405 protein-coding genes, 1 tRNA gene, 48 pseudogenes and 1 riboswitch (2 of these 455 cut by a window edge) are annotated in these 456,022 nt (G+C 64.6%); of the genes and pseudogenes, 225 read left to right on the forward strand and 229 right to left on the reverse strand.

Annotated elements, in window-relative coordinates; genetic code table 11:
• The 6 genes and pseudogenes from sucB to sdhC form a co-directional block, all read right to left on the reverse strand.
• Positions 1-195: the start of a dihydrolipoyllysine-residue succinyltransferase gene (gene sucB, locus Atro_RS04005; protein WP_497926532.1), read on the reverse strand. 1,017 nt of this gene lie to the left of the window's left edge; the window shows 195 of its 1,212 coding nt (coding positions 1-195); its start codon is at positions 193-195; the stop codon falls past the left edge of the window.
• Between the two features lie 42 nt (positions 196-237).
• Positions 238-3,069, reverse strand: coding sequence for a 2-oxoglutarate dehydrogenase E1 component (locus Atro_RS04010; RefSeq protein WP_497926533.1), 2,832 nt, complete (start codon positions 3,067-3,069; stop codon positions 238-240).
• 242 nt (positions 3,070-3,311) lie between these two features.
• Complete coding sequence (locus tag Atro_RS04015; protein ID WP_497926534.1) at positions 3,312-4,031, reverse strand: succinate dehydrogenase iron-sulfur subunit; 720 nt, start codon at positions 4,029-4,031, stop codon at positions 3,312-3,314.
• Positions 4,032-4,042: 11 nt separating this feature from the next.
• Entirely contained in the window at positions 4,043-5,815 is a 1,773-nt protein-coding gene (sdhA, locus tag Atro_RS04020; RefSeq protein ID WP_497926535.1) for a succinate dehydrogenase flavoprotein subunit, read from the reverse strand.
• A gap of 3 nt (positions 5,816-5,818) precedes the next feature.
• The gene (gene sdhD / locus Atro_RS04025; protein WP_497926536.1) at positions 5,819-6,187 is read right to left on the reverse strand and encodes a succinate dehydrogenase, hydrophobic membrane anchor protein; all 369 of its coding nucleotides are present in this window, start codon (positions 6,185-6,187) and stop codon (positions 5,819-5,821) included.
• Positions 6,181-6,563, reverse strand: a pseudogene (gene sdhC, locus Atro_RS04030) (succinate dehydrogenase, cytochrome b556 subunit). The gene sdhD and the pseudogene sdhC overlap by 7 nt, the downstream one beginning before the upstream one ends.
• Before the next feature lie 362 nt (positions 6,564-6,925).
• Here sdhC and gltA point away from each other — a divergent pair.
• Complete coding sequence (gene gltA / locus Atro_RS04035) at positions 6,926-8,206, forward strand: citrate synthase (protein ID WP_497926537.1); 1,281 nt, start codon at positions 6,926-6,928, stop codon at positions 8,204-8,206.
• 101 nt (positions 8,207-8,307) lie between these two features.
• On the opposite strand, the gene Atro_RS04040 is transcribed toward gltA, so the two are convergent.
• Positions 8,308-8,559, reverse strand: coding sequence for a YkgJ family cysteine cluster protein (locus Atro_RS04040; protein ID WP_497926538.1), 252 nt, complete (start codon positions 8,557-8,559; stop codon positions 8,308-8,310).
• A gap of 134 nt (positions 8,560-8,693) precedes the next feature.
• Between Atro_RS04040 and Atro_RS04045 the strand changes: the two genes are divergently transcribed.
• The 4 genes from Atro_RS04045 to Atro_RS04060 all read left to right on the forward strand — a co-directional run bounded on the left by Atro_RS04045 (position 8,694) and on the right by Atro_RS04060 (position 10,467).
• Positions 8,694-9,035 (forward strand): DMT family protein, encoded by a 342-nt coding sequence (locus Atro_RS04045; RefSeq protein ID WP_497926539.1) that lies wholly within the window; start codon positions 8,694-8,696, stop codon positions 9,033-9,035.
• A 134-nt stretch (positions 9,036-9,169) separates the two neighbouring features.
• Entirely contained in the window at positions 9,170-9,727 is a 558-nt protein-coding gene (locus Atro_RS04050) for a 3'-5' exonuclease (protein ID WP_497926540.1), read from the forward strand.
• Positions 9,728-9,789: 62 nt separating this feature from the next.
• Entirely contained in the window at positions 9,790-10,071 is a 282-nt protein-coding gene (ppnP, locus tag Atro_RS04055; RefSeq protein WP_497926541.1) for a pyrimidine/purine nucleoside phosphorylase, read from the forward strand.
• Positions 10,072-10,266: 195 nt separating this feature from the next.
• The gene (locus Atro_RS04060) at positions 10,267-10,467 is read left to right on the forward strand and encodes a PA1571 family protein (RefSeq protein ID WP_497926542.1); all 201 of its coding nucleotides are present in this window, start codon (positions 10,267-10,269) and stop codon (positions 10,465-10,467) included.
• Between the two features lie 3 nt (positions 10,468-10,470).
• Here Atro_RS04060 and pdxB read toward each other — a convergent pair whose 3' ends face one another.
• Complete coding sequence (pdxB, locus tag Atro_RS04065; protein WP_497926543.1) at positions 10,471-11,613, reverse strand: 4-phosphoerythronate dehydrogenase PdxB; 1,143 nt, start codon at positions 11,611-11,613, stop codon at positions 10,471-10,473.
• A 149-nt stretch (positions 11,614-11,762) separates the two neighbouring features.
• On the opposite strand from pdxB, the gene Atro_RS04070 reads away from it, so the two are divergent.
• The 44 genes and pseudogenes from Atro_RS04070 (at position 11,763) to Atro_RS04285 (ending at position 60,217) form a co-directional block, all read left to right on the forward strand.
• Entirely contained in the window at positions 11,763-13,142 is a 1,380-nt protein-coding gene (locus Atro_RS04070) for an MATE family efflux transporter (RefSeq protein WP_497926544.1), read from the forward strand.
• Between the two features lie 819 nt (positions 13,143-13,961).
• Positions 13,962-14,408 (forward strand): low molecular weight protein-tyrosine-phosphatase, encoded by a 447-nt coding sequence (locus tag Atro_RS04075; RefSeq protein WP_497927603.1) that lies wholly within the window; start codon positions 13,962-13,964, stop codon positions 14,406-14,408.
• Positions 14,409-14,440: 32 nt separating this feature from the next.
• Positions 14,441-14,734, forward strand: coding sequence for a Wzz/FepE/Etk N-terminal domain-containing protein (locus Atro_RS04080; protein ID WP_497926545.1), 294 nt, complete (start codon positions 14,441-14,443; stop codon positions 14,732-14,734).
• The gene (locus tag Atro_RS04085; RefSeq protein ID WP_497926546.1) at positions 14,716-15,171 is read left to right on the forward strand and encodes a hypothetical protein; all 456 of its coding nucleotides are present in this window, start codon (positions 14,716-14,718) and stop codon (positions 15,169-15,171) included. Before Atro_RS04080 ends, Atro_RS04085 begins: the two co-directional genes overlap by 19 nt.
• 11 nt (positions 15,172-15,182) lie before the next feature.
• Complete coding sequence (locus Atro_RS04090; RefSeq protein WP_497926547.1) at positions 15,183-16,649, forward strand: polysaccharide biosynthesis tyrosine autokinase; 1,467 nt, start codon at positions 15,183-15,185, stop codon at positions 16,647-16,649.
• A gap of 71 nt (positions 16,650-16,720) precedes the next feature.
• On the forward strand, positions 16,721-17,998 hold the full coding sequence (gene tviB, locus Atro_RS04095) for a Vi polysaccharide biosynthesis UDP-N-acetylglucosamine C-6 dehydrogenase TviB (protein WP_497926548.1): 1,278 nt from the start codon (positions 16,721-16,723) through the stop codon (positions 17,996-17,998).
• Positions 17,995-19,097: pseudogene (locus Atro_RS04100) on the forward strand (NAD-dependent epimerase/dehydratase family protein). Before tviB ends, Atro_RS04100 begins: the two are co-directional and overlap by 4 nt.
• A 59-nt stretch (positions 19,098-19,156) precedes the next feature.
• Positions 19,157-21,001, forward strand: a complete 1,845-nt coding sequence (locus tag Atro_RS04105; RefSeq protein WP_497926549.1) for an ABC transporter ATP-binding protein — start codon at positions 19,157-19,159, stop codon at positions 20,999-21,001.
• Between the two features lie 29 nt (positions 21,002-21,030).
• Complete coding sequence (locus Atro_RS04110; RefSeq protein WP_497926550.1) at positions 21,031-21,930, forward strand: ATP-grasp fold amidoligase family protein; 900 nt, start codon at positions 21,031-21,033, stop codon at positions 21,928-21,930.
• Positions 21,931-22,290: 360 nt separating this feature from the next.
• Positions 22,291-23,271, forward strand: a complete 981-nt coding sequence (locus Atro_RS04115; protein WP_497926551.1) for a glycosyltransferase — start codon at positions 22,291-22,293, stop codon at positions 23,269-23,271.
• 92 nt (positions 23,272-23,363) lie between these two features.
• On the forward strand, positions 23,364-24,686 hold the full coding sequence (locus Atro_RS04120) for a UDP-glucose dehydrogenase family protein (RefSeq protein WP_497926552.1): 1,323 nt from the start codon (positions 23,364-23,366) through the stop codon (positions 24,684-24,686).
• A 33-nt stretch (positions 24,687-24,719) separates the two neighbouring features.
• Positions 24,720-25,631 (forward strand): glycosyltransferase family 2 protein, encoded by a 912-nt coding sequence (locus Atro_RS04125; RefSeq protein ID WP_497926553.1) that lies wholly within the window; start codon positions 24,720-24,722, stop codon positions 25,629-25,631.
• A 148-nt stretch (positions 25,632-25,779) separates the two neighbouring features.
• On the forward strand, positions 25,780-26,610 hold the full coding sequence (locus tag Atro_RS04130; protein ID WP_497926554.1) for a glycosyltransferase domain-containing protein: 831 nt from the start codon (positions 25,780-25,782) through the stop codon (positions 26,608-26,610).
• 37 nt (positions 26,611-26,647) lie between these two features.
• Positions 26,648-27,613 carry a glycosyltransferase family 2 protein gene (locus Atro_RS04135; protein ID WP_497926555.1) on the forward strand — a complete coding sequence of 322 codons (966 nt, stop codon included), beginning with the start codon at positions 26,648-26,650 and terminating at the stop codon, positions 27,611-27,613.
• The gene (locus Atro_RS04140; protein ID WP_497926556.1) at positions 27,610-28,752 is read left to right on the forward strand and encodes a glycosyltransferase; all 1,143 of its coding nucleotides are present in this window, start codon (positions 27,610-27,612) and stop codon (positions 28,750-28,752) included. Before Atro_RS04135 ends, Atro_RS04140 begins: the two co-directional genes overlap by 4 nt.
• The gene (locus Atro_RS04145) at positions 28,721-29,305 is read left to right on the forward strand and encodes a glycosyltransferase (protein WP_497926557.1); all 585 of its coding nucleotides are present in this window, start codon (positions 28,721-28,723) and stop codon (positions 29,303-29,305) included. Before Atro_RS04140 ends, Atro_RS04145 begins: the two co-directional genes overlap by 32 nt.
• Positions 29,302-29,850, forward strand: a complete 549-nt coding sequence (locus Atro_RS04150) for a glycosyltransferase (protein WP_497926558.1) — start codon at positions 29,302-29,304, stop codon at positions 29,848-29,850. The genes Atro_RS04145 and Atro_RS04150 overlap by 4 nt, the downstream gene beginning before the upstream one ends.
• A complete protein-coding gene (locus Atro_RS04155) occupies positions 29,847-31,115 on the forward strand; it encodes a glycosyltransferase family 4 protein (RefSeq protein WP_497926559.1) in 1,269 nt (422 codons plus the stop codon). Before Atro_RS04150 ends, Atro_RS04155 begins: the two co-directional genes overlap by 4 nt.
• A complete protein-coding gene (locus tag Atro_RS04160) occupies positions 31,112-32,218 on the forward strand; it encodes a glycosyltransferase family 4 protein (RefSeq protein ID WP_497926560.1) in 1,107 nt (368 codons plus the stop codon). Before Atro_RS04155 ends, Atro_RS04160 begins: the two co-directional genes overlap by 4 nt.
• 5 nt (positions 32,219-32,223) lie before the next feature.
• On the forward strand, positions 32,224-33,441 hold the full coding sequence (locus tag Atro_RS04165) for a hypothetical protein (RefSeq protein WP_497926561.1): 1,218 nt from the start codon (positions 32,224-32,226) through the stop codon (positions 33,439-33,441).
• The gene (locus Atro_RS04170) at positions 33,438-34,562 is read left to right on the forward strand and encodes a glycosyltransferase family 4 protein (RefSeq protein ID WP_497926562.1); all 1,125 of its coding nucleotides are present in this window, start codon (positions 33,438-33,440) and stop codon (positions 34,560-34,562) included. Before Atro_RS04165 ends, Atro_RS04170 begins: the two co-directional genes overlap by 4 nt.
• Positions 34,562-35,158 carry a sugar transferase gene (locus tag Atro_RS04175; protein WP_497926563.1) on the forward strand — a complete coding sequence of 199 codons (597 nt, stop codon included), beginning with the start codon at positions 34,562-34,564 and terminating at the stop codon, positions 35,156-35,158. Before Atro_RS04170 ends, Atro_RS04175 begins: the two co-directional genes overlap by 1 nt.
• A complete protein-coding gene (locus Atro_RS04180) occupies positions 35,155-35,772 on the forward strand; it encodes an acetyltransferase (protein ID WP_497926564.1) in 618 nt (205 codons plus the stop codon). The genes Atro_RS04175 and Atro_RS04180 overlap by 4 nt, the downstream gene beginning before the upstream one ends.
• A 194-nt stretch (positions 35,773-35,966) precedes the next feature.
• Positions 35,967-37,142 (forward strand): DegT/DnrJ/EryC1/StrS family aminotransferase, encoded by a 1,176-nt coding sequence (locus Atro_RS04185; protein ID WP_497926565.1) that lies wholly within the window; start codon positions 35,967-35,969, stop codon positions 37,140-37,142.
• A gap of 148 nt (positions 37,143-37,290) precedes the next feature.
• A complete protein-coding gene (locus tag Atro_RS04190) occupies positions 37,291-39,372 on the forward strand; it encodes a polysaccharide biosynthesis protein (RefSeq protein ID WP_497926566.1) in 2,082 nt (693 codons plus the stop codon).
• Between the two features lie 228 nt (positions 39,373-39,600).
• Positions 39,601-40,512, forward strand: coding sequence for a beta-1,6-N-acetylglucosaminyltransferase (locus Atro_RS04195; RefSeq protein WP_497926567.1), 912 nt, complete (start codon positions 39,601-39,603; stop codon positions 40,510-40,512).
• Positions 40,513-40,786: 274 nt separating this feature from the next.
• The gene (locus Atro_RS04200) at positions 40,787-41,815 is read left to right on the forward strand and encodes a glycosyltransferase family 2 protein (RefSeq protein WP_497927604.1); all 1,029 of its coding nucleotides are present in this window, start codon (positions 40,787-40,789) and stop codon (positions 41,813-41,815) included.
• A 246-nt stretch (positions 41,816-42,061) separates the two neighbouring features.
• Positions 42,062-42,236 (forward strand): annotated as a pseudogene (locus Atro_RS04205) (IS30 family transposase); the annotation flags it as partial.
• Between the two features lie 86 nt (positions 42,237-42,322).
• Entirely contained in the window at positions 42,323-43,252 is a 930-nt protein-coding gene (locus Atro_RS04210; protein WP_497926568.1) for a glycosyltransferase family protein, read from the forward strand.
• A 53-nt stretch (positions 43,253-43,305) separates the two neighbouring features.
• Entirely contained in the window at positions 43,306-44,445 is a 1,140-nt protein-coding gene (locus Atro_RS04215; protein WP_497926569.1) for a glycosyltransferase family 2 protein, read from the forward strand.
• Between the two features lie 197 nt (positions 44,446-44,642).
• The gene (locus Atro_RS04220; RefSeq protein WP_497926570.1) at positions 44,643-44,897 is read left to right on the forward strand and encodes a hypothetical protein; all 255 of its coding nucleotides are present in this window, start codon (positions 44,643-44,645) and stop codon (positions 44,895-44,897) included.
• A 129-nt stretch (positions 44,898-45,026) separates the two neighbouring features.
• A pseudogene (locus tag Atro_RS04225) lies at positions 45,027-46,176 on the forward strand (polysaccharide biosynthesis/export family protein).
• An 867-nt stretch (positions 46,177-47,043) separates the two neighbouring features.
• Complete coding sequence (locus tag Atro_RS04230; RefSeq protein WP_497926571.1) at positions 47,044-48,252, forward strand: outer membrane beta-barrel protein; 1,209 nt, start codon at positions 47,044-47,046, stop codon at positions 48,250-48,252.
• Positions 48,253-48,320: 68 nt separating this feature from the next.
• The gene (locus Atro_RS04235) at positions 48,321-48,860 is read left to right on the forward strand and encodes a polysaccharide biosynthesis/export family protein (RefSeq protein ID WP_497926572.1); all 540 of its coding nucleotides are present in this window, start codon (positions 48,321-48,323) and stop codon (positions 48,858-48,860) included.
• Between the two features lie 95 nt (positions 48,861-48,955).
• Positions 48,956-51,196, forward strand: a complete 2,241-nt coding sequence (locus Atro_RS04240) for a GumC family protein (RefSeq protein ID WP_497926573.1) — start codon at positions 48,956-48,958, stop codon at positions 51,194-51,196.
• Between the two features lie 75 nt (positions 51,197-51,271).
• Positions 51,272-51,709 (forward strand): CpsB/CapC family capsule biosynthesis tyrosine phosphatase, encoded by a 438-nt coding sequence (locus Atro_RS04245; RefSeq protein WP_497926574.1) that lies wholly within the window; start codon positions 51,272-51,274, stop codon positions 51,707-51,709.
• Positions 51,709-51,996 (forward strand): CpsB/CapC family capsule biosynthesis tyrosine phosphatase, encoded by a 288-nt coding sequence (locus Atro_RS04250; protein ID WP_497926575.1) that lies wholly within the window; start codon positions 51,709-51,711, stop codon positions 51,994-51,996. Before Atro_RS04245 ends, Atro_RS04250 begins: the two co-directional genes overlap by 1 nt.
• 311 nt (positions 51,997-52,307) lie before the next feature.
• Complete coding sequence (locus Atro_RS04255; RefSeq protein WP_497927605.1) at positions 52,308-53,696, forward strand: undecaprenyl-phosphate glucose phosphotransferase; 1,389 nt, start codon at positions 52,308-52,310, stop codon at positions 53,694-53,696.
• A gap of 88 nt (positions 53,697-53,784) precedes the next feature.
• Positions 53,785-55,254 (forward strand): O-antigen ligase family protein, encoded by a 1,470-nt coding sequence (locus Atro_RS04260; RefSeq protein WP_497926576.1) that lies wholly within the window; start codon positions 53,785-53,787, stop codon positions 55,252-55,254.
• Complete coding sequence (locus Atro_RS04265) at positions 55,251-56,513, forward strand: oligosaccharide flippase family protein (RefSeq protein WP_497926577.1); 1,263 nt, start codon at positions 55,251-55,253, stop codon at positions 56,511-56,513. The genes Atro_RS04260 and Atro_RS04265 overlap by 4 nt, the downstream gene beginning before the upstream one ends.
• Before the next feature lie 14 nt (positions 56,514-56,527).
• Positions 56,528-57,445, forward strand: a complete 918-nt coding sequence (locus Atro_RS04270; protein WP_497926578.1) for a glycosyltransferase family 2 protein — start codon at positions 56,528-56,530, stop codon at positions 57,443-57,445.
• A gap of 309 nt (positions 57,446-57,754) precedes the next feature.
• Complete coding sequence (locus tag Atro_RS04275; protein WP_497926579.1) at positions 57,755-58,708, forward strand: glycosyltransferase family 4 protein; 954 nt, start codon at positions 57,755-57,757, stop codon at positions 58,706-58,708.
• A 241-nt stretch (positions 58,709-58,949) separates the two neighbouring features.
• Positions 58,950-59,351: a hypothetical protein gene (locus Atro_RS04280; RefSeq protein ID WP_497926580.1), complete on the forward strand. Its 402-nt coding sequence runs from the start codon at positions 58,950-58,952 to the stop codon at positions 59,349-59,351.
• On the forward strand, positions 59,345-60,217 hold the full coding sequence (locus tag Atro_RS04285) for a polysaccharide pyruvyl transferase family protein (protein WP_497926581.1): 873 nt from the start codon (positions 59,345-59,347) through the stop codon (positions 60,215-60,217). The genes Atro_RS04280 and Atro_RS04285 overlap by 7 nt, the downstream gene beginning before the upstream one ends.
• Here the strand turns inward: Atro_RS04285 and Atro_RS04290 are convergent.
• Positions 60,204-60,656: a hypothetical protein gene (locus tag Atro_RS04290; protein WP_497926582.1), complete on the reverse strand. Its 453-nt coding sequence runs from the start codon at positions 60,654-60,656 to the stop codon at positions 60,204-60,206. The genes Atro_RS04285 and Atro_RS04290 overlap by 14 nt on opposite strands.
• A gap of 203 nt (positions 60,657-60,859) precedes the next feature.
• Between Atro_RS04290 and Atro_RS04295 the strand changes: the two genes are divergently transcribed.
• The 8 genes and pseudogenes from Atro_RS04295 (at position 60,860) to galU (ending at position 70,223) form a co-directional block, all read left to right on the forward strand.
• Positions 60,860-61,651, forward strand: coding sequence for a glycosyltransferase (locus Atro_RS04295; RefSeq protein WP_497926583.1), 792 nt, complete (start codon positions 60,860-60,862; stop codon positions 61,649-61,651).
• A 207-nt stretch (positions 61,652-61,858) separates the two neighbouring features.
• Positions 61,859-63,266, forward strand: a pseudogene (locus Atro_RS04300) (mannose-1-phosphate guanylyltransferase/mannose-6-phosphate isomerase).
• A gap of 83 nt (positions 63,267-63,349) precedes the next feature.
• Positions 63,350-64,369 (forward strand): NAD-dependent epimerase/dehydratase family protein, encoded by a 1,020-nt coding sequence (locus Atro_RS04305; protein WP_497926584.1) that lies wholly within the window; start codon positions 63,350-63,352, stop codon positions 64,367-64,369.
• 102 nt (positions 64,370-64,471) lie between these two features.
• Entirely contained in the window at positions 64,472-65,584 is a 1,113-nt protein-coding gene (locus Atro_RS04310) for an acyltransferase family protein (protein ID WP_497926585.1), read from the forward strand.
• Positions 65,585-65,683: 99 nt separating this feature from the next.
• The gene (locus Atro_RS04315; protein ID WP_497926586.1) at positions 65,684-66,730 is read left to right on the forward strand and encodes a glycosyltransferase family 4 protein; all 1,047 of its coding nucleotides are present in this window, start codon (positions 65,684-65,686) and stop codon (positions 66,728-66,730) included.
• A 315-nt stretch (positions 66,731-67,045) separates the two neighbouring features.
• A complete protein-coding gene (locus tag Atro_RS04320) occupies positions 67,046-68,101 on the forward strand; it encodes an acyltransferase family protein (RefSeq protein ID WP_497926587.1) in 1,056 nt (351 codons plus the stop codon).
• 157 nt (positions 68,102-68,258) lie between these two features.
• Entirely contained in the window at positions 68,259-69,281 is a 1,023-nt protein-coding gene (galE, locus tag Atro_RS04325) for a UDP-glucose 4-epimerase GalE (protein ID WP_497926588.1), read from the forward strand.
• A gap of 108 nt (positions 69,282-69,389) precedes the next feature.
• Positions 69,390-70,223 (forward strand): UTP--glucose-1-phosphate uridylyltransferase GalU, encoded by an 834-nt coding sequence (galU, locus tag Atro_RS04330; RefSeq protein WP_497926589.1) that lies wholly within the window; start codon positions 69,390-69,392, stop codon positions 70,221-70,223.
• Positions 70,224-70,283: 60 nt separating this feature from the next.
• On the opposite strand, the gene Atro_RS04335 is transcribed toward galU, so the two are convergent.
• On the reverse strand, positions 70,284-72,065 hold the full coding sequence (locus Atro_RS04335; protein ID WP_497926590.1) for an endo-1,4-beta-xylanase: 1,782 nt from the start codon (positions 72,063-72,065) through the stop codon (positions 70,284-70,286).
• A 204-nt stretch (positions 72,066-72,269) separates the two neighbouring features.
• Positions 72,270-73,972 (reverse strand): annotated as a pseudogene (locus tag Atro_RS04340) (long-chain fatty acid--CoA ligase).
• Positions 73,973-74,274: 302 nt separating this feature from the next.
• On the opposite strand from Atro_RS04340, the gene Atro_RS04345 reads away from it, so the two are divergent.
• The 3 genes from Atro_RS04345 to Atro_RS04355 all read left to right on the forward strand — a co-directional run bounded on the left by Atro_RS04345 (position 74,275) and on the right by Atro_RS04355 (position 77,400).
• A complete protein-coding gene (locus Atro_RS04345; RefSeq protein WP_497926591.1) occupies positions 74,275-74,745 on the forward strand; it encodes a MaoC family dehydratase in 471 nt (156 codons plus the stop codon).
• 146 nt (positions 74,746-74,891) lie between these two features.
• The gene (gene codA, locus Atro_RS04350; protein ID WP_497926592.1) at positions 74,892-76,130 is read left to right on the forward strand and encodes a cytosine deaminase; all 1,239 of its coding nucleotides are present in this window, start codon (positions 74,892-74,894) and stop codon (positions 76,128-76,130) included.
• Between the two features lie 361 nt (positions 76,131-76,491).
• Positions 76,492-77,400, forward strand: a complete 909-nt coding sequence (locus tag Atro_RS04355; RefSeq protein WP_497926593.1) for a helix-turn-helix domain-containing protein — start codon at positions 76,492-76,494, stop codon at positions 77,398-77,400.
• A 50-nt stretch (positions 77,401-77,450) separates the two neighbouring features.
• On the opposite strand, the gene Atro_RS04360 is transcribed toward Atro_RS04355, so the two are convergent.
• Positions 77,451-78,239, reverse strand: a complete 789-nt coding sequence (locus Atro_RS04360) for a hydroxypyruvate isomerase family protein (protein ID WP_497926594.1) — start codon at positions 78,237-78,239, stop codon at positions 77,451-77,453.
• A gap of 168 nt (positions 78,240-78,407) precedes the next feature.
• On the opposite strand from Atro_RS04360, the gene Atro_RS04365 reads away from it, so the two are divergent.
• The 5 genes and pseudogenes from Atro_RS04365 (at position 78,408) to phnE (ending at position 82,170) form a co-directional block, all read left to right on the forward strand.
• Entirely contained in the window at positions 78,408-78,791 is a 384-nt protein-coding gene (locus tag Atro_RS04365) for a diacylglycerol kinase (RefSeq protein ID WP_497926595.1), read from the forward strand.
• Between the two features lie 143 nt (positions 78,792-78,934).
• Positions 78,935-79,785 (forward strand): annotated as a pseudogene (locus Atro_RS04370) (putative selenate ABC transporter substrate-binding protein).
• On the forward strand, positions 79,782-80,582 hold the full coding sequence (locus tag Atro_RS04375; protein WP_497926596.1) for a phosphonate ABC transporter ATP-binding protein: 801 nt from the start codon (positions 79,782-79,784) through the stop codon (positions 80,580-80,582). Before Atro_RS04370 ends, Atro_RS04375 begins: the two are co-directional and overlap by 4 nt.
• Positions 80,576-81,406: a PhnE/PtxC family ABC transporter permease gene (locus Atro_RS04380; protein WP_497926597.1), complete on the forward strand. Its 831-nt coding sequence runs from the start codon at positions 80,576-80,578 to the stop codon at positions 81,404-81,406. Before Atro_RS04375 ends, Atro_RS04380 begins: the two co-directional genes overlap by 7 nt.
• Positions 81,403-82,170, forward strand: coding sequence for a phosphonate ABC transporter, permease protein PhnE (phnE, locus tag Atro_RS04385; RefSeq protein ID WP_497926598.1), 768 nt, complete (start codon positions 81,403-81,405; stop codon positions 82,168-82,170). The genes Atro_RS04380 and phnE overlap by 4 nt, the downstream gene beginning before the upstream one ends.
• A gap of 102 nt (positions 82,171-82,272) precedes the next feature.
• On the opposite strand, the gene Atro_RS04390 is transcribed toward phnE, so the two are convergent.
• The gene (locus tag Atro_RS04390) at positions 82,273-82,590 is read right to left on the reverse strand and encodes a DUF2288 domain-containing protein (RefSeq protein ID WP_497926599.1); all 318 of its coding nucleotides are present in this window, start codon (positions 82,588-82,590) and stop codon (positions 82,273-82,275) included.
• Positions 82,591-82,762: 172 nt separating this feature from the next.
• Here Atro_RS04390 and Atro_RS04395 point away from each other — a divergent pair, with 172 nt between their 5' ends.
• From Atro_RS04395 to Atro_RS04415, 5 genes and pseudogenes are all read left to right on the forward strand, one after another.
• Positions 82,763-83,884: a branched-chain amino acid ABC transporter substrate-binding protein gene (locus tag Atro_RS04395; protein ID WP_497926600.1), complete on the forward strand. Its 1,122-nt coding sequence runs from the start codon at positions 82,763-82,765 to the stop codon at positions 83,882-83,884.
• Positions 83,885-84,021: 137 nt separating this feature from the next.
• A pseudogene (livH, locus tag Atro_RS04400) lies at positions 84,022-84,944 on the forward strand (high-affinity branched-chain amino acid ABC transporter permease LivH).
• A complete protein-coding gene (locus Atro_RS04405) occupies positions 84,941-86,197 on the forward strand; it encodes a high-affinity branched-chain amino acid ABC transporter permease LivM (RefSeq protein ID WP_497926601.1) in 1,257 nt (418 codons plus the stop codon). The pseudogene livH and the gene Atro_RS04405 overlap by 4 nt, the downstream one beginning before the upstream one ends.
• The gene (gene livG / locus Atro_RS04410) at positions 86,194-86,961 is read left to right on the forward strand and encodes a high-affinity branched-chain amino acid ABC transporter ATP-binding protein LivG (protein WP_497926602.1); all 768 of its coding nucleotides are present in this window, start codon (positions 86,194-86,196) and stop codon (positions 86,959-86,961) included. The genes Atro_RS04405 and livG overlap by 4 nt, the downstream gene beginning before the upstream one ends.
• A complete protein-coding gene (locus tag Atro_RS04415) occupies positions 86,961-87,662 on the forward strand; it encodes an ABC transporter ATP-binding protein (RefSeq protein WP_497926603.1) in 702 nt (233 codons plus the stop codon). Before livG ends, Atro_RS04415 begins: the two co-directional genes overlap by 1 nt.
• On the opposite strand, the gene Atro_RS04420 is transcribed toward Atro_RS04415, so the two are convergent.
• The gene (locus Atro_RS04420; protein ID WP_497926604.1) at positions 87,647-88,033 is read right to left on the reverse strand and encodes a DUF5064 family protein; all 387 of its coding nucleotides are present in this window, start codon (positions 88,031-88,033) and stop codon (positions 87,647-87,649) included. The two genes, Atro_RS04415 and Atro_RS04420, sit on opposite strands and share 16 nt — an antisense overlap.
• A 161-nt stretch (positions 88,034-88,194) precedes the next feature.
• On the opposite strand from Atro_RS04420, the gene Atro_RS04425 reads away from it, so the two are divergent.
• From Atro_RS04425 to Atro_RS04435, 3 genes are all read left to right on the forward strand, one after another.
• A complete protein-coding gene (locus Atro_RS04425) occupies positions 88,195-88,869 on the forward strand; it encodes a COG3650 family protein (RefSeq protein ID WP_497926605.1) in 675 nt (224 codons plus the stop codon).
• Between the two features lie 123 nt (positions 88,870-88,992).
• Positions 88,993-89,457 carry an outer membrane lipoprotein gene (locus Atro_RS04430; protein ID WP_497926606.1) on the forward strand — a complete coding sequence of 155 codons (465 nt, stop codon included), beginning with the start codon at positions 88,993-88,995 and terminating at the stop codon, positions 89,455-89,457.
• Positions 89,458-89,482: 25 nt separating this feature from the next.
• Positions 89,483-89,719: a hypothetical protein gene (locus tag Atro_RS04435; RefSeq protein ID WP_497926607.1), complete on the forward strand. Its 237-nt coding sequence runs from the start codon at positions 89,483-89,485 to the stop codon at positions 89,717-89,719.
• Between the two features lie 3 nt (positions 89,720-89,722).
• On the opposite strand, the gene Atro_RS04440 is transcribed toward Atro_RS04435, so the two are convergent.
• From Atro_RS04440 to Atro_RS04465, 6 genes and pseudogenes are all read right to left on the reverse strand, one after another.
• Positions 89,723-90,739, reverse strand: coding sequence for an ABC transporter substrate-binding protein (locus Atro_RS04440; RefSeq protein WP_497926608.1), 1,017 nt, complete (start codon positions 90,737-90,739; stop codon positions 89,723-89,725).
• Positions 90,740-90,798: 59 nt separating this feature from the next.
• A pseudogene (locus tag Atro_RS04445) lies at positions 90,799-91,556 on the reverse strand (SDR family NAD(P)-dependent oxidoreductase).
• A gap of 49 nt (positions 91,557-91,605) precedes the next feature.
• Entirely contained in the window at positions 91,606-92,475 is an 870-nt protein-coding gene (locus Atro_RS04450) for an ABC transporter permease (RefSeq protein WP_497926609.1), read from the reverse strand.
• A gap of 234 nt (positions 92,476-92,709) precedes the next feature.
• Positions 92,710-93,540, reverse strand: a complete 831-nt coding sequence (locus Atro_RS04455; protein WP_497926610.1) for an ABC transporter ATP-binding protein — start codon at positions 93,538-93,540, stop codon at positions 92,710-92,712.
• Between the two features lie 4 nt (positions 93,541-93,544).
• Positions 93,545-94,575, reverse strand: a pseudogene (locus tag Atro_RS04460) (ABC transporter substrate-binding protein).
• Between the two features lie 111 nt (positions 94,576-94,686).
• Positions 94,687-95,492: pseudogene (locus tag Atro_RS04465) on the reverse strand (TauD/TfdA dioxygenase family protein).
• On the opposite strand from Atro_RS04465, the gene Atro_RS04470 reads away from it, so the two are divergent.
• Entirely contained in the window at positions 95,436-95,570 is a 135-nt protein-coding gene (locus Atro_RS04470) for a hypothetical protein (protein ID WP_497927747.1), read from the forward strand. The pseudogene Atro_RS04465 and the gene Atro_RS04470 sit on opposite strands and share 57 nt — an antisense overlap.
• A gap of 279 nt (positions 95,571-95,849) precedes the next feature.
• On the opposite strand, the gene Atro_RS04475 is transcribed toward Atro_RS04470, so the two are convergent.
• The 3 genes from Atro_RS04475 to Atro_RS04485 all read right to left on the reverse strand — a co-directional run bounded on the left by Atro_RS04475 (position 95,850) and on the right by Atro_RS04485 (position 98,574).
• Entirely contained in the window at positions 95,850-96,272 is a 423-nt protein-coding gene (locus Atro_RS04475) for a hypothetical protein (protein WP_497926611.1), read from the reverse strand.
• 113 nt (positions 96,273-96,385) lie between these two features.
• Entirely contained in the window at positions 96,386-97,969 is a 1,584-nt protein-coding gene (locus Atro_RS04480) for a rhodanese-related sulfurtransferase (protein WP_497926612.1), read from the reverse strand.
• Positions 97,966-98,574 carry a cysteine dioxygenase family protein gene (locus Atro_RS04485; RefSeq protein ID WP_497926613.1) on the reverse strand — a complete coding sequence of 203 codons (609 nt, stop codon included), beginning with the start codon at positions 98,572-98,574 and terminating at the stop codon, positions 97,966-97,968. The genes Atro_RS04480 and Atro_RS04485 overlap by 4 nt, the downstream gene beginning before the upstream one ends.
• A 98-nt stretch (positions 98,575-98,672) precedes the next feature.
• On the opposite strand from Atro_RS04485, the gene Atro_RS04490 reads away from it, so the two are divergent.
• The 3 genes from Atro_RS04490 to Atro_RS04500 all read left to right on the forward strand — a co-directional run bounded on the left by Atro_RS04490 (position 98,673) and on the right by Atro_RS04500 (position 101,994).
• A complete protein-coding gene (locus tag Atro_RS04490; RefSeq protein WP_497926614.1) occupies positions 98,673-99,584 on the forward strand; it encodes a LysR family transcriptional regulator in 912 nt (303 codons plus the stop codon).
• A gap of 452 nt (positions 99,585-100,036) precedes the next feature.
• On the forward strand, positions 100,037-100,345 hold the full coding sequence (locus tag Atro_RS04495; RefSeq protein ID WP_497926615.1) for a hypothetical protein: 309 nt from the start codon (positions 100,037-100,039) through the stop codon (positions 100,343-100,345).
• Complete coding sequence (locus tag Atro_RS04500) at positions 100,345-101,994, forward strand: N-6 DNA methylase (protein WP_497926616.1); 1,650 nt, start codon at positions 100,345-100,347, stop codon at positions 101,992-101,994. The genes Atro_RS04495 and Atro_RS04500 overlap by 1 nt, the downstream gene beginning before the upstream one ends.
• A gap of 18 nt (positions 101,995-102,012) precedes the next feature.
• Here Atro_RS04500 and Atro_RS04505 read toward each other — a convergent pair whose 3' ends face one another.
• Together Atro_RS04505 and Atro_RS04510 are read right to left on the reverse strand one after the other, a co-directional pair.
• A complete protein-coding gene (locus tag Atro_RS04505; protein ID WP_497926617.1) occupies positions 102,013-103,200 on the reverse strand; it encodes a phospholipase D family protein in 1,188 nt (395 codons plus the stop codon).
• A 130-nt stretch (positions 103,201-103,330) separates the two neighbouring features.
• Positions 103,331-103,462, reverse strand: a complete 132-nt coding sequence (locus Atro_RS04510; RefSeq protein ID WP_497926618.1) for a hypothetical protein — start codon at positions 103,460-103,462, stop codon at positions 103,331-103,333.
• 387 nt (positions 103,463-103,849) lie between these two features.
• Between Atro_RS04510 and Atro_RS04515 the strand changes: the two genes are divergently transcribed.
• The 4 genes from Atro_RS04515 to Atro_RS04530 are packed head-to-tail and all read left to right on the forward strand — an operon-like array spanning position 103,850 to position 107,916.
• Positions 103,850-105,040, forward strand: a complete 1,191-nt coding sequence (locus Atro_RS04515) for an acyl-CoA dehydrogenase family protein (RefSeq protein WP_497926619.1) — start codon at positions 103,850-103,852, stop codon at positions 105,038-105,040.
• Between the two features lie 50 nt (positions 105,041-105,090).
• Positions 105,091-106,155 (forward strand): ABC transporter substrate-binding protein, encoded by a 1,065-nt coding sequence (locus Atro_RS04520; protein WP_497926620.1) that lies wholly within the window; start codon positions 105,091-105,093, stop codon positions 106,153-106,155.
• Entirely contained in the window at positions 106,136-107,131 is a 996-nt protein-coding gene (locus Atro_RS04525; protein ID WP_497926621.1) for an ABC transporter permease, read from the forward strand. The genes Atro_RS04520 and Atro_RS04525 overlap by 20 nt, the downstream gene beginning before the upstream one ends.
• Positions 107,125-107,916 (forward strand): ABC transporter ATP-binding protein, encoded by a 792-nt coding sequence (locus Atro_RS04530; RefSeq protein WP_497926622.1) that lies wholly within the window; start codon positions 107,125-107,127, stop codon positions 107,914-107,916. Before Atro_RS04525 ends, Atro_RS04530 begins: the two co-directional genes overlap by 7 nt.
• Before the next feature lie 127 nt (positions 107,917-108,043).
• On the opposite strand, the pseudogene Atro_RS04535 reads toward Atro_RS04530, so the two are convergent.
• Positions 108,044-108,224: pseudogene (locus tag Atro_RS04535) on the reverse strand (hypothetical protein); the annotation flags it as partial.
• A 64-nt stretch (positions 108,225-108,288) separates the two neighbouring features.
• Between Atro_RS04535 and Atro_RS04540 the strand changes: the two are divergent.
• The 5 genes and pseudogenes from Atro_RS04540 to Atro_RS04560 form a co-directional block, all read left to right on the forward strand.
• Positions 108,289-108,579 (forward strand): nucleotidyltransferase family protein, encoded by a 291-nt coding sequence (locus Atro_RS04540; protein WP_131341362.1) that lies wholly within the window; start codon positions 108,289-108,291, stop codon positions 108,577-108,579.
• Positions 108,576-108,962 (forward strand): HepT-like ribonuclease domain-containing protein, encoded by a 387-nt coding sequence (locus Atro_RS04545; RefSeq protein ID WP_497926623.1) that lies wholly within the window; start codon positions 108,576-108,578, stop codon positions 108,960-108,962. Before Atro_RS04540 ends, Atro_RS04545 begins: the two co-directional genes overlap by 4 nt.
• A gap of 52 nt (positions 108,963-109,014) precedes the next feature.
• A complete protein-coding gene (locus tag Atro_RS04550; protein WP_497926624.1) occupies positions 109,015-109,392 on the forward strand; it encodes a YkvA family protein in 378 nt (125 codons plus the stop codon).
• A 52-nt stretch (positions 109,393-109,444) separates the two neighbouring features.
• Complete coding sequence (locus tag Atro_RS04555) at positions 109,445-110,002, forward strand: recombinase family protein (protein ID WP_497926625.1); 558 nt, start codon at positions 109,445-109,447, stop codon at positions 110,000-110,002.
• A gap of 34 nt (positions 110,003-110,036) precedes the next feature.
• A pseudogene (locus tag Atro_RS04560) lies at positions 110,037-110,204 on the forward strand (tartrate dehydrogenase); the annotation flags it as partial.
• A 116-nt stretch (positions 110,205-110,320) separates the two neighbouring features.
• Here the strand turns inward: Atro_RS04560 and Atro_RS04565 are convergent.
• The 4 genes from Atro_RS04565 to Atro_RS04580 form a co-directional block, all read right to left on the reverse strand.
• Positions 110,321-111,640: an OprD family porin gene (locus tag Atro_RS04565; RefSeq protein WP_497926626.1), complete on the reverse strand. Its 1,320-nt coding sequence runs from the start codon at positions 111,638-111,640 to the stop codon at positions 110,321-110,323.
• Positions 111,641-111,789: 149 nt separating this feature from the next.
• Positions 111,790-112,398, reverse strand: a complete 609-nt coding sequence (gene ttdB / locus Atro_RS04570; protein WP_497926627.1) for a L(+)-tartrate dehydratase subunit beta — start codon at positions 112,396-112,398, stop codon at positions 111,790-111,792.
• The gene (ttdA, locus tag Atro_RS04575) at positions 112,395-113,294 is read right to left on the reverse strand and encodes a L(+)-tartrate dehydratase subunit alpha (RefSeq protein WP_497926628.1); all 900 of its coding nucleotides are present in this window, start codon (positions 113,292-113,294) and stop codon (positions 112,395-112,397) included. Before ttdA ends, ttdB begins: the two co-directional genes overlap by 4 nt.
• A gap of 80 nt (positions 113,295-113,374) precedes the next feature.
• On the reverse strand, positions 113,375-114,700 hold the full coding sequence (locus Atro_RS04580; RefSeq protein ID WP_497926629.1) for a dicarboxylate/amino acid:cation symporter: 1,326 nt from the start codon (positions 114,698-114,700) through the stop codon (positions 113,375-113,377).
• A 196-nt stretch (positions 114,701-114,896) separates the two neighbouring features.
• Here Atro_RS04580 and Atro_RS04585 point away from each other — a divergent pair, with 196 nt between their 5' ends.
• Positions 114,897-115,823: a LysR family transcriptional regulator gene (locus tag Atro_RS04585; RefSeq protein WP_497926630.1), complete on the forward strand. Its 927-nt coding sequence runs from the start codon at positions 114,897-114,899 to the stop codon at positions 115,821-115,823.
• A gap of 18 nt (positions 115,824-115,841) precedes the next feature.
• Here Atro_RS04585 and Atro_RS04590 read toward each other — a convergent pair whose 3' ends face one another.
• Entirely contained in the window at positions 115,842-116,045 is a 204-nt protein-coding gene (locus Atro_RS04590; protein ID WP_497926631.1) for a hypothetical protein, read from the reverse strand.
• Positions 116,046-116,132: 87 nt separating this feature from the next.
• On the opposite strand from Atro_RS04590, the pseudogene Atro_RS04595 reads away from it, so the two are divergent.
• The 10 genes and pseudogenes from Atro_RS04595 (at position 116,133) to Atro_RS04640 (ending at position 126,425) form a co-directional block, all read left to right on the forward strand.
• Positions 116,133-117,268: pseudogene (locus Atro_RS04595) on the forward strand (glycerate kinase).
• A 165-nt stretch (positions 117,269-117,433) separates the two neighbouring features.
• A complete protein-coding gene (locus tag Atro_RS04600) occupies positions 117,434-117,688 on the forward strand; it encodes a hypothetical protein (protein ID WP_497926632.1) in 255 nt (84 codons plus the stop codon).
• 288 nt (positions 117,689-117,976) lie between these two features.
• Positions 117,977-119,068 carry an LLM class flavin-dependent oxidoreductase gene (locus tag Atro_RS04605; RefSeq protein WP_497926633.1) on the forward strand — a complete coding sequence of 364 codons (1,092 nt, stop codon included), beginning with the start codon at positions 117,977-117,979 and terminating at the stop codon, positions 119,066-119,068.
• 154 nt (positions 119,069-119,222) lie between these two features.
• A complete protein-coding gene (locus Atro_RS04610) occupies positions 119,223-120,548 on the forward strand; it encodes an LLM class flavin-dependent oxidoreductase (RefSeq protein ID WP_497926634.1) in 1,326 nt (441 codons plus the stop codon).
• Complete coding sequence (locus Atro_RS04615) at positions 120,549-121,727, forward strand: acyl-CoA dehydrogenase family protein (RefSeq protein WP_497926635.1); 1,179 nt, start codon at positions 120,549-120,551, stop codon at positions 121,725-121,727.
• A gap of 10 nt (positions 121,728-121,737) precedes the next feature.
• On the forward strand, positions 121,738-122,709 hold the full coding sequence (locus Atro_RS04620) for an ABC transporter substrate-binding protein (RefSeq protein WP_497926636.1): 972 nt from the start codon (positions 121,738-121,740) through the stop codon (positions 122,707-122,709).
• A gap of 14 nt (positions 122,710-122,723) precedes the next feature.
• On the forward strand, positions 122,724-123,497 hold the full coding sequence (locus Atro_RS04625; protein ID WP_497926637.1) for a class II aldolase/adducin family protein: 774 nt from the start codon (positions 122,724-122,726) through the stop codon (positions 123,495-123,497).
• A 16-nt stretch (positions 123,498-123,513) separates the two neighbouring features.
• A complete protein-coding gene (locus Atro_RS04630; RefSeq protein WP_497926638.1) occupies positions 123,514-124,491 on the forward strand; it encodes an ABC transporter substrate-binding protein in 978 nt (325 codons plus the stop codon).
• Positions 124,488-125,471: an ABC transporter substrate-binding protein gene (locus tag Atro_RS04635; protein WP_497926639.1), complete on the forward strand. Its 984-nt coding sequence runs from the start codon at positions 124,488-124,490 to the stop codon at positions 125,469-125,471. Before Atro_RS04630 ends, Atro_RS04635 begins: the two co-directional genes overlap by 4 nt.
• A gap of 9 nt (positions 125,472-125,480) precedes the next feature.
• Positions 125,481-126,425, forward strand: coding sequence for an ABC transporter substrate-binding protein (locus tag Atro_RS04640; protein ID WP_497926640.1), 945 nt, complete (start codon positions 125,481-125,483; stop codon positions 126,423-126,425).
• A 147-nt stretch (positions 126,426-126,572) separates the two neighbouring features.
• On the opposite strand, the gene Atro_RS04645 is transcribed toward Atro_RS04640, so the two are convergent.
• A complete protein-coding gene (locus Atro_RS04645) occupies positions 126,573-127,667 on the reverse strand; it encodes an NADH:flavin oxidoreductase/NADH oxidase (RefSeq protein WP_497926641.1) in 1,095 nt (364 codons plus the stop codon).
• An 89-nt stretch (positions 127,668-127,756) separates the two neighbouring features.
• Between Atro_RS04645 and Atro_RS04650 the strand changes: the two genes are divergently transcribed.
• Entirely contained in the window at positions 127,757-128,059 is a 303-nt protein-coding gene (locus Atro_RS04650; RefSeq protein ID WP_090732523.1) for an ArsR/SmtB family transcription factor, read from the forward strand.
• A 58-nt stretch (positions 128,060-128,117) separates the two neighbouring features.
• On the opposite strand, the gene Atro_RS04655 is transcribed toward Atro_RS04650, so the two are convergent.
• The 4 genes from Atro_RS04655 to Atro_RS04670 all read right to left on the reverse strand — a co-directional run bounded on the left by Atro_RS04655 (position 128,118) and on the right by Atro_RS04670 (position 131,862).
• A complete protein-coding gene (locus Atro_RS04655) occupies positions 128,118-129,329 on the reverse strand; it encodes an MFS transporter (protein ID WP_497927606.1) in 1,212 nt (403 codons plus the stop codon).
• Between the two features lie 205 nt (positions 129,330-129,534).
• On the reverse strand, positions 129,535-130,428 hold the full coding sequence (locus Atro_RS04660) for a LysR family transcriptional regulator (protein ID WP_497926642.1): 894 nt from the start codon (positions 130,426-130,428) through the stop codon (positions 129,535-129,537).
• An 85-nt stretch (positions 130,429-130,513) separates the two neighbouring features.
• Positions 130,514-131,134 carry an isochorismate family cysteine hydrolase YcaC gene (gene ycaC / locus Atro_RS04665; RefSeq protein ID WP_497926643.1) on the reverse strand — a complete coding sequence of 207 codons (621 nt, stop codon included), beginning with the start codon at positions 131,132-131,134 and terminating at the stop codon, positions 130,514-130,516.
• A gap of 332 nt (positions 131,135-131,466) precedes the next feature.
• Complete coding sequence (locus Atro_RS04670) at positions 131,467-131,862, reverse strand: hypothetical protein (RefSeq protein ID WP_497926644.1); 396 nt, start codon at positions 131,860-131,862, stop codon at positions 131,467-131,469.
• Positions 131,863-132,350: 488 nt separating this feature from the next.
• Here Atro_RS04670 and Atro_RS04675 point away from each other — a divergent pair, with 488 nt between their 5' ends.
• The 7 genes and pseudogenes from Atro_RS04675 to Atro_RS04705 all read left to right on the forward strand — a co-directional run bounded on the left by Atro_RS04675 (position 132,351) and on the right by Atro_RS04705 (position 139,927).
• On the forward strand, positions 132,351-133,625 hold the full coding sequence (locus Atro_RS04675; protein WP_497926645.1) for an SfnB family sulfur acquisition oxidoreductase: 1,275 nt from the start codon (positions 132,351-132,353) through the stop codon (positions 133,623-133,625).
• Positions 133,626-133,632: 7 nt separating this feature from the next.
• Positions 133,633-134,832 (forward strand): annotated as a pseudogene (locus Atro_RS04680) (SfnB family sulfur acquisition oxidoreductase); the annotation flags it as partial.
• A 7-nt stretch (positions 134,833-134,839) separates the two neighbouring features.
• The gene (locus Atro_RS04685; RefSeq protein ID WP_497926646.1) at positions 134,840-136,231 is read left to right on the forward strand and encodes an LLM class flavin-dependent oxidoreductase; all 1,392 of its coding nucleotides are present in this window, start codon (positions 134,840-134,842) and stop codon (positions 136,229-136,231) included.
• 33 nt (positions 136,232-136,264) lie between these two features.
• Entirely contained in the window at positions 136,265-137,083 is an 819-nt protein-coding gene (locus Atro_RS04690; protein ID WP_497926647.1) for a MetQ/NlpA family ABC transporter substrate-binding protein, read from the forward strand.
• A gap of 2 nt (positions 137,084-137,085) precedes the next feature.
• Positions 137,086-138,231 carry a methionine ABC transporter ATP-binding protein gene (locus Atro_RS04695; RefSeq protein ID WP_497927607.1) on the forward strand — a complete coding sequence of 382 codons (1,146 nt, stop codon included), beginning with the start codon at positions 137,086-137,088 and terminating at the stop codon, positions 138,229-138,231.
• Positions 138,215-138,865: a methionine ABC transporter permease gene (locus Atro_RS04700; protein ID WP_497926648.1), complete on the forward strand. Its 651-nt coding sequence runs from the start codon at positions 138,215-138,217 to the stop codon at positions 138,863-138,865. The genes Atro_RS04695 and Atro_RS04700 overlap by 17 nt, the downstream gene beginning before the upstream one ends.
• A 114-nt stretch (positions 138,866-138,979) precedes the next feature.
• Complete coding sequence (locus Atro_RS04705; protein WP_497926649.1) at positions 138,980-139,927, forward strand: aliphatic sulfonate ABC transporter substrate-binding protein; 948 nt, start codon at positions 138,980-138,982, stop codon at positions 139,925-139,927.
• A 127-nt stretch (positions 139,928-140,054) separates the two neighbouring features.
• On the opposite strand, the gene Atro_RS04710 is transcribed toward Atro_RS04705, so the two are convergent.
• A complete protein-coding gene (locus Atro_RS04710) occupies positions 140,055-141,392 on the reverse strand; it encodes an OprD family porin (protein ID WP_497926650.1) in 1,338 nt (445 codons plus the stop codon).
• A gap of 517 nt (positions 141,393-141,909) precedes the next feature.
• Between Atro_RS04710 and Atro_RS04715 the strand changes: the two genes are divergently transcribed.
• Positions 141,910-142,884 carry an aliphatic sulfonate ABC transporter substrate-binding protein gene (locus Atro_RS04715; RefSeq protein WP_497926651.1) on the forward strand — a complete coding sequence of 325 codons (975 nt, stop codon included), beginning with the start codon at positions 141,910-141,912 and terminating at the stop codon, positions 142,882-142,884.
• Positions 142,885-142,926: 42 nt separating this feature from the next.
• Here the strand turns inward: Atro_RS04715 and Atro_RS04720 are convergent, their stop codons facing one another.
• Together Atro_RS04720 and Atro_RS04725 are read right to left on the reverse strand one after the other, a co-directional pair.
• A complete protein-coding gene (locus Atro_RS04720; protein WP_497926652.1) occupies positions 142,927-143,844 on the reverse strand; it encodes a sigma 54-interacting transcriptional regulator in 918 nt (305 codons plus the stop codon).
• A 115-nt stretch (positions 143,845-143,959) separates the two neighbouring features.
• Entirely contained in the window at positions 143,960-144,541 is a 582-nt protein-coding gene (locus Atro_RS04725) for an RBBP9/YdeN family alpha/beta hydrolase (protein WP_497926653.1), read from the reverse strand.
• A 243-nt stretch (positions 144,542-144,784) separates the two neighbouring features.
• Between Atro_RS04725 and oscA the strand changes: the two genes are divergently transcribed.
• From oscA to Atro_RS04750, 5 genes are all read left to right on the forward strand, one after another.
• Positions 144,785-144,970 (forward strand): sulfur starvation response protein OscA, encoded by a 186-nt coding sequence (oscA, locus tag Atro_RS04730; protein WP_497926654.1) that lies wholly within the window; start codon positions 144,785-144,787, stop codon positions 144,968-144,970.
• A 187-nt stretch (positions 144,971-145,157) separates the two neighbouring features.
• Positions 145,158-146,156: a sulfate ABC transporter substrate-binding protein gene (locus Atro_RS04735; protein ID WP_497926655.1), complete on the forward strand. Its 999-nt coding sequence runs from the start codon at positions 145,158-145,160 to the stop codon at positions 146,154-146,156.
• 86 nt (positions 146,157-146,242) lie between these two features.
• Positions 146,243-147,061, forward strand: a complete 819-nt coding sequence (cysT, locus tag Atro_RS04740; protein WP_497926656.1) for a sulfate ABC transporter permease subunit CysT — start codon at positions 146,243-146,245, stop codon at positions 147,059-147,061.
• A 10-nt stretch (positions 147,062-147,071) separates the two neighbouring features.
• Positions 147,072-147,944, forward strand: a complete 873-nt coding sequence (gene cysW, locus Atro_RS04745) for a sulfate ABC transporter permease subunit CysW (protein ID WP_497926657.1) — start codon at positions 147,072-147,074, stop codon at positions 147,942-147,944.
• A gap of 3 nt (positions 147,945-147,947) precedes the next feature.
• A complete protein-coding gene (locus Atro_RS04750) occupies positions 147,948-148,919 on the forward strand; it encodes a sulfate/molybdate ABC transporter ATP-binding protein (protein ID WP_497926658.1) in 972 nt (323 codons plus the stop codon).
• Between the two features lie 128 nt (positions 148,920-149,047).
• Here the strand turns inward: Atro_RS04750 and Atro_RS04755 are convergent, their stop codons facing one another.
• The 4 genes from Atro_RS04755 to Atro_RS04770 form a co-directional block, all read right to left on the reverse strand.
• Positions 149,048-149,968, reverse strand: a complete 921-nt coding sequence (locus Atro_RS04755; protein ID WP_497926659.1) for a bestrophin family protein — start codon at positions 149,966-149,968, stop codon at positions 149,048-149,050.
• A gap of 766 nt (positions 149,969-150,734) precedes the next feature.
• Complete coding sequence (locus Atro_RS04760) at positions 150,735-151,619, reverse strand: PhnD/SsuA/transferrin family substrate-binding protein (RefSeq protein ID WP_497926660.1); 885 nt, start codon at positions 151,617-151,619, stop codon at positions 150,735-150,737.
• A 551-nt stretch (positions 151,620-152,170) separates the two neighbouring features.
• Positions 152,171-152,557: a hypothetical protein gene (locus tag Atro_RS04765; protein WP_497926661.1), complete on the reverse strand. Its 387-nt coding sequence runs from the start codon at positions 152,555-152,557 to the stop codon at positions 152,171-152,173.
• Between the two features lie 479 nt (positions 152,558-153,036).
• Positions 153,037-153,651, reverse strand: coding sequence for an alpha/beta fold hydrolase (locus tag Atro_RS04770; RefSeq protein ID WP_497926662.1), 615 nt, complete (start codon positions 153,649-153,651; stop codon positions 153,037-153,039).
• A gap of 1,031 nt (positions 153,652-154,682) precedes the next feature.
• Here Atro_RS04770 and Atro_RS04775 point away from each other — a divergent pair.
• Positions 154,683-155,954 carry a cation:proton antiporter gene (locus Atro_RS04775; protein WP_497926663.1) on the forward strand — a complete coding sequence of 424 codons (1,272 nt, stop codon included), beginning with the start codon at positions 154,683-154,685 and terminating at the stop codon, positions 155,952-155,954.
• A gap of 35 nt (positions 155,955-155,989) precedes the next feature.
• Here the strand turns inward: Atro_RS04775 and Atro_RS04780 are convergent, their stop codons facing one another.
• The 3 genes and pseudogenes from Atro_RS04780 to Atro_RS04790 all read right to left on the reverse strand — a co-directional run.
• On the reverse strand, positions 155,990-156,769 hold the full coding sequence (locus Atro_RS04780; protein WP_497926664.1) for a polysaccharide lyase family 7 protein: 780 nt from the start codon (positions 156,767-156,769) through the stop codon (positions 155,990-155,992).
• Between the two features lie 306 nt (positions 156,770-157,075).
• Positions 157,076-157,300 carry a hypothetical protein gene (locus Atro_RS04785; RefSeq protein ID WP_497927608.1) on the reverse strand — a complete coding sequence of 75 codons (225 nt, stop codon included), beginning with the start codon at positions 157,298-157,300 and terminating at the stop codon, positions 157,076-157,078.
• A 361-nt stretch (positions 157,301-157,661) separates the two neighbouring features.
• Positions 157,662-157,754 (reverse strand): annotated as a pseudogene (locus Atro_RS04790) (IS5/IS1182 family transposase); the annotation flags it as partial.
• Between the two features lie 113 nt (positions 157,755-157,867).
• Here Atro_RS04790 and Atro_RS04795 point away from each other — a divergent pair.
• Positions 157,868-158,686 (forward strand): annotated as a pseudogene (locus tag Atro_RS04795) (transposase); the annotation flags it as partial.
• Between the two features lie 19 nt (positions 158,687-158,705).
• On the opposite strand, the gene tnpC reads toward Atro_RS04795, so the two are convergent.
• From tnpC to tnpA, 3 genes are all read right to left on the reverse strand, one after another.
• A complete protein-coding gene (tnpC, locus tag Atro_RS04800) occupies positions 158,706-160,217 on the reverse strand; it encodes an IS66 family transposase (protein WP_497927609.1) in 1,512 nt (503 codons plus the stop codon).
• 81 nt (positions 160,218-160,298) lie between these two features.
• Positions 160,299-160,634 (reverse strand): IS66 family insertion sequence element accessory protein TnpB, encoded by a 336-nt coding sequence (gene tnpB, locus Atro_RS04805; RefSeq protein WP_497923359.1) that lies wholly within the window; start codon positions 160,632-160,634, stop codon positions 160,299-160,301.
• The gene (tnpA, locus tag Atro_RS04810) at positions 160,631-160,957 is read right to left on the reverse strand and encodes an IS66-like element accessory protein TnpA (RefSeq protein WP_497923361.1); all 327 of its coding nucleotides are present in this window, start codon (positions 160,955-160,957) and stop codon (positions 160,631-160,633) included. Before tnpA ends, tnpB begins: the two co-directional genes overlap by 4 nt.
• A 109-nt stretch (positions 160,958-161,066) precedes the next feature.
• On the opposite strand from tnpA, the pseudogene Atro_RS04815 reads away from it, so the two are divergent.
• Positions 161,067-161,555: pseudogene (locus Atro_RS04815) on the forward strand (IS4 family transposase); the annotation flags it as partial.
• A gap of 96 nt (positions 161,556-161,651) precedes the next feature.
• Here Atro_RS04815 and Atro_RS04820 read toward each other — a convergent pair.
• The 3 genes and pseudogenes from Atro_RS04820 to Atro_RS04830 form a co-directional block, all read right to left on the reverse strand.
• Positions 161,652-161,897: a transposase gene (locus Atro_RS04820; protein ID WP_497927610.1), complete on the reverse strand. Its 246-nt coding sequence runs from the start codon at positions 161,895-161,897 to the stop codon at positions 161,652-161,654.
• Between the two features lie 249 nt (positions 161,898-162,146).
• On the reverse strand, positions 162,147-162,605 hold the full coding sequence (locus Atro_RS04825; protein WP_497926665.1) for a hypothetical protein: 459 nt from the start codon (positions 162,603-162,605) through the stop codon (positions 162,147-162,149).
• A gap of 345 nt (positions 162,606-162,950) precedes the next feature.
• Positions 162,951-163,160 (reverse strand): annotated as a pseudogene (locus tag Atro_RS04830) (site-specific integrase); the annotation flags it as partial.
• 126 nt (positions 163,161-163,286) lie between these two features.
• Here Atro_RS04830 and Atro_RS04835 point away from each other — a divergent pair.
• Positions 163,287-164,102: an IS5 family transposase gene (locus tag Atro_RS04835; RefSeq protein WP_497926666.1), complete on the forward strand. Its 816-nt coding sequence runs from the start codon at positions 163,287-163,289 to the stop codon at positions 164,100-164,102.
• Positions 164,103-164,149: 47 nt separating this feature from the next.
• Here Atro_RS04835 and Atro_RS04840 read toward each other — a convergent pair whose 3' ends face one another.
• The 3 genes from Atro_RS04840 to Atro_RS04850 form a co-directional block, all read right to left on the reverse strand.
• Entirely contained in the window at positions 164,150-164,908 is a 759-nt protein-coding gene (locus Atro_RS04840; RefSeq protein ID WP_497926440.1) for an IS5 family transposase, read from the reverse strand.
• Positions 164,909-164,963: 55 nt separating this feature from the next.
• Positions 164,964-166,064, reverse strand: coding sequence for an IS630 family transposase (locus Atro_RS04845; RefSeq protein ID WP_497926667.1), 1,101 nt, complete (start codon positions 166,062-166,064; stop codon positions 164,964-164,966).
• A gap of 106 nt (positions 166,065-166,170) precedes the next feature.
• Positions 166,171-166,983 (reverse strand): IS5 family transposase, encoded by an 813-nt coding sequence (locus Atro_RS04850; protein ID WP_497927611.1) that lies wholly within the window; start codon positions 166,981-166,983, stop codon positions 166,171-166,173.
• A 506-nt stretch (positions 166,984-167,489) separates the two neighbouring features.
• On the opposite strand from Atro_RS04850, the gene Atro_RS04855 reads away from it, so the two are divergent.
• Positions 167,490-167,885, forward strand: a complete 396-nt coding sequence (locus Atro_RS04855) for a hypothetical protein (RefSeq protein WP_497926668.1) — start codon at positions 167,490-167,492, stop codon at positions 167,883-167,885.
• Positions 167,886-168,068: 183 nt separating this feature from the next.
• Here the strand turns inward: Atro_RS04855 and Atro_RS04860 are convergent, their stop codons facing one another.
• The 6 genes from Atro_RS04860 to Atro_RS04885 all read right to left on the reverse strand — a co-directional run bounded on the left by Atro_RS04860 (position 168,069) and on the right by Atro_RS04885 (position 171,678).
• Positions 168,069-168,446 (reverse strand): type II toxin-antitoxin system VapC family toxin, encoded by a 378-nt coding sequence (locus Atro_RS04860; protein WP_131342058.1) that lies wholly within the window; start codon positions 168,444-168,446, stop codon positions 168,069-168,071.
• The gene (locus Atro_RS04865) at positions 168,443-168,688 is read right to left on the reverse strand and encodes a type II toxin-antitoxin system Phd/YefM family antitoxin (RefSeq protein ID WP_090735231.1); all 246 of its coding nucleotides are present in this window, start codon (positions 168,686-168,688) and stop codon (positions 168,443-168,445) included. The genes Atro_RS04860 and Atro_RS04865 overlap by 4 nt, the downstream gene beginning before the upstream one ends.
• A gap of 221 nt (positions 168,689-168,909) precedes the next feature.
• Positions 168,910-169,350 carry a hypothetical protein gene (locus tag Atro_RS04870; RefSeq protein WP_497926669.1) on the reverse strand — a complete coding sequence of 147 codons (441 nt, stop codon included), beginning with the start codon at positions 169,348-169,350 and terminating at the stop codon, positions 168,910-168,912.
• Positions 169,351-169,466: 116 nt separating this feature from the next.
• Positions 169,467-170,567, reverse strand: a complete 1,101-nt coding sequence (locus tag Atro_RS04875) for an IS630 family transposase (protein WP_497926445.1) — start codon at positions 170,565-170,567, stop codon at positions 169,467-169,469.
• Positions 170,568-170,793: 226 nt separating this feature from the next.
• Complete coding sequence (locus Atro_RS04880) at positions 170,794-171,054, reverse strand: hypothetical protein (RefSeq protein ID WP_497926670.1); 261 nt, start codon at positions 171,052-171,054, stop codon at positions 170,794-170,796.
• A 252-nt stretch (positions 171,055-171,306) separates the two neighbouring features.
• Positions 171,307-171,678 carry a mCpol domain-containing protein gene (locus tag Atro_RS04885; RefSeq protein ID WP_497926671.1) on the reverse strand — a complete coding sequence of 124 codons (372 nt, stop codon included), beginning with the start codon at positions 171,676-171,678 and terminating at the stop codon, positions 171,307-171,309.
• 487 nt (positions 171,679-172,165) lie between these two features.
• On the opposite strand from Atro_RS04885, the gene Atro_RS04890 reads away from it, so the two are divergent.
• From Atro_RS04890 to Atro_RS04905, 4 genes and pseudogenes are all read left to right on the forward strand, one after another.
• Positions 172,166-172,843, forward strand: coding sequence for a phage antirepressor N-terminal domain-containing protein (locus tag Atro_RS04890; protein ID WP_497926672.1), 678 nt, complete (start codon positions 172,166-172,168; stop codon positions 172,841-172,843).
• Positions 172,807-173,232, forward strand: a complete 426-nt coding sequence (locus tag Atro_RS04895) for a hypothetical protein (protein WP_497926673.1) — start codon at positions 172,807-172,809, stop codon at positions 173,230-173,232. Before Atro_RS04890 ends, Atro_RS04895 begins: the two co-directional genes overlap by 37 nt.
• Positions 173,233-173,345: 113 nt before the next feature.
• A complete protein-coding gene (locus tag Atro_RS04900; protein WP_497926674.1) occupies positions 173,346-173,600 on the forward strand; it encodes a type II toxin-antitoxin system HicA family toxin in 255 nt (84 codons plus the stop codon).
• Positions 173,597-173,928 (forward strand): annotated as a pseudogene (locus tag Atro_RS04905) (type II toxin-antitoxin system HicB family antitoxin). Before Atro_RS04900 ends, Atro_RS04905 begins: the two are co-directional and overlap by 4 nt.
• A 1,527-nt stretch (positions 173,929-175,455) precedes the next feature.
• Here the strand turns inward: Atro_RS04905 and Atro_RS04910 are convergent.
• The 9 genes from Atro_RS04910 to Atro_RS04950 all read right to left on the reverse strand — a co-directional run bounded on the left by Atro_RS04910 (position 175,456) and on the right by Atro_RS04950 (position 186,026).
• Positions 175,456-175,914, reverse strand: coding sequence for a holin family protein (locus tag Atro_RS04910; RefSeq protein WP_497926675.1), 459 nt, complete (start codon positions 175,912-175,914; stop codon positions 175,456-175,458).
• Positions 175,911-176,417, reverse strand: coding sequence for a glycoside hydrolase family 24 protein (locus Atro_RS04915; RefSeq protein WP_497926676.1), 507 nt, complete (start codon positions 176,415-176,417; stop codon positions 175,911-175,913). Before Atro_RS04915 ends, Atro_RS04910 begins: the two co-directional genes overlap by 4 nt.
• A gap of 63 nt (positions 176,418-176,480) precedes the next feature.
• Positions 176,481-176,717 carry a hypothetical protein gene (locus tag Atro_RS04920; RefSeq protein ID WP_497926677.1) on the reverse strand — a complete coding sequence of 79 codons (237 nt, stop codon included), beginning with the start codon at positions 176,715-176,717 and terminating at the stop codon, positions 176,481-176,483.
• Positions 176,717-178,462 (reverse strand): hypothetical protein, encoded by a 1,746-nt coding sequence (locus Atro_RS04925; protein ID WP_497926678.1) that lies wholly within the window; start codon positions 178,460-178,462, stop codon positions 176,717-176,719. The genes Atro_RS04920 and Atro_RS04925 overlap by 1 nt, the downstream gene beginning before the upstream one ends.
• A complete protein-coding gene (locus Atro_RS04930) occupies positions 178,462-178,851 on the reverse strand; it encodes a hypothetical protein (RefSeq protein WP_497926679.1) in 390 nt (129 codons plus the stop codon). Before Atro_RS04930 ends, Atro_RS04925 begins: the two co-directional genes overlap by 1 nt.
• Positions 178,852-179,517: 666 nt before the next feature.
• Entirely contained in the window at positions 179,518-180,204 is a 687-nt protein-coding gene (locus Atro_RS04935; RefSeq protein ID WP_497926680.1) for a hypothetical protein, read from the reverse strand.
• Entirely contained in the window at positions 180,204-183,743 is a 3,540-nt protein-coding gene (locus Atro_RS04940) for a hypothetical protein (protein WP_497926681.1), read from the reverse strand. The genes Atro_RS04935 and Atro_RS04940 overlap by 1 nt, the downstream gene beginning before the upstream one ends.
• 51 nt (positions 183,744-183,794) lie before the next feature.
• Positions 183,795-184,625 carry a KilA-N domain-containing protein gene (locus Atro_RS04945; protein ID WP_497926682.1) on the reverse strand — a complete coding sequence of 277 codons (831 nt, stop codon included), beginning with the start codon at positions 184,623-184,625 and terminating at the stop codon, positions 183,795-183,797.
• A 141-nt stretch (positions 184,626-184,766) separates the two neighbouring features.
• Entirely contained in the window at positions 184,767-186,026 is a 1,260-nt protein-coding gene (locus Atro_RS04950; RefSeq protein ID WP_497926683.1) for a BRO family protein, read from the reverse strand.
• A gap of 438 nt (positions 186,027-186,464) precedes the next feature.
• Between Atro_RS04950 and Atro_RS04955 the strand changes: the two genes are divergently transcribed.
• From Atro_RS04955 to Atro_RS04990, 8 genes are all read left to right on the forward strand, one after another.
• Entirely contained in the window at positions 186,465-187,307 is an 843-nt protein-coding gene (locus Atro_RS04955) for a PIN domain-containing protein (RefSeq protein WP_497926684.1), read from the forward strand.
• A gap of 102 nt (positions 187,308-187,409) precedes the next feature.
• Positions 187,410-188,153 carry a hypothetical protein gene (locus Atro_RS04960; protein ID WP_497926685.1) on the forward strand — a complete coding sequence of 248 codons (744 nt, stop codon included), beginning with the start codon at positions 187,410-187,412 and terminating at the stop codon, positions 188,151-188,153.
• Between the two features lie 116 nt (positions 188,154-188,269).
• A complete protein-coding gene (locus tag Atro_RS04965; protein WP_497926686.1) occupies positions 188,270-189,058 on the forward strand; it encodes a nuclease-related domain-containing protein in 789 nt (262 codons plus the stop codon).
• Between the two features lie 131 nt (positions 189,059-189,189).
• Positions 189,190-189,471, forward strand: coding sequence for a type II toxin-antitoxin system RelE/ParE family toxin (locus tag Atro_RS04970; protein ID WP_090620123.1), 282 nt, complete (start codon positions 189,190-189,192; stop codon positions 189,469-189,471).
• Positions 189,472-189,481: 10 nt separating this feature from the next.
• Complete coding sequence (locus tag Atro_RS04975; protein ID WP_090620111.1) at positions 189,482-189,790, forward strand: HigA family addiction module antitoxin; 309 nt, start codon at positions 189,482-189,484, stop codon at positions 189,788-189,790.
• 44 nt (positions 189,791-189,834) lie between these two features.
• Positions 189,835-189,981, forward strand: coding sequence for a hypothetical protein (locus Atro_RS04980; RefSeq protein ID WP_497926687.1), 147 nt, complete (start codon positions 189,835-189,837; stop codon positions 189,979-189,981).
• Positions 189,982-190,252: 271 nt separating this feature from the next.
• Positions 190,253-190,447: a type II toxin-antitoxin system HicA family toxin gene (locus tag Atro_RS04985; protein ID WP_497926688.1), complete on the forward strand. Its 195-nt coding sequence runs from the start codon at positions 190,253-190,255 to the stop codon at positions 190,445-190,447.
• Positions 190,444-190,776, forward strand: a complete 333-nt coding sequence (locus tag Atro_RS04990; RefSeq protein WP_131339381.1) for a type II toxin-antitoxin system HicB family antitoxin — start codon at positions 190,444-190,446, stop codon at positions 190,774-190,776. The genes Atro_RS04985 and Atro_RS04990 overlap by 4 nt, the downstream gene beginning before the upstream one ends.
• 42 nt (positions 190,777-190,818) lie before the next feature.
• Here Atro_RS04990 and Atro_RS04995 read toward each other — a convergent pair whose 3' ends face one another.
• The 4 genes from Atro_RS04995 to Atro_RS05010 all read right to left on the reverse strand — a co-directional run bounded on the left by Atro_RS04995 (position 190,819) and on the right by Atro_RS05010 (position 195,494).
• Positions 190,819-191,211 (reverse strand): hypothetical protein, encoded by a 393-nt coding sequence (locus Atro_RS04995; RefSeq protein WP_497926689.1) that lies wholly within the window; start codon positions 191,209-191,211, stop codon positions 190,819-190,821.
• Positions 191,212-194,586: a tape measure protein gene (locus Atro_RS05000; protein ID WP_497926690.1), complete on the reverse strand. Its 3,375-nt coding sequence runs from the start codon at positions 194,584-194,586 to the stop codon at positions 191,212-191,214.
• Positions 194,587-194,736: 150 nt separating this feature from the next.
• Positions 194,737-195,036, reverse strand: a complete 300-nt coding sequence (locus Atro_RS05005) for a hypothetical protein (protein WP_497926691.1) — start codon at positions 195,034-195,036, stop codon at positions 194,737-194,739.
• 239 nt (positions 195,037-195,275) lie between these two features.
• On the reverse strand, positions 195,276-195,494 hold the full coding sequence (locus Atro_RS05010; protein WP_497926692.1) for a hypothetical protein: 219 nt from the start codon (positions 195,492-195,494) through the stop codon (positions 195,276-195,278).
• Here Atro_RS05010 and Atro_RS05015 point away from each other — a divergent pair.
• Both Atro_RS05015 and Atro_RS05020 read left to right on the forward strand, forming a co-directional pair.
• Complete coding sequence (locus Atro_RS05015) at positions 195,481-195,720, forward strand: hypothetical protein (protein ID WP_497926693.1); 240 nt, start codon at positions 195,481-195,483, stop codon at positions 195,718-195,720. The two genes, Atro_RS05010 and Atro_RS05015, sit on opposite strands and share 14 nt — an antisense overlap.
• Before the next feature lie 31 nt (positions 195,721-195,751).
• Positions 195,752-196,018 carry a pyocin activator PrtN family protein gene (locus Atro_RS05020; protein ID WP_131297841.1) on the forward strand — a complete coding sequence of 89 codons (267 nt, stop codon included), beginning with the start codon at positions 195,752-195,754 and terminating at the stop codon, positions 196,016-196,018.
• Here the strand turns inward: Atro_RS05020 and Atro_RS05025 are convergent.
• Positions 195,998-197,152, reverse strand: coding sequence for a tyrosine-type recombinase/integrase (locus Atro_RS05025; protein WP_497926694.1), 1,155 nt, complete (start codon positions 197,150-197,152; stop codon positions 195,998-196,000). The two genes, Atro_RS05020 and Atro_RS05025, sit on opposite strands and share 21 nt — an antisense overlap.
• 103 nt (positions 197,153-197,255) lie before the next feature.
• Here Atro_RS05025 and dusA point away from each other — a divergent pair, with 103 nt between their 5' ends.
• On the forward strand, positions 197,256-198,281 hold the full coding sequence (gene dusA, locus Atro_RS05030) for a tRNA dihydrouridine(20/20a) synthase DusA (RefSeq protein ID WP_497926695.1): 1,026 nt from the start codon (positions 197,256-197,258) through the stop codon (positions 198,279-198,281).
• Positions 198,282-198,424: 143 nt separating this feature from the next.
• Positions 198,425-199,350, forward strand: a pseudogene (tal, locus tag Atro_RS05035) (transaldolase).
• A 62-nt stretch (positions 199,351-199,412) separates the two neighbouring features.
• Here the strand turns inward: tal and rssC are convergent.
• The 3 genes and pseudogenes from rssC to Atro_RS05050 form a co-directional block, all read right to left on the reverse strand.
• Positions 199,413-199,895, reverse strand: coding sequence for an anti-sigma factor antagonist RssC (rssC, locus tag Atro_RS05040; RefSeq protein ID WP_497926696.1), 483 nt, complete (start codon positions 199,893-199,895; stop codon positions 199,413-199,415).
• Positions 199,892-201,075, reverse strand: a pseudogene (gene rssB / locus Atro_RS05045) (two-component system response regulator RssB). The gene rssC and the pseudogene rssB overlap by 4 nt, the downstream one beginning before the upstream one ends.
• A gap of 275 nt (positions 201,076-201,350) precedes the next feature.
• A pseudogene (locus tag Atro_RS05050) lies at positions 201,351-202,054 on the reverse strand (MlaA family lipoprotein).
• A 459-nt stretch (positions 202,055-202,513) separates the two neighbouring features.
• Here Atro_RS05050 and Atro_RS05055 point away from each other — a divergent pair.
• Both Atro_RS05055 and Atro_RS05060 read left to right on the forward strand, forming a co-directional pair.
• Entirely contained in the window at positions 202,514-202,777 is a 264-nt protein-coding gene (locus Atro_RS05055) for a DUF4404 family protein (protein ID WP_497927612.1), read from the forward strand.
• Positions 202,778-202,942: 165 nt separating this feature from the next.
• The gene (locus Atro_RS05060) at positions 202,943-204,334 is read left to right on the forward strand and encodes an adenylate/guanylate cyclase domain-containing protein (RefSeq protein WP_497926697.1); all 1,392 of its coding nucleotides are present in this window, start codon (positions 202,943-202,945) and stop codon (positions 204,332-204,334) included.
• 252 nt (positions 204,335-204,586) lie between these two features.
• Here the strand turns inward: Atro_RS05060 and Atro_RS05065 are convergent, their stop codons facing one another.
• From Atro_RS05065 to recQ, 5 genes are all read right to left on the reverse strand, one after another.
• Positions 204,587-205,642, reverse strand: coding sequence for a glycosyltransferase family 4 protein (locus Atro_RS05065; protein WP_497926698.1), 1,056 nt, complete (start codon positions 205,640-205,642; stop codon positions 204,587-204,589).
• Positions 205,639-206,463 (reverse strand): UDP-2,3-diacylglucosamine diphosphatase, encoded by an 825-nt coding sequence (locus Atro_RS05070; protein WP_497926699.1) that lies wholly within the window; start codon positions 206,461-206,463, stop codon positions 205,639-205,641. Before Atro_RS05070 ends, Atro_RS05065 begins: the two co-directional genes overlap by 4 nt.
• A gap of 106 nt (positions 206,464-206,569) precedes the next feature.
• A complete protein-coding gene (locus Atro_RS05075) occupies positions 206,570-206,854 on the reverse strand; it encodes an Rdx family protein (RefSeq protein WP_497926700.1) in 285 nt (94 codons plus the stop codon).
• A 103-nt stretch (positions 206,855-206,957) separates the two neighbouring features.
• Complete coding sequence (locus tag Atro_RS05080) at positions 206,958-207,404, reverse strand: MarR family transcriptional regulator (RefSeq protein ID WP_497926701.1); 447 nt, start codon at positions 207,402-207,404, stop codon at positions 206,958-206,960.
• A 126-nt stretch (positions 207,405-207,530) separates the two neighbouring features.
• Complete coding sequence (gene recQ, locus Atro_RS05085) at positions 207,531-209,657, reverse strand: DNA helicase RecQ (protein WP_497926702.1); 2,127 nt, start codon at positions 209,655-209,657, stop codon at positions 207,531-207,533.
• A gap of 240 nt (positions 209,658-209,897) precedes the next feature.
• On the opposite strand from recQ, the pseudogene Atro_RS05090 reads away from it, so the two are divergent.
• Positions 209,898-210,484, forward strand: a pseudogene (locus Atro_RS05090) (UPF0149 family protein).
• A 12-nt stretch (positions 210,485-210,496) separates the two neighbouring features.
• A complete protein-coding gene (locus Atro_RS05095; protein WP_497926703.1) occupies positions 210,497-210,901 on the forward strand; it encodes a YbaN family protein in 405 nt (134 codons plus the stop codon).
• A gap of 1 nt (position 210,902) precedes the next feature.
• On the opposite strand, the gene Atro_RS05100 is transcribed toward Atro_RS05095, so the two are convergent.
• From Atro_RS05100 to cysK, 3 genes are all read right to left on the reverse strand, one after another.
• Entirely contained in the window at positions 210,903-211,508 is a 606-nt protein-coding gene (locus Atro_RS05100) for a tRNA-uridine aminocarboxypropyltransferase (protein ID WP_497926704.1), read from the reverse strand.
• An 88-nt stretch (positions 211,509-211,596) separates the two neighbouring features.
• Positions 211,597-211,734 (reverse strand): PA1414 family protein, encoded by a 138-nt coding sequence (locus tag Atro_RS05105; protein ID WP_165493812.1) that lies wholly within the window; start codon positions 211,732-211,734, stop codon positions 211,597-211,599.
• 176 nt (positions 211,735-211,910) lie between these two features.
• The gene (gene cysK, locus Atro_RS05110; RefSeq protein ID WP_497926705.1) at positions 211,911-212,888 is read right to left on the reverse strand and encodes a cysteine synthase A; all 978 of its coding nucleotides are present in this window, start codon (positions 212,886-212,888) and stop codon (positions 211,911-211,913) included.
• Between the two features lie 168 nt (positions 212,889-213,056).
• Between cysK and Atro_RS05115 the strand changes: the two genes are divergently transcribed.
• Complete coding sequence (locus Atro_RS05115) at positions 213,057-213,902, forward strand: AAA family ATPase (RefSeq protein ID WP_497926706.1); 846 nt, start codon at positions 213,057-213,059, stop codon at positions 213,900-213,902.
• Positions 213,903-213,989: 87 nt separating this feature from the next.
• Positions 213,990-215,168: a vWA domain-containing protein gene (locus tag Atro_RS05120; RefSeq protein WP_497926707.1), complete on the forward strand. Its 1,179-nt coding sequence runs from the start codon at positions 213,990-213,992 to the stop codon at positions 215,166-215,168.
• Positions 215,169-215,199: 31 nt separating this feature from the next.
• On the opposite strand, the gene Atro_RS05125 is transcribed toward Atro_RS05120, so the two are convergent.
• Together Atro_RS05125 and Atro_RS05130 are read right to left on the reverse strand one after the other, a co-directional pair.
• Positions 215,200-215,982 (reverse strand): class II glutamine amidotransferase, encoded by a 783-nt coding sequence (locus tag Atro_RS05125; protein ID WP_497926708.1) that lies wholly within the window; start codon positions 215,980-215,982, stop codon positions 215,200-215,202.
• A gap of 24 nt (positions 215,983-216,006) precedes the next feature.
• Entirely contained in the window at positions 216,007-216,456 is a 450-nt protein-coding gene (locus Atro_RS05130; RefSeq protein WP_497926709.1) for a hypothetical protein, read from the reverse strand.
• A gap of 107 nt (positions 216,457-216,563) precedes the next feature.
• Between Atro_RS05130 and Atro_RS05135 the strand changes: the two genes are divergently transcribed.
• The gene (locus tag Atro_RS05135; protein WP_497926710.1) at positions 216,564-218,597 is read left to right on the forward strand and encodes a S9 family peptidase; all 2,034 of its coding nucleotides are present in this window, start codon (positions 216,564-216,566) and stop codon (positions 218,595-218,597) included.
• Here the strand turns inward: Atro_RS05135 and Atro_RS05140 are convergent, their stop codons facing one another.
• From Atro_RS05140 to kdgD, 7 genes are all read right to left on the reverse strand, one after another.
• Positions 218,598-219,467, reverse strand: coding sequence for a YihY/virulence factor BrkB family protein (locus Atro_RS05140; RefSeq protein WP_497926711.1), 870 nt, complete (start codon positions 219,465-219,467; stop codon positions 218,598-218,600).
• Between the two features lie 109 nt (positions 219,468-219,576).
• Positions 219,577-220,026: a bacteriohemerythrin gene (locus tag Atro_RS05145; RefSeq protein WP_497926712.1), complete on the reverse strand. Its 450-nt coding sequence runs from the start codon at positions 220,024-220,026 to the stop codon at positions 219,577-219,579.
• Between the two features lie 408 nt (positions 220,027-220,434).
• On the reverse strand, positions 220,435-221,673 hold the full coding sequence (locus Atro_RS05150; RefSeq protein ID WP_497926713.1) for a hypothetical protein: 1,239 nt from the start codon (positions 221,671-221,673) through the stop codon (positions 220,435-220,437).
• A 106-nt stretch (positions 221,674-221,779) separates the two neighbouring features.
• A complete protein-coding gene (locus Atro_RS05155; protein WP_497926714.1) occupies positions 221,780-222,229 on the reverse strand; it encodes a YcgN family cysteine cluster protein in 450 nt (149 codons plus the stop codon).
• A 138-nt stretch (positions 222,230-222,367) separates the two neighbouring features.
• On the reverse strand, positions 222,368-223,720 hold the full coding sequence (gene gudD, locus Atro_RS05160) for a glucarate dehydratase (protein ID WP_497926715.1): 1,353 nt from the start codon (positions 223,718-223,720) through the stop codon (positions 222,368-222,370).
• 81 nt (positions 223,721-223,801) lie between these two features.
• Positions 223,802-225,067, reverse strand: a complete 1,266-nt coding sequence (locus Atro_RS05165) for an MFS transporter (RefSeq protein WP_497927613.1) — start codon at positions 225,065-225,067, stop codon at positions 223,802-223,804.
• A 181-nt stretch (positions 225,068-225,248) separates the two neighbouring features.
• Complete coding sequence (gene kdgD / locus Atro_RS05170; RefSeq protein WP_497926716.1) at positions 225,249-226,160, reverse strand: 5-dehydro-4-deoxyglucarate dehydratase; 912 nt, start codon at positions 226,158-226,160, stop codon at positions 225,249-225,251.
• 373 nt (positions 226,161-226,533) lie between these two features.
• On the opposite strand from kdgD, the gene Atro_RS05175 reads away from it, so the two are divergent.
• Positions 226,534-227,265 (forward strand): FadR/GntR family transcriptional regulator, encoded by a 732-nt coding sequence (locus tag Atro_RS05175; protein ID WP_497926717.1) that lies wholly within the window; start codon positions 226,534-226,536, stop codon positions 227,263-227,265.
• A gap of 22 nt (positions 227,266-227,287) precedes the next feature.
• Here the strand turns inward: Atro_RS05175 and Atro_RS05180 are convergent.
• Positions 227,288-227,580, reverse strand: a pseudogene (locus Atro_RS05180) (YcgL domain-containing protein).
• Positions 227,577-228,704 carry a ribonuclease D gene (gene rnd / locus Atro_RS05185; RefSeq protein ID WP_497926718.1) on the reverse strand — a complete coding sequence of 376 codons (1,128 nt, stop codon included), beginning with the start codon at positions 228,702-228,704 and terminating at the stop codon, positions 227,577-227,579. Before rnd ends, Atro_RS05180 begins: the two are co-directional and overlap by 4 nt.
• 249 nt (positions 228,705-228,953) lie before the next feature.
• Here rnd and Atro_RS05190 point away from each other — a divergent pair.
• From Atro_RS05190 to Atro_RS05215, 6 genes and pseudogenes are all read left to right on the forward strand, one after another.
• Positions 228,954-229,807 (forward strand): annotated as a pseudogene (locus tag Atro_RS05190) (sulfurtransferase).
• Between the two features lie 229 nt (positions 229,808-230,036).
• A complete protein-coding gene (locus Atro_RS05195; protein ID WP_497926719.1) occupies positions 230,037-230,573 on the forward strand; it encodes a hypothetical protein in 537 nt (178 codons plus the stop codon).
• 73 nt (positions 230,574-230,646) lie between these two features.
• Positions 230,647-230,796: a hypothetical protein gene (locus Atro_RS05200; protein WP_497926720.1), complete on the forward strand. Its 150-nt coding sequence runs from the start codon at positions 230,647-230,649 to the stop codon at positions 230,794-230,796.
• A 166-nt stretch (positions 230,797-230,962) separates the two neighbouring features.
• Complete coding sequence (locus Atro_RS05205; RefSeq protein ID WP_497926721.1) at positions 230,963-231,442, forward strand: hypothetical protein; 480 nt, start codon at positions 230,963-230,965, stop codon at positions 231,440-231,442.
• Positions 231,443-231,767: 325 nt separating this feature from the next.
• Positions 231,768-233,033 carry an OmpP1/FadL family transporter gene (locus tag Atro_RS05210; protein ID WP_497927614.1) on the forward strand — a complete coding sequence of 422 codons (1,266 nt, stop codon included), beginning with the start codon at positions 231,768-231,770 and terminating at the stop codon, positions 233,031-233,033.
• A gap of 96 nt (positions 233,034-233,129) precedes the next feature.
• Positions 233,130-233,462 carry a four-helix bundle copper-binding protein gene (locus tag Atro_RS05215; RefSeq protein ID WP_497926722.1) on the forward strand — a complete coding sequence of 111 codons (333 nt, stop codon included), beginning with the start codon at positions 233,130-233,132 and terminating at the stop codon, positions 233,460-233,462.
• Positions 233,463-233,464: 2 nt separating this feature from the next.
• Here Atro_RS05215 and Atro_RS05220 read toward each other — a convergent pair whose 3' ends face one another.
• The 13 genes and pseudogenes from Atro_RS05220 to Atro_RS05280 all read right to left on the reverse strand — a co-directional run bounded on the left by Atro_RS05220 (position 233,465) and on the right by Atro_RS05280 (position 246,191).
• Entirely contained in the window at positions 233,465-234,190 is a 726-nt protein-coding gene (locus Atro_RS05220; protein ID WP_497926723.1) for an adenosylcobinamide-GDP ribazoletransferase, read from the reverse strand.
• A 2-nt stretch (positions 234,191-234,192) separates the two neighbouring features.
• Complete coding sequence (gene cobC, locus Atro_RS05225) at positions 234,193-234,762, reverse strand: alpha-ribazole phosphatase family protein (RefSeq protein ID WP_497926724.1); 570 nt, start codon at positions 234,760-234,762, stop codon at positions 234,193-234,195.
• A complete protein-coding gene (cobT, locus tag Atro_RS05230) occupies positions 234,759-235,817 on the reverse strand; it encodes a nicotinate-nucleotide--dimethylbenzimidazole phosphoribosyltransferase (protein ID WP_497926725.1) in 1,059 nt (352 codons plus the stop codon). The genes cobC and cobT overlap by 4 nt, the downstream gene beginning before the upstream one ends.
• Positions 235,814-236,335, reverse strand: coding sequence for a bifunctional adenosylcobinamide kinase/adenosylcobinamide-phosphate guanylyltransferase (gene cobU, locus Atro_RS05235; protein WP_497926726.1), 522 nt, complete (start codon positions 236,333-236,335; stop codon positions 235,814-235,816). The genes cobT and cobU overlap by 4 nt, the downstream gene beginning before the upstream one ends.
• Before the next feature lie 87 nt (positions 236,336-236,422).
• A complete protein-coding gene (locus Atro_RS05240) occupies positions 236,423-237,880 on the reverse strand; it encodes a cobyric acid synthase (RefSeq protein WP_497926727.1) in 1,458 nt (485 codons plus the stop codon).
• Positions 237,877-238,874, reverse strand: a pseudogene (gene cobD, locus Atro_RS05245) (threonine-phosphate decarboxylase CobD). The gene Atro_RS05240 and the pseudogene cobD overlap by 4 nt, the downstream one beginning before the upstream one ends.
• Positions 238,867-239,775 carry an adenosylcobinamide-phosphate synthase CbiB gene (gene cbiB, locus Atro_RS05250; RefSeq protein WP_497926728.1) on the reverse strand — a complete coding sequence of 303 codons (909 nt, stop codon included), beginning with the start codon at positions 239,773-239,775 and terminating at the stop codon, positions 238,867-238,869. The pseudogene cobD and the gene cbiB overlap by 8 nt, the downstream one beginning before the upstream one ends.
• Complete coding sequence (gene bluB / locus Atro_RS05255) at positions 239,772-240,422, reverse strand: 5,6-dimethylbenzimidazole synthase (RefSeq protein WP_497926729.1); 651 nt, start codon at positions 240,420-240,422, stop codon at positions 239,772-239,774. Before bluB ends, cbiB begins: the two co-directional genes overlap by 4 nt.
• A 27-nt stretch (positions 240,423-240,449) precedes the next feature.
• Entirely contained in the window at positions 240,450-241,742 is a 1,293-nt protein-coding gene (locus Atro_RS05260; protein ID WP_497926730.1) for a cobyrinic acid a,c-diamide synthase CobB, read from the reverse strand.
• Positions 241,743-241,956: 214 nt separating this feature from the next.
• Complete coding sequence (gene cobO, locus Atro_RS05265) at positions 241,957-242,568, reverse strand: cob(I)yrinic acid a,c-diamide adenosyltransferase (protein WP_497926731.1); 612 nt, start codon at positions 242,566-242,568, stop codon at positions 241,957-241,959.
• Entirely contained in the window at positions 242,565-243,149 is a 585-nt protein-coding gene (locus Atro_RS05270; RefSeq protein ID WP_497926732.1) for a hypothetical protein, read from the reverse strand. The genes cobO and Atro_RS05270 overlap by 4 nt, the downstream gene beginning before the upstream one ends.
• A 47-nt stretch (positions 243,150-243,196) precedes the next feature.
• Positions 243,197-245,050 (reverse strand): TonB-dependent vitamin B12 receptor, encoded by a 1,854-nt coding sequence (btuB, locus tag Atro_RS05275; protein ID WP_497926733.1) that lies wholly within the window; start codon positions 245,048-245,050, stop codon positions 243,197-243,199.
• 97 nt (positions 245,051-245,147) lie between these two features.
• Positions 245,148-245,377, reverse strand: a riboswitch (cobalamin riboswitch).
• 79 nt (positions 245,378-245,456) lie between these two features.
• A complete protein-coding gene (locus Atro_RS05280; RefSeq protein ID WP_497926734.1) occupies positions 245,457-246,191 on the reverse strand; it encodes an SIR2 family NAD-dependent protein deacylase in 735 nt (244 codons plus the stop codon).
• Between the two features lie 104 nt (positions 246,192-246,295).
• Here Atro_RS05280 and Atro_RS05285 point away from each other — a divergent pair, with 104 nt between their 5' ends.
• The gene (locus Atro_RS05285) at positions 246,296-247,003 is read left to right on the forward strand and encodes a glutamine amidotransferase (protein ID WP_497926735.1); all 708 of its coding nucleotides are present in this window, start codon (positions 246,296-246,298) and stop codon (positions 247,001-247,003) included.
• A gap of 11 nt (positions 247,004-247,014) precedes the next feature.
• Here the strand turns inward: Atro_RS05285 and Atro_RS05290 are convergent.
• From Atro_RS05290 to ttcA, 6 genes and pseudogenes are all read right to left on the reverse strand, one after another.
• Positions 247,015-247,529, reverse strand: a pseudogene (locus Atro_RS05290) (C40 family peptidase).
• A 142-nt stretch (positions 247,530-247,671) separates the two neighbouring features.
• Positions 247,672-248,244, reverse strand: coding sequence for a C40 family peptidase (locus Atro_RS05295; RefSeq protein ID WP_497926736.1), 573 nt, complete (start codon positions 248,242-248,244; stop codon positions 247,672-247,674).
• Positions 248,245-248,591: 347 nt separating this feature from the next.
• The gene (locus Atro_RS05300) at positions 248,592-249,359 is read right to left on the reverse strand and encodes an NAD-dependent deacylase (protein WP_497926737.1); all 768 of its coding nucleotides are present in this window, start codon (positions 249,357-249,359) and stop codon (positions 248,592-248,594) included.
• Between the two features lie 123 nt (positions 249,360-249,482).
• Entirely contained in the window at positions 249,483-250,154 is a 672-nt protein-coding gene (locus Atro_RS05305; RefSeq protein ID WP_497926738.1) for a DNA-3-methyladenine glycosylase I, read from the reverse strand.
• 91 nt (positions 250,155-250,245) lie between these two features.
• The gene (locus tag Atro_RS05310; RefSeq protein WP_497926739.1) at positions 250,246-251,325 is read right to left on the reverse strand and encodes a 3-deoxy-7-phosphoheptulonate synthase; all 1,080 of its coding nucleotides are present in this window, start codon (positions 251,323-251,325) and stop codon (positions 250,246-250,248) included.
• Positions 251,326-251,792: 467 nt separating this feature from the next.
• A complete protein-coding gene (ttcA, locus tag Atro_RS05315) occupies positions 251,793-252,617 on the reverse strand; it encodes a tRNA 2-thiocytidine(32) synthetase TtcA (protein WP_497926740.1) in 825 nt (274 codons plus the stop codon).
• A gap of 285 nt (positions 252,618-252,902) precedes the next feature.
• Between ttcA and Atro_RS05320 the strand changes: the two genes are divergently transcribed.
• Together Atro_RS05320 and Atro_RS05325 are read left to right on the forward strand one after the other, a co-directional pair.
• Positions 252,903-253,502: a Yip1 family protein gene (locus Atro_RS05320; RefSeq protein WP_497926741.1), complete on the forward strand. Its 600-nt coding sequence runs from the start codon at positions 252,903-252,905 to the stop codon at positions 253,500-253,502.
• Positions 253,503-253,669: 167 nt separating this feature from the next.
• Positions 253,670-254,164, forward strand: a complete 495-nt coding sequence (locus Atro_RS05325) for a SprT family zinc-dependent metalloprotease (RefSeq protein WP_497926742.1) — start codon at positions 253,670-253,672, stop codon at positions 254,162-254,164.
• On the opposite strand, the gene Atro_RS05330 is transcribed toward Atro_RS05325, so the two are convergent.
• Positions 254,139-255,467 carry a dicarboxylate/amino acid:cation symporter gene (locus tag Atro_RS05330; protein WP_497926743.1) on the reverse strand — a complete coding sequence of 443 codons (1,329 nt, stop codon included), beginning with the start codon at positions 255,465-255,467 and terminating at the stop codon, positions 254,139-254,141. The genes Atro_RS05325 and Atro_RS05330 overlap by 26 nt on opposite strands.
• A 318-nt stretch (positions 255,468-255,785) precedes the next feature.
• Between Atro_RS05330 and Atro_RS05335 the strand changes: the two genes are divergently transcribed.
• The 7 genes and pseudogenes from Atro_RS05335 (at position 255,786) to Atro_RS05365 (ending at position 264,751) form a co-directional block, all read left to right on the forward strand.
• Positions 255,786-256,571 carry a dienelactone hydrolase family protein gene (locus tag Atro_RS05335; protein ID WP_497927615.1) on the forward strand — a complete coding sequence of 262 codons (786 nt, stop codon included), beginning with the start codon at positions 255,786-255,788 and terminating at the stop codon, positions 256,569-256,571.
• 110 nt (positions 256,572-256,681) lie between these two features.
• Positions 256,682-257,374 carry a 4'-phosphopantetheinyl transferase family protein gene (locus Atro_RS05340; RefSeq protein WP_497927616.1) on the forward strand — a complete coding sequence of 231 codons (693 nt, stop codon included), beginning with the start codon at positions 256,682-256,684 and terminating at the stop codon, positions 257,372-257,374.
• A gap of 690 nt (positions 257,375-258,064) precedes the next feature.
• Positions 258,065-260,946, forward strand: a pseudogene (locus Atro_RS05345) (ribonucleoside-diphosphate reductase subunit alpha).
• Positions 260,947-261,239: 293 nt separating this feature from the next.
• A pseudogene (locus tag Atro_RS05350) lies at positions 261,240-262,489 on the forward strand (ribonucleotide-diphosphate reductase subunit beta).
• Positions 262,490-262,543: 54 nt separating this feature from the next.
• Positions 262,544-263,011 (forward strand): annotated as a pseudogene (locus tag Atro_RS05355) (exonuclease domain-containing protein); the annotation flags it as partial.
• Between the two features lie 57 nt (positions 263,012-263,068).
• Positions 263,069-263,692: an FRG domain-containing protein gene (locus Atro_RS05360; protein ID WP_497927617.1), complete on the forward strand. Its 624-nt coding sequence runs from the start codon at positions 263,069-263,071 to the stop codon at positions 263,690-263,692.
• Between the two features lie 525 nt (positions 263,693-264,217).
• Entirely contained in the window at positions 264,218-264,751 is a 534-nt protein-coding gene (locus tag Atro_RS05365) for an REP-associated tyrosine transposase (protein ID WP_497926744.1), read from the forward strand.
• 59 nt (positions 264,752-264,810) lie between these two features.
• Here the strand turns inward: Atro_RS05365 and Atro_RS05370 are convergent, their stop codons facing one another.
• From Atro_RS05370 to Atro_RS05390, 5 genes are all read right to left on the reverse strand, one after another.
• Positions 264,811-265,059 carry an FmdB family zinc ribbon protein gene (locus tag Atro_RS05370; RefSeq protein ID WP_497926745.1) on the reverse strand — a complete coding sequence of 83 codons (249 nt, stop codon included), beginning with the start codon at positions 265,057-265,059 and terminating at the stop codon, positions 264,811-264,813.
• Between the two features lie 215 nt (positions 265,060-265,274).
• Entirely contained in the window at positions 265,275-265,403 is a 129-nt protein-coding gene (locus tag Atro_RS05375; RefSeq protein WP_497926746.1) for a hypothetical protein, read from the reverse strand.
• A gap of 268 nt (positions 265,404-265,671) precedes the next feature.
• Positions 265,672-265,887: a hypothetical protein gene (locus Atro_RS05380; RefSeq protein ID WP_497926747.1), complete on the reverse strand. Its 216-nt coding sequence runs from the start codon at positions 265,885-265,887 to the stop codon at positions 265,672-265,674.
• Positions 265,888-266,054: 167 nt separating this feature from the next.
• Positions 266,055-266,396, reverse strand: coding sequence for a hypothetical protein (locus Atro_RS05385; protein WP_497926748.1), 342 nt, complete (start codon positions 266,394-266,396; stop codon positions 266,055-266,057).
• Between the two features lie 159 nt (positions 266,397-266,555).
• Entirely contained in the window at positions 266,556-267,392 is an 837-nt protein-coding gene (locus tag Atro_RS05390) for a CAP domain-containing protein (protein ID WP_497927618.1), read from the reverse strand.
• 365 nt (positions 267,393-267,757) lie between these two features.
• Between Atro_RS05390 and Atro_RS05395 the strand changes: the two genes are divergently transcribed.
• Positions 267,758-268,501 (forward strand): hypothetical protein, encoded by a 744-nt coding sequence (locus Atro_RS05395; protein ID WP_497926749.1) that lies wholly within the window; start codon positions 267,758-267,760, stop codon positions 268,499-268,501.
• 150 nt (positions 268,502-268,651) lie between these two features.
• Here Atro_RS05395 and Atro_RS05400 read toward each other — a convergent pair whose 3' ends face one another.
• A complete protein-coding gene (locus Atro_RS05400; protein WP_497926750.1) occupies positions 268,652-269,062 on the reverse strand; it encodes an HPF/RaiA family ribosome-associated protein in 411 nt (136 codons plus the stop codon).
• Between the two features lie 338 nt (positions 269,063-269,400).
• Entirely contained in the window at positions 269,401-269,565 is a 165-nt protein-coding gene (locus Atro_RS05405; protein WP_460431483.1) for a hypothetical protein, read from the reverse strand.
• 182 nt (positions 269,566-269,747) lie between these two features.
• Here Atro_RS05405 and Atro_RS05410 point away from each other — a divergent pair, with 182 nt between their 5' ends.
• A complete protein-coding gene (locus Atro_RS05410) occupies positions 269,748-271,748 on the forward strand; it encodes a peptidase U32 family protein (protein ID WP_497927619.1) in 2,001 nt (666 codons plus the stop codon).
• Between the two features lie 64 nt (positions 271,749-271,812).
• Here Atro_RS05410 and Atro_RS05415 read toward each other — a convergent pair whose 3' ends face one another.
• Positions 271,813-272,388, reverse strand: coding sequence for a histidine phosphatase family protein (locus Atro_RS05415; protein WP_497926751.1), 576 nt, complete (start codon positions 272,386-272,388; stop codon positions 271,813-271,815).
• Between the two features lie 518 nt (positions 272,389-272,906).
• Here Atro_RS05415 and Atro_RS05420 point away from each other — a divergent pair.
• The 3 genes from Atro_RS05420 to Atro_RS05430 all read left to right on the forward strand — a co-directional run bounded on the left by Atro_RS05420 (position 272,907) and on the right by Atro_RS05430 (position 274,026).
• The gene (locus tag Atro_RS05420; protein ID WP_497926752.1) at positions 272,907-273,236 is read left to right on the forward strand and encodes a hypothetical protein; all 330 of its coding nucleotides are present in this window, start codon (positions 272,907-272,909) and stop codon (positions 273,234-273,236) included.
• A gap of 252 nt (positions 273,237-273,488) precedes the next feature.
• Entirely contained in the window at positions 273,489-273,620 is a 132-nt protein-coding gene (locus Atro_RS05425; RefSeq protein WP_497926753.1) for a hypothetical protein, read from the forward strand.
• Positions 273,621-273,744: 124 nt separating this feature from the next.
• Complete coding sequence (locus Atro_RS05430) at positions 273,745-274,026, forward strand: peptidylprolyl isomerase (protein ID WP_497926754.1); 282 nt, start codon at positions 273,745-273,747, stop codon at positions 274,024-274,026.
• A gap of 69 nt (positions 274,027-274,095) precedes the next feature.
• On the opposite strand, the gene Atro_RS05435 is transcribed toward Atro_RS05430, so the two are convergent.
• From Atro_RS05435 to Atro_RS05455, 5 genes are all read right to left on the reverse strand, one after another.
• Entirely contained in the window at positions 274,096-275,295 is a 1,200-nt protein-coding gene (locus Atro_RS05435; protein WP_497926755.1) for an acyltransferase family protein, read from the reverse strand.
• Positions 275,296-275,531: 236 nt separating this feature from the next.
• Positions 275,532-275,813 carry a cell division protein ZapA gene (locus Atro_RS05440; RefSeq protein WP_497926756.1) on the reverse strand — a complete coding sequence of 94 codons (282 nt, stop codon included), beginning with the start codon at positions 275,811-275,813 and terminating at the stop codon, positions 275,532-275,534.
• Entirely contained in the window at positions 275,810-276,037 is a 228-nt protein-coding gene (locus Atro_RS05445; RefSeq protein ID WP_497926757.1) for a hypothetical protein, read from the reverse strand. Before Atro_RS05445 ends, Atro_RS05440 begins: the two co-directional genes overlap by 4 nt.
• A 134-nt stretch (positions 276,038-276,171) precedes the next feature.
• Positions 276,172-276,957 (reverse strand): TSUP family transporter, encoded by a 786-nt coding sequence (locus tag Atro_RS05450; RefSeq protein WP_497926758.1) that lies wholly within the window; start codon positions 276,955-276,957, stop codon positions 276,172-276,174.
• Between the two features lie 109 nt (positions 276,958-277,066).
• Complete coding sequence (locus tag Atro_RS05455; protein WP_497926759.1) at positions 277,067-278,110, reverse strand: DUF1176 domain-containing protein; 1,044 nt, start codon at positions 278,108-278,110, stop codon at positions 277,067-277,069.
• A gap of 240 nt (positions 278,111-278,350) precedes the next feature.
• Here Atro_RS05455 and Atro_RS05460 point away from each other — a divergent pair, with 240 nt between their 5' ends.
• A complete protein-coding gene (locus Atro_RS05460) occupies positions 278,351-278,737 on the forward strand; it encodes a DUF3597 domain-containing protein (RefSeq protein WP_497926760.1) in 387 nt (128 codons plus the stop codon).
• A 128-nt stretch (positions 278,738-278,865) separates the two neighbouring features.
• The gene (locus Atro_RS05465; RefSeq protein WP_497926761.1) at positions 278,866-279,564 is read left to right on the forward strand and encodes a YebC/PmpR family DNA-binding transcriptional regulator; all 699 of its coding nucleotides are present in this window, start codon (positions 278,866-278,868) and stop codon (positions 279,562-279,564) included.
• Positions 279,565-279,667: 103 nt separating this feature from the next.
• Here the strand turns inward: Atro_RS05465 and Atro_RS05470 are convergent, their stop codons facing one another.
• Positions 279,668-279,913, reverse strand: coding sequence for a hypothetical protein (locus Atro_RS05470; protein WP_497926762.1), 246 nt, complete (start codon positions 279,911-279,913; stop codon positions 279,668-279,670).
• Between the two features lie 182 nt (positions 279,914-280,095).
• On the opposite strand from Atro_RS05470, the gene Atro_RS05475 reads away from it, so the two are divergent.
• On the forward strand, positions 280,096-280,371 hold the full coding sequence (locus Atro_RS05475; RefSeq protein WP_497926763.1) for a DUF3144 domain-containing protein: 276 nt from the start codon (positions 280,096-280,098) through the stop codon (positions 280,369-280,371).
• Positions 280,372-280,435: 64 nt separating this feature from the next.
• Here Atro_RS05475 and Atro_RS05480 read toward each other — a convergent pair whose 3' ends face one another.
• Positions 280,436-280,921: a MaoC family dehydratase gene (locus Atro_RS05480; RefSeq protein ID WP_497926764.1), complete on the reverse strand. Its 486-nt coding sequence runs from the start codon at positions 280,919-280,921 to the stop codon at positions 280,436-280,438.
• Between the two features lie 187 nt (positions 280,922-281,108).
• Complete coding sequence (locus Atro_RS05485; protein WP_497926765.1) at positions 281,109-281,372, reverse strand: hypothetical protein; 264 nt, start codon at positions 281,370-281,372, stop codon at positions 281,109-281,111.
• A 310-nt stretch (positions 281,373-281,682) separates the two neighbouring features.
• Between Atro_RS05485 and Atro_RS05490 the strand changes: the two genes are divergently transcribed.
• Both Atro_RS05490 and Atro_RS05495 read left to right on the forward strand, forming a co-directional pair.
• Positions 281,683-282,039, forward strand: a complete 357-nt coding sequence (locus Atro_RS05490; protein WP_497926766.1) for a cation transporter — start codon at positions 281,683-281,685, stop codon at positions 282,037-282,039.
• Positions 282,040-282,203: 164 nt separating this feature from the next.
• Positions 282,204-282,548: a zinc ribbon domain-containing protein YjdM gene (locus Atro_RS05495; protein WP_497926767.1), complete on the forward strand. Its 345-nt coding sequence runs from the start codon at positions 282,204-282,206 to the stop codon at positions 282,546-282,548.
• Between the two features lie 78 nt (positions 282,549-282,626).
• Here the strand turns inward: Atro_RS05495 and Atro_RS05500 are convergent, their stop codons facing one another.
• On the reverse strand, positions 282,627-283,325 hold the full coding sequence (locus tag Atro_RS05500; RefSeq protein WP_497926768.1) for a DUF2076 domain-containing protein: 699 nt from the start codon (positions 283,323-283,325) through the stop codon (positions 282,627-282,629).
• A 571-nt stretch (positions 283,326-283,896) separates the two neighbouring features.
• Between Atro_RS05500 and Atro_RS05505 the strand changes: the two genes are divergently transcribed.
• From Atro_RS05505 to Atro_RS05520, 4 genes are all read left to right on the forward strand, one after another.
• The gene (locus Atro_RS05505) at positions 283,897-285,600 is read left to right on the forward strand and encodes an ATP-binding protein (protein WP_497926769.1); all 1,704 of its coding nucleotides are present in this window, start codon (positions 283,897-283,899) and stop codon (positions 285,598-285,600) included.
• Positions 285,601-285,722: 122 nt separating this feature from the next.
• Positions 285,723-286,283: a non-canonical purine NTP pyrophosphatase gene (locus tag Atro_RS05510; protein ID WP_497926770.1), complete on the forward strand. Its 561-nt coding sequence runs from the start codon at positions 285,723-285,725 to the stop codon at positions 286,281-286,283.
• Positions 286,271-287,065 (forward strand): SIR2 family protein, encoded by a 795-nt coding sequence (locus tag Atro_RS05515; protein WP_497926771.1) that lies wholly within the window; start codon positions 286,271-286,273, stop codon positions 287,063-287,065. The genes Atro_RS05510 and Atro_RS05515 overlap by 13 nt, the downstream gene beginning before the upstream one ends.
• Positions 287,066-287,142: 77 nt before the next feature.
• Positions 287,143-287,538 (forward strand): group II truncated hemoglobin, encoded by a 396-nt coding sequence (locus Atro_RS05520; protein ID WP_131342758.1) that lies wholly within the window; start codon positions 287,143-287,145, stop codon positions 287,536-287,538.
• 160 nt (positions 287,539-287,698) lie between these two features.
• Here Atro_RS05520 and Atro_RS05525 read toward each other — a convergent pair whose 3' ends face one another.
• The 7 genes and pseudogenes from Atro_RS05525 to Atro_RS05555 all read right to left on the reverse strand — a co-directional run bounded on the left by Atro_RS05525 (position 287,699) and on the right by Atro_RS05555 (position 300,398).
• Positions 287,699-288,082: a DUF1850 domain-containing protein gene (locus Atro_RS05525; protein WP_497926772.1), complete on the reverse strand. Its 384-nt coding sequence runs from the start codon at positions 288,080-288,082 to the stop codon at positions 287,699-287,701.
• A pseudogene (locus Atro_RS05530) lies at positions 288,079-290,102 on the reverse strand (TRAP transporter permease). The gene Atro_RS05525 and the pseudogene Atro_RS05530 overlap by 4 nt, the downstream one beginning before the upstream one ends.
• A 156-nt stretch (positions 290,103-290,258) precedes the next feature.
• Complete coding sequence (locus Atro_RS05535) at positions 290,259-291,215, reverse strand: TAXI family TRAP transporter solute-binding subunit (RefSeq protein ID WP_497926773.1); 957 nt, start codon at positions 291,213-291,215, stop codon at positions 290,259-290,261.
• 357 nt (positions 291,216-291,572) lie between these two features.
• Positions 291,573-292,937, reverse strand: a complete 1,365-nt coding sequence (locus Atro_RS05540; RefSeq protein ID WP_497926774.1) for an MFS family transporter — start codon at positions 292,935-292,937, stop codon at positions 291,573-291,575.
• 254 nt (positions 292,938-293,191) lie between these two features.
• On the reverse strand, positions 293,192-294,532 hold the full coding sequence (locus tag Atro_RS05545; RefSeq protein ID WP_497926775.1) for a sigma-54-dependent transcriptional regulator: 1,341 nt from the start codon (positions 294,530-294,532) through the stop codon (positions 293,192-293,194).
• A gap of 16 nt (positions 294,533-294,548) precedes the next feature.
• Positions 294,549-296,318: a sensor histidine kinase gene (locus Atro_RS05550; RefSeq protein WP_497926776.1), complete on the reverse strand. Its 1,770-nt coding sequence runs from the start codon at positions 296,316-296,318 to the stop codon at positions 294,549-294,551.
• Positions 296,319-296,321: 3 nt separating this feature from the next.
• Positions 296,322-300,398, reverse strand: coding sequence for a DEAD/DEAH box helicase (locus tag Atro_RS05555; RefSeq protein WP_497926777.1), 4,077 nt, complete (start codon positions 300,396-300,398; stop codon positions 296,322-296,324).
• A 210-nt stretch (positions 300,399-300,608) separates the two neighbouring features.
• Here Atro_RS05555 and Atro_RS05560 point away from each other — a divergent pair, with 210 nt between their 5' ends.
• The gene (locus Atro_RS05560) at positions 300,609-300,956 is read left to right on the forward strand and encodes a YajD family HNH nuclease (protein WP_497926778.1); all 348 of its coding nucleotides are present in this window, start codon (positions 300,609-300,611) and stop codon (positions 300,954-300,956) included.
• A gap of 220 nt (positions 300,957-301,176) precedes the next feature.
• Positions 301,177-301,731, forward strand: a complete 555-nt coding sequence (locus Atro_RS05565; protein ID WP_497926779.1) for a magnesium transporter — start codon at positions 301,177-301,179, stop codon at positions 301,729-301,731.
• Between the two features lie 72 nt (positions 301,732-301,803).
• Here the strand turns inward: Atro_RS05565 and Atro_RS05570 are convergent, their stop codons facing one another.
• Together Atro_RS05570 and Atro_RS05575 are read right to left on the reverse strand one after the other, a co-directional pair.
• Complete coding sequence (locus tag Atro_RS05570; RefSeq protein WP_497926780.1) at positions 301,804-302,232, reverse strand: universal stress protein; 429 nt, start codon at positions 302,230-302,232, stop codon at positions 301,804-301,806.
• A 68-nt stretch (positions 302,233-302,300) separates the two neighbouring features.
• The gene (locus tag Atro_RS05575; RefSeq protein WP_497926781.1) at positions 302,301-302,537 is read right to left on the reverse strand and encodes a DUF2789 domain-containing protein; all 237 of its coding nucleotides are present in this window, start codon (positions 302,535-302,537) and stop codon (positions 302,301-302,303) included.
• Positions 302,538-302,852: 315 nt separating this feature from the next.
• Here Atro_RS05575 and Atro_RS05580 point away from each other — a divergent pair, with 315 nt between their 5' ends.
• Together Atro_RS05580 and Atro_RS05585 are read left to right on the forward strand one after the other, a co-directional pair.
• The gene (locus Atro_RS05580) at positions 302,853-303,062 is read left to right on the forward strand and encodes a cold-shock protein (RefSeq protein WP_497926782.1); all 210 of its coding nucleotides are present in this window, start codon (positions 302,853-302,855) and stop codon (positions 303,060-303,062) included.
• An 89-nt stretch (positions 303,063-303,151) separates the two neighbouring features.
• Entirely contained in the window at positions 303,152-303,337 is a 186-nt protein-coding gene (locus Atro_RS05585; protein ID WP_497926783.1) for a PFL_1563 family small protein, read from the forward strand.
• 14 nt (positions 303,338-303,351) lie between these two features.
• Here the strand turns inward: Atro_RS05585 and gpgF are convergent, their stop codons facing one another.
• From gpgF to Atro_RS05615, 6 genes and pseudogenes are all read right to left on the reverse strand, one after another.
• A complete protein-coding gene (gene gpgF, locus Atro_RS05590; protein ID WP_497926784.1) occupies positions 303,352-304,344 on the reverse strand; it encodes a glucosaminyl phosphatidylglycerol flippase in 993 nt (330 codons plus the stop codon).
• Entirely contained in the window at positions 304,341-305,108 is a 768-nt protein-coding gene (gene gpgD, locus Atro_RS05595) for an N-acetylglucosaminyl phosphatidylglycerol deacetylase (RefSeq protein ID WP_497926785.1), read from the reverse strand. Before gpgD ends, gpgF begins: the two co-directional genes overlap by 4 nt.
• Positions 305,101-306,215, reverse strand: a pseudogene (gpgS, locus tag Atro_RS05600) (N-acetylglucosaminyl phosphatidylglycerol synthase). The gene gpgD and the pseudogene gpgS overlap by 8 nt, the downstream one beginning before the upstream one ends.
• 391 nt (positions 306,216-306,606) lie before the next feature.
• Positions 306,607-308,205 (reverse strand): SulP family inorganic anion transporter, encoded by a 1,599-nt coding sequence (locus Atro_RS05605; RefSeq protein ID WP_497926786.1) that lies wholly within the window; start codon positions 308,203-308,205, stop codon positions 306,607-306,609.
• Between the two features lie 222 nt (positions 308,206-308,427).
• Positions 308,428-310,296, reverse strand: coding sequence for a proton-conducting transporter transmembrane domain-containing protein (locus Atro_RS05610; RefSeq protein ID WP_497926787.1), 1,869 nt, complete (start codon positions 310,294-310,296; stop codon positions 308,428-308,430).
• 9 nt (positions 310,297-310,305) lie between these two features.
• Positions 310,306-312,816 (reverse strand): YbcC family protein, encoded by a 2,511-nt coding sequence (locus Atro_RS05615; protein WP_497926788.1) that lies wholly within the window; start codon positions 312,814-312,816, stop codon positions 310,306-310,308.
• Between the two features lie 106 nt (positions 312,817-312,922).
• On the opposite strand from Atro_RS05615, the pseudogene Atro_RS05620 reads away from it, so the two are divergent.
• Positions 312,923-313,009 (forward strand): annotated as a pseudogene (locus tag Atro_RS05620) (hypothetical protein); the annotation flags it as partial.
• A 516-nt stretch (positions 313,010-313,525) separates the two neighbouring features.
• The gene (rloA3, locus tag Atro_RS05625) at positions 313,526-314,053 is read left to right on the forward strand and encodes a retropepsin-like aspartic peptidase RloA3 (RefSeq protein WP_497926789.1); all 528 of its coding nucleotides are present in this window, start codon (positions 313,526-313,528) and stop codon (positions 314,051-314,053) included.
• Here rloA3 and Atro_RS05630 read toward each other — a convergent pair.
• The gene (locus Atro_RS05630; protein ID WP_497927620.1) at positions 314,050-314,382 is read right to left on the reverse strand and encodes a YkvA family protein; all 333 of its coding nucleotides are present in this window, start codon (positions 314,380-314,382) and stop codon (positions 314,050-314,052) included. The genes rloA3 and Atro_RS05630 overlap by 4 nt on opposite strands.
• Before the next feature lie 297 nt (positions 314,383-314,679).
• Here Atro_RS05630 and Atro_RS05635 point away from each other — a divergent pair, with 297 nt between their 5' ends.
• From Atro_RS05635 to Atro_RS05645, 3 genes are read left to right on the forward strand one after another with little or no spacing between them, the layout of a single operon-like run.
• Entirely contained in the window at positions 314,680-315,420 is a 741-nt protein-coding gene (locus Atro_RS05635; protein WP_497926790.1) for a glycosyltransferase, read from the forward strand.
• 3 nt (positions 315,421-315,423) lie between these two features.
• Positions 315,424-315,696: a lipid-A-disaccharide synthase N-terminal domain-containing protein gene (locus tag Atro_RS05640; RefSeq protein ID WP_497926791.1), complete on the forward strand. Its 273-nt coding sequence runs from the start codon at positions 315,424-315,426 to the stop codon at positions 315,694-315,696.
• Positions 315,697-317,253 carry an ArnT family glycosyltransferase gene (locus Atro_RS05645; RefSeq protein ID WP_497926792.1) on the forward strand — a complete coding sequence of 519 codons (1,557 nt, stop codon included), beginning with the start codon at positions 315,697-315,699 and terminating at the stop codon, positions 317,251-317,253. It begins immediately after the preceding gene.
• A gap of 20 nt (positions 317,254-317,273) precedes the next feature.
• On the opposite strand, the gene Atro_RS05650 is transcribed toward Atro_RS05645, so the two are convergent.
• The 3 genes from Atro_RS05650 to Atro_RS05660 form a co-directional block, all read right to left on the reverse strand.
• A complete protein-coding gene (locus tag Atro_RS05650; protein ID WP_497926793.1) occupies positions 317,274-317,504 on the reverse strand; it encodes a hypothetical protein in 231 nt (76 codons plus the stop codon).
• A gap of 116 nt (positions 317,505-317,620) precedes the next feature.
• A complete protein-coding gene (locus Atro_RS05655) occupies positions 317,621-318,394 on the reverse strand; it encodes a phosphatase PAP2 family protein (protein WP_497926794.1) in 774 nt (257 codons plus the stop codon).
• Positions 318,381-320,339 (reverse strand): LTA synthase family protein, encoded by a 1,959-nt coding sequence (locus Atro_RS05660; RefSeq protein ID WP_497926795.1) that lies wholly within the window; start codon positions 320,337-320,339, stop codon positions 318,381-318,383. The genes Atro_RS05655 and Atro_RS05660 overlap by 14 nt, the downstream gene beginning before the upstream one ends.
• Before the next feature lie 188 nt (positions 320,340-320,527).
• Here Atro_RS05660 and Atro_RS05665 point away from each other — a divergent pair, with 188 nt between their 5' ends.
• From Atro_RS05665 to Atro_RS05695, 7 genes and pseudogenes are all read left to right on the forward strand, one after another.
• Positions 320,528-321,211: a response regulator transcription factor gene (locus tag Atro_RS05665; protein WP_497926796.1), complete on the forward strand. Its 684-nt coding sequence runs from the start codon at positions 320,528-320,530 to the stop codon at positions 321,209-321,211.
• Positions 321,201-322,463 carry a sensor histidine kinase gene (locus Atro_RS05670; protein WP_497926797.1) on the forward strand — a complete coding sequence of 421 codons (1,263 nt, stop codon included), beginning with the start codon at positions 321,201-321,203 and terminating at the stop codon, positions 322,461-322,463. The genes Atro_RS05665 and Atro_RS05670 overlap by 11 nt, the downstream gene beginning before the upstream one ends.
• Before the next feature lie 135 nt (positions 322,464-322,598).
• Entirely contained in the window at positions 322,599-323,297 is a 699-nt protein-coding gene (locus tag Atro_RS05675) for a class I SAM-dependent methyltransferase (RefSeq protein ID WP_497926798.1), read from the forward strand.
• Positions 323,294-324,003: pseudogene (locus Atro_RS05680) on the forward strand (lipopolysaccharide kinase InaA family protein). The gene Atro_RS05675 and the pseudogene Atro_RS05680 overlap by 4 nt, the downstream one beginning before the upstream one ends.
• Before the next feature lie 853 nt (positions 324,004-324,856).
• The gene (locus tag Atro_RS05685) at positions 324,857-325,141 is read left to right on the forward strand and encodes a DUF2790 domain-containing protein (protein WP_497926799.1); all 285 of its coding nucleotides are present in this window, start codon (positions 324,857-324,859) and stop codon (positions 325,139-325,141) included.
• 379 nt (positions 325,142-325,520) lie between these two features.
• Positions 325,521-327,596 (forward strand): ELM1/GtrOC1 family putative glycosyltransferase, encoded by a 2,076-nt coding sequence (locus tag Atro_RS05690; protein WP_497926800.1) that lies wholly within the window; start codon positions 325,521-325,523, stop codon positions 327,594-327,596.
• An 80-nt stretch (positions 327,597-327,676) separates the two neighbouring features.
• Positions 327,677-327,802: a hypothetical protein gene (locus tag Atro_RS05695; RefSeq protein WP_497926801.1), complete on the forward strand. Its 126-nt coding sequence runs from the start codon at positions 327,677-327,679 to the stop codon at positions 327,800-327,802.
• Positions 327,803-327,921: 119 nt separating this feature from the next.
• On the opposite strand, the gene Atro_RS05700 is transcribed toward Atro_RS05695, so the two are convergent.
• Positions 327,922-328,119: a hypothetical protein gene (locus Atro_RS05700; RefSeq protein ID WP_497926802.1), complete on the reverse strand. Its 198-nt coding sequence runs from the start codon at positions 328,117-328,119 to the stop codon at positions 327,922-327,924.
• Here Atro_RS05700 and Atro_RS05705 point away from each other — a divergent pair.
• From Atro_RS05705 to Atro_RS05720, 4 genes are all read left to right on the forward strand, one after another.
• Positions 328,118-328,702, forward strand: a complete 585-nt coding sequence (locus Atro_RS05705; RefSeq protein WP_497926803.1) for a hypothetical protein — start codon at positions 328,118-328,120, stop codon at positions 328,700-328,702. The two genes, Atro_RS05700 and Atro_RS05705, sit on opposite strands and share 2 nt — an antisense overlap.
• 538 nt (positions 328,703-329,240) lie before the next feature.
• Entirely contained in the window at positions 329,241-329,654 is a 414-nt protein-coding gene (locus Atro_RS05710; RefSeq protein WP_497926804.1) for a con-10 family general stress protein, read from the forward strand.
• 120 nt (positions 329,655-329,774) lie between these two features.
• Positions 329,775-329,993 carry a DUF2795 domain-containing protein gene (locus Atro_RS05715; protein ID WP_497926805.1) on the forward strand — a complete coding sequence of 73 codons (219 nt, stop codon included), beginning with the start codon at positions 329,775-329,777 and terminating at the stop codon, positions 329,991-329,993.
• Between the two features lie 30 nt (positions 329,994-330,023).
• Positions 330,024-330,275: a DUF2934 domain-containing protein gene (locus Atro_RS05720; RefSeq protein ID WP_497926806.1), complete on the forward strand. Its 252-nt coding sequence runs from the start codon at positions 330,024-330,026 to the stop codon at positions 330,273-330,275.
• A gap of 186 nt (positions 330,276-330,461) precedes the next feature.
• On the opposite strand, the gene Atro_RS05725 is transcribed toward Atro_RS05720, so the two are convergent.
• Positions 330,462-331,502, reverse strand: a complete 1,041-nt coding sequence (locus Atro_RS05725) for a glycosyltransferase family 2 protein (protein WP_497926807.1) — start codon at positions 331,500-331,502, stop codon at positions 330,462-330,464.
• Between the two features lie 245 nt (positions 331,503-331,747).
• Here Atro_RS05725 and Atro_RS05730 point away from each other — a divergent pair.
• Positions 331,748-332,249: pseudogene (locus tag Atro_RS05730) on the forward strand (heme-degrading domain-containing protein).
• 16 nt (positions 332,250-332,265) lie between these two features.
• On the opposite strand, the gene Atro_RS05735 reads toward Atro_RS05730, so the two are convergent.
• The 6 genes and pseudogenes from Atro_RS05735 to zwf form a co-directional block, all read right to left on the reverse strand.
• Positions 332,266-333,480 carry an aldose 1-epimerase family protein gene (locus Atro_RS05735; protein ID WP_497926808.1) on the reverse strand — a complete coding sequence of 405 codons (1,215 nt, stop codon included), beginning with the start codon at positions 333,478-333,480 and terminating at the stop codon, positions 332,266-332,268.
• 125 nt (positions 333,481-333,605) lie between these two features.
• Positions 333,606-334,576, reverse strand: a pseudogene (locus Atro_RS05740) (carbohydrate kinase family protein).
• A gap of 54 nt (positions 334,577-334,630) precedes the next feature.
• A complete protein-coding gene (locus tag Atro_RS05745; RefSeq protein ID WP_497926809.1) occupies positions 334,631-335,920 on the reverse strand; it encodes a sugar MFS transporter in 1,290 nt (429 codons plus the stop codon).
• An 89-nt stretch (positions 335,921-336,009) separates the two neighbouring features.
• On the reverse strand, positions 336,010-337,677 hold the full coding sequence (pgi, locus tag Atro_RS05750; RefSeq protein ID WP_497926810.1) for a glucose-6-phosphate isomerase: 1,668 nt from the start codon (positions 337,675-337,677) through the stop codon (positions 336,010-336,012).
• 103 nt (positions 337,678-337,780) lie between these two features.
• The gene (gene pgl, locus Atro_RS05755; RefSeq protein ID WP_497926811.1) at positions 337,781-338,494 is read right to left on the reverse strand and encodes a 6-phosphogluconolactonase; all 714 of its coding nucleotides are present in this window, start codon (positions 338,492-338,494) and stop codon (positions 337,781-337,783) included.
• Positions 338,481-339,944: a glucose-6-phosphate dehydrogenase gene (gene zwf, locus Atro_RS05760; protein ID WP_497926812.1), complete on the reverse strand. Its 1,464-nt coding sequence runs from the start codon at positions 339,942-339,944 to the stop codon at positions 338,481-338,483. The genes pgl and zwf overlap by 14 nt, the downstream gene beginning before the upstream one ends.
• A gap of 158 nt (positions 339,945-340,102) precedes the next feature.
• Here zwf and Atro_RS05765 point away from each other — a divergent pair, with 158 nt between their 5' ends.
• Positions 340,103-340,924 carry a shikimate 5-dehydrogenase gene (locus Atro_RS05765; protein ID WP_497926813.1) on the forward strand — a complete coding sequence of 274 codons (822 nt, stop codon included), beginning with the start codon at positions 340,103-340,105 and terminating at the stop codon, positions 340,922-340,924.
• 342 nt (positions 340,925-341,266) lie between these two features.
• Here Atro_RS05765 and Atro_RS05770 read toward each other — a convergent pair whose 3' ends face one another.
• From Atro_RS05770 to Atro_RS05795, 6 genes and pseudogenes are all read right to left on the reverse strand, one after another.
• The gene (locus Atro_RS05770; protein ID WP_497927621.1) at positions 341,267-342,334 is read right to left on the reverse strand and encodes an AbrB family transcriptional regulator; all 1,068 of its coding nucleotides are present in this window, start codon (positions 342,332-342,334) and stop codon (positions 341,267-341,269) included.
• 167 nt (positions 342,335-342,501) lie between these two features.
• On the reverse strand, positions 342,502-343,845 hold the full coding sequence (locus Atro_RS05775) for an OprD family porin (RefSeq protein WP_497926814.1): 1,344 nt from the start codon (positions 343,843-343,845) through the stop codon (positions 342,502-342,504).
• A 100-nt stretch (positions 343,846-343,945) separates the two neighbouring features.
• On the reverse strand, positions 343,946-344,692 hold the full coding sequence (locus Atro_RS05780; protein ID WP_497926815.1) for a TerC family protein: 747 nt from the start codon (positions 344,690-344,692) through the stop codon (positions 343,946-343,948).
• Between the two features lie 54 nt (positions 344,693-344,746).
• Positions 344,747-346,051, reverse strand: a complete 1,305-nt coding sequence (locus Atro_RS05785) for a CitMHS family transporter (RefSeq protein WP_497926816.1) — start codon at positions 346,049-346,051, stop codon at positions 344,747-344,749.
• 148 nt (positions 346,052-346,199) lie between these two features.
• Positions 346,200-347,509: pseudogene (gene dctA, locus Atro_RS05790) on the reverse strand (C4-dicarboxylate transporter DctA).
• Positions 347,510-347,579: 70 nt separating this feature from the next.
• On the reverse strand, positions 347,580-348,662 hold the full coding sequence (locus tag Atro_RS05795) for a 4-oxalomesaconate tautomerase (protein WP_497926817.1): 1,083 nt from the start codon (positions 348,660-348,662) through the stop codon (positions 347,580-347,582).
• Positions 348,663-348,830: 168 nt separating this feature from the next.
• Between Atro_RS05795 and Atro_RS05800 the strand changes: the two genes are divergently transcribed.
• The gene (locus Atro_RS05800; RefSeq protein WP_089166837.1) at positions 348,831-349,721 is read left to right on the forward strand and encodes a LysR family transcriptional regulator; all 891 of its coding nucleotides are present in this window, start codon (positions 348,831-348,833) and stop codon (positions 349,719-349,721) included.
• Between the two features lie 31 nt (positions 349,722-349,752).
• On the opposite strand, the gene tcuB is transcribed toward Atro_RS05800, so the two are convergent.
• The 3 genes from tcuB to Atro_RS05815 all read right to left on the reverse strand — a co-directional run bounded on the left by tcuB (position 349,753) and on the right by Atro_RS05815 (position 353,433).
• The gene (gene tcuB / locus Atro_RS05805) at positions 349,753-350,937 is read right to left on the reverse strand and encodes a tricarballylate utilization 4Fe-4S protein TcuB (RefSeq protein WP_497926818.1); all 1,185 of its coding nucleotides are present in this window, start codon (positions 350,935-350,937) and stop codon (positions 349,753-349,755) included.
• Positions 350,924-352,378 (reverse strand): FAD-dependent tricarballylate dehydrogenase TcuA, encoded by a 1,455-nt coding sequence (gene tcuA / locus Atro_RS05810; protein WP_497926819.1) that lies wholly within the window; start codon positions 352,376-352,378, stop codon positions 350,924-350,926. Before tcuA ends, tcuB begins: the two co-directional genes overlap by 14 nt.
• A 131-nt stretch (positions 352,379-352,509) precedes the next feature.
• On the reverse strand, positions 352,510-353,433 hold the full coding sequence (locus Atro_RS05815; RefSeq protein ID WP_131343286.1) for a LysR family transcriptional regulator: 924 nt from the start codon (positions 353,431-353,433) through the stop codon (positions 352,510-352,512).
• A gap of 532 nt (positions 353,434-353,965) precedes the next feature.
• Here Atro_RS05815 and acnB point away from each other — a divergent pair.
• Both acnB and Atro_RS05825 read left to right on the forward strand, forming a co-directional pair.
• Positions 353,966-356,575, forward strand: coding sequence for a bifunctional aconitate hydratase 2/2-methylisocitrate dehydratase (gene acnB, locus Atro_RS05820; RefSeq protein ID WP_497926820.1), 2,610 nt, complete (start codon positions 353,966-353,968; stop codon positions 356,573-356,575).
• A 337-nt stretch (positions 356,576-356,912) separates the two neighbouring features.
• Positions 356,913-357,578, forward strand: coding sequence for a hypothetical protein (locus Atro_RS05825; protein WP_497926821.1), 666 nt, complete (start codon positions 356,913-356,915; stop codon positions 357,576-357,578).
• Positions 357,579-358,187: 609 nt separating this feature from the next.
• Here Atro_RS05825 and Atro_RS05830 read toward each other — a convergent pair.
• Complete coding sequence (locus Atro_RS05830; protein ID WP_497926822.1) at positions 358,188-358,946, reverse strand: enoyl-CoA hydratase/isomerase family protein; 759 nt, start codon at positions 358,944-358,946, stop codon at positions 358,188-358,190.
• Positions 358,947-359,106: 160 nt separating this feature from the next.
• Between Atro_RS05830 and Atro_RS05835 the strand changes: the two genes are divergently transcribed.
• The 9 genes and pseudogenes from Atro_RS05835 to Atro_RS05875 all read left to right on the forward strand — a co-directional run bounded on the left by Atro_RS05835 (position 359,107) and on the right by Atro_RS05875 (position 367,783).
• Positions 359,107-360,513, forward strand: coding sequence for a sigma-54 interaction domain-containing protein (locus tag Atro_RS05835; RefSeq protein WP_497926823.1), 1,407 nt, complete (start codon positions 359,107-359,109; stop codon positions 360,511-360,513).
• Between the two features lie 277 nt (positions 360,514-360,790).
• Positions 360,791-362,181, forward strand: a pseudogene (locus Atro_RS05840) (GntP family permease).
• Between the two features lie 19 nt (positions 362,182-362,200).
• Positions 362,201-362,973 (forward strand): annotated as a pseudogene (locus tag Atro_RS05845) (3-hydroxybutyrate dehydrogenase).
• An 82-nt stretch (positions 362,974-363,055) separates the two neighbouring features.
• On the forward strand, positions 363,056-363,754 hold the full coding sequence (locus tag Atro_RS05850) for a CoA transferase subunit A (RefSeq protein WP_497926824.1): 699 nt from the start codon (positions 363,056-363,058) through the stop codon (positions 363,752-363,754).
• A gap of 2 nt (positions 363,755-363,756) precedes the next feature.
• The gene (locus Atro_RS05855; RefSeq protein ID WP_497926825.1) at positions 363,757-364,386 is read left to right on the forward strand and encodes a CoA transferase subunit B; all 630 of its coding nucleotides are present in this window, start codon (positions 363,757-363,759) and stop codon (positions 364,384-364,386) included.
• Between the two features lie 178 nt (positions 364,387-364,564).
• Positions 364,565-365,429 (forward strand): annotated as a pseudogene (locus Atro_RS05860) (MBL fold metallo-hydrolase).
• Positions 365,430-365,591: 162 nt separating this feature from the next.
• On the forward strand, positions 365,592-366,407 hold the full coding sequence (locus tag Atro_RS05865; RefSeq protein ID WP_497926666.1) for an IS5 family transposase: 816 nt from the start codon (positions 365,592-365,594) through the stop codon (positions 366,405-366,407).
• A 68-nt stretch (positions 366,408-366,475) separates the two neighbouring features.
• Positions 366,476-366,937, forward strand: coding sequence for a DUF2243 domain-containing protein (locus Atro_RS05870; RefSeq protein ID WP_497926826.1), 462 nt, complete (start codon positions 366,476-366,478; stop codon positions 366,935-366,937).
• Between the two features lie 6 nt (positions 366,938-366,943).
• Entirely contained in the window at positions 366,944-367,783 is an 840-nt protein-coding gene (locus tag Atro_RS05875; protein WP_497926827.1) for a cytochrome c oxidase assembly protein, read from the forward strand.
• 21 nt (positions 367,784-367,804) lie between these two features.
• Here the strand turns inward: Atro_RS05875 and Atro_RS05880 are convergent, their stop codons facing one another.
• Both Atro_RS05880 and Atro_RS05885 read right to left on the reverse strand, forming a co-directional pair.
• Complete coding sequence (locus Atro_RS05880; RefSeq protein WP_497926828.1) at positions 367,805-368,041, reverse strand: hypothetical protein; 237 nt, start codon at positions 368,039-368,041, stop codon at positions 367,805-367,807.
• A 37-nt stretch (positions 368,042-368,078) separates the two neighbouring features.
• Positions 368,079-368,501: a hypothetical protein gene (locus Atro_RS05885; protein ID WP_497927622.1), complete on the reverse strand. Its 423-nt coding sequence runs from the start codon at positions 368,499-368,501 to the stop codon at positions 368,079-368,081.
• Positions 368,502-368,728: 227 nt separating this feature from the next.
• Between Atro_RS05885 and Atro_RS05890 the strand changes: the two genes are divergently transcribed.
• Positions 368,729-369,991: a NupC/NupG family nucleoside CNT transporter gene (locus Atro_RS05890; protein WP_497926829.1), complete on the forward strand. Its 1,263-nt coding sequence runs from the start codon at positions 368,729-368,731 to the stop codon at positions 369,989-369,991.
• Positions 369,992-370,113: 122 nt separating this feature from the next.
• Here the strand turns inward: Atro_RS05890 and Atro_RS05895 are convergent, their stop codons facing one another.
• The 8 genes and pseudogenes from Atro_RS05895 to hsdR form a co-directional block, all read right to left on the reverse strand.
• Positions 370,114-370,590, reverse strand: a complete 477-nt coding sequence (locus Atro_RS05895; RefSeq protein ID WP_497926830.1) for a restriction endonuclease — start codon at positions 370,588-370,590, stop codon at positions 370,114-370,116.
• A complete protein-coding gene (locus Atro_RS05900; RefSeq protein ID WP_497926831.1) occupies positions 370,590-371,024 on the reverse strand; it encodes a winged helix-turn-helix domain-containing protein in 435 nt (144 codons plus the stop codon). Before Atro_RS05900 ends, Atro_RS05895 begins: the two co-directional genes overlap by 1 nt.
• Positions 371,025-371,303: 279 nt before the next feature.
• The gene (locus tag Atro_RS05905) at positions 371,304-371,429 is read right to left on the reverse strand and encodes a hypothetical protein (protein ID WP_497926832.1); all 126 of its coding nucleotides are present in this window, start codon (positions 371,427-371,429) and stop codon (positions 371,304-371,306) included.
• 76 nt (positions 371,430-371,505) lie between these two features.
• Complete coding sequence (locus Atro_RS05910) at positions 371,506-371,631, reverse strand: hypothetical protein (protein WP_497926833.1); 126 nt, start codon at positions 371,629-371,631, stop codon at positions 371,506-371,508.
• Between the two features lie 265 nt (positions 371,632-371,896).
• Entirely contained in the window at positions 371,897-373,240 is a 1,344-nt protein-coding gene (locus Atro_RS05915) for a restriction endonuclease subunit S (protein ID WP_497926834.1), read from the reverse strand.
• Entirely contained in the window at positions 373,233-374,783 is a 1,551-nt protein-coding gene (locus tag Atro_RS05920) for a class I SAM-dependent DNA methyltransferase (protein ID WP_497926835.1), read from the reverse strand. Before Atro_RS05920 ends, Atro_RS05915 begins: the two co-directional genes overlap by 8 nt.
• A 212-nt stretch (positions 374,784-374,995) precedes the next feature.
• A pseudogene (locus tag Atro_RS05925) lies at positions 374,996-375,462 on the reverse strand (REP-associated tyrosine transposase).
• A 271-nt stretch (positions 375,463-375,733) separates the two neighbouring features.
• Positions 375,734-379,198 carry a type I restriction-modification system endonuclease gene (hsdR, locus tag Atro_RS05930; RefSeq protein WP_497926836.1) on the reverse strand — a complete coding sequence of 1,155 codons (3,465 nt, stop codon included), beginning with the start codon at positions 379,196-379,198 and terminating at the stop codon, positions 375,734-375,736.
• 283 nt (positions 379,199-379,481) lie between these two features.
• On the opposite strand from hsdR, the gene Atro_RS05935 reads away from it, so the two are divergent.
• Both Atro_RS05935 and Atro_RS05940 read left to right on the forward strand, forming a co-directional pair.
• A complete protein-coding gene (locus Atro_RS05935) occupies positions 379,482-380,564 on the forward strand; it encodes a glycosyltransferase family 4 protein (protein ID WP_497926837.1) in 1,083 nt (360 codons plus the stop codon).
• Positions 380,561-382,723: an amylo-alpha-1,6-glucosidase gene (locus tag Atro_RS05940; protein ID WP_497926838.1), complete on the forward strand. Its 2,163-nt coding sequence runs from the start codon at positions 380,561-380,563 to the stop codon at positions 382,721-382,723. The genes Atro_RS05935 and Atro_RS05940 overlap by 4 nt, the downstream gene beginning before the upstream one ends.
• 1,585 nt (positions 382,724-384,308) lie before the next feature.
• Here the strand turns inward: Atro_RS05940 and Atro_RS05945 are convergent.
• From Atro_RS05945 to Atro_RS05955, 3 genes are all read right to left on the reverse strand, one after another.
• Positions 384,309-384,384, reverse strand: a tRNA-Thr gene (locus tag Atro_RS05945).
• 106 nt (positions 384,385-384,490) lie between these two features.
• Positions 384,491-385,327 carry a CvfB family protein gene (locus Atro_RS05950; RefSeq protein WP_497926839.1) on the reverse strand — a complete coding sequence of 279 codons (837 nt, stop codon included), beginning with the start codon at positions 385,325-385,327 and terminating at the stop codon, positions 384,491-384,493.
• A 31-nt stretch (positions 385,328-385,358) separates the two neighbouring features.
• Positions 385,359-386,495 (reverse strand): PQQ-dependent sugar dehydrogenase, encoded by a 1,137-nt coding sequence (locus Atro_RS05955; protein ID WP_497926840.1) that lies wholly within the window; start codon positions 386,493-386,495, stop codon positions 385,359-385,361.
• A 109-nt stretch (positions 386,496-386,604) separates the two neighbouring features.
• Here Atro_RS05955 and Atro_RS05960 point away from each other — a divergent pair, with 109 nt between their 5' ends.
• Complete coding sequence (locus Atro_RS05960) at positions 386,605-387,315, forward strand: rRNA pseudouridine synthase (RefSeq protein WP_497926841.1); 711 nt, start codon at positions 386,605-386,607, stop codon at positions 387,313-387,315.
• Positions 387,316-387,334: 19 nt separating this feature from the next.
• On the opposite strand, the gene Atro_RS05965 is transcribed toward Atro_RS05960, so the two are convergent.
• Positions 387,335-388,099, reverse strand: a complete 765-nt coding sequence (locus Atro_RS05965) for an SDR family NAD(P)-dependent oxidoreductase (protein WP_497926842.1) — start codon at positions 388,097-388,099, stop codon at positions 387,335-387,337.
• A gap of 156 nt (positions 388,100-388,255) precedes the next feature.
• Between Atro_RS05965 and Atro_RS05970 the strand changes: the two genes are divergently transcribed.
• Together Atro_RS05970 and Atro_RS05975 are read left to right on the forward strand one after the other, a co-directional pair.
• Complete coding sequence (locus Atro_RS05970) at positions 388,256-389,005, forward strand: Mut7-C RNAse domain-containing protein (protein ID WP_497926843.1); 750 nt, start codon at positions 388,256-388,258, stop codon at positions 389,003-389,005.
• Between the two features lie 86 nt (positions 389,006-389,091).
• The gene (locus Atro_RS05975; RefSeq protein ID WP_497926844.1) at positions 389,092-390,114 is read left to right on the forward strand and encodes a patatin-like phospholipase family protein; all 1,023 of its coding nucleotides are present in this window, start codon (positions 389,092-389,094) and stop codon (positions 390,112-390,114) included.
• Here Atro_RS05975 and Atro_RS05980 read toward each other — a convergent pair.
• The 3 genes from Atro_RS05980 to Atro_RS05990 all read right to left on the reverse strand — a co-directional run bounded on the left by Atro_RS05980 (position 390,031) and on the right by Atro_RS05990 (position 391,905).
• A complete protein-coding gene (locus tag Atro_RS05980) occupies positions 390,031-390,951 on the reverse strand; it encodes a substrate-binding periplasmic protein (protein WP_497926845.1) in 921 nt (306 codons plus the stop codon). The two genes, Atro_RS05975 and Atro_RS05980, sit on opposite strands and share 84 nt — an antisense overlap.
• A 528-nt stretch (positions 390,952-391,479) precedes the next feature.
• Positions 391,480-391,617 (reverse strand): hypothetical protein, encoded by a 138-nt coding sequence (locus Atro_RS05985; protein WP_497926846.1) that lies wholly within the window; start codon positions 391,615-391,617, stop codon positions 391,480-391,482.
• A gap of 135 nt (positions 391,618-391,752) precedes the next feature.
• The gene (locus Atro_RS05990; RefSeq protein ID WP_497926847.1) at positions 391,753-391,905 is read right to left on the reverse strand and encodes a hypothetical protein; all 153 of its coding nucleotides are present in this window, start codon (positions 391,903-391,905) and stop codon (positions 391,753-391,755) included.
• A 306-nt stretch (positions 391,906-392,211) separates the two neighbouring features.
• On the opposite strand from Atro_RS05990, the pseudogene Atro_RS05995 reads away from it, so the two are divergent.
• From Atro_RS05995 to Atro_RS06020, 6 genes and pseudogenes are all read left to right on the forward strand, one after another.
• Positions 392,212-393,221: pseudogene (locus tag Atro_RS05995) on the forward strand (zinc-dependent alcohol dehydrogenase family protein).
• Between the two features lie 40 nt (positions 393,222-393,261).
• Complete coding sequence (locus Atro_RS06000; protein WP_497926848.1) at positions 393,262-394,260, forward strand: dihydroorotate dehydrogenase-like protein; 999 nt, start codon at positions 393,262-393,264, stop codon at positions 394,258-394,260.
• A gap of 137 nt (positions 394,261-394,397) precedes the next feature.
• A complete protein-coding gene (locus Atro_RS06005) occupies positions 394,398-395,474 on the forward strand; it encodes an HlyD family secretion protein (protein ID WP_497926849.1) in 1,077 nt (358 codons plus the stop codon).
• Positions 395,471-398,188: a ribosome-associated ATPase/putative transporter RbbA gene (gene rbbA, locus Atro_RS06010; RefSeq protein WP_497926850.1), complete on the forward strand. Its 2,718-nt coding sequence runs from the start codon at positions 395,471-395,473 to the stop codon at positions 398,186-398,188. The genes Atro_RS06005 and rbbA overlap by 4 nt, the downstream gene beginning before the upstream one ends.
• A gap of 1 nt (position 398,189) precedes the next feature.
• On the forward strand, positions 398,190-399,305 hold the full coding sequence (locus Atro_RS06015; RefSeq protein WP_497926851.1) for an ABC transporter permease: 1,116 nt from the start codon (positions 398,190-398,192) through the stop codon (positions 399,303-399,305).
• A 116-nt stretch (positions 399,306-399,421) separates the two neighbouring features.
• Positions 399,422-399,643 carry a YgdI/YgdR family lipoprotein gene (locus tag Atro_RS06020; RefSeq protein WP_497926852.1) on the forward strand — a complete coding sequence of 74 codons (222 nt, stop codon included), beginning with the start codon at positions 399,422-399,424 and terminating at the stop codon, positions 399,641-399,643.
• Positions 399,644-399,649: 6 nt separating this feature from the next.
• On the opposite strand, the gene Atro_RS06025 is transcribed toward Atro_RS06020, so the two are convergent.
• Positions 399,650-399,814, reverse strand: a complete 165-nt coding sequence (locus Atro_RS06025) for a hypothetical protein (protein ID WP_497926853.1) — start codon at positions 399,812-399,814, stop codon at positions 399,650-399,652.
• 331 nt (positions 399,815-400,145) lie between these two features.
• On the opposite strand from Atro_RS06025, the gene Atro_RS06030 reads away from it, so the two are divergent.
• Positions 400,146-400,562 (forward strand): SRPBCC family protein, encoded by a 417-nt coding sequence (locus Atro_RS06030; RefSeq protein ID WP_497926854.1) that lies wholly within the window; start codon positions 400,146-400,148, stop codon positions 400,560-400,562.
• Positions 400,563-400,570: 8 nt separating this feature from the next.
• Here the strand turns inward: Atro_RS06030 and Atro_RS06035 are convergent, their stop codons facing one another.
• The 9 genes from Atro_RS06035 to bktB form a co-directional block, all read right to left on the reverse strand.
• Positions 400,571-401,473: a LysR family transcriptional regulator gene (locus Atro_RS06035; protein WP_497926855.1), complete on the reverse strand. Its 903-nt coding sequence runs from the start codon at positions 401,471-401,473 to the stop codon at positions 400,571-400,573.
• Positions 401,474-401,568: 95 nt separating this feature from the next.
• Positions 401,569-403,065, reverse strand: coding sequence for a succinyl-CoA:acetate CoA-transferase ScpC (gene scpC, locus Atro_RS06040; RefSeq protein WP_497926856.1), 1,497 nt, complete (start codon positions 403,063-403,065; stop codon positions 401,569-401,571).
• Between the two features lie 346 nt (positions 403,066-403,411).
• Positions 403,412-404,908 carry a succinyl-CoA:acetate CoA-transferase ScpC gene (gene scpC / locus Atro_RS06045; protein WP_497926857.1) on the reverse strand — a complete coding sequence of 499 codons (1,497 nt, stop codon included), beginning with the start codon at positions 404,906-404,908 and terminating at the stop codon, positions 403,412-403,414.
• Positions 404,909-405,020: 112 nt separating this feature from the next.
• Positions 405,021-406,670, reverse strand: coding sequence for an electron transfer flavoprotein-ubiquinone oxidoreductase (locus tag Atro_RS06050; RefSeq protein ID WP_497926858.1), 1,650 nt, complete (start codon positions 406,668-406,670; stop codon positions 405,021-405,023).
• 150 nt (positions 406,671-406,820) lie between these two features.
• On the reverse strand, positions 406,821-407,750 hold the full coding sequence (locus Atro_RS06055) for an electron transfer flavoprotein subunit alpha/FixB family protein (RefSeq protein ID WP_497926859.1): 930 nt from the start codon (positions 407,748-407,750) through the stop codon (positions 406,821-406,823).
• Positions 407,750-408,499, reverse strand: a complete 750-nt coding sequence (locus Atro_RS06060) for an electron transfer flavoprotein subunit beta/FixA family protein (RefSeq protein WP_497926860.1) — start codon at positions 408,497-408,499, stop codon at positions 407,750-407,752. The genes Atro_RS06055 and Atro_RS06060 overlap by 1 nt, the downstream gene beginning before the upstream one ends.
• Before the next feature lie 95 nt (positions 408,500-408,594).
• Positions 408,595-410,370, reverse strand: a complete 1,776-nt coding sequence (locus Atro_RS06065) for an acyl-CoA dehydrogenase family protein (RefSeq protein WP_497926861.1) — start codon at positions 410,368-410,370, stop codon at positions 408,595-408,597.
• Between the two features lie 49 nt (positions 410,371-410,419).
• Entirely contained in the window at positions 410,420-412,561 is a 2,142-nt protein-coding gene (gene fadB / locus Atro_RS06070) for a fatty acid oxidation complex subunit alpha FadB (protein ID WP_497926862.1), read from the reverse strand.
• Between the two features lie 128 nt (positions 412,562-412,689).
• A complete protein-coding gene (gene bktB, locus Atro_RS06075) occupies positions 412,690-413,883 on the reverse strand; it encodes a beta-ketothiolase BktB (protein ID WP_497926863.1) in 1,194 nt (397 codons plus the stop codon).
• 203 nt (positions 413,884-414,086) lie between these two features.
• Between bktB and Atro_RS06080 the strand changes: the two genes are divergently transcribed.
• Together Atro_RS06080 and Atro_RS06085 are read left to right on the forward strand one after the other, a co-directional pair.
• On the forward strand, positions 414,087-415,103 hold the full coding sequence (locus tag Atro_RS06080; RefSeq protein ID WP_497926864.1) for an AraC family transcriptional regulator: 1,017 nt from the start codon (positions 414,087-414,089) through the stop codon (positions 415,101-415,103).
• A 160-nt stretch (positions 415,104-415,263) separates the two neighbouring features.
• Complete coding sequence (locus Atro_RS06085) at positions 415,264-416,493, forward strand: MFS transporter (RefSeq protein ID WP_497926865.1); 1,230 nt, start codon at positions 415,264-415,266, stop codon at positions 416,491-416,493.
• 44 nt (positions 416,494-416,537) lie between these two features.
• Here the strand turns inward: Atro_RS06085 and Atro_RS06090 are convergent, their stop codons facing one another.
• Positions 416,538-417,266 (reverse strand): SIMPL domain-containing protein, encoded by a 729-nt coding sequence (locus Atro_RS06090; protein WP_497926866.1) that lies wholly within the window; start codon positions 417,264-417,266, stop codon positions 416,538-416,540.
• Positions 417,267-417,411: 145 nt separating this feature from the next.
• Between Atro_RS06090 and Atro_RS06095 the strand changes: the two genes are divergently transcribed.
• Positions 417,412-417,786 (forward strand): hypothetical protein, encoded by a 375-nt coding sequence (locus Atro_RS06095; RefSeq protein WP_497926867.1) that lies wholly within the window; start codon positions 417,412-417,414, stop codon positions 417,784-417,786.
• A gap of 61 nt (positions 417,787-417,847) precedes the next feature.
• On the opposite strand, the gene Atro_RS06100 is transcribed toward Atro_RS06095, so the two are convergent.
• The 5 genes and pseudogenes from Atro_RS06100 to hrpA all read right to left on the reverse strand — a co-directional run bounded on the left by Atro_RS06100 (position 417,848) and on the right by hrpA (position 426,356).
• A complete protein-coding gene (locus Atro_RS06100) occupies positions 417,848-420,247 on the reverse strand; it encodes a M48 family metalloprotease (RefSeq protein ID WP_497926868.1) in 2,400 nt (799 codons plus the stop codon).
• A 37-nt stretch (positions 420,248-420,284) separates the two neighbouring features.
• The gene (locus Atro_RS06105; RefSeq protein WP_497926869.1) at positions 420,285-420,479 is read right to left on the reverse strand and encodes a hypothetical protein; all 195 of its coding nucleotides are present in this window, start codon (positions 420,477-420,479) and stop codon (positions 420,285-420,287) included.
• Positions 420,476-421,681, reverse strand: a complete 1,206-nt coding sequence (locus Atro_RS06110; protein ID WP_497926870.1) for an MFS transporter — start codon at positions 421,679-421,681, stop codon at positions 420,476-420,478. The genes Atro_RS06105 and Atro_RS06110 overlap by 4 nt, the downstream gene beginning before the upstream one ends.
• A 44-nt stretch (positions 421,682-421,725) precedes the next feature.
• A complete protein-coding gene (locus Atro_RS06115) occupies positions 421,726-422,139 on the reverse strand; it encodes a MarR family winged helix-turn-helix transcriptional regulator (RefSeq protein WP_497926871.1) in 414 nt (137 codons plus the stop codon).
• A gap of 150 nt (positions 422,140-422,289) precedes the next feature.
• Positions 422,290-426,356, reverse strand: a pseudogene (hrpA, locus tag Atro_RS06120) (ATP-dependent RNA helicase HrpA).
• A 231-nt stretch (positions 426,357-426,587) separates the two neighbouring features.
• Here hrpA and Atro_RS06125 point away from each other — a divergent pair.
• Positions 426,588-427,688 carry an IS630 family transposase gene (locus tag Atro_RS06125; RefSeq protein ID WP_497926667.1) on the forward strand — a complete coding sequence of 367 codons (1,101 nt, stop codon included), beginning with the start codon at positions 426,588-426,590 and terminating at the stop codon, positions 427,686-427,688.
• Between the two features lie 27 nt (positions 427,689-427,715).
• Here Atro_RS06125 and Atro_RS06130 read toward each other — a convergent pair whose 3' ends face one another.
• From Atro_RS06130 to Atro_RS06140, 3 genes and pseudogenes are all read right to left on the reverse strand, one after another.
• Positions 427,716-428,402: an IS5 family transposase gene (locus tag Atro_RS06130; protein WP_497927623.1), complete on the reverse strand. Its 687-nt coding sequence runs from the start codon at positions 428,400-428,402 to the stop codon at positions 427,716-427,718.
• 138 nt (positions 428,403-428,540) lie between these two features.
• Positions 428,541-429,547 (reverse strand): annotated as a pseudogene (locus tag Atro_RS06135) (IS5 family transposase).
• Positions 429,548-429,883: 336 nt separating this feature from the next.
• A pseudogene (locus tag Atro_RS06140) lies at positions 429,884-431,061 on the reverse strand (IS701 family transposase).
• A 49-nt stretch (positions 431,062-431,110) separates the two neighbouring features.
• Between Atro_RS06140 and Atro_RS06145 the strand changes: the two are divergent.
• From Atro_RS06145 to Atro_RS06155, 3 genes are all read left to right on the forward strand, one after another.
• Positions 431,111-432,139, forward strand: coding sequence for an IS5 family transposase (locus tag Atro_RS06145; RefSeq protein WP_497926872.1), 1,029 nt, complete (start codon positions 431,111-431,113; stop codon positions 432,137-432,139).
• Between the two features lie 256 nt (positions 432,140-432,395).
• A complete protein-coding gene (locus Atro_RS06150) occupies positions 432,396-433,589 on the forward strand; it encodes an IS4 family transposase (RefSeq protein WP_497926873.1) in 1,194 nt (397 codons plus the stop codon).
• 2 nt (positions 433,590-433,591) lie between these two features.
• The gene (locus Atro_RS06155) at positions 433,592-434,296 is read left to right on the forward strand and encodes an IS5 family transposase (protein WP_497926874.1); all 705 of its coding nucleotides are present in this window, start codon (positions 433,592-433,594) and stop codon (positions 434,294-434,296) included.
• A gap of 20 nt (positions 434,297-434,316) precedes the next feature.
• Here Atro_RS06155 and Atro_RS06160 read toward each other — a convergent pair whose 3' ends face one another.
• From Atro_RS06160 to Atro_RS06170, 3 genes are read right to left on the reverse strand one after another with little or no spacing between them, the layout of a single operon-like run.
• Positions 434,317-436,152 carry a hypothetical protein gene (locus tag Atro_RS06160; RefSeq protein WP_497926875.1) on the reverse strand — a complete coding sequence of 612 codons (1,836 nt, stop codon included), beginning with the start codon at positions 436,150-436,152 and terminating at the stop codon, positions 434,317-434,319.
• Complete coding sequence (locus tag Atro_RS06165) at positions 436,095-437,006, reverse strand: hypothetical protein (RefSeq protein WP_497926876.1); 912 nt, start codon at positions 437,004-437,006, stop codon at positions 436,095-436,097. Before Atro_RS06165 ends, Atro_RS06160 begins: the two co-directional genes overlap by 58 nt.
• Positions 437,007-437,035: 29 nt before the next feature.
• Positions 437,036-437,521 (reverse strand): hypothetical protein, encoded by a 486-nt coding sequence (locus Atro_RS06170; protein ID WP_497926877.1) that lies wholly within the window; start codon positions 437,519-437,521, stop codon positions 437,036-437,038.
• 231 nt (positions 437,522-437,752) lie between these two features.
• Between Atro_RS06170 and Atro_RS06175 the strand changes: the two genes are divergently transcribed.
• The gene (locus tag Atro_RS06175; RefSeq protein WP_497926878.1) at positions 437,753-438,781 is read left to right on the forward strand and encodes an IS5 family transposase; all 1,029 of its coding nucleotides are present in this window, start codon (positions 437,753-437,755) and stop codon (positions 438,779-438,781) included.
• Between the two features lie 472 nt (positions 438,782-439,253).
• Here the strand turns inward: Atro_RS06175 and Atro_RS06180 are convergent, their stop codons facing one another.
• The 19 genes and pseudogenes from Atro_RS06180 to Atro_RS06270 form a co-directional block, all read right to left on the reverse strand.
• A complete protein-coding gene (locus tag Atro_RS06180) occupies positions 439,254-439,778 on the reverse strand; it encodes an exopolysaccharide biosynthesis polyprenyl glycosylphosphotransferase (protein WP_497926879.1) in 525 nt (174 codons plus the stop codon).
• A gap of 14 nt (positions 439,779-439,792) precedes the next feature.
• Entirely contained in the window at positions 439,793-440,689 is an 897-nt protein-coding gene (locus Atro_RS06185; protein WP_497926880.1) for a hypothetical protein, read from the reverse strand.
• A 45-nt stretch (positions 440,690-440,734) separates the two neighbouring features.
• Positions 440,735-441,613, reverse strand: a complete 879-nt coding sequence (gene rfbD / locus Atro_RS06190; protein ID WP_497926881.1) for a dTDP-4-dehydrorhamnose reductase — start codon at positions 441,611-441,613, stop codon at positions 440,735-440,737.
• A gap of 10 nt (positions 441,614-441,623) precedes the next feature.
• Positions 441,624-442,162 (reverse strand): annotated as a pseudogene (gene rfbC, locus Atro_RS06195) (dTDP-4-dehydrorhamnose 3,5-epimerase).
• A complete protein-coding gene (gene rfbA / locus Atro_RS06200; protein ID WP_497926882.1) occupies positions 442,159-443,037 on the reverse strand; it encodes a glucose-1-phosphate thymidylyltransferase RfbA in 879 nt (292 codons plus the stop codon). Before rfbA ends, rfbC begins: the two are co-directional and overlap by 4 nt.
• Positions 443,038-443,095: 58 nt before the next feature.
• Complete coding sequence (locus Atro_RS06205; protein ID WP_497926883.1) at positions 443,096-443,485, reverse strand: hypothetical protein; 390 nt, start codon at positions 443,483-443,485, stop codon at positions 443,096-443,098.
• Complete coding sequence (locus tag Atro_RS06210; RefSeq protein WP_497926884.1) at positions 443,482-444,870, reverse strand: hypothetical protein; 1,389 nt, start codon at positions 444,868-444,870, stop codon at positions 443,482-443,484. The genes Atro_RS06205 and Atro_RS06210 overlap by 4 nt, the downstream gene beginning before the upstream one ends.
• Positions 444,861-445,694, reverse strand: a complete 834-nt coding sequence (locus Atro_RS06215) for a glycosyltransferase family 2 protein (RefSeq protein WP_497926885.1) — start codon at positions 445,692-445,694, stop codon at positions 444,861-444,863. Before Atro_RS06215 ends, Atro_RS06210 begins: the two co-directional genes overlap by 10 nt.
• 15 nt (positions 445,695-445,709) lie before the next feature.
• Complete coding sequence (locus Atro_RS06220; RefSeq protein WP_497926886.1) at positions 445,710-446,066, reverse strand: EamA family transporter; 357 nt, start codon at positions 446,064-446,066, stop codon at positions 445,710-445,712.
• Positions 446,063-446,899 carry a sugar phosphate isomerase/epimerase family protein gene (locus tag Atro_RS06225; RefSeq protein WP_497926887.1) on the reverse strand — a complete coding sequence of 279 codons (837 nt, stop codon included), beginning with the start codon at positions 446,897-446,899 and terminating at the stop codon, positions 446,063-446,065. Before Atro_RS06225 ends, Atro_RS06220 begins: the two co-directional genes overlap by 4 nt.
• A complete protein-coding gene (locus tag Atro_RS06230; protein ID WP_497926888.1) occupies positions 446,896-447,690 on the reverse strand; it encodes an NAD-dependent epimerase/dehydratase family protein in 795 nt (264 codons plus the stop codon). The genes Atro_RS06225 and Atro_RS06230 overlap by 4 nt, the downstream gene beginning before the upstream one ends.
• Before the next feature lie 33 nt (positions 447,691-447,723).
• On the reverse strand, positions 447,724-448,854 hold the full coding sequence (locus Atro_RS06235; RefSeq protein WP_497926889.1) for an NAD(P)/FAD-dependent oxidoreductase: 1,131 nt from the start codon (positions 448,852-448,854) through the stop codon (positions 447,724-447,726).
• The gene (locus Atro_RS06240) at positions 448,854-449,879 is read right to left on the reverse strand and encodes a glycosyltransferase (protein WP_497926890.1); all 1,026 of its coding nucleotides are present in this window, start codon (positions 449,877-449,879) and stop codon (positions 448,854-448,856) included. Before Atro_RS06240 ends, Atro_RS06235 begins: the two co-directional genes overlap by 1 nt.
• Before the next feature lie 200 nt (positions 449,880-450,079).
• Positions 450,080-451,002 (reverse strand): annotated as a pseudogene (gene rfbB / locus Atro_RS06245) (dTDP-glucose 4,6-dehydratase); the annotation flags it as partial.
• A 13-nt stretch (positions 451,003-451,015) separates the two neighbouring features.
• A complete protein-coding gene (locus tag Atro_RS06250; RefSeq protein WP_497926891.1) occupies positions 451,016-452,122 on the reverse strand; it encodes a DUF1972 domain-containing protein in 1,107 nt (368 codons plus the stop codon).
• 7 nt (positions 452,123-452,129) lie between these two features.
• Entirely contained in the window at positions 452,130-453,068 is a 939-nt protein-coding gene (locus Atro_RS06255; protein WP_497926892.1) for a glycosyltransferase family protein, read from the reverse strand.
• 598 nt (positions 453,069-453,666) lie between these two features.
• Positions 453,667-454,635: an oligosaccharide repeat unit polymerase gene (locus tag Atro_RS06260; protein WP_497926893.1), complete on the reverse strand. Its 969-nt coding sequence runs from the start codon at positions 454,633-454,635 to the stop codon at positions 453,667-453,669.
• Complete coding sequence (locus tag Atro_RS06265) at positions 454,557-454,904, reverse strand: hypothetical protein (RefSeq protein ID WP_497926894.1); 348 nt, start codon at positions 454,902-454,904, stop codon at positions 454,557-454,559. Before Atro_RS06265 ends, Atro_RS06260 begins: the two co-directional genes overlap by 79 nt.
• Positions 454,901-456,022, reverse strand: the 3' portion of a protein-coding gene (locus tag Atro_RS06270) for a flippase (RefSeq protein ID WP_497926895.1). The gene runs 147 nt beyond the window's last position; 1,122 of the gene's 1,269 nt are visible here — the last part of the coding sequence; its start codon lies off the right edge, out of view; the stop codon is at positions 454,901-454,903. The genes Atro_RS06265 and Atro_RS06270 overlap by 4 nt, the downstream gene beginning before the upstream one ends.

The following is a 456,022-nucleotide window of genomic DNA, read 5'->3' on the forward strand; positions in this document are numbered from 1 at the left end:
GTCGCCTTCGTTCTTGACGATCTCGGCAATCACGCCATCCGCTTCAGCCAGCACTTCCATCACGACCTTATCGGTCTCGATGTCGACGATCAGCTCGTCGCGCTTGACGGCTTCGCCGGGCTTCTTGTGCCAGGTAGCGACAGTGCCGTCCGCGATCGATTCTGGGAAAGTCGGGGCTTTGATATCGATAGCCATTATCTAAAGTTCCTATTGATTCGTTGCTTCTGCGAGAAAGCGTTAAACAGTGAAAGCATCCTGCAGCAGTTTTTCCTGCTGCTCGGCATGCATCGATGCATAACCGCAAGCCGGAGCTGCCGAGGCTTCGCGACCGGCGTACTGAAGGAACAGATCCTTCTTGTGCGCGCTGGCGACACGACGCATATGATGCTGGCTGCAGTACCAAGCGCCCTGGTTCATCGGCTCTTCCTGGCACCAGACCACGTGCTTGAGGTTGGTGTAGGGCGCCATGACCTCGGCCAGCTCCTCTTCCGGGAACGGATAGAGCTGCTCGATACGGACGACGGCGATATCCTCGCGGCCTTCAGCACGGCGCTTGTCCAGCAGGTCGTAGTAGACCTTGCCGCTGCACAGGACCAGACGCTCGACCTTCTTCGGATCGAGGCTGTCGACCTCCGGCAGGACCGGATGGAAGGAGCCATGGGCCAGTTCTTCCAGAGTCGAGATCGCCGCCTTGTGACGCAGCAGCGACTTCGGCGTCAGGGCCACCAGCGGCTTGCGCAGCGGGCGGATCACCTGGCGGCGCAGCATGTGGTAGACCTGCGCCGGGGTGGTCGGCACGCAGACTTGGATGTTCTGCTCGGCACAGAGTTGCAGATAACGCTCCAGGCGGGCGGAGGAGTGCTCCGGACCCTGGCCCTCATAGCCGTGCGGCAGCAGCATGGTCAGGCCGCACAGACGGCCCCACTTGGTCTCGCCGCTGCTGATGAACTGGTCGATCACCACCTGAGCGCCGTTGGCGAAGTCGCCGAACTGGGCTTCCCAGATCACCAGCGCGTTCGGCGTGGTGGTGGCGTAGCCGTATTCGAAGGCCAGAACCGCTTCCTCGGAGAGGAAAGAGTCATACAGGTCGAAGTTCGGCTGACCGTCGAACAGATGCTGCAGCGGGATGTAGCGGCTGGCGTCCTTCTGGCTGTGCAGCGCGGCATGGCGGTGCGAGAAGGTACCACGGCCGACGTCCTGGCCGGTGATGCGTACCGGATGGCCTTCCTTCAGCAGGGTGGCGTAGGCCAGGGTCTCGGCGCAGCCCCAGTTGATCGGCATGGCGCCGACGCCCATGCGGTCGCGATCCTCGAGGATCTTGCCGACCTGGCGCTGGACCACGAAGCCTTCCGGGATCTGCAGCAGCTTGGCGTTCAGCTCCTGCAGGGTCTTCAGGTCGTAGCTGGTGTCGTGACGGGCGGTCCAGGCATGGCCCAGATACGGGGTCCAGTCGACGAACAACTCGGTGTTCGGCTCCTTTACCAGGCTCTTGAGCACGTGCTGGCCGTTGTCCAACGCGGTACGGTATTCGTCGGCCTTGGCCTGGACCTCTTCCTGGTTCAGGCTACCTTCCTTGACCAAGGCGTCTGCGTACAATTCGCGGGTGGTGCGCTGCTTGGCGATCTGCTGGTACATCAGCGGCTGGGTGCCGCTCGGCTCGTCAGCCTCGTTGTGACCGCGACGACGGTAGCAAACCAGGTCGATGACCACATCGCGCTTGAATTGCATGCGGTAGTCGACGGCCAGCTGGGTCACGAACAGCACGGCTTCCGGATCGTCGCCATTGACGTGCAGAACCGGCGCCTGAATCATCTTAGCCGGATCGGTGCAGTACTCCGTAGAGCGGGTATCAGCCGGGTTGCTGGTGGTGAAGCCAACCTGGTTGTTGACTACGATGTGGATGGTACCACCCGTCTTGTAGCCGCGGATCTGCGACATCTGGAAGGTTTCCATCACCACGCCCTGACCAGCGAAGGCCGAGTCGCCGTGAATGGAGATCGGCACCACCTTTTCGCCGGTAGCGTCACCACGACGATCCTGACGGGCACGTACGGAACCCTCGACCACCGGAGAAACAATTTCCAGGTGCGACGGGTTGAACGCCATGGCCAGGTGAACTTCGCCCCCCGGAGTCATTACGTTGGAGGAGAACCCCTGGTGGTACTTCACGTCGCCGGAGCCCAGCTCGACCAGTTTCTTGCCTTCGAACTCGTCGAACAGGTCGCGCGGGTTCTTGCCCAGCGCGTTGACCAGCAGATTCAGACGGCCGCGGTGGGCCATACCGATGACGACTTCCTTAGTGCCGTAGGAGCCAGAGCGCTGGATGATCTCATCGACCACCGGAACCAGACTCTCGCCACCTTCCAGCCCGAAGCGCTTGGTGCCCGGATACTTGGTACCCAGATACTTCTCCAAGCCTTCCGCAGCGGTCAGGCGCTCGAGCAGGTGGCTCTTCACTTCGCGGGAGAACACGGGACGACCGCGTACGCTCTCCAGACGCTGAGCGAACCAGTTACGCTGTTCAGAATCGACGATATGAGTGAACTCGGCACCGATAGTGCGGCAATATGTCTCCTGCAACGCTTGCAGAATTTCGCGTAGGGTCGCCTCTTCCTTACCGATATAGAGTTCGCCGGTGCGGAAAGTGGTATCCAGATCGGCGTTGGTCAGCCCGTAATGGGTGATTGACAGATCGGAGGGCGCAGTGCGTTGCCACAAACCGAGCGGGTCCAGCTGCGAAGCCTGATGACCGCGCATGCGGTAGGCCTGGATGAGACGCAGGACTGCAACCTGCTTCTTCTCGTGTTCGGTGCTTACGCTGGAAGTTGCAACCGGTTGCGCGCGGCGCTGGTTTTTCGCCAGCAAAACGAATTGGTCACGAACCGGAGCGTGTGGAACGTCGGTAGAGGTACCGGCGCTGGTGGGTAGTTTCTCGAAGTAGGTGCGCCACTCTTCGGGCACAGCGTTGGGATCGTGCAGGTAAAGCTCATAGAGCTCTTCCACATAAGCAGCATTTCCACCCGAAAGGTGGGCACTGTTCCACATGCGCTGCATAACGCTATCTTGCATGCTTGGTCACCCTCTTGAGGGGATACCACCGGCGCGAGCCGCACATGGTCGTTCCAAAGTCATGGAGCAGCGACTTTGGTAAAGCCACTACGGATCCCACAGATAGTCCGGACGTCTTTGCCCGGATGCCCCTGCTAGTCAAATTCTTCATAGGAGCGCGGCTTCATGAGCTGCGGATCCAGCTTTGCCTGCGACGCCAGGAACTCCTGACGCCGCAGGTACACGGTATTGCCAAGAACCGATCAGGTACCGCTACGCAGCAGCATGTCGCGCACGTGACCGATGGCCTTGGTCGGATTCAGGCCTTTCGGACAGACATACACGCAGTTCATGATGCCGCGGCAACGGAATACGCTGAACGGGTCGTCCATGGCAGCCAGACGCTCTTGGGTCTTGGTGTCACGGCTGTCGGCCAGGAAACGATAGGCCTGCAGCAATGCAGCGGGACCGAGGAACTTGTCCGGGTTCCACCAGAAGGACGGACAGGAGGTCGAGCAGCAAGCACACAGGATGCACTCGTAGAGACCGTCCAGCTTCTCGCGCTCTTCCGGGCTCTGCAGACGCTCGATGGCCGGGGCGGGAGTATTGTTTTGCAGGTAGGGCTGCACCTTCTCGTACTGCTTGTAGAAGATGCTCATGTCCACGACCAAGTCGCGGATAACCGGCAGACCGGGCAACGGACGAATAACCAGCTTGCCGTCAGTCACCACGCTGGACAGCGGGGTGATGCAGGCCAGGCCATTCTTGCCATTCAGGTTCATGCCATCGGAACCGCAAACACCCTCACGGCAGGAGCGACGGTAGGAGAAGCTGCCGTCACGCTCCTTGATCAGGGCCAGGACATCGAGAACCATGAGGTCCTTGCCGTCGATGTCAATGTTCAGATTCTGCATGTAGGGAGCAGAATCCTGCTCCGGGTTGTAGCGATAAACGCTAACTTGCAATGTCTTGGGCAGCGACATATCGATAACCCTTAATAGGTACGCACTTTGGGTTCAAACGCCGGGACAGTCTTCGGCGCGAAGTTGACGGCACGCTTGGCCACGCGCTTGTCACCCGGGAAGTACAGGGTGTGGCACAGCCATTCCTTATCGTCACGCTCCTCGAAGTCCTCACGGGCATGGGCACCACGGGATTCCTTACGGGCCTCTGCAGCGATCGCGGTGGCTTCGGCCACTTCGAGCAGGTTCTGCAGCTCGAGCGCCTCGATGCGGGCGGTGTTGAACGCCTGGCTCTTGTCGTTGATCTTGACCTGAGCGATACGATCACGCAGCTCGGCCAGTTGGGCGATGCCCTTCTGCATGTATTCGCCGGTACGGAACACGCCGAAGTAGTTCTGCATGCAGTTCTGCAGCTCTTTGCGCAGAGGAGCGACCTCTTCACCACTGCTGCGCTCATTTACGCCAGACAGACGCTTGAGGGACTCATCGATGTCAGACTCGGAAGCACCGCGGTATTCGATGCCTTCCTTGAGCGCCTTCTCCAAGTGCAGACCGGCGGCACGACCGAACACAACCAGGTCAAGCAGCGAGTTGCCGCCCAGACGGTTGGCACCGTGTACGGATACGCATGCCACTTCGCCGACCGCGAACAGACCTTCGATGATCTTGTCGTTGCCATTGGCGTCCTGGGTAATGGCCTGACCATGGATGTTGGTGGCTACGCCGCCCATCATGTAGTGGCAGGTCGGTACAACCGGAACCGGAGCAGTCACCGGATCGACATGAGCGAAAGTCTTGGACAGTTCGCAAATGCCAGGCAGACGGCTGTGCAGAACTTCCTCGCCAAGGTGGTCGAGCTTCAGCAACACATGGTCGCCATCCGGACCACAGCCATTGCCAGCGATGATTTCCTTGACCATGGAGCGCGCAACCACATCGCGGCCCGCCAGGTCTTTGGCGTTCGGAGCATAACGCTCCATGAAACGCTCGCCGTGCTTGTTGATCAGGTAGCCACCCTCGCCGCGGCAACCTTCGGTCACCAGAACACCGGCACCGGCGATACCGGTCGGGTGGAACTGCCACATCTCGATGTCCTGCACCGGCACGCCGGCACGCAGAGCCATGCCTACGCCGTCACCGGTATTGATCAGCGCATTGGTGGTCGAGGCGTAGATGCGACCGGCACCGCCGGTAGCCAGAACTACAGCCTTGCAGCGAATATAGACAGTCTCACCAGTTTCAATGCAAATGGCGATGATGCCGACCACAGCGCCGTCCTGGTTCTTCACCAGATCGACCGCGTACCACTCGTTGAGGAAAGTGGTGTTGTTCTTCAGGTTGCCCTGATAGAGGGTATGCAGCAGCGCATGGCCGGTACGGTCAGCAGCCGCGCAAGTACGGGCAGCCTGACCACCGTTGCCATAGTCCTTGGACTGGCCACCGAACGGGCGCTGATAGATGCGGCCGGTTTCGGTACGGGAGAACGGCAGGCCCATATGCTCGAGCTCGAATACGGCCTCGGGGCCGACCGAGCACATATATTCGATGGCGTCCTGGTCACCGATGTAATCGGAGCCCTTGACGGTGTCGTACATGTGCCAGCGCCAATCATCGTTCGGGTCGGCCGAGGCGATGGCACAGGTAATACCACCCTGTGCAGAGACAGTATGCGAACGGGTCGGAAATACCTTGGTGACCACTGCAGTCTTATGACCGCCCTGAGCCAGTTGCAGGGCAGCACGCATGCCAGCACCACCACCGCCGACGATAATTGCGTCGAAGGAAAGCGTACGAATGTTAGCCATGAATCAGATACCCCAAAGAATCTGCACACCCCAGACGAAAAACGCGAACATAGCGATGCCACACGCGGCCTGGAAAAGGAAACGCACAACGGTCGCCAGCTTGCCCAGCGCCATCGGAGTCAGGTAATCGGTCGAGATGGTCCACATGCCGACCCAGGCATGCACGCTCAGCGCGACGAGAGCCAGCAGACTGAAGACGCGCATGCCGGTGGAGGAGTACAGGCCATGCCACTCGGCGTAGGTCAGATCCGAACTGAAGAACAGGTAACCCAGCAGGAAAAGAGTGTATGCCGCGAGAATGACCGCGGAAACACGCTGAGCCATCCAGTCATAAAGACCCGAGCGCGAGAAATTCGTGACATTAGTTACCATATCCAAACCCCGACAGCAGAATCAGCGCTGCCGAAACGCCGATAACGATTTTCGAGCCCTTGGTGCCGCCTTCCAGCGTTTCACCGATGCCCATATCCATGATCAGATGGCGCACGCCGGCCACCAGGTGGTACAGCAATGCAGACACCAGGCCCCATGCCACCAGTTTGACCAGCGGACTGGCCAGATACTCTTTCACCTGCTCGAAGCCTTCCTCCGACGACAGAGACTTGTCGAGCCAAGACAGCAGCACGACAATTCCCAAAAAGAGGATGACACCAGAGATACGGTGAAGAATGGACGTGTAAGCAGTGACAGGAAGTTTGATTGTCCTAAGGTCTAGGTTTACAGGTCGTTGGCTTTTCACGGCTTTCATTCACTGTGAGAGCCCTGGCGAGCAGGGCGAAGTTGTTGGGATGTGCACTGGTCAGGTACCCACCACCCAGAGAGCGGCAACCTCCAGAATACGCGGCCTCAAAGCCCCTGGCGGTCGGTTGCCGAGTATAGACAGTTAGGGTACTAATGACAACGCAAGCGCCCTCAACAAAGTAGTGATTGCATGATCGCTACTAATCACGTAAATAGTTTCTTTTTTTGCGTGCAATCTGTTCTGAAACGAGAGCTCCACTACTACTTTGGTGCAAATTGCTTTTAGAACCGACCACCCTATAGTGAGGCGGGCCCTGCGTGTGGGCCAGCTGATGATACCTAGCAGAAAGCTCAAAAAGGAGGCCATCCATGGCTGACAACAAAGCGCAGTTGCACATCGGGGATCAAACCGTTGAACTGCCCGTCTTGACCGGCACTGTCGGTCCCGATGTGATTGATGTACGGGGACTGACCTCAACGGGCCGTTTCACCTTCGATCCTGGCTTTATGTCTACCGCCTCCTGTGAGTCGAAGATTACTTATATCGACGGCGACAAAGGCATCTTGTTGCATCGCGGTTATCCGATCGAGCAACTTGCAGATAAATCCGATTATTTGGAAACTTGTTATTTGTTGTTGAACGGCGAACTGCCGAATGCCGATCAAAAGGCAAAGTTCGTCAGCAATATCAAGAACCACACTATGGTTCATGAGCAACTGAAGAACTTCTTCAACGGTTTCCGCCGCGATGCTCACCCGATGGCAGTTATGTGCGGCGTTGTCGGCGCCCTCTCCGCCTTCTATCACGACTCGCTGGACATCAACGATCCGCAGCACCGCGAAATCTCCGCAATTCGCCTGGTAGCCAAGATGCCGACTCTGGCAGCCATGGTCTACAAGTATTCCCTCGGCCAGCCGATGATGTATCCGCGTAACGATCTGGACTACGCGGAGAACTTCCTGCACATGATGTTCAACACCCCGTGTGAAGTGAAGCCGATCAGCCCGGTAGTCGCCAAGGCCATGGATCGCATCTTCATCTTGCATGCGGACCATGAGCAGAACGCCTCGACCTCCACCGTACGTCTGGCCGGCTCTTCTGGTGCGAACCCGTTCGCCTGTATCGCTGCCGGCATTGCCGCTCTCTGGGGGCCGGCGCATGGTGGTGCCAACGAAGCCGTGCTGACCATGCTCGACGAGATCGGCGATGTTTCCAACATCGAAAAGTTCGTGGCCAAGGCCAAGGACAAGAACGATCCGTTCAAGCTGATGGGCTTCGGCCACCGCGTTTACAAGAACTTCGACCCGCGTGCCAAGGTCATGAAGCAGACCTGCGACGAAGTGCTTTCCGAGCTGGGCATCAACGATCCCCAACTGGAACTGGCAATGCGCCTGGAAGAAATCGCCCGCAGCGATTCCTACTTCGTCGAGCGGAACCTGTATCCGAACGTCGACTTCTACTCCGGCATCATCCTCAAGGCTATCGGCATTCCGACCAGCATGTTTACCGTGATCTTCGCCTTGGCACGTACCGTGGGCTGGATCTCCCACTGGAAAGAAATGCTCTCCGGCCCGTACAAGATCGGCCGTCCGCGCCAGCTGTACACCGGTTACGAGAAGCGCGATTTCGTTCCGGTCGAGAAGCGCTAAGCGCTTTTCCCCCGACGGAAAAAGGCTGCGTTTTTACGCAGCCTTTTTTATTGCCGGAGACTTATTGAGCAAGCATCGCATCAGCCTCACACCGGTCTGCTTCAGCGCGTCTCTTTTTCCAGCCAGGCGATCAGTTGTAGCGCCTCTTCCCGGCTACCGCCGCAAACAGCTGCATCCGCCTCGAAGGCAGCACACACCGCGGGCCGCTCGGGCTTGTCAAACAAGACACACAGATTGTCCACGGAAAGGTGGGAGCAACGCTCGCCCGCCGGCTTGCCAAGCGGCATGCCCGGGAGCGGCGAACTAATAGAGGGTGCGATGCAGCAGGCACCACAGCCCGCGCGACATTTCATGATCGAACCTCTCAATGCGCACAACATCCTGGAAAAGGCGATTATCCTACCTTCGGACCTGATGAATCGCTAACCCATCCCAGCGAATACCTTCTTCCGTTTGCCCGCCTACCCCTTTCCCGGAACTACGTTTAATGCCCATCTGGCTACAAACTGCGCTGCTGCTCAGTCTTTCGAACATCTTCATGACTTTTGCCTGGTACGGCCATCTGCGCACCCTGAACAGCAAGCCCTGGGTCATTGCTGCCCTCATCAGTTGGGGAATCGCCCTGTTCGAATACCTGATCATGGTTCCGGCCAACCGCATCGGCTATACCGAGCTCTCCGTAGGCCAGCTGAAGATCATGCAGGAAGTGATCACCCTGATGATCTTCGTCCCCTTCAGCGTGTTGTTCATGCATCAGCCCCTCAAACTCGATTACCTCTGGGCCGGATTCTGCCTGCTCGGCGCAGTGTACTTTATCTTCCGCGGTTGACCGGCCTGACGACCAATGGCGCATATGATCCGCTCCACCGGCTATTGCCCGGTACAGGCTCAGGGAGGGTTTACACTGAAATACTACGGTCGCCGGCACGGCAGGCCACCTCGCACGGAGCCCAGGAGTTACCCATGGAAAAGTGGTTGGTGATCGATCTGGAAGCCACGACGGACGAAGGGGGCTGGCCGGTGGCAGATATGGAAATCGTCGAAATCGGTGCCACCCTGGTGGATAAGGATGGCCATGAGCAGGATTATTTCAGACGCTTCGTGCGTCCGCTGCGCCGCCCTTGCCTGACCGCTTTCTGTCGCGGACTCACGCACATCGCCCAGTCCGATATCGACGCCGCGGCTCCGCTACCCCTGGTCTGGGAGCAGTTCGAGCATTGGCTGGCCCCCCATCGCCCGCGCCTGGCGGGCTGGACCAGTTGGGGCGATTACGACCGTCGGCAACTGGAGCTGGAATGGCACCGTTATAGCCTGGCCAGCAGCCTGGCAACGACGCCGCATGTCAATCTGAAACAGCGCTTCGCCGATACTCGCCATCTGAAGCGCACGGTCGGCTTGAGGACCGCCCTGCAGCTCGCCGGCATGAGTTTTCAGGGCCAGCAGCACCGAGCCCTGGAAGACGCCCGCAATACCGCCCGCCTGCTGCCGCTGACCACTCTGCCCACCGCTCAAAGCGGGTGACGCAGCAAAACGCCTTATGCATACTTGCGGGCCTTTTTTCAGCCTTTCCTGAGGATTCAAGCATGTTCAAGGTCAACGAGTACTTCGACGGCACCGTCAAATCCATCGCCTTCGGCATGACCCAAGGCCCGGCCACCATTGGCGTGATGGCAGCCGGCGAATACGAGTTCGGCACCAGCCAGCTGGAAATCATGCACGTGATCGCCGGCGCCCTGACCGTCAAGCTGCCGGGCAGCGAAGCCTGGGAAACCTTCCAGGCCGGCAGCCAGTTCACCGTTCCGGCCAACAGCAAATTCCAGCTCAAGGTCGCCACCGATACGGCCTATCTCTGCGAATACCGGTGACCCATATATCCCTGGAGCACCTGCACCGGTGCTCCAGGGAGCGAGCGGAATTCCGGCAGCAACTCGCTTTTCTCCCGGCCACTCGATAGCCCCCCTTCTGCATCGGCCATGACACACAGCAGATGGCTCCCTCATGCCACGCCCACGGGCTAAACTGCAAAATGCAGCTCATCAGCGGAGAGGAGACCGATCATCATGAGCCCGCACAAGCACAGCCCCCGGCATCATTCCTCCTTGGTACGCTCCCGCCAGCCCAGCGGCGGCGCCATCATCGATACGCAAGGTCGGGAAATCCCGATCACCGAAGGCATGATCCAGAAAGCTTGCCGCCTTCTCGACAAGACCTGGGTCGCGGCCCCACGCCAGCCTCCCGCCGCCCGCAAGACGGATGACTGAAACCTAGACCGGCAAGGTTCCCAGCGCCCGCACCAATTGCCGCAACAGCGGCGCCTCGCCGTTCAGGCGCACGCGCAAGCCATCGATTTCCCGGCGCAGCGGATAATGCTTGCGCAAGGCATCGAAGGCGCTGCGCCGGGCCTGCTCGTCGCCGCCCAGGCTGCGGCGGAACTCGGCATCGTCGCGGCGTGGGTCGTACACGGCCCGGCACAGCATCGCCAGCACCCAAGCCGGGTCGGCTCCGCCATCCAGCGCCAGCTCGCAAAGCCAGGGCCGTGGCAGCAATTCGTCCAACTGCACACTCGGCAACATGCCCAGATGCTCGCAGAAAGCCCGATAGACTTGCGCCGTACCGCGCAGCTTGCCGTCCAGGCTGTAGCCGGCGATATGCGGCGTGGCGATATGACAGAGTCCAGCCAGAGCGACATCCACCTGCGGCTCGTCTTCCCAGACATCCAGCACTGCCTGCAGATCGGCACGGGCCGCAAGCACCTCGCGCAGCGCCCGGTTGTCCACCACCGCGCCGCGGCTGGCGTTGATCAGCCAGCTCCCTGGCCGTAGCTGCGCCAACTGTTCGCGGCCGAGCAGGTGCCAGGTCAAATGCGCTCCTGTGCGCGTCAACGGCGTGTGCAGACTCAGCACATCGCACTCGCGCAGCAAGGTCGGCAGATCGACGAATTCGCCCTCCTCGACCGCCTGGCGCAGCGGGTCGCACACCAGCACGCGCCAGCCCAACCCGCGCAGCACCTCGACCAGCCGCCCGCCCACCTGGCCGGCACCGATCACCCCATAGCAGCGGGAAGCCAGGTCGACGCCCTGCCGCTCGGCCAGGCTCAGCAGGCTGCCCAGCACGTAATCGACCACACCGCGGGCATTGCAGCCCGGCGCACTGGCCCAGGCGATCCCGCGCTGGCGAAGGTAGTCGAGATCCAGATGATCCGTACCTATGGTACAGGTACCGACGAAACGCACCCGGCTGCCCTCCAGCAACCGGGCGTCGACGCGGGTGACCGAGCGCACCAGCAGCACCTGCGCATCCTCCAGTGCATCACGCTCGATGGCACGACCGGGCAGTTGGCGGATCTCGCCGAAGGCAGAGAAAAAGGCATCGATCAGGGGAATGTTTTCGTCGGCGAGGATGTGCATGGCGGGCTCCTTTCAAGGCCGCACATTCTAGGCGCATCGTCAGGCAGAGAGCGACCGGCCGCGGACCGGCCCGTAGCGCCGTAGATTTCCCGCAGCCCCTGCAGGGCGTAGACTACCTGCCCCTCCGCTTCACCCAGCGAATACCGGACATGCCATTCGAACCGCGCCTGCAGCGGCTGCGCCGCGAACTGCGCGCGCTCGCCAGCCTCGCCCTGCCGATCATCGTCGCGCAACTGGCGCATATCGCCATGGGCTTCGTCGATACCCTGATGGCCGGCCAGGTCGGCCCCGCCGCTCTTGCCGCGGTCGCCCTCGGCAACTCGCTCTGGGTGCCCACTTACCTGTTGAGTACCGGCATCCTGTTGGCCACCACGCCCCAGGTCGCGCACCTGCATGGCGCCGGCCAGCCGGCACAGATCGGCCCGCTGGTTCGTCAGGCACTCTGGCTGGCTCTGGCCGTCGGCGGCGGCGCCGCCCTCCTGCTGTGGAATGCCGAGCCCGTGCTGCATTTGATGCAGGTCGAGCCCACGCTGATCGGGCCGACCACGGGCTATCTGCGCGCGGTCGCCTGCGGCATTCCGGCCGTGACCCTGTACCACGTGCTGCGCTGCTTCAGCGACGGCCTCGGCCGCACCCGGCCGAGCATGCTGATCGGCATCGCCAGCCTGCTGCTGAACATTCCCGCCAACTACGTCTTCATCTACGGCAAGCTCGGCCTGCCGGCCATGGGCGGAGTCGGCTGCGGCTGGGCGACGGCCCTGGTGATGGCCTTCATGCTGCTGGCCATGCTCTTCTGGGTGAAACGGGCCTCCTGCTACCAGCCAAGCCGGCTGTTCGAGCGCTTCGATCGACCGCACTGGCCGGTCGTCCGCCGCCTGCTGGGCACCGGCCTGCCGATCGGCGTGGCGGTGTTCGCCGAGGCCAGCATCTTCTCGGTGATCGCCCTGCTGATCGGCGGCCTGGGTGCCACGGTGGTCGCCGGGCACCAGATCGCCCTGAACTTCTCCGGCCTGGTATTCATGATCCCCTACTCTCTGGGCATGGCCGTCACCGTCCGCGTCGGCCACGCCCTCGGCCGCGGCGCCCCGCGCGACGCCCGCTTCAGCGCCGGCGCCGGCATGGCCGCCGCACTCGCCTTCGCCGCCTTCGCGGCCGGCAGCATGCTGCTGCTGCGCGAACACATCCCGCACATCTACAGCAACGATCCGGCGGTGATCGCCATTGCCGGCGGCCTGCTCCTCTATTCCGCGCTCTTCCAGTTCTCCGACGCCATCCAGGTGACCGCCGCCGGCGCCCTGCGCGGTTACCAGGACACCCGAGCGATCATGCTGATCACCCTGTTCGCCTACTGGGGCATCGGTCTGCCGATCGGCTATGGCCTGGGCCTGAACGGCTGGCTCGGCGCCCCCAGCGGTCCACGCGGGCTCTGGCAGGGCATGGTGATCGGCCTGAGCTGCGCCGCCCTGCTGCTGGGCACCCGCCTGGCTCGCAGTGCACGCCGGCATATCCAGACGTCCGCTGCGGATTGAATCCCCCCTGCATCTGCAGCCCTCCCAACGCTTCGGTTGCAGTTCTTCTCGCACCCTCGTCGCACTCTGCGAACTTTCCATGTCCGATCAGGAATGCCATTGAAGCGCTGCGTCATTCTCCGAAGCGGCTCGCGAAGATAACTTGATCATTCAAGCGCAGCGCTTTTACAAGTACATCAGAAACAAGCGAAACCGCTCGTATCGATAAGACCGCGCTCAATGAATAATCCCAAGAAAGTTCCACCCGACTTAGCCAGGCAATATCGAAACGGCGCCGACTTTCTGCCTTTCTCTAAAAACGACCGCTTATCGGCTGATAGCGGTCGGAAGCAATTCGGCAAAAACCCTGAACTACACTTTGCAACTTCTGAATGGATATAAGCTGTGGTTTAGCAAGGTGACATTGGCTCGCTACTAAACATCGAACAGGAATAACCATAGCCACATTATAAATATAAAAGAATCCATGAAGTACCCTGCTGCTGTTTGCACGGTGGATGGAATGCCGAGCAAGAATTCCGGCGACAACTCCAATCGAAGTATCGAACGCAAGCCTGAGCGAGGCGGCGCGCCGTTGTCTGCACGTCTTGAAATGGCTTATTACTCGTCTTCAGGAGGCCGACGCCAAATCCTGGGGCGGTAGCGTACCTACCAAAAGCAGCCATATATTTAAAGATTGCAATTTCTTCGCCACTTCGGTCACACGAAGAAATTCAAGAAGTATTCGAACAACGAATCCGCCCTGGTTTCCATGGCAGAGCCATACTTGCTCACGCTCCCTTTCCAGACCTTAACGTCATAACTTTGGAAGCCCACAAAGTGCTCGAAAGGATATTGATCGTCTGCATCGGCAATATATGTCGAAGTCCTTGTGCCCAAGCATTGATGAACGAAGCGGTTTTCCAGCATAAACGGAACATGAAGATCGACTCCGCCGGTCTGGCGGCACAAGTCGGTCTGCCGATGGAGCCCACCACCCGCGCGGTACTCCTCGAACACCGTCATCGCCCTCCCCTGCACCGAGCCTGCCAACTGGAACGCAGCATGCTGCAACGGGCGGACCTGGTGCTGGCCATGGAAAGGCGCCATATCGACGGCATCTATCGGATCGCTCCCGAAGCGCGCGGCAAGACCTTCCTACTGGGCAAGTGGCAGGACGACCTGGAAATCCAGGACCCGTTCCGCCAAGACCGGACGGCCTTCGAACAGGCCTATCGACAGATCCGCGCGGCCGTCGAGGCATGGGCCGTGCGCCTGGGTCAGTGACTGCCGGAGCGCCTCCTCCAGGGAAACTCTCCATGTACCCCACTTCCATCGCCAATCAACAGGAACACGAAGACGCCGGCATCGACCTGCGCAAACTGCTCGGCGCCCTGCTCGACCACAAGTGGCCGATCCTCGGCGTGACCGCCCTGTTCTGCCTGGGCGGCGCGCTCTACGGCATGTTCGCCACGCCCATCTACCGAACCACCGCCCTGGTCCAGATCGAGAGAAAGAGCGGTACCGTACCCGGCCTGGGAATGGGGGCGAGTTCAACACCCCGGCCTCCAGTTCCAGAACGGAAATCGAACTGTTGCGCTCGCGCAGCGTGATCGGTCAGGCCGTCGACAACCTGCACCTCGATGTCCGGGCCACCCCCCAGCGCTTTCCGCTGATCGGCGACTATCTTGCCCGCCGCCATCATGGCCAGGGCCTGGCAGAGCCGTTCCTCGGCCTGGAGGAATACGCCTGGGGCGGCGAGAAGATCGACGTCTTCCGCTTCGACGTCGAGCCGCGGTGGGCGGGCAAGAGCCTGGTGCTGACAGCCGCGGAGAACGGCGCCTTCAGCCTGGCGGACAGCGAGGACAAGCCGCTGCTTCAGGGGCGGGTCGGCGAAGCCCTCGACCAGCAGGGCATCCGCCTGCAGATCCGCGAACTGCAGGCACGGCCGGGCACCCGCTTCACGCTGAGCAAGGCGAGCCGGCTGAGCACCATCCGCACCTATCGCGGGGCATTGCAACTCACCGAAGTGGGGGCGATACCGGCCTGATCAGCGTGGCCATGAACCACCCCGACCCCCAGCACGCCAGCCGGGTGGTGGACGAAATCAGCCGCCTGTTCGTCCACCAGAACGTCGAGCGCATGTCGGCCGAGGCCGACGGCAGCCTGGAATTCCTCCGCAAACAGATGCCGGAAGTGCGCCGCGAGCTGGACAAGGCCGAAGGCGCGCTGAACGACTACCGCAAGCGCCACGGCTCCGTCGACATCGGCATGGAAACCGGCACCGTGCTCAACCAGTCGGTGAGCCTGGAGAGCCGCATCTCCGAACTGCGGATGCAGCAGGCCGAGCTGGAGCGCCGGTTCACCCCCGAGCATCCGGCCTACAAGGCCCTGATGATGCAGATCCAGGGCCTGACCGCGCGCAAGAACGAACTCGCCCGGAAGATGCAGAGCCTGCCGGAAACCCAGCAGGAGCTCCTGCGCCTGTCGCGGGACGTCCAGGTCGGCACCGCGATCTACACCCAGCTGCTGAACAGGGCCCAGGAGCTCGACCTGGTTCGCGCCGGCACCGTCGGCAACGTGCGCATCGTCGACCAGGCGGTCCTCGAAGGCGGCCAGGTCGCCCCGGACAAAACCCTCATCATGCTGGTCGCCACACTGGTCGGAGCGCTGCTGGCGATCGGCTTCGTGCTGCTGCGCAAGCTGCTCAACCCGGGCCTGGAGACCCCGGAGGCCATCGAGCAGCTGGGACTGCCGGTGTATGCGGCAGTGCCCTTCAGCGAGCGCCAGGCGCACTTCAAGCCACGGCGCCGGGCAGCCGCCAGCCCCGTCCAGAGCTCCCCGCTGCTCGCCCTCAGCCAGCCGAACGATCCGGCGATGGAAGCCCTGCGCAGCCTGCGGACCAGCCTGCACTTCATCATGCTCGGCGCGCAGGACAACCGCCTGGCGATTTCCGGCCCCGGCCCGCAGGCGGGCAAGAGTTTCATCTGCGCCAACCTGGCCGCCGTCGTCGCCCAGACCGGCAAGCGCGTGCTGCTGGTCGACGTGGACATGCGCAAGGGCCACCTGCACTCGCTGCTCGGCATGCAGGCGGGCATGGGACTGTCCGACCTGCTGGCCGGACGCTGCGCCTTCGCCGACGTGGTCCACCCGACCCCGATCGAGGGCCTGTTCCTGCTGCCGCGGGGACAGATCCCGCCGAATCCTTCCGAACTGCTGATGCACCCCAGCTTCGCCGCCGCCCTCCAGCAGGCCAGCGCGAGCCACGATCTGGTCATCCTCGACACGCCGCCCCTGCTGGCCGTCACCGATGCCGCCATCGTCGGCCGGCAGGCGGCCACCACCCTGATCGTGGCCCGCTTCGGCCTGAGCTCCGCCCGCGAGATCGAACTGACCGTCAGGCGCTTCGCGCAGAACGGCATCGAGATCAAGGGCGCCATCTTCAACGGTCTGGAAAAGCGTGCCGCCACCTATGGCTACGGCCACGCCGCCTACTACCACTACGAGTACAAGTCGGACAACGCCTGAGCACAGCGCCGGCTCAGGCCGGTGCCGGATCGAGAACCCCTTCCATCCTGCCGATCGTCACGGGCAACGCCATGCACAACCTGGAAGACCTGAAACTCGCCATCATCGGACTCGGCTACGTCGGCCTGCCGCTCGCGGTCGAATTCGGCAAGCGCCGGCCGGTCGTCGGCTTCGATATCGACCACGCGCGCATCGCCGCCCTCGAGGCCGGTCACGACCGAACCCTGGAAGTCGACGACCACGAACTGCGGGAAGCGCGCCAGCTCCGCTACAGCGCCGACATCGCCAGCCTGGCCGACTGCAACTTCTACATCGTCACGGTGCCGACGCCGATCGACTCGCACAAGAAGCCCGATCTGACGCCCTTGATCCGCGCCTCGGAAACCATCGGCCAGGTGCTGAAGCCGGGCGACATCGTCGTCTACGAGTCCACCGTCTACCCCGGCGCCACCGAGGAAGGCTGCGTGCCGGTGCTGGAGCGGGTTTCCGGCCTGACCTTCAACCGCGACTTCTACGCCGGCTACAGCCCGGAACGGATCAACCCCGGCGACAAGGAACACCGCATCACCGGCATCCGCAAGATCACCTCCGGCTCCACCCCCGAGGTGGCCGAGCTGGTCGATGCGCTGTACCGGGAAATCATCACCGCCGGCACCTACAAGGCCGGCAGCATCCGCGTCGCCGAAGCCGCCAAGGTCATCGAGAACACCCAGCGCGACCTCAACATCGCGCTGATCAACGAACTGGCGGTGATCTTCAACCGCATGGGCATCGACACCGAAGCGGTGCTCCAGGCGGCCGGCACCAAATGGAATTTCCTGCCGTTCCGTCCCGGCCTGGTCGGCGGCCACTGCATCGGCGTCGACCCCTACTACCTGACCCACAAGGCCGAGGCCATCGGCTACCACCCGGAGATCATCCTCGCCGGCCGGCGCCTGAACGACGGCATGGGCAGCTACGTGGTGTCCCAGCTGATCAAGGCCATGCTCAAGCGGCGCATCCAGATCGACGGCGCGCGCGCCCTGGTCATGGGCCTGACCTTCAAGGAAAACTGCCCGGACCTGCGCAACACCCGCGTCCTCGACATCATCCAGGAACTACGCCAGTACAACATCTCGGTCGACGTCTACGACCCCTGGGTCGACGCCGACGAGGCGCAGCGGGCCTACGACCTCAGGCCGCTGGGCGCTCCGCCGGACAACGCCTACGACGGCATCATCCTCGCCGTCGCCCACCATCAGTTCCGCAGCATGGGCGCGCCGAACATCCGCCGCTTCGGCAAGCCCGACCACGTCCTCTACGACCTCAAGTACCTGCTCAAGCCCGACGAAGCGGACCTGCGCCTATGACACGCTACCAACGCCTGCTCCTCGAGTTGCCGCAAGCGCCCGGCACCTGGCTGGTCACCGGGGTGGCCGGCTTCATCGGCTCCAACCTGCTGGAAACCCTGCTCGGCCTCGACCAGTGGGTGGTGGGCCTGGACAACTTCGCCACCGGCCACCTGCACAACCTGGAGGAGGTCCGCAAAAGGACCTCCGCAGAACGCTGGGCCAGGTTCCAGCTCATTCGCGGCGACATCCGCAAGCTGCACGACTGCCGCCAGGCGATGACCTTCGCGGCGGTCGTGCCGGGCTGCCGGCCCCGTCCGGTCGCGCACGTTCTCCACCAGGCCGCCCTCGGCTCGGTGCCGCGCTCGCTGGAAGACCCCATCGCCACCAATGCCACCAACGTCGACGGCTTCCTCAACATGCTGGTGGCCGCCCGCGACGCCGGGGTCGAAAGCTTCACCTACGCCGCCAGCAGCGCCACCTACGGCGACCACCCCGGCCTGCCCAAGGTCGAGGAGCAGATCGGCCGGCCGCTCTCCCCTATGCCGTGAGCAAATACGTCAACGAGCTGTACGCCGACACCTTCGCCCGCAACTACGGGTTGCCCTGCATCGGCCTGCGCTACTTCAACGTCTTCGGCAAGCACCAGGACCCGGAGGGCGCCTATGCCGCGGTGATTCCGAAATGGATCGCGGCGATGCTGCGCGACGAGGAAGTGTTCATCAACGGCGACGGCAGCACCAGCCGCGACTTCTGCTACGTCGACAACGCCGTGCAGGCCAACCTGCTCGCCGCCTGCGCCGACGCCTGCGCGCACAACCAGGTCTACAACATCGCCGTCGGCGAGCGCACCGACCTCGAACAGTTGTTCCACAAGCTGAAGCAGAGCCTGGCGAAAAACGGCGTGCGCTACGCCAAGGCGCCGCGCTACCGCGACTTCCGCCCCGGAGACGTGCGCCACTCCCTGGCGGACATCGGCAAGGCGAGGCGCCTGCTGGGCTACGTCCCGTATCACGACCTAGAGGCCGGCATCGCCCAGGCCATGCCCTGGTACATCGCCCAGGAACTGGTGCCGGCATCCGCCTCGCTCCAACCGCACACACAACTTGCCGCGCGATAAAGAAGATGGATGCCACCACTCGTCAGCCAGCCATCCACCAGCCAAGCGAGCCCTTGCCCATGCGCGATACCGCCCCTTCGCTGCGTCAGACTCTCGAACGTCTCTACATCCATCTGTCGAAGCGCCGGCGTCTCCAGCTGCTCGGCCTGATCCTGCTCATGCTGGCCGGCACCCTGGCCGAACTGGCGACCTTCGGCGCCGTGCTGCCCTTCCTTTCGCTGCTGGCCGCCCCGGAGAAAGCGCAGGACTATCCCTTGCTACAGCAGCTGTTCAACCTGTTCGGCTGGCGCCACGAGAACATCCTGCTGCCGGCCACCCTACTGTTCGGGACGATGGCCGTGCTCGCCGCGCTCATCCGCGTCACGCTGACCTGGGCCAGCAGCAAGACCACCTACGGCATCGGCTTCGACCTGGGCGTCGAAGTCTACCGACGCACCCTGCTGCAACCGTACCGCTACCATGTGGCGCGCAATACCAGCCAGATCATCGCCGGCATGGGCAAGGTCCAGAGCGTGATCGGCGGCCTGCTCATGCCGCTGATCAACAGCTTGATCGCCAGCCTCATGACTACGGCGATCTTTACCGCCCTGATCCTGATCGATCCGATAATCGCCCTCGCCGCCGGCCTGCTGTTCAGCCTGCTGTATCTGCTGATCAGCCTGAGCACCCGGCGCAAACTGCGGAAAAACGGCCGGATCATCGCCCAGGCGCACCAAATCCGCCTGCAAGCCATCCAGGAGGGCCTCGGCGGCATCCGCGACATCCTGATCGATGGCTCCCAACCGCTCTATATCAAGCGCTTCCGCAAGGTCGACGCCGACTTGCGCAAAGCACAGGTAGCCAACGCCTTTCTCGGCAGTGCGCCTCGCTACCTGATCGAAGCCTTCGGCATGCTTGCCATCGCGATGCTCGCCTACGGCCTGAGCTGGCGCGAGGGCGGCCTCGCCGCCGCCCTGCCGATACTGGGCGCCCTGGCGATCGGCGCGCAGCGCCTGCTGCCGCAGATGCAGCAGCTCTACAACAGCTGGGCGTCCATCACGGGCAGCCGGGCCACCATCGAGGATGTGCTCGACCTGCTGGAACAACCCATTCCCGTCGAGTACCTGAGCCGGGAAGCGCCGCGTCCGATCCCCTTCGAGCGGAGCATCGAACTGCGCGACATCGGTTTCCGCTATGCCGCCGAGGGCCCGGAGGTACTCAGGCACCTGAATCTGGAAATCACCAAGGGCAGCCGCATCGGCTTCGTCGGCAAGACCGGCAGCGGCAAGAGCACCACCCTGGACCTGCTCATGGGCCTGCTGGAGCCCAGCAGCGGTCAGATCCTGATCGACGGCGTCCCCCTGACCCCGGCCAACCGGCGCGACTGGCAGGCCCATATCGCCCATGTGCCGCAAAGCATCTACCTGGCCGATACCTCAATCGCCGAGAACATCGCCTTCGGCATCGAACGGCGCGACGTGGACTGGAGCCGCCTGCGCGAAGCCGCCCGCAAGGCGCACATCGCCGACTTCGTCGAAGGACTGGCCGAGCAGTACGACACCCAGATCGGCGAACGCGGCGTGCGCCTGTCCGGCGGCCAGCGCCAGCGCATCGGCATCGCCCGCGCCCTCTACAAGCAGGCCGACGTGCTGATCTTCGACGAAGCCACCAGCGCCCTGGACCACGGTACCGAGAGCGCCGTGATGGAGGCCATCCGCGATCTCGGACCGGAGCTGACCGTACTCATCATCGCCCACCGCACCACGACCCTGAGCGATTGCGATTGCATCTACGAGCTGGCCAGCGGCCGCCTGTTGCGCGCAGGACACCAGACCAGATTCTCTGCCCACCGATCGGCAGTTCCTGACGGTCTTTCAACGGAAGTCTCCAAGGAAGGCCTGCCCGTTAAAAACGGATATTCATAGGAACCTTCATACCTTGTGCCGACTGCAGCATGAAAAGCATCGCATCCTCGCTCAAGAAAAGGCGCCTGCTCAAGGCCATGGGAGTCGATGGCCCGGCCAGGAAACTACTCGAACATATAATTCCGGAGTCCCTTTTCTATCAACGACGATATTTCATGCTGCATGAGAAATTATGCAACTTCAGAAAACCCAGGTGCTTTTCCGAAAAGATCTTCCATCGGATGCGCTATCCCGCACCGATATTCTCGATTTTGGCCGACAAGGTCCGCTCCCGCGAATACATAGAAAGGATCGTGGGCGCGCAGTATCTGGTGCCCTGCTATCTCATCTGCGACAAAGTCGAGAGGGAAACTTTCGAAAGGTTGCCCGACAGCTTCGTGATGAAAGCCAACCATAGCTCGCACCAGACCCGAATAATCGTCGACAAATCGCAAGAGGACCCTGAAGAGTTGATCCGCACTGCCGATGCCTGGCTGAAGAAGGACTTCTCCAAAATAGCGCGAGAAAAACACTATGGCCGCATCCGGCCGAAAATCCTTTTCGAAAAAGCCCTGCTGTCGAACGGCAAGCCTCCGGACGACTACAAGTTCAATGTGTTCAACGGCGCGTCAGACAGCCAGCCCTATGTATTCATCCAGGTCATGCAAGGCCGCTTCGAAAAGAAAATGACCCAGAACTTGTTTCTCGAAGACTGGTCCATCGCTCCCTTCAATCGCGCCAGAGCCCAAAAGGAACCCAGCCACGATCCGCCCTTATTCGCCGAACCAAAGGAACTGCCGGAAATGCTCGACATTGCCAAAAGGCTGTCGGCCCCGTTCGGCTATTTGCGCGTGGATTGTTATCGGCATGAGGGAAAAATATATGTCGGTGAACTGACCATTACCCCGGCAGCGGGCGACTACCGGTTTCTGCCCCCGAATGGGATCTGATATTGGGTAGCAAATTTGGCTGGCCGGAGCGTCCGCCACAGCCCGAGCAACTGGGCATCGCCAGCCTCTAGTGGCCTGTGCGGTTAGTTTGTTAACTCAAGTTCGGATGACCATGGTTCCGAGACAAGGCGCCGCGACGAGTCATAGCAGGGCTATGGCGAGGAGTGGCAACGCAGTATCGAAGCCATGGGCGCCGAAATTGACTAACTGAACTAACCAAACAGGCCACTAGACCGGCCATGAATACCGCGAAGCGGCGCGCGCCCGACACCGCCGACATCCATTTTACAGATCCCCGTGGTTCAGTTGCCGTAACTCAGCCCGCGTCGGAACAGGCGCAAGATCACAGAGACATCGGCCGTGAAAATTTCAATCGCCATGACCACCTACAATGGTGCTCGATACTTGCCGGAACAACTGGATAGTTTTCTTCGCCAGAAGCAAACACCCGACGAAATCGTCGTGTGTGACGATGGGTCCGACGACGCGACCCTGGCGATTCTGCGCAAGTTTCGAAGCGACGCTCCGTTCGAAGTAAGAATCGAGCAGAATCCGACCCGACTCGGCTACCGGAAGAACTTCGAAAGAGCCCTTTCGCTTTGTAGCGGCGACCTTATCTTTCTGAGCGATCAGGACGACTACTGGTTCGACACGAAACTCCTGGAAATGACCCAGGTATTCCTGGCCCGCCCGGATATCTTCGTCGTCCATACCGACATGGTCATCGCCGACGAAAATCTCGTCCCCTCTCGACAGACCCAACTGGGCAATATCCTCGCCCTCGGCTCCCGCGCGGAAACCTATGTTTCCGGCTGTGCCACGGCGCTACGCCGGGAGTGGCTCTCGGTCGTGCTGCCCATCCCCGCCGAAGCCGTCGGCCATGACAGCTGGATCCACAAACTGGCTTCGATCCTGGAGGTCCGGGCTCTTCACCTGCCGCCCCAGCAATATTATCGCCGCCATGGCAAAAACGTATCCCAGTGGCACGCCAGCAAAGCGGAAAAGATGAATCCACTCGACTCCATCAAGATGTACGGACTCGCCGATAAAACCGCCGCCTGGCGACGGGAGCTCAATAGAACGTGCTGGGCGAAACGGCGCCTGCAGGAAAGAACGGAAGTTCTGGAAACACTAGGCTTGCTGGCACGCCAAGAAATCGCCATACGGCGACTGGACAGAAGAATAAGCGCACTGGAATCCCGGATCCAAAACAACACTCAAAATCGACTCAAACGCTTTCCCAAAATAATGAAACTTTGGCTGCGTGGCGATTACAACGACTTCTCCGGCTGGAAGAGTGCTTTGAAAGACATCGTCCGTCATCAGTCGAACTATTCGTGATCGAGTTCTGCCCCGACGGCTCCCTGACAAGGAACATGGTTCGTAAAGCGGCACGGCATATATCTACTCGGCAAGCATAGGGATGGATAACCATGAAAGTCACCGTATTCGGAATCGGTTATGTCGGACTGGTACAAAGCGCCGTTCTGGCGGAAGTGGGTCACGACGTGCTGTGCGTCGATATCGACGAGGAAAAGATCGAGCGCCTGAGCCAAGGCCATATCCCCCTGTACGAGCCGGGACTGGAGACACTGGTCCGGGAAAACCATGCCGCCGGCCGCCTCAACTTCACCACCGACGCCGCCGAGGGCGTCAAGCGCGGCGAAGTGCAGTTCATCGCGGTCGGCACGCCCGCCGACGAAGATGGCTCCGCCGACCTGCGATACGTACTCGCCGTGGCGGAAACCATCGCCGAGCACATGGAGCGCCACCAGGTCATCGTCGACAAGTCCACCGTCCCGGTGGGCACCGCCGACCGGGTCGCCGCCCGGGTTGCCGAAGTTCTCGCCCGGCGGGGGCGCGAGGAGCTGACCTTCGAGGTGGTCTCCAACCCGGAATTTCTCAAGGAGGGCTCGGCCGTCGTCGACTGCATGCGCCCCGACCGCATCGTCATCGGCACCACCAGCCACGATGCCGAAGACGTGATGCGCGAACTGTACGCGCCCTTCAACCGCAACCACGAAAAGATCATCGTCATGGACGCGCACAGCGCCGAGCTGACCAAGTACGCCGCCAACTGCATGCTGGCGACCAAGATCAGCTTCATGAACGAAATGGCCAGCCTGGCCGAGATGCTCGGCGCCGACATCGAAATGGTCCGCCGCGGCATCGGCTCCGACCCGCGCATCGGCTACGACTTCATCTATGCCGGCGCCGGCTACGGCGGCTCCTGCTTTCCCAAGGACGTCCAGGCGCTGATCCGCACCGCCGAGAACATCGACTTCGACGCCAAGCTGCTGAAGGCGGTGGCGCAGCGCAACAAGGAACAGAAGACCAACCTGTACAAGAAGATCAGCCACCACTTCGAAGGCGCACTGCAGGGCCGCACCTTCGCCATCTGGGGGCTGAGCTTCAAGCCGAGGACCGACGACATGCGCGAAGCGCCCAGCCGCACCCTGATGGAGGCGCTCTGGAACGCCGGTGCCCGGGTGCAGGCCTACGACCCGGAGGCCATGGAGGAAGCCCAGCGCCTGTACGGCAACCGCACCGACCTGACCCTCTGCGGCACCAAGGAAGCCGCCCTGAAGGATGCCGACGCCCTGGTGATCGTCACCGACTGGCAGGCCTTCAAGGCACCGGACTTCGAGTTCATCAAGCAGCAGCTCAGACAGCCTGTGATCTTCGACGGGCGCAACCTGTTCGAACCGGGACGCCTGCAGAAAAAAGGCATCACTTATTACTCGATCGGCCGTTAAGTGGCAAAGACACCATTCAGCAAGGTACAAGGCATGCGCGCGAATCCTTTGGTCAGTGTTTATATTCCCACGCACAACAGGGCCGAAAAATTCGAACGTGCCTTGCGGTCGGCACTCAACCAGACCTACGAAAACTATGAAATTCTGGTATGCGACGACGGCTCCACGAAAGAAAACGCCGAGCGCATTTCGCAACTGATCCAAGACAATCCCAAGATCCGCTATTTGCGCAACGCCGTCCCGCATGGCGCCTGCAGTGCACGCAACCTGGGAATCTTCGCCGCCCGCGGCGACTTCATTACCGGACTGGACGACGACGACGAATTTCTCCCCGAGCGACTCGAGCGTCTGCTGAATATCTGGAACGACAAATACGCTTTTGTTTGCAGCAACTTCTGGAGCAAACGTCCCGATCAGGAAGCCAAACTCTATTATCCGCCGGAGAATTGCCTGCTCACGCTTCAGCAATTGCTCATCAAGAACGTGGCTTCCAATCAGGTACTGACCAGAACGAGCCGACTGCAGAGCATCGGCGGTTTCAAGGAGGACGTCAGGCGCCTGCAGGACTGGGATACCTGGCTGCGCCTGTGCAGCCGGTACGGCGGATACTTTTACCGGGAGCGAACGCCGCTTTACGTTCTGCATCACGACCATGAAGCCGGCGCACTACGCGTTTCCCGAAGCATCCCGCTGGACGTTGCCCTCGAAGAACTGCACGAAAGAAACAAGGATATCTACGACGAGAAATCCAGCTATATCCTGACCTCTTATGCGCGTCTGGTCAGAAAGGAGTTTTCCCTGAAGGACATGTGGAAAAACACGCTCTACAAGAAAAGCTCCACGCCCTTGCGTGCCTATCTACGCCAGCACATGAACAAGTGCCAAAACCGAGTGAAACCCCTGCTGCACCAGACCTTGAAAAACCTGGGATTGAAGACCGACTAGAAGACAATCGGGTCGTCGAATCCCGCATCGCCTATAACGCCAGAAACGCTTCATCGACGAAGCCAGTCGACAGTAACTCCGTGAGACACATCCAGATCGGCAAGACAATATCGCTGAGCGACAACATACCACTCAAGAATCACTCGATATGGACCAGACCAGCACAGCCACACGCAAGAAAATAGCCATATATACGGCCATAACGGCAGGCTATGATCATCTGGAAGAGCCGACCTACAAGTCCACAGAGGGAAACATCGACTATCTGGCGTTCACCGACTGCGATATCCAATCCCGGTTCTGGAAAATCATCCCTCTCGACGAAAAGTACGCGCATCTGGACAGCGTCAGAAAGTCGAGAAAACCCAAGATAGTCGGACACCCGGCCCTCGAACACTACGACTACACCATATGGATAGATGGAAACATCGACATCATAGGCGATGTGAACGAACTGATCGGGCTGCTTGACGAGCATGATCTGGTTACCTTCAAACACCCCTCGAGAAACTGCGTCTACGAAGAAGCCATGGCCTGTCTGTCCCGCAAGAAGGACTCTGTCGATGTGATAAAGGACCACATCGAATTCCTGAAAAGGCAGGGCTATCCGGAAAGAAACGGGCTGACCGAATGCAATGTCCTGCTCAGGAAAAAAACGGCAGCACTGGAACAGGCCATGAACGCCTGGTGGGAAATGGTGCTCCACCGAAGCCGGCGGGACCAGCTTTCCTTCAACTATATAGCGTTCAAGCACAACCTCAACTTCACCGTCATGGGTGACGACAACGCACACGGAAAAAGCAAATATTTCTCCCTGCGCGAAAAGCACCTGCGCCATCCACCCGCCGAGCACTATCTCTGCCATTACCGCTATTCGACTTATTTAACGCGGTTTTATATGCGCAAGGCATACAAGAAGATAATCAGGCACCTGACCAGCCTGACCTACCCCAGGCCCAACGGCGTGCAATCGAGATAAGCGGATTTCGCCCCGACACAGGATCTTCGAACCAGCCATGAAAATTTCCATTGCCATGGCCACCTACAATGGATCGCGCTATCTGCCGGAACAACTGGACAGTTTCCTCCGCCAGAGCCGGCAGCCCGACGAACTGGTGGTCTGCGACGACTGCTCCCACGACAGCACCATTGCCATCCTGACGGACTTTCGGAGCCGGGCTCCGTTTCCCGTGTTCATCCATCGGAACGAAAAGAACCTGGGCTTCATAAAGAATTTCGAGAAAGCGCTGTCGCTGTGCACGGGAGACATCCTCTTCCTCAGCGACCAGGACGACGTCTGGCTGGAAAACAAGCTGGAAACCATAGAAAAGGCCTTCATCGCCCACCCCGAGAAGATGCTCGTCACCAACAACCAGAAAATTGCCAGTCACGACCTGCAGCTTTCCAACGGCACCACCCTGGACAACATCCGCGCGCTCGGCCTCGAAAAGTCCTACATGAAAGCCGGTTGCTGCACGGCGCTGAGAAAACCCTGGCTCGACATCGTGCTGCCGATCCCCGTCGAGATCGGCACACACGATGCCTGGATCAGTCGCCTCGGCGATTTCTGCCAGCTCCGGCTGATCGTCGAGCAGCCGCTGCAAATCTACCGAAGGCATGGCAAGAACACCTCGCACAGCCTCACCAGCAGCGCCGGAAAGCTCTCCCGGCTGAGCAAGCTCACCCACTACGGCATCCGCGATGCCAGCGGCGGCTGGAAGCACCAGATCATCGCCACGAACCTGTACATAAGCAGGCTCAAAAAAAGGACTCGCCAACTGAAAGCCCTGGGCGCCGGCGAGCTCGTCGAGCAAACGATCGCCACCCTGCAAGGCAAGCTCCCGCCACTCGAAAAACGCCTCGAGATCGCCTCGCGCCCGCGCTGGCGCCGCCCTCCCGAGTTGCTGCGCTTCTGGCTGTCGGGCGGTTACCAGGGCTTCGCCGGCTGGAAAAGCGCGCTCAAGGACATGGTCCGGCCATGACGCCCGCCCCCCGGCAACCCTCGGTCATCCACCTGCTCACCTCGCTGAATTTCGGCGGCGTGGAAAAACGCATGGAGCTTCTGGCCGAACAGCCCACGGGCGACATGCAGCACCTGTTCTGCGCCATCGGCGACGGGGGCGCCGCAGAACGCGAGCTGAACCGGCTCGGCGCGCCGGTTCGCTGCCTGCACCAGCCGGCGAGGATTCCCAGCCCGGCGGCCATCCTCGCCCTGTTCCGGCTGTTCCGGCAGCTGCGCCCGACGGTGCTGCACGCCCACGGCGCCGAGGCCAACTTCCACGGCCTGATCGCCGCCCGGCTGGCCGGCGTGCCGGTGCGGATCGGCGAGGAGATCGGCATCCCGACCCACAGCGAGCGGGCCCGCCGGGTGTTCCGCCAGCTCTACCGCTGCGCCCACTGCGTCATCGGCATCTCCGATGCGGTGACCGGCTGGCTGGTCGCCAGCGGCGAGGTGCCGCCGGCCAAGGCGGTGCGGGTCTACAACCCGGTCAAGCTGCCGACCGGACGCAGCGCTCAGGCGGCGATGCCGGGAGCGCTGCGCGTCGGCTTCGTCGGCCGCCTGGAGGCCGTCAAGAACCCCATGGCGCTGGTCGAGGCCGCCGACCGGCTGCTGGCCCGCGGCATTCCCGTGGAGTTCTGGCTGATCGGCGAAGGCCGCGAGCGGGCGCCCCTCGAAGCCGCGATCCGCGCCCGGGAGCTGGAGGAATGCGTGCACCTGCTGGGCTACCGGGCGACGCCCGACGAGCACATCCGCCAGTGCCACGTCTACGTCCAGCCCTCGCGCTCCGAGGGCTTCGGCCTGGCTCTGGTCGAGGCCATGGGCTGCGGCGTTCCGGTCATCGCCACCGCGGTGGGCGGCGCGCCGGAAATCGTCGAGCCCGGCCTGACCGGCTGGCTGCTGCCGGAAGCGACGCCGGATGCCCTCGCCACGGCGCTCGAGGCGGCCTGGCGGCTCGGCCCGGAGCAACTGCTAGCCATGGGCCAGCAGGCGCGCAGCGCGGTCGAGGGGCGCTTCGAAGCCGCCCACTACAAGGCCCGGCTGGAAACCCTGTACCGGCAATTCGTCCCGCGAAAGGCCCGAGGCGAACATGGACAAGATACGGATTCTGCACTGTCTTGAAACGGTCGGCTCCGGCGGCGTCGAGCAGCGGCGCCTGACCCTGGCCCGGCGGCTGGACGGCGCGCGCTACGAGCAGGCGCTGGTCTGCACCAAGGCCGTGGGCGGGCTGCCGGCGCACTTCGCCGAGGCCGGCTGCCCGCTGCATGCCGTCGGCGTGTTCCGCGGCGTGCTGGACCGCGAGCCGTACCGGCGCGCCCTGCACGTGGTGCGCGAATTCCGCCCGCACATCATCCACGGCGCGGTGTTCGAGGGCGTGTCCCTGGCCACCGTCCTCGGCCGGCTCGCCGGGGTGCCGGTGATCATCGGCGAGGAAACCTCCGACCCGGTCAACCGCCGCTGGCGCGGGCACCTGCTGCTGCGCCTGCTCGGCGCGCTGAGCCACCAGATGGTGGCGGTGTCGCCCGCGGTCGAGCAGTACCTGCTCGGGCGCCTGCATCTCCCGCGCAGCAAGGTCACCCTGATCAACAACGGGGTGGCCGAGGCGGCCCCCCCGAGGCCGCGCAGATCCGCGCGCTGCGCGAGCGCTTCGAGCTGGCACCGGAACATTTCGTGATCGGCACCGTCGGCCGCCTGCTCGATCGCCACAAGCGCGTCAGCGACCTGCTCCGCGCGCTGGCCGTGCTGCTGCCGGCCTGCCCCGAGGCGCGCCTGCTGGTGGTCGGCAAGGGACCGGACGAAGGGGCGCTGCGCGAACTGGCCGAGAGGCTCGGGGTCGCCGCCCAGGTGCGTTTCGCCGGCTACCAGGCCGATCCGCAGCCCTGCTACGCGCTCATGGACGTCTTCGCCCTCGCCTCGGCCATGGAGGCCTTCGGCCTGGTGCTGGTCGAGGCGATGCAGGCCGCGCTGCCGGTGGTGGCGACCCGGGTCGGCGGCATCCCCGGCGTGGTCGACGAAGGCACGAGCGGCCTGCTGGTGCCGCCCGGCCAGCCGCAGGCGCTCGCCGAGGCCATCCTGAACCTGCGGCGCGACCCGGCCCGACGCCAGGCCATGGGCCGGGCCGGCCAGCGCCTGGCCGCGGCCAACTTCGGCGCGGAACGCTACGTCCGCGACGTCGACCATCTCTACCAGCGGCTCGCGGCAGAGCGCATCGGCCCATGAACATCCTCTTCGTCACCTGGGACGGCCCGCAGGTCACCTACCTGGAAAGCCTGTTCCTGCCGATCTTCCAGCGCCTGGCCGGAATTGGGCTGCACGTCCACGTCCTGCAGTTCACCTGGGGCGACGAGGCGCTCATCGAGCAGCGCAGCCAGGCCTGCCGGCAGGCCGGGCTCGCCTATCGGGCGCAACGGATCCGCCGCCGGCCCCGCGCCCTCGGCGCCCTGCTGACCGCACTCGAGGGCGCCCGGCTGATCCGCCGGGCGATCGACGAGCAGCAGATCGACGCGGTGATGCCGCGCAGCACGCTGCCGGCCCTGGCCACCCTGCTGGCACTGCGCGGCCGTCCGCTGCCGATGGTCTTCGATGCCGACGGTCTGCCGCTGGACGAGCGCGTCGAGTTCGCCGGCCAATCGCCGTCCGGCCTGATCCAGCGCCTGCTGCGCGACGTCGAGGCCCAGGCCGTGCGCCGGGCCGACCGCGTGCTGACCCGCTCGCGGCAGGCGGTGGAGATCCTCCTGGCGCGGGCCGGCGCCGGCACCGCCCCCGGCAAGTTCCAGGTAGTCGGCAACGGCCGCGACATCCGACGCTTCAGCCCGGGAGATGCCGGCTCGCGCCTGCGGATGCGCGAGCAGCTGGGCCTGGCCGCCGATACGCCGCTGCTGGTCTATGCCGGCTCGCTCGGCCCGCAGTACTGCCTGGAGGAAATGTTCCGCCTGTTCGGACAGGTCCGGCAGCTCCGCGCCGATGCCCGCCTGCTCATGCTAAGCGGCTCGCCGGAGCTGCTGCGGCCCGCCCTGGAGCGCTTCGCCGCGCTGGCCCCGGCGGTTTCGAGCCGCAGCGTGCCGGGCCAGGCGGTGCCGGCCTACCTGGCCTGCGCCGACCTGGGCCTGGCGCTGCGCCGGAGCAGCTTCTCGATGCGCGGCGTGGCGCCCATCAAGCTCGGCGAGTACCTGCTCTGCGGCCTGCCGGTGCTGGCCAGCCCCGGCATCGGCGACACCGACGCCATCGCCGCCGACGCCGGGCTCCTGCTGGGCGGGCCGGACGACGCCGAACTGGCCCGGGCGGCCCGCTGGTTCTGCGCCGAGGTCCTGCCGCAGCGGGAAGCCTGGCGCGAGCGCTGCCGGAACACCGGCCTGCGCCACTTTTCCCTGGAAGCCAGCGCCGACGCCTACGCGGCGGCCCTGACGCCCCTGCGAACGGCCGTGCCGGCAGCGCCTCTGCACGCCCCCCTGTCCGGCGGCCAGCCCCGCGGAGAACCGCGATGAAGATCCTCCTGCTCACCCGCTACCCGCGCACGGGCGCCAGCAGCCGGCTGCGCACCCTGCAGTACCTGCCCCACCTCGAGGCCGCCGGCCACGAGGTCCGGGTGCAGAGCCTGTTCGACGAGGCCTACCTGGAAAGCTTCTACCGCCGGGACAAGCGTTCGCCGCTGCGGATCGCCGCGCTTTACCTGCGCCGCCTGGCCGTGCTCGCCAAAGCCGGCGACCACGACCTGCTGTGGATCGAGAAGGAGCTCTTCCCCTACCTGCCGGCCTGGGCCGAGCGCCACCTGGATACGCCCTGGGTGGTCGACTACGACGATGCGGTGTTCCACAACTACGACCTGGCGAGAACCCCCCTGGTCCGCCGCCTGCTGGGCGGCAAGGTCGATGCGCTCATGCGCCGCGCCAGCGGAGTGATCGCCGGCAACCGCTACCTGGCCGAGCGTGCCCGCGCCGCCGGCGCGACGCGGGTGACGGTGATTCCCACGGTGGTCGAGCACGGCCGCTACCGGCCGCGGATCGCGGCCCCGACCACGCACCCGGTGATCGGCTGGATCGGCTCGCCGTCCACCCAGAAATACCTGCTGGACATCCGCGAGCCCCTGCAACAGGCCTGCCGCCAGCATGGCGCGCGCTTGCTGCTGGTCGGTGCGACCGCGGAGATCCGCAGCCGGCTGCCCGGCCTCGAGGTACAGATCGAGCCTTGGAGCGAGGAACGCGAGGCGGCGCTGATCCGGCGCATGGACATCGGCCTCATGCCGCTGGCCGACGGGCCCTGGGAGCGTGGCAAGTGCGGCTACAAGCTGATCCAGTACATGGCCTGCGGCGTGCCGCTGGTGGCCTCGCCGAGCGGCGCCAACCGGGAGATCGTCGAGTACGCCGGGGCCGGCCTGCTGGCCGACACCGGAGCAGACTGGAGCGACGCCCTGTCCCGCCTGCTGACCTCGGTCTCCGAGCGGGAACGCCTGGGCCGCGCCGGGCGCCAAGCCGTGGAGAACCGCTACTGCCTGCAGCGCCAGCTCCCGCTGCTGCTGGAAACCCTGGCCGCGGCGCTGCCTGCCGGCAGCAACGCGGCTCCCGCCAAAACCTCAACGACGCCGAGGTAATGCCCATGGCCCTGGTTTCCTCCGCCTGGCACGTGATCAGCGCCATCCTGGTGTTTTTCGCCGGCGCACTCCTGATCCCCTGGGTCGGCCGTCACTTCGGGACCGGCTCGCGCCGCAGCCTGGCCCTGTATTTCTGGCACACGCTGTTCTGCCTGGTCTATTGCTGGTACGTCCTGACCTATGGCGGCGATGCGATCGGCTACTACCGCAGGGCCATGGACGGTAGCGGATTCCAGGTCGGCACCTACGGGGTCGTCTACCTGACCCGCCTGCTGATCGAGGGGCTGGGGGTTTCCCTGCTCGGCGCCTTCCTGGTCTACAACCTCTTCGGCAGCCTCGGCCTGCTGGCCTTCGACGCCAGCCTGCGCGTCGTCACCCGCGACAAGTCGCGCACGCTGCGCCAGCTGGCCACCCTGATCGTGTTCCTGCCTTCGGTGAGCTTCTGGTCGGCGGGGATCGGCAAGGACGCCCTGTCCTTCCTCGCCACCGGTCTGGCCCTGTGGGCGGCGCTGGATCTGCAGCGACGCATCTCGCTGATCGCCATTGCCATCGCCATCATGCTGCTGGTCCGTCCGCACATGGCCGGCATGCTGATCATGGGGGTGAGCCTGGCTCTGCTGCTGCATCCCGGCACCTCCCTGGCCAGGCGGGTGCTGCTGGGCAGCGTCGCGCTCGCCGTGGCAGCGGCCCTGGTGCCCTTCGGGCTGGAGTACGCCGGGGTGAGCAGCCCCGACACCGAGGCGCTGATGAGTTATGTGGAAGGCCGCCAGGGACAGAACATGCAGGGCGGCGGCGCGGTGGACATCTCCTCGATGAGCCTGCCCATGCAGCTGTTCACCTACCTGTTCCGCCCGCTGCCGTTCGAGGCGACCAGCATCTTCGCCCTGGCCGCCGCGGTCGACAACATGATCCTGCTCTACCTGTTCGTCATGGGCGGGCGCGCCATGCTGCGCCACCCCGGTCGGCGCTACCAGGAAAACCGCCTGTTCCTCTGGAGCTATGCCCTGATCGCCTGGCTGATGCTGGCCATGACCACGGCCAACCTGGGCATCTCCCTACGCCAGAAGTGGATGTTCACCCCCATGCTGATCCTCCTGCTTCTCTCCGCGCTGGGCACGCCGCGCACGCAGCAGCTGCGCCCGGCCGGCCCGCCGCTGACGCCGGTCATGCGGATCTACCAGCGCTACGGCATCCGTCCCGGACAGCAGAGGCGCGAGCCATGATCTTCCTGCTCGTCGCCGGCTTCGCCGACTCGCTGCTGGCCTTCCGCGGCCCGCTGCTGGACGCCCTGCTCGAGCGCGGCCTGGAGGTGCACGTGGCGGCGCCGCAGCTGACGCCCGGCTGCCCCCTGCGCCGGCGCCTGGAGGAACGCGGCCTGCGCGTGCACGACCTGCCGCTGCGGCGCACCGGCATGAACCCCCTGCAGGACTGCGCCACCCTGCTGCACCTGTGGCGGCTGAAGCGGCGCATCCGTCCGACCCATGTCCTCGGCTACACCGCCAAGCCGGTGATCTACGGCTCGCTGGCCGCCGCGCTGGCCGGGGTGCCGCAGCGCTTCGCGCTGATCACCGGGCTGGGCTACGCCTTCATCGGCGAGGCCGAGGACGGCGGCGCCCGCGGCCTGCTGCACGCCCTGCTGCCGCGCCTCTACGCCCTGGCCCTGCGCCGGACCCACAAGGTGTTCTTCCAGAACCCCGACGACCAGGCACTGTTCCGCACCCAGGGCATCCTCGGTCCGGCGACGCCCTCCTGCGTGGTGAACGGCTCCGGCGTGGACCTGGCCGAATACCCGGCCGCCCCCGTGCCGGCGCGGCCGCACTTCCTGCTGATCGCCCGGCTGCTGGGCGACAAGGGCGTACGCGAATACGCCGCGGCGGCGCGCCAGGTGAAGAACCGCTGCCCGGCGGCGATCTTCACCCTGGTCGGCTGGATCGACGACAACCCCGATGCCATCGCCCAGCAGGAACTGGACGGCTGGGTGGCCGACGGCACGCTGCGCTATCTCGGCCGCCTGGACGACGTGCGCCCGGCGATCGCCGCCTGCAGCGTGTACGTCCTGCCCTCCTACCGCGAAGGCACCCCGCGCACCGTGCTGGAAGCCATGGCCATGGGCCGCGCGGTGATCACCACCGACGCGCCCGGCTGCCGGGAAACCGTGGTGGAGGGCGACAACGGCTTTCGCGTGCCGGTGAAGGTGGTGGACGAACTGGCCCGCGCCATGCAGCGCTTCATCGAGGAGCCGGCGCTGGCCGCGCGCATGGGCGCCCGCTCGCGGCAGCTGGCCGAGGAGAAATACGACGTGCAGCGGGTCAACGCCCTGCTCCTGCAGGAGATGGGCCTCTGATGCCCAAGCGCCTGTTCGACCTGTTCGTCGCCGCCGGCGCCCTGCTGCTGCTCGCGCCGCTGTTCCTGCTGCTGGCCTGGCTGGTGCGCCGGCGGCTCGGCGCGCCGGTGCTGTTCCGCCAGACACGCCCCGGCCTGCACGGGCGGCCGTTCGAGCTGCTCAAGTTCCGCAGCATGCGCGAGGCGCTGGACGCGCACGGCGTGCCGCTGCCCGACGCCGAGCGGCTGACGCCGTTCGGCCGCTTCCTGCGCGCCAGCAGCCTGGACGAACTGCCGGAGCTGTGGAACGTGCTGCGCGGCGACATGAGCCTGGTCGGCCCGCGCCCGCTGCTGATGGAGTACCTGCCGCTCTACACGCCGGAACAGGCCCGCCGTCACGCGGTCCGCCCCGGCATCACCGGCTGGGCCCAGGTCAACGGCCGCAATGCTCTAAGCTGGGAAGAGAAATTCCGACTGGACGTCTGGTACGTGGACCACCGCTCGTTTCGCCTCGATCTGCGCATCCTCCTGCTGACCCTGCAGCGGGTGCTGACGCGCGAAGGCATCCATGCCGAGGGCGAGGCGACCATGGCCCGCTTCACGGGGAGCAAGCCATGAAAAGACTGGCCATTCTCGGCGCCAGCGGCCACGGCAAGGTGGTGGCGGATGCCGCCGAGCGCTGCGGCTGGCGCTCGGTGGTGTTCTTCGACGACGCCTGGCCGAAGCGCCAGCACAACGGCCCCTGGGTGGTGATCGGCAACGGCGCGGTGCTGTTCGACACCCTGGCCGGGTTCGACGGGGTGCTGGTGGCGATCGGCGACAACCGCATCCGTCAGGACAAGCTGCGCCGCCTGCGCGACGCCGGGGCACCGCTGGTCACGCTGATCCACCCGGCGGCCACGGTCAGCCCCCATGCGCGGCTCGGTGCCGGCTCGGTGGTGTTCGCCGGCGCGGTGCTGAACGTCGATGCCCAGGTCGGGCCGGGCACCATTCTCAACACCGGCTGCAGCGTCGACCACGACTGCCGCCTGGGCGAGGCGGTGCACGTCAGCCCCGGCGCGCACCTGGCCGGCGGCGTGCAGGTGGGCGACCTGAGCTGGATCGGCATCGGCGCCAGCGTGCGCCAGTCGCTGCGCCTCGGCCGGCGGGTGATGGTCGGTGCCGGCGCGGCGGTGGTGACCGACGTGGCGGACGGCGCCACGGTGGTCGGCATCCCGGCGCGGCCGCTCTGAGCCGGGCCAAGGCATCGCAACGTTCGCGGAGCCTGATACCGGTGGGGTGACGGCAGGCAATCGCATGAAGGGTTGAAACTGGGCTGGAAAGATTGCGTGAGCCTTGGCATAGCTGCTTGCCGAAGACAACGCCGGCACTGCCAGCATCCCCCGCGAACCACCGTCGTCAATATCATCCTGGAGGTTCTTCCACGATGCTGGACAGCCCCTTCTCCCCCTGGCCCTGCTTCACCGAAGAAGAAGCCGACGCCGTGCGCACGGTGCTGCTCTCCAACCGGGTCAACTACTGGACCGGCGAGCAATGCCGCGAATTCGAGCGGGAATTCGCCGCCTGGAGCGGCTGTGCCCACGCCGTCGCCCTGGCCAACGGCACCGTGGCCCTGGATCTGGCGCTCAGGGCGCTGGGGATCGGCCCGGGCGACGAGGTGGTGGTGACGCCGCGCAGCTTCTTCGCTTCGGCCGCCAGCATCGTCAACGCCGGTGCCGCGCCGGTGTTCGCCGACATCGACCGAGACTCGCAGAACGTCACCGCCGAAACCATCCGTGCGGTGCTGACGCCGCGCACCCGGGCGCTGCTCTGCGTGCACCTGGCCGGCTGGCCCTGCGACATGGGTCCGATCATGGCGCTGGCCGAAGCCCACGGCCTCAAGGTGATCGAGGACTGCGCCCAGGCCCACGGTGCGCGCTACCGGGGCCGCTCGGTGGGCAGCATCGGGCATGTCGGCGCCTGGTCGTTCTGCCAGGACAAGATCGTCAGCACCGGCGGCGAAGGCGGCATGCTCACCACCGACGACCGGGCGCTGTGGTCGCGGATCTGGTCGCTCAAGGACCACGGCAAGAGCTGGGAGGCGGTCCACGCGCGCCAGCATCCGCCGGGCTTTCGCTGGCTGCACGAGAGCTTCGGCGGCAACGGGCGGCTGACCGAGATGCAGGCCGCACTCGGACGCATCCAGCTGCGCCGCTTGCCCGACTGGCATGCAAGACGGCTGGCCAACGCCGAACGCCTCTGGCAGTGCGCCCGACGCCTGCCGGGGCTGCGCGTGCCGGAGCTGCCGGCGGACATCGAGCACGCCGCCTACAAGTGCTACCTGTTCGTCGAAGCGCAGCGACTCAAGGACGGCTGGGACCGCGAGCGCATTCTCGGCGAGATCGTCGCCCGCGGCGTGCCATGCTTTTCCGGCAGCTGCCCCGAGCTGTACCTAGAGAAGGCCTTCGAGGGCACCCCCTGGCGCCCGGCCGAGCGCCTGCCGGTGGCCCGCGAGCTGGGCGAGACCAGCCTGATGTTCCTCGTCCACCCCACCCTCAGCGAGGCGGAGATCGAGCGGACCTGCGCGGTGCTGGGCGCCGTGATGAGCGAGGCGGCCCGCTGAACCTGCCGCCGTCTCCGCCTCCGCTCCGCAAGACCGACCGCCATCTCCGTCACGCATCCAGGAACGTGTCACGCCCCGGGAGCCGGACACCACCTTCCCTTCCAGCCCTTATCGGCGCAAACCAAGTCGCACGGGGGATCATCACCCGATGAAATCGCCGCTCGAGGAATCCTCTCAACCCTTTCGGCAGCGCCTGCTGGACCTGTCCCACGGCCAAAAACGGCTCATCCAGGTCAGCGTGGATGTCCTGCTCGTCTGGCTGGCGCTCTGGCTGGCCTTCTACATCCGCCTGGAAGACATGCGCCTGATCCGCCCCTTCGGCGGTCACGCCTGGCTGTTCCTTGCCGCGCCGGCCATCGCCCTGCCGATCTTCGTGCGCATGGGCATGTACCGCGCAGTCATGCGCTATCTGGGCAACGAGGCGCTGCTGACCATCGCCAAGGCGGTCACCCTGTCGGCGCTGCTGCTGGGCGTGCTGGTCCTTCTCCATGTCAGCACGGAACCGCCGACTCCCCGCTCGATGCTCTTTAACTACTGGGGTCTGAGCCTGCTGCTGATCGGCGGGCTGCGCATCGCCATGCGCCAGTATTTCACCGGCGACTGGTTCAACCTGCGCGAGCTGTCCTTCGGGCGTCAGGCGGACTGTCTGCCACGGGTGGCCATCTACGGCGCCGGCTCGGCCGGCAACCAGCTCGCCCATGCGCTGCTCATCGGCCATGCCCTGCGCCCGGTGGCCTTCATCGACGACGACACGCACCTCGCCGGACGGACGATCGTCGGCCTGCCGGTCTATGCGCCGGAGCAGTTGCCGCGCATGCTGAAGGAAACCGGCGCCGCGGAGATCGTCCTGGCGATCCCCTCCGCCAGCCGCAGCCGCCGCCGCGAAATCCTCGAAATGCTGCAGGCCCACCCGCTACCGGTGCGCTCGATGCCGAGCATCGCCAAGCTGGCCTGCGGCCGCCTCGCGGTGAACGATCTGCAGGAAGTGGACATCGCCGACCTGCTCGGCCGCGATGCGGTGCCGCCGCAAGCCGAACTGCAGGAGCGCTGCATCCGCGACCAGGTGGTGATGGTGACCGGCGCCGGCGGCTCGATCGGTGCGGAGCTGTGCCGGCAGATTCTCGCCAACGGGCCGGCCATACTGATTCTCTTCGAGCACGCGGAGTACAACCTGTACGGCATCCAGGGCGAACTGGAGCAGCGGATCCGCCAGGAAGGCCTGCCGGTGCGTCTGATACCGGTCCTCGGCTCGGTCCGCCACGGCAGCCGCCTGCTCGACACGCTGCGCCATTGGCGCGTGAATACCCTCTACCACGCCGCTGCCTACAAGCACGTGCCGCTGGTCGAGCTCAACATCAGCGAGGGCGTGCTCAACAACACCTTCGGCACCCTACGCACCGCCCAGGCGGCGCTGCGCGCCGGGGTGCGCAACTTCGTGCTGATCTCCACCGACAAGGCGGTACGCCCCACCAACGTGATGGGCGGCAGCAAGCGCCTGGCCGAGATGGTGCTGCAGGCCTTCTCGAAGGAGCGCGAAGTGGAGCTGTTCGACGAGCCGGGACTGCCGCCGCAGCTCAACCGTACCCGCTTCACCATGGTCCGCTTCGGCAACGTGCTGGGCTCGTCCGGCTCGGTGATCCCGCTGTTCCGCGAGCAGATCCATAACGGCGGACCGGTCACCGTCACCCACCCGGAGATCACCCGCTACTTCATGACCATCCCCGAAGCCGCGCAGTTGGTGATCCAGGCCGGCGCCATGGGCGAAGGCGGAGACGTCTTCGTGCTGGACATGGGCGAGCCGGTGAAGATTCTCGACCTGGCGGAGAAGATGGTGCGTCTGTCCGGACTTTCGGTGCGCAGCAAAAGCACCCCGGACGGTGACATCGAGATCCGCTTCGTCGGCCTGCGCCCGGGCGAAAAGCTCTACGAGGAACTGCTGATCGGCGACGGCGCGACACCGACCAGCCATAGCCGGATCCTGCGCGCCCACGAGGAACACCTGCCCTGGCACGAGCTGAAACCGCGCCTGGAGGCCTTGGTCGAGGCCCTGGAAGCCGACAACTTTCCGCGCATCCGCGAACTGCTGCAGAGCACCGTCAACGGTTATCGGCCCAGCGCGGAACTCTTCGGACGGCATCCCCAGGAGCAGCCGGCCAGTTGCCACGCCATCCCTGCCTGGATGCACCTCGTCGTGCCGCAGGAAGCACGGCCGAACAGCGAAAACCCGTGATGGAAGTCTTGCTCAAAAACTTATACCCCGAAGTACATTCGAAAAAGCTGAGAGTATAAATACCTTATCCACTCCATAGAAAAATCAATAGTATGCAGCGTCAATTACGAGCAACCTAAAAAGCAAAAACAATCAAACCCAGCATTAAACCAATACGCCCATCCAGAGAACTTATCACATCCGAAAGTATTCCCCATAGGCAAGCACTACCAGAAAACATTAAGCCAAATGAAAAAAATAGCCTATTTAATCTTGGCCCATGACGATCCCATTCATCTTGGAAAGCTTACAAGGGCTATCGACTACCACTCTGACACTTACGTGCACATCGATGCAAAAAGCGATGAAATACAGTTCAGAGCGGAATGCCCTGCCGGAGTCACATTTGCAAAACGGCGATACCCCGTCACCTGGGCCGGCATATCAATGGTAGACGCCTTATTGAGCCTTATCGAAGAGGCGCTTAGATTTAAAGACCGATATACTCATTTTGTTTTCATTACTGGCTCAGACTATCCCATCAAGAACCCGAAAGAAATATATACAAAACTAACCAACAACCCCCAGCACGAGTTTGTTCGCTACATCGACATGCGAGAATCCCCCGAACACTACATGAAGCTTATTTCCAGAAAATACTTTCTCGAACCCCTTGTTCAATCAGAAAAAAAATCGATCAAGACAATTGACACTAGACTCAGGAAGCACCTGCGCCGATTACGAATACCAAACAGGTGGCGCCATAAAGTCATACCCTATTGCGGACATACGTGGTGTGCATTAACACCCGAGTGCTGTTCATACATTCTGGAATTTCATAATCGAAACCCTTGGTTCTACAAGGCCAACAAATATACATTTGCACCAGACGAACATTATTTCCACACTATAATTGGAAACTCTCATTTTGCTGCAAATTCGGATGGACTACAAAAGTATCAAGGCCGCGGAATATGGCGACTCGTCAATTTTCATCTGATATGTCCAACTTTAAAAAAATGGTTTACCCTAGAAGACTGGGACCAAATATCTCGATCAGACAAATACTTTGTGCGAAAGGTAAATTCGGCCCAAGGTACAGAACTGGTTACCGCAATAGATAAAGAACTGCTCAACAAACCGCAATCCAATCGAGCTTAGAAAATTATTAAATCACCCACCTTACAACTACATATGATTACTCTCGCACGGGTCACTTTGCAACCAACTCCAAAAACTGTCCTGCCAGCAATTGAGTAAAGCTGGTAATTTGGCGTAAAAAATAAATACTGGTGGCGGCACCTCGGACCGACTTTAGTACCAACATATGCACGAACTTGCCCAGCCGTCTAGGGTTAAGCCCCAAGCTAATCTATCCAATCGCGCAATTTACTGATCATGGGACTGGAAAAATCCAAACTCATCCCGTTGCTTTATAACGCCAGACAACACCATGAGCTCAGAAAAAGTCAGCATAATCATACCTGTCTATAATGTCGAAAAATATCTTGCCGAATGCCTGAACTCGGCCATATCCCAAAATTATGGCAACATAGAAATCATCGCCGTCAACGACGGCTCCACCGATGCAAGCCTGTCCATACTCGAGGAGTTCCAAGTCAAGCACGATAGCATGATAGTCAGAAGCATAAGTAACCAAGGACTGTCAGTTGCTAGAAATACAGGACTGGAAATCGCAACCGGCGATTATATATTATTTTTGGACAGCGACGACTTCATAGAGAAGTACACCGTATCTACCTGCCTGAAGTACTTCAGGCAATATCAGACGGATATTGTATTCTTTTCATCAAACGTATTTTTCGATGAAGTCAGCGAAGATATAGGTCGTAAATTTAAAAGTGAAAGCGTTACACTCTTACAAAACGAATCCTGCCCAGCACACCTGTTTTTTACCCAATCGATAAACCTAAAAAAATACCAGGTCTCAGCGTGCTTATATATCTACAGAAAAAGCAAGCTTGGCAATATAAAATTTCATCCCCACATACTATACGAAGACTGCCTATTCACAACCAGGCTATTGCTTGAAAACAAGGAAACACGAGTTACTTGTATTCCTGACAAGCTTTACAATAGGCGTGTCCGACCAGAGTCGATCATGACTCAAAAAAAACAGGAAAAACATGTCTGGGGATACCTTATCGTTGCCGAAGAACTCCTAAAGCTCAAAGCAACCCAAGAAAAAAGCGAAACAGGGGATGCATTGAACCATTTTATTCAAGTCATGCTGAGCAACGCTTCAACCACATATAGAATGATTTACAACCGCAAGCTTTCTCGCCCCATAAGAAAAAGACTGATAATTCTGTACTCAAAAACAAGGCCAACACTGAAAAATTTAAAAAATATTGCACCTTATATCTTTCCAGAACTATTGAAAATAATAAATTTATTGAAAGCTTTTACAGCCAATAAATCTACCGGCGGCAGCAACATCTGAATCCACCACCTGACCGTTTCGGTAGGCCATGTAGCGTAGCTATGCCTTATCACGAACCCAGCGTTGCCGAATACGCCATGATTCAGCTTGGTTTACTAAACAGGCTCAGCTAGCACAGGATTGCCCACCTGTTGCACCGCATTTCCTCCAAGATTCGGCGCAACCGTACAGCTCATGGGCACTACGCCTGGTCTGCCGCCGCTACAGAAAGCAGGTGCCTAGCAATGAGCCAGCAGATCAAACTGCAAGCCTCGTTTCGGTGAGGTGAGCCGGCGCGACCAGACCTTCGACATGGTCAGCGTCAGCATCCACGTGCGGCTGCAGGAGATCAAGGGTCGTCTGATGTTCCCTGGTCGAGCGCATCAGCGGTTATCTGATGCTGATGAAGATGAACGATGCGACAGCGACTTCAGCCGTGGAGGCGCTACAAGAAAAATAAAACCCTGCTGGCGAGGCTCTTCGGCACCGAAACATCACAAACAGATTCGAAACCTAAAAACATAAATCATGAACAATATAAAACAAGGCTATCAACTGTTCGCCATAGGCGACAATAAGTACCTGCAACTGGCCATAAACTGCGCGGCCTCTATAAAGTACTGGGATAAAGATCGCCCCATACAACTAGTGACGGACAACCGAAACACACCCACCAGAAAAGCCCTGAAAAAACTGTTCGACACGATAACCATCATTCCTGCAGATTCTTTTTTCTGCGGCCCCTTAATCAAGCTGAAAATGTATGAACACTCGATCTACCCCGAAACAATGTTTGTCGACGCCGACTGCCTGCTATTGAAGAACGATATCGATCACTACTGGGACCTACTCTCGAACAACTATGATGTCACAACCCCTGGAAACTATCTTTCCACGGGAGAGTGGTATAAGATGCGTATTGAGAAAATCTGTAAAATTGCACAAACCTCTAGAATCCTGAAGATGAACAGCGGTGTTTTCTATTTCAAAAAAAACGAAATTTCAGAAAAATTCTTTGCCTCTGCAATATCTGCCGTTACCGAACTTGGAAACTTCACGGGCCATATCCATCGGGGAGCCGGACTCCCTGACGAGCCGTATTTTGGAATAGCCTTTGCCCGTGAAAACCTTACACCATTCCCCATAGCGGACGAAAACGGAAGCGGCCTGATGATTTCGACCATAAAATCCAGAGATCATCGATTCACTCCCATGCCCGGGACTTGCGAGTTCATCAAGGAAGGAAGAAAAGTTTCTCCAAGCCTATGCCATTTCGTGGGACTGAAGCCATCCCTCGAGTATCAGGAACTATCAAAAAAATATAGATATCTTCTAGGAGTGCCTCAGACTTCCGCAATAGAAGAATATCTTGGATGGCTCACTTCACGGCTAACGCCAAAGAGACTAAAGCGCTGGCTTTCCAGCAATGGAGTAAAGCTGGCAATCTGGCGTAAATGATAAGCCACCGCTGAGAGCGGCCCTGATAGGGTTTGTAGCTAGCAGACATAAGCATGAAAAAGCTCAACTTCGCCCCTTGCGCTAAAACGCCAGAAAACGCCATGAACGCAGAAAAAGTCAGCATAATCATACCTGTGTATGAAGTCGAAAAATACCTTGCCGAATGCCTGAACTCCGCCTTCCAGCAAGACTACGATAATATAGAGATCATCGCTATCAATGACGGCTCCACCGATGGCAGCCTGTCAATACTCGAGGAGTTCCGCAGCAAGCACGAAAACATGGTTGTCAAAAGCATTCCGAACCAGGGATTGTCGACTGCCAGGAACACGGGCCTTAAAATGGCGACCGGCGAATACATTTTATTCCTGGACAGCGACGACTTCATAGAAAAACATACCGTATCCACCTGCATGAGGCATCTCAAGCAACACAAGACAGACATAGTATTTTTTTCAACGACCGTATTCTTTGACGGAATCAGCGAAGACTTGGAGACTCAAGCCAAGAGCGAAAGAGCCGCAGTACTGCAGAACGAATCTTGCTCAGCACGCTCTTTCTTCACTCAGTCAATAAATCTCAGAAAATACCAGGTTTCGGCATGCTTCTACATCTACAGAAAAGACAAGCTGAACAACATAACATTCCAGCCAGGCATAGTGTATGAGGACAACTTGTTCACGACCAGACTACTGCTCGAGAACAACGATGTAAAAGTCACCTGCATCATCGACAAGCTTTATAATCGGCGTGTCCGACCAGAATCGATCATGACCCAGAAAAAACATGAAAAGCATATAGATGGATTCCTGATAGTCGCCGAAGAATTACTGAAACTCAATGTGATAAAAGAAAAAAACGAAACAGGAGCGGCATTGAATCAATTCGTCCAATCTATACTGAGAAGTGCATCGCTCACATACAGGGTAGTTTACGGAGGCAAACTCTCCTATGACATGAGAAAAAAATTGATCGTCCTATACTCTAGAACAAGACCGACTCCTGCAAAAATAAGAAAAATCGTGCCTCATATTTTCCCGGAGCTACTGACACTAAGAAAGCTGTTAATACCCTCGGCGCTCAGCAAGTCCGCATTTTCTGAAAGTCAAACCAAGCACCATAAGACGACAATCTCACAAGTGAGACCGGAAAATACGGCGAACAAAGCTGACCAGAAAGACGAAGTGGCTTGAATGCCGGACTCATCACGAAATTCATCGCCTTCACTGGCAGCAGTCGGCCGGCGGCCATGAACCGGGTCCGCGACCAACCCCACTGACAACCGCCTATCCGACTGTCCGACCAGTTTGCAGCCCTCTGCGCCACAGCCTAGCCTTTGATAGCCCACGTTGTGTGAAGGGCTCTCCTTTTCTGCGATGGAGCCTGAAGCATGAAAGCATTCCCGTCCGCCCTGTTGCTGGGCCTTCTCGGCCTGGCCATTGCCGACGAGGCGGCTGCACCCTCCGGCGCCGCTTCGGGCAGCTTGCCGGCGATCCTGCGCATACCGGTCCCCCTGCTCCTGACGGGCCGCCTGCCCATCCTGAACAGCGTACCGCGGGCCGGCTTCTCCGCTGCCGCCTTCGCAGTCGGCGCCGCAGCGCTCCTGGGCGGCCACGCCACGACGGGCACCGTGAGCGCCTATTAGCGCAGGCCGACCGGTGCGATACCCGCGGCTCCGACAGCGCCTGGCCATCCGGCTCATCCGGACCGCGCCGTCGTTTCATCGATCGCCCGAAAACGGATCTTCATCCAAGCAACCCACGGCCCATGGCCCATGGAGGGATTCGCCTTGTCCGTCCTGCATACCGGCAGCTCGCCGGCGCACCGCACGCTCGCTCTCATCCTGGCCGCGGCCCTCGGCCTCCAGGGCTGCATGTTCTCCCCGGGCAACACCTCGACACTTCCGACCTTGCGGACAAGGGCCCGCCGGACAGCCCCCGCTTCGAACTGGTGCCCATCACTCCGCGGCTGGTGGTCACCCAGGAGGCAGCCCGGGTCGTCGAGACACTCCCCCCGAACTGACCAGCTATGCCCCCGGCCCCTACGTGATCGGAGTCGGCGACGTGCTCAGCATCACCGTCTGGGAGCACCCGGAACTGACCAGCCCGGCCGGCGTTCAGCAGGCACCCGACGCCAACGGCCGTCTGGTGCGCCCCGACGGCCGGCTGTTCTATCCCTACATCGGCGAAATCGAGGCGGCCGGCCTGACCATCGAGGAACTGCGCAACAGCATCGCCGAGCGGCTGGCCCGCTATATCGAGAGCCCGCAGGTGGACGTCGCCGTGACCCGCTTCGGCGGCCGCCGGGTGATTCTCACCGGCGCCTTCGGCCGTACCGGCTCGCAGCCGCTGACCACCGTCCCCCTGTCGCTGCCGGAAGCCGTCGGCCAGGCCGGCATCGGCGGAGGCGCCGATATCGCCAGGATGATCCTCAAGCGCGACGGCCGGGAATACCGCCTCGATCTCGATGCCCTGAACCGCGGCGGCGCGGAACTGGATCGCATCTACCTGAAGGACGGCGACCAGTTGCACATGCCCAGCAACGACAGCCGGCGGGTCTTCGTCCTCGGCGAGGTCGTCTCGCCCGGACCGCTGTCCTTCAGGGGCCGCAACATGACCCTGACCGAGGTGATCGGCTCGGTCAGGGGGCTGCGCCAGGAAACCTCCGATCCGCAGGCCGTCTACGTGATCCGCGGCGTGCGGGATGTCGAACGGGATACGGCTCAGGTCTTCCAGCTGGACGCCGAATCACCGACCTCCATGGTGCTGGCCGCGCATTTCCAGGTGGAGCCTCAGGACGTGGTCTACGTCGGCGCCGCCGGGATCACCCGCTGGAACCGTTTCATCAGCCAGCTATTCCCCTCGGCTTCCTTCCTGAGCACCGGAAGAGGCGTAGAAGATGACATCGATGCGATAACACAATGAACCTGCCTGGCAAGCAGGAATGCAAGCCGGATACTGCCCTGCGCCTCAGGACCCACCCCATGCCAGCCATGCCTGGCTCCGAGTCGAGCACTACACCAAAGCGCTCTACCTGAGCCAGGCAGGATCGAAGCAGTCCTCCTGTTGTCCGTATAACTGCCCCTCCCGAACGGCATTCATCCCCCATCCTCTCCTCCAGCCCCACCTTCCAGCCGCAGGTCACCTCGACCTGTGCCGCACCAATCCGTTCGACCTGCATTTTTTCGTCGCGCGGCGCCATCGTCTGCCCAGACTCGCCGCCCCTCACGCAAAACCGCAACTAATTGATTTTATTTATTTTTCTTGAAGTTACGGCAAACATTGCCTCTCAAATATTGCCCTATTCGAAAAAAACAAGAGACATAAAGCACAAAAACCCTATTTTCCGGTGGAACTTTCTAGCTCTTGGCAAATCCGTATGCTCCGTCATGTTTTTTGACGCTTTTGGTAGTCACATACCAGTTACGCCAAAAAACCGACACACGAAAGCGCCAGGAGCTTCAAGAAAAGCGAAGGACCGCGTAGTTCGAAGTAGAGCCTGCCCGACAGGCCCATGAGCCCAGACTCCCCGACACGACTCACACACGCCTCCCTCTTGCAGCACCCGGATGCAGCTCCTCTGCGAGGAGCCACTGCAGGCCTGCGCCTGCGCGAAAAACAGGGTTTCCACGTCCTCGGGATCGAACGCCAAATCCTGGGGCGGTAGCGTGCCTGAAGGCCCGCATCCGGCGCGGATCGGGCGACTCCCGAAACGAAGACCGCCATTGCCGCAGGATGCGGAGAAAAAGCAGTGCCACCGGAGAGATCGCCTCTCCGTCCCATAGGGTCCCCATGAGTCACAAACACCATCTCCACGCGTTGGCAGTCGCCCTCTCGGCAGCGACCGGCACCGGTACCGCTTGGGCCATCGCCCCGCAAGGCATCGAACTGACGGACGAAGTCGAATTCACCCCCAGCCTGCAGGTGAACGAACGCTACGACGACAACTTCCGGGCCGTCGAAAAGCATGCGGCCTCCTCGTGGATCACCACCGTCAGCCCCACCTTCGTCCTGGGCGCGCGGGGCCATAAAAGCCGCTACGAAGTGAAGTACCGCACCGAGAGCGACGTCGTTCACTCCAGCCGCGACGACGACAACACCGATCACTACCTGACGGCCGAGGCGGTTCTCCAGTTCGACGTCCGCCATCGACTGAAACTGAATGCCGGCTACCAGCGGATCGAGCAGATCGACTCCGAGAACTCGGACAACTACGCGGACGACCGCTCGAACAACGGGAATGACGAAAACGACAAGTACAGCACCATCGATGCCGGTGCCCTGTACAGCTACGGCGCCCAGGGCGCGCGCGGGCAGATCGACCTGGGTGTCAAGCACGAGAAGCTGCGCTACCACAACCGCAATCACGTCAACGACGACCTGGAGCGCGAATCCACCACCCTGAACGGCATCTTCTACGTCCGGGTGGCACCGAAGACCCGCGCCCTGCTGGAAGCCCGCTACACGGACTACAACTACCTCTCCAACGACATGCGCAACAGCGAGAACCTCGCCCTGCTCGGCGGCCTGACCTGGGAGGCCACGGCCAAGACCACCGGCACCGTCAAGGTCGGCGGCGAGAAGAAACGCTTCGAGGAGCCCGGCGTCGACAACATGTCCACCTCCATGTGGGAGGTCGGCATCGACTGGAAACCGCGGACCCGCTCGATCTTCAGCCTGGTCACCCGTCAGGCCATCGACGAGAACTACGAGTCGGGCATCGGCGCCTCAGCCATCAAGAGCACCAGCACCACCCTGGAGTGGAAGCACGACTGGAGCGCACGCCTGTCCTCCAAGACCGGCTACACCCGCAGTGAACGCAAATACCAGGACTACGAGCGCGACGACGACTTCGACGCCTTCGAGCTTGGCTTGACCTACAAGCTGCGCCGCTGGCTGGACGTCGGCATCGGCTACAAGTACGCCAGCAACGACTCCAGCCGCGTGGGCGAAAGCTACGACCGCAACATTTACCTGTTCAGCATCAACGCCAGCCTGTGACGCCCCAGCGCATGGGCATGCAGCGACTGGCGGACTCCGTCGGCACAACCCAAGAGAAACCGAGCTTTATGGTCATTCGTCCCTTTTTCAGCCTGCTCCTGGCGCTCCTGCTGCTCTCTGGCGGCAACGCGTCGGCAGAAGGCAACTCCACCTATAAACTGGCCTCGGGCGATGTCATCCGCATCAACGTGTTCGGCGAGCAGGACCTCAGCATCGAGGAGATTCGCCTGACCGACGCCGGCTCCTTCTCCTATCCCTTCATCGGCGAGGTCCAGGCCAGGGGCAAGACCGCCACCGAACTTGAGCAACTGCTGACCGCCAGGCTCAAGGGCGACTACCTGATCGACCCGCGCGTCTCGGTCAGCGTCCTGAAATACCGCGAGTTCTACATCAGCGGCGAGGTCAAGCAGCCCGGCGGCTATCCCTACCAGCCCGGCCTCACCCTGCGCCGGGCGATCGCCCTGTCCGGCGGACTCACCGAACTGGCCTCGACCGGACGCATCACCATCATTCGCGACCAGGATCCGAACCGCATACCGGAGAAGGCCACACTGGACACCCCGGTCCATCCCGGCGACAGCATCAACATCGACCAGGGGTTCTTCTAGGCCGCCGCTTCCCAACCGGGAAAGCGACAGCCGCCGCCAGGGCGCACCTTCGAAAACGCTCCCGGCATGCCTACCATCCTCAAGAGTTTTCAAGCATGGACATGAATGCCCAGATTCCTGCGCGCCCCTGGCTTGCCCAGCCCCAGGGCGACGCCGATGACGATGACACTGATCTGCAGCAACTCTGGCGGACCCTCTGGCACCGCAAATGGGGCATCCTCGCACTGGTGGTAGCGGCCGTGGCGATCGCGATATTCGCCGTTCTGGGCATCACGCCCATCTACCGTGCCGGCGCCACCCTGCTGATCGAGGAGAAACAGGCCAACGTGGTCTCCATCGAACAGGTCTACGGCCTGGACGGCACCGGCAGCGGCTACTTGCAGACCCAGTTCGAGCTGCTCAAGTCGCGCGCCCTGGCCGAGCGCGTGGTACGGGAACTCGACCTGACCGCCCACCCGGAGTTCGATCCGCGCCAACGCCCCGAGCCGCTGCTCGATATCCGCGCTCTGCTCGCCGCCGTCCTTGACAAGATTGCTCCCGGAAGCCGGCCGAAAGCCCCGGAAGAAAGTCCCGAGTCGGCAGAAGCACGGATCTTCGACGAGGTCACCCGGGCCTTCATGGATCGCATCTTCATCGAGCCGATGGGCAAGAGCCAACTGGTCAGGGTCCAGGTCGACATGGCCGACGCCCACCTGGCCGCCCGCGCTGCCAACGCCCTGGCCACCGGCTTCATCGAGAGCCAGATGGAAGCGATCATGAACATGTCCGCGACGGCTAGCGCCTGGATGAACAGCCGTCTCGGCGAACTGAAGATCAAGCTCAAGGAGGCCGAGGATCGCCTGCAGGCCTTCCGCGAGCAGGAAAACCTGGTGGACGTGGGCGGTGTGGCCACCATTAGCGCCGCCGAACTCTCCGCCACCAGCGACCGCATGATCGACGCCCGCCGCCAGCGGGCCGAGGCCGAGAGCCTCTATCGCCAGGTCCAGGCCAGCCGCAGCGCCGGCTGGGAACGCCTGGCCACCATCCCGGCGGTCCTCGGCGATCCGCTGATCCAGCAGTTCAAGGCCAACGAGGCCATGGCCAGGGCCAAGGTCGAGGAACTGTCCAAGCGCTATGGCCCCCGCCATCCGGCCATGGAGGCGGCGCAGACCGAACTTTCTGCCGCCTCGGCCAGCCTGCGCGGCCAGGTGGAACAGGTGGTCGCCGGCATCGAGCGAAACTACCAGATGGCCACCGCCAACGAGGGCTCGCTGCGCGCCTCGGTGGAGAACAACAAGGCGCAGATCCAGACCATCTCGCGCAAGGAGTTCAGGCTGCGCGAACTGCAACGCGAAGTGGAAGCCAACCGCTCCCTCTACGAGACCTTCATGACCCGCCTGAAGGAAACCACCGCCACGGCGGACCTGGAAACGGCCAACGCCAGGGTGGTCGATACGGCCTCCGCCCCCAACTACCCGATCAAGCCGAAGAAACCCCTGATCGTCGCCCTGGCCGCCCTGCTCGCCCTGTTCGCCGGCATCGGCATCACCCTGCTGCTGGACGCGCTGAACAACACCTTCAAGTCCAGCGAGGACGTCGAGAACCAGCTCTACATGCCGGTGCTGGGCATCCTGCCGCTGGTCGAGAGCAAGCACCGCGGCCAGCTTGCCCACCTGTTCGGCGGCAACGAGGAAAAAACCTTTTCCGAATCGATCCGCACCATCCGCACCGGTGTGATCCTGTCGGGCATGAACCGGCCGCATCAGGTCCTGGTCATCACGTCCTCCCTGCCCAACGAAGGCAAGAGCACCGTGGCCAGCAACCTGGCCTTCGCCTTGGGCCAGATGGAAAAGATTCTGCTGATCGATGCCGACCTGCGGCGTCCGACGCTGGCGAAGAACTTCAGCCTTCCGGTCGGCACTCCCGGTCTGGCCAACCTGATCGCCGGCACCGCCCGGCTCGACGAATGCATCCGCCATGTGGACGGCATCGACATGCTCGCCGCCGGGGCCGTCCCGCCCAACCCGCTGGAGCTGCTCTCTGCGCCGCGCTTCGCCAAGATCATCGAGGTGCTGAAGAACAAGTACGAGCGCATCGTCATCGACTCGCCGCCGACCCAGGCCGTCAGCGACGCCGCCATCCTCGCCACCCAGGCCAACGCGCTGATCTACGTGATCAAGTCCGAAGCCACGCCGATCCCGCTGGCGCGCAAGGGCATCGGCCAGTTGCTGCAGAGCAACACGCCGATCACCGGCGTAGTACTCAACCAGGTGGATGTACGCAAGGCGAAGCGATACGGCTACAGCTACGACGGCTACTACGACCACTACGGCTACAGCAAGAGCCAACAAACCTGAAGCGGCCCATTCTCTCCGAACGATTGCCCCCCGTTCCTTCGTACGAGAACACGAGCCCATACCCGGTCCACCGCCATGATCGATCTGCACAATCACTTGCTTCCCGGCCTCGACGATGGCGCTGCCGACCTGGAAAGCGCCCTGCAACTGGCTCGTCTCGCCGTACGGGACGGTATCACCCACGTCGTCTGCACGCCGCACATCCATCCCGGCCGCTACGACAACAGCGTGATCGGCATCGAAACCGCACGGGCCGGACTGGTCGCGGCCCTGGAGCGGGCGGGCATCTCTCTGCAGTTGGGCGCTGCCGCCGAAGTCCGTTTCGGCCTGGAAGTGATGGACAGCTTCGGCCGCGGCACCCTGCCGTTCCTCGGCGAATGGCAGGGCAACAGGGTCCTGCTCCTCGAGTTTCCCCATGGCGAGTTTCCCTTCGCCGCCGAACGCCTCACCCAGTGGCTGCTGGAGCGCAAGGTCGTGCCCATGATCGCCCACCCGAACGCAACAAGGCCCTGATGCGCAACCCGGCCAAACTCAAGCCCCTGCTGCAGCAGGGCTGCCTGCTGCAGATCACGGCGGCGTCCGTCAGCGGACGCTTCGGCCCCGCGGTCCAGGCCTTCGCCCATGCCCTGCTGGAGCAGGACCTGGTCAGCGTCCTGGCCAGCGATGCCCACGACCCGCGGCACCGCCCGCCGCGGCTGGGCGAAGGCCTGGAGCACGCCGCCCGCCTCGTCGGAGAGGCCCGGGCCGAACGCCTGGTAAGACACACCCCTTGGCAGATCGCCCAGAGCCATTTCGCATGAGCAGCGGCGCAATTCGAGCAACGACCGGTACGGCCGCGCCCCTGCCGGCACGGGCCGCATAGAAAGCCCCCACATTCACAGATGACAGCGCTCCGTCGCGGACGGAGCGCCCCTCTCCTTATATAAAGGCAAGTTTCAGGATGACAGCCGACAACTTCACAGCTGCCCCCGTAGCCGGCGGGGCATCAGCCCACAGGACCATCTCCGGCGAACCCCATGCGCGCACTGCGGCCCGAGTATCGCTCCGCCCCACTCAAGGACGAGCCGGGGCTTCCCGGTTCGCGGGCGCTCTTCCGTTCGGCACCCGCCACATCGCCAGCCCTTCCGATCTCGCCCTGCCCGGCGGTCGCGGCCTGACCTTCTGGGGGCAATGGCTTGTGGCCGTTATGCTCACCACCTTGCTGCTGTGCGGCCTCGCCCAGTTCAAGAACGGCGAACTCGACACCCCGTACCGCATCCTCTCGGTCATCGCGGTACTGGCCTCGGTGCCGATCTACTCGCTGCTCGGCGTCTACCGCAAGCAGCACGGATACCTGAGCGGGCTCGCCCGCCTGTGTGCCGGCTGGTTGCTGCTGCTCGCCGCCCTCACCCTGCTCGCCTTCGTCACCAAGACCAGCGAACTCTATTCCCGCGAGGTCATCCTGACCTGGGCCCTGGCCGGCCTCGCGCTGCAGGCCGGCACCTTTCTGCCGCTGCATCGCTTCTCCCGCCGCTACCACCGCAGGTTGCAGGGCCGACGCACCTCGCTGATCGTCGGCACCAGCGAACTGGCTCTCGACCTGGCCGAACGGCTGCGGATCAAGAACGAGCCCCTGGTCGGCCTGGTCGCCCCGATCGGCAGCGAACGGCCGGGCCACAGCCTCCACCCGATCATCGGCGACACCCGCCAGCTGCGCACGCTGATCGCCGAGCACGACATCCGCCGCCTGTACATCGCCCTGCCGCTGGCCGAGGCCGAGCAGATCAAGGGCCTATACATCGACCTGCTCGACGCCAGCGTCGACGTGGTGTGGATACCCGACCTGGCCAGCCTGATGCTGCTCAACCACTCGGTCGGCGAGGTCGACGGCCTGCCGGCCATCCACCTCAACGAGAGCCCGCTCACCACCTACCCGAGCGCCGCCTTCACCAAGGCGGTGCTGGACCGCTCCCTGGCCCTGCTGGCGATCCTCGCCTTCAGCCCGCTGATGCTGGTCGTCGCCGTCCTGGTCAAGCGCTCCTCGCCGGGGCCGATCCTCTTCAAGCAGCAGCGCCATGGCTGGAACGGGCAGATCATCAAGGTCTACAAGTTCCGCTCGATGCGCCTGCACGCCGACGCACAGGTCAGGCAGGCGACCCGCGAGGACCCGCGCATCACCCCGATCGGCCGCTTCATCCGCCGTACCTCGATCGACGAGCTGCCGCAGTTCTTCAACGTGCTGCAGGGGCGCATGTCGCTGGTCGGCCCGCGCCCCCACGCGGTGGCGCACAACGACTACTACACCGGCAAGATCGACGCCTACATGGCCCGCCACCGGATCAAGCCGGGCATCACCGGGCTGGCGCAGATCAGCGGCTGCCGCGGCGAGACCGAGACCCTGGACAAGATGCAGCAGCGCGTCGAGCTGGACCTGGCCTACATCAACAACTGGTCGCTGTGGCTGGACCTCAAGATTCTGATCAAGACGCCCTTCACCCTGCTCTCCAAGGACATCTACTGAGCACGCCGCAGAGCGACAGCGGGCCAACCGCCGGCAACGACCGCAACACTCCGATCATCCGAAATCCACCCTAAAAGACTGCGAAGACATGGAAGCCATACCTATCGCGCTGTTCTGGGGGCTCGCGCTCCTGGGCCTGTTCGGCAAGCCCCATGTGCTGCTGTATCTGTTCTTCGGCACCATGCCGTTCGGTGCCTTTGCGGTCGTGCCGCCAACGCTGACCGGCGGCCTGACCCTGACGCCGACGCCCATGGTGGTGCTGCTCATCATCCTGCGCAGCCTGGGCAGCCGGGGCGGGGTGAAATTCTTCGTCGGCGCAGCACGCTCGCGAAAGCGCCTGTTGCTGCTGTTCCTCTTCTGGCTGGCGGCGATAGTGGCCACCCTCTTCATGCCGCGCTTTTTCGCGGGCGAGGTCACCATCATCCCGGTACGCCTGGAAATCATGACCTTCGGGGAACCACTCAGACCGACCACTCAGAACTTCTCGCAGCTCGCCTATCTGACGATTTCGATCTTCGCGGTCTTTGCCTTCAGCCACCTATTGCGCGATCCCGTACAGCGCCAGCACGCCCTGTCCGCCATGTGTTTCGGCGCAATACTGACCGTTTTCAGTGGTTTTCTGGATTATTTGTCTTTGTATATGTCGCTCGATGCCATTCTGGACCCCTTTCGCACGGCCACCTATGCCTTGATGACGGAGGTCGAGATCTTCGGCGGCAAACGGGTTGTCGGCCTCATGCCGGAAGCGTCCGCCTATGGCGGCCTTTGCATTTCCTTTTTATGCCTCATCCATTTTCTCCGGCATGCCATGAGCAAACGCTGGCTACGCGACATCCTCTCGCCGGCTCTCGTTTTTCTGCTGGTGCTTTTCATATGGCTATCGACCTCCTCAGCCGCCTATGTAGGCCTGTTCATCTTCGGCCTGGTCGCGGTGATGGACTGGCTGTGGCGAAAAAACGCCAGATCCGCGGGTACCCTATTGATCAGAAAACTCGGCTTCGAATTCTGGACGGCCTTTTCGGCAGCCTTGGGCGTGACGCTCGTCATTCTGCTGAATCCGTCCTTGCTGGACCCCATCGTCGAGAAGATCGACGAGATGGTGTTCAACAAGACGCAGAGCAGCTCCTATGAGGAGCGCAGCATGTGGACAGCCACAGGCTGGCAGGCGCTTGCCGATACCTGGGGCCTCGGCGTCGGGATCGGCAGTACCCGGACCTCGAACTTCGCAGCAGCGGTGTTCAGCAATAGCGGTGTGATCGGCGGCCTGCTGTATTTCGCCTTCGTAGTGCAGACGCTGCGGCACAGGCTGCCTTCGCAGGCCGACGGTGCCAGCCGCACGATGTTGAGGGGCGTGCACCTCGCCTACATCCCGGCCTTCGTCGTCGGGCTCCTGGCCGGCACCACCGCGGACTTCGGCAGCTACAACGCCTTTCTCTACGGCGTTTCCCTGGCGATCACCCTAAGCGCCGCCAAGCAAGGCAATCGATACAGCGCGAGCAGAATCGGCGCGACAGCCTTCAACCAGCCCTTCAACCTGCGCTACAGGCTACAGAAATGAGCACTTTGGAACTCACGGACAGCCGGCAGTCGCGTGCCGACTTCGTTTTCGTCTATCTCGCCTACGCGCTCCGCTATCTCTACCTGCTGCTGCTGATTCCGTTTTACGGGAGAGTGCTCGGTGTCGAAGGCTATGGGCTGGTGCTTGCCTCCATGTCGCTGATGAGCATGGTATGGCTCTTCGTCAATTGGGGATTCTCCACGACGGGCACGCGCTCCATCGCCATCGCGTCTCCCGAACGCTATGCGGAACTGTTCGGCCAGCACTTCATGGCGCGAACCATTCTGAGCTTTCTTGCCGTGATCGGCGGTGCAATTGCCATCTTTCTATCCCCAGTCTTGTCGGCACATCCGACGACTGCCTTCCTGGCAGTGGCGCAAGGAATAATTTCCGCATTCAATCTGGGATGGTACTTCACCGGCAGCGGCCGTCCGCGCAGCTCCGTAAAACTGGAGGTGCTGGGATTCGCCATCAGTCTTCTGCTGATACTGACGCTGGTACGCGAGCAGGACGATGCCGATCTGGTCCTCGCCTCGCTGCTGTGCTCCGGAATCGTGGCGCTTGCCACTGCGCACTGGTGGATAAGGCGCGAAATCGCACGGCCGCCGCTCGACCTGAAAGCAGGTCTTGAGCTGATCCGCTCCTCCGGCACGATTTTCCTCTACACCGGGAGCTCCGTGCTGCTGATCGCCTCGTCGACCTATCTGCTCAGCATCCTCTCGACCCAGGCGGAGGTCGGGGCTTTCGGTGCTGCGGAACGCCTGGTCGCGGTCGGTCTGAGCGTAATGGGTCCTGCCGGGCAGATTTTCGTCCCGCGCATCACGGCCCTGTTCCTTCGGGACGAGAAGGCGGCCTATGGCCTGGTCAGGAAGGCCATGTTCCTTCTGGTCGGCATAGGACTCTGCGGTCTGGCCTGCAGCCTCCTGCTCGGCCAGTGGATAGTGCCGCTGATCTTCGGGGCGGGCTTCGAGAGAAGCGTGCAGATACTCCAGTACCTGGCCTTCGTGTTCCCGCTGAACGCCATGACCCTGGTACTGGGCAGTTACGTACTGATCCCGCTCCACAAGGAAAACACGCTGGCCAGAGTCGCCCTTTTTGGCGCAGCCGTGAACTTGCTGTGCGCAATCCCACTGGGCATAGCCCATGGCGCCCAGGGTATGGCCATCGCTCGGATAGCCGGCGAACTGGTCGTCCTGATCGGCCTGATCTACTCATGCCGGGAAATGGGCATCCTCGCCCGCATCTTCGACTTCAAATAAATGGACGTTCCTCAATGAAAGCATTCGTCGTCGTCGCCACCAAAGGGCGCGCCAAGGAAACCTATGTCCTGCTCGACTATCTGGCACGCCAGACGCTCATGCCCTCGCATGTCATCGTGGTCGGCAGCGAACCCGCCGATATTCTGGGACTGGACAACCATCCGATGACCAACCGGGGGGACGCGACCCTCCTGTTGTCGCGTGCCAGTGCGACCATCCAGCGCAATGCCGGCCTGGATGCGCTGCTGCCCCATGTCGACACCCTGGCTCCGAGCGACTGGCTGGTGGCGTTTTTCGACGACGATTTCAGGCCCGCACCGAACTGGCTGGAAAATGCCGCGACGGCGATGCGGGACTGGAAGGAACTGGTCGGGCTCACCGGCCATGTGCTGGCCGACGGTATCAAGAGCGAGCACGGGATTCCGGAACAGGACGTGCCGCACTATCTCGATGGAACCAGACAGCCGGAGCCGCACTGGTCCAACGCCAGCGAAACCCAGGTTCTCCAGGGACTCTACGGCTGCAACATGGCATTCCGGGGCCTCGTGGCCGGCAGCACGAGATTCGACGAAAACCTTCCCCTCTATGGCTGGCAGGAAGACTACGACTTCGCCAACCGGACCCGGAAATATGGAGTGGTAGCCCTGATACCCGCCTGCAAGGGGGTTCACATGGGCACCAGCTCCGGCCGCACGAGCGGCGTGCGCTTCGGTTACTCGCAGATATCCAATCCGATCTATCTCGCCAAGAAAGGCACGATGTCCTGGCGTACGGCAATCACGCTAATGGCGAAGAACGTGCTCTCCAATCTGCTGAAAACTCTGACGGGGGTGCGCATCAAGGACTTCCCCGGACGTCTGCAGGGCAACCTGCATGCCTGCTCCCATCTCCTGTCAGGAAAACTCGATCCGCTGCGCGTGCTGGAGATATGAAAACTGCAGGCCCCGCAGCGAACCTGGGCCGTCGCACGGCCGATATGGAACGCCAATTCCGGGTTTCGCCCGCAATACATGGAGGACAAGCCAAGTGCACCAGCATCTGACCAGTGGCGGAGACCTATCTGCCCGCGCAGCGTCGCGTCGATCGCTGCCCCTGAGCAGAGTGGGAATCGATGGCGATGCCCTGCGCACACCACTCTCCGGAGTGGGCCAGTACGTGTTCAACCTGTGCCGCGAGTTGGACCGCCTACTGCCGGACGTGCAGTTCTTCGTCTATACGCGCCTTGCCCCGAGCAGATCGCCTTGCCTGCCGCACGCTGGATAGTGCGTCGCGAATCCTCGCCGCTCGCCCGCAAACTGCCCTCGTTCGCCTGGCTGAAAACCCGCGGGGCCGAAATGGCGCGCCGGGACCGGCTGGACGTGTTCTGGGCTGGCCGTACCATCCATCCAGGCCGGCAAGTCGCGCGCCGCGTGGTGGCGACCGTGCACGACCTCAATCACCGCCTCGTGCCGGAAACCATGGAATGGGCGACCCGCTGGTCGCACATGGCCTGGTTCGACCGTGACGTGCGCAGCGCCGATGCTATCCTGGCGAACTCCCAGGGCACGTCGAATCGCCTGCTGCGCTGGGTCGGCCGGGCAGCGGACGGCATCGTACGCCCGGGCGTCCGGCCGGAGTTCCGGCCGCTGGACACGGCCGAACGCCAGGCGGCGCAGATCGCGCTGGCGCCGCTGGGCATCGAACCCCCTTATGTGCTGGCGGTCTCGACACTGGAGCCGCGCAAGAATATCGGCGCGCTGGTGGATGCCTTCCTGCAGCTCAAGCAGCACGGCAGGCTAGCCAGCTACAAGCTGGTGCTGGTCGGCGCCCGCGGCTGGCAGAACCGGGAACTGGCCCGGCGGATCGCCGAAAATCCGGCAGGCGACATCGTTCTGCCGGGCTATGTACCGGACGAACTGATGCCTGGCGTGTTCGCCCTGGCCGACGTACTGGTCATGCCTTCCCTGTACGAAGGCTTCGGCATGCCGGTTCTCGAGGCGCGTGCCGTGGGCACACCGGTGATCGTATCCAACGTGCCCGAACTGAAGGAAGCCGCTGATGGCCAAGGCCAGGTAGTGGCCCCAAGTGCCCAAGAAATCGCCAGTGCGCTGCTGCGGATCCCGGAACTCCCGCTCCGTAACGCCCAGGAGTTTCCGAAGAACATTCAGAGCTGGCATACATCTGCTCAATATATGGCAAAACTACTGACGACGTGACATTCAGCCCAAACTTGAATCCGTCGCCATTGCTCAGAGAACATGCCGGGCCGGTGATTCGCAAGGCACACCCCCATAAAAAACTTCGAGTCAATGACTGCCCGTACTCGCGACACGACAACATCGACAAGTTCGCCACACTTGATTTTCACAAGTATCATTCAATTTACCCACAGGGAATACTATGCTGTACAAATCGATAAGATATCTATGGAGAAACTTCGGGGCCAGAGAAATATACTTGGATATTAAATTCAACTCTCTACTGCGGGAGTGGCGCAAGTTGCGGGATGGCCAACCATGGATACAAGATCCGACCGCCCCCGCAATACTGCTGATTCCTTCAGATCCGGCATTGCTGCTGGCCTCCAAGGGAGATGAGGCGATGCTGACAGCCATCCTTGCCTATTTCCGAAAAAAATGGCCACACGCTCGCTTTGTCATTGCAACGGCAGACAACGCAGCGGACGAATGTGCCCGTACGCTCGGCGCCGACTCCGTAAGAGCGCTTGACGGGAAGCTTTCCCTGCATCGGCGCATGGAATTGATCAAGCCGCACAATATCTGCGCAAGCATAACCGTAGGGCAGATGTACTGGATGGAAGTTATAGTCCGGAGTTCTCTGGAAGGCTTCTCATGCTGACGGACATGCTGGCGCGCCGGGGCGTAGCCTGTGCAGTGACCGGGTTCAGCTTCAATAAGGCGCCCTACAAGAGGATTCACATAGTTTTCGACGAGTTCTGCGACAGCGTCGTTTTCAATCTGAGAGATCCGCTTTCCTTTGAACGCTTCAAGAAAATAACGAGCGCCCCGGCAAATCTGGTTGCCGACATCGCATTCCTGCTCGAGCCCCGGACAGGAACCCAAACTGTCGAAGAGGCAAGGAGCTGGATCGACAAGCAGCGTGCTGTGGGAAGGAAAATCATAGGGTTGAACCTGCACCCTTTATTACTCGACCTGAAAGAGCAGCATAATATCAAGCGTGTCATTCAAAACTTCTCCGCTACTGTTGGCCACCTGATCAAGCACAGGAAAATAAGTACGGTACTTCTGGAGCACGACTTCAGAGGCTCCGCCTCCGATTACCATTGTCTGGATCCGGTCCAGGAATCGCTCAAGGCAGAGCTGGGAGATTTTGTTTTCAGGCCGAAATCCCAATTGACCGCAGCCGAGCTCAAAGGCGTAGTGGGATATATGGACGGAATAGTCAGCGGGCGGATGCATCTCATGATTGCCTCCTGTGGTGCCGGCACTCCAGTGTTCGGTATCGAGTACAAGGACAAGATGGAGGGCTTGATGAAACACTTCGGTTTCGACCAGCCCTATTTATCGAGCGCGCATGAAATAATAGACGCACCAGATGAGTTCGAAAGAAAGCTCACCAACTTCATAGAGAACACCAACTCCATCAAGCAGCAACTGGATCGAAAGATTCCGGAAATCAAAATGTTCTCCTCGAAGAATCTTTCCAGGTTCGATCCAAAGCCCGCTTTGCTCAATCAGATATGAGCTGAACCATGCGGGGCATGTAAATCTTCCATGCTTTACAACTCGATGAGTCAAAACCCGGAAATTGTTTTACCCGTTGAGCAAATCTCCAAAAACAAGAACTCACAGCCTTACTCCGGGTCGCTCCCATAAGGCCTACCGCAGCATCGGGAAGGGTGCCGCCCCAAGCGGGGGCGCCATATTTCCGGTCTCTCAAAATGCTCAAAGAAAAAACCGTACGAATCTCTACTGCCACATCTGCCACAAGCTCTCTCAAGAGAAAAAGGAAATTCCCATGAAAGTTGCAATCGTCCACTACTGGTGGCTCAGCAATCGCGGCGGCGAAGCAGTTTGCTCCGCACTTGTCGAACTTTTCCCGGATGCAGATCTTTTCATCCATGTCTGCAATGAAAAGGTAGTACGCCAGTCGCTTCCGGCAAACTTCCGGGGGCAGATCCACACCACCTTCATCTCGCGCCTGCCGGGTGCCAGGAAGCACTACCAGAAGTACCTGCCGCTGATGCCGCTTGCGTTGGAACAGCTTGACCTCAGCGAGTACGACCTGGTGCTCAGCAGCGAATCCGGCCCGGCCAAGGGCATCATTACCCGCCGGACGCCCTGCACATCTGCTATTGCCACTCGCCCATGCGTTATGTGTGGGACATGTACCACGAGTATCAAGCCGGCGCCGGGCGGATCGTTCGCATGCTCTTTCCGTGGATCGCCCACTGGCTGCGGGCCTGGGACAGGCTTTCGGCAGACCGCGTGGACCACTTCGTCGCCAACTCGGGATTCATTGCCTCGCGCATCAAGAAGTTCTACCACCGCGAGGCCGAGGTCATTTACCCGCCCGTCAATACCGCCGACTTCAGCCCGGACGCCCAACGCGGCGACTTCTACCTGTGCCTCGGGCAACTGGTCGCCTACAAGCGCGCGGACCTGGCGGTCGAGGCCTTCAACCGGCTCGGCCTGCCGCTGATCGTGATCGGCGAGGGCGAACTGTTCGACAAGCTGAAAGCCAAGGCCCAGCCCAATGTGCGACTGATGGGGCGCCAGCCCTTTCCGGTCATCAAGGACCTCCTGCAACGCTGCCGGGGCCTGGTTTTCCCAGGGATGGAAGACTTCGGGATCGTGCCCGTCGAGGCCATGGCGGCGGGTGCGCCGGTCATCGCCTACGCCAAGGGCGGTGCGCTGGAGACGGTCATCCACGGCAAGACCGGCATCCTGTTCAGGGAGCAGAGCGTGGAGGCCCTGATGCAGGCCGTGCAGCAACTGGAAAACGGCGAATACAAGTTCGCCCCGGCGCTTCTGCATGAGCACGCCGCCACGTTCGACAAGAGCGTTTTCCAGCAGCGGATCAAGCACTTCATCGCCTCTCACCTGGGCCACTTCCAGGCAGTGCCTCGGGATTTCCACCGACAAGGCAGCCGCGTGAAGGAGCTGAGCCCGGTATAGGAGCGGATTTTCCGTCATTGCCGGGTAAGGACGCGTCTCTATCCCTCCTCCGAGCGGCCAGGCCCGATGTTTGCCCGCCTCGGCTCCAGCTGTCCGTCCTGACCTTGTTGTCTCTCGTCTCGTTCCACACCCGGCCTTTTACCTGGCGCCATTTCTTCACTTTGCGCAGTCAGCCTCTCTGACTCACGAATACAGGATGTGTTCTCCATGCTTTTCCCCGTCATCATGGCCGGCGGCTCCGGCTCGCGCCTGTGGCCGCTGTCCCGCCAGCTCAACCCCAAGCAGTTCCTCGCCCTGGCCGACGCCCAGCTCTCCATGCTGCAGGCCACCCTCCAGCGCCTGCAGGGCCTGCAGGTCGCCCTGCCTCGCCTGATCTGCAACGAGCAGCACCGCTTTCTCGTCGCCGAGCAGTTGCAGCGTCTCGGTCTGGAGCAAGCCCCCCTCCTGCTCGAACCGGTCGGCCGCAACACCGCCCCGGCCATCGCCCTGGCCGCCCTGCAGTCCCTCGGCCAGGCGGACGACCCGATCCTCCTGGTGCTGGCCGCCGATCACCTGATCCAGGACGTGGAAGCCTTCCATGCCAGCATCCGCACCGCCCTGCCGCTGGCCGAGGCGGGCCGGCTGGTGACCTTCGGCATCGTCCCCAGCCACCCGGAAACCGGCTACGGCTACATCGAACGCGGCGCGGCGCTGACGCCGGGCGGCTTCGCCGTCGGCCGCTTCGTCGAGAAGCCCGACCTGTCCACCGCCCGCGACTACCTGGCCAGCGGCGACTACTTCTGGAACAGCGGCATGTTCCTGTTCCGCGCCAGCCGCTACCTCGAGGAGCTGGAGCGCTTCCGCCCGACATCCTGGCGGCCTGCCGCGCGGCGCTGGACGTTCCCCCTCAGGAGCCGGGCTTCTTCCGGGTCGATCCCGAAGCCTTCGCCGCCTGTCCGGCAGAGTCCATCGACTATGCGGTGATGGAGAAGACCGACGCCGCGGCCATGGTCCCGCTGGATGCCGGCTGGAGCGACATCGGCTCCTGGTCGGCGCTCTGGGAAGTCAGCGCCAAGGACGCCGCGGGCAACGTGTTCAAGGGCGACGTGCTCGCCCAGGACAGCCGCAACACCTACGTGCACGCCAACAGCCGCCTGGTGGCCACGCTCGGCGTCGAGGACCTGGTGATCGTCGAAACCAAGGACGCCCTGCTGGTGGCGCACAAGGACCGGGTCCAGGACGTGAAGCAGATCGTCGAGCGGATCAAGGGCGCCGGCCGCCAGGAACACCTCAACCACCGCGAGGTGTACCGGCCCTGGGGCGTCTACGACGCCATCGACAACGGCCAGCGCTACCAGGTCAAGCGCATCACCGTGCAGCCCGGCGCCAAGCTCTCGGTGCAGATGCACCACCACCGCGCCGAGCACTGGATCGTGGTCAGCGGCACCGCGAAGGTCACCAACGGCGAGAGCACCTACCTGGTGGCGGAAAACCAGTCCACCTACATCCCCATCGGCCAGATCCACGCCCTGGAAAACCCCGGCGTCATCCCCTGGAGCTGATCGAGGTGCAGTCCGGCGCCTACCTGGGCGAGGACGACATCGTGCGCTTCGAGGACGTCTACGGGCGGGCCTGACCTGCCGATTTGCAGGGCCTGAACGGCCATCGACCACGGAACCCGAGTCGCAAGACTCCTTTCATGCTTGAGGAACTTATCGGATGAGCTGCGCTGTCATTTTCGGAGGCTCCGGCTTCATTGGCGTCTTCTTCGCCAAACAACTGCTCGCCACCGGCGATTTCGCAAAGGTCTACCTGTTCGACAGGGAACAGGTGGCCGACAAGCCCTTCCCCTACCGTACCCGGCTGGTCCGCGAAGAGGCGGGCATCGTCGAGATCAAGGGCGACGTCCGTCAGGAAATCGCCTGGCAGCCCGAGGAGCCGGTGACGCTGATCGCCAACTTCGCCGCGGTGCATCGCGAGCCGGGCCACGAGGATTTCGAATACTACGAGACCAACCTGCTGGGCGCCGAGAATGTCTGCGCCTGGGCCGAGCGCGTGGACTGCCGCGACCTCGTCTTCACCAGCTCCATTTCGCCCTATGGCCCGAGCGAACAGCAGAAGGACGAGCGCTCCCTGCCGGTTCCGGTGACCGCCTACGGCGGTTCCAAGCTGGCCGCGGAGAAGATCCACCAGGCCTGGCTGGCCGCCGACCGGGCGCAGCGCCATCTGGTCATCGTCCGTCCCGGCGTGGTCTTCGGCCCGGGCGAAGGCGGCAACGTCTCGCGCCTGATCAAGGCGGTGCTCAAGCGCTACTTCTTCTACATGGGCAACCGCGACACCCGCAAGGCCGGCACCTATGTGAAGGAGCTGTGCGCGGCCATGTGGTGGACCCTGCAGCGCCAGAAGGAGCAGGGCGAGCATTTCACGCTGTTCAACATGTCGATGAACCCCGGCCCCTCGATCCAGGAATACGTGGAGGCCGTCTGCAAGGTGGCCGGCGTCCGCCGCCAGGTGCCGGCCATTCCCTACCCGCTGCTGCTGAGCGCGGCCTACGGCATCGAGCTGATCGCCCGGCCGCTCGGCATCAGGCACCCGTTCAGCCCGGTGCGGATCCGCAAGCTGGTGCGCTCGAACAACATTCACCCCGGCTTTCTGGTGGCGCACGGCTATCCGTACCAGTACCCGCTGGAGACGGCCTTCGCCGACTGGAAAGTCGACTGTCCGGACGAGTGGCGCTGACTTGGCGCCCTTTCCCCACCAGCCTCACAGGTCGTTTCGCGTTGGGCCACTCCCACTTCATCGAGCAAGAAGCAAACCATGCGACACACGGAAAGACTCCATGTGCTGGACAGTTTCAGAGGCCTATGCGCCCTGTCCGTTGTTCTCTACCACCTGCATGTTCCACAAAGCCCCACGGAACTCGCCTTCTTTCGCAACGCCGAGCTGTTCGTCGATTTCTTCTTCGTGCTCAGCGGCTTCGTCCTGGCGCACAGCTATGGAACCAGACAGGCTATCGATCTCCGAAAATTCCTCGTCGCGAGGACTTTCAGGATATTTCCTCTGCATATCGCGATGCTGCTGGTATTCATCCTGCTGGAGCTGGTAAAGCTGGTCGCCTACCGCAACGGAGTCTCCTTCGGGGAGGCTCCCTTCACGGAAAGCAGAGCCGTCTCGGAAATCCTGCCCAACTTTCTGCTCGTCCAATCCTGGACCGACGCGACGAACAAGCTGTCATTCAACTACCCGTCCTGGAGCATCAGCGTCGAGTACTACATGTACCTGCTCTTCGCGGCCCTGATCGTTTTCCGGGGAAAGTGGAGATATGTCGTCTGGACCCTCATATCCGCAGCGATGTTCCTTGCCCTGTATACCCATAGCGCGCTGTTCACCGAAGCCGTCATGCGGGGAATGTCCAGCTTCTTCGCAGGCGCCCTGGCTTATCTGCTATTTGCCTGGATCAACAACAACGCGCGCCCGGGTAGAACACTGACGGCCGCACTCGAGCCGCTCCTGCTGGCTGCCGTCTACTGGCTGGTCACCTCGGACCTCGAACACAAGTCGATCTATACCAGCCTGCTGTTCTGCGGGGTCACGATCCTGTTCGCCTTCGAGCAGGGAAAACTATCCGACCTGCTGAAAACCTCCCCGCTGACCACACTGGGCAAACTGTCCTACTCCATCTACCTGACGCATATCGCCGTCATATTCTGCGCCATCGCAATCAGCATGGTGTTGCAGAAGAGTTTGGGGAAAAACTTTTCCTTTATGGTAGGCGAAGCACGCTACCTGGATTTTGGCCATGTCCTCCTCAACAACCTTTTCGTCTTCGCCATCGTGCTGGCCGTGATTCTCTGCTCGGCCTTCACCTATAAACACATAGAAACCACCGGGCAGGAGTTCGGAAAACGCCTTGTAAAAACTCTGCACGCCCCAGAAAGAAACCTCGCCGTATAAGACCTGGCCAGCGGGCTCCCGCATCCAAGGCCGTCATACGCCCCGAAGATTGAAAGCATCTCGGACCTTTCCCTCGTCGATCACGAAAGGACTTCAAGATTGATATATGTAAATGCCCGCTTCCTGACCCAGCCCATAACCGGCGTACAACGTTATGCCTTGGAGATCAGTCGACAGCTGAACGAGCTGCGGCCAGACATCAGGTTCGTGGCCCCGCGGAACATCGTCCACCGTGACATCGCCGACGCGCTGGGAGTCGAGGTGATCGGCAGCCGCAGCGGACATGCGTGGGAACAGATCGACCTTCCGGCCTTCCTGAAAACCCGGAATTCGCCCCTGCTCATAAACCTGGCCAACACCGCCCCGCTCCTGTACCCCAACAAGGTTTCGACGCTTCACGACGTGGCCTTCGAAAAATTTCCGGAGAATTTTTCCTGGAGATTTCGGACCGCCTATCGACTGGCCACGCCCTGGATGCTGAAAACCTCGCTGAAAATCCTGACCGTCAGCGAGTTCTCCAAAAAAGAAATCTGCGCGGTTTACCGGGTTTCTTCGCAAAAGATTTCCGTCGTCCCCAACGCCGTATCCAGCGCCTTTCAGGAGGTTCCCTCATCGGCTACCGAGCGCTACATACTGGCAGTCTCCTCGCTGAACCGGCAGAAGAACTTTCATGGCCTGATCGATGCTTTCGGCCTGCTCAAGCAAGACACCCACAAGCTCTACATCGCCGGAGCGCTGAACAAGAACTTCGCGGACCCCGATCTGGTTAAAAAGATCGAAGCGGACCCGCGGATAAAACTGCTCGGCCGGGTTTCCGACGAGGAACTGATCGATCTCTACAGCGGGGCCGAAGCCTTCATATTTCCGTCCTTCTACGAAGGCTTCGGCATTCCACCGCTGGAGGCGCAAGCCTGCGGATGCCCGGTGCTCGTGGCGGATACGGCAAGCCTTCCGGAAGTATGCGAAGACTCGGCCCTGTATTGCTCGCCGCATGACATAAAGGATATTGCCGAAAAAATGGACCTTCTTCTGTCGACGCCGGCTCTGGCCGAAACACTCAAGGAAAAGGGCCGCCTCAATATCGGGCGCTACAACTGGAACACCTCGGCCACGCGCCTGCTGGAGACGATAAGAGAACTTCACTGAAAGCCATAACGATCGCTCGCCGCGATGCCTCTGCATCACGCCATCGACACTCAAAAGTGTGCTGAAAAAACTCAGCCTCCCCATTCCCGGGCAGGCAGGAACTCGGGCTGACCTTCCGCTCCCTGAAAAGGAGATTCTTGCCAGTATTTCTCTAAAAAACCCTGAACAAGCCCATCCTCACCAAGGAGGTATCTGACCGCCACGTCATGCCCGACTTCTTTCTTTTCATGAAAGCAAAGAAAAATTTTTCCATCACCGCCCCAAACCGGTTCGCCTTTGAAATTCGGGTAGTTGCCCTCTGCAGGAATACTGAAAGTGGAAACTTACAGGGTAGATAAACTGAGCCCATGGCCTTCATACACGCCTGCGAACAGTACGCAGCAGGCCGAATACCTGGACAGCATTCAAGTACTGCGCTTCATAGCCGCCACGGCTGTCACCATGCACCATGCCGAGATATTCGGCCCTCAAGACTGGGGAGTGGACATATTCTTCGTGGTAAGCGGCTTCATCACAGGACTCATATCGTCGAAATCCCAAGATCATTTCTTCAGCAAAAGGCTGATCCGGATAGTCCCGCTTTATTGGCTGGCAACGCTCAGCATTTTTGCGGGAGCGCTATTGCTTCCGCAGATCATCAAGAGCACCGCACCCGGCCTCGAACCCTTGCTGAAGTCGCTGTTTTTCATCCCGTTCCAGAAGGCCAACGGTGTATATCCCGTACTGGGCGTGGGATGGACACTGAATTACGAGATCTTTTTCTATCTGCTGTTTGCCTTGTGCATGCGGACAAGCTTCGCCTACAGGACGCTGCTGTGCTCGGGCCTGCTTCTACTGCTCACCCTGGCCGGCGAATATTTCGAACCGGAAAGCGTAATCGCCCGGTTCTACACCTCAGGCATTCTGCTCGAATTTGCCTACGGGATGCTGGCCTACGAGCTGTACAACAAGCTCAAGAAGACCGGCAGCACGGACTTCGCTCCTGCCACGAGAAGACTCATCCTTGCAGCGGGGATTGCCTTGCTGGCGGTCATGCCCGGTATTGCTCAGGTTTTCCCCGACGCGGATCGTGCCGTGGCTTATGGCATTCCGGCCTTTCTGGCCTTCGTCTGCCTGGTATTCGGGCTATCAGACGGCAAAGTGCCCCAGCCACTGATCCAGCTGGGTAATGCCAGCTTTTCCTTGTACCTGATTCATACCTATATCCTGGTCTTGTTCAGAAAGCTCTTCCCCATCGCCGAGCATCTGACATTGAGTATCTATTTACTCGTCATCGCCGAAGTGGCGGCCTGCTATCTGGTCGCACTGATTGTTTATCGCTTCGTCGAAGTTCCCCTGACCAGAACCCTGAGAGCGCTATTAATCAAATAGCGGAGTCGGCTTACCTCTCCTGACCCCATTCTCTCTCGCGGCCTGACTTCGGCGCTCGCCGCACCTCGCTAACACCTGATTACCCATTAAACATTCGGACAGCCCACGGCTAGCCGGCCGCCAAGGCCTGCCCCGCGGCTCTGGATAAGGATTTCCTGTGACCGAGAAAATTCTGGTGACCGGCGGTGCCGGCTACATAGGCTCGCATACCACGCTTGCTCTGCTCGAGGCCGGCTTCGAAGTGCTGGTGCTCGACAATCTATGCAACAGCGTTTCCGCGTCGCTGCAGCGGATCGAGGCCATTTGCGGAAAGCTGCCGCCGTTCGTCGAGGGCGACATCCGCGACCGCGACCTGCTGGACGAGCTTTTCCAAAAACACCGCATCTTTGCGGTACTGCATTTCGCCGGTCTCAAGGCCGTGGGCGAGAGCGTGAAGAAGCCGCTGGACTACTACGAGAACAACGTCGCCGGCAGCCTTGCGCTGTGCCAGGCCATGGCCCGTGCCAGCGTGTTCCGCCTGGTGTTCAGCTCTTCCGCCACGGTCTACGGCGAACCGGCGCAGATGCCGATCCGCGAGGATTTTCCGACCGGCACGCCGACCAATCCCTATGGCCGCTCGAAGCTGATCGTCGAGCAGATCCTGCACGATCTGGCCGCTTCCGACCCGCGCTGGAGCATCGCCCTGCTGCGCTACTTCAACCCGGTGGGCGCCCACGAAAGCGGGCTGATCGGCGAAGACCCCAACGGCACGCCCAACAACCTGCTGCCCTATATCAGCCAGGTGGCCATCGGCAAGTTGCGCGAGCTGTCGATATTCGGCGGCGACTACCCGACCCGCGACGGCACCGGCGTGCGCGACTACATTCATGTCGTCGATCTGGCCAGGGGGCATCTCAAGGCGCTGGACGTCATCGCCCGCCGGCATGGCGTGCACGTCTGGAACCTCGGCACCGGCTGCGGCTACAGCGTGCTGGAGATGGTGCGGGCCTTCGAGAAGGTCTCCGGCCGGCCGCTTCCCTATCGCATCGCTCCCCGCCGTCCCGGCGACGTCGCCGAATGCTGGGCCGACCCGGCCAAGGCCGTCCGCGAACTGGGCTGGAAGGCCGAGCGCGGCCTGCAGGCGATGATGCGCGACACCTGGCACTGGCAGTCGAAGAATCCGCAAGGCTATGCGGAGTAAGGCGACAGCCCGTTTCATCCTGCGGGCCAGCAGCCCGTGTTCCACCCACCGCGCTCGTTTTCCAGAGCGAGAAGCCTCAACTCACCTGATCTACTTGCAAGGACATCCATGATCCGCAAATGCCTGTTCCCCGCCGCCGGCTACGGCACCCGTTTTCTCCCGGCCACCAAGGCGATGCCCAAGGAGATGCTGCCCATCGTCAACAAGCCGCTGATCCAGTACGGCGTCGAGGAGGCCCGCGATGCCGGGCTGCAGCACATGGCCATCGTCACCGGCCGCGGCAAGCGCGCGCTGGAGGACCATTTCGATATCAGTTACGAGCTAGAGCACCAGATCCGCGGCACCGACAAGGAGAAGTACCTGGCCGGCACGCGCGAGCTGATCGACCAGTGCACCTTCTCCTACATCCGCCAGGTGGAAATGAAGGGTCTGGGCCACGCTATCCTCACCGGTCGGCCGCTGATCGGCGACGAGCCCTTCGCGGTGGTCCTGGCCGACGACCTGTGCCTGAATCTGGACGGTGACGGAGTTCTGGAGCAGATGGTCAAGCTGTACCGCCAGTTCCGCTGCTCGATCGTCGCCATCCAGGAAGTGCCGCGCGACCAGACCAACAAGTATGGGGTGATCGCCGGCGAGATGATCCGCGACGACATCTACCGGGTCACCACCATGGTCGAGAAGCCCAAGCCGGAGGACGCGCCTTCCAATCTGGCGATCATCGGCCGCTACATCCTGACCCCGGACATCTTCGACCTGATCGCCGATACCGAGCCGGGCAAGGGAGGAGAGATCCAGATCACCGATGCGCTGATGAAGCAGGCCCAGAGCGGCTGCGTGCTGGCCTACCGGTTCAAGGGCCGGCGCTTCGACTGCGGCAGCGCCGAAGGCTTCGTCGAGGCGACCAACTTCTGCTTCGAACACCTGTACCAGCAGAGGCTGTGAGCCGTCCCAGGGGGAATGCCGGGCAAGGAATGCCCGGCGCCAGCCCCCAGGGCCATTTCGCTATTGGAATGGCTGGGTGCTGACCTCGACCTTGCCCAGGACGAACGGGACCGACTGTTCCGGGCGGATGCTGAAGTCGTAGCCCCACATCTTGGAGAAGGACGCATCGGTGACGTGCCAGGTGTAGGTCTGCCAGCCGCTGTCCTGCGAGGCACCGAACCATTTCCCCCGGTTTACGTAGGGCGTACCCCCCTGACTGTCGGCCACCTCGTAGAGCAGGTTCATGCCGACATTGCCCGAGCCCAGGCGGCGGACTGCGACGCGGATGTAGTAGTCCCGGGTCTGCGGCGAGGCGAACGAGGGATGGACGTAGAAGTTCGCCGGATGCGAGATATCGCCCTCCATCCGGATGCCCGACGAGCCGTCCGCGAAATCGAACCGGCTTCGCTCGCCCTCGCCGAGCAGGAAGATCCCCTTGTTCGCATCCGCCGTTCCGGGCTGGATGCTCACCGTACTGGCGTCGGCATGGTCGCCGCCCCAGGGAAAACGCTTGCCGGCATTGAGCCTGGCCTGATCGCGCAGCTCGGTCGGCAGGCCGGCCACCAGGACGGGAGCCTCGCTCAACTCCAGCGCCTGGTTGGCCTTGAGCGTTCTGCTCGTGCCGTTCGACGGATCGATCACCTTCACATCGGCGGTGAACGAGAGCGACTTGTCGGTCAGCCCTTTCGGCATCCAGGCGACCAGCACGGGATAGCTGTGCCCCTGGAAGACGAACCCGTAGCCCCGGCCATTGCGGCCCAGGGTCAGCCAGCCCTGGTACGCCGGCTTCGCGCCGAGCGCTTTCTTCAGCAAGGCCAGCGCCCGATAGGTGTCGCGGGCCGTGCCGTCCTGCTCCAGCAGGCCGAATCCCTGATCCTCCTCCTGCGGAGCCTGCGCCTCGAACCACTGGACGCGCGCGATCCCCTGGGCGATGGACATCGTGTAGATCTTGACGAGTGCCTTCGCGGCATCCGCCTCGGTGACGGTGCGCTCGTTGCGCGTGCCGATCCAGCGGCCCACCTCGGTGATCCAGAGCTCGGCGTCGCCGCGTTCCGGTGCGCTGTCGTTCAGCATGTCGCGCAGCAGATGGCTCATCCACAGGAAGGGAATCTCGCCGTCGACGTCGTTGGAGATGCCGTCCGCTATCTCGTAGGGATGGATGCACAGGTAGTCGAAGCTGTCCGGCTTGCCCGCCTTGGCCATGGCCAGGATCGCCTGGTTGAGATAGGGAAGGTCGAAGCTGGCGACCGTCAGGCCGACCTGCGCCTGCGCATTGGCCCGTTTGGCCGCCTCGTAGCTGGCGATGGCGAGCCTGGCGTAGTCGGACGTGGTGTTGTCGCCGTCGTTGAAGGAGCCGTTGCCCTCGTTCCAGACCTCCCAGTAGCGGATCTGCTCGCGGTAGCGGCCGGCGACCGCCGAGACATACTCGGACCAGTCGTCCAGATCGTTCATCGGGAAGGCATGGCTGGCCTCCGTTCCCGGCGCGGAGCCCAGCAAGAGTCCGCTGATCTTGAGACCGTTCTGGGTGGCGGTGGCGACCAGCGAGTCGGCAGCATCCCATTTCCAGGTTCCGTCCTCCGGCTCTATCGCCTGCCACTCGGGGAACAGGCGAACCGTGGCGACACCCGCTTCGGCCATTTTCGGGAACCACTGCGCGTGGCTCCGGAACGAGCTCCCCGACGAACTGACGCCCCAGGGGCTGGCGGGCGCATCTGCCGCCCGGGCCGTGGCGGAATGGACGCCGGCGGCGGCCATGCCCGCCAAGCATAGGGTGGTGCAGAACAGGATCCGGACTCTGTCCATGAAGCGTCTCCCGAATGGAAATGGTCGGTGCGATTGCAGGGAGACTTCCTGCTGGCGCAGGAGACGCCCGGGCGAAATGTCTTTTCCTGGACCAGACAGCCGGACTGGTATGTGGCGCAACCTGTGCATCGACCGTCGGGAGGCACAGAGGTTCCGCGCTGGCGAGCCGGGCGGCAGGCGCATCCTGCGCCCCGCCGCAGCAGCTCAGGAGCCGGCCCGCTCCAGGCTGGCCGTCTTGCCCAGCTCCTGGTCGCGCAGTTCGCGGCGCAGGATCTTGCCGACGTTGGTGGTCGGCAGGCGGTCGCGGAACTCGATGTACTTCGGACGCTTGTAGCCGGTGAGGTTGTCGTGCATGTGGCGCATCACCTGTTCCTCGCTCAGGGTCGCGCCGGGCTTGACCACCACGAAGAGCTTGATGGCCTCGCCGGTGCGCTCGTCGGGCACGCCGATCGCGGCGCACTGCAGCACGCCCGGCAGGCTGGCGAGGACCTCCTCCAGTTCGTTCGGATAGACGTTGAAGCCGGACACCAGAATCATGTCCTTCTGCCGGTCGACGATGCGCAGGTAGCCGTCGGGCTCGATCAGCGCGATGTCGCCGGTGCGCAGCCAACCGTCGGCGTCGAACACCGCGGCGGTGGCCTCGGGGTTCTGCCAGTAGCCCTTCATCACCTGCGGGCCCTTCACCCAGAGTTCGCCGCGGCTGCCGGGCGGCAGCTCATGGCCCTGTTCGTCGCGCACCTGGCAGAGGGTCGAGGCCAGCGGCAAACCGATGGTGCCGGGACGGATGCGTCCGTAGGGATTGCCGGTCACCACCGGGCTGGTCTCGGTGAGGCCGTAGCCTTCGAGGATCTCGCAGCCGGTGGTGGCCTTCCAGCAATCGGCGACGGCCTGCTGCAACGCCATGCCGCCGGAGAGGGTCAGCTTCAGCGCGGAGAAGTCCAGGTGGCGGAACCCTTCGTCGTGGCACAGGGCCGCGAACAGGGTGTTGAGACCGACGAAGCCGGTGAACTTCCGCTTCGCCAGTTCCCGGACCATGCCGCGCAGGTCGCGCGGATCGCTGATCAGCAGGTTGTGGTTGCCGATGAGCATCATCGCCATGCAGTGCAGGGTGAAGGCATAGATGTGGTAGAGCGGCAGCGGCGCGACCAGGGTCTCGCAGCCCTCGCCGAGGACATTGGCGACCAGCGCCCGGCACTGCAGCATGTTGGCCACCAGGTTGCGGTGGGTGAGCATGGCGCCCTTGGGCGTGCCGGTGGTGCCGCCGGTGTACTGCAGCACGGCGACGTCCCCGGGCGCCGCTTCGAACTCGCGCAGCGGCCGGTCGCGGCCGGCGGCCAGGGCTGCGGTGAACTTCAGCGCCTGCGGCAGGCGGTAGGCCGGCACCATGCGCTTGACGTAGCGCACCACGCCGTTGACCAGCACGCGCCTGAGCGGCGGCAGCAGGTCGCCGACCTCGGTGACCACCACGTGGCGGATGCCGGTCCGCGGCAGCACCTCTTCGACCAGATGGGCCTTGTTGGCCAGGCAGACCAGGGCCTTGGCCCCGAATCCTCGAACTGCTGGAGCATCTCCCGGGCGGTGTACAGCGGGTTGGTGTTGACCACGATCAGTCCGGCACGCAGGGCGCCGAACACCACCACCGGGTATTGCAGGAGGTTGGGCAGCTGCACGGCGATGCGATCGCCCGGCTGCAGGCCCTCGAGCCCCTGCAGAAAGGCGGCGAAGGCGCCGGACAGGGCGTACAGCTCGCCATAGTCGAGGGTATGGCCGAGGTTGCTGAACGCCGGCCGGTCGGCGAAGCGCTGGCAGGAGGCCTTCAGCACGGCGGGGATGTTCGGGTACAGATCGGGATCGATGTCGCGGACGAAACCGGCGGGATACTGATCCTTCCAGGAATTCTCGGTCATGCAATGCCACTCCACTTCGTGCGTCGGCGCAGGTTGAATTCTTGTTGTCTGCGACCAGGCAGGCGGCCCGAGAGTAGCAGGCAGGCCCGGCGCCCGGAAGGCCCGCACGCCGCGGGCTGCGCCCTGCCGGGCGGGCGCCGGCGGGGCGGAGAGATCCTCCGTGCACGAATCGGCCGTGCTTTCCGTGAAAAGCGCGCCGCCCGACACTACAATGCGATCTTTGCGCAAAAGACCCGAGTCGTCCCGCTCCCATCGTCCGATGGGGACTCCCTCCCTTACAGACAGAACACCAAGGAAACTGCATGAGCCAGGTTACCAACGTCCCCTACGGCGATCTCGAAGTCGGCCAGCAAGCCAGCTACACCAAGACCGTAGGGGAAAAGGACATCCAGCTGTTCGCCGCCCTCTCCGGCGACCACAACCCGGTACACCTGGATGCCGAGTTCGCCGCTCGCAGCCCGTACAAGGAGCGCATCGCCCACGGCATGTTCAGCGGCGCGCTGATCAGCGCCGCGGTGGCCTGCACCATGCCCGGCCCGGGCACCATCTACCTCGGCCAGACCATGCAGTTCACCCGCGCGGTGAAGCTCGGCGACACCCTCACCGTGCGCCTGGAAATCCTCGAGAAGCTGCCGAAGTTCCGCGTGCGCATCGCCACTCGCGTCTACAACCAGCACGACGAGCTGGTGGTCGACGGCGAGGCGGAAATCCTCGCCCCGCGCCGGCAGCAGAGCGTCGAACTGACCCAACTGCCGCCGATCAGCATCGGCTGATCGCCTCTTCGCGGTCCTGCCGACCTGGCCGGGCCGCTTCCCCGGCAGCCCCCACTGCCCCCTCGCCAGATACGCTGCCAGCTGCTTGAATGGTCCGGCCCGCCGGACCGGCGGTTTCATCCGCACCAGCAGAAGGAAGCTTCGCCATGAAGATCGTCAACGCCCGCCTGCGCGGCCGCGAAGGCCTCCACCGCATCGAACTGGACGGCGCGCGCATCGCCGCGATCGCTTCCCAGCCGGCGCCCGCCGACGCCGGCGGCGACGCGCTGGACGCCGCCGGCAACCTGGTGGTGCCGCCCTTCGTCGAGCCGCATATCCACCTGGATGCCACCCTCACCGCCGGCGAACCGGCGTGGAACATGAGCGGCACCCTGTTCGAGGGCATCGAGCGCTGGGCCGAACGCAAGGCGCTGGTCACCCACGAGGACACCAAGACCCGGGCGAAGAAAGCCATCGACATGCTGGTCGAGCACGGCATCCAGCACGTGCGCACCCACGTCGACGTCACCGACCCGACGCTCGCCGCGCTCAAGGCGATGCTCGAGGTGCGCGAGGAAACCCGCCGGCTGATCGACCTGCAGATCGTCGCCTTCCCCCAGGAAGGCATCGAGTCCTACCAGGGCGGCCGCGAACTGATGGCCGAGGCCATCGCCCTGGGCGCCGACGTGGTCGGCGGCATCCCGCACTTCGAGAACACCCGCGAACAGGGCGTCAGCTCGATCAGGTTCATCATGGACCTGGCCGAGCGCACCGGCTGCCTGGTCGACGTGCACTGCGACGAGACCGACGACCCGCAGTCGCGCTTTCTCGAGGTGCTCGCCGAGGAGGCACGAGTGCGCGACATGGGCGAGCGGGTCACCGCCAGCCACACCACGGCCATGGGCTCCTGGGACAACGCCTACTGCTCCAAGCTGTTCCGCCTGCTCAAGCTGTCGCGGATCAACTTCGTCTCCTGCCCCACCGAGAGCATCCACCTGCAGGGGCGCTTCGACACCTTTCCCAAGCGCCGCGGCCTGACCCGGGTCGCCGAACTGGACCGCGCCGGGCTGAACGTCTGCTTCGGCCAGGACTCCATCGTCGATCCCTGGTATCCGCTGGGCAACGGCAACATCCTGCGCATCCTCGAGGCCGGCCTGCACATCTGCCACATGCTCGGCTACGCCGACCTGCAGCGCGCCCTCGACCTGATCACCGAGCACAGCGCCAAAACCCTGCAGCTGGGCGAGCGCTACGGTCTGGAGGTCGGGCGGCCGGCCAACCTGCTGATCCTCTCGGCGGCCAGCGACTACGAGATGCTGCGCAGCCAGGGCCACGCGCTGGTTTCCATCCGCCATGGGGAAATCCTGATGCGCCGTACCCCAGCGCGGATCGAGCGCCATTGCTGAACCGGCACGCCGGCGATCATCCCGGCACCGGGCTGGAAATGCGCACCGGGATGCGCCGGGCCGGACGGGTCCTGGCGCGACCATCTCCGCTAGCAACTGCCGATCCGGCGCACTGCCAGGCTCCGATTCCCGACTGGCCGAGCTGCACCTCGTCACTGTCACATGGCAAATTGCCATACATTCCGCTATAAAGCCGCCCGCAGCTTATCGATATTTTCTTTAATAGCTCTTGTCTTCGTGCCAGCCCCTCCATGACAGCAGGACTGACTCCCTCGAGAAAACTTGCTTGCAAGGAAACAATCCTGTCCTTAATAGCCATTGGCTACTATCAAGGCACCACAGGAAGTACCGGGCGATTTTCATGATGATTGCATGCTCCCCCATCCCACACCTGCTGTGGTTCGACCTCACGCAGGAAACCTCCACCGAGGGCACTCTCGCCCAGTTCGCCGACAGCTGCCGGATCAGCAGGGCGCCGAGCGCCAGCCTGGCCGGACTGGACCTTCGGCTTCGCCCCGACATGATCTGCCTGCACTACGACCGCCCCGATGCCCTCGGCCTGAACCTGCTGCTGGCGATCAAGCGGGAGGCGCCGTCCATTCCCATCACCATGCTGACCGTGCAGCACTCCGAGGAGCTGGCGATCTGGGCCTTCCGCTCCGGTGCCTGGGACTACCTGGTGCTGCCGCTGGCCAACGCGGAACGCCAGCGTTATCTGCAGGCCCTGCGCCGGCTCTGCGAGCTACGCCGCAATCCGCCGAGCGGCCGGCAGAAGCGCCCGCTGCAACGTGCCCAGGAATTGCCGGAAAGCGTGCGCCTGACCCCCAGGGCGCAGAAGCAGCAGCCGCTGCAGCGGGTCATGCAGCACATCCAGCGGCATTTCCGCGAGCCGCTCGACCAGAAGTCGATGGCCGACCTCTGCAACATGACGCCGATCCGCTTCAGCCGCGCGTTCAAGGACGTCTACGGGGTCGGCTTTCTCGAGTTCGTCCAGGCCAGACGCATGGAGCACGCCCACGAGTTGCTGCTGAACAGCCAGATGCCGATCTCCAGCATCGCCTATGCCAGCGGCTTCAAGGACCCTTCCTACTTCACCCGCGCCTTCCGGCAACACTACGGCCTGAGCCCCAGCGAGTTCCGCAGCCGGAACTCGATCGCCGGCTTGCAGCTGCCGGTGCTGCCCAAGACCCGGGAAGTGGCAGGGGGCTGGAGCGAGCGGCTGGCCCTCCCGCTCCTGGACAAGACCGGGCTTGCACTGCCGATCGAATAGCCCCTCTCCGGCGGGGCGCCTGTCGCCGCCCCGCACCCTGGCCTCGCGACTTACCGATAATCGCCGGCCCGCCAGCGCGCCAGCCAGGTAAGACTGTCGCAGGTCGCGCCGGACGGACGGTACTCGGCGCCGAGCCAGCCCCGATAGCCGCTCGCCTGCAGGGCGGCCAGCGCCGCCGCGAAATCCACCGCGCCGCTGCCCGGTGCGCCCCGCCCCGGACAGTCGGCGAACTGCACGTGGCCGATGCGCCCGGCCAGCCGGGCGATGCAGGCCGGAAGGTCCAGCCCCTGGCGGGCCATGTGGTAGAGATCCAGCTGCGCCAGGCAGTTGGGGTGATCCACACGGCGCAGCAGCGCGTCCAGCTGTTCGGCGTCGTTGATCAGAAAGCCCGGCATGTCCAGCGGGTTGATCGCCTCGCAGACCACGGCGATCCCGAGCACTGCGAACGCCTCGGCAGCTTTGGCCAGGTTGGCCTCCAGGGTCGCCAGCGCCTGCTCCCGGCTCACGCCCTCGGCGAGGCGCCCCGGCAGGACGTTGACGCAGTCCGGCCGGACCATCGCGGCATAGCTCAGCGCCAGCTGCAGTGCGGCATCGAATTCGGCCTGGCGCTGCGGCACCGCCGCCAGTCCGGGGCCGCCCTGCAGAAAATCGGCGGCCGGCAGGTTGATCAGCGCCAGCGGCAGCCCGGCGCGTTCCAGCTCCTCCTTGAGGCGGATGGCCGGGACCTCGTAGGGAAACTGGATCTCCACGCCGTCGAAACCCGCCGCGGCGGCGGCGACGATGCGCTCGAGCAGCGGCTTTTCGCTGAACAGCAGGGAGAGATTGGCGGCGATCTGCATGGGTCGGCTCCTTGGGTCGAGGTCCGAAGACTAGCACCAGCGTTTTTTCGAATTGAAACAATTGATGACGCCCTCCGTGGAACTACGCTTTTTTCATTCCATTCTGAGTACTATCGTCCACCAGAACGGTCGTGCCGCGCTCCCTCCATTCGCCACAGAGACATCCCCATGACATCCAATCTGCTTGACAGCCGAGCCCTGAAGGGTCAGCGAGGACTCCGCCGGATTCTCAATGCCACCAGCTATTCCCTCGCCGGCCTCAAGGCCGCCTTCGTCGGCGAGGCTGCCTTCCGCCAGTTGGTCATGTTGAACCTGCTGCTGATTCCCGTCGCCTGCCTGCTCGACGTGAGCCGGGTCGAACGCGCCCTGCTGATCGCCGTAGTGCTGCTGGCGCCAATCGTCGAGCTGCTCAATTCGGCCATCGAAGCCACCGTCGACCGCATCTCGCTGGAGCTGCACCCCCTCTCCAAGCGGGCCAAGGACATGGGCAGCGCCGCCCAGCTGCTCGCCCTGGTGCTGATCGCCGCGGTCTGGGCGACGATCCTGCTGTAACACGCCCGCCCCTCCATCCTCTCCCGGCCGCGGGAGAGGAGTTCCGCTCTCGCGCCTCCGATTCGCTATCACGCCCCTTCGCAGCCGGCGTGCTTCCTCTATAATCCGCCCGCCTTTTTTCCGCTATTGAACCGGAGAACCCCATGCTCAAGCGTACCCTGGCGCTCGCCGCCGGCTTTGCCCTGTCCCTGTCCAGCGCTCTTTCCCAGGCTGCCGACGTGCTCAACGTCTCGGCGATTCCCGACGAGGCGCCCACCGAGCTGCTGCGCAAGTTCAAGCCGCTCGGCGCCTACCTGGAAAAAGAGTTGGGCATGCCGGTGAAATTCGTGCGGTGGCCGACTATGCCGCGGTGGTCGAGGCGCTGGCCGCCGACCGCGTGGACCTGGCCTGGCTGGGCGGCTTCACCTTCGTGCAGACCCGGCTGAAAACCGGCAACGCCATCCCGCTGGTGCAGCGCGAGCAGGACGAGAAGTTCACCAGCAAGTTCATCAGCGCCGACCCGGCGGTGAAATCCCTGCAGGACCTCAAGGGCAAGACCTTCGCCTTCGGCTCGGTGTCCTCCACCTCCGGCAGCCTGATGCCGCGCTACTTCATGCTCAAGGACGGCATCAAGCCGGAAGAATTCTTCAGCCGCGTGGCCTACTCCGGCGCCCACGACGCCACCGTCGCCTGGGTACAGTCCGGCAAGGTCGACGCCGGCGTGCTCAACGCCTCGGTGTGGGACAAGCTGGTCACCGCCGGCAAGGTCGACACCGACAAGGTCAAGGTGTTCGCCACCACCCCGACCTACTACGACTACAACTGGACGGTGCGCGGCAACCTCGATCCGGCGCTGACCGCGAAGATCAAGAAGGCCTTCCTCGCCCTCGACCCGGCCAAGCCGGAGCACAAGGCGATCCTCGACCTGCAGGCGGCCAGCCGCTTCATCGAGACCAAGCCGGAGAACTACCAGGGCATCGAGGAAGCGGCGCGCGCCGCCGGCCTGCTGAAGTGACCCTGAACCTGTCCGGCGTGGGCCTGACCCACGCCAACGGCCAGGTTGCGCTGAGCGATATCGACCTCAAGGTCGCCCCCGGCGAACGGGTGGCGATCATCGGGCCGTCCGGCGCCGGCAAGACCAGCCTGCTGCGCCTGCTCGCCACCGCCCAGCAACCCTCCGCCGGCCGGCTCGAAGTGCTCGGCGCCGAGCCCTGGCGCCTGTCCGCCGCGGCCCGCCAGCGGCTGCGCGCGCGCATCGGCCTGATCCACCAGGCGCCGCCCCTGCCACCGCGCCAGCGGGTGGTCACCGCGGTGCTGGCCGGCAGGCTCGGCCAGTGGTCCCTGGGCAGGAGCCTGCTCAACCTGCTGCACCCGCTGGACACCGCCGGGGCGGCCGCCGCCCTGGCGCGCCTGGACCTGACCGAGAAGCTGTTCGAACACTGCGACCAGCTTTCCGGCGGCCAACTGCAGCGGGTCGGCATCGCCCGCGTGCTCTACCAGGCGCCGGAGCTGATCCTCGCCGACGAGCCGGTGTCGGCCATGGACCCGGTGCTCGCCGGGCACACCCTCGGTGTGCTGAGCGAGGAAGCCGGGCGCCGCGGCATCGCCCTGCTCGCCAGCCTGCATGCGGTGGACCTGGCGCTGGCGCATTTCCCGCGCATCCTCGGCGTGCGCGCCGGGCGCCTGGTCTTCGACCGCCCGGCCGCAGCCCTGACCCGGGCCGAGCTGGACGCGCTCTACGCCAACGAACAGCTGCAGCCGCCGGCCATGCCGTCGGCCCCGTCCCACGTACTGCACATACCCCGATGCTGACCCGCGCCGTCCCCCGCGATCCCGCCGCCCTGCCGCGCCTGGCGCTCACGATCCTCGCGCTGGCCCTGCTCTGGCCTGGGCTGTCGCTCAGCGAGCTGGACCTGGGCGTGCTGCTGCACGGCGACAGCGCCGCGACCATGGGCAATTTCGTCGCCGCCTTCTGGCCCCCGGAACACGGCCGCGAGTTTCTCGACCTGCTCGGCCGGGCGACCTTGGAAACCCTGGCGATCGCCACCGCCGGCATGAGCCTGGCGCTGCTGATCGCCCTGCCCGCCGCGCTGCTTGCCAGCCGCGCTCTGTCGCTCTCCGCGCTGCACCGTGGCGGCCGGCCGGCCTGGTGGGGCGCCCTGCTGCGCTGGCCGGTGCGCGGCCTTTTGATCGTCCTGCGCAGCGTGCCGGAGATCGTCTGGGCGCTGCTCTTCGTGCGCGCCGTGGGCCTCGGCCCGAGCGCCGGGGTGCTGGCCATCGCCATCACCTACGCCGGCATGCTCGGCAAGGTCTACGCGGAGATCTTCGAGTCGGTCGACCCGCGCCCGGCGCGCGCCCTGCTCGGCAGCGGCAGCCCGCGGCTGGTCGCCTTCTTCTACGGCATCCTGCCCAACGCTGCGGCGGAGATGCTCTCCTACACCGTCTACCGCTGGGAATGCGCGATCCGCGCCTCGGTGGTGATGGGCTTTGTCGGCGCCGGCGGGCTGGGCCAGCAGATCGACCTGTCGATGCGCATGTTCGCCGGCGGCGAGGTGGCCAGCATGCTGCTGACCTTCTTCCTGCTGGTGCTGCTGGCCGACCAGCTGAGCCGCCTGCTGCGCGGGAGGCTGACATGAGACGCCCGGGCAATGCCCTGCTCCTGCTGGGCCTGCTGGCGGCCGTCGCGGCCTCCTTCATCTGGCTGGAGATCGACCTCGGCGCGCTGTTCGGCGCGGACAGCCTGCGGCAGATGGGCGACTACGCCGGCGGCTTCCTCAGCCCCGACCTCTCCGCCGCGCACCTGCAGGCCACCGGCCGCGGCGCCCTGGAGACCCTGGCCATGTCGGCCATCGGCACCCTGCTCGCCGCCGGCCTCGGCCTGCTGCTGGCGCTGCCCGCCAGCGGCCGTTGCGGGCTGCTGGCGACCAGCGTCGCACGCCTGCTGCTCAATGCCCTGCGGGCGATTCCGGAACTGGTCTGGGCTGCGCTGATGGTGCTGGCCGCCGGCCTCGGCCCGAACGCCGGCAGCCTGGCGCTGGCCCTGCACACCGCCGGGGTGCTCGGCCGGCTGTTCGCCGAGGCGCTGGAAAACACCCCCGGCGAGCCGGCCGAGGCCGTGCGCCTGGCCGGCGGCGGGCGGATCGCGGCGTTCTGCTACGGCACCCTGCCGGGGGTCTGGCCGCAGCTGCTGGCCTACACCCTGTACCGCTGGGAGAACAACATCCGCATGGCCAGCGTGCTGGGCTTCGTCGGCGCCGGCGGGCTGGGACAGATGCTCTACCTGAGCCTCAGCCTGTTCCAGCAGGCCCAGGCCGCCACGGTGATCCTCGCCATGCTGCTGCTGGTGCTGGGCGTCGACGCGCTGAGCGGCTGGGGGCGCCAGCGCTGGGTAAGCGCCTAGCGCGGGACGTTTGGGTAGGAGCGAATTCATTCGCGATAGCAGTGCCTGGCCATACGCCGCGGCCAATCGCAGATGAATCTGCTCCCACACGGGCGTTGCCGGTCAGTGCAACGGCGACCCCTCGGCACGCTCCTGCACCAGCACCCAGGGCGCCACCACCACCGCCCAGAGCTCCGGATCGCGGGCCAGCAGGTCCTCGGCGCGGCTCTCGTCCAGCTTGACCAGCTGGCCGCCGGTCAGCCAGGCGGCCACACTGGCCTGATCGTCCTCGGCGACGGCCAGCGCCACCGCCACCAGATCCACCTCGGCGGCGACCCAGAGCAGGGCGCCGCGGGCGAAGAACGGCTGCAGCTCTTCCCAGGTGATCCGTGCCGTTTCGCCGAGCAGTTTGACGTAGAGGGGGTTGGTCGTGTCTGTCATGGAGGCTTCACCGGATGAAAAGGTCGCCATCATAACGGCGCGACGGGGCCAGGCAAGTGCCGGCCGGCAAGGTTCCCAAGCGGCGAAGGGGCCCCTTAAACTGTAGCGAAACGCCCTGCGCGGCAGAGGGGCGCCAGAGCAGCCCCGCAACCACAGAACAACGAGGGACAACATGCACAAGGCTACCCGACCCCTTTCCCGGCTGTGCGCCGCCCTGGCGCTGGCCGGCGCCGCGCTCCATGCGGCCGCCGCCGAACCGATCCGCATCGCCCTGGCCGGCCCGGTCACCGGCCCCGTGGCGCAGTACGGCGACATGCAGTTCGTCGGCGCCAAGCTGGCCATCGAACGGATCAACCAGGCCGGCGGCGTGAACGGCCAGCGCCTCGAAGGCACCGTCTACGACGATGCCTGCGATCCCAAGCAGGCCGTCGCGGTGGCCAACAAGATCGTCAACGACGGCATCGCCTTCGTCGTCGGCCACCTCTGCTCCAGCTCGACCCAGCCCGCCGCGGACATCTACGAGGACGAGGGCGTGCTGATGATCACTCCCGCCGCGACCAGCCCGCAGATCACCGCCCAGGGCCACCGACTGATCTTCCGCACCATCGGCCTGGACAGCCTGCAGGGACCGACCGCCGGCAAGTTCATCGCCGAGCGGATCAAGCCCAAGCGCGTCGCGGTGCTGCACGACAAGCAGCAGTACGGCGAGGGCATCGCCACCGCGGTCAGGAAGACCCTGCAGGAGCGCGGCGTCGAGGTGGCGCTGTTCGAGGGCATCAACGCCGGCGACAAGGACTTCTCGGCGATGATCGCCAAGCTCAAGCAGGCCGGCGTCGATTTCGTCTACTACGGCGGCTACCACCCGGAACTCGGCCTGCTGCTGCGCCAGTCCGCGGAGAAGGGCCTGAAGGTGCGCTTCATGGGCCCGGAAGGGGTCGGCAACAAGGAGCTGTCCGCCATCGCTGGCGCGGCCTCCGAGGGCCTGCTGCTCACCCTGCCGCATGCCTTCGACCAGGACCCGGAGAACCAGCCGCTGGTCGAGGCCCTCAAGGCCAAGAACCTGGACCCCAGCGGCCCCTTCGTGTTCCCCGCCTACGCCGCCGTGCAGCTGATCGCCCAGGGCATCGCCAAGGCCGGCAGCAGCGATGCCGAGGCGGTCGCCGAGGCCCTGCACGCCAACGCCTTCGACACGGCGACCGGCACGCTGGCCTTCGACGCCAAGGGCGACCTGAAGGACTTCGGCTTCGAGGTCTACGAGTGGCACCGGGACGCGAGCAAGACCCGCGTCGAGTAGATCGGGCCCAGCCCGTCCGCGAAAACGGCACCTGCGATGCCGTCGGTGGGTTACGGCCGTTGGCCTGACCCACCCTGCGACGACTCCAACCCACCATGCCCATTGCCGGCCCTGCGCGGGCTTCGAGGAGTCAGGCAATGCCCGAGCTCTACCACTACCTGCAACAGCTGGTGAACGGCCTGACGGTCGGCAGCACCTACGCGCTGATCGCCATCGGCTACACCATGGTCTACGGCATCATCGGCATGATCAACTTCGCCCACGGCGAGGTGTACATGATCGCCTCCTACGTGGCCTTCATCGCCATCGCCGGGCTGTCCATGCTCGGCCTGGACCAGCTGCCGCTGCTGATGGCCGCCGCCTTTGCCGCCAGCATCGTGGTCGCCAGCGCCTACGGCTACTCCATCGAACGCCTCGCCTACCGTCCGCTGCGCGGCGGCAACCGGCTGATCCCGTTGATCTCGGCGATCGGCATGTCGATCTTCCTGCAGAACGAGGTGCTGCTCGCCCAGGACAGCCGCGACAAGGCGATCCCCAACCTGCTGCCGGCAACCTGGTGATCGGCGAAAACGCCATGCACGGCGTGGTGATCTCCTGGACGCAGATGCTGATCTTCGCCGTCACCCTGCTGGTCATGCTCGGCCTGAGCCTGTTCATCTCCCGCTCGCGCCTCGGCCGCGCCTGCCGCGCCTGTGCCGAGGACCTGAAGATGGCCGGCCTGCTGGGCATCGACACCCACCGGATCATCGCCCTGACCTTCGTCATCGGCGCCGTGCTGGCCGCGGTGGCCGCGGTGCTGCTGGGCCTGCAGTACGGGGTGATCAACCCGCAGCTGGGCTTTCTCGCCGGGATCAAGGCGTTCACCGCCGCGGTGCTCGGCGGCATCGGCAGCATTCCCGGGGCCATGCTCGGCGGTCTGCTGCTGGGCGTCGCCGAGGCCTTCGGCGCCGACCTGTTCGGCGATCCGTACAAGGACGTGGTGGCCTTCGGCCTGCTAGTGCTGGTGCTGCTGTTCCGTCCCACCGGCATTCTCGGCCGTCCGGAGGTGGAGAAGGTATGAGCGCCCGATTGAAGACCGCCCTGTTCAGCGCCCTGCTGGTGCTCGCCGTGGCCTGGCCGGTGCTCGGCCTCAAGCTGACCACCGTGGGCATCCGCCTGGAGGTGCACAACGCCAGCCCGGCGCTGCTCTGGAGCATCGCCGCCGCGGCGCTCGGCATGTTCTGCTGGCAGCTTTGCCGCGACCGCCTCACCGCCCTCTGCAGCGGAGTGCCGTCACTGCCCACCGTGCCGGGCCGGCTGAAGGACGTTCTCACCCGCCCCGCGACCCAGCGCTGGGGCCTGCTCGCCCTGCTGCTGCCGGCCCTGGTCTGGCCGTTCTTCGCCTCACGCGGCGCGGTGGACCTGGCCACCCTGATCCTCATCTACGCCATGCTGGGGCTCGGCCTGAACATCGTGGTTGGCCTCGCCGGCCTGCTCGACCTCGGCTACGTCGGCTTCTACGCGGTCGGCGCCTACACCTACGCCCTGCTCTCGCAGTACTTCGGCCTGGGCTTCTGGACCTGCCTGCCGATCGCCGGGGCGATGGCCGCGCTGTTCGGCTTGCTGCTCGGCTTTCCGGTGCTGCGCCTGCGCGGCGACTACCTGGCCATCGTCACCCTGGGCTTCGGCGAGATCATCCGCCTCCTGCTGCGCAACCTCACGGAGTTCACCGGCGGCCCCAACGGCATCGGCGGCCTCGACAAGCCGACCCTCTTCGGCCTGACCTTCGAGCGCCGCGCCGCGGAGGGCCAGCAGACCTTCCACGGCTTCTTCGGCCTGCCCTACGATGCGGCGGACAAGGTGGTCTTCCTCTACCTGATCGCCCTCGCGCTGGTGCTGCTCACCCTGTTCGTCATCAACCGCCTGCTGCGCATGCCGATCGGCCGCGCCTGGGAGGCCCTGCGCGAGGACGAGATCGCCTGCCGCGCCCTGGGCCTCAACCCCACGGTCATCAAGCTCTCGGCCTTCACCCTGGGCGCCTGCTTCGCCGGGTTCGCCGGCAGCTTCTTCGCCGCCCGCCAGGGGCTGGTGACGCCGGAATCCTTCAGCTTCATCGAGTCGGCGGTGATCCTCGCCATCGTCGTGCTCGGCGGCATGGGCTCGCAGCTGGGGGTGATCCTCGCCGCGGTGGTGATGATCCTGCTCCCCGAGTTGATGCGCGAGTTCAGCGAGTACCGCATGCTGCTGTTCGGCGCCCTGCTGGTGCTGATGATGGTCTGGCGGCCGCAGGGCCTGCTGCCCATGCAGCGCCCGCACCTGGAGCTGAAACCATGAGCCGCCCGCTGCTGGAAGTGCGCGAGCTGGCCATGCGCTTCGGCGGCCTGCTGGCGGTCGACGGGGTGAGCCTGAATCTCGGCGCGCGGCAGGTGCTGTCGATGATCGGCCCCAACGGCGCCGGCAAGACCACGGTGTTCAACTGCCTGACCGGCTTCTACAAGCCCAGCGCCGGCGAGATCCTCCTCGACGGCGAGCCGATCCAGGGCCTGCCGGGGCACCGGATCGCCCGCCGGGGCGTGGTGCGCACCTTCCAGAACGTCCGCCTGTTCAGGGAGATGACCGCGCTGGAGAACCTGCTGGTGGCCCAGCACCGCCACCTGAACACCAATTTCTTCGCCGGCCTGCTGAAGACCCCGGCCTTCCGCCGCAGCGAACGCCAGGCCCTGGAGTTCGCCCACCTCTGGCTGGAACGGGTCGGGCTGGCGGACGGCGCCAACCGCCTGGCCGGCACCCTCGCCTACGGCCAGCAGCGCCGCCTGGAAATCGCCCGCTGCATGATGACCCGCCCGCGCCTGCTGATGCTCGACGAGCCGGCCGCCGGCCTCAACCCGCGGGAAACCGGGGAGCTCAAGGCGCTGATCGGCCTGTTGCGCGACGAGCACGGCCTCGGTGTGCTGCTGATCGAGCACGATATGCCGCTGGTGATGGGCATTTCCGACCGGATCGTGGTCATCAACCAGGGCCGCCCGCTGGCCGAGGGCACGCCGGCGCAGATCCGCTGCCATCCCGAGGTGATCAAGGCCTATCTGGGGGAAGCCTGATGCTGACTTTCGACAACGTCTCCACCTGCTACGGCAAGATCCAGGCGCTCCACGGGGTGAGCCTGGAGGTCCGCGAGGGCGAGATCGTCACCCTGATCGGCGCCAACGGCGCCGGCAAGTCGACCCTGCTGATGACCCTCTGCGGCACGCCGCGGGCCAGCGCCGGGAGCATCCGCTACCGCGGCGAGGAACTGGTCGGCCAGGACACCGCCGCGATCATGCGCAAGGGCATCGCCGTGGTGCCGGAGGGCCGGCGCATCTTCGCCCGCCTGACGGTCGAGGAGAACCTCGCCATGGGCGGCTTCTTCGCCAGCCGCGAAGAGGTCGGGGAGCGCCTGGAGCGGGTGCTGGCACTCTTCCCGCGGCTCAAGGAGCGCTACGCCCAGCGCGGCGGCACCCTGTCCGGCGGCGAGCAGCAGATACTCGCCATCGGCCGCGCGCTGATGAGCAAGCCCGACCTGCTGCTGCTCGACGAACCCTCGCTGGGCCTGGCGCCGCTGGTCATCCGGCAGATCTTCGCGATCCTCGAGCAGCTGCGCGCGGAAGGCGTCACGGTCTTTCTCGTCGAGCAGAACGCCAACCAGGCGCTGAAGCTGGCCGACCGTGGCTACGTGCTGGAGAACGGGCGGATCGTCATGCACGGCACGGGCGAGGAACTGCTCGGCGATGCGCGGGTGTGCGCGGCCTACCTGGGCGGCTGAGCCAGCCCGCTAGCGGCCGGCAGATGACCGAGGTCGACCGGCTCGCCCGGCTGCAGCTCCAGCTTGTGGCGGATGTCCTCGAACATCGCGTCGTATTCGTCGTGCGCGCGCAGGATCGGCCCGAAGCGCGGCTGCAGGCCATGGCGCACGGCGATCCGGGTCAGCGCGTTCATGAAGTCGAAGGCCAGGTCGCGGGGCAGCTCGCAGTCCTCCGCGAAGGACTGGCCGTCGATTTCGCCGTCCATGTGCAGGTGCAGGACCCGGCTCTTTTCCGGTGCCTCGCGCACCTCGTAATGCACGTCGTAGACGAAGGTCTGCGGGTTGGACTGGTCCGGCAACTGCTCGCGATGCAGGTGGCCCGGCTTGAACATGGGAACCTCCTCCGGGGGCAAGACCGAACGACGCAGCCCCCGGACTCTCCACCCTGCTCAGTGTAGACAGCACGCGGCGGCGCCCGCCCGGCGAGTCGTCGCCGGACTTGTGATCGGCCGCCCCGCTGGTTAACGTGGACGCCCCTTCCAGGAGACCGCCGATGCGCCTTGCCCGCCCCCTCTTGTACTGCCTTCTGCCGCTGTTCGCCGCCAGCCTGTCGTTCGCCGCCAGCAAGGGCGCGTCCACGGTCGAACCGGTCCGTCTGCAGGGCGAGCTGAGCGTGCGCGACGGCGAGCTGCTGCTGCGCCCATGCGACGAGCAGCGCCGTTTCGTCCTGGTCGATGCCGGCGATCTCGGCCTGGCCGAAGAAGTCCGCGGCCTGCAGGGCGGCGGCAACGACCCGCTGTTCGCCGACCTGCGCGGCACCCTGGGCTCCAGCGACAAGCCCGGCGTCGACGGGCGCTTCGAGGCGAGCCGGATCTATCGCCTGGAACTCGGCGGGCGCAGTTGCAAGGACCCGGATTTCAGCCAGATGCTGCTGCGCGCGGCGGGCAACGAGCCGTCCTGGAGCGTCAGCGTCGGCACCAAGGGCCTGCTGCTGCAGCGCCCCGGCCAGCCGCCGCTGGCCCTGCCCTATCTGGAAGAGCAGCTGCCCGGCGGCAGCCTGAACCTGACCAGCGAGGCCGACGGCCGGCGTCTGGAGCTCTGGGTGGCGCCGCAGCACTGCATCGACTCGATGAGCGGCGCGATCCGCCATCTGAGCGCCGAGCTGCGCCTCGACGGTCAGGTGCAGCGCGGCTGCGCCTATTTCGGCGGCGGCCGGGAAGAAAACTGACGATTCCGCCAGGACGCCAGCCGATCCGCCCGCGGGCGAAAGGTGCCGGCGTGGAGGGCGTGCCGTGACAACCGCAGGGGGCAGGAGTTAAATATTCGCCATGACTTCTGCGGAGTAACTGCAATGCGCAAACCCCTTCTGTTGATCGCCTCTTTCACTGCGGTGGCGCTGGCCCTGGGTGGCTGCGTCTCCAGCCTGACCGGCGACACCTATTCGCGCGGGGAGGCGCGTACCGTCCAGACCGTGCGCATGGGCAGCATCGTGTCGCTGCGCCCGGTGCGCATCGAGGGCACCAAGACGCCGATCGGCGCCGGCGCCGGCAGCATCGTCGGCGGCGTGGCCGGCAGCGGCGTGGGCGAAGGGCGTGGCAGCGCCGTGGCGGCGGTGGTCGGCGCGGTGGCCGGCGGCCTGCTCGGCGCCGCGGCGGAAGAAGGCGTCACCCGTACCCAGGGCGTGGAAATCACCGTGCGCGAGGAGGATGGCAGCATGCGCGCCTACGTGCAGGAAGTGCAGCCGAACGAGGTGTTCCGGGTCGGCGAGCGGGTGCGCATCCTGACCGTCAACGGCACCAGCCGCGTTTCCCACTGACCAGGGGGGCGGCGCGGGGATCGCCATGGACTATTTCATCGTCTTCATCACCACCGTGACCGGGCTGTATTTCCACTGGTGGCTGTACGTGCGCATCAAGCGCTGGATGGACCGCGACCTGGCCCTGTCGCTGGCCGGCCCCGACGATGCCCGGCGCACCTACATGCTGGAGCGCCTGGCCGAAGCCGGGCGCCAGGGCGTCCGGCGCCGCGACCTGGCGCAGTGGCTGGAACGGGCGGCAGCGGAGTATCCCGCGCCCTGAGGCTCAGCTCCCCTCGGCACCCTGGGCTTCCTCGAAGAAGTAGTCCTTCCAGGAAGCCGCCTTGTTCTTCAGCACGCCCAGCTCGTGGAGCTTCTCGGCATAGATGAAGGTGCGCTGCGGGACGATGGTGAAGTCGTTTTCCGGGTCCTCGACGATCTTCTCCACCAGCGCCGGCGCCAGCTTGGAGTTCTCCACACGGATGTAGGTCTGCGCCGCGGCGCGCTTGTCGGCCTTGACGATGCGCTCGGCCTCGGCCAGGGCGGCGTAGAAGGCGCGGTAGGTCTTCGGATTGTCCTTGTGGAACTTCTCGGTGGTGTAGAGCACGTTGAAGGTCGCCGGCCCGCCGAGGATGTCGTAGGAGCTGATCAGCTTGCGCACCTTCGGATTCTCCAGGGCCTGGTAATAGAAAGGCGCGCTGGAGAAATGCGCGCTGATCTCCGAGACGCCGGAGGTCAGCGCCGCGGTGGCGTCGGGATGCGGCAGGCTGACGCTGATGCCGTCGAAGCGCTGGAACTGCTCCTTGCCGAAACGCTTGGCCGCCTCGATCTGCAGGGTCCGCGACTGGAAGCCGACCCCGGCGGCGGGCACCGCGATGCGGTCCTTCTCGCCCAGATCCTCCAGCGACTTCACCGCCGGGTTGCTGGTCAACAGGTAGTTGGGCTGCGAGCCCAGCGCGGCGATGGCCTTGACGTTCTGCCGGCCGCGGGTGCGGTCCCACATGGTCAGCATCGGCGGCACGCCGGCCGACACCACATCGAGGGCGCCGGCCAGCAGCGCCTCGTTCATCGCCGTGGCGCCGGAGATGCTGCGCCACTCCACCTGGATGTCGATGCCCTGCTCCTTGCCGTGCTTCTCGATCAGCTTCTGGTCACGGACCACGTCGAGCAGCAGGTAGGCGATGCCGAACTGCTGGGCGATGCTGATGCTGCCCTCGGCCTGGGCCAGCAATGGGCCGGTCAACAGCCCGGCGAGCACGCCAGCGGCCAGCCGGGCGGGACGGAAAAACGGTTTTTTCTGCATGGGAAACCTCGGTCGAACCCGCGCGGCTCGCGCGGGCGAAAACGGAAACGGCGCGGGGATCAGTCGCGGTCCACGGCGAACGGCAGCCAGGCCTGGCGGGTCGGCATGACCTCCAGGCGGTTGATGTTGATGTGCGCGGGCAGGCTGGCCACGTAGAAGATCTGCTCGGCGATGTCCTCGGCGGTCAGCGGCGTGGTGCCGTTGTACAGCCGGTCGGAAGCGGCCTGGTCGCCCTTGGTGCGGACCAGGGTGAATTCGGTCTCGGCCATGCCGGGCGCGATGTCGGTGACCCGCACGCCGGTGCCGAGCAGGTCGCAGCGCAGGTTGTAGGAAAACTGCTGGACGAAGGCCTTGGTCGCGCCGTAGACGTGGCTGCCCGGATAGGGCCACTGGCCGGCGACCGAGCCGAGGTTGACGATGCTCGCCCCGCACCGCTGGCGATCAGGGTCGGCAGCAGCGCATGGGTGACGTTGACCAGCCCGGTGACGTTAGTGTCGATCATGGTGTGCCAGTCGGCCAGCGCGACCTGCTGCGCCGCCTGCGGCGCCAGGGCCAGGCCGGCGTTGTTGATCAGCGCCCGAACCTGGCGGAAGCCCTCGGGCAGCGCCGCGACCGCCTGGCGCACCGCCTCGGCGTCGCGCACGTCGAGGGCGGCGACATGCACCGGCACCTGGCCGCCGAGTTCGTCCTGTAGCGCTTGCAGGCGCTCCAGACGCCGGCCGGTGAGGATCAGGGACCAGCCGGCAGCGGCGAAACGGCGCGCCGCGGCGCGGCCGAAACCGGAGGTGGCGCCGGTGATGAAGACGATGTTGCTCATCTGCAATGCTCTCGTTGCGACTACATGAAAGGGAAAAGGGAGGAAGGATTCAGCGCTGCATGCCCCAGCGCTTCACGGTGGCGCGCTCCAGCAGGGCGAAGACCAGGCTCTCCACCAGCAGGCCGATGAGGATCACCACCGCGAGGCCGGCGAACACCTTGTCGGTGTACAGCTCGTTGCGGTTCTGGAAGATGTACCAGCCGAGCCCGCCCTTGCCGGACGAGGCGCCGAACACCAGCTCGGCGGCGACCAGGGTGCGCCAGGCGAAGGCCCAGCCGATCTTCAGGCCGGAGAGGATCGACGGCAGTGCGGCGGGCACCAGGATCAGGGCGACGAAGCGCAGCCCGCGCAGGCCGTAGTTGCGCCCGACCATGCGCTGGGTTTCCGGAACGCCGAGAAAGCCGGCGTAGGTGTTCAGCGCCAGCGACCAGAGCACCGAATGCACCAGCACGAAGATCAGGCTGCCCTCGCCCAGGCCGAACCAGAGCAGCGCCACCGGCAGCAGGGCGATGGCCGGCAGCGGGTTGAACATCGCGGTCAGGGTCGACAGCAGGTCGCGGCCGAGCTGGCTGGAGACCGCCAGGCTGGTCAGGACGAAGGCCAGCAGGATGCCGATCAGGTAGCCCTGGACCAGCACCGACAGGGAGATCGCCACCTTCTCCAAAAGCTCGCCGCTGGCCAGACCCTCGGCCAGGGCGCGGGCGACCTGCAGGAAGCTCGGCAGCAGCAGGTCGTTGCCCTGGATACGGGCGGCCACCTCCCAGAGCAGCGCCAGCGCGGCGAGGATCAGCGACTTGCGCAGCCAGCCCTGCTGCCACAGGCGCTGGGCCAGCGACAGCTCGCGCTCGAGCGGCAGATCGGTCAAGGGTTGCAGGGCGATTTCGTATTCCGGTCGCAATGGAGGCGTGGTCTGGCTCATGGTGTGTTTTCCGTAGAGTCTTGATAAAAACGTGAGTCCCGCTCCCGTAGGAGCAACCGCCGGAGCGGCGGATTCCTGCCGCTCCCTTGTAGGAGCGAATTCATTCGCGACCTGGGTGAGCACGAGGCTTCGGGTGTTACTCAGGTCGCGGCGTTTCCGGCTGCCTCCGGCAAGTCGCGGATAAATCCGCTCCTACATAAAAGCCATGGCCGCTCCCGCACCCTCTTCCTTCCCTTACGCGGCATGCACGGCAGCGGGGCTTTCCCCTTCCTCGAAGAGCAGCCGGTGGATGCGCCGGGCGGCGTGCTGGAAGTCGGCGCTGCCGCTGCTGTGCAGGTCGAAGGCATGGCTGGCGACCTCGGCGCGGACCCGTCCCGGATGCGGCGAGAGCAGCAGGATGCGGTTGCCGACCACCAGCGCCTCCTCGATCGAATGGGTGACGAACAGCAGGGTGAACTTCACCTCCTGCCACAGTTCGAGCAGCTCCTCCTGCATGCGCCGCCGAGTCAGCGCGTCCAGCGCGGCGAAGGGCTCGTCCATCAGCAGGATCTTCGGCTGCATGGCCAGGGCGCGGGCGATGGCCACGCGCGCCTTCATGCCGCCGGACAGGGTGTGCGGGTAGGCGTCGGCGAACCTGGCCAGGCCGACCTTGTCCAGGTAATGCAGGGCGCGCTCTTCGGCTTCGCGGCGGCTCAGGGTGCGCGTGGCCAGCAGCGGAAACATCACGTTCTGCTTGACCGTCTTCCACGGCGGCAGCTGGTCGAACTCCTGAAACACGGCGATGCGGTCGGGCCCAGGCTCGCGGACCTCGCGGCCGTCCAGGCGGATCGCGCCGTCGCGCGGGCGGATGAAGCCGGCCACCGCCTTGAGCAGGGTCGACTTGCCGCAGCCGGAAGGCCCGAGCAGGACGAAACGGTCGCCCGGATCGACCTCGAAGCTGACTTCGTGGGTGGCGCGCACCACTCGCTCGGCGGTGCGGTATTCGAGGCTGACGCCCTCGACCTGCAGCAGCGGCTGGAAGGCCGCCGCCACGGCGGGCGCGGAATTCTGGAGAAAGGCGTTCATCGTCTCAGCTCCCCTCGGCCAGCCTGGGATCGGGGAAGAAGTAGTCCTGCCAGGAGGCCGGCTTGTGCTTCAGCGCGCCGACCCGGTGGAGGAACTCGGCTAGCGGATAGGTGTTCTTCGGCGTCACGCTGAACTCGAACTTCTCGTTGTCGATGATCTTCAGCAGCGCGTCCTTGTCGATCTTCGCCTTGGTCACGCGGATGTAGGTGTCCGCCGCGGCGGCCTTGTCCTTCTGGGCGAAATCGGCCGCCTCGGCCAGCGCGTCGACGAAGGCCCGGTAGGTCTTCGGGTTTTCCTGGCGGAATTTCTCGGTGGTGTACAGCACGGTCGGCGAGTTCGGCCCGAGCAGCTCGTAGGTGTCGAGCACCACGTGCACGTTGGGATTTTCCAGCGCCTGGTTCTGGAACGGCGGGTTGGAGAAGTGGCCGGTCAGCTCGGTGGCGCCGCTGGTCAGGGCCGCGGTGGCCTCCGGGTGGGGCAGCGCGACCGTGTACTTGTCCAGCCGGTCGTAACCCTTGTCGCCCCACTGCTTGGCGGCGGCGTACTGCAGGAAGCGCGACTGGATGGAGACGCCCACCGCCGGCACGGCGATGCGGTCCTTCTCGCCGAAATCGGCGATGGTCTTGACCTTGGGGTTGTTGCTCAACAGGTAGTACGGGAAGTTGCCCAGCGAGGCCACGCCCTTGACGTTCTGCTTGCCCTGGGTGCGGTCCCAGACGGTCAGCAGCGGGCCGATGCCGGCCCGGCGATGTCGATGGTGCCGGCCAGCAGCGCGTCGTTGACCGCCGAGCCGCCGGACAGCTGGTTCCAGTCGACCTTGATGTCGAGGCCCTGCTCCTTGCCGTGCTTCTCGATCAGTTGCTGGTCGCGCACCACGTTGAGCAGCAGATAGACGATGCCGAACTGCTCGGCGATGCGGATCTGGCCTTCGGCATGGGCCGCCGCCGGGGTCAGCAGGCTGCCGGCGAGGCCGAGGCCCAGGGCGATGCCGCCGGCGAGGCGGCGAATCGCGGGAAAGCGTTTGCCTGGAAACATAGGAAGCTCCCTGGAAAATGGGTGATGAAAGGGTTGCCGGAAGTCGTTCGGCCAGCGGCGCGATCGGGGATATGCGGACGCCGGGAGCTGCCGCGGCAGCTCCCGGCAAGATCAGAACGGCGCGTCGCCCTGGATGGTGGTGCGATGCATCCGCCGCGGCAGGTGGTTCGGGCAGCCGGTGGCCAGGTGGATCAGTGCGCGGTTGTCCCAGAACAGCAGGTCGTTTTCCTGCCAGCGGTGGCGGTAGGTGAATTCGGGCCGGATGCTGTGGGCGAACAGCTCGGCGAGCAGCTGGCGACTCTCGTCTTCCGGCAGGTCGAGGATGCGGGTGGTGAAGTTCTCGTTGACGAACAGGCCCTTGCGCCCGGTTTCCGGGTGGGTGCGCACCACCGGATGGACGACCTCCTTCACCTCTTCCAGTTGGGCCTGGGTCAGCGTCGGCCGCTGGATGCCCTTGAACACCTCGTCGGCATAGTGCGCGGTGTAGGAATGCACCGCGCGGCGTCCCTCGACGGCCTTGCGCAGCGCCTCCGGCAGGGTCTCGTAGGCGAGCTGCTGGTCGGCGAACAGGGTGTCGCCGCCCTCGGCCGGCAGTTGCTGGGCGTGCAGCATGGCGCCGAGACTCGGCAGCTCCTTGTAGGACAGGTCGGAGTGCCAGAGCTTGCCGGCATCGCCCAGACCGATGGGCCTGCCGTTCTCGAGGATGTTGGAGATGATGAAGATCTCCGGATGACCGGCCAGCAGGAACTGCTTGAGCACATGGATCTGCAGCGCGCCGAAGCGGCGGCTGAAGGCGATCTGCTGCTCGGGGTGATGTGCTGCTCGCGGAACACCAGCACCCGGTGGTCCAGGAAGGCCTGATGGATACGGGCGAAATCCTCCGGATTGACCGGATGGGACAGATCGAGACCGAGGATTTCGGCACCCAGTACGCCGTCGAAAGGACGGACGTCGAACGACTGGGCAGGAGCAGACAACAAGGATTCAACCGCTGACATGGGGATCTCCAAACGCATGATCGGGCATGGCCCGAAGGAAAACGGCGTGGACGCGAATAGCGCATCCATTTCTCTTCATGCGGCTCGGCGGTTGACCGACAAGTACGCGACAAGTGCAATTTAATGGAATATATACTTTTGTTTAAATAACTTTTCTGCCTAAGTTAATGACCGCTTCTTGAGGCGCGCGGATGCTTTGGCAAGGGCGTCGGCCAGGCGGGGGACCGACGCCCGGCAGCCGTCTCCCGGCGGGAGGCGGCTGCGCTACGGGCGGGGTCAGTCCTTCTCGAGCGGCGCCCCCATCGGCTCCGGGGTCAGCATCAGCTTGCCGCCCATGTCGCGGCAGATGCCGGCCATGGTCCGGCCGTTCGGGGCGGTGAAGGAGCCGGTGTCGCCGGCCTTCTTGCCTTCGCAGGCCTTGGCGGAACCCGCCGCCGAAGGCGGCGGCCCCTTCCGCTCGTGCTCCGGCATCACGGCGAGCTTGCCGTGCATGTCGCGGCAGATGCCGGTCATGGTCTTGCCGCCGGGACCGGCGAAGGAGGCCGTGTCGCCGGCCTTCTTGCCCTCGCAGGCGGTGACGGCGGCCGCCGGCGGCCCCATGTGCTCACCGGGCGGATGGCCGGCAGTCCCTTCTCCGGCGGCCATCGCCAGGGGCGAGGCCAGGCAGGCCAGCAGCGCGATGTGACGGATGTACAGCATGTTTCACCTCTCTGGGGGTAGTGCGGAGTGGTCATCACAGCATAGTTACCCGTCGAGCGGTGATTCTTTACCCTTTACTCACAAAGCGAACCGCAGGCGCCACGCCCGGCCGTTCAGATCACGAAGAAGCCGTGGGTGCCGTCGCGGCCCAACTGCTCGACCAGACCGAACTCCCAGTCCAGATAGGCCTGCATGGCCTCGCGGGGATTGTCGGTGCCCTCGTAGGGACGCCGGTAGCGGTCGCTGCGCGGCACCGCCAGGGCGGTTTCGCCCTCCTCCAGCGGCAGGCCGGCGGCGATCCAGGCCGCCGTGCCGCCGGCCAGGACGAACACCGGCTTGCCGGTCAGCGCCTGCAGCTCGTCCAGCGCGTAGCGCGCCAGCAGGCTGCTGCCGCAGGTGACCACGTAGCGAGCGGCCGGCGGCAGCTTCTCCAGGGCCTGCGGCAGCTGCGCGCGCAGCGCCCACCAGGCGCCGGGGATATGCCGCTTGACGTAGTTGGCGCTGGTGGTGAAGTCCAGCACCAGGGTGTCGCCCTCGGCCAGCCAGGCCTGCAGGGTTTCGGGCGCGATGTCTTCGCTCTGCGGCGCCGGCGGCACCGGCGCCGACCAGCCGCCCCGCTCGGCGAACTCCGCGGCGCCCAGGCCGTCCAGCACATGCACCTCCCAGCCCATCTGCGCCAGCCAGGAAGCGCTCATGTTGGCGCGCACGCCGTCGTCGTCGGCCAGCACCAGGCGCGCGCCGCGCACGCTGGCGAAGTGGTCGGTTTCCTGGACCAGCTGGCCGCCCGGCGTGGAGCGCGCGCCCGGCAGGTGGCCGGCCTCGTACTCCTCCGGCGTGCGCACGTCGAACAGATAGGTGGTGCGGTCGGCTTCCTCCCGCCAGCGTGCCAGGTCGGCCAGGCTGGCGCGGCCGACGCCGGCCCTGTCGGCCACCGCGCGGGCGGACTGCGCGGCGATGGCGCGGTTTCCGGCGGAAACCTCGGGGAATCTGCGGCTCTGCCCCTGCTCCAGCTGCTGACCGGCCAGGGTCCAGCCGATGGTGCCGTTGCGCAGCGCCGCCACTTTGTTGGGAATCCCGGCGTTGACCAGCGACTGGGTGCCGATGATGCTGCGGGTGCGCCCGGCGCAATTGACGATCACCCGGGTCTGCGGGTTCGGCGCCAGCTCGCGCACGCGCAGCACCAGCTCGGCGCCGGGCACGCTGGTGCCGCCGGGGATGCTCATGGTCTGGTATTCGTCGAAGCGCCGGGCGTCCAGCACCACCACGTCGGCCTTGGCGTCCAGCAGCGCCTTGACCTCCTCGGCGGCCAGCGACGGCGTATGGCGCTCGGCCTCGACCAGCTCGCCGAAGGACTTGCTCGGCACGTTGACGTCGATGAACAGCTCGCCGCCGGCGGCGCGCCAGCCGGCGAGGCCGCCCTCCAGCAGGGCGACGTCGCGGTAGCCCAGCGCCAGCAGGCGCTCGGCGGCCCGCTCGGCCAGGCCCTCGCCATCGTCGTAGACGGTCACCGGCGTGCTGCGCCGCGGGACGCGGGCATAGACCTCGATCTCCAGGCGCGACAGCGGAATGTTGGCGGCGAACAGCGGGTGGCCCTCGGCGAACGGCGCTTCCTCGCGCACATCCAGCAGGGCCACTTCCTCGCGCGCCAGCAGGGCGGCGCGGATATCGGCGAAGGAACGGGTGGCGATACGGCTCATGCGGGCACACTCTCCCTGGACAGATCCCAGATATTGGGCAGGACTTGGTTGGAATAACCGGAGATGAACGGCTTCTCGCTGCCGTCCGGCAGGTAGACGGCACGCCGCACGGCGCCGATGTTGGCGCCGTAGACGTGGATGCTGATCGACGGCTGGTCGGCGCTGGCGTTGAACACCCGGTGGATGTCGCCGATGCGCGGCGACACCGCCTCGACCTGACCGGGCGACAGGCGCTGCGGATCGCCGAGCGGGCGCAGGCCCTCGGCGGTCACTTCGAAGTGCTGAGCGTCCTCGGCGCCGCGCAGCATGCCGATCAGGCCCCAGACCCGGTGGTCGTGCACCGGGGTGGTCTGCCCCGGTCCCCAGACGAAGCTGACCACCGAGAAGCGCTGGCGGGAATCGGCGTGCAACAGGTACTGCTGGTAGCGCTCCGGGTCGGGCCGGGCGAAGGCCTCCGGCAGCCAGTCGTCGTGGAGGACCAGTTCGCGCAGCAGCAGCCGGCCTTCGCGCAGTACGCTCTCCTCGTCGTCGTGCCGGTCGAGCAGTTCGCCCAGGGCACCGACGAAATTGCGCAGGCGGTCCAGGCGCAGGGGGGATTGACTCATCGTCGCTCATCCATTGTGTGACAAGATGGCGGCACGTTACCAAGCGCCATATCATTATCAAAATGCACTTTATTCATAAGCTAATATGCTGATAACGCATGAAGACAGATGACATCGAAGCCTTCGTCGCCGTCGTCCGCTGCCAGTCGCTGAGCCTGGCCGCCGACAGCCTGCAACTGACCCAGTCGGCGATCACCCGCCGCGTGCAGAATTTCGAGGACGACCTCGGCACCCTGCTGCTCGACCGCAACACCAAGCCCCTCAAGCCGACGGCCATGGGCCTGCGGGTCTACGAGCAGTGCCGCGAGGTGCTGCGCAGCATGGACGTGCTGCGCGAGATCGTCGCCCGCGACGCCCCGCCCAGCGGCACCCTGCGCCTGGGCGTGCCGCAGACCATCGGCGACGTGGTGCTGCTCGACACCCTGGAGCAGCTGAAGAACACCTATCCCGACCTGCAGACCCAGGTCTCCAGCGGCTGGGGCAGCACCCTGCTGGAGCGCCTGGAAAACCTCGAACTGGATGCCGTGGCGGCGCTGTTTCCCGCCAGCAAGAGCTTTCCCGAGGGCATCGCCGCCACCTCCCTCGGGCGCCTGCGGCTTCTGGTGGTGGCCGCCCGCGGCAGCTCGGAAAGGCGCGGCGGCAAACTCGCCGACTGCTGCGAACGCGGCTGGGTGCTGAACCCGGACGGCTGCGGCTTTCGCGCCGGCCTGCAGCACGCCCTGGCCGAGCAGGGCCTGAAACTGCGGATCAACCTGGAAACCTTCGGCAGCGAACTGCAACTCGGCCTGGTGGCGAAGAACCTCGGCCTCGGCCTGGTTCCCGAGCCGCTGCTCTTGGCCAGCCGCTACCGCGAGCAACTGGAAGTCGTCGCCCTCGCCGACTTCAAGCCGACGGTCGACCTCTGGCTGCTGCAGCCGCGCTTCGTCGGCAACTTGCACGGCGCCATCGAACTGTTCGGCAACCTGGCGGCCCGCCACCTGGCCTCGCCGCCGGCGGCGGGTGGCGTCTGAACGGGGGCGGACTCATTCACGGCGGGTGAGGCCCTGTAGGGTGGAAAACGACCGCAGGTCTTTTCCACTGGGTGCGTTATGAGAAGAAGGCCAGCCATTTCAAGGGAATGCTGGCCTTTGCGGCTGCTCTGCTGTGGTTACGCTGATATGTCAACAGAACCTAGCGAATAAACATTGAACACAAGATGGCGTTGGCGTTGGCGTCGATTTGACGCAAACGCGAAAACTAATAAGTGACAGGCGAACTCAGGCTCTACAGAAAAATTTGATGAAAAGCGCTTTTGGTGGCAAGGGATTGATATGTACAGGTTGGGCTGAGCTTTAGCTGGGCCGTCATCGCCTCAAGACCAGCAAAGCACATTAATGTATGTATCGAAAACACTAAATTATGCGTTGCACACATCTTAAAATGTGTGCAATAATGCCTTCAGGCTTAGATGAGACTTTCGGGAATGACATACGAAGAATTCCGTAGGCAGCTTGGGAAGGCCGGTATATCGGTAAAAGGGTTCGCGAATTTGCTTAAGCAGAATCCAAACTCAATTTCCAACCATGCGATTCAGGGTGAGGTTCCGCCGCACATTGCTGTTATAGCGGCGTTGATGGCGGAGCTAGCTGAGCATGGGATTGATTACAAAGCTGTACTGAACCGCATCGACTTCGCCGCCAGCAGGCCCCGAGGGGCTAAATCCAAAAATGCATTTGGTTTGACCCGTGATGATAAGTCTGCCACCTCAAACGATTTTCAAGGGCATAGTTGATGAATTTTATTGAGCTCGAAACAGCCCAGAAGCTACGTGGCGGCTACTACACTCCACCGGACCTCGCTTTATTCCTCACTCGATGGGTGAGTGAAATCTCTCCTCGTAAATTGCTTGAGCCGAGCTGTGGAGATGGTGTTTTCCTGAGTGCTTTGGGTAAGGTTCCTACTGTGGAAACGGCCCAGTTGATGGCGTTCGAACTAGAGCCCTTGGAAGCAGCTAAGGCCCACCATCAGGGACATACAGCAGAGCTTAAGTCTTTTGAAGTCATTAATGACGACTTTCTAGGATGGGCTGTGCCTCGAATGGGGCGGCAGGCTGTGACATTTGACGCAGTTCTGGGAAATCCGCCATTTATACGGTACCAGTACCTTCCCGCCCCATTTCAGGAGAACGCCGAGCGGATATTCAAGTCTCTGAATCTACCTTTCACAAAACATACTAATGCGTGGGTTCCTTTTATTCTCGCTGCATTCAGTATGTTACGTCCAGGCGGGCGGTTGGCTATGGTGGTGCCAGCAGAGATCATCCATGTAACACATGCTCAGTCCTTGAGGTCGTATCTAGGCCATCAGTGTCGTCGCATTGTTATTGTAGACCCAGAAGAATTATGGTTCGAAGGTACATTGCAAGGCGCTGTGATCCTTATGGCGGAGAAGAAGTTTAGGGTCGATGAACCGTCAGAGGGGCTAGGTATCTATCCTGTCAAGGGTCGCGACTTTGTTAAGCTTGATCCTCACCAAGTATTCTGCGCTCCCAAGGCCATTAATGGCGAAACAGTGGTAGGGAAATGGACTAGGGCTCTGCTAGATGCTAGCACTAGAACTCTGTTTAACGATATTTGTACTCACAAAGATGTTCATAAATTCAAAGACATAGCCAAAGTCGAGGTAGGTATCGTAACAGGTGCCAACAAGTTTTTCTTAGTGACAGACGAAACAGTTTCCTCTTATGGGCTCCACAAATGGGCTCATCCGATGTTTGGACGGAGCGAACATTGCCCTGGTATAATATATGATAAGCGCCAGCATCAGGAAAATGCTAGTAAGGGTTCGCCCACGAATTTTATATGGTTCAAGGATGGTTACGAAGGGCTGGACTTCAATGCGCGCTCGTATATAGCGAAAGGCGAAGCGGACAATCTACACACACGTTATAAGTGTAGAATTCGATTTCCATGGTTTACTGTTCCATCAGTGCACTCTACTGAGATTGGAATGCTGAAACGGTCGCATAATACGCCACGACTGATTCTGAACAAAATAGGCGCATACACTACCGACACGGCTTATCGCATAAGATCATATGGAATTCCGGCAGAAAGGTTAGTTGCTTGCTTTGTAAATCCGCTGACGGCATTGAGTGCAGAACTGGAAAGCCGGCATTATGGCGGCGGAGTATTAGAGCTAATACCATCAGAGATTAATAAATTAGTGGTTGCAACTCCTGATGTAAAAATAGATATTATGGCTCTTGATGAGGATATACGTCAGCGCCACACGCACGACGTGTTAGCGCGGCAAGGTAAAATTGTTTTAGGCTCACTCGGGGTTTCAGCGGGCGACCAAGAGCGCATTTTGGATGGATGGCGAATGTTACGTGATCGCAGACATAGATCAACTAGTGAGCCGGAAATTGACTCCGCGTAACATTCGCCTGGCGCATCGTTATGTAATATCCATGAGGAAGCGTACTTCTTGGCTAGAAGTTTCGTAAAGTGATAGTGTGGTTCCCTGCAGGTGGAGGCCAGGTATTATTTCCATAAAATATCTGCCCCACCTAATTATGGTGGTGTAGTTATTTTGGTCAGCTTCACCATCAGGCTTATGGCTTACTTCGAATTGATGCACGCCGTAGTCTTGCTCTCGAATGAAGACCCTCATCGGTACGACTGCCACTTCCTGAGTGCTGTTGCGATTCCTTCCTCGCTCCTGTTCCCATGGGTAATCAGCGAAGAGATTACGAAAGTACCTTGTTTGGTCTATTCTTCCGTGGACTGTCTCAAAGCGCGCTTGGGTAAGTCTTATGCCACCTACAGGGTTAGTGCTTTCATTTGATATTTGGAGCGCTTCGCTAGGTGATAACACCTTACGCCAGACTAATGCGCCGGTTGGTTTGGGAGCCATCGGAATTAGGGGGGGAGTGTAGTTGTTTTGCACTTGAAAAGGCGCAATCTGTTGCTCATTATTCAGGATTGATGAAGACAGGTCCGGCGGCAGTATAGGCGCAACTGGGTAGAAGGGGTTGGGAGGTAGACCTATTTCATCCTGAGGTATAGCAGATTGATTTCGGCGGCGTCTGGCTTCGGTTTCACTTACGATAGAACCTCTCGCGCTTAGAATCTGTATCAAGTCGCTTGTTAGAACAGCTGCATTTGGCCCCAACGGATTAAGGTATGGTTGTAGTGGCGCCAATATGTTCGCTAGATGATGATTGTCGTCCGGCAGGATAAAATCATAGCGAGTGCATAGCTCGTAGTTAGTATAAAGGCCTCCCTCAGTCCAATTGTTCGATCCGATGAACAAAACTGCGCGACCAAAAGACTTGAAATAATAAAATTTAGGATGGAAGGTGACTCTTGGAATTGGATTGTGCACCACATAAGTTTGTGCATTCCAGTGCAGAAGCTCGTCTAAAACATCTCTACTTGTCCCTCCAAGATCAATTCCTACGGTTATGCGAATGTTAGCAAAGCTATCACTCTGATATTGGAACCTCTGTTTAAATCTCAGCACCGATCTCAATCCGACAAACGCCGAAACAAAGCTTATTTCTTGAAAAACCGCCGAGTCTAGCAACTCTGTTATTTGATTGCCAAGCTGGGTCCATGGTTGAGCAATTGTCGTTACTTGCACATCTGATTCCTTGTGAGAGGTGAGAAAGATTTTTGCACCGCTCTGGCAAATATAACGACCGCCTAATTATCACTGAAGCGGGATTTGAATCATTTGGGTGTTTTGCTATACAACATGAAGCAAGCCCACCCTATCCAGGGTCGCAATCATGGGGTTGCCGACACAGCTGGCGGATCGCGCCGCCGAAGCTCAGGGTGCCGTCGGCCAGTTGCTGGCGGATTTCGTCGAGTACCGCGCCGCGGTCTTCTTCCCGCTTTTTCATAGCAGTCCCCAGCGGCGCAAGGGGGCCTCCAGACGGCCCAGCGGGATCGTCGGCGCCCTCCAAGTCTATTCGGGCAGGTCCGGCAGCAGCAGACCAATGGCGAAGCCGAACGAAGGTGGATGGCTTCGGCCATCCACCCTACCCACTCAGAACCCGCGCAGCACGCATGAAAGCCACGCACAAAATGCAAATAAAGCAAATTAATGACTATGCAAGTTAAAACTGAGGAATATTAATTTATAATAAAATCGAATTTCAGATTGCCCTCTTATGCATGCAGTATTGGGCCACCACTTCCTGCAGGCCCATGAACCGGCGCTACAGATGGCTGGCCCACCGGACCACCGGACGACTCGGCATCGTGACAGTCGCCCCAGGTGCATTCCGATGAGCATCACTCCACTTCGCAACCCCTCCCGGGCAGCCGCGGGCTCGCCCGTCCGCCCCGGCAGCCCGGGCTTCTCCGCGCTGCTCGAACGTCTCGGCGAGGAATTCGCCGGGCGTGCCGCCGACTACGACCGCAGCGGCGAGTTTCCCCAGGAAAACTTCCGCCGCCTGCATCAGGAAGGCCTGCTGGCCCTGACCATTCCCCTGTCCCAGGGCGGTCTGGGCGGCGGACTGGCCGAGGCCGTCGAGGCCATCGGCGCGGTGGCCAAGGGCGATCCCTCCACCGCGCTGATCCTGGCGATGCAGTACCTCCACCACAACCGCCTGCAGGACAACCCGCAGTGGCCGGAAGCGCTGCGCCAGCGGGTGGTCCGCGAGGCCGTCGAGGACGGTGCGCTGATCAACGCGCTGCGCGTCGAGCCGGCGCTCGGCTCGCCCTCGCGCGGCGGCCTGCCGGCCACCGTCGCCCGGCGCACGCCCGAGGGCTGGCGGATCAGCGGCAGCAAGCTCTACTCCACCGGCAGCCACGGGCTGACCTGGTGCAACGTGTTCGCCCGCAGCGACGACCCCGACCCGCTGGTCGGCGTCTGGCTGGTGCGCAAGGACAGCCCCGGCATCCGCATCGTCGAGGACTGGGACCACCTGGGCATGCGCGCCACCTGCAGCCACCGCATCGACTTCGACGAGGTGCTGGTGCCGCTGGAGCAGGCGATCAACGTGGCGCCGGCCAGCCACCGGAGCACCGATACCGAACTCGACGCCGAGGGCCTGTTGTGGATGGGCGCCCTGCTCGGCGCCCTCTACGACGGCGTCGCCCGTGCCGCCCGCGACTGGCTGGTCGACTGGCTGAAGCAGCGCACGCCGAGCGCGCTCGGCGCGCCGCTCGCCAGCCTGCCGCGCCTGCAGCAGCTGGTCGGCGAGATCGACAGCCTGCTCTTGGTCAACCGCAGCCTGCTGGAGGCCGCCGCCGGCCGGCGCCTGCCGGAAGGCGCCAGCGGCCAGCTCAAGCACCTGGTCACCGACAACGCCATCCGCGCGGTGGAACTGGCCCTGCAGGCCACCGGCAACCACGGCCTGAGCCGGAACAACCCGCTGGAGCGGCACTACCGCGACGTGCTGTGCGGACGCATCCACACGCCGCAGAGCGACGTCGTGCTGGTCAAGGCCGGCCAGGCCGCGCTGGGCCTCTAGCACATCCACTGCCCCGAACCCATTACCCGACTCTCACGGAAGCGATTCGCATGACCTTCAACTCCAGCCTCTCCCGCCGTCGCCTGCTCGGTCTGGCCGGCACCGCCGCCGCGGCGGCCGCCGTCGGCCGCTTCGCCTGGGCCGCCGATCCGCATGCCCACGCCGGCCACGCCGCGCCGGCGCAAAGCTTCGCACTCGACGCCAAGGGCTGGGCGCTGCCGGCGCCGCGCAAGCTCAAGCTGGCGACCAACCTCAACGCCATCTGCCTGGCCCCGGTCGCGGTGGCCGACAGCCAGGGCTTCTTCCGCAACCACAACCTGGAAGTCGAGTTCGTCAACTTCGGCCACTCCACCGAGGTGCTGCTCGAATCCCTGGCCACCGGCAAGGCCGACGCCGCCACCGGCATGGCGCTGCGCTGGCTGAAGGCGCTGGAACAGGGCTTCGACGTCAAGCTGACCGCCGGCACCCACGGCGGCTGCCTGCGCCTGATCGCCCAGGAGAACGGCCCGCGCCGCTTCGAGGACCTCAAGGGCAAGACCATCGGCGTCACCGACATGGCCAGCCCGGACAAGAACTTCTTCTCGCTGATGCTCAAGCGCCACGGCGTCGACCCGGTCCGCGACGTGAACTGGCGGACCTACCCGGTCGACCTGCTCGGCACCGCCCTGGAGAAGGGCGAGATCCAGGCGGCCAGCGGCTCCGACCCGATGATGTACCGCCTGCGCAACCAGCCGGGCAAGCGCGAGCTGTCCAACAACCTGGTCGAGGAATACGCCAAGCTGAGCTGCTGCGTGGTCGGCGTCGGCGGCAACCTGGTGCGCAAGGAAAAGCCGGTCGCCGCCGCCGTCACCCACGCCATCCTGCAGGCCCACGCCTGGGCGGCGCAGCACCCGGAAACCGTCGCCCAGGACTTCCTCAAGTTCGCGGTCAACACCAGCTCCGAGGAGATCCACGCCATCCTCAACGAGCACACCCACGCCCACTACTCGGTGGGCAAGGCCTTCGTCGACGAGATCGCCGTCTACGCCCGCGATCTGAAGGCCGTGGAAGTGCTGCGCGCCAGCACCGAGCCCCGGAAATTCGCGGAGAGCATCCATGCCGACGTATTCAGCTGAATTGCCGCGCCGGGCCGCCGCCCGGCCCTTCACCGTGTGGAAGACCGGCCTGCTGGCGGCCGCCGGCTGGCTGGCCTTCGCCCTATACAGCGGCGAGGCGCCCAACGCCATCCGCGACTGGCCCTACACCCGCGAACTGGTCAACCTCTCGCTGCTCATCGCCGCCCTCCTGGCGTTGGTCGCCCTGCTCCCCGGCCCGACCACCCGGCTCGCCGAGCGCCTGCGTCCGGCCGGCCCCTGGCTGATCGCCCTGCCGCTGCTGCTCGGCTTCTGGCAGCTGGCGACCGCCAAGCTGGCGCTGCTGCCGGTGCCCTTCTTCGCCCCGCCGCAGGCGCTGCTGGAGGTCTACGCCGAGGACTGGCCGCGCCTCGCCGAGAGCCTGCTGCACTCCTTCTGGCTGCTCGCCAACGGCGTGCTGCTCGGCTCGCTGTGCGGCTTCGTCGCCGGGGTGTCGATCGGCTGGTCGCAGCGCATCGGCTACTGGCTGCACCCGGTGCTGCGCATCCTCGGCCCGGTGCCGTCCACCGCGCTGCTGCCGATCTGCTTCTTCATCTTCCCCAGCAGCTGGGGCGCCAGCGTGTTCCTGATCGCCCTGGCCACCTGGTTCCCGGTCACCGTGCTGACCTGGTCGGGGGTCGCCAGCGTCGACCGCGCCTACTACGACGTGGCCCGCACCCTGGGCGCCAGCGAGCGCTTCCTGATCTTCCGCGTGGCGATCCCGGCGGCCCTGCCGCACATCTTCGTCGGCCTGTTCATGGGTCTGGGCGCATCCTTCTCGGTGCTGGTGGTGGCCGAGATGATGGGCGTCAAGGCCGGCCTCGGCTGGTATCTGCAATGGGCCCAGGGCTGGGCGGCCTACGCCAACATGTACGCCGCGCTGCTGGTGATGGCGCTGCTCTGCTCGGGGCTGATCACCGCGCTGTTCCTGGTCCGCGACCGCGTCCTGTCCTGGCAGAAAGGAGCCGTGAAATGGTGAGTGCCAGCCTGAAGACCGCAGCCCCGGCACGGGGCCTGCACCTGGAAGTGAAGAACCTCAGCCATGCCTTCGACCTGGGCAAGACCAGCCTGCCGGTGCTCAACCAGGTCGACCTGAGCCTGCAGCCGGGCGAGAGCGTCGCCCTGCTCGGCCCCTCGGGCTGCGGCAAGTCGACCCTGCTGCGCCTGGTCGCCGGGCTGGAGGCGCCGCTGTCCGGGCAGATCCTGGTCGACGGCCAGCCGGTCGGCGCGCCCGATCCATCGCGCATCCTGGTGTTCCAGGACCCGACCCTCTACCCCTGGCGCACCGTGTGGGACAACGTCGCCCTCGGCCTGCAGGCCCGCGGCCTGATCAGGGACCAGCGCGAACGGGTCGACGCGGTGCTGGCCAAGGTCGGCCTGAGCGAATTCCGCGACGCCTATCCGCGCCAGCTGTCCGGCGGCATGGCCCAGCGCGCCGCGCTGGCCCGCGCGCTGGTCAACGAACCGCGCCTGCTGCTGCTCGACGAGCCCTTGGGCAAGCTCGACTCGCTGACCCGCATCGCCATGCAGGGCGAGCTGATCCGCCTGTGGCAGCAGCAGCGCTACAGCTCGCTGCTGGTCACCCACGACGTGGAGGAAGCCCTGCTGCTCTGCGACCGGGTGCTGGTGTTCAGCAACCGGCCGGCGCGCATCCTCGCCGAGCTGAAGGTCGACCGCCTCTACCCGCGCCACCGCGACGACCCGCACCTGGTCGAGCTGCGCCAGCAGGCGCTGGAGCTGCTCGGGCTGGGCAGCAGTTGGTGAGGAGCAAAGAGGACGGCCCGCATGGCTGCGGGCCGGACGACGCTGCGCTGCGGGCAGGGCGAACCCCTTGCTCAACCGGGGAAGAAGGGGAAGAAGATCAGCAGCAGAGGAATCGAAACCGCTCCGGCAACCAGTGGCGCGAGTTCGGTTTGGCCGGTGATTGCCGCAGCCAGGCCAGCCAGGCCGATATCGCGGCGTTTCAATAGATCGTCGAGGCGATGCCGGTGCCCGTTCGGCAACGGCTCGGACAGGGCTTCGTAGATGCGCCGGTTGGCGCAGGTGATGGCCTCGGCACTGGCGCGTTCGAGTTTCTTGAAACACCATTCTCGATAACCTAGCATCTTAACGAGTTTCGATAACGGAAAGATGCCCATGCGCCCCTCGCTCGTGCTTGAGCTCAAGCGAAGTGCCATCCGCGAAGCGGCGAGCCGCTTCCGGGTGGCCAACCCGCGCGTCTTCGGTTCGGTGCTGCATGGCACCGACCGGGACGGCAGCGACCTCGACCTGCTGGTCGATGCGCTGCCCGGCGCGACGCTGTTCGACCTGGGCGGCCTGCAAGACGAGCTGGAATCGCTGCTCGGCGTCCACGTCGATCTGCTCACTCCCGCCGACCTGCCAGCGAAGTTCCGGGCCAAGGTACTCGCGGAGGCTCGGCCGGTATGAGCGAGAACCGTCTGCCTGACTACCTTGAACACATGCAGCAGGCCGCAACCGATGCGTGCAGTTTCGTGGAGGGCTTGGCCAAGGAGGAGTTCCTCGAGGACAAGCGCACCCAGCAGGCTGTCATCATGAGCCTCATCATCATCGGCGAAGCCGCGACAAAGGTGATGGACGGCTACGCCGAGTTTGTGCAGGCCCACTCCGAAGTGCCATGGCGCAACATGCGTGGCATGCGCAACCGCATCGCCCACGGCTATTTCGACATCAACCTCGATGTGGTGTGGGAGACGGTGCAGACGGCGCTGCCGGAGTTGCTGAAACGACTGCCAGCCGTGCGTCAGGATGCCGGCGGTGAAGACCGCAACGACTATGGGATGGAACCATGATCGGCTGGCGGATCGTCAATCAGGTGCACACCATCGAGGCATGGGGTCAGTCATGACAACGCGCCTGATCTACACCGCCAAACAGAGGGTACGCACCATAAAGCGCGACGTGCACGCGGTATGGCTTGCTGCCCGCGATTCCCGCACGCCTTGGCTCGCCAAGGTACTCGCGTTGGCGGTTGCCGCCTACGCCGTCTCGCCCATCGACTTGATTCCTGACTTCATCCCGGTCCTTGGCTACCTCGACGATCTTGTCATCGTGCCGCTCGGCATCCTTCTGGTCGTTCGCCTTATCCCGCCCGAGCTGATGGCCGAGCATCGAGAAGCCGCAGCCAAGGCGACCGAGCGCCCCGTCAGCCGTTTCGCTGCGGGCCTCATCATTGCTCTCTGGATTGCCTGCGCCGTCCTTCTGGCGAGAGCGTTCCTATGAACCGTCGCCGTCGCGAAACTCAAACGCATCACGAACCGGCGGTAGACAAACCATGTTGATCGGCTATGCGCGCGTTTCGACGCAGGATCAGAACCTTGAGTTACAACGGGAAACCTTGACCAAGGCCGGGTGCCAGAAGGTCTTTGAGGACAAGGTGAGCGGCACGCGAGCCGACCGCCCCGGCTTGGCCAAGGCGCTGGAAATGCTCCGCGAAGGCGACACCCTTGTGGTCTGGAAGCTGGATCGCTTGGGACGTGGCGTCAAGCAACTGGTCGATCTGGTCGGGGAGCTGCACAAGCAAGGCGTCCAGTTCAAGAGCCTGACCGACGCCATCGACACCGGCACGCCATCTGGCCGGTTCTTCTTCCACGTCATGGCCAGCCTCGCCGAAATGGAGCGCGAGCTGATCGTCGAGCGCACCCGCGCTGGGTTGGATGTAGCGCGGCAGCTTGGCCGCAAGGGCGGTCGCAAGCCCAAGATGACCGACAGCAAAATCGAGTCGGCGAAGAAGCTGCTGGCCAGCGGTGTTCCGCCCAAGGACGTGGCCAAGAACCTCGGCGTGTCTGTTCCTACGCTGTACCGCTGGGTGCCAGCCTCTGCGCACGCTTAGCGTGCTTTATTTTCCGTTCTGAGACGCCCCCTATGTGGTGCGCGAGAATACCGAGGGCGAGTATTCGAGCATCGGCGGCAAGATGTTCGCCGGCGCCGAGTGCCATCTGACCTCGGCGACCAAATCCAACGGCATCGCCATCACCCTGCCCTACCGGGACGAACGGGTCGCCGAGATGGGCCGGCAGTATCCGGACGTGAAGGTCGTAAACCGATCTGGATCGTGGCGCGTTCGGCAACGCTGAGTTCGTGATAAGGCATGGCAACACCCTACCGAAACGGTCAGGTGTTGCACCCAGCGCTTGCCACCGCAGGGAAATCAGAACAGCGACAGGCTATAGCTGAGGATCAGGCGGTTCTCGTCCTGGTCGCGGGTGTCGTTGCCGCGCAGCGCGGCGTTGCGCCAGGACAGCCCGACGCCCTTGAACAGGCCGTCCTGCACCGTGTAGTCGAGGCGGACGTTGCGCTCCCACTCTTTATTGTCGCTGCCGGCGGCGTCGATGTCGTCGCCGCTGACGTAGGACAGGCTGGCCTTCAGCCCCGGCACGCCGATTTTGGCGAAGTCGTAGGCGTACCGGGCCACCCAGGCATTCTCGCCGGCGCTGGCGAACTTGCCGATCTGCGAGTCGGTGATCAGGTACAGGGTACGGCCCTGGCCCTGGAAGATGTGCGGGAAGTCGCTGTTGCCGGTGACCTTCTGGTAGCCGGCGCCCAGCTCGTGGCCGGCCAGGCTGTAGGTGAACAGCGCGCTCCACAGGTTGTTGTCGACCTCGCCGCTGCTGCCGTTGGCGCCGCTGCTGACGTAGCCCTCGGCGCGTCCGGAGGCGCTCTCGTTCTTGCCGTCGGAGTCGCTGGCGAAGTAGCGCAGGTCGGTCTTCAGCGCGCCGACCGGCAGTTGCCAGGTGTGCAGCAGACCGAAGAAGTGCTGTTTGTAGAAGTCGCGCAGGTTGCCGTAGTAGTACTGCAGCGTCAGGTCCCTGGTGGCCTTGTAGTCGGCGCCGGCGAAGTAGAACTCGTTGCTGAACCGGGCCTTGCTGCCGCTGTTGGCGCCGGAGATCGACAGGCCGTGGCTGTCGCTGGAGTTGCGCTCGGTGGAGTGCTCGATCTTGCCGGCGGTCAGGCTCAGGTCCTCGATCTCGTTGGAGGTGATCTGCGCGCCGTGGAACAACTGCGGCAGCAGGCGGCCGTCGTTGTAGGTCAAGACCGGCATCTTCGGCAGCAGGGTGCCGAGGCGCGCCTCGGTCTTGGAGAGACGCAGTTTGCCGGTCACGCCGACCCGGCCGAAGTCGGTCTTGGCCTTGCCGTTGCTCTCCAGCGGGAACATGGTGCCGGGGGTGCGCTCGATGTCCGCCTTGCCGGCGCGGCCGCCGCCGTCCAGACGGATGGCGTGCATGGCCAGCACGTCGAGGCCGAAACCGACCGGGCCTTCGGTGAAGCCGGACTTGAAGTCGAGGAAGAAGCCCTGGCCCCACTCCTCCGAGCGCGGCGCTTCCTGGTTGCGGACATCCTGGTTGATGTAGAAGTTCTTGAAGCTCAGCGTGGCCTTGCTGTCCTCGATGAAACCGGCCGCACTGGCCTGGCCGACGGGCAAAAGGCCCAGGCAGGAAAGCGTCAAACCGCCGCGCAGGCGTTTGTTCATGGAAAAGCCCCTTCTTGTTGTTGTGTGGGTGTGTCGTGAAGCGCGAGGGAACGCGGAAGGCGCCCGCCTCCCATGGCCGGCGGCGCGCCGGGCGGGAGGGCGCGCGCAGGCATTCGAGCGGCATCCCTGCCGCGGCGGGCGTCGGCCGGTTACTTGATGAAGCGGACCTGGCTGCAGATCTTCTCGATCACCGGGCCCTTCTTGTCGTTGAAGCGGGCCTTGTTCTGCTCGAACAGGTTGTTGCCCTTGGTATCGATGGAGATGATCAAGGGGCCGAACTCGCGGACCCGGTTGACCCACAGGGTTTCCGGCATGCCGAGATCCTGCCACTCGGCGCGCTCGATCTCCTCCACCTTGGTCGCGGCGAGCACCGCGCAGCCGCCGGGGAAGACCGCGTGGACCGCCTTGTTCTCCAGGCAGCCGGCGGTGGTTTCCGGGCCCATGCCGCCCTTGCCGACGATCAGCTTGACGCCGGTCTCCTCGATGAACTGCTTCTCGAACTTTTCCATGCGCATGCTGGTGGTCGGGCCGATGGAGACCATCTCGAAGCTGCCGTCGTCCTTCTTGCGGACGATCGGGCCGGCGTGGAAGATCGCCCCGCCGCGCAGATCGACCGGCAATTCCCGCTTCAGCTCGATCAGCCGGCGGTGCGCCACGTCGCGGCAGGTCACCAGCTGGCCGGTCAGGTAGACCACGTCGCCGACGTTCAGGCCCGCGAGATCTTCGTCCTTGATCGGGGTGGTGAGGATCTTTTTCACAGTACTACTCCTTCATGGGACAGGATGTCGTAGGACAGGTCGGCGTTGATGCGGATCTTGCCGCGACGGTGGGCCCAGCAGCCGGTGGAGACGGCCACGCCGATGGTGGAAGGGTGGCGCGCCGAGGACTCGATGTTGACGCCCATCACGCTGCTGTTGCCGGTCAGCCCCTGCGGACCGATACCGATCTCGTTGAGCCCCTCCTCGAGGAGCTTTTCCATCTTCGCCGCGTTCTCGTTGGGGTGGCAGGAGTCCACCGGACGCAGGATCGCCCGCTTGGACAGACGCGCCGCGGTTTCCACCGAGGTCGACACGCCGACCCCGACCAGCAGCGGCGGACAGGCGTTCACGCCACGCGAGGTGATCACGTCGAAGACGAACTCGGTGACGCCTTCGTAGCCCTGCCCCGGCATCAGCACCTTGGCCGAACCGGGCAGCGTGCAGCCGCCGCCGGCCATGTAGACGTCGATCAGCGCGTAGTCGGCGTCGGGGATGATTTCCCAGTCCAGCCACGGGATCTTCGAGCCGGTGTTGGTGCCGGTGTTCTTCTCGTCGAAGGTTTCCACGGCGTTGTGGCGCAGCGGGCCCTTCCTGGTCGCCTCCAGGGTGGCGTTCTGCAGGATGTCTTCCAGCTCGCCCAGGAGCGGGAACCTGGCGCCGGCAGAGATGAAGTACTGAATCACTCCGGTGTCCTGGCAGCTGGGTCGGTCCAGCTTGTCCGCGGCGTCCTGGTTCTCGGCCATCGAGTCGTAGATGGCGATGGCCAGCGGATTGGTTTCCGCGGCGCGCAACTTTTCCATCTTGCTCTTGACGTCGGTCGGCAGGCGCTTGCCGATATAGGCAGTGAACTTGGCCATGACATCGGTGAGCGACTGTACGGCTAATTCTTTATCCACGTTGTTTATCCTCAGCAGGTCGATGCATATCCAACTTCCGAAGCCGTTCTTAATTGGCCCGGAAAGTTCGGCGCGTTACATCAGGTGAACTTGACTTGAACTTCCGGCTCTTCCGCCTTTACCGGCCGAAGTGCTTGCGAGTTGTCCGCCCGCCCCTCGAGCACCAGGTCCATCCGCTCCTTGTCGAGCGCCCCCACCCACTTGGCGATGGCCATGGTGCCGACCGCGTTGCCGATGGTGTTGGTGATCGAGCGCGCCTCGGACATGAAGCGGTCGACGCCGAGCAGCAGCACCATGCCGGCGACCGGAATGTTGCCCAGCGAGGCCAGGGTGGCGGCCAGGGTGATGAAACCCGAGCCGGTGACGCCGGCCGAGCCCTTCGAGGTCAGCAGCAGGACGCCGAGCACGATCAGCTGATCGGTCAGCGTCAGCGGCGTGTTGGTCGCCTGGGCGATGAAGATCGCCGCCATGGTGTAGTAGATGCACTGGCCATCGGGGTTGAAGGTCAGTCCGGAGGGGATCACCAGCCCCACCACCGGCTTGGAGACGCCGACGTTCTCCAGCTTGGTCATCAACTGCGGCACCACCGACTCCGAGGAACTGGTACCCAGCACGGTGAACAGCTCGTCCTTGAGGTACTTGAGGAACTTCCACAGGCTGAAGCCGGACAGCCGGGCGATGCTGCCGAGGACGATCACCACGAACAGGAAGCAGGTCAGGTACATGGTGCCCATCAGCTTGCCGAGCGAGACGATCGAGCCGAGGCCGTACTTGCCGACCGTGAAGGCCATCGCCCCGCAGGCGGCGAGCGGCGCCACGCGCATGATCATGCCGACGATGTGGAACATGCCGTGGGAAAACGCCTCCAGCACGTCGACCACCGGCCTGGCACGCGGCCCCATGTGCGACAGCGCGATGCCGAACAGGGTCGAGAACAGCAGGATCGGCAGGATCTCGTTCTTGGCGAAGGCGTCGACGATGCTGGAGGGAATGATGTGCAGCAGGAAGTCGGTGAAGCTGCCCGAGCCGTTCGCCGCGGCAGCCGTGTAGGTGGCGATGCTCTTGGTGTCGAGCGTGGCCGGATCGATGTTCATGCCCTGGCCGGGCTGGACGAGGTTAACGACCACCAGGCCCAGGACCAGCGCGAAGGTCGACAGGACCTCGAAGTAGATCAGCGCGCGCGCGCCGACCCGTCCGAGTTCCTTCATGTTCTCCATCTTGGCGATGCCGAGCACCACGGTGGCGAAGATGATGGGCGCGAAGACCATCTTGATCAGTTTGATGAAGGCGTCGCCGAGCGGCTTCAGGTCGGCAGCGAAGTGCGGCGAATAAATACCGAGCAATATCCCGATAGTTACGCCGATCAAGACCTGAACATATAGTTTGCCTATAAGTCGCTTGATCATTTCTCCTCCGAATTATTCTTGTGAGGCGGTTTTTTATGGCGACCGGAACCGTTCTTATCGTCCTTGGCGAGAGTCGGTTTGAACGGCCGATGAATTGCCTCGAGTTCGAGCGAGGCAATGGGCAGAGAAAGGGTACTGATTTTTTAAAGTGATATAATCCAATGAAAGTTAATTCATTGTTTTCTACAGGTTAATGATGAACCAGGTATCGGAACTGGCTTTTTTCATCCAGCTGATCAGGTCGGGCAGCCTCGCGGCCACCGCGCGCGAGCTGAACCTGACGCCGCCGGCGGTTTCGAAGCGGCTGGCGCACCTGGAGCAGCGGCTCGGCGTGCGTCTGCTCAACAGGACCACGCGCAGCATCAGCCTCACCGGCGAAGGCGAGCTCTATCTGCTCAACGCCCAGCGGATTCTCGGCGAGATCGAGGAAATGGAGCGCCAGGTGTCGAGCAGCCGGGCCGCCCCCAAGGGCCTGCTGCGCGTCAATGCCCCGCTCGGCTTCGGCCGCGCCTACGTCGGCCCGGCGATCTCCTCGTTCGTCAAGCGCTACCCGGACGTGGAGGTGCAGCTGCAGCTGACGGATCGCCCGATCAACCTGCCGAACGATGCGATCGACGTCGCCATCCGCTTCGGCGAGCTGCCCGACTCGCGCCTGATTGCCCGCAAGATCGCCGCGAACCGCCGCCTGCTGTGCGCCTCCCCCGTCTATCTGCAGGCCTGCGGCCGCCCGGAAACCCCCAAGGACCTGATGCGCCACAACTGCATCGTGCTGCGCCAGAACGATGCGGCCTTCGGCGTCTGGCGGCTGAGCCGCGGCAAGCAGAGCGAATCGATCAAGGTGCGCGGCAGCCTCAGCACCAACGAAGGGGAAGTCGCGCTGAACTGGGCGCTGGAGGGCCACGGCATCCTCATGCGCGCCGAGTGGGACCTCGCCAAGTACCTGCGCAGCGGGCGGCTGGAGGAAGTGCTGGCGGACTACGAAACCCCGCCGGCGGACATCTACGCCGTCTATCTCGAACGCCTCAACCTGTCCGCCAAGGTGTCCTTCTTCGTCGATCACCTGCGCGAGGTCTTCCAGCGCGGCGTCGACGGGCAGAGCGACAGTCGCGCGCCCTGGCAGTGAGCGGCGGCCCGCCCGGCCTCAGACGTCCGGGAAGCGCTCGGCCAGTGCCGCGGCGAGGCTGACCGCCATCGAGAAGGTGCAGGCCCAGGGACTGCAGCAGGCGCCGCTGACCCGCGACCTCGGCGGCACGGGCAGCACCAAGGCGCTCGGCAAGGCCATCGCCGTGGCGCTGAGCGAGGAGCGGACGTCTGCCCCGGCGACAGCCGTCCCGCGATCTGTCACCTTGGCAATCGGCAGACCGGGCGCCGGGAACCAGGCCCGGCGCCTGCGCGCATTCCAATACTCCAGGACAAGAACAGAAGGTTCGCCATGAAGATCGTCATCGCTCCCGATTCGTTCAAGGAAAGCCTGTCGGCCGCCGAAGTGGCTGCGGCCATCGCCGCCGGGCTCGGCGAGGTCTGGCCGCAGGCCGAGCTGCTCTGCCGGCCGATGGCCGACGGCGGCGAGGGCACGGTGGAGGCGGTGATCGCCGCGGTCGGCGGCGAGCGGCGCGAAACCCTGGTGCGCGGCCCGCTCGGCGAGCCGGTGACGGCGCACTGGGGCTGGATCGCCGAGAGCCGCAGCGCGGTGATCGAGATGGCCGCGGCCAGCGGCTTGCACTTGGTGCCGGCAAACCGCCGCGATGCCCTGCGCAGCTGTACCTACGGCACCGGCGAGCTGATTCTCGCGGCGCTGGAGGCCGGCGCCGGGCGGATCGTCCTGGGCTTCGGCGGCAGCGCCACCAACGACGCCGGCAGCGGCATGCTGCGTGCCCTCGGCGCGCGCTTCGAGGATGCCGAGGGTTGCCCGCTGCCGCCCGGCGGCGCGGCGCTGGCGCAGCTGCAGCGGATCGACCTGACGGGCCTCGATGCGCGCCTGGCGCAGGTGGATTTCGAGGTCGCCTGCGACGTCGACAACCCGCTGTGCGGGCCGCGCGGCGCCTCTCATGTGTTCGGTCCGCAAAAGGGCGCGACGCCGGAGCAGGTGCGCCAGCTCGACGCCGCCCTCGCCCGCTTCGCCGATGTCTGCGCGGCGACCCTGGGCCGCGATGCGCGGGAGGCCCCGGCAGCGGTGCGGCCGGCGGCATCGGCTTCGCGGCGCGGACCTTCCTCGGCGCGGCCTTCCGTCCGGGCATCGAGCTGGTCGCCGAGGTCGGCGGCCTGGAGCAGGCCGTAATCGGCGCCGACCTGGTGATCACCGGCGAGGGCCGGCTCGACGAGCAGACCCTGCACGGCAAGACGCCGATGGGCGTGGCGGGCATCGCCAAGCGCCACGGCGTGCCGGTCGTCGCCCTGGCCGGCACGCTCGGCGAGGGCTACGAGCGCCTCTACGGCCACGGTATCGACGCCGCCTTCAGCCTGGCGCCGGGACCGATCAGCCTGGCCGCCGCCCTCGCCGACGCCCCGGTCCTGCTGCGCCGGCGCGCCGCCGACATCGCCCGGCTCTGGCGCCTGGCGCGCGGCTGAGGCCACGCCGGCCCCCGCAGATTCCGAAGACGTGTCCGGACGGATGACGGTACAGTTTCGAAGACGGCGGCCACCCCGGCCGCTCCGAGCAGCCTCGGCCCCGGTCGGTCGACGCCTTCGCGGGCCGGGACGCTCACCCCTTTTCGAAACGGGAGAAAAAAGCAAATGCCTGTAACGGCCGGAATTCTCAGCGTTCTTGCACTGGTGCTGGCGCTGGCCACCATCGCGGGCGTGGTCGCCCCGTCGCTATTGCGCAACCGCAAGACCGGCGCAGTTCCCAAGCGCCTGTCGGTGCTGGTCTGGGGCTGCATCGCCGTGCTGGTGACCATGATCCTCGCCGGCAGCCTCGTACCGCCGCCGGCGACGGCACCGGCTGGAGCCGGGACGAACGAGGCCGAGTCGGGAAGCGCGCCCCGCTGAGGGGGAACTCCGGCTCGGCTGGCGTCGTCGTCGCGGCAACGGTCGGGCCTGCACCCGCTCCAACTCGGACAGACCACACCCCAATCCCAACGGTGGATGCTGAAAACGACCTCATCCTGCCCGCCGATAAATTCACTTTTAGCATATTAGAATATGCAAAAAATGAATTTCCATCATTTAAACACGCTCTGTAGCCTTCTAAGCAACCAGCCGGACAAGATCCTTTTCTTATAAGAGACGAACAGGCCCTTGTCCCTTCCAACCCTCGCACAGGCAGGAGCCCGGCACATGAGTGTTCAGATTCTCGGCATGATCGGCCATCGACTTTCCTCGGAAACCATCGCCCCGGTGGGGCCGGTGTTCGACAAGAACTACATCCGCAACTTCGCCCAGGCGCACGAGAACGCCGGCTTCGACCGCATCCTGGTCGGCTACTGGTCCGATCAGCCCGACGGCTTCCTGGTCACCGCCCTGGCCGGCCTGTCCACCAGCCGCATCGGCCTCTTGCTCGCGCACCGTCCGGGCTTCGTCGCGCCGACCCTGGCCGCGCGCAAGCTGGCCACCCTCGATCAGCTGCTCGACGGCCGCCTGGCGCTGAACGTGATCAGCGGCGGCAGCGACACCGAGCAGCGCAAGGACGGCGACTTCCTCGGCCACGACCAGCGCTATGCGCGCACCGACGAGTTCCTCGAGGTGGTGCGCAAGACCTGGACTGCCGAGCAGCCGTTCGACCACCAGGGCGAGTTCTATCAGGTCGAGCAGGCCTTCTCGGCGGTCAAGAGCGAGCAGAAGCCGCACCTGCCGGTGTATTTCAGCGGCGCCTCGGAGGCGGCGATCCGCGTCGCCGGCAAGCACGCCGACGTCTACATGCTGTGGGGCGAATCCCTGCAGCAGACCCGCGAGCTGGTCGAGCGGGTGCGCGCCGAAGCCGCCAAACACGGCCGCCACATCGAGTTCAGCGTGTCCTTCCGGCCGATCGTCGCCGCCACCGAGGACGCCGCCTGGGCCAAGGCCGAGGTCATCCTGAGCCGTGCCCGCGCGCGCCACGAAGTGGCCCGCCCGGAGCTCTCCCTCAAGCCGGAAAGCATCGGCGCCCAGCGCCTGCGCGCCACCGTGGCCCAGGGCGAGCGGGTCGACAAGCGCCTGTGGACCGGCATCGCCGGGCTGGTCGGCGGCGGCCACAACTCCACCGCGCTGGTCGGCACCCCCGAGCAGGTCGCCGACGCCCTGATCGACTACTACGACCTGGGCATCCGCAACATCCTGATCCGCGGCTTCGACCCGCTCAACGACGCCGTCGACTACGGCCGCGAGCTGATCCCGCTGATCCGCGCCAAGGCGGCCGAACGCGACCTGCAAAACAGCGCCCGCCGCGCCTGAGCCCCCTTCCCGCCGCACCCTCCGGCGCGACCGCACCAGCGGAGCGCTCCACACCCTTTCGTGGAGACCGCTTCATGACCGACCCGCTGCTCGCCCCGGCGAGCCTCCCTCCCCAGCCCCAGCCCCAACCCCTGCCCGACCGCGAGACCGACCGATGAGCCGCCAGATCCACCTGGCCGGCTTCCTGCTCGCCGGCCCCGTCGTCCACAGCCATGCCGTCTGGCGCCACCCGGACACCCTCGGCGATTACCTCGACCCGGAGTACTACGCGCGCAGCGCCCGGGTGCTGGAGGAAGGCCTGTTCGACCTGCTGTTCTTCGCCGACCGCTTCGCCATCGGCGACCAGCTGGGCGGCTCCCGCGAGCTGGCGCTGCGCTACGGCGCCCAGGACGCCACCCGCCTCGACCCGCTGCCAATCCTCTCCTACTTAGTCGGCCAGACGCGCCGGCTCGGCCTCGGCGTCACCCGCTCCACCACCTACTACGAGCCGGCCCACGTGGCGCGCTCGCTGGCCACCCTCGACCACCTGTCGCGCGGACGCGCCGCCTGGAACATCGTCACCTCGATGAACGACAGCGAGGGCCGGCTGTTCGGCAAGGACCGCCATCTGGAGCACGACCTGCGCTACGACCGCGCCGACGAGTTCGTCGAGGTCGCTCTGAAGCTGTGGAGCAGCTGGGCGCCGGGCGCGCTCAAGCTCGACCGCGAACGGGGCATCCTCGCCGACCCGGCCGGAGTCCGCGACGTCGCCCACCAGGGCGAATGGTTCAAGGTCGAAGGCCCGCTGAACATCCCGCGCAGCCCGCAGGGCCGCCCGCTGCTGATCCAGGCCGGCTCCAGCGGCCGCGGCCGGCGTTTCGGCGCGCGCTGGGCCGAGGCGATCTTCAGCATCCATGGCAACCTGCCAGCCATGCGCGCCTTCCGCGACGACGTGCGCCGGCAGGTGATCGCCCAGGGCCGGGCGGCGGACCAGTGCAAGGTACTCACCGCGGTGATGCCCTTCATCGGCGGCAGCGAGGCCGAGGCGCGCGCCAAACGCGACCGCCACAACGCCCTGGCGCGTCCGGAGATCGGACTGGCGACCCTGGCTGCGCAGCTCAACTTCGATTTCTCCACCTTCCCCCTGGATACCCGCCTGGAAGCGATCGCCGCACAGCCCGGGACGCCGCCGGCGGTGGCCGAGAAGCTGCGCTCGCTGGGCGCCGCGCTGAGTCTCGGCGAACTCGCGCAAAGCTTCGCCAGCAGCGTGCGCGTGCCGCAGCTGGTCGGCACCGGCGTGCAGATCGCCGAGCAGTTGGCGGAGATCTTCAACGCCGGCGGCTGCGACGGCTTCGTGATCTCCCCCGGCTACCTGCCGGGCTCCTTCGCCGAATTCGCCGAGAGCGTGGTGCCGCACCTGCAGCGCCTGGGTCTCTACCGCCGCGCCTACGAGGGCGCGACCCTGCGCGAACACCTTGGCCTCGGCCCCCTGGAGGACTGAATGGGCACCCCATCCACTCCCGAAGACTGGCTGGCGCTGGCCCGCGAGATCGGCGAGGAATTCACCCGCGACATCGCCCGCCGCACCCGCACCCGCGAACGCCCCGACGCCCAGCTGCGGCGCCTCAAGGACAGCGGCCTGACCAACCTGGCGATCCCCCGCGAGCTGGGCGGCGCCGGCCAGCGCTGGTCGCTGATCGTCCGTACCATCCGCGAACTGGCCGCCGGCGACGGTTCGGTCGGCATGCTCTACGGCTACCACCAGCTCAACCTGGTCAACCTGCGCCGCGAGCCGCAGCCGCGCCGCGACCGGCTGCTGGCGGAGATCGCCGAACGCCGGCTGTGGCTGGCCGGGGTGGTCAACCCGCGCGACGACGATATCCTCGCCACCCCGGACGGCGAGGGTTTCCGCCTAGACGGCCGCAAGGGCTTCTGCAGCGGCGCGGCCTTCGCCGACCTGCTCAGCGTCAGCGCGCGGCATGCCCGCGACGGCCGGCGGCTGATGGCGCTGATCCCCGCCGACCGTCCCGGCCTGCACTACGCCGACGACTGGGACCACTTCGGCGTGGAGCGCAGCGACAGCGGCAGTTTCGTCTTGAGCGAGGTGCGCGCCGAGCCCGGCGAAGTCATCGCCAACGACCTGGAGGACGGCGACGACTTCTCCGCGGTGATCCGCACCCCGGTCAACCAGTCCGCCTTCACCCAGTTCTACCTCGGCAGCGCCCTCGGCGCGCTGCGTGCGGCGCGTGCCTACGTGCACCGCGAAGGCCGCGCCTGGCTGCACGCCGGGGTCGCCAAGGCCCATCAGGACCCGCTGCTGGTCAGCCAGTTCGGCGAGCTGTGGATCGCCTTGCAGGGCGCCATCGCCCTGGCCGACCGCGCCGCGCTCAAGGTCGACGAACTGCTCGCCGCGGACGAGGCCTTCACCGCCGAGCTGCGCGGCGAGGCCGCCGTCGAGGTGGCCGGCGCCAAGGTGCTCGCCGCGCGCACCGCGCTCGACGTCACCAGCCGGGTGTTCGAGGTGATGGGCGCGCGCGCCACCCACAACCGCTACGCCTTCGACCGCTTCTGGCGCGACACGCGCACCCACAGCCTGCACGACCCGCTCGCCCACAAGCTGCTGGAAGTCGGCGAATACGCCCTGAACGGCCAGTACCCGCCGGTGCGGGCCTACACCTGAGGAACGGACCATGACTGGAAAAGGACTCAAGCGCCTGCTCGGCGCCGCGCTGCTCGGCAGCTCCCTGCTCGCCGGCGCCCAGGCCCTCGCCGCCACCCTGGTGGTCGGCGACCAGAGCTTCAACAACCGCACGGTCATGGAGGCCGCCGGGGTGCTCGCCGACCTGCCCTACAGCCTGGAGTGGAAGCAGTTCACCGCCGGCTCGCCAGTGGCCGAGGCGCTGAACACCGGCAGCCTCGACGTGGGCCTGTTGGGCGACGCGCCGCCGCTGTTCCTCGGTGCGCTGGGCGCGCCGATCAAGGTGATCGGCGTCAGCACCCAGAATCTCGACGGGGTGGCCGTGCTGGTCCGCAAGGACTCGCCGATCCGCAGCCTGACGGACCTGCGCGGCAAGAACGCGGCGATCTGGAAGGGCTCCTGGAGCCAGCAGCTGCTGTTCACCGCCCTGGAGCAGGCCGGGGTCTCCCCCGACGAGGTGCAGCTGCGCTACCTCGGCGCCCTGGACGCCTCCCACGCCCTGGAGGGCGGCGCGGTGGACGTGATCGCCACCTGGGAGCCCTACGTCACCCAGCAGCTGCGCAACGGCGCGCGCGTCCTGACCACCGCCGAGGGCCTGATCCCGGCGCAGAGCTTCGTTGTCGCCACCGACAAGTCCATCGCTGAAAAGCGCGAATTGCTCGGCGACTTCCTGCGCCGCCTGCAGCAGGCCCGCGAGTGGGTCCGCCAGGACCCGGCCAACAGCGAGAAATACGCCGACACTTGGGCCGAACTGACCCGCGCCGAGCGCGACATCGCCCGCCGCTGGTTCTCCGCCGCGGCCATCCGCGTGCGGCCGATCGACGACCGGGCGGTCGCCGAGGCCCAGAGGACCGTGGACTTCTTCAGCCGGATCGGCCTGATCAAGAACTACCCGGCCGGCAGCCTGTTCGACGCCTCTTTCAACCGTTACCTGCAGTCGCCGACCGCCCAGGCGGCCCGTTAAGGAGATTTCCCCTCATGAACGCCATCACCCAGATCGTCCCGGTCAAGGAGCGCGTCAGCGCCGCCGAATGGGAGGCCCGCGTCAAGCTGGCCGCCGCCTACCGCCTGGCCGCCCGGCTGCGCTGGACCGACCACATCTACACCCATTTCTCGGTGCGGGTGCCGGGGCCGGACCGGCACTTCCTGATCAACCCCTACGGCCTGGCCTTCGACGAGATCACCGCCTCCAGCCTGGTCAAGGTGGACATCGACGGCACCCTGCTCGACGACCCCACGGGCCTTGGCATCAACCGCGCTGGCTACGTGATCCACAGCGCCATCCACGGCGCCCGCGAGCACACCCATGCGGTGCTGCACACCCACACCACGGCCGGCATCGGCGTGTCGGCGCAGCGGGACGGCCTGCTGATGATTTCCCAGCACGCCATGCGCTTCTACAAGCGCCTGGCCTACCACGAGTACGAAGGCATCGCCCTGGACCTGGACGAGCAGCAGCGGCTGATCGCCGACCTCGGCGAGCACGACGCGCTGATCCTGCGCAACCACGGCCTGCTCACCAGCGGCCGGACCATCGAGGAAGCCTTCTACAACCTCTATTTCCTGGAGCGCGCCTGCGCCGCCCAGCTGGCCGCACAGTCCGGCGGCGCGGCGCTGCGCGTCCCCTCCGAGGCGGTGGCGGAAAAGGCCGCGCGCGGGTTCGACCTCGCCATCGCCCAGAACCGCCCGCAATCCCACTGGGACGCCTACCTGCGCCAGCTGGAACGCGACGATCCGGGCTTCCGGCAATGACGGGGGCAGCGCAGCGATGATCCCGAACAAGCCTTTTCGCGGAGCGCTGGCCGCAGCGGCCCTGCTGTTCTTCGGCCATGCCGCGCAAGCCGCCGAACCCGTCGACCTCAGCCAGGTGACCCTGGTGCTCGGCGACCAGGTGCGCAACCTGCGCTCCCTGGTCGAGGCCGCCGGCGTGCTCGAGGATGCGCCCTATGCCTACCGCTGGGCCAACTTCCAGGGCGCCGCGCCGCTGTTCGAGGCCCAGCGTGCCGGCGCGGTCGACACCTCCTACGCCGGCGACCTGCCGGTGCTGGCCGCGGCGGCCGGCGGCGTGCCCCTGAAGATCGTCGCCACCAACGTCGGCCACGGCGCTTCCAACGGCCTGCTGGTCCAGGCCGACTCGCCGCTGCAGCGGGTGGCCGACCTGAAGGGCCGCAGCGTGGTGGTGTCCTCCGCGCGGGGCAGCATCTCCCAGCACCTGCTCTATGCGGCGCTGGAGGAAGCCGGCCTCAAACGGGACGACGTGACCATCAAGTTCGTGCTGCCGACCGACGCCAGCGCGGCCTTCGACAGCGGGCAGATCGAGTCCTGGGCGGTCTTCGACCCCTACCTGGGCACCGCCGAGCGCCACGGCGCCCGCCTGCTGCGCAACGGCGAGGGTCTGACCACGGCGCTGTCGTTCGTCACCGCCACCGAGTCGTCCCTCGCCGACCCGGCCAAGCGCGCGGCGATCGCGGACGTGGTGCGGCGCTTCGCCAAGGCCCGGCAGTGGGCCATCGACCATCCGCAGGAATACGCCAGGGTCTACGCCGAACTCACCCGCCTGCCCCCGGAAACCGCCGCCCTGATCGCCGGCCGCAGCTCGAAGGGCCTGCGTCCGGTCAGCGCCGCGGATCTCGATACCGTGCAGAAGGTGGCCGACCTGTTCCACGAGGAGAAGGTCCTGCCCAAGCCCGTCGATGTCCGCGCCCTCGCCGACACCAGTCTGTTCACCGAGGAAGTTCGCCCATGAAACGTCCCGTTCTGCTCGCCGCGCTGGCGGCCCTCCTCCTGCACGGCACCCTGGCCCGGGCCGCCGAACCGCTGACCCTGCGCATCGCCGACCAGAAGGGCAACATGCGCGCCCAGCTGGAGGCGGCCGACGCGCTGAAGGATCTGCCCTACGTCATCCAGTGGTCGGAGTTCCCCGCCGCCGCGCCACTGGCCGAAGCCCTCAACGCCGGCGCGGTGGACGCCGGGATCATCGGCGACGCGCCGCTGCTGTTCAGCCTGGCCGCCGGCGCCCAGGTCAAGGCCATCGCGGTGAACAAGTCCAACCCCTACGGCACCGCGCTGCTGGTGCCCCAGGACAGTCCGCTGAAAACCGCCGCCGACCTGAAGGGCAAGCGCATCGCCACCGGGCGCGGCTCGATCGGCCACTTCGTCGCCCTCAAGGCGCTGGAAAAGGCCGGGCTCGGCGAACGGGACGTGGAGTTCCGCTTCCTCGGCCCGGTGGACGCGAAGATCGCCCTGGCCAACGGCTCGGTGGACGTCTGGGCGACCTGGGAGCCCTACACCGCCCTGGCCGAAAGCAGCGGCCAGGGCCGGGTGCTGGTCGACGGCCGCGGCCTGTGGGCCGGCAACAGCTACCTCGCCGCCACCGACCGGGCGCTGGCCGATCCGGCCCGCCGCGAGGCCCTGCAGGACTATCTGCAGCGCCTGAACGGCGCCCAGCAATGGGCCTACGCGCACCTCGACGACTACGCCAGGACCCTGGCACGGATCATCGGCTTCCCCGAGGACGCGGCCCGCCTGTCCTTCGCCCGCCGCGAGCTGCGCTGGCAGGCGCTGGACGCGGCGACCGTCGCCCAGCAGCAGGCGACCGCCGACTTCTACCAGGCCCATGCCCTGCTGCCCAAGCGCCTGGACGTGGCACCGACCTTCGACCACGGCTTCCGGATCGGCCCGCCCGCGCAGGCGGCGAGCCTGGCGCCGCAGCCGGCCAGACCCTAAGGAGTACCCATGAAGTTTTCGCGATTCCTGCGTAACGGCCTCGCCACCCTGCTGCTGGCCGCGCCGCTGAGCCAGGCCGCCGACAGCGTGCTGCGCATCGGCGACCAGAACTACTACAACGTGCGCGCCTCGCTGGAGGCCTCCGGCGCGCTGGAGGGCGCGCCCTATCGGGTCGAGTGGAAACACTTCCAGTCCGCCGCGCCGCTGGCCGAAGGCCTGGACGCCGGGGCGCTGGACCTCGGCTTTCTCGGCGATTCGGGATTCATCTTCCTCGCCGCCAAGGGCGCACCGGTCAGGCTGATCGGCGTTTCCCGGCAGAACCCGGACACCATCGCCCTGCTGGTGCCCAAGGACTCGCCGGCCAAGACCATCGAGGACCTCAAGGGCAAAAAGGTCGCCTACTGGCCCGGTGCCTGGAGCCAGCAACTGACTCTGCGCGCCCTGCAGAAGGCCGGCCTGCCCGGCGACTACGTGGAGTTCGTCAAGCTGATGCCGATCGACGCCGCCGCCGCGCTGCCGCAGGGCAGCATCGACGCCTTCCCGGTGTGGGAGCCGTACATTTCCCAGCAGATCCTCTTCTCCGGCGCGCGGCCGCTGCTCACCGCCAAGGGCCTGATGCCGGGGCTGTCCAGCATCGCCGCCAACGCCGCCTCTATCGAACCCAAGCGCGCTGCCATCGCCGACTTCCTCGGCCGCCTCAAGCGGGCGCGCGCCTGGGTCGAGGCGCACAAGAGCGATTACGCCGAGCTCTGGGCGCAGAAGGCCAATCTCGACCCGGCGGTATCCCGCCACTGGATCGGCCAGGCCAACATGAGCGTCGCCCCGGTGGACGCGCAGGCCGCCCGCGACTACCAGGAGACCGCCGACTTCCTCAAGGAGACCGGCGCCCTGCCCAAAGCCTTCAAGGTCGACGAGGTGATCGACGGGTCCTTCGCCGAGGCGTTGCAACCCTGAATCACCGCCTGCCCCCGGCAGGTCCTCTCCGAATGCAGACAGCCATGCGGGAGCGCCCCTTGTCGGGACGCTCCCGCATTCGTCATGACTACACTGCTGTGCGCCCGGCGCGGCCTGTGCCAACACGGCGACAGACCCCGGCGGATTTCAGTTGTGGTAGCGCTCCAGCCAGTGGGCATAGGACGCCGGCAGCGTCCAGGACGGACGCTCGACGCCCAGCTCGCGGGCCGCGGCATACGGCCAGTGCGGATCGGCCAGGTGGGCGCGGCCGATCATGGCGAGGTCCAGCTGGCCTTCCTTGACGGCCCGCTCGGCGACCTGCGGGGTGCCGAAGCCCCAGGCCGACGCCACCGGGATGCCCGCCTCGCGGCGCACCCGCTCGGCGATCGGCCCCATGAAGCCGGACGCCCAGGGAATGTCGGTGTCCGCGACGGTGAAGCCGATGCTGACGCTCAGCAGGTCCAGGCCGGTCTGCTTGAAGCGCCGGGCCAGTTCGATGGATTCGGCGAAGGTCTGCTCGTCCCGGCCGTCGAACTCGATCACCCCGAAGCGCGCGGTCAGCGGCAGATGGTCCGGCCAGACCTCGCGGACCGCCGCCAGGGTTTCCAGCAGGAAGCGGCAGCGCTTGTCGAAGCTGCCGCCGTAGGCATCGGTACGCTGATTGGAATGCTCGGAGAAGAAGCTCTGGGCCAGGTAGCCATGGGCGAAATGCAGCTCCAGCCACTCGAAGCCGGCATCGCGTGCCCGGCAGGCCGCGGCGACGAAATCGTCCCGCACCCGGGCGATGTCCTCCAGGGTCATGGCCTTGGGCACTTTCGGCAGGTGGTGGCCGAAGGGAATGGCCGAGGGGGCGATGGTCTGCCAGCCGCGGGCATCGCCCTCGGCGATGTGGTCGTCGCCTTCCCAGGGGCGGTTGGCGCTGGCCTTGCGGCCGGCGTGGGCGATCTGGATGCCGGGCACGGCCCCCTCGGCCTTGATGGCCCGGACCACCGGCACGAAGGCCTGGGCCAGCTGGTCGTTCCAGATCCCGGGACAGTTGGGGCTGATGCGGCCTTCCGGCGAGACGGCGGTGGCCTCGACGATCACCAGCCCCGCCCCGCCTCTGGCAATGCTGGCGTAATGCACCTTGTGCCAGTCGTTGATCAGGCCGTCGTTGGCCATGTACACGCACATGGGCGGAACGGCGATGCGGTTGCGCAGGGTGACATCCTTCAGCGTGTACGGCTGGAACAGAGCGGACATGGAGCTTCCTCGTGCGGTGAGATTCAATTCCGTATTTCGATAATATTCGAACAATGGATGACGGACAATCCCTCCGGTATGATCCCGCCATGCGACCCTTCAAGCACCCCGCCGCCAGCGAATTCGTCCTCGAGCGCGTTCTTTATGCCCTGAGCGATCCGGTGCGCCTGGAGATCGTCCGGCGCCTCGCCGCCCTGGGCGAGGCCAGTTGCAGCGAACTCGACGGCGGCCGGCCGAAGTCGAGCGTTTCCCACCATTTCCGGGTGCTGCGCGATGCGGGCCTGGTCTGCACCCGCAGCGTCGGAACCACCCACATCAACTCGCTGCGCAGCGAGGAGATGAACGCGCGCTTCCCGGGTTTGCTCGAAGCGATCCTGTCGCAGCGCGAGTGAAGCGCGCCCTGCGGGCAAGCCGTATGAAAGCCGCCCGCCCAAGAGACACGTCTCCCGGCTAATCGGCCCGGCACAGCCCGCGCTTCGCGCCCGGCGCGATCTCGGCCCGGACGAAGGCGAACAGCGCGACCAGCGACAGGGCGCTGCCGAATACCGCGATCCCCAACCATCCCGCGTGTTCGTAGAGTGCGCTGGCCACCGAGGAGCCGGTGGCGCCGCCGACGAAGATGCTGGTCATGTACAGCGCGTTGAGGCGCCCGCGGCTGGCCGGATCGAGGCTGTAGACCGCGCGCTGGCCGAGCACCATGTTCATCTGCACGGCGAAGTCGAGGACGACCCCGGTGATCGCCAGCCCGACCACCCCGAGCGGCAGCGGAACGACGCCGGGCAGGAAACTGAAGATACCGAGCGCCATGGCCAGCGCGGACATCGACCGGGTATGGCCGGCGTCCGCCAGCCGCCCGGCGATGGGCGCGGCGACCGCCCCGACCGCGCCGACCAGGGCGAAGAGCGCGATCTGCGACTGGGACAGGCCGTACTCGCGCGACAGCGCCAGCGGAGCCGCCGTCCAGAACAGGCTGAACGCGGCGAACATCAGCCCCTGGTACAGGGCGCGCTGGCGCAGCACCGGCTCGCGCCGGAACAGTTGCCCGAGTGAGCGGAGCAACTGGGCGTAACTCGCCCGGTGCTCGGGCCGGCGACCGGGCAGCGTGGTGGCGACGACCAGGGCGATGAGCAGCATCGCCGCCGCCGCGCCGAAGAACACCGCCCGCCAATGGAAGTGGTCGGCGATCAGGCTGGAGACCGGGCGGGCCAGCAGGATGCCCAGCAACAGCCCGCCCATGATCGCGCCGACCACCCGGCCGCGGGTTTCCTCGGGCGCCAGGTGCGCGGCCAGGGGAATCAGCATCTGCACCGACACCGAGCCGACACCGATCAGCAGCGAGGTCGCCAGCAGGACGCCCGGCCCTTCGCTCAGCCCCGCACCGATCAGGCCGACGACGGTGAGCGCGAGGGTGGCCAGCATCAGCCGGCGGTTCTCGAGCAGGTCGGCGAGCGGCACCAGGAAGAACAGCCCCAGCGCGTAGCCGACCTGGGTCAGCGAGACGATGAGGCTCGCGCCGCCGGCGGAAAGGTCGATGTCGGGAGCGATCAGCTCGATGATCGGCTGGGCGTAGTAGATGTTCGCCACGATGACACCGCAGCAGAAGGCGAACAGCAGGACCAGGCCCCTGCCCATGATCCCGGCGCCCTGCGCGGGGACGGTCATTGCCGGGCGGCTCATGTGCGCGACTCCTGCCGGGCGAGGCACGGCTCGAGGGGGAAAGGGACAGGCGGGATGGCAGGAAAGACTGGCTGGGGCATGACGGTTCTCCACGGTAGGTTGTCTGGCCGCCACCTTAGGCGCTGCCGGCAACCGCGAGAATCCGCCGGCGGCGCAACGCGGCGTTGCGTCCGGCGCAATGGCCCGCGCCTCAGAGGATCTGCGCCATGAATGCCAGGAAGGCGTCGATCCGCGTCGAGCCGCGATGGTTGGGCAGATACAGTGCGCTGATCAGCGGATGGGCGTTGTCGGGATCGACCGAGAAGGCGTCGAACAGGCTGGTCAGCCGGCCGCCCGCCAGGTCCTCGTCGACGATCCAGTCCGGCAGCAGCGCCACGCCGAGGCCGGCGCGCGCCACCGCGTGCAGGGCTTCGACGTTGTCGCTCCTGAACCGCCCGTGGACCGGCACGCGGACGACGTCGTCCTGCGCCTGGAAGGTCCACACCTGCCGGGCGCTGCCGTAATTGAAACGCAGGCAGTCGTGCGCGAGCAGATCCATCGGCTGCTCCGGCACGCCCCGGTCCCGCAGGTAATCCGCACTGGCCACCACGCGCCGACGGAACCGCCCGAGCGGGCGACTGACCACGCCGTCCATGGGCGCCGCCGCGCCGAGCCGGATCGACAGATCCACCCGCTCGGCCAGCAGATCGACGATTTCGTCGCTCAGGGAGACGTCCAGTTCCAGTCGGGGATAGCGGCGCAGCAGCTCCCCCAGGTGCGGGCAGATGCGCGCACGGCCGAAGGCCATTGGCAGCGAGACGCGCAGGGGACCGGCCGGCTCGTCGCCGCGGTCGCGGATCGACGCGTCGGCCTCCTCCAGCGCCTCCAGGATGCGCCGTGCGCTCAGGTAGTAGGTGGCCCCGGCCTCGGACACCGTGACCTGGCGGGTCGAGCGGTTGAGCAGGACGCTGCCGAGCTCCTGCTCCAGCGCATCGACCATCCGCGTGACCGTGGAGGTCGCGACTTCCAGCCGGCGGGCGGCCGCGGAAAATCCCCCGGCGTCCACCGTGGCGACGAACATCTTCAGAGCGAGCAGCTTGTCCACGCGATCTCCCGCACTCCATGCAGCCATACAGGCCGGGCGGGCCCTATGGTCTCACGACTTCGCCCGGAGAAGACCGGCGCCGGGATCAGCCCTGGCCGGCGGCGTAGCTCTGCATCAGGTTGGCGTAGGCCGGCAGGTGGCTGCTGAGCAGCCCGCCGAACCCCTCGACGTCGTTGCGCCAGTCGCGGTGCAGCTCGCAGCCCACGGCGAACCAGTTCATCAGCTGCGCGCCGGCCTGGCTCATGCGGTTCAGCGCGGCCTCGCGCACCACCGGGTTGAAGGTGCCGGACGCGTCGGTCACGACGAACACCTCGAAGCCCTCCTCCAGCGCGGACAGGGTCGGAAAGGCCACGCACACGTCGGTCACCACCCCGGCGATGATCAGCTGCCGGCGCCCGGTGGCCTTGATCGCGTCGACGAAATCGGCGTTGTCCCAGGCGTTGATCTGCCCCGGCCGCGGAATGTACGGCGCCTCCGGGAACATGGCCTTGAGTTCGGGCACCAGGGGGCCGTTGGGGCCTTTCTCGAAGCTGGTGGTGAGGATGGTCGGCAGTTGGAAGAACCGGGCGATGTCGGCCAGCGCCAGCACGTTGTTCTTGAACTCGTCGGGCGTGAAGTCGCGCACCAGCGACAGAAGGCCGGCCTGATGATCCACGAGCAGCACTACGGCGTTGTCCTTGTCCAGTCGGTTGTATGGGCGAGCCATGGCAGTTCCTCTCGGGTAGATGAGTAACGGTGCGGCTACGGTCCCGGCAGGTGTCCAGGCGAACGGAAGGGCGCGCTGCCGCCTCGCTACGCCGTGCGGCGCGGGCTCTCGCTGTCCTGAACCGGAATTGGGGAGAGGACCCCTTGCGCCGGTCCGTGGCACGCCCATCGAGCATAGCCCGCGGGGAGGCCGCGCCCTTCGCAGAGGCGATCAGGGGTATGGACGGTACGAGGCGGAAACGGCAGGGAACGGCGAAAGCGCCGCGGGCGGGGTCCGGAAACGAAAGGCCCGGCGCAAGGGCCGGGCCTGGGAACGCGGTGCCGTGCACGGGATCAGTCGCGGTAGCTGTAGGCGCCGCCGTAGGTGCGGTCGTCGGCCAGGGCGGCGGCGTCGTACAGGCGGTTGCCGCGGGTCTCGACCTTGTCGCCGACGGCGAACGCGTTGTTCGGCGAGCGCAGCACTTTCTCGTCGCCCTCGGCGGTGCGCACCTTGTAGGCGCGGTCGCTGAGACCGGCGGCATCCTGGGCCTCGCCGCCGAACAGGGCGCCGATGCCGGCACCGATCAGGGCGCCGACCGGGCCGCCGACGGCGCCGATCATCATGCCGGTCATGCCGCCGGTGGCCTTGCCGGAAGTCTGATCCTTGGTTTCCTCGAGAACTTCGGCGGCGTTTACGCTACCGGCGGCCAGCAGGGTGAGGGTCAGGGCCAGGGTGCCGAGCTTTTTCATGGCAGTTCTCCGAGAAAACATTCCAGCGATTTTGATCGAATCGGTCGTACGGAACGGGCGCTGTGCTTTTGGCAGGTTTTCGTCTCCGTTGAGGCAGAAATTACCCACTCAATTGATATGAATCAAGAAATGAATGGCCTTCTTATGCTTAAGGAGGGGGTGTGTCTGGCTGCCCAATAGCCAGGCTGCTAGCCACTTGTCCCACAGGCCGCAGCCAACTTATTGATTTCCAAGGCGCTGTCGATTTCCGAGGGCGCCAGCCCGCATCACGCGCTTACACCCCCTGCCAAAGCCCGCGGGCCGGCGATCCAGACGCCGCCCGCGTCCTGCCGGATATCTATTTATATATTCCAAACAGCTATTTATTTTTTTTAATTTCTTCAATCAAGATATAAGTACCGGACCACCGGAGTATCGCTTTCCCGCGCCGATCTCCTGTGCCTCCTCTTCCGGGGCCCCGTGCGGCGCCCCCACGACGAGGTAAGGCAATGACCAGTCCGTTACTTTCCCAATCCCGGCGCCCCGAGCAGCCGGAGTTCGAGGCCACATCCAGCGATCTGGACAGCCGCCCCCCGCTCACCCCTGCCCGCCTGCTGCAGAGCGACGGCGAAGCCCTCGAAGCGGCCCGTGCCGTGGCGCGCCAGGCGCTGGCCGGCGCCGCGCAGCGCGACCGCCTGCGCCAGCTGCCCTGGGACGAAGTCGACCTGTTCAGCGCCAGCGGCCTGGGCGGCATCGGCATTCCCCGCGCCTACGGCGGACCGGGCCTGTCCTTCGTCACCGTCGCCGAAGTGTTCCGCCTGGTTTCCGCCGCCGATCCTTCGGTCGGGCAGATCCCGCAGAACCAGTTCGGCATCCTCGGCCTGCTCGAAGGCAGCGCCACCCGCGAGCAGAAGGAGCGCTTCTACAAGGCCGTGCTGCGCGGCGAGCGCATCGCCAACTCCGGCCCCGAGCGCGACACCCGGCACACCCTCGACGTCCGGGCGCGGATCGTCCGCGAGGGCGACGGCTACCGGCTGAGCGGCGAGAAGTTCTATTCCACCGGCGCGCTGTTCGCCCACTGGATCACCGCCAAGGCCGTCGACGACAAGGGCCGCCTGGTGATGGCGCTGATTCCCCGCGGCGCACCGGGGCTGCGCATCCTCAACGACTGGTCGGGCTTCGGCCAGCGCACCACCGCCAGCGGCAGCGTGCTGCTCGACCGGGTGCCGGTGGCCGCCGAGAACCTGGTGGACGTCTGGCGCCTTTCGGAAAAGCCCAATATCCAGGGCGCCGCCTCGCAGCTGATCCAGGCCGCCATCGATGCCGGCATCGCCCGCGCCGCGCTGGACGACGCCATCGCCTTCGTGCGCCAGCGCGCCCGGCCGTGGATCGACGCCAACGTCGAGCGCGCCGCCGACGACCCCTACGTGATCGCCGATATCGGCCGCCTGCAGATCGACCTGCACGCCGCCGAGGCGCTGCTGCGCCGCGCCGGCCGGGTGCTCGACCAGGTCAACGCCGCGCCGGTCGATGCCGAGTCCGCCGCCCGCGCCTCGATCGCCGTGGCCGAAGCCAAGGTGCTGACCACCGAAATCTCCGTGCTGGCCGGCGAGAAGCTGCTGGAGCTGGCCGGCAGCCGCGCCACCCTGGCCGAGTTCAACCTCGACCGCCACTGGCGCAACGCGCGCACCCACACCCTGCACGACCCGGCGCGCTGGAAGTACCACGCGATCGGCAACTACCACCTGAACGGCGCCAAGCCGGCGCGCCACTCCTGGATCTGAGGTCGCCATGTCCGTCCACCAAGGTTTCCCGCGCAACCACGCCGCGCTGATCGAAAACGACGCCCAGGCCCTGCAGGTCGCCGACGAGCTGGCCGCCCAGTTCGTCCGCGAGTCCTCCCTGCGCGACCGCGAGCGGCGCCTGCCGCATGCCGAACTGGAGCTGTTCTCCCGCGCCGGCCTGGGCGGCATCACCGTGCCGCGCGCCTACGGCGGCGCCGGGGTGTCCAGCGTCACCCTGGCCCAGGTGATCGCGCGCATCGCCCGCGCCGACGCCTCCCTCGGGCACATCCCGCAGAACCATTTCTACGCCCTGGAGGTGCTGCGGGTGAACGGCAGCCCCGACCAGCGCCGCCGCCTCTACGGCGAAGTGCTGGCCGGCGCGCGCTTCGGCAACGCGCTGGCCGAGATCGGCACCCGCACTGCCCAGGAGCGCAGCACGCGGCTGCGCCGCGAAGGCGACGGCTACCGCATCCACGGGCGCAAGTTCTACGCCACCGGCGCGCTCTACGCCCAGCGCGTGCCGACCCTGGCGATCGACGACGACGGCGTCCAGCAGCTGGCCTTCGTCGACCACCGCGCGCCGGGGCTGGAGATCGTCGACGACTGGGACGGCTTCGGCCAGCGCACCTCGGCCAGCGGCACGGTGAACTTCGACGGCGTGCCGGTCGCCGCCGAGGACGTGGTGCCCTTCCAGAGCGCCTTCGCCCGGCCGACCACCGTCGGCCCGCTGGCCCAGCTGCTGCACGCCGCCATCGACGCCGGCATCGCCCGTGCCGCCTACGAGGACACCCTGAGCTTCGTCGCCCGCCGCGCCCGCCCCTGGATCGACGCGGGAGTGAACCGCGCCGCCGACGACCCGCTGACCCTGCAGAGCATCGGCCGCCTGACCAGCCGCCTGCACGGCGCCGAGGCGCTGCTCGAACGCGCCGGCGAGTTCGTCGACCGCGCCCAGGCCGCGCCGGACGCGGAAAGCGTGGCGGCGGCCTCGATCGCCGTCGCCGAGGCCCGCGCGGCGACCACCGAGGTTGCCCTGGACGCCGCCAACCGCCTGCTCGAACTGGGCGGCAGCCGCGCCAGCCTGGCCGAGTACAACCTCGACCGCCACTGGCGCAACGCGCGCACCCACACCCTACACGACCCGGTGCGCTGGAAGTACCACGCGGTGGGCAACTACTACCTGAACGACGCCCTGCCGCCGCGCCGGGGACCATCTGATGAGCCGCAAGCAGATCCTGCTCAACGCCTTCAACATGAACTGCGTGGGGCACATCAACCACGGCCTGTGGACCCACCCGCGCGACCGCTCGACCGAGTTCAACACTCTGGAGTACTGGACCGAGCTGGCCCGGCTGCTCGAGCGCGGGCTGTTCGACGGGCTGTTCATCGCCGACATCGCCGGGGTCTACGACGTCTACCGCCAGTCGGTCGACCTGACCCTGCGCGAGGCCATCCAGCTGCCGGTCCACGACCCGCTGATGCTGGTTTCGGCGATGGCCGGGGCGACCCGCCACCTGGGCTTCGGCGTCACCGCCAGCCTCAGCTACGAGCCGCCCTACCTGCTCGCCCGGCGCCTGTCGACCCTCGACCACCTGAGCCGCGGGCGGGTCGGCTGGAACATCGTCACCGGCTACCTGGAAAGCGCCGCCCGCGCCCTGGGCCTGGAACATCAGGTGGAACACGACCGCCGCTACGACCAGGCCGACGAGTACCTGGAAGTGCTCTACAAGCTCTTCGAAGGCAGCTGGGAGGATGGCGCCGTGCTCGAGGACCGCGCCGGCCGCCGCTATGCCGACCCGGCACGGGTGCACAAGGTCGAGCACCACGGCGAGTTCTACCGGGTCGAGGGCTACCACCTGTGCTCGCCCTCGCCGCAGCGCACCCCGCTGCTGTTCCAGGCCGGCACCTCGGAGCGCGGCCGGCGCTTCGCCGGGCGCCACGCCGAGGGCGTGTTCATCACCGGGCAGAACCCGCAGGGCGTCGCCGAACAGGTGCGCCAGGTCCGCGCCGAGGCCGTCGCCGCCGGCCGCCCGGCGGAGGCCGTCAAGCTGTTCATGGGCCTCACCGTGATCGTCGCGCCGAGCGAGGCCGAGGCCCGCGACAAGCACGCAGAATACCTGCGCTATGCCAGCCCCGAGGCGGGCCTGGCGCACCTGTCCAGCTCGATCGGCATCGACCTGGCCGCCTACGGCCTCGACGAGCCGATCCGCTACCAGAAGACCAACGCCATCGAATCGGTGGCCAAGACCTTCACCGCCGCCGGCAGCGGCTGGACCAAGCGCAAGCTGCTGGAGCAGCACGCCCTGGGCGGCCGCTACCCGACGATCGTCGGCTCGCCGCAGCAGGTCGCCGACGCCCTGGCCAACTGGATCGAGCAGACCGACCTGGACGGCTTCAACCTGACCCGCACGGTGACCCCGGAAAGCTACGCCGACTTCATCGACCTGGTGGTGCCCGAGCTGCAGAGCCGCGGCCTGTACAAGACCGCCTACGCCGCCGGCAGCCTGCGGGAAAAGCTCTTCGCCGCCGGTCCGCGCCTGCCCGCCAGCCACCCCGGCGCGGCCTGGCGCGACCTGGCGCGCGCCGCCGAACGCGCCCTGCGCGCCTGAATCCACATCCCATCCAGCACAAGGAAACCCTTCATGTCGTTCCCCTCCCTCTCCCGTCGCCGCTGGCTCAAGACCTTCGCCGGCGCCGCCCTGCTCGGCTTCTCCGGCCTGACCCTGGCCGCCAGCGACGCCCTGAAGATCGGCACCACCGCGGCCTTCGCCCCGCCGCTGGAAGTGGCCGCCGCCGAAGCCGCCAAGGAAGGCCTCAAGGTCGATCTGGTCGAGTTCAGCGACTGGATCTCGCCGAACACCACCCTGGCCCACGGCGACATAGACGCCAACTACTTCCAGCACATCCCCTTCCTGGAGAACGCCAAGAAGGAAGGCGGCTACGACCTGGTGCCGGTGGCGCCCGGCGTGCTGAACAACGTCGGCCTCTATTCGAAGAAGTACAAAAGCTTCGCCGAGCTGCCCGAGGGCGCCAAGGTCGCCATCGCCAACGACCCGGTCAACGGCGGGCGCGGCCTGCAACTGCTGGAGAAGGCCAAGCTGATCAGCCTCAAGCCGGGCGTCGGCTACAAGGCCACCCTGGCCGACATCACCGCCAACCCGAAGAACCTGAAGATCATCGAACTGGAGGCGGTGCAGCTGGTGCGCGCCCTGGACGACGTCGACCTGGCCCAGGGCTATCCCCTCTACATCCGCCTGTCCAACGCCGTCGATCCGCATTCGGCGCTGCTGTTCGACGGCCTGGACCACCCGGAATACGTGATCCAGTTCGTCACCCGCCCGCAGGGCAAGGACGACCCGCGCCTGCGCCGCTTCATCGACATCTACCAGCATTCGACCGCGGTGCGCGCCGCCCTCGACAAGGCCCTCAGCGGCCTCTACGTGCCCGGCTGGGAGAAATGAGCATGAGCAGCCTGACCTCGGAATACCGCTACTTCGACGACGACTCGCCCGGCCAGGGCGCCGAAGCCGCCGCCCCTGCCGCACGCGGCAGCGATGCGCTGCACGGCCACCTGCGCTTCGCCGGCCTCGGCAAGCACTACGACGGCGCCCAGGGCCAGGTGCGCGCCCTGCAGGGCATCGACCTGACGGTCCGCCGCGGCGAGATCTTCGGCATCATCGGCCGCAGCGGCGCCGGCAAGTCGTCCCTGCTGCGCACCATCAACCGTCTGGAGCAGCCCAGCGAGGGCCGCGTGTTGATCGACGGCGAGGACATCGCCGGCTACGACACGGACCGCCTGGTCGCCCTGCGCCGGCGCATCGGGATGATCTTCCAGCACTTCAACCTGCTGGCCGCGAAGACCGTCGGCGAGAACGTCGAGCTGCCGCTGCGGGTCGCCGGAGTGCCGCGCGAGCGGCGCCAGCGCAAGGTCGAGGAGGTGCTGCGCCTGGTCGGCCTGGAGGGCAAGCGCGACGCCTACCCGGCGCAGCTCTCCGGCGGCCAGAAGCAGCGCGTGGGCATCGCCCGCGCGCTGGTCCACGATCCGGAGATCCTGCTCTGCGACGAGGCCACCTCGGCGCTCGATCCGGAAACCACCCAGTCGATCCTCGCCCTGCTGCGCGAGATCAACCGGCGGCTGCGGCTGACCGTCGTACTCATCACCCACGAGATGGAGGTGATCCGCGAGATCTGCGACCGCGTGGCGGTGCTGGAACGCGGCGAGCTGGTGGAACAGGGGCCGGTCTGGCAGGTGTTCGGCGCACCCCGCCATCCGGCCACCCGCACGCTGTTGGCGCCGCTGCAGCAGAAACTGCCCGAGGACCTGCTGGCGCAGCTGCAGGACGGCCGCCGGCAACCCAACGACCGCCTGCTCATGGAGCTGCGCTACACCGGGGCGAGCGAACACGAGCCGGATCTGGCCGGTTTCGGCATGCGTTTCGGCGGCCGGGTGACCCTTCTGCAGGGCGGCGTCGAACGCATCCAGGGCCGCACCCTGGGGCATCTGCTGCTGGCCGTGACGGATTCGCCGCTGGCCGCGGAAGCATTGCGCCGGCAGGCGCTGGAACTGGCCGATGGCGTGGAGGTGCTGGGTTATGTCGCCGCTGCTTGATCGCCTCTGGCAGGCCCTGCTCGACACCCTGCTGATGGTCGGGGCCTCCGCCCTGCTCGCCCTGCTGCTGGGCATCCCGCTGGCGGTGCTGCTGGTGACCACCTCGCGCGGCGGCCTGTTCGAGGCGCCGCATCTGAACCGGGTAGTCGGCTGGCTGGTCAACCTGTTCCGCTCGGTGCCCTTCCTGATCCTGATGGTCGCGCTGATCCCCTTCACCCGCCTCTTGGTCGGCACCAGCTACGGCGTCTGGGCCGCGGTGGTGCCCTTGACCATCGCCGCCACGCCGTTCTTCGCGCGGATCGCCGAGGTCAGCCTGCGCGAGGTCGATCCCGGGCTGATCGAGGCCGCCCAGGCGATGGGCTGCCGGCGCCGGCACATCGTCTGGCACGTGCTGCTGGCCGAAGCCCGTCCGGGGCTGGTCGGCGGCTTCACCATCACCCTGGTGACGCTGATCAACGCCTCGGCGATGGCCGGCGCGATCGGCGCCGGCGGCCTGGGCGATCTGGCCTACCGCTACGGCTACCAGCGCTTCGACAGCCAGACCATGCTCACCGTGATCGTCGTGCTGGTCGCCCTGGTCTGCCTGCTGCAGTACGGCGGCGACCGCCTGGCGAAAGGACTGAACCGGCGCTAGCCAGCGCCGCTCCGGCAAGCCTCACCGCAATCCCCCTGGGCCGCGCCCGGCTCGTCCGAACCGGGTCGCCCCGCCTCGCGGCGTCCGCCGCCGCTCGACAGACGAGACCCCCGTATGAAAACCATCCCGCGTCATCTCTGCGGCCTGCTGCTGGCCGCCGGCTTCTGCCTGGGCGCCGCCCAGGCCGAAACCCTGGACATCAGCTACCAGCGCTCCTCGACGCTGCTGATCCTGCTGAAACGAAACGGCGTGCTCGAAGAGCGCCTGAAGCCCCTGGGCTTCGATATCGAGTGGCACGAGTTCTCCGCCGGGCTGCTCAGCGCGCTGAACGCCGGCAGCGTCGACCTGCACGCCGACGTGGCTGACGCCTTCGCGCTGTTCACCCAGGCAGCCGATGCGCCGCTGACTTACTACGCCAAGGAAGACAGTTCGCCGTCGGCCCAGGCGATCCTGGTCGCCAGGGACTCGCCGATCCAGAGCGTCGCCGACCTCAAGGGGCGCAAGGTGGCGGTGACCAAGGGCTCGGGCAGCCACTACCTGCTGCTCTCGGCGCTCCAGAAGGCCGGCCTCGGCATCGGCGACATCCGGCCGCACTACCTGGACGGACCGGATGCCCTGGCGGCCTTCGTCAACGGCACGGTCGACGCCCTGTCGATCTGGGACCCCTTCCTGTCCAGCCAGGAGCGCGGCGGCAAGGTGCGGGTGCTGGCCGACGGCCGCGACGGCGTCGCCGCCTACTACCGCTTCTATATGGCGACCACCCGCTTCGCCGAGCAACATCCGCGCGTGCTCGAAATCGTCTTCGACGAGTTGCGCAAGACCGGCCAGTGGGTCAAGGCCCATCCCCGCGAAGCCGCCGAGATCCTCGCGCCGCTGTGGGGCAACCTGCCGCCGGAAACCGTCGAGCAGGCCAACGGCCACCGCAGCTACGCGGTCGTGCCGGTACGCCGCGACGAGCTGGCCGAGCAGCAGCGGATCGCCGACCTGTACCGGGATGCCGGCATCATTCCCAAGGCCCTGGACGTCCGCGATATCCGCATCTGGTCGGCGGACGGGCAGTGAGAGCCTGCGGCTCCCGCTCCGCGACGGGAGACGGGAGCCGCAGCGCCGGAATAAAAAAGGCCGGCCCTTGCGGAGCCGGCCAAGAGGTCGAATGACCCAGCCTTTTGGTATTCGGGTTACGCCGCCGTCAGAGCAGCGGCACGCTGTAGGTGACGTAGAAGCGGTTTTCGTCGAGGCTGCGCTGGCTGGCCACGTCGCTGCGCAGCGAGGCGTGCCGGTAGGAGAAGCCGACGCCCTTGAACAGGCCGCCCTGCACGGCGTAGTCCAGGCGCAGGTTGCGCTCCCACTCGCTGGCGTCGCTGCCGTTGGTGTCGATGTTGTCGCCGTGCAGGTAGACCGCCGAGGCCTTCAGGCCCGGCACGCCGAGCTTGGCGAAGTCGTAGGCGTAACTGGCCCGCCAGGTGCGCTCGCCGGCGCGCAGGAACTTGTTGATCTGGCTGTCGGTGATCAGGTAGGCGGTGTAGCCGTCGCCCTGGTTGAGCACCGGGAAATCGCTGTTGCCGGACAGCCGCTGCACGCCGAAGCTCAGCTCGTGGGCGTCCAGCAGGTAGGTGAGCTTGGCGCTCCAGGTGCGGTTGTCGACCTCGCCGCGGTCGCGGTCGCCGGCCGACCAGTAGCCGTTGCTGCGATAGCCTTCGGCGCGCCCGGAGGCGCTGGCGTTCTTGCCGTCGGAGTCGCTGTTGAAATAGCGCAGGTCGGTCTTCAGCAGGCCCACCGGCAGCTTCCAGTCGTGCTGCAGGCCGACGAAGTGCTGCACGTAGAAGTCCTCCAGGTTGCCGTAGTAGTACTGCAGCAGGAGGTTCTTGCCGAGCTTGTAGTCGGCGCCGGCGAAGTAGAACTGGTTGCTGAACTGGCCGGTCTGCGCGTTGTTGGCGCCGGCGATGGACAGCGGGCCGCTGTTGGTCGAACTACGCCCCTTGGCGCGTTCGAACTTGCCGCCGGTCAGGGTCAGGTTGGAGATCTCGTTGCTGGTCAGCTGCGCGCCCTCGAAGGTCTGCGGCAGCAGGCGGCCGTCGTTGTGGGTCACCACCGGCAGCTTGGGCAGGAAGGTGCCCAGGCGCGCCTCGGTCTTGGAGATGCGCACCTTGGCGGTCAGCCCCACGCTGCCGTATTCGTGCACGGCCCGGCCGTCGCCCTTGGTGGGGAACAACTGGCCGCTGTTGTTGGCGCTGGTCGGGTTGTAGTGGGTGCCCTTGCCGGAATCGAGACGGACGCCCCACAGGCCGAGGGCGTCGACGCCGAAGCCGACCGGCCCCGGGGTGTAGCCGGACTTGTAGTCGAGGATGAAGCCCTGGCCCCACTCCTCCTGCTTGGATGGAGGGGCCGCGCCGTCGCGGTTGTCCTGGTTGAAGTAGAAATTGCGCAGCCCCAGGGTGGCCTTGCTGTCCTCGAAGAACCCGGCAGCGCCCGCTTGCTGCGCAGCCCCGCCGAGGACGACCGCCAGGGCCAGGTAAGACTTGTTCATGCTCGATGCTCCAGATGCCTGTTCGAAATTCTTGGAATGCAGGGCGGGGGCTCGGGCCGGCGAACGCTACGGAGAGGTTGCAGGTGAAAGGGAGAGCCCCACGATCGGGCTCGGTGCGGTGATCCGCTGTCGGCTGGGGGTGCAATCTAAGGGAAATCTTTTATCCCTAAAAAGAATTATTTTTCACTTTATTATAACAAAAAATACAGTTCCATTCCCCCGGCACGTCACCCGCAGGCAATCCACCCGTCTGCAACGGGCCAAATGCCACCAGGGGAACGCAGCCAGGGGAGACCGGCAATCCCTGGCACCTCTGCGGGAAGCCGCGGGCCAGACGCCTGACGGCTTCGCTGGCGCAGCCGGACATAACCTTATTGCCTGAAAGTATTTGATTGGCTGTTTTTAGATAATCTAGTTTGCAACGACCGGACCACCGGACTTCCCGCATTTCTTTTCTTTCGAAGTTCCGTCGTTCCGGTCACTCACGGTGGTCGGGACCGCACCCACGAGGTCTGTCATGCCCCCGTTCGTCTCCCTCAGCCGCCGCGCCCTGCTCGGTCTCGGCCTCGCCCTGGGGCTGTGCGCCGCCCTGCCCGCCCAGGCGGAAACCCAGCTGCGCATCGGCTACCAGAAGTCCTCCACCCTGATCGCCCTGTTGAAGGCCCGCGGTACCCTGGAGAAAGCCCTGGCCGCCCAGGACATCCGCCTCAGCTGGCACGAGTTCGCCAGCGGCCAGCCGTTGCTCGAAGCGCTCAACGTCGGCAACCTCGACCTGTCCGCCGACGTCGCCGACACCGTGCCGGTGTTCGCCCAGGCCGCCGGCGCCCATCTCGCCTACTTCGCCCAGGAGGCGCCGTCGCCGGCCGCCCAGGCGATCCTGGTGCGCGCCGACGCGCCGCTGCGCGGGCTGGCCGATCTCAAGGGCAAGAAGGTGGCGGTGACCAAGGCCGCCGGCAGCCACTATCTGCTGCTCGCCGCGTTGGCCAAGGCCGGCCTGAAGTTCTCCGACATCCAGCCGGCCTACCTGACCCCGGCCGACGGCCGCGCCGCCTTCGAGAACGGCAAGGTCGACGCCTGGGTGACCTGGGAGCCGTTCCTCAGCGGCGCCCAGCGCCAGTTGCCGACCCGTACCTTGGCCGACGGCGAGAAGCTGGCCGCCTACCAGCGCTACTACCTGACCAGCGAGCACTTCGCCAAAGAGCACCCGCAGGTGCTGGAAGTGGTGTTCGCCGAACTGGTCAAGGCCGGCGACTGGCTGCGCGCCAATCCCCAGGAGGCGGCACGGATTCTCGCGCCGCTGTGGGGCAACCTGGACCTGGCGATCGTCGAGCAGGCCAATGGCCGGCGCAGCTACCGGGTGCGCCCGGTTCAGCGGGAGAGCCTGGCCGAGCAGCAGAAGATCGCCGATGCCTTCTTCGCCGAGGGGCTGCTGCCCAAGCGGGTCGATGCCCGCGAGGTGTCCATCTGGCAGCCGCAGACGGCCGCCCGCTGAGCCCGCTTTCCCGGCGCATCCGCTGCGCCGGGATTGCCTTGGTTACTCGCCCGTCCGGGTCAGCAGCGCTTGCAGTTGCGCCCGTTCCCCGGCGTCGAGCCGGGCCAGTTGCGCCTCGATGATGGTCAGCGGCGCAGTGCCGCTCGGCAGGTTGAGGTGTTCCGGCAGGATCTCATCGCCGCTGCAGACCAGCAGGGCGAAATGGATGACGCTCTCCAGCTCGCGGGTGTTGCCCGGCCAGGCATGGCGCTCCAGGGCGAGCTGGGCGTCCGCGCCGAGCTGCGGCAAGGCCAGGCCCAGGCGCTGGGCGTAGACGCCGAGAAAGTACTCGGCGAGCGGCAGGATATCTCCCGGCCGCTCGCGCAGCGCCGGCAGTTCCAGGCGCCCCTCGTCCAGGTAGCGGTAGAGCCGCTCGCTGAACTTGCCGGCGGCCACCGCCTGGGCCAGGTCGACGCTGCTGGCCGCCACCAGGCGCACGTCCACCGGCGTCGGCTGCTGCATGCCGACACGCTGCACCTCGCGGGTTTCCAGGGCAGTGAGCAGCTTGCCCTGCAGGCCGAGCGACAGATCGCCGATCTCGTCCAAGTAGAGGGTGCCGCCGCTGGCCGAGCCGAACCAGCCGGCGCGGCTGCAGGCCGAGCCGGCATAGGCGCCGACGGCGTGGCCGAACAGCTCGGCTTCGGCCCAGGTCGGGCTGAGCGCGCCGCAGTTGACCGCGACGAACAGGCCGCCTCGCCCGCTTTCGCGGTGGATCTGCCGGGCCAGCAGCTCCTTGCCGGTGCCGCTCTCGCCGCGGATCAGCACCGGCAGCCCGGCCGGGGCAAGGCGCTCGACCTCGCCGCGCAGCCGGCGCGAGCGGGGGTCGACGAACACCATCGCCTTGGCGCGGATGCTCAGCGGGCTCTTGTCGGCGTCGGGGAAGGTCAGCAGCGGCTGACCGGAGGGAAGGTGGCGGTTCATGGGGAACTCTCCTGACCGGGCCTCCGGGCCGGCCAGGCCCGGGACTATCGGCGATTGTCGGGTGGGATAAGGCTGCGCCCCGGCATGCGCCGGCTGTTCCTGGCGCACGGACGCGTCATACGCAGCGCCGCTCCAGGCGTTCGATCTGCTGCTGCAGGCGGTAGAGATGGGCGAAGCCCTGCTCCCAGCGCCGGTGTCCGGAGTCGACATTGATATGGCCGGCGCCGGGCAGGATGGTCGGCAGCGAGCCCCAGTCGCGGGCCAGTTCCAGGGCGCGGGCCGGGGTGGCGGTGGGGTCGCTGTCCGAACCGACCAGCTGGCTGGGAAAGGGCAGGCGCTCGCGGGCGATCGGGGCGAAACCGCGCAGCGGCTCGTGACAGGTCGGCCGCTCGACATCCGCCGGCGCCACCAGCAGCGCCCCGCGCACCCGCTGCAGCGAGGCGGGCGCGGCCTGGGCGGCCCAGCGCGCCACGGTGACGCAGCCCAGGCTGTGGGCGATCAGGATCGCCGGGGTGCGCTCGGCAACGACCGCACGCTCCAGCGTAGCGACCCAGCTGAACGGATCGGGATTGTCCCAGTCGGCCTGCTCGACCCGCACGGCGTTCGGCAGCGTGCGCTGCCAGTGGCTTTGCCAGTGCTCGTCGGGCGAGCCGTGCCAACCGGGCAGGATCAGATAGCGAAGTGTCTGGCGGGGCATTGCGGGCCTCCTCGTGTGGGCAACGGAGACCAGTCTAGGGCAACCCTTTAAATGCTAAAAAAGAATAAAAAATTATTTATTTATTCTATTTTTCTTATGCAGTAGAGCAGCAATAAATAACCATAAAATATATAAAAATCACTAAATAGTATTTTTAAGAATATTCGCTTCCCCCCTAATATCCGCTCCACGCCGCCGAGCCATGGAACTCGTCGGCACCTTATATCCAAGGAGAGCACAGCCATGAGCGCCCCCCTCAGAAGCCTCGAAGTCCAGGACGAAAACAACATCCTCCGCGAGATCCACAGCGCCCTGAAGAACCTGCGTTTCGGCGCAGTGGAGATCACCGTGCACAACGGTCAGGTGGTGCAGATCGAGCGCAAGGAGAAGTTCCGCCTGCAGGCCCAGCACACCAGCAAGACCCCCTGATTTCCCCTAGAGCGAACGACCCGACTGGACAACCGGAGGGTGCGAATGAATGAAGAAGAAGAAAAAAACGCCGGGCACCCAGCCCTTCTGGACAGACGAGGCTCCAGCCACCTGTACCAGCGCACGCCAACGCCAACCATACCCGCACAACCAGAACGCATCCCCGATACATTCAGGAGTCGTATCCATGTCCATCCGTCGTTTCGCTCTCGCCGCTCTGGCCGGCCTGAGCCTGAGCGCCGCCGCCCAGGCGCAGACCCTGCTGCTCAACGTGTCCTACGATCCGACCCGCGAGCTGTACAAGGAGTACAACGCCGCCTTCAACAAGCACTGGCAGGCCGAGGGCAATGACCCCGTGACCATCCAGCAGTCCCATGGCGGCTCGGGCAAGCAGGCCCGCGCGGTGATCGACGGACTCAAGGCCGACGTGGTGACCCTGGCCCTGGCCGGCGACATCGACGAGCTGTACAAGCTCGGCAAGCTGATTCCCGAGGACTGGCAGAGCCGTCTGCCGCAGTCCAGCACGCCCTATACCTCGACCATCGTCTTCCTGGTGCGCAAGGGCAACCCGAAAGGCATCAAGGACTGGGCCGACCTGGTCAAGCCGGGCGTGGAAGTGATCACCCCGAACCCGAAGACCTCCGGCGGCGCACGCTGGAACTTCCTCGCCGCCTGGGCCTGGGCGCAGAAGCAATATGGCAGCGAGGACAAGGCCCGCGCCTACGTCGAGCAGCTCTACAAGCAGGTGCCGGTGCTGGATACCGGGGCACGCGGCTCGACCATCACCTTCGTCAACAATAATATTGGCGACGTGCTGCTGGCCTGGGAGAACGAGGCCTTCCTGGCACTGAAGGAACAGGGCGGCGAGAACTTCGAAATCGTCGTGCCTTCGGTCTCGATCCTCGCCGAGCCGCCGGTGGCGGTGGTCGACAAGAACGTTGACAAGAAGGGTACCCGCGAGGTGGCCACCGCCTATCTCAACTACCTGTACAGCGAGGAAGGTCAGCGCATCGCCGCGAAGAACTTCTACCGGCCGCGCAACGAGAAGGTCGCCGGCGAATTCTCCAAGCAGTTTCCCAGCCTCAAGCTGGTGACCATCGACAAGGATTTCGGTGGCTGGAAAACCGCCCAGCCGAAGTTCTTCAACGACGGCGGAGTGTTCGACCAGATCTACAAAGTGCGCTGAGCACCTAACCGAGCAGACAAGGCCACAAGCCGGAAGCCCTGGATTCCGCTTGTGGCTTGCCGCTTTCCGTCATTCGAGAGATGTCCATGTCCCGCCGCATATCCCCCGTCATACCCGGCTTCGGGCTGACGCTGGGCTACACCCTGGTGTATCTCAGCCTGTTGGTGCTGATTCCCCTGGGTGCCATGTTCGTCCACGCCGCCCAGCTCAGCTGGGCAGAGTTCTGGGAAGTAGTTTCCGCACCGCGGGTGCTGGCCGCGCTCAAGCTCAGCTTCGGCACCGCACTGGCCGCCGCGCTGCTCAACGGCGTGATCGGCACCCTGCTGGCCTGGGTGCTGGTGCGCTACCAGTTCCCCGGCCGCAAGGTCATCGACGCCATGATCGACCTGCCGTTCGCTCTGCCCACCGCGGTGGCCGGCATCGCCCTGACCGCGCTCTATGCGCCGGCCGGGGCGGTCGGCCAGCTCGCCGGCGAGCTGGGCCTGAAGATCGCCTACACCCCGCTGGGCATCGCCCTGGCGCTGACCTTCGTCACCCTGCCCTTCGTGGTGCGTACCCTGCAGCCGGTGCTGGCGGACATTCCCCGCGAGGTCGAGGAGGCCGCCGCCTGCCTCGGCGCCAGCCCCTGGCAGACCTTCCGCCACGTGCTGCTGCCGGCGTTGCTGCCGGCCTGGCTGACCGGCTTCGCGCTGGCCTTCGCCCGCGGCATCGGCGAGTACGGCTCGGTGATCTTCATCGCCGGCAACATGCCGGGCAAGACCGAGATCCTGCCGCTGCTGATCATGGTCAAGCTGGACCAGTACGATTACACCGGCGCCACCTCCATCGGCGTGCTGATGCTGGTCGTGTCCTTCGCCCTGCTGCTGCCGCTCAACCTGCTGCAGCGGCGCATCGCCACGCCGTAAGGAGGCCGCCATGACATCCACAACCTCGAGCGCGGCCGCCCTCGCCAACGCCGCCCGCCGCGGCAACGCACTCGGCCGCCGCCTGCTGATCGCCACCGCTTGGCTGGCGTTCGCCGTGTTCCTTTTGCTACCGCTCTACGTGGTGCTGAGCGAGGCGCTGAAGCTCGGCTTCGGGACCTTCTTCGACGCACTGCTGGAACCCGACGCCCTCTCGGCCCTCAAGCTGACCCTGATCGCCGTGGGCATCTCGGTGCCGCTCAACCTGGTGTTCGGCCTGGCCGCCGCCTGGTGCGTGAGCAAATACGAGTTTCCCGGCAAGACCCTGCTGGTGACCCTGATCGACCTGCCGTTCTCGGTCTCGCCGGTGATCGCCGGCCTGATCTACGTGCTGCTGTTCGGCGCCCAGGGCCTGTTCGGCGAATGGCTGAGCGAGCGCGACATTCAGATCATCTTCGCCCTGCCCGGCATCGTCCTGGCGACCATCTTCGTCACCCTGCCCTTCGTCGCCCGCGAGCTGATCCCGCTGATGCAGGAACAGGGCACCCAGGAGGAGGAAGCCGCGCGCCTACTCGGCGCCAACGGCTGGCAGATGTTCTGGCACGTCACCCTGCCCAACATCAAGTGGGGCCTGATCTACGGCGTGGTGCTCTGCACCGCCCGCGCCATGGGCGAATTCGGCGCGGTGTCGGTGGTTTCCGGACACATCCGCGGCTTCACCAACACCCTGCCGCTGCACGTCGAGATTCTCTACAACGAGTACAACCACGTCGCCGCTTTCAGCGTCGCCAGCCTGCTGCTGGTCCTGGCGCTGATCATCCTGCTGCTCAAGCAGTGGAGCGAAGCCCGTCTGTCCCGCCTCAAGTCCAATGCTGCCGAGGAGTAAGCCATGTCCATCGAAATCCGCAACGTCAGCAAACGCTTCGGCGCCTTCCAGGCCCTCAACGACATCAATCTGGACATCCACAGCGGCGAGCTGGTCGCCCTGCTCGGCCCCTCCGGCTGCGGCAAGACCACCCTGCTGCGGATCATCGCCGGCCTGGAGACCCCGGACAGCGGCAGCATCGCCTTCCACGGCGAGGACGTTTCCGGCCACGACGTGCGCGACCGCAACGTCGGCTTCGTGTTCCAGCATTACGCGCTGTTCCGCCACATGACAGTGTTCGACAACGTCGCCTTCGGCCTGCGCATGAAACCCAAGCGCGAGCGGCCGAGCGAGCAGGTCATCGCCGGGAAGGTCCACGAGCTGCTTGCCATGGTGCAGCTCGACTGGCTCGCCGACCGCTATCCCGAACAGCTCTCCGGCGGCCAGCGCCAGCGCATCGCCCTGGCCCGCGCGCTGGCGGTGGAGCCGAAGATCCTGCTGCTCGACGAACCCTTCGGCGCACTGGATGCCAAGGTACGCAAGGAGCTGCGCCGCTGGCTGGCACGCCTGCACGAGGAGATCAACCTGACTTCGGTGTTCGTCACCCACGACCAGGAAGAGGCCATGGAGGTGGCCGACCGCATCGTGGTGATGAACAAGGGGGTGATCGAGCAGGTCGGTGCGCCGGGCGAGGTCTACGAGCAGCCGGCCAGCGACTTCGTCTACCATTTCCTCGGCGACTCCAACCGCCTGCATCTAGGCGAGGAACATATTCTGTTCCGCCCCCACGAGGTGTTGCTGTCCCGCGAGGCGGTGGCCGAGTACCACGGCGCCGAAGTGCGCGACATCCGCCCGCTCGGCGCCATCACCCGGGTGACCCTCAAGGTCGACGGCCAGAACGAGCTGGTCGAGGCGGAAGTGGTCAAGGATCACGACAGCCTGGTCGGCCTGACGCGCGGGGAGCGACTGTTCATCAAGCCCAAGGCGAGCGCCTGAAGCGTCCCGTCCGGCCCGAGAACATGCGGGCCGGGCGGGCTCTCTCCGGACGCTGGAAACACGACGGGCGGGGTAAACCCCGCCCGTTGTTTTTCAGGCCGCAGCGAACTGCCCTGCTTGGGCGGCTGTCAGAGGCGCTTCATCTCGCCGCCCACCGGCACCAGTTCGGGCGAGCGCTCCGCAGTGGCATCGCGCAGCATCGACTCCAGATTGCGCTCGATGTTCTGGCACAGGGCTTCGGTCTGGATGCGGTGCTCGCTGTTGCGGAAGGGGCTCTGCAGATCGGTGCCGACCCGCTCGATGGCCAGCAGCATGAAGCCCGCCACCGTTGACACCAGCGGCGTGTACCAGCCCAGGGTTTCCACCAGGCCGATCGGCATGATCAGGCAGAACAGGGTGATGAACAGCCGCGGGAAGTACACGTAGGGATACGGCAGCGGCGTGTTGGCGATCCGCTCCATGCCGCCCTGGCAGTCGGACAGCACCACCATGGTGGACTCCAGGCGGGACAGACGCATGCTGTCGAGGCGACCGGCCTTGTATTCCTTGGCCAGCAGGGCCGCCGAGCCGTTGAGGATGTCGTTGGGGAAATTGTTGGTGTGATGCCGGCGGTCGAACTCCTCCGGCGGAATCAACGCCTGGACCTCCTCGCCGCAGGGTGCGCCCTTGAGGTGCGCCGACAGCGCCTTCACATAGGCCACATGGCGGCGCAGCAGCACGGCCTTGACCGGGTTCATGCCGTAGGCGTCGTCGATCAGGGTGAGCACCTGGCGCGCGAAGCTGCGCGAGTTGTTGGTCATGGTGCCCCACAGGGTCCGCGCCTCCCACCAGCGGTTATAGGCGCTGGAATTGCGGAAACTGGTCAATACCACCAATGCAGAACCGAGCAGCGTCAGCGGCATGGAAGGAAGATCCATACGCGGACTCAGCAGGAGCATGTAATCCACAGTGATGAAGATATCCCAGAGCAACAGCCAGAACAGCGACCAGCCAACATAGGTGAGAGTTTTGATCAGGTATTGGCTTTTTCGGCTAAAGGCGTTCGACACGGGCGCATCTCGATTAAAGGAGTAACGGGGATTCGACCATCGAACGGTTGTTCGATATCACGGCAACCCCATGAGTCTCGGGTTATCCGATGAGTGGAGCTATTAATGATTAACCGACTGATGCACGTCAAGGACAGTATCCGCAACCTATGAAACAACTCGCGAGTCAAGCCTTTGCCAATCGGTAAGCGGGCAACTCCTTTTGATTGCTTCGATCTCGACACCCCTCATCTGAAAACCTTTCGAAACCCACTAACTACAAGATTATCGAGAGCTTTTCGATACTATAGAGCTCCCTTCAGGCCAAGCCCACATTGATCGATACTACAAAAAGCTGGGGTCATTCTTTCTCAATAGACACATCTTTAAACAATTTTTGACTCTGCGGAACCGGTAGTTCAAGACGCGACTGAAAGATGTCCGGGAATGACAGGATACGAGGCCATCCGATGACATCATCAAACGGGACGGCTGAGCGATCTTCATCAAAAGCCGAATAACAAAACCGTAAAAAATCGAAACATTCCCCTAGATAGACGAGCTATCTCGCTTGCTCTGTTCACTAAACAGCCATGCTCGCCACCTCACTCGAATAGTGAACACTGGATGAGAAAATAATAGTGCAAACATAACGAGACAGAAACAATGAGTGTCATTACGTAAGCGGTACTTATTCTGGCCATAATGAACTTATTCATATACTCAGCTAATAAGTTTGGGCACCATAGATAGCAGCCTCTACCAGCCCACGTGAGTCGACCTAACTTCATTCGCCGATGAACTTGTCGTAATCAGGATAACCCGCTGTGACATACATGGAGCGCACGTAATTATAGTCGCTGTCATCGAGGCGGGTGATGAAACGCATGCCACGGTATTTCTTATTGCCACGACCACTGAGAATGGCGGCGATAAATTCATCGGAATGCGCCGAGATGGCATTACGGACCTTCTCGACCTCCTTGCCATCCACGTGTGCTCCCGCCACCAGCACGTCGCTCGGCAAAATGGGCCCGCGGGCAATCACGCGGAAGGCGTCGGGCTGCAAACCACCCATTTTCTTTTCCAACTTGCGCGCGGTGATGAAATTGGCGTTGTTCATGCCAATAGCGGAGACTTCCCTTCGCTTCAATGCGTCCCAGAGTGCCCGTGTATCGAGGTTGACGATCTTGGTGTCCTTCAGCGGATCCAGACCGGCATCGGCCAAGGCCTGGAGCGGTCCCAGGTGCTTGGAGGTGGAACCTGCGTCGCCCAAGCCGACCTTGCTGCCCTTCAGGTCCTGAACGCTATGATAAGAGCTGTTGGTGAGCGTTACGATAGTCGCGAAGTAATCGGGACGCGAAAGTCCTACGACAATGCGGGCCTTGGTTTGCTTGTGGATCACCACATATTCGGCCGGTCCGGTGAGCACAAAATCGACTTTCTTGGCACGCAGGGCTTCCAGCGCCATCGTATGGGTTTCCACCGGCAGGAATTCGATCTCCTGCCCGATCGCCTTCGACAACGCCTCCTTGAACGCACCGAATGCTCCCTGCAATTTCTTCATGCCCCCTACATCGGTAACCGCCAGCGTGATGCTTTCCGCCCATGCAGTTGGAATCAGGCACGCGAACAACGCGGCGGCCAATCCGATTCTTTTCAAGAACTCCATCGACTTGAACTCCCAGCCGTGAGCAATACAAAACCACAATTATGACATGCGCCCTAATCAGGGCCTGTTCGGCAAGCTGAAGTACCCCGACGAAAAAGGCGCGGGCTCGAAAACGTGTTACCCATGACAGGAAAGAGAAATGGAAGAGTGGGATGCAGCAATCACCGCTGTGGTGATATCGCTGGGAGAGTCGTTCGACTCACACGAAATCATACAGACGCTGGCTCACAGGAACCAACGACGTTACGTCCAAGCTTTGATGGCAATTGACAATGACACACCGTTCAGTGCGCTGCACTCGGCCTTGGGTCGAAGAATAAAAGTTGTGTGCGAGGGACTCGGCTTTAGAGGAAAAAACAGCAGAAGCCTCGATATGTTCGGACAACACAGCAGTTGCCTGAAATGGACTCGATAAGCCCAGCGAGTCGCTGCAATCAACCCGCTTGAAGCGGGCTGCCGAACTTCATCCTCATGCAGTCACGCGCAGACTCTGAACTACCAGAGTGCCAGCCAGACATCCCAAGCGTTGTCCACTCCTCAGGCCGACGTCATCAACCGTTATAGGGAAAGGACTCGGCGGTTTCGGGGGTCCAGCCAAGCGGGCGCGGGCGGTTGCCGTAGATCACGACCCTGTCACCAGGAGTGAAGACGTAGTTCGGCGAGCGATACGTCTTCAGTTCGCCGCTGTCGGTGCGCACAACATAGGCGCGGTCGCTACCGCCGACTGCCTTCTGACCGGCACCACCAAACAGTGCGCCAAGACCTGCACCGACCACAGCCCCGATCGGACCGCCCACGGAACCGGCCATCATGCCAGTCATGCCGCCCGTAGCCTGCCCGGAGGTCTCGTCGCCTACTTCGCTGACGATTTCAGCGGCATAAGCATTGCTGACGGTGAGCATGCCGATGGTCAGAGCCAGAATGCCGAATTTTTTCATGGCGGTTCCCCGAGGACGATATCTGAAGTCGTTGCTAGTCGATTCCTGTTACTGGAGCGCTGTCTGCGCCGTTTCGCTTCCCTTGGTGCAAAAACTACCGTTTCGATTGACATAGATCAATAAAACAATTGACTCCTTATGCTTAAGGAGGGGGCCTTCCTGATTACCGGCCAGACAACGCCTCCAGCTGCATCCTGTGCAGAAGGCTGCCAATCAACTGATTAATAAGGAGAAATAGAACAGACTGAAACTTGAGTCCGCTCACCGCAGTGCCGAGAAATACCGGCTCGGCGGGTGCACCACCCCCGCCTACTCGTAGACGGCATCGCCCGCGACTTCCTCTTCGGAGGGAATGACATCGACTCCGCGTCTTGCCGGATATCTGCTCGTGAGGTTGACCATTCGGCGCTGGTAGCCTGGGCGGCGAGGCTATGGGGATCGCCGCTTGCGCCGCCGGCCAGGAGGAGTCACTCAGGCCATCAGCTTCTGGCCAGATGCCTGTCGATCAGCGGCGCAACTTCAGCGGCGAGGATTTTGGCCAAGCGGTGGTCGCCGCCGGAGATTACGTGCAGTTCGGCGCGGGGCAGCAGCACGGCGAGGCGCTGACCGACACTGACAGGACTGATCGGGTCATCATCGCCCCATAGCAGCAACGTCGGCGTCCACAGCTCCGCCAGCCGTGGCGTCAGATCTTCGCGATAGTCGATGAACCACTGCGGCACGACCAGGTTCGACTCCGCGAATAAGGGACGCCAGTCCTGTGCGCCCAGGCTCTCCATATCTACGCCGCCCGAGGTCGCGGTCAGTACCAGATGGGTGACCAGCTCGGGCCGCTCGAGTGCTGCCAGCATGGCAATCACCCCGCCCATCGACTGCGCCACCAGCGCCGTGGGCTGGTCGATCTCGGCCACGACGCGCGCCACCAGATCGGCAAAGCTGGTCACGTCCGGATCGGCCGGGGTCGAGCCCAAGCCGGGCCAGCCGATATGAACTTTCTGCGCTGGGTGAACGAGCAGATCGGCAGCCGGCCGCCAGTACCGCGTGCTACCGGAAGCACCAGGGAGGAACAGAAGTTTGGAGGGAAAGGAATGCACGTGGTCAGCCCTTGAAAGTGTTGTTAGAGGGGAGCGACGCCATAGTAATGCGGGACAGGCGGGACGTTGTCTACCCTACCAATTCCAGATAGTCATACACCGGGCTGAAGACGTCGGCTGGAACGCGGAAACCGTATAACAGCAGGACTGACCGCCGGATGGAGCCGGGGCAAGACATAGCGGCTGGTCAGTGCAGGAGCCGTCGGTAGCAAGGGATCAAGCCGAATCACGGTTTGCTGCTGAAAGAGAAGACATGCAGTCCAGCAGTCGCCAAGAGCTGCCATGGGGCTCGATGAGGATGGGAACTGCTCCAGGAATTCCAGAGCAACTCATACGGCACCCTCTACCCAACATGGCTCTCGCCGCACGTGCTCCTTGCTCACATTGCATTGCCCACCTGGAGCAAATGTTGGCTTGCATCAAAGATTCCGCCGCTCCAGTGCCGTAGGGTTCCGGGCCGGGCGGCCTTTCCTGAATGTGGCTGACTCTTGCAGGCGTGGTAGCGCAATGAAACGCAGTATCAGCCGCCCTCCTTGCTCTCCATGCCATCCTATCAAGCCGGGTTTGAGGCACATGACCAATGGACTTTTGATACTCGCGATCTCTGCTCTGGCCTACTTGATCCTGTCCGCCATGCTGATGGACCTCCTCATGGAGCTGATAGCCCATGCTCTGCAAAGCCGGGCCAGCTCCGAACTGAAAGACGATCCAAACAACCTCCACCCTATCTCGCCACAAGACGAGCAGGCACAGGAAATCCCCTCCGCGCGCGTACCCAACACGCAACAGAACGACAGTCCTCGTCCCCCGCCAGTCTGCGGGCCTCCAGGTCCAGTCCCCATGTCCGTCTGGCTATTTCCTCCCTCCGACTACGTTCGCGGCGTAATGGCGGTCACCCGCTTCCAGCGTCCGGCCATCCGGCCTGTCCGCCCCGGTTCGTTTCTGTAACCGATTTCTCGCCAGCCTTCTATAAAAAACCCATGAACAGATGGAGTAATCTGTAGCCAACTATCAAATAGAAGGTTTTGTCGATGCTGGATCTTGCGGCGACGTTCATCGCGCTGACGACGCTTTTCACCTATCTCAATTACCGGCTGATCCGCCTTCCTCCAGCAATCGGGGTGATGGTCGGAGCCCTTCTCCTCTCGCTGCTCGCGTATGGCCTGTCGGCGCTGGGTTACCCGGTGCTCGAGCTGGAAATCCAGGAAATGATCCGTCGGATCGATTTTTCCGACATTCTGATGACCTGGTTCTTGCCCGCGCTGCTGTTCGCCGGCGCCTTACATGTCAATCTGGACGACCTGCGCAGCTACAAGTGGCCAATCACCTTTCTTGCCACGGGCGGCGTGTTGATCGCCACTGTCGTGGTTGCCGGCCTGGCCTATTACACATTTGCCCTGTTCGGCTGGCAGGTCAGTTTCATCTACTGCCTGCTGTTCGGTGCCCTTATCTCGCCGACCGACCCCATTGCGGTCATGGGCATCCTCAAGAGCAGTGGCGCTCCCAAGCCGCTGCAGACCACCATCGTCGGCGAATCGCTGTTCAACGACGGAACTGCCGTGGTGATGTTCAGCATTCTGCTGGGCATCCTCATGATCGGTCACACCCCGACGATTGGCGAAGTGAGCCTGCTGTTTCTCAAGGAGGCCGTCGGCGGGATCGCCTTCGGTCTGCTGCTGGGCTATGTCGTCTACCTGCTGCTGTCCAGGGTTAACGAATTCCAGCCATCGGTCATGCTGACCTTGGCCCTGGTCTTCGGCGGTGCGTCGCTGGCGGCGAAGCTGCACGTTTCGGCACCGATCGTGATGGTGGTTGCCGGTCTGATCATCGGCAACCACGGCCGCTACCATGCCATGTCCGAAGAAACGCGCCGCTACGTGGACAACTTCTGGATTCTGATCGACGAGATCCTCAATGCCCTGCTGTTTGCTTTGATCGGTCTCGAACTGCTAGTGCTGCCTTTCACTTGGCTGCATGTGGCTGCAGCCATCCTGCTCGGCGGGGCCGTCCTGGTAGCCCGAGTACTGACCGTTGGCCCCGGAATCGTTCTGATCCGCCAGATGAAATCCGCTCAGCTTCAAGTGGCCCCTGGCACCGTCCGTATTCTCTCGTGGGGTGGATTGCGTGGCGGGGTTTCGGTGGCGCTGGCCCTGGCGCTGCCCTTAGGCCCGGAGCGCGACCTACTATTGGCCCTCACCTATATCGTGGTGCTGGTCTCGATCCTGGTGCAGGGATTGACCATCGGACCGCTGGTCAGGTCGCTGTATGGCAGCAATCCCGTCGAAGCTGAGGAGGCCCACTGAGCACCATCACTGAAAACGCCCCAGGGATGGGGCATTTACCTCTCGCCTGAAAGCCATCCGGCAGCTCTCTCCCCCCGGACATGGACAAACCTTTCTGGGTCTTGCCGATAGGGTTCTTGCCTTTCCGCCTGCTGCGCTACTTGAGATGCCCCTGCCATCCTGTCGCTGTGCGTCATGCTCAACGCATGGAAGGTCGCCTTCCCGGCCCCTGCCCCACCGATCTCCTGCTGGCTGTACATGCCCGCTTTGGCGTACCACCTGTCGCTCCGGTACGAAGCCACGTCGAATTGATATTTCCTGACTTCGCCGTTGACCATGACGGTCAGTTCTCCGTCGCTGGTCACTGCCGCCGAATAGGCCAGCCTATTGCCGAGCTTGTAGCCCGTGAAGATGGGGTCTTTCTTTTCCTCGCCATTGTATTGCGGCCGATATTGCACGTAGATAGTGCTGCCGCTGATCTGCAATTTGAACGGAGGCTTTGTACTGGCGCCATGAAACTGGCCGATGATCGCCTTTTTGCTGGCTGCCAGAGAGTCGATCGTAAGCGCTGCACTCAAGCGGTGGACCTTGGCGCTGCCGAGACGCCAGTTTGCTTCCTTGTCGGCGCCGTTGGGTAGCGTTTCTCTGAGCTCAGAACGTGGGTAAGGACTGTTCGCCGTGCTTCTGATGCCGGCGCCGGAAGATGGCGCATAAAATGTGATGGAGCCATCGGTGTTGCGCACGAACCACTCCGACTCATACGTCTGAAGTTGTCTGGTCTGAATGATCGCGGCCCCAACAGGAATGGTGAGATTCCAATGTAAAAGATCGATCACTTCATGGCTCCTAGCATGACGGCTTTTTGAGTGCCGGCATTTTGGCGCCATTTTGGCATCATCCATGTGCTACAGTGCTCATCCTCTTCCACCGATCCGCCGTTCGCAGCATGCCGAGGCCGTGCATCCCGTACGCCAGCTCGAACAGCACCTCGTCGAGCAACGGTAACAGCGGGAGATCGGCCACGCCGACCAGGGCAGCTACGGCAGAACTCCTAGGCCAGGCCCGCGACGCAGACATAGTCCGCCCGTGACCGCTCCAGCCGGCATGGCTCGCTGCCTCCACCTCGTGGATCTTCGTTTGGATCAAGCTGATTTGTAGCCGGGCTCCAGCTTCCTGAAGGCGCTCTCCTGCTGCAGCCTGAGCAGTTCGAGTTGGGCCGCGGTCCTCTGCTCGAGACCAAGGATCAGTTTGTCGAGCAGGCCGCCCGCCGGCAGGAGGGCCCAGAGGTTGCGCACCTTGGCGATGGCTTGCTTGATGCGAGCGGCTTTGATGCCGTCGAGCGCCTTGCGCTCGCGGATCAGTTGGATGGCCCCGCATCCTGACTCAAGGGACCAAAATCCGGCAGACGCAACTGGTCACGATAGACGGCCATGCGCTGGGAACGCCCAGCAGCGCCGGAGCACAGCATACCGCGGACATGCTTGGGCTTGCGCCCGCCGGCGAACGAGTGCTGCCGGTGGTCGGCGCAGGATTGCCGGCCTACCATCCGAGCCAGTCACGCTCACGTCATAGCCGTCGTCGCGGCTGAACGGTGAGCTGTGCTGGTTCCCTCGCCCCAGGCGCAGGATCAGCGAACTGTGGCGCGCACCGTAGATGGCCCCGACCGGCTGGGCGCGGGCCACCAGGGTGCCGCCGTACTGCTCCTGCAGGCGTAATGGTGCTGACCTCCTTCTCATACCGCGTAGCGATCCGCCGGTAATGCTTCAACTTGCTGAACAGGCACTCAATGACGTAGCGCACCCTATAGAGATACCGATCTAAGGAGCAGCCCTTTCAAGGTGTTTGCGTAAACTCTCCCGAGGATCAAGTGGGAGGGTAAGACGATGTGGAATGCAGTTCTGGCGCGCTTCGAGAAGCAGGCACCGGCCAGCGTCATGGCACGTCTGGCGCTGGAGCGGGCGATGCCGGCCGCCTGGGTCGACGACGTGTTCGAGGCCAACCGGCAACGCCAGTATCCACGCGAGCTGCTGTTTTCCACGGTGGTCGAGCTGATGTCGCTGGTTTCCCTGGGATTGCGCTCTTCGCTGCATGCCGCCGCGCGCCAGATGGACCACCTGCCCGTATCGCTGGCGGCGCTGTACGACAAGGTCAGGCGTACCGAGCCGCCCTTGTTGCGGGCCTTGGTCCAGGGCAGCGCCCGGCGCCTGGAGCCGATCGTCTCTGCCCTGGGCACAGCCCCCTGCCTGCCCGGCTGGCAGATGCGCATCATCGACGGCAATCATCTGACAGCCTCGGAGAAGCGCCTGACGCCGCTGCGCAACCAGCGCGCCGCCGCTCTGCCGGGACATTCGCTAGTGGTCTACGACCCCGACCTCGACTTGGTGATCGATCTGGCGGCCTGCGAGGACGCCTATGAAAGCGAACGCACCGGCGTCCTGCCGCTACTGGCCAGTGCCCGGCCGGGACAGCTGTGGATGGCCGACCGGCATTTCTGCACCCGCACGATTCTCCAGTCGCTCCAGCAGGCCCGGGCCGATTTCATCGTGCGCCAGGATGCCAGGCATCCGCGCATTGTTCACGAGGGACCCTGGCACGACCGAGGCAGGGTGGAAACCGGGCAGGTGCTCGAGCAGGACATCCGGCTGGACGAGGGCCAGGCGCCTTGGCGGCGCATCGAGTTGCGCCTGGATCGGCCGACGGAGTCGGGCGAGTCCGTCCTTTGGGTGTGGAGCAACCTGCCCGCGACGATCGACGTCCGTAAGCGGCCGGGCATCACACCTTGCAGGAAGGTTTCCAGTTGTGTGGCAGCAGCTGGGTGATCTCGCTGGCCTTCTGCGTCGGCAGCCGGGTCAGCACATCTTTCAGATAGGCATACGGATCATGCCCGTTCAGGCGTGCCGATTGAATCAGCGTCATCAGGGCGGCCGCACGCTTGCCGCTGCGCAGTGAGCCGGCGAACAGCCAATTTGCGCGGCCGATGGCCCACGGGCGTATCTGGTTTTCGCACCAGTTGTTATCTATCGCCACCATCCCGTCATCGAGATAGCGCACGAGGGCCGTCCAGCGCTTGAGGCAGTAGTCGAGTGCCTTGGCGATGGCCGTGCCTTCATGCACCAACCGGCGCTGGGTGAGCATCCAGCCGTGCAGGGCATCGGCGATGGGCTTGGCTTTTTCCTGGCGTATTCGCCATCGCTCGTCGGGCGGCAGGTCGCGCACCTCGCGCTCGATGTCGTACAGCTGACCGATGTAACGCAGAGCCTGCTCGGCCAGTTGACTCTGGTTGGCGACATGCAGGTCGTAGAACTTGCGCCGGGCATGGGCCAGGCAGCCGATCTCGGTCACGCCCCGCTCGAAGCAGGCCTTGTAACCGGCGAAGTCGTCGCAGACCAGCTTGCCTTTCCAGTCGCCCAGGAAGGTGCGGGCATGCTCGCCGGCACGGCTGGGGCTGAAGTCGTAGACCGTCGCACGCAGCCCGGCGAACGGGCTGGGAACGTAGGCCCAGACGTAGGCGCGCTGGGTCTTCTTCATGCCCGGCGCGAGCATCTGCACCGGGCTCTCGTCGGCATGGACGACGTTCTGCTCCAGGACTATGTCCCGCAGCGCATCGACCAGTGGTTGCAGTTGCACGCCGCAACGGCCGACCCACTGCGCCAGGGTCGAGCGCGGGAGGGCGAAACCGGCCCGGCCGAAGATCTTTTCCTGCCGGTACAGGGGCAGATGGTCGGCGAACTTGGCCACCATGACCTGGGCCAGCAGCCCGGCAGTCGGGATGCCCTTGTCGATCACCTGGGCCGGAACCGGCGCCTGGATCAGCGTTTCGCATCGTTCGCAGACCCATTTGCCGCGGATATGTTGCTCCACCGTGAAGACGCCCGGGGTGTAGTCGAGCTTTTCGCTGACATCTTCACCGATGCGTTTGAGCTGGCAGCCGCAGGAGCACTGCGTGGTGTCCGGCTCGTGATGGATCAGCGTGCGGGGGAACTGCGGCGGCAAGGCCGTGCGCTTGGGCTGCCGGCGTGGCTCGGTAGCGGCGGGAGCTGGAGCCAGTTCCTCGAGCTCGGCTTCGATGGCCGCGATATCGGTATCGAGCAGATCGTCCAGCAGGCTGAGCTGGGCAGCCTTGAGCTGCTCGCTGCGCCGGGCAAACCGATGCCGCTTGAGGACGGCAATTTCGTGAGCCAGCTGCTCGCCGCGGGTTTTGTAGTAATGGACCTGCTGCGTCAACTGCGCCGCCAGTTCGCGCAGTTGCTCGGGAGTCAGATGGTCGAAGCAAGCAGAAGTCATGGCGCCGAGTGTGCCTGCCTTGATCGCCATCGACGATAGACCGTTCGGTCAATTGCGCGGCATGGGGCACCTGACGGCCAACTATAAAAGGCGGATTTCGGCCCCCGATCCGACCCGCTGCCAAGGCAGCCCGACCACCAGTGCCTGAAGCTGCTCGGCGCTCAGTTCAAACTGGGCACCCTGCCAGCTGCCCGGCCAGACGAAGCGACCTCGGTTCAGCTGGCGCGAGGCCAGCCAGACACCGAAACCATCGTGAACCAGTACTTTCATGCGGTTGGCCCGCTTGTTGGCGAACAGGTAGGCGTTGTGTGGCTTCGCCGCACCGAAGACCTCCACCACCCTGGCCAGCGCCGTTTCCGTTCCGGCCCGCATATCCAGCGGTTCGGTGGCGAGCCAGATGGCATCGATACGGATCATTGCAGGATCTCGCGCACGAACCGGGCACAGCCCTGCGCATCGCCCGCAGGCCAGTGAACGGTCAAGGTCGTACGGCGATGAGGAATTTCGATACGGATGTCCGCGCTGGATGAGCACTCCGCTCGCGCCGGCGATTCAAGCGCAAGCGGGATGAACGCCGGCAGGGTTTCAACCGCCTGGCTGCGAGCCGTGCGTATCCATTTATGGACAACGTTGCTGTTGATGCCATGGCTCAGCGCCACGCTGGCGACGGAGGCGCCGGGCTGGCCACACTCCTGCACGATTTGAGCCTTGAAGGCCGTGGAATAGGAACGACGCTGCATGATTTCCCGCTTGAAAGCCTGGAGATGGTGTCCACGATAAATAGGTGGACACCATCTCTTAGCCTGGCGGGCTCAAACCAGATGACTTGGCCGGACGCTTACCGACGTCCGGCGGATTGCCGACCTGTACCGTCGGCGCTGGCGTATCGAGGGGATGTTCCAGCGCCTGGAGTCGGTCCTGCAGAGCGAGATCCGCAGCCTGGGCCATCCTCGGGCGGCGCTGCTGGGGTTTGCCGTGGCGGTGCTGGCCTGCAACCTCCTGGCCGTGCTCAAGCGCAGTGTCGAACAGGCCCATCGCGCACAGCTTCCCGAGGGCTGGGAGGCGTCCCCCTACCACCTGGCGGTGCAGGTCAGAAGCCGTTACGAGGGGATGCTCGTCGCATTGCCGGTGGAGCACTGGCCGACCTGGGTTGACGGTTCGGCCAGCACAGTGGCGCAGCGCCTGCTGGAGTTGGCACGGCATATCAAGCCCGGCCAGGTGGCCACGAGCAGGCGTGGCCCCAAGAAGAAGACCCGGGAGTGGGTCGACGGTGCCACAGCCCGCGCCCATGTCTCTACGGCCCGTGTAATCGAGGCCTTGAAAGGTAAAAGACCTTGAAAGGGCTGGATCTAAGGTGCGCTAACTTGCGGTGACGCCTTGGCCGAATCCGCCTGAATCTGACCCCCCTCCAGCCATGCCAGAAGCTTGTTGTCGTCATAGCTTGTCGGCCAGCAGCGCCGACGGACTGATTCCCTTCAGGAGCGGGACCGCCCGAGTGATATCGGCCGCCTGACCTGCCGTCGCCATGAAGCGAGTCGGCAGAGCCAACGTATCGGTCAGCGCATGAAACTTGCTGCCAAAGCCGCCGCGCGAGCACTCCAATGCCTCCTCAGAAGCCGAGTTATAGGCCGCTTCCGCTGCGCAGGCATAGGCGCGGATGATGAAACTGTCGATGCAGATAGGTTAGAAGTTGGCGCTCAAGACTGAGCGCCGAGTGGAGCTTGCCCCAGAGCCGAGCGCTTGAAGAAGCTGTTCCAAGCCCTGAGGTGGCTGTCACCATTGGGCACCGGTGCACAACCACCAAGGCACTGCCGCGACAAGCCGCCGGCAGCCAGAGCTTTCAGCCGTTGAACGGTGCTCAGCAGAGCCTGTATCTTGCCCAGGCATATCGCTCAGCTGACTTCTGTAGGACGTGGCAAAAGCCAAATTTCAATGCTTGGTCAGCTTGTCGATGAGAATACGGCAATGCTGGAACCCGGCCTCACGCGCCGCATCGAGGCCACAGCAGCAATAATCGACATCGGTCCTTCGAGAGGTAAACACTTCTTTATCGCGGCGCACGCTGGCTCGGATAACCCACTTCCTGCCTAGCTCGGAGCGGTACGGCTCAACAGCCATATCGAATCCTTTGTACTTCTGCACATATATAGCAACATCGGCACCTTTATTATTCATATTCTCTCCGTGATAGTGATGTTGACCTGTAGAAACAGGTTGCTCGGCACTTACAGCAGCAAAATCCTGCCCCAAGTAGCATTGCGTGGCAAGTGCACCGTAAGGATGCTCAGTGCCACCAATCTCCCGACCTTGACCTACCGGCAATAGAAAATCATAGGCGAACGCGTCGACGATCTGGCCACCGAGAAGGAAAAGCCCTTGAGCCTGCATTCCTGCTGATGCCCCTCAGGGATCATTCCCTTTGGAAAAAGTATGCAAGAACTATTTCTGATACTTTAAATTTCTTAGAAAGGTCATGAGAGGCGAGATCAACTTGCCGATCATGAGGATGGAGAGCGACAGCGAAAAATAACAAGCTACAGCTGAAGAGAGAGTCGAAGAGCCGGTTGAAACAAGGAGCTATTATGGTTCCTTTCGTTACTTGGCTTATACACCTCACGAACGCATACTTAGCCACGCATCCAGCACAACTGGCGCCAAGACGATCCCCTCAAATCAAGCCAACTCTGTATAGGGATACCCCACCCATAGAGGTGGATATAGCGCCTCAACGAGCTCCAGCATAGTGCCTCCTCTACCGGCCCGCCCGATTGCGCCAGGCTCAGACAACTTCATCTCTCACCTGTTTGCCCCCACCTGCATTGCCTGCTTGCGGGCGAAGGTCTGGCTCTCCTGATAGACTGGGACTCCATTTTTCTTGATACGGATCTGAGTGGTATAGCTCACCGAGCCGTCTCTGAGTTTTCGAACACAGATGGTTGCCATTGGGGATGGTACACAGTATCACCAAGTAAAATAAACGAACGAAAACACCAGAAAACGCACAGGAAACACGCAAGCAGAAATGCTAGAGCCTGTTATTAACCACTGCTTTGGTTATCGTTTGCAGTTATGCAGACGACAACCCGAAAACCCTACCCCACCGATGTCAGCGATGAGGAGTGGGCCTTCGTGGCGCCCTATCTGGCGCTGATGCCCGAATCCTCCGCCCATCGCGTCCACAGCCTGCGCGAGGTCTTCAATGCCCTGCGCTACATCGTCCGCGGCGGCCTGCTCTGGCGGCAGATGCCGCATGATCTGCCGCCGTGGCAGGTGGTGTATCAGCAGACCCGACGCTGGATCGAGGCCGGCGTCTTCGAGGAACTGCTGCATGATGTGCGCGAGTTGATCCGGGTGGCGGACAAGCGCAAGGCTCAGCCCAGCGCCGTGATCCTCGACAGCCGCACCCTGCAGTCGACGCCGGAAAGCGGCGCACGGGCCGGCTATGACGGGGCCAAACGCCGCAAGGGCTCGAAGGTGCATATGGCCGTGGATACGCTGGGGCAGTTGCTCGCCCTGCGGGTGACGCCCGCCAACGAACAGGACCGCGCCCAGGTGGCCGCCCTCGCCGAGCAGGTGCAGCGGGTGACCGGTGAGGCGGTGGAGGTTGCCTTCGCCGACCAGGGCTACAGCGGCGAGTCGGCGGCCCGACAGGCAGAGGCGCATGGCATCCAGCTGGAAGTGATCAAGCACACGGAAGCGAAGAAGGGCTTCATCCTGCTGCCCCGGCGCTGGGTGGTCGAGCGCAGCTTCGGCTGGATGGCCCGCTTTCGAAGACTGAGTCGGGACTACGAGCGTCTGGCCTCGACGCTGGCGGGCTTTCACTTCATAGCCTTTGTTTGCCTGATGTTGCCGACTGCTCTCAAGGCCTTGGCAGCACCAGGCTGATCAAGAAACGAACGGGTTAATAACAGGCTCTAGGTTCTGTTGACGTATCAGCGCAGCCATAGCAAAACAGCCGCAAAAGCCAGCATTCCCTTGAAATGGCTGGCCCTCTTCTCATAGCGAGTGGTGATCCGCCGGTAGTGCTTCAGCTTGCCGAACAGGCACTCGATCACGTGCCGCTCCTTGTAGAGATGCCAGTCGCAGGAGCGTTGCTCGATGCGGTTCCGCCTGGCGGGAATGACGGCCTGGATCTGGCGCTCCTTCAGCCAGGCCAGAAGCGGGTTGGCGTCATAGCCCTTGTCGGCCAGCAGTGCCGACGTGGCGATCCCCGCCATGAGTGGGATCGCCTGGCTGATATCGGCCGCTTGGCCTTCCGTCAGGATGAAGCGAATCGGTAACCCCAGCGCATCGGTCAACACATGGATCTTGCTGCTGAAGCCTCCTCGCAAACGCCCCAGTGCCTCCTGGGCCGCAGTACTGCTGGCCGCCCCGGCTGCACAGGCATGGGCACGCACGACGGAGCTGCCGATGCAGACGCGCTGAAGGTCGGCGTCCCGAGCCAGTACCGAGTGAAGCCGGTCCCAGATGCCGAGCCGGCACCAGCGGGTGAAGCGTTTGAAAACGCTGTTCCAGGAGCCGAGGCAACGAGGCAGCATCCGCCATTGAGCGCCGCTGCGTAGTATCCAGAGCACCGCCTCGACAAAGCGGCGACAGCCGAGAGTGCGGGTCAGCCGGATCCCCTTCGTGGCGCTCAGCAGACTTTGGATACGGGACCCGTCGGTATCGCTCAGACGGCTTCTGTCAGTCATGGCAAAAGCCCAGTTTTAGCACTGGGCTTGCGTCAACAGAACCTAGTGTGGTGAATCACAAGTTCGCTTCATTATTATTTCTTTGCAAGGCTCGAGCAGCCCTGCCGACAGAGGCCAGGATTTCACCTGCTCCCTTACTCCAGCGGAAAGGCCTTGGATTCTGGTTGTAGGTCGCCAGGTAATACTCGATGGACTGCTCGAGATCCTTCACGCTGGTATGGGCCTGGCACTTTATCCACTTCTGGGTGAGCATCGAGAAAAAGCGCTCCACCCGATTCAGCCATGACGCAGACGTCGGGGTGAAATGCACGTGATAACGCGGGTGCGCGACAAGCCAGGCACGCACCTTGTCGGTCTTGTGCACGGCATAGTTATCCATGATCAGGTGGATGGCCTTGTCGCTCTCGACCGATTCCTCGATGGCCCTGAGAAACTCCAGGAATTCTGCGCTGCGGTGACGGCGCTTGAGACGTCCGATCACCTCGCCGGTGGCCACATCCAGGGCGGCAAACAAGGACGTCGTGCCATGGCGCTGATAATCATGGGTACGGGTCGCCGGATACCCAGGCTCCAGCGGCAGCCCCGGCTGTGTTCGATTGAGCGCCTGGATCTGGCTTTTCTCATCGACACACAGTACCAGCGCTTTATCAGGGGGATTTAGATAGAGCCCGACGATATCCTGCACTTTGTCGACAAAGGCAGGATCGGTGGACAGCTTGAAGGTGTGCTCCAGGTGGGGCTTGAGCCCGAAGGCTCGCCAGATACGCTGTACGCTCGCCGGTGAAATATGGGTGGCCTTGCTCATCCGGCGCGAGCTCCAATGACTGGCATCGTCGGGCCTGGTCTGCCGCACCCGGTCGACCACTTCCTGGACCTTTTCATCACTGATGCTGCGTGGGCGGCCTGAGCGCGGCTCGTCATTGAGGCCTTGCAGGCCCAAACGGGCGAAGCGAAGGCGCCATCTCGAAACGGTTTGCGCCGTAATGCCAAGCCGTCGAGCAATGGAAGAGCCGGACTCGCCTCGAGCGCAGGACAGAATGATCTCGGCGCGCAGCTGCATATCGGCAGGCCCCTTGTGCCTGGCTCGGCGGCGGGTGAGTTCGGCATGCTCTTGTTCGGTCAGTTCGATCCGAACGGCTGGGCGGCCTGTTTTCATCGCATGCCCTCCGAAAAACTCTGTCAGCTCCGCGGTAGACAAGATTTATCCTGAGTAGTTGTGATTCACCACACTAGAGCCTGTTATTAACCCGTTCGTTTCTTGATCAGCCGGGTGTTGCCAAGGCCTTGAGAGCAGTCGGCAACATCAGGCAAACAAAGGCTATGAAGTGAAAGCCCGCCAGCGTCGAGGCCAGGCGCTCGTAATCCCGACTCAGTCTTCGAAAGCGGGCCATCCAGCCGAAGCTGCGCTCGACCACCCAGCGCCGGGGCAGCAGGATGAAGCCCTTCTTCGCTTCCGTGTGCTTGATCACTTCCAGCTGGATGCCATGCGCCTCTGCCTGCCGGGCCGCCGACTCGCCGCTGTAGCCCTGGTCGGCGAAGGCAACCTCCACCGCCTCACCGGTCACCCGCTGCACCTGCTCGGCGAGGGCGGCCACCTGGGCGCGGTCCTGTTCGTTGGCGGGCGTCACCCGCAGGGCGAGCAACTGCCCCAGCGTATCCACGGCCATATGCACCTTCGAGCCCTTGCGGCGTTTGGCCCCGTCATAGCCGGCCCGTGCGCCGCTTTCCGGCGTCGACTGCAGGGTGCGGCTGTCGAGGATCACGGCGCTGGGCTGAGCCTTGCGCTTGTCCGCCACCCGGATCAACTCGCGCACATCATGCAGCAGTTCCTCGAAGACGCCGGCCTCGATCCAGCGTCGGGTCTGCTGATACACCACCTGCCACGGCGGCAGATCATGCGGCATCTGCCGCCAGAGCAGGCCGCCGCGGACGATGTAGCGCAGGGCATTGAAGACCTCGCGCAGGCTGTGGACGCGATGGGCGGAGGATTCGGGCATCAGCGCCAGATAGGGCGCCACGAAGGCCCACTCCTCATCGCTGACATCGGTGGGGTAGGGTTTTCGGGTTAACTGCAGACGATAACCAAAGCAGTGGTTAATAACAGGCTCTAGATATATCGAGCTCAAACCCAGCAACCACGCGCCCTGGGCCGTCCCGCCGCTTCTGCGTGGCGCCGATGATGGATTGGACGCACTTTCATTGAAAGCCCCTATATTCAAGGGCTCCAGAGTATTTTCACAAACTGCTTACCACTTTTTTACCACCAAGCTTTTCTAAGTCAGCGCGAAAGTAACGGCGAGCGAGTTCATCGCCCTGCGCAGATGGGAATAGGGCAAGGCCAAGCCGAACGCCCAGGCCGCCGTTCTCATCAAGTTGGTCGAGCAGTATCCCGACATGGCCGAACGACTGGCCGCGATCTGAGGCGCAATCCGGTAGGGTGACAACTCACGCAGCGATTGCCCACCGTTTGCATCGATAGACAAGGCTGCACCGTTGTCTACCCTACGCGCTCGCTCTCTTGATACACCGGCAACCGGTGGTGAATAGTGGCCGCCCTCTTACACTCGACGAAGACATACCCATGCAATTGATCAGAAGCATTCCCCTGCTGTTGTTCGTTTTTCTGGCTTACAACGCGGTCATCTTGACCGGCACCGGCAACCTTGATGGCGTGCTGTTTCAAGGGACTTTGCTGTCCGGCGCACAATGGCTTTTCACCACATCGGACTTGTTGTTGACGCTAGCCTTGGTCGCTCTGGGCGGCGAAGTAGTCAAGTCCACCCGCTCCAGCAATGCTTCGGTCATAGACCATGCCCTGTCCATGCTGCTGTTCGTGGCCTTCCTGGTGGAGTTCATAGCCTATAGCGCGGCGGGGACTTCGACGTTCTTCCTCATGACCCTCATGTCCTTCATCGACGTGCTGGCCGGATTCACCGTCACCATCTCCTCCGCCCGGCGCGACGTAGGGTACAACTAACGGAAACCCGCTCCTGCCAGCACTACCTTCCCCCGCTGCCGCCAGGTCGGCAGCCTGGGGAGGTTCCGAGGCGAACTCGCGCAACGAAAAGCCTGAACCAGTGGATTGTCGATGCGCTGGACAGGGAGGCGCATGCCTGAGTCAAGCAGCGGCATGTTAATTACGTAGAGCGCCCTTCTTTCGTTAAATCAACACCGCCAACTCCGTATAAGCCGCCACCTTGCTATCCGCCGTGAGTAGCTTCATGGGTTCGGCCTTGGCCACGGCTACCAACAGCCGATCAAAGGGGTCTTTGTGCAGGGGTTCAAGGCCCAGTAAGGCAAGGGTGTGTTCTGCGGTCACGGGTAATTCCTGGATGCCCAGGTTTTGGCATTCTTCAATGACCTGTTCGAGCTGAAGATCCAGTTTGCCGAGATTCTGCTTGATGGCCATCTCCCAGAAGGAGGCGGTGCTGATGTAAATCTCGCTGGCTTTGCCCAGTAGCTTACGGGCTTTGGGGGTCAGCCTGGGGTCGTCGATCAGTATCCAGATCAGGATATGGGTGTCGATTAACAGCCTCATGCCGAACCCTTGCCTTCAAAACCGGCCAAGGCTTCGCTGGGCAGTTCGGCATCGAAGTCATCGGCTACGCGAATCTGGCCTTTCAGGGTGCCGTAGCGCAGCCGGACAGGCTTGCCAGCGGCCACAAGGCGGGCCATAGGGCGACCGTGCTTGGCAATGATGATTTCTTGTCCATCACTGGCGGCATCCACAAGGCGGGACAGGTTGTTTTTGGCATCGGCCAGCGGGATGATTTCCATCATGCGCCCTATATTTGGCTAGATTTAGCCAAATATCATAGGAAGTCAGCGGATGGTTCGCAAGGCTCTGTTGCTGTGCAACGATTGGCGAAGGCCGATTCGAATTCGGGGCGCAGATCGGCGGTGTCGAGCAGAGCTACGTAGCCGTAAGGTAGGTAACTCGTACAGCGACTACCCACCGTTTGCATCGGTAGACAAGGCTGCGCCGTTGTCTACTCTACTTGCTAACTTGCTTCTTCCATACGATAGCTAAATCCGCTCTCTATTGAATCACCTTTAAATGAAACCACTCTATACAACCAAGGCAAAAGCATTGCTTTTGTGGACTTATTAGGCGCTTTACTGTAACGACTATTACGCGTAAGTAAAACCCTTACCAAATCGCCTTTTTCGTATGCATGCCTGGCCAATAAAAATACTTCTTTAGCATGGCGCCTTGAATTTGCATGCAAATCTTTACCCAATGCGCTTATGTTTCTTTGGATATAGCGATCCTTAAGCCTTACTATGCTGCCATCTTTATCTGCATGATCTGCCTCAGTAATGAAAATCGCAAGCCCATTTTCATCACGCGCATACCAACTAAACTTCTCAGGCAAGTTTGCACCATTTTTTTTGAGGGTATCTTCAATTCCCCCACTCCATTGCGGTAGTGTTTTCGTCATTTATGCACCACTAACAAAGCATTGGTCAATTTGAATATCAGTATATGACTTGGATAGCGCCGTCATTATACTCATGCTTACGTGCCGACTTTTCAGACAAACCCTAGTGTGGTGAATCACAAGTTCGCTTCATTATTATTTCTTTGCAAGGCTCGAGCAGCCCTGCCGACAGAGGCCAGGATTTCACCTGCTCCCTTACTCCAGCGGAAAGGCCTTGGATTCTGGTTGTAGGTCGCCAGGTAATACTCGATGGACTGCTCGAGATCCTTCACGCTGGTATGGGCCTGGCGCTTTATCCACTTCTGGGTGAGCATCGAGAAAAAGCGCTCCACCCGATTCAGCCATGACGCAGACGTCGGGGTGAAGTGCACGTGATAACGCGGGTGCGCGACAAGCCAGGCACGCACCTTGTCGGTCTTGTGCACGGCATAGTTATCCATGATCAGGTGGATGGCCTTGTCGCTCTCGACCGATTCCTCGATGGCCCTGAGAAACTCCAGGAATTCTGCGCTGCGGTGACGGCGCTTGAGACGTCCGATCACCTCGCCGGTGGCCACATCCAGGGCGGCAAACAAGGACGTCGTGCCATGGCGCTGATAATCATGGGTACGGGTCGCCGGATACCCAGGCTCCAGCGGCAGCCCCGGCTGTGTTCGATTGAGCGCCTGGATCTGGCTTTTCTCATCGACACACAGTACCAGCGCTTTATCAGGGGGATTTAGATAGAGCCCGACGATATCCTGCACCTTGTCGACAAAGGCAGGATCGGTGGACAGCTTGAAGGTGTGCTCCAGGTGGGGCTTGAGCCCGAAGGCTCGCCAGATACGCTGTACGCTCGCCGGTGAAATATGGGTGGCCTTGCTCATCCGGCGCGAGCTCCAATGACTGGCATCGTCGGGCCTGGTCTGCCGCACCCGGTCGACCACTTCCTGGACCTTTTCATCACTGATGCTGCGTGGGCGGCCTGAGCGCGGCTCGTCATTGAGGCCTTGCAGGCCCAAACGGGCGAAGCGAAGGCGCCACCTCGAAACGGTTTGCGCCGTAATGCCAAGCCGTCGAGCAATGGAAGAGCCGGACTCGCCTCGAGCGCAGGACAGAATGATCTCGGCGCGCAGCTGCATATCGGCAGGCCCCTTGTGCCTGGCTCGGCGGCGGGTGAGTTCGGCATGCTCTTGTTCGGTCAGTTCGATCCGAACGGCTGGGCGGCCTGTTTTCATCGCATGCCCTCCGAAAAACTCTGTCAGCTCCGCGGTAGACAAGATTTATCCTGAGTAGTTGTGATTCACCACACTAGCCCCCACGCGGGAGCGTAGGAACCATCAGATAAAAATTAGAAAACTAATAATAGGAAACATCAGCGGCAACATCATCACTGATTTGCTGCAATCTTATGCGACCATTTGTTTTTCGATCAGTAAAATAATAGCCTGATAACTCTAGAAACTAGGAGTTAGAGTCGCTGGAAATTATCCGCACATCAAAAATTGTTGACCCTGCGTAGGGACTCCAATTCGGATCCTTAGGCAAGGACCTATAGAGGTAATACAGTTTACATTGACCGCTATCGACCGCTGGCGTTGTTTCTAAAGTGAGTGATTTCGATGTCTCCGTGTGTATATCAAGCTGAGTTTGCAAAAGAGTCTGTCTTATCAAGGCTCTAGCGGGTATTACTAAGCCACTCTCAGTTACTATCTCCCCTCCCATGTTCCATTGAGGTCTGGAAACAGGGATTTATCTACCTTCTTGAGCCCTTTCCAGATCTGCCGAGCAATTGCATTTGTGGTTATTAAAAAAATGACTAAAATAGCAACCCAAGGAGTTATGCTAATTATTCTTACAACAGGCAAGTCTTGAGCCCAATACTTGTGAATCATTTCGTAAACAAAAAGGCTAATAATTGTTGTGAGCACTGCAACGTAGCGCAGCAGCACAGCGAAATTCACCACCCTAAACATTTTATTTCATACTCTCAAAATTATGCAGGCATGCCTTACCACTACTTTTTGCGGAAAGCAAAGCAATATAAGCCTCTCGCAAATTTGATCCGACTCCCGCTGAAAACGTCAATTCACTGCCTGCCAAGCTTTCTATCGAACTAAAAATAAATTCATCGCTTGCACTTGATGAGATTGAATAAGCAGTCACTCCATCTGCCGCGCAAAATACTACAGTAAATCTTTGCGAGCGCAAAAAATCAGCTATCAGCTTAGTCTTCATTTGTACCAAGTCGTTTATTTTGGAAAGACCTTTTAGGTCATTTCTCAAATAACAAGATGATATCTTTTGCCCGATGTCATCACCGTCAACCGCAATATACTTCGCTTTCATATAATTCAATGGATCTGAGTTAAAGGCCTAACTATAAATAGACATCAAGCAATGCATAACCCCTGACAGGGTTGACAGAAATAATTCAGCATCATTTCCGTGCTCACTGTCTACACTGCGAATTTCACGACCATGATGACCGCTTTACGACGTTATACACTATGTTCTGCAAGCCAAGGCAAGTCGCCCAATTGACGGCCCTATTGCCCCCATCGATTGACACCCCCACCCCACTACCGCTACCGTTCCCCCGTCGCTGTAAATCCAGCGACCTGGGCTTGGCGGCCCGGTCAGCAAAGGCGGTCACGAAGCCGCTATAAGCGGTTTTTTTATGCCCGCAAAACATGGCTGCACCCGTTATGGGCGGGCCGTGTGTGGGGGCCTCACGGCCCGCCGGTTCCTTTGCCCGGTCCGCCAACCCGCACGGTTCCGCTCACCCCTCTTGGCGGAGGGAAAGCGGTCAACGGACTGCAAAGGGAAAAACACCATGTCGGCCATCAGCAGCCAGCTCGGCACCGTCAGCTTTCAAGATCACGATCTCACCGTCATCACCACCCCCACAGGCGAACGCCTCGTGGCAATGAAGCCCATCAGCGAAGCAATTGGCCTTGACTGGAAATCCCAGCACGCACGCCTCCAGCGTCACCCTGTTCTAAAAACAACCATGGTCATCACGACCACGGTTGCCGAAGACGGCAAGAGCCGCGAACTCGTCTGCCTCCCCCTCGACTACCTCAACGGCTGGCTGTTCGGCGTGGATGCCTCTCGCGTCAAACCCGAAATCCGCGAGCGGCTGGTGCAGTACCAGCGCGAATGCTTCGCCGCCCTCGCCGCCTACTGGCAGCAGGGCGAGGCCGTCCGGCCGCGTGCGGCCCTGCCGGATGGCGGCACCGCCGCGCCCCTGCGGCTGACCTACAACGATCGCCACTTCCGCATCGTGCCGGTCGGCACCGAGGTCTGGTTCGTCGCCGCTGACGTGGCCAGCGCCGTCGGCCTGCGCGACTCTCACGTCGCCACCCGCCACCTGCGGCCCGAACACAAGGCCGCCCTGCCGGTCGGCCGGCAGACGCTCAACGTCATCAGCCGGGCCGGGCTGGAAGTCGCCCTGCTGCACGCCAACCCGAGCGGGTGGCGCCCTTTCGCGCCTGGCTGGCCGAGGCGCTGAACCTGCTGCCCACCACCACCGCTGCACCCGAACCCGAGCGCCCGCCCTTGGCCAGCCTGAGCCAGGAAGTGCGCAACTTCACCTTTGACTATCTGGACCGCTGCCGCCAGGCCGTGCTCGATACCGGCGGCACCCTGCCGGAATGGGACCGCGAGGCCGACCAGCGCATCTCCGACAACATGGCCGCCCTGCTCATCCGCGACAAACGCTGGGTACTGACCTTCGACGACAGGGGCGAGCCGCAGCTCCGGGCCATCCCCAGCGGTGCCGACGTCTTCACCCCCGAGTCGCTGCTGAACTGGATCCGCAACCCCTTCGGCGCCCACCGCGATTTCCTGCCGACCATGCTGCAGGCCATCGGCGAACGCCTCTCCAGCTCCCACCGCTGAGTCGCAGTCCTGTAGGGCGGGCGCTGCCCGCCCCCGTTCACAGGTCAGCGCTGCCGCCGGCTCTCCCGGCGGCAGGCATTGCTGGGTCTTGGGCGGTATCACAAACTGATACCATGAACAGCGAGCAACGCAGCACACTCGAAGCCATCTTCTCGAAGCGGACTCCGGCTTCCCTGGAGTGGGTGCGGATCGAGCCCCTATTCGTGGCGGCTGGTGCCAAGGTCGTCGAAGGGAACGGATCGCGAGTCCGCTTCGAGCTGAATGGTGTGATCGCCACCTTCCATCGACCGCACCCGGACAAGGAGGCCAAGCCATACCAGGTGCGCGACGCAAGAGCCTTCCTCGAGAAAGCAGGGATAACGCCATGAACGTGATGAACTACAAGGGCTATTCGGCCCGCATCGAATACAGCGACGAAGATAAACTGCTCGTCGGACATATCGTCGGGATCAACGACGTCGTCGGCTTTCACGGCGAGTCTATCCCGGAGCTTCGCGACGCATTCGAGGAGGCGGTGGACGACTACCTTGAAACCTGTGCCAAGCTGGGTCGTGCCCCGCAAAAGCCATACTCCGGCAAATTAAGCCTGCGCATGGCCCCGAGCTGCATGCCTCCATCTCGGCCAAAGCCATGCTCTCGAACAAAAGCATCAACCAGTGGGTTGTAGACGTATTGGATCGAGAGGCGCACGCGTGAATACCAGCCATCGAGGGGCCGACGTCTTCACCCCGAATCGCTGCTGAACTGGATCCGCAACCCCTTCGGCGCCCACCGCGATTTCCTGCCGACCATGCTGCAGGCCATCGGCGAACGCCTCTCCACCTCCCACCGCTGAATCGCGGGCACAAAAAAAGAGCCCCCGCCGGGATGGCAGGGGCTCCAGTTCCCGAAGCTGGACGTTGAATCCGGCCGCAGGGCAATTGCACTCAAACGGATCAGGCAGGGTATTGCGCCCTACTGGCCACAAGCAGCGAAAGCGTTATCGAGATGTCCCGACCAGCTTCGGTGCTTGCCGCTGTGTCCGGCTTGAAAAAACAATGCTTGAGTGCCGACAAGAAGGGCGCTCAACGAGCGAAGAAAGCAGGCAAGCATAAGGAGCGCCATGCATTATTCGAGGATTTTCAAAATCTTATCCTTTCTTCCAACTTTGAATGCCTGCCAGCCGCATAGGGCATCCAAATAATATTGGACTCTAACGTATTAACCCTGACAGGCACGACATCAATGCTTTTTCTTACTACATGCAAATCCGTATCCAAGGCACTGGATATATTTTGCGCCTTAATCTTCACATCTCGAAAAAAGCCATCGAAATACAATGTCGTTATTAATAGCAAAATATAATAAATCCATCCTTGATTCATGACACCCCCACCAATTAATACTGAATTTGTATAAATCAGCCCGTCATATTCTCCATACTTTTTTATTCTTGTTTTGTCGTGACTCTCCAGAAAAGCACTGGGCCAGCCGGTGAACCCACCCCTCAGGTGGCTGGCTACAAATTATTCAATCAAGACAAAATGTTGTCAATATAATATCATTTCATGCTGCAAACGATATTACTTTGCCATTAAATTGACATCCATTATCGCACCAACACCGTCACAACCTCTGATCGAACGGGTCTCCAATCAAATAGGTATAGAGCTTATACATGCTCCATATAGGCGCTTTACCAAGCATTTCTGTATCTCCCTGCCTGCAGCGATAGAGCAACGCCCCGCTCAACCACTACTGCACACTGCCACTGGCAGGATTTCCTGCAATCGACCGTTAAGCATTGGCTTATATCAAAAATTCTGTCGATCTGATGTCGTAAGGTGCCGGCTCGGAAGCGCCCTGTGACTAAGTTGACGATCCGTGGTATAGAAAATTAAGTATCGGCCACCCTCCTGGCTTGCATGCCACCCAATTGGCCATGTTTGAAGGCTCACACATGATGAATGGGATTCTGATACTCACGATCGCTGTTCTGCTCTACCAGATCCTGTCCGCCGCGGTGATGCTCCTTCTTGTAGGACTGATATCCCACGTACTACAAGGCCGGGCCGACTATGAAATGAAAGACGATCCGAACAGCCTTCAGGCTGTCTCTCCGCAAGACGGAGCAGGCGCGAACAATCCCTTCCGTGCCCGCCCCCGGCACGCAATAGGACGGGAATCCTTGTCCCCCTCCACCTTCCGGGCCTCCCTCCCCAATCCCTCTATCTCCTTGGCTATTCATCCTCCCGTCCAGGCACTGGATGTAACTGCACTCACCCGCTTCCACCGATCCGCCGTCCGTAGAGCACCGAGGCCGAGCATTCCGAACACCAGCTCGAACAGCACGTCGTCGAGCGACGGCAGCGGCGGGACATCGGCAGCGCCGGCCACTGTCAGCAGCCACGGCAGCAGCGGCCTGATCAGAAACTCGTAGGCAAGGCCCGCCACACAGACATAACCCGCCAGCGGCCGCCAGCCGGCCTGGAAGCCGGACTGGCTCGCCGCCTCGACCTCGTTGATCTTCGCCTGGGCCAGGTTGACCTGCAGGGCCGCGTCCAGCTCCTTGAAGGCGCCCTCCTGCTGCAGCCTGAGCAGCTCGAGCTGGGCCTTGGCCTTCTGCTCGGGATCGGGGATCAGCCGGTCGAGCAGGCTGGCGACGGTCGGCAGCAGGGCTGTGGCAGCAGTGATCAGGCTCATGCCAGCACCCCGCCGGCGGCGATGAACTGGGCGAGCAGGTCATCGAGGTCATGCTCGGGCTGGGCATAGCCGGCCCCCGGCAGGCTGGCCCAGAGGTTGCGCACCTTGGCGATCGCCTGCTCGATACGGCCGGCTTTAATGTCGTCGAGCGCCTTGCGCTCCTTGATCAACTGGATCGCCCAGCGGTCCTGGCTGAGCGGGCCGAAGTCCGGCAGGCGCAACTGGTCGCTGTAGTGCGGCCAGTGCGTGCGCATGTGCTGGTAACGCCCGGCAGCGCTGGAGTACAGCGCGCCGCGGACGTGCTTGGGCTTGCGTCCGCCGGCGAACGGGTGCTGCCGGTAGTCGGTGAAGATTTCCGGCTTGCCATCCGAACCGGTCACGATTACGTCATAGCCATCGTTGCGAGTGATCGGCGACGTGCAGGTCCCCTCGCTCCAAGCGATCAGATCCAGAAAGGCACACACGTTGACGCCGCCGGCGACGGCGGCAGAGAGTCGGGCCATAAGGTTTTCTCCAGGCAAAAAGAAGCCCGCACGCGGCGGGCTCGGGGTGAGATGGGTTGGCGCTCAGACTTCGATGTCGTACTGCGGCAGCTCCGGCGCCGGGCCGGCGAGCTGGCCGTCGACGACGAAGGCTTTGCTGCCCACCGCCACGCCGGTGCCGCGGGCGGCGATCGGCACGCCGTTGCGCAGCTCGACGGTGCTGGTGCCGCTGGCGATGTCGATGGCAATCACGGTGCCGACGGCGCGCACACCGCCGGGCAGCAGGCCGATGAATTTCTTCCAGGGATTGACGGTGGCCATCAGTGGTGTCGCTCCAGGCGCACGGTCTGGGTGACGCGGGCCGCGCCCACACCTTCGGCGCCGATCTCGGTGGCCAGGCACAGGCCGCGCCAGGTGCCGTCGATGTCGCGCACCTCGCAGAGCATGGCCGGCTCGATCAGGCCGGGGGCGGTGGCCGCGGGGAACAGCGGCAGGGCGAGGGTGACGATCTCCTGATTGCCGCCCTTGGCCAGTTCGGCGATGCCGCGGGCGCGGGCCGCCTCGGTGCCGGTGATCAGCTCGTCGTAGACGTCCGGCGCCGGCGCATCCCCGGCGGTCCCGGTGCGGCGCACGTCCACCGCTACGCCGTGGGTGGTGCCGCTGACGTAGCAGCTGTTCCACGCCGGCTGAGGGCTCCATTCGCTGCCCCACTCGCCGACGATCTCGGCCGGGATGATCCGCTCCATCACTGCCGTGGCCCAGGCCCAGGGTGCGGCCCGGTAGCGCGGGATCACGCTCAGGGCGTCGCTGTCGCGGGCCGGCTTGACCACCGCGCCGATGGCCTCGGCGACGCGGGCGATCACCTGCAGGGCGGTCCGCTCCTGATAGCTGAAGGCGCCCGCCGGAATCGTCCAGTCCGGCGGGTACTGGTTGGCGACATCCCAAGTCAGGCTGAAGCCGGTGTCGGTCAGCTGGTCGGCGGCGACCTGCTGGGCGTTGATGTCCACGGCATTGACCGCCGAGCGCTTGGGCGCGTAGGGCTCGGCCAGCAGCTGGGTGCGGGACACGCCGCCGATGGTGAAGCGTTCGCCGGGGAACTTGCCCTGGCTGCTGTAGCGCTCGATCAGGAACACCCAGACATGGTCGTTGATGGTCAGCTCGACGGTCTTCGGGCCGCCGGCGTCCGGGCGCACGAGGTTGAGCGAGGTGCGGCCGAGCAGCTGGGCGCTGAACTGCCAGGCGAAGGCGTCGATGTCGCGGCCGACGCTCAGGCCGGTGGCCTCCAGCGGCGTGCGCTCGGGCAGCACCACCAGGCTGACGCTGTTGGCGATCATGTAGGTCTCCAGGATGTCGGGCTCGACGGCCCGGTCGATGGCGATCACGGGACCGCCGTAGTCGGGATAGGAAATTCCGGTGGTCGGGTCCTGCGGCCGGCCCGGCCCCCAGCGCAGGGCGCGGCGCAGGTCCAGGCGGCGGGCCGACTGCCAGCGCGGGGCGCTGCCGCTGTCCACCGGCTGGATGGCCCGCGTCGGCGCGACGTAGACGAAGTCGAAGAACACCTCGGGCGTGGTGCCCGGACTGTAGCGCGCGCCGGCGAAGTCGAAGGCCAGCGGCAACGTGCCGGGCAGGTAGACGCTGCGGCGCAGCGCCTCGGCGGCGTCGTAGCGCGGGCCGAACTCGTCGCAGCGCTGGAAGGCCTGCGCCGCGCCCAGATCCTTGCGGGCCGGCTGCGGGTTGTAGAGCAGGCGCAGGCGCACCTCGCGCGGGCGGAGGCTCCTGTCCCAGCCGCCGGCGGCGGCGTGGTCGCGCGGCGGTACGGCACTCCAGGCGCTGGCCGATGGGTTCTCGGCCGGCGGCGCCCCGCTCCAGACCAGCCGCCCGGACGGATCGCGGGCCGGGATGGCGCTCCAGGGCGCGGCGCTGATCCGCTCGCGGGGCTGGCCGGGTTGCCAGGCGCCAGTCAGCGCCCGATTGCACGCCGGCGTTCGGTTCCAGGGTGTTTCGGTCACGGGATCGCCGGACGCGCGGGCGCTGCGCCATCCGGCGCCGATATCGGCGGTCAGCATCAGGTCATCTCGACGGCGATGGGGCCATGGGCCAGGGGACGGTGGTAGCGCACCACCTCGGCACGGGCGCTGCCCAGATCCTGCGGGCCGGCGGTGTTGCCGTCCCACCAGACCGGCTCGGTCGCCGGCAGGCTGCCGGCCTGGGTGATGCGGTAGAGCCAGCCCGTGAACAGGGTCGGGCGGATCACGTCGCCCACCGCCACGGCGAGGTTCGGCTGGTAGAGGGTGCCGTAGTCGTCGATGGCCAGGGCGTAGACGGCGCCGCCGGTGACGCGCAGATCCAGCGCGCCCTCGGCGGTGCGCAGGTTGCCGGCGATACGCCAGACGCCGTCGGTCTGCCGCTCGACGGCGAGGACTTCGCGGGCGACGTCGACCCCATCGACCCGCACGCGGGCCTGTAACGTTGCCGGCCCCCGGCTGCGCCACCGCTGCCATCGTTGATGTCCATCGTGTAGGTGGCATCCTCGCTGATCGTCGCGTAGCGGGCGGAGGCGCGCTTTGGGGCTCCTCGTCGATGGCGAACAGGTATCGGTCGCCGTCAATAGCCGAGGCGAGAAACGTCTGGACGCTCTGATAGGCAGTCCCGAACACCGCCAGCAGGATCATGTCCATATTTAGCAGCCGGCAGACTTTCACGTTGGCGGTCTGCTCGCCGTCACGGGTGAGCCTTACCGTCAGGGTGCGCCGCGCCGCTACCTGCGGTAATGAAATCAGGACTTGGGGAGCGACGATCATCGGTTACTCCCAATCCGCAGGGTCCAGAGAGATGAAGGTCCCCAGATCGGCAGCCGCGCAGTACGCAGGCACCCACTGCTTGCCGTTCGGCAAGGTGAGCGGCCTGAGCCTGTCCTGCCAGACCGGGCTACCGATGCCCAACACCGGCAGTACTTTGGACAGCAAGTTATCGGACAGACTAGGCTCGGAGATCACCCCGCGCAGTAGACCACACTGCGCGTCAAGGCTGGCTGCGGTACTGCCGCTTAGGCCCGTCCCCCGCCCCATAAGGGAGGCCCGCACCGGGCGCAGCACCGCCGGGGAGAGGCGGGTCCGTGCCACTATGGTGGCGTTTGTGGACTCGACAACAGCACCGCCCCGGTATCCCGGCGAAGCCCCCTGCACCACGGTGCCATCGAAGGGGTTACGCAGGGAAGTGCCCGGCGCGGCAGCGTTCGGGGGAACAACTGAACGGTGCCACCGCTGCCCGTGCTTCCGCCGATGGTGCAGAAACCGCTCCCGCCAAAGGCCGGCAGGTAGGCGCCGAAGTACAGCAGGCCGCCAAAGCCCGTGCCCATGTCCACGTTCAGCTGACTACCGAACCACTGGAAAATGACCGTGCGGTTGTCGGCCACCAGACACCAGTGCTTGTTGCCGGTCGTCGAGGTGAAATAGGAGCTGGAGTGATAGTGCCGCCCCGTGTCGGACTGCCCCTCGTACCACGGCCCCGAGCGCCGGTTGTCGCCCTCTGCCAAGGCGGCGCTGCCGCTGGTGAGGGTTTCCATCAGGTAGATGGCAACCGCGTTGGCTGTCACGTTGACGAAGTTGATGTATCCCTCGCCGTTGCTCAGGCTGAAACCGTCGGCATGGTCGTGCCCGACCGTCCAGCCCGCTGCCGGCTTGCTGCCGTAGCCATCGACCAGGCAGGCCCGGAGGATCAGCTTCAAATTGTCGATGAAGCGCTGGCCGGCGGTACTCGGAAGCGCCGGGGCGCCGGTGTCCAGACTCGAATAAACCGTGATCGCCATCAGTCCGCGTCCCCCCTGATCTGAATCCGAAATTGGTCGTCCTCGACCGTGCCCTGCCCGCTCAGCACGGTGCGCACGATCCACAGCGGCCCCAGGCAGCTGTCGGTGTTGAAGCGCACGGCGTTGCCGCTGGCCCAGCCCGAACCCCAGCCGGCGGCGAGGATGGTGAAATACGGCACCCCGGTGGCCGGGTTGGTCGGCGCGCAGTCGCTGCCGGTGCTGCCGGTGGTGATCACCCCGAGCTTTTCCTCGACCACCTGAAAGGTATTGGTGCCGGTAAAAACCAGCGCCCACTTGCCGGCGATGGCGCCCTTGTTGGTCACCACTGGCGGGTAGTTGAGGCTGTTGTAGTTGCTGGTGGTGCTGTCGCCGCTGGGGCTGTCGGTCCAGTTGGGCGCCCCGCTGTTCCAGGTCTTCTGGGTGTACCAGGTGTGCAGGCGGGCCTGCAGGTCGCCCCAGGCCACCGCGCTGGACACCTGCGTCTCGCCGGCCGGCAGGTCCCAGGGCAGCGGCGCGCCGATGCCGAGGGCGCCGGAAATCTGCACCTCGCTGCACACCGCCATGTGCTCGACCCGGTCGCGGACGGTCAGCGGCAGGGCGAGCGGGTTGCCGCCGGCATCCTGCACCACCAGCGGGTTGGCCCAGGTCACCGTGCCCAGCTCGCGGTCGGCCGTGTACTGCGCCGGATCCAGGGCGAGGCCGGCGGCATCCACCACCTCGATGGCGGCCTGCTGGGCGCGGGCCAAGGTTTCCGTGGTGCCGGCCAGCGGGCTGGCGATCACCGTCTCGGCCGTGTGGTGGATCACCAGCACGTCGCCCTCGCGGTAGATCGGCACCCGGCCGTCGGCCGGCAGGCGCACCGGGTCCAGGCCGATCAGCTCGGCATTCAGCGGCAGGCTGCTGTAGAGCACGGCGTTGTAGCGCAAGAGCGCCGGGATCACCGGAATGTCGCTCGCCCCGCTGGTGTCGTCCGGGTCGCTGGTGAACTTCAGGCGGACGATGCCGGTTTCCACGTCCACCGAGCCCCAGATCACCGGGCCGGCGAAAGTGCCGTTGGTGTCCGCCGTGGCGCTGACCACCGCGGCGGTGTCGGTGCGCACCGCGGTCAGCTGCAGGCTGGCCGGGCGCAGCGGCGCGCCGGGGGTGCGGAAGGTGGCGTCGACCACGGCAAAGCCGCTGTTGCTGGTCAGGCAGCCCTGCACGTCGATTGAAGCCGTCTTGCCGCTCGGGTAGCTGCTCAGGGTGGCGGTGCCGCCGGCGTAGTCGACGCTGCCGACCGCACTGCCGGCGTTGGTGCTGCTGCTGATGCCCTTGTAGAGCACGCCGTCGCGGTCGACGTAGGTGTCGCCGCCCCAGGCCAGGATCAGCGAGCCCGGCACGATGGGCTCGGCGATCTCGGGCAGCAGGTCGAAGGCCAGTTGCGGCGCGGTCTGGCTGTCGGTCTGCGCGCCGTAGCCGACCCCGGCCGGCTGGGCGCGGGCGACCAGGGTGCCGCCGTACTGCTCCTGCAGGCTGGTGGTGGTGCTGGACTTCTCGGTCTGGGTGAGGGGCCAGATGCCGGTCTGCTTGTAGGTGTACTCCTTGTAGTCGTAGCTCTCCTCGACGCGCAGGGTGAAGGCCCCGGTGGCGTAGTCGAGGGTGCCGCTGACGCCGACCCAGCCGCCGCTGCCGTTGTCGGCCACCGAGCGGTCGAGGACCAGGGTTTCCTCGTAGGTCGTCTGGGTTTCCGAGGCGGGCACCGCCTGACGCTGCAGCACCGACCAGCTCATCTGCACGCTGCCCGGCTGCAGCGGTGCGCCGGGAATGGTGCCGGACACAGTGCCGGCACTATCCGGCGACACGCTCAGCACCTGATCGGCGACGCTGCCCTGCTGGTAGCTGTAGGTGATCGAGGAGCCGCTGTCCGGGGTGGCGGCCAGCTCCATGTCCAGCTCGCCGGTGGCGTAGACGATGGTGCCGCTGGCCTGGCCGCCCAGGGTGCCGGCGCCGGTGTCGGTGATGGTTTTGGTCACCCCGCCGACCAGGTAGGTGGCGGTCAGGCTGCCCGGCTGGATGCCGTCGTGGGGCAGGCGGTAGCGGATACGGGCCTTGGCCGCCACGCTGGCCCCGGTGCGCTGGGTGTAGGCCTCGGCGTTGTCGCCGACGTAGCTGTAGAGGACCGACGAGCCGACATCCGGCAGCGCCGCCAGGGTGATCGACACGCTGCCGCTGGCGAAGTCGATGCTGCCGCTGCCCTGCCCGCTCAGCTCGCCGTTGCCGGCGTCGCTCAGCTCCTGCCAGTTGCCGAGGGCCAGGAAGCTGACGGTCAGGGTGCCGGGCTTGGGCTTGGCATTGGCCAGGTCCAGGGTGTAGACGTAGCCGCGGCTGGACAGGTCGACGGGGATCTCGCCGGTGACGGTTTCGCCGGTCACCGCGGCGGCCGGGGTGTAGGCGACGCTGGCCGCGCCGGTGAAGGCGGTCGACTTGTAGGCGTCGATCTGCCCGGTGACGTAGTCGACGGTGAGCTTGCTGAAAGTGTTGCTGCCGCTGACGAAGGCGAAGCCGCCTTTCTTGTCGTCGGCATAGACCCCGCCATTGATCGTCAGGGTGATCGAGCCGGGCAGCGCGCCGGTGCCGAGGAAGGACCGCGACTGGCCGCTGACCACCTGGGCGAAGGTCAGCGACGGCGAACGGGCGACGCCGCAGGCCAGGTACTGGCGGCGGCTGTAGCCGGCCAGTTGGTCGAGCAGCGCGGTTTCCTTGTTGGTGCTGGGCACCAGGGCGGCGTAGACCGACTCGACCGTGAGGGTCAGGTCGCCCTGGGCCACGGCCTCGGCCAGCGGGCTGATGCCGTAGTACTTCGCCGCATCGGCCACCTGGGTGGACAGCACCGTGGCCTTGGCCTGGTTGGCGGCGTTGGTGGCGGTGGTGCCGGCCGGGTTGACGCTGCCGCCCGGGTAGGTGGCCAGCAGCGCGGAACCGATGCCCAACTGCAGGCGGCGGCGCGGCAGGGTCAGGAACTGGCCGGAGGCGTACTCGTAGATGAAGTTCTCCAGCGTGGCCTCGACGCTGGTGATGCGCACGTACTGGCTGGTGGTGCCGTTGACCAGCTGGTAGACCTCGCCGATTTCCGGCAGGCGGTGCTCCTCGCGCTGCACGCCGGCGATCGAGCGCTGGCCGGCCAGTTGGTTGCCGAGCAGCTCGAAGGACGCGGCGGTGGCCGGCACCACGTAGTTCTCGATGGCGCTCCGGGCGTCGTCGCGCTCGTCGGTCTGGCTGCCGGAATTGAACAGCAGCACCGAGACGCGCGGATCGGCCGGGGCCTGGGTGAGGATGCAGTGGGCGCCCAGGTAGGCGTCGGCGTTGTCGGTCAGCACGCCGGCGAAGCCCTTGCGCAGGTTGATGCGGCCCAGGGTGCGGTCGAGGCGGCTGATGTCGGGAAACAGGTTGTTGACCTCGCCGTCGACCACGGGGGTGCCGGTGGCGCGCCCGCCGCCGTCGGCCTCGTCGGTCAGGCGCTGGGATTTGAGCAACTTCACGTCGCTGGCATTGATGGTCATGAAAGCTCCGGGCATGAAAAAGCCCGCGCGGAGCGGGCTTGGGAATGGGCGTTATCCTCGGGCCACCGGCTTGAGCAAACCGCCCAGTTCCGTGGCCGCCTTACGCAGCTCGTCCAGCAGCGATTCTTTCCAGCGCAGGACCCGCACCGGCGCGCCGTCGTTGTGCTGCCGGCCGGTATCCTCGTAGGCGCAATGCGGCTCGCCCTTCGGCGTGGGCCGCCAGGCCGGGCTTTCCCCCGCCGGGGCCTTGAACTGGAAGCCGCAGCGCATCAGCAGACTGTTGAAGGTTCGCGCCGACATGTTGAAGCGGGCGCCCAGTTGCTGTGGGGAGAGGGTCAGGTCGACCTCCGCCGCCGGCAGCGAGGGCAGCCCCAGCAACTCGATCGGGCCGATACCGATCTGGCGCTTGACCAGCTTGTCTGCGTAGAAGCGGCCCTGGTTGTCCCGCAGGCCCAGCAGGTTGGCCAGCCGCAGGGACTGCTCGGTCATGTCCGCAACGGTCTTGACCAGCTCCAGGCGGGTGAACTGGAACTCCCTGAAAGCGCCCTGGCTGAACTCGCCGCCGGCCGCCTGTTTGTGGCCGGTGACCACGGCGTCGAAGGTGCGGATGACCTTGATGTGGAACGCGGGGGCGATCCACATGGCATAGGCGTAGACCAGCTCCTTGCAGACGTAGGTGCCGCCGTTACGCCCCTCCAGGGTAACTACCGGATTCCCGGTAGTTACCAGTTCGGAAACCAGCTCTCGGGTCTGCTGGCTTGCCAGCCAGTAGCTTGGGCCGTGGCGCTTTTCCCCGCCGCTCGCCCGGTGCAAGTCGTTCAGGCAGTAACGGCCTTCGGCATCCTGACGGATGGTGGTGTTGGCGATTACCAGATCGTTCATTTCGCATACTCCTTAAAAGTGATGGGGTATAGCTGCCCGTGCCGCTGGGGTTACCCAGCAGCAGGGTCGATTCGGAACAGGCGATGTCGAGGATGCCCGAGAGGCGTCCCGCTCAGGGGATGGCGCGGGCCGGGCCGGGCGTCATGCCCGGTGGCCCTTCACGCCAACGAATTTCTGGAGGCGCCGACGATCCTGCTCGAAGCCTTCTATTACCTGGCGCGCATTGCCGACCATCAGCCGGATGGCCATGTCCATCTGGAGCATCAGGTTCTGATAGGAGCGCAGCTCGTAGAAGGCGCCATCGACGCGGTAACCGGCGTTGTGCAGCTTGTCCAGCAGGTCGCAGCAGGGGGAATAGTCGCTCGACAGCAGATCTCCATAGCCGACCACCAGATCCGGGCTGTTCGGGTTGTCGTGGCGGAACTGCTGCGGGTTGCGGGCCTTCCAGTCCTCGATGGGGTAATCGATGTCGAGGCGGCCCACCACCTTCGGCGCCTCCGGCTCCAGCAGCTCGCCCTCCAGCACGATGCGCGCCACCAGACTCACCGCCTCGGTGAACCGCTCCGGGGCGATCTCCTTGTAGCCGCAGCCGAACCTGGACTTGAGCGCCGACCAGCAGCGCGTCGCCGCCCTGCCCCGCTCCACCTCGGGCAGTGCCTCGATGCGCGCCGCCACCAGCGCCTTGAGCGCGCCCTGCTGCTCGCCGGACAGCCCATTGGACAACGCATGCGCCGCCGGCGCGCCGGTCACGAACTGCTCCAGCGCCACCTCCAGCCACAACCGCAACGGTTCGGCCCGCGCCGGGCTGGCGTGACGCAGGGCCAGCTCCAGTCCGGGCCGGTCGATCAGGCCGAGGCGACGGTGGCCGACCTGCCGCTGCGCCTTGTGCTCGCTGCGCAGATGGCGGGTGAGGCAATGGCCGTCGCGCATGTCCAGGGCGCGGGCCACATCGACGGCGACGAACCACAGCGCCGCGCCCTCGGGGACGATGCGGAACGGGCGGTCGTTGTAGGTGAGGTGGATGGGTTCGGCAGGGGCCGGGCCGACCGGGACAGACTCAGGCGCGCTCAAGCCGTCCAGCACATCGAGCACCCAGCGGCGGAACTCCTTGGCGACCTCGGTGCGGGCGAACATCGCCAGCAAATGGGCGCCGCGGAGGGAGAAGATGCGGACTTCGCGCATCTGACCTGCACCTCCGTTTTGGAGGTTCAGATCGGGCAGCTTGAGCAGCGCCGTCATGTTATCGGTGAACTCGTCAGCATGCGCCTCGTACAGTTTCCAAATCGCATGGTCTGGCTTGGCATAACCCAAGGCACCTCCAATCTGGAGGCCCCTCAGCCACGGCTGGCCGTTGCGATCAACGATTTCGAGCTGGGTGTCGCGGAAGACGAGTGCTTGCATGACTAGATACCTTGTGTGCGGAAACTGATCCGCTACCCGAGGCCAATCGGGTGAGCGGAGCCGTGCGGGTTGGCCTACCGGGCACAAGGAACCCAGCCACCCTCGCGGGTGCCGCACACGACCCCGCCCATAACAGGCGCGCAGCCATGCTGCGGGCACAAAAAAACCGCTCAAAAGCGGTGGTAGTGTGCCCACCTTGTGTTTGCCGGGAGGCCAATCCCAGGTCGCTGGATTTACAACGACGGGGGAAACCTTAGAGATAAGAGCGCGGGCCGTCAATCACGGGATCGTTGGAGTAGTGGCACATTGGGCTTGCCTGAGCCTGCAGCCCATAGCTATAACGCTCCGCCAGAATCACCATGACCGTGAAACCCACGAGCTAGAGTGGGAGAGCTGGAGTGGTCCGCCCGTTTGGGTAGTTAGGCATCAGGAAGATTTATGCCAAGTAGATACATAATCGATACAAATGTTTTATTCCAGCACCCACAGATATTGTCTAGGGCTGGGAATCGGAAGCTTGTTATTCCAAGAGCCGTAATGGAGGAACTCTCCCACAGGGGTAAAGGGAGCAAATGGGCAGATATCGCTGAGCTAGTCGCATCCTCTATTCATGCAGGCGTAAAAATAGCTGGCACACCTGAAAAATTAAAAAATGATCCTATACAATTCGATAGAAATGCCCAACGTTTAAGCGGAGCGGATTTTGATATCGCCCGAATAGCTATAGCCTATGCTGAAGAGCAAGGGATTGACGCCCCTTGCGTAGTGACAAACGATAAAGCCTTGGCTTACTTCTTATCAGGTCTAAATATTAAATCCATCACTGGCGCTGAATTTATTGACACAAGCAAGAGTGATTCAATAAATAAAGAAATCGAAGAAGAAGCTGAGAAAGTTATTTCATCTCAGAAACGCTACCTCATATTCAGCTTTATTCTTGGCATATCTTCCTCCGCAGTCGGGAAACTTATTTACTCGAATATAGACCTTTTGGCATCCACAATCACCACTTGGGGAACGATGGTCGGACTACCTATTTTAGGCTTGGCGTTATTCTGGTACAGAGAAAATTTCCGCCTTTCATATGGAGCCTTCGAATTCTGCGTCGGCATAATCATGTCTTATTACGTCCTCTTCCCAGCATTTAGCTATTCCGGACTTGGAATAACCGAGGGAATTCAAATATTAGGCGGATTATATGTGATGGTTCGTGGACTAGATAATATTGGCAAAGGTGTAATGGGTACGAGGCTTGAACCCCTTTGGAAAAAGGTGTTCTAGCAAGTAGGTTAGACAACGGCGCAGCCTTGTCTACCGATGCCAACGGCGAGCAATCGCTGCGCGAGTTGCCCGCCCTACCGGACTAATTACAGGAAACACCTGATGAGCAAAGATCTATTCAATATTCCCAAACGCAGAATCGCAAAGGCTCGAAAAAATATTGCCGAGCTAGGCCAGCACATTCAGAGCTACTTTGCACAAAAACCGTTTGCTCGAGTTACAGAACCAGACGAAACGGGCGCATACCAAATCCACAAGATAAAAGTACTTCAACCTGTTCACGACGATCTCATTGATGAGGCTGTTAGTGCCGCAGAAGAGCTTCGATCTGCTCTAGATCAAGCGGTTTACGCTACCGTTGCAGCCAAGGGAATTGAAAGCCGGAGCGTCTACTTTCCAATTGCGAAATCAGAACATCACCTTGACGAAGTGATCAAGCGCGGGAGGGACATCCCACCTGAGATTTCCGATCTATGCAGGAGCTTTCGCCCCTATAAAGGAGGGCATGAACTCTTGTGGGGTCTAAGTGAGCTACGAAACGGAACTACCCACAGGCTACTTGTTCCCATCGGCACCACAATTGGCCAGGCTCACATAAAACACATGCAGTGCACGGGCTTTATGAAGGAAATGACGTTTCCGCCACGCTGGAATACAGAGAAAAGTGAACTCATTATCGCAATCATCGGACAAGACACTCACATTGAGTTCGACCTAGAACTTTCCTTCTATATTGCTTTAAACGGTGTAGAAACACTTGAAGGACGCCCCGCTCCGGAAACACTCTCGGCCATGGCAGATGATGTTGAGAAGATTGTTCTTGCGATCGAGGGAAGATGCGTCTGATGGCTCCCACGCGGGAACTGTCCTCAGCAACTATTGGCAAACAAATAAATAGGGCAACAGCATACCCTCGCCCACCAACACAAAGCTCCACCCCACCGTAGTCGGAGAATCTGAAATTGGATTTCACACCCATTATCGCCCAGGTCTGGAAAGTGGCCATCTGGCTCGTGCCGCTGATGTTCCTGCTCGGCCTTCTGAAGTCGCCCTGGGCAAAGGGGTATATCGGCGAACTCTGGGTTCGCCTGTTCGCGCACTGGCGACTGGACAAGCAGACCTATCGCCGCCTGCACAACGTGACGCTGCCGACCCCGGACGGCACGACGCAGATCGACCATGTGTTCATCTCGCGCTTCGGCGTATTCGTGCTGGAAACCAAGAACATGGGCGGCTGGATCTTCGGCGGCGAGCACCAGGCGCAGTGGACGCAGAAGTTCTACAGGAAGAGCTTCAAGTTCCAGAACCCGCTGCGGCAGAACTACAAGCACCTCAAGGCGCTGGAGGCCACGCTCGGCATTGCGCCGGAGCACCTGCACTCGGTCATCACCTTCGTCGGCGGCAGCACCTTCAAAACCGAGATGCCGGCCAACGTGACCGAGGGCGCCGGGTTCATCCGTTACATCAAGTCGTTCCGCCAGCCGGTATTCAGCGAGGCCGAGGTGGATGCGCTGCTGCGCGCCCTGCAGGAAGGCCGCCGGGCGCCGACGCTGGCCACCCACCGCGAGCACGTGCAAAACCTCAAACGCCGCCACGACCCCACCGCCGAGCGCCAATGCCCCAAGTGCGGCAGCCTGCTGGTGATTCGCACGGTGAAGTCCGGCGCGAAGGCCGGGCAGCAGTTCTGGGGCTGCTCTGGCTTTCCCAAGTGCCGGACGGTGCAGCCCCTGATGGCCGAGCGTGTAGGGTAGACACCTCGTCTGCCCTACCGGACTGATCGCCCAGCCTGCAAGTACGATACAGGGCGGCGAGCCAAGCTGGCGGGTGCCGTTCGGCTGGCTAACCTTGCTCGTTAGTAACGCGCGACGTTACCATGCCTGCCATGGCGATCAATTCATTCAAGTGCCGCGATACCGAGAGCCTGTTCGACGGTGATCGCGTGCGGCGTTTCGTGAACATCGAGGCCGTCGCCATGCGCAAGCTGGCGATGCTGAACCGCGCAGGGCGTCTGGACGATCTGCGAGTGCCGCCCGGCAACCGGCTGGAGGCGCTCAAGGGCGACCGGCTCGGGCAGTACAGCATCCGCATCAACGACCAGTGGCGGGTGTGCTTCCGCTGGTCGGATGCCGGCGCGGACGATGTTGAAATCGTGGACTACCACTGAGGAGGAAAGCATGCGCGAAGTAGCCTACCCACATCCGGGCGAGATTCTGCTCGAAGAGTTCCTCAAGCCCATGGGGATCACCCAGTACCGGCTGGCCAAGGAGATCGGCGTGCCGCAGCGGCGTATCGGCGAGATCGTCGCCGGCAAGCGCGCCGTGACGGCCGACACGGGCCTGCGCCTGGCGCGGTTCTTCGGCATGTCGGAAGACTTCTGGATCGGCCTGCAGTCGGACTACGACCGGGAGATGACCAAGGACGCGATTGCCGAGACGCTGGCGAAAATCCGCCCATGGGCCGAGACGCATCCGGCGCACGCATGAAGCTGTAGCGCGTAGGGTAGACAACGGCGCAGCCTTGTCTACCTATGCCAACGGTGGGTAATCGCTGCGCGCGTTACCCACCCTACCAGCTGGAAAACGCACTGGCCTCCGGCAAGCATTCCCCCAGCCTGGATACGCTGCGCAAGTACGCGGCGGCGCTGGGCAAGCGGGTGGAAGTGCATCTGGTCTGAGCGGGCGATTGCGACGAAACCTGCTGGATCACGCCGCCGGCGCAACGGTGATCAGGCGCAGGTTGACCTCGTAGAGCCAGTCCTCGGACGGGGCTACCGCCGTTCGAGCGGCACGGCTTCCAGCGGGGCGCCGTCCAGTCGGTTTGATCTCGCTGTCCTGCAGACAGTAACTCGTGCGCCATGTGCTATCTTTTTTTGATAGCATTTCCCCATACAGAGCAGACATCGTAAAACCCTTGAAGCCATCTTCCGCACGCCGACCAGTGCGACATTGGTCTTTTCCGATATCGAGGCGCTGGTTCTCCACCTGGGAGGGCAGGTGCTAGAGCGCGAGGGATCGCGGGTCAAGCTCGTGTTGGGAGGTGTGCAGTGGCGTTGTCACCGCCCCCATCCCGGCAAGGAGGCGAAAAGGTATCAAGTCGAAGAGGCCCGCGAGTTCTTGCGACGGGCAGGAGTCGAGCCATGAACAGCATGAGTTACAAGGGCTACGCCGCCCGCATCGAGTTTGACGAGCGAGACGATATCTTCGTCGGTCGTGTGCTGGGCGTGAGGGACATCATCAGCTTCCAGGGCGCCTCGGTTGCGGAACTGCGCACCGAGTTTCACCTGGCCGTGGACGACTACCTGGCCGACTGCGCCGAGCAGGGCATCAGCCCGGACAAGCCGGCGTCCGGCAAGATCATGCTGCGCATCCGCCCGGAGGTGCATGCCGCCGCGGCCATCGCGGCACAAGCAGCCGGCAAGAGCCTGAACCAGTGGGCAGATGAGGTATTCGAACGCGCGGCTCACTCGTAGCCATGGCTGCGGCGGCTTTACAGCCACCCGGCCCCAAGAGGATCACACCGCCGGCGGCGCAACGGTAATCAGGCGCAGGTTGACGTCGTAAAGCCAGTCGTCCGGCGGAGCGACCCGCCGTTCGAGTGGCACGGCTTCCAGCGCGGCGCCGTCGGCGCGGTTGAAGATCACGTTGAAAGTTCGGCCGTCCGGCAGGGTCAGGGCCATGACCTTGTTCGGAATGTCGCGCAGTACTTCCAGCGAGCGCACCACCGACAGCGGGGTCCAGACCCCGCCGTTGCTGCGCAGGGTGATCGGCCGGCCGTACAGCTTGACGCCCTCCTGAATCAGCAGCGCGCCGCTGACCGAGCGCTCCTGCTCCTGGGCCACGGCATCCCATTCGAACTCGTCCACCCATTCGAACTGGTCGTCGAGTTCCACCGAGTCGAGCATCATTCATAGCGTCCTCAGGCCGGCATCGGCCAGTATGTCGAGCAGTTGGGTCTGCTGGCCCGCCGGCACCTGCACGTCGACCCGCCGCCCGCGGGGGCTTTCCAGGCGGATGACGGTGGCGGGCTGGGCCTCGGTCGTGGCCGGCACCGGCGCGGCGGCCTGCTGCCGGGCCTCGGCCTGCTGGCGGTCGATCAGGCGCTGGCGGGCGGTTTCCGTCTCGATCTGCCCCAGGGTAGTGAGCGCACGGCTGAGGTCGGACACCGCCTGGCCGTTGCCGGCGGCACGGGCCTCGGCGCGCTGCGCCTCCAGCTCGCGGCGGCGGCTGGCGAAGTTGCGGGCGTCCACCGCTTCCTGATCGCCGCGCAGCTGGTCCAGCTCGCTTTGCAGGCTGTCCAGGGTGTTGCGGCTGGATTCGCCGAGCGCCTGCATCTGCTGCCGGGCGCTTTCCAGGGCACTTTCCAGACTGGAGAGGTCGGCGGCGTCGAGCAGGCCCATACCCTCCCGAGCGCGCTCGGCGCGGCGGATGAAGGATTCCAGGCTGATCGAGCCGTCCTCGTAGCCTTCCATCAGCGACTGCAGGGCGGCCTTCTGGGAGAGGAACTGCACCTGCACCCGCTTGCTGTCGAGCATGGTCTGGGTCTGCCACTTGCCGAGGGGCGACAGGCCGACGGTATTGGCGGCCTGCTCCCACTGGCTCATCGCCTCGGTCACGCGGAGCAGGGACTCGCGGGTGGACTCCAGATCGCTGGTGTCGATGGCCATATCCACGCTGGACAGGCCGCGCAGCCGGTTGAAGGCCTCCAGCGCCGCCTCGCTCATCGCCGCCAGCGGCTCGCGGGCGTTGCTCAGGGTCCTGCCGTAGAAATCGGCGAAGGCCGACATGTCGCGTTCGGAGGCCTCGCGGCCCTCGCGCTGCCGCTCCATCGCCTCGCCGCTGGCCCGGCGCTCGTCCTCCATGCGCTGGCCGCTGACCCGGCGCAGCTCCTCGTTGGTGAGGATGCTGTCTGCCAGTGCCTCGTTGTAGAGCCGCTGGGAGCGGGTCAGCTGCTCGCCGGCCTGGGTGGCGGCGCGGGTGGTTTTCTCGACTTCGCCCTTTAGCTCGCGCTGCCGCTCGCTGAGGTTCTGCAGTTCCTCGTTGTATTGCGCGGCGCTGAGCTTGCCGTCCTCGTACAGCTTGCGCAGGGCGGCGCGGATCTTGTTGACGTCGACGTCGGTCTCGGCCGAGGCGATGGCCTGTTGCACTTCGGCGAGATTTTCCAGCTCCTCGTCGAGCCCCTTGAAGGAACCGGCCGCGCCGGCGGCGCCGGCCTTGAGCTTGGTCAGCCGCTCGTTGAGCAGGCCGGTAGCCTGCTGGTACTCCTCGAGGCCGAGCTTGCCGTCCTGGTAGGCTTCGCGCAGGGCATCGCGCAGGCCTTCGAGTTGAGCGGTCGAGCTGCTGGCGTCGATCAGCTTGAGCGCTTCGGCCATGCTGCCGATGGCCGCCGTGCCCTCGGCTGCGGCGGCCACGGCGGCATCCTTGGCCTTCTTCTGGTTGGCGATCAGCTCGTCGGCGTAGGCCTGGTCGAGCATGCGCTGCTGCTCGACCTTGGACTTGACGGCGGCGGTCTGCTCGGCGGCGCTTTCGGCCACGCTCCGGCTGGCGACCTCCCAGGCGGCGGCGATGTCCTTGCCGTCCTGCTCGATCTGGGCGGCGAAACCCTCAGTCAGCCCGTCGAGCATGCCGCGAGCCTCGGCGATCTGGGTGCGCAGCTTGTCGCCGCCGAGCATGTCCGGCACGAAGTCGGCGACCTGCCCGAGGCTGCGCAGCACCAGGTCGGCGAAGCCGGTGACCGCCAGCCCGGCCAGCGACAGCCCGGAGGTGACGCCGTTGAACAGGGTGCGGAACGGCGCGACGAACAGCTGGACGCTGGTCGTGGTCTGGTCGAGTTTGGTGCCGAAGTCGTTCAGCCATTTCGTGCTGTCGTCGGACAGTTTCTTGAAGTCGGTCCCGAGCAGCTGCTTGCCGAACGCCTCGACCCGCTTGGCGCCGTCGATGAACGCCGTGCTGAGCGACTTGGCCAGCTTGTCCAGCCGGCCGTTCTTGTCCATTTCGTCGAGGGTAGCGAGCAGCACCTGCAGCCGGCCCTTGACGTAGTCGAGCGCACCGGCCCCAGCGATCTCCTCGTAGAAGGCCTTGGCTGCATCGCCCAACTGGCTGAGCTGGCCGGACAGGCGCGACATGCCGGCTTCGGCCGCGCCTTCGGCGGTCTTGCCCAGCTCGGCGACCAGCGCGGCGATCACGTCGCGGCCGAGCTTGCCCGCAGTGGCAAGTTCCTCGAGCTGGCCGGCGTTCTTGCCGGTGATTTTGGCGAGCATGTCCCAGGCCGGCACGCCGCGCTCGACCAGCTGCAGGATCTCCTCGGTCTGCAGCTTGCTCTTGGCCCAGGCCTGGCCGACGGCCATGACGATGCCTTCGAGGCGTTCCATGCCGCCGCCCAGTTGCTCGTTCTTGTCCATCAGCGACTGCAGGGTGCCGTTCATGGGATCGAGGCCGTAGGCCTTGAGCAGCATGAAGGCATTGGCGACCTCGTCGGCTGCCATGGGGGTGCGCTTGGCGAAATCGCCGATCCAGTCGACCGCCTCCTTACCGGCCTCCACCGAGCCCATCAGCGAACTCATGCGCTGCTCCAGGCCTTCGGCAGAGTCGCCGGCCTTGAGCATGTTGCCGATGCCCGTTTTGAGGGCAGCACTCAGGCTGCCGATCAGAGAGACAGCCGCATCGACTCCGACGAAGGCGCCGACAAAAGCCAGCACCTGGCGAGTCGCGCCGTCCAGCGCTTCGCGCACGGCGGCCAGACGGGAGGCGTGCTCGGCGGCGCCGCGGGCCGCCTCGGCCTCCTGCCGCTCCAGTTCGCGCAGCTGCCGGGTGTGTTGATTCAGGGCTTGCCGGCTGTCGTCCACCGCACGGGCGAGACGGCCCTGCTCGACGGCCAGGTCGTTTGTGTCGATGCCGGCAGTCCGGGCAGCCTGCTCCAGCTCGCCCAGCTGGGCGGTGGTCCGGTTCAGCTCGCGAGTGGCGCGGGCCGCCTCACGCTCGGCCTCCTGCAGGGCGACGGCCAGGCCTTCGCTCTCTGGGTCCTTGTCCAGCGCTTTGCGTAGGTTATCCGCACGCTGCTCGGCGCGTTCCAGACCGCTACGGGCCTGATCGGCAGCACGGCCGGCGGCGGCGAGACTGGCGGCCAGGCCGCGCGCCTCCTTGGCTTGGTCCAGCGCCGCGCCAAGGCGCTCGCCTTCCCGGCGCAGCGCTTCCAGAGCGTCGGCGCCCTGCTCCGCCGCGGGCGAGAGCTCGTCACGCCCGCGCAGGACGAACTGGATCAGGCGTTCCTTGATGCCAGCCATCGGGTTTTCTCCAGGCAATAAAAAACCCCGCCGGGGCGAGGTTCCAGTGTTCGGGATGCTGTCATCCGATCGGTAGTGAAGCCTTCAAGCCAAGCCGTATCGGTTCATTTTTGGTTGCGAGGCTCAGCGAAATGGGTCTTCCATTAACTCTTATTTGCTCTCGTTGACTCCCCCTGGAAGACCACGAAGAGGCGCTTGCCGGTAGCCTCCATCCAGAAGTGGCTGGCTCGCCCCCAAGGCTTGGCAGGCTTTCTGTCCGGCGGTCATCAAGTGATGGCCGACTTCCTCGGCTTGCGCCGGGCTCAGGCGAACCTCGAGCGGTCCTAACCAGAAAACGACCATATTCTCCTCGACACAGACTCGGACACTGTAGTCGGCAACCATACCGCCACTGAACAACCCAGCTGCTTGATAGTTATCCGTTCCAGTCAGCAGGTACAGCTTGTTCATGGTTCCTCTCCTCGAACTGTTTCAACGTCTCGTCACAAACCATAACGGAAGTAAGGCCTATAAGGCACGGCAATCGTTCACCTTTGCGACTATCGGTTGAATAGCTGCCGTTCGATGCAAAAAGCCGACGTTATATCGGCTTTTGCTTATGGAGCCTCCACTCGCTGGAGTAGCCTTGGCGGTTCGCTGCACCACCTACAGCTCGCGAATCGAATCCGCGCTATCCCTGGCCTCCCCCATCACGCCACCTTCTTCACCAGCTGCATCTCGCAGAATTTGGAAATGCCGGTCGCGGTGATCAGATCGTCGGCCAGCAGCTCGGCCGGTGCCTCCAGGCGCAGGTATTCGGTGCCGAACACCGGCAGTTCGCTGGCAATGCCGAACTTCACCCGGCGCGGGCGCAGGGCGAATGGCTCGCTGGACTGGGCGTCGTTGAGGCCGGCGATGAACAGTTCCAACTCGACCTGGGACTGGCGCGACAACCCGCAGAACGGCATCCCCGGCGCCCGCAAACGTCCGCTCTCCGTGCAGGAGCTGAACCTGGCCGACCGCATCCGCGCCTGCGTCTCCCTCGGCATGACCGAACGCCAGATCCGCGCCAAGACCGGCGTCAACAGCGCCACCTTGTGCAAGATCGCCAAGCGGCACCGGATCGTCCTGCCCAAAGGCAGGGAGGCGGCATGAGGCGGGACGAAAACAAGGGAGGGAAGCGCCGGTGAACACCGCATTCCTGCTGATGGCCCAGTACAACGGCCAGGCGATCATTCCTCTTGAATGGGTCTGCCGCGACTACTTCAACCTGACCGCCGATCAATTCCAGCGCAAGGCGCTGGCCGGTCAGATCACCCTGCCGATCGTGCGCATGGAGGGAGGGCAGAAAGCTGCGAAAGGGGTCCACCTGACCGACCTGGCGCAGTACATCGACGCCAGGCGCGCCGACGCCGTTCGTGAGTGCGAAACGCTAAACCGCCGCCGTGCCTGACCGCTTGCGCCGATCAACCCACTCTCCGAAGGTCACCGGCATGGCGATGACCTTCGGCAACCACTCCCAGCCAGCGTACTTGTCGCCCTGCTCGTGCAGGTGCGTGTATCGCCTCAGGGACGTCCAGTTACGGTGCCCGCTCACGCTCGCGGCTCTCGGAATATCCCAGCCCATCTCGAACAGCCGGCTGACGCCTTCGTGGCGAAGATCATGGAAATGCAAATCCTCGACGCCACAGATCTTGCAGGCCCGGCTCCACGCGCCCTGAATGGCATCCGCCGTGTACGGGAAAATCTCCGGGTAGGTGCGTGGCATGCTCTGCACGATTGCCCAGGCTTCGTCCGGCAGCGAGCACCACACGTCGTTTTCCCACTTGTCGCCAGGGTTCTTCATGTCGCGCACCAACACCCGCTGCCGTGCTTCGTCCAAGTCATCCCAGCGAATCCTGGTGATCTCTTCCTGACGCCGCGTCGAGAACAGCGCGAATACCACCACCTTGGCCATGGCTAGACTGGTGGGGCGCGACGCTTGCACCGCCACGAACTGCTGCAGCAAGGAGCCCAGCTCGCCGATCGTCGGGCGGCGATCGCGTTCGCGCGACTTGGTGTTGTAGCCAAGCTTCTTGATCACCCGCCGCGCATCGGCCATCGCACCCGCGTCAACCTCATAGCCCCAGGCCGGCCGCGCGATGGTCAGCACAGCGCCTATGTGCGACAAGTCGTTTCCAGCGGTCTGCGGCTTCACACTGCCGCCTCCCGGACTCATGCGCCACAGCGCATAGTCGACCAAGGCCTGGCTTGTGAGCTCGCACTCAAGCAGACCTCCCAGGTGGCTAGCAGCCACGGCACGCAAAGTAGCCTCCTTGGTCTTGCCGAGCGGATTGGCAGGATCGCGCTCACCGATATAGCGGTCGATCATCTCCGCCAGAGTGACCCTGCCACCGCGCTGCTCGCGCTCCAATGCGCCAGGCTCGCTCAGTTCGGTCTCCCGTCGCTTCGCCCAAGCCTCGGCCGCCTTCCGGCGACTGAAGCTCGCGCTCTCCTGATAGACTTGGACGCCATCGCGCTTGATCCTGATCTGCGCGGTGTACATCACGGAGCCGTCCTTGTTCTTCCGGGTACGGATGGTGGCCATGGTGGAAAACTCTTCAAGGTCGGTGGTAAATCTGATTTATCGGGTGGTAAATTTTACCACCGACCTTTTAGAAACACCCGAAAACACCAGAAAATGCACGTAAATGCACACTGCCGAAAGCTCGACGAAAACTAGCTCAAACCCAGCAACCACGCGCCTTGGGCCGTTCCGCCGCTTCTGCGTGGCGCCGATGATGGATTGGACTGATCGACATTGCCGCTTTTTTCTCCGACAGTTGTCACAACATGCTCTTCTTTATACCGAGATGGTCACTACTGGCGCCCTGCTGCACGGAGATAAGCAGCGCTTTCTGCGTCATGACCAAGCAGAGCATCCTCTGGCACTGCAGTTAGGCGGCAGCGTGCCTGTCGAACTGGCAGCTTGTGCAAGATTGGCCGAACAAGCCGGTTACGACGAAGTCAACCTGAATGTCGGCTGCCCGAGCGACCGCGTGCAGAATAACTTGATCGGCGCCTGCCTGATGGGCAACCCGGCACTGGTGGCCGATTGCGTAAAGGCGATGCGTGATGTCGTGGCCATTCCGGTTACGGTCAAACATCGCATCGGCATTGATGATCATGATTCTTATGCCGAACTCTGCGATTTCGTCGGCCAGGTACGTGAAGCCGGCTGTCAAAGCTTCATTGTGCATGCCCGCATCGCCATCCTCGCCGGGCTGTCACCCAAGAAGAATCGCGAGATTCCACCGCTGCGCTACGAAGTGGCCGCACAGCTCAAGCGGGACTTTCCCGATCTGGAGATCATCCTCAATGGGGGGATCAAGAGCCTCGAGGAATGCCGCCAACATCTACGGACCTTCGACGGTGTGATGCTAGGGCGTGAGGCCTACTACAATCCCCACTTGCTCGCCCAGGTCGATCAGGAATTGTTCCACAGCCCTCGCCCGCCGATCAGTCGGCACGAAGCACTGGAGCGTCTACGGCCCCATATCCAGCAACATCTACACGAAGGCGGTGCCCTGCACCATATTACTCGCCATGTGCTCGGCCTTGGCCAGGGCTTTCCCGGAGCGCGTCGCTTTCGCCAGTTGCTGTCGGTAGATATTCACAAGGCCAGCGATCCGCTGGAACCGTTCGAGCAGGCGATAGCTCTGCTCGAAGGGCGCTAAAGACTCGTGTAGGGAACATTGCCCCCTGACAAGCATCGAATCGCTGGCTGCTCCGCGACCTTCCTGAGCAGGCTAGCGACTTGCCCGTTGAGAGTGGTCCAGTGCTCGGGTAAGGTCAGGCAATCGTAAAAGGACAGAACCCCATGACATCCAAGCTGGAGCAACTCAAGCAATACACCACAGTAGTCGCCGACACCGGCGATCTGGACGCTATCGCCCACCTGAAACCGGTCGATGCCACCACAAACCCCTCCTTGCTGCTCAAGGCCGCCACCTTGCCCCGCCATGCAGGACTGCTGAAACAGGCGGTAGCAGACTGTAATAGCAACCTAGGACTAGCCTGCGACCGCTTCGCTGTTGCTGTGGGTCAGGAGATTCTCAAGGTAATTCCCGGACGCATCTCCACAGAAGTGGACGCACGCCTATCCTTTGACAGCCAGGCCACCATAAATCGAGCCGAACGCCTGATTGGACTCTATGAACAGGCCGGCATCGCTCGTCAACGCGTACTGATTAAAATTGCCGCTACCTGGGAGGGCATCCGCGCGGCCGAGCAATTGGAGCGAGCCGGCATCCATACCAATCTGACCCTCCTGTTCTCATTCGCCCAAGCTGCCGCCTGCGCCGATGCAGGGGCGTTTTTGATTTCCCCCTTCGTCGGGCGCATCTACGACTGGTACAAAAAAGCGGAGGGGCGCGACTTCGCTGGAGCGGAAGATCCCGGCGTGCAGTCGGTCACACGCATCTACAACTATTACAAGGCCAATGGCTATGAAACTGTGGTAATGGGGGCAAGCTTCCGCAATTTGGGGCAGATCGAACAACTGGCTGGTTGCGACCGCCTGACCATCAGCCCCGAACTACTGCAGCAACTGGCCGGAGAACAAGGTCTACTGGAGCGCAAACTAGCCCCGGCACTAGTGGGGAAGCTCGCCAAGCGCTGGATGAACAGGCCTTCCGCTGGGCGCTCAACGAAGATGCGATGGCTACCGAGAAACTGGCCGAAGGCATCCGCCTTTTTGCCCGCGATCAACTCAAACTAGAAGCGCTGCTAGGTGAGAAAGTCTGATATATAAGATGAAGGTAGGGGCGCTACCGGATAGCCGCCCTGCCACCCTGGGAGATCAACGCCTACTGGCGCTCAAGAGCGCTGACCAGATCGTGAAAAGCTTCCCGATTGGACTCATTGAGCCCCATCAGAATACGGTGCGCTTCCAGCACTTTGGCTTTGACCACCTCTTCCGATTGATCTTGGGAGGGTAGCTCGGAAAGACATTCCGGACAAGGAACCGGACGGTCGACAATATTGAATACTTGATCGAAGCCCATCGACTGCAATAACCGGGTGATATCCGGATGGGTTGTCACCACCGTCGGCAACATGCCAACCTTCTGCCGGGAGAGGATCGAGAGCTTGGCCAGCAACCCCAGCGTAGTGCTATCGATGCTCTGAGTCTCGGTCAGATCGATGACAATGGCGGAGAAGTTGAGGGCAGCAAAGATGCGTTCAATCGTGTCATCCAAAGCCGAGCACAGGGTCAGCCGGATCTCTCCGATGAACTTGAGAACGAAGGTGCCACTTTGCTCGGCGAACTGGATTTTCCCGATACTCATGCAAGATTCCTGTTCAACACCAGCAAGGCGATATCATCCGGCATTTCACCCAACTGGGCCAATCCCAATACCTGACGCAATCCATCCAGACTGCCACCTGCAGCTCGTACACGTTCCGGCAGTACTGCTTCCTTTTCTTTGAGCGTCTCCCCCGGCAAAAGATCCAGAACTCCGTCCGACACCAACGTCAGACTGAAAGATGCAGGCAATTGCAGCTCATAATTCTCATAGCTGGCATCCTGAAACAGGCCAACCGGTAACCCGCGCCCTTCAGGTAGGTGGCTTCGCCATTGCTGTAAAATACAGGCAAAGGCAGGTGCCCCCCCACACAATAGGTCAGACGATCGGCAGTCAGATCGATCAGCCCGCCCAGCATGGTTACATGCTTGCCCAGCTTGCAGTTGATCAGGCCACGGTTGATGTGGGCGAGTACATCGGATGGCTTGAAATCAGGGAAGGCACCATTGCGACGGAACTCATAAAGCAGGCGCGTGGTCATGAACTTGAGAAGCACGGTAACAAAAGCGGAAGAAGCTCCATGACCGGAGACATCAGCCAAGTAAAAGCCCAAGCGGCGCTCGTCAATACGAAAGTAGTCGACAAAATCCCCTGAAAGATATAATGATGGAATAATCTTGTGAGCAAAGCACAATCCATCCACTTCCCAAGGCGTTTCCGGCAGCATGTTTAACTGCACTTGGCGCCCGGCATTCTGGTCCTCCTGAAGCAGGCTCAGGCTGGCCTGCAACTCGCGGTTGGCCACCTCTAGCTTTTCCCGATAGCGGCGATTTTCCAGACGAAGGCGAGCCCGGTCCAGCGCTCGACGCACCGAATGCTCAAGCACGGCAAGATCTTCCAGCGGCTTGATCAGATAGTCGGCCGCACCGAGGCGCAGGGCTTCGACCACGTCGCTCATGACGCCAGCACCAGACATGACGATAACGGGGGTTTCGCTTTGCTGCTCACCCATTCGCCGAATCAATTCCAGGCCATCAATCTGCGGCATGCGAAGGTCGCAGATAACCAGATCGGGCTCTTCACTCTCGAAGACCTCAAGCCCATGCAGGGCATTACCCGCCTGCAGGACCTGGAAGCCGCTGTCCTCCAGATAGGCTGCAAGACTGGCACGGACGACTTTATCGTCATCGATTATCAGCAGCTTGGCACTGGAATTGTGCATGGAGTATCCGGGCTGGCTGCGCCAAGGATTGGGTCGCGTATACCCCGCCCCTTTATCAAAGCGCTAGTAGTGAGTTCGCTTCACGGCGCAGACGGTACTCCCATCGGCCCGGTGATTCAAGCATGCACTGGTAAGCATATTTGCTATCACTAGAAATACAGATTGCATAAAGACACGGCTTGCCGCACCCCACTGAACGAAATTAGGAGAACGGCAAAAGCAAAAATGCCAGCCGGAAGAGACTGGCATCGAATGAGGCCTTCCCGGTAAAGCCCTTAAAAATCGTCCTCTACCTCGCCATCCTGCACCTTGAATTCGCGGTTCTGCAGGTAGGCATTGCGTATAAATACATATTTGTCGCCCGTAATAAGCTTCTCGCCGACAACAAGGCTGCGCGAGTATCAACCACCTCACCGGCGAACAAGGCATATTGGGCAGTGGTGTCATTCATGTACACATACGGCTTCGTAAAAGCGTCCCCGACCTTCCCGCCAGTATCACGCACCGTGCTCGGCCCAAAGAAAGGCAGGACTACGTAGGGACCACTCGGAACCCCCCAAACGCCGAGGGTTTGGCCAAAGTCCTCATCGTTACGATCAAGCCCCATCTTGGTCGCCACGTCGACAACCCCCAACACACCAATGGTACTGTTGATCAGCAATCTGCTGCTATCGACACCTGCATCATGGAACTTAGCCTGCAGCAGGTCGTTGGCCAAGTTGCCGACATCGCCAATGTTGCGATAGGCGTTATGCACGCCATCCTCGACGAACTGCGGGGCGACCGCCTGATACCCTTGGGCAACAGGCTTCAGGAAATAGGTATCCAACGTATCGTTGAAACGAAATATCGCCCGATTGAACTCCTCCCAAGGATCCTCTTCAGCGGCAACCACTGTCATTACAGGCAACAGGGCCAGTCCGGCACAGACTAGCGAACGGCCCAATCGTTTGGTCCGGTCGGCGGCAATCACACGCATTGCAGGTACCTCCTCCACGAAGAATTATTCAATAGTGGCCGAGTATATAGCCTGCTATGCACCTAGGCAGCAGCAGAATCTCAGTTACTAAAACCAAAGTCATAGTCGGCCACAGGTTTTTGTAATCAGGCTAGCGCTGAATCAACGCCGGTCATCTATATGTCACACATCGTTATTATCGTGGCCACGCTGAAGCCAGCCCCGCGCATTCGGATTTTCTGGCTGCCGATAGGACATCGGCTCAGCACAAGGACTCTCGGCCTTGTAGCAGCTCAGCCAGGATGCGGGGGAAACGGCGCACCCAGCCGCACACGAAAGCCTTGGCACACACCACTGGACAACTCCGTGTCGGCAAAGGACAGAAAAGCCAAAACCCTTCCCCCTTTTGATCAGGATCAAGCAGGCACTTCCTGCCTGAACTATTCTTTGCAAAGAAATTTCACAACCGGGGGATTTGCCATGCCCGAAAATCTGCAGCGACACTTACAAGAACTGCGTGATCAACTGGCACAGAATCCACTGATGAGCACCGAAGAACGCACTAGATTGGCCTCCCTGATTCAGGATCTCGAGTTGCAGTTGGCTCGCGATGCAAGCAGCGCGCCAGACGATAGCTTGGTGGACGGCATCAACCTAGCCGTGGAACGCTTTGAGACCGAGCATCCAACACTCGCCGTAACCCTACGCAACATCTTGCAAAGCTTGGCCAGCATGGGCATCTGATCCCACGCACCACCTCTAAAACACGCCTCCCCGTGTGTGCCTGATCGTGCCCGAAAGTCTCATGCCTATCTTTCAGCGCATGATTGTAACCATTGCAGCTAAAGCATAAGCTCCTGCCCCCATAACAAGCATAAGCTCCAGCAGTAGCAGCAAGGAAGGCTCCCCATGAAATACGTAAGTAGTTGCCAAGACGGACTGCCCACCTCCTCGTACTCAGTGCGCCAATACTACTCGCGCATGCTGGCCTATATTTCCGCCGCCGCAAGCATCGCCGCTGGCACCTATGTACACTATTTCAGTTATGACATTCTCTGGCTAGTGCCCTACGCCCTGCTCTACCCTCCGTTTGCCTATTACCTCAGCCAAAGCTATCGTCTGGACTATCCGCAACAGACCAGCCAAGTCTTGCTGTTCATCGATGCAATACATGTCGGGCTGGGAACAGTGCTCCTGGGCTTTTCGATCGTCCCCAGTCTGATGCTTTTGCTGACCTTATGTTTCAGCGCATTGATGACAGGCGGTACACGCAATCTGACACTTGCTGTACTCGTAGCCTTAAGCACAACGCTATTGAGCAACATGCTGCTCACCCCCTCCTATCGAGGCGCCACACCTGATCTGGTCTCCTTGGTAAGCATTGCCTTCAGCATGTTGTACGTCTGCATCACCGCCTGCTTTGTCCACCGCCAGAGCCAGAGGCTGATTCAGATGCGTGGTGAAATCAAGCGAGAACAGGAAAAATCTGCCCAGCTGGCCAGCAGCTTGGCTAAATATTTGTCTCCTCAAGTCTGGGAGTCGATCTTCACCGGCCGAAAAAGTGTGCGCTTGGAAACCCAGCGTAAGAAGCTCACCGTGTTCTTTTCTGATATCAAAGGCTTTACAGAGCTATCCGAAGAGCTCGAGGCCGAAGCGCTAACTGACCTACTCAACACCTATCTGAACGAGATGTCGAAAATTGCCTTGAAATATGGCGGGACTATCGACAAATTTGTTGGTGACTCTGTCATGGTGTTTTTTGGTGACCCTACCACTGAAGGCGCTAAAAATGACGCAGTTGCCGCAGTCTCCATGGCCATTGCCATGCGCAAGCACATGAAGGTGCTACGCCAACAATGGCGCGCCCAAGGCATCACTAAGCCGCTGGAAATTCGCATGGGCATCAATACCGGCTACTGCACGGTCGGCAATTTCGGTGCCGATACACGGATGGACTACACCATCATTGGTCGCGAGGTAAATCTTGCTAGTCGCCTGGAAAGCGCGTCTGAGGCCGGAGAGATTCTTATCTCCCATGAAACCTATTCTTTGGTAAAGGACGTGATCATGTGCCGCGATAAAGGCCAAATTACAGTCAAAGGCTTCAGCCGGCCTGTGCAAATCTATCAAATCGTCGACTTCCGGCGCGACCTCGGAGCGGTATCCAGCTTCATCGAGCACGAAATGCCAGGCTTCTCCATGTATCTGGATACCAACGACATCCAGAATTTCGACAAGGAACGAGTCATCCTGGCATTGCGCCAAGCTGCCGAAAAACTCCGGGACAAGGTAACTGTCTAGTCACGTCACGCGACGATACAAGTCAGCGGACTTGCCTCTGCCAAAAATGGCTAAGGAAGGCCAACAGAGCAAATAGGCCTAGCTAGCTCATGGCATAACACAGCAATTACTCCCTCCCCAGCACCGTCAAGGAAACTCCAAGCGAATCAAGCGCTTCAGTCAGCGAAAACACCCTCCCATTTAGCTGCTTAAAGTGCATCGAAATTCGCATTGAAATCTGGCCCATCAAAAGCACTATCACTCTGCAGCCACCTAATCGGCCAAGAAATCTGCTCGAAATCCAGCGTGCTCTTGCATCCGGGCGCATGGCTCACCATCCACCAGCACTTGATGAGCCAAAAACTCGATTGCCGAGACTCGCCATGACTGTCGACCCGCCAGTTCGGCACAATGCGCACGGTCTAGCACCAACGCATCCAGACAGGCTTTGCCTAGATCCTCGTCGAGCACACCGCTCAAACCCGCCACTACCACGTCCAACGGTCCCGGCACTGGAAATGCTGCCACCGGAGTACCACAAGCCAATGCCTCCAACATCACCAGACCATAGGTATCGGTACGCGAGGGGAATACCAGCACGCTGGCCTCGGTATAAGCCGCAGCCAGTTCCCGACCATGGCGATAGCCGAGAAAAAGAGCGTCGGGATAACGTGCTTCCAGTTCTACGCGCTGCGGCCCGTCGCCAACCACCCGCTTTTCACCCGGCAAGTCGAGCGCCAAAAATGCCTCCAGATTCTTCTCCGGAGCAATGCGCCCGACATACAAAAAAATTGGCCATTTCGGTGCGGACCGCCCCGGCTGCGGAAAGAACAGACGCGTGTCCACTCCCTTGCGCCAGATGACCAGACGCGGCAGACGCCAATACCCGAACTCCTCGCGCAGACGCGTGGTGCTCACCAGTACCGCATGGCTTGGTCGGTGGAAAGCACGCAGCAGAGCATAGCCCCAGCTCAGCGGTAACCATGGCCAGCGGGTATGGACATACTCCGGAAAACGGGTGTGAATAGCTGTGGAAAACGCCATCTTACGCTTAATGAGCCAGTGCCGGGCAGCCCACCCAAGAGGCCCTTCGGTGGCCAGGTGCACACAATCCGGCCGAAATGTGCGAATTGCCGGTCCCACCCTCCAGAAATCCCAAACCAGTGAAATTTCTGGATAGGTCGGACAGGGCCGAGAGCGAAAGTCGCCGGGCGAAAGCAAACGCACCTCATGGCCGAGTTCACGCAATTCGTCGATCAAAGACTGCAAACTGGTGACTACCCCATTGACCTGCGGCAGCCAGGCATCGCTGACAATCAGAATTCTCATGCAGCCGTCTCGACCGCACTTGCCAATTCGTCCTCCTGGTGCAGCGGGAGCGTTTGCTCCTCGGCCAGACGATAAAGCTCAATGGTACCGTCCCAATGCTCGATCAGAGCCGTACAAGACTCCACCCAATCGCCGCAATTAAGATATTCCACCTCTCCCATGCGGCGGATCTCCGCATGATGAATATGACCGCAGACCACACCACTGAAGCCACGACGCTGACACTCATGCGCGATGGCCTCCTCGAAATCGCTGATGAAGTTCACCGCCGTCTTCACTTTGTGTTTGAGAAAAGCCGACAGCGACCAGTAGCCGTAGCCCCAGCGCTCGCGCCAGTGGTTGAGCCAGCGGTTGAGAATCAGGGTAACGCCGTAGGCGGAGTCGCCGAGGAAGGCCAGCCACCTGTGGCAGCGGGTGACCACGTCGAACTGGTCACCATGAACCACCAGCAGCCGACGGCCATCGGCCGTGACGTGCTCGGCCTCGTCGACCAAATGAATATTGCCCAGCACCAGTGCCGAATAGCGACGCAGAAACTCATCATGGTTGCCGGTGACATAGATCACCGTTGTGCCTCGCTTGCTCATGGTCAGCAGGCGCCGAATGACATTGGTATGCGTCTGTGGCCAGTAGATACCACTGCGCAATCGCCAACCGTCGATGATGTCGCCTACCAGATAAAGGGTATCGGCGTGATAGCGCTTGAGAAAACACGCCAGATGTTCGGCCTTGCAATCCCGCGTTCCCAGATGCACATCGGAAATCCAGAGCGTACGGACAGATTGCTTGTCGATCGGCTGAAAGAAGTGGGCGCTGCTCATCGGCGATCTCCGGCAGGGTTTCACCGATCTTCCGCAGCGAGGATGAAGGCACCGTGACGATGCCGGGTCGATTCAGTGACAATCTATCCAGACGCCACCGCACCAATCAGGGACGGTCGTTGTGGCCGAGATTGCGGTCCGGCGCAATCAGATCGCGCACGCGCTGCTTGAGCACCTTGGCTTCGGGAAAGCCGCCATCGGCCTTGCGCTCCCAGACCTGCACGCCATCACAGGTGATGCGAAATACCCCGCCGCGGCCAGGCTCCAAGCTGACCTTGGCGAGTTCCTCGCCGAAGGTACTGAGCAGTTCCTGAGCCAGCCAGGCGGCACGCAGCAGCCATTGACACTGGGTGCAATAGGTAATGAGGATTTCGGGCTTGGCCGTAGCCATGACGTCTCCGGGAAACTGTGACAGGCTAGCTATCATGATAGCGCTGCAACATGGGCACATACCCTCGTCGGTCTGGGCCTTGCTGGAGCCAGCACCCAGAGCCTCAACGCTTTTCCAGATTGGCGAGAATTCGCGCATGCACCTGCTGACAGAGGCGCAATTCTTCCGGATCGATCCCGGCAAAAAGCTCTTGGCGCAACTCAGAGGAAATAGCCTCGATCTTCTCGATCAGCGGCACTGCCACCGGGTTCAGCACGATCCGCTTGGCCCGCCGATCTTCGGCCACCGCCTGACGACTGACCAGCCCCTGCGCCTCCAGGGTATCCAGCAGCCGGGCTAGGGTCGGCCCCTCGACCGCCACGCTCTCGGCCAGCTCGCGCTGCGTTGGCCACTTGCCGACACGGGCTTCGAAACGTGCCAGATGCAGCAGCACCAGCCAGCGCGCCTGCGATAGGCCCATTCCGGACAGCCGGCGGTCCAGTTCGGCACGCCAGGCACGCGACAACTGGGCAAGTTGCATCGCAAAACGATGCTGATTCAAGTAGGACATGAAAAAAAGCTCGCACTAGTACTTGGACTAATTATTAGTGAGCTAACCGTAACCGCAAGCCGAACAATATGCCACGCGACTTTTAGTCAGAAGATGTAAACAAGCATATCCAATGCGAGTCGTCGGTCAGAGGTCGAATTCGGCCTGCAGGGCCGCACGCACACAATGCAGTACCTCCTGCGGCACTCGCCCAGCGAACTGCTCGGTAAGCGCCGCGACCGGCGGCAACTCGCCATCACCATCGAGAAAGGCATCGTGAATTTCGCCCAGCAATTCCTCGGGCAGATCCAGCGCCTGCTCGAGGGTGAGCTGACGACGGCCGATGGCCTCTGCCAGCAGGCTATAAACGTTCTTTTCGGTACAGTCCAGCTGACGGGCGATCTGCGCCGGCGTCATGCCGGCCCGAGCCAAGCTGGCCAACTCGTGGCGCAGGTCGGTCGCCGGCTTTGGCGCCTCGCCGAGGCTCTTGTTGAGTACCCCGAGGAAAGCCTCGCCATAACGCTCCAGCTTGCGCGCGCCGACGCCACTGACCCGTGCCATCTCGGACAGCGAGCGCGGCCGGCTGCGCAGCATTTCCAGCAGCGTTGCATCGGGGAAGATCACATAGGGCGGAACCGAGTGCTCCTCTGCCAGCTTGCGGCGCAGCGTGCGAAGCGCCTCCCACTGCTCGCGCTCGTCGTGACGGACCAGCTGGCTGGCGGCGCTGGCCGCAGGCTTCGGTGCCTGCGGCTTAAGATCGCGGCGCAGTTCCAGACTCACCTCGCCACGCAGCAACGCCCGGCAACTCTGGTTCAGGCGCAGGCCGCCGTAGCCGTCCAGATCCACATCGGCCAGGCCGCGAGCAACCAACTGGCGGAACAGCGTGCGCCACTCTCCCTCGCTGTGCGCCCTGCCGACACCGAATACCGACAGGTGCTGATGACCCAGACCGCGCACCTTGTCGTTGTCGCGGCCGAGCAGGATGTCAACCAGGTGGCCGATGCCATAGCGCTGGCCGCTGCGGTAGATGGTCGACAGTGCCTGACGGGCAGCCTCGGTGGCATCCCAGGTCTGCACGCCGTCGACGCAGTTGTCGCAGTGGCCGCAGGGCTTGGCCAGCTCCTCGTCGAAATAGGCCAGCAGCGCCTGGCGACGGCAGCGGGTTTCCTCGCATAGCGCCAGCATGGCATCGAGCTTGTGCTGTTCGATGCGCTTGTGCCGCTCGTCGCCCTCGGAGTTATTGAGCATCTGCTTGAGGAAGATCACGTCCTGCAGACCGTAGGCCATCCAGGCGTCCGCCGGCAGGCCGTCGCGCCCGGCCCGGCCGGTTTCCTGATAGTAGGCCTCCAGCGATTTGGGCAGGTCGAGGTGGGCGACGAAGCGCACGTTGGGCTTGTCGATGCCCATGCCGAAGGCGATGGTCGCCACCATGATCAGCCCCTCCTCGTTGAGGAAGCGTTTCTGGTGGAGGGCGCGCAGCTCGTTGGACAGTCCGGCGTGGTACGGCAGCGCCGGAAAACCCTGCTCGGAGAGGAAGGCCGCGGTTTCCTCGACTTTCTTGCGCGACATGCAGTAGACGATCCCGGCATCGCCACGACGCTCGGCGAGAAAGCCGAGCAGCTGCTTGCGCGGCTGATCCTTGGCGACGATGCGATAGAAGATGTTCGGCCGGTCGAAACTGGAGAGAAAGCGCTCGGCGTTTTCCAGGTGCAAGCGCTGGACGATTTCCTCGCGGGTACGCTTATCCGCCGTGGCGGTCAGGGCGATGCGCGGCACCTGCGGGAACAGCTCGGCGAGCTGGCCCAGCTGCAGGTATTCGGGACGAAAATCGTGTCCCCACTGGGACACGCAATGCGCCTCGTCGATGGCGAACAGGCCGACCGGCAGGCGCTGCAGGAAGACCAGCATGCGCGGCTGCACCAGACGCTCCGGAGCCAGATAGAGCAATTTGATCTCACCCAGACGGATCCGCTCGGCGATCTCGCGCTGCTCGTCGGCGCTCAGCGTGGAATTCAGCGCTACCGCCGGTACGCCCAGCTCGTCGAGGGTGGCGACCTGATCTTCCATCAGCGCGATCAGGGGCGAAACCACCACTGCCAGCCCCTCGCGCAGCAATGCCGGTACCTGGTAGCAGAGCGACTTGCCGCCGCCGGTCGGCATCAGCACAAGGGCATCGCCACCACGGGCGACGCGCTCGATGATCGCCGCCTGATTGCCACGGAACGCATCGTAGCCAAAGACGTCCTTGAGAATGCGCTGGGCCTGTTCGAGCATGGATACTCCAAGCGGAGCAACGAGGCCGGATGGCCTGTCGGGTTGAATCGAGCGCACGACCCCGGGCAGGGCCGTCATGAAGCGGCACATTATACGTGACTACCCGGCTGTCGGCCGCCACTCGGGCGGCAGCTGGATACCAGCCATGCGCCTGGCCACGAAAAAAAACCTGCAACAGCACGCCGCCAGACCTTATCCGGGCTAAAATCCAGCCTCCCGAACCCTCAAGGTAGTCGTGCCATGTCCTTCGCCGAGCAATTGTCCCGCCTGCAAGCCTTTCTCGACGCCGACGATCTGCATGAAGAAGCGTTGGACTACGTCGCTGCCCACGGCTACCTGACGGCCCTGTCGATCTGCCCGGACACAGTGCCCGAACACGAATGGATCGATGCCCTGTTCGCCGAGCCGCCGCACTACCGCAGCGACATCGAACGGGAGGAAATCGAATCCACGCTGCTCCAGCTCAAGGCCCATATCGGCCGCCAGTTGGCCAGCGACGAGGAGCCCGAGCTGCCCTGCGAGCTCGACTTGGGCGATGACCCCGATGACTCCGACCTGCGCGGCTGGTGCATCGGCTTCATGGAAGGGGTCTTCCTGCGCGAGGAGGCCTGGTTCGAAGACGCCGAGGAGGAAGTCAGCGAACTGCTGCTGCCGATCATGATCGCCTCCGGGCTGTTCGAAGATCAGCCGGACTTCGCGGAAATCGCCCATGACCGCAAGCTGGTCAATGAAATGATCCAGCAGATTCCGGACCTGCTTACCACGCTGTTCCTGCTCTGTCACGCCCCGAGGAAAAACCCGCGCTGCTCAAGCCACGCAATCACTGAGGAAGGCGGCGGGTGTCACGCACCGTCCGCGAAAGCCGCTCCCCCGTGGTGCGCCATGCCCTGCAAGCCGTCGGCCTGCTCAGCCTGGCGCTGGGGGTGATCGGCATCTTCCTGCCGCTGCTGCCGACTACGCCCTTCCTGCTGCTGGCCGCCGCCTGCTTCATGCGCAGCTCGCGGCGCTTCTACCTCTGGCTGGTCGGCCACCCCTGGCTGGGCCCCTGGATCCGCGACTACCTGGACGGCGAAGGCATTCCCCTCAAGGGCAAGGTCTACGCCATCGGCCTGATGTGGATGAGCATCCTGCTGTCCTGCTATCTGGTTTCGCTGCTTCCTGCCCGCCTGCTCATGCTGGCCAGTGCCGTGTTGGTCACGCTCTACATCCTCAGGCAAAAGACCCGGCCAATACGGGCCGACTGATCTATCTCGCCGGATCGCCGCCATGATTGCGCCGGTAGACCGCCGCCCCCATCGCCGCGATCTGCCCCTCGATCAGGGCCTCGAAGGGCCGCAGCATGGCATCGAAGCGACCAGGCCCCTCGAGAATGTTCAATGCGCAGACGATCGCCTCGAGGGTCGACAGCGCTCCGGCCATCGGCGCCTTGCGCAGCCGATAGCGAGACGACAGACCTTCCGGCAAGGCAACCCGCGGCAAGGCGGCCAGTTGTGGATTCAGATGGAGCATCCGACGGGCCTTGCGCCAAGTGCCGTCCGGCACGATCAGCTGCAGGGGCGGCCCGTCCTGAGCCAGCTCGGCCAGTGGCATAGCCTGCTCGCCGGGAAACAGCAGGCAGTTGCGGTAGGTACCGTGCGCCAGCTCCGCCGCCAGCTCAGGAAAGGTTTCGCCGACCCGCAACTCGCCATGGTCCAGAGCCAAGGCGGCCAAGCGGGCGGTATTCAGGGCATGGGAAGCCTCGGCAGGATGCTGCAGGATCAGCACCTGGGTACGGCTCGACAAGCGGGGAACGAGAGCACAGAGGCAATGGCTCAGCGGACGCGCACAACGGGAACAGCGGGGACGTGACATGAACTCTCCTCGGCGGAGCAGTCTGCCACAGCGTGGACGGGACGAAAAACGAAACAAGGCGCCCGCAGGCGCCTTGCCAGAACAGCGATCAGCGACGGCGTGCGCGCTCCTCGGCCAGACGACGGCGTTCGTCGCTTTCCAGAGGAATCGGCTGCAGGCGCCCGGCGGCATCCAGACCGAACAAGGTAGCGAGATCGGCGAGCAAACGATTGAGCCAAGCGTTCATGACCAGTTCCTCCGGTTACGACCAAGTGGGGCATTCAGGCAGCAGTTGCACGGGCAATCTGCGCCATCCTTAATTTCAGGATAGCCCCTGTTTTCGCCTGACGGCCTGACTCGCATCAAAAAGCATGGAGCGAGCTGCCCGCAAGCACGCGGCAACAGGCCGCCGCGCTCCACCGGCTACTGGACCAGCTCCTGCTCGCTGAACAATCCATCGAACAGCATGCTCGACAGGTAGCGCTCGCCGGAGTCCGGCAGGATCACCACAAGGGTCTTGCCCTGCAGCGAGGGCTCGTGCTCGGCCAGACGCACCGCGGCGGCCATGGCCGCGCCGCTGGAAATCCCGCAGAGAATGCCCTCCTCGCGCATCAGGCGCAGGGCCATGCTCTTGGCCTCGTCGTCGGTGATCCGCTCGACCCGGTCGACCAGCGTCAGGTCCAGGTTCTTCGGCACGAAGCCGGCGCCGATGCCCTGGATCTTGTGCGGCGACGGCTTGACCTCCTCGCCGGCCAGGGTCTGGCTGATCACCGGCGAGCCGGCCGGCTCGACGGCCACCGAGAGCAACGGCTTGCCGCAGGTCTGCTTGATGTAACGGGACACGCCGGTGATGGTGCCGCCGGTGCCGACCCCGGCGACCAGCACATCCACAGCACCGTCGGTGTCGTTCCAGATCTCCGGGCCGGTGGTCTTCTCATGGATCTCCGGGTTGGCCGGATTGTCGAACTGCTGCGGCATGAAGTACAGCTCGGGATTCGAGGCGGCGATCTCGGTGGCCTTCTCGATGGCGCCCTTCATACCCTTGGCCGCCTCGGTGAGCACCAGCTCGGCGCCCAGGGCCTTGAGCACCTTGCGCCGCTCCAGGCTCATCGACGCCGGCATGGTGAGGATCAGCTTGTAGCCGCGTGCCGCAGCGACGAAGGCCAGGCCGATGCCGGTATTGCCCGAGGTCGGCTCGACCAGGGTCATGCCGGGCTTCAGGCGCCCACTGGCCTCGGCGTCCCAGACCAGATTGGCGCCGATCCGGCACTTGACCGAATAGGAGGGGTTACGTCCTTCGATCTTGGCCAGGATGGTCACCCCCTGGGGAGCCAGGCGGTTGATCTTGACCAACGGCGTGTTGCCGATGGATTGTGCATTGTCGGCATAGATGCGGCTCATGGCGCGCTCCTTGTTGGTGTATGCGCGAAAGATGGGCAAGCCTAAGTCGCCGCGCAAACGCCGTCCAGATCCCGGCGTTCCTGCCCCGCCGCCTGCACGTTATAGTCGGGCCCCGGTCCAACCACGAAAGGCCGACGCACCCGGCACCACCCCATGCGAGGATTCACGATGAAGTTCCAGGGCACCTCCACCTACGTGGCCAGCGACAGCCTCAAGCTTGCCGTCAACGCCGCCATCACCCTGCAGCGCCCGCTGCTGGTCAAGGGCGAGCCGGGCACCGGCAAGACCCTGCTCGCCGAGCAACTGGCGGAGTCTCTCGGCACCCGGCTGATCGCCTGGCACATCAAGTCCACCACCAAGGCCCAGCAGGGCCTCTACGAATACGATGCGGTGAGCCGCCTGCGCGACTCGCAGCTGGGCGTGGACAAGGTCCACGACGTGCGCAACTACCTCCGCAAGGGCAAGCTGTGGGAGGCCTTCGAGGCCGAGGAGCGGGTGGTCCTCTTGATCGACGAGATCGACAAGGCCGACATCGAGTTCCCCAACGACCTGTTGCAGGAGCTCGACCGCATGGAGTTCTTCGTCTACGAGACCGGCGAAACCGTCAAGGCCCGTCAGCGGCCGATCGTGGTCATCACCTCGAACAACGAGAAGGAGCTGCCCGACGCCTTCCTGCGCCGCTGCTTCTTCCACTACATCGCCTTCCCCGACCGCGAGACGCTGCAGAGAATCGTCGACGTGCACTTTCCCGGCATCAAGGGCGAACTGGTGGCCGAGGCGCTGGATGTGTTCTTCGAGGTGCGGGAGATCCCCGGACTGAAGAAGAAGCCCTCCACTTCCGAGCTGGTCGACTGGCTGAAGCTGCTGCTGGCCGACGACATCGACCTCGCGGCGCTGCGCGAGCGCGATCCGACCAAGGCCATCCCGCCGCTGGCCGGCGCCCTGGTGAAGAACGAGCAGGACACGCAGCTGCTCGAGCGCCTGGCCTTCATGACCCGCCGCACCGGGCGCTAGGGGAAAACCCGCCGTGCGACTTTCCAGCACAGGCGGGTAACGCTTCGCGGTTACCCGCCCCACGCAATGTCTGACCGGAGCATCCCCATGCTGCTCAACCTGTTCAACGAAATGCGCGCGGCCAAGGTGCCGGTCACGCTGCGCGAGCTGCTCGACCTGATCGAGGCGCTCGAACAGCGGCTGGTATTCGCCGACATGGACGCCTTCTACTTCCTCGCCCGCACCGTCCTGGTCAAGGACGAGCGGCACTTCGACAAGTTCGACCGGGCCTTCACCGCCTACTTCCAGGGCCTGGAGAACCTCGACGTCCTACTCGAGGCGCTGATCCCCGAGGAATGGCTGCGCAAGGAATTCGAGCGCCTGCTGAGCGACGAGGAGAAGGCGCAGATCCAGTCCCTGGGCGGCCTCGAGCAGCTGCTCGAAACCTTCAAAAAGCGTCTCGAGGAGCAGAAGGAGCGGCACGCCGGCGGCAGCAAGTGGATCGGCACCGGCGGCACCAGTCCCTTCGGCTCGGGCGGCTACCATCCCGAGGGCATCCGCGTCGGCGAGGCCGGCGAGCGCCAGGGCAAGGCGGTCAAGGTCTGGGAACAGCGCGAGTACCGCAACCTCGACGACCAGGTCGAGCTGGGCACGCGCAATCTGAAGATCGCGCTGCGCCGCCTGCGCAGCTTTGCGCGCGAAGGCGCGGCCGAAGAACTCGATCTCGACGCCACCATCGCCCACACCGCGCGCGACGCCGGTCTGCTCAACATCCAGCTGCGCCCGGAGCGGCACAACAAGGTGAAGCTGCTCCTGCTGCTGGACATCGGCGGCTCGATGGACGCCCACGTGAAGGTCTGCGAGGAGCTGTTCTCCGCCTGCCGCAGCGAGTTCAAGCACCTGGAGCACTACTATTTCCACAACTTCGTCTACGAGACCCTGTGGACGGACAACCGCCGGCGCCACTCCGAACGTATCGCGACCCACGACCTGCTGCACAAGTACGGGCCGGACTACAAGGTGGTGTTCGTCGGCGACGCCTCCATGTCGCCCTACGAGATCCTCCAGCCCGGCGGCAGCGTCGAGCACTGGAACGAGGAGCCCGGTCTGGCGTGGATGCAGCGTTTCACGGAAACCTACCGCAAGCTCATCTGGATCAATCCGTCCCCCGAGCGCGTCTGGAACTACGGCAGCTCGATCCAGATCGTCCGCGAACTGGTCGGACAGCACATGTACCCGCTGACCCTGAGCGGCCTCGAGGAAGGCATGCGCTATCTGGCCAAGTGAAGCCGGCCTGGGTGGGGAAAACACCGGTGGCTCAGGCCGGCGCGACCTCGCCGCGGGCAACGCATTCGCCCAGCCGCCAGAGGGTCCACTCGCCCGGCTGGTGGGCGATCCAGGTCTCGTTGGCGGTCAACGGCTCGGTGGCCAGTACCGTCACCACGTCGTTCGGCGTGGTCTCGGCCTGGAAGTCCACCGTCAGATCGGCATCCTTCAGCCGCGCCGGGCCGAAGGGCGAGCGGCGGGTGATCTCCGCCAGCTTGGTACTGCAGAAGCTGAACAGCCAGTCGCCGTTGCCCAGCAGGCAGTTGAACACGCCCCTGGCGCGGTATTCGTTGCAGGCCGCCACCAGGATCGGCAACAGCTCCTGCGCGGCCACCGGCTCGGGGAAGGCCCGGCGCACCCGGTTGAGCAGGTCGCAGAAGGCCCGCTCGCTGTCGGTGTCGCCCACCGGCCGGTAGAACCCCGCCGCCGGCTGGAAATCCGCCAGTTGGCCGTTGTGGGCGAAGCACCAGTTGTGACCCCAGAGTTCGCGCACGAAGGGATGGGTATTGGCTAGGCAAATCCGCCCGACGTTGGCCTGGCGGATGTGGCCGATGACCAGCTCGCTCTTGATCGGATAGCGTTGCACCAGCCGGGCCACTTCGGAGTCGGCGCTCGCCGCCGGGTCCTGGAACAGCCGCAGGCCGCGGCCCTCGTAGAAGGCGATGCCCCAGCCGTCACGGTGCGGCCCGGTGCGTCCGCCGCGCTGCATCAGGCCGGTGAAGCTGAAGACGATGTCGGTCGGGACATTGGCGCTCATGCCGAGCAGTTCGCACATTGCGGGCCCCTCGCAGACGGCCAGTCAGAAACGCGGGCCGCTACGCAGGCCCTGCGGCTTGCCGACCTCGCCGCGGGCCATCAGCTCGCGCAGGGTCGGCTCGTCCCCGTCGCTCGCCGGCGCCGTGTCGAGCACGCCGGCGCGACGGCGCCAGAGCAGCCAGCGCACTCCGGCCGCCAGCAGGTACACGACCATGGCGATCATCCCGTAGAGCGCCAGGTCGGCCACCGCACGCCAGGCGTTGTTGCCGACACCGAACAGCAAGTCGAGGACGGTGATGGCGATGGCCGGCGCGAACAGCTCCTTGCCCGGGTCGACGATGGTCGGGGTCAGCAGCAGCACCGCCACGATCAGCCGCAGCGGCTCGCGCAACCAGCGCCACATCCAGCGGGTCAGCCGGAACCAGACCAGCAGGCAACCCAGCACGGCGACGCCGTAGGCGACCCAGGCAAGCAGATAGTCGTTATCGATCATGGCGGTGTGAGACTGGCGGAAGGGTGCTTATGATAACGACATTTCCCCACCGCGGCGCCACTGCCGGAAGTCGCGCCGTCGGACGCCAGCCGCCGCCAGGAGCCCCCATGCTGCAAGCCCCCATCGCCCGTGTCGAAAGCCGTTGTGCCGATCCCTACCGCTGGCTGGAGCAGCGCGACGACCCGCAGGTACTCGCCTATCTGGAGGCGGAGAACGCCTATCTGGAGGCCGAACTCGCGGATGTCGGCGCGCTGCGCGAGAGCCTGTTCCAGGAGGTCAAGGGCCGCATCCGCGAAACCGACCTGTCCCTGCCGGTGCCCTGGGGACCCTGGCTCTACTACCAGCGCACCACGGCCGGCGACGAATACCCGCGCCACTACCGCTGCCCGCGCCCGGCGGACGGCTCGCTGCAGACCGACGAGCGCCGCGAGGAGTTGCTGCTCGACCCCAACGCCCTGGCCGACGGCGGCTACCTGTCGCTCGGCGCCTTCGAGATCAGCCCCGACCACCGGCGCCTGGCCTACAGCCTGGATACCAGCGGCGACGAGATCTACCGCTTGTTCGTCAGGGAGCTGGACAGCGGCGCGTTGCACGAACTGCCCTTCGAGGACTGCGACGGCAGCATGACCTGGGCCAACGACAGCCGGACGCTGTTCTTCGCCGAACTCGACGATACCCAGCGCCCGCACAAGCTGTACCGCTACCGGCTCGGCGCCGACGAGGCCGAGCTGGTGTTCAACGAGCCGGACGGACGCTTCTTCATCCACTGCTACCGCGCCAGCTCCGAGCGCCAGTTGATCCTTCTCAGCAGCAGCAAGACCACCTGCGAGGCCTGGGTACTGGATGCCGAGCATCCGCAGGAGGCTTTCGTCTGCATGGCGCCGCGCCAGGAGGGCCACGAGTACTACCCCGATCACGGGCGCCTCGACGGCGACTGGGCCTGGCTGATCCGCACCAACCAGGACGGCATCAACTTCGCCATCTATCAGGCGACCGAGGGCGCGCCGAGCCGCGAACACTGGCGCCCGCGGATCGGCCACGACGACGCGCGGATGATCGAGGACCTCAGCCTGAATGCCGGCGGCTTCGCCCTCAGCCTGCGCGAACAGGGCCTGCCGATCGTCGAGGTGCACCCGGCCGGGACCACGCCCTACCGCGTCGAGCTGCCGGACGCCGCCTACAGCCTGGACGTGCAGGACATCCTGGAATTCGATAGCCCGGTGATCCGCCTGCGCTACGAGGCGCTCAACCGGCCGGCGCAGATCCGCCAGCTGGATCTCGCCGGCGGCGCCCAGCGGGTACTCAAGGAAACCCCGGTGGAAGGCCCGTTCGATGCCGACGACTACCTCAGCCTGCGGCTCTGGGCCGTGGCCGCGGACGGGGCGCGCATCCCGGTCAGCCTGGTCGCCCGCCGCGACAGCCTGGGCGCTCCCGCCCCGCTCTATCTCTATGGCTACGGTGCCTACGGCGAAAGTCTCGATCCCTGGTTCTCGCATGCCCGGCTGAGCCTCCTGGAGCGTGGCTTCGTGTTCGCCATCGCCCACGTGCGCGGCGGTGGCGAGCTGGGCGAGGCCTGGTATCGCGCCGGCAAGCTGACCCGCAAGGAAAACTCCTTCGGCGACTTCATCGCCGTGGCCGAGCACCTGATCGCCCAGGGCTTCACCGCCGCCGACCGCCTGGCGATCAGCGGCGGCAGCGCCGGCGGCCTGCTGATCGGCGCCGTGCTCAACCGGCGTCCGGAGCTGTTCGCCGCGGCGATCGCCGAGGTGCCCTTCGTCGACGTGCTGAACACCATGCACAACCCCGAGCTGCCACTGACCGTCACCGAATACGACGAGTGGGGCGACCCGAACGATCCCGAAGTCCATGCGCAGATCAAGGCCTACGCGCCCTACGAGAACGTGCGCGCCCAGGCCTACCCGGCGATCCTCGCGGTGGCCGGCTACCACGACAGCCGGGTGCAGTACTGGGAGGCGGCGAAATGGGTGGCCAGGCTGCGCGCCAGCAAGACCGACGACCGCCTGCTGCTGCTGAAGACCGAGTTCGGCGCCGGCCACGGCGGCATGAGCGGGCGCTACCAGGCACTCAAGGACGTGGCCCTGGAATATGCCTTCCTGCTCAAGGTGCTCGGCCGCAGCTGATCACAATTGCTTCTCGCCGGGAGCCTTGCCTTCGGGGTGGTGATGCTCGATCACCGCGTTCATCTCCGCGCCGAACAGCAGCACCGCCGAAGAGATGAAGAAATACAGCAGCATGACGATGATTGCCCCGACGCTGCCATAGGTGGCGTCGTAATGGCCGAAGTTGCGCACGTAGAAACCGAAGCCGAGCGAGGCCGCGATCCACACCAGCACCGCCAGCACCGAGCCGGGGGTGATGAAGCGGAAGCGCTGCTCGACGTCCGGCGCCACGTAATAGATCAAGGCCACCGCCAGGATCAGCAGCAGGACCGCCACCGGCCAGCGCAGCCAGGTCCAGAGGGTGACGATCAGTTGCTCCAGGCCCACCCAGCCGGCCAGCCAGCTCATCACCTCCGGGCCGACGAGCATCAGGGCGGCCGCGCTCAGCAGCATCAGGGCGATGCCGACGGTGTAGAGCACCGACAGGGGAATGCGCTTCCAGGCCGGGCGGCCCTCTTCGACATCGTAGGCCTTGTTCATGGCCTGCATGGTCGAGCGCACCCCGGCCGACGCCGTCCACAGGGCGACGATTATCCCCACCGAGAACAGCCCGGCCCGCTCGGTCTGGAACTGGACAATGACGGTGTTGACCGTGTCCATGGCCTGCGCCGGCAGCAGCAGGGCCGCCTGCTGCTGCAGCCAGTCGAAGAAGCGCTGCAGGTCGAGAAAGCCGATCAGGGCGATCAGGAACAGCAGGAAGGGAAACAGGGAAAAGAGCATCTGGAAGGCCAGCGCCGAAGCATAGGTCGGCATCTCGTCGGCCATGAAGTCCTTCACCGTGCACTTGAGGACCTCGACCAGCCCCATCCCCCGCAGATCCAGCAAATGCATGCCGCTCCCTCCTGCTTCGCGCCTCTAGGGGATAGACGTGCCGGATCGGTATCGGTGCCGGCCGGCCGACCGGCGGCACCGCAGGAGAGCGGCATGCGCGGATGCGCGGTCAGTTGAAGAACTTGGCCAGCATGCGCGAGACGAAGCCGCCTTCGAGGCTTTTCTTCACGTCGCTCACGTAGTGCTTGTCGTCGCGCTTGATGTGGTTGGTCAGCCACAGCCCGATGTCGCTGCGCACCTCCCGCGCCAGGCGGATCGGGTCCTCGCCCTTCTCGAAACGCGCACCGTAGGCATAGGCGCGTTCCTTGAAGCGCTCGTGCACCTGGTGATGGGCCTCGAGCAGCGGATAGCCGGCCTTTTCCATCAGGCTTTCCTCGAAGGTGTTGTGGGAAATGGAGTAGTCGATGATCGCCTTGATGACCCGCTCGATCTCCGGGACCGACCGTTGGGCAATCGCCTGATCGATCTCTTGCAGGTAGTCGAAGATACGCTTGTGCTGATCGTCGATGATGTCGATCCCGGTTTCGAACTCGGCTGACCAGTTGATGTTGTAAGCCATTTTTGCACGCACCTCGGCAAGACAGAAAAGCAGTCAGTAACGCCTCCCGGAGTCCTGCAATTCACATGCCGAATGATGTCATTTTAATGTCACGCGAATAATGGCAGGTCTGGAAAGATTTCTTGACGACCAAGCGATCATTCCGCGCCCACGACTGATGCAAAGATCACAAAAGCGTTCACTTTTGTAACGAACCGCACAAAATCGAACTTTTTCTCGGTATCCCGTTTACGCTCCGGGAAACCAGACTCGAGCCAAGCGAAATCGGCTGCAGGAAGCGGCATTCACGAGCGTCAAAGGCGCATGAGGCGCCTCGCCCGCCCCTTCGGCACCGTGCCGGGCGCATCAAGCGCCAGCGGCTTGCGACGCCGCATGAGCGGCGCGCGGCGGAGCATGAACAGGCGGTTTTCAGCGTTCGGCCCGGGCTGCCAGCAAGGGCGTATCCAGCACCTGCGACTTGCCGCCCATGAGGTTTTCGGTGATGGCGACGAAGTCGCCGGTATTGACCCGTTCCATGCGGACCACCCCCCGCACCACATCGTCCAGCGAATGGCGATTCTCGCTGCGCGCGCGGATCTCGGCGTCGAGCGCCTGCAGCAGGAGCACGGCACGGGCGGTCGCCGCCCCGCTGACCCGCTCGCCGCGCAAGGTCTCGACCTGGCGGCTCCAGCGGGTCAGCTGCTGGCGAATGCGCTCGTAGCGATCCTCGCTGAGGCCGCCGGCACGCCGCAGCAGCTCGATGGCGTAGTACTCGGCCAGTCCCTCGCTGATCCAGTCGCTTTCGTCGGTATCGCGAATCCGGGCGAACACGTGCACCAGTTCGTGCAGCAGGGAGCTGGTGCCGTTCTCGCTGACCAAGGGACGGTCGGCGTGCAGGTACAGGGAGTTGGGCGCCGACAGGCCGCCGCGCCACATCGGGTTGCCGGCGCCGACCACCAGCAGCTTGTCCGGCTCGCGGAGGAACACGGCCTGGTATTCGTCCCAGACGAAGGTCAACAGGGTCAGGATGTCCATCCGCCGCATCCTCTCGCCGAGCGGCGCCGCCACGCTGACCTCGCTGTCGCCCAGGGTCGCCCGCCGGGTCCCGAGCTTGCCGGCGAGCAGCCAGCCGGTCGGCCGATCGAAGCGGCGCGCCGGGTTGTCGATGCGGAAACGGTTCTTGCCGATCCGCGGCCAGCCGCTCTCGACGCTCTGCCAGCCTTCGGGCAGCTCGAACTCCAGGCGCGCGACCAACTGCACGCCGTCCTGCTGGACCAGATGGGCGCTGGGCACCAGGTCATCGCCGCGCAGCAAGGCCCAGTCGTCGGTCATCCGCGCATCGAAGCGCCCGGAGGCGCGCGCATGGCTGACCCGCATCCGGTAGCTCAGGCTGCTCCTGCCTTCCGCGGGTAGCCAGGTGCCGCTGCCGGGCTCCTGCTGCTGCCATTGCCCGTCGGTCTGGAAATCGCTGTAGCGGCCCTGCTCGCCCAGATCGAAGCGCAGGCTGCGGACCGCACTGCCCTGCTCCAGGGTCAGGCGTACCTCGGCCTGGTCGCGCTCCGGCACAAAGCGCACGTGGTAATCCAGAGCGACCTTGTCGGCCGCCCAGGACGGGACGGTCGTGACCAGCAGGACAGCGCAGAACGGCAGCTTCGGGCAGGCAGGCATGGGCGGACTCCTTGGCGGAACGGACAGCACCAGTGTGCCGGCAAGCCGGGTGCGAAGAAAGCTGCTGAACATCCTGCCAGGCTCGGCCTGGAGCCGCCGGCAGGTATCAGCCGGCGCGGAAGATCAGGTAGTCCTCCCAGTCGTCCTCGGCCACCGAGGTTTCGCTGAGCATGCGTCCGGCCTGGGAAATCCGCTCGCGGTGCACCGCCTGGGGATCGCCGCAGACCAGCGGGTGCCAAAGCGGCAGGTCCTTGCCTTCGGCGAGCAGGCGATAGGCGCAGGTCGGCGGCAGCCACTGGAATTCGCCCGCTTGGGCCGCGGTGAGCTGGATGCAGTCGGGAACCGACTGGCGACGGTTGGCGTAGTCGCGGCAGCGACAGGTCTCCAGATCGAGCAGGCGGCAGGCGATGCGCGTGTAGTAGACGCCGCCGTCTTCCTCGTCCTCGAGCTTTTGCAGGCAGCATAGGCCGCAGCCGTCGCACAAAGACTCCCACTCCCCGGCGTCGAGCCGGTCGAGGGTCTTGCGCTTCCAGAAGGGTTCGACTTTCGCCGCCATGGGAACTACCGCCACCTGTGCCGAAAAGGCCGGCAGTCTAGCCACTGGCGGGCTTCCGGCCAAGAGCGGCGCGGCGGGCGGTCGCCGCGCATGCGGCGGCCGCCCGCTCCGGCATCGGCGGATGCCGGTCCCGATCGGTCAGCGGACCAGACAGGGCTTCTTGTTATCGAAGCGCCAGCCGGGGATCAGGTACTGCATGGCGACGGAGTCGTCGCGCGCGCCGAGGCCCATGCCCTTGTACAGCTCGTGGGCCTTGTTCAGCTGGTCCATGTCGATTTCCAGGCCCAGGCCCGGCTTCTGCGGCACCTTGACCTTGCCGCCGACGATCTGCAGCGGCTCCCTGGTCAGGCACTGGCCGTCCTGCCAGATCCAATGGGTGTCGATGGCGGTGATCTTGCCCGGCGCCGCGGCGGCGACGTGGGTGAACATGGCCAGCGAGATGTCGAAGTGGTTGTTCGAATGCGAACCCCAGGTCAGGCCCCACTCGTGGCACAGCTGCGCCACCCGCACCGAGCCCTGCATGGTCCAGAAGTGCGGGTCGGCCAGCGGGATGTCCACCGACTGCAGCTGGATGGCATGACCCATCTGCCGCCAGTCGGTGGCGATCATGTTGGTCGCGGTGGGCAGGCCGGTGGCGCGGCGGAACTCGGCCATCACCTCGCGGCCGGAGTAGCCGTCCTCGGCGCCGCAGGGATCCTCGGCGTAGGCCAGCACGCCGTGCATGTCGCGGCACAGGCGGATGGCGTCCTTGAGCAGCCAGCCGCCGTTGGGGTCGAGAGTGACGCGCGCCTCGGGGAAGCGCTCGGCCAGCGCGGTGACCGCCTCGATCTCCTCCTCGCCGCGCAGCACGCCGCCCTTGAGCTTGAAGTCCTGGAAGCCGTAGCGCGCATGCGCCGCCTCGGCCAGGCGGACCACCGCCTCCGGGGTCAGGGCTTCCTCGTTGCGCACCCGGAACCAGTCGTTGTCGGCCTCGGGCTCGCCGCGGTAAGGCAGATCGGTCTTCCGGCGGTCACCGACGTAGAACAGGTAGCCGAGCATCTCCACCTCGTCGCGCTGCTGACCTTCGCCGAGCAGGGCCGCCACCGGCACCTCGAGGAACTGGCCGAGCAGATCGAGCAGCGCCGCTTCCAGGGCGGTCACCGCGTGGATGGTGATGCGCAGGTCGAAGGTCTGCAGGCCGCGGCCGCCGGCATCGCGCGAGGCGAAGGCCTGGCGCACCTGGTTGAGGATCTTCTGGTACTGGCCGATCGGCTGGCCGATCAGCAGGCTGCGGGCGTCCTCCAGGGTCTGGCGGATGCCTTCGCCGCCGGGGACCTCGCCGACCCCGGTGTGGCCGGCGTTGTCCTGGAGGATGACGATGTTGCGGGTGAAGTACGGGCCGTGGGCGCCGCTCAGGTTGAACAGCATGGAATCGTGGCCGGCCACCGGGATGACCTGCATGCCGGTGATGACGGGGGCCTTGCCGGCTACGTGGGAAGTCGAAACGGTCATGTTGGATTCCTGTAAAGGCTGTGGGGTCTGGATTCCGTCCCGTGCCGCGCCGGAGACGGCGGGCACGGGCGGGGTCTGGTCTCAGGCGTGGGACCGGCTCAGCCGCATCCCGGGCAGCCCGGAGTCGTCGCGGGGGCCGGGCTGGGTGCGCGCGAAAAACACCACGATGGCCGCCAGCACCGAGGTCGCGGCCAGTCCGTAGAGGCCGCCCTGGATGGAGCCGGTGTAGTGTTCGAGCAGGCCGAAGGTGGTCGGCGCGACGAAGCCGCCGAGGTTGCCCACCGAGTTGATCAGGGCGATCACGCCGGCGGCGATGCGCGCGTCCAGATAGCCCTGGGGAATCGGCCAGAACAGCGAGGAGGCCGCCTTGAAGCCGATGGCCGCGAAGCACACGGAGACGAAGGCGAAGACCGGCCCGCCGGTGGTGGAGGCGAACATTCCCAGGGCGGCGATCAGCAGCGCCGTGGCGACCCAGGCCTGCTGGAACCGCCAGCGGGCGGCCAGCCGGGCGAAGGCGTACATGGCGACGATCGAGATCAGCCAGGGAATCGAGTTGAAGAAGCCGACCTCGACGCTGTTCAGGTCGCCCATCCGCTTGATGATCGTGGGCAGCCAGAAGGTGGCGGCGTAAATGGTCAGCTGGACGCAGAAGAAGATCAGGCAGAACAGGAAGATCTGGACATCCTTGAGCAGCGTCCAGATCGACGGCTTGCTGCCGGTCGCGGCGCCGGTCGCCGCCTCGCGGGCGCGCTGTTCCTCGTCGATGGCCGCGACCAGGGCATCCTGCTCGGCACGCTCCAGCCACTTGGCGTCGTGCGGCCTGGAGTCCAGCCAGAACCAGACGAAACCGCAGAGCAGCACCGAGGCCATGCCTTCGATGAAGAACATCCACCGCCAGCTCTGCCAACCGAACGCGTCGATCTGCAGCAGCAGGCCGGCCAGCGGGCCGGAGATCACGGAAGCCAGCGCCGAACCGCTGAGGAAGATGGCGATGGCCTTGCCGCGCTCGGCGCCCGGCAGCCAGAGGGTGAAGTAGTAGATCACCCCGGGGAAGAAGCCCGCTTCGGCGATGCCCAGCAAGAAGCGCAGGATGTAGAAGTGGGTTTCGTTCTGGATGAAGGCCATCGCCGTGGCGACCAGGCCCCAGCTGATCATGATGCGGGTCAGGCAGGCACGCGCGCCGATCCTTTGCAGCAACAGGTTGGAAGGCACTTCGAAAAGGGCGTAGGCGATGAAGAACAGGCCGGCGCCGAAGCCGAAGGCCGCGGCGCCGATGCCCAGGTCGGTCTCCATCTGGGTACGGACGAAGCCGATGTTCACCCGATCGATGTAGTTGACGATGAACATGACGACGAACAGCGGCAGGATATGGCGCTTGACCTTGGCGACGGCCGATTGCAGCGTCGGATCGGCGACGGGGCCGGCGCCGGCATTGGAGGCGTGGTTCACGAGTGAGTCTCCCACTGATTGTTTTTATGCGGGGGTGCAGACGACAGCCCGGCCTGCCGGAGGCGGCCGGGCTGTCGCATCACTGCGGGCCGAGCTTCCTGATCAGCGCGGCGAGGCGCTCGTACTCGTCGGGCAGCAGGTCGGTCAGCGGCGCGCGCACGGGACCTGCATCGTGGCCGACGATCTTCACCCCGGCCTTGACCATGCTCACCGCGTAACCGGCGCGGCGGTTGCGGATCTCCAGCAGCGGCAGGAAGAAGTCGTCGATGATCTTGCCCACGGTGACGTGGTCGTCGGCGGCGACGGCCTTGTAGAACTCCATCGCGGTACGCGGAATGAAGTTGAACACCGCCGAGGAATACACCGGCACGCCCAGCGCCTTGTAGGCCGCGGCGAAGACCTCGGCGGTCGGCAGGCCGCCCAGGTAGGTGAAGCGCTCGCCCAGGCGGCGGCGGATCGACACCATCAGCTCGATGTCGCCCAGACCGTCCTTGTAGCCGATCAGGTTCGGGCAGCGCTCGGCCAGCTGCTCGAGCAGCGTCGGGGTCAGCCGGCAGACGTTGCGGTTGTAGACCACCACGCCGATCTTCACCGCCTTGCAGACCGCCTCGACGTGGGCGGCGACGCCTTCCTGGCTGGCTTCGGTCAGGTAGTGCGGCAGCAGCAGCAGGCCCTTGGCGCCCAGGCGCTCGGCCTCCTGGGCCATGTGGATGGCCTGGCGGGTCGGGCCACCGACGCCGGCGAGGATCGGCACGCTGCCGGCGCAGGTGTCGACCGCGGTCTTGATGATCTGCGGGTACTCGTCGAGGTCCAGCGAGAAGAACTCGCCGGTGCCGCCGGCGGCGAACAGCGCGCTGGCGCCGTAGGGCGCCAGCCACTCCAGGCGGCGGGCGTAGGATTCGGCGTTGAAGTTGCCGGCGGCATCGAAATCGGTGACCGGGAAGGACAGCAGCCCGGAGGAGAGGATGGACTTGAGTTCCTGGGGAGTCATGGCGGATCGTCCTGCGTTGGGGGTTATTGTTGATGAGCACGACAAGCTGCAGCTGCTTGACAGTCATCATACAAGCAGTCTTCAAAATACCGCAAGATGTCCGACAAGCTTTTCGTCCGCCCACCCGCAGCCCTGCAGAACGCAACGCCCGCACAATGCGCCGCAAGCCATGGATGACCGCAGCCTAGCTCGAACCGGCTAGAGGGTTTGCCACGGGCCGCCGCCCGTTCGGAGCAAGGCTCTCGGCCAGTGCAGCGACCTATATGTCGTCATACATGTATGACATGTTCGGAGTGCCAGCGGCACGCGTTCTGGCGTACCCTCGGCGCAGTTGGCCGCCAAGGTCAGGTCTTTGCCGATGGAAAACACTCATTTGGACCGCACGAACACACCCGACACCGCCCCTGTCGCCGCGCCGCGCAAGCGCTCGCGCAGCCTCGCCCACGATCTGGTCACGGAACTCACCCAGCGCATCCTGCTGGGCAAACTCGGCCCGGGCGACAAGCTGCCCTCGGAAAGCGAGATCGTCCGCGAACAGGGCGTCAGCCGCACGGTCGTGCGCGAGGCCCTCTCGAAACTGCAGGCCTCGGGGCTGGTCGAGACCCGTCACGGCATCGGCACCTTCGTGCTGGAGCGCAAGCCGCAGACGGCACTGGGCCTGAACGTCGAAACGGCGCTCGGCATGCATAACATTCTGGAACTGCGCCTCGGCCTGGAAAGCCAGGCGGTCGCCCTGGCCGCCCGGCGGCGCACGGAGGAACAGCTGACGGCGATGCGCCAGGCGCTGGACGACTATCAGGATGCGCTGGCCGGCGCCCGGAGCTGTGTGGAAGCGGACCGGCGCTTCCACCTGCTGATCGCCGAAGCCACCGGCAATCCCTATTTCGGCGAGATCATGCGCCACCTGGGCGAGGCCCTGATTCCACGCAACCGGATCGACTCCGGCGCGCAGGGCGGCAAGGAGCTGGCCCGTCTCGGCTATCTGGCCAACCTGGAGCACGAAGCCATCTTGCTGGCCATCCGCCGGCAGGATCCGGACGCGGCCAGAGCCGCCATGTGGACCCACCTGAGCAACAGCCGCGAGCGCTTCGCGCCGGACGAGTGACGGCGAAGCGCGGCCACCCGGCTCACACCGGGTCGTTCATCCGCAGCAGCTCCTCCGGCAGGTGCTCGATGTACTCCTCCTCGGGCGGCGGCATCTGCAGGTGGTAGCCCTGCTTCCCGAGGTTCTCCAGCACCTTGTGGATGTCCTCGCGGCCAGCGTGCGCTCGGGCGAGAGCACCAGGTCGAAGGCGTGCTGCGGCGTACCGAAGGCCGCCAGCAGGGCTTCGGGCACCCGCGCCAGGGCGTCCTTCTTCTCCACGTAGAGATACATCTCCCGGCGCCGCGGGCTCTTGTAGATGGAACAGATGCGTTTCATGGTCGTTCTCCGCCGAGGCAGTCGAGCAGGGTCTGGCCCATCCGCTCACGGCGCCAACCGCGCAGCGTGTCGGGCAAGCGATAGGGGCCGTTGGGGAAGCCGCTTTTCAGCAGGGCTTCGAGAATCTTCTTGCGCAGCGCCAGCTCCGGGGCGATCTGCAGGCGCGCGGCCTCGGCCTGACCGACCGCCCGCAGCTTCTTGAGCAGCCCCGCGGCCTCCATCGGCAGCGGCTCGGGCAACGGCTCGGGCCAGCTCTCCGACGGCGTCGCACCGCTTTCGCGGATCAAGCGGAGCAGGAACTCGCCGTCCTGGCGCACCGTGCGCGGGTGCATGTCCTCGATGCGCCCGAGGCCGACCAGGTCGGTCGGCTGGAAACGCGCCAGCGGCCACAGGCTGTGCTCGCGCAGGATGCGGTTGCGCGGCTGGTCGCGCCGGCGCGCCTCGCGCTCGCGCCAGGCGTACAGCTCGCGCAGCACGGCGAGCTGCTGGCGGCTCAGCTTCCAGGCCAGGCGCCCCTCGCGGTAGAGCTCCTCGGGTGCCACCTCGCGGCGCAGGCCAGCGACCAGTTCGGCGCCGTCCTCCAGGGTCCAGGCGCGCTTGTCCTCGGGCAGCCGCGCGGAAAGTGCGACGTAGAGCTCCGCCAAGTGCACGGCGTCCTCGGCGGCGTAGCGGATCTGCAGCTCGCTCAGTGGGCGCTGCAGCCAGTCGGAGCGGGTCTCGCCCTTGGGCAGTTCGATGCCCAGCACCGCCTGGACCAGCCGGGAATAGCCCATGGAAAAGCCGAGGTTCAGGTAGGCGGCGGCCAGCTGGGTGTCGAACAGCGGCTGCGGCAGGCTGCCGGTCAGGCGCAGCAGCACCTCCAGATCTTCGCTGCAGGCGTGCAGCACCTTGACTACCGCCGGGTCCTCCAGCAGCTCGGCCAGCGGCCGCCAGTCGCCGATGGTCAGCGGGTCGATCAGGTAGGCGCTGCGACCGTCGCCGACCTGCACCAGGCCGGTCTGCGGATAGAAGGTGTCGACCCGCACGAATTCGGTATCGAGGGCGACGAAGGGCAACTGCCGCCAGCGCGCGCAGTGGCTGGCGAGGCTGGCGTCGTCGCGGATCCAGTGAATGTCGATGGCCACGAAGGCTCCTTGTTGAGGCCGCGGCAAGCGCGCCGCATCGGGGCGGGCCCGACGCCGGACACGGCTGGCACGGCAGCATCCGTCCTGCGAAATGCGGCGCAGGGCCGCTAGAGGGCATGCAGTATATCCAGCGCCCCCGGCCCCGGCCAAACGGCATCGGCCGCCAAGCCGGACGGCTTGGCGTTTGCCGCGGCAGGCCGCAGACTCGCCAGCTCTGGAAATTCCTTCACCGAACGACAAGGAGCCCCCATGTCCCATGCCCAACTGCTCAGTCCCGCCCAGCTGGCGGAGCGTCTCGACCAGCCCGAGCTGCGCATCCTCGACTGCCGCTTCGCCCTCGAGGACCCGACCTACGGCGCGCGCAGCTACGCCGAGGCGCACATCCCCGGCGCCCGCTTCGCCGACCTCGAACGCGACCTCTCCGGCCCGGTGCAGAAAGGCGTGACCGGCCGCCATCCGCTGCCCGATCCGGCCCTGCTGGTCGAGCGCCTGCGCGCCTGGGGCATCGACGACGCCAGCCCGGTGGTGCTCTACGACGACGGTCCCGGTGCCTTCGCCGCCCGCGCCTGGTGGCTGCTCGCCTGGCTCGGCAAGCGCGACGGGGTGTTCCTCCTCGACGGCGGCCTGAACGCCTGGCGCGCCGCCGGCCTGCCGCTGAGCGCCGAACTGCCCGCCCCGCTGGCCGGCACCTTCCGCGGCCAGCCCGACGCCGGCCTGCTGGTCGATGCGCAGAGCCTGCTGGAGCGCCTCGGCGATGCGCGCCTGACCCTGCTCGACGCCCGCGCCCTGCCTCGTTTCCGCGGCGAGGTGGAGCCCCTCGACCCGGTCGCCGGCCACATCCCGGCGCCCGCTGCGCGCCCTTCACCGAGAATCTCGGCGCCGACGGCCGCTTCCTGCCGGCCGAGCAACTGCGCGAGCGCTTCGCCGCCTTTCTCGGCGAGCGCCCCGTCGAACAGTTGGTGGCCTACTGCGGCTCGGGCGTCACCGCCTGCCACAACCTGTTCGCCCTGAGCCTCGCCGGCTATCCGCTGGCGCCGCTCTACGCCGGCTCCTGGAGCGAATGGCTGACCGATCGCTCCAGGCCGGTCGCCACGGGGGATTGAGCCGCTTCGCCGAGGGTCTTTCAGCGGCCGGTCTAAGCACCGGTCGCTATATAGCTGCGAGCGCCTCAATGGAAATAATTTAAAAACAGCAGTTTACAGACCAAAGGTCGCACTACACTTCAACTCGAGCGGTCAGCGGAGCGCCACAAGACTCCGCATTCCCGCTCCCGGCGAGGCCCTTTACGGACCGATGACGCCCTGCCGGACACCTTTCCTTGCGAGATGCACCATGGGCATTGCAGCCAGCGAACTGAGCCAGCACGTGATCCGGCCGACCCTGCTCTACCTGGGACGCTCCTCCGCCGCCGCCGAAGCCCTGCTGCTGGGCACCGCGGCCACCCAGTCGGCGCTCGGCGCGGCCTTGCACCAGCACTCCGGCCACGGCCTCTACGGCATCCGCGAGGCCAGCCACCTGCAGCTCTGGGACCGTTACCTGGCGCTGAATCCGGATCTGGCCAGCCATGTCCGCGGCCTGGCCAGCCAGCACGCCTTCCTGATCGCCCCGCACCTGGAGCTGACCGTCAACCTGCGCTACGCCACCGCCATCGCCTGGCTGCTGGTGGAGGCGCAGCAGTTGCCGCTGCCCGGCGCCGACGACCTGCCCGGACTGGCGCGGATCTGGTGCGACGTGTTCCAGCCGAACAGCCAGCCGCAACAGTTCCTCGATGCCTGGCGGCGCTGCATCGGCGGCACATCCAGGGCGTCCGGTGCCGGTCAGGACGGCAACCTCGAACAGCCCCTTCGGCCATCCGTCACTTGCCAGTGAACCTCACTCCCCTGCCCGGGTCGACCGAGGGTAGCCGTTACATCCAACAATAGCGCCATGATCGGCATGGCGCATGCGACCGGTATCCGGGCTGCCGTGCCTGCACGTCGCCTTCGAGCCCCATGCCCAGCCGCGGTCGGTGGAGCGCCAGCCGGCGCCCCTCCCCCATCGGCGGCGAAGCCGGCTCGACCTGGCGGCCGAGGCTGGCGTCCTGTGCGGTTGACCAGGCGACGGGCGAGCGACGTCCGAAGCGATGCGCTAGCGGGCTCCAACCCCTGAAGGGGAGCGGCAACGCATCGGCAAGGACTCGGGCAGCGCAACCGGCCGGTCACCCGGAGCACACAGGCCACCGAAGGCTCGCCGTTCGCCTTTTCCCATGCGAGGTCCATATGGGCATTGCAGCCAGCGAACTGAGCCAGCACGTGATCCGCCCGACCCTGCTCTATCTCGGGCGCCCCTCCGCCGCCGCCGAGGCCCTGCTGCTGGGCACCGCGGCCACCGAGTCGGCGCTCGGCGCGGCCCTGCACCAGCCGCACGGCCACGGTCTCTACGGCATCCGCGCCGTCAGCCACCTGAGGCTCTGGGACCGTTACCTGGCGCTGAATCCCGAGCTGGCCAGCCATGTCCGCGGGCTGGCCAGCCAGCACGCCTTCCTGATCGCCCCGCACCTGGAGCTGACCGTCAACCTGCGCTATGCCACCGCCATCGCCTGGCTGCTGGTGGAGTCGCAGATCCCGTCGCTGCCCGACGCCGACGACCTGCCCGGGCTGGCGCGGATCTGGTGCGACGTGTTCCAGCCGAACAGCAAGCCCCAGGAATTCCTCAATGCCTGGCAGCGCTGCATCGGCGGCTTCAGCCAGGCGGCCTGAAAGCAGCCGGCCGCGCCGCTGTGCTTGAGTCGACTCTAACGCCTGGGAAGAACCAGCGTGGTATGCCACCGGTATCCCATGACCGGACTCACCGGTCACCTCCTCATGCGAGGTCCTTATGGGCATTGCAACCAGCGAACCTGTCCTAGGCCTGTTCCGGCCCTGCCTGAGGCGGGCGGCATGCCAACCGGCCGTCCGGCTGATCCGGCTGATCCGGCTGATCCGACGTCAAGCGTTCGGCTCCAAGGACAACCAGCCAAGCGCTTCTCGTCATCGGGGAGCCTTGCCTCGGCGCCATCGCTCGGGAGTCCGCCCAGTCAAGTCCCTGTGCGGAACGGCCCTTGCCGTCGCCGTCTGCGCAGCCCCCACCGCCACCCTGGCCAGCGGCTACGCCCTCAACGAACAGAGCGTGAGCGGCATGGGGACCGCCTTCGCCGGCCGTTCCTCGGCGGCCGAGGATGCCACCATCCTGTTCGGCAACCCGGCAGGCATGTCCCACCTGCAACGCGAACAGGTCGCCGGCGGCTTCGCCCTGATCGACGCCCACAGCGACATCGAGCATGCCAGCGGTTCCTTCCCCGGCAGCAACGAGGGCGACATGGTTCCGTTCAGCGTCGTGCCGCTGGGCTACTACATCAAGCCGCTGGGCGAGCGCTGGAGCTTCGGCGTGGGTGCCTATGCCCCCTTCGGCCTGATCACCGATTACGAGGGCGACTTCCAGGGTCGCTATTACGCCAATCGCAGCGAGGTCAAGGTATATACGCTGCAGCCGACGCTGAGCTATCGGCTGAACGACCAGCTCTCCATCGGCTTTGGTCCGACCTTCAATCACGTCAACGGCGAGCTGAGCTCCGCGCTGCTCAATCCGCTCTCGCCCGGACGCAACGACGGCCGGATCAGGATCGAAGGCGACGATGTCGCCCTGGGCTACAACCTCGGCGTGCTCTACGCGATTACGCCCCAGACCCGCGTCGGGCTGACCTATCACTCCAAAGTCGTCTACCACCTGGAAGGCCATACCCGGGTTTCCGGCCCCGGCCGGGTGCTGGGCTCCTCGGCCGGGAAGTATCGCGCCAAGCTGGATCTGACCACCCCGGAAATGCTCGAACTGTCGCTCACCCAGCAACTGGGCGAGCGCTGGACGCTGTATGCCGGCTCCACCTGGACCCGCTGGAGCCGGCAGGACGACATCACCGTGGAAAACCGCGGCGTAGGTGGCCTGCTCGCCTCGAACCTGGACACGGTCACCGAAGAGCAGGACTGGCACAACGCCTGGCTCCACGCCATTGGCGCCGCCTACCGGTCGAGTCCGCAGTGGACGCTTCGCGCCGGCTTCGCCCTCGACCAGACACCGATCCGCAACGCGAACCGCTCGCTGCGCATCCCCAACGACGACCGGCAGCTCTTCAGCCTCGGCCTGGCCTGGACCCCGCATCCCGACCTGACCCTGGATCTGGCCTATATGTTTGTGCATGAAAAGGATGCCAGGGCCACCCATAGCGTTCGCGATCATCCGGCCCAGGGCAGCTACAACGCCGTTTACGAAAACTCCGTGAACATCTTCGGCGCGCAGCTGAATTACCGACTTTGAGCGGCTGGCAGGGCGTATTTCGCCATCCATCGCTTGCCGCGAACCTCGCCGAGGCGTTTGGGTCAACCGGTGGCATTCATCCCTTCGGAAAACACCATGGCCTTTGTCGACTATGCGACCTGCATCCGCGCCTGCAGCGCCTGCGCCGTGGCCTGCGACACCTGCGCCGAAGCCTGCCGGCAGGCCGCCGACCCACACCTGCACCGCTGCATCGAACTCAACCGCGACTGCGCCGATCTCTGCCGCCTGACCGCCCGGCTGATGGCCCGGGAAAGCGAGTGGGCTACCGCCCTGTGCGGCCTCTGCGCGCGCCTCTGTCTCGCCTGCGCCGAGGAGTGCGCCGTGCATCGCCTGCCGCAATGCCAGGAGTGCGCGCAGACCTGCCAGCACTGCGCCGACGAGTGCGAGGCGCTGGGCGAGGCGGCGTAGGCCTACAGCGCCAGCCCGACCACCACCGCGCACTCCAGCAGTTCGAGCAGCGCCCCGGCGGTGTCGCCGGTGGTGCCGCCGAGGCGCGCCAGCAGGCACTGGCGCAGCCAGAGGAACAGCGCTGTGGCCAGCAGCAGCGCGAGCAGCCCGGCGCCGCCGAACAGCAGCGGGCAGGCCGCCGCCACGCCCAGCAGCACCCAACGGGCCGCCTGTCGCGGCAGGTGCTCGGCGAGAGCCTGGCCGAGGCCGCCGGGACGCACGTAGGGCGTCGAGAGAAACAGCGCCAGCAGCGCACTACGGCCGAGCAGCGGCGCCAGCAGCAGCGCCGCGCCGGCGCCCTCGTCCAGCAGCGCCAAGAGCGCGGCGAACTTCAGCAGCAGCACGACGAGCAGCACCACCACGGCGATCGGCCCGCTGCGCGGGTCCTTCATGATCGCCAGGGTGCGTTCGCGGTCGCCGAAGCCGCCGACCCAGGCGTCGGCGCTGTCGGCCAGGCCGTCCAGGTGCAGCGCCCCGCTCAGCCCGACCCAGGCGGCGAGCAGCAGCGCCGCGTGCAGCGGCGCCGGCGCACCGTCCAACAGCCCGTGCAGGAGCAGCAGCAACGCGCCGAGCAGCAGCCCGACCGGCGGATACCAGAGCAGCGAGCGGCCCAGCTGCTGCGGCGCCGGCATGCCGGGCAGATGGGCCGGCAGACGGGTGAGGAACTGCAGGGCGATCAGCAGCGGCATCCTCACAGCTCCCGCCAGTCCGGCCCGTCCAGGCGCAGGCGGTGCAGCGCGCCGTGGGCCACCGTCACCTGCAGCAACGCGCGGCGCGGCAAGCCGCGGGCGCGGGCCAGCAGCAGGCGCATCACCCCGCCGTGGGTGACCAGCAGCAGGCGGCGGCCGGCGCAGTCGCGGCGCAGCCGCTCGACGGCGTCCAGTACCCGCGCCTCGAAATCTGCCAGCGGCTCGCCGTCCGGCGGGGTGAAGGCGTAGGGATCGTCCCAGAAGCGCCCCAGTCCCTCGGCGTCGCTACGCATCAGCTCGCTGGCGTTGCGGCCCTCCCAGGCGCCGAAGTGCAGCTCGCGCAAGTCCGCCTCATGGCGCAGCGGCAGGCTCTGCGCGGCGGCCAGCTCGCTGGCGAAAGCGGCGCAGCGGCGCAGCGGCGAGCTGACCAGCAGATCCCAGGGACCGGCTTCGGCAGCCGCCGCGCGCATCTGCGCCCAGCCCGCATCCGTCAGCGCATCGTCCAGGCTGCCGCGAAAGCCGCCGCCGCATTCGGTTTCGCCATGGCGCAGCAGATCGAGATGCAGGGTCATCGGCCGGCATCCGCCACAGCCGCCTCGGCGAAGGTGGCCATCTCGCCGTGCAGCCGGCAGGCCAGCTGCAGCAGCGGCACCGCCAGCGCCGCGCCGCTGCCCTCGCCCAGGCGCAGGCCGAGCTCCAGCAGCGGTTCGGCAGCCAGCGCCTCGAGCACCCGGCGGTGGCCCGGCTCGGCGCCGCAGTGGGCGAACAGCAGCCAGTCGCGGCAGGCTGGATTCAGGCGCACGGCGAGCAGCGCTGCCACGCTGCAGATGAAGCCGTCCACCAGCGCCGGCAGGCCCTCCTGGGCGCAGGCCAGGTAGGCGCCGGCCAGCGCGGCGATCTCGAAGCCGCCGAGACGTCGGAGGATCTCCAGCGGCTCGCCGGCCTGCGCGCCATGCAGCATCAGGGCGCGCTCGATGACCGCGATCTTGCGCGCCACTCCGGCGGCGTCCAGCCCGGTGCCCGGCCCGACCAGCGCCGTCGCCGGACGCTCCAGCAGGGCGCAGGCCAGGGCGCTGGCCGAACTGGTGTTGCCGATGCCCATCTCGCCGCCGATGTACAGCTGCGCACCGGCCGCCATCGCGCGCCGCACGCTGTCGCGCCCGGCGGCGAGTGCGTCGCGGCCCTGTTGGGCGCTCATCGCCGGCCCCTGGAGGAAATTCGCCGTGCCGCGCCCCAGGTGCAGGCGGCACACGCCGGCCGGCGGTGGCTCCAAGGGCTCGGCGGTGCCGAGGTCGATCAACTCCAGCTCGGCCTCGAGCTGGCGGGCCAGCACGCTGATCGCTGCGCCGCCGGCGGCGAAGTTGCGCAGCATCTGCCCGGTCACCGCCTGCGGATAGGGCGACACGCCCTCCTCCGCCACGCCATGGTCGCCGGCGAAGATGGCGATCCACAGGCGCTCGACGACCGGCCGCTCGCGGCCCTGCAGGGCAGCCAGGTGGATCGCCAGCTGCTCCAGGCGGCCCAGCGAACCGCGCGGCTTGGTCAGTTGCTGCTGGCGGACGCCGGCCAGGGCGCGGGCCGTCTCGTCCAATGGGCGGGCGGCAGCTTGCCACCAGTCGTGATTCATAGAGGATCTCCCTTGAGGGTCATGGGCAGGCCGGCGACGCAGAACAGCACCCGCCCGCAGCGTTCGGCCAGGGCCTGGTGCAGCCAGCCGGCCTCGTCCACGTAGCGCCGGCTCAGCTCGCCCAGCGGCACCACGCCAAGGCCGGTCTCGTTGCTGACCAGGATGAGCCGTCCGGGCAGTTGCGGCAGGCACTCGAGCAGCGCATCACGCTCGCGCGCCAGGCATGCCGGGTCGTCGGCCAGCAGCAGGTTGGTCAGCCAGAGGGTCAGGCAGTCGACCAGCAGGCAACGCCCCTCCCCGGCCTGCTCGCGCAGCACCCGGGCCAGCGCCAGCGGCTCCTCGACCAGCGCCCAGCCGGCCGGCCGCCGCTGGCGGTGATGGGCGATGCGCGCGGCCATCTCGCCGTCCAGTGCTCGGGCGGTGGCGACATAGGTCACCTCCAATCCGGACTCCGCAGCCAAGCGCTCGGCCAGGCGGCTCTTGCCGGAGCGGGCGCCGCCGAGGATCAGTTCATGCATCGTGATGCCTCTCGATTCGTTGCGTGTTGCGTAGGCTGGGAAACTGCCGCAGGCATTTCCCACCATGGGCGCAGTGCGGCCCCGTGGTCATCCGGGCAGCCCGCACAGCTCGCGCAGCCGCACTGTATCCAGATGCGCCTCGACCAGATCGGCCAGGCGCTCGATGTCGCGCTCGCGCAGGGCGTGGTAGTCGGGAGTGACCACCTCGCCCAGGCCGGCCCAGCGCAGCAGCGCGCTGCACGCCGCGGGCGACTCGAACAGGCCGTGCAGGTAGGTGCCGAGCACCTGGCCGTCCGCGCTCAGCGCGCCGTCGCTGCGTCCGTCGTCGAGCCCGACCGCCGGCCGTTCGAGGCCGGCGCCGCGGCTGACCCCGGCGTGGATCTCGTAGCCCGCGACCGCTGCGCCCTCCAGGGCCAGATGGCCGCGCACGTTGCGCAGCTGCTTCTCGGCCTCCAGCACGGTGTCCAGCGCCAGCAGGCCGAGGCCCCGGCTTTCCCCCGGCGCGCCCTCCAGGCCCAGCGGGTCGGCGATCTCGCCACCGAGCATCTGCATCCCGCCGCAGATGCCGAGGACCTTGCCGCCGTAGCGCAGATGGCGGCGGATCGACTCTTCCCAGCCCTGCGCGCGCAGGAAGGCCAGGTCGCTGCGCACGCTCTTCGAGCCGGGCAGCACGATCAGGTCTGAAGGCGGCAACGGCTGGCCGGGGCCGACGAAAGTCAGCTCCACCTGCGGGTGCAGGCGCAGCGGATCGAAGTCGGTGTGGTTGCTGATCCGCGGCAGCACCGGCACCGCCACCTTCAGGCGCTCGCCGGCCTTGGCCACCTGGCGATCGTCGATGGCGTCCTCGGCCTCCAGGTGCAGGTCGTGCAGGTAGGGCAACACGCCCAGTACCGGCTTGCCGGTGCGCGCCTCCAGCCAATCGAGACCCGGCTGCAGCAGCGCCAGATCGCCGCGGAAGCGGTTGATCACGAAGCCCTGCACGCGCGCCTGCTCGGTCTCGGAGAGCAGCGCTAGGGTGCCGACCAGATGGGCGAACACCCCGCCCCGGTCGATGTCGGCGACGAGAATCACCGGACAGTCGACCGCTTCGGCGAAGCCCATGTTGGCGATGTCGTTGGCGCGCAGGTTGATCTCCGCCGGCGAGCCGGCGCCCTCGACCATCACCACGGCGTACTGCGCGGCGAGGCGCCGATGCGAGACCAGCACCGCCTCGCGGGCCACGCGCTTGTAGTCGTGGTAGGCGGCGGCGTCCATGCAGGTGATGGCGCGGCCATGGACGATCACCTGGGCGCCGGTGTCGGTATTGGGCTTGAGCAGCACCGGGTTCATGTCGGTGTGCGGGGCGAGGCCGCAGGCCTGGGCCTGCACCGCCTGGGCGCGGCCGATCTCGCCGCCGTCCAAGGTGACGGCGCTGTTCAGCGCCATGTTCTGCGGCTTGAACGGCGCCACCGCCACGCCCTGGCGCGCCAGCCAGCGGCACAGCGCGGTCACCAGGGTGCTCTTGCCGGCGTCGGAGGTGGTGCCCTGCACCATCAGGGTGGTCATGTCGTTTCCTTCTGGTAGTCGGCCAGCGCCCGGGTCAGGCGCTGCCAGCCGGCATCGTCCGCCGGCAGGCCAAAGCGCAGGCTGGCGGGCGTCTCGAACAGGCGCACGAGGATGCCGCGGCGGGCGAGAAAGTCGTGCAGCCGCATGGCTTCGGGCGTGCGCACCCACTGGAACAGCGCGGTGCCGCCGTCCGGCGCCAGCCCCTGCGCGCTCAGCAGCCCGGCCAGCCGCTGCCCTGCCGCCTGCAGCTGGCCGGCACGCTGTGCGCGCGCCGCACTGCTGGCCGGTCCCAGCGCCTGCCGGCCCAGCGCCCGCGCCGGGCCGCCGACCGTCCAGGGGCCGAGGCGCTCGTGCAGCCGCGCCAGCAGCGTCGCCTCGGCCAGCACGAAACCCAGGCGGATGCCGGCCAGGCCAAAGAACTTGCCGAACGAGCGCAGCACGACCAGCCCGGCCGCCGGCTGTAGGCCGCCAGGCTGTCTTCGGGCGTGCAGTCCATGAACGCCTCGTCGACCAGCAGGCAGCCGCCACGGCGGGCCAGCCGGGCCTGCCAGTCGAGCAGCCGGGACGGCTCGAAGCGCTCGCCGGTGGGGTTGTTGGGATTGGCCAGCACCAGCATATCGAGTTCGTCGAGGCGCGCCTCGATCTCCCCGCCAGCCAGATGGATCAGCCGGTGACCGGCGCGTTGCCAGGCCTGGGCATGCTCGGCGTAGCTCGGCGCCAGCACGCCGACCCGCGCTGGCGCGAACAGCGCCGGCAGCGCCTGGATCGCCGCCTGGCTGCCGGCCACCGGCAAGGCATGGGCGGCGCCGTAACAGGCGCCGGCGGCCTCGGCCAGGCCGTCGTCCTCCTCCGGCAGGCGCGCCCAGGCATCGAGCGGGATGGCCGGCACGGGCCAGGGCTCGGGGGCGATGCCGGTGGACAGGTCGAGCCAGTCGCCCGGCGGGATGCCGTAGCGCTGCGCCGCGGCGCGCAGACGGCCGCCGTGCTCAAGCATGCAGCCAGTCTCCGAGCAGGACGAGCGCCAGCCAGAGCAGCACGCCGTGCTGGAGCAGGCGCCAGGCCGCGGCGATGGTCCCGGCATCAGCCGGGCCGCCGGCACCGAGGGTCGGGCGCTCGTGCCGCGCGCCGTGGTAGACCGCCGCGCCGCCCAGCTCGACGCCCAGCGCGCCGGCGCCGGCGGCCATCACCGGGCCGGCGTTGGGGCTGTCCCACAGCGGCGCCTGACGGCGCCAGCAGGCCAGGGCGAGGCGCGTCCTGCCGAGCAGCGCGTAGGTCAGCGCGGCGAGGCGCGCCGGGACATAGTTGAGGAGATCGTCGATCCGCGCCGCGGCCCAGCCGAAGCGCTCGAAGCGCGGCGTACGGTAGCCCCACATGGCGTCCAGGGTATTGGCCAGGCGGTGCAGCACCACCCCCGGCGCGCCGGCCACGACGAACCAGAACAGCGTGGCGAACACCGCGTCGCTGCCGTTCTCCAGCAGCGACTCGCTGGCCGCGCGGGCCACGCCGCCGGCATCCAGCGCCGAGGTGTCGCGGCTGACCACCCGGCCCACGCCGCGGCGCGCCGCCGCCAGGTCGCTGCGCTGCAGCGCCTCCAGCACCGGCCGGGCGTGTTCGCCCAGGCTGCGCAGGCCGAGCGCGGCGTAGAGGGCGAGGATCGCCAGCAGCTCGCCGACCAGCGGCAATTGCGTCAGCAGGCCGGCGAGCAGGGTCGGCGGCAGCACTGCCAGGGCCCAGGCGAGCAGACCGTCGAGGCGACGTCCGTGCCCCGCCGCATTGAAGCGCGCCTCCAGGGTAGCGGCCAGCCGGCCGAAGCCGACCAGCGGATGGAAACGCCGCGGCTCGCCGAGGACCGCATCCAGCGCCACGCCGGCGAGCAGGCTCAATCCCAGGCTCATGGACGCGCCCCCCAGCGGTTCTCGAAGACCAGTTCGGCCAAAGGCTTCTCCTTGGCCCAGCCCTGCTCGACCAGCATCGGCCGCGGGTAGAAGCCCGCCACCGGACCGAGGCAGAGCAGCGCCACCGGCTCGGCGCCGGGCGGCAGGCCGAGCAGTTCGCCGAGCGCCCGCGGCTCGAACAGCGACACCCAGCCCATGCCCAGGCCTTCGGCGCGGGCGGCCAGCCAGAGGTTCTGGATGGCGCAGGACAGCGAGGCGAGGTCCATCTGCGGCAGGGTGCGGCGGCCGAAGACGTGCGCCTCGCGGCCATCCATCAATGCGCCGACCAAGAGTTCGGCGCAGTCGCCGATGCCCTCGACCTTCAACCGCATGAACTCATCGGCACGCTCGCCGAGGGCTTCGGCGGTGCGCAGCCGCTCGGCCTCCACCAGCGCCTGGATGCGCCGGCGCAGCTGCGGATCGGTGATGCGGATGAAGCGCCAGGGCTGCATCAGGCCGACGCTGGGCGCCTGGTGCGCGGCATTGAGCAGCCGCGCCAGGAGTTCCGGCGCCACGCTGCCGGTACTGAAGTGGCGCATATCGCGGCGTTCGGCGATGGCGCGGTAGACCGCGGCACGCTCGGTTTCGCTGAAGGCGTGTGGATTCATCGCAAGTCCTGTGGATTCGCCCGCGCCTCAGGGTCGCAGCAGCGCGGCGGCCGCCTGCGGTGCCGAGGGCAGGTAGAAATGGATGTAGCTGGCGGTCAGCCGGCCGCGGCGGTAGACCGCCTCGGCGGTGCGCCGGTAGTTGGGGCATTCGCCGTGGGCGACGGGCGTCAGCGCGCAGGCCAGGGTGGAATGGTGGTAGCTGTGCCCGCGCAGGCACGCGCCGTCCAGCTCGACCTCCTGCAGCGCCAGGGCAGCCAGCTTCGGCTGCATCCGGGCTTCGCCGGGCAGCAGGCCGAGCATGGGCGCGCGCCGGCCGTCCAGATCGGTCAGGCCGTCGAGCAGGTAGAGCATGCCGCCGCATTCGGCGAGGATCGGCTTGCCGGCCTCGTGGTGGGCGCGGATCGCCGCGCGCAACGGCGCATTGCCGGCCAGCCGGTCCAGATGCAGCTCCGGATAGCCGCCCGGCAGGTACAGGCTGTCGACCGCCGGCAACGCGGCATCGTCCAGCGGCGAGAAGAACGCCAGCTCGGCGCCGAGCCGTTCGAGCAGCTGCAGGTTGGCCTGATAGAGGAAGGCGAAGGCGGCGTCGCGCGCCACGCCGATGCGTACCCCGGCGAGCAGCGGCTCGGGCGCCGCCGGCGCGGGCACGGCGAAAGCCACCGGCGGCGGCAGGTCGGTGCCGGCGCTGGCGGCCAGGGCCTCGGCGGCGGCGTCCAGGCGGGCGTCGAGATCGGCCAGCTCGCCGGCCTGGACCAGCCCCAGGTGGCGGCTCGGCAGCTCGATCCCGGCGCTGCGCGGCAGCGCGCCGTACCAGGGGAGGTGCGCCGGCAGGCTGCCCTGGAGGATCTCGCCGTGGCGGGCGCTGCCGACCCGGTTGGCCAGCACCCCGGCGAACGGCAAGTCGGGCTGGAACGTGGCCAGGCCGTGGGCGATGGCGGCGAAGGTCTGGGCCATGGCCGCGGCGTCGATCACCGCCAGCACCGGCACGCCGAAGCGCCGCGCCAGATCGGCGGCGGACGGCGCGCCGTCGAACAGGCCCATCACCCCCTCGATCAGGATCAGGTCGGCCTCCCCGGCCGCCTCCCAGAGCAGGCGCCGCGACTCGGCCTCGCCGACCATCCACAGGTCGAGCTGGTGCACCGGCGCGCCGCAGGCGCGGGCGAGGATCATCGGATCGAGGAAATCCGGGCCGCACTTGAACACCCGCACGCGCCGGCCGCGGTTGGCGTGATGGCGGGCCAGAGCAGCGGTGACGGTGGTCTTGCCCTGGCCGGAGGCCGGGGCGGCGATCAGCAGGGCCGGGCAGCGGCGCTCGTTCATCGATGCACCCCGCCGCGCCCACGGCAGGACGCCAACGAGACGGCCACGCCTTCCGTCATCGCGAATCCACTCGCGCCGACAACAGTGCCGAGCGGCCGTAGGGTGGATGGCCACCCCGTGGAAAACCGCGCAGCGTTTTCCACCATTGACCTTACGGTGGGTAAGGCTGCGCCGTTACCCACCCTACAGACGCCGCTCACATCCACTCGCCGCATCAGAACTCGATCCCCTTCTGCGCCTTCACCCCGGCCTGGAAGGCGTGCTTGACCAGGCTCATCTCGGTCACGGTGTCGGCCGCCTCGATCAGACCGGGCGGCGCGCCGCGGCCGGTCACTATCACATGCTGGTGCAGCGGCCGCGCCTGGATGTCGGCGAGCAGCGGCTCGAGCTCCAGGTAGCCGTACTTCAGGGCGATGTTCAGCTCGTCGAGCAGCACCAGGTCGATCGACGGATCGCCGAGCAGTTCGCGGGCCACCACCCAGGCCTCGCAGGCCTTGTCGATGTCGCGCTGGCGGTCCTGGGTCTCCCAGGTGAAGCCCTCGCCCATCACGTAGTAGCGCACCTGCTCGGGAAAGCGCCGGAAGAAGGCCTCCTCGCCGGTGGTGGCAGCGCCCTTGATGAACTGCACCACGCCGACCCGCAGGCCGTGGCCGAGGGCGCGGGCGGCCATGCCGAAGGCGGCGCTGCTCTTGCCCTTGCCGTTGCCGGTGTGCACCAGCAACAGGCCGTGCTCGTCGGTGGCCTGGGCGATCTTCCCGTCGACCAGCGCCTTCTTGCGCTGCATGCGCGCCTTGTGGCGCGCATCCCGCTCCGGCGATTCGCTCATCTGCGAGCTTCCTGCGCGTGCCGGGCCTTCAGGCGGGCGGCAAAGCCGGCGTAGAGCGCCGCGGCGAGGCCCACGTAGAGCGCCAGGCTGGCCAGGTTGCGCGGGTAGTAATCCAGCACGCGCTGCACGAACCCGACGAACGTCGGCTCCGGATAGCGGCCGGAGAAGAAGTAGAAGCCGCCGCCGGAGAACAGGTAGGCGACGAAGGCGCTGACGATCACCGCCAGGCCGAGCACGGCCAGACTGTCGAGCCGGTCCAGGCTGTCGCGCTGCAGAACGGCGAAGATCCGTCCGCCCAGCCACAGCGAACCGTAGGCCGGAACCAGCAGCCAGTAGGCCGGCGACAGACACCAGTCGCTCGCGCCCATCCAGCCGATGGCGACGAAATCGAGCAGCGAGGCCTCGAGGAACAGCGCCGGAAACGCCCAGCGCGGGCGCAGCAGGGCGCCGGCGAGGAAGAACACCGCCCAGGAGGCGCTCGGCAGGTTGAGGGTGGCGAAGTGATGACCACGGGTCACGGCCATCAGCAGGGCCAGCGCCACGCCGACGATCAGCTGGCTGCGGGGAGACAGGTTGAGCATGCTGCGTTCTCCTTCTGGGTGGTTCCGGCCCGCCGGCCGGCGGCGCGTCACAGCGCCTGGTAACGGACGGTGAGGTACACCGCCTGCCCCGGCTGGTTGTAGTCCAGGGCGGTTTCGTAATCGGCGTTCAGCAGGTTGGCGACGCGCGCCTGCAGACGCCATTCGGGGGTGATGCGATATTCGCCGCGCAAGTCCACGGTGGCATAGCCGGACAGCTCGTTGTCGTTGGCCACATCGTCGTAGCGCCGGCCTTCGGCATGCAGCGTGGCGCCAACGGCGAAATCGCCGAGGCGCCGGTCCAGCTCCAGGTTGAACATCTGCGAGGCGCGGCGCGGCAGTTCGTTGCCGTCGTTGGCGCCCGAGCCGCTGTTCTCCGGCTCCAGCAAACTGTAGTTGGCGCCCCAGTCCCAGCCAAACGAGCGGCCGCCGACCTCCAGCTCGAGACCGCGGATGCGCGCCTCGTCGAGGTTCGCCGGACCCTGGATGGAGGAGTCGTAGACGATCAGGTCCTTCACCTTGGTGCGGTAGGCATTCAGCGACCAGTGCCCCCAGCCGTGCGTGCCGGCCAGACCGACCTCCAGGCTGCGCGAAGTCTCCTCGTCGAGGTCGGCGATGCCGTAGAAGGGGTAGTACAGCTCGTTGAAGGTCGGCGCCTTGAAGGCGCTGCCGTAGCTGACGGTGGCGCGCAGGGCGTCGGTCAGGGCGTAGCCGTAGGCGACATTGCCGGTCTCGTGCTGGCCGAACTGCTCGTTGTTGTCGCGGCGCAGGGACACCTGCCAGTCGTGGCGGCCGTATTCGCCGAGGTACTGGATGAAACCGCCATTGTTTTCCCGCGAATCCTCGTCGTAGTCGGTGCTGCCGTTGACCTCCTCGCGCTGGTAGTCGACGCCCAGGGTGAGGATGTGGCCCTCGGCCAGGGTCAGGTCGTTCTGCCAGCTGGCACTGTCGCGGCGGCTGTCGAAGCGCGAATAGAAGCTGCCGTCCTGGTAGGTATCGGACTTGTCCTCGTTGCGTCCGGCCTGCAGGGTGACCTGCCAGAACGCCAGCGGGCTGAAGCGCGCGCGGCCGCTGACCACGTTCTGCTCGCCGTCGGCGTTGGCCGAGAAGCCGGCGGTGCCGCGGCGGTTCACCTGGTCGTAGTCGTTGTGCGACTTGGCGCGCAGGAAGGTGCCCTCCAGTTCCAGGCCGTTGTCGAAGCGCCAGCCGGCGCGCAGCGCGGCGGAGTGGTTGCGGTAGCCGTCGGCGTCGCTCTCGTAGCCGCTGGCTCCGGGACGCTTGACGTTGATGCCGTCGGTGTCCTCGCTGCTCAGGGCCAGGCTGTACCAGCCGTGGGCGTTGCCGCCGGAAACCCCGGCGCTGCCGGTGTAGGCGTCGTGGGTGCCGTAGCCGGCGGAGAAGAACGGCTTGGGCGCGCCGTCGCCGCCCTTGCGGGTGAAGATCTGGATCACCCCGCCGATAGCCTCCGAGCCGTACAGGCTGGAGCGCGGCCCGCGGACCACCTCGATGCGCTCGATCATCTCCACCGGCAGATCCTGCCAGGCGGCGGTGCCGGTGGTCACCGAGCCGACCCGCACGCCGTCGATCAGCACCAGCACGTGGTCGGACTCGGTGCCGCGCAGGTAGACGGAGGTGTTCTTGCCGTGGCCGCCGTTGTTGGCGATGGACACCCCCGGCACCTGCCTGAGCAGCTCGGGCACCGACTGCGCCTGGCTGCGCTCGATGTCGTCGCGCTCGATCAGGCTCACCGCGGCGAGGCTGTCGCGCAGGGTCTGGGCGCCGCGCGCGGCGGTCACCACCGTGGCGTCGAGGGTCAGGGGCTCGTCGGCCGCCTGGGCCGGGGAAAGGGAAAAGAGGCCCAGCAGCGCGGACGCCACCGGCCCGAAACTGGGCTTGCGTATCAAGATGGTTCTCCGCCGCGCCACCCGCACGGCCTGAAGGCTGCGAAAGCGGGCGGAAGACGCGAACAGGCGGCGAACCGGCCTGCAGCGCCCTCGGCGCCGCCAGAAATCGCCACAGGCCGGTCTCCGGGCTCACGAGCGAAGCGCCATGCGGCGGCCTCCGAAACCACGCCTTCCCGTGTCTCCTGGACACAGTGGCCTTACGGCGGTTTCGCGACTCGTCTACCGTTGCGGGGGCAGCGCCGGCCTTGCGCCGCGAATCGTCGCGGCACGCACCGGCTTCCCTGTTTCACCCTTCGTGCGAAGGGCACCTGAAGCGAGGCGCGCAGGGTAGTGGAAACACCGGCCGGGCACAATGAGACGGATCGTCCGGCATCATGAGATCCGCTCATGTTGCGATGGCCGACGCTCAGTTATCCAGCGCGGCCAGCAACTGCGGCAGGACGCTGCCGGCCGGGCCGTGCAGGCAGAGGTCGGCGTGCCGGCTGAGCGGGGTCGGCTGCGGGTTGATCTCGACCACGAAGGCGCCGCGGCGCTTGGCCGAGAACGGCAGTTCGGCGGCCGGATAGACCAGGCTGGAGGTGCCGACGCTGAAGAACAGCTCGGCCTGCAGGCCGGCTTCGCTGGCCCGGGCCAGCACTTCGCCCGGCAGGTTCTCGCCGAACCAGACCACCGCCGGACGCAACAGCCCGCCGCAGGCGCAGTGCGGCAGGCTGTCGAGGGTTTCCGGCCAGGCGCCGCCGTCGGCCTCGCAGCGGAAGCACTTCAGCCGGTGGAGGTTGCCGTGCAGCTCCAGCGGCGCCGCGCTGCCGGCGCGCTGGTGCAGGCCGTCGACGTTCTGGGTGATCAGCGTGACCCCGGGCAGCCGCCGCTCCAGCGCGGCGATGGCCAGGTGCGCCGGGTTCGGATCGGCGGCCAGGCACTTCTCGCGGCGCCAGGCGTACCACGCCCAGACGGTGCGCGGATCGGCGCGAAAGCCCTCGGGGCTGGCCAGCTCTTCCGGGCTGTAGCGCGCCCAGAGCCCGGTCTGGGCGTCGCGGAAGGTCGGAATGCCGCTCTCGGCGGACACCCCGGCGCCGGTGAAGAACACCACGCGGCGGGCGTCGCGCAGGCGGCGGGCGAGATCGGAAAGGGCATCGTGCATGCTGGAACTCCTCAAGGGTCGTTGGCGGCCCGCCGCTCTCGACAACCGGCCAGCCCTTCGCATAGGTTGCCTTCTTACACCCACAACATGGAGCCGGTACAGGCATGAAAACCGCCATCGCCATTCGCCACGTCGCCTTCGAGGATCTCGGCGTCTTCGCGCCCGTGCTGGAAGAACGGGGCTACCAGATCCGCTATGCCGATCCCGGCATCCTGGATGCCGGCGAGCTGGCCGCGCTGGACGTGGAGGCGGCCGACCTTCTGGTGGTCCTCGGCGCGCCCATCGGCGCCTACGACGAGGCCACCTATCCGTTCCTGCTGGCGGAGCTGGAACTGCTCGCCCGGCGCCTGCGCAGCGGCAAGCCGCTGCTCGGCATCTGCCTGGGCGCCCAGCTGATCGCCCGCGTCCTGGGGGCGAAGGTCGCACCGATGGGCGTCAAGGAAATCGGCTTCGGTGCTCTCCAGCTGACCACGGAAGGCACCGCCGGCTGCCTCGGCGCGCTGGGCGATGGCGGCACCGTGCTGCACTGGCACGGCGACATGTTCGAGCTGCCGCCGGGCGCCACCCTCCTCGCCCGCACCGAGACCTGCCCGAACCAGGCGTTCAGCCTCGGCAATGCCGTGCTGGGCCTGCAGTTCCACCTCGAGGCCGATCCCGCACGGATCGAGCAGTGGCTGATCGGCCATGCGGCGGAACTGTCCGCCAGCGGGATCGATCCGGCGACGATCCGCCGGCAGGCGAAGGAAGTGGGAGAGGAACTCCGCCGGCGCGGGCAGCAGGTGCTGCGCGACTGGCTCGCCGGACTGGCCTGACGGCCCGCCCGTCAGGGCTGGCGCGCCACCGGCATGGCGCGGAGCACGCGCCGGGCGCCCAGGTAGCGGCCCTGCCAGTAGCCGTCGGCCAGGCGGTCCAGGCGCACCGTGCCGCCGCTGGAGGGGGCGTGCACGAAGCGCCCCTCGCCCACGTAGATGCCGGCGTGGCTGACCCGGCCGCTGCCGTCGGTGGCGAAGAACAGCAAGTCGCCGCTGTGCAGGGCCTCGGGCCGCACGCCGGGCGCGCGCATGGCGAGCATCTCGCGGGTCGAGCGCGGCAGGCGCAGGCCCGCCTCCTCGCGGTAGACATAGCCGATCAGCCCGCTGCAGTCGAACCCGGAGTCCGGGGTATTGCCCCCCAGCGGTAGGGCGTGCCGACCAGCCCGAGGGCGCGGACCAGCACGTCCTCCGCCGCCGGCGAGGGGGGGCCGAGGTCGGACGATCCGTGGGGCGAGGGAGAGCGAGCGGAACAGGCCGCGAGCAGTGCGGCGAGAAGCATCAGAGCGAGGCGGGCCTGATGGGGCATGGGCGACAGTCCGATTGTCGAATCGCTCTACTCTGCCGGCCCGGCGCAGCCCGTGCAAGCCGCCAGCGCTGTCGGCCGAATGGCGCCCATATGAAAAGGCCCGATCACGTTGCCGGGATCGGGCCTGGTCGAAGCCGGAAACTCACTCGTCGTGGGAGGCCAGCACCAGGGCGCGCTTGGCCTGCAGATAGCTGGCGCTCCAGTAGTCGTCCTTCAGGCTGTCCACCCGCACGCCGCCGCCGCGACGGCTGGCCGAGTGGAGGAACTGACCGTCGCCGATGTAGACGCCGACATGGCTGACATTGCCGCGGCCACGGTTGTTGAAGAAGATCAGGTCGCCGGGGGCCAGTTCGTTGCGGGCAACCCGCGGGGCGTCGAGGGAGATCATCTCGCGGGTCGAGCGCGGCAGCTTGATGCCCGCCTCTTCGCGGAACAGGTAACCGATGAAGCCGCTGCAGTCGAAGCCGGAGGTTTCCGAGCTGCCGCCGTAACGATAGGGCGTGCCGAGCAGACCGAAACCGCGCACCAGAATGCTGTCGGCCAGCGCCGGGAAACGGTAGCCGTCGTTCAACGCGGCCAGATCCTTTTGGCTGGGCTCCTGGAGCAGGGATACCCGCTTGGGCGCGGTGAAATCCTGCTGCGGAGCCTGCCCCGCGCAGCCGGTCAGGAGAACGGTGAGCGCCACGGGCACGAAGGTTGCGAGACGATTCAGCATGGGCAAACGCTTATCTAAAGGTCCAATGGCCGGCGAATATGCCTGTGACGAGAACGATTTACAAATTTCCCCTGTGCGGATTGTGACAAAAGAGGCGTTTTCGCCCCGGAGATGGAGCGGCAATGTCGTATTCCCGACACATCGGCGCGACACCACGACAATCGCCACAATCCCAGCAATTACGCGGGCTCCAGCCTGGATGAACGGGTTTTTCGAGGGGAATTTCGGGACTGTCGGCGCGTGTCGCCCCTGCGACAACCCGTCGCAAAATCATTTTGCCAGCACCGCTGCGTTTTCGCGGTCGTCGCGGCCTGACTTCGCCCATCCCCCCAGGCGGTGGAAAAGGGTCAGTCGCGGGAAAGACGCTCGACCAGGGCCGGCAGGACCTGGGATGCCCGCCGCGGCAGATGGACATCTACGATGTCGCTGAAATCGGTGCGTTGCGGATTGATTTCCGCGGTGAAGCCGCCCGTCTGCCAGGCGCATAACACCGGTTCGACGATATAGGGAAAGCTCGCCGTGGTGCCCACCGCCAGCACCGCGTCGAAACCGCGGGCGAGCTGCTCGGCGAGGATCTGGCAGGCGTGCGCGGGGAGCATTTCCTCGAACAGCACCACCGGCGGACGGAGCACCCCGCCGCACTGCGTGCAGCGCGGCGGCAGGGGCCGCTGCAGGTGCGCGAGCAGGTCGTCGCTGCGCCTTCCGCAGTTCTGGCAATACAGGGGGGCCAGCTCGCCGTGGATCTCGATCAGCCGCTCCGCCGGCGAACCGGCCGCGCGGTGGTAGCCGTCGATGTTCTGGGTCAGCACCCAGCAGCCGGGCTTGCGCCGCTGCAGCTCGGCGATGGCTTCATGGCCGGCGTTGGGCCGGGCCGCCAGGCAGGCCCGGCCCAGCTCGGCGAGGTATTTCCAGCACAGCGCCGGGTCGCGCTGCAGCATGCTGGCGGACAGCGCCGCCTCGATCGGCAGGCCCTCTGCCGTGCAGCCGTTGTAGAGGCCGCCGAGGCCGCGATAGGTGGGCAGGCCGGAGTCGGCGGAAAGCCCCGCCCCGCTGATGACCAGGATGCGCTCGGCGCGCCGCAGCGCCCCGGCGATCCGCTCGATGCCGTCTTCCATGCAACCTCCTTGCGGCGGCCCCTTCCCTGTCCGCCCGTGCCCGAATCAATGCCCGCCTCAGTGAAGCCCAGGAAGCGCCGGAAGGAAAAGGCCTCCGGTCGCCTTCCCGCAGCCGGCGTGTCCTCAGTGATTCACCGTGTGGGCGAGCAGCACCGACAGCTGGCACAGCGGCCGACCGCTTTCCGCCTGCCAGCGGTTGAAGGCGGCCTGTACCGCGGCCAGGTCCTTCTGGCTGCTCGGCGCCTTGTCGACGATGCCCTGGGCCTTGAGCGCGGCGACCACATCCTCGGTGGGAATGAAGGTGTCCTTGCCGACCATGCGCAGCAGGCGCGGCGCCGACAATCCACCGAGCTGGTTGCCGTGCCTGGCCAGGTATTTCCACAGACCGACGATGTCGGAAGCCGGCCAGTCGGCGATCAGTGCGCCGAAGCGGCCCTTCTCCTGGACCACGTCCAGCACGAAACGGGCGTTGCGCGGCACGCTCCCGAGCTTGGCCAGGTGGCGGATCAGCCGCTCGTCGTGCATCAGCCGCTCCAGATGCTCGTCGCCCATCAGCACTACCTTGTGCGGATCGAAGCCGAAGAAAGCCTCCTCGAAGGCCGGCCACTTGGCGTCCACCAGGCTGTGCTTGAGGCCGGCGCGAAAGACCCGCAGGGCGATCAGCGACAGGTAGCGGTCATCGGGAATCGCACGCAGCTCGTCGGCGCTCTTGGGCTGAGGCAGCCGCGCCTCCAGCGCCGCCGCCGAGCCGAAGCGGTTGAGACAGTATTCGTGCAGCCAGTGGTAGTCGCGCATCCTGTAGGTCCGGTCCGGGAAAAGCGGCGGCACAGGTTGCCCTCAGGCGGTGCCGCCCCGCAAGTGCGCCTCGCTGCGGGACGGCCGCGACTCAAACGCGCAGGCGCCGGGCCGCCTCCCGCAGCGCCCGTTCGGTGGCGCTCCAGCCGAGGCAGCCGTCGGTGATCGAAACGCCGTAGCGCAGTTCGCCGGACAGCGGCTGGCAGCCGTCGAACAGATGGCTTTCCAGCATCACCCCGCGCAGGCTCGCATCGCCGGCCAGGCGCTGCGCGAGCACGCTGTCCAGCACGGCCGGCTGACGCAGCGGATCCTTGCCGCTGTTGGCGTGGCTGCAATCGACCATGATCCGCGCGGCGATGCCCTGGCGCTCCAAGGCGTGGCGGGCGCCGGCGACGCTGGCCGCATCGTGGTTCGGCCCGCCGTGGCCGCCGCGCAGCACCAGATGGGTGTCCGGGTTGCCGCGGGTCTGCAACAGGGCCGGATGGCCCAGCTCATTGATGCCAAAATGCCGATGGGCATGGGCGGCCGAGCGCATGGCGTCGCAGGCGATGCCCAGGCTGCCGTCGGTGCCGTTCTTGAAGCCCACCGGCAGATCCAGGCCGCTGACCAGCTCGCGGTGGATCTGCGACTCGCTGGTGCGCGCGCCGATCGCCGCCCAGCCCAGCAGGTCGTCGAAGTAGTTGGCCGCCAGAGGCTGCAGCAGCTCGCTGGCCAGCGGCAGGCCCAGCTCCAGCATGTCCAGCATCAGCCGGCGCGACAGCCGCAGGCCTTCGGCCATGTCACCGCTGCCGTCCAGGTGCGGGTCGTAGACCAGCCCTTTCCAGCCGACGGTGGTGCGCGGCTTCTCGACGTAGGCGCGCATCACCAGCAGCAGCTGGTCGTCGACCTGCGGCGCCAGTTCGGCCAGGCGCGCGGCGTACTCCAGGGCGGACTCGGGATCGTGCAGCGAACAGGGGCCGACCACCACCAGAAGGCGCGGGTCATGGCCGTCGAGCACCGCGCGGATGGCGGCGCGGTCGGCCTGGACGCGTGCGGCGAGCGCGCAGTTCAGCGGCAGGCGCTGGCGCAGCACGGCGGGGCTGGGCAGCGGCTGGGCGCTGCGGCGGGCAGGAATGGACTCGGCGGTGGCGAGCGAGGGGGTAGCAAGCTGGGCGGAAACGGATGCATTCATGATCTGGCGGTCCTTGGCCGGCGCGGGCGATCCCGCGGCGGCACTAGTCGGTCGTTCGTTGCAGGGCTGTCGGGACGGCGGTGGGGCGGCTAAATCGCCAGTCATGGCGGCAAGGGCGGTAAGTGCAGCGATAAACGATCATCGGTGACTCCTCGTGATGCAGGCCTTCTGGCGGCCGGAAAAACAAAACCCCGGTCGGGTTGCCGACCGGGGGTTTGCGAAAACGTCTGGTGGCGACCCTGTTTGCCGGGGCGCCTGCGGGGTATCAGGCGCGCCTGTGGCTAAACCAATACCCGAAGTAATAACCGGCAGCCGCGACCTGCCGCGCACGACCCGGCGCAGTGCGCGCGGCACCGGCGTGGACGAGGGACGGAAGATCGAGGCTGAGCGGCATGCTGTTCTCCATGAGATGCCCGAACCTTACTCCAGCGGCCCGGCGGTTTTCAACCGGGCCGTGCGGCTGAGGCTCACAGGCTCATCACATCGACGAAGCGCGGCGCGGCGTTATCGTCGATGCGCAGATTGACGAAATCGAACAGCTTGCGGTCGGCCAGCTGCGAGGGATGCACGTTCTGCAGGGCGCGGAACATGATCTCGGTGCGCCCCGGCGACTGGCGCTCCCAGTCGCGCAGCATCTCCTTGACCACCTGGCGCTGCAGGTTCTCCTGGGAGCCGCAGAGGTTGCAGGGGATGATCGGGAACTCCTTCAGCCTGGCGTAGGCCTCGATGTCCGTCTCGCTGCAGTAGGCCAGCGGGCGGATCACCACGTTGCGCCCGTCGTCGGAGAGCAGCTTGGGCGGCATGGCCTTCAGGGTGCCGCCGTAGAACAGATTGAGGAAGAAGGTCTCGACGATATCGTCGCGATGATGACCGAGGGCCATCTTGGTCGCGCCGATCTGGTCGGCGAAGGTGTAGAGGGTGCCGCGGCGCAGGCGCGAGCACAGCGAGCAGGTGGTCTTGCCTTCGGGAATCTTCTCCTTGACCACCGAGTAGGTATCCTTCTCGATGATGTGGTACTCGACGCTGATCGACTTCAGGTAGGCGGGCAGCACGTCCTCGGGAAAGCCCGGCTGCTTCTGGTCCATGTTCACCGCGACGATCTCGAACCTGATCGGCGCCACCTTCTGCAGGTAGAGCAGCACGTCGAGCATGGTGTAGCTGTCCTTGCCGCCGGACAGGCAGACCATCACCTTGTCGCCCTCCTCGATCATGTTGAAGTCGGTGACCGCTTCGCCGGCCAGGCGGCGCAGGCGCTTCTGCAGCTTGTTCTGATTGACCGAAAGGGTGCCCATGGTGCTGTGAATCCGCGAAGGTACGAAAAGCCGGGCATTTTACGCGCAAATGATGCGCAACGGGCGCCGCGGCCCGACCCAACGCGAGTTGTCTCGCCGCCCTGTAATACTGCTGCGTTATCACCCCTCTTCCCAAGAGAGCAAATCACTCTAAAGCCGCGATCTGCGCGGCTTTCAGACCACTTCTATACTGCGATTGCAAGGTCGCGAGGCCGTGGGCGGAGCCTGTCGCAGGCGTGGCGGGCAATCGGAGCGGCCATTAAAAAAAAGAAGAGGAGAGCTGGCATGATCAACCACGTCTGGGGGCTGTTCACCCATCCCGGTCAGGAGTGGCAGGAAATCCGTGGCGAAGAGGAAAGCATCAGCCACATGTATCTCACCCATGTTCTGTTCCTGGCGGCGATCCCCGCCGTCTCGGCCTTCATCGGCACGACCCAGGTCGGCTGGAGCGTGGCCGGCGGCGAACCGGTCAAGCTGACGGCGGCGAGCGCGCTGCAGATGAGCATCATGACCTACCTGGCGATGCTCGCCGGGGTGGCGGTGATGGGCGGCTTCATCCACTGGATGGCACGCACCTACGACGCCAGCCCGAGCCTGACGCAGTGCATCGTGTTCGCCGCCTACAACGCGACGCCGCTGTTCGTCGGCGGCCTGGCGGCGCTCTTTCCCAGCCTCTGGCTGGCCATGATCGTCGGCACCCTGGCGGTCTGCTACACGACCTATCTGCTCTACGTCGGCCTGCCGACCTTCATGAACATCCCCCGCGAGGAAGGCTTCCTGTTCTCCAGTTCGGTGCTCGCCGTCGGCCTGGTCGTGCTGGTGGCGATGATCGCCATCTCGGTGATCCTCTGGGGCTTCGGCGTAGGCCCGACCTACATCAGCTGACCGCTCGGTCTACTTTTATCCGCAACCGCGAGGCCGCCCCAGGGGCGGCCTCGGTGTTTCTGCACCCAGGAAAGGAGCCGGAGAACGAGCCTGACAAACGGAGCGTCGAACCGCCCAGACCGCCGTCCGGCTTTCGGCATAATGGCGCACACAGGAGGTATCGCCCCATGCCCGAATCCATTCTTGCCCGTGTCGAGGCCTGCTTCTGTCTGGCCGAGGCTTTTTTCGAACGCGACTTCGCACGTCCGCAAGTCAGTCTGCGGCTGCGCGGACAGAAGGCGGGCATCGCCTATCCGCGGGAGAACCTGCTGCGTTTCAATGCCCAGTTGTACGAGGAGAACCGCGAGGACTTCCTGCGCCAGACGGTGGCCCACGAAGTGGCACACCTGGTCGCCTATCAGAAGTTCGGGATGGGGATCAGGCCCCATGGAGAGGAGTGGCAGCGGATCATGCAGGAGGTCTACGGCTTGCCGGCCAAGCGCTGCCACGACTATGCCGTGCAGCGCCGCCGGGCGACCCACTACCTGTACCGCTGCCAGTGCCCGAACGGCGAGTTCCCGTTCACTGCGCAGCGCCATTCGCTGGTGCTGCGCGGTCGCCGGTACCTGTGCCGCCGTTGCCGGGCGGTGCTGGAGTTCAGCGGCGAGCGGCGTCTTCAGTGACCAGCACCGGCTCGGCGGCAGCCTCGACGGCAGCCTCCTTGCCCTGGCTGGCCAGTTCGCGCTGCATCTGCTCACTGTCCAGCTGACCGACCCACTTGGCCACCACCACGCTGGCCACGCCGTTGCCGATCAGGTTGGTCAGGGCGCGGGCCTCGGACATGAAGCGGTCGATGCCGAGGATCAGCGCCAGACCGGCCACCGGCACGTGGCCGACTGCCGACAGGGTGGCCGCCAGCACGATGAAGCCGCTGCCGGTGACGCCGGCGGCGCCCTTGGAAGCGACCAGCAGCACGGCCAGCAGGGTCAGCTGCTGCATCATGTCCATCGGCGTGTCGGTGGCCTGGGCGATGAACACCGCAGCCATGGTCAGGTAGATCGAGGTGCCGTCGAGGTTGAAGGAATAGCCGGTCGGGATCACCAGGCCGACCACCGACTTGTGGCAGCCGAGCTTCTCCATCTTCTTCAGCATGCGCGGCAGCACCGACTCGGAGGACGAGGTGCCGAGCACGATCAACAGCTCCTCGCGGATGTAGCGGATGAAGCGCAGGATGCTGAAGCCGTTGGCGCGGGCGATGCCGCCCAGCACCACCAGGATGAAGAACACGCAGGTGACGTAGAAGCACAGCATCAGCTGGCCCAGCTGCACCAGCGAACCGACGCCGTACTTGCCGATGGTGAAGGCCATGGCGCCGAAGGCACCGATGGGCGCGACCTTCATGATCATGTTGATGATGCCGAACATCACGTGGGCGATGCGGTCGATGAACTCCAGCACCGGACGGCCGAAGTCGCCCATGCGCTGCAGGGCGAAGGCGAAGATCACCGAGAAGAACAGCACCTGCAGGATGTCGCCGTTGGCGAAGGCGCCGACTACGGTGCTGGGGATCACGTTGAGCAGGAAGCCGATGGTGCTCTGCTCGCCGCCGGCCTTGGCATAGGCCGCGATGCTGCTGGCGTCCAGGCTGGAGACGTCGACGTGCATGCCGACGCCCGGCTGTACCAGGTTGATCACCACCAGGCCGATGATCAGCGCCACGGTGGAGACGATCTCGAAGTACAGCAGCGCGATGCCGCCGGTCTTGCCGACCGCCTTCATGTCCTGCATGCCGGCGATGCCGCTGACCACGGTACAGAAGATGATGGGGGCGATGGCCATCTTGATCAGCTTGACGAAGCCGTCACCCAGCGGCTTCATCGCCGCCCCGGTTTCGGGATAGAAATGCCCCAGCGCGATACCGACGGCGATAGCCACCAGCACCTGGACGTACAGACTCTTGTAGAAAGGTTGTTGTTGATTGGACATTGGCAAGGTCCTCGCGGGCGACGTCTGAACTCCCTCCATGGACACCGACGCCACCGGACTGGGTATCTCCCTCCTCCGGGGAGGTTCTTGTATCCCCGCAGACGGGGCTGTCCGATCTATGAGGCAATGCATATGCCAGCATCCGAAACCCATTCTTATATGCTTTTAAATCAATGACTTAAACAAACAAGACCGAGCCGGACGGCCCTCGAAAGGCGGATATCCGCCACCCCGCAGGCGAGATTCCGCCAGAGGCCGGCTAGGCTAGGAGCAACCATCGCCATGCCCAACGGAAAGAACGAAAAGGGAGAAACCCGCATGCGTCATTACCTGCCCGGCCTGCTGCTACTGGCCTTCAGCTCCGCCAGCCTGGCGGAGATCCAGACCCGCGAGCTGACCTACCGGAGCGCCGATGGCACGCCGCTGGTGGGCTACTACGCCTACGACGACGCCATCGAAGGCCCGCGCCCCGGCGTCGTGGTCGTGCACGAATGGTGGGGGCTGAACGACTACGCCAAGCGCCGCGCCCGCGACCTCGCCGGCCTCGGCTACAGCGCCCTGGCCATCGACATGTACGGCCAGGGCAAGAACACCCAGCACCCGGCCGACGCCCAGGCCTTCATGCAGGCCGCCACGGCCAACGCCGAGAATGCCAAGGGCCGCTTCCTCGCCGGCCTGGAGCTGCTCAAGGCCCAGCCGCAGACCGACAGCCGGAAGATCGCCGCGATCGGCTACTGCTTCGGCGGCAAGGTGGTGCTGGACATAGCCCGCCAGGGCGTGCCGCTGGCCGGCGTGGTCAGCTTCCACGGCAACCTGGTGCCCCAGAAGCCCGCCAGTCCCGGCAGCGTCAAGGCGCGGATCCTGGTCGCCCACGGCGAGGCCGACAGCTTCGTCAGCGACCAGGACATCGCCAACTTCAAGCATGAGATGGAGCAGGCCGGCGCCGACTACCGCTTCAACCGCTACCCCGGCGCCAAGCACGGCTTCACCAACCCGGATGCCGACGCCCACGCCGGCCACGGCCTGGACATCGGCTACCAGAAGGAAGCCGACGAGCGCTCCTGGGCGGACATGCAGGCGTTCCTCAAGGAAGTGTTCAAGTAACCGGCCGCACTACGGACGGTGGAAGGCGCGGCACGGCTTTCCACCCCGCGAAAACCCCTACCCGTCCGCCGCCGCTCACGGCAAAATGCCGCGATGACCGTCTCCAGCCCCTGCCCCCCTGCCTGAGCGAGCCGAGCGAACGCTGGCCGCTGCCCCTGGCGCTGCCCGGCACCGCGCTCTGCAGCGCCCGCTTCGATCCGGTCCTGCTACGGACCGCCGACTTCGCCGCCTGCGGCATCGCGCCGGTGCGCGGCGTGGCCAAGCGCCAGGCCGAATACCTGGCCGGGCGCCTCTGCGCGCGTCAAGCCCTGCAGCGGCTGACCGGCGTTCCCGGCGTGCCGGCGGTCGGCGAGGACCGCGCACCGCAGTGGCCCGCCGGAGTGGTCGGCTCGATCACCCACGGCGACGGCTGGGCCGCCGCCCTGGTCGGACAGGCGGCTGCCTGGCGCGGCCTCGGACTGGACACCGAACTGCTGATCCCGGCCGAGCGCGCCGGGCGCCTGGCCGAGCAGATCCTCACCTCCGCCGAACTCGGGCGCCTGACCGGCACGCCCGAGGCGCAGGCCTGGCTGACCAGCCTGACCTTCTCCCTCAAGGAAAGCCTGTTCAAGGCCCTCTACCCGCTGGTCCGCCGGCGCTTCTACTTCGAGCACGCCGAACTGCTCGACTGGAGCCCCGCCGGAACGGCCCGCCTGCGTCTGCTCGAAGGCCTAAGCCCTGCCTGGCCGGCCGGCAGCCTGCTGGAAGGCCAGTTCGTCTGCGAAGGCGAGCGCCTGCTGACCCTGATCGCCATTCCCGCCTGAGGCCCCAGGCTGGAAAGCCGCGCAGCGCTTTCCAGCCTCGGCATCGCAGCGCCATCCTGTCGCCGACGAGGCTTGACAACACGCGCCCTTTCAACCCCATGACGGAAAAATGAAAAACACAAGATATTGTGTTTTCTCTCACAAGCTGGAAATCCCTTTCGAGGAAGCCGATTTTCTTGATCGTGATGACCAGCGGTGCAGGGCAGGCAGGCTGCGGCCTGCGCCGAAATACCCTCCTGCCGCCCACAGAAGACTCACACTTTATCCACAGCTTACCCCTGCCGCTTCGCCTTGCATAACCCCCTCTCACGCATTATCTTGTATCCCCATTCAGCCAGACCCCTACATATAGGGATATAGACCGGGAGCCGGCTCCTTTCGCAAGACCTCTGGAAGTCCCAGTCCGCGGACCTTTCCATCCGGTTCCCCGCGTCCGAAAACTCGTGTTCAGCCAGCCGCCGTTGCGGCCGGAATCGCTTTCGGCGCCGGATAAGCGCCGGATCGAAGGGTATGCCGCCAACGGCGCATACCACTAGATGTTGTGGTCCAGGCGCGAGTCGTGGCACCGCATTCGACAGACCAGAAGGACGTCTGCCGCAGCCATCCATCCGCCACCCCGCATCGGGTTTTCCGGCGGGCGGATCGCTGCGTCAGCCGTCCGAGCAGACACCTTTCACACTGGAGGACCTTATGCATACCGACGCCACTCGCGAGACCCAGTCGCCCGGCGCACCGCGGACCGCCGAGTCGGCCCCGGACCTGGCCACCACCGCGCCCGGCCAGCTGCGGGTGATCAAGCGCAACGGCACCGTCGTTGCCTACACCGACGACAAGATCACCGTGGCCATCACCAAGGCGTTCCTCGCAGTGGAAGGCGGCACCGCCGCCGCCTCGTCGCGTATCCATGAAACCGTCGCCCGCCTGACCGAGCAGGTCAGCACCACCTTCAAGCGCCGCATGCCCTCCGGCGGCACCATCCACATCGAGGAAATCCAGGACCAGGTGGAACTGGCGCTGATGCGTGCCGGCGAGCACAAGGTCGCCCGCGACTACGTGATCTACCGCGAAGCCCGCGCCCAGGAGCGCAAGCGCGCCGCCGCCGTCCAGGAAGTCGCCCAGCCGCACCCGAGCATCCGCGTCGCCCGCGCCGACGGCGTCCTCGTGCCGCTGGACATGGGCCGCCTGGACACCATCATCCGCGAGGCCTGCGAAGGCCTGGCCGAGGTGGATGCCGCGCTGATCCAGAAGGAAACCTGAAGAACCTCTACGACGGCGTGGCCGAGAAGGACGTCAACACCGCCCTGGTGATGACCGCGCGCACCCTGGTCGAGCGCGAGCCGAACTACTCCTACGTCACCGCACGCCTGCTGATGGACACCCTGCGCGCCGAAGCCCTGGGCTTCCTCGGCGTCGCCGAGTCCGCCACCCACCATGAGATGGCCGACCTCTACGCCAGGGCCCTGGCGGTGTACGTCGAGAAGGGCATCGAGTTCGAACTGCTCGACCCGAAACTGCAGGGCTACGACCTGCCCCGACTGGGCGCCGCGATCGATCACGAGCGCGACCAGCAGTTCACCTACCTCGGCCTGCAGACCCTCTACGACCGCTACTTCCTGCACAAGGGCGGCATCCGCTTCGAGCTGCCACAGGTGTTCTTCATGCGCGTCGCCATGGGCCTGGCCATCGAGGAGCCGCAGAAGGAAGAACGCGCCATCGAGTTCTACAACCTGCTGTCGTCCTTCGACTACATGGCCTCCACGCCGACCCTGTTCAACGCCGGCACCCTGCGTCCGCAGCTCTCGTCCTGCTACCTGACCACCGTGCCGGACGACCTCTCGGGCATCTACAACGCCATCCACGACAACGCCATGCTGTCCAAATTCGCCGGCGGCCTGGGCAACGACTGGACCCCGGTGCGCGCCCTCGGCTCCTACATCAAGGGCACCAACGGCAAGTCCCAGGGCGTCGTGCCCTTCCTCAAGGTGGTCAACGACACGGCCGTAGCGGTCAATCAAGGGGGTAAAAGGAAGGGCGCGGTCTGCGCTTATCTTGAGACCTGGCACCTGGACATCGAGGAATTCCTCGAGCTGCGCAAGAACACCGGCGACGACCGCCGCCGCACCCACGACATGAACACCGCCAACTGGATTCCGGACCTGTTCATGAAGCGCGTGTTCGAGGACGGCCAGTGGACCCTGTTCTCGCCGTCCGACGTCCGCGACCTGCACGACCTCACCGGCAAGGCCTTCGAGGAGCGCTACGAGTACTACGAGGCGCTGACCCAGTACGGCAAGCTCAAGCTGTTCAAGACCGTCGCCGCCAAGGACCTGTGGCGCAAGATGCTCTCCATGCTGTTCGAGACCGGCCACCCCTGGCTGACCTTCAAGGACCCGTGCAACCTGCGCAGCCCGCAGCAGCATGTGGGCGTGGTGCACAGCTCCAACCTGTGCACCGAGATCACCCTCAACACCAGCAGCGATGAAATCGCCGTGTGCAACCTGGGCTCGATCAACCTGGTCAACCACATCAATGGCGGCAAGCTGGATACCGCCAAGCTCGCGCGCACCGTGAAGACCGCCGTGCGCATGCTGGATAACGTCATCGACATCAACTACTACAGCGTCGACACCGCGCGGAACGCCAACTTCCGCCACCGCCCGGTCGGCCTGGGCATCATGGGCTTCCAGGACGCGCTGTACCTGCAGCACATCGCCTACGGCTCGGAGGCGGCCATCGCCTTCGCCGACCAGTCGATGGAGGCCATCAGCTACTACGCCATCCAGGCCTCCTGCGACCTGGCCGAGGAGCGCGGCGCCTACTCCAGCTTCGCGGGTTCGCTGTGGAGCCAGGGCATCCTGCCGCTGGACTCGCTGGACATCCTCGCCGAGCAGCGCGGCCAGAAGTACATCGAGGTGGACCGCTCCAGCACCCTGGACTGGGCGCCGCTGCGCGAGCGCGTGAAGAAGGGCATGCGCAACTCCAACATCATGGCCATCGCGCCGACCGCGACCATCTCCAACATCGTCGGCGTGTCGCAGTCCATCGAGCCGACCTACCAGAACCTCTACGTGAAGTCGAACCTCTCCGGCGAATTCACCGTGATCAACCCCTACCTGGTCCACGACCTCAAGGCCCGCGACCTGTGGGACGGGGTGATGGTCAACGACCTCAAGTACTACGACGGTTCGGTGCAGCAGATCGAGCGCATCCCGGCCGACCTCAAGGCCCTCTACGCCACCGCCTTCGAAGTGGAGACCAAGTGGATCGTCGAGGCCGCCAGCCGCCGGCAGAAGTGGATCGACCAGGCCCAGTCGCTGAACCTGTACATCGCCGGCGCCTCGGGCAAGAAGCTCGACGTGACCTACCGTATGGCCTGGTTCCGCGGCCTGAAGACCACCTACTACCTCCGCGCCCTGGCCGCTACCAGCGCCGAGAAGTCGACCATCAACACCGGCAAGCTCAACGCCGTGTCCTCGGTGATCGACGAGAGCCTGTCCGCCGCCGAACCCAAGCCGGCGCCGGTGCCGCAGGCGTGCAGCATCGACAACCCCGACTGCGAAGCCTGTCAGTGAGTAGGTAATCCGCGGTCCCCGGAGCGGACCCCGCGTCGTTGCGCGGCGGTCCGGCCCCCATCACGTACTTCAGTACGCTCAGGGGCTCCGAACCGCCGCGCGCCTCGCGCTGCCTCGCTCTGGAAACCGCTCGCTCCGTAGGGGCCTGCTTTCCATTCCCTCCCCCTCCGGGGAGAGGGTCAGGGAGAGGGGAACAGCTCCCCCCTCCCTACAGATTCCACGCCTCCCGCGCCGCAGGAGGCCATCCGACTTGCACCGACCGGCCCGCCCGGTCCCGACCAGGAGAACCCGCCATGCTCAGCTGGGACGAATTCGATCAACCCGAAGAAGGCGTCGCCGCCAAGCCCGCCGCCGCCGCGCAACCGCAGGCCGCCATGAGCCTGGAGCGTCTGGACAGCGTCGGCGACGCCGCCGCCCACGAGGCCCGCGCCGTCACCGCCGACGACTCCGACGCGGTGGCCCGCGCCAAGGCCGCGCTCAACGAGCTGGATATCCGCGAAGGCCTGGAAGACCTCGAAGGCGCGAGCGCCCGCGTGCGCGTCGACGAGAAGCGCATGATCAACTGCCGCGCCGACCTCAACCAGCTCGTCCCCTTCAAGTACGACTGGGCCTGGCAGAAGTACCTCGACGGCTGCGCCAACCACTGGATGCCGCAGGAAGTCAACATGAACGCCGACATCGCCCTGTGGAAGAGCCAGGACGGCCTCACCGAGGACGAGCGGCGCATCGTCATGCGCAACCTCGGCTTCTTCTCCACCGCCGACTCGCTGGTCGCCAACAACCTGGCGCTGGCCGTGTACCGCCTGATCACCAACCCCGAGTGCCGCCAGTACATCCTGCGCCAGGCCTTCGAGGAAGCGATCCACACCCACGCCTACCAGTACTGCATCGAGTCCCTCGGCATGGACGAGGGCGAGATCTTCAACATGTACCACGAGATCCCGAGCGTCGCGAAGAAGGCCTCCTGGGGCCTCAAGTACACCCGCTCGATCTCCGACCCGACCTTCGACACCGGCACCCCGGAAACCGACCGCCAGCTGCTGCGCAACCTGATCGCCTACTACTGCGTGCTGGAAGGCATCTTCTTCTACTGCGGCTTCACCCAGATCCTCTCCATGGGCCGCCGCAACAAGATGACCGGCACCGCCGAGCAGTTCCAGTACATCCTGCGCGACGAATCCATGCACCTGAACTTCGGCATCGACATGATCAACCAGATCAAGATCGAGAATCCGCACCTGTGGGACGCCGAGATGAAGGACGAAGCGACCCAGATGATCCTCCAGGGCACCCAGCTGGAAATCGAATACGCCCGCGACACCATGCCCCGCGGTGTGCTCGGCATGAACGCGACGATGATGGAGGACTACCTCAAATTCATCGCCAACCGTCGCCTGAGCCAGCTCGGCCTGCCGGAACAGTACCCGGGCACCACCAACCCCTTCCGTGGATGAGCGAGATCATGGATTTGAAGAAGGAGAAGAATTTCTTCGAGACGCGGGTGATTGAGTATCAGACGGGAGGGGCGTTGAGCTGGGATTGAGCCAAAATCAAGAAAAGGAGAAAAGCCTCGTTTAAGCGGGGCTTTTTATTACGAATGAAACAGATATTTGTTTGCTTGAACACAACCGGCTCCCCTGTTTTCGATGGCCACCGTATTATTGAAATTGGTGCCGTAAAAATTGAAAACCGATCCTTGACAGGTAAATATTTCCATTGCTACCTCAATCCCTATCGCCAAGTTGAGGAGGCGGCAATTGTGGAGCATGGGATCACCAACGAGTTCTTGGCAGACAAGCCATCTTTTAGTCAGATTTCCGAAGAGCTCGATGATTTTTTCGGCACATCCGAGATATTAACCATCGACGAAAGCAGCATTCTTTTCCTGCAAAATGAGTTCACCCTTTTGCGCATCACTCCTCGCAACCCGCAGCTAGCCAGAACAGCACTAGTAGCAAGGACCGTAAAAGAACAACTTACAGCTAGAGCTTACAGAACATTCATCGAGGCAGAAAAAACTTACCGCAAAGAATCCAGAGATCTATATGGCTCCATTCTGGATGCTGAAATATGCGCAGACGCCTATCTAACCGCGACAAAAAATGAAGTTATCATCACCAGCATGAGCAACTTCCTAGAGCAGACAAGTAGCTCCGACCCAAACGACCTATTTAGAGGCGTTCCAGACCGTAGCTTTAAGCTGCTACCATCGCTTTTTAGACACAAGCAATTAGATCAACACGAAGAAAGAGAAAAAAGGATGATGTGGGTATTTAAAGCCCACTCGCGCCCTTTTTTAGACAAAGCTCCGGAAAATGAAATTCAATGGCTAACACTGGCTCAGCATCATGGCCTTCCAACTAGACTCCTCGACTGGACATTTAGCCCGCTAGTAGCTTGTTTTTTCGCTGTAAGAGAGCTTCCCGATAGGGACGGCGCGATTTATCTTTATAGGGCTAGAGCATACCAGCGCGAAGATCGCATTCAGCTTTCTAAGCTACGTAAGCCGATTGAATTCTTGCCATCCCATGGCTCTAAAAGAATTACTGCCCAATCTGGTGCATTTACCATTCACCCTGATTGCTGCCCTGAGATAGACGAACCTGCCATAGTTAAATTCATACTACCAAAAGACCTGAAACCATCGTTTCTCAGAGCACTATCGAAATACGGAATTAATAGCTCTACAATTTTCCCTGATCTTGACGGACTTTGTGGCCACATTAAGCAGCAGCAAGGATATTGATCGCTCTCACCTCGTCCGTGACGCAAAGCGTCACCCGCCCTGCTACCACGCAGGAGCGCTCGCCGTTATACACAAGTCCAGTCACCCTCTCGGTTTTCCCGAGGGAGTGCAGGGATGTCATCCGCGAGCTGAGGAAGAAATGCGTACGGCAGCGAGTAGCCCGGACATCCTTGGTGGAAAATCGCTTCGCGAGTTTTCCACCCTACGGACTGTTGGAGATTGCGGGCTGGAGCTGAGGGGAAATGTGCGTTCCCACGCGGGAGCGTGGGAACGATCAGCTGTGATTACCGAACCGGACCTTCCGCACTTTCTTACCTGTACGGTGGTTGATCGATCCCACTTCGCCCCGTGACGCAGAGCATCACCCGCCCTGCTCCCACGCAGGAGCGTGGGAGCCATCGGGGATTGGGAGTCGGGGATCGGCTTCTGCACGGCGAACCGATCGAATGATCGTTCCCACGCTCCCGCGTGGGAACGCCCGCCCGGACGCTCCGGCGTCCATGCATGGGGTACAAGGAGGCACCCATGGGCCGCAGCCGCTATGTGATTACCGAACCGGATCTTCCGCACTTTCTCACCTGCACGGTGGTGGACTGGCTGCCGCTGTTCAGCCGCCCCGCACTGGTCGACATCCTGCTCGACTGCTGGCGTTACCAGCAGGCCCACCAGGGGCTCAGGCTCTACGGCTACGTGGTGATGGAGAACCACCTGCACTATCTGGCGCAGGCCGGGGACCTGCCCCGCTGCGTGGCCGGCTTCAAGTCCTTCACCGCCCGCCGGATCGTCGAGCACCTGCAGAGCATCGGCGCAGCACAAGCGCTGGATCGGCTGCGCGCGGGCAAGAAGACGCACAAGCACGACCGCGACTTCCAGTTCTGGCAGGAAGGCAGCCATGCCGAGCTGGTATGCAGCGAGGCGGTGATGCGCCAGAAGCTGGACTACATCCACCACAATCCGGTACGGCGCGGCTATGTGGATCGGCCGGAGCACTGGCGCTACTCCAGTGCGAGGAACTATGCGGGAGAACCGGGGCTGCTGGAAATTGCAGGCTGGAACTGAGAAGAAGTATGCGTTCCCACGCGGGAACGTGGGAACGATCAGCGGAGCGAAACAGCGACTCAGCGGCAGTTGCCGGCGCAGTTTCCTCGGGCGCAGGCCGGGGGTTCCGGGTTCTTCAGTGCCCGGCTGCTGACCACGCCGGCGGCGCTCATCAGCTTGGTCACCGGCGCGTCGTCCGGGATCGAGGGGTCTTCCGCCAGCGTGCTGGCGGCGCGCAGTTCGCCCCAGGTTTTCGGACTCAGGGCCATCGGATGCTGGACTTCATACACCTGACCGTTGGCTTCGCAACGGTAATCGTAGGTCGGCATGGGTATTTCTCTCGAGGTTGAGGCGTGCATCGGCAATCTGCGGCAGCCCGCATAAACCATAAGAGCCGGCCGCCGCCATGCCCCTTCCCGTGCAGGAGAGGGACGGGACAGGTCAGGATTGTACGCCGCACAGCGAGTAGCCTGGATATCGGTGGTGGAAAATTGCTGTTTTTCACCCTACGAAGAAGTACTCGATCCGCCAGCGGCCAACTCCGTCAAACCGGCTTCAGTTCCAGCAACGCGAACCCGCACACGATACCGGCCAGGGCAATCAGGTAACCGATCCGATAGGCACGATTCTTCTGCGCCTGGCGAACGGGGTCCAACGGCTTCTTCTTTCTCACAAATCCACCTGCATCTCGACAAAACCAAAACGAATGCGCGGCGACCGGCGGCTTTCGCGAGCCGGTGACAGCGACTTCGCAGCAGGCGGGCCCGCCCTGCGCGACGCGGTCCTTTGTAGGGCGGAGAAGCCGGCTTGTCCAGCCGAACGAGCCCCGTCCGTCTCCCCGCCGGAAAACCGCTGCGGGTTTTCCACCCGTCCCCGTTTCCCGCATCTGCAAACGAAAAGCCCCGGCACCTGGCCGGGGCTTCCCAAAACGTTCGCACCTTCTACGCGACGCCGATCTGCTTCGCGAACGCCTCGATATCCACATGGTGGTCGAGCACCTCGCCGGAAGCCATCTCGATCAGATACAGGCCTCCCAACTCCCCGTACCTGTCGCTGTCGGGCTGGCAGCGCTTGATCTGCCGTTCCCCTTTCGCCGCCAGAAAATGATTGACCTTGGCCAACAAGGCCAGGTTTACCCCTGCCGTGCCCATGCTCATCCCCAATGCCGAACTGATGTGGGGCGCTAGGATGGGCGAAAGCGCTATAGCATTCAAGCTATAAAGAATATTCGGCGAGTTCGATCACTCCCGCGCCGCATGCTGACACATGGCGCCTTGGCCATTCCGCCCGCACGCCCATGCGCGGCGTGCCCAGACGGTCGTCGCTACATCAGCGAGTCGATCAGCAGGGCGTTGCTGTAGATCAGGCTGCCGTCGCTGGCCCGATGGCCGACCAAGTGGAACTGCCCGCGCTGGTCATCCGGGCGCAGATAGACCCGCAAGTGGCAGTCGGACAGCGGCCCGCATCCGGGCGGAGTGACCAGCTCCAGGGTCCTCCGGTCGACATCGACGAGTACCTCGGATTCGCCGGTGTTCTGCAGACGCTCCTCGGCCTGCTCCAGCTTCACGCGGTCGTCGCCGCTGATATAGAAGTGGATCAACCCCTGGGGAACCGATTTCTCGGTAGGGCTGGCCTTGCACCAGCTCTCGATCTCGAAGCTGCTCATCGCGCTCTCCCGAATCGACTGAAAAGACAGGCCTCATGCCCGCCCTTCAGCATAGCCAATGCGGACGCCATCCCTGCGGCCACTCATCCTGCCTGTCCTCCCGGCATCCGGGGGCGGGCAGCCCCGACTCCGCCGCTCAACCTGTTCCCTTCCGGGCACTCAGGGCGCCCCGAACAGCGCCGTCCAGTAGATCCCCGCGTCGCTCTTCGGATCGGCCGCATAGGCCGCGCCCAGTTCGCGGAACTGCGGGTTCATCAGGTTGGCGCAGTGGCCGGGACTGGCCAGCCAGCCGTCGACCACCTTGTCCGCGTTGTCCAGCGCGGCGGCGATGTTTTCGCCGATCTGCCCGCCGGCGTAGCCGGCCAGTTCCGCCCGGTCGCTCGGGGTGCGGCCGTCGCGGTCCTTGTGATCGAGGAAGTTGCCGTTGGCCATGGTCCGGCTGTGACTTTCGGCCGCCGTGCCCAGCACGGCGTTCCAGGCCAGCGGCGGCGCGGCGGCGAAGGACTGGCCGCCGCACTGGCGAGGCTGCGCGCGGGCGGCATTGATCCGTTCGAGCAACTTCTGCCCTTCCACCTGCCAGTCGCCCATGCGCCCGGCCAGCAGCGGTCGCGCCAGCACGATGCGCCAGTCGCGCTCCACACGGCTGATCCCGATATCGACGAACTGCGGATCCAGCAATATCTGGCAGAAACTCTGTTGCAACGCCGTCAGGGCAGTCTGCGCGTCGCGCGGTCCGGACAGGTTGATCGCCTGGGCGTTGACCAGCGGATAGGCCGCGAGGCTCAGGGCCTCCCGCAAATCCCCGACGACCCCGGCCGGCAGAACCAGCCGCGAGTCCTCGGTCAGCGGCGGCAGCTCCCCGGACGCCTGGCCGGCACAGCTCTGCACCTGTGCCCGATACGCGTTGATCGACTCCACCAGCCGCGCCTCTTCGTCGGCCCCGGCAGCGGCGGCGAACAGCAATCCAAGGACACGGCGGCGAGCCGCACCACGAATGAAGCAATGCGCATGGAAACCTCCTTGATCTGAGTGCGTCCATGATGCGCGATTGCGGGCCGTTCGATCACGCCCGGGATTGCGAGCGCTCCCACGCTGCACCGTGACGCAGAGCGAGCGATCGGGTTCGTAACGCCTTGCCATGCAGGCCTCCAGCCACTTACGGCGGCGATGCTATCCATTCGGACTTTTCGTACTGGACTCATTTGGCCGTTCGTAGAATTCCATTGCTCATGCGCCACTTTGTGCTTTCGTTGATGTGTGTAGAGAAAAAGCCCGTAGTAGCAAATGCATAACAATGGAATATCAAAGCCAGTTCAGCGAGGGCTCCACACAACTATCGAGACGGCACTAAGGAGACAGCCATGGAAAACATCAACCAATGTTTGAAGGGATTTCAGGAGCAACTGGAGCACCTGCAGAACAATGCAGCCCTGAAAACGCTCCAGGAGCAGATGGAGAACTTCCAGAAGCATGGCGCACTGAAAGCGATCCAGGAGCAAATGGAGCACTTACAGACCAATTCGATGCTGAAAACGCTTCAGGAGCAGATAGAGCAACTTCAAAACAACGCGGCACTGAAGGGCTTTCAGGAGCAGATGGAAAAATTCCAGAACAATCCGCTGCTCAAGGAGTTTCAAGAGCAGATGGAGCGTTTTCAGAACGATCCGGAGCTGAAAGCGCTTCAGGAGCAGATGGAGCAACTTCGCAACAACCCGGTAATGAAGGGATATCAGGAGCAGATGGAGTATTTCCAGAACAACATGGAGTTGAAAACGATCCGCGAAGAAATGGAAAAACTGCAAAACAATCCCGTGCTGAAAGCGCTCCAGGAAGAGATGGAACACCTGCAGAACAATCCGGCGCTGAAAGCGATCCAGGAAGAAATAGAGCAATTTCAGAATACGGCGGCATTGCAAGCGATCCAGGAGGAAATGGAGCACTTTCAGAACAACCCGGCGCTGAGAACGTTCCGGGAGCAGATAGAGCACCTGCAGAACAATCCGGCGCTGAAAACGATTCAGGAAGAGATGGAACACTTTCAGAACCATCCGGCGCTGAGGGCGATTCAGGAGCAGATGGAGCAAATCCAGCAAAAACCGGCCTGAGCCCCAGGCGGGGCGCTAGCCCACCGCTTGCACAAAGGCATACCGCCGTCCCGCTCCCACGCCGTGTAGTGTGATGTGAGCGATCATTCGAACGGGCAATAAAAAACCGCCGGCAGGTCCGGCCTGCCGGCGGTTTTTTCTCCCGTGGACTCAGGCGATGCGCAGTTGCTCCTCGGCGAGGAAGTCTTCCTCCAGCAGGCGGTCGCGGCTGGCCGCGCTGCCGGCAGCTTCGAGGCCAGTGCCGACGCGCTTGTTGCGCTGCTTGCCGAGCCGGTGGGCCAGGGCGTGACCGAGCTTTTCCATGGCGCCGTCCAGGGCGAATTCCAGGGACTCGGCGTTGTGGCTCACCGACAGCGGCTGACGCCCCTTGGCGCGGGCCTCGATCAGGCAGCGCTTGTCGTTGGCGCCGGCCTTGTTGCCTTTCTCGTCGTTCAGATGGACGACAACGCGGGTCAACTCCTCGTCGTAACGCTCGAACTTGCTGGCGACAGTGGCACGGACCCAGCCGGCCAGGCGGGCACTGCCTTCGATATGGTTATCGCTGTGAACCTGGAGTTGCATACGCCATTCCTTCTTCAACCGATCAGCAAGGGTGCCGCGTACTTAGTAGTAGCATCGCGACACCTCCAGATTACTCCGAACCAGGGCGCCTGGAAGCCCCTGCAGCAGGAAAAATACGCATTGCTGACCTTTGTCAGAAGTTCGTAACAATGGCGGTGATGGGGGATGGACATGCAATCCGAGACAGGCCTAGGATCGATTTCTCGGTCGCTCCCGGACCGCAGCGTTCCCCCGGTGGTCACCTGTCCTGCCTTTACGCAGGAGCATGGAGTCGACCGGCGAAAGACGCCCCTGTCGGGGATCGTTCCCACGCAAAAGCATGGGAACGACCGGGCAGGCTATTTGCGATCCTTCTCTTTCCTTTCCCTCACGGTCGCGCGCCCGCCCATGCTGGGCTCGCCGGTCGTGGACGGCCAGTTCTTGGGCGGCAATCCCTCTCCACCGCCCTTCTCGTGGGTGGGCTCGCCCTTGTGTCCACCCTTGGATCCGCTGGTCTTCGGCATGACGATCACCTCGCTGGGTACTGCGCGGAATGCACCCTGTCAGTCTAGACGACGCACCGCCCGCCCCCGACCCACAGGGCGACGCAAGGCCCACCGCCCGGCTCCGACCCGGACGCGGGAACGATCAAAAATCGCACAAGGCGGGTACAATGGCCGCCCTGTTTCGCACCGGTTGCCACGCCATGTCATTACCCAAGCACCATCTGGAACTGCTCAGCCCGGCACGGGATGTGTCCATCGCCAGGGAGGCGATCCTGCATGGCGCCGATGCCGTGTATATCGGCGGCCCCAGCTTCGGTGCGCGGCACAACGCCGGTAACAGCGTGGCGGAGATCGCCGGTCTGGTGGAGTTCGCCCACCTGTTCCATGCCCGGGTGTTCGTCACCCTCAACACCATCCTGCACGATGACGAGCTGGAGCCGGCCCGCCGGCTGATCCGGGAGCTGTACGACGCCGGCATCGACGCGCTGATCGTGCAGGACATGGGCATCCTGGAGCTGGACATTCCGCCCATCGAGCTGCATGCCAGCACCCAGTGCGACATCCGCACCCTGGAAAAGGCGAAATTCCTGGCCGATGCCGGCTTCTCCCAACTGGTGCTGGCGCGCGAGCTCAGCCTGCAGGAGGTCCGCGCCATCGGTACACAGGTGGACTCGACCATCGAATACTTCATCCATGGCGCGCTGTGCGTGGCGTTTTCCGGGCAGTGCTACATCTCCCATGCGCAGACCGGGCGCAGCGCCAATCGCGGCGACTGCTCGCAGGCCTGCCGGCTGCCCTACACCCTGAAGGACGACCAGGGCCGCGTGGTGGCCTACGACAAGCACCTGCTGTCGATGAAGGACAACAACCAGAGCGCCAACCTGCGGGCGCTGATCGATGCCGGCGTGCGCTCCTTCAAGATCGAGGGCCGCTACAAGGACATGGGCTACGTGAAGAACATCACCGCCTATTACCGGCAGTTGCTGGACGAGGTCCTTGCCGAGCGTCCCGAGCTGGCCCGCGCCTCCAGCGGCATCACCGAGCATTTCTTCGTGCCGAGCCCGGACAAGACCTTCCACCGGGGCAGCACGGACTACTTCGCCAACGAGCGCCAGATCGACATCGGCGCCTTCGATTCGCCGACCTTCACCGGCCTGCCGGTGGGCGAGATCCTCAAGGTCGGCAAGAAGGACCTGATCGCCAGGACCCATGAGCCGCTGTCCAATGGCGACGGCCTGAACGTGCTGGCCAAGCGCGAGGTGCTGGGCTTTCGCGCCAGCGTCGTCGAACAGCTCGAGCAATCCGAGCAGGACGGCAAGTCCCACTGGCAGTACCGCATCGAACCCAACGAGATGCCGGCCGCCTTGAAGCAGTTGCGCCCCCATCATCCGCTGAACCGCAACCTGGACCACAACTGGCAGCAGGCATTGCTGAAAACCTCCGCCGAGCGCCGCGTGGCGGTCCGCTGGCACGTCCAGCTGAGCGAAGAACGGCTCGTCCTGACGGTGACCAGCGAGGAAGGCATCGGCGCCCAGGCCCGCCTGGCCGGGCCGTTCGGTCTGGCGAAGAAGCCGGAGCAGGCGCTCGAGCAGCTGCGCGACCTGCTCGGTCAGCTGGGCACCACCCTCTACCATGCCGAGGGCGTGGAGATCGACGCACCGCAGGCGTTCTTCGTCCCCAACTCCCAGCTCAAGGCCCTGCGCCGCGACGCCATCGACGCGCTGAACGCCGTGCGCCTGGCCGCCCACCCGCGCGGCGGTCGCAAGCCGGTCAGCGTGCCGCCGCCGGTGTATCCGGAATCGCACCTGACCTTCCTGGCCAACGTGTACAACGAGAAGGCCCGTGCCTTCTACCACCGCTACGGCGTGCAGCTGATCGACGCGGCCTACGAGGCCCACGAGGAGACCGGTGAGGTGCCGGTGATGATCACCAAGCACTGCCTGCGCTTCTCCTTCAACCTGTGCCCGAAACAGGCCAAGGGCGTCACCGGCGTGCGCACCAGGGTCGCGCCGATGCAATTGGTGCATCAGGACGAGGTGCTGACCCTGACCTTCGACTGCAAGGCCTGCGAGATGCACGTCATGGGCAAGCTCAAGGGCCACATCCTCAACCTGCCCCAGCCCGGCAGCACGGCCAGCGTCGTCGGCCAGATCAGTCCCGAGGATCTGCTCAAGACCATCAGGAACAGGCCGCAGCATTGATCCCGGTGCCCCCTCGTCGCGAAGGGGCCGATCGATCGCTCTCCGTTCGTCGGAGAGCGGTCGATCAAGGACGATCCGACGGCACCTTCCGGTAAACGCTGGCGTGCCAGTAGCCCCGCATCAGCAGATGCAACGGCCCCGCCCAGCCTCGTCTGCGCAATTGCCGCGCGATGAGGATGTTCATGATGCCGTGTCCCATCAGCAGCACGCTGCCATGCGTCTCGGCCAGCTGGATGAGTCGCTCCGCCGCCGCGCCGGCCCGCCGGTTCGACTCGCCGATCGGCTCGGTGTGCCGGGCGAAACCGCAGAACCAGGCGCTGCGGAACAGCAAGCGCCACAGGGACGCCGGCAGGCGCGGGAAAGGCCAGTCTGGGTAGGGCAGATGGGCCTCGGCGAACAGCGGATCGGGCTGCCGACAGCAGTCCGTTCCCAGCAAAGCCCTGGACTGCACGCAGCGCGCAACGGAACTGCATACCACCACCCCCGCTTCTGCGGCGAGCGCAACGAGCCGGTCGGGCAGCTCATGGCCGGCCACGTCCGCCTCGTTGTAGCGCGCGATCCACTCCTTCATCTGCGCCGGGCTGCACCAGCGCGCCGCGGAATGATCGGGCCGGCCATGACGCACCAGAATAATCCGCATGGATACTCCTCCCTGTAGTGCATTAAAAAAAACACTACAAAACCATTGACACCAGCCTGTCTGTCCTTGGATGATGGAGACGCTTCCCTAACAGGGAGCCCTGGTAAGGGTGTTCGCAGATTGCCCGGCCCACTCGCCGAGCTAACCTCGCGACTGTACTGCCCACAAGGCAGACTGATGAAGTTGACTGGCAGTAATCGTCATTTGGCGGCGAGAAGTGCTGGCGAGACATTCTGATGATGCTTGTGGCTGGCCGTACAACCCCTCACGGTCCGCTATTCGAAGTCATCGGGTGCTCGCCACCTTCCCTCCCCTCCGATTCCGTCATGGCTTCCCCAGGCTCTGCCTCGTGTAGCAAGCCAAAACCGGCGCTACATAAGGCTCATGTTGTGATCTGAACCCGGCTGGCACGGCATGCAGGCCAGCGTCCCGACCCTTTTGGCGACGGATGACTGGCCTGACTCCGAACGACAGCACACGTTTTTCGCACAACGTTCGATCCATAGAGGACCTTGAACATGAACCTGAACAACACACTCTCCCCCGAAGAACTGGCTCAACTGTTCGCCCAACGCCTGGACAAGAACGAAAGCCATATCCTCTGGGTCAGCGAATCTGGCGACGTCCATCTCGACTGTCTTCCGGCCGGCATGGCGGAAGAAGAGTTCGAGAAGCGCATCCCCAACATGCGCGTCCGGCTCAGGACCTATCGCCGGGGGAAAGGCTACGTCGGGAAAAAGGCTGCGGCAGACAGGGACTTCATCGGCCGCGTTCATCAGACCCTGACCGAAAACTGGCGCGTCGCCCGGAGCAATCCCGGCGTCCACTACCTCGACAGGTACTGCTGATCGCCCCGGCAGGCTCCCCTCTTTCCAATCCCCTCGACCGTTCCCACGCCCTTGCGTGGGAACGCCTCTCCGGCGGCCCTCGCCGGCTCGCACGGGCACCTCGCCCAGCGGCAAGTCAACGCCGCCTCGCCTCCGTACTAGGTCTAGACTGAAACCAACTCCACAACCAAGGCCCACGCCAGGGAGGTGACGGTGCACGAATCGCGCATCCCCCACTGATCCACTTCCCCCTTTTCCCTGGAGATCGACGCCATGAGCAAAAGCCATGAAGCCCACAAGGCCACCAAGAAGAAACCGCTGAAGAACGCCCAGGAAAAACGTCAGGCCAAGCGCACCAAGAAGTCCGAGCACAGCCTGCTGGGCAGCCACGCCGCCACATCCTGAGCCGCGGCCTGACCCGGCGCCGCGCGCCGGGTCGTCGGGCCCGAGCCGGACATTGTCCCCTGGCAACTTGCATGACGGCCGGATCAAGGTAGGCTGAACACCCTCATCGAACAGGAGTATCCCCATGGCCCGTGCCACCGCCCGTCACATTCTGGTTCCCACCGAAGCCAAGTGCCTCGAACTGAAAGCCGCCATCGAAGCCGGCGCCGACTTCGCCCAGGTCGCCCGCGACAACTCCACCTGCCCGTCCGGCCGCGACGGCGGCAACCTCGGCTCGTTCGGCCCCGGCCAGATGGTGAGGGAGTTCGACACCGTGGTGTTCAGCGCCCCGCTGAATGTCGTGCAAGGTCCGGTCAAGACCCAGTTCGGCTACCACCTGCTCGAAGTCACCAGCCGCCAGGATTGAGCCGGCCGTCGCCACGGCCTTCGACCTGACTGTCCCCGCCCGGCGCCGCCGGGCCTCTTCGGCACACCGCTAACCGGCAGCGAGTCCCCTGCCGCCGTTCATCAAGGCGAACCAGCGCGGCGCCCTTCGCGCCAGCAGCAGCGCGGCGGAAAAAGCAATCGCCAGGGTGACGAGAACGCTGGCCAGGTAGTGCGCCACCATCCAGCCATCCGTTGGGGTCGGAACCAAGCGCCACAGCTGGATCTTCACCTCGGCGATGAGGGGGAAATGCGTGGCATACAGGAAGAAGGCCAACCCGCCGTAGCGCGCGACGACGGCGCCCGCCGGAGTCGCCGCCAGATGCAGGACGATCCCCCAGCACGCCAGTACCCCGAGCAGGCGCATGGCACGAGTCGCCGTTGCCAGCCACTCGGAACGCTGCTCGTCACCGTCCAGAAAGAGCGGGGCCGCGGTCCGCAGCGCGACGAGTGCGACGTAGGCCGCCAACAGCCTCAGCGTCGCGCGCCGACCCATTTCCAGCGATACGTCGCGGACCTGGAGCCAACCGCCGAGATAGAAGAAGAACACCACGTCGCTGCGAAAGAAGATCAGCAGGTCGTGGCCGGCAATCCACGCCAGCCCCAGCAGCGCCAGGCCCAGGCCAGGCGCATGGCGCAGCGCCAGCCACAATAGCGGGCTGACCAGGACGCTCACGAACAGATCGCGCACGAACCAGAACTGGAAGCCCACGGGGTGCCCGGTGAAACCGAACAGGGCGTTGAGGTAGTCGATCCAGCCGGCGCGCTCGAAGCGGATATTGAGCACATTGAATAACGGGGCATCTGGGCGCCAGTTGAACAGGAGCAGCAGCATCGCCAGGAAGGCGGCGTTCCAGAACACCAGCGGGAGGTACAGGGAGATCAGCCGGCGGCGGATGCGCCGCAGCAGTTCGCCGCGAACGGTGTGCGGACGTCCAGTGAAGGAAAAGAACAACCAGCCGGAGATCAGGCTGAGCAGGGGAACCGCGCTGAAGAAGAAGAACAGCACGAAGCTGTTGACGAAGGTCGCCAGCGGATGATGCACCACGTCCATGCCGTCGAACGGCGAAGCCTGCGAGTTCGGATACTCCAAGTAATGCAGGAACACCAGGCCGACGATCAGCGCGATGCGCGCAAAGCCGATGGCTTGCGACAAGTCCCGTTCGGTCAGCGGCCGGGCGTCGCGGCGCAACCATCGCACAAGGCCATCGCCGACTTTCACTGCCTGGAGTGTCACAGGCGTGCCCTCCATGGGGATGATCGAAACGCACTCTTCGTTCGGAACGAGGGGTGATCCGCGGATGGCCCGGCATTACCGCTCGCTCGCCCACTCCCGGTCCCCGGGTCGCATCCGCCCAAGGCGACGCTCCGCGCCCTGTCGTGGCGAGCGCCGGGACGGCCTGACGAATTTCTGGACAGTTTGCGGGGAAGAACGGTTGCACGGGTTATGTGCCCGACAGCGGGAAACTGTCGACCACGCCCGGTGCTCTATGCCTGCAACTGGCAGGCGATTCGCTCGATGCAGGCGGCGAGGCGCTGTTCGGCTTCGCGCAGTTGCTGGCCCTGCTGGAGCAGCGGGACGCACAGATTGAGAGCCGTCAGCACCAGCAACTCGTCCTTGCTGGCGTTGGGAAAGCGCTGCCGGCTCTCCGCCAGACGCTCCTGGAGCAAGTCGGCGGCTTCCTGCAGGGCGCGCTCCTCGTCGGCAGTGGCCCTGATCGGGTAATCGCGCCCGAGGATTTTCAGGACACGGACGCCGTTTTCCTTCATGCGACGCTACTGGCGCCGGCATGCTCGATCAGCGCCCGCAGGCGGGAGAGCGTGGTGGCCTGCCGCTCCTCCTGCTCCATGGCGGCCAGCTGAAGGTTGTCGTTTTCCTCCCTGGCCTGGCGCAGCGCCTGTTCAAGCTGGCTGCAGTTTTCGGCCAGCGTCCGGTTCTGTTGCAGCAGGTCGGCTACAACGCGTTCGAGTTGCGCAAGGGTCGTTTCAAGCATGGCAAGTATCTGAATCCGAGAAGGAGCGGGAAAGGTTAGCTAAGAACACCGGCAACGGGGAAAGTTTTTGCTTCGGGCATTTCTATGCTGTGACGCAGCACATCGCTCCGGCACCGGGGCACAGCGGGCGATCCTCAGGCATGGCCGAACCAGTGCTGCCAGACCAGACGCGCGGTCAGGGCCAGCACCACGCAGATGAACACCGGACGGATGAAGCGGGCACCGCCACCGATGGCGGTGCGAGCGCCCAGCCATGCGCCGGTCATCAGGGCGCCGCCCATGCACAGTCCCAGCGCCCAGGCCACATGGCCGGTGCCGATGAAGACGCCCAGGGCCATGGCATTGCTGACGAAGTTCATGGTCCGCGCCACGCCGCTGGCTCGCACCAGGTCGAGCGGATAGAGCAGCAGGGTGCTGACCGTCCAGAAGGCGCCGGTACCGGGACCTATGGCGCCGTCATAGGCGCCCAGGACCAGGCCCTGCGGCCACTGGCGCCGCTTCGCGATCGGAACGTCGGGGGCGTGGGCGCTATTCGGCGTGCGGTTGAACAGCAGGTACAACCCGCAGGCAAAGACGACGACCGGCAGCATCTGGTTGAGCCAGCGGGCCGGCAGGTAATGGGCTATCGCCGCCCCGAGCAGCGCGCCGAGGGCGGTGGCGACCAGGGCGCCCCACCATTGCCGGGGCTGGAACAGGCCACGGCGCATGAAGGTCAGGCTGGCGATGGCCGCGCCGAAGGTGGAGCTGAGCTTGTTGGTGCCCAGCACCAGGTGCGGCGGCAGACCGGCGGTCAGCAGCGCGGGAACCGTGATCAGTCCGCCCCCGCCGGCGATGGCATCGATGAAGCCGGCGATGAACGCCACGCCCGCCAGGACGGCAAGCGTGACAGGGTCCATGGCAATTTCGAAGGCAAAGGGCATGGGCTGGCGCGACCTCGGGGAAGAAGGCCGCGGATGGTAGCGCGCCGTGCCTGCTGCCGTGAATGCAGACGGGCAGCTCTTCGGGCCTTCCCGGCCGCCCCGCGCTCCCTTAGGGCCTGGCCGTGCGCCACAGCTCCGGCCAGTCGTCGGGCGTGCTGCCGGTACAGCGCTGCATCATCTGCGCGGACTGCAACTGGAAGCGCTCGCCGTCGAACAGCCAGCTGCCCGCATCCCCGCAATCGCCGACACCCCTGCCCTTCATGAAGTAGCCGAGCGCTCCGCTCCCCTCGTCGTAGTCGACCCAGCCACCGAGGCCTTCGCCACCGAGCGGCAGGGGCTCGATGCGCAGCGGCTGCTGCGGATAGGGTGCCTCCCGGCCAACCCGGTAGAGAACGAAGTTGCAGTTGTAGGCCGCGCAGGACGTCTGGATCAGCACCAGCGCCTCTCGTGCGTTGAGCGCATAGGCCTCCGCCTCGGGCTCCTGGCCGTCCGCGTCCTCCTCCTGCCATTCGCTGCGGGTGGCGGCCAGCACCGCCTGGGCGATGCGCCGGCGCTCGTCGTCGGCCAGCGGCACGACGCCGGGAAACGGGCGCAGCAGCGGTGCCGGCGGCGCCTCCGGCACCTCGCGGTCGTCACGCTCGCCGGCGCGGTACAGCGCGCCGCGGGTATCCAGCCGCTCCTGCACCGAGTCCATCAGCAACAGCGCCGCGGACAGGCCGGCCAGGGAAACCGCGGCCTGCTCGTCTGCCGTCGCCTCCAGGCGCAGGGTCTCGCCGTTGCGCCACTCGGCCAGCAGGCGGCGCGCCGTGTCGCCTTCCGCGCTGAGCGTCAGCATGTCCTCGCTCGTCTCGCGCTGCAGGGCGTCCACCAGCTCATCCGGCAGCGGGCGGTCGTCGGTCGACAGCGGGAAGCGCCCGGCCTGTCCGGCGTAGGTCAGACGAACCCGCGGTTGCGCCTTGGGACCGGCATCGCGGCTGACCACCAGGCGCAGCGGGCTGAAATCGAAGGGTGCGGCACTGATGGCCTGGCAGCTGCGCAGGTTGTCGCAGGCCACCACCCAGTCCTTGATCTCGCGGTACAGGGGCACCGGCTCCGGCGCCGCCTGGGCGGCGCTTCCGAACAGGAACAGGATCAGGGGCGACAGGCGCGGCATGCGAACTCCATTCTTCGGGGACAATTTTGCCGCGCATCTTGCGCGCCGGAGTACGGCACCACAAGCACGGCCGGCAAGCGCTGCAGACTGCCGCCCACGGCGCCCTCTCCCTCGCCACGAGCTTGATAACGGTGTTTTTGCGGCAGATTGCCATTATTTTCCCGCAGCTACCGCCAGGATGAACAACGGCACCCTGATCTATGCTCCCTTCGCCACAACCACAAACCGGAGGGAGCCTCCATGGGTCTGTTCAGCAAGATTCTCAATTCGCTCGGTTTCGGCTCCAAAGCACACGCGCAAGAAACAACGCCCGCCGGCACGCCGACGACACCTGCCCCCTCGGCGCCAGCCGCTCCGGCGGCGTCCAGCGTGGATGTGGTGGGCAAGCTCGAAGGTCTGGCGGCCAGGCATCCGGAACAACTCAACTGGCGGACCTCCATCGTCGACCTGCTCAAGCTGCTCGACCTGGACAGCAGCCTGCAGGCGCGCAAGGAGCTGGCCGGCGAGCTGGGCTGCCCGCCGGAGAAGATGGGTGATTCGGCACAGATGAACATGTGGCTGCACAAGACCGTGCTGCAGAAGCTGGCGGAAAACGGCGGCAACGTGCCGCCCGAGCTGCTGCACTGAAGCCCCTGCGCCCCCGGCCGGCATCCGCATCCGGCCGGGCAGGTGCCGGTCTGCCCGCGAGGCGCTAGAATCGTCCCCTTTCGTTCCCGGGCCGGCCGGGAGTCAACCGTCGCAGCGAGAGAATCGATATGGGCGCCCAGTGGAAAGCCAGACCCAAGGAAATTGCCGCCAACGCCAAGGGCAAGATCTTCGGCAAACTGGTCAAGGAAATCATGATTGCTGCGCGTAATGGCGCGGACCCGGACATGAACCCCAAGCTGCGCCTGGCGGTGCATCAGGCCAAGAAGGCGTCGATGCCCAAGGACACCCTGGAGCGCGCGATCAAGAAGGGCGCGGGCCTTACCGGCGAGGTGGTCAACTACGAGCGCACCCTCTATGAGGGCTTCGCCCCGCATCGCGTGCCAGTGATCGTCGAGTGCCTGACCGACAATCTCAACCGTACCGTGGCGGAAATCCGCGTGCTGTTCCGCAAGGGCCAGCTCGGCACCTCCGGCTCGGTGAGCTGGGACTTCGACCATCTGGGCATGATCGAAGCCACTCCCGAGAGCGGCGCCGATCCGGAACTGGCGGCCATCGAGGCCGGCGCCCAGGACTTCGAGCCCGCCGAGGACGGTGCCACCCTGTTCTACACCGACCCGACCGATCTGGATGCGGTGTGCAAGGCACTGCCGGAGTTCGGCTTCACCGTGCAGTCGGCCAACCTCGGCTACAAGGCGAAGAACCCGGTGAGCCTGTCCGGCGCCGAACTCGAGGAAGTCGAGGCCTTCCTCGAAGCGCTCGACAACCACGACGACGTGCAGAACGTCTACGTCGGCCTGAGCGTCTGAGTCCCTCCGCCCCCGGCTTGCTCCCGCCGCCATGCGGGAGCCGGCTCACGAAGGCCTTCGCCGGGGTCGCGGCTCCGTCGCCAGGCTAGCGCTGCCCGACGCCTCACACCGCATTGGGCTCCCAGATCAGCTCGCCGTCGTCGCGGATCTCGAGCACCTTGGTCAGCGCGGCCTCGGCCGCCGCATCGGCCTCGGAGGCCAGGTCGTAGCGCTGGCCGTTGGCTACCTGATGCACGCGGGCGTGCTCGTCGACACCGCGGCGCTTGACGGCTATGACGGCTTCGAAGGCTTCATCGGCGGGAATGGCCGAGGAAATGGCGTCGAACTTGGCAAAATGCTTGCGGGCCATACGACTCTCTCCTGGTGGTCGCTGTGCAGTAATGGACAACGCAAGCCAGGGAAAGCTTCACCCAGCGGCACACCCCGGATTGCGCGGGCGGACGCTGCGACGTGCAACCGTTTACTTGCAAATCCGTGCCACGTATAAACGGCACGAACTTCCTTCAACCCTCAATGCCACAGGATCCGAACATGTCCAACAACCCGGTAAACATGGAAATCTTCGACATGGCCGATGAGTTCATCGCCGTCGCCAACCGCCTGCTCGAAGAGGAACAGAAGGATCTGGGGCAGATCAGCGCGGCCATCCGCTACGCCGCGGCGCGCTTCAGCGCCCATGAGGCGGCCTGCCGCTCCGGCGATCTGTCGGTCGACAAGGAAAAGGCTTTCAACTGGTACACCGAGCAGTTCAGCAAGATGCTGGACGAGAACCTCGACCAGCACATCGAGATGGCGAAACAGCGCTGAACAGACGCCCGGCAGGCGAGGCTCCCAAGCCCGCCCGCCGACGCTCCTCCCCGCCGACAGGCAACTACAGCGGCCGCCGGAACACGACCAGCTTGGCCAGCAACCGCTGTACCACCTCGCCGCGCTGATTCAGCGTCAGGCTTTCCAGGACAACGATGCCGCGATCCGGCTTGGAGCGCGACGGCGTGATCGCCTGGATGCAGCTCTCCACACGCAGGATGTCCCCCGCCCGTGTCGGCCTGGGCCAGTCGATCTCGCCGCCGGCTCCGATCAGCCCGTCGGCCAGCGGCATGCCGCTGGTGACCAGGAGGCGCATGGTGATGGCCGCGGTATGCCAGCCGCTGGCCGCCAGCCCGCCGAACAGGGTCTGCCGGGCCGCCGCGTCGTCCAGATGGAAGGGCTGCGGGTCGAATTGCGCGGCGAAGGCCTTGAGAGCGGCCTCGTCCAGCACGAACTCGTCGCTGCGAAAGCGCGCGCCCACCGCCAGGTCGTCCAGATAAAGGGGCGCTTTCCGTTGCATCTCGTTCATGGTGCCTTCCTCTTGTCCCATTGCAGACATCCTCCCGTGCCGTTCGCCCGGGAGCAAGAGGAAGGTGCGATAACGTCCGACGCCGGGAATCCGGCAGGAACGCCGGTCACGGGCGGAAGACGCCTGGCGGGGTTACCCGGCAGAAGCGGTGGGTGGAAAAGCGCCTGACGGCTTTTCCACCCGCTCACGCAGCGGTAATCCCGACCGCTCAGGCGGCCTGCGGGGGAAAGAGCGGTTTGCCGTGGTCGAGACACTGGTCGACCAGCCACTTGCCGTGGGCGATAGAAGCGTGCTGGGCCTGTTCCAGCTCGGCCATGAGGGCATATCCGACCGGCAAAGGCATCCGCCGGGTGGTGCGCCCCTCGGGCGTGGTGATCTGGCAGCCGCCGGCCCAGGGCGTCGGGCCGCCCTCATGCTGCAGAACGTCGGCGGTGATGGTGTGGTCGCGGTAGGTGCATTGCATCAGGGTCATGATCGGAACCTCGCTGTCTGCAGCAGGCCGCCCGCCGGTCGGCCGCGGATATCCGCTGCACAGGCACAACCGCCGATGCGGCCCGGATGGCGTCGCCGGCTTCCTCCGGCGGCCCGAGCGCCGGCAGAAAGCGCAATCCCAGCCCTCTCGTCCGGCCCTGAGAGGGTATAGCACAGCCGTCAGTCGGCCGCCGTCCTGGCGATCTATAGTTGCTGGAGAGCCAGGCAGTGCCCCGGCCCCTCCCATCCAGACCACGGAGCCGGCGCTCCCTGCGCCCAGACAATCTCGACTCAAGCGTGGGAGAACACTCATGTCCGACATGGAGCATCGACCGGGAGTCCGCGAAGCCTATCTGGTGAAACGTCGTCTCAAGCTCGAAGCGCTGGATGCGACCCGGGCTGCAGCCATCGCCCAGGAAATCGACCGACTGGTCGGCGTGGACAACGTGGCGCTCGACAAGACCCGTGGCCAACTGGATGTCGCCTACGATGCCGCGCATTTGCGCATCGAGCAGCTCGAGGCGATCGTGCGCAAGCACGGCGGCGATCTCGACCCCGGCTGGTGGACGCACTTCAAGGAGGGCTGGTACCGCTTCACCGACCAGAACGTGCGGAACAACGCCCGGCACGAACCCTGGTCCCACCACCGGATAATGCCCAGAAGGTAGACGGCCTGCGGAACGCGGAGCGGCAGCACGATGCGGCTCGCGGCACAAAACGGGCGCAGGCGACCGGGCTACGGCCTGGCGAATCGGCAAAACCGCTGCTGCGCCCCGGCAAAAGCCTTACAATCCCCGCCCTTTTCATCCCTGTCTGTAGCCGAGGATACCTCATGAGCACCCTGCCGCCCTGCCCCAAATGCGCATCCGAATACACCTACGAGGACGGCACACAACTGGTCTGTCCGGAATGCGCCCATGAATGGTCTGCCAACGGCGCGGCCGAGACGGCGGCCGAAGGCGACAAGGTAATCAAGGACTCGGTCGGCAACGTCCTGCAGGACGGCGATACCATCACCGTGATCAAGGACTTGAAGGTCAAGGGATCGTCCCTGGTGGTGAAGGTCGGCACCAAGGTGAAGAACATCCGTCTGTGCGACGGCGATCATGACATCGACTGCAAGATCGACGGGATCGGGGCGATGAAGCTGAAGTCGGAATTCGTGAAGAAGGCCTGACACCTGCCAAGGCGGCGCCCCGGGCTCGAGGCGCCGCCTGCAGCGGCAGCGTGGTCAGCCACGCTGCCGGAGGGCCGGTCAGACGAAGTCTTCGTCGTCGCCGAAGAAGTCGCCGCCCTCGCCGCTGTCGGCGAAGTAGTCCTCTTCCGGCGCCGGGCTCTCTGCGACCTGAGGCTCCGGCTCCGCTGCCGGCTCGTGCGCGGCCGCGGTTGCCGCGGCAGCCGCCTGCTCCTCGTCACCGTTGAACATGTCCATCAGCACGTTGCCCAGCACCATACCGCCGGCCACGCCGGCCGCGGTCTGCAAGGCTCCGGAGAGGAAGCCGCCACCACCGCCGGCCGGGGCGCCGAAAGCGCCGCGCTGCTGAAAGCCCGGCTGCTGACCGAAGCCGCCCTGATTGCCGTAGCCAGGCTCGCTCCAGCCAGAGCTCGCCGGACGGGCCACCGGCTGCGGACGGGCAACGGGCTGCGGTTCGCTGCGGCCACTGCCGAACAGGCCGGACAGGAAGCCGCCGCTGCTCTGACGGGGAGCGCTCTGGGCCTGCTGCTGGAGCTGCTCGACCTGCGCCTCCAACTCCTTCACGCGGCTGTCGAGCCGCTGGATGGCGCTCTCCTGGACGATGATCGCCTGGGCCATGTAGTAGGGAGCGGCCGGCTGACGGGCGACGTGCTCCCTGATCACGTTGTCGGCCTGCGGATCGCGCGGCGCGGACTGGGCTTCGGCATCGCGAAGGCGGGAAAACAGGCCATCGATCAGATTCTTCTCTTCAGACTGCATGGTTTTCTCTTGACTGGGTTGCCGATAGAGGAACGCATACCGGAAAGCATGCGTGCATTACATATATGAGGACAGAGACGGAAAAATCAAACGCACTTTGTATCCAATCTTTCCGACACTTCGGAATGCTCCGCCCAAAGCCGTGAAAAAACAGTGAAATACACGTGGAAGCAGTAAAGCTCATATGTATTTTTTCACTGGGAAAACATGATTTGATACTGCGGTTGCGCCCCCGGAATGTCAAAGTCCGTCCATTACAAAATTGTCTTTCGAATTATTACTCCTTGTTATATTCAATATTTCGCAACCGCCCATTAATAAAAGCCGCCGGAAATCCCAATCGAACAACCGGCCCAGATTAAAACGTGCGGTTCCTCTATCCGCCCTATTGCCGCGCCGTCCCGGCCGGCGAAGGGCTGCGGCGCTTTGTTCCCTACCCCACACAGGAACGCCAACCCGCTATGTAGAGAAACGCACAGAAAACACAAACATCTTAATAAAATCAATAAGTTAAAGCATGGCATAGGGCTTGCTTGGAAGCTTTCTCCGTGATTACCAAGGCTGGTCCGGCATGAAACTTCTCATCGATCGACCCTACGTCGAGGCGTTGGTCAGCGCATTCCCCGAGCTGTCGGCGCTGGCCCATCAACTGAAATTCGGCAACCGGGCCGAAGTGGTCTTCGAGCAGCTGACGCTGGCGCAGCTCGACCACCTGCACCGGCTGTACCTCGCCGCAGGTCCCGGCATGGAGCTGCGCGCGGCGCAGATCGCCACCCTGCGCCGCGCGGTCAGCGACGGCGGCGAGCGCTACGGCGAGCGCGACCTGGAGCGGATGGTCCCGGCGGTCGCCGAGTTCCTGATCCGCGGCGCGCTCCGCGGCTGGCTGTTCAAGATCAACATGGCCGGCAAACCGCTCGCCTACCTGGTGTCGCGCATCGACTTCACCCCGCCGGGCGAAGAGGAAAGCGGGCGCATCCTGATCGAGCTGAAGGCCAACTCCATGGCCCGGGTCGCCTCGCAGACCCTGACCATCCTCGAACGCGACATCCTCGGCCGGACCATCGCCGAGATCCTCATCGCCAAGGGCTTCCTCAAGGAGACCCCGGAGCTGATCGCCGCCTACGACCACTCCACGGCGCGCTTCTTCGAGCACCGTGCCGACTACGGCCGGCAGTTCGCGGCGAGCGGCACCGGCATCTTCGCCGAGGATCCGACCGCCACCCACCGCAGCAACGACTGGACGCGCAAGGAGCGCGTGGTGCTCTCCTCCAGCGGCGGCAGCGCGCGGCTGGTCAACGACGAGGAAATCCTCAAGGACCGCGACCTGGCGCTCGACGCCAGCGGCGACGTGCTCGGCAAGTACCTGCGCAAGGCCGGACGCAGCGTGAAGTACGACGAGCGCGTGGAGAAGGCCGCCGAGGCGGTGCGTGCCGACATCCCCGAAGGGGTGTTTTCCGAACTGCCGGTGCACGGCTACATCCTGATGTTCCACCTCGACCTGCACCACCACCTGTGGGTGCATGTCGACGACATGCAGCCCTACGTCTACCAGCCGGAACTCAAGGACAAGCTGATCCTGCCGCCGGAGCAGACCGACCTGATCGACATCCTCACCGCCGAGATGGACGTGCTGATGGACGACATCGTCGAGGGCAAGTCCGGCGGCACCACGGTGCTCTGCGCCGGCCCGCCCGGGGTGGGCAAGACGCTGACCGCCGAGGTCTACTCGGAGATCATCAAGCGTCCGCTGTACCGCGTGCATTCCGGCCAGCTCGGCCTGAACGTCGGCGAGATGGAGAAGACCCTCAAGGCCACCCTGACCCGCGCCCAGCGCTGGGGCGCGGTGATGCTGATCGACGAGGCCGACGTGTACATCAAACGGCGCGACGACAACATCACCGCCAACGCGGTGGTCGGCGTGTTCCTGCGCGTGCTGGAGTACTTCAACGGGTTGCTGTTCCTCACCACCAACCGGGTCGACGACATCGACGAGGCGGTGGTGTCGCGCTGCATCGCGCTGATCAAGTACCACCCGCCCGGCCTGGAGGATCGCCGGCGGATCTGGCAAGTGATGACCGAGCAGTTCGGCCTGGCCGTCGGCCCCGAACTCTGCGAGCGCCTGGCCGCCCTCTTCCCCGACGCCAGCGGCCGCGACATCAAGGGCCTGGCCAAGCTGGTGGCCAAGTACTGCCACCACAAGTCGGTGGCGCCGACCCTCGCGGTGTTCGAACGTTGCAGCATCTTCCGCGGCATGGACATGGGCGGGCACGCTTGAGGGACATCCATCCGACCGGGCGCAGGCCACGGCGACGCTATCGTCGCCGCCCTGCCGCTGCGACAGAACCGCCCGCCCGACGCACCGTCCTATCGATTAGGGCAGTCGGGCAGGTCCATGCGATGAGACTCAGGTTCGTCTCGGCCAGCGAGGAAGACTTACGCGAGGTGCGCGAGGCGCTGGCCCCTTGCGGCGTGGAGGTGTTGCCCTGCCTCGCCCCGATCGACGAGCTGCAGCTCCTCGACATGCAGCGCCAGGTCAGCGACAAGCTGCTCAGCGCCTTCAAGCGGATCGGCAAACCGCTGTTCGTCGAGAGCACCGGCCTGCTGATCCGCAGCCTGAACGGCTTTCCCGGCGGCCTGACGCAAATCTTCCTCGACCAGCTCCTGGCCGAACGCTTCAGCGAGCTGGTCGGCCGCCTGGACGACCCCAGCGCCGAGATGAAGACCCTGATCGGCTACTGCGACGGGCGCAAGAAGTACTTTTTCGAGAGCACCCAGCCCGGGCGCATCGCCGCGCAGCCGGCCGGCGACAGCGAGCTGACCTGGGAGCGGGTGTTCATCCCCGAGGGACAGGAACAGACCTACGCCGAGCTGGAGGCGGACCGGCGCCTGTCGGTGCGCCGCCAGGCACTGGAGACCTTCGCGGCCTTTCTGCAGGAGCGCCAGCCATGGAAAACCTGAAGGAAGCCTATCAGCAGAACCGTCTGATCCTGTTCATCGGCTCCGGGGTTTCGGCCAATATCGGCCTGCCGCCCTGGGACCGGCTGATCGAGGAGATCGCCCTGCAGCTCGACTACGACCCGGACGTGCTCGACACCTACGGCAACTTCCTCGCCCTCGCCGAGTACTACCGCATCCGCAAGGGCAGCCTGGGCGCGCTGCGCAGCTGGATGGACCGCGAGTGGCACAAGAGCATCGAGATCCGCGACTCGGAGATCCACCGGCTGATCGTCCACGGCCAGTTCCCGGCCATCTACACCACCAACTACGACCGCTGGCTGGAGAGCGCCCACGACGCCTACCAGGTGGACTACGTGAAGATCGCCAACGCCAGCGACCTGGCCAAGGCCCGCGAAGGCGTGCGCCAGATCGTCAAGTTCCATGGCGACTTCGACGACGACGCCTCGCTGGTGCTGGACGAGACCAGCTACTACGAGCGTCTGCAGTTCGAGACGCCGCTGGACATCAAGCTGCGCGCCGACACCCTGAGCAAGGCGGTGCTGTTCATCGGCTACAGCCTCTCGGACACCAATATCCGCCTGCTCTTCTACAAGCTCTCGAAGATCTGGCGCCGCCACGAGACCCTCGGCGTGCGGCCGATCTCCTACGTCTTCACCCACAAGCCCAACCCGGTACAGGAGGAGATCCTCAGCCAGTGGGGCATCCGCATGCTCTCCTCGGAGGACGACGATCCGGGGCAGGCGCTGGAGAACTTCCTCCGGGAACTGGTGGAAGAAGGCTAGTCCTCTCCTCCCGACCCGGCACAAGGCCGCCCTGGCAGCGGCCAACGGCATTCGAAAGACCAATGGAGTGTTTCTGCATGATCAACGTCCTCACCCCCTACCAGCTGCTCGGCGGCGCGGAAGGCGTGCGCCGGCTGTGCAACGCCTTCTACGACAACATGGAGCGCCTGCCCGAGGCGGAGACCATCCGCCGCATGCACGGCGCGGACACGGGTCCCGTGCGCGAGAAGCTCTTCGAATACCTCTCCGGCTGGCTCGGCGGCCCCAAGCTGTACCTGGAGAAATATGGCACCGTGGCCATGGGTCAGCCGCACCGGCCCTTCGCCATCGGCCCGAAGGAGCGCGACCAGTGGATGCTGTGCCTGAACAAGGCGCTGGACGACATCGGCGCCAGCGAGACGGCCAAGGGGCTGATCAAGGCGCCGATCTACGCCTTCGCCGACCACCTGCGCAATCGCGCGACTTCGGATTGAGGACGCGTAATCCATCGATATTCGAAGGCCTGCCGTAGGGTGGAAAACCGCGGAGCGTTTTCCACCGAAGCCCGCATCGGAGGGTAAGGCTGCGCCGTTACCCACCCTGCGGAAGCCGGCTCCTTGAAGGTTTCCACCGCCTGCCCCGGTGACGCTCAGGTCACGGCGCGCAGCCCCACAGCTCGACTGCCGGCCGCTCCGCCCGCGGCGGGCCGAGCCATTCGCTCAGCGGATGGCAGGCGCCGTCGAAGCACAGCTGGTAGTCGCCCGCCTCGGGCGTGCGCCCCAGGCGCAGGGGCTGCAGGGGCGGCAGCTGGCGACGGTAATGCCAGCTGCCGCCCTGCAGCACGGCGTCGGCCGGGATCTCCATGCCGGCGCCGCTGCCCTTGACCCGCGCCTCGCCGAGCAGCAAGCCCTGTGGCGTGACGCGGTAGTCCTCCTCCCAGCGGACCTTCTCGATCGTGTGGGTCCAGGCCAGGGTGAAGGCCGGCACGGGCAGTTGCGCCCACACCGTGCCGGCCAGCCCCAGGCACAGACCGATCACGCCGCCGCCACCACAGCGCGACGGGCACGCCAGACGTGCTGGGCGAGGAACAGCGCGCCGAGGGCGAAGCCGAGTTCGTCGGTCACCGGCATGGCCAGCACCATCGACAGCCCGGCGGCGAAGGCCAACAGGCGCTCCCACCAGGCCAGGTCGCGCTGCAGGTGGCCGGTGAACCCGCGCCCCACAGGGCGATGGCGAAGGCCGCCTTGAACGCCATGTAGAGGATCGCCAGCCAGCTGTCGCTCTGCAGCATCAGCGCCGGATCGTAGACCGCCATGAACGGCACCACGAAGCCGGCCACGGCGATGCGCACCGCCCACAGGCCGATCTTCAGTCCGCTCTCGCGGGCGATCGGCGCCGCGGCGAAGGCGGCCAGGGCCACCGGCGGCGTCAGGTCGGCCATGATGCCGAAGTAGAAGACGAACATGTGCGAGACGATCAGCGGCACGCCGAGGTCGAGCAGCGCGGGCGCGGCGATCGAGCTGGTGATGATGTAGTTGGGGATGGTCGGAATGCCCATGCCCAGCACCAGGCAGGTGAGCATGGTCAGCACCAGCGAGAGGAACAGGTTGTCCTGGCCGATGGCGAGGATGTAGCCGGCGAAGGTCGAGGCCACCCCGGTCAGCGACACCACGCCGATGATCACCCCGACCAGGGCGCAGGCGATGCCTACCGGCACCGCATGGCGCGCGCCCTCGACCAGCGCGTGCAGGCACACGGTGAGGGTGTCGCGGCCGCCCTTGACGAACCAGCAGATCGCCACCAGCACGCCGATGACCGCGAACACCACGCCGATGCCGAGCTGGAAGAAGCCGGCGCAGAGGATGCCGAGGGCGATCCAGAAGGTGACGCGCAGGGCATTGGACGACACCTTGAGGATGATCGCCGAGCCGAGGATGACCATGGCGGTCAGCGCCAGGCCCACGGTGCCGGAGAACATCGGCGTGCGCCCGGAGAACAGCAGGTAGACCAGCACGCCCAGCGGGATCAGCAGATACCAGCTTTGCTTCACCGCGGCCCAGGCGTCCGGGCACTGCTCCTTGGGCAGGCCCTTGAGCCCGGCGCGCTTGGCCTCCAGATGGACCATCCAGAAGGTCGAGCCGAAGTACAAGAGCGCCGGCAGCAGGGCGGCCTTGGCCACCTCGGCGTAGGGCACGTTGATGGTCTCGGCCATGATGAAGGCCACTGCGCCCATCACCGGCGGCATGATCTGGCTGCCCATGCTGGCGGTGGCCTCCACGGCGCCGGCGAAGGCCGCCTTGTAGCCGAAGCGCTTCATCAGCGGAATGGTGAACTGGCCGGTGGTGACCACGTTGGCGACCCCCGAGCCGGTGATGGTGCCCATCAGCGCCGAGGAGACCACCGACACCTTGGCCGGACCGCCCAGCTTGTGGCCGAACAGGCCCATGGAGAAGTCGGTGAACAGCTTGATCATCCCGGCCTGTTCGAGGAAGGAGCCGAACAGGATGAACAGGAAGATGTAGGTGGCCGAGACGTAGGTCGGCGTGCCGTACAGGCCCTCGGTGCCGAAGGCCAGCTGGTTGACGATCTGGTCGAAGCCGTAGCCGCGGTGCGCCAGGTCGCCCGGCAGGTATTCGCCGAACAGGCCGTAGCCGAGGAACAGCGCGCAGATCAGCGGCAGGGCGATGCCCATCACTCGCCGCGCCGCCTCGAACACCAGCACGATCAGCAGGACGCCGATGGCCATGTCGGCCTCGGTCAGCTCGCCGGAGCGCTGGATCAGGTCGGCCTCGAACACCCACTGATAGGCGAAGGTGCTCATGCCGGCCAGTCCCAGCAGCCAGGCCAGCGGCTGGAACGGGCGGTCGGTGCCGCGCGCCGGATAGCAGATGAACACCAGCAGCAGCAGGAAGCCGACGTGGCCGGCGCGCAGGATCTGGGTGCTCACCGGGTGGAAGGCGGCGGTGACGATCTGGTAGACGGAGAACAGCAGGGCGACGGCGAACAGCGCCTTCGGCCACTGGCTGGGACTGGCGTTCATGCCTTGGCTTTCGCTCATGGAAGATACCCCTGGACAGCGAACTCGGGCTGTCCGCAATAACGGCGCCCCGGCCGGCCAGGGAAAACGCCGGCATGGGCATGGCGGGAAAGAACCGGAAAGAGTCGTGGGCCGGACGCCGCCGGCCGGCAACGAGGCGGCGGCGTGACAGACGGCTTACTGGAGCACGCCGGCTTCCCTGTAGAAGCGCTCGGCACCCGGGTGCAGCGGGATCGGCAGGTTCCGGGTGGCGTTTTCCAGCTTGATGTCCTTGGCCGCGGAGTGGGCATTGCCCAGGGCCGGCAGGTTGTCGAACATCAGCTTGGTCATCTGGTAGGCGACCTCGTCGGAGACCTTGGCGTGGCTGACCAGGATGTTGGTGATGGCCACGGTGGGTACGTCGGCGCTCTGCCCCTCGTAGGTGCCGGCCGGGATCACGCCGGCCTGGTAGGCCGGGCTGCCGATCTTCGCCACCACGTCGGCGGGAATGGCGACGAAGGTCACCGGCATGGTGGTCGCCAGGTCGCGGATCGCCGCCATGCCCAGGCCCGAAGACTGCAGGGTGGCGTCGAGCTGGCGGTTCTTGATCAGCTCCACCGACTCGGCATAGGGCAGGAACTCCACCTTGCCCAGGTCCTCGTAGGTCATCCCGGCGGCCTTGAAGATGGCCCGGGCGTTCAGCTCGGTGCCCGACTTCGGCGCGCCGACCGAAATGCGCTTGCCCTTGAGATCGGCCAGGGTCTTGATGCCGGAATCGGCGCTGGCGACCACCTGGATGTAGTTGTGGTAGGTGCCGGCGATGGCCCGCAGGCTCTTCAGCGGCGCCTTGAAGCCGGCATCCTCCACGCCGTTCCAGGCGTCGGCCACCGAATCGCCGAGGGCGAAAGCCAGCTCGCCGCGGCCGGCCTGCAGCAGGTTGAGGTTCTCCACCGAAGCCTTGGTCGCCTGCACCGAGGTCTTGGCGCCCTCGATGTTCTTGCCGTACAGCTGCGACAGGGCGACGCCGACCGGGTAGTAGACCCCGCTGGTGCCCCCGGTGAGGATGTTGATGAAGGTGGGTGCGGCCAGGACCGCGGTGCTGGCAGTGAAGGCCGCGGCAGCGGCGAACAGGCCAAAACGCTTGCTCAGTTTCATTTTTTATTCTCCAGACTTCTTCCATGGATATTGCGTTCGCCGCCTGCAGGCGGCGAGAGGCAGGAGCTATACGGCTGACGGAGAAACAACGGGCATGCGGAGGATGGGAACCCCCTTGACGCTGTTTTCGGGCTCGGCCGGCATAACCTCATCAGCATACCGCAACCATAGTGCCATCAGTATCCGATAGCTCTGGAATGCGGGTTTGCGCCGAAAGGCCGGAGGATGGTAAGCGGATTTTGCCGGGCGGGAACAGCTTGTCGGCAAAAATCCGCCGATCTGCGCCAGGAGGTCCCGGGAGGCGGGACTGGAGGGGTAGCGGGAACGCCCGCCGGGAGCGGCGGGCGTGAGGACGACTCAGCGGTCGTGGTGCAGGTAGGCCGCCTGCTTCGGCAGGCGCAGGCTGAAGCAGAAGGCGATCGCCAGCATGCCCGTCACGTACCAGTAGAAGGCTTCCTCATGGCCGATCGACTTCAGGCCAAGCGCCACGTATTCGGCGGTGCCGCCGAACATGGCGTTGGCGATGGCATAGGACAGGCCGACGCCCAGCGCACGCACCTCCGGCGGGAACATCTCGGCCTTCACGATGCCGCCGATCGAGGTGTAGAAGCTGATCACGGCCATGCCCAGGATGATCAGCAGACAGGCCAGCACCGGGCTGCCGGCGGTCTTGAGGGTCATCAGGATCGGCAGGGTGCACAGCGTCCCCAGGGAGGCGAAGCAGAGCATCGAGGCGCGCCGGCCGATGCGGTCGGACAGGGCGCCGAACAGCGGCTGCATCAGCATGTAGCAGAACAGCGCGAAGGTCATGATGCCGCTGGCGGTCTTGGCGTCCATGCCCGCCGAGTTGACCAGATACTTCTGCATGTAGGTGGTGAAGGTGTAGAACATCAGCGAGCCGCCGGCGGTGTAGCCGAGCACGGTGATGAAGGCGGCCTTGTGGTGCTTGAAGAGGCTGGCCATGCTGCCCGCTTCCTTGTTGGCACGGCTTTCCGCAGTGGTGGTTTCCTCCAGGGAACGGCGCAGCAACAAGGCGATCACCGCGGCGATGGCGCCGATCACGAACGGAATGCGCCAGCCCCAGGCCTTCAGCTCATCGGTGCTGAGCAGCTGCTGCAGGATCACCACCACCAGCACCGCCAGCAACTGGCCGCCGATCAGGGTGACGTACTGGAACGAGGAGTAGAAGCCGCGCTTGCCCTTGAGCGCCACCTCGCTCATGTAGGTCGCGGTGGTGCCGTATTCGCCGCCGACCGACAGGCCCTGGAACAGGCGGCAGAGCAGCAGCAGGGCCGGCGCGGCCACGCCGATGCTCTCGTAGGTCGGCAGGAAGGCGATCACCAGCGAGCCGGCGCACATCATCAGCACCGAGATCAGCATCGAGGTCTTGCGACCGTGCTTGTCGGCGATCCGGCCGAACAGCCAGCCGCCGATCGGGCGCATCAAAAAGCCCGCCGCGAACACCCCGGCAGTGTTGAGCAGCTGGACGGTGGGATTGGCTGTGGGGAAAAAGGCCGGGGCGAAGTAGATGGCACAGAAGGCGTAGACGTAGAAGTCGAACCATTCCACCAGGTTGCCGGAAGACGCGCCGACGATGGCGAAGATTCGCTGGCGACGCTCGGCGGCCGTGTACACGGGCTCCTGAGCGGTCGCGGTTTCGTCGGGACGGTCGGCGGCAAGGTCCGCTGTGGCGCACAGGTCGGGACTGCTGGGGATTGTCATTGTATTTCTCCGTTTCTTGTGGGAGTTCGTGCTGTGCGGCAGCGGCAGCCGCCGCCGGCAGAGGGCCGCTGGGCGCCGGAGCGGACAGTCGTCACGCCGGAAGCCAGGGCAACGGAGAGTGCTTTAGCAGGAACCAGGCCAAGGCCCGAGAGGCCTCTGGATCGGGCCTTTGCGACAGAATAGCAGGCTGCCATCGGCGGATTCCTGCCGATGCCGGAAAGCCGATCGGCAAGAATCCGCCGACGCCCTCCCCGTCAGTCCTGCGCGTCGGCGGGCAGGAATTCGCTGCGGTTCAGGCCGTGGCGCTGCATCTTCTCGTTGAGGGTGCGCCGGGGCAGTTGCAGCAGGGCCATGGCCTCGGCGATGTTGCCGCGGCACTGCTGCAGGGCCTGGCGCAGGCACTGCGCCTCGAAGGCTTCCAGCTGCGCCGCCAGCGACTGGGGCGCCGCCACCGCGGCCCCGGTCCTGCCGCCCAGGCCGAGCACGTGGCGTTCGGCGGCGTTGGCCAACTCGCGCACGTTGCCCGGCCAGTCGTGGGCCTGCAGCCGGGCCAGTTCGGCGGCCGTCAGCGGAGGCGACTCGCGGCCGTGGCGCTCGGCCGCGGCCAGCGCGAAATGCTCGAACAGCAGCGGAATATCTTCGCGCCGCTCGCGCAGCGGCGGGATGTGCAGCTCGGCGACATTGAGGCGGTACAGCAGGTCCTCGCGGAAACGCCCGGCGCGCACCTCGGCGGCAAGGTCCGGCTTGACGGCACCGATCACCCGCAGGTCGACGGCGATGCTGCGGTTGGAACCGAGCCGCTCCAGGCTCTTCTCCTGCAGCACGCGCAGCAGCTTGGCCTGTTGCGCCAGCGGCAGGCTCTCCACCTCGTCGAGAAACAGGGTGCCGCCGTCGGCGTGCTCGATGCGGCCGATGCGCTTGCCCTGGGCGCCGGTGAAAGCGCCGCTCTCGTGGCCGAACAGCTCGCTCTCGAACAGCTGCTCGGGAATCGCCGCGCAGTTGAGCGCGACGAAAGCCTTGCCGGCACGCGGACCGAAGGCGTGCAGGCAGCGCGCCACGCACTCCTTGCCGCTGCCGGTCTCGCCGCGGATCAGCACGTTGACCGCAGTCGGCGCCAGTTCGAGGATCTGCCGGCGCAATTCCTCCATCGCCGGCGACACGCCGAGCAGGCGGCCCTCGATACGGTCGCGCTGCGCCACCTGACGGCGCAGCGCGCGGTTCTCGCAGACCAGCCGGCGCATCTCCAGGGCACGCTGCAGGCTGCCGAGCAGGCGCTCGGGGGTGAACGGCTTCTCGATGAAGTCGTAGGCGCCCTGCTGCATCGCCGTCACCGCCATGGGCACGTCGCCATGCCCGGTGACCATGATCACCGGCAGCTCGGCGTCCAGCGCCTTGAGGCGCTCGAGCAGGGCCAGGCCGTCCATGCCGGGCATGCGCACGTCGCTGACCACCACGCCGGGGAAGTCGGCGTCGAGCAGCGCCAGCGCCTCCTCGGCGCGGGCGCAGGTGCGCACGGCCAGGCCCGACAGCTCCAGCCACTGCTGCACCGCCTCGCGGATCGGCGCTTCGTCGTCGATGAAGAGAATCTGCTGCATTTCACTGCTCCTGCGCTCAGGGCTGCAGTGTATCCGGCGGCGCCGCAGCCGGCAGCCGGATGACGAACTGCGCGCCGTCGCCGGCATTGCGCACCGCCAGCTGGCCGCCCGACTCGCGGACGATGCCGTAGGACACCGCCAGGCCGAGACCGAGCCCCTCGCCCACCGGCTTGGTGGTGAAGAATGGCTCGAAGACCCGCGGCAGGTGCTCGGCGGCGATGCCGCCGCCGCTGTCGGCGACGCTCAGCAGCCAGTCGCCGCCGTCGCGGCGCAGCGCGATGCGCAGCACGCGGCGCTCGCGCCCGGCCATGGCGTCCAGGGCGTTGTGCAGGAGGTTGACCAGCACCTGCTCGAGGCGGATCGCGTTGCCCTCGACCCAGGCCTGCGGCGCGCGCCGGCGCAGCACCTGCACGGCATCCTGGCGGATGCGCGCCTCGAGCAGGAGCAGCGCATGATCGACCACGGTATCCGGCTGCAGGCGCTCGCGCAGGCCGCCCGGGGTGTCGCGGGCGAAGGTCTTGAGGTGCCCGGTGAGCGCCGCCATGCGGGTGAGCAGGCCGTCGATGCGCTCCAGGCAGGTGCGCATCGCCGCCGAGTCGTTCTTCGCCAGCAGCAGCTGGAGGCTGCCGAGCTGCATGCGCATGGCGGTCAAGGGCTGGTTGATCTCATGGGCCAGGGCCGCCGACATCTGCCCCAGGGCGGCCATCTTCGCCGCCTGCACCAGTTCGTCCTGGGCCTTGCGCAGCGCCGCGGTGCGCTCCTCGACCAGCCGCTCCAGCTCGGCCCGGCGGCGCTGGCTGAGGCGCAGGATCTTGCGGCGCTGGGCCAGGAACAGGAACAGAAAGGCCAGCGCCAGCCAGATGCCGGCCGCCGCCAGGCGATAGCTGCGCATCATCCCGCCCGCCACCTGGGCCTCGCGCAGCAGCAGCAGGGTCCAGCCCTCGGTAGCCAGGGGCTGCTGCAAACGCAGGTAGTCGCGTCGACCGTCCGGTCCCTCGATGCGCAGCAGCTCGCCGCCACCGTCGAGCTGCGCCAGGGACTCTTCGAGGAGCGGCCGGGGAGGATGCCCGGCGAACTGGCGGGCATCGGACAGCGGGGCGACAGAAGCCGCCGGCGCATCCTGCAGGTAGCGGAAACGCCAGGCCGGACGACTGGAAAGGATCGCGATGCCGTGCCGGTCGGTGACCAGCAGGATACCCGGCTGCCCGGCCCAGTCGCGCTGCAGATCCTCCATCACCAGCTTGAGCGCCAGCACGCCGAGCAGGCGCCCTTCGGCGTCGCGCACCGCCTGGGACAGGAAGTAGCCGGGTACCCCGGTGGTCACGCCGACGCTGAAGTAGCGGGCGCTGCCCTCGCGCAGGGCGCCCTGGAAATACGGACGGAAGGCATAGTTGCCGCCGACGAAGTTGCCCGGCTCCTGCCAGTTGCTGGCGGCGATGGCCTTGCCCTGCGGGTCGAGCAGGAAGATCACCCCCGCCCCCGCCTCCCGGTTGAGGCGCTGCAGGCGCCGGTTGAGCCGCTCGCGGGCGAGCGGATCGGCAGGCTCCTGGAGCAGCGCTTGGATCTCGGTGTCCAGGGCGAGGATCGCCGGCAACGCGCGGAAACGCTCGACCAGGATGCGCAGCGACTGGGCGTACAGCTCCAGCTGGCCGCGGGCCTCGACGACGGTCTCGCTCCAGTGGCGCCGCTCGGCATAGCGCCCGGCCAGCCAGACGCTGGCCAAGAGTCCGGCAAGGATCGCCAGCAGCGCGAGCAGCAGGCGCCGGCGGGCGGCGAGCGACGGCACGGCCTAGCCGCCGCGCAGCAGGCGCAGCAGCGCCTCGGCATCGAGCTTGGCGCTGACCTCGCCGCCCTCCAGCAGGCTGTCGGCCAGGTCGCGCTTCTGCCCGTGCAGGGCGAGGATGCGCTCCTCGATGGTGTTTTCCGCGACCAGCCGGTAGATGGTCACCGGACGCTGCTGGCCCATGCGGTGCGCGCGGTCGCTGGCTTGGTCCTCGACCGCCGGGTTCCACCAGGGATCGAGGTGGATCACGTAGTCGGCGGCGGTCAGGTTGAGGCCGGTGCCGCCGGCCTTGAGACTGATCAGGAAGATGTCGCCGTCGCCGCCCTGGAAGGCCTCCACTCGTGCCATGCGCTCCTTGGCCGGAGTCGCGCCGTCGAGGTACTGGTAGCGGATGCCGCGCTCCTCCAGCCACGTGCGGACGATGCTCAGGTGGTCGACGAACTGGCTGAACACCAGCGCCTTGTGGCGACTGTCGAGCAGCTCCTCGACGATCTCGGCGAAAGCCGCCAGCTTGCTGCCGGGCAGGTCGCTGTCGGGCAGCACCAGGCTCGGGTGGCAGCAGAAGCGCCGCAGCCGGGTGATCTCGGTGAGCACCCGCAGCGGCGACTGGCTCCCCTCCTCGCCGCCCTGGCTGAGGGAGTCCAGCGCCTGCTGGCGCATGGCCTCGTAGAGGTGCAGTTCGGCGTCGGAGAGCGGCACCCGGTAGACCACCTCGGTGCGCGCCGGCAGCTCGTCGAGCACCTGGCTCTTCAGGCGGCGCAGGATGAACGGCTGGATCAGCGCCTTGAGCGCCTTGCGCGCGCCCTGGTCGCCGCGCTCGATGGGCCCGGCGAAGCGCTGGGCGAAATGCTCGCGGCTGCCGAGCAGGCCGGGATTGATGAAGCGGAACAGGTTCCACAGCTCGCCCAGGTGGTTCTCCAGCGGCGTGCCGGTGGCGACTAGGCGGAAATCCGCCTGCAGCGCCATGGCCGCCTGGGAGCGCTTGCTGGCGGCGTTCTTGATCGCCTGCGCCTCGTCGAGCACCACGGTGGTCCAGTGCTGCGCGGCGAAGGCCTCGGCGTCCTGCTGCAGCAGGCCATAGCTGGCCACCACCAGGTCGCGCGGCCCCAGCCCGTCCAGGCTGCGGCTCTCGCGGTAGGCATGCAGACGCAGGGTCGGCGCGAAGCGGGTGGTCTCGGCCAGCCAGTTGGGCGTCACCGAGGTCGGCGCCACCACCAGCTGCGGGCCCTCGGCGGAGCGGTGCAGCAGCAGGGTCAGGGTCTGCAGAGTCTTGCCCAGGCCCATGTCGTCGGCCAGGCAGGCGCCGACGCCCCACTTGGCCAGCCGCGCCATCCAGTCGAAGCCTTCCAGCTGGTAGTCGCGCAGCTCGGCCTGCAGGGTGCTGGGCACCCGCGGGCGGTAGTCGCGCAGCGACTCGAGGCGGGCCAGATGCTCCTTCCAGGCGGCATCGGCCTCGAAGCCGCCCACCTCCTCGGCCAGCTCGGCGAGCAGCGGCGCGGTCAGCGGATTGAGGCGCAGGCCCGCCTCGCCATTGCGCTCGGCCAGCCGGCTCAACTCCTCCAGGCGCCGGCGCAGGTTGCTGCCGAGCGCCAGCCAGTCCTGCTCGCCGAGCCTGACGAAACGCCCGGGACTGCTCTGCAGGAGTTCGAGCAGCTGGCGCAGATGCAGCACGCGGCCGTCTTCCACCACTACTTCGCCGTCCAGCTCGAACCAGTCGCCGCTCTGGCGCAGGCGCAGCTGCAACTGGCGCAGGCCGGGCCGGGCCCGGATGCGCATGCGCTCGCCCTCCGGCCAGATGCACTCGAGCAGCCCGGCGTCCAGCGCCTGCAGCTCGCTCAGCACCTGCAGCGCGGCCTGCGGCTCGGCGAGCTGCCATTCGTGGCCGTCGCTGTCGGCCTCGGCCAGCGCCGGACAGGCCTGCAGCACCTGCTCGAGCCGCTGGCGCTCGGCGGGCAGGTCGCGGACCGCCTGCAGCGGCTTGCCGTCCTGCTCGCCGAGCACGCCCTCCGCGCCCTGCCCGGGACGGAACCAGTTGCCGCCGGCCAGCGGCCGCACCAGCAGTTGCAGGCGCAGGCCGTCCTGCAGCGGCAGCAGGTGGGCGTACAGCTTGTCGTCAGCGGCCACCTTGTCGATGTTCACCGCCAGTTCCGGCAGGTCCGAGTGAATCGGCAACAGCGGCGCGATGCTGCCGATGGTTTCCATCAGCTGCGCCTTGGCCGCCTGCGGCACGCTCAGCCCGCCGCCGACGATCTCGGCGATCTGCCGAGCCTCGCGGCCGAGCGGGTAGATCACCAGGCGGGTCGGGGTCTCCCGCTCGACGAACAGCCCGCCGCACGCCGCGATCCCTTCGGGGGTCAGCGCCAGGTGGATCTGCGCGCCGCGCTGCTGCAGCTGCAGGGCCACGTTGCCGGCCAGCAGGTCGATGCGCACCTCCGGCGCGTCGCTCCAGAACAGTGCCGGATGGCCGACCAGATGCGGCAGGGCGCGCTCGCCGTCGAGCTGGTAGCGGATGCCGTAGAAATCGCTGTGCATCTGGATCTGCTGGATGACCCGACGATCCTGTTCGAGCAGGTAGTCGAAGCTGTCGGTCTCCTCGAGCAGGCGCTTGAGCGACACCGGCCGGCCCTTGCTCCACTGGCCCTTGGCGCCGAGCTTCTGCTCGCGCGGCTCGACGCTCGGCGCCTCGGAAAGGGCGCTGCCGATCATCCAGGCCAGGCGCTGGCTGTTCTGCGGCTGAACCGCGGCGGCGCCGCGCGAGCCGGGGCGCAGCGCGGCCAGCGCGGCGAGGGCGTGCTCCCAGAGTTCCTGGCGGCGATACAACTTGACCAGCGGGCGCAGCCCGTGGCGCCGGTGCCAGTCCGCCTCGGCCGGGGGTGTGCCGAACTGCAGTTCGAGCAGCACGTCCAGCTCGGCCACCAGCCAGGCGTAGCCCTCCTCGGCCAGCTCGGTACGAAACTGCTGCAGGCGCCGCAGCCAGGCCGAGGAGGCCGGGGCATCCATCCAGTACAGGAGGATCGCCGTCAGCAAGCCGTCGAAGCCGCTCGGCTGACCCACCTGATAGGCCGGATCGGGGCAGCGCCCGCCCTTGCCCTGGAACTGCTCGAAGAGTCTCTCGAACATCTCGTAGGCACTGCCCAGGCCCTTCTTCAGGCCCAGCCCGAGCGCCTGGCGCAGCGCCGCATGTTGCTGGCTGTCGCCGTCGAGCAGCAGCAGCAGGCAATAGCAGGCGTTGAGGATGGTCGGCAGCTCGACGCGGCGTTTGCGGCTACCGCGCTGGATGCGGATGTACTCCTGAACCAGCTCCAGGGCCTCGGTCGACTCCCCGCGCAGCAGGCTCCGGAAGATCCCGCCGAACGGCACCCGCTCGTCCTGGCCCAGGGCTTCGAAACGCGGCCAGTCGCCGCGCCAGAGCGCCTGCAGGAACAGCTGGAAAGTCAGCTCGGCAGACTTCGCCTGCGCACCGTCGAGCAGCGCCAGGCCCTGCCGGTAGGCCTCGCCGGCCGCCAGCGATTCGCTGTTGGCGCGGGTCAGGTAGTCCTCCAGCAACACCTCGCGCACCCCCGGAGCGAGCCGGGCGAACAGCTGCCGGCCGGTGTCGTCGGCCAGCAGCAGGCCGCAGGGGTGCAGCAGCTCGCCGCGGTTCTGCTCCATGCTCAGCAGCAGTTGCGTCAGCTCCGGCACCTCGCCCGCCAGCAGGGCCAGCCAGAGGCCGCGCCACAGGCTCAGCGGCAGGCTGCCCGGCGCGGCGGCGACATGCTCGATCAGCCCGCCGCGCAGTTTCGGCCACCACTGCGGCTCGCTCTGCAGCAGCAGCAATACCTGGTTGCAGGCCGCCGGGTTCAGCTGGAAGAAGCTGCGCTCGTCGCTGCGCTCCAGCCACTTCAGGCGCTGCAGGGTTTCCAGCATCTCGCCCAGCACCACACCGTCCATGGCGCGGCTGGTGGTGGCGCGCACGCCGAGACGCTTGAGCTGTTCGAGCAGCGCGGTCTTGCTCCGCGGCGTGGCCAGGAACAGGACGTAAAGCAGCGCCTTGTAGGCATCGGGCAGGCTGGCGAGGGTCGAGCGGACGGCTGAGCTGGACATGGGCACCCCGAAAGCGGCACGGCAAAGGACGGGCAGGATCTTAGCAAGCTAACTCATTTTGCTGGCGACAGGCCAACAGCGGCATGATGAAGCACCCGAAATTCCTGCGGACAATCGCACGGTTGCCCTGCAGGCCCCGTACCCGTAGTCTCGGGGCACCCATTCCTTCATTCACCCCACGAGCGGAAGCAGCAATCAGGCAGGCCCATCATGAGCACGAACAACAAGAGCAACGTCCCCTATGCCCAGCGCGAACAGGGTTACCGGGAAAAGGCCCTGAAAATGTATCCCTGGATCTGCGGTCGTTGCGGCCGGGAGTTCTCCGGCAAGCGCCTCAGCGAGTTGACGGTCCACCACAAGGACCACAACCACGACAACAACCCCGAGGACGGCTCGAACTGGGAACTGCTCTGTTTGTATTGCCACGATAACGAGCATTCGCGCTACACCGATAGCCAGTACCAGACCGCGCCCCGTGCCGGCGCCGACCTGGGTCCGAAGACCACCTTCAAGGCCTTTGCCAACCTGGGCGACCTGCTCAAGGGCAAACAGGACTGAAACCTCTGCAACCGCCGTGCCTACGGCCATCGCGGACACGGCGGCCACTGCCCGGCCAACCTCTCGTCCGCCGCCGGCGCACGCTCGGCGCCCGCCGGCAACCCGCAAAAGTCCCGCTGCTAGACTCAAGAGGGGGTAAGCCCCCAGCCCCGGCGCCTCTGCCGCGGGTCCTCGATCGACCATTCGCCGGAACGTTTCTGCCATGCAGCGGGAGGTGAACATGAACCGGCACTACTACTTCAGCGACGACCTGGACGATCTGGAACAGGTCGAACAGGAACTGGAAGCCAAGGGCATCGATACCGAGCAGATCCATGTGCTGAGCGAACAGGATGCCGAGCTCGAACGGCATCGCCTGCACAGCGTGCCCTCGATGATGAAGACCAACGTGGTCAACGCCGGCACGCGCGGCCTGTACATCGGCCTGCTGCTGGCCGCCCTGGTGCTGGTCGTCGCCTATTTCAGCGACTGGACGAACACGGTCTTCGGCTGGGCGCCCTTCATCTTCCTGGCCATCGTGCTGTTCGGCTTCAGTATCTGGGAAGGCGGCTTCCTCGGTTTCCAGAAGGGCAACCGCTCCTTCCGCCCCCTGCAGGACAAGCTGGGTCAAGGCAAGCACGTGTTCTTCGTGGATGTGGAGCCGGCCCAGGAATCGGTGCTCGAGCAGGTCGTCAGCCATCACCCGAAGCTGGAAGTCGCCGGAACCGGCACCGCCATGCCCCACTGGATCATGAGCGGGGAGAAGAAATGGCACCACTTCAAGAACAGGCTCTGACGACAGCGGGCAGCCGGGGAAAGGAAATCCCCTCCCCTGCCCCCGACGCCGTCCGGCCTGGCGTGCCCCGACCTACTTGACGAGCAGCACCGGCACCGTCACCTCGTGCACCACGCGGGTGGCGACCGAGCCCATGACCAGGTTGGAGAAGTTGCTCATGCCGCGGGTGCCCATCACCACGGTGTCGCAGCCGAGCACGGCAACCGCCTTGGCGATCTCGCCCACCGTCTCGCCCAGCTCCTCGTGGGCGGTCGCCGCCACGCCGTGTCCCTGGAGCAGCTCCAGGCCCTTCGCATTGATCTTGCGCCCGTGCTCCCGGGCCGCGTTGACCAGACTTTCCAGCATGGGACCGGCGATGTAGTCGCCGTACATGATCGGGTGCCCCTGCACGTTCAGCAGATGCACCTCCAGGTCCGGCAGCTGCTTCGCCATCTCCACGAGATAGAGCAAGGCGCGCCTGGCGCTTTCGGAACCGTCGAACGGGACAAGTACTTTCTTCATGGCCTGCACACTCGCTGTGCCTGGTGGACGAAAGGCCCCGGAGGGCCCGGCGAAGCGACGAGACCCGCTCAGTGCCTGGGATGCAGGCGCTCGTTGAGCTCATCGACGATCGGCGCCCAGTCGGCGTCGTCGAGCATTTCCTCCTTCAGCAAGGCCGCCTGGGCGGGCGTCCAGAAGGGAGCCTCCGATACCTTGACCTCGTCGGGCAGCATATGGCTACCGATGAAGGCATCGATGCTGGCCGGATCGGAGTTCAGACCCAGTTGCTCGAACAGCGTGGACAGATTCCGGATGGGCAGTTCCATCGTTCCTTCCTCCTCCGTTGTGTGTGGAGAGTGCGTACCGCTTCTTCTAACCATAGCGGAAAATCCGCCGACGACCGCTCGCCCCAGGCAGTGGCCACCTTGTATCGGCGATATCCGTCGCGCCCACCCATCGAACGGAGGAGAAAAAACTAGGTGTTCCACCGGCAAGGGAGTAAAGTGTCTCCACTGTGCTGCATGCGTCACCGCGAAACGATCTGCTTGAAGCTGTTCCGATCCTTTTTCGATTGCTCTTTGCACTCAGTCAACGCCCGGGCCACAGGGTCCGGCTTTCAACTTTGTCCAAGGAGACAACTCATGTCCAATCGTCAAACCGGCACCGTCAAGTGGTTCAACGATGAAAAAGGCTTCGGCTTCATCACCCCGGAAAGCGGCCCCGATCTGTTCGTTCACTACCGCTCCATCCAGACCAACGGCTTCAAGAGCCTCAAGGAAGGCCAGCAGGTCTCCTTCGTCGCGGTGAAAGGCCAGAAAGGCATGCAGGCGGACGAAGTGCAGATCGTCTGATCTGCCTACATCGTCCGAAAAACCGGCCTTCGGGCCGGTTTTTTCATTTTGGGCATCATCCGCCCCGACAGAGCAGAGGAGAAACCAGCATGAGCACGCGGATCGCAGCCTCGCACGGCAAGTCCAAGCCGGAACCGGCCCGGGAAACCCATGAATCCCTCGACGCCCTGGTGTCCGCCTTTCTCCGCGAGGGCGGCGAGATTCGGCAGATCGCCATTGGCGTCAGCGGCCAGGCCGCTACGCCCAGCCGGCACATCAAGCTCGGCAAGAAATAGTAGTCCCAGCGACTTCAGGACTGCCGATAGCGCACCAGCCGCCGCAGCAGCGGCCGTCCCGCCAGGTGCAGAAACACCGGTGCGCCGGCGACCAGATAGAAGTAGTAGGTGACGGCACGCCAGATCAGGATCGCCGCCGCGCTGGTCGACTTGCCGACCAGCGGCGCGAGCAGCGCCGCCGAGGCCAACTCCGCCCCACCGGCGCCGCCCGGCAGCAGGCTGGCCTGCCCGGCGCTGAGCGCCAGCATTTGCACCAGAAAGGTCCAGGCCCAGGACAGTTCGCTGCCCAGGCCGCGCAGGGTCAGGTAGAGCACGCTGTAGCGCAACACCCAGTGGGCGACGCTGAGCAGGAATACCCCGAGCAGTACCGACCGCGGCAGACTCAGGCTCTGGCGCAGGGCATTGCGAAAGCGCATCACCTTGCGCGCGTATTTCAGCCGGCGGCGTGCGCTCACCCCCAGGCGCTGCAGCAGCCGGCCGTTGAGGCGGAACATCTCGCGGTGGAAACGGCCGAGCAGAAACAGCAGGACGAACACCCCGAGCAGCAGGCCGGCGCTGACGCCGAGCAGCCAGGCGAGATGTGGGCTCAGGGCATGGGACAGGGCATAGACCAGGATGCCGAGCAGCGCGCAGGCGAACACCAGCAGGTCGGTGAGCTGGTCCACCGCGTAGGTGGCAGTGCCCTGCGCCGCCGAAACCCCGCGGCGCATCAGCAGCGCCATCAGGGTCAGCGGGCCGCCGGCGCCGCCCGGCGTCGCGCAGATGGCGAACTCGGTGGCCATGACGATGCCCAGCGCATCGCGCTGGCCGAGCCGGTAGCCGGGCAGCAGCAGACGCAGACGCAGCGCGTTGAGATTCCAGCAGACCACGATGATGCCGAGCATGGCCACCAGCAGGTTGGCCGGAAAGCCCTGCACCTGCCGCCACAGCCCGCTGCCGCCGAGCAGCAGGGGAATCAGCAGTGCCGCCAGCAGGCCGCCCAGCAGCAGCCACAGGCCACGACTCATGCGCCGGCACCCGGCAAGCGCAGCGGTTGCCGATCCAGCCAGCCGATCTTGGTCAACGGCTGGCGGCCCTCCTTGAGCAGGCGCACGAGCAGTTCGATCCAGTAGCGGCGCGACGAATTGTGGCGCATGTCCACCGGGTGCAGCCCCAGGCGCAGCAGCGGCGCCTGTCGATAACAGGCGGCGAGACTCGCGCAGACCAGCCGGGACAGCCCGCGGCGCCAGCGGCTACGGGCGCTCCAGGTCAGGCCGGGGGCATCCATGGCCTGGAAGTCCGGCAGCCGGTAGAGATGGCGCAGGTCGCTGGTATAGCGCAACGGCGTTTCCCGCAGCGCCTGGCGGGTGCCCTCGCTCATCAGCCAAGCGGGCGCGACGAAGCCGTGCAGCGGCCAATCGCAGCGGCGGAACACGTCCATGCCCTGCTCCAGACGCTGTCGGGCCTGCGCCTGGTCGAGCCGGTAGAACTCGCCCTCGTGGGTGTAGACGCGGCGCATCAGCCAGTCGTGCGGCATGCGCGGCGGCGGCGCGTCGTCGTGGTGATAGTAGCCGTGCAGGGCCAGCTCGTCGCCGCGCGCCAGCCGTGCATCGAGATACCGGCGCAGCTCGAGATGCCGCACCAGCGGCTGGCGGCGATGGAAATCCGGCACCACCAGCCAGGTGACGGGCACCTTGCCCAGGGTATCCACCGCCGCGATGAAATCCTCGTAATCGGCCCACGTCTGCGGGGCGACATCGTGCATGACCAGCAATAGATGGCGTTCAGACATTCACGGCGACCGGCAGCTCGGCCGTGCCCAGCACGGCATGGTAATGGGCCAGCAGGCCGGCGACCACGGCATCCCAGGCATGGTGGGCCTCGACGTGCTGACGCGCCTGACGCCCCAACTGGCGGACATCGCCCTCGAACAGCTCGCGCACGGTCGCGGCCATCGCCCGCGCGTCGTTGGGCCGGCACAGGCGGCCGGCGCTGAACGGCACGATCTCGGCCAGCGCCCCGGCGCGCGCGGCGACCACCGGAATGCCGCAGGCCATGGCCTCCAGCACCACCAGACCGAAGGTCTCCTGGTCGCCGGCATGCAGCAGCAGGTCGCTGCTGGCCATCAGCCGGGCCACTGCGGCGGCCGGCTGGAACTGGTTGATCACCGTGACGTTGTCCGGCACCCGGGTCGGCATGTCGGCGCCGATCAGCAGCAGATGATAGGGAGCGCCGAGACGCCGGGCGGTCTCCAGCAGGATGTGCAGGTTTTTCTCGCGCGACCCGCGGCCGGCGAAGACCAGCAGCCGGGTTTCCTCGGTCAGCCCCAGGTCGCGCTTGAGCGCCGGATCGCGCCGCGCCGGCTGGAAGACCTCCAGGTCGACGCCCAGGGGCTGCACGAACACGTCCCGCACGCCCAGGCGCAGCAGCTTCTCCGCCATGATCCGACTGGGCGCCAGCACCCGGTCGAACTGGCCGTAGAGATGCGCCACGTAATCGCTGACCCGCCCGCCGCACCAGGCGCCGACGCGCTTGGTGGCCAGCCGCGGCAGGTCCGAGTGGTAGAAGCCGATCACCGGGATGTCCAGACGCCGGCCGGCGTCGAGCGCCGCCCAGGCGGTCAGGTAGGGATCGCCGACCTCGATCAGGTCGGGCTGCAGGCGCTGCAACTGCTGTCGCCAGGGCCCCGGCGCAGCGGAAAGCGATAGCCCTTGCCGAACGGCAGCAAGGGCGAGGGAACCTCATAGATGCCGGCCTGCTCGCGGAAGCCGGCGCCGGGCACCAGCACGCTGTGGCGCACTCCGGAGTACAGCCGCAGACGACGATGCTTGGCCTCCAGATAGGTCCGCACGCCGCCGCTGGCAGGCGCATAGAACATGGTCATATCGGCGATGTGCACGAGCTTCCTCCGTCCGAAGGCCTTCGGAGCGGCCCGCCGCCGCGGCGGGACGTCCCGCCGGCAGACAAGCGGTCCCGCCATGAAAACCGCAGTGCTGTAGCAAAAAGATAGTCTCTGCCGGTTTCAGCGTCGGAAAAATCGACTCCGGCCGACAGTTCCCGGCGCCGAAGCGAACCGGGGAGCTTCCGGATAGACCGACCGAAACGCCCGGGAGTTTCCTCGAGCGGTACAGGAAGGCCTGTTCAGTGCAGGGATATGGCGATGCCGGGAAGGAACGGCGATGCCCGGCGTCGCGCCGGGACATAGCCGAAAGATGGCCGTCCCTGGCCTTTGAGCGGCTGCCGCTGCCGGTCGGTGCGCGGCGAGCCGCACCGACCGGCAGCGGGCGCGATCAGGCCAGCTGGACGTTGCCGGGCAGGCGCTTGCGGGCCGCCAGCGGATGGTCCGAGAACGGTTTGAAGCGCTCGAAGCCGGTGACGACCAGCACGCCGCCGGCATGCTCGAACTCCTCCTGGAGGTGACTCAGGAACTCCATGAAGGTGTGGTCCACCAGATGGGCCCCGGAGAAGTCGATGGTCACCGTGGCGCTGCGCTCGAGCTGGCCGAACAGCTTCTTGAAGCCCAGCAGGTTGGAGAAGATCGCCGCCCCGCCGACCGCGATCCGCTCCTCGCCGTCCTGCAGGGTGCGCTCGTAGCGGGCCTTGAAGAAGTTGCCGAACGGCACCCGATGCACCAGGTTGAACACCAGCTCCGTGGCGATGCCGGCGCCGACGCCGACCAGCAGGTCGGTGGACAGCGTCACCAGCACGGTCACCACGAAGATCACCAACTGCTCGGTGCCGATGCGGTAGACCTTGAAGAACTCGTGGGGCGAGGCCAGCCGGTAGCCCACGGCGATCAGCAGCGCCGCCAGCGCCGCATTGGGAATCATCTCGATGACCGGGATGAACAGCAGCATGGCGACGAACAGGAACAGGCCGTGGAAGAAGTTGCTCCAGCGGCTGCGGGCGCCGAAGGTGACGTTCGCCGAGCTGCGCGCCACCTCGGAGATCATCGGCAGGCCGCCGAGCAGTCCGGACAGCGCGTTGCCCGCGCCCACCGCGACCAGGTCCTTGTTGAAGTCCGAGGCGCGTTTCCAGGGGTCCAGCCCGTCGACGGCCTTGACCGTCAGCAGGGACTCCAGGCTGCCGATGAACAGGAACATCAGCACGTACTTCCAGAACACCGCGGTGCCGATCAGGGAAAAGTCCACGTTCAGCCCGACGTTGGCCCAGAAGCTGCCGATGGTCACCATGTCGAACACCGGCTCGGTGTGCTCGAAGTCCATGATCAGGGCCATGGGCACGGCGACCAGCAGCACCAGCATCGGCGCCGGCACCTTCTTCAGGCCGGGGATCTTCAGGAAGGGCATGCCGAAAATGATCGCCAGGCTGACCAGGCCGACCAGGGCCACATGGGAGTCGGCGTGCATGATCGAGGCAGGAATCCGCTCGAACAGCTGGACCAGCTCGAGCCCCTTGAGGGTGGCCGGATCGATGCCGAGCAGCACGTGGATCTGCTTGGCGAAGATGATCAGGCCGATCGCCGCCAGCATGCCGTGCACCACCGAATGCGGGAAGAAATCGCTCAGCGAGCCGAAGCGCAGGAAGCCGAACAGCATCTGCAGCACGGCCGCGACGAAGATCGCGCCGAGCGCCAGGTGCCAGCCCTGGGCGCCGCCGCCGAACTCGACGACGGCACCGGCGCAGATGGTGATCAGGCCGGCGGCCGGGCCCTTGATGGTGAGCCGCGAGCCGGCGAACAGGCTGACGAACAGGCCACCGATCATGGCGGTCAGCACGCCCATGGCCGGCGGGAATTCGCTGGCCTTGGCGATGCCGAGACTCAATGGAAGCGCCAGCAGGAATACCAGAAACCCCGATACCACATCGCTGCGCCAGTTTTGCTTGAGGCCTTTGAGGCCATCTTCCGGAATTGCACACACTTTCATAAGGCAATGACTCCCTCGATATTTACATGCACTTTCGAATGCTCGGTATGAATATCTCTAGGCAAACTTTTCAATGAATCGGAAACTCTCTTTCAACGCTTCGGCCCCATGCCGGAAAACTCGCAGGAGCGAACGCGTTCGCGATGTTTTATCCGCCACCACCGATCGCGAGCGAGTCCGCTCCTGCCGGGCCCTCTTGGAATCGCTCCCCGACAAGTTGGATCAGGAAGACTTGTAGGCCACCTCATAAACCGACTTGGCATGCGGCCCGAGGAATACCCGCGCATAAATACGAATGATCGACAGACCGACCAGGACGAAACTGAAACTGGTCAAAAAGGCCAGGCCGACCTGCCCTTCCTTGATATGCGCGAACATCAGGTCTTCGCCGATGAACGTGGGACTGATCGGAAAACCGGTGGCGCACAGGCAACACAGCAGGAATACGAAGGCGATCTTCGGATGCTGCCGGGAATGCCCGTGGAAACGGTCGAGATCGATATCGCCTTCGAGATGCTTGAGCCGCCGCAGACATAGGAAGCCGATGATTCCCGCCAGGGCGACACCGCTCAGGTAGATATAACTTTCGCTGAAGTCGAAGTCGGCGTTGAAGGAGGTCGCCAAGGCGATCCAGAAGTGCGTCAGGATCGCCAGGAGCCAGGTCATCCGCGCGCGCCGGCGTTCGGTGAAGGACTTGAGCACCAATATCGCCGCCATCGACGCGAAGATCACCGGCAACACTTCCGTGACCGCGCCAGGCAGTGCATCGCGGCGGTAGGCCAGGAACAGCCCCAGCAGATAGACCGGCACGAAGATGCCGACGACCCGCCAGAAGGTCAGGAAGTCCAGATGCCGACCCAGGCTTTTCATGGGGTTCCACAGCCTGCGGTACATGAAGGCGTCCAGATCGAACTCCCGCACCGAAAGCATGTAGAGGGAATACACGAACTTCTTCGGCAGCACCCAGCGGGCCTGGTGCTGGCGCGGCACGAAGTTGTAGAACTGCTCGCGGATCAGGTAAGCCACCACCGACGGCGAAACCAGCAGCTGATAGGTGCGCAGGAAGGCGTTGCCGGCGAAGTGCACCAGGGCCAGGGTATCGAAGCCGGCGGCGATCTCGATGAAGATCAGGCCGATCTGGGCGATGGAGGCATAGGCGATCTGGCTCTTGATCGCCGACTGCGAGCGGGCGATCACCGTGGCGACGATGCTGGTGGCCAATCCCAGCAGGCCGATGACGACGCAGACGAACAACTGGTCGCGCCAGAGCGGCGCGGTGCGCAGCAGCAGGAACACTCCGATGTGCACCGACAGCGAGCCGTAGAAGATCGCGCTCGACGGCGTCGGCCCCTCCATGGCCCGCGGCAGCCAGCTGGAGAACGGCAGCTGCGCCGACTTGGCGGCGGCGGCGACCAGGATCGCCAGCGCCATGAGCACGCCGGCGAAGGCGTGCGGCTGCAAATGCTCGAGCACGAAGGCCCGGTCCTCGAGCATGTGGAAGCTGACGTTGGCGTGGAACAGGTGGTGCATCATCCACATCGCCAGCAGCAGGCCGACATCGCCGATCCGGTAGATGGAGAACACCTTGACCGCGTTCTTCACCGGCAGGTAGCGATCCCGGTAGAAGGCGATCAGCAGGAACGAAGTGATCCCCAGCACCTCCCAGCCGGTGAACATGGTTTCCATGTTCCCGGAGAACACCACCATGTCGTAGCCGGCGTAGAAGAACAGCACCGTGCTGAAGAAGCGCTTGTAGCCCGCCTCGCGGTGCATGTAGTGGCGGCTGTAGAGCAGCACCATGAAGGTCAGGAAGGCGCCGACGAACACGTAGGTCGCGGTGATCCGGTCGAACAGGAAGTCGATGTAGAACTCGTAGCTGTCCGTGCGGAACAGCACGAAATCCTTCAGCTCCAGCGTGGGAAAGCCGCGGAAGGCCCAATACAGCAGGAACAGGCCGAAGCCGGCGAGGTTGGCGCCGACCGTGACCAGGGCGGTGCGCGAGATCCGCGTCTCGTCCCGTTCCGGATGGGTCAGGCTGATCAGAAAGCCGATCAGCGGTAGAAAGATGAAGATCTGCAGTACGGAGGCCATGGCAGCTCCCTAGCTCAACGCGAGGACAGGCAGGTTGTCCGCCTGGGTTTCGAAGAGTTTCTCGAGGTCCGCGGCGACCGCGATCCGCTCGGTCAGCGGGCGATACGCCTCGAAGGCGCCGTCCCTGAAGCGGAACAGCTCATGGCTCTCGGGATGGACGACCGCGAGGTTCAGCCATTCGTTGGCGAACCATTCCCAGGTGGCCGGCTGCTGGCGGAGGGTGTTCAGCACCACCTCGGGGAACTGCTCGACGACGATCATCATCCGCACCGGGTGGTGCACCTCGATCATCTGGCTCGGCAGGCCGGGACGCAGGTCGCCGTCGTTGCCGTTGGCCACGCCGATCAGGCCCATCACGTTGTGCGGCAGCTTGCTGCCCGCCCCCAGCTTCTGGTTGTCCACGTGGGAGAAGAAGTACTCCAGGTTGATCCCGCCGCAGACCGGCGCCGCGGCACGCAGGATGCCGAGCAGGAAGGTTCCGTCCGGATCGACCCGGTAGTCGTAGGAATTGAGGAACGAGCGGCGGTCGAGGAACAGCTGGCGGCTCAGGAAACGGCGCCCGACGATGCACAGGGCGTTGGTGGCGTGGTTCAGCTCGGGACGCGGCTCGAACAGCGACACGGCGCGCGCCTTGACCGCCTCGTGGACCCGCTCCGGCGGCTGCCGACTGTCGGTCAGCGCGAAGCGCCGCGAGCGCTCCTTGGCGTTGAGCGCCAGGGCCTTGTCGAACACCGCCGCGTTGGCCTGGTGCCGGGCGCGGTTGTCGGGGCTGAGCGAGGCCTCGTCGTAGAAGGCGATCTCGTCGCGGGTGGTATCGTGCAGCGCGCCGACGAACTGGGTCGCCGCGGGGATCTCGATGCCCCTGCCGGCGAGGATCCTGCGCACCTCGGGATGGTTGAGCATGAAGCAGATCACCCGCGCGTTCACCGACCCCGGCCGGCCCGAGCAGGCGCCGCAGTCGTAGGCGGCATAGTGCGGGTTGTTGGTGTTGCTCGCCCCGTGCCCGACCACGTAGACGACGGGCGCGAAGTCGCGGGTCAGACCGATGCTGCTCAGCAGGTTCTCCGCGCGCTGGGCCATCTCCTCGAGGGTGAAGCCGATCTGCAGGCCGTCCTCGCGGTCGTCCGGCGAACGGTTCAGGATGGTCAGGCTGGAGGTACGGTCCATGTGCCGGAAGGACGAGGCGCCGAGGGGGCTCGCCGAGGGCTTGAAGATGTTGTCGAAGAGCTTGACCGCCGACCAGAAACCGAGGGTCTGGGAGATCACCCAGCCGCCGAGCAGGTCGTGGGAGTGCTTGCTGAAGTGCGGCTCGGCCTCGCGCCTGTCCTGGCTGCCGGTTTCCTTGATCAGGTATTTGGGCTCGATCGGTCCCGGACATACCTTGGTGTAGGACTTGGCATTCTCCGGCTTGAAGTAGAACTCCACCCCGAAGAAGCCCGGCGTCCCGTAGGTTTCGCAGTGCGGATCGAGGCTTTCGATGTGCCGGCGGAACGAGCAGATGCGGTCGTCGATGCAGAACAGGCCCTGGAAGCTCTTCGCCGGCAGCGCCGGACTTTCCGCGGGCTGGCGCTGGATGGCGCTCAGCACCGGATCGTAGAAGCTCCACTCCAGCGCTTCCTGCCAGATCGCCAGGACCTCGTGCAGCTCGGTCTTCGGCACGTCCGCGAGAATATCCGCCGGCTCGCCGGCCAGCTCCGCCGTCAGCGGGCTCCAAGCTTCGTCGAAATGCTCGTCGAGCGCGTCGATCTCGAGGAGCAGCTCGAAGACGATCAGCTCGCGCAGGCTGATCCGCCGGCTGTCGATCAGGGTGCCGGGCTGCGCCTCGATCACCGTGACCATGCCCGACCAGCCCGGATGGGCGAACTGCTGGTCGAACAGGTAATGCGCGAACAGCGCCTCGTCGCGCACCAGGAGTGTCAGCAGGTCGGCGATGGAGCAGTCCTGCTCGAGCAGCAGCCGGCGCGCACGGTCGCGGCGGAAGAAGCTGGTGAAGCTGTGGCGCTCCAGCTCGCGGATGGCGCTCAGGAAACCCTCGCCGTCGGACGGGAAGGTCCAGATCGAGATGCCCTGGTCGAGATAGCTGCAGAGGATGCGGAACAGCAGCGGATGCACCAGCGAATCCAGGTCGATCCGGTGGCTCCTCTTCCAGTTCGCCCGCACCGTACCGATGCGCGGCAACGCCGGCGCGGCGAAGCTTTCCTCGATCACCTTGTTTTTCCAGTGTTCGAACTGCTCGCCCTGGCGGGTGCGGATCACCCAGTCCAGTACGGCCGGCGTTATCTCGCCCTGCCGATAAAGACTGCGGTATTTATCCAAGTTGAGAGACAGGTTGTATCCGAAGATACCCGAGGCTTTTCTCGTCGCGTCGTGGAACTTCGAATCCTGGAAGGCATGCAGGGTATTGTGGTGAACGAAATCCTTCAGTGGAGCCTGTTTCGGAAGATAATGTTCAAGCTCGTGCAATACGGCTGTCTCGTCGAAACTACCGAACTGCGCTGGATTTTCTGATCTAGCGGTCATCTATATATCTCCAGAGGCCATCGACATGATGCGAATGGTCTGCAGAAAGACTGAACGAAGCCGGACTTCGCGGGTCATTCGGCAATAGGAATCCCGAACGACATGTCCGCTCGAGACAGGCCATTTCTATACCCGATCAAATACGATGCCGTTGCCGGCGAAACTTCCTCCGGGAAAGTTTCTAGATGGATGACATGCTTTTACTGGTCTCGACCGGAAAACGACGTCGCGCACTCCGAAGAGCACGCACGGCATTCCCGATGAATCCGGCTTCACCTCGCTTGTGAAAAAGTCGTTTTCTCCCGGCTCTTCTAACAGGCATGTCAAAGCCTCTCAAAAAAGTATTTCAAGATATTACAAGAGGTATTAACAATTCTTCAACAGGGGGGCATGCCATATATCGACCGGCGGCCCGGAGGGCATGTTCAAAGTTTATTCGCCGATAAATTAATAATTCATCATGTGAAAAAAGCGTTAATCAAACACGAGCATTTACCATGAATTTCGGCAACCCCATAACGAGGAGGGAACCCGCAATAAGCCACTAACTAATTGATGCCTCTCACGCTCCTGCGCCGAAGCGTCCCCTGCCGCGTGGCAGACCGGGCAGCGGGCAGGCGCCAGGGCCGGCCCGTGCAGGGCATGCCGACATTTTTTTCACCGACCGCCTACTATGGTTGGCCGATCTTTCCCCAGGAGCCTTTCCCCGATGCGTTTGCCCAAGACCTTCCCTCTGGCGCTGCTGCTGTGCGCCATTGCCTTCCCTGCCGCCGCCGAGACGCCCGACCGGGTGTTCGGCTGGATCGAGAAGGGGCTGATCCAGCCGGAGAACATTCCGGTGAAGATCAAGCTGGATACCGGCGCCCTGACCTCCTCCCTGGATGCCAAGGACCTGGAGCGCTTCGAGCGCAACGGCGACGAATGGGTGCGCTTCAACGTCGAGGTGACCGACAAGGACACCGGCAAGCTGATCGACTCGTCGTTCGAGCGCCGGGTGCTGCGCAACGTGAAGGTCCGCGGTGCCGGCGGCGCGGAGCGCCGGCCGGTGGTGAAGATGCAGATCTGCATCGGCAAGCGGCTCTACGACGAGGAGTTCTCCCTGAAGAACCGCAGCAAGATGAACTACCCCGTGCTGATCGGCCGGCGGACCCTGGGCCGTCTCGGCCTGGTGGACGTGTCGCGGACCTTCACCGTCGACCCCGAGTGCGCGCACGGCACCGCGGACAAGGCCGATTAAGCCGCCAGCCAGCGGCCGGCGAAATAAATCCCCACCGCCCAGAGCAGCAGGATCAGGCCGGCCGCCGGCCAGTTGACCGGTCTCGGCACCTGCCGAAGCTCCCAGGCCTCGGCCTGCTGCCGACCCTCGGCGAGCACCGCCGGCGGCAGCAGGCGCAGCGCCAGGAAGATGCCCAGCGGCAACAGGATCACATCGTCCAGATAGCCGAGCAGCGGGATGAAGTCGGGGATCAGGTCGATGGGGCTCAGCGCATAGGCGACCACGCAGACGACCAGAAGGCGCGCCGGCCAGGGCGTTTCCGGGTTCCGCGCGCAGAACCAGAGGGTCATGATCTGCCGCTTCAGACTGCGCGCCCAGCCCTTCAGGCGATTCTTGAGATTGGCGAGGGTCACCCTGTAGATCCCGTGTCGATGACGATGCGCCATCAATAGCAGAAGCCCGGCGCCCGGGAAACGGCGCCCTCTGCGCCAGAGCAGAGTAGTCCGTCGGCTACCGCCGACATGCCCGGAAATGTCTTAAGAAAAAACTAAGCTTTCACGGCGAACATACCGCCTGCCGGGGTTTCGCCACGGCCGCGATCGCCCGTGGCGAAGCCCCATTCCCATGGACAGGAAGAAGAGCACGACATGGAAGATCCTTACGTATCCGTCCTGATTCCGGCCAAGGACGAAGCCGGCAATCTGACCCCGCTGCTGGAAGAGATCCGCCGGGCGCTCGTCGGCGAGGCCTACGAAATCATCGTGGTGGACGACGGCAGTCGCGACGGCAGCAGTGCCGAGCTGCACGCCCTGAAAAGCGCCGGCTTCGCCGAGCTGCGCCTCCTCCGCCATGCCCGCTCGCTCGGGCAGAGCACGGCCCTGCACCGCGCGGCGCTCGCCGCCCGCGGCCACTGGCTGGCCACCCTGGACGGCGACGGCCAGAACGATCCGGCGGACATCCCCGGCATGCTCGCCCTGGTGCGCGGCAGCGAGGGCCGGGCCGACGGCCTCAAGCTGGTGGCCGGGCACCGGGTCGAACGCCAGGACAGACTCGCCAAGCGCTGGGCCTCGCGCTTCGCCAACGGCCTGCGCAGCCGCATTCTGCAGGACGGCACGCCGGATACCGGCTGCGGCCTGAAGCTCATCGAGCGGGAAGCCTTCCTGCGCCTGCCCTATTTCGACCACATGCACCGCTTCATCCCCGCGCTGATCCGCCGCCACGGCGGCCGGATGCAGGTCCATCCCGTCCACCACCGCCCGCGCCGGGCCGGCGTCTCCAAGTACGGCAACCTCGACCGCGCGCTGGTCGGCATCCTCGACCTGTTCGGCGTCTGGTGGCTGATCCGGCGCACGCGCCTGGACGTGCCGGCGCAGGAAATCGGAGGCTGAGGCATGGAAAAACAGACGCTCTGGCTGGCGATCGGCTTCGCCGGCCAGATGGCCTTCACCGGCCGCTTCCTCCTGCAGTGGCTGTACAGCGAATACCAGAAGCGCAGCCTGATCCCGGTGGGCTTCTGGTACCTGAGCCTGGTCGGCAGCGCGCTGCTGCTGGCCTACGCGCTCTATCGCCAGGATCCGGTGTTCATCCTCGGCCAGTCGTTCGGCTTCGTCGTCTACCTGCGCAACCTGCAACTGATCGCCCGGCAGCGCGAGCGGAGGGACTGAATGACCGGTTTCAAGCTATCGGCAGCCGTCTCGCGGCGCGCCGAACTGGGCGGCCTGCTGCTCCTGGCGCTGCTGCTGCTCGGCGCCGGCCTGGGCCTGCGCCAGCCGCTCAACGTCGACGAGGAGCGTTTTCTCGGCGTGTCCCTGGAAATGCTGCAGAACGGCTCCTGGTTCATCCCCCACCGGGCCGGGGAGATCTATCCGGACAAGCCGCCGCTGTTCATGTGGGCGGTCGCGCTGTTCGTCCGCCTGACCGGCAGCCCCGGACTCGCCCTGTTCCTGCCGGCCCTGCTCGCCGGCCTGGTGGCGACGGCCTGCCTCCACGACCTGGGCAGCCGCCTGTGGAGCCGCCGCGCCGGGCTCTGCGCCGCGCTGCTGTTCCTCGCCACCTACCAGACCTTCAGCATCCTGCGGGCGGGCCAGATCGACGGCTTTCTCTGCCTGTGGATCGTCCTCGCCCTCTACGGCCTGCTCCGCCACCTGCTGCTCGGCCCGGCCTGGGGCTGGTATTACCTGGCCTGTGCGGCCATGGGCCTGGGCATCATCAGCAAGGGGGTCGGCTTCCTCCCGGTGCTGATGCTGCTGCCGTACGGCTATGCGGTGCGCCAAGGCTGGCCGGGGGTGGTGCCGATGCCGGGACAGGCGCGCGCCTGGCTGCTCGGCCTGCCGGTCGCCCTGGCGGCCATCGGCGTCTGGCTGCTGCCCCTGCTGGTCGGCGTCGCCCTGCACGGCGATGCCGACAGCCTGGCCTACGTCCGGGAGATCCTGCTGCGCCAGACGGCCGAGCGCTACGCGAATGCCTGGGCCCACCGGGAACCGTTCTGGTACTTCTTCGTCGAGGTGATTCCCAAGTACTGGCTGCCGCTGGTCCTCGCCCTGCCCTGGCTGGTCCCGGCCTGGTGGCGCCGGCTCGCCAGGCGCGACGGGCGCCTGCTGGTGCTGCTCGGCTGGGTGGTGCTGGTACTGCTGTTCTTCTGCCTGAGCAGCGGCAAGCGCAAGCTCTACATCTACCCGGCCCTGCCGGCGCTGGCCCTGGCGGCCGCGCCGCTGCTGCCCTGGCTGCTGCACCGCTGGCTCGCCGGCCGGCCGCGCCGGCGCCGGCTGCTCCTCGGCCTGAGCCTGTTCTGGTTCGTCGCCTGGTTCGCCCGCGGCTTCATCGAGCCGGCCAGGACGGGAGCCAATCCCCATGAAGGCATCATGCGCCAGGCAGCCGAACTGACCGGCGGCGCGGAGCTGGTGCTGACCGAATGGCGCGAAGGCCACTGGCTGTTCGCCCGCCAGCCCATCGTGCATTTCGGCTTCCGCGCGCCGGCCACGGTCGAGCAGGCCGCCGCATGGCTGCGCGGCCATCCGCAAGCTTTCGCCCTGGTGCCGGCCCGCGACCTGGCCCGCTGCTTCCGGCCGGAGCGGGCGCACCGGCTCGGCGGCACCTCCCGGGCGACCTGGCTGCTGGTCGGCGCCGAGGCGGACAACGGCGCCTGCCGCAGCGATCCGCCGGCGCGCGTCTACCGTTTCGCCTGGCAGACGGCCGGGGCGGCGCTCGCCGCCGGCCGCTAGCTAGCGCGGCGTACGGGATATCACCGCTGCAGCTCCTCCCAGTCGGGCAATATCCCCATGTCGCGCGCCCACATGGCCAGATCGATGTGCTTCGCCATGACCACATCCTGCGCGGTGTCCATCGCATAGAAATCGCCCAGCTCCTCATAGGCCTGGGAGTCTTCCCGGCAGCGATACAGCTGCTGGTTGTCCTTTCTAAGCGCCCGGTTGATCCTGGCCAGCAAGGCCCGCTCGGTCACCATCACTTTCATGGGAACGACCTCCTTCTCGGAAGGGAGAGGTTTATCTACCAGTGTGCAGCAGCAGAGCGCGGACAGGCCCCGATGCGACGAGCGGACGTCGGGGGGGGCGGCCAGAGGGAGCCTGGCTAGCGCTTCGCCCGACAGACGGCCGGGACGGCACCCGCCGCCGGCCGGTAGAGGATCTGCCGGTAACCCAGCGTGCAGATCGTCCAGTCGAGCAGCAGCGTCCAGAGGTTGTGGGACAGGAAGTGCGCGCCCTGCATCACCCGGCCGAGGGAGAACGCCGTGCCCAGCCCCAGCGCCGTCCACAGCGCGGCCCGCGCCAGCCGCGGACGGCGGTCGCGCAGGGCGAAGAACAGCGCCAGCAGGGAGAAACCGGCCGAGGCGTGTCCGCCCGGCCAGCAGCGCCCGGCCTTGAGCACCGGCGGCGCGCGCTCGGCGAGCAGCGCGGTATGGATTTCCTTGCCGCCGAACTCCTCAAGGCTCCACGGGCAGTGCATGCCGGTCAGGGTCTTCAGCGGGTTGACCAGGCTGGTCGACAGCCCCATCGCCAGCACCAGGTAGCCAAACACCCGGCGCCAGCGGCTGAGGGCCGTCGGCAGCAGGCTGAGCAGGAAGCCGGCGATGGCCAGCACGCCGACGACGATGACCAGCTGCTTGGCCCGGTCGTGCAGGAAATTCTCCAGGAAAGAACCGTAGTGGCGACCGATGAAACCCTCGCCGGGCACGTAGAACAGCCGGCTGATGGCGAAGTCCAGGCGGCTCGGATCGAACAGCAGCAGGAATGCCATCGCGGCCAGCGGCAGACCCAGGGCGAGGCGGAAGTCGAACGGTCGCGACGGCGCCGGCAGCGGCTCGGTCGGGGCCAGCGCCGGCAGGCTCGGCTCAGTCGCCGACATGCGCGACCTCCCGCGGCGCAGCGGGTGCCTGGACGCCGAGCAGCCCGTGGCTGAACTCGTAGCTGGCGCCCTGGTAGTAGCCGATCACCCGCCGCACCAGGGGATCGTCGGCCGAGGACGGTGTTTCGCGGCTGGCGCCCAGGGCGTCGTCGTGCCGGCGGATGCCGCGGCGCGGGCTGAGGATCGCCAGATCCTTGCCGTCGAACAGCCCGAGGTGCTGGTAGTTGCCGATCAGCGCGCGGCCGGGCGCCGGCTCGTGCAGCAGGTCGTGGCCGAAGAAGGCCGAGGTGTAGTCCAGGTTGAGCAGGCCGAGCAGGGTCGGCGCCAGGTCGATCTGGCTGGCCACGCCGCGGTACTCGCCGGGCGCGACCAGACCGGGCGCATAGACGAACAGCGGAATGTGGTAGCTGGCCACCGGCAGGTCCTCGCGCCCGGCGCTGCCGGCGGTGTGGTCGGCGACGAAGACGAACAGGGTCTGTCCGAACCAGGGTTTCTGCCGCGCCTCGGCGAGGAAGCGGCCGATGGCGTAGTCGGTGTACTTCACCGCGCCCTCGCGGCCGCTGCCCGAGGGGATGTCGATGCGCCCCTGCGGATAGGTGTAGGGACGGTGGTTGGAGGTGGTCATCAGTTGCAGGAAGAACGGCCGGCCGGCGGCGTGGTCGGCGTCCGCCAGCTTCAGGGTCTGTGCGTAGAGATCCTCGTCGGCCATGCCCCAGGCGTTCTCGAAGTGGATGTCCTGCGCGTCGACGCTGGCCTGATCGACGACCCGATAGCCGTTGCCGGCGAAGAAGGCGTTCATGTTGTCGAAATAGCCGCGCCCGCCGTAGACGAACACGCTGTCGTAGCCCTGCTCGCGCAGCTGCTCGCCGAGGCTGGCGTAACCCGTCTCGCGGCCAATGCGCTTGACGATCGAGCGCCCCGGGGTCGGCGGCACCGACAGGGTGATGGCCTCCAGGCCGCGATCGGTGCGCGTGCCGGTGGCGTAGAAGTCGGTGAAGAACAGGCTCTCCCGGCGCAGCCGGTCGAGGTTGGGGGTGAGCCCGCGGCCGTCGCCGAAGCTGCCCAGGTACTTGGCGCTCAGGCTCTCGACGGTCACCAGCACCACGTTGAGCCGGCGCGGCTGGCCGGGGTTGTCGATGGCGCGGCGCAGGTCCAGCGGGTCGCGGCCGACGAAGCGCGCCTGCGGCTCGTCCAGCTCGCGGTGCAGTTGCCGGGCGACCTGCGCCTTCGGCAGGGTGGCGTAGAATTGCGGGTAGTCCAGCTCGTTGTTGCGGAAGGCGGCGAAGAACTGGTACGGGCCGTTGCCGGCCAGCTCGCGCTGGTAGGGGTTGCCGCCGCTGCCGCGGGGGAACTCCTGGTCCAGGCCGAGGACGCTCAGGCCGCTCAGCGACAGCCCGGCGAGCACTGCCGAGAAACGCCCGCGCCAGGCCAGCAGCGGCGCCTCCAGGGCGGCGCGCACCGCCCGGCGCAGCAGCACGGCGCCGGCCACGGCCAGCAGCGCCAGGCCCGCCAGCAGCGCATTGACCGGGTACGACTCGCGGATGTTGGCGATCACCTCGTCCGAGTAGACCAGGTAATCCACCGCGATGAAGTTGAAGCGCACGCCGAATTCGTCCCAGAACAGCCACTCCGCCAGCGCGGTGAACAGCATGACGAACAGGCTGAAGGCGACCAGGGCGTGCAGCAGCCGGCGGTGCCAGCGCTGCCGCCAGAGTCCCGCGGGACACAGCAGCAGGTAGATCGTCAGCGGCAGCGCGGCATAGAACAGAAAGCCCAGGTCGTAGACCAGGCCGATGGCGTAGAGGCCGAGCAGTTGCAGCGGGCCGGCCTGGGCGTCGCCCAGGTGGGAGAGCAGCAGCACGCAGCGGGTCAGGAAGAACACCGCCAGCCAGGCACAGAGAATGATGGAAAGGTAGCGGAGTTGGGCATAGCGCAGCCAAGGCATCCCGATGATCCTTGCAGTGGAACGATGGCGCGCAGTCTGCTCCGCCGGACGGTGAGCGACCCGTAAAAAGCCGGTAAAGAACTGGTGAAAGTCCCAGATGCACGACCTTTCGCCATACCGCCACAACATGCCGCGCCGCCTAGCGGCTTGCTACAGTAGCGGCCCCTTTTCCCGCCGAGAGCGCGACCATGCGTATTCTGGTCATCGAAGACAACCGCGACATCCTCGCCAACGTGCTCGACTACCTGGAGCTCAAGGGTTACACGGTCGACTGCGCCCAGGACGGCCTGAGCGGGCTGCACCTGGCGGCCACCGGCCAGTACGACCTGATCGTGCTGGACATCATGCTGCCGGGCATCGACGGCTATCAGGTCTGCGCACGCCTGCGCCACGACGCCGGCAGCGAGACGCCGATCATCATGCTGACCGCCCGCGACGCCCTGGACGACCGCCTGCAGGGCCTCAACAGCGGCGCCGACGACTACCTGATCAAGCCCTTCGCCCTCTCCGAGCTGGTGGCGCGCATCGAAGCGGTGCTGCGCCGCACCCAGGGCAGCCGCAAGCGCCAGCTGAAGGTCGGCGACCTGAGCTACGACCTGGACACCCTGAACGTCAGCCGCGCCGGCAAGGCGCTGCGCCTGAACCCGATCGGCTACAAGCTGCTCGCCATCCTGATGCAGAAGAGCCCGGCCGTGGTGCGCCGCGAGTTCCTGGAAAACGCCCTGTGGGGCGACGACCTGCCGGAGAGCGACAGCCTGCGCAGCCATATCCACCAGTTGCGCCAGGCGCTCGACAAGCCCTTCGACAAGCCCCTGCTGCACACCATCCACGGCGTCGGCTACCGTCTGGCGGAGAGTCCGAATGCGCATTAAGCAGCCCTTCGCCCGGCGCATCGTCATCGCCTTCACCCTGATGACCATGCTGGTCAGCGGGTTCTTCTCCCTGAGCATCGTCGCCATCGTCCACTTCATCGAGAAGCATCTGGTCACCCAGGACCTCAAGCGCGAACTCGACATCGTGCTGGACAACGACATCAAGGAGGGGGGTGTCCCCCGCCTGAGCGCCAACACCAGCTTCTTCGCCTCGAACCTGCCGCAATATCCGATTCCCGAGGACATAAAGCCCCTGGAGAAAGGCTTCAGCGAGCTGGCGGAAAACGACCGCACCTATTACGTGTACGTGAAGGAGGTCGGCGACGAGCGCTATGTCCTGCGCGAGGACCAGAGCGAATTCGAGGCGCGCGAGCGGCTGCTCTTCAAGGTGATACTCGGCTGTTTCGTGCTGAGCGTGGTGGGCGCCTGGCTGCTCGGCCTGCTGCTGGCGCGCAAGGTGATGGCCCCCCTGACCCGCCTGGCCCGCCAGGTCCGCCATCGCGACCAGCTGCTGACGCTGGCGCCGCCCCTGGCGCCGGAATATCCCGACGACGAGGTCGGCCACCTGGCGGCGGCCTTCGACAGCACCCTCGGCCAGCTGCGCCAGAGCCTGGAGCGCGAGCGCCTGTTCACCAGCGACGTCAGCCACGAGCTGCGCACCCCGCTGATGGTCATCCAGGGCGCCTGCGAGCTGCTCAACGAAACGCCCCTGCCGGCGCAGTCCAGCGGCCAGGTGGCGCGCATCGGCCGCGCCGCCCAGGAGATGCGCGAGCTGGTGCAGACCTTCCTGATCCTCGCCCGCGCCCGCCGGGAAGAGGCCGCCATCGGCGGCAGCGCCACCCTGGCCAACGTGGCCGAGGAGCAGAGCCAGCGCTGGGGGCCGCTGATCCGCGCCAAGGGCCTGGACTTCGAGCTGGTCACCGAGGGCGGCGACGGCGCCAGCTACAACCTCACCTTCCTGCGCACGGTCCTCTCCAACCTGCTGCGCAACGCCCTGCACTACACCGAGCAGGGCAAGGTGCGGCTGGTCCTGGAGAACGGCGGCTTCCGCGTCGAGGACAGCGGCATGGGCATTCCCGAGGAGCAGCGCGAGCGCATCTTCCAGCCTTTCGTGCGCGGCGAGCAGGCCCGTGGCGAGGGCCTGGGCCTCGGGCTTTCGCTGGTCAAGCGGATCTGCGCGCACCAGGGCTGGCAGGTCCGGGTGAGCAGTCTGGAGTCGGGCGGCAGCTGCTTCCAGGTCCGCCTGACATAACCGCAACGGCCGACGACGCGCCGACGAACGGAACGCCGGCGCCGGCACTTTTGACTTTTTATCTACATCTTTTTGCCACCCAGTCGATACATTTCAGTACCATTACTCCATCCCCAGCCCAACGAACTCCTTGCTATGTCGTCGAGAACACGCATCAGCGGACTGGAACTACCGCGCCAATTCGGCCAGACTCGGGCCGCGCAATCCCTGGCCAGACAGTGCGACCGTCTGGTCCGGCAAGTCTCCCACTGGCGTGACGGGCAACTGGCCCGACGCGCGCTGCAACAGGCCGGCGATCCCAACCTGGTCCTGGATCTGCCGTGCGGCGCCGGCCGCTTCTGGCCGCTGCTGACCGAACAGCCCAACCGGGTGGTCCTGGCCGCCGACAGCTCGGAAGAAATCCTGTCGATGGTCAAGGCCGACCACGCCGACGACGTGCTGGCGCGGGTGCGAACCTTCCAGACCTCCCCCGTCGCCATCGACCTGCCCGACAACGCGGTCGACAGCATCTTTTGCATGCGCCTGCTGCACCACGTCGCCGACCGCGAAAGCCGCCTGGCCATCCTCCGCGAGTTCCACCGGGTCAGCCGCGACAGCCTGATCGTCTCCCTGTGGGTGGACGGCAACTTCAAGGCCTGGCGCCGCCGCTACCTGGCACGCCTGCGCGCGGAGCAGGAAGGCTACGAAGAAAGACGCAACCGCTTCGTCGTCGACCGCGCGACGATCGAGGCGGAATTCCGCGAAGTCGGCTTCGACATCGTCGGCCACCACGACGCCCTGCCCGGCTATGCCATGCGGCGCATCTATGTGTTGTACAAGAGGACCTCTGCGTGAACGAATCTGTTGCCGTACAGCCGTTGGAGTCTTTCGCCGGAACCTTCCAGAACTGGTGGAGCCGCCAGGGAGAATGGGTCGAGGAGCCGAATGTCCGCCGCGCCGGCGAAAGCGGCGTGCAGCGTCTGACCACCCATGTCGTGCCGCTCTACAGCAAGCGCCAGACCGGGCACCTCTACTATACGCTGCGCCATCCCCTCGGCCGGCCCACCGTGCTGCGCGAGCAGGATGCCATCGAGGCCATCGAGCGGCTCGGCGTGCGCGTGCCGAAGATCGTCTTCTGCTCGGCGCGTAAGACCGCCGGCAAGTGGCAGGCCCTGCTGGTGACCGAGTCGCTGGAAGGCTTCGTCAGCCTGGATGCCTGGTATGCCGGCGAGGAGCGCCAGCGCTGGGGCGAAGCGGTCCACCGCCAGGTGCTCGAACAGCTCGCCCTGAGCCTCGCCCGCCTGCACCGGGGCCACTGGCAGCACGGCTGCTGCTATCCAAGCACCTGTTCGTCAAGGTCGAGGAAAAGGCCGGCCGTCCGGTGGCGGAAATCGCCCTGATCGACCTGGAGAAGAGCCGCCGGCGCCTGCGCATCGCCAGCGCCTCGCGCCGCGACCTGGACCAGCTGCGCCGCCACTGCCCGGAGATGTCGCCGGCAGAGTGGGACCACTTCAAGAGCGTCTACGACCAGGCCCTGGCCGCCCCGGCCGACAGCGCCTGACCTCCCCGGAGAGGGCGCCGGCCCTCTCCTCCTCTCTGCCGCGCCCTTACGCCCCACCCGGCCCCGTCCGGAAGCCTCCGTGCGCCCGGGCGTTCGACGCTCGCCGTCCCGAAGGCCGGCATATCCCTAAGCCATCCGTATCCTTCGCATGACCGTCCAGCCCCCCGTGCAAGCACCCGCGCTCCGGCTTCGCCGAGATAGAACAATGCACGCCGCTGTTTTCGAATAGCGCGGCAAATGTAATTAAATATGTAAGTGTAAGAATTTGTTCGACGAAAAATAAGCGCAGCAGGCGTTGTTTCTATATAGTCCGGCAATCGACAGGCAAAGAGATATCATGCCTGTTGCATTCAGTTTCATTTGCCCGGTGGAATCCAGACCTTAAATTCCTTAAGTTTCAGTTTCGTTACTTATGGCGTAATTCGCTATTGGCCGCCCATGGATTTATGCCCTGCCAACTCCCGCAACTTCAGGAGGCACGACATGAATGACCGGCTCGCACGAAGCATCTGGAATACTTGCACTGGAACAACCCCACATGCAGTCGGGAAGTACTGCACCGGCACTCGAACAGTGAAACAATTTGTTATTCGCCCCGACCAATCGATGAGCCTTTTCAGCCGCAGACACAGGCCCGCCGCCAAAGCGACGCCGGCCCCGCAGCGCCCGCCAGCCAAGGCGCGGCGGCACTTCGCCCCGCTAGCGCTATAGCAAGGCGCCAGCTGGCCGAAGCGGTCCGCCTGGAAGACGCTGCGCTTCCTGCATAGATCCCAAGAGCCGATGCCGAGCCGACACTCCGCATCCCGGGCTCCCTATTTCCATTTCTCCACTAAATATACGGGACGTCACCACTATGAAACTTTTGAAGTTCGCCATTGCCATTACCACGCTCGCCATAGCCTCCGTCTCGATGGCCGGAGAAACCTCGAAAGAGTCCGGCTCCAAGACACATCCCGAGCCACACCCTTATCGGTACGGCATGGACATGGATATTTCGGAACTTATAAAGTTCGAATACCTGCGCCCCGTGCCCGGCTCTTGCGGACCCATCCCGGCGCATATGGTCTACAAGGACTCCAACGGCGCGATCAAGGTCGTCGAATACCTGTATCCCGATACCAGCGGCTGTACGGACTGAATATCGCGCAGAACTTGCAACAGTCCTGAGAAGGATATGTTCGCCAGGCGAAATACCGCCTGAGCGCGTGCGGAGAGGGCGCCGGCCCTCTCCTCTTCCCGAGTCCCTGATCGCCCTCCCGCCGCAGGCGCCATCCCTCCTGCGATGCCGTTATGCCCCGGCCAATCCGGCTCAGTCGCCAAATTCACCAGCAGAACGCCGTCCGCCGGCTTCAATAGGAAATACCGGCTCGAAGTGCTGACGGAAATCATGGCGTCGGCAGAGCCGAGCGCATCAACTTCCTGCTTCGCCGACGCGCGGCAGCCGTTCGAGCTTCACAGGCCGCCGGCATTCTCCATACGAGGCAAACCGACTTTTGAAACGCAAGCATGAGGGACGCATGACTTCTTTCGAACCAATGCCCGTACCGCACATCCAGCCGGTGGTATTCGAGGCCCGCGAGGGGGCGTCCGAGGCGCCGGCGGTGCGCATCTTCCTCGGCACCCAGCCCGAGCAGTACCGCGCCGAGCGCGTCTTCTTCCATTCGCTGGAGAAGGTCCGCCACCCCGACCGGCGCTACGAGGTGTATCGCATGACCGGCCTGCCGGGCTTCGATACCCAGGGCTGGCGCACCGGCTTCACCAATTACCGCTTCGCCATTCCCGACCTCGCAGGACGCCACGGCCGGGCCATCTACAACGATGTGGACCAGATCTTCCTGGCCGACCCCGCCGAGCTCTTCGACGCGCCGCTGGGCCGGCACGGCTATCTGGCGCTCTCCCCCGACGACAGCGCCGTCATGCTGATCGACTGCGCGCGCATGGCCGGCTGCTGGAACTTCGAGAGCGCGCGCCGCCAGAGCAAGAAGAAGCTGCATGCCCTGGCGGCCGCCGAGCCGGAGCGCTGGGGGCCGCTCGATCCCGCCTGGCATGCGCGGGACCTGGAGTACCGGCACGGCGAATCGAAGCTCCTGCACTACACGACCCTGCACCTGCAGCCCTGGCGGCCGACGCCGGACCAGTACTCCTACCAGATCAACCCCTACGCCGAATATTTCCTCAGCCTCGAACAGGAAGCCGACGCGCAGGGCTACGAGGTCTATACGGCCGCCCGGCCCAGTCCCGGCTTCGCCCAGGCCTGCCTGGCCCCGCCGCAGGCTGCCGCGGCGCTGCCCGAGGACCTCCTCGCCTTCGCCCGCGCCACGGGCGGCGCCAGTCTCGGCCTGGCCGGCGCCTGGCAGGAGCCGGCCGGCAGCGGATTGGCGACCGGGCGCTGGCGCTTCGAGCAGTTGCGACATGCCGACCTGCCGGTGCAGGACGTCGTGGCGGCCCGCGGTCTGGAGTCGCTGCCGGCGGAGGATCTGCCCTGGCTGGTCGACCGCCTGTTCGGCCTGAGCCGCAAGCTGGTCTACATCCAGGCCGGCCTCGCCGCGGACGGCTCCCAGATCGGCACGCTGAACGGCTGGCGGGCGCTGCTGCGGCGCATCGCGCGGCGCTATCCGGAGCGCTGCTGGCAACTGGACTGCCGCGACCGCGACGGCCGCCTGCAGCGCCTGCGCGCGGATTTCCCGCTGCGGGCCGACCAGCCGAAAGTCTGGGTGCTTCTCGGCCAGCACGGCAGCGACAACGCGCAGCTGGTCGCCATCGCCAAGGCGCTGGGCTGGCCCTACGAGTGCAAGCAGACGCACTTCACCCCCATCAAGCACATTCCCCACCTCCTGCAGCAAGGGCGCCTGGCGAAGGCGGCGCCGGGGCTGAACGCGCCCTGGCCGGACCTGGTGCTGAGCGCCGGCTGGCTCAGCTCGCGGATCGCCCAGTGGATCAAGCGCCGCTCGGCAGGCCGGACGCGCCTGGCGACCATCGGCCGGCCGCGCACGGCCCTGGCCGGATTCGACCTGATCCTGACCACGCCCCAGTACTGCCTGCCGCTGCGCGACAACGTGGTCGACCTGCCCGCCCCGTACATGGAGCCGCGCACCCCGGACGACGGACAGCTGGAGGCCTGGCGGCAGCGCTTCGCCGATCTGCCCCGCCCATGGATCGCCTTGCTGGTGGGCGGCGACAGCTACCCCTACTTCCTCGATGCCGCAACCGCCAGGGCGCTGGGCGCCCAGGCCAGCGCGGCGGCGCGGGAGCGCGGCGGCTCGCTGCTGGTCTCGACCAGTCCGCGCACCTCGGGCGCGGCGGCCGACGCCCTGCTGCAAGCGATCGACGCGCCGCACTTCGACTACCGTTTCGGCCAGAGCCAGGACAACCCCTACCCGGCGATCCTGGCGCTCGCCGATGCCTTCATCGTCAGCGGCGACAGCGCCTCCATGCTCACCGAAGCGCTGATGAGCGGCCGGCCGGTGGCGGTGTTCCCCTGCCGCTGCACCGCCGTCTCAAGGCCCGTCTGCGCCATGCCCTCGAACGGCGGCTGGGGATCATCGACCGGGCCCTGGGCACCCGGGGCACGCCGCGCCAGCAGGACAAGATAGGACGCCTGTACGACGCCGGCATCGTCGCCGGGGTCCTCAAGCGCGGACGCCGGCTGGAGGACCTGCACACCGCCCTGGACGTGTCGCCCCTGCCGCACGGCCTGGACAAGACCCCGGGGCTGACGCCGGAGCTGCTCGCCACCTCGCGGGCCCGCGCCATCGAGGCCGTCCGCGCGCTGGTCGTCGCGGAACGCCCGCTGCCATGAACGAACCGACCAGGAGCGATATGGAACATCGTCTCGAACGGGCGCCGAGCGCCACGCCGATAGCAACCGCCTCCCCACCCTGCCCCGGCGTCCTGCACAAGGCACCTGCGGCCGGGTTTTCAGCCGTGCCGTTTCCCCATCTGGCCATCGACCAGGCGCTGAACGAGGCCGCTTACGCCAAGCTGGCGGCGACCTTCCCGCCGTTGGAGCGCTTCCGGGCGGACGCCGCCTCGCTCGACAACCGCGTGCTGCGCATTCCAGCTTGTCGGGTGATCGCCGAAGAAGGGTTTTTTTTCGCCCGAGTGGAAGCACTTCATGGCCTACCACACCTCGGCGGCGTTCTGGCAGGAGGTCCTCGGGGTCTTCGGAGACGAGGTGCGGCGCCGCTATCCGCACCTCGACAGGCTGCACGACAAGCCCCTGGAAGAGTGGAGCGTCGTCCGCCGCGGCGAGGAACGGTGCGGCGATGTCGCCCTCGACGCCCTGCTGGTGGTCAACACGCCGGTACGGAAACGCCCTTCGCACGTGAAGGGCCCGCACGTCGACCACCACACCAAACTGTGGACGGGGCTGCTGTACATGCGCGCCGAAGACGACTTCACGCCTGGCGGAGACCTGGAGCTGTTTTCCGCGCCCCCTTCGCTCAAGTTCGACCGGCACGGCGTTTCCCGCCGGGATGTCGAATGCGCGGTGCTGGTGGGCTATGAAACGAACCGCTTCGCCGGGTTCGTCAACGGCCCCGACGCGCTGCACGCCCCGAACAGCCGGCCACCGACCCCCTATGTACGCCGCTACGTCGACTTCGTGATCGAACTGGCCGAACCGCTTTACCACCTGCCGCAGATGGGCCCGCTGCGCCGCTGGTTCTTCCGCAGCTTCCAGAGGGAGGAAACCCGCTGATCGATCTCGCCCGGCGAGACCTTGCCAGCAACGCCGGGCGCCTAGGGGATCCTCGATCGGGTCCAGGGGACAGCCGGTTACAGCGGCTTTCCGGCCGGGTACCGGGACGAGAGGGCGGGCAAGGAAAACCGGGTATCGCAGGCAATCGGGCCCGGCCCAAGCGACCGACCCCGCTGTATACGGGCAAGCCGGTGGCAGAGCGGGCGGTGAAGGAGTTGAAGCGGCTGCAGTTATCGATACGAACAAGCGGAATACAGAGACATTGCATTCGACAACTCTCGAAGAGCCATCCTCGCCTGCCTATGGCACCAATTCACCAGTTATTCTAAATTCAAAAAACGATAAGCTCGAACTATCAAGAAAAGATCTGAATACCGCCTATCAGATAATTCGCCGCGCAGGAACTCGCTTTATTTATGCACCTCTTAACTCATGAGGCAGTTGTTGGTCTCTATCAATTCCTAATTGGCATTAAAGTCTCCTATGTATGTGATTTTTTACATTCATAGTCTAAAAAGCAGATTGGGAGGAAATGATCATGACTGAAAAAGATAAAGGCAGCATGAGCGTAGAGGAAGCCGGGCGTAAGGGTGGAGAGGCAACCTCGAAGAGCCATGACAAAGAGTTTTATCAAGACATTGGCCATAAAGGTGGCGAAGCAACATCCGAGAGTCACGATAAAGAGTTTTATCAAGAAATAGGCCATAAGGGTGGCGAGGCAACGTCCGAGCGCCATGGCAAAGAGTTCTACCAGGAAATAGGTCATAAAGGTGGCGAAGCAACATCGGAAAGCCACGGTAAAGAGTTCTACCAAGAGATAGGCCATAAAGGTGGCCAAAGTAGCGGTGGAAACTTTGCCAATGACCGGGAACGAGCGTCAGAGGCAGGCCGCAAGGGTGGACAGAGCCGTGACAAGGGCTCTGCGAGTGATCGGGAGGAAGAGTACGAATAGGATCAATAGCCAGGGTGGCCTTGATAGCGGATGTGAAAAGCGGGAGCGACGGCTCCCGCACTTACTTAGTCAGCCGTACGCTTTTCCAAGCGCGGCTGTATATGAAATTGGAGGTTAGTCATGACCAGAGGCCTGGGTGGTCAGTCTCCCGCTAACGTCGCTTATTATTTGAAGGGCATCGATTTTCCGGCCAACCGGGAGCAGATTTTAAAGCATGCGGAAGGCAACGGGGCCGAATCTGCGGTGCTGGACAAGATCAAGCAGTTGCCGGATACAGATTATGAAGATATGGCCGATGTCATGAAGGGTTATGGAGAAGAATCTCAAGATGAGAAATGACACTTTTATATATGCTCGGAGATTATATATATGGCTATGAGTATCGATGAGCAACGCATTCGCGAGAAGGCCTATGCGATCTGGCAAGCCGAAGGCTGCCCGACAGGAGAAGAGAGACGCCATTGGGAGATGGCTTGCAAACAGGCCGAAGCCGAAGTTGAAGCAGAGGCCGGAACCAACGCCGCTGCCAAAGTTGAAGCGTCAGAGTTCGTACCAACGCCTACAACTTCTCCTGCCGAACAGAGCAGCGCTTCCGTCGAGCAGGATAATCGGGCAGTTTAAGCCAATAAGAATCTTCGCTACGCCTATACCGGACCAAGCCTCCTTGTCGTTCGCGCCAAGTGAAACCGCCTACAACTCGGCGCGGCGACGCTCAGCGATACCCCGGCCAGGGGCTGGCCGGACCTGATCCCCGAACTGATCGGCCAGCAGGCTGCAGGCCTGCACAAACAGCCCGCATACAAGGCTCTAGGCCGGCAGCGGATGCCGGCCGGGCAGTTGCCACTGCTGCCAGTACTTCCTGAACAGCGCGGACGGCTCGATGCGGCGCGTCAGCGGCGAGCGCCAGGCGCGTCGGAAGGGCTGCAGATCGCGCCGGCGCCGCGCGCGCCAGCACAGCTCCAGCCAGCGCTCGACGACGACCCGGCCGAAGGCGTTGCGGGCAAAGCGCCCGCTGTGGCGGTTGGCGGCCTCCAGACGCAGCAGCCACTGCTCGGCCCAGTCCATGTAGTCCGCGTCGAAGCGCTCGCCCAGTTGCTTGAGGCGCGTCAGCGCGTAATGCCGCGCCAGCTCCCCGTCGTCGGCCTCCACGCCCAGTTCGGCGAGCGCGCGCCGGCAAATGGCGATCTTGCACTCGCGCAGCAACTGCTGGGCGTTGCGCGTGATGCGCCCGTCGTGCTCGCGCCCGCAGACCAGGATATCGGCCAGATTGGCCATGCGCCGGCTGCGCGAGAGGCGCTGATGCAGATCGTAGTCCTCGCTGCAGGGGAACACCGCCCGGTAACCGAACTCCCGCAGGATCGCCGTGCGCGCCATGATCGTGCGGTTGGTCATCGCGCAATGGAACGGCAGGCTGGCGGCGACCTCGTCGGCCGCCAGCGGCTGCCGGCGCACGCGCTTGAGCGGCCGCCCTTGGGCATCCATGAAGTTGCAGGCGCTGCCGACCTGGGCGATGTCCGCATGCCGGTCGAGAAAGGCGACCTGCCGGGCGAGGCGGTCGGGATAGCACAGATCGTCGCTGTCGAGCAGGGCGATGTACTCGCCGCGCGCCAGTTCGAGACCGCGATTGCGGGTCGCCGGTATGCCCAGGTTGGCCGGGTTGCATTCGATCCGCAGACGCGGGTCGCGGTACTCGGCCAGCCGGGCGAGCGTGCCGTCGGTCGAGCCGTCGTCGAGGACCAGTACCTCGAAATCGCCGAAGGTCTGCGCCAGTACGCTGTCGAGCGCCGGGCCGATGTAGCGCTCGCGGTTGTAGACAGGAATAAACACCGTGACCTTAGGCGTGTTCATGGGACTTCGCTCTCCACTCTCTGCGCTTCTCGCATACGTCTTGCCGCGGCTGCACCGCGGCGAACCTGCCGGCGCGGCGGCATCCCAGCATAGCGCGTTCCGGAGAGCGGCTGGCGAAGTATCGGCCCCTGCGCAGACGGCGGGCAGCGCGGCGCGCACGTTGCCCGAGCGCTTTGCGTTCGTCGCTCGGCTCGTGTTTGATAGAAAATAATTTCCACAATCACAATAAACGGAAAAAATAATCCATGAATCTAGAGCATGATCTCGCCCGCATCGCCCTCCAGGAAGCGCGCCTGCAATTCCAGCGTTTCGACGCCGACAGCGCTTGGGGCCCTCGGCACGCGCCTGCGGACCCTCGCCGAGCGCCGCCAGGCGGCCGTCGCGATCGAAATCCACGTCAACGGGCATCCCCTGTTCCTCTGCGCGATGCCGGGCACCACGCCCGACAATCTCGATTGGGCGCGGCGCAAGCGGAACGTGGTGCTGCACTTTCGGCGCAGCTCGTACGCCATCGGCCTGCAACTGCAGAGGGACCGCACGACGCTGAGCGAGCTGGCCGGAATGGAGGTACGCGAATACGCGCCGCACGGCGGCTGCTTTCCGATCATCCTGCGCGGAACCGGCTGCATCGGCACCGTCGTGGTGTCCGGGCTGCCGCAGCGCGACGACCATGCCCTGATCGTGGAGGCCCTGGCCGAGCTGCTGGAGGAGCGGCACGCCGACCTGGCGCTCGACGAGGCGCGCTGAGGCGCCCGGCGCGGGGTCAGTCCCCGTGCAGATCGACCAGCGGCGTCTCGCGCACCTCGGTCGGCCGCCCGGCCTGGATCTCCTCGACCCGCTGCAGGGCCTGCTCCACTGCCGCCCGGTCGGCAAGCAGCGCGAAGCCGAGCTGGAAGCGGCGCTGCTCCCGCGGGCCGATGGTCGGCACCAGGCCCAGCGAGCGCTGATGGCGGCGGTTGTAGGAGAAGCTGGTGCCCGGCTCCAGGCCGGTGACGTAGCCCTGGCGCTCGGTGTCGGTGTTCTTCCACAGGGAGAACACCGGCAGCTGGCCGATATCGAAGGCGACCGCCACGCCGCGGTCGCCGGCGCGGTTGTGCAGCACCGCCAGGCTCTCGCCCAGGGCGTCGCCGTAGGGGATCAGGTTGTAGACGGTCTCGTCGTAGCCCTCGGTCGGCCCGCGGTAGCTCTGCCATTCGTCCAGTTCGCCTCGCGCCCGCTCGTTGAACGGCGAGACCTGCTTGACCGGAGCGACGAAGCGCGCGCCCTGCTCCAAGAGCGGCGTGCCGAAGTTGTTGTGGTAGAGCGCCTGGTATTCCTTGGGGTAGTCGCCGCGGTTGGTCAGGCAGTCGTCGAGGCTGAAGCTCTGCGCGCCCGGCTCGGTGCTCAGCTCGCTGACGATGGCGAAGTCGACCTTCTTGAACGCCTGCTCCTTCAGCTCGCCGCGCAGGCGGATGGTGTACGGCGGCTTCGCGTCGATGCTCAGCACCACGCGCGACGCCGGAATGTTCGATATCCGCCCGTGCAGGCTGAGCAGCTCGCCGTTGTCCACGCCGGGATGGCCCATCCACTCGTAGCCGCAGCGGGTGACCAGCTCGTTGAAGCCTTCCAGCCAGCCGAGGCCGCCGCGGGCGTTCTGTTCGACGAACGCCGGGTTGACCACTTCGCCGACCGGCGAGTCCCAGCCCAGGCGGACGTCGCCGGCCACCGCGCGCAACACGTTCATGCCGCGGGTCGGCACCACGGTGAGGGTCATCGCGCCGGTGTCGATGTCGACCAGGCTGACGCCTTCCTGGCGACCGCCGTGCAGGGTGCGCAGGCGGACCGAGAACGGCCGGTCGGTCTCGATGCCCAGCTGGCGGCTGTCGATGCTCCAGTTCTGCGGGGCCTTGTCGCTGTCGAGCAGGACGAATTCATGGACCGGCGCGGGCGTGGCGCTGGCGACGGCGCCCGGGCCGTCGAGACCGGAATGCTTCTTCATGATGGATTCCTGTGCGTTCGATCGGGTGGTCGGCCGGGCCGGAGACGAAAAGGAAACGGAAGATTTTCCCTCGTCCCGGCCCTGCGGAGTCGGCGCGGACCGATCCGGGCCGCGCTGAATACAGGCTAGACGACCGGCTCCGGCTGGCCGGCCGCGGCCGCCAGCTCGTGGCGGCGCGGCAGGTCCGGCCCGCGGCGCTGGCAGGTCAGCGCCGCCGCCGCCTGGGCGAAGGCGAGCATCTGCTCGAGGTGGGCCTTTTCCAGGCCATCGAGCGCAGCCGGGCGGTCGAAGCCCTGCTCGGCCAGGTAGGTGATCAGCGCCGCCTGGAAGGTGTCGCCGGCGCCCACGGTATCCACCGTGGTGATCTTGTGGGCCGGGCGCGACCAGCTGCCGTGGGCGCGGCTGAACACGGTCACGCCGTTCTCGCCGCGGGTGAGGAACACCAGACGGCACTGGTGCTGCAGGAAACGCTCGGCCATCGCCGCCGGGTCCTCGCCCGGATAGAGCAGCGCCAGGTCCTCCTCGCTGACCTTGACCAGATGGGCGTGCCGGGCGAAAGCGCCGATCCGCTCGCGCCAGACGTCGAGATCGGGCTCGACGTTGAGGCGCACGTTGGGGTCGAGGGTGATCAGCAGCTCCTGGGAAGAGCGCTCCACCAGCCCGTAGAGGGTGTCCGCGGTCGGCTGCACGACCAGCGAATAGGAGCCGACATGGATACCGCGCACCTCGCCGCCCAGCGCCGGCACCTGCTCCGGGCGCAACTGGCGATCCGCCCCGGCATGCCCGTAGAAGCTGTAGTGGGGCACGCCCTGCGCGTCCACGGCGACCAGGCTCAGGGTCGTGGTGGCCGCTTCGAGGGGCACCAGGTAACGGGTCGACACCCCCTCGTCCTCCAGCACCTGACGCAGCTGCAGGCCGAGAAAATCGGTGGAGATCCCGGTCAGCAGGGCGGAGTCCACCCCAGCCGGCTGAGCCCCACCGCCACGTTGAAGGGAGAGCCGCCGGCAATCGCCTTGAAGCCCACCTGCCGTGGCAACTCACTGCGCGCCGGCTCGACGAACAGGTCGAACAGCGCTTCTCCGCATACTAAGAACATCGCGCACCTCTTGATCGCAGACCGCGACAGCGGCCGGGAAACGACTTCACCGGCTCACTCGCTGGCCAGAGTGGAACTGGAAACGCAGGCCTCGGCCGGCTTCTGGGAAAGTCCGTACAGCGCCACCACCACGTAGCAGAAGAACGGAACGATGAACGAGGTCGCCATGCCGAAACTATCGGCAATCGCGCCCATGACCAGCGGCAGGAGCGCGGCGCCGACCAGGGTCATCACCAGGATCGAGCCGCCCCGGTTGGTCTGCCGGCCCAGGCCCTGTACGCCCATGCCGAAGATGGTCGGATACATGATCGACATGAAGAAGTACATGCCGATCACCGCGACGACCGAAACCTTCTCCACCGCCAGCATGGCGACCACGGTCAGGAAGGCGCAGGCGATGGCGTTGAACACCAGCAGGTTGCGCGCCGGGAGGCGGCGCATCAGCCAGGTGCCGGAGAAGCGGCCGATCATGTAGCCGATCATGGCGATCGACAGCAGGAAGGAACAGAACTGGGGCGTGCTGCCCTGCCAGTGATCCAGGGCGAAATTGATGAAATAGGCGCCGACGCCGACATAGGCGCCGATGTTGCAGAACTGCGCCAGCAGGGCGAAGGTGAAGTTCCTGCGGCGCCACAGCGAGACGCCCTCCTCGGCCGGCGCCTCGGCAGCTTCGGCGTTCTCGACTTCGCTACCGACTTCGGGGAAGGCGGTGCGGGCGAAGACCACCATCAGCCCCACCACCAGCACGGCGAGCGACACGTAGATCAGCGAGGTCGGCGCGATGATGCTGCCGGCCAGCTCGACGGGGGGCGCATAGAGCACCGCGCCGCCGATCATCGGGCCGAGGAATACCCCCAGGCCGTTGAAGGACTGGGCGAAGTTCAGGCGCTGCACGGTCTTGTCCGGATTGCCCAGCGCGGCGGCGTAGAGATTGGCCGACACTTCCAGGCAGGCCAGGCCGCAGGCGAGCACGAACAGCGCGAGCAGGAAGGCGTTGAAGGTCGCCGCCAGGGAAGCCGGCACGAACAGCAGCGCGCCGATCGCGAACAGGGCCAGGCCGAGTAGGATGCCGGCCTTGTAGCCGCAGCGCTCCATGAACAGGCCGACCGGCAGCGCCATGATGAAGTAGGCGCCGAAGTAGGCGGTCTGGATCAGGCCGGACCGGGCCCGGGAGATGTTCAGGGTTTCCTGGAAATGGTGATTCAGGACGTCCAGCAGGCCATGGGACAGCCCCCACATGAAGAACAGCGCCGTCACCAGGGCAAAGGCGAAGGTCGTGGAGATGGGGGCGCTCTTCCCGGCCGTACCTTGCGACCGCTCTTGCACACTGAGTTCGACGTTCATCGTAACCGTTCCTTTTGGAGTTATTGTTCAGGTGCAGGCAGGACCGCGCCCCGCGGCGCGGTCCTGCCAAGTTCATACGTGCGTTCGGATCAGCCGCGGTGACGGCCGCGGAAGTAGTCGATCAGGCCCTGGGTCGAGGAGTCCTCGGCCGGCGGCGCCTCGTAGCCGGTCAGCCGGCCGTAGACGTTCTTGCCCAGTTCCTTGCCCAGCTCGACGCCCCACTGGTCGAAGGAGTTGATCCCCCAGATCACCCCCTGGACGAACACCTTGTGCTCGTACAGGGCGATCAGCGCGCCGAGGCGGCTGGGGTTGAGGGTCTCCACCACCAGGGTGTTGCTCGGCCGGTTGCCGGGGATCACCTTGTGCGGCGCCAGGCGCTTCACCTCCGCCTCGGGCAGGCCCTTGGCGCGCAGCTCGGCCTCGGCCTCCTCGCGGCTCTTGCCGCACATCAGCGCCTGGCTCTGCGACAGGCAGTTGGCGTACAGCCACTGGTGGTGGTCGGCCACCGGGTTGTGGCTGACCACCGGCACGATGAAGTCCGCCGGAATCAGCGGGGTGCCCTGGTGCAGCAGCTGGTGGTAGGCGTGCTGGCCGTTGCAGCCGACGCCGCCCCAGATCACCGGGCCGGTGCCGCAGGACACCGGGCTGCCGTCCTGGCGCACGCTCTTGCCGTTGGATTCCATGTCCATCTGCTGCAGATGCTTGACGAAGTTGCGCAGGTAGTGGTCGTAGGGCAGGAAGGCATGGGTCTGCGCGCCCCAGAAGTTGTGATACCAGACGCCGAGCATGGCCAGCAGCACCGGCATGTTGTTCTCGAACGGCTCGCTGCGGAAGTGGCAGTCCATGGCGTAGGCGCCGGACAGCAGGTCCTTGAAGTTGGCCATGCCGATGGCCAGGGCGATCGGCAGGCCGATGGCCGACCACAGCGAATAGCGCCCGCCGACCCAGTCCCACATCGGGAAGATGTTCTTCTCGCGGATGCCGAACTCGACCGCCGCCTGGCGGTTGCTGGTCACCGCGATGAAGTGGCGATAGAGCTTTTCCTCGGTGCCGCCCTTGGCCAGGTACCAGGCGCGCGCGGCCTGGGCGTTCTTCAGGGTTTCCAGGGTGCCGAAGGTCTTGCTGGAGATGATGAACAGGGTGGTCTCGGCGTTCAGCCGGGCGGTCAGCTCGCGGAACTCGCTGCCGTCGATGTTCGCCAGGTAGTGGCAGCGCACGCCGGACTGCTGGGTGTAGGGCAGCAGCGCCTCGGAGACCAGCTCCGGTCCCAGGTAGGAGCCGCCGATGCCGATGTTCACCACGTCGGTGATGGCCTTGTCGTTGTAGCCGCGCCACAGCTTGTTGTGGATGCGCCCGACGATGTCGGTCATCTGCGCCAGGGCGGCGTGCACGTCGCGCATGATGTTGTGGCCGTCGACGACCAGGCTGTCGCCCATCGGGCGGCGCAGCGCGGTGTGCAGGACCGGGCGGCCTTCCGAGTCATTGATTCGCTCGCCGTCGAACATCGCCCGGGCGGCCTGCTCGACGCCGGCCTCGCGGGCCAGGTTGACCAGCAGGTCGCGGGTTTCCCGGGTGATCAGGTTCTTCGAGTAGTCGAGAAAGAGCCCGCAGCTGGCAGTGGAGAACTCGTCGAAACGGCCGGGATTGCCCAGGAACGCCTCGCGCATGTGGAAGTTCTGCATGGCCTGGCGGTGTTCCTGCAGGGCCCGCCAGGAGGCCAGAGCGGTGACGTCGAACGCGTGCGGGTAGTAGCTCATGGAGTACGGCTTCCTTCAATCTGTCTTGGACTTGTAAGGGATGCGTCTGGTACGGCCATCCTGACTGGCTGCGAAGCGGCGCGTTCCCTCGCGCTCTGCGGTTTCACGGGCTCCAGTGGATTTCCAGTCCGTCGCCGAGGAAGGCGCGGATCGGCATGCGCAAGGGATCGGCACGCAGGGCCTGGCGCAGGGTCTCCAGCTTGGCCGGGCCCTGGACGGCCAGGCAGCGCAGCCGCGCCCGGGCCAGCAGCGGCCAGGTCAGGGTGATGCGCGGGTGCGGCGCGACCGGCGCGCGCATCGCCATGCACGGCTCGGCGCAGGTGCCGGCCAGGGCCTGGGCGAGGTTCGGGCTGCCGGGGAACAGCGAGGCGGTATGGCCGTCCTCGCCCATGCCCAGCACCACCACGTCGACCGGCCGCTTGAGTTCGGCCAGCGCCCGGCCGGCCAGGCGGGCCGCCTCCTCCAGGCTGGCCGCCGGCTGGTAGAGGCCGAAAAAGCCCGCTGCGGCGGCCGGCCCCTGCAGCAGATGACGGCGCACCAGCGCCTCGTTGCTGCCCTCCTGGTCCGGCGCCACCCAGCGCTCGTCGACCAGGCCGACCTGCACCCGGCTCCAGTCCAGCTCGCGCCTGGCCAGCGCCTCGAAGAAGGGCACCGGGCTGCGCCCGCCCGAGACCAGCAGGCTGGCCCGGCCGTCGGCGTCGAGGGCCTGGCGCAACGCCTCGGCCACGCGGTCGGCCAGGCCCTCGGCCAGGTCGGCGCCGTCGGCCCGGGAGCAAACCCTTACCCCGGCGGGCAGTTCCAGTTCAGAAATCCCCATACCAGCTCCTCCCGTCACGGGTGATCAGTGCAATCGACGACAGGGGTCCCCAGCTGCCCGCCGCGTACGGCTTGGGCGCCTCGCCCAGCAGGCGCCAGCCGGCGATCAGCCGGTCGCACCACTGCCAGGCATGCTCGATCTCGTCCTTGCGCACGAACAGGTTCTGGTTGCCCTTCATCACCTCCAGCAGCAGCCGCTCGTAGGCGTCGGGGATCCGCGCCCGGCGGTAGGTGTCGGAGAAATTCAGCTGCAACGGACCGCTGCGCAGCTGCATGCCCTTGTCCAGGCCCTGCTCCTTGGTCATCACCTGCAGGGCGATGCTCTCGTTCGGCTGCAGGCGGATGATCAGCTTGTTGCCGATCAGGGGGCGCTGCTCCGCGGCGAAGATGTAGTGCGGCGGCGCCTTGAAGTGGATGACGATCTGCGACAGCTTCTCGGGCATGCGCTTGCCGGTGCGCAGGTAGAACGGCACCCCCGCCCAGCGCCAGTTGCGGATCTCCGCGCGCAGGGCGACGAAGGTCTCGGTGCCGCTTTGCGCGTTGGCGTTGTCCTCTTCCAGGTAGCCGGGCACCGGCTTGCCGAGGATGCTGCCGGCCACGTACTGGCCGCGCACCACCTGCTGGCTGAGCTGGGCGGCGTCGATCGGCGCCAGCGCCTTGAGCACCTTGACCTTCTCGTCGCGGATGCTGTCGGCCGACAGGTCGCTCGGCGGGTCCATGGCGATCAGGCAGAGCAGCTGCAGCAGGTGGTTCTGGATCATGTCGCGCAGTTGGCCGGCCTTGTCGAAGTAGCCCCAGCGGCCCTCGATGCCGACCTGCTCGGCCACGGTGATCTCCACGTGGGAGATGTGGTTCTGGTTCCACTGGGTCTCGAACAGGCTGTTGGCGAAGCGCAGGGCGATCAGGTTCTGCACCGTCTCCTTGCCCAGGTAGTGGTCGATCCGGTAGGTGCGGTCCTCGGGGAAGTGCCGGGCCACCGCGTCGTTGACCTTGCGCGAGGAGGCCAGGTCGTGGCCGATCGGCTTCTCCAGCACCACGCGGGTGCGCTCGGCCAGCCCGGCCTCGGCCAGCCCGGCGCAGATCGGCTCGTAGAGCGCCGCCGGGGTGGCGAAGTAGGCGACCAGCCGCTCGGCATCGCCGACCCGGTCGGCCAGCGCGGCGTAGGCGCCGGGCTCGAGGAAGTCCATCGCCAGGTAGTCCAGGCGGCCGAGGAAGCGCTGCACAACGCTTTCCTCCAGCTCCGCGCCCGGCACGTGGCGGCGCAGGTGCTCGGCGACGATATCCCGGGTCCCTTCGCCGGCGTCGAGGGCCAGGGCCAGCAGCCGGGTGTCGGCGAGCAGGCCGGCGCGGTCCAGCTGGTAGAGGGCGGGGAACAGCTTGCGCAAGGCCAGGTCACCCAGCGCGCCGAACAGGGCGAAGGTGCAAGGCTCGATAGTATGGGTAGCAGCCATGATGCTTGTTCTTTTTGTAAAAGAAGATGCAATAAAACCACTAATGAATCGTTTCATCAACGATCAATGTTGTTATAAAAACAAATTTTATAGTAGAAAGTCAGCTTCGGATCGGGCCTGCCGGCTGCCAGGGCCCATTCTCAGAGGAGTTCAGCGGGATGCCCCACGCCATCGACAAGGACACCCGGATCTGCATGTCCCTCGCCGGACGCCCCGGCAACACCGGCACGCGCTTCCACAACCACCTCTACGAGGCGCTCGGCCTGAACTACGCCTACAAGGCCTTCACCACCCAGGACCTGCCGGCCGCCATCGGCGGCATCCGCGCCCTCGGCATCCGCGGCTGCGCCATCTCGATGCCGTTCAAGGAAGCCTGCATCCCGCTGCTCGACGCGCTCGATCCATCGGCGGCGACCATCGACTCGGTGAACACCATCGTCAACGACAATGGCCGGCTGACCGGCTACAACACCGACTTCCTGGCCATCGCCCAGCTGCTCGACAGCCACCGGGTATCGCCCCGCCTGAGCTTCGCCCTGCGCGGCAGCGGCGGCATGGCCAAGGCGGTGGCCTTCGCCCTGCGCCAGGCCGGCTTTTGCCACGGGCACATCGTCGCCCGCAACCCGGCCAGCGGGCAGGCGCTGGCCACGGCCAGCGGCTTCGAGTGGACGGCGGAGCTGGGCGCGCTGCGCCCGCAGCTGTTGATCAACGTGACCCCGATCGGCATGGCCGGCGGCCCCGAGGCAGAGGACCTGGCCTTCCCGGAGGAGGCCATCGAACGGGCGCAGGTGGTCTTCGACGTGGTGGCGCTGCCGGCGGAAACGCCGCTGATCCGCCGCGCCCGCGCGCTCGGCAAGGCGCTCATCAGCGGCGCGGAGGTCGCCACCCTGCAGGCGCTCGAACAGTTCGTGCTCTACACCGGCCGGCGCCCGACGGCGGAGCAGATCGCCGCCGCCGCGGCCTATTCGCGCCAGGGCTGAACGCCGCCGGACTGCGAGACGAAGCGGTCGCAGGTTTTTCCTTCCAGTATCGGCGTAGTGGGTCGCCGTGCGGGCTTTCCAGCCGCACCCTCGGCACCAGCCCCTCGCCAGAAACCGCTCGCGGCAGGTCCGCTTGCGCTTGCCGGCGCACTCGGCGCCGAAGAAGCCCAGCGGGTCATGCGGCGAGGCTCGGAGCGAACCAAGGAAGGGCTATTTCAACAGATTGGGCGGGGCTTTCCTTCGTACTCTCTGGATCGGCCAGCCAGCGCTCCGTGCGGGGTCACACCTTCAGGGCGACGTCCCCGCGATCTCGTTTTGCCGGGTCGCTGCTGACCGACTGGGCTACCGCGCGCCCTCCTCCAGGCGCTTTCGCCAAAAACGGAACACCGGCCTCGCCAGGAACAGCACCAGCAGCAGGCGCAGCACCTGCATCGCGGTGACCAGCGGCACCACCAGGCCCAGCGCTTCGGCGGTGAGGCTCATCTCGGCGATGCCACCGGGCACCATGCCGAGCACCAGCGTCCGCGCGTCCAGGCCCGAACCCCAGCTCATCAGCAGCGCGATGGGCACGGCGAGCAGGACTGCCGCGACCGTCGCCAGCAGGGTGCGCAGCATGAACGCCGGGGCACGACGGAAGAACGAGCGCTCGAAATGGCAGCCCAGGCTGCTGCCCAGCAGCCACTGGCCGACTTCGCCGGCGCCGTCCGGCAGGCCGATGTGCAGGTCGAAGACGACGCTGAACAGGCCGCTGACCAGGAGGGCGCCGAGTTGCCAGGCGTTGGGGAAACGCCAGCGCTGGAAGACCAGCGCGATCAGACCGCCGAGGGCGAACAGCAGAGCCAGCCAGCCGGCATCGGGGCCGGGATGGGTGACCGTAGCCGTCTGCTCGCCGGCGAACAGCCAGGTGTAGATGGCCGGAATACCGACCAATACCAGCATCATGCGCAGACTGTGGCTGGCAGCCACGTGCTGCAGTTCGGCGCCATACGGCCTGCCCAGGTTGACCATCTCGCTGGCGCCGCCGGGCATGCTGGCGAAGTAGGCGGTGGCGAAGCCTTCCCCGTGACGCCGGTGCAGAACGATGCCAATGACGCAGGTGAGCACGGTCAACAGGGTGCCGACCAGCACCAGGGCGAGGTGGGCAAGGATCTGCTCCAGCACCGCCTGGTTGAAGTGCAGGCCGATCCCGGTGGCGATGATCCACTGGCCAACCTTGATGCCATGAGGCATGGCGACAGTCAGACAGCCGAGGCAGCGCAGCGCCGCGACGCCGAGCAGCGCGCCGATCATCCAGGGCAGCGGCCAGCCGAGCAGGTGGGCGAGGCCACCACCGAGGGCGCCGGCCAACGGGCTGAGGATCCAGGGTTTGCAGCGGGCAAGCAGGCCTGCCAGGGCAGGAGGGAGTTTGATGGTCACATGACGGCCTTGAGCAAGAAGCGGATCGCATCCGTCACGGTGGATGCGATCCGCAGGTCGAAAGACCAGGCAGGTCTGTATTGCCGGGGCAACATCGGTGTGTCCGCCCCAACGGCAGCAGCAACCTTACCATTGTCGGGAAAGGCCTCTGTCTCCTCCTTTCAAAGCAGAGGAATGCTGTAGTTGACGATCAGGCGGTTCTCGTCCTGGTCCCGCTGCCCCACGTCGTTGCCGCGCCACATGGCGTTGCGCCAGGTGAGGCCGACGCCCTTGAACAGGCCCGACTGCACCGTGTAGTCGATCCGCATGTCGCGCTCCCACTCGCGGCGGTCGCTGCCGACGGCGTCGATGTCGTCGCCGCTGTAGTACATCAGGCTGGCCTTCAGCCCCGGAATGCCGGCCTTGGAGAAGTCGTAGGCGTAGCCGGCCACCCAGGTGTTCTCCCCGGCGCTGGTGAACTTGCCCATCTGCGCATTGGTGATCAAGTAGGGAACGCGCCCATTGCCCTGGTTGATATGGGGAAAGTCGCTGTTGCCGGTGATCTTCTGGTAGCCAAGGCTCAGCGCATGGCCATCCAGGCTGTAGGTGAACAGGGCGCTCCACAGACGGTTGTCGACCTCGCCTTGGCTGGACGAGCCGGTGCCCCAGTAGCCGCTGCTGACGTAGCCCTCGGTCCGACCGGAAGCACTGGAATTTTCGCCGTCGGAATCGCTGTCGAAGTAGCGCAGGTCGGTCTTCAGCGAACCGACCGGCAGTGCCCAGTTGTGCACCAGGCCGAGGAAGTGCTGTTTGTAGAAGTCACGCAGGTTGCCGTAGTAGTACTGCAGCAGCAGGTCCTTGTTGACCTTGTAGTCGGCACCGCCGTAGTAGAACTCGTTGCTGAACTGGGCCTTGCTGCCGCTGTTGGCGCCGGCGATGGACAGGCTGTCGCTGTTGCTGGAGTTGCGGTCCGTGGAGTGCTCCAACTTGCCGGCGATCAGGGTCAGGTCCTTGATCTCGTTGGAGGTGACCTGCGCGCCCTCGAAGGTCTGCGGCAACAGGCGCCCGTCGCTGTAACTCACCACCGGCAGCTTGGGCAGCAGAGTGCCGACCTGCGCCACGGTCTTGGAGAAGCGCAGCTTGGCGGTCACCCCGAGCCGGCCGAAGTCGCGCCTCGCCTTGCCGTTGCTTTCCAGCGGGAAGACCGAGCCCGGGCGGCGGTTGACCTCGCCGATCGGCTTGTCCGCATCGCCGCCGGCGTCCAGGCGGAGCGCGTACTGGCCCAGCAGATCGAGGCCGAAGCCGACCGGCCCCTCGGTGAAGCCGGACTTGTAGTCGAGGACGAAGGCCTGGCCCCACTCCTCCACCCGGCCACGGTCCTCGTTGCGGACGTCCTGGTTGATATAGAAGTTGCGCAGATTGAGCGAAGCCTTGCTGTCCTCGAAGAAACCTTGCGAGCTGGCATAGCCGGCGGGCAACAGACTCAGACAGGACAGGGTCAGGCCGCAGGTGAAACGCTTGTGCATGGGACTACCTATTGTTCTTGTGCGGTAGGTACGGGTTGCCGTGCGCTCCGACTGTCGGGCGCACGGATGGATCGGGCAACGATGGGGCCGGGAGGGCGGCCTACTGGCCGGGGATGTCCCGGCTCAGGTGCACCGGCTCGGCGCGCGGGCGGCGCATGCGGATGTTCAGCGCCTCCACCGCCAGCGAGAAGGCCATGGCGAAGTAGACGTAGCCCTTGGGCACGTGCACCCCGAGGCTCTCGGCGATCAGCACGGTGCCGACCACGATGAGGAACGACAGGGCCAGCAGCTTGAGGCTCGGGTGCTTGTCGATGAACTCGCTGATGGTGCCGGAGGCGGCCATCATCACCAGCACGGCGACGACGATCGCGGCGATCATCACCGGCACGTGGGAGACCATGCCGACCGCGGTGATCACCGAGTCCAGGGAGAACACGATGTCGATGATGGCGATCTGGACGATGGTGCCGATGAACTGACCGTTGCCCTTGGGCGCCGCGTTGGTCTCGTCCTCGCCCTCCAGGCCGTGGTAGATCTCGGTGCTGCTCTTCCACAAAAGGAACAGGCCGCCGAAGAACAGGATCAGGTCGCGCCCGGAAATGCCCTGGCCGAAGACGTGGAAGAGGTCCACGGTCAGGCCCATCACCCAGGAGATCGACAGCAGCAGAAGAATCCGCGTGACCATCGCCAGCGCCAGGCCGAATAGGCGGGTGCGCGGCTGTATCTCCTTCGGCATGCGGCCGACGAGGATGGAGATCATGATGATGTTGTCGATGCCGAGCACGATCTCCAGCGCGGTCAGGGTAAAGAAGGCAACCCAGATCTCCGGGTTGATCAGCCAGTCCATAAGGGAATCCTTGCGTTGCAGGTTGAGCGGCCGGGGGCATCCGGCCGCTTAGGGTCAGGCGATGAAGGTCATGGCTCCGGTGAGCAGGGCCAGGGCGGTGATCACCAGCGAGGTGAGCACTGCCCACTTGAAGGCGGCTTTCTGGAACTCGCCGATGTCGCGGTCGACCATGCCCACCAGCAGCAGGGTCGAGGCCACCAGCGGGCTCATCAGGTGCACCGGCTGGCCGAGCACCGAAGCGCGGGCGATCTCCAGCGAGTCGATGCCATAGGCCGCCGCGGCATTGGCGAGGATCGGCACCACGCCGAAGTAGTAGGCGTCGTTGGAGAGCACGAAGGTCAGCGGCATGCTGGTGATCGCCACCACCAGCGGGAACAGCGTCCCCCACTCCGGCGGAATCATGTCCACCAGCCCCTGGGCCAGGGCATCGACCATCTTGGTGCCGGAGAAGATGCCGGCGAACACCCCGGCGGAGAACACCAGCAGCACCACGGTCATGGCGTTGCCGGCATGGGCGAGGACCCGTTCCTTCTGCTGTTCCAGATGGGGATAGTTGATCATCAGCGCGACCACGAAACCGATCAGGAACAGCACGGCCGAGTGCATCACGCCCATCACCAGAGCCACCATCACCGCAGCCACCAGCAGCAGGTTCAACCAGGCCAGGCGGGGCCGCTTGTGGGTGCTGTCGCCGAGAATCTCTTCGATGTAGCAGTTGCTGCCGCCGGACTGCAGGACGACGCTGCCGACCCGCTTGCGTTCGCCGCGGCCAAGCATCCAGGCGGTGAACACCACCCAGGCGGCCCCGCCGATGACGGTTGGCAGCAGCGGCACGAAGAACTCGCCGGCGTCCAGGCCGAGCACGGCGATGGCCCGGGTGGCCGGACCGCCCCAGGGCGACATGCCGCTCATGATGCTCAGGGACAGCATGGCGAGGATCGCCAGAACCATCGGGTTCATGCCGATACGCTTGTACAGCGGCAGCATGGCGGCGCAGGTGATCATGTAGGTGGTGGTGCCGTCGCCATCCAGGGCGACCAGCAGCGAGAGCAGCGCGGTACCCATGGCGATCTTCACCGGATCGCCGTTGACCACCTTGAGGATGCGGCGGATCAGCGGGTCGAACAGCCCGGCATCGATGAGGATGCCGAAAAACAGGATGGCGAACAGCAACAGGGCGGCCGAGGGCGCCACCATCTTGAGGCCGTCCAGCATCATCTTGCCGAGGCCGCCGCCGAAACCGCCGATCAGGGCGAAGACGATGGGCACCACGGTCAGGGCAACGATGGGGGACAAACGTTTGGTCATGATCAGGACGGTGAAGACGATCACCATCGCGAGACCGAGCAGGGCGAGCATAAACAGACTCTCTTGTAGTTATTGATCGAATCGTGTGGGGCAAGGTTTGCCCAATGCGCAGGCAGAGCTTCCCCTACCCGCCGGGCGGCACATCTATCGTGTGCCGTCCGGCGGTCGGGAACGGTTCAGGGAAAAGGCCGGCGAGGCCTCAGGTACGCTCGGCTTCCCGAGCGGCGGGCTGCCAGTTTTCGTCGGACGCCTTAGCGACCGGCGCCTCGCCGTTCAAAGTCCGCAACAGGAGCGTGCGGTCGCAGGCGTTTTCCGACAGCGCAATCAGCACGGTCGCCACCGCGTTGCTGGCCAGGCTGGTGAGGGCACGAGCCTCAGACATGAAGCGGTCGATGCCGATCAGGAGCGCCAGACCGGCCAGCGGGATGTCGTGGATCACGGTCAGGGTCGAGGCCAAGGCGACGAAACCGCTGCCGGTGACGCCCGCCGCGCCCTTGGAAGACAGCAGCATCACCGCCAGCATGGTCAGGGTCTGGGTCATCGACAGCTCGATGTTGCAGGCCTGAGCGATGAAGACGGCGGCCAGCGACAGGTAGATGGCGGTGCCGTCCAGGTTGAAGGAGTAGCCAGTGGGCAGCACCAGCCCCACCAGGCTCTTGCGGCAGCCCAGTGCCTGCAACTTCTCCAGCATGCGCGGCAACACCGGCTCGGTGGACGAGGTGCCCAGCACCACCAAGAACTCCTCGCGGAAGTAGCGCAGCAACTTCCACAGGCTGAAGCCGTTCCAGCGGCAAAGCCCCCCAGCACAACGAGGACGAAGAAGGCGCAGGCGATGTACAGGGTCAGGATCAGCTTGGCCAGCGAGCCCAGCGAGCCGATGCCGTAATGGCCGACGGTGAAGGCCAGTGCGCCGAAGGCGCCCACCGGGGCGAAGCGCATCAGGTAAGAGAAGATCTTGAAGACCATGTGCGAAGCGCTTTCGAGCACGTTCAGCACCGGCTTTCCATGCTCGCCCAGCGCGGACAGCGCGAAGCCCGACAGCACCGCGATGAACAGCACCGGCAGCACTTCGCCCTTATTGAAGGCGCCGACGAAGGTCTCCGGGATGATGTGCATGAAGAACTCGACGACACCGAGCTTGGCCGCGGACTCGGCGTACTTGCCCAGCCCGTCGGTGCTCAGCTGGCTCGGGTCGATGTTCATGCCGGCACCGGGCTGGAGCAGGTGGACTGCGGCCAGACCGATGACCAGGCTGACGACCGTCAGGCCGAGGAACAGCAGCAGCGTCTTGCTCATCAGCCGGCCCAGCGACTGCTTGTCGCTCATGCCGGCGATGCCGGTGACGATGGTGCAGAACACCACCGGGGCGATCATCATCTTGACCAGCTTGATGAAGGCATCGCCCAGGGGCTTCAGCGCGGCGGCCTGCTCGCCCCAGAGGTATCCAACCAGCACGCCGAGGATGACGGCACAGATGATCTGGAAGTACAGCGATTTAACCAACTTCATGATGCATCACCGATTGTTAGAGTTGTTTTGATGTGCAGGCTGACCGCCTGCATGGTTTAAGGCGGTCTCGTCAACTGGCGAGGCGCTGTGCAGCGGGCACATAGACCTCGCCGGAGAACAGCCGGCGCGCGGTACGGATCACCGCGGCGCGGATGGTCTTGCCATCGGCGCCGGTACGCGCCAGCGCGACCTCGATGGCGCCGCTCGGGTGTTCCAGGCGCACCTGCTCCAGATCACGCGGCAAACGCTCGCCGAACATCCGGGCGATCACGCTGCCCTCGCTGACGCAGGCGGTCGCCAAGCCGATCGAGCCGGTGATGGCCAGCGAGCGGTGGCAGTTGCTCGGCATGAAATAGCGGACCTGCAGGGTGCCACCGGCCCTGGGCGTCGAAACCAGCACCGGCTTGGGAATCACCTTGTCGCTCACATCGCCCAGCCCCATGGCCATGCCGGCGCGCAGGCGCAGGGCCTCCAGACGGCGCAGGAAATCCTGGTCGGCATCCAGTTCGGCGGGGCTTTCGTCGCCGCGCTTGCCCAGCCGGCTGGCCTCGACGATCAGCATGGGCATGGCCATGTCGATGCAAGTCACCGGGATGTCGTCGAACCAGTCGAGCACCTGCCCGGTAGGGAACAGCTTGCCGGTCTTGCTGCCCGCGGCGTCGAGGAAGGTCAGCTTGATCGGCGCCGCGGTGCCGGGCACGCCGTCGATGGCGGTGTCACCTTCGTAGCGGACCTTGCCGTCGGGCGTCTGCACTTCCGAATCGACGAAGGTATTGGTGTTCAGGTTGCGAATGCGCACCCGGGTCACCGCGCCACTGACCGGGACGAGCCCCTGCTCGATGGCGAAGGGGCCGACGGCGCAGAGCATGTTGCCGCAGTTGGGTGCGGTATCCACGCGGCGCTGGGACACCATCACCTGGACGAACAGGTAATCCACGTCGGCGTCGGGATGCGCGGAGGGACTGACGATGGCGACCTTGCTGGTCTGCGGACTGCCGCCGCCGATACCGTCGATTTCCAGCTCATGGCCGGAGCCCATGATCGCCAGCAGCAGTTCGTCGCGCTCCTGGGTCGAGCCGGGCAGGTCGCTGGCCAGAAACACCGGACCTTTGGAAGTGCCGCCACGCATCAGCACGCAAGGGATACGCTGCATAATTACTAACTCCTGTTTATCAATCTCAGTCATTGATGCTTTTGGCAGGAGATTCACACGGAAACAAAAATGTTTCCAATGCAAATATCAGAGTTATTATTCCGCTTTAGTTATCTAAACTGGCAGCAGGCCACAACGGCACCAGCGCCGCAGGAGTACCGGAAAACCATGGAATACGATCTCCAAGACATTAAATCTTTCGTGAAAATCGCCGAATTAGGCAGTTTTCACGAAGCCGCCGAAACCCTTCATCTGTCCCAGCCAGCACTGACGCGACGGATCAAGAAACTCGAGCAGGGGCTGGGCACTCCGCTGCTCGATCGCACCACCCGGCGGGTCAGCCTGACCAGCGTGGGACGCGACTTCCTACCCAAGGCGAGGCGCGTGCTGGACGATCTCGAGGACTCGATCATGAGCATCCGCGAACTCGCCGAGCGCCAGACCGGCCAGGTCACCCTGGCCTGCATTCCCACCGCGGCGTTCTACTTCCTGCCTTCGGTCATCCGCCTGTACAACGAGCAGTACCCGAAGATCCGCATCCGGCTGCTCGACCTCAGCGCCAACGAGGGGCTCGAAGCCGTCCTGCGCGGCGAGGCCGACTTCGGCATCAACATGATGAGCGGGCAGCATCCCGACATCGAATTCCTCTCCCTGGTCAACGAGCCCTTCGTTCTGGCCTGCCGCCGCGATCACCCGTTGGCGAGCCGCGAAGCGGTGCGCTGGGCCGAGCTGGCCGACTACCGCCTGATCGGCGTAGGCCGCCTGAGCGGCAACCGCATGCTGCTCGACCATGCCCTGGCCGGCTTGAGCTGGCGGCCCAAGTGGTTTTACGAGGTCCAGCACCTGTCGACCTCGCTCGGCATGGTCGAGGCCGGACTGGGTGTTTCCGCCGTCCCCAGCCTGGCCATGCCCGCCGCGGATCACCCGACGCTGGTCAGCGTCCCGCTGATCGAGCCGGTGGTGAACCGCAGCCTGGGCCTGGTTCGCCGCCGCGGCGCCTCGCTGTCGCCGGCGGCGGACAAGTTCGTCTCCATCCTGTTGCAGCAGTGGCCGCAATGACGCCATCCCCGTATCCCCCGGCCTGCCGCTCTCACTCGCCGCCCATCCGCAACCGGTCGGGCTGGCGCTTCTCGATGGCGAACTTCAGCAAGGCGGCGCTGCGGAAGATTCCATGGGCGAACTTGCCGTACGGCATGGTCAGGAAAAACGCCATGACCGCGCCCAGGTGCAGCGCCAGCAGCAGCGCCATGGCCCCGCTGTCCCGCCCGGCCAGCAGCGCCAGGCCGCTGAGGCTGACCAGCAGCAGCAGCGCGATGAAGCCGCGGTCCATGGGACGCTGCGCGCTGTCGCCGTGCTCCGGATGGCGGCGCCGGTTCAGCCACAAGAGGCCGGCGGGACCGACCAGCAGCCCGAGGCCGCCGGCCGTCCCCAGCAGAACCGGCAGGCTCGTCAGCGGATAGGGCGCCTCCAGGCCCAGCACGAAGTGGTACAGCGTGGCGACGGAGGTGGCGGCGAAGCACAGCAGGAAGCCGTAGAAGGTGCAGTGATGGAAGCGCCGCCGCCAGAGGGTGAAGCGGTCGCTCTCCTCGTTGCAGCCCTCGCCATGTCCACCGTCGAGATACTTCAGCCGTAACACGGCACCCGAGGCCTCGAACGCCGCCGCTCCCTTCGGCACCGGCTCTTCCGAAGGCGGCGAAACCTCCCGCCAGAAGCGCCGCACGGCCATGCCGAGGGCCAGGGTGGCGAAGGCGAAGACCAGGCCGAACATCAGCGCCAGCGCGTCGTGAGGAAAGACTGCGTAGAAGTCGCCCGCCAGCGGTCCGGGAAACAGGGTGCCCTTGACGGCCAGCGTCAACGCCAGGAAGAACCCCAGTCCGGCAGCAGTGGCCAGAGACAGCGTCAGCCCGTTGCGCCGGTAGAGCCGACCCAATGCCGGCGGCCAGGCATATTCGGCATAGGTGTCCAAGCGCACCCTGGCCATCGCCCGCGGGACGTTCACGGCGAACTCATGGGGTTCGGCGTATTGGCAGGCATGCAGGCAGGCGCCGCAGTTGTGGCAGAGGTTGGCCAGGTAATGGATATCCGCCTGGGCGAAGTCGAGGCGCCGAGTCATGGCCGGGAACACGGCGCAGAAGCCCTCGCAGTAGCGGCAGGCATTGCAGATGTGCAGTTGCCGGTCGACTTCCGCCGCGGCGACGTTGAGCACCGGGATCGGCTGGAGGGCACTGCCGGCACTGGAGATGGGCAGTCGTGCCCCGGAATCAAGCGATTGCATGGTCTTGTCCTGCAGTCATGGAAGCTGGGTGATGACCGGCCGCGGCGGCGGCCTGGCTGCCGGCGATCCGGCCGAACGCCGTGCCGATGCTCATGCCGACCCCGGCGGTATAGCCCTTGCCGAGTACGTTGCCGGCCATCATTTCCCCGGCAACGAAGAGGTTCGGGCTGGGCCTACCGGAGAAGTGCACGGCGGCCGTCTCGTCGGTCCTGAGCCCCAGGTAGGTGAAGGTGACGCCCGGACGCAGCGGATAGCCGTAGAAGGGCGGCGTGTCGATCGGCCGGGCCCAGTGGGTCTTGGCCGGCGAGAGGCCTTCGGTGCGGCAGTCGTCGAGCGCGGTATGGTCGAAGGTGCCGACCCGGCAGGCCTGGTTGTAGGCCTCGATGGTCTCCACGAACGCAGCTTCGGGCAGGCTCAACTGACGGGCCAGTTCGCCAAGGGTGCTCGCGGCAGTGCCGGGAAACACCGGCGGCATGAAGCGGCCGACGGCTTTGCGGTCGATGATGGAGTAGCCGACCTGGCCGGGCTGCTGCGCCACCAGGCGCCCCCAGATCGCGTAGCGCTTGGGCCAGAAATCTTCGCCCTCGTCGTAGAAGCGGCGGCCGTCACGGTTGACCACCACGCCCAGCGACACACAGTCGATGCGGGTGCAAATCCCACCGTCGTAGAGCGGTGCGCGGGCGTCGATGGCGACCATGTGGGCCTGGGTCGGGTCGCCGACAGGATCGGCACCGGCGTCGATCAGGGCGCGCAGCAGCGTGCCCGTGTTGAAGCGGGTTCCGCGGATCAGGAAATTGTCCGCCGCCCAGTCGCCGTTCTCGTTCTGTCCCCAGGCCTCGCGCAACCAGTCGCGGTTGGATTCGAAACCGCCGGCGGCCAGGACGCAGCTGCGCGCCTCGATGCGCTCGGCCGGCCGGCGCACGCCATCGATCTCCCGGGCGGCCAGGTGCACGGCGACGAAGCGGCCGCCCTGCAGTTCGATCCCCGTCACCGGGCTGTCGTAGCGAATCTGCACGCCCAGTGCCTCGGCGCTGCGGTAGTAGGCGTTGATCAAGGCCTTGCCGCCGCCAGTGAAAAAGGCATTGGTGCGCGCCAGTTGCAGCGTGCCCGACAGGGACGGCTGGAAACGCACGCCATGGCGACGCATCCAATCCCGGCAACGGGACGAGTCGCGGATGACGCGCCGGGCGAGACGCTCGTCGGTCATGCCGCCGGTAACCTTCAGCAAGTCCTGCCAGAACTCCTCTTCGGTATAGGCATCGACCAGCACGTCCTGCGGGGCCTCGTGCATGCAGCGCAGATTCCGGGTGTGCTGGGAATTGCCGCCGCGCCAGCGACGCGGCGCGGCCTCCAGCAAGAGCACCTGGGCACCGGCCTCGCGTGCCATGAGGGCGGCGCACAGCGCGGCGTTCCCGCCGCCGACCACCAGTACATCGATCATCTCGTCTCCTCCTCGGTGGGGAGGCGAAACGAAGGGGCTCCCCACCCGTGGAAGGCACGATAGTTAGACGGAGCTGACCCCGACAGGCTGCTTTGCGCGGGAGGTGTTCAGTAAAACTGAAGACCCCAGGATCACTCGCCCAGCAGGGTGGCGCCGGGCCAATGCCCCGCGCGGACCAGTTCGCGGGCGACGCCGGCAACCGTCACCCGGGTGGCCAGGGCCGCAGGTGACAGCTCGTCGTCCGACAGGCTGGCGAGCAGGTTGCGCCGGCTCACATGGGCATCGACGATCGGCACGACGCGCAGCCCAACCTCGCCGGAATGCGCCGCCGCGGCGCCCGGCTGGATGGTCGCTGCATGCCCGGCGCGCACGGCGTCCATGAGGGTCGCCAGGCCGTCGATTTCCATGATCACGTTGGGGACGACCCCGACGCTTTCGAAGGCGGCCATCAGGCGGGTGCGCAGGCCATGTTGTGCGCTGGGCAGAAGCAGCGGCAGGTCGCCGAGATCGGCCAGCCTCAGGCTCTCGCCCGGCGGGGCGGGACACGCGGAGGAATGGATGACGAACAGTCGCTCGTCGAGCAGCGGCATCACGCTCCAGCGCTTGGCCATGTCGGTCTGGAACAGCACCGCGAGATCCAGTTGGCGGGCATTGAGCTGGCCGGCCAGGTAGCCCGAGAGCATTTCCACCAGGTGCAGCTGGATATCCGGGTAGCGCGTGCGCATGGCCTCGATCAGCGGCAGGGCCAGCACGCTGGCGGTGGTCGGTGCCAACCCCAGGCTGACATAGCCGCTCATGCGGTCGCGGCGGGCGGCCTGCACGGCATTCTCGGCCTGGCGCAGGGTCAGCTGGGCATGGTGCAGGAAGGCGAGGCCCGCGCTGGTCGGCATCACGCCAGTAGAGCTGCGATTCAGCAGCCGGGCGCACAGCTCGCTTTCCAGCTTGGCGATCTGCTGGCTCAGCGCCGAAGTGCCGACGCCCAGCTCCAGTGCAGCCCGCCCCAGACTGCCCAGTTCGACGACCTTGACGAAATAGCGCAACTGCCTGAGTTCCATCGGCTGTCCTGGAAAATAATTCGTTCGAGAAGGGATCGAGAGGGGATCGGCGGCAACAGAGCGGGCAACCGGCTGTAGGGGCCACCCCAATTGATAACATCAAAGAAATAATATTGACAATATTTGCATTGGAAACATTTCTTTTTCCGTGCAAACCTCCCGCCAAAAGCATCAATGACTTATGGCCAATAAATAGAAACTCCTAATGATGCAGCTTATCGCTTGCGTGCAGATGCATGGCGACACCTCCAAAAGTCCGATGTCTTGGCCAGTTACCTTTTGGCACCCCTGTCCAGTCGAAGCTGTTTTCAAAGCGTCACGAGCACAGTCGACCCGAATGGAACGGCGCCGGCACCCCGCCAGGGGGTGCCGAACGCCTCCCCTCCTCGGCGTAAAACTTTGAAAACAGCTTCTGGAGGGGATCGCCGTCACCTTGGCCGTGCCGCCCATAAAGCGGCGAAGGCGCTTGCGTGCGGAGATTCCCAGGATGCGTGTCCCGGAAACCCCTGGGACCACTGATGAGGGTAAAACTGTGCTTGAAGCCTATCGCAAACACGTAGAAGAGCGTGCCGCCCAGGGCGTCGTGCCCCAGCCGCTGAACGCCGAGCAGACCGCAGGCCTGGTCGAACTGCTGAAGAACCCGCCGGCCGGCGAAGAAGCCTTTCTGGTTGACCTGATCACCAACCGCGTTCCGCCGGGCGTGGACGAGGCCGCCTACGTCAAGGCCGGTTTCCTCTCCGCCATCGCCAAGGGCGAAGCCGCTTCCCCGCTGATCAGCAAGGCCCGCGCCGTCGAGCTGCTGGGCACCATGCAGGGCGGCTACAACATCGCCACCCTGGTCGAGCTGCTGGACAACGCCGAGCTGGCCACCGTGGCCGCCGAGCAACTCAAGCACACCCTGCTGATGTTCGACGCCTTCCACGACGTCGCCGAGCGCGCCAAGAAGGGCAACGCCGCCGCCAAGGCCGTGCTGCAGTCCTGGGCCGACGGCGAGTGGTTCCTGGCCAAGCCGGCCGTTCCGGAAAAAGTCACCCTGACCGTGTTCAAGGTCCCGGGCGAAACCAACACCGACGACCTGTCCCCCGCTCCGGACGCCTGGTCGCGCCCCGACATCCCGCTGCACGCCCTGGCCATGCTGAAGATGGCCCGCGACGGCATCGAGCCGGTCCAGCCGGGCTCCGTCGGTCCGCTGAAGCAGATCGAAGCGGTCAAGGCCAAGGGCTTCCCGGTCGCCTACGTCGGCGACGTGGTCGGTACCGGTTCCTCGCGCAAGTCCGCCACCAACTCGGTGCTGTGGTTCTTCGGCGACGACATCCCCTTTGTTCCGAACAAGCGCGCCGGTGGCTTCTGCTTCGGCACCAAGATCGCCCCGATCTTCTACAACACCATGGAAGACGCCGGCGCCCTGCCGATCGAGTTCGACTGCACCAACCTGGCCATGGGCGACGTGATCGACGTCTACCCGGTCAAGGGCGAAGTGCGCCGCAACGGCAGCGACGAGCTGGTCACCAGCTTCGCGCTGAAGACCGACGTGCTGCTCGACGAAGTCCGCGCCGGCGGCCGTATCCCGCTGATCATCGGCCGCGGCCTGACTGAGAAGGCCCGCGCCGAGCTGGGCCTGGCGCCGTCCACCCTGTTCAAGAAGCCGGAAGCGCCGGCCGACAGCGGCAAGGGCTTCACCCTCGCTCAGAAGATGGTCGGCCGCGCCTGCGGTCTGCCGGAAGGCCAGGGCGTGCGTCCGGGCACCTACTGCGAGCCGAAGATGACCACCGTCGGCTCCCAGGACACCACCGGCCCGATGACCCGCGACGAGCTGAAGGACCTGGCCTGCCTGGGCTTCTCCGCCGACCTGGTGATGCAGTCCTTCTGCCACACCGCCGCCTATCCGAAGCCCATCGACGTCAAGACCCACCACACCCTGCCGGACTTCATCATGACCCGCGGCGGCGTGTCCCTGCGTCCGGGCGACGGCATCATCCACAGCTGGCTGAACCGCATGCTGCTGCCGGATACCGTGGGTACCGGCGGCGATTCGCACACCCGCTTCCCGATCGGCATCTCCTTCCCGGCCGGTTCCGGCCTGGTGGCCTTCGCCGCCGCCACCGGCGTGATGCCGCTGGACATGCCCGAATCCGTGCTGGTGCGCTTCAAGGGCAAGCTGCAGCCCGGCATCACCCTGCGTGACCTGGTGCATGCCATCCCCTACTACGCCATCCAGGCCGGCCTCCTGACCGTCGAGAAGAAGGGCAAGAAGAACATCTTCTCCGGCCGCATCCTCGAGATCGAAGGTCTGAACGAGCTGACCGTCGAGCAGGCGTTCGAGCTGTCCGACGCCTCCGCCGAGCGTTCGGCTGCCGGCTGCACCATCAAGCTGCCGGAAAAGGCCATCGCCGAGTACCTGAAGTCCAACATCACCATGCTGCGCTGGATGATCGGCGAAGGCTACGGCGATCCGCGCACCCTGGAGCGTCGTGCCCAGGCCATGGAAGCCTGGCTGGCCAAGCCGCAACTGCTGGAAGCCGACAAGGACGTCGAGTACGCCGCCGTGATCGAAATCGATCTGGCCGACGTCAAGGAGCCGGTCCTCTGCGCGCCGAACGACCCGGACGACGCCCGCCTGCTGTCCACCGTCGCCGGCCAGAAGATCGACGAGGTGTTCATCGGTTCCTGCATGACCAACATCGGTCACTTCCGCGCCGCCGGCAAGCTGCTCGACAAGGTCAAGGGCGGCATCCCGACCCGTCTGTGGCTGGCTCCGCCGACCAAGATGGACGCCCACCAGCTGACCGAGGAAGGCTACTACGGCATCTACGGCAAGGCCGGTGCGCGCATGGAAATGCCGGGCTGCTCGCTGTGCATGGGCAACCAGGCGCGCGTACAGACCGGTTCGACCGTGGTCTCCACCTCGACCCGCAACTTCCCGAACCGTCTGGGCGACGCGACCAACGTGTTCCTGGCGTCCGCCGAGCTGGCCTCGGTCGCCTCGATCCTCGGCAAGCTGCCGACCGTCGCGGAGTACATGGAATACGCGAAGAGCATCGACACCATGGCTGCCGATATCTATCGCTACCTGTCCTTCGACCAGATCGCCGAGTACAAGGAAGCCGCGGCCAAGGCCGAACTCCCGGTCCTGCAGGTCTAAGCGTCACTCGCGCCGAATGGAGAAGCCCCGCCCCGTGCGGGGGTTCCCCTTTAGCAACGCAGGCTGCCGGCTCGTTCTGAGCCGCGGCACGAGCGGTGCAAAAAGGCATGGGTGTTGAGAGGCGAGACGAGCGTGTCGCTCGCTAAAAGCGGTAGATACGAAAACGATCAGCGCCCGCTCAAGGGAGTCGAGGGAGAACAACTCTTCTCGGAACAAGAACAAAGTGCGCGGTCCATGCCGTTCTTCTCCCATGAGAACAAGACACGCCGTAACGCTCCGCTCCAGGCAACTTGTTCAATGTGTTTACTCGCCGTACTCTTTCCTTGGGAGTGTCATTGTGCTCAAGCCCTACCCAATCTCGGACAGCATAGCGCAAAGGCTTAAGTCGATTGTCGATATCAATACGCGCTTCAAACTGGACTTGCTGCCAGAGTTAGCCAATATGGGGTTTCTCACCGGACCTCTCGCAACAGAACCTCGCAGTAATGGGTATGTGCTGTCGGTAACCGGCCATAGTTGCCTGCACGCCTATCCAAACGGGCATCCACCAGTAGAGGTTTCGGCTATGGCTCTCGGCCTGCTGATTGGCAGTGCAGAGCAAAAGCCAACCCGCCCGCACTTGGCCACCGACCTGGAAATGGCAGCAACTCGAGAACTCAGAGAGTTAGGCCTGGCCTATCACAATGAAAGTGCCGCCTCCCATGTGATCTATCCCAGCCTAATTGGTCGCTATTTTGTGAAATGTGTTCGGGAGCAGATCGTCGGCACACCGCTAAACATGCAAGCCATGAAAATGCTGTATCGGGTGTTCGGCTCGACCTATAGCATGAGCTGCCCGACCTTTGATTGGGAACGGCAACCCAGCAATCTTCTGCTGGAAGCCGGCTATTTGAAATCGGCCGCCCCAAACAAACTATTTATCACTTCAAGCGGTGTCGACTATCTCAACAAGCCACTCGCGGTAGAGCATGGCAAGATTTTCAATCTCCAATTGATTGCCTGAAGCGGGAGGAGGCACAGGAGAAAGTTGAAATGATTTTTCCGCCTCGTCAAAGAGGAAACCTCCATACAGAAGCACACGCAGAAACAACTTGCCCAGGAGTTAGACCACAAAAGAACTCCGAATGAAACACAACCAATAACTCCCCGCATATGAGAAGGCGAGCGCTGCAGCCTTTCGTCGAGGCCGAGACGAGCCAGAAGCCCAATTAAAACAAGCTGCCGCTCATATGTTCTCCGATCAAGCAAACACCAGACCGCCTGGCAACCAAGTATATATTCGAAGCGCCCGCCGGAAGGATCGACCAAGCGAAAGGGATGCTCCTTGAAGCGTAAACCGTTGGATGAATATTTCTGCCGCGAATTCAGAGCGTTTCGTCAATAACAGGCATGACTCCCAGATCGCCCAGGTATCCTCAATACCAGCGCAAAGGATTCTCCCCTGCTTCGCTTCGAGCAACTCCACTACTTTGTTTGCCCGACGCAACCTCGGAACAGCCGTATGCGGCTCCTCGGGTTACCCGGGGCCCCTGCGACGCCGGAGCGCCCGGCCCCGGGCTTACCACGCAGGAGCGTGGGAGCCATCAACCTTGAAAGTTGAAAGGGCTGGCTCTCAGCGCCCCTCGAAGCGCGGCGGGCGCTTTTCCCCGAGGGCGCGCAACCCTTCCTGGAAGTCCGCCGAGGCCGAGCAGCGCCGCACGTCCGCCTCCACCGCCGCCGGGTCCAGGGCGCCGCGGGCGGCCGCATTGAGGTGGCGCTTCATGCCGGCCACCGCCAGCGGCGCCAGCCCGGCCAGCTCCGCGGCCAGCGTCTCGGTCGCCTCGGCCAGGCGTTCGGGGCTGTCGTACAGGTGGGTGAGCAGGCCGGTCTCCAGCATGCCCCGTGCATCGAGTTTTTCGCAGGCGAGGATCAGCCGCTTGGCGGCGTTCAGCCCGAGGCGCGACACGTAGCGCTCGAACAGCCCGGCATAAAGGTGCAGGCCGAAGCGCGCCGCCGGCATCAGCATCTGCGCGGCCGGGCCGCCGAGGCGGAAGTCGCAGGCCAGCAGGATGTCGGTGGCGCCGCCGAACACCCCGCCCTGCACCTCGGCGATGGTCAGCGGGCGCAGGTTCTCCAGGGCGTCGGCCACCGCCTCGAAGCGCCCGCCGTCGCCGGCCGCGGCCAGGTCGTCGAAGCTGTAGCCGGCGCAGAAATGCCTGCCGGCAGCGCGCAGCAGCACCACCCGCACCTGCGGCGCCGCCTCGATGCGCGCCAGGCAGTCCAGCAGCGCCGTCAGGTCCGCCTCCTCCAGGCGGTTAGCCTTGTCCGGCCGCTGCAGGCGCAGGGTCGCCAGGGCGCCGGAAATCTCCAGGGAAGGGATGTTGCCACTCATGAAGTCACTCCTGACCGAACCGATCGATCGCTCATTTTCGAGCCGCCCCGCGTCCTCCTCAAGCCGTCGATGGTCGCCCCTGCTGCCCGCTGCGGCTTGCCGCCACGCCGTTCTTGAGCGAACGTCCGCAGCCAGGATCACAGCACGCACCGGAGCGCCCATGAATTCCGCCGCCAGCCTCAAGGACTACCAGGTCACCCGCCTGCAAGCGATGCGCTCGCTGTTCAAGATCGTCGAGCAGTCCAGCGAAGGCACGGTGATCGTCGACCGCGAGGCGCGCATCGTCTGGATCAACGAGCGCTACGCCCGGCGCTTCGGCCTCGCCGACCCGGCCGAGGCCCTCGGCCAGCCGGTGGAGAGCGTCATCCCCGGCAGCCTGCTGCGCGAGGTGGTGCACAGCGGCCAGCCGATCCTCCTGGACATGCTCGACACACCGAAGGACCCGCTGGTGGTCATGCGCCTGCCGATCCGCGACGAGCACGGCCAGTTGATCGGCGCCATCGGCTTCGCCCTGTTCGACGAGCTCAAGCGCCTCTCGCCGCTGATCGGCCACTACCTGAACCTGCAGGAGGAGCTGGCCTCGACCCGCTCGCTCTTGCAGGCGCGCCAGGCCCGCTACGGCTTCGCCCAGTTCATCGGCACCAGCGCCCCGGCCCTGGAGGTCAAGCGCCGCGCCCGCCGCGGCGCGGCCAGCGAGGCGCCGGTGCTGCTGCTCGGCGAGACCGGCACCGGCAAGGAGCTGCTGGCCCACGCCATCCACGCCGCCTCGCCGCGCGCCCACAAGCCCTTCGTCAGCCTGAACATGGCGGCCATCCCGGAAAGCCTGCTGGAGGCGGAGTTCTTCGGCACCGCGCCGGGCGCCTTCACCGGCGCCAGCCGCAAGGCGCGGCCCGGCAAGTTCCAGATCGCCCAGGGCGGCACCCTGTTCCTCGACGAGATCGGCGACATGCCCCTGCACCTGCAGGGCAAGCTGCTGCGCGTGCTGCAGGAGAAGGAGTTCGAGCCGGTCGGCTCCAACCAGATCCTGTTCAGCGACGTGCGGCTGATCGCCGCCACCTCCTGCGACCTGGAAGCGGCGGTGCGCCAGGGCCGCTTCCGCGCCGACCTCTACTACCGCCTGAACGTGCTGCCGATCCGCCTGCCGCCGCTGCGCGAGCGCCCGGACGACCTGCCGGCGCTGTGCGAGGCGATCCTCGGCCAGCTCGGCAGCGCGCACGAACTCGGCCCCGCCGCCCTCGCCCTGCTCGCCCGTCACGACTGGCCGGGCAATATCCGCGAGCTGCGCAACCTGCTGGAGCGCGCCATCCTGCTCAACGGCGACACGCAACTGGACGAGACCATGCTCGCCGACGCCCTGGGCATGCAGCCGGCCTGCGTCCCGCCGCCGGCCCCAGGCGCGCCCGCCGCCGGCGAAAGCTACCGGCAGGCCATGCAGCGCTTCGAGCGCGAACTGCTGGAGAGCACCCTGGCGAGCACCGGCAACGCCCTGGAGGCCGCACGGCGCCTGGGCCTCAGCCGCTCCACCCTGTACCGCCGGCTGGCTGCGCTGGGCATTCCGTCCCGCTAATGGGACGAATCCCAAAAATGGGAATCCACCTTCTTCACCTCTAATCGGCCCTCCAGCCGCTTCGGCCGCCGCCGCTTTCCCGAATCTGGGAAAGCAGCGGCGCACCCCCTGGAAAAACCCTTATAAATCAACGAGCAATACTCCTGGCACGGAATTCGCCATAAGGAATTCCGCGGACTTCCGCGCCCAATAACAACAATACCCCTGCCGTGACCGTTCTCAGCGCACGCCATCGACGGCTTCGCGCTCGCCACCGGCAGGCTCAAGGAGAAACTTAATGAGCGTCATCGTCGCCCTCGCGGCCCTGGCTCTGCTCATGCTGGCGGCCTACCGCGGCTACAGCGTGATCCTCTTCGCCCCCATCGCCGCCCTCGGCGCCGTGCTGCTGACCGACCCCGTGCGGTGGCCCCGGCCTTCAGCGGGGTGTTCATGGAAAAGATGGTCGGCTTCATCAAACTGTACTTCCCGGTGTTCCTGCTCGGTGCGGTGTTCGGCAAGCTGATCGAGCTGTCCGGCTTCTCGCGCTCGATCGTCAGCGCGGCGATCCGCCTGCTCGGCACCCGCCAGGCCATGCTGGTGATCGTGCTGGTCTGCGCCCTGCTCACCTACGGCGGGGTATCGCTGTTCGTGGTGGTGTTCGCGGTCTATCCGTTCGCCGCCGAGATGTTCCGCCAGAGCGACATCCCCAAGCGGCTGATTCCGGCGACCATCGCCCTCGGCGCCTTCAGCTTCACCATGGATGCGCTGCCCGGCACGCCGCAGATCCAGAACATCATCCCCAGCTCCTTCTTCGGCACCAACGCCTGGGCCGCGCCCTGGCTGGGGCTGATCGGCGCGCTGTTCGTCCTCGCCGTCGGCCTGCTCTACCTGCAGCGCCAGCGGCGCAAGGCCCACGCCGCCGGCGAGGGCTACGGCAGCAATCTGCGCAACGAGCCGGAAACCGCCGCGGACATCGCCCTGCCCAATCCCTGGCTGGCGCTCTCCCCGCTATTGCTGGTGGGGATCGCCAACCTGTTCTTCACCCGCTGGATTCCCGAGCTGTACGGCAAGACCCACAGCCTGCAACTGGCCGGCATGGCCGCACCGGTACAGACCGACGTGGGCAAGATCACCGCCATCTGGGCGGTGGAGGCGGCGCTGCTGCTGGGCATCCTGCTGGTGCTGGTCAGCAGCTTCGGCACGGTGCGCAGCAAGCTGGCCGAGGGCAGCAAGACCGCCGTCGGCGGCTCGCTGCTGGCGGCGATGAACACCGCCTCGGAATACGGCTTCGGCGCGGTGATCGCCGCGCTGCCGGGCTTCCTGGTGCTGGCCGACACGCTGAAGAGCATCCCCAACCCGCTGGTCAACGAGGCGATCACCGTCACCCTGCTGGCCGGCATCACCGGTTCCGCGTCGGGCGGCATGAGCATCGCCCTGGCGGCCATGTCCGATACTTTCATCGCCGCCGCCAACGCCGCGCAGATTCCCCTGGAGGTGCTGCACCGGGTCGCCGCCATGGCCAGCGGCGGCATGGACACCCTGCCGCACAACGGCGCGGTGATCACCCTGCTGGCGGTCACCGGCCTGACCCACCGGGAAGCCTACAAGGACATCTTCGGCATCACCCTGATCAAGACCCTGGCGGTGTTCGTGGTGATCGGCACCTTCTACCTCACCGGCCTGGTCTGACAACAACGGAGACAACCCCATGACGATCCTCAACGGCAAGACGGCGCTGGTCACCGGCTCCACCAGCGGCATCGGCCTCGGCATCGCCCACTGCCTGGCCGCCGCCGGCGCCAACCTGGTGCTCAACGGCTTCGGCGATGCGGAGCAGGCACTGGAAGCGGTACGCCAGCACGGCGGCCAGGTGCGCCACCACCCGGCGGACATGAGCAAACCGGACGAGATCGCCGCGCTGATCGCCTTCGCCGAAGGCGAGTTCGGCGCCGTCGACATCCTGGTCAACAATGCCGGCATCCAGCACGTGGCGCCGGTCGAGGAGTTCCCGCCGGAGCGCTGGGACAGCGTCCTCGCCATCAACCTGTCCTCGGCCTTCCACACCACCCGCCTGGCCCTGCCGGGCATGCGCCGGCGCGACTGGGGGCGGATCGTCAACATCGCCTCGGTGCACGGCCTGGTCGCCTCGGCGCAGAAATCCGCCTACGTCGCCGCCAAGCACGGCCTGCTCGGCCTGACCAAGGTGGTCGCCCTGGAAACCGCGCAGACGCCCATCACCTGCAACGCGATCTGCCCCGGCTGGGTGCTGACGCCGCTGGTGCAGCAGCAGATCGACGCCCGTGCCCTGGCCAGCGGCGACCCCGTCGCCGCCCGCCACGACCTGCTGGCCGAGAAGCAGCCGTCGCTGGAGTTCGTCACCCCGAGCAGCTCGGCGCGCTGGTGCTGTTCCTCTGCAGCGACGCGGCCAGCCAGGTGCGCGGCGCGGCTTGGAACATGGACGGCGGCTGGGCGGCGCAGTGAACGGCTAGGCTTGCTAAGGATCGGACGCGGCGGCGCATTCCCGCGCCGCCGCGCAACCGCGAAAACGAGCAGAGAGGAATCCATGAACAAGCTCTATCCCAGCGCTCAGGCCGCCCTCGACGGGCTGGTCGAAGACGGCATGACCCTCGCCGTCGGCGGCTTCGGCCTGTGCGGCATCCCCGAGGCGCTGATCGCCGCCCTGCGCGAGTCCGGCAAGAAGAACCTCACCGCGATCAGCAACAACGCCGGCGTCGACGGCTTCGGCCTCGGCCTGCTGCTGGAGACCCGGCAGATCCGCAAGATGATTTCTTCCTACGTCGGCGAGAACAAGGAGTTCGAGCGCCAGTACCTGGCCGGCGAACTCGAGCTGGAGTTCACTCCGCAAGGCACCCTGGCCGAGAAGCTGCGCGCCGGCGGCGCCGGCATCCCCGCCTTCTACACGAAAACCGGCTACGGCACCCTGGTCGCCGAGGGCAAGGAAACCCGCCAGTTCGACGGCGAGTGGTACGTGATGGAGAAGTCGCTGACCGCCGATATCGCCCTGGTCAAGGCCTGGAAGGCCGACAAGGCCGGCAACCTGCTGTTCAGGAAGACCGCGCGCAACTTCAACCCGCTGGCGGCGATGGCCGGGCGGGTCTGCGTGGTCGAGGTCGAGGAACTCGTCGAGACCGGCGCGCTGGACCCCGACCAGATCCACCTGCCGGGGGTCTACGTGCAGCGCATCGTGCTCAACCCCAGCCCGGAAAAACGCATCGAACAACGTACCCTGCGGAGTGCCTGAGCATGGCCTGGACTCGTGAACAGATGGCGCAGCGCGCCGCCCGGGAGCTGCAGGACGGCTTCTACGTCAACCTCGGCATCGGCCTGCCGACCCTGGTCGCCAACTACATTCCCGACGGCATGGAGGTCTGGCTGCAGAGCGAGAACGGCCTGCTCGGCATCGGTCCCTTCCCCACCGAGGAAGAGGTCGACCCGGACCTGATCAACGCCGGCAAGCAGACCGTCACCACCCTGCCCGGCAGCAGCTTCTTCGACAGCGCCGCCTCCTTCGCCATGATCCGCGGCGGGCACATCGACCTGTCGATCCTCGGCGCCATGCAGGTGTCCGAACACGGCGACCTGGCCAACTGGATGATCCCCGGCAAGATGGTCAAGGGCATGGGCGGCGCCATGGACCTGGTCGCCGGGGTGCGCCGCGTGGTGGTGCTGATGGAGCACTGCGCCAAGGGCGGCGCGCACAAGCTCCTCGAGCGCTGCGACCTGCCCCTGACCGGCGTCGGGGTGGTCGACCGGATCATCACCGACCTGGGCGTGCTCGACGTCACCGAGCAGGGCCTGACGCTGGTCGAGCTGGCCGAGGGCGTGACCTTCGAGCAACTGCAGGAGGCCACCGGCTGCCCGGTCCGGCGCTGACGGCCTGCCTGTCCCGTTCCCTTCCGGCATGGCCGTAGCGAATCCCGCCCCATGCCCCTTGCGCGGCTGCCTGTAGGCGCCGCGCTTTTTTATTCCGAGCGGGCATCCCCTGTGCAGCGACACGGCCCAGGGGTTAGCCTTGGCCACACCATCACAACAACAAGGAAGGATCCATCCCATGCGAACCCTGACCACCCTGCCCGGCAACAGCCAGAAGCTCGACGGCGGCGCCATGTTCGGCAACGCCCCGCGCGCCCTGTGGGAGCGCTGGATGCCGGCCGACGAACTGCACCGCATCGACCTCGGCTGCCGCGCCCTGCTGGTGCGCGAGGACGGTCGCAACGTCCTGGTGGAAACCGGTATCGGCGCCTTCTTCAGCCCGAGCTGAAGGAGCGCTACGGCGTGCAGGAAAGCCGCCACGTGCTGCTCGACAACCTCGCCGCGCAGGGCCTGTCCGACGCCGACATCGACGTGGTGGTGCTCACCCACCTGCACTTCGACCACGCCGGCGGCCTGCTCGCCGCCTGGGAAGAAGGCCGGCCGCCGCGCCTGCTGTTCCCCAACGCGCGCTTCGTCACCGGCCGCCGCCAGTGGCAGCGCGCCTGCCAGCCGCACGCCCGCGACCGCGCCTCCTACATTCCCGAACTGCTCGAACTGCTCGAAGCCAGCGGCCGCCTGGAACTGCTCGACGACGGCCAGACCTCCGAAGCGCTCGGCCCGGACTGGCGCTTCCACGTCAGCGACGGCCACACCCCGGCCAACTGCTGCCCGAGGTGGCGATGCCCGGCGGCCCGGTGCTGTTCGCCGGCGATCTGGTTCCCGGCGCGCCCTGGGTGCACCTGCCGATCACCATGGGCTACGACCGCTTCCCGGAAGGCCTGATCGAGGAAAAGAGCGCCCTGCTCGAAGACCTGCTGGCCCGCGGCGGCCGCCTGGTCTTCACCCACGACCCCAAGGTCGCCATGGGCCGCCTGAGCCGCGATGCCAAGGGCCGCTTCGGCCTCGGCGAGAGCAGCGGCGAGGTGGTGCAACTGGCCGAGTGAGGCCCACCGGATGGAAAAGGGCCTGCGGGCCCTTTTTCATGCCATAGCCCGTCCGTCTGTGCGCCTGTCCTGCACCGGATGTCGATTCCCCGGAACCAGGCGCGGCCTTCCCCTCTCACTAGAGCCTGTTATTAACCACTGCTTTGGTTATCGTTTGCAGTTATGCAGACGACAACCCGAAAACCCTACCCCACCGATGTCAGCGATGAGGAGTGGGCCTTCGTGGCGCCCTATCTGGCGCTGATGCCCGAATCCTCCGCCCATCGCGTCCACAGCCTGCGCGAGGTCTTCAATGCCCTGCGCTACATCGTCCGCGGCGGCCTGCTCTGGCGGCAGATGCCGCATGATCTGCCGCCGTGGCAGGTGGTGTATCAGCAGACCCGACGCTGGATCGAGGCCGGCGTCTTCGAGGAACTGCTGCATGATGTGCGCGAGTTGATCCGGGTGGCGGACAAGCGCAAGGCTCAGCCCAGCGCCGTGATCCTCGACAGCCGCACCCTGCAGTCGACGCCGGAAAGCGGCGCACGGGCCGGCTATGACGGGGCCAAACGCCGCAAGGGCTCGAAGGTGCATATGGCCGTGGATACGCTGGGGCAGTTGCTCGCCCTGCGGGTGACGCCCGCCAACGAACAGGACCGCGCCCAGGTGGCCGCCCTCGCCGAGCAGGTGCAGCGGGTGACCGGTGAGGCGGTGGAGGTTGCCTTCGCCGACCAGGGCTACAGCGGCGAGTCGGCGGCCCGACAGGCAGAGGCGCATGGCATCCAGCTGGAAGTGATCAAGCACACGGAAGCGAAGAAGGGCTTCATCCTGCTGCCCCGGCGCTGGGTGGTCGAGCGCAGCTTCGGCTGGATGGCCCGCTTTCGAAGACTGAGTCGGGACTACGAGCGTCTGGCCTCGACGCTGGCGGGCTTTCACTTCATAGCCTTTGTTTGCCTGATGTTGCCGACTGCTCTCAAGGCCTTGGCAGCACCAGGCTGATCAAGAAACGAACGGGTTAATAACAGGCTCTAGGGACGTCGAGGAGCGAAAACGAAGGAGGGAAGGCGATGACCGTCCAGGTGCAGAGCGACATGCGCAAATCCATGCTTGCCACGGCGTTGATCGGCATCGGCCTGATGGCCGGCGTGGATGAAATCATCTTTCACCAGCTGCTCGGCTGGCATCATTTCTACGATCTGGCCACGCCGCAGATCGCGCTGTTCTCCGACGGCCTGCTGCACTCCGCCGAACTGATCGTGCTGGTCGCCGGCTTCTTCCTGCTGAGCGACCTGCGCGGCAGGCAGATTCTCGACCCGACTGCCGCCTGGGCCGGCCTCCTCATCGGCCTCGGCGGCTTTCAGCTGTTCGACGGCATCGTCGACCACAAGGTGCTGCGGCTGCACCAGATCCGCTACGGCATCGACAACCTGCTGACCTACGACCTCCTCTGGAACGCCTCGGGCGCAGTGCTGCTGCTGATCGGATTGCTGCTGCTCAGGCGCCTGCGTGCCCGCATCCGGATGGCCTGATCGCGCATGGAGCACGCCGCCCATGCCCAGCCCCACGCCGGCAGCGTCCTGGCCTTCCTGCTCCTCGCCCTGCTGCTCGGCGCCTATGCACTGGCCACCCGCACAGGACGCGCCGGACGGCGCCCGAGCCTCTGGCGCACGCTGAGCTTCTTTGCCGGCATCGCCCTGCTCGGCCTGGCCTTGGCGCCGCCCGTGGTCGCCTTCGCCCATGCCGACCTGCGCGGGCACATGCTTCAGCACCTGCTGCTGGGCATGTTCGCGCCCCTCGCCCTGGTCCTGGGCGCGCCCGGCACCTTGCTGCTGCGCAGCCTGCCGCCGCAGGCGGCGCGCGCGCTGGTGGCCTTCCTGGCCACCCGCCCGGTGCGGACGCTGATCCATCCGCTCACGGCGCTGGTGCTGGATATCGGCGGCATGTACCTGCTCTACCTGACGCCCCTGTATGCCTTCAGCATCGGCAACCCTGCCGTGCACTTCCTGGTGCACCTGCACTTTGTGCTGTCGGGCTACCTGTTCACCTGGGCCATCGCCGGCCCCGACCCCGCGCCGCAGCGCCCCGGCCTGAAGCTGCGCCTCGGCGTGCTGTTTCTCGGCACCGCCCTGCATGCCACCCTCGGCAAGCTCATGTACGCCTATGGCTTTCCGCAGGGCACGGCGCACGACTTGCGCGAGATCCAGGCCGCCGCGCAACTCATGTACTACGGCGGGGACGTGGCGGAGCTGTTGCTGGCGATCGCCTTCTTCGCGCGCTGGTTTCGCCGCGCACACGCCGAACCATTCGGCGCCCTCTCCCCGCCGGAAAAAGGACAGACAGCGGCGCCTGCCGTCACCTGCCGGCCCGACAGGTGAGTCCGGGAACACGAAAGCAGATCAGCCCCCGCCTTCCTGCAGACGCTGCAGCTCCCGCCGCACCATACTGGCGTACTGCGGCGGGCTCAGCGCATACAGCTCCCCCGCCACCCAGCCCAGCCAGCGCGCGCCGAGGCGCTCGCGCTCGGCCAGCAGCCGCTCGGCCTCGGCCAGCGCCCGCGCCTGATGGGTGCGGTGGTAATCGGCGCGGGAGGGCTTGTCGTGGTCGTGGTCGTGGTCGTGGTCGTGGTCGTGCATGGATTCTCCCGAAAGATCGACGGCACCCGGCAGCCGCTCAGACCAGTTCCTCGTCGTCGCGGACCAGCACGCAGCGCCGGCCCTGCTCGTCCTCGCTGCAGTCGTAGACGTAGAACATCACCACCTCGCCCGTTTCCAGGGTGGCCGCCACGTAGTCGCCGGGCTCGACCGTGAAGAAGCCGCGCGACGCCGGCGCGGCCTCGCACTCGATCAAGGCGGTGACGAACAGCGCCGGATCGTTCTCGTCGAAGTAGTCGGCGCGCATCTGCTCGTCCCAGTCCTCCGGCGCCTGGAACGGCCCGGTGAACAAGATCCTGGCATCTCCCAGATCCTCCTCCTCGGCCTCCGGGTCGCGCTCGTCCGGCCGGTAGACGCTGCAGTCCTGCACCGCCTCGTCGCCGAGGATCGCCTGCCGCGCCGCCAGCCGCCGCTGCGGGTCCAGCCCGGCGGCTTGGCACATCTGCGTCCATACCGCATCCGCCTGTTCGTTCTGTTTCATGGGAGTCTCCGTTGTCGTGGGGCTGCCGGCCGGTCGGCCCGCTGCGCCCTATTGTCCCGCATTCGGGAAGATCGGATCAGCCCCGGCATCGCTCCGCCAGCGCAGCCGGACGAGCAAGCGGACCCGCACCGCGGCTACACTGGCCGCCCCCACAAACGGCGGGGAGATCGATCACCGGGAGAGCGCACATGCTCAGCATATTTCAGGGGCTTTTGGGGCTGGCCGTGATGATCCTGCTGGCCTGGGCGATCGGCGAACGGCGCTCGCGGGTGCGGCCGCGGGTGATCGTCGCCGGGCTTTTGTGCCAGTTCGCCTTGGCGGCCGTGCTGCTGAAGTTTCCCGGCGCCAGCCGGCTGTTCGACCCCCTGAACGCGCTGGTGCAGGCCCTGCAACAGGCCAGCGCCGCCGGCAGCGCCTTCGTCTTCGGCTTTATCGGCGGCGGCGCGGCGCCCTATGCCGTCACCAGCCCGGCCAACGGTTTCGTGCTGGCCTTTCAGGCGCTGCCACTGGTGCTGGTGATCAGCGCCCTGTCGGCGCTGCTGTTCCACTGGCGGATCCTGCCGCTGGTGGTCCGGGGCTTCTCCTGGCTGCTGCAGAAGACCTTCGGCATCGGCGGCCCCGTGGGCTTCGCCAGCGCCGCCAATGTCTTCGTCGGCATGACCGAGGCCCCTCTGCTGATCCGCCCCTATCTGGCGGGCATGTCGCGCAGCGAGCTGTTCGCCGTGATGGTCACCGGCATGGCCACCATCGCCGGAACCGTGATGGTGCTCTACGCCACCCTGCTCGAAGGCAGCATTCCCGATCCGGCCCGGCACCTGCTCATCGCCTCGCTGATCAGCGCGCCGGCGTCGCTCCTGATAGCCCATGTGATGATCCCGCCCGGGCAGGACCCGGCGGAACCGCAAGGCCCGTCCCTGCCACCGGTGGAGCAGCTCCGCTACCACAGCGCCATGGATGCCGTGACCCGCGGCACCCTGGACGGCCTGCAGCTCTGGCTCAACATCATCGCCATGCTGCTGGTGCTGGTCGCGCTGGTGCATCTGGTCAATCTGGGCCTGGCCTGGCTGCCGGCGGTCGCCGGCGCGCCGCTGACCCTGGAGCGCCTGCTCGGCTGGGCGATGGCCCCCATCGTCTGGCTGACCGGCATTCCCTGGGCCGAGGCCATGACCGCCGGGGCGCTGATGGGCGTCAAGACGGTGCTGAACGAGTTCATCGCCTATATCCAGCTCGCCGGCCTGCCGGAAGGCGCGCTGAGCGAACGCAGCCGGCTGATCATGACCTACTCGCTGTGCGGCTTCGCCAACATCGGCAGCCTGGGCATCCTGATCGGCGGCCTGGGCGCGCTGGCGCCGGAACGCCGCGGCGAAATCGTCGAACTCGGGCCGCGCACCCTCTACGCCGGCACGCTGGCGACCCTGATGACGGGGGCGGTGGTCGGGTTGATCGTTTGAGGGTTATCTGAGGGTTCCCACGTTCCTGCGTGGGAGCCCGGCACCAGACGCTGCCGTGTCCACCAGGACGCAGAGCGTCCCGGGCTGCGTATCCACGCGGGAGCGTGGGCACGATCAATGACTCAGTCTTCGCTGAAGTAGTCGCTATCGAGGTGTTTGACCTCGTAGACCTGCTTCACGCTGCAGCCGAGGTTGTTCTCCACCATCAGCCGGGCCAACTCGCTGCCGTCGATCAGCACCACCTTGATATCCAGGCCCAGCGCCGCCTCGCGGGCGCCGGCGGAGAACTCCGAGGTGGTGATGAACACGCCCTTGCGGGCGCGCTGGCGGGTCAGCGCGCCGATGAACTTGTCGATCTCCGGGCGGTGCACGGTGTTGGCCCAGCGCTTGGCCTGCAGGTAGATCACGTCCAGACCGAGCTTGTCCTCCTTGATGATGCCGTCGATGCCATCGTCGCCGGTCGCCTGGGTGGCACGACCGGCCTCCTTGCGGGAACCGCCGTAGCCCATGGCGATCATCAGATCCACCACCAGTTGCTCGAAGAAGGCCGGCGAAGCGGCGCGCACCTGCGCCAGCAGCTCGTCGGCCAGCGACTGCATCAGCGCCTGGTGCGCATCGGCCAGTTGCTCGTCGGGGGTGGTCTCCTCGACCGGCTCGGCCTGTATGGCGGGGCCACGCTATCGGCAGGGCGTGCGGTGTGGAAGTCGGCGAACTCCGGGTAGCGCTTGAGCCAACCCACGGTGATGCGCGCCGGGCCGTTGTCCAGCGCCTCGCGACCCCGTTCGGTGATCTGTACCAGCCCCTTGGCCGGAATGCTCAGCAGCCCCGCCTTGTTCAGGTAGGTACGTGCCCAGCCGACCCGGTTGTTGATCACCGTCTGCTTGCCGGAAGGCAAGCGCTCGCTGCGCTCCTCCTCGCTGAGCTGGAACTCGCTGGCAATGCGCTCGCGCAACGCGCTCAGCGCCAGCGGGGCGCCATCGGCGACGGCGGCCAGCACCGGCCGCATCACGCTCTGAAAATCCGGAATGGGCATAAATGACTTCCTGTGGTGGAGGCCCCGGCACCTGCGCCGGGTGATCAAAAGAAACATCTTGGTAGGGTGGAAAACGCCGCAGGCTTTTCCACCGTGGCAGCGACGAAGGGGTGTGGTGGAAAATCGCTACGCGAGTTTTCCACGGGGTGGCCATCCACTCTACGTCACTGGCCGGTTCGTCGCCGGGACCTGCGGCTGTAGGAGCGAATTCATTCGCGACCCGCGCCAACGGCGCGGCAAACCGGCGGCTGGCGACCCGCCGGGCGGGTCGGTCGCGGATCAATCCGCTCCTACACGGCGCTTGCGCCTGGCCTTGGGTGCGATGGCGCGCCGGGCCTTGATGCGCTCCACCAGTCGGCTCGCCGGTTCGTCGTTGGGGGCCTGCGGCTGTAGGAGCGAATTCATTCGCGACCCGTGCCAACGGCGCGGCAAACCAGCGGCCGGCGATCCGGCGCGACCCGCTGGGCGGGTCGGTCGCGGATCAATCCGCTCCTACACGGCGCTTGCGTCTGGCCTTGGGTGCGATGGCGCGCCGGGCCTTGATGCGCTCCACCAGTCGGCTCGCCGGTTCGTCGCTGGGGTCCTGCGGCTGTAGGAGCGAATTCATTCGCGACCCGTGCCAACGGCACGGCAAACCGGCGGCCGGCGACCCGCTGGGCGGGTCGGTCGCGGATCAATCCGCTCCTGCGCGGCGCTTGCGTTTGGCCTTGGGCGCAGCGGCGCGCCGGGCCTTGATGCGCTCCAGCAGTTGGCTGGCCGGTTCGTCGTTGGGGCCTGCGGCTGTAGGAGCGAATTCATTCGCGACCCGCGCCAACGGCGCGGCAAACCGGCGGCCGGCGATTCAGCGACACGCTGGGCGGGTCGGTCGCGGATCAATCCGCTCCTACACGGCGCTTGCGTTTGGCCTTGGGCGCAGCGGCGCGCTGGGCCTTGATCCGCTCCAGCAGTTGGCTGGCCGGTTCGTCGTTCGGGTCTTGGGGCACCAACTCGCCGCGGAAGGCCTTGGCGAGGATGCTCTGGGTCAGGCGGTCGATGCGCGTTTTCGCCTCGTTGACCTTGGCTTCCAGCTGGTCGGCGAAGGCGAACAGTTGCTCGACACGGCGGACGATTTCGGTTTGTTCTTCCAGCGAAGGCAGGCGAATGGAAATTTCCTGCACTTTGTTCAAATTGAGATTGGGCTGAGCACCACCTACGGCCTGCTTCCTGATCTCTTCGTAGTTCTCCTGCAGACGAATTTTTACAAACGCTTTTTTAGCGAACGCCTCATCGACCGTTATCGCAGCGCATGCCTGATTACAGGCTGCGGCAATCTTCAACTCAGTAACTTGCCCTCGGGTTTTCCCTTCCCCATACATAGCCATCAGCAACGTACCTGGCTGGAATATCTTGAGCGCACAGTCCTTGACTGCAAATTCGGTAACAAACTGCTCAGCTTCTGAACACAAATCAACACCAGTCGCGGCACTGGTGAGCCACGGGACTTCACCGCCGACCCAATAATCTGGAGTGTCTCGTTTGGGCGTTTTCCCTGTAGCGATAGAGCAAATCGCGCCAACAGTGGTTTCTCGCCATTCATAAGCACCTCCCCGCCACTCCTCCGTCAACCGCCCGGAAACGGCAGCGGCGAGGACGGACTGGCGGAAGCGCTTGAGCAGCGCGGGGATGCCGTCGATGCGGGCTTTCAGGGTATCGACTTGGGACAGCAGTTCGTCGAGCTTGGCGGCGATGCGGGTTTGTTCGGCGAGCGGTGGCAGCGGAAACGTAAAGGCTTCGAGCTTTTCCGAGTCGATGCTCTGTACGGTCGTACCATCCTTGGAGCACGCCGAAAGGATTTCGCCCCCGAAGCTCTTGAGCAGGTAAAACGCAAATTGTGAAGTTATGCCCTCGACTGGGCGCAAAACCTTGATGTCCTGATTGACGGTCAACTCGGCACCGGCCAAAGCAACCGGGAAGGTGTGCTGCAGAATCCCACTGCGCGTGACCATCAGCACAGAGCCAGCCGGATAGAGCGTCATCCCGGCCTCGTCCACGGCAACCTGCGAAATCCGGTCCTCGGCGTCTTCCAGCAAATTCCTCTTCATGTCCTTGGGCGACACCCAAAGCACATCGGGACTCGACCAGAATGCGGGATTTGCCTTTGACGGAGTCTTGCCGCCCGATAAGCCTCCGATGTCATTCAGCGCAAAACTCGCCCAGCCAGCAGGTAACTCACTCATCCCCAGCCCCTTCGGCAGCCACTTCCAACCCCATCACCTCCGCCAGCATCCTTTTCTGCTGCTCGGCCTCATCCCCCGCGCCCAGCGCCCGCATCAGCGCATCCAGCTCGCGCAGCGCTTCGGTCAGCTCGGCCATGGCTTCGCCGGCCAGCACTTCCGGAGCGGGCAGCTCGCTGGCGTCGAGGCTGTCGGCGTCCTTCAGCCAGCCGATGTCCAGCGAGTCGCCGCGTTCGGCGATCTCCTTGCGGGTGAAGCAGCGGAAACGGCTGGCCTCGCCGATGCCCTCGACGTTCTCGGCGCGCGGGCTGTTGCCGTTGGGGTCCTCGCCGTAGGCGTCCTCGAAGGGCTTGAGATGCGCGGCGCCGAACGGGGTGCGCTTGCCGAAGCTGGGCATGTTGCTGCGCAGATCAAAAATCCACACGCGCTTGGTGCAGCCCTCTTCCTGCCGGGGATCGTCCGCCGTGCCCTTCTGGAAGAACAGCACGTTGGTCTTCACCCCCTGGGCGTAGAAGATGCCGGTGGGCAGGCGCAGGATGGTGTGCAGGTTGCACTTGTCCATCAGGTCGCGGCGCACTTCGGTGCCGACCCCGGCCTCGAACAGCACGTTGTCCGGCAGCACCACGGCGGCGCGTCCGCCGGGCTTGAGGCCGCGGTAGATGTGCTGGAGGAAGGCCAGCTGCTTGTTGCTGGTGCGGTAGGTGAGGTCGTCGCGGGTCGGCCCGCCGCCGCCCTTGGCGGTGCCGAACGGCGGGTTGGAGAGGATCACGTCGACCTTCGGCAGCCCGGCGCCGGTCTGGCCGAGGGCGTTGCCCAGGTGCACCACGCCCTCGGCGTCGCCTTCCATGCCGTGCAGCAGGCAGTTCATCAGCGCCAGCCGGCGGGTGCCGGGCACCAGTTCGACGCCGACGTAGGCCTGGGTGCGCTGGAAGCGGCGGGCCTTGTCGTCGAGGTCGTAGAGGTCGTCGGTGTGCTGCTTGATGTAGGCGTCGGCGGCGATCAGAAAGCCCGCGGTGCCGGCGGCCGGGTCCTGGATGGTCTCGCCCGGCTGCGGGCGGATGCAGCAGATGATGCTGTCGATCAAGGGGCGCGGGGTGAAGTACTGGCCGGCGCCGGACTTGGTCTCGCTGGCGTTCTTCTCCAGCAGGCCTTCGTAGAGATCGCCCAGGCCGTCCTCGCGGGCGCTGAACCAGTCGATGCCGTCGAGGCTTTTGATCAGCTGTTCGAGGTGGCGCGGCTCCTTGAGGCGGGTCTGCGCGTCGGCGTAGATGGCGGCGATCAGCGGGTCTTCGTTCTTGCCCAGATCGAGCAGCATCTGCCGGTAGTGGCCGAGCAGGTTGAGCCCGGACCTGCCGGCCAGATCCGGCCAGCGCGCGCCCTCAGGCAGCTTGTGGGCGAAGTCGTCGTTGTTCTGCACCTGCTCGTATTCCATCTTGATGAACAGGAGCAGCACCAGCTCGGTGACGTAGTCGCTGTAGTTGATGCCGTCGTCGCGCAGGACGTCGCAGAGGTTCCAGAGTTTCTGGACGATGTCGGAGTTGGTCATGGGGCTTCCGGGCATATGACTCAGGGCCGGCGATTCTGCCCGATAACGCTTGCCTGTAGGAGCGGATTCATCCGCGACCGCCCCGCCTGCGGGGCGTAGAAATACAGCAATTTGCCGCGCCGATGGCGCGAGGCGCGAATCCATTCGCGACCACGATGGCCGTGAACCATGGCGCTGCCGGCGAGCATGGCGGGTCGCGGATGAATCCGCTCCTACAACAGCCAAGCGGCATCCCAGAGCGGGTAATCACCGACAGTCCCGACGATTCCGGCACGCACGGGGTTGGCGATGATGTAGCGCGCCATGGCGCGCAGGTCATCATCACTTCGGGCTGCGCGGTCGTGGTAGCCGGGCTGCCACAGCCTGCCAGCCAGCCCGAGGTGCTGATTGATGCGCCGAGAGCTGCGCGCCTTGATCTGCTTCATCAGGCTCGAAAGGCTGCCTTGCTGCAGCATCAGCAACCAATGCAGATGATCCGGCATCACCACCCAGGCCAGACTTTCTATCAATCCAGCGGTACAGGCCTCCCGCATTTCTTCGACCAGCAGACGAGCTGTATGGAAGTCGGCCAGCAATGGGCGACGATCGGCAATGACCGTGTGACGAGATAGGCATATCCCGGATGAGAGATGCGACCATGGCGCAGACTACCCGCATGGGCATTGTGATTGTCAGGCATCCCATGCCTCCTGCTGGATTGTGCATCCATGCACTTCAGGGCGGATACGAAATCAAGCGCCCATAAAAAACCCGCTCAATTTGTGCGTAGCTGCCGAAGCAGCCATAGGCATGGCGGGTGTATTGGCGGCGATGGTTATCGGCGCAGGGCAAATTGGCAAGGGGAAACATTCACTGGGTGTGCCTTTGTAGGAGCGAATTCATTCGCGGCCGGGTTGGCTCCGAATCACATTACTGCCTGTTGGCAGGGCCGGTCGCGGATGAATCCGCTCCTACAGGGCGGTGGCCCACAGGTTGTCGTTCAGCGCCTCCAGCACCACGGCGAGGTTGCCGTCGAGCAGCTTGTCCAGGCGCTTGCTGCCGCCGTCGTTGCGGAACGCCTCGTTGATCTGCCGCTCGTCGATCACCACCTCGTGGACCAGTTGCCTGGCCAGGCGGTCGAGGAACTTGCGCTGTACCGGCGTCCAGGGGTGGAGGTCGTGGATCTTCCGCATGGCCCCGGCCACGCGCTGTTCGAAGGGCAGCAGGGCCTCGCCGAGGGCGGCCTGGCGGATGTAGCCGACGATGCCGGCGGCGATCTCCTGGTTGGTCCGGTTGCGCCAGGCGCTTTTCAGGTTCACCTCGCTGAAGCCGTGCCCATCCAGCAGCAGGCGCACCTCGCGCAGCTGCTCGCGGGTCAGGTCCTTCGGCCGGTTGACCACCACGCCGAGGGCCACCGACTGGTTGAGCTGGTTGCGGACGAAGTCGTGGAAGCTTTCCAGGTAGTCCTGCGGCTGCTGGTTCGCGCCGTAGTTCTGCTCGCGCACCACGAGCTGGTCGTCGTGGGTGGAGATGACCGGATAGTTTTCCGAACCGAGCAGGGCCTTGACCGCGGCGAGCTGGTCGAGCAGTTGGGCGTGCTGGCGAATGAACTGCGCGGCCTGCTGCGGGCCGAGCTGGTGCAGGTGCTGATGCAGCTTGTCGGGGGCCACGCCCCAGACTTCCTCCAGCTCGTCGAGCTTGTGCCTGAGCGTCGGCTTGGTCTCCGCCTTGTGGCTGGCCTTGCGCAGGATGCGCATGACCCGCTGACTCAGCTGGTCGAGCACGTCTTGGGCGTGGCTAGTGTCCGGCTGGCTGCCGGGGGCGTCGAGGCTGGCCGGGTTGGTCAGCTCGCCGACCAGTTGCGCAAGGCTGACGTTGGGGTCCTTGACCAGCGGCTTCATGGTGTCCACCGGCTCGAGGCTGGCGTAGAGGTCGACCGGGTCGTAGATGCGGAACACGGTCTTGCCGATCTCGTCGCAGCGGCGGGTGGCGCGGCCCTTCATCTGTTCGTAGAGGATGCGCGAGCGCACGCGGCGCATGAACACCAGATGGCAGATGCGCGGCACGTCGATGCCGGTGGTGAGCAGGTCGACAGTGATGGCGATGCTCGGGTAGCGCTCGTTCTTGTACTGGCGGATCAGTTGTTCGACCTTGTCGCTCTGCCCGGTGACGACCTGCACGGCGGCCTGGTTGTACTGCTCGCCGTGAACGTCCCTGAAGGCCTCGTCGAGCCGGTTCTTGACCCGCTCGGCATGGGCCTGGTTGACGCAGAAGATCATCGCCTTCTCGTCGCCCAGCGGATCGAGCTCCTGGGCCAGCTGCGCGCAGATGACCTTGTCGAAGCCCGGCGTGATGACGCGGCGGTTGAAGGACTCGATCTCGAAGTCGAGCTCGTCCTCCAGCTCGGCGACGTCCACCTCGCCGGTCGCGGTGTTGATGACGCTGACGCTTTCGCCCTTGGCGAAGTGGATGCCGTTCTGGCTCAGCAGCGTTTCGTAGCGGATCGGCGGTTCGTGGTCGATCAGCCAGTCGTCGGCCACCGCCTCGCGGTAGCTGTAGGTGAACACCGGCGCGCCGAAGATCTCGCTGGTGTGCTTGGCCGGGGTGGCGGTGAGGCCAATGCGGCAGGCATCGAACCAGTCGAGCACGCGGCGGTACTGCGACAGGTACTGGCTGTAGTCGCGTACCGCTAGCTCGCCTTCGGTCATCTCCTGGTCGAGGGTGTAACCGCGGTGCGCCTCGTCGACGAGGATGCAGTCGAAGGCGTCGATGGGCGGCGGATTGTCCGACTGGAAGATGCGCCGCACCATGGCCTGCACGGTGGCGACCTGGATGCGCGTCTCGGCCTCGGCGGCCATGTCGCCGAGCGCCTTGATGTCGTAGATCTGCGCCAGGGTGTGGTTCTGCTCCAGAGGCGCCTCGTTGAAGGCGTCGATGGCCTGCTGGCCGAGGGCACTGCGGTCGACCAGGAACAGAATGCGCCGGAAGCGCTCGACCTTCAGCAGGCGGTACATCAGGCCGATGATGGTGCGCGTCTTGCCGGTGCCGGTGGCCATCGCCAGCAGACAGTGGCGGCGGCCGGCGGCCAGCGCCTGCTCCACCGCCCAGATGGCCTTTTCCTGGTAGTCACGCAGCCTGAGGTAGGCGAAGCCTTCCTGTTCGAGTCTGGCCTCGGCCTCCTCGCGGCTGCGCTTGAGCAGGTCGAACAGGCCGTCCGGGGTGTGGAAGCTCTGCAAGGGACGGCGCAGGTTGGCCGGGCTGCGCAGGTCGCGGAACCAGGTGCCGGACTGCTCGGCCAGCTGCTTGACGTAGGGGCGGCCGTTGCAGGCGAAGGCGAAGGGCACCTGGAAATGGCCGCCCTGCCCGTCCGCCCAGGCGACGCCCTGCCAGGCCGGCTGCAGGTCGCCCTCGAGGACGAGCTGGCGGGCATAGCGCTCGGCCTGCGGGATGCGGTCGGCGATGTTGATGCGCTGGCGCTTGGCCTCGACGATAGCCACCGGGACCAGGCCGGCGAACAGCACGTAGTCGGCATTTTCCCCGGGCTTGCGGGTCGGCCACTCGGCGATGGCCTTGTTCCGGCCCTTCTCCGGGCGTGCCCCCTTGCTCCAGCTCAGTTCCAGGGAGTCGGCCTCCCAGCCAGCCTCGCCCAGCTGCTGGTCGATGAGGATGCGGGTCAGGTCCTCGCTGAGATCGAAGCGCTGGCTGGCCTGCTGGGTCTTGTGCATGACCTGCCGGGCGGCCTGTGGCTGGTTGTCCAGCTGCCGCTGCAGCGCCTGCAGGCGCTGCTCGAACTCGACGCGGGCCCTGGCCAGCGCTGACTCATGTTCGCGGGCGATCTGCTCGTAAGTGCGCGCCTCCTCGCCCATCCGCTCGGCCAGGGCGGCGTACTCGGCCTTTTCGCGAACCAGCAGCTCGGCTAGTTGCTGGTTGTTCTCCAGCTGCTGGTGGCTGGCACCGAGCTCGGCGCGCAATTGCTCGATCCGTTCCTGCAGTTCGCGCAGCGGCGCGCTGGGATCGGTCGGAGTGACGAAGGGGCCGGGCTTGAAAGCATTGCCGGCCTTGCCGAACGACTGGTGATACCAGATGGCCAGGGCGCGGGCGACCTTGAGCCCGTCCATGGCCTCGCGGTGCTGGGTACGGAAGCCGTGGGTGGCCTTGTTGCCCTCGATGCGCAAGGTGTGGAACAGGCTGCGGATGCTGCCGTCGAGCTGGATCTCGCGGCCGAGGCGGTGCAGCAGGTCGGCTTGCGAGGTGGCGGCGTCGACCTCGAGGCCGGCGTGCACGGCCAGGTCCTGGGCCAGCGCCTCGCCAAGCTGGCGCAGCTTGATCAGCGTGGTGTTGGGATCGCCGGCGAATGCCCGCTCGGCACTGACGGCGAGCTGGAGAAAAACCGGGTCGTGCTCCTTGAGGAAGGCGAAATTACTGCTTTCGGCCATGGGCGTTCCTTCGGCTGTGCGCTCCGACTAGGCGCGCAATCGGATGATAGGCGCGCAGTCTACGGGAGACTGACCGAGGCTTGCAGTAGCACTACGCCATGACGGCAGGCCGGCGGTGCACCCGACCGTTGGGCCGCTGCCTGCTTCGGCAACACGCCGACTGACGTAAAACGACCATACTGATTCTGAATTCCGCCGGAACGCGGAGTCTGTCCAGAAGAGCACGTCTTCTTCACTCGGCATGGAGCGGCCAGATCCAAACGAGTCCAGGAGATTGCCGCGATTGAAGATTGCCCAGATCGTTCCGCTCTATGAGGCCGTACCGCCACGCTTGTACGGCGGTACGGAACGGGTGGTCGCCCATCTGAGCGAGGCACTGGTCACGCTGGGCCATGAGGTGACCCTGTTCGCTTCGGCTGGCTCGCGCACCCGCGCCCGGCTGGTCGCGATGCGCAGGCAAGCGCTGCGGCTGGACCCGGCGCCGCTCAAGTCGGACCTGGCGAGCCACCTGGTTCTGCTCGAGGAAGTCCGCCGCCACGCCGGCGAGTTCGACGTCCTGCACTTTCACACCGATCTGCTGCATTTCCCCTTCTTCGAGGACATGGCCGGGCGGACGCTGACCACCGTGCACGGACGGCTCGACATGAAGGACCTGCCCGAGGCCTACCGGCGCTGGAGCGCCTTTCCGCTCGCCTCGATCTCGGAGGATCAGCGCAAGCCCCTGCCGTTCGCTCACTGGCACGGGACCGTCCATCACGGCATCGACGAGACCGCCTTTCACTACCACGCCGCTCCCGACGAGGGTTACCTCGCCTTTCTCGGGCGCATCTCGCCGGAAAAGCGTCCCGACCGGGCCATCGCCATCGCCATCCGCGCCGGCATGCCGCTCAGGATCGCCGCCAAGGTCGATGCGGCAGACCGCGAGTATTTCGAGCAGCGCATCCGCCCGTTGCTGGATCATCCGCTGGTCGAGTTCCTGGGCGAGATCAGTGATGCCGACAAGGCGGAGTTTCTCGGCAATGCGAGCGCGCTGCTGTTCCCCATCGACTGGCCGGAGCCCTTCGGGCTGGTGATGATCGAGGCGATGGCCTGCGGCACGCCGGTCGTCGCCTGGCGCTGCGGGTCCGTGCCGGAGGTGGTCGAACAGCAGGTGACCGGGCTGATCGTCGACAGCGACGAGCAGGCCGTGGCGGCGGTCCACGAAGCGCTGCAGCTCGACCGCCGGCAGGTGCGCGCCGCCTTCGAGCGGCGTTTTACCGCGAAGATCATGGCGAACGCCTACGTCGATCTCTACCGGCGCCTGCCCGCCTTCGGCGCCGACGGCGCGGCGCCCGCCCCTGTCCAGCCAGGAGGCCCGACCCCATGACCCAGGGGATGACCCGGGAGCCGGCACTCGCCGAGCTCGACATCGAGGAGGTGCTCGAACGCACGCCACAGCGCCTGCTGGTGCTCAAGGAGGGCGATACCTTTCTGGTGGCCGACATCTATGGCGATGTGACCGGAGACACTGACGGCCTGTTCCATGACGACACCCGGCTCCTGTCGATCTTCCAGTTGCGCTTCGCCGGCCAGAAGCCCTCGCTGCTGTCGGGCATGGTGAGCCAGGACAACGTGTTCTTCACCGCCCACATGACCAATCATCCGCAGTCGCCACTGGAAAGCGCGGCTACCCCCAAGGGCGTCATCTACATCGAGCGCAAGCGCTTCCTGTGGGACGGGCGGATCTTTGAGCGCATCTGCCTGTTCAACTATGGCGATCAGCCGCTGCAGGCGCCGCTGACGCTGCAGTTCGCGGCCGACTTCCACGATATGTTCGAGGTGCGCGGGGAAAAGCGGCGACGGCGGGGCCAGCAGCATCCGCCCCAGCTCGGCGAGCGGAGCGTGCAGCTGTCCTACACGGGCCTGGACCAGGTGCGGCGCAGCGCCTGCATCGCATTTTCCGAAGCGCCCGGAGAGCTGGACGCGAACCATGCCGAGTTTCTGGTCGACGTCCGGGAGCGCTCGTCCTGGACGCTGCATGTGGAGATCGGCAGCGGCCCGGCGGCGGAGCCCGACACTGCCCGCTACCGGACGGCGGCGGCGGCGGCGCGGCGCAGCATGCGCGCACGGCAGCGCCGCGGCGCGCGGCTGCAGTCCTCGGCGCGCCTGTTCCAGGCCTGGCTGGACAAGTCGCGGGCCGATCTGGCGCTGCTGACCACCGACCTGCCCACCGGCCCCTATCCCTATGCCGGCATCCCCTGGTTCTCGACCCCCTTCGGGCGCGACGCCATCGTCACCGCCCTGCAGACCCTGTGGCTCGACCCCTCCTTGGCCCAGGGCGTGCTGGCCTTCCTGGCCCGCCATCAGGCCCACCAGGCCTCGACCTTCCGCGACTCCGAGCCGGGCAAGATCATGCACGAGATGCGCAAGGGCGAAATGGCCGCGGTCAACGAGTTGCCCTTCGCCCAGTACTACGGCGGCGTCGACACCACGCCCCTGTTCATCGTCCTGGCCGGGGCCTACGCCGAGCGGCTGGGCGACGTCCAGGCGATCGATCCCTTCTGGCCGGCCCTGGAAGCCGCCGTCCGGTGGATAGAACGCAGTGCCGCCGATCATGCCGGCTTCCTCAGCTATGCGCGCGGCGAGGCCAGCGGCCTGGCCAACCAAGGCTGGAAGGACAGCCACGATTCGGTGTTCCACCAGAACGGCAGCACGCCGGAAGGGCCGATCGCTCTCATCGAGGTCCAGGGCTACGCCTACCGGGCCTATCTGACCATGGCCGAACTCGCCGAATGGCGCGGCAATCCCGAGGCGGCCGCACATTGGTGGCGGTGCGCGGACGAGTTGCGCGCGGCGGTCGAGCAGCACTTCTGGCAGGACGATTTGCGCTTTTACGCCCTCGCCCTGGACGGCACCGGCCGGCCGTGCCGCGTGCGCGCCTCGAATGCCGGCCATCTGTTGTACATGGGACTGCCATGCCCGGAGCGCGGCCAGACGCTGGTGCGCCAGTTGCTGTCGCGCGGATTCAATTCCGGCTGGGGCATCCGCACCCTGCCGCCCGAGGCCGTGCGTTTCAATCCCATGTCCTATCACAACGGCTCGATCTGGCCGCACGATGTCGTCCTGTGCGCCGCCGGAATGGCGCGCTATGGAGAGCGCGAGGGTATCGTCAATCTGATGAGCGGCCTGTTCGAGGCCGCCACGCAGTTCGGCATGCGCCTGCCAGAACTGTTCTGCGGCTTCGAACGCATCTCCGGCGAGGCGCCGATCGCCTACCCGGTCGCCTGCCTGCCGCAGGCCTGGGCCGCCGGCTCGGTATTCATGCTGCTGCAGGCCTGCCTCGGCCTGCGCATCGACGCCCGCCGCTTGACCATCCAGGTGGAACAGCCGCGCCTGCCGGCCGAAATCGACTGCCTGCAGGTCCGCCACCTGCACGTCGGCAAGCAGCACGTCGACCTGAACTTCCAGCGGCTGGGCCAGCGCGTAGTGGCCTTCATCGAACAGCAGCACGGCCCGGAGCCGGTGCGGCTGTCGGTGCAGTTCTGAGCAAGCGGGATATACGAGAGCGGCTGTCACCGGTACTTCCCGGGCGGGACCGGAACGCCACGGCGAGCGCCTGCCGAACCGCTTTTCGCCGGCACAAACAAAAAGCGACAAGGGGTTGCCTTGTCGCTTCAGTTTCTTCCTTCGTCCGTGGGGTCATCATCCTGATGAGGCCGCTATCCTGCGACTTTCCCTGGCCGCCATCCTTGGTCAGCCTGCGTCGATCCTTCGACGTCTTTGTGGGATTCAATCTACCGGCACAGCCGCTTCGAGCAAATTGGGAAAGCTCCCGATTTTCTGTAGGTCATGGCTTACATGAGAGGCGCCTGGCAGCCCGGCGTGCCAGCTCGACCGGGCGTATGCGTTATGTACGCTAGGCACAAAAACCGGCACAAGGGCCGGTTTCTATGGAGTTCCCGCCTTGCTGGTCGGAGTAAGGCTGTCCGAACAGGTTTTGTCAGGTCGGCCAGTCGCTCATCAGCATAGTGCAAGAAGTGGTGCAGGACCGGCCCCATGCGTGTGCTCAGGCGGCTCGTTCGACAGTTAGCGAGAAACGGCAGGGTGGGGACGGTCCTATCATCGTCGGTCGCGGGTAATCTTTTGGAAGGCAAATTTTGCGAAAGCAGAAAAGGAGCGAGGGACGCAGTCCAGGGCGGCATGGGCTTGGCGTTTTTGCCTACCCCCTCCCAACGGCCACCAGCGCCGGACGTTGCCCGGATTGCTGGCGCGCGCCGTGTGGCCTTCCTCGCGCATTGCTGGTGATCTACTCGGGCCTCCTTTAGATGCCCTCCAAAGACTTGACGGCGGCCATTCATGGTTTTTTCGCAAAACCGGCCATGACTGTAAACGCGCTTTACAGGTGGCTTGCATGGGGTGTTTTCGCAAACCGGCCAGGGGCGAACCAGATATCCGCCCCTGATTGGTCAGCGCCAAGGCGGCCAGCTGCCTTTCTTCGGCACAAACAAAAACGGCGAGGGGTTAGCCTCGCCGTTCCTGTGCGTGTGTACATCCTTGGGTTCATCATCCCGATGATGCCGCGATCCTTGCGGCTGTTCCCTTAGCTTCAATCCCTAGCAGCCTTCATCGATCCTTCGATGTCGGTGTGGAAGTAAAGCTACTTGGGTGGCCGCCTTGAGCAAAGTGGGAAAGCTCTCGATCTTTTGTAGGTCTTAGCTTACTTACAGGGACTCGCCTAGCGTGCTGGTGCTGCTCCAGATTGAGGCGGGTCCCCCTCCCCAAGGAGAGAAGATGAAGCAAGTAGTTCGAGGCCCGCGGATCCGCTTGGCAAAACCCACACAAGACAGAAGTGCAAAACCAGTAGGAAAAGCCCCTGCCCATTGAACAGCTTGTAATCCTCGTCGCGTGGCTTGGCGGCCTCGGATTTGGAGTCTGTGAGCGGGGTAACGGTGCGCGCCCTAGGGGGTACGTTTACAAATCGAACCGATGCCCCCCTAAACATACCCCTAAAACTTGGGGTATCCAGGCGAAGGCGGGAGAATGCAGGCACAAAAAAACCAGCTTTAGGGCCGGTTTCTCTGGGTTTCCCGCCTTGTTCGGGAGAACTCGGACGAAGGCAGGATAATGTTTGTGGTGCCGGTGAAAGGAATCGAACCCTCGACCTTCTCATTACGAATGAGCTGCTCTACCGACTGAGCTACACCGGCGGAAAACGCCGCACATTATTCAAATTTGGCCGCGTCAGCTCAAGCCCCGCAACGGCGAATCCGGCAACTTTTTTCCGCGTTTCAGGCAGTTGCGGGCGCCTGGCGGTCAACGGCGTTCGATGCGCTCGTCGTGGATGGCGATCAGGCCCTGCTTGTAGAGGCCGCCGATGGCTTTCTTGAAACTGCCCTTGCTGACGCCGAACAGCCGGGCGATCAGTTCCGGCGGGCTCTTGTCGCCGAGGGGCAGCGTGCCGCCCTCCTCATCCAGCCGCGCGAGGATGCGCTCGGCCAGCTCGTCGCGGGCGGCCTGGCCGACCGGCTGCAGCGTCAGGCTGATCTTGCCGTCGGTGCGCACCTCCTTGATGTAGCCCTGCTCGCGCATGCCGCCGCGCAGGAACTTGAACACCTCGTTCTTGTGAATCAGCCCCCAGTGCTGGCCGTCGACGATGGCCTTGAAGCCCAGCGGAGTCGGCTCGACCACCAGCAGGTCCACCTCCTGGCCGGGCTGGTAGCGGGGCGGGGTCTTGTCCAGGTAGCGGTCGAGCCGCGCAGTGGCGACGATGCGCCGGGTGCGCGGGTCGAGGTAGGCGTGGACCACGCAATAGTCGCCGACCTGCAGTGGGCGTTTCTCTTCGGAATGGGGCAGCAGCAGGTCCTTGGGCAGCCCCCAGTCGAGGAACAGGCCGACGCGGTTGATCTGTACCACCTTGAGGCTGGCGAAGCCGCCGACCTGGATCTTCGGTCGCAGGGTGGTGGCGATCAGCCGGTCGTCGCTGTCTAGGTAAACGAAGACGTTCAGCCAGTCGCCGACCTCGCTCGGCACATCCTTGGGCACATAGCGCCGGGGCAGGAGAATCTCGCCGTCCGCGCCGTCGTCGAGATAGAGGCCGAAGTCGGTGTGCTTGACCACCTGCAGGGAATTGAACCGCCCAATGAGTGCCATCTTGAGTACCTTGCTTGCCAGGGGCGGCATTCTACTCGCGAGGCGCCAGGCCGAGGCGCAACAATTTGCCGTCGGTCTCGTCGGTCAGCAGGTAGAGGTAGCCGTCCGGTCCCTGGCGAACGTCGCGGATACGGGTGTCCAGGTCTTCCAGCAGCCGCTCCTCGTGAACGACACGGTCACCGTCCAGTTCCAGGCGAATCAGGCAACGATCGACCAGGGCGCCGACGAACAGGCTGTGCCGCCAGGCCGGGAAGCGCTCGCCGTCGTAGAAGGCCATGCTGCTGATCGCCGGCGACTTCTCCCAGACGTAATGGGGCGGCTCGGTGCCCGCGACGGTCTTGCCGCGGGCCTCGGGGATCGGCAGGAAGCTGTAGTTGATGCCATGGGTAGCCAGCGGCCAGCCGTAGTTCCTGCCGGGCTCGGGGATGTTGATCTCGTCGCCGCCGCGCGGGCCGTGCTCGTGGGTCCAGAGCCGACCGGTCCAGGGATTGAGGGCGGCACCCTGCGGGTTGCGGTGGCCGTAGGACCAGATCTCCGCCCGCGCGCCCTGGCGGTCGACGAAAGGGTTGTCCTCGGGCACGCGGCCGTCCGGATACAGGCGCACCACCTTGCCCTGCAGCTTGTCGAGATCCTGGGCGGTCGGCCGCTGGTTGTTCTCGCCGAGGGTGACGAACAGATGGCCATCACGGTCGAACGCCAGCCGCGAACCGAAGTGGATGCCACTGGAGAGTTTCGGCTGCTGGCGGAAGATCGTCCGGAAATCCTCCAGCCGGCGCAGGTCCGCGGACAGCCGGCCGCGCCCCACGGCGGTGCCGGCCCGGCCGTCGCCCCCGGCCTCGGCATAGGACAGGTAGACGAGCCGGTCCGCGACGAACTGCGGCGACAGCGCCACGTCGAGCAGCCCGCCCTGCCCCTCGGCATAAACCTTCGGCACCCCGCCCAGCGGCTCGGATAATTGCCCATCGGCGAACAGCCGCAGGCGGCCGAGGCGCTCGGTGATCAGCACGCCCTGCCCGTCCGGCAGGAAGGCCAGCGCCCAGGGATGCTCCAGGCCGGTGGCCAGCGGATCGACTTGCACCGTCCCCTTTTCGCTGGGATATCGGGCCGCCTGGACGGCCGGAGCCAGCAGGACGGTGCAGAACAGGGCAAGCAGGCAGAGAGGACGCATGGTCGAGTTCCTTTCGTGAAAGAGAATCGCAGCCACTACAACTGTAGGAGCCAGACTCCGCGGCCACGCCGGCGAGTACAATACCCGCCCGATTCCGAGTGCCTTCATCATGACCGATCCCATCCGCCTGTCCAAACGCCTGGTCGAGCTGGTCCACTGCTCGCGCCGGGAAGCCGAGTTGTATATCGAGGGCGGCTGGGTCAGCGTCGACGGGCGGGTCGTCGACGAGCCGCAGTTCAAGGTCGGCGACGAGGCGGTGGTCCTGCATGCGGATGCGGTGGCCGCGCCGGTCGAGCCGGTGACCCTGCTGCTGCACAAGCCGGCCGGCGAGAGCATCGAGCAGGCATTGCAGTGCCTCGGCCCGGCGAGCCGTGCGGAAAGCGACCACGCCCCGCAGCGCCCGCTCTCCCGGCATTTCCGCAAGCTCACCGCGCTGCTGCCGCTGGAGCCCGCCGCCAGCGGCCTGCAGGTGTTCAGCCAACAGCGCGGCGTGCTGCGCAAGCTGGGCGAACAGGCCGACACGCTGGAACAGGAATTCGTCGTCGAGGTCGCCGGCGAACTGATCGCCGGCGGCCTGGCCCGGCTCGGCCACGGCCTCGACTACCGGGGCCGGGCTCTGCCGCCGTGCAAGGTCAGCTGGCAGAGCGAAAGGCACCTGCGCTTCGCTCTCAAGGCGCCGCAGAACGGGCAGATCGCGTACATGTGCCGGAGCGTCGGGCTCGAGGTATTGGGCCTCAGGCGCATCCGCATCGGCCGCCTGGCGATGGCCAGGCTGCCGGCGGGACAGTGGCGCTACCTGGACGAGCGCGAGCGCTTCTGAAGCATGGCGCCACGGCCTCTCACTGCGGATCGCGGTCGATGGCGAAGGGCGACCACGCCTGGCGCACCGGCATGACTTCCAGACGATTGATGTTGATGTGCGCCGGCAGGCTGGCGACGTAGAAGATCTGCTCGGCGATGTCCTCGGCGACCAGCGGCGTGGTGCCGCGATACAGCCGGTCGGAGGCCGCCTGGTCGCCCTTGGTGCGGACCAGGGTGAACTCGGTCTCCGCCAGCCCCGGGGCGATGTCGGTGACCCGCACGCCGGTGCCGAGCAGGTCGCAGCGCAGGTTGTAGGAGAACTGCTGGACGAAGGCCTTGGTCGCGCCGTAGACGTGGCCCCCCGGATAGGGCCAGTGGCCGGCTACCGAGCCGATGTTGACGATGCTGGCTCCCGTGCCGGTGGCGATCAGGGTCGGCAGCAGCGCGTGGGTGACGTTGACCAGGCCGGTGATATTGGTGTCGATCATGGTGTGCCAGTCTTCCAGCGCCACCTTCTGCGCCGCCTCCGGGGCCAGGGCCAGGCCGGCGTTGTTGAGCAGCGCCTTGACCTGACGGAAGCCCTCGGGCAGCGCCGCGACCGCCTGGCGCACCGCCTCGGCATCGCGCACGTCGAGGGCGGCGATGTGCACCGGAACCTTGTCCTTCAGCTCCTCCTGCAGGACCTGCAAACGCTCCAGGCGCCGGCCCGTCAGCACCAGCGACCAGCCGGCCTGGGCGAAACGGCGGGCGGCGGCATGGCCGAAGCCGGAAGTCGCCCCTGTGATGAAGACAATATCGCTCATTCCTGAACCTCTTCGTTCTCGTGGGAAGCACCGGCGCAGCCGGCATCGGCAAGGCTCCGGGCGGAGCCGCTCGCGCAGTCATATTACCTCTTGGCGATCCGATCCGCTTGCCGGCGGATCCGCGCCCGGTGCCGGCCCGGCTGCCATACTGTCGGCATGGTCAGCGCCACTTTCCGCTTCTACGAGGAGCTCAACGATTTCCTGCCGCTCGAACGGCGACGGCAGGCGTTCACCTGCAGCTGCGCGCGGGCGGCGACGGTCAAGCACATGATCGAAGCGCTCGGCGTGCCGCACACCGAGGTGGAGCTGGTGCTGCTCAATGGCGAGTCGGTGGATTTCGCCCAGCCGATCCGGGACGGCGACCGGCTGGCGGTCTACCCCCGCTTCGAGGCGCTGGACATCACTCCGCTGCTCAAGGTGCGCACCCAGCCCCTGCGCCGGCTGCACTTCGTCGCCGACGCCCACCTCGGCGGTCTGGCCCGCCTGCTGCGCATGTGCGGTTTCGACACCCTGTACGACAACCACTACGAGGACGGCCAGATCGCTGCCATCGCCGCCGAGCAGCAGCGCATCGTGCTGACCCGCGACCGCGAGCTGCTCAAGCGGCGGATCGTCACTCACGGCTGCTACCTGCATGCCCTGAAGCCAGCGCTGCAGTTGCGCGAGCTGTTCGACCGGCTGGATCTGGCGCGCAGCGCCCGGCCGTTCAGTCTGTGCATCCACTGCAATCTGCCGCTGCACGAGGTCGACCCCGAGCAGGCCAGGCCGCATCTGCCTCCGCGGATCGGCGCGCTCTACTCGCGCTTTCTCGGCTGCGATGCCTGTCAGCGGCTGTACTGGGAAGGCTCCCATTGGCGCAGCATGCGCGCGCTGCTGGCGCCCCTGCTGGACACGCCGCCGGCATGAAATACGCTGTTGGTCTGCTGCCGGGTGAAAGAGGCGCGTTTCGCCTGTCTGAAGCGGATACCCTTTTCAAGCGCAGGGAGGCTTCCATGTTCTTTCGTTCGCGCAACAACCGCCCAGCCGTGAGTCTCGCCCTGCAGGGCGGCGGTGCCCACGGCGCCTTCACCTGGGGTGTACTGGATGCACTGCTGGAGGACGGCCGGCTCGACTTCGCGGGCGTCAGCGGTACCAGCGCCGGCGCGATGAACGCGACCGTGCTGGCCCACGGTCTGCTGCAGGGCGGGCGCGACGGTGCACGGGAGGCGCTGGCCGGCTTCTGGCAGGCGGTGGCCAGCAGTGCACCCCTGCTCAACGCCGATGCCAACATCCGCAGCGGCTATCCGGCGACCAGCCTCAAGCTGATGCTCTACTGGACGCAGATGCTCGCGCCGCGCCAGCTCAACCCGCTCAACCTCAATCCGCTGCGCGACATCCTCGTTTCGCTGGTCGACTTCGAGCGCCTGCGCGCGGACTGTCCGCTCAAGCTGTTCATCGCCGCGACCAATGCCAACACCGGCCGCCTGCGGCTGTTCCGCAGCCACGAACTGAACGAGGATTGCGTGCTCGCCTCGGCCTGCCTGCCGACCTTCCATCACACCGTGGAAATCGACGGTGAGCCGTACTGGGACGGCGCCTTCTCGGCGAATCCGGCGGTGTTTCCGCTGGTCTACGAATGCGATGCGAACGACATCCTGCTCGTCCTGCTCAGCCCGATGGCCCACGGCAGGACGCCGCAGAGCGCCGAGGAGATCCGCCGCCGCACGCAGGAACTGGCGTTCAAGTCCACCTTCCTGCGCGAGATGCACAGCTTCGCCCACGCCCGCGAGCATGCCGCCCGCACACTGCTGCCCCTAGGCCGGCTGGAGCGGCGGCTGGCCCAGACCAACCTGCACATGATCGCCGACGATGCGCTGATGGGCCGGCTCGCCGCGGAGTCGAAGATGACCACCAGCCAGCCCTTTCTGGAAATGCTCCGCGACCAGGGCCGCTTACAGGCCATGGCCTGGTTGGAGAGCCATTACCGAGCAGTGGGACGACGCTCCTCGGTGGACATCGCCACCGTGTTCCTCTGAAGTCTCGTAGCGCCTGCACGGCTCCTGCGGCATGGCGCTTCCCTTGCGGACGGCATTGCGTGCGGAAGCGGCCAGCTCCAGCTGGTAGCGCTGGAAAATGGCGGAGATCGTGCCGTCGGCGATCAGTTCTGCGAGGCCCCGCTCGAAAGCCTGGAACTTTTCCTCGGAAACCCGCGCGCGGGAGAAGGCGATGGCATAGCCCACCTCCTTGAACAGGCCGACCTCGCAGATGTTGCGCAATTCGTGCTGCTCGATCAGACGACGGGCGATGTTGGGGTTCATGACCACCATGCCATCGCCGAAGCGCCCCGCATCGAGCTTGCGCATCAGACGCAGGTTGTCGGCTTCCAGGTAAATATGCGCCGAAGGGATGCCCTGCAGGGTCTGCCTGACCACGTTGGCCGTGCCCGAGGGGCCCAGCGTGTAGAAATCGCGTCGCTCGCCGTGCTCCGGGCGCCAGCTCTTCACGGGGTTGGAGCGATGAGCATAGAGATTGAGGCTGGAGTCGATCAGCACCGGACTGAAGCGGAAATCGATCGCCCTTTCGTGGCTGGCGATGACGGCGAAGACGGCATCGGTCTGCCCCTGCTCGAGCATCGCCAAAGAGCGGCGCCAGGGCACCAAACCGATCGGGCAGTCGAAATGGATACGAGCGCAGACCGCCTGGACCGTCTCGACGAAAGGACCGCGGGGAACCGGAGCCTTCGTGCCGTCGGCTAACTCCTTGGCGGAAAAGTCGAAAGACAGGAATTCGCCGGTAACGAAGCGCAGCTCCATGGCTTTGGCCGGCCAGGACAGCAACAGCGCCCAGATCATCAGGAATACACGTATCGACATCGACTGCTTACCCAACCACGCGCCGGAAATGGAGAGTCTACTTTTTTGCGCGCAAAAAAAGAGGCGAGGATAACCTCGCCTACTCTTCATTCCTTTTTTCCCTTTTTTCCTGACTCATCGTCCTGATGATTCGCCATCCAGCGAAGCCCCTGACCATCCTCCGTGGCAGCCTGTGTCAGTCCATCGACACGGGGCTGATCTTAACGCGCAGCCCCGACCGGACAAGGGGGCAAACCTCTGCCCTTGATTCGCGGAGGCTCCGGACGCGACGAGAAAATTCTTTTTTTTCAAGAGATTATTCATCACCCTGCTGCCAGCCTGTCTGTCGGCCGGCCACGGACTTACAAAGCTTGTAGGCAATGACTTACACGCTAGAGCGTAATCGGGACGACTTCTGCGGCCGGCTGGGTGGCCGCGCCGGAAAAGTCCTGCAGACAGACGAACGGCAGCCGGCCCCACGGGCAAGACCGCCGGTCGGAAAAAGAGCACGCGAGGCGCCGCAGCATCAGTCCATGGAAGGGCGAGCCCTCAGAACGTCATTCGGCGCGGCTCGGGTTCGGCTTTCGCCTCGGTTGCATGCGGTCGCGTTAGACGCTCCACATAGAGACCGGCTGCGAACAGGAAGCAGCCGGCAAGCGCGAGCAGATACATGCTGTCGATCGACATATGACGCCCTCCGTGGCGACATGAGGAACAGCTCTACCAGGCGGGCCTGAAACAGACGGCAGGCGCAGGCGGCCTGGATGGAGCCGATTTTCCTGTAGCGTCCCGCATCGCCGCCGGGCGATCCGGGACAGGCTTTCAAAAAAGCAATCCCAGAAAAGCAGTGCCGTACATCAGAAGCATCCCCACTTCGAGACAGCGGGTGAAGATAACCTCCCAACGGCTGCGTCTATCCCCTTCGCTCTCTTGCTTTGCCTCGATGCAGGAATCGCATTCGTTGACGTGCTGCATATGCAAGACCCTCTTTTTTCGGCTTCTCCGCCAGCGGCCTGCCGTGCTGCAGAGGCCTCACCAGTTCTTCTTGCGAAGCGCTGGACAAAAGAGGAACGACCATCGGCCTGCCCTACCCCACCGGTAAGTAAGGTGAGGCATTCCGCAACGGTCAAGGTCCGCAGGCAAAAACAGCCCGCGCCCCGACGGCGCGCCCGCCTACCCGATTGGATGGGGCCTGCACTAACCTCCAGCATTTAGACTGCCCGGCGACAATACGGCCCGCCAAGGCAGTGTGCCATCCCCATCCAGCCCGAGAGGAAAGACATGAGTATCCGCACCCTTCGTGTACAGGCCGGCGGCGGCTTCGAGCGTGTCGCCCTGGAAACCAGCGAGCCGGTCGAACCGCAGGCCGGCGAGATCGTCGTGCGCGTCCGCGCCAGCTCGCTCAACTATCACGACTACCTGGTGGTCAGCGGCGCCTGGGGCCGAGCGAGCCGCGCATTCCCCTGTCGGACGGCGCCGGCGAAGTCCTGGCAGTCGGCACAGGCGTCCGCGAATTCAAGCCGGGCGACCGGGTGGTCAGCACCTTCTTCCCCACCTGGCTGGACGGCGAGCCCGAGGTCGAGGGCTTCGCCACGGTGCCAGGCGATGGCATCGACGGCTTCGCCCGCGAGCAGGTGACCCTGCCGGCGAGCGCCTTCACCCATGCCCCGAAGGGCTGGAGCCACGCCGAGGCGGCGACCCTGACCACCGCCGGCCTGACCGCCTGGCGCGCGCTGATGGTCGACGGCAACCTCAAGCCCGGCGAGAGCGTGCTGGTACAGGGCAGCGGCGGGGTTTCGGTGTTCGCCCTGCAGTTCGCCAAGCTGGCCGGGGCGACGGTCATCGCCACCTCCTCCAGCGACGACAAGCTCGCCCGCCTCAAGGCCCTGGGCGCGGATCACCTGATCAACTACCGCCAGGACCCGCAGTGGGGCGACACGGTGCGCCGCCTGACCGACGGACGCGGCGTCGATCACGTCATCGAAGTGGGCGGACCGGCTACGCTGGAACAATCGATGACGGCCACGCGCATCGGCGGGCACATCGCGGTGATCGGCATCCTGTCCGGGCTCGCAGCTCACCTGCCGCTGGCCACGGCACTGACCCGCCAGTTGCGCCTGCAGGGCTTGATCGTCGGCAACCGCCGCCAGCAGCAGGAGATGATCCGGGCCATCGAGGCGACGGGCATGCGCCCCATCATCGATCGCCACTTTTCCCTGACGGAGATGGTCGAAGCCTTCCGGCACGAGGAAAGCGGGCAGCATTTCGGAAAGATCTGCCTGGACATCTGAGGCCTGAACAGGACGTACCACTGACTCCGGGAGCTGCACCTTGAACCTGACCACCACCTATCTGGGCCTGTCCCTACGCAACCCGCTGATCGCCTCGGCGTCACCGCAGAACGCCGACCTCGATCACCTGCGCCGGCTGGACGATGCCGGGATCGGTGCGGTCGTGCTGCCCTCAGTGTTCCAGGAACAGCTGGAGGCCGGTGCCAACGACTACGCCAGCATCGGCACCGCCTGTCGCGACGTACCGGCGTTCCTCCCGCCGGTCGACGGCGGTCCCTACGGGATGATTCCGGAAAGCCATCTGGCGTTGATCATGCGCGCCAAGGCCGAGCTGTCGGTGCCGGTCATCGCCAGCCTCAACGGCGCCTCGGCCAGCCACTGGACCCGTTACGCCGCCCTGCTGGAAGAGGCCGGCGCCGATGCCCTGGAGCTCAACCTGTACTTCGTGCCGGTCGACCCGCTGGAATCCGGCACGGCGGTGGAACAGCGCTACCTCGACGTCCTGAACGCGGTGCGCCAGGCGGTGAAGATCCCGCTGGCGGTGAAGATGCCGCCCTATTTCAGCTCCATCGGCAACATGGCCAGCCGCCTGGTGGAAAACGGCGCCGACGGCCTGGTGATCTTCAACCGCTACCTGCAGCCGGACATCGACCTGCAGCGCCTGGAGCTGTTCAGCACCCTCGAGTTGAGCAGCCCCGGGGAAATGCGCCTGCCGCTCTTGTGGATCGCCCTGCTGGCCGGGCGGATCAAGGGCTCGCTGGCTGCCTCCGGCGGCGTGGAGGACGTCGAGCAGGTGGTGAAATACCTGCTGGCCGGCGCCGATGCGGTGATGACCACCGCCGCCATCCTGCGCCACGGCCCCGGTCACGTGCGCACCCTGCTCGCCGGCCTGGAGGTCTGGCTGCAGAGCCAGCGCAGCCAGTCGCTGGAGCAAATCCGCGGACGGATGAGCTGGACACGGCTGCAAAAGCACGACAACTACGTGCGCGCCAACTACATGCACCTGCTGGAGACCTACTGCGCTCCACAGCCGGACTGAAACCGGCGGCATAGAGCGGCCCAGCGCCGACGCAGGTCAATTGGGGGCGAACCGACCGGTCGCTATACTCGCGGCAGGCACGCACGTCCGCCGACCAGCCCCCCGGGCGCCTCCCATGTAGTCAGGAATGCACCTTCATGAAACAGCAAGGCAAGAAACGCCTCGTCCGGAGCCTGCTGGCCGCCATTCTGCTGGCCGGCATCGCCGGCCTGGCCTGGCTGGAACTGCGCCCGACGGGCCTCGGCGAGGGCTTCGCCAGCGGCAACGGACGCATCGAGGCGACCGAAATCGACGTGGCGACCAAGCTGTCCGGGCGCATCGCGGAAATCACCGTGGACGAGGGCGACTTCGTCCAGCCGGGCCAGATCCTGGCGCGCATGGACACCCAGGTGCTGGAGGCCCAGCTGAGCGAAGCCCGGGCCCAGGTGAACAAGGCCGAGAACGCGATCCTGACCGCCCGCGCGCGGGTCGCCCAACGCCAGAGCGAACACGCTGCCAGCGCATCCGTCGTGCTGCAGAGACAGGCCGAGCTGGTCGCGGCGGAAAAGCACTTCCAGCGCACCGATGCGCTGGTCAAGCGCAACGCCGTGTCGCGCCAGCAGCTCGACGACGACCGCGCCAACATGCTGAGCGCCCAGGCGGCGGTGGCCACGGCACGCGCCCAGGTGCTGTCGGCCGACGCGGCGGTCAAGGCCGCCGAATCCGAGGTGATCGAGGCCGAATCCACCCTGGAGGCCGCCAGAGCGACGGTCAGGCGCCTGCAGGCGGACATCGACGACAGCCAGTTGAAGACCGACCGCCTGGCCCGCGTGCAGTACCGCGTGGCCGAGCCGGGCGAGGTGCTCGCCGCCGGCGGCAAGGTGCTCAACCTGATCGACCTGACCGACGTCTACATGACCTTCTTCCTGCCCACCCGCGAGGCCGGCCGGGTGGCCCTGGGCAGCGATGCCCACCTGGTGGTGGACGCCGCGCCGGACTATGTGATCCCGGCGCGGATCAGCTACGTTGCCAGCGTCGCCCAGTTCACCCCCAAGACCGTGGAAACCGAGAGCGAGCGGGAGAAGCTGATGTTCCGCATCAAGGCGCGGATCGACCCGCAGCTTCTGGAAAGGCATCTCGAGCACGTCAAGACCGGCCTGCCGGGCCGCGCCTACGTGAAGCTCGACCCGGCGCGCGAATGGCCCGCCCACCTGCAGGTCAACGTGAACCCATGAGCGCCGTCGCGCAGCTTGCCGGGGTCGGCCTGCGCTACGGCCGGACCCGTGCCCTCGACGCACTCGACCTGGAGATCCCGGCCGGCGGCATGGCCGGGCTGATCGGCCCGGACGGCGTCGGCAAGTCCAGCCTGCTGGCGCTGCTCGCCGGCGCCCGGCAGATCCAGGACGGCAGCGTGCGGGTGCTGGGCGGCGACATGGCCAATGCCGCCCACCGCCGCATGGTCTGCCCGCGCATCGCCTACATGCCCCAGGGCCTGGGCAAGAACCTCTACCCGACGCTGACCGTGTTCGAGAACCTGGAGTTCTTCGGCCGCCTGTTCGGCCAGGCGGCCGCCGGGCGCCGCTCGCGCATCGCCGACCTGGTGCACAGCACCGGCCTCGCCCCCTTCGTCGAGCGCCCGGCGGGCAAGCTCTCCGGCGGCATGAAGCAGAAGCTCGGGCTGTGCTGTGCGCTGCTCCACGATCCCGACCTGTTGATCCTCGACGAGCCGACCACCGGCGTCGACCCGCTGTCGCGCAACCAGTTCTGGGAGCTGATCGAGCGTATCCGCCGCCACCGCCCGGGGATGAGCGTGCTGGTCGCCACCGCCTACATGGACGAGGCGCAGCGCTTCGACTGGCTGGCGGCGATGGACGGCGGCCGGGTGCTGGCCAGCGGCGCGCCGGCCGAGCTGCTGGCGCGCACCGGGAGTGCCAGCCTGGAAGAGGCCTTCATCGCCCTGCTGCCGGAAGAGCGGCGCCGCGGCCACCGCGCGCTGGTCATCCCGCCGCGTAGCCCCAGCGCCGAGGTGGCCATCGAGGCCCACGGGCTGACCATGCGCTTCGGCGATTTCGTCGCGGTCGACCAGGTGAGCTTTCGCATCGAGCGCGGGGAAATCTTCGGCTTCCTCGGCTCCAACGGCTGCGGCAAGACCACCACCATGAAGATGCTCACCGGCCTCTTGCCGGCCAGCGAGGGCGAGGCGCTGCTGTTCGGCCGGCCGGTGGACGCCAAGGATCTGCAGGTGCGCCAGCGGGTCGGCTACATGTCGCAGGCCTTCTCCCTCTACAACGAGCTCTCCGTGCGGCAGAACCTCGACCTGCACGCCCGGCTGTTCCACGTCCCGGCCGCCGAACGGGAGGCGCGCATCGCCGCGATGGTCGAGCGCTTCGCCCTCGCCGGCGAACTCGACAACCTGCCGGGCGACCTGCCGATGGGCATCCGCCAGCGCCTGTCGCTGGCCGTGGCGGTGATTCACCGTCCCGAACTGCTGATCCTCGACGAGCCCACCTCGGGGGTCGATCCCATCGCCCGCGACGGCATCTGGGAACTCCTGATCCAGCTGTCCCGCGAGGAAGGGGTGACCATCTTCATCTCCACCCACTTCATGAACGAGGCGCTGCGCTGCGACCGCATCTCGCTGATGCACGCCGGCAAGGTGCTGGACAGCGACAGGCCGCAGGCGCTAATGGAGAAACGCGGCCTGCCGAGCCTCGAGGAAACCTTCATCGCCTACCTCGAGGAGGCCGGCGACGCCACCGCTCCGGCAGCACCGCCCGCGCCCGCCCCGGCGGAGACGCCCGCCCGCAACGGCGCCGCCCCGCCGCGCTTCAGCCTGCGCCGCCTGCTCAGCTACAGCCGGCGCGAGACCATGGAGCTGCGCCGCGACCCGATCCGCGCCACCCTCGCCTTCCTCGGCACGGCGTTCCTGATGTTCATCATGGGCTACGGCATCAACATGGACGTGGAGCACCTGACCTTCGCCGTGCTCGACCACGACCAGACCACCACCAGCCAGAGCTACGTGCTGGACGTGTCCGGCTCGCGCTATTTCATCGAGAAGCCGCCGCTGAGCGACTACGGCGAGCTCGAGCGGCGCATGCGCAGCGGCGAGGTCAGCCTGGCGATCGAGATCCCGCCGAACTTCGCCCGTGACCTCAAGCGCGGCGCCCGGCCGCAGGTGGCCTTCTGGGTCGACGGCGCCATGCCGACCCGCGCCGACACCATCAAGGGCTACGTGCAGGGCATCCACGGCAATTTCCTGCAGCGCCTGGCCCGCGAGTCGCCCCAGGGCGTCGACGGTGCCCTGGCGGAGGTCGCCGTGCGCTACCGCTACAACCCCGACGTGCAGAGCCTGCCGGCCATGGTGCCGACGATGATCCCGATCCTCCTGATGATGATCCCGGCGATGCTCACCGCCCTCGGCGTGGTGCGCGAGAAGGAGCTGGGCTCGATCACCAACTTCTACGTCACGCCGGTGACCCGCCTGGAATTCCTGCTCGGCAAGCAGCTGCCCTACATCGGCCTCGGCATGCTCAATTTCGCCATGCTGGTGGCGCTCGCCACCCTGTTCTTCGGCGTGCCGCTCACCGGCAGCCTGCCGGCCCTGGCCATCGGCGCGCTGCTCTACGTGATCTGCTCGACCGGCCTGGGCCTGTTGATGTCCTCGGTGCTGAGGAGCCAGATCGCCGCCGTCTTCGGCACCACCATCGCCACCCTGCTGCCGGCCATCCAGTTCTCCGGGCTGTTCCAGCCGGTGTCGTCCATGGAGGGACCGGGTGCACTGATCGGCCAGCTCTATCCGACCACCCACTTCATCACCATCAGCCGCGGCGTGTTCAACAAGGCCCTGGGCCTGACGGACCTCTGGCCCTACTTCGTTCCCCTGCTGCTGGCCATTCCGCTGCTGACCCTGGTCAGCGTCGCGGGCCTGCGCAAACAGGAGAAGTGACGTGCGCAAGCTCTCCAACATCCTGCAGCTCGGCATCAAGGAACTGCGCAGCCTGTACCGCGACCCGGCGCTGCTGCTGCTGATCCTCTACTCCTTCACCCTGGGCGTGTACTCCAGCGCCACCAGCCTGCCGGAGCCCCTCTATCGCGCCACCCTGGCGGTGGTCGACGAGGACCGCTCGCAGGCTTCCCACCGCATCGTCGACGCCTTCCGGGAACCCTACTTCCTGCCGCCGCAGTACATCGACAGCGCCGCGATGGACAGCGGCATGGACGCCGGGCGCTACACCTTCACCCTGAACATCCCGCCGAACTTCCAGCAGGATCTGCTGGCCGGGCACAGCCCGACCATCCAGCTCAACGTCGACGCCACCCAGGTCAGCCAGGCCTTCACCGGCGCCGGGCACATCCAGCAGATCGTCGCCGAGGAGGTCGGCGAATTCGTCCGCCGCTACCGCCGCGTCGAGACTCCGCCGATCGACGCGGTGGTGCGCACGGAATACAACCCCAACCTGGTGAGCGCCTGGTTCGGCGCGCTGAACGAGGTGGCCAACCAGATCACCATGCTGGCGATCATCCTCACCGGCGCGGCGCTGATCCGCGAGCGCGAGCACGGCACCATCGAACACCTGCTGGCGATGCCGGTCACCCCGCTGGAGATCATGCTGGCCAAGGTCTGGTCCATGGGCGCGGTGGTGCTGGTCGCCTCGATCCTCTCCCTGCAGCTGGTCGTCCGCCGCTGGCTGGAGGTGCCGCTGCAGGGCTCGATGGCGCTGTTTCTCGCCGCCACCGTGCTGCATCTGTTTGCCGTCACCTCGATGGGCATCTTCTTCGGCACCCTGGCCCGCTCCATGCCGCAACTGGGGCTGCTGATCATCCTCACGCTGATCCCGCTGCAGATCCTCTCCGGCGGCCGGACCCCGCGCGAGAGCATGCCCGAGGCAGTGCAGGACATCATGCTGGTCGCCCCCACCACCCACTTCCTCAAGCTGGTCCAGGCCGTGTTCTTCCGCGGCGCGGAGCTGGCCATCGTCTGGCCGTCGCTGCTGGCGATCCTGGTGATCGGCGGCCTGTTCTTCGCCGCCGCCCTGGCGCGCCTGCGCAAGTCGCTGCAATAGCGGACAACAGCCTCCCACGCCGGCGGACGGTGCATTCGCGGATAGACTGGAAGCAGGACAGCAACCCACCGGGGCGCATCGCCCCCTTCATACGTCACTGCCCAAGGTGCATCGTCATGAAAACACGCAACGTCCTCGGCGCCGCCCTGCTGTTGTCCGCCATCGGGCTGGTCGGCTGCTCCGGCCCGGCCATCGTCACCCTCAAGGACGGGCGCCAGCTCAAGACCACGGATACGCCGGCATACGACGAGGCAGCCGGCTTCTACGAATTCGAGCGCTACGGCAGGCGGATGCGGGTCAGCGAAACCGTCATCCTGAGCATCCGCGACGCCGATTGAATCCGCTCAGCCGAAGGTGACGTACATCTTGTAGGCCACGGTCGACAGCATGCACAGCCAGCCGAGGGCGATCAGCGCGACGCCCCAGCCCTCGGCGCGGTTGGCGAAGCCGACACCGAGCAGCAGGAAGCCGGCTGCGATCAGAAGCACCATGGTTTCGAGCGAAGTCATCGGCTCTTCCCGCTCCGTTGAGTGAAGGCTCCGGCGACGCGGCCAGGCCATCCAGCGCCCATCCCGGCGCCGTCGGCGTGGCAGTCACGCCTGACTCCCAGCATAGCCAGCGGCTGGCTGGCCGGCTGGCCGCCGAGCGCGCCGGGGTTCGGCCACGAACCTTCCCGACAGGCCCCAGAAGATACGGCCGTTCCATGTTCGGCTGTCGGCGGCCCGTACCGCCCGCTATGATCAACGCACCGGCACGCCAGGCCATTCGTACCGCCGCCAGGCTGCAGGGATGCCGCCCAGCGCTGCATGATCCTCGTCCACGTAAAAGGAACCGAAAGACATGATCGAAATAAGCGTCTCCGTAAGCATCGCCCGCCCGGCCGAAGAAGTCTGGTCGATCCTCGGCGGCTTCGACTTCCTGCCGCGCTGGGTAGGAGCGATCGCCAGCAGCCGGCTCGAGGACGGCGGTCGCGTGCGTCGCCTGGAGACGGTCGACGGCGAGGTCATCGTCGAGCGCCTGCTGGAGTTCAGCGACAGCGAGCGCCAGTACAGCTACGCACTGCTCGAAAGCCCCTTCCCGGTGTCCGAGTACGTCGGGCAGGTGGCGGTGCGCGACGACGGCACTGGCGGTGTACAGGCGGTCTGGTCCAGCCGCTTCCGCAGCCACGGTGTCGACGCAGTGGCGATCGCCGCGGACTTCGAGGGCTTCTATCACGCCGGGCTGGAGCGGCTGAAGGCGCTGGTCGAGGGGCGCTGACCCACCCGTTACGGGCGCTTCATGAACGCCTGCAGGCGCGGGACCATGAAATCGAGGAACGCCCGCACCCGTTGGGGCACATGCCGCCCGCCCGGATAGAGCGCATGGACCTCCTCGCAGTCGTGGCCGCTCTCGGCGAGCACCTCGACCAGCCGGCCGGCGGCGATATCGCGGTCGACGTGGAAGTCGGCCAAGCGGGCGATGCCGGCCCCGGCGATGGCCAGGCGGCGCACCGTTTCGCCGTTGTTGGCCAGCAGATTGCCGCGCACCATGCGGTCGACGATACGCCCGCCCTGGCGCAGCGGCCAGACCGGGCGGGCGCGGCGAAAGTTGAAACCCAGGCAGTTGTGCCGGTCGAGATCCTCGATGCGCTCGGGCACGCCATGCCGCTCCAGATAGGCCGGGGCGGCGACCATCCGGCGCCGGGCGACACCGATCTTGCGGGCGCGCAGGGTCGAATCGCCCAGCACGCCGATGCGAAAGGCGATATCGGTGCGTTCCAGGTAGAGATCGACGAGATCGTCGGACAGCGACAGGTCCACCAGGATGTCCGGGTGGGCTTCCCAAAAGGCCGGCAGCAGCGGCTCGATGGCCCAGGTGCCGAAGCCCACCGAGGCGTTGACCCGCACGGTGCCGCGGGCATGGCGCGCGCCCCCGGCGAGCGCCTGCTCGATGTCGTCCAGTTCGGCGAGCAGCGCCTGGCTGCGCTCGTAGTAGAGGCGTCCCTCGTCGGTCAGCGCCAGCCGGCGGGTGGAGCGCTCGAACAGGCGCACGCCGAGGCGCTGCTCGATGCGCAGGACCAGCTTGCTGATGGTCGAAGGGCTGGCCAGCAACTGGCGGGCGGCCTCGGAAAAGCTGCCGGTCTCCACCACGCGGACGAATATCTGCATCTCGCCGGCCCGGTTGTCCATGACGCCTCGCGTTCGACGGTTCGAAAGCGCGCAACGGTAGCACAGATCGCCCGGCGATCCGGGCTGGAGGCCACGACGGCCTCCAGCCCCGCCCCTCAGCCGGCCGCCAGCATGTGGCCGCGCCGCTCCTGGTTGATGTGCCAGGACAGGGCTTCCTCCAGCACGTGCGGAGTCTGCCCGCCGCGCTCGCAGGCGCGCACGAAGTAGTCCTCCAGCGCCGCGCGGTACTCGGGGTGCACGCAGTTGTCGATGATCGCCCGCGCCCGCTCGCGCGGCGCCAGGCCGCGCAGGTCGGCCAGGCCCTGCTCGGTGACCAGGATGTCGACGTCGTGCTCGGTATGGTCGACGTGGCTGACCATCGGCACCACGCTGGAGATGGCCCCGTCCTTGGCGATGGACTTGGTGACGAAGATCGCCAGCTGGGCGTTGCGGGCGAAGTCGCCGGAACCGCCGATGCCGTTCATCATCCGCGTGCCGCTCACATGGGTGGAGTTGACGTTGCCGTAGATGTCGAACTCCAGGGCGGTGTTGATGCCGATGATGCCGAGCCGGCGGGCCACTTCCGGATGGTTGGAGATCTCCTGCGGGCGCAGCACCAGGCGCTCCTTGTAGCGCTCGAAATCGCCGAACACCTGGGCGCCGCGGGCCGCCGAGAGGACGATCGAGCTGCCCGAGGCGAAATCCAGCTTGCCGGCGTCGAACAGTTCGAAGGTGGAGTCCTGCAGCACCTCGGAGTACATGCTGAGGTGCTCGAAGGGCGCGTCGACCAGGCCGGCCATCACCGCGTTGGCGATGGAGCCGACACCGACCTGCAGCGGACCCAGGTTGCACGGCAGGCGCCCCTGCTCTACCTCGTTGACGAAGAAGCCGATCAGGTGGTCGGCGATCGCCTGGGTCTCGCAGTCCGGCGGCAGTACGTTGGACGGCGAATCGCTGTAGTCGCTGATGACGATGGCGGCGATGCGGTCCGGATCGACCGGGATCGCCGTGCAGCCGATGCGCTCGTCCGAACGCGTCAGCGGAATCGGCGCGCGCGCCGGGCGGTCGGCGGGGATGTAGATGTCGTGCAGGCCTTCCAGATTGGCGCCGTAGCGCAGGCTGATCTCGACGATCACCCGGTCGGCGAACAGCGCCAGGCTGGCCGAATTGCCCACCGAAGCGGTCGGCACGATATGCCCTTCCTCGGTGATCGCCACCGCCTCGACCACGGTGACGTCCGGCCGCTTGAGCTGATGGCTGCGCATCTGCTCGACGGTCTCGGAGAGGTGCTGGTCGATGAACATCACCTTGCCGTCGTTGATCGCCTTGCGCAGGGCCGCGTCGGCCTGGAACGGCATGCGCCGGGCCACTACGCCGGACTCGGCCATCAGCCGGTCGAGGCCGTTGCCGATGCTGGCGCCGGTGACCAGGCTGATGCTGAACGGCTCGCGGCCGGCGCGCTCGACCAGGGCGAAGGGCACGGCCTTGGCGTCGCCGGCGCAGGCGAAACCGCTCATGCCGACAGTCATGCCATTCTGAATCAGGGAAGCGGCTTCGGCTGCGCTCACGATCTTGTCATGCAGGGAAGCCAAGCGGATACGCTCGGAATACATGGGAGGAAACCTCGAAGATTGTAGTTATTAGAAAGAGGAATTACGGGGATATTACTTACCGTCGCTGGGGCTTATACAAAGTTTCACCAGCCCTCCCCACTAGACCAAAGCATGAAAGCCTCACCGGCCAGTCAGGAACGCGCCTGCCCGCCTGTCCGCCCGGCGCCATGTTGCGGCAGACGTCGATGCTGTCACGCCTCTTGCACGGCGAGCCTGCGCAATGGACGACGGCAATGAAAAAAGCCGGACCGGGAAAACTCCCGATCCGGCCAAGACACCGACGCCGACCGCAGCCTGGAGGGATCCACGGGCCGCGGTCGGATCGGTGGAGCGTAAAGGGCGTCGCTCAGCGAGCTGCCAGCATGTGGCCACGCTCTTCCAGGTTGAGGTGCCAGGACAGCGCCTCGCCCAAGAGGTGCGGGGTCTGCCCACCCTTGGCGCAGGCGCGCGCGAAGTAGTCCTCCAGCGCCGCGCGGTACTCGGGGTGCACGCAGTTGTCGATGATCGCCCGCGCCCGCTCGCGCGGCGCCAGGCCGCGCAGGTCGGCCAGGCCCTGCTCGGTGACCAGGATGTCGACGTCGTGCTCGGTGTGGTCGACGTGGCCGACCATCGGCACCACGCTGGAGATGGCCCCGTCCTTGGCGATCGACTTGGTGACGAAGATCGAGGTGTGGGCGCTGCGGGCGAAGTCGCCGGAGCCGCCGATGCCGTTCATCATCCGCGTGCCGCCGACGTGGGTGGAGTTGACGTTGCCGTAGATATCGAACTCCAGGGCGGTGTTGATGCCGATGATGCCGAGCCGGCGCGATACCTCGGGGTGGTTGGAGATCTCCTGCGGGCGCAGCACCAGACGCTCCTTGTAGCGCTCGAAGTCGCCGAACACCTGGGCACCGCGGGCCGCCGAGAGCACGATGGCGCTACCGGAGGCGAAGTCCAGCTTGCCGGCGTCGAACAGTTCGAAGGTCGAGTCCTGCAGCACCTCGGAGTACATGCAGAGGTTCTCGAAGGGCGCGTCGATCAGGCCGGCCATCACCGCATTGGCGATGGAGCCGACGCCGACCTGCAGCGGGCCCAGGTTGCGCGGCAGGCGCCCCTCCTCCACTTCCCGGGCGAAGAAGTCGATCAGGTGGTCGGCGATCGCCTGGGTCTCCGCGTCCGCCGGCTGCACGGCGGACGGCGAGTCGCTGTAGTCGCTGACGACGATGGCGGCGATCCGCGCCGGGTCGACCGGAATGGCCGTGACGCCGATGCGCTGGTCCGGGCTGACCAAGGGAATCGGCTGGCGCCCCGGCCGGTCGGCGGGGATGTAGATGTCGTGCAGGCCTTCCAGGTTGGCGCCGTAGCGCAGGCTGATCTCGACGATCACCCGGTCGGCGAACAGCGCCAGGCTGGCCGAGTTGCCCACCGAGGCGGTCGGCACGATGTGGCCCTGCTCGGTAATGGCGACCGCCTCGATGATCGCGACGTCCGGCCGCTTGAGCTGATGGCTGCGCATCTGCTCGACGGTCTCGGACAGGTGCTGGTCGACGAACATCACCTTGCCGTCGTTGATCGCCTTGCGCAGGGCCGCGTCGGCCTGGAACGGCATGCGCCGGACCAGCGCACCGGACTCGGCCAGCACCCGGTCGAGGCCGTTGCCGATGCTGGCGCCGGTGACCAGGCTGATGCGCACCGGCTCGCGCTGGGCGCGCTCGGCCAGGGCGAAGGGCACGGCCTTGGCGTCGCCGGCACAGCCGAAACCGCTGATGCCGACGGTCATGCCGTCCTCGATCAATGCCGCCGCTTCGGCCGCGCTCAGGACTCGGTCATGCAGGGAAGCCAGGCGAATACGCTCGGAATACATGGGAAACCTCGGAGGATTGTAATTATTCGAAGAGAGGGCCTCGGCCTCCCGGCAGGCCTGCCGGGAAGCATCGAGGTCTTGCGAAAACGGCCATGCGCGGCGCCGATGCGCCCTACATGTTCGGGTAATTGGGTCCGCCGCCGCCCTCGGGCGCCACCCAGACGATGTTCTGCGACGGGTCCTTGATGTCGCAGGTCTTGCAGTGCAGGCAGTTCTGCGCATTGATCTGCAGGCGCGGCTCGCCCTGCTCCGCCTCCAGCACCTCGTACACCCCGGCCGGGCAGTAGCGCTGCGCCGGCTCGGCGTAGCGCGGCAGGTTCTCGCGCAGCGGCAGCGCCCGGTCCTTGAGGACCAGATGGCAGGGCTGGTTCTCGGCATGGTTGGTGTTGGAGAGGAACACCGAGGCGGGCTTGTCGAAGCTCAGCACGCCGTCCGGCCTCGGATAGACGATGGGCGCGCAGTCCGCTGCCGGACGCAGGCGGGCGTGGTCGGCCTCGCGGTCGTGCAGGGTGATCGGCAGCCGGCCGGCGAAGACATTCTGCTCGACGAAGTTGAAGGCGCCGCCGGCCAGCGGCCCGAGCCGGTGCAGTGCCGGGCCGAAGTTGCGCGAGCGCTGCAGCTCCTCGTGCAGCCAGGACGCCTCGAAGGCCGCCTTCCAGCGCGGCGCCCAGGCGCTGTCGGGCAGTTCCTCGGCCAGTGCGGCGAACACCGTCTCCGCCGCCAGCAGCCCCGACTTCATCGCCGTGTGGCTGCCCTTGATCTTGGAAACGTTCAGGGTGCCGGCGTCGCAACCGAGCAGCAGGCCGCCGGGGAAGGCCATCTCCGGCAGGGCGTTGAAGCCGCCCTTGGCGATGGCCCGCGCGCCGTAGGACACCCGCTTGCCGCCCTCCAGGTACTGCTTCAGCACGGGGTGGTGCTTGAGCCGCTGGAACTCGTCGAAGGGGCTGAGCCAGGGGTTGGCGTAGTTCAGGTCGACGATCAGGCCGACCACGACCTGCTGGTTCTCCGCGTGGTAGAGGAAGAAGCCGCCGCCGCTGTCCTTGTCCAGCGGCCAGCCAGCGCCGTGGATCACCAACCCGGGCCGGTGGCGGGCCGGGTCGATGTCCCACAGTTCCTTGATGCCGAGGCCATAGTGCTGCGGGTCGGCGTCACGGGCCAGGTCGAAGCGCTCGCTCAGTTGCTTGCCCAGGTGTCCCCGGCAGCCTTCGGCGAACAGGGTGTAGCGGGCGTGCAGTTCCATGCCCGGCATGAAGCCGTCCTTGGGCGAGCCGTCGGCGGCCACGCCCATGTCGCCGGTGGCCACGCCCCTGACCCGGCCGTTCTCGTCGTAGAGCACTTCCGCGGCGGCGAAGCCGGGGAACACCTGCACGCCGAGGGCCTCGGCCTGCTCGCCCAGCCAGCGCACCAGGTTGCCGAGGCTGACGATGTGGTTGCCGGCGTTGTGCAGGCTTTTCGGCAGCAGCGCGTCGGGCAGCTTCACGGCTCGCTCGGCGTCCTTCAGCAGGTAGACCTCGTCGCCGGTCACCGGGGTGTTGAGCGGGGCGCCAAGGGCCTGCCAGTCGGGGAACAGCTCGTCCAGGGCGCGCGACTCGAACACCGCGCCGGAGAGGATGTGCGCCCCGACCTCGGAGCCCTTCTCCACCACGCAGACCTCCAGCGGCCGTTCCCGCTCGGCGGCCAGCTGCATCAGCCGGCAGGCGGCGGACAGGCCCGCCGGGCCGGCGCCGACGATGACCACGTCGAATTCCATGGCTTCGCGCATGGCGCGTTCCTCCACATCAAAGGCCAAAAGGCTTGTTGTTGTCGTAGGGTGGATGGCCACCCCGTGGGAAACGCGCGCAGCGATTTCCCACCTTGGCCAGGCTGTTGGTGGGAAAGGCCTGCGGCCGTTTCCCACCCTACGGAAATCGTCTCAAAGCGCCCGTTCCAGCTCGGGTACCGCCTCGAACAGGTCCGCCACCAGGCCGTAGTCGGCCACCTGGAAGATCGGCGCCTCGGCATCCTTGTTGATCGCCACGATCACCTTGGAATCCTTCATCCCAGCCAGATGCTGGATGGCGCCGGAGATGCCCACGGCGATGTACAGCTCCGGCGCGACGATCTTGCCGGTCTGCCCGACCTGCATGTCGTTGGCGACGAAGCCGGCGTCCACCGCCGCCCGCGAGGCGCCGACCGCGGCGCCCAGCTTGTCGGCGAGCGTCTCCAGCAGGGCGAAGTTCTCGCCGCTGCCCAGCCCGCGGCCGCCCGATACCACGATGCGCGCGCTGCCCAGTTCCGGGCGGTCGGACTTGGCCAGCTCCTCGCCGACGAAGCGCGAGGTGCCGGCCTCATGCACGGCATCGAGGCGCTCGACGACGGCGCTGCCGCCCTCGGCCGGCAGCGGGTCGAAGGCGCTGGCGCGTACCGTGGCGACCACCACCGGGTCGAGCGACTGCACGGTGGCGATGGCGTTGCCGGCGTAGATCGGCCGGAGGAAGGTGTTCGGCGAAACGACGCCGACGATGTCGGAGAGCTGGGCCACATCGAGCAGCGCGGCGACCCGCGGCATCAGGTTCTTGCCGGCCGAGCCGGCCGGCGCGAGCAGATGCGAATAGGTCTTGCCCAGCGCGGCGACCAGCCGGGAGAGGTTTTCCGCCAGCTGGTGCTCGTAGGCGGCGGCATCGGCGACCAGCACCTTGCTCACCCCGGGAATGGCGGCGGCCTGGGCGACGACGGCCGCGCAGGAGAAGCCGGCGACCAGCAGATGCAGCTCCTCGCCCAGCAGCGCCGCGGCGCCCAGGGTGTTCAGGGTGGCGCCCTTGAGGGTGCGGTTGTCGTGTTCGGCAATGACAAGAATGGCCATCAGATCACCTTCGCTTCGGTCTTCAGTTTTTCCACCAGCTCGCTCACGCTGCCGACCTTGATGCCGCCCTGGCGCTCGGCCGGCGCCTCGACCTTGAGCAGGCGGGTGTGGGCCTTGAGCGCCACGCCGAGTTCGGCGGGGGTCTTGACCTCCAGGGGTTTCTTCTTGGCCTTCATGATGTTCGGCAAGGAGGCGTAGCGCGGCTCGTTGAGGCGCAGGTCGGTGGTGACGATGGCCGGCAGGGCCAGCGACAGGGTCTGCAGGCCACCGTCGATCTCGCGGGTGACCTCGAGGCGGCCCTCCTGCAGGGCGAGCGCCGAGGCGAAGGTGGCCTGCGGCCAGTCCAGCAGGGCGGCGAGCATCTGCCCGGTCTGGTTGTTGTCGGCATCGATGGACTGCTTGCCGAGGATCACCAGGTCGGGCTGCTCCGCCGCGACCACCGCGGCGAGTAGCTTGGCCACCACCAGGGATTCGGGTAGCTCGGCGGTGTCGACCTGGATGCCGCGGTCGGCCCCCAGGGCCAGGGCGGTGCGGATCTGCTCCTGGCAGGCGGTGGGGCCTACCGAGACGGCGACGATCTCGCTGGCGAGGCCGGCCTCCTTGAGGCGCACGGCCGCTTCCACGGCGATCTCGCAGAAGGGGTTCATGGCCATCTTGACGTTGGCCAGATCGACGTCGCTCTGGTCGGCCTTCACCCGCACCTTGACGTTGTAGTCGATCACCCGCTTGACGGTTACCAGTATTTTCATTGCGCAAGTCCCCGCTGGGGCGGCCTTCGGCCGCCCTCTGTCTTGTTGTCGCGTTCAGCGGCGCCCGGACGGAACACCGCTCCCGTGGCGCGGAATCAGAACTGCTCGTCGCTCAGCGCCATGATGCTGGCGCTGCCGGCACGGATCGCCGCCAGCAGGGCCTGGGTGCGCGGCAGCAGCTGCTCGGCGTAGAAGCGCGCGGTGACCAGCTTGGCCTCAAGGAAGGCGCGGTCGCCGCCGGCCTCCAGCAACGCCTGGGCGCGCAGCGCCGAACGGGCCATCAGCCAGCCGCCGCACAGGTAGCCGAACAGCATCAGGAAGTTCACGCTGACGCTGCCGGCCAGGGCCGCATCGGCCTCTGCGCCGTCCAACAGCAGGCGGCGCGCCTCGCGGCCAGCAGCCAGCGCCTCGCCGAGCGCCCGGGCCTGGGCGGCGAAGGGGCCGGCACTCTCCAGCCGGGCGACAGTTTCGCCGATCTCGTCGAGCAGGCTGCCGAGCAGTTCGCCCTTGTTCAGCAGGGTCTTGCGCCCCACCAGGTCGAGCGCCTGGATGCCGGTGGTGCCCTCGTAGATGGTCAGGATGCGCGCATCGCGGTAGTGGCGGGCGGCGCCGGTCTCCTCAATGAAGCCCATGCCGCCGTGGATCTGCACGCCGAGGGAGGTCACCTCCTGGGCCAGCTCGGTCAGCCAGCCCTTGACGATCGGCGTCAGTAGGTCCACGCGACCCTGGTGACGTGCGGCAGCGGCCGGGTCCGGCGCATGGGCGGTGCGGTCGACCTCGGCGGCGGCGACCAGCGCCAGGGCGCGCATCGCCTCGATGGAGGCCTTCATCTGCAGCAGCATGCGGCGCACATCGGGGAACTCGATGATCGGGAAGCGGCTGCCGTCCTTGCGGGTGCCCTGCAGACGTTCTTTGGCGTACTGGCGGGCCTGCTGGTAGGCGCGCTCGGAAATCGACAGGCCCTGCAGACCGACGCTCTGGCGGGCATGGTTCATCATGGTGAACATGCAGGCCAGGCCCTTGTGCGGCTCGCCGACCAGGTAGCCGACCGCACCCTCCTTCTCGCCGAAGCTCATCACGCAGGTCGGGCTGCCGTGGATGCCCAGCTTGTGCTCCAGGGAGACGCACTGGGCGTCGTTGCGCGCGCCCGGCCGGCCCTGCGCGTCGAGCAGGAACTTGGGCACGACGAACAGGGAGATGCCCTTGACCCCGGCGGGGGCGTCCGGCAGCCGCGCCAGCACCAGATGGACGACGTTGTCGGTCATCTGGTGGTCGCCCCAGGTGATGAAGATCTTCTGCCCGCTGATCAGGTAGTGGTCGCCGTTGGGCACGGCCCTGGCCTTGATCGCCGCCAGGTCTGAGCCGGCGTCCGGCTCGGTGAGGTTCATGGTGCCGGTCCACTCGCCGCTGACCAGCTTCGGCAGGTAGGCCGCCTGCAGCTCGGCCGAGGCATGGTGGGCGAGGGCCTCGATGGCGCCCTGGGTGAGCATCGGGCAGAGGGCGAAGGCCATGTTCGCCGAGTGCCAGATCTCGTTGACGGCGGTGCCCACCACGTTCGGCAGGTTCTGCCCGCCCCAGGCCTCGTCGGCGGTCAGCGACGGCCAGCCGCTCTCCACGAACTGGCCGTAGGCGCCGGCGAAGCCGGGGGTCTCCTCGACGCCCCGCTCGCCCAGGCGTGCGCCCTGGGTATCGCCGACGGCATTCAGCGGTGCCAGCACCTCGGAACCGAGCCGGCCGGCCTCGGCCAGGATGGCGGAAACCAGCTCGCCGTTGACGTCGCTCAGCCCGGCCTCGGCGCAGAAGCGCTCCAGCTCGACCAGCTCGCCCAGGACGAATTCCGTGTCGCGGTAGGGATGGACATAGTCACTCATTGATTCTTTCCTCTTGTTGTTCGGTGAGCGCCGCCTTCGGCACACAGGCTCAGAAGTAGCTCCGCCCCGCCGCGAGACGGGCGCGGAAATCCTCGGTCAGGCAGTAGAGTCCGCCATGGCGGGCATGGGCCTCGGCCTTGCGGGCGAAGACCGCCAGGCCCTGGGTGTCGATGTAGCGCAGGGCGCCGCCGCGAAAGCGCGGGAAGCCGATGCCGAGCAGCAGCCCCATATCGATTTCCTCGGGCGTCTCGACGATGCCGTCCTCCAGGCAGCGCACCGCCTCCAGGCACAGCGGGATCATCAGCCGGTCGACGATCTCCTCGTCGGAGACCTCGACCCGCTCGAGCACCCGCTCGGCAATCAGCGCGCGGGCGGCCGCCGCGGGCTGCCGGCTGCGCCGTCCGGAAGCATCCTGGGTGTACTCGTAGAAGCCCCTGCCGTTCTTCTGACCGAGCGCGCCGCTGGCCAGCAGCGCCTCCATGATCGGCTCGCCGTCGTGGCCCATGCGCTCGGGGAAACCTTCCTGCAGCACCTGGTCGGCATGGACCATGGTGTCGATGCCGATCACGTCGGCCAGGTAGGCCGGTCCCATCGGCCAGCCGAAGGCCTCCATGACCCGGTCGATCCGCTCGAAATCGACGCCGTCCTTGAGCAGGCGGTTGAAGCCGTTGAAATAGGGGAAGAGCACGCGGTTGACCAGAAAGCCCGGGCAGTCGCCGACTACGATGGGGGTCTTGCCCATGGCGCTGGCGTAGGCCACGGTGCGGGCGATGGTCGCCTCGGAGCTGCGGCTGCCGCGGATCACCTCGACCAGCTGCATCAGCTGCACCGGGTTGAAGAAGTGCATGCCGCAGAAGGCTTCCGGCCGCTTGAGGCTCTGCGCCAGCAGGTCGATGGAGATGGTCGAGGTATTGGAGGTCAGCACCGTGTCCATCGACACCCGGTCTTCCACCTCGGCCAGCACGGCGGCCTTGATCCTGGGATTCTCGACCACCGCCTCGACCACCAGGTCGACCCCGGCGAAGTCCTCGTAGTCCAGCGCCGGCTGGATGTTCTCCAGCACCCGCTGCTTGCCGGCCGCATCCAGCCGGCCCTTGTCGATCTGCCGGTCGAGCAGCTGGCCGGCGGTCTTCAGGCCCAGCTCGAGCGCCTCGCCGCGGATGTCCTTCATGACGATGGGAACCCCCGAGGACGCCGACTGGAAGGCCACCCCGCCGCCCATGATACCGGCGCCGAGCACGGCGCTGCGGCGCACCGGCGCGGCCTTGCCGCTCCAGGCCTTGGCTTTCTTCTTGACCAACTGGTCGCCGAGGAACAGGCCGATCAGGGCGCGGGCGACATCGGACTTGGCCAGGACCGCGAAAGTGCACGCCTCGATCTCCAGCGCCTCGTCCAGCGGCAGCGTGGCGTGCCGGACGAGCGAAGTGAGGATCGCCGCCGGCGCCGGATAGTGACGATCGAGCTTGCCGCCCAACTGCTGCTGGAGAGCGGCCAGCCGCTCGCGCGTCTCGGCGGTGTCGGCCAGGGGCTGCTGCTTGCGGACGCGGTGGGCGCTGAGCGACAGCTCGCCGCTCGCCGCCAGATGCAGCAGGTTCAGCGCGGCATCGCGCAGTTCCCCGGCGGCGACCACCCGGTCGACGGCGCCCAGCTCCAGCGCCCGGGCCGCGGCCTGCGGCTTGCCGGCGAGCATCCAGTCGAGCGCCGCCTCGGCGCCGATCAGCCGGCTCAGGCGCACGGTGCCGCCCCAGCCCGGGCAGAGGCCCAGGGTCACTTCCGGCAGGCCGATCCGGGCATCCGCGGCCAAGACCCGGAAGTCGGCGGCCAGCGCCAGCTCGCAGCCGCCGCCCAGCGCCAGGCCGTTCACCGCGGCCACGGTCGGGAACGGCAGCGCCTCCAGAGCGCCGAACAGCCGCTGTCCCTGGCGGATCCACTCCACCACCTCACCCTCGCTGCGGGCAAAGGCCGCGGTGAATTCGGTGATGTCGGCGCCGACCACGAACGCCGGCTTGGCGCTAGCGATCAACAGGCCCTTGATCTCGTGACCGTGGCGCTCGAGCAGCCGGACGACCTCGGCCAGCTCACCCAGGGTCAGGCCGTCCAGCTTGTTGACCGAGGAGCCCTGCAGGTCGAGGGTCAGCTCGACCAGTCCCGCCTCCAGTGCCGTGAGGCGCATCGCCTTGCCGTTGTACATGCCGTGAACTCCTTGTTGTTCTCGATCGGCCACGCAGGCCGCACGCATCCGGACCGTCACCGCGGAGCAACAGTCGGGTCGAAAAAGTCGGAAAGTGGGCGCGGCCACGCCGGACCGCGCCCGGCCGGTCAGTCGCGCTGCAGCAGCACCGCGATGCCCTGGCCGCCACCGATGCACAGGCTGACGATGGCGTAACGGCCCTGGAGGCGGGCCAGCTCGTAGAGCGCCTTCACCGTGACGATGGCGCCGGTGGCGCCGATCGGATGGCCCAGGGAGATGCCGCTGCCGTTGGGGTTGAGGCGCTCGCCCGGCAGTTCCAGCTGCTGGGCGACGGCCAGCGCCTGGGCGGCGAAGGCCTCGTTGACTTCGTAGACGTCGATGTCGCCGACGCCCAGGCCGTTGCGCTCGAGCAACTGGCGGATGGCTGGGACCGGGCCGATGCCCATGAGGCTGGGGTCGACGCCGACCACCGCGTAATCGACCAATCGGGCCAGAACCTGACGGCCCTCGGCTTCGGCCTTGCTGCGCGCCATCAGCACCAGGGCGGCGGCGCCGTCGTTGAGTCCGGAAGCGTTGCCGGCGGTGACCGTGCCGCCCTCCTTCTTGAAGACCGGCTTCAGCCCCTCGAGGTCGCCGAGGGTGCAGTCGTGACGGATGTGCTCGTCGGTGTCGAACAGGGTCGTGCCTTTGCGGCTCTTCAGCTCGAGGGGCAGGATCTGCTCCCGGAACCGGCCCTGCTCGACGGCGCGCTGGGCGCGGTTGTGGCTCTCGACGGCCAGCGCATCCTGCTGCGCGCGGGTGATGCCGTACTTCTCGGCGACGTTTTCCGCGGTCACGCCCATGTGATAGCGGTTGATCGGGCAGGTCAGGGCGCCGACCATGGGATCGACGGTCACCCCGTCGCCCATCCGCTGGCCGAAGCGTGCCGCGGGCAGGTGGTAGGGCGCGAGGCTCATCGATTCGGCGCCGCCGGCCACTGCAGTATCACAGAGGCCGAGCTGGATCTGCTGGGCCGCGCCGATCACCGCCTGCAGGCCGCTGCCACACAGGCGGTTGACGGTCAGCGCCGGAGTCTGCTCGGACAGGCCGCCGCGCAGCGCCGCCACCCGGCTCAGGTACATGTCCAGCGGCTCGGTATGGATGACGTTGCCGAACACGCAGTGGCCGACGCTGGCCGCCTCGATCCCCGCCCGGCGCACCGCCTCAGCGACCATCAGGCCGGCCAGTTCGCTGGGACGGTGGCTCTTCAGGCTGCCGCCGAAATCGCCGATGGCCGTGCGTACCCCGCTGACGATGACCACTTCTTGTACTTGTGCGCGCATGGATGGTTTTCCTTGGAGAGTGCCGAGAGCGGACCGCCTTCCGGGCGAATCGGACGGGAGTCCGCGAATGACCGTTAGCTTCCATCCACGGGCAGGGCGCCGGCAATAACGAAACCAGCCTCAAAATTGACATTAACGGACAGCACCGATCCGGCCGTTCCGATAGACTTCCGGCGCAGGGATACGCCTCTTCAGGACAGGCCATGAGCATCGAGCGCTACTCCATCTCCATGCATTTCCCGCGGGTGCTGATGAATGCCGCGCGCCGGCGCGGCCTCGACGAGGACGTGCTGCTCGCCGAGGCCGGCATCAGCCGCCGGCTGCTCGACAACCCCCACCTGCGCATCACCCCCGACCAGTTCAGCCGGCTGATGCGCGGGGTCTGGCGCCTGGGCGACGACGAGTTCCTCGGCATGGGCGCGCAGCGCTGCCGGCAGGGCATCTTCGCGCTGATGGCCAAGCAGGTGGTCCGTTCGCGCAGCCTGCACTCGGTCTATTACAAGCTCGGCCACTTCTACAACCTGGTGAACGACTCGTTGCGTCTGGACCTGCGGGTCGAGGGCGACGAGGCCATCTTCTCGATGGCGCTGGCCGATCCTTCCCAGGACCCGGACTACCTGCTGCGGGAGTTCCTGCTGCTGCTCTGGCACCGCTTTCCCAGCTGGCTGATCGGCCAGCGGATTCCGCTGAAGTACGTCGCCTTCGACCATGCGGCGCCCGAACACCTGGCCGAATACCGGCTGATGTTCCCCTGCCCGGCGAGGTTCGAGCAGCCGACCACCTGCCTGGTGTTCGAGGCGCGGATGCTCGAAGCCCCGGTGGTGCAGACCCCCGAGGCTCTGGCCAACCACCTGCGGCGGGCGCCGATCGACTGGTTCACCCGGCCGGCCTATTACCCCGTATACACCCGGCGGGTGCGCGATCACCTGGAAAGATCCGGCGACCTGGCCGGCGCGACCATCCAGAGCACCGCCGCCGCCCTGCTCCTGACCGAGCGCACCCTGCGCCGCCGGCTCAGCGCCGAGGGCAGCAGCTTCCAGGGCATCAAGGACGGCATGCGCCGCGACATGGCCATCCACTACCTGACCCAGCCCTCCCTGCCGATCAGCCAGGTCGCCCGGCAGCTGGGCTTCTCCGAGCCGTCCGCGTTCACCCGGGCGTTCAAGCAGTGGACCGGGGAGCTGCCGAAGACCTACCGGGATGCGGCGCGGAAGATGTGATTCGGCCTGGAAACTGGCACTCCGCGAAACCGCCCATTCCTCTGAAAGCGCATCCTTGAGCGGCTACACGGTTTTCTCGGGCCGTCGATAGGGGAATAATGGGGACGCTTTTCCCCTCCCTTGCCTTGCGATCCTACTTATTACCTATTCGAGGTTCACCATGACCGAGCACGCTCCAGCGGGCACGCCGCCGCTTTCCGCTCGCGCTGTCTTATTGATCGAACTGGCCCTGGCGATGGGCGGTTTCGGCATCGGCACCGGCGAATTCGCCATCATGGGCCTGATGCCGAACGTGGCCCAGGACCTGAACGTCAGCGAACCCCAGGTCGGGCACGTGATCAGTGCCTACGCCCTCGGCGTGGTGGTCGGCGCACCGCTGCTGGCCATCCTCGGCGCCCGCCTGCCGCGGCGCATCCTGCTGATGCTGCTGATGCTGTTCTTCGCCGCCGGCAACTTCGCCAGCGCCCTGGCGACGGATTATCACGCCCTGATGCTTAATCGTTTCATCGCCGGCCTGCCCCACGGCGCCTACTTCGGCGTCGCCTCGCTGGTGGCCGCCTCCATGGTCGCGCCGGACAAGCGCGCCAATGCGGTCAGCCGGGTGATGCTGGGCCTGACCGTCGCCATCCTGATCGGCAATCCGCTGGCCACCTGGCTCGGCCAGTGGCTGAGCTGGCGCAGCGCTTTCGCCCTGGTCGGCGCCATCGCCCTGCTCACCGTGGCCCTGGTGTTCATCCACCTGCCGGCGAGCCGCCATGAGGAAACCAGCAACCCGATGCGCGAGATCCGCGCCTTCAACCAACCCCAGGTGTGGCTGTCGCTGGCCATCAGCGCGATCGGTTTCGCCGGCATGTTCTGCGTGTTCAGCTACCTGGCGCCGACCCTGCTGGAAGTGACCCGGGTACATGAGGCCTGGATTCCCTTCGCCCTGGCCGCCTTCGGCCTCGGCACCATCGTCGGCAACCTGGTGGGCGGCTGGCTGTTCGACCGGCTGAAATTCAAGTCCGTCGCCCTGGTGCTGGTATGGAGCACTGCCGTGCTGCTGCTCTTCCCGCTGTCGGTCCATTCGATCTGGAGCGTCCTGCCGGCGGTTTTCGCGGTGGGCACCATGGTCGCGCTGGCACCGCCGCTGCAGACGCACCTGATGGACGTGGCCGCCGAGGCGCAGACCCTGGCCGCCGCCTCCAACCACGCCGCCTTCAACATCGCCAACGCCCTCGGCCCGTGGCTCGGCGGCCTGGCGATCAGCGCCGGCCTCGGCTGGACCGTCACCGGCTATGTCGGCGCGCTCACCGCGGTCCTCGGCCTGCTGATCTTCTTCCAGGCCTGGAAGCTGCAGAACGGCTCGGCGCAAGCTGCACCGGCCGGCCAGGCAGTGGCGGAAAACTGAGGCGCCCGTGCGGCAGGCGCCGGTGAGTCCGCGTCTGCCGCCGGTCAGTCCAGCGTGTACTCGAAAGTGCTGACCACCCGCAGGCGCTTGCCGATGGTGCGGCCGCTGTCCTCTTCGCCACCGCCGCTGTCGAGCACGCGGATCACGCCCTGGTTGGCGCTCTTCAGCCGGCCGAGGGTCGCCCCGGCATCCGCGGCGAATTTCTCCGCCTGCGCTCGGGCATTGCGGGTGGCATCCTCCAGCAGTTTCGGCTTCACCTCGTTGAAGCCGCGCAACTGGTAGCGCAGGCCGGCCTGGCCCTGCTCCTCGGACTCGAGCTGGATACCCGCCTGAATCAGCGGATCGACCCGGTTGACCGCCTGCGCCAGCGCATCGACCCGCGTCGACTTCACCAGCACCCGCCCTTGGCCGTTGAAGCGCAAGCCGACATCCCGCGGCGACCATTCGCGGGCCAGCAGATCCTGGACCTGCAGCGGATGGACCTCGATCTCCGCCGCCTCGAAACCCTGCTCGCGGAGAAAGGCCAGGATCCGCTCGCGGTCCTCGCTCAGCAGCCGCTGCACGCCGCCGAATTCGTCGCCGCCGCGGCGAAAGGCCAGCGTCCAGATCGCGAAGTCGCTCTTCACGTCCAGTTCGGCCAGGCCCTTCACCGTCACCGCACGGTCGCCCATGCGAAAGCGCTCCACGCCCCGCCCCACCGACCAGCCGGCGAAGGCCAGGGCCACGCCGATGATCAGGGCGGGAATCCATCCGATACGCAGCGTATTTTCCATCGTCATCCTCCCGGGAATCCCCGAACAGGCTAGCCCATGCCACAGCGGCCGTCGGACCGGCCGACGGCCAGGACCAGCGCTTGTCGCCGGCTCTGTCGCTGGATTATGGTGCCGCCACCCCGTCTCCCTGCAGGCAGCCCCTCGCATGTCCACCCCCTCCCCGCGGCTCGGCCACTACGCCCTCGGCGGCATCCTGGCGAGCATTCTGCTCAATCTGCTGCTGCGCACCTTCGTCAAGGTCGGCGGCCTGTTCGCCACCTTGCTGATCGCCGGTCTGGTCGCCGCCGGCCTGGCCCTGGTCTTCGCTTGGCGGAACCGCCGCGCGCCCTGGCCCGAGGAGCGTCGCGGCATCGTCCTGCGCTATGGCCTGGGCCTCGGCGTGCTCTATCTCGGCCTGCTGGCGATGATGGAACACGAGTACGCCCACGGTCCGGTCGGGCTGATGCTGTTCGGCCTGCACTACGCCTGCTATCCGGCGCTGGCCTGGGTGACGCTGGGCTGGAAGGGGTTCAGGAGCTGACAGCGGGCGGACCAGCGATAACTGGCCTATCGTGAATCCCGCCCGGCGCGTTGCCGGCGACTCAGGCCGCCTGCCGCCCCACTCCTGCCAGCAGACGGATACCGCGAATGCCCTGACGCGCCTCGGCACCGGCGCAATGGCTGGCGACCTTGGTTAGGACCCGGCGATGGGCGTAGTCCAGGCTGTCGAGGATGAGGGCGCCCTGCTCGAGGAACTCCAGCGGATCGCTGCCCTGGTCGCCCAGCACCGGACAGCGCAGGCGCAGGTAGCCGCCCAGGGTCTCGCCATCGAGCAGCCGCTGGGGAATGCCGTCGGCCTTGGCCAGCAGGGCCAGCGCCTCGCCCCGGAAGCGGCGCAGGGCATCGCGGGCCAACCGTTCGGTCTGCACGTCCGCCGACTGCTCGCGCAGCGCCCGGAAGCGCCCGGCCAGCACCCAGGCCTCCCTCAGGCTGGCGTAGTCGCCATACAGGCGACTCAATTGCAGCAGCAGGCGCGCCGCATCGCGCAAGCGGGCATCGGCGCCGACCAGGCCGAACTCCAGGCGCCGCCGGTACAGCGAGGCGGCCAGGTGCAGCTGCCAGTGGGCCGGCGTATGCCCATCGGCGATCTGCGCGTGCAGCGCCGTGTGCTGCTGCGCATCGAAGGCCTCCCGCTCGCTGACCCGCGCCTCGATACCCTCCTTGTGCAGGCGGATACACCAGGCCAGGGCCACGCGCCGCTCCTCTTCCGTCTCGGCCTGCTCCCAGGCCCGGCCGATCTCCGGCGACAGGCGCCGCAACTCGTCCACCACGCCCTGCCAGTCCAGCTTGCGATGCGCCTCCTGCGGCGCCAGGTGCAGCGCCAGCCAGGGCAGCGGCCGCCACTGCCGCCCGGTCCATTCGTGCAGTTGCTCGAACGCCTGGTCGCGGCGGACATTGCGCTGCAGCAGCGTCCGGCTGTCGAGCAGCTGTTCGTCGCGGCAATCGAGCCCCCGCTCGGCGTACCAGGCCTGGGTCACGCAGCGACAAAGCCCGGCAAAATCGGCGAACAGCAGCGCCGCCGGACGCGCGTCGTGCAGATGCCCAGCGGCCTTGAGCGCCGCGCTGTGGCGGATGCGCTCGAGGTCGGCGGGATGGCTGTGCCAGTAACGGGTGGCCGACTCCGCCAGGCGCAGCTCCAACTGGCGCAGGGTTTCGCCCTCCAGGTGCGCCGCCTGCAGCACGGTCGCCTCGGGGATGTCGCGCAGCAGACGGCGCTCGCGCCAGGCCTGGACGTTCTGCCGCTCCACTTCGGCCAGCGCCTCGCCCAGAACGCGCAGGCGCAGAGCGGTCTCGCGGAAGGCGGCACTACCGGCGATCAGGGTTTCGTAGCGGTCGGCATCGAACTCCATCTGCCGCGACAGGGCCCGCGAGACACGAAAGCTCAGCCAGAAACCGGCACGCAGCAGCCGGCGGGCCAGCGCGATCCCCTGCTGCGCGATACGGATCGCCATCTGCAGGCCCCACCACAGATCCAGCGCCTGCCAGGCCTGCAGCCGGTCGTCCCAGGGATCGCGCGCGTTGGCCTGGGTTTCCAGCCAGGCGTTGACCCGGTTGATCAGGAAATGGCAGCGCATGCCGAGACGCTGGCCGAAGTGGCCGAACTCGTGGGCCAGCACGCCGACGAACTGCTGCACGCTCAATCCCGCCACCAGCGGCATGCCGATGGTCAGCACCTTGCGGCCACTGAAGAAGCCGCTCCAGCCCTGCTCGAAATGCACGCTGGCATTCACCTCGTTGCCGAGCAGCACGGCCACCGGCGGGTTCAGACCGATGGCCCGGCAGAGCTGGCGGATCACCGCCGCGAGGCGCGGCTCGGCGGCCAGATCGAGCTCCAGCGGCTCGGCCTCGGCCTCCGCGCCGAGGAACAGAGGACGCGCCAGGAACAGCAGCAGGATGCCGCCGCTCAACGTCGGCACGCCGTAGATGAACAGCTGCAGCCAGAGGCTGTCCAGCGCACCGAGATACTCGTGGACATGACCGAGATACCAGACCAGTCCCGCCCCCAGCCCGACCACCAGGGCCGCGTACAGCGCCGGTACCAGCAGGCAGCAGAGGGTCACCAGCAGCAGGTGGCGGATATAGGCCCGGCTGGGTGGCGGGCACTTCAGGCCGGTGTGGGCCAGCGCCTGCAGGACCTGCAGGGGATCGGCAACGGTAGCGGGCCGTTCCGCCGCGGCCTCCGCCGGACGCGCCGCCGTGCGGAACGCCGGCGCCGCTTCGAGGGCCTCCAGCCGTGCCCCAAGTCCGACCTGGCGCAGCACCGCCAGCCAGCGTTCGGCCTCGCGGCGCTCGAGCCCGCTCTTGACCACTCGCACGGCAGGCGGCAATAGCGCCTCGACTTGCTCGGGGGGCAGTTTCAGGCGGGTCTGCAACCCCTCGCGGATACTCTGCGGCGTATGCCCGGGCAATGCGTCCCCGGTCAGCACCAGGCGGAAAGACATGGCGACTCCTCACGTTCCTGTGACAAGGAGCCGCACCCTAGCAAAGGCCGACAGAAGCCGAGCGGCGCACCATCACAGGGATGGCAAAGGCCGTCTCGAGAACGTGAAGGCGGTCAGCAGATCCCCCCAATTGCAACAGAGCCAGTCCGCCCTGCCGCCAGCCCCACCAGGCGAAGGCCAGCAGCAGGCCGAGCACGGCGGCAATGCCCAACCGCAGCAGCCAGCCGCTCATGCCGCCCCGGCCGCCCGCAGACGTGCCACCGGCTGCTCGCGCACCGGCCAGTTGAGCAGCGCGGCCATCAGGCTGAGGGCGATGGAAATCTGCCAGACCAGCTCGTAGCTACCCGTGCGGTCGTAGAGCCAGCCGCCCAGCCAGCCGCCGAGAAAGGCACCGAGCTGGTGGAAGAGGAACACGATGCCGCCGAGCATCGACAGGTTGCGCACGCCGAACAGGGTCGCCACCGTGCCGTTGGTCAAAGGCACCGTGGACAGCCACAACAGGCCCATGGCCATGCCGAAGGCATAGGCGCTCCACTCGCTGAGCGGCAGATAGACGAAGGCGACGATCACCGCGGCGCGCAGCAGGTAGAGCGCACTCAGCAGCGGCGGTTTGGCATAACGCCCGCCGAGCCAGCCGGCGAGGTAGGTGCCGAACACGTTGAACAGCCCAACCAGCGCCAGCACCGTGGTACCAACCTGGGCCGGCAGGTGCTGGTCGACCAGATAGGCCGGCAGGTGCACGCCGATGAATACCACCTGGAAGCCGCAGACGAAGAAGCCCAGCGCCAGCAGCCAGAATCCCATATGGCTCGCCGCCTCGCGCAGCGCCTCGCCCAGACTCTGCTCGTCGGCCTGCGGCGGTTGCGGATTGTCCCTGAGCAGGCCCACCAGCGGCACGATCAGCGCGACCAGCAGCCCCAGCGCCAGCAGCGCCGACGACCAGCCGAGCCAGCCGATCAGCCCGAGGGTGCCGGGCAGCATGGCGAACTGGCCGAAGGAGCCGGCGGCCGCGGCGATGCCCATCGCCAGGCTGCGCTTTTCCGCCGGCACGGCGCGGCCGACCATGCCAAGGATCACCGAGAAAGAAGTGCCGGACAGGCCGATGCCGATCAGCAGGCCCGCGCTCAGCGACAGGCTCCAGAGCGAGTCGGCCAGAGCCATCAGCGCCAGTCCCGCGGCATAGAGCACGCCACCGACGACCACCGTCCGCGCCGCGCCGTAGCGGTCGGCCAGCGCTCCGGCGAAGGGCTGCGCCAGCCCCCAGATCAGGTTCTGCAAGGCGATGGCGAAGGCGAACACCTCCCGGCCCCAGCCGAACTCGGCGCTCATCGGCGCCAGGAACAGGCCGAAGCCGTGGCGGATGCCCAGCGACAGCGCCAGGATCAGCGAAGCGCCCAATAGAACCCAGCCACTCGTACGCCATACCGAAGTCATGAGTCGTCCTCTTATGGGTATATACCCGCTTATCCGCGAAAAAATCAGTCGAGGCCTTCCAGTTCATCCAGCAGCGCCATCAAGGCGCTGCGCTTCTCCGGCCCGAGGCGCTGCCCCAGCTGCTCCTGCACCCGCGTCCAGGCCCCCTTCGCCTGGTCGAGACAGGCCCGGCCCGCCGCCGTCAGGGACACCAGCCGGTTGCGCTGATCCTCGCCGCCCTCCAGCGCCAGCAGCCCCTTGCCCTCCAGCACCCGCAGATTGCGCCCGAGGGTGCTGCGATCCAGCCCCAGCGCCTCGGCCAGTTCCGTGATGCTCGGCCGCCCCAGCCGCTCGAGGTTGCGCAGCAGCGAATACTGCGCGGCATTGACCCCGACGCCGGCAAGGGCATCGTCGTACAGGCGGTTCACGCTGCGCGTGGCCCGGCGGAGTTTGGTGCAGAGGCAGGAGGTCGGAAGCATAGGGTACAGGTATATACCCGCATCCACTGGGGCGTCAACCGCGCTGTCACCGGACGACACGGTGGAAAACCGCTACGCGGGTTTTCCACCCTACCCACATCCGCAAGCCCGCAGGGTGGGCAACACTCCGCTTGCCCACCCGCAGCGCCATCAAGCCTCCACCAGACTCCACTGTTTGGAAAGCCGCTTGTCCGATACCGGCACCTTGGTCCCCAGTTGCTGGGCGAACAGCGATACCCGGTATTCCTCCAGCATCCAGCGGTACAGGACCAGGTTCGGGTCGCGCTTGCCCTCCTGGGCGTGCTTGGCGGCACGGGCCTGGTACTGCTCCCAGAGGCCGGCGAGTTCGCCGCTCCAGACGCGGTCGCGCTGCAGCTGGCCGCCGACCTTGTCGAGGCGCTGTTCGATGGCCTTGAGGTAGCGCGGGCATTCGCGCAGCCATTCGGCCGGGGTGTCACGGACAAAGCCGGGATAGATGAGCCGGGCGAGCTGGGCCTTGATGTCGTTGAGGGCGACGGCCTGGGCCAGGTCGATGCGCCCTTGAAGCGCTTCTGCAGGTCATGGCGAAGCTTGAGGATTTCCAGTACCAGCTTAGCCAGACGGCCGGCCTGCTCGGCCCAGGCGCCGCGCTTGTGCTCGGCCAACGTGGCCAGCGCGGCGCCATCACGGGGCAGCTGCGGCTCGCCGTCGAGGATGCAGGCGTCGAGGCTGGCCAGCAGGATGTCCTCGACCAGGGCATCCGGCTTGCCCATGTCGCGGTACAGCAGGCTGAGCTCGGTGAGGCCCGGCAGCTTGCCGCGCAGCTGCCTGGCCGGCTCGGCCAGTTGCTGCAGGAGCAGGCGCTGCAGGGCGCGGCGGTGCTGGAAGTCGGCCTCGGCCTGGGTCGGAAAGCGGTTTTCCTTCACCGTGCCGCCCTCTTCCACCAGCGCCGGGAACACGGTCATGGACAGGCCGGCGACCTTCTGCTGGGTCTTTTCCGCCACCGGGGCGAAGGCCTTGGCCTCGACCGGAGCAGCCGCGGCCTTCTGCTGCGGAATCGCCAGGGCCGCCTGGCTGGCCTCGGCGAAGCGGGCGGTCAGCTCGGCCAGGTCGCGGCCCTCGCCGAGGAACTTGCCGCGCGCATCGACCACCTCGATGTTCATCTTCAGGTGGCTTTCGAGCTGGGCGGCGGCCTCGATCCAGGCCTCCTCCGGCACGCGGGCGCCGGTCATGCGCGTCAGCTCACGGCCCAACGCCTCGGGCAAGGCGCCTTCGGCGAAGGCCAGCTTGGCCAGCGCCGCCTTGACGAAGTCCGGCACCGGCACGAAGTTCTTGCGGATCGCCTTGGGCAGGTTGCGCACCAGGGACACGCACTTGGCCCCCAAGAGGCCCGGCACCAGCCAGTCCAGGCGCTCGGCCGGCAATTGCGGCAACAGCGGCGCCGGCACGCGGACGGTCACCCCGTCGCGCGGATGACCCGGCTCGAAGTGGTAGGTCAAGGGCAGTTGCAGCTCGCCGAGGCGCAGGCTGTCCGGGTACTGCGCGGCGGTGACCTCGCTGGCCTCGCGGGCCAGCACGTCCTCCTCGCGCATCATCAACAGCTGCGGATCCTTCGCGCTCTCGCGCCGGTACCAGCTGTCGAAGCTGGAGGTCTGGTAGATGTCCGCCGGCAGGCGCGCCTCGTAGTAGGCGAACAGGGTTTCCTCGTCGGCGAGGATGTCGCGTCGGCGCGCCTTGGCCTCCAGCTCGTCGAGCAACTCCAGCAGCTCGCGGTTGGCGGTCAGGCATTTGGCACGGCTGGCGATCTCGCCGCGCACCAGCCCCTCGCGGATGAACAGCTCGCGGGCGACCGGCGGATCGACGGGGCCGTAGTGCACCGGGCGGCGGCCGACCACGATCAGTCCGTAGAGGGTGACCTGCTCGAAGGCGACGACCTGGCCGCGCTTCTTCTCCCAGTGCGGCTCGAAGTGGTTCTTCTTGACCAGATGGCCGGCCAGCGGCTCGATCCACTCGGGGTCGATCTTCGCCACCATACGGGCGAACAGCTTGGTGGTCTCGACCAGCTCGGCGGCCATCACCCAGGCCGGCTTCTTGCGACCGATCACGCTGGAGGGATGGATCCAGAACCGCCGCTGGCGGGCACCGAGGTAGTCGCCCTCCTCGGTCTTCTGGCCGATCTGGCTGAGCAGGCCGGAGAGGATCGCCTTGTGCACCGCGGCGTAGTTCCTGGCCTTCTGCGCGGCTTCGCTGGCCTCGACCTGCTGGCGGACGATGGCGTTGACCTTGTTGTCGGTGGTCGGGGCGATCTGTCCGGTGGAAAAGCCTTCGGCGTTTTCCACCCTAGGGGAGTCGGATTTTGCGTAGGGTGGATGGCCGGAGCCATCCACCGCTTTGCCCATACCGAGCTTGAGTTCGCGCACGATCAGCGCGAGCTGGCGGTGGGCATCGCGCCACTCGCGCAGGCGCAGGTAGTTGAGGAAGTTCTTTCGGCACCAGGAACGCAGGGCGTTGGAGCCTAGCGCCTGACGCTGTGCCTCGAAGCCGCGCCAGAGATTGATCAGCGCGGCGAAGTCGGAGTCCGGGTCCTTCCACTGGGCATGGGCCTGGTCGGCGGCCTGCTGGCGGTCCGCCGGACGCTCGCGCACATCCTGCACGGAGAGCGCGCTGGCGACGATCAGCACCTCCTCCAGGCTGCCCTGGCGGGCCGCCTCCAACAGCATGCGGCCGAGGCGCGGGTCCACCGGCAAGCGCGCCAACTGGCGGCCGAGCGGGGTGAGCTGGCCCTCGCGGGTGACCGCGGAGAGCTCCTGCAACAGGGTGAAGCCGTCGCTGATCGCCTTGCCGTCCGGCGGCTCGATGAAGGGGAAATCCTCGATGCTGCCCAGGCGCAGGTGGAGCATCTGCAGGATCACCGCGGCGAGGTTGGTGCGCAGGATTTCCGGATCGGTGAACTCCGGACGGGCGAGAAAATCCTCCTCGCTGTAGAGGCGCACGCAGATGCCCGGCTCGACCCGCCCGCAGCGGCCCTTGCGCTGGTTGGCGCTGGCCTGGGAGACGGCCTCGATGGGCAGGCGCTGGACCTTGGCGCGATAGCTGTAGCGGCTGATCCGCGCGGTGCCGCTGTCGATGACATAGCGGATGCCCGGTACGGTGAGCGAGGTTTCCGCGACGTTGGTCGCCAGGACGATCTTGCGCCCGGCCGCCGGGCGGAAGATCTTCTGCTGCTCGGCCGGGGTCAGGCGGGCGTAGAGCGGCAGGACCTCGGTGTGTTTCAGGTTGGCCTTGCGCAGCACCTCGGCACAGTCGCGGATCTCGCGTTCGCCGGGGAGGAACACCAGCACGTCGCCGGGACGCTTGCCGACCGAGCGCTCGTGGGTGGCGATCTCGTCGAGGGCAGCGAGGATGCCCTGGTCGACGGTCAGGTCGTCCTCGACCCGATTGCCTTCCTCGTCCACCTCGGCGGCCAGCGGGCGGTACCAGGTCTCCACCGGATAGGTGCGGCCGGACACTTCGACGATGGGTGCGTCATCGAAGTGCTTCGAGAAGCGCTCCAAATCGATGGTCGCCGAGGTGATAATGACCTTGAGGTCGGGCCGGCGCGGCAGCAGGGTCTTCAGGTAGCCGAGCAGGAAGTCGATGTTCAGGCTGCGCTCATGGGCCTCGTCGACGATGATCGTGTCGTAGCGCTCCAGGTAGCGGTCGTGCTGGGTCTCGGCGAGCAGGATGCCGTCGGTCATCAGCTTGATCAGGCTGCGCTCGTTGGACTGGTCCTCGAAGCGCACCTGGTAGCCGACCAGCTCGCCCAGCGGCGAGCTGATCTCCTCCGCCACCCGGGTCGCCACGCTGCGCGCAGCCAGGCGCCGCGGCTGGGTGTGGCCGATCAGCCCGTGCACACCGCGGCCGATCTCCAGGCAGATCTTCGGCAACTGGGTGGTCTTGCCCGAACCCGTCTCGCCGGCGATCACCAGCACCTGATGCTTCTGCAGCGCCGCCTTGATCTCGTCGCGCTTGGCGGCGATGGGTAGCGCCTCGTCGTAGCGCAGCGCCGGCACACTGGCCCGCCGCGCCTCGACCAAGGCACAGGAGGCTCGGAAGCGCTCCAGCCACTGCGCCTGCCTGGCCTCGTCCGGCCTCTTGCGCAGCTCGTGCAGCTGTCGGCGCAGACGGTGACGGTCGGCAATCAGGGCATGGTCGAGGTTGTGCAGCAGTTGGTCGAGAGCGGGCGGTGCGTCGGTCATGGACAGCCGTAGCGATTGCGGGGAAAGGGCACGATTGTCGCAGATTTTGGCAATGGGAGCCGCAGACGCAAGCGGCTCCGCTTAAAGGTTATGGCTGAGACATTGCTGCAGAATTGAACACGGTTGCAATGGCTTGCCACGACGGGCCTTTGGCTAGTGTGGTGAATCACAACTACTCAGGATAAATCTTGTCTACCGCGGAGCTGACAGAGTTCTTTCGGAAGACATGCGATGAAAACAGGCCGCCCAGCCGTTCGGATCGAACTGACCGAACAAGAGCATGCCGAACTCACCCGCCGCCGAGCCAGGCACAAGGGGCCTGCCGATATGCAGCTGCGCGCCGAGATCATTCTGTCCTGCGCTCGAGGCGAGTCCGGCTCTTCCATTGCTCGACGGCTTGGCATTACGGCGCAAACCGTTTCGAGATGGCGCCTTCGCTTCGCCCGTTTGGGCCTGCAAGGCCTCAATGACGAGCCGCGCTCAGGCCGCCCACGCAGCATCAGTGATGAAAAGGTCCAGGAAGTGGTCGACCGGGTGCGGCAGACCAGGCCCGACGATGCCAGTCATTGGAGCTCGCGCCGGATGAGCAAGGCCACCCATATTTCACCGGCGAGCGTACAGCGTATCTGGCGAGCCTTCGGGCTCAAGCCCCACCTGGAGCACACCTTCAAGCTGTCCACCGATCCTGCCTTTGTCGACAAAGTGCAGGATATCGTCGGGCTCTATCTAAATCCCCCTGATAAAGCGCTGGTACTGTGTGTCGATGAGAAAAGCCAGATCCAGGCGCTCAATCGAACACAGCCGGGGCTGCCGCTGGAGCCTGGGTATCCGGCGACCCGTACCCATGATTATCAGCGCCATGGCACGACGTCCTTGTTTGCCGCCCTGGATGTGGCCACCGGCGAGGTGATCGGACGTCTCAAGCGCCGTCACCGCAGCGCAGAATTCCTGGAGTTTCTCAGGGCCATCGAGGAATCGGTCGAGAGCGACAAGGCCATCCACCTGATCATGGATAACTATGCCGTGCACAAGACCGACAAGGTGCGTGCCTGGCTTGTCGCGCACCCGCGTTATCACGTGCATTTCACCCCGACGTCTGCGTCATGGCTGAATCGGGTGGAGCGCTTTTTCTCGATGCTCACCCAGAAGTGGATAAAGTGCCAGGCCCATACCAGCGTGAAGGATCTCGAGCAGTCCATCGAGTATTACCTGGCGACCTACAACCAGAATCCAAGGCCTTTCCGCTGGAGTAAGGGAGCAGGTGAAATCCTGGCCTCTGTCGGCAGGGCTGCTCGAGCCTTGCAAAGAAATAATAATGAAGCGAACTTGTGATTCACCACACTAGGTTCTGTTGACGTATCAGCGCAGCCATAGCAAAACAGCCGCAAAAGCCAGCATTCCCTTGAAATGGCTGGCCCTCTTCTCATAGCGAGTGGTGATCCGCCGGTAGTGCTTCAGCTTGCCGAACAGGCACTCGATCACGTGCCGCTCCTTGTAGAGATGCCAGTCGCAGGAGCGTTGCTCGATGCGGTTCCGCCTGGCGGGAATGACGGCCTGGATCTGGCGCTCCTTCAGCCAGGCCAGAAGCGGGTTGGCGTCATAGCCCTTGTCGGCCAGCAGTGCCGACGTGGCGATCCCCGCCATGAGTGGGATCGCCTGGCTGATATCGGCCGCTTGGCCTTCCGTCAGGATGAAGCGAATCGGTAACCCCAGCGCATCGGTCAACACATGGATCTTGCTGCTGAAGCCTCCTCGCGAACGCCCCAGTGCCTCCTGGGCCGCAGTACTGCTGGCCGCCCCGGCTGCACAGGCATGGGCACGCACGACGGAGCTGCCGATGCAGACGCGCTGAAGGTCGGCGTCCCGAGCCAGTACCGAGTGAAGCCGGTCCCAGATGCCGAGCCGGCACCAGCGGGTGAAGCGTTTGAAAACGCTGTTCCAGGAGCCGAGGCAACGAGGCAGCATCCGCCATTGAGCGCCGCTGCGTAGTATCCAGAGCACCGCCTCGACAAAGCGGCGACAGCCGAGAGTGCGGGTCAGCCGGATCCCCTTCGGGCACCTCTAAAAACCGCCCTCCGAATCACGCTGAGCGATGAAATACGCGCGTGCTCGCAGCAGAGCTACCCGTCAGGCTCGACGCTCACACGGTAAAGCGGCCCGAGGCAGCCCGGCCAAAGGCCTGGATCAGGCCATTTCCAGCAGACTGCTCATCCTTTTCAGGTTGTACACCGCCGATTTGAGCGTCAGACAAAACTCAGCCCGTGCCAGGCCGATGCTGCGGACGGCCTTGCCGCCCATCTGGGCCAGGCTGGCAAAGACATGTTCGACCCGGGCTCGGGGACTGGCTATGCGTTTGTTTCGTGCCTTGTCCCGTTCACCGATCGGCTTGCCGGCCTGGCCCTTGCGCTGGATAGATGGCCTCCAGCCGATCAGTTGGAGCCAGCGCTCCCGGGGTCTGTCGTGATACCCGCGATCCGCCCAGAACTCCCGGCTGCTATTGCTTCGGTCGAGCACATCCACCAAATGCTGGGTATCGGCCTCGCTGGCATCGCTTACCCGGACGCAGCGAATCAGCTTGTGCCGGCGATCCACGCTGACCGACAGCTTGTAGCCGAAGTACGACTTGCCGTGTTTCTTCGTCCAGCGCGCCTCGACATCCTTTTGCCGGCGCTTGGCGGGCGACCATTCGACCGGTACGGCCTGCTCTTTCACCATGGCCTGCTCATCGGCCGTGTTGTGCTGGATCGGTGCCCGGATAATGCTGGCATCGATGATCTGCCCTCGCGGGCCCGCAAGCCGTGCTCCTGCAACTGGCGCTGCACCTCGGCAAAGATCCGATGCTCGACGTCGGCCTGTACCAGGCGCTCGCGAAAGACCCAGATCGTGTTGCGATCCGGAACTCGGCCGGAGTTTTTCAACCCGGCAAAACGCTGGAAACTCATACGGTCGAGCAGTTGGAACTCCATCTGCTCGTCGGACAGGTTGAACAACTGCTGGAGCACCAGCAGGCGCGTCATCAGCTCTGTTGGATAGGGAGGCCGACCGCCCTTGGCGCGGCTGGGGCGAGGAGCTCTGCAGTCGATCTCGGCTGCCAGGGCGACAAAGTCCACATGCTTGTCCAGTAGAGCCAGTGGGTCGCCCAGGCTATCGAGCCTGGCTTCTCGCTCCTGGTCGGCAAACAGGCTGAACACGGCAGGCTCCGGGGATCAACAAACCGTCGAGTTTACCCTCGGGACGCGAGGGTTTTTAGAGGTGCCCCTTCGTGGCGCTCAGCAGACTTTGGATACGGGACCCGTCGGTATCGCTCAGACGGCTTCTGTCAGTCATGGCAAAAGCCCAGTTTTAGCACTGGGCTTGCGTCAACAGAACCTAGTACTACAGTTGCGATTTTCTTTTCGTATGAGCAATCTGAGCCAAAGCCTGATGCCGCCTGCGCCATATTGACCAGCACATGATCTGATCTGGATTGAAGGCCTTCTGGGTCAAGCGCATGACTACGCGCCGTATTTCCTGCAAGGACCAGCGGATCAGGTGGGATGGGTCAACGCCATCAGGTGCTGGATCGTTTTTTTGGGGATGGGGAGATTAGCCTGCCGACGTATCTTGGCCAGCAAGGCAAAGGCCAGCATGACCAGCGAGACATGACGATGCCAGCCATGCCAGGAGCGGGTTTCGTTGTGATCCAGCCCCAACTCCCCCTTGGCTGCCTCGAACGATTGCTCAATGGACCATCGGTGCCCCTCGACGTGGGCCAGCGTTTTCATGGATGTACCCTGAGGTGCCCAGGTCGAGAAGTATGCCAGTTCACCATCGAGCAAACGGCGGCGGATCAGCAGCCCCCGGTCCAGATGCCCGAGGACTGGGGATCATAGTCGCTGGCCTTTTGATCAGTCAGCCTGAGATAAGCCCAGTCATGCAAGCGTGGCCCCTGGGTACCCTCTCCAGCGGAGTAGCGTTTCCAGGCTGAAGCCGGCAGCCCCTGAGCAATTTCATCGGCACGGGCATAGAGGCTGGGGCTTTTTAGCGTATGGCTGCTTTTGACCCCCAGAACATAACCTTTCCCGGCACGATGCAAGGCCATCTCCAGATGGCTCACTCCATAGACGGCATCTGCTGCAACCCAGGCAAAGGGGGCCTGCGAAGCAATCGCTCTCTCGAGCATGTCCTGAGCCAGCCTGGGCTTGGTCATGAAGCCGATACCCTCAGGAACGCTTGTACTGGCCAGTCGCTCAGGCTGGTCAGTCCACTCCTAGGGCAAATACAGGGCGCGATCAATGAATGCATGGCCATGGCGGGAAGCGTAGGCTGCAAAGACCCCAATCTGACAGCTGGTGACTTTCCCGGCCGAGCCCGTGTATTGGCGAGCAACGCCACAGGAAGCCTGTCCCTTCTTGAGAAAGCCCGTTTCGTCGATGACCAGAACGGCCTGGTCGTCTGCCAGATATTCAAGTGCGTAATCCCGAACCAGATCCCTGAGCGCATCAGCATCCCAGCGACCACGGCCCAGAATGGCCTGCTGCCTCCAGGGGCCGGGATCTCCCGTTGCCTCGGCTCGCATCCAGGCTGTCTTGCGAGGCTCCATACCCAGCAGGCCATCCAGAAAACATCCTGCCGACCGAGCAACCCGCTCCTGAGAGAACAGTGGTCGGAACCGCTCCTTGACTGCTCGTAGTTCTCTGGACCAGAGCTCCAGGGTGGCCTCTATGGGGCACCTCTAAAAACCAGCCCGGCCGCCGGGTAAGATCATCCGCCTGTTGATCACCCGGAGCCTGCTGATGTTCAGTCTGTTTGCCGACCAGGAGCGAGAAGCCAGGCTCGATAGCCTGGGCGACCCACTGGCTCTACTGGACAAGCATGTGGACTTTGTCGCCCTGGCAGCCGAGATCGACTGCAGAACTCCTCGCCCCAGCCGCGCCAAGGGCGGTCGGCCTCCCTATCCAACAGAGCTGATGACGCGCCTGCTGGTGCTCCAGCAGTTGTTCAACCTGTCCGACGAGCAGATGGAGTTCCAACTGCTCGACCGCATGAGTTTCCAGCGTTTTGCCGGGTTGAAAAACTCCGGCCGAGTTCCGGATCGCAACACGATCTGGGTCTTTCGCGAGCGCCTGGTACAGGCCGACGTCGAGCATCGGATCTTTGCCGAGGTGCAGCGCCAGTTGCAGGAGCACGGCTTGCGGGCCCGCGAGGGGCAGATCATCGATGCCAGCATTATCCGGACACCGATCCAGCACAACACGGCCGATGAGCAGGCCATGGTGAAGGCGCAGGCCGTACCGGTCGAATGGTCGCCCGCCAAGCGCCGGCAAAAGGATGTCGAGGCGCGCTGGACGAAGAAACACGGCAAGTCGTACTTCGGCTACAAGCTGTCGGTCAGCGTGGATCGCCGGCACAAGCTGATTCGCTGCGTCCGGGTAAGCGATGCCAGCGAGGCCGATACCCAGCATTTGGTGGATGTGCTCGACCGAAGCAATAGCAGCCGGGAGTTCTGGGCGGATCGCGGGTATCACGACAGACCCCGGGAGCGCTGGCTCCAACTGATCGGCTGGAGGCCATCTATCCAGCGCAAGGGCCAGGCCGGCAAGCCGATCGGTGAACGGGACAAGGCACGAAACAAACGCATAGCCAGTCCCCGAGCCCGGGTCGAACATGTCTTTGCCAGCCTGGCCCAGATGGGCGGCAAGGCCGTCCGCAGCATCGGCCTGGCACGGGCTGAGTTTTGTCTGACGCTCAAATCGGCGGTGTACAACCTGAAAAGGATGAGCAGTCTGCTGGAAATGGCCTGATCCAGGCCTTTGGCCGGGCTGCCTCGGGCCGCTTTACCGTGTGAGCGTCGAGCCTGACGGGTAGCTCTGCTGCGAGCACGCGCGTATTTCATCGCTCAGCGTGATTCGGAGGGCGGTTTTTAGAGGTGCCCGAAGGGGATCCGGCTCTGAGTAATCCCCAGAAATTTTCCCGAAAAATCAAATAGGTAGGGCTTGAAGAGGCCTGCATGGGCGGGCACGTTGGTTGTCGCCAAACAAAAACAGCGTCTCCAGCCCCATGCAGACCGTCCAATTCTTGCACGATGCCTTCGCCAAGGCACTCCTCACGATCCATGCCCGCCGTCTCGAAGCCCTGATGGCCGCGGTGGCCGCCCTGCTGCAAGGCCGCTGCCTGAGCCTGACCGCGCTGGGGCGCTTCCTGCCCGGCTCTGCCTATCCCAAGCATGCGATCAAGCGGGTCGACCGCCTGCTCGGCAACCGGCAGCTGCAGGCCGAGCGGGGGTTGTTCTACTGGGCCATGCTCCGCGCTCTGCTGGGCTCGCTCAGGCATCCCCTGATCCTGGTGGACTGGTCGCCGATCGATGCCGCCGGCAAGCTGTTCCTGCTGCGCGCCGCGATCCCGTTGGCCGGACGTTCGCTGCCAGTCTGTGAAGTCGTCCATCCGCGCGAGGGCTGCCCGCGTTGCCAGAAACGCCTGCTCGAGGCGCTCGCGGCGATGCTGCCGGCCGGCTGTACGCCCATCCTGGTCACCGATGCCGGCTTCCGGCGGCCCTGGTTCCAGGCCGTCGGAGCCATGGGCTGGTATTACGTCGGCCGTGTGCGCAATCGCGATCTGTGCCGATTCGGCGAGCAGCCCTGGCAGCCGGTGAAAAGCCTGTACGCCCTGGCCTCGGCATCGCCGAAACGGCTCGGTTGTCTCGAAATGACGCGCTCGGCGCCTTGGTCCACCCCGCTCTACGCGGTGAAGCAGGCGCCGCGGGGGCGCAAGCACCGGCGCGTCACCGGAAGCGTGGCCCGGGACAAGCGCAGCCGGCAAAACGCGCAGCGCGAAAGCGAGCCCTGGCTGCTGGCCAGCAACCTGCCCGAGGCGCAGTGGAATGCCGCGCAGGTCGCGGCGATCTACAAGCGGCGCATGCAGGTCGAGGAAGGCTTCCGCGACCTGAAGAGCCATCGGCTGGGGTTCGGCCTGGAACAGCATCGAAGCCGCTGCCCGCGGCGCATCGAGATCCTGCTGCTGATTGCCGTGCTGGCCAGCTATGCGCTGTGCCTGCAGGGCCTGCAGGCGCGAGAGGCAGGGCACGAGCGGCGCTTTCAGAGCAACAGCGTCAAGGACAGGCACGTGCTGTCGCTGTGGCGGCTGGGACTGGAGTATGCACGCACTTATGCGGGAGACATTTCCCGGGAGAGGCTGCGGGAGCTGGAGTTGGCTCTGCGGCGGGAGGTCCACCGGCAAACGCAGGAACGGGGGTGATTTTGTGGGGATCACTCAGGATCCGGCTGACCCGCACTCTCGGCTGTCGCCGCTTTGTCGAGGCGGTGCTCTGGATACTACGCAGCGGCGCTCAATGGCGGATGCTGCCTCGTTGCCTCGGCTCCTGGAACAGCGTTTTCAAACGCTTCACCCGCTGGTGCCGGCTCGGCATCTGGGACCGGCTTCACTCGGTACTGGCTCGGGACGCCGACCTTCAGCGCGTCTGCATCGGCAGCTCCGTCGTGCGTGCCCATGCCTGTGCAGCCGGGGCGGCCAGCAGTACTGCGGCCCAGGAGGCACTGGGGCGTTTGCGAGGAGGCTTCAGCAGCAAGATCCATGTGTTGACCGATGCGCTGGGGTTACCGATTCGCTTCATCCTGACGGAAGGCCAAGCGGCCGATATCAGCCAGGCGATCCCACTCATGGCGGGGATCGCCACGTCGGCACTGCTGGCCGACAAGGGCTATGACGCCAACCCGCTTCTGGCCTGGCTGAAGGAGCGCCAGATCCAGGCCGTCATTCCCGCCAGGCGGAACCGCATCGAGCAACGCTCCTGCGACTGGCATCTCTACAAGGAGCGGCACGTGATCGAGTGCCTGTTCGGCAAGCTGAAGCACTACCGGCGGATCACCACTCGCTATGAGAAGAGGGCCAGCCATTTCAAGGGAATGCTGGCTTTTGCGGCTGTTTTGCTATGGCTGCGCTGATACGTCAACAGAACCTAGTGCTACTCAAATTTTCTCTGAAGCAATTTTATATTTTTAATACTAAATGCACTGCAAGCCGATGAATCCTCTATATCAATACGAAGCCCTTTGACATGTTTCAAGGTTAGCCATTGAGGAGACGCATCAACTGGAACAATTAATGTCCCGCTATCAGCCGTAAATCTAATACTGGACTCCTCAACAGGCCCTTGTTCATTATCTCCCCACCAAAATACTTGCATCCGTGCTTCAGAAGCACCACCACTACAGGAAAAATCAAATCTCAAAAGACCAACATCACGCCCAGAAACATTCATTTTAGAAATATCAAATAGCAAAAAAGAGTCTACTCCATTAATTTTATATTCTCCATTTTCGTAACCAAGATGATTCAGAGCCAGCCCTACACTACTATCAAAGCTTTTAATCAAGCTGAATTTTTCTCTCAGTGTCTCCTCTGACCGCCCCCAAGCCACCGGAATCTTATTTAAATCTGGTTGCGAAAATGCATATTGAAATAGCGCCACCCTATAATCACTTATAGCCTCCGGAACAACAATAACTGAGAAACTATTGGGATACCCCGTCACACTTGGGTCCAGCGCTCCCCCATCAAGCCAAATGGCACTATTTTCTCTCCATATCTTTTGTACTTTACGGACTTCACCATTCCTAAAAACAATCTGGTCACCTGATTTAAGAAACGATACAAGCAGGGGATCATCAGCCAGAACTGCAGGAGAGCTTCTATGAACACCCAAATACCAATTAGCATCCGAAACATTTTTAGGCACCACCTCGACCTTAAACTCATTACTGCCTAACAAATATTTCTTACTATACCCAAAAATGAATCCGCCTTCATATTTAGGAACATAATTATCAATGATAAATCGATAAAGATAAGGATTGCGAAGGGCAAGACCACCACCATCATTAGTAATATTACCCCCCTCTAAAAGAGCCACTTTTGGCAAGTCTTGTGAAAGCTGCTGCACTGCACGCTTTTGCTGAGACAATGGCACCATATTGTACGGAGCTGTCACAGCAACTACAGGCTTACGGTTTAAATAAAAATATTGTGCATTACGAGATGTCAAATCAAGATAGGTCTCTCCCGGAGCCAGTTTAGCTCCGAGCAACGCATTAAGTCTAGAAAGACGATTCCAGTGCTCATCCTGTACATGAGCCTTACCAATATTAGGAAGACCGATACTTTGACCATCCTTTAGGATTGGCGTATCTATATCAGAATAAGCAGCATAAACAAGATTAGAAAAAGATAATGGTGCAAAATTTAAAGTAGCACTCATACCAGCAGCCAGCAAAATTAGCGCTACTCTATTATTTAACTTAACCAACCACCATACAGCAAGTGGCAACAAAACTGACCACCCAAAAACTGCAGCGAGACCGGGACGTGAGACGCCATCTGGGTCAATGCGACCCATAGAATAAGGAATTAACAGGAGAGTAAACAAGCAAACAAAAATAACTGGGAAAACTTTATCTCCTCCATGAGCAGCATCTTTAATAGTCACGTAAAACACTAAAATACATGTGATTGGTATTGCAACCCAAGACATACGTATGAGTTCAAACACAAAACCCGATTTTGACCACACACCCCAACTTAGACTCCAAGGAACTCCATAAGCCACTTGATTAATTTGACCGTTCTCTAACACATAGCCAATAGCACCCATTAGCATTGAAATTAATGGCGTAGAACTCCCTAGCACGAGGAGAATAGATAAAGACACCCCTATACTAGCCCACTCACGCTCAAAGGAATGACTCAGCAGTCGCCATACAAAATATGCAACCATAAAAACCGAAGCAAAAACAAGTAACAAGCCTTGCGGGGGACACCTAATATAACAATTGGAGCAGTCAGCAACCATATAGCTAACCACCTTGAAGGACTAGCCCTTAGAAAAGGACTAAACCACAAACAGATGAAAGGAGTAAGAAAAAACCAAGTAAATTTTCCACCTAAAAACAAAATAGCGATAAAAGCTAACCCAATACTACCTGAGAAAAGATATATAGAGATAAAAGCCACAAAAGCCAAAATAGCAAAGCTAATTCGACCAGACTCTGCAACACTTCCTGCAGAACCATCATAAAAAATATATGACAAAAGCAAAGCCAAGTCATCATCTATGAAACCATGCGCCGGAACATATCCTACATAAGGAACTGCTCCCTGTAGATAAGACCACCAACCAAGCAGGCTTTCACCAAAGTGATAATCGTCAGGGCTAATTTGAGGCGCTATAGCGCCCCCCATTTTCAAACCGACTAAGAGCGCAAACAAAGCAATAGGCGACAATAGTTTACTTAAATCATTAACTGCAAACCTATTATGATATCGACGAATTACATCAACCACTCCCCACAAAACAAACCCAGCCACTAAAACTTCAAGCCAAATTGTTGTTTTATATTGAAATACCGAACCATCTGGCTGTACAAACCTTGCAGGGTAAAGTGTCAAAAAAATAAAAGGAAGGCCAATTTGAGAAAAAAATAAAAAAACAGGAGTAATGTGGGACAATTTTTTCGGATTATAGATCGCCAAAAAAAATCCCACCAAAAAACCTAACCCGCCAATTAAGTATGCAAGACTCAAAATTCGGGAAACTTCAGTTACAGCAACAACGGATTTCAGCAGTCGCCCAACCACAAGAGCAATTTCCAACGGCACCAGCGATATCAATAGAAAAGCAAGCCCGCTCAGCCCAAAATCTCGGCACTAATCTTTCTCGAAGCACCACAGAAAAACACTGTTGCAATATAGAAAATCCCGAGAGCGGATATAAAAAATAGTCTCTCATCAAAACCAGACCATATTATTTGGTTAAACAATATAGCAACAACAGGCAAAGACCACCACATAAGCTGATTTGAGAGCTCCACCGCACAAGCTTCGCCATTTATTCTTCGTGACCTTTCAATTAAAAAAGAAAAAAAGAAAAACGAAGCAATGATAACTATGATAAAAACAGGAACCACAATGAGATCTTGAAACTTGCTACCGGCACCCCAAGTAATACTACCAACAACAAAATCAGAATAGCTTGGTGGAATTTCCAACTTTAAGCTAGCCAAAAGTGAAACCACAGCAAGTACGCATGAGGCAGTAGCAGCGGCAAATTTTTCTGTCACTGAAAGCTTATTAATCATTTTTAATCCCAAATCCCCTACAAACACAAGCAACAAAAAAAGCCACCAAAAGCATCTAAGAAAGGTCTGAAAAAGACTTTTTCTGAAAATCACAAGCCAGTAACCATGTGGCCTACAGGGTATGTAGGCCCCGTGAAATGGGGCTTTTCAGAGCTCTCCTAAGATATTAGAAATATCTTAAATCTTAGTTAACATCTCGCTCTTTGGATATCCACTAAAGGGCACCTCTAAAAACCAGCCCGGCCGCCGGGTAAGATCATCCGCCTGTTGATCACCCGGAGCCTGCTGATGTTCAGTCTGTTTGCCGACCAGGAGCGAGAAGCCAGGCTCGATAGCCTGGGCGACCCACTGGCTCTACTGGACAAGCATGTGGACTTTGTCGCCCTGGCAGCCGAGATCGACTGCAGAACTCCTCGCCCCAGCCGCGCCAAGGGCGGTCGGCCTCCCTATCCAACAGAGCTGATGACGCGCCTGCTGGTGCTCCAGCAGTTGTTCAACCTGTCCGACGAGCAGATGGAGTTCCAACTGCTCGACCGCATGAGTTTCCAGCGTTTTGCCGGGTTGAAAAACTCCGGCCGAGTTCCGGATCGCAACACGATCTGGGTCTTTCGCGAGCGCCTGGTACAGGCCGACGTCGAGCATCGGATCTTTGCCGAGGTGCAGCGCCAGTTGCAGGAGCACGGCTTGCGGGCCCGCGAGGGGCAGATCATCGATGCCAGCATTATCCGGACACCGATCCAGCACAACACGGCCGATGAGCAGGCCATGGTGAAGGCGCAGGCCGTACCGGTCGAATGGTCGCCCGCCAAGCGCCGGCAAAAGGATGTCGAGGCGCGCTGGACGAAGAAACACGGCAAGTCGTACTTCGGCTACAAGCTGTCGGTCAGCGTGGATCGCCGGCACAAGCTGATTCGCTGCGTCCGGGTAAGCGATGCCAGCGAGGCCGATACCCAGCATTTGGTGGATGTGCTCGACCGGGGCAACAGCAGCCGGGACTTCTGGGCGGATCGCGGGTATCACGACAGACCCCGGGAGCGCTGGCTCCAACTGATCGGCTGGAGGCCATCTATCCAGCGCAAGGGCCAGGCCGGCAAGCCGATCGGTGAACGGGACAAGGCACGAAACAAACGCATAGCCAGTCCCCGAGCCCGGGTCGAACATGTCTTTGCCAGCCTGGCCCAGATGGGTGGCAAGGCCGTCCGCAGCATCGGCCTGGCACGGGCTGAGTTTGGTCTGACGCTCAAATCGGCGGTGTACAACCTGAAAAGGATGAGCAGTCTGCTGGAAATGGCCTGATCCAGGCCTCTGGCCGGGCTGCCTCGGGCCGCTTTACCGTGTGAGCGTCGAGCCTGACGGGTAGCTCTGCTGCGAGCGCGAGCGTATTTCATCGCTCAGCGTGATTCGGCGGGCGGTTTTTAGAGGTGCCCTAAATGGGCAGCCGCAAATTTTTAGTGCAACCCCTGACCACTTCGGTAAGGTTGTGCATAAGGCACTAGCGGCCTGTGCGGTTAGTTTGTTAACTCAAGTTCGAATGACTATGGTTCCGAGACAAGGCGCCTCGACGAGTCATATTAGTCCGGCAATACAATAGGGCACTTTCTAGTTTTTGTTTTTTCCATGAAAATCAAAAGATTAGATAAATTCAAGCATGTGCATTATTTGTGCTTTCGTATTGCCGGATTAATAGCAGGGCTATGGCGAGGAGTGGCAACGCAGTATCGGGGCCACAGGCGCCGAAATTGACTAACTGAACTAACCAAACAGGCAACTAGTAATCAATAAGCGTTCTTGTTGACGAACCCTTGAACACCGTCAGGAAAATAATTTTCAGGTCCAGCCACAGCGACCAGTTGTCGATGTACCAGAGGTCGAACTCCACCCGCTTCTGCATCTTCTCCAAGGTATCTGTCTCGCCGCGATAGCCGCTGACCTGCGCCCAGCCGGTGATGCCCGGCTTAACCTTGTGACGCTGCATGTAGGACTCGACCAAGTCCTTGTAGTACTCGTTGTGCGCCAGCGCATGGGGGCGCGGGCCGACGATGGACATGCGCCCCTGCAGCACGTTGAAGAACTGCGGCAGTTCGTCGAGGCTGGTACGGCGCAGGAAGGCGCCCAGCCGCGTGATACGGGCATCCTGGCGCGTGGCCTGGGTCACCTCGCCACTCTCCTCCCGGTGCACCACCATCGAGCGGAACTTGTAGACCTTGAAGCGCTTGCCGTTGATGCCGGTTCGGTATTGCTTAAACAGCATCGGCCCCCGCGAGGTGAGCTTGACGGCCAGGCCGATCAGCACGCAGACGGGAAGGATCAGCAGGGTGATCGGATGCCGACCAGCAGGTCCTCCAGCCGCTTGATCGTCCGCGCCGGGCCATCCATGGGGCTGCAGCTCAGGTCTAGGGTATAGAGGCCGGCGATATGGCTGATCTTGTGATTGAGCAGGCGAATGTCGCCCCATTCGGGAATGTAGCGCACGGACACCGTGTGGTGGCGCAACGCATAGAGGACCGAACGAACAGCACCTCCCTCGCTCAACGGCAGGCAGAGCCAGACCTCATGGACTCCGTGCGCCTTCACCTGGGCGACCAGCATATCGAGCCAGCTCTCGTCATGGCCCAGCGGCAGGCTGTGAACCACCTTGAAACCGTATTCCCCGAGTGCCCGGGCATTGCTCAGCTGCCTTGCACAGCCGCCCCCCGCATCCACCAGCAACACGGTTTTCAGGTTCCTGCCGGAGCCTCTCAGGCGCCGCAGCGACAGGAAGACGGAAAGACGCAGCAAGGCACACAAAGTCCAACTGGTCAGCAGCGTGCCGACGAGCCAGAGGCGCGAATAGTCCTCCGACACCTTGAGCAGGAAGGACAGCGAAAACAGGATGCCTGCGGCGGCGAGCCAGGCGATGGACAGCCTGCCGAACTGGCGCCGGAATGGCTGGCCGCGTTGGGAACCGTAGACGCCTCCCAGCCCCAGGCAGAACAGGATGACGATACCGCTCAGAAAGGTCGCCGTGTTGTAGCGCCCCGGCATGTCGAAATCGCCAAAACGGAAATAGTGGGCCAGAAAACCCGAACCGACGATGATCGACAGATCCAGCAGTGCCACGAACAGGGCGACCGGATAACGCTCGGCAAAGGTGGGCTGGTAATGGGGGATGGAAGGCATATCCTTACTGAAAACTCCAACGGGACGGGACGACGCGCTGCGCATACTAATCCCTTGATAATAAAAGTGTGAGTCGTCCCTGCCTCCCTACTATTTCCCCAGCTCCATCAGCACGGCCCGCAACTCATCCCGCCAGTCGCTCGGCGCAATGCCATGGGCTTCGCGCAGCTTGCTGCAATCCAGCACCGACCAGGCCGGCCGTCTGGCCGGCGTGGGATACTGTGCCGTGGCGATGGCATGCACCACGGGCAGCCGCGGCAACAGCCCCAGCTCGTGCCCCTGCCTGAAGATCTCTTGGGCAAAGTCGTGCCAGGTGCAGGCCGGCGTGCCGCTGTAGTGATAGAGCCCCCAGTGCAACGAACCCTGCTCCCGGTACTGCCGGGCCAGCGACCAGAGCGTACGGGCGATGCTCGCTGCCGAGGTCGGGCAGCCGCGCTGGTCGGCCACCACCGACAACTCCTCGCGCTCGCGTCCGAGCCGCAGCATGGTCTTCACAAAATTATTGCCGTGGGCGCCGAACACCCAGCTGGTGCGCAGGATCATGGGCCGGGAGCAGCCCGCCAGCAGCGCCTGCTCCCCAGCCAGCTTGCTCGCCCCATAGACACCGGTGGGACCAGTGGCATCCTGCTCACGGTAAGGCTCGCCGGCATCCCCGGCGAACACGTAGTCGGTGGAGATGTGCAGCAGCGGGATGCCCAGTCGCTCCGCCGCCGCGGCGAGATTGGCCACACCGTCGCGGTTCACCGCAAAGGCGCGCTCCGGCTCGCTCTCGGCCTTGTCCACCGCGGTGTAGGCCGCCGCATTGACGATCAGTTGCGGCCGCACTTGCTCCACCATCGCTGCCATCCGGTTGGCATTGGCGATGTCCAGCTCCGCCGAGCCCATGCCTACTGCCTCGAAGCCTTCGGGCGCCAGGCGCATCAGTTCGTGGCCGACCTGGCCGCGGGCGCCGGTAATCAATACACGCATGTGAAGCCCCTCAGCTCTTGCCCAGCAGCTCGCGCAACGTCGGATTGGCCTGATCCTTCGCCGACAGCTGCGGTGCTTCCAGCGGCCAGGGAATGTTCACATCCGGATCGTTCCAGATCAGCCCGCCCTCATCCGCTGGGAAATACAGCTCGGTGCACTTGTACTGGAAGTCCGCCACCTCGCTGAGCACGCAGAAGCCATGGCGTAGCCCGGCGGAATCCACAGCTGGCGGTGGTTCTCGTCGTTCAGCTCGACGCCGACGAACCGGCCACAGGTCGGCGACTGAGGATTTATGTCCACCGCCACGTCATACACGGCGCCACGGCCGACGCTGACCAGCTTGCCTTGCGGCCGGGTCCGCTGGAAATGCAGCCCGCGCAGCACACCACGCTGCGAGCGTGAATGGTTGTCCTGGACGAACGGCAGATCGATGCCGACCTCGCGGTAACGCTCGACCTGAAAGGTTTCCAGGAAGAAGCCGCGGTGATCGCCGAAGACCTTCGGCTCGATGATCAATACGCCGGGCAATGCCGTTTCGATGACCTTCATTGCACAGCCTCCTGAGTCAGTAGGTGCTTGAGGTATTGACCATAGCCGGTCTTGCTCAGCGCTTCGGCCTGACGGCCCAGTTGCTCGGCGGACAGCCAGCCTTGGTTGAAGGCGATCTCTTCCAGGCAGGCAACCTTCAGTCCTTGGCGCGCCTCGATGGTCTGCACGAAATGGCTGGCCTCCATCAGCGAATCGTGGGTGCCGGTATCCAGCCAGGCGAAGCCGCGGCCGAGCAGGCTCACATGCAGATCGCCACGCTGCAGATAGGCATTGTTCACGTCGGTGATCTCCAGCTCGCCACGGGCGGAAGGCTTCACCTGCCTGGCGATTTCGACCACATCGTTATCGTAGAAATACAGGCCGGTCACCGCGTAGCTGGATTTCGGTGCCTTGGGCTTCTCCTCGATGGAAACCGCCTTGCCCGCCGCATCGAACTCCACCACGCCGAAACGCTCGGGATCGGAGACGTGGTAACCGAATACCGTGGCACCACGCTCGCGGCTCGCCGCCTCGCGGAGCATGGCGCTGAAACCATAGCCGTAGAAGATGTTGTCGCCGAGGATCAGACACACGCTGCTGTCGCCGATGAATTCCTCGCCGATCAAAAAGGCTTGGGCCAGCCCGTCCGGGGAAGGCTGTTCAGCATAGCTCAACTGGATACCGAAGTCGGAACCGTCGCCCAGTAGCTTGCGGAAGTTGGGCAGATCGTCCGGCGTGGAAATCACCAGGATCTCGCGAATACCCGCCAGCATCAGCACCGACAGCGGGTAGTAGATCATCGGCTTGTCGTAGATCGGCAGCAGCTGCTTGGAGACGCCGCGGGTGATGGGGTGCAGGCGGGTGCCGGAACCGCCGGCGAGGATGATGCCCTTCATTGGATACCTCAAGAATATCATTTATAAAATCTTTTTTATTTCATCGGAACGACTGTCATCACAACAAAGGGCAACCCGGCGTGAACTGCCTTTTTCCATCACTGTACTCATAGACGATGCAAGTCTTGATATCACCATGTTCATCATGGCTTTCCCAAGTACTTATACCACCACCTGTAACAGACACAATTTCGCCTAACCCATAGTGGTGCGAGTCGAGATCGAAGTAGTGATATTTATTATCTGCCAGGTCAGGCAAGGAAAATCGCTGAACAAACACTGATCCGTCATCCCGTCGCAAATGTAACTCGGCAACACCTGGATTTTCTCGAACATGTGTTCCGAACATTACCCACAGCCGCTGGATAGCCACCCCCGCATCCTGAGGATAGCTGCCCATAAAAAGCTTAATTGGGCTATCCGCCCCAAGCTGTTGACTGGGCTTCATCCTATATGCCCCATCGGGGGCGAAGCTTGTTTCAGCCCACTGTACTTACAACGAGACTTATCAATAACATCATTCGGAACAGACATTTGCCAACCAGGCATATCCGGATAAATCTGTACAAATGAAGAAGATTTATCTATGGAGCTTTTGCTCAGGCACACCTGATCGCGAAAATCAAACTGCCCTTTGATCGCCATTTTTGTGCTGTTTATCTCGAGAAAATACGACGAATGCCAGCCATATATCCATACCACAGCTGATAGCGCCATCACCCCCAAGAGCCTAGCACCCAAATTTCTAGAAATAAAAATCTGAGATAGCGAAACCATGGTAAGAAATACAACCAAAACATTTATTCCCATAAAATATCTATCTGGGAACGTGATCTGGTAGTTCGACAAAAGGTCTGTCAAACCTGGGCGCATGGCAATAGTTGCCACATCATAAAGAGCCAAAGTGACAGCCAAAAACAACATTACCTTTCTGGCCGCCTGGCTTTTTGCAATCCAAAATGAAAACCCGACAAGAAAGACCCACAATCCGAAAAGCCCAAACACAACCTTATCGGACAAAGACTCATACCAAGGGAATGCAAAAGGATAGATAATTGCCCTGCCAATAAAAGCCTCAACAAAGCCTTCACTTACAAACTCCCCAGGAATTCCTCCCTTGCCGCCCATTCGCGGCAAAAGAAACGCCAAGAGAATCGCAAAAGGAATGACAAGGGTTAGATTTCTCTTGAGAGAGACCTGAAGATCGAAATTCTTAAAAAAATCCCAAATTAAATATAGAAAAGCTATGGCAAACACAACCGGATTGGTAGCCGCACACAGAAACAAAACAGCATCAATCACTATTCTTACATATGTTGTTATTTGATCACGCCAGAATAACAACATCACAGAGACCAGCGGAATATAGAAGCCGATCTGCAGAACGCGCCCAATTATTTCATTCTGGGACATGCCAAGCGGTAGAAGGAGCAGCAACAAGTAGAGCCCTCCCCTGAATACTACCGGCATAAATCCTCTAGTTATTAAAAATGCACCCGTCGCGACTGCAGAAAAAAAACAAAAAGACACTAATGCAATCGATTCGGGCAACAGGATGATTGGATTTCCTGCAACCCATGAACTGAGCTTAGTAGAAATAAACAAAAGCAGGATGTTTAAAAATACAAAATAATCTTCCCTAGCATGAACGAGAGCATAGCCCCAGCCGCTCGACAACCCAAGCCCAGTCCACATTCCATCTTCCGCATAAACAATGGGGTTCAAGATTGGATCTGGATTACGCACAAAAAGCAAAACCATCCCAATAAAAAACAAAACAATCGCCGGACAGCAACTGATTATTTTTTTCGAGACCTTTTCTTCTACCGACATTTTTCGACGTCCATCGGCGAATCGTATTTACCGAAACAAGCACGCAAAAGCACCAGCAACACAGATAGATTCCCTTTGAAACTGCTGATTTTTGTTGGAACCTCTCCTTTCGGATAGCGCCGAACACTTGGCAATTCGATGCAGCGATAGCCAAGCTTAGGGACACGATAGGAAAGATAGGCAAGCAGCTCGTAGGTCATGAACACATCACGAAACGGCGCAACACTCCGATCAAGCAACATTTTTCGACTATAGGCACGAAAGCCCTGGGTCGTATCAGTCCATTTGAAGCCGGAAAACAGACTTAACATGGGCGCATGAATGAAACGAATGGCAAAATCTCGCGACTTAGGCGTGTTCTCCGCCACTCCTCCAGTGATGAAACGGGAGGCCTGCACGAAATCCACTCCCTGCTTCAGGGCATCAATAAAGTGGGGTATGGCCTCCGGATCGTCCTTGTCATTGCCATCAATGGTGACAATCCCTTCATAGCCTTGGTCGAGCGCAAAAGCGTAGGCACAGCGGAGCTGCGCACTCAACTTACCCGGCCCAGTCTTGACCAGCAGTCCACGGACGGCATTCTGCTGCAGCGACTCCAGTGACAGCGAATCATCTGTGCTGCCGCCATCGATAATGATGATATCGGCAATGTCCCCGATTTTCAGGGTGGCCATTCTGGCTAGCAGGCTCTTGATTCGTTCTCCTTCATTGATGACTGGAATCACGACACAGCATTGGTGCAGCCGTCCAAGCCACAGAGGCGTATCGAAAGTGGGCACTTGCCAGCTGTCACGAACGTCAGAAGCAATATCAGAAGTAATCATTGTAGATTCTTATCATTAGGCCACTCGGGCCGTAATTAGTACTACGCCGGCGATCACCAATACGATCCCCGCCCCCGTCGTCCAGTGGAAGGACTCCCGGAAAATCAGCACTGAAAACAGGGCAACAGTCGCCACGGCTCCGGCGGTCAGAACAGGATGCGCCACATTGAGAGGAAGTCGAGCCAAGGCGGCGGCATAGAGCAGGAAAGCGGCACCATAAAGCCCGAGCCCCAACCAGAACGGCCAGTTGTTCAACGCGGCCATGGGATCACTGAGGGAAGGGAACTTTCGCGGTGGTATCATGGCTATCTTGACCAGAACGCTCGCAGAAGCATTAGAGGCAATGCCAAGAATCAGGATGAGCCATTTCATAGGCGGGCTCCAGTTCCGTCACCACGGTAATACCGAATTGCTACCTTAAGGGCTCGCTCAATCGATACCTCGTGTGGTTCTTTTTGGGTTGCCAGCATTTCGATGGAAACAACATGATCAGGCAAAAGCTGCCTCAGCACCGCGTATATTTGGCTGTGCTCGGCTCCCCCGTCTCCCAAAGGGAGCAGGTCAGGCTCACTGGCATGAATGTGTCCAATAAGTGATGAAAATTCGCGCAACACGGCCTCTGGATCTTCTCCATTGATGCTGAGTGCGCCCGTATCCAGCTGCATCCTGATGGATGGGTGCGCGACCTCCCTCACCACTCGTGCAGTCTCGGCACTGCTGGTCATGAAGTTGGCACCATAGCAGGATGGGTTAGGTTCGAGGCAAATAAGCACGTTGTGCGATTGGGCGATATTTCCAAGCCGTCGAAAAAAATCGACAGCGATATCCAGGCTTTCCTCATCGCTCAACCCGCTGCAATCTCGATTCTTCGGCGACCCGAAGACCAGACGTCTCGCCCCCAAACCGGCTCCGATACGGCACACGGCGGTGAGATGTTGCAGCATTGCCTCTTGGGCTTCGAGCGAACCAAAGACGTTCAAGCCAGTTGTACCAAACAACAGTGCTTGCATACCGGTAATTTCGATACCACGCTCGGCCCACCAGTTGTTGACACGGAGAATGTCTTCGTCTGCCGCCTTGGCGGGCTCGGAGAAATACTTGCCAGGCGCGATATCAATCGCGTCGATACCAAAGCGTTGAAGCAGCGTCGCTATTGCTTCATCCTCGCTGGTATCCCAGGCAATATTTGAAATGGCCAGCCTCATGCCTTCGCTCCCGGCTCGGAGTTTATTGTCACTGGCTCAGACTGTGCGTAGGCCCTGATGGCCTGGATGGTTTCGCGCTTGCTGTATTGGTAATGCCCCGAGGCACCGAAAATAGAGGCATGACGGGTACGCATATTGTATGTAGCCGGGGGGGTGGCCAAGATATGATCAAAGGGCTTTCCAAAACCTTGCTCGGAAATTTCCCTCACACTGATCGGCGCCGCAGTCAAGTGAACCAACCTCAAGCCAGCATTGAGTGAGGTTTGAATGTCATACCAGAGATTGACCATCGGATAAAACTGAAAAACACCACGACTATCGATCGCATGTACATTGTTTTCATTGAGGAAGTCGAAAATCACATTCTTTCGCAAGCCTGGCCCAACCAGACCGGGAAGGCGAACGATCAGATAGTTGGTAAAATGGCTTTCGACGAACCTTTCCAGCAGACGGCGATGCAAGCCATAAGCATGCAGTCCCAACTCGTCTACAGGCGTCTCTTCATCGACATCTACAGGGCTCTTGAAGACATCGACCGTGCTAACAAGAATGAAGGTTTTGCACTGGATGGTTTTCAGATGTGCAATCAGGCCATCTATCTTTTGCAGGTCCGCTTCTGGCTCCCGGTTGGCAATCCACTTTTGAGCTGGAGCACCCGCACAGACAACGGTGTCGAACGTTTGGCCGTCAATACCATCGATAGTGGTTGAGCGATAAATCGACTCAAAATTCCCCTGCTTGAGAAGTGTACTTCCCACAAAGCCCGAGAACCCAATTAAAGCATTAGACATGTGTCGCTCCAGATTCATCCTGCCCTTGATTCGCTATAGCCTGAACGGCTCCGCATCCAGTTTCTCAAGAACATCATAAATATTGTCAATTTTTCCGCCTAGCACTGAATAACATCCGGGCAATTCAGGATGCTTTTCAAACAGAATGGGCCTCCCATCATCGGCCTCATTCTTCATCAGAACGGTTTTGACCTCGAACAAGGAATCAATGTGCCTGGCATCAAGCGCTGAGGGGATATATCGTCCAGTGTCCCTCAGCATACGGTCTACACGGGTTAAGCATTCGTATTGCTTGAGTTTCAGGTAAGGGTCAATTCCTTGCCTATCACTCCAGTGTAGATGTGGGGTGTAGCGGACGTGAGAGAGTGTATGCAGTCCACGTGCTGGAAATGGCATTATGGAAAAAAATGGACCATCCATCACCGTAATGCCTAGTCCCTGGAGTTCAGTCGGCATTTGCATAAGAGCCATTTCCGTAATCTCATGCTTGAGAGCTGTATGTGTGCCAGGAAAATCACCCTCAAACTGGTTTAGCCCGCTATAGGTACAGTTGAATACGTAGCGGCAGGAAATCAATTCCTTGCCACCCTCGCCGTGCTGCATGGCAACAGCGAGTGTCCCATTCGCCCTCTTTGATATACCGATGACGCGTGTGTCAAAACGGACTCGCACACCAGTTTCTTTGAGCTCGTGCTCAGCCCAGCTAGCTAGCCTTGTCGTATCGAACGAATACTCTTCGACCAGAAAAACGTCTTCGATCAATCGTGGTTCAAATAACGCTCTTAAAGCTAGCTCTGCAGGTTGAATCTTGGCGCCAATCTCCCGACAGAAACGCTCAAACTGCTTGGCTGTGACTTTTGAATTACGGCGTGCAATGGCATATAGCTTGGTGAAATCCTGCTTCACCGCATTCGGCCAGTCACGTACAAATCTGGGTAGATTCACTCGACTTCGATAAGCCGTCGTAAAACTGCGTGGATAATGATAGCCGTTGTGTACACGAGCCTGATTGCTATAGGAGGCTCGCATAAGAAGAGCCGGCTCTCGCTCTACAAGAACGACACGCTTGAAGCCACGCTGCCTGGCGAGATAAATGGCAATTGCGGCGCCGTAAAAACCACCTCCAACAATGACAGCCTCTTGATCCATATCAGTGGCTATCATCAGGAAACTCGCTCGGCACCGGAGTCAGGCATATAGGTTGGCCTTGATGCTACCGTCTCAATGTTCAATTTTTCATGACGGGTCATGCGAGCACTGGTAAATTCCTGGGCGACATGATAGAGCGGCCCCTCGTTCGACAAACTGGCCATATGCAGAATGTATTCGCCAAGGACAAGAAGAACGAGAGAAATCAAGAAGAACATGCCGGACTGTTGCAAGGACAAGCTGACCCAGCCGGGTGCTATGTCTGTCTTCAGAAGACCGATGGCGAGGACGTAAACCGAATACACAAGGTTGGCAATAGCCCCAAACAAAGAGAGGGAGGTGACGAGACGCATAGGTGCGCGCGTGGTTGAAACCAGCAGCCGCATGCCCCTGTCTATGCTTTCGCCCAACCGTTTGGTGTGCGAAATTTTTGGAACTGCGCTGTAGTTGAGATTAGCGCGAGCAAAGCCCCCGGTCGCAGGAAGATAACGATAGGTGATCGCAGGCTGAGGATGCTGGAGAATGAAATTGACTACCCGCTTGCTCAGAATGCGGTATTGTGGAGCCTCCGTAGCCAGATGAATACCATTGAACCATTTATAGGCCCCATGAAAAATGGCATAAGCGCCTGTATAGGCGAGGCTCTGCTTAGGCTTCTGGCTATTGTTGGCAAAAACTACATCAGCACCGCTGACAGCCTTATCGAGCATATCCGGCAGAAAGGCTATGTCGTCTACCAGAGGGTCGATTACAGCGACAAAGTCACCCAAGGCATTTTCCAGGCCAACCCATGATGCGGTATCAGCATTTACCTCTTTAGTCAGTGCAAACACCTGCAAATTAGGTTGCCCATTCTCTCCCGTCAATCTTTTCAGCACAGCAACACTATCGTCATCCGACGCATTGTCTACGATGATGACTTCATAATCGCTTACAAGCGAAGAAATATCGACGGCGGCCTCTGTTAATATTTTTTCGATATGCTCAGCCTGGTTGCGCACAACAAACACAACTGAAAGAAAGACGGGAAAGAATGCCATTCGGAGTTCTCTTGATATAATGACAAGGTAATTTTACAAAATAGCTGAGGCAATCAATCTGCCTCTCCCAGCCTACCCAACCGATAATCACCATTCAGTACCCGCTGCCACCACAGGCGATTGTCCAGATACCACTGCACGGTCTTGCGGATACCGCTCTCGAAGGTTTCCTGGGGTTTCCATCCAAGCTCACGCTCGATCTTGCTCGCATCGATGGCATAACGCAGGTCGTGGCCGGGACGATCCTTGACGAAAGTGATCAGGTCGCGATAGCGCTCGACACCCTCAGGCTTGTTTGGCGCCAATTCTTCCAGCAGGTCGCAGAGAGTTTGTACCACTTCGAGATTGCGCTTCTCGTTGTGCCCGCCGATGTTGTAGGTCTCGCCTACCTTTCCCCTGATGACAACCTCGACCAGCGCCCGGGCATGGTCCTCGACGAACAGCCAGTCGCGGATCTGCGAGCCGTCGCCATACACCGGCAGCGGCTTGCCGGCCAGAGCATTGAGGATCATGTGAGGAATCAGCTTCTCGGGGAAGTGATAGGGGCCATAGTTGTTCGAACAGTTGGTGACCAGTGCCGGCAGACCGTAGGTGCGATGCCAGGCACGAACCAGATGATCGGAGCTGGCCTTCGACGCGGAGTAGGGCGAGCTGGGCGTATAGGGGTGATTTCGGTGAACAGGTCGTCCGTACCGTCCAGATCGCCATACACCTCGTCAGTGGATATATGGTGAAAACGAAAGGCGCTCTTCTCGTCTGCCGGCAAGCCATTCCAGTAGCGCCGGGCCGCTTCGAGCAGGCTATAGGTGCCGACGACATTGGTCTGGATGAACTCGGCCGGTCCGTCGATGGAGCGGTCCACATGGGACTCGGCGGCCAGATGCATCACCGCTGTTGGTTTGAACTCGGCGAACACTGTATCCAGCGCAGTTCCATCGCAGATGTCGACCCGATAAAAGCGATAGCGCGACGAGTCCGAAATCGACGCCAGTGATTCGAGGTTGCCGGCATAGGTTAGCTTGTCGAGGTTGGCAACTTCGTGGGGGGTGTTCTGGAGCAGGTGGCGTACCACAGCAGAGCCGATGAAGCCGGCACCGCCGGTGACGAGGATGCGAGAAATCATGGGAATCTCTTGATTACTTGGAGGGATACCAACGGGTTAGCAGCTCTTCGTACTCGTGCAGTACCTGAAGCCAGGTGAATCGCTCCTGGAAGCGGGCTCGACTGGCTGTCTTCATGTGCTCGACAGCGGTGTCATCGTGCAGAAGCCGATCGAACAATCCTGCGCAAGCCGGTTCATCCTTGAAATACGCTGCCCCGGAACCAGCAACCCAGCGGTTGAAATGATTGTCCTGAGCGATGACGGCACAGCCTGCGCCCAAAGCCTCAACCAGCGACGGATTGGTACCGCCGACACGATGACCATGCAGGTAAAAACGACTGAAGAAACGCAAGGCCTGGACAAGTGGAGCCTCGTAGATGGCGCCAGGGAAGAGCACCTCGTCGCTGGCAGCGTCCATGACACGAAGATGATAGGGGTTGGCTTTGGGCTTGAAATCACCAAGCACAACCAGTTTATGAGCACGAGACTTACGGCTAAAGGCATGCACCATCTCGTAAATGGAGTTTTCCGGCTCGGGGCGTGCCACGATTATAGAAAAGCCATCGGGCTTAAGCTTATAAGGGGCAAGCAAGGTGGCGTTTGCCTTCAAGACCTCAACGCCACCATAGGGAATCATGGTTATTTTGCTGTCATTGATACGGGTAGCCAAATGCTTCTTGATATTGGGATGGTCTGCTACCAGATGATTTCCCACCCAGCATCCAACACGCTCATTCAACCAGAACCAAGCCTTGGCTAGAACTCCCCACTTATCACGATGCCACTCGATGCCATCCATATTAATGATATTGGTTTGACCCTTGACTCGCTGGAGCACATTAAAAATAGCTGTATTGTAGCCAAGTGTTAGAAACAACCCCTCTTTGGAGAGAGCGTGACAGGTGGCCTTCCAGTCAAAAAGTACTGTCCCAGATGCGCCATCACGACCGATGGGTATATGAATGCGCCGGATGCCCTCCCAAGTGCTTTCGTAAATCGGCCCCGTTCCTCTCTCCTGACAGTAAACCGTGACCTGCCAGCCTTGGCCCACAAGGTACAAAGCCAATTTCTCTGCAAAAGACTCGAACCCTCCATGCTGGGCAGGCACACCACGGATACCTAGAATATTTAATTTAAGCACGACAAACCTATTTTTCCCGGAAAATCATTATAAATATGGAGCTAACCAAAAAGAACAGCAACGCCGGAAATAGAAGCAAACAACCGACTATGCCTATCAACCGCCGCCCTCGGCTCATCGAGTCGACGGAAATGGCTTCAAGAGCAGTCGCAAAGCGAGACCAGTAAAAATCAGACGCAAGATTGAGCATGGAGTGATGCATTTCAGCTATTCTCTCCGGAGTCCCACTCAGCTCATAAACTACATCAGGCAAAGAGGATAGATTCGTCACGATGCCTGCGCCACTTTTTTCCAGTCGTTCGCCCCACTCATCATCCTCGTTCTGAACGACAGGCAAACCCAATGTCAGGCAATCAAAATTACGCGTTCTCGATGCATAGTCATTTTCATATCCCTCTCCTCCCCAGACGAGCGAAATATCGAACCCAGCCCAGTATTCGAAACGCCGCCCGAACTCCACCCAGGATAAAAATATGATATTGTCCTTGACGGCCTCGTCCACAAAACCCAGCAACTCAGATTGCCGCCTTTCATCAGCCCCGAAAAATACGAGCTTTATGTTTTTGTTTTTCAAAATAGCTTTGGAAATTGCCGACAGCACCGATTCAAGATCAAACCAGCCATAAGTTCCTCCCAGCCATCCGATCAAGAAATCCTCTTCGCAGATCCGGCCCTCACTGAGGCTTGCCAGAAGAAGCCGGCCGTTTGCCTTGTCATGACCATCATGCCTTTCGCACCCAAAAGGGATCACGGAGATTCGCGAAAAATCATGCGTCAACAAAAAGGGGGCTGTTATACCTCTAAAAAGATCCAGCTGGCGCTTATTGGCAACAATGACCTTGTCGAATACCAGCCCACCCAATAGGCTTCTCGCAACATTGAAATAAGCCTTGATCAACAACTTGGGAATATTTTTCTTCGGGCTTTTTCCAACGACCTCGTCCAACTCGATCCAGTGTGGAACATAGCTATCAAGGACCAACCTCTTACCCCAAAAACCTACCAACATGGCAAAGAGAAGTATTAATGGCCCCCCCCATGCAGCACGACAACATTTGCAGAGAAAAATGCCCGCAATAAATTATACACCTTGGAAACAGGAACAAATTCGGCCCCTGCTGGAATCCCATGCTTATTACCAGTGCGTCCGCACAAAATGACTTGATGTCCCAAAGACAGCAACTCGACGGCCAATGATGCGTACCGCATTTCCGGCCCACGCAGGCTCGAGCCGTAATCTCCTTTATACAAAAGAAGAAACTTCATATTTCCTCACAAAATAATAACCAATCACACCAGAGCCTGTACAAAAAACACTCATAACCCACCATTAATCTGACCGAAAAAAGACTTGAAAACCAATTGCATGCTGAAAATCAACGCAAAAATCTAATATAGAGCCTGCAGCTCACACGAATCTTGGAGTGTAATTTTAAGATTTTCCGCAAAAGCCAAACCTCTTGACCCGCCTCGATCAAGTCATCTTCCTTCTCGGACATTAATGCTTTTTGAACAACCTCCAGCATGAGTACCAACTCAATTACTTACCCACCTTGCACCAATCCAGCAGAACAACAAACATCACTTGATGACCTCTCATCTAACGTTTCAACTCCGAGAAAAAAATTACAATAAAACAAGTAGACAAGCACATGAATAAAGGAAATAAACAAAACATATATATACATGTAAAAATAAATTAAAGTATGAAAATACAAAAGTGCATAAAGCAATATAAACCTTCTATCTTGCTTGGCCTTACTATAAGCCCACCCTAAAAGCACAGCCAAAAGAAAGACGCCAACAAACACACCTCCCACCCCAAAGTCCACATAAAAGTTCGACACAACTGTAGACGTTAGCTCCGCATAGAAATCTATCCCAAGCACCTCATTTTTAAATGTCCCGAAATCAACTTGGGCACCAGGCAGCAATGAATAGAAAGCATAAAACGTATAACGCCCCCCTTCGACAGCCTCAACCCCCGCATTAACTAACCGATCAAGGATCATATACCCATAGGTCAAAGTCATATATAGCGGATACAGCAGAAACTTTAAAAATGTCGACTCCCCAGTTAACTGTTCTTCTATCATTTCCAAATAATCGACACCATAAGAAACCTCCCTGTAAAACTTTACCAATACAAATCCTGTCAACATCAAAAAAGCAATAACAAAAAACTTAACCCCAAAGACACTCTTTCTGGAAAACAAAAAATACAAAAAGGTAACAACCATGCATAGCATTGAGTCCGATCGATTTCCCGTCAGAGCCAAGAAACCAAACCCCATCAGGCCAAAAAATATAAAAACCAGTTTCCGCCAACCAACCAGAAATGATGCAGAAACCAGAAACAAAGTCGAAACAATCCCCAAAGATATTGCAACAAGGTGTACAGCCCCACTAACCTGCAGCTTAAACCGAAGCTCTTCTACATTCCCTGAAAATAGCGGTATCGCTCCCATTGAATAAAACTCATAAAAAAGACACAAGACCCCCAAGCAAACCATGCAAATAAAAAAATATAAAGAAAGGTCAATTGCCGAACATAAACGTTGACCACCAAAGACTTACGCAGCACAAAGCCAGCTAAACAAGAGCGTAAAACAAGACAAAGCAGCAATCCTAAAGAATAGGCAAAAATAGAAAGATGTATTAACGTCTCCGTTTCCTCAGACATACCTCCAACCGTAGAAACAAAATCAATTTTGGTCAAAAGATAAGGAAAAACAAATCCCAAGAAGAAAGCAAACCACGGCCGAGCAAGCACACTATTCATTTACTGTATCTCACAAACTTCCTTCGCAAAATCTCGAGTGCCAACCAATCCATGACACACCTCCCCACCCAAACCCAAGCAACACCCTCAATACCAAAACCTTGCTCCATTACATAAAATATAAGCCCTAGATAGAAAGGAGCCTCTACAACATGCAATATTGCGGTAACCTTTGACCCACCCGCTGCTTGTATAACATTGTAAGGCACACTAGCCAAAGAATTGGCTAGCACGCCCAGCACAATAACCCAGAAAACAACATGGCTTTTTCGAGCATACTCCGCTCCTAGCCAGACATCCAAAATGGCCTCGCCGAAGAAATAGATAACGAGCAGCGCCGGAACAATCAGCGCAGCATTAAGCAAATAAGACAATCCTTGAAGCCTGGAGACCTCTGAAAAATCAGATTTGCCTAACAATGCACTGATTCTAGGAAAGAGCACCGTCCCGATGGAGGCCGGCACCAGAAGCAGTTTGGTGGCCATTTCGTATGGCGTTGTATAAAAAGAAACAACTCCTACTGAAATGAGCGAACCTATGAAAAACCTGTCGAAATAGACCATTACCGGACTGATTGCGTTGGAGAGCGTCATCCAGCCTCCAAACTTCAGCAACCTGGACATAGTGGCCTTGCAAAAGCTGCCGAGCGAGTAGGAAACCATCCTGCCTGCATATAAAAAATAATAAAGACAGAGCAGCAGCCTTGCCAAGGCGAGAGAGGTGACTGCATAGACGAAGTCACCCCAAACATGAAAGAAAATCAAAGGCCCGGCAAACATCCAGACCCCTAGAGGAATTCTCCCTATCGATACAATTTTAAATCTCTCAAACCCTTCTAGGACCCCTCTCAGACCAGTAGCCCACACCGTAAAAACAACAGCTATCCCAGTGACTTCAAGTGATGATTCCGCTATACCCTGAAGGCTCTTGTCCAACTTGAAAACATCATAACTCAGATACCCGGCAGAAAAATATACAACAACACCGGCAACAACTCCTGCAATAATTACCAGAGTCATACCAGTCGAATACAGTTTATTCAGGGCAACTTCATTCCCAGCAAAATTTGCATGAGCTATACTTTGGGTCAAAGCTCTGCCAATGCCGAAATCGAACAA

Source organism: Azotobacter tropicalis, assembly GCF_059739045.1.

Excerpts from the sequence above, each read along its gene's own strand:
- Atro_RS05890 (WP_497926829.1), top strand. The coding sequence starts at position 368,729 with ATGCTCAGCATATTTCAGGGGCTTTTGGGGCTGGCCGTGATGATCCTG.
- Atro_RS05500 (WP_497926768.1), bottom strand. The coding sequence starts at position 283,325 with ATGCAGTCTGAAGAGAAGAATCTGATCGATGGCCTGTTTTCCCGCCTT.
- Atro_RS04345 (WP_497926591.1), top strand. The coding sequence starts at position 74,275 with ATGAGCCAGGTTACCAACGTCCCCTACGGCGATCTCGAAGTCGGCCAG.
- scpC (WP_497926856.1), bottom strand. The coding sequence starts at position 403,065 with ATGTATTCCGAGCGTATCCGCTTGGCTTCCCTGCATGACAAGATCGTG.
- Atro_RS04165 (WP_497926561.1), top strand. The coding sequence starts at position 32,224 with ATGGCCCTGGTTTCCTCCGCCTGGCACGTGATCAGCGCCATCCTGGTG.
- Atro_RS05460 (WP_497926760.1), top strand. The coding sequence starts at position 278,351 with ATGGGTCTGTTCAGCAAGATTCTCAATTCGCTCGGTTTCGGCTCCAAA.
- livG (WP_497926602.1), top strand. The coding sequence starts at position 86,194 with ATGAGCCGCCCGCTGCTGGAAGTGCGCGAGCTGGCCATGCGCTTCGGC.
- Atro_RS05870 (WP_497926826.1), top strand. The coding sequence starts at position 366,476 with ATGACCGTCCAGGTGCAGAGCGACATGCGCAAATCCATGCTTGCCACG.
- Atro_RS04495 (WP_497926615.1), top strand. The coding sequence starts at position 100,037 with ATGACATACGAAGAATTCCGTAGGCAGCTTGGGAAGGCCGGTATATCG.
- Atro_RS04240 (WP_497926573.1), top strand. The coding sequence starts at position 48,956 with ATGGACATGAATGCCCAGATTCCTGCGCGCCCCTGGCTTGCCCAGCCC.
- Atro_RS04295 (WP_497926583.1), top strand. The coding sequence starts at position 60,860 with ATGTACCACGAGTATCAAGCCGGCGCCGGGCGGATCGTTCGCATGCTC.
- Atro_RS04480 (WP_497926612.1), bottom strand. The coding sequence starts at position 97,969 with ATGAGCCGTATCGCCACCCGTTCCTTCGCCGATATCCGCGCCGCCCTG.
- Atro_RS05070 (WP_497926699.1), bottom strand. The coding sequence starts at position 206,463 with ATGAGCAGCGCCCACTTCTTTCAGCCGATCGACAAGCAATCTGTCCGT.
- gltA (WP_497926537.1), top strand. The coding sequence starts at position 6,926 with ATGGCTGACAACAAAGCGCAGTTGCACATCGGGGATCAAACCGTTGAA.
- dusA (WP_497926695.1), top strand. The coding sequence starts at position 197,256 with ATGCACACTGCCGAAAGCTCGACGAAAACTAGCTCAAACCCAGCAACC.
- Atro_RS05360 (WP_497927617.1), top strand. The coding sequence starts at position 263,069 with ATGAGCAACTTCCTAGAGCAGACAAGTAGCTCCGACCCAAACGACCTA.
- Atro_RS05585 (WP_497926783.1), top strand. The coding sequence starts at position 303,152 with ATGAGCACGCGGATCGCAGCCTCGCACGGCAAGTCCAAGCCGGAACCG.
- Atro_RS04510 (WP_497926618.1), bottom strand. The coding sequence starts at position 103,462 with ATGAAAAAGCGGGAAGAAGACCGCGGCGCGGTACTCGACGAAATCCGC.
- Atro_RS04585 (WP_497926630.1), top strand. The coding sequence starts at position 114,897 with ATGAACCAGGTATCGGAACTGGCTTTTTTCATCCAGCTGATCAGGTCG.
- Atro_RS04725 (WP_497926653.1), bottom strand. The coding sequence starts at position 144,541 with ATGCCCCGCCAGACACTTCGCTATCTGATCCTGCCCGGTTGGCACGGC.
- Atro_RS04995 (WP_497926689.1), bottom strand. The coding sequence starts at position 191,211 with ATGATGCTCGACTCGGTGGAACTCGACGACCAGTTCGAATGGGTGGAC.
- Atro_RS05365 (WP_497926744.1), top strand. The coding sequence starts at position 264,218 with ATGGGCCGCAGCCGCTATGTGATTACCGAACCGGATCTTCCGCACTTT.
- Atro_RS05710 (WP_497926804.1), top strand. The coding sequence starts at position 329,241 with ATGACTGAAAAAGATAAAGGCAGCATGAGCGTAGAGGAAGCCGGGCGT.
- Atro_RS04155 (WP_497926559.1), top strand. The coding sequence starts at position 29,847 with ATGAACATCCTCTTCGTCACCTGGGACGGCCCGCAGGTCACCTACCTG.
- Atro_RS05430 (WP_497926754.1), top strand. The coding sequence starts at position 273,745 with ATGGCCCGTGCCACCGCCCGTCACATTCTGGTTCCCACCGAAGCCAAG.
- rssC (WP_497926696.1), bottom strand. The coding sequence starts at position 199,895 with ATGAGTATCGGGAAAATCCAGTTCGCCGAGCAAAGTGGCACCTTCGTT.
- Atro_RS05195 (WP_497926719.1), top strand. The coding sequence starts at position 230,037 with ATGGGCATTGCAGCCAGCGAACTGAGCCAGCACGTGATCCGGCCGACC.
- Atro_RS04470 (WP_497927747.1), top strand. The coding sequence starts at position 95,436 with ATGGATACGGGCGAAATCCTCCGGATTGACCGGATGGGACAGATCGAG.
- Atro_RS04415 (WP_497926603.1), top strand. The coding sequence starts at position 86,961 with ATGCTGACTTTCGACAACGTCTCCACCTGCTACGGCAAGATCCAGGCG.
- Atro_RS05950 (WP_497926839.1), bottom strand. The coding sequence starts at position 385,327 with ATGGCACTCATTGGGCGGTTCAATTCCCTGCAGGTGGTCAAGCACACC.
- Atro_RS06105 (WP_497926869.1), bottom strand. The coding sequence starts at position 420,479 with ATGAGCGGCTGGCTGCTGCGGTTGGGCATTGCCGCCGTGCTCGGCCTG.
- Atro_RS04135 (WP_497926555.1), top strand. The coding sequence starts at position 26,648 with ATGAAAATTTCCATTGCCATGGCCACCTACAATGGATCGCGCTATCTG.
- Atro_RS05970 (WP_497926843.1), top strand. The coding sequence starts at position 388,256 with ATGGTCAGCGCCACTTTCCGCTTCTACGAGGAGCTCAACGATTTCCTG.
- Atro_RS04765 (WP_497926661.1), bottom strand. The coding sequence starts at position 152,557 with ATGAAAAAATTCGGCATTCTGGCTCTGACCATCGGCATGCTCACCGTC.
- Atro_RS05510 (WP_497926770.1), top strand. The coding sequence starts at position 285,723 with ATGAGACTCAGGTTCGTCTCGGCCAGCGAGGAAGACTTACGCGAGGTG.
- Atro_RS04935 (WP_497926680.1), bottom strand. The coding sequence starts at position 180,204 with ATGGCGATCACGGTTTATTCGAGTCTGGACACCGGCGCCCCGGCGCTT.
- Atro_RS05490 (WP_497926766.1), top strand. The coding sequence starts at position 281,683 with ATGTCCGACATGGAGCATCGACCGGGAGTCCGCGAAGCCTATCTGGTG.
- Atro_RS05540 (WP_497926774.1), bottom strand. The coding sequence starts at position 292,937 with ATGACAATCCCCAGCAGTCCCGACCTGTGCGCCACAGCGGACCTTGCC.
- Atro_RS05880 (WP_497926828.1), bottom strand. The coding sequence starts at position 368,041 with ATGCACGACCACGACCACGACCACGACCACGACCACGACAAGCCCTCC.
- Atro_RS05580 (WP_497926782.1), top strand. The coding sequence starts at position 302,853 with ATGTCCAATCGTCAAACCGGCACCGTCAAGTGGTTCAACGATGAAAAA.
- Atro_RS06050 (WP_497926858.1), bottom strand. The coding sequence starts at position 406,670 with ATGCGCGAAGCCATGGAATTCGACGTGGTCATCGTCGGCGCCGGCCCG.
- Atro_RS04640 (WP_497926640.1), top strand. The coding sequence starts at position 125,481 with ATGAAGTTTTCGCGATTCCTGCGTAACGGCCTCGCCACCCTGCTGCTG.
- Atro_RS04090 (WP_497926547.1), top strand. The coding sequence starts at position 15,183 with ATGAACCACCCCGACCCCCAGCACGCCAGCCGGGTGGTGGACGAAATC.
- Atro_RS04180 (WP_497926564.1), top strand. The coding sequence starts at position 35,155 with ATGAAAAGACTGGCCATTCTCGGCGCCAGCGGCCACGGCAAGGTGGTG.
- Atro_RS05400 (WP_497926750.1), bottom strand. The coding sequence starts at position 269,062 with ATGCAACTCCAGGTTCACAGCGATAACCATATCGAAGGCAGTGCCCGC.
- Atro_RS04775 (WP_497926663.1), top strand. The coding sequence starts at position 154,683 with ATGCTGGATCTTGCGGCGACGTTCATCGCGCTGACGACGCTTTTCACC.
- phnE (WP_497926598.1), top strand. The coding sequence starts at position 81,403 with ATGAGACGCCCGGGCAATGCCCTGCTCCTGCTGGGCCTGCTGGCGGCC.
- Atro_RS04580 (WP_497926629.1), bottom strand. The coding sequence starts at position 114,700 with ATGATCAAGCGACTTATAGGCAAACTATATGTTCAGGTCTTGATCGGC.
- Atro_RS04285 (WP_497926581.1), top strand. The coding sequence starts at position 59,345 with ATGCTGACGGACATGCTGGCGCGCCGGGGCGTAGCCTGTGCAGTGACC.
- Atro_RS04915 (WP_497926676.1), bottom strand. The coding sequence starts at position 176,417 with ATGGCCCGACTCTCTGCCGCCGTCGCCGGCGGCGTCAACGTGTGTGCC.
- Atro_RS04635 (WP_497926639.1), top strand. The coding sequence starts at position 124,488 with ATGAAACGTCCCGTTCTGCTCGCCGCGCTGGCGGCCCTCCTCCTGCAC.
- Atro_RS04950 (WP_497926683.1), bottom strand. The coding sequence starts at position 186,026 with ATGCAAGCACTCGTCTTCCGCGACACCCAGCTCGAAATCGTTGATCGC.
- Atro_RS05155 (WP_497926714.1), bottom strand. The coding sequence starts at position 222,229 with ATGGCGGCGAAAGTCGAACCCTTCTGGAAGCGCAAGACCCTCGACCGG.
- Atro_RS05320 (WP_497926741.1), top strand. The coding sequence starts at position 252,903 with ATGATCAACCACGTCTGGGGGCTGTTCACCCATCCCGGTCAGGAGTGG.
- Atro_RS04105 (WP_497926549.1), top strand. The coding sequence starts at position 19,157 with ATGCGCGATACCGCCCCTTCGCTGCGTCAGACTCTCGAACGTCTCTAC.
- Atro_RS06215 (WP_497926885.1), bottom strand. The coding sequence starts at position 445,694 with ATGATTACTTCTGATATTGCTTCTGACGTTCGTGACAGCTGGCAAGTG.
- bktB (WP_497926863.1), bottom strand. The coding sequence starts at position 413,883 with ATGCGCGCACAAGTACAAGAAGTGGTCATCGTCAGCGGGGTACGCACG.
- Atro_RS04530 (WP_497926622.1), top strand. The coding sequence starts at position 107,125 with ATGGTGAGTGCCAGCCTGAAGACCGCAGCCCCGGCACGGGGCCTGCAC.
- Atro_RS05370 (WP_497926745.1), bottom strand. The coding sequence starts at position 265,059 with ATGCCGACCTACGATTACCGTTGCGAAGCCAACGGTCAGGTGTATGAA.
- Atro_RS05395 (WP_497926749.1), top strand. The coding sequence starts at position 267,758 with ATGGAAAACATCAACCAATGTTTGAAGGGATTTCAGGAGCAACTGGAG.
- Atro_RS05795 (WP_497926817.1), bottom strand. The coding sequence starts at position 348,662 with ATGCAGCGTATCCCTTGCGTGCTGATGCGTGGCGGCACTTCCAAAGGT.
- gpgF (WP_497926784.1), bottom strand. The coding sequence starts at position 304,344 with ATGAGTCGTGGCCTGTGGCTGCTGCTGGGCGGCCTGCTGGCGGCACTG.
- Atro_RS05990 (WP_497926847.1), bottom strand. The coding sequence starts at position 391,905 with ATGCAGCACGTCAACGAATGCGATTCCTGCATCGAGGCAAAGCAAGAG.
- Atro_RS04250 (WP_497926575.1), top strand. The coding sequence starts at position 51,709 with ATGCGCAACCCGGCCAAACTCAAGCCCCTGCTGCAGCAGGGCTGCCTG.
- Atro_RS05025 (WP_497926694.1), bottom strand. The coding sequence starts at position 197,152 with ATGGCCACCATCCGTACCCGGAAGAACAAGGACGGCTCCGTGATGTAC.
- Atro_RS05080 (WP_497926701.1), bottom strand. The coding sequence starts at position 207,404 with ATGTCCTACTTGAATCAGCATCGTTTTGCGATGCAACTTGCCCAGTTG.
- Atro_RS05260 (WP_497926730.1), bottom strand. The coding sequence starts at position 241,742 with ATGAACGAGCGCCGCTGCCCGGCCCTGCTGATCGCCGCCCCGGCCTCC.
- Atro_RS05865 (WP_497926666.1), top strand. The coding sequence starts at position 365,592 with ATGCAGACGACAACCCGAAAACCCTACCCCACCGATGTCAGCGATGAG.
- Atro_RS04455 (WP_497926610.1), bottom strand. The coding sequence starts at position 93,540 with ATGAACGCCTTTCTCCAGAATTCCGCGCCCGCCGTGGCGGCGGCCTTC.
- Atro_RS05715 (WP_497926805.1), top strand. The coding sequence starts at position 329,775 with ATGACCAGAGGCCTGGGTGGTCAGTCTCCCGCTAACGTCGCTTATTAT.
- Atro_RS06115 (WP_497926871.1), bottom strand. The coding sequence starts at position 422,139 with ATGCTTCCGACCTCCTGCCTCTGCACCAAACTCCGCCGGGCCACGCGC.
- Atro_RS04855 (WP_497926668.1), top strand. The coding sequence starts at position 167,490 with ATGCAATTGATCAGAAGCATTCCCCTGCTGTTGTTCGTTTTTCTGGCT.
- Atro_RS05415 (WP_497926751.1), bottom strand. The coding sequence starts at position 272,388 with ATGCGGATTATTCTGGTGCGTCATGGCCGGCCCGATCATTCCGCGGCG.
- Atro_RS05480 (WP_497926764.1), bottom strand. The coding sequence starts at position 280,921 with ATGGGACAAGAGGAAGGCACCATGAACGAGATGCAACGGAAAGCGCCC.
- Atro_RS06065 (WP_497926861.1), bottom strand. The coding sequence starts at position 410,370 with ATGAGTGACTATGTCCATCCCTACCGCGACACGGAATTCGTCCTGGGC.
- Atro_RS05215 (WP_497926722.1), top strand. The coding sequence starts at position 233,130 with ATGGCCTTTGTCGACTATGCGACCTGCATCCGCGCCTGCAGCGCCTGC.
- sdhA (WP_497926535.1), bottom strand. The coding sequence starts at position 5,815 with ATGGCTAACATTCGTACGCTTTCCTTCGACGCAATTATCGTCGGCGGT.
- Atro_RS04910 (WP_497926675.1), bottom strand. The coding sequence starts at position 175,914 with ATGAGCCTGATCACTGCTGCCACAGCCCTGCTGCCGACCGTCGCCAGC.
- Atro_RS06035 (WP_497926855.1), bottom strand. The coding sequence starts at position 401,473 with ATGGACAACCGGGCCGGCGAGATGCAGATATTCGTCCGCGTGGTGGAG.
- Atro_RS04845 (WP_497926667.1), bottom strand. The coding sequence starts at position 166,064 with ATGAAAACAGGCCGCCCAGCCGTTCGGATCGAACTGACCGAACAAGAG.
- tcuA (WP_497926819.1), bottom strand. The coding sequence starts at position 352,378 with ATGATCGATGTACTGGTGGTCGGCGGCGGGAACGCCGCGCTGTGCGCC.
- sdhD (WP_497926536.1), bottom strand. The coding sequence starts at position 6,187 with ATGGTAACTAATGTCACGAATTTCTCGCGCTCGGGTCTTTATGACTGG.
- Atro_RS05645 (WP_497926792.1), top strand. The coding sequence starts at position 315,697 with ATGACCGGTTTCAAGCTATCGGCAGCCGTCTCGCGGCGCGCCGAACTG.
- Atro_RS04270 (WP_497926578.1), top strand. The coding sequence starts at position 56,528 with ATGAAAGCATTCGTCGTCGTCGCCACCAAAGGGCGCGCCAAGGAAACC.
- Atro_RS04335 (WP_497926590.1), bottom strand. The coding sequence starts at position 72,065 with ATGGACAGAGTCCGGATCCTGTTCTGCACCACCCTATGCTTGGCGGGC.
- Atro_RS04525 (WP_497926621.1), top strand. The coding sequence starts at position 106,136 with ATGCCGACGTATTCAGCTGAATTGCCGCGCCGGGCCGCCGCCCGGCCC.
- Atro_RS05975 (WP_497926844.1), top strand. The coding sequence starts at position 389,092 with ATGTTCTTTCGTTCGCGCAACAACCGCCCAGCCGTGAGTCTCGCCCTG.
- Atro_RS04750 (WP_497926658.1), top strand. The coding sequence starts at position 147,948 with ATGTCCATCGAAATCCGCAACGTCAGCAAACGCTTCGGCGCCTTCCAG.
- Atro_RS06100 (WP_497926868.1), bottom strand. The coding sequence starts at position 420,247 with ATGTCTTTCCGCCTGGTGCTGACCGGGGACGCATTGCCCGGGCATACG.
- gpgD (WP_497926785.1), bottom strand. The coding sequence starts at position 305,108 with ATGTCTGAACGCCATCTATTGCTGGTCATGCACGATGTCGCCCCGCAG.
- Atro_RS04245 (WP_497926574.1), top strand. The coding sequence starts at position 51,272 with ATGATCGATCTGCACAATCACTTGCTTCCCGGCCTCGACGATGGCGCT.
- hsdR (WP_497926836.1), bottom strand. The coding sequence starts at position 379,198 with ATGGCCGAAAGCAGTAATTTCGCCTTCCTCAAGGAGCACGACCCGGTT.
- Atro_RS06005 (WP_497926849.1), top strand. The coding sequence starts at position 394,398 with ATGAAACAGCAAGGCAAGAAACGCCTCGTCCGGAGCCTGCTGGCCGCC.
- Atro_RS04865 (WP_090735231.1), bottom strand. The coding sequence starts at position 168,688 with ATGATGGAAATCATCCCGCTGGCCGATGCCAAAAACAACCTGTCCCGC.
- Atro_RS04145 (WP_497926557.1), top strand. The coding sequence starts at position 28,721 with ATGGACAAGATACGGATTCTGCACTGTCTTGAAACGGTCGGCTCCGGC.
- Atro_RS05150 (WP_497926713.1), bottom strand. The coding sequence starts at position 221,673 with ATGCCTGCCTGCCCGAAGCTGCCGTTCTGCGCTGTCCTGCTGGTCACG.
- Atro_RS05385 (WP_497926748.1), bottom strand. The coding sequence starts at position 266,396 with ATGAGCAGCTTCGAGATCGAGAGCTGGTGCAAGGCCAGCCCTACCGAG.
- rfbA (WP_497926882.1), bottom strand. The coding sequence starts at position 443,037 with ATGAAGGGCATCATCCTCGCCGGCGGTTCCGGCACCCGCCTGCACCCC.
- Atro_RS06230 (WP_497926888.1), bottom strand. The coding sequence starts at position 447,690 with ATGTCTAATGCTTTAATTGGGTTCTCGGGCTTTGTGGGAAGTACACTT.
- Atro_RS05545 (WP_497926775.1), bottom strand. The coding sequence starts at position 294,532 with ATGCAGCAGATTCTCTTCATCGACGACGAAGCGCCGATCCGCGAGGCG.
- Atro_RS05955 (WP_497926840.1), bottom strand. The coding sequence starts at position 386,495 with ATGCGTCCTCTCTGCCTGCTTGCCCTGTTCTGCACCGTCCTGCTGGCT.
- Atro_RS05485 (WP_497926765.1), bottom strand. The coding sequence starts at position 281,372 with ATGACCCTGATGCAATGCACCTACCGCGACCACACCATCACCGCCGAC.
- Atro_RS04265 (WP_497926577.1), top strand. The coding sequence starts at position 55,251 with ATGAGCACTTTGGAACTCACGGACAGCCGGCAGTCGCGTGCCGACTTC.
- Atro_RS05405 (WP_460431483.1), bottom strand. The coding sequence starts at position 269,565 with ATGCCGAAGACCAGCGGATCCAAGGGTGGACACAAGGGCGAGCCCACC.
- Atro_RS04395 (WP_497926600.1), top strand. The coding sequence starts at position 82,763 with ATGCACAAGGCTACCCGACCCCTTTCCCGGCTGTGCGCCGCCCTGGCG.
- bluB (WP_497926729.1), bottom strand. The coding sequence starts at position 240,422 with ATGAATCCACACGCCTTCAGCGAAACCGAGCGTGCCGCGGTCTACCGC.
- Atro_RS05065 (WP_497926698.1), bottom strand. The coding sequence starts at position 205,642 with ATGAGAATTCTGATTGTCAGCGATGCCTGGCTGCCGCAGGTCAATGGG.
- pgi (WP_497926810.1), bottom strand. The coding sequence starts at position 337,677 with ATGAGCTACTACCCGCACGCGTTCGACGTCACCGCTCTGGCCTCCTGG.
- Atro_RS04015 (WP_497926534.1), bottom strand. The coding sequence starts at position 4,031 with ATGTCGCTGCCCAAGACATTGCAAGTTAGCGTTTATCGCTACAACCCG.
- Atro_RS05015 (WP_497926693.1), top strand. The coding sequence starts at position 195,481 with ATGAACAGTTCCAACTCGACCTGGGACTGGCGCGACAACCCGCAGAAC.
- Atro_RS05785 (WP_497926816.1), bottom strand. The coding sequence starts at position 346,051 with ATGCTCGCCCTGCTCGGTCTCGCGATGGTGATCGTCTTCACCGTCCTG.
- Atro_RS05640 (WP_497926791.1), top strand. The coding sequence starts at position 315,424 with ATGGAAAAACAGACGCTCTGGCTGGCGATCGGCTTCGCCGGCCAGATG.
- Atro_RS05325 (WP_497926742.1), top strand. The coding sequence starts at position 253,670 with ATGCCCGAATCCATTCTTGCCCGTGTCGAGGCCTGCTTCTGTCTGGCC.
- Atro_RS04970 (WP_090620123.1), top strand. The coding sequence starts at position 189,190 with ATGGCGATCAATTCATTCAAGTGCCGCGATACCGAGAGCCTGTTCGAC.
- Atro_RS04195 (WP_497926567.1), top strand. The coding sequence starts at position 39,601 with ATGAAAAAAATAGCCTATTTAATCTTGGCCCATGACGATCCCATTCAT.
- Atro_RS04610 (WP_497926634.1), top strand. The coding sequence starts at position 119,223 with ATGAGCCGCCAGATCCACCTGGCCGGCTTCCTGCTCGCCGGCCCCGTC.
- Atro_RS06185 (WP_497926880.1), bottom strand. The coding sequence starts at position 440,689 with ATGCGCAGCGCGTCGTCCCGTCCCGTTGGAGTTTTCAGTAAGGATATG.
- Atro_RS05835 (WP_497926823.1), top strand. The coding sequence starts at position 359,107 with ATGAATTCCGCCGCCAGCCTCAAGGACTACCAGGTCACCCGCCTGCAA.
- Atro_RS05980 (WP_497926845.1), bottom strand. The coding sequence starts at position 390,951 with ATGTCGATACGTGTATTCCTGATGATCTGGGCGCTGTTGCTGTCCTGG.
- Atro_RS05875 (WP_497926827.1), top strand. The coding sequence starts at position 366,944 with ATGGAGCACGCCGCCCATGCCCAGCCCCACGCCGGCAGCGTCCTGGCC.
- Atro_RS04890 (WP_497926672.1), top strand. The coding sequence starts at position 172,166 with ATGTCGGCCATCAGCAGCCAGCTCGGCACCGTCAGCTTTCAAGATCAC.
- Atro_RS05895 (WP_497926830.1), bottom strand. The coding sequence starts at position 370,590 with ATGCAGTCGCTGGCCGACGAGCTGCTGGCGCAGGTGCGCGCCGCTTCG.
- Atro_RS04695 (WP_497927607.1), top strand. The coding sequence starts at position 137,086 with ATGAGCAGCCTGACCTCGGAATACCGCTACTTCGACGACGACTCGCCC.
- Atro_RS05055 (WP_497927612.1), top strand. The coding sequence starts at position 202,514 with ATGCCCGAAAATCTGCAGCGACACTTACAAGAACTGCGTGATCAACTG.
- Atro_RS04405 (WP_497926601.1), top strand. The coding sequence starts at position 84,941 with ATGAGCGCCCGATTGAAGACCGCCCTGTTCAGCGCCCTGCTGGTGCTC.
- Atro_RS06235 (WP_497926889.1), bottom strand. The coding sequence starts at position 448,854 with ATGATAGCCACTGATATGGATCAAGAGGCTGTCATTGTTGGAGGTGGT.
- ycaC (WP_497926643.1), bottom strand. The coding sequence starts at position 131,134 with ATGGCTCGCCCATACAACCGACTGGACAAGGACAACGCCGTAGTGCTG.
- Atro_RS04045 (WP_497926539.1), top strand. The coding sequence starts at position 8,694 with ATGCCCATCTGGCTACAAACTGCGCTGCTGCTCAGTCTTTCGAACATC.
- Atro_RS04450 (WP_497926609.1), bottom strand. The coding sequence starts at position 92,475 with ATGAGCCAGACCACGCCTCCATTGCGACCGGAATACGAAATCGCCCTG.
- Atro_RS05690 (WP_497926800.1), top strand. The coding sequence starts at position 325,521 with ATGACTTCTTTCGAACCAATGCCCGTACCGCACATCCAGCCGGTGGTA.
- Atro_RS04645 (WP_497926641.1), bottom strand. The coding sequence starts at position 127,667 with ATGTCCGCTCTGTTCCAGCCGTACACGCTGAAGGATGTCACCCTGCGC.
- Atro_RS05005 (WP_497926691.1), bottom strand. The coding sequence starts at position 195,036 with ATGAACAAGCTGTACCTGCTGACTGGAACGGATAACTATCAAGCAGCT.
- Atro_RS05800 (WP_089166837.1), top strand. The coding sequence starts at position 348,831 with ATGGAATACGATCTCCAAGACATTAAATCTTTCGTGAAAATCGCCGAA.
- Atro_RS04825 (WP_497926665.1), bottom strand. The coding sequence starts at position 162,605 with ATGCAGGCTCAAGGGCTTTTCCTTCTCGGTGGCCAGATCGTCGACGCG.
- cobT (WP_497926725.1), bottom strand. The coding sequence starts at position 235,817 with ATGAATCACGACTGGTGGCAAGCTGCCGCCCGCCCATTGGACGAGACG.
- Atro_RS05300 (WP_497926737.1), bottom strand. The coding sequence starts at position 249,359 with ATGGAAGACGGCATCGAGCGGATCGCCGGGGCGCTGCGGCGCGCCGAG.
- Atro_RS04700 (WP_497926648.1), top strand. The coding sequence starts at position 138,215 with ATGTCGCCGCTGCTTGATCGCCTCTGGCAGGCCCTGCTCGACACCCTG.
- Atro_RS04060 (WP_497926542.1), top strand. The coding sequence starts at position 10,267 with ATGAGCCCGCACAAGCACAGCCCCCGGCATCATTCCTCCTTGGTACGC.
- Atro_RS05775 (WP_497926814.1), bottom strand. The coding sequence starts at position 343,845 with ATGCACAAGCGTTTCACCTGCGGCCTGACCCTGTCCTGTCTGAGTCTG.
- Atro_RS05605 (WP_497926786.1), bottom strand. The coding sequence starts at position 308,205 with ATGAAAGTGTGTGCAATTCCGGAAGATGGCCTCAAAGGCCTCAAGCAA.
- cysT (WP_497926656.1), top strand. The coding sequence starts at position 146,243 with ATGTCCCGCCGCATATCCCCCGTCATACCCGGCTTCGGGCTGACGCTG.
- Atro_RS05720 (WP_497926806.1), top strand. The coding sequence starts at position 330,024 with ATGGCTATGAGTATCGATGAGCAACGCATTCGCGAGAAGGCCTATGCG.
- Atro_RS06080 (WP_497926864.1), top strand. The coding sequence starts at position 414,087 with ATGAGCATCGAGCGCTACTCCATCTCCATGCATTTCCCGCGGGTGCTG.
- Atro_RS05425 (WP_497926753.1), top strand. The coding sequence starts at position 273,489 with ATGAGCAAAAGCCATGAAGCCCACAAGGCCACCAAGAAGAAACCGCTG.
- Atro_RS04355 (WP_497926593.1), top strand. The coding sequence starts at position 76,492 with ATGATGATTGCATGCTCCCCCATCCCACACCTGCTGTGGTTCGACCTC.
- Atro_RS04545 (WP_497926623.1), top strand. The coding sequence starts at position 108,576 with ATGAGCGAGAACCGTCTGCCTGACTACCTTGAACACATGCAGCAGGCC.
- Atro_RS06020 (WP_497926852.1), top strand. The coding sequence starts at position 399,422 with ATGAAAACACGCAACGTCCTCGGCGCCGCCCTGCTGTTGTCCGCCATC.
- Atro_RS05455 (WP_497926759.1), bottom strand. The coding sequence starts at position 278,110 with ATGCCGCGCCTGTCGCCCCTGATCCTGTTCCTGTTCGGAAGCGCCGCC.
- Atro_RS04260 (WP_497926576.1), top strand. The coding sequence starts at position 53,785 with ATGGAAGCCATACCTATCGCGCTGTTCTGGGGGCTCGCGCTCCTGGGC.
- tcuB (WP_497926818.1), bottom strand. The coding sequence starts at position 350,937 with ATGCAATCGCTTGATTCCGGGGCACGACTGCCCATCTCCAGTGCCGGC.
- pgl (WP_497926811.1), bottom strand. The coding sequence starts at position 338,494 with ATGGGGATTTCTGAACTGGAACTGCCCGCCGGGGTAAGGGTTTGCTCC.
- Atro_RS05450 (WP_497926758.1), bottom strand. The coding sequence starts at position 276,957 with ATGCCCTTTGCCTTCGAAATTGCCATGGACCCTGTCACGCTTGCCGTC.
- recQ (WP_497926702.1), bottom strand. The coding sequence starts at position 209,657 with ATGCTCGAACAGGCCCAGCGCATTCTCAAGGACGTCTTTGGCTACGAT.
- Atro_RS04080 (WP_497926545.1), top strand. The coding sequence starts at position 14,441 with ATGTACCCCACTTCCATCGCCAATCAACAGGAACACGAAGACGCCGGC.
- Atro_RS04685 (WP_497926646.1), top strand. The coding sequence starts at position 134,840 with ATGAGCCGCAAGCAGATCCTGCTCAACGCCTTCAACATGAACTGCGTG.
- Atro_RS05985 (WP_497926846.1), bottom strand. The coding sequence starts at position 391,617 with ATGTCGATCGACAGCATGTATCTGCTCGCGCTTGCCGGCTGCTTCCTG.
- Atro_RS04605 (WP_497926633.1), top strand. The coding sequence starts at position 117,977 with ATGAGTGTTCAGATTCTCGGCATGATCGGCCATCGACTTTCCTCGGAA.
- Atro_RS04975 (WP_090620111.1), top strand. The coding sequence starts at position 189,482 with ATGCGCGAAGTAGCCTACCCACATCCGGGCGAGATTCTGCTCGAAGAG.
- Atro_RS04175 (WP_497926563.1), top strand. The coding sequence starts at position 34,562 with ATGCCCAAGCGCCTGTTCGACCTGTTCGTCGCCGCCGGCGCCCTGCTG.
- galU (WP_497926589.1), top strand. The coding sequence starts at position 69,390 with ATGATCCGCAAATGCCTGTTCCCCGCCGCCGGCTACGGCACCCGTTTT.
- Atro_RS04870 (WP_497926669.1), bottom strand. The coding sequence starts at position 169,350 with ATGACGAAAACACTACCGCAATGGAGTGGGGGAATTGAAGATACCCTC.
- Atro_RS05470 (WP_497926762.1), bottom strand. The coding sequence starts at position 279,913 with ATGGCCCGCAAGCATTTTGCCAAGTTCGACGCCATTTCCTCGGCCATT.
- Atro_RS05000 (WP_497926690.1), bottom strand. The coding sequence starts at position 194,586 with ATGGCTGGCATCAAGGAACGCCTGATCCAGTTCGTCCTGCGCGGGCGT.
- Atro_RS05205 (WP_497926721.1), top strand. The coding sequence starts at position 230,963 with ATGGGCATTGCAGCCAGCGAACTGAGCCAGCACGTGATCCGCCCGACC.
- rfbD (WP_497926881.1), bottom strand. The coding sequence starts at position 441,613 with ATGCGTGTATTGATTACCGGCGCCCGCGGCCAGGTCGGCCACGAACTG.
- Atro_RS04040 (WP_497926538.1), bottom strand. The coding sequence starts at position 8,559 with ATGAAATGTCGCGCGGGCTGTGGTGCCTGCTGCATCGCACCCTCTATT.
- Atro_RS05745 (WP_497926809.1), bottom strand. The coding sequence starts at position 335,920 with ATGAACGTCGAACTCAGTGTGCAAGAGCGGTCGCAAGGTACGGCCGGG.
- Atro_RS04925 (WP_497926678.1), bottom strand. The coding sequence starts at position 178,462 with ATGCTGACCGCCGATATCGGCGCCGGATGGCGCAGCGCCCGCGCGTCC.
- Atro_RS05765 (WP_497926813.1), top strand. The coding sequence starts at position 340,103 with ATGCCCCACGCCATCGACAAGGACACCCGGATCTGCATGTCCCTCGCC.
- pdxB (WP_497926543.1), bottom strand. The coding sequence starts at position 11,613 with ATGCACATCCTCGCCGACGAAAACATTCCCCTGATCGATGCCTTTTTC.
- Atro_RS04440 (WP_497926608.1), bottom strand. The coding sequence starts at position 90,739 with ATGCAGAAAAAACCGTTTTTCCGTCCCGCCCGGCTGGCCGCTGGCGTG.
- Atro_RS06265 (WP_497926894.1), bottom strand. The coding sequence starts at position 454,904 with ATGAATAGTGTGCTTGCTCGGCCGTGGTTTGCTTTCTTCTTGGGATTT.
- Atro_RS04485 (WP_497926613.1), bottom strand. The coding sequence starts at position 98,574 with ATGAGTCAATCCCCCCTGCGCCTGGACCGCCTGCGCAATTTCGTCGGT.
- Atro_RS05940 (WP_497926838.1), top strand. The coding sequence starts at position 380,561 with ATGACCCAGGGGATGACCCGGGAGCCGGCACTCGCCGAGCTCGACATC.
- tnpC (WP_497927609.1), bottom strand. The coding sequence starts at position 160,217 with ATGACTTCTGCTTGCTTCGACCATCTGACTCCCGAGCAACTGCGCGAA.
- ttcA (WP_497926740.1), bottom strand. The coding sequence starts at position 252,617 with ATGGGCACCCTTTCGGTCAATCAGAACAAGCTGCAGAAGCGCCTGCGC.
- fadB (WP_497926862.1), bottom strand. The coding sequence starts at position 412,561 with ATGTACAACGGCAAGGCGATGCGCCTCACGGCACTGGAGGCGGGACTG.
- Atro_RS04515 (WP_497926619.1), top strand. The coding sequence starts at position 103,850 with ATGAGCATCACTCCACTTCGCAACCCCTCCCGGGCAGCCGCGGGCTCG.
- Atro_RS04990 (WP_131339381.1), top strand. The coding sequence starts at position 190,444 with ATGAACAGCATGAGTTACAAGGGCTACGCCGCCCGCATCGAGTTTGAC.
- Atro_RS06090 (WP_497926866.1), bottom strand. The coding sequence starts at position 417,266 with ATGGAAAATACGCTGCGTATCGGATGGATTCCCGCCCTGATCATCGGC.
- zwf (WP_497926812.1), bottom strand. The coding sequence starts at position 339,944 with ATGGCTGCTACCCATACTATCGAGCCTTGCACCTTCGCCCTGTTCGGC.
- Atro_RS05200 (WP_497926720.1), top strand. The coding sequence starts at position 230,647 with ATGCGACCGGTATCCGGGCTGCCGTGCCTGCACGTCGCCTTCGAGCCC.
- scpC (WP_497926857.1), bottom strand. The coding sequence starts at position 404,908 with ATGTATTCCGAGCGTATTCGCCTGGCTTCCCTGCATGACCGAGTCCTG.
- Atro_RS04430 (WP_497926606.1), top strand. The coding sequence starts at position 88,993 with ATGCGCAAACCCCTTCTGTTGATCGCCTCTTTCACTGCGGTGGCGCTG.
- Atro_RS05130 (WP_497926709.1), bottom strand. The coding sequence starts at position 216,456 with ATGATCGATAACGACTATCTGCTTGCCTGGGTCGCCTACGGCGTCGCC.
- Atro_RS05635 (WP_497926790.1), top strand. The coding sequence starts at position 314,680 with ATGGAAGATCCTTACGTATCCGTCCTGATTCCGGCCAAGGACGAAGCC.
- cobC (WP_497926724.1), bottom strand. The coding sequence starts at position 234,762 with ATGACCCTGCATCTCGATCTGCTGCGCCATGGCGAAACCGAATGCGGC.
- cysK (WP_497926705.1), bottom strand. The coding sequence starts at position 212,888 with ATGAGCCGCATCTATGCCGACAATGCACAATCCATCGGCAACACGCCG.
- Atro_RS05555 (WP_497926777.1), bottom strand. The coding sequence starts at position 300,398 with ATGTCCAGCTCAGCCGTCCGCTCGACCCTCGCCAGCCTGCCCGATGCC.
- Atro_RS05440 (WP_497926756.1), bottom strand. The coding sequence starts at position 275,813 with ATGAAGGAAAACGGCGTCCGTGTCCTGAAAATCCTCGGGCGCGATTAC.
- Atro_RS04475 (WP_497926611.1), bottom strand. The coding sequence starts at position 96,272 with ATGCTGTACATCCGTCACATCGCGCTGCTGGCCTGCCTGGCCTCGCCC.
- Atro_RS04520 (WP_497926620.1), top strand. The coding sequence starts at position 105,091 with ATGACCTTCAACTCCAGCCTCTCCCGCCGTCGCCTGCTCGGTCTGGCC.
- Atro_RS05575 (WP_497926781.1), bottom strand. The coding sequence starts at position 302,537 with ATGGAACTGCCCATCCGGAATCTGTCCACGCTGTTCGAGCAACTGGGT.
- Atro_RS05685 (WP_497926799.1), top strand. The coding sequence starts at position 324,857 with ATGAAACTTTTGAAGTTCGCCATTGCCATTACCACGCTCGCCATAGCC.
- Atro_RS05915 (WP_497926834.1), bottom strand. The coding sequence starts at position 373,240 with ATGAGTGAGTTACCTGCTGGCTGGGCGAGTTTTGCGCTGAATGACATC.
- Atro_RS05965 (WP_497926842.1), bottom strand. The coding sequence starts at position 388,099 with ATGAGCGATATTGTCTTCATCACAGGGGCGACTTCCGGCTTCGGCCAT.
- Atro_RS06095 (WP_497926867.1), top strand. The coding sequence starts at position 417,412 with ATGTCCACCCCCTCCCCGCGGCTCGGCCACTACGCCCTCGGCGGCATC.
- Atro_RS05125 (WP_497926708.1), bottom strand. The coding sequence starts at position 215,982 with ATGTGCGAACTGCTCGGCATGAGCGCCAATGTCCCGACCGACATCGTC.
- Atro_RS04955 (WP_497926684.1), top strand. The coding sequence starts at position 186,465 with ATGCCAAGTAGATACATAATCGATACAAATGTTTTATTCCAGCACCCA.
- Atro_RS04070 (WP_497926544.1), top strand. The coding sequence starts at position 11,763 with ATGCCATTCGAACCGCGCCTGCAGCGGCTGCGCCGCGAACTGCGCGCG.
- Atro_RS04720 (WP_497926652.1), bottom strand. The coding sequence starts at position 143,844 with ATGAACCGCCACCTTCCCTCCGGTCAGCCGCTGCTGACCTTCCCCGAC.
- Atro_RS06240 (WP_497926890.1), bottom strand. The coding sequence starts at position 449,879 with ATGGCATTCTTTCCCGTCTTTCTTTCAGTTGTGTTTGTTGTGCGCAAC.
- Atro_RS05465 (WP_497926761.1), top strand. The coding sequence starts at position 278,866 with ATGGGCGCCCAGTGGAAAGCCAGACCCAAGGAAATTGCCGCCAACGCC.
- Atro_RS04140 (WP_497926556.1), top strand. The coding sequence starts at position 27,610 with ATGACGCCCGCCCCCCGGCAACCCTCGGTCATCCACCTGCTCACCTCG.
- Atro_RS05900 (WP_497926831.1), bottom strand. The coding sequence starts at position 371,024 with ATGCCCATTCCGGATTTTCAGAGCGTGATGCGGCCGGTGCTGGCCGCC.
- Atro_RS05665 (WP_497926796.1), top strand. The coding sequence starts at position 320,528 with ATGCGTATTCTGGTCATCGAAGACAACCGCGACATCCTCGCCAACGTG.
- Atro_RS06150 (WP_497926873.1), top strand. The coding sequence starts at position 432,396 with ATGCAGACCGTCCAATTCTTGCACGATGCCTTCGCCAAGGCACTCCTC.
- Atro_RS04840 (WP_497926440.1), bottom strand. The coding sequence starts at position 164,908 with ATGACTGACAGAAGCCGTCTGAGCGATACCGACGGGTCCCGTATCCAA.
- Atro_RS04760 (WP_497926660.1), bottom strand. The coding sequence starts at position 151,619 with ATGGAGTTCTTGAAAAGAATCGGATTGGCCGCCGCGTTGTTCGCGTGC.
- Atro_RS05650 (WP_497926793.1), bottom strand. The coding sequence starts at position 317,504 with ATGAAAGTGATGGTGACCGAGCGGGCCTTGCTGGCCAGGATCAACCGG.
- Atro_RS04835 (WP_497926666.1), top strand. The coding sequence starts at position 163,287 with ATGCAGACGACAACCCGAAAACCCTACCCCACCGATGTCAGCGATGAG.
- Atro_RS05520 (WP_131342758.1), top strand. The coding sequence starts at position 287,143 with ATGATCAACGTCCTCACCCCCTACCAGCTGCTCGGCGGCGCGGAAGGC.
- Atro_RS05380 (WP_497926747.1), bottom strand. The coding sequence starts at position 265,887 with ATGAGCATGGGCACGGCAGGGGTAAACCTGGCCTTGTTGGCCAAGGTC.
- gudD (WP_497926715.1), bottom strand. The coding sequence starts at position 223,720 with ATGACCGTTTCGACTTCCCACGTAGCCGGCAAGGCCCCCGTCATCACC.
- Atro_RS04690 (WP_497926647.1), top strand. The coding sequence starts at position 136,265 with ATGTCGTTCCCCTCCCTCTCCCGTCGCCGCTGGCTCAAGACCTTCGCC.
- tnpB (WP_497923359.1), bottom strand. The coding sequence starts at position 160,634 with ATGATCCGTATCGATGCCATCTGGCTCGCCACCGAACCGCTGGATATG.
- Atro_RS06225 (WP_497926887.1), bottom strand. The coding sequence starts at position 446,899 with ATGAGGCTGGCCATTTCAAATATTGCCTGGGATACCAGCGAGGATGAA.
- rloA3 (WP_497926789.1), top strand. The coding sequence starts at position 313,526 with ATGCGTTTGCCCAAGACCTTCCCTCTGGCGCTGCTGCTGTGCGCCATT.
- Atro_RS05115 (WP_497926706.1), top strand. The coding sequence starts at position 213,057 with ATGAAGTTCCAGGGCACCTCCACCTACGTGGCCAGCGACAGCCTCAAG.
- Atro_RS04875 (WP_497926445.1), bottom strand. The coding sequence starts at position 170,567 with ATGAAAACAGGCCGCCCAGCCGTTCGGATCGAACTGACCGAACAAGAG.
- cbiB (WP_497926728.1), bottom strand. The coding sequence starts at position 239,775 with ATGAGCCTGGGATTGAGCCTGCTCGCCGGCGTGGCGCTGGATGCGGTC.
- Atro_RS04435 (WP_497926607.1), top strand. The coding sequence starts at position 89,483 with ATGGACTATTTCATCGTCTTCATCACCACCGTGACCGGGCTGTATTTC.
- Atro_RS05435 (WP_497926755.1), bottom strand. The coding sequence starts at position 275,295 with ATGGAGGGCACGCCTGTGACACTCCAGGCAGTGAAAGTCGGCGATGGC.
- Atro_RS04945 (WP_497926682.1), bottom strand. The coding sequence starts at position 184,625 with ATGAACGATCTGGTAATCGCCAACACCACCATCCGTCAGGATGCCGAA.
- Atro_RS05240 (WP_497926727.1), bottom strand. The coding sequence starts at position 237,880 with ATGACCACCCTGATGGTGCAGGGCACCACCTCCGACGCCGGCAAGAGC.
- Atro_RS04160 (WP_497926560.1), top strand. The coding sequence starts at position 31,112 with ATGAAGATCCTCCTGCTCACCCGCTACCCGCGCACGGGCGCCAGCAGC.
- Atro_RS05060 (WP_497926697.1), top strand. The coding sequence starts at position 202,943 with ATGAAATACGTAAGTAGTTGCCAAGACGGACTGCCCACCTCCTCGTAC.
- Atro_RS05725 (WP_497926807.1), bottom strand. The coding sequence starts at position 331,502 with ATGAACACGCCTAAGGTCACGGTGTTTATTCCTGTCTACAACCGCGAG.
- Atro_RS04130 (WP_497926554.1), top strand. The coding sequence starts at position 25,780 with ATGGACCAGACCAGCACAGCCACACGCAAGAAAATAGCCATATATACG.
- Atro_RS06110 (WP_497926870.1), bottom strand. The coding sequence starts at position 421,681 with ATGACTTCGGTATGGCGTACGAGTGGCTGGGTTCTATTGGGCGCTTCG.
- Atro_RS05420 (WP_497926752.1), top strand. The coding sequence starts at position 272,907 with ATGAACCTGAACAACACACTCTCCCCCGAAGAACTGGCTCAACTGTTC.
- Atro_RS06210 (WP_497926884.1), bottom strand. The coding sequence starts at position 444,870 with ATGTCGGTAGAAGAAAAGGTCTCGAAAAAAATAATCAGTTGCTGTCCG.
- Atro_RS04550 (WP_497926624.1), top strand. The coding sequence starts at position 109,015 with ATGACAACGCGCCTGATCTACACCGCCAAACAGAGGGTACGCACCATA.
- Atro_RS05960 (WP_497926841.1), top strand. The coding sequence starts at position 386,605 with ATGACCGATCCCATCCGCCTGTCCAAACGCCTGGTCGAGCTGGTCCAC.
- Atro_RS04360 (WP_497926594.1), bottom strand. The coding sequence starts at position 78,239 with ATGCAGATCGCCGCCAATCTCTCCCTGCTGTTCAGCGAAAAGCCGCTG.
- Atro_RS04365 (WP_497926595.1), top strand. The coding sequence starts at position 78,408 with ATGACATCCAATCTGCTTGACAGCCGAGCCCTGAAGGGTCAGCGAGGA.
- Atro_RS05735 (WP_497926808.1), bottom strand. The coding sequence starts at position 333,480 with ATGAAGAAGCATTCCGGTCTCGACGGCCCGGGCGCCGTCGCCAGCGCC.
- Atro_RS05830 (WP_497926822.1), bottom strand. The coding sequence starts at position 358,946 with ATGAGTGGCAACATCCCTTCCCTGGAGATTTCCGGCGCCCTGGCGACC.
- Atro_RS05335 (WP_497927615.1), top strand. The coding sequence starts at position 255,786 with ATGCGTCATTACCTGCCCGGCCTGCTGCTACTGGCCTTCAGCTCCGCC.
- tnpA (WP_497923361.1), bottom strand. The coding sequence starts at position 160,957 with ATGCAGCGTCGTTCCTATTCCACGGCCTTCAAGGCTCAAATCGTGCAG.
- Atro_RS05515 (WP_497926771.1), top strand. The coding sequence starts at position 286,271 with ATGGAAAACCTGAAGGAAGCCTATCAGCAGAACCGTCTGATCCTGTTC.
- Atro_RS05495 (WP_497926767.1), top strand. The coding sequence starts at position 282,204 with ATGAGCACCCTGCCGCCCTGCCCCAAATGCGCATCCGAATACACCTAC.
- Atro_RS04625 (WP_497926637.1), top strand. The coding sequence starts at position 122,724 with ATGAACGCCATCACCCAGATCGTCCCGGTCAAGGAGCGCGTCAGCGCC.
- Atro_RS05920 (WP_497926835.1), bottom strand. The coding sequence starts at position 374,783 with ATGACCAACTCCGACATCGTCCAGAAACTCTGGAACCTCTGCGACGTC.
- Atro_RS05850 (WP_497926824.1), top strand. The coding sequence starts at position 363,056 with ATGAACAAGCTCTATCCCAGCGCTCAGGCCGCCCTCGACGGGCTGGTC.
- ppnP (WP_497926541.1), top strand. The coding sequence starts at position 9,790 with ATGTTCAAGGTCAACGAGTACTTCGACGGCACCGTCAAATCCATCGCC.
- Atro_RS04735 (WP_497926655.1), top strand. The coding sequence starts at position 145,158 with ATGTCCATCCGTCGTTTCGCTCTCGCCGCTCTGGCCGGCCTGAGCCTG.
- Atro_RS05570 (WP_497926780.1), bottom strand. The coding sequence starts at position 302,232 with ATGAAGAAAGTACTTGTCCCGTTCGACGGTTCCGAAAGCGCCAGGCGC.
- Atro_RS04565 (WP_497926626.1), bottom strand. The coding sequence starts at position 111,640 with ATGAACAAACGCCTGCGCGGCGGTTTGACGCTTTCCTGCCTGGGCCTT.
- cysW (WP_497926657.1), top strand. The coding sequence starts at position 147,072 with ATGACATCCACAACCTCGAGCGCGGCCGCCCTCGCCAACGCCGCCCGC.
- rbbA (WP_497926850.1), top strand. The coding sequence starts at position 395,471 with ATGAGCGCCGTCGCGCAGCTTGCCGGGGTCGGCCTGCGCTACGGCCGG.
- Atro_RS06220 (WP_497926886.1), bottom strand. The coding sequence starts at position 446,066 with ATGAAATGGCTCATCCTGATTCTTGGCATTGCCTCTAATGCTTCTGCG.
- Atro_RS05295 (WP_497926736.1), bottom strand. The coding sequence starts at position 248,244 with ATGCTGAATCGTCTCGCAACCTTCGTGCCCGTGGCGCTCACCGTTCTC.
- Atro_RS05675 (WP_497926798.1), top strand. The coding sequence starts at position 322,599 with ATGTCGTCGAGAACACGCATCAGCGGACTGGAACTACCGCGCCAATTC.
- codA (WP_497926592.1), top strand. The coding sequence starts at position 74,892 with ATGAAGATCGTCAACGCCCGCCTGCGCGGCCGCGAAGGCCTCCACCGC.
- Atro_RS05410 (WP_497927619.1), top strand. The coding sequence starts at position 269,748 with ATGTCATTACCCAAGCACCATCTGGAACTGCTCAGCCCGGCACGGGAT.
- Atro_RS06025 (WP_497926853.1), bottom strand. The coding sequence starts at position 399,814 with ATGACTTCGCTCGAAACCATGGTGCTTCTGATCGCAGCCGGCTTCCTG.
- Atro_RS06125 (WP_497926667.1), top strand. The coding sequence starts at position 426,588 with ATGAAAACAGGCCGCCCAGCCGTTCGGATCGAACTGACCGAACAAGAG.
- Atro_RS04600 (WP_497926632.1), top strand. The coding sequence starts at position 117,434 with ATGCCTGTAACGGCCGGAATTCTCAGCGTTCTTGCACTGGTGCTGGCG.
- Atro_RS04980 (WP_497926687.1), top strand. The coding sequence starts at position 189,835 with ATGCCAACGGTGGGTAATCGCTGCGCGCGTTACCCACCCTACCAGCTG.
- Atro_RS04185 (WP_497926565.1), top strand. The coding sequence starts at position 35,967 with ATGCTGGACAGCCCCTTCTCCCCCTGGCCCTGCTTCACCGAAGAAGAA.
- Atro_RS04650 (WP_090732523.1), top strand. The coding sequence starts at position 127,757 with ATGCGACCCTTCAAGCACCCCGCCGCCAGCGAATTCGTCCTCGAGCGC.
- Atro_RS05815 (WP_131343286.1), bottom strand. The coding sequence starts at position 353,433 with ATGGAACTCAGGCAGTTGCGCTATTTCGTCAAGGTCGTCGAACTGGGC.
- Atro_RS05145 (WP_497926712.1), bottom strand. The coding sequence starts at position 220,026 with ATGGCTTACAACATCAACTGGTCAGCCGAGTTCGAAACCGGGATCGAC.
- Atro_RS04555 (WP_497926625.1), top strand. The coding sequence starts at position 109,445 with ATGTTGATCGGCTATGCGCGCGTTTCGACGCAGGATCAGAACCTTGAG.
- Atro_RS06030 (WP_497926854.1), top strand. The coding sequence starts at position 400,146 with ATGATCGAAATAAGCGTCTCCGTAAGCATCGCCCGCCCGGCCGAAGAA.
- Atro_RS04490 (WP_497926614.1), top strand. The coding sequence starts at position 98,673 with ATGAAGACAGATGACATCGAAGCCTTCGTCGCCGTCGTCCGCTGCCAG.
- Atro_RS05905 (WP_497926832.1), bottom strand. The coding sequence starts at position 371,429 with ATGAATTCGCTCCTACAGCCGCAGGCCCCCAACGACGAACCGGCGAGC.
- Atro_RS05700 (WP_497926802.1), bottom strand. The coding sequence starts at position 328,119 with ATGAAGTGCTTCCACTCGGGCGAAAAAAAACCCTTCTTCGGCGATCAC.
- Atro_RS04110 (WP_497926550.1), top strand. The coding sequence starts at position 21,031 with ATGAAAAGCATCGCATCCTCGCTCAAGAAAAGGCGCCTGCTCAAGGCC.
- Atro_RS05310 (WP_497926739.1), bottom strand. The coding sequence starts at position 251,325 with ATGAATGCATCCGTTTCCGCCCAGCTTGCTACCCCCTCGCTCGCCACC.
- Atro_RS06060 (WP_497926860.1), bottom strand. The coding sequence starts at position 408,499 with ATGAAAATACTGGTAACCGTCAAGCGGGTGATCGACTACAACGTCAAG.
- Atro_RS04960 (WP_497926685.1), top strand. The coding sequence starts at position 187,410 with ATGAGCAAAGATCTATTCAATATTCCCAAACGCAGAATCGCAAAGGCT.
- Atro_RS05565 (WP_497926779.1), top strand. The coding sequence starts at position 301,177 with ATGAACCGGCACTACTACTTCAGCGACGACCTGGACGATCTGGAACAG.
- Atro_RS05475 (WP_497926763.1), top strand. The coding sequence starts at position 280,096 with ATGTCCAACAACCCGGTAAACATGGAAATCTTCGACATGGCCGATGAG.
- Atro_RS05535 (WP_497926773.1), bottom strand. The coding sequence starts at position 291,215 with ATGAAACTGAGCAAGCGTTTTGGCCTGTTCGCCGCTGCCGCGGCCTTC.
- Atro_RS04885 (WP_497926671.1), bottom strand. The coding sequence starts at position 171,678 with ATGAAAGCGAAGTATATTGCGGTTGACGGTGATGACATCGGGCAAAAG.
- Atro_RS04050 (WP_497926540.1), top strand. The coding sequence starts at position 9,170 with ATGGAAAAGTGGTTGGTGATCGATCTGGAAGCCACGACGGACGAAGGG.
- Atro_RS06260 (WP_497926893.1), bottom strand. The coding sequence starts at position 454,635 with ATGGTTTGCTTGGGGGTCTTGTGTCTTTTTTATGAGTTTTATTCAATG.
- Atro_RS05610 (WP_497926787.1), bottom strand. The coding sequence starts at position 310,296 with ATGGCCTCCGTACTGCAGATCTTCATCTTTCTACCGCTGATCGGCTTT.
- Atro_RS05100 (WP_497926704.1), bottom strand. The coding sequence starts at position 211,508 with ATGTCACGTCCCCGCTGTTCCCGTTGTGCGCGTCCGCTGAGCCATTGC.
- Atro_RS04940 (WP_497926681.1), bottom strand. The coding sequence starts at position 183,743 with ATGACCATCAATGCCAGCGACGTGAAGTTGCTCAAATCCCAGCGCCTG.
- Atro_RS05220 (WP_497926723.1), bottom strand. The coding sequence starts at position 234,190 with ATGCCGCTGCTGATCGCCCTGCAGTTCCTCACCCGTCTGCCGGCCCAT.
- Atro_RS04540 (WP_131341362.1), top strand. The coding sequence starts at position 108,289 with ATGCGCCCCTCGCTCGTGCTTGAGCTCAAGCGAAGTGCCATCCGCGAA.
- Atro_RS05305 (WP_497926738.1), bottom strand. The coding sequence starts at position 250,154 with ATGCGCGACTACCACTGGCTGCACGAATACTGTCTCAACCGCTTCGGC.
- Atro_RS05630 (WP_497927620.1), bottom strand. The coding sequence starts at position 314,382 with ATGACCCTCTGGTTCTGCGCGCGGAACCCGGAAACGCCCTGGCCGGCG.
- Atro_RS04860 (WP_131342058.1), bottom strand. The coding sequence starts at position 168,446 with ATGAGGCTGTTAATCGACACCCATATCCTGATCTGGATACTGATCGAC.
- Atro_RS04675 (WP_497926645.1), top strand. The coding sequence starts at position 132,351 with ATGACCAGTCCGTTACTTTCCCAATCCCGGCGCCCCGAGCAGCCGGAG.
- tviB (WP_497926548.1), top strand. The coding sequence starts at position 16,721 with ATGCACAACCTGGAAGACCTGAAACTCGCCATCATCGGACTCGGCTAC.
- Atro_RS04235 (WP_497926572.1), top strand. The coding sequence starts at position 48,321 with ATGGTCATTCGTCCCTTTTTCAGCCTGCTCCTGGCGCTCCTGCTGCTC.
- Atro_RS05135 (WP_497926710.1), top strand. The coding sequence starts at position 216,564 with ATGCTGCAAGCCCCCATCGCCCGTGTCGAAAGCCGTTGTGCCGATCCC.
- Atro_RS04715 (WP_497926651.1), top strand. The coding sequence starts at position 141,910 with ATGCCCCCGTTCGTCTCCCTCAGCCGCCGCGCCCTGCTCGGTCTCGGC.
- Atro_RS04390 (WP_497926599.1), bottom strand. The coding sequence starts at position 82,590 with ATGACAGACACGACCAACCCCCTCTACGTCAAACTGCTCGGCGAAACG.
- Atro_RS04425 (WP_497926605.1), top strand. The coding sequence starts at position 88,195 with ATGCGCCTTGCCCGCCCCCTCTTGTACTGCCTTCTGCCGCTGTTCGCC.
- Atro_RS04900 (WP_497926674.1), top strand. The coding sequence starts at position 173,346 with ATGAACAGCGAGCAACGCAGCACACTCGAAGCCATCTTCTCGAAGCGG.
- Atro_RS04190 (WP_497926566.1), top strand. The coding sequence starts at position 37,291 with ATGAAATCGCCGCTCGAGGAATCCTCTCAACCCTTTCGGCAGCGCCTG.
- Atro_RS05505 (WP_497926769.1), top strand. The coding sequence starts at position 283,897 with ATGAAACTTCTCATCGATCGACCCTACGTCGAGGCGTTGGTCAGCGCA.
- Atro_RS05330 (WP_497926743.1), bottom strand. The coding sequence starts at position 255,467 with ATGTCCAATCAACAACAACCTTTCTACAAGAGTCTGTACGTCCAGGTG.
- Atro_RS05615 (WP_497926788.1), bottom strand. The coding sequence starts at position 312,816 with ATGACCGCTAGATCAGAAAATCCAGCGCAGTTCGGTAGTTTCGACGAG.
- Atro_RS06085 (WP_497926865.1), top strand. The coding sequence starts at position 415,264 with ATGACCGAGCACGCTCCAGCGGGCACGCCGCCGCTTTCCGCTCGCGCT.
- Atro_RS04120 (WP_497926552.1), top strand. The coding sequence starts at position 23,364 with ATGAAAGTCACCGTATTCGGAATCGGTTATGTCGGACTGGTACAAAGC.
- Atro_RS06205 (WP_497926883.1), bottom strand. The coding sequence starts at position 443,485 with ATGAAGCCCAGTCAACAGCTTGGGGCGGATAGCCCAATTAAGCTTTTT.
- Atro_RS04655 (WP_497927606.1), bottom strand. The coding sequence starts at position 129,329 with ATGACCGTCCCCGCGCAGGGCGCCGGGATCATGGGCAGGGGCCTGGTC.
- Atro_RS05885 (WP_497927622.1), bottom strand. The coding sequence starts at position 368,501 with ATGTGCCAAGCCGCCGGGCTGGACCCGCAGCGGCGGCTGGCGGCGCGG.
- Atro_RS04010 (WP_497926533.1), bottom strand. The coding sequence starts at position 3,069 with ATGCAAGATAGCGTTATGCAGCGCATGTGGAACAGTGCCCACCTTTCG.
- Atro_RS05285 (WP_497926735.1), top strand. The coding sequence starts at position 246,296 with ATGAAAACCGCCATCGCCATTCGCCACGTCGCCTTCGAGGATCTCGGC.
- Atro_RS04305 (WP_497926584.1), top strand. The coding sequence starts at position 63,350 with ATGAGCTGCGCTGTCATTTTCGGAGGCTCCGGCTTCATTGGCGTCTTC.
- oscA (WP_497926654.1), top strand. The coding sequence starts at position 144,785 with ATGAGCGCCCCCCTCAGAAGCCTCGAAGTCCAGGACGAAAACAACATC.
- Atro_RS05280 (WP_497926734.1), bottom strand. The coding sequence starts at position 246,191 with ATGCACGATGCCCTTTCCGATCTCGCCCGCCGCCTGCGCGACGCCCGC.
- Atro_RS05660 (WP_497926795.1), bottom strand. The coding sequence starts at position 320,339 with ATGCCTTGGCTGCGCTATGCCCAACTCCGCTACCTTTCCATCATTCTC.
- Atro_RS05670 (WP_497926797.1), top strand. The coding sequence starts at position 321,201 with ATGCGCATTAAGCAGCCCTTCGCCCGGCGCATCGTCATCGCCTTCACC.
- Atro_RS05120 (WP_497926707.1), top strand. The coding sequence starts at position 213,990 with ATGCTGCTCAACCTGTTCAACGAAATGCGCGCGGCCAAGGTGCCGGTC.
- Atro_RS04630 (WP_497926638.1), top strand. The coding sequence starts at position 123,514 with ATGATCCCGAACAAGCCTTTTCGCGGAGCGCTGGCCGCAGCGGCCCTG.
- Atro_RS04710 (WP_497926650.1), bottom strand. The coding sequence starts at position 141,392 with ATGAACAAGTCTTACCTGGCCCTGGCGGTCGTCCTCGGCGGGGCTGCG.
- Atro_RS05705 (WP_497926803.1), top strand. The coding sequence starts at position 328,118 with ATGGCCTACCACACCTCGGCGGCGTTCTGGCAGGAGGTCCTCGGGGTC.
- Atro_RS04420 (WP_497926604.1), bottom strand. The coding sequence starts at position 88,033 with ATGTTCAAGCCGGGCCACCTGCATCGCGAGCAGTTGCCGGACCAGTCC.
- Atro_RS04615 (WP_497926635.1), top strand. The coding sequence starts at position 120,549 with ATGGGCACCCCATCCACTCCCGAAGACTGGCTGGCGCTGGCCCGCGAG.
- kdgD (WP_497926716.1), bottom strand. The coding sequence starts at position 226,160 with ATGACTCCCCAGGAACTCAAGTCCATCCTCTCCTCCGGGCTGCTGTCC.
- Atro_RS05780 (WP_497926815.1), bottom strand. The coding sequence starts at position 344,692 with ATGGACTGGCTGATCAACCCGGAGATCTGGGTTGCCTTCTTTACCCTG.
- Atro_RS05165 (WP_497927613.1), bottom strand. The coding sequence starts at position 225,067 with ATGTTCATCGTCAACTACATCGATCGGGTGAACATCGGCTTCGTCCGT.
- Atro_RS04620 (WP_497926636.1), top strand. The coding sequence starts at position 121,738 with ATGACTGGAAAAGGACTCAAGCGCCTGCTCGGCGCCGCGCTGCTCGGC.
- Atro_RS05140 (WP_497926711.1), bottom strand. The coding sequence starts at position 219,467 with ATGCATTTGCTGGATCTGCGGGGGATGGGGCTGGTCGAGGTCCTCAAG.
- Atro_RS05270 (WP_497926732.1), bottom strand. The coding sequence starts at position 243,149 with ATGCTCAACCTGTCTCCCCGCAGCCAGCTGATCGTCGGCGTGGCGCTG.
- cobU (WP_497926726.1), bottom strand. The coding sequence starts at position 236,335 with ATGCATGAACTGATCCTCGGCGGCGCCCGCTCCGGCAAGAGCCGCCTG.
- Atro_RS04170 (WP_497926562.1), top strand. The coding sequence starts at position 33,438 with ATGATCTTCCTGCTCGTCGCCGGCTTCGCCGACTCGCTGCTGGCCTTC.
- Atro_RS04125 (WP_497926553.1), top strand. The coding sequence starts at position 24,720 with ATGCGCGCGAATCCTTTGGTCAGTGTTTATATTCCCACGCACAACAGG.
- Atro_RS05560 (WP_497926778.1), top strand. The coding sequence starts at position 300,609 with ATGAGCACGAACAACAAGAGCAACGTCCCCTATGCCCAGCGCGAACAG.
- Atro_RS04230 (WP_497926571.1), top strand. The coding sequence starts at position 47,044 with ATGAGTCACAAACACCATCTCCACGCGTTGGCAGTCGCCCTCTCGGCA.
- cobO (WP_497926731.1), bottom strand. The coding sequence starts at position 242,568 with ATGAGCGAATCGCCGGAGCGGGATGCGCGCCACAAGGCGCGCATGCAG.
- Atro_RS04670 (WP_497926644.1), bottom strand. The coding sequence starts at position 131,862 with ATGAAAAAGCTCGGCACCCTGGCCCTGACCCTCACCCTGCTGGCCGCC.
- Atro_RS06055 (WP_497926859.1), bottom strand. The coding sequence starts at position 407,750 with ATGGCCATTCTTGTCATTGCCGAACACGACAACCGCACCCTCAAGGGC.
- Atro_RS04380 (WP_497926597.1), top strand. The coding sequence starts at position 80,576 with ATGCTGACCCGCGCCGTCCCCCGCGATCCCGCCGCCCTGCCGCGCCTG.
- Atro_RS04210 (WP_497926568.1), top strand. The coding sequence starts at position 42,323 with ATGAACAATATAAAACAAGGCTATCAACTGTTCGCCATAGGCGACAAT.
- Atro_RS05075 (WP_497926700.1), bottom strand. The coding sequence starts at position 206,854 with ATGGCTACGGCCAAGCCCGAAATCCTCATTACCTATTGCACCCAGTGT.
- Atro_RS04500 (WP_497926616.1), top strand. The coding sequence starts at position 100,345 with ATGAATTTTATTGAGCTCGAAACAGCCCAGAAGCTACGTGGCGGCTAC.
- Atro_RS05445 (WP_497926757.1), bottom strand. The coding sequence starts at position 276,037 with ATGCTTGAAACGACCCTTGCGCAACTCGAACGCGTTGTAGCCGACCTG.
- Atro_RS05655 (WP_497926794.1), bottom strand. The coding sequence starts at position 318,394 with ATGTCGGCGACTGAGCCGAGCCTGCCGGCGCTGGCCCCGACCGAGCCG.
- Atro_RS04705 (WP_497926649.1), top strand. The coding sequence starts at position 138,980 with ATGAAAACCATCCCGCGTCATCTCTGCGGCCTGCTGCTGGCCGCCGGC.
- Atro_RS04220 (WP_497926570.1), top strand. The coding sequence starts at position 44,643 with ATGAAAGCATTCCCGTCCGCCCTGTTGCTGGGCCTTCTCGGCCTGGCC.
- Atro_RS04215 (WP_497926569.1), top strand. The coding sequence starts at position 43,306 with ATGAAAAAGCTCAACTTCGCCCCTTGCGCTAAAACGCCAGAAAACGCC.
- Atro_RS05910 (WP_497926833.1), bottom strand. The coding sequence starts at position 371,631 with ATGAATTCGCTCCTACAGCCGCAGGACCCCAGCGACGAACCGGCGAGC.
- Atro_RS04880 (WP_497926670.1), bottom strand. The coding sequence starts at position 171,054 with ATGGGAGGGGAGATAGTAACTGAGAGTGGCTTAGTAATACCCGCTAGA.
- Atro_RS05855 (WP_497926825.1), top strand. The coding sequence starts at position 363,757 with ATGGCCTGGACTCGTGAACAGATGGCGCAGCGCGCCGCCCGGGAGCTG.
- Atro_RS04920 (WP_497926677.1), bottom strand. The coding sequence starts at position 176,717 with ATGGCCACCGTCAATCCCTGGAAGAAATTCATCGGCCTGCTGCCCGGC.
- Atro_RS05105 (WP_165493812.1), bottom strand. The coding sequence starts at position 211,734 with ATGAACGCTTGGCTCAATCGTTTGCTCGCCGATCTCGCTACCTTGTTC.